This window comes from Planktothrix prolifica NIVA-CYA 540 (assembly GCF_963864145.1).
GTDB lineage: Bacteria > Cyanobacteriota > Cyanobacteriia > Cyanobacteriales > Microcoleaceae > Planktothrix > Planktothrix agardhii.
The window spans coordinates 1,382,847-1,767,253 of sequence record NZ_CAWLTW010000001.1 but is presented as its reverse complement, the minus strand read 5'-3'; the positions used below and the strand labels follow the sequence as shown (position 1 = coordinate 1,767,253).

The following is a 384,407-nucleotide window of genomic DNA, read 5'->3' as shown; positions in this document are numbered from 1 at the left end:
ACACGGGGGGCTAGGGGGGGAGGGAATAGGGAAAAAAAGACTTTAGCAGTCTTTTTCCTAACTGTTAGGGGCAACTGGTATAAAAATAGGGCTATATTTCTGTTCCCAGAAATAGCCCTATTTTTATTTAAACTGATTTAATTTTTAGGATTTGAATTAAACAACTGACGCCATTTTGACTTCATTATTGGCTAACAGTTCTTGCAATTCATCAGCATCCACCGTTTCTTTATCAATTAAAACATTGGCTAATTGATTTAAAACATGGCGGTTTTCTACTAATACTTGTTTTGCCCGTTTATAGGCGGCATCCACCAATATACGGACTTCGGCATCAATAGTTGAGGCGGTTTCTTCGGAAAAATCCCGTTCCGACATAATATCCCGTCCCAGGAACACATTCCCCTGTTGACGACCTAAAGCCACCGGGCCAAGGCGATCGCTCATTCCATAACGAGTAATCATTTGACGGGCCACCCGAGTCACCTGTTGTAAGTCGTTAGACGCTCCGGTGGTAACTTCTTCTTCCCCAAAGATAATTTCTTCAGCTACCCGGCCACCCAAAGCCACGGCCATTTGATTTTCCAGATAGGAGCGGCTAAACAAACCGGAGTCCATACGTTCTTCACTGGGCATAAACCAGGTTAACCCCCCGGCCCGACCACGAGGAATAATACTAATTTTCTGTACGGGGTCATAGTCGGGCATTAAGGCCCCTACTAAGGCGTGTCCGGCTTCATGGTAAGCGACTAGGGTTTTGCGTTTTTCGCTCATGACCCGATCTTTCTTCTCGGGGCCAGCTAACACGCGGTCAATGGCATCATTGACTTCATCCATGGAAATTTCGGTCAAGTTGCGACGGGCGGCTAAAATAGCGGCTTCGTTTAACAGGTTGGATAAGTCCGCCCCGGTAAAGCCGGGGGTACGACGGGCAATTTTATCCAAGTCCACATCTTTAGCCAAGGTTTTGCCCCGGGCATGAACTCGCAGAATTTCTGCTCGGCCGTTATAGTCGGGACGGTCAACCACGACTTGACGGTCGAAGCGACCCGGACGCATTAAGGCGGAGTCGAGGACGTCGGGGCGGTTAGTCGCGGCAATAATAATAATTCCGTTATTGCCTTCAAACCCGTCCATTTCGGTTAATAATTGGTTCAGGGTTTGTTCCCGTTCATCATTTCCACCGCCTAAACCTGCACCCCGTTGACGTCCTACGGCGTCAATTTCATCAATAAATACGATACAGGGAGCATTGGTTTTCGCCTGTTCAAACAGGTCACGCACCCGGGACGCACCCACACCAACGAACATTTCTACAAATTCCGAACCGGAAATACTGAAGAAGGGAACTCCCGCTTCTCCGGCTACGGCTTTGGCTAACAGGGTTTTTCCGGTTCCTGGGGGGCCAACTAATAACACCCCTTTAGGAATTTTTGCACCCACGGCCGTAAACCGATCGGAATTTTTCAGGAAGTCCACGACTTCGCTAAGTTCGAGTTTAGCTTGTTCGATACCCGCCACATCTCCGAAGGTGACTTGGGTTTGGGGTTCCATCTGGACTCTAGCTTTGGACTTCCCAAAGTTCATCGCTTGGCTGCCCGGGCCATTCTGAGCGCGACGGAGTAAGAAAAATAGGCCAACTAATAGTAAAACCGGGAAAAACAGACTGCTCAGGGCTTTGAACCAGAAGCTTTCATCGTTTTGGGGTAAAACTGAAATATCAACGTTATTTTCGGTCAGGATATCGATCAGGGCCGGATCGTTGGGAAGGTTAACAATAACTTTATTCCCATCCTGGGCCGTGACTAAGGCTCTGGAGCGATCAGAACTCAGGCTGACCCGTTCAACTTTATTACTCTTGACTTCTTGAATAAAGGTACTATACTTCCAGCTTTCCCGGGTTTGGGGCTGTTTATCAAAAAAGGCAGTTGCTAATGCTAAGACTACAATGGCAAGCAGGGCGTATAACCCCGCATTTCTCCAGCGTTTATTCACCGAGGTCTATCCTCCTACTGTTGCGGCGAGTCTACAGGACTCATTGTTATGGTATTGTTACTAATCTTAACGTATTTTTCATCAACGGTACATCGGGTCTTGTTTCGTGATCTAAATTGGTTAAGGACAAAGCTAATGATCGCCCCGGCACTCGCACGCAGTAATATAGTAAAAGATTTTTCCCTCAGTTCAGTTTAAGGTCAAACCATAGTGCAAGTTGAAAGTCAATCAAAAGTTACCCAAAATTCCCTTTGTAAAATTTGTAGTTCCCTATCTCCCTATTTTGCTCAAGCTACAATTTTAAATCGCCATACTGTTGATTATTTTAAATGTTCGGTTTGTGGGTTTGTGCAAACTGAAAAACCCTATTGGTTAGATCAAGCTTATGCTGATCCAATTGCTATGAGTGACGTGGGATTAGTGGCACGGAATTTTAAATTTTCTCAAATCACTCAAGAGTTAATTATATCATGTTTTAATTCCAAAGGCAAGTTTTTAGATTATGGATGTGGTTATGGTTTATTTGTGCGGTTGATGCGAGATTTTGGGTTTGATTTTTATGGATATGATCAATATTGTCAAAATATATTTTATCAGGGATTTGAAGGAAATCAACAAGAAAACTATGATTTAGTTACGGCTTTTGAGGTGTTTGAACACTTTGTTGATCCCCTTGAGGAAATTGAAAAATTATTAAAGTTTTCCCAAAATTTATTATTCAGTACCCAACTGCTTCCGGCGGATCATCCTAAACCTGATCAATGGTGGTATTATGCTCTCCATGAAGGTCAACATATTTCTATTTATACCTATCAATCTTTGGTAAAAATTGCTGAGAAATTTAAGTTAAACTTATATTCTGATGGGAGTAGTTTACATCTATTAACCGCCACAAAAATATCAGGATCATCTTGGAAAAAAGCTGTGTCTATAGAATCTAGTTCTAATTCTCTCCCTTCCTTAATTGAACAGGATTTTTTAAAAGCCGTAGCCACTCGAAAACAGATTAATTCTGGTAAAAATTCCAGTAAAATTATTATTGATGGTGTATTTTTCCAGATTCGTAATACCGGAATTGCTAGGGTTTGGAAATCCTTACTAGAAGTATGGTCTACAAAAGATTTTGCTCAACAAATTATTGTTTTAGACCGGGAAGGGACTACGCCTAAAATTCCTGGGATTAAATATTATCAAATTCCTGAATATAATTATGATAAAGTTGAGGAAGATCGGCAGTTATTACAAAATATCTGTGATCAAGAAAATGCCGATCTGTTTATTTCTACCTATTATACAACTCCCCTAACAACACCTTCGGTTTTTATGGGATATGACATGATTCCAGAACAATTAGGACTGGATTTAACTACTCCTATGTGGCGAGAAAAACATCATGGAATTAAACACGCATCCGCCTATATTACGATTTCTGCAAATACGGCTCAGGATTTAGTTCGGTTTTTTCCTGATATTAAACCCGATAAAATTACTGTCGCCCATTGTGGTGTTCCTGCTGTATTTTCACCCGCAACAGGAGAAGAAATTAAACAGTTTGAAGTCAAATATAGCATCAATAAACCCTATTTTATTTTAGTCGGTCAACGTTTGGGTGCGGGAGGATATAAAAACACTTTATTATTCTTTAAAGCGTTAGCTCAACTGAAAAATAACCGAGATTTTGAAATTGTTTGTGTCGGAGGAGAACCAACTTTAGAAGCAGAATTTTATCCCTATATTCAACAGTTTAAAATTAACTTATTGCAACTGAGTGATCAAGAATTAAAATCGGCTTATTCCGGCGCAACGGCATTAGTTTATCCCTCTAAATATGAAGGGTTTGGAATGCCAATTATAGAGGCGATGGCTTGCGGTTGTCCGGTAATTACCTGTCGAAAAGGTTCAATTCCAGAAATTGCTAAAACAGCGGCTTATTATGTTAATGAAGATCAGGTTTTAGAAATGCTACAAGCATTAGAACAAATTCAAAAACCCGAAACTCGTCAGCCTTTAATTATAGCAGGTTTACAGCAATCTTCTCAATATTCCTGGTCGAAAATGGCGGAAATTATCCAAAATACCTTAATCAAAACTATGCAAAACTTAAAATCAGAAAAAAAACAGCTTAATTTTCAAGATTTTACCTATTCCAAACGGAGTCATTTTAATCAATTTCAACGGTTTAAAGCCTATAGCAATATTAATCCCGATGCTTGTGATCTAAAAATTTATCAAGATTTATTAGTCTATAACTTTATTACCCAGAATTTACCCAAAGGTTCAAAATTATTAGAAATTGGTGGGGGAAATTCCAGAGTATTAGAAGCATTAAAACAAGATTATGAATGTTGGAATTTAGACAAATTTGAAGGAGTAGGAAATGGCCCAAATCAAATTACAAATTATGCCAACTCCCGTATTATTTTAGATTATATTGGTAACTTTAACGCTGAACTTCCTAATCAATATTTTGATTGTGTTTTTAGTATTTCTACCCTAGAACATATTTCTGAAAATCAAACAACTTTTGATCAAATTACCCAAGATATTGATCGAATTTTAAAACTCGATGGTTTTTCCTTACATTGTTTTGATGTGGTGGTTAAACCCAAAGAAGTTTGGACAAATCAATTTTTACCCTATTTATTTAAGACCCAAAAAACCTTAAATTCCATGATTGATTTTGATCAAATTAAACTTGATCCTGATTTATATGGAATGTCAGAAACAGCTTATCGCCAATTTTGGCAACCCACTACAAAAACATCCTATCAAGAATTTGGTCAACCGATTTCCTATAATATTCTTTGGCAAAAATCAGCAATAAATGTCATATCTGTATCTCCTGAAATTTTAGTTTCTTCATCTTTACCTAAAATTTCTATTGTTACCCCTTCTTTAAATCAAGGTGAATTTTTAGAGGAGTGTATTGATTCGATTTTGAGTCAAAATTATCCTAACTTAGAATACATAATTATGGATGGGGGAAGTACGGATAATTCAGTAGAAATTATTAAAAAATATCAGAAATATTTAACCCATTGGCAAAGTCAAGCGGATGGCGGTCATTATGTGGCGGTGAATGCAGGATTTGAAAAAACAACGGGTGAAATTATGGGGTGGTTAAATTCTGATGACAAATATCATCCCGATGCTTTTTATAAACTGGCGGCAACATTTGGGCACAATAAACAGGTGGAATGGGTGATGGGAATTCCCACGGAATGGGATAGAAATGGCAAACATATTCATAGTCAAATGCAGACGCCTTTATGGTCAAGAAAAATGCTTTTAGATAAACAATGGGTGGAACAATATCAACAATTACAACATACCTGGATTCAACAAGAAAGTACATTTTGGACGCGATCGCTCTGGGAAAAAGCTGGATCAAAATTACAAACAAATCTCAATTTAGCGGGAGATTTTGAACTGTGGTTACGCTTTTCTCGTTATGCTCCTTTGTATTTATTGAGAAGTTTAATTGGCGGATTTCGTACTTATGATACTCAACGTTCTAAAATTTATCGAGAGCAATATTATCAAGAAGTGAAGCAAATTGTTCAAGATGAAATACAATTAATTCAGCAAGGGAAATATACTTCAGAACAGCTATCTCCTCCTGTAATTGTGTTGAAAGATCATCAAGTTTTAGCCTTAAAACAACAGTCATTAACTCAGCCTCAAATCAAAGTTTCTGCGATTGTTTCTACCTATAATTCCGCATCAATGATGTCGGGAAGGTTGGAAAATTTAGTTAATCAAACTTTATTTAAACAAGGAAAATTAGAGATTATTGTTGTCGATTCCGGTTCCCAGGAAAATGAACAAGATACTATTTTAGAGTTTAAAAAGCAATATCCTGACTCGATTATTTATATTAAAACTGAGGAAAGGGAAACGATTTATCAAGCGTGGAATAGGGGAATTGCGATCGCGCGGGGTGAATATATCACCAATCAAAATACCGATGATCGTCTCAAATTAAACACTTTAGAAAGGTTATCTAACTATTTAGATCAACATTCAGAAGTCATATTAGTACACGCAGATCAGCAAGCGGTATCACCCGGAGAAAGTGTTAATTTAGAACAGTTAAATGGCAAACCGCACTGGAAATGGTCGGAATTTTCCCGTTTAAAATTATTATTTTCAGCCCAAATTGGTTCTCAACCGATGTGGCGAAAATCTCTACATAATAATTATGGATTATTTGATCAAACCTTAAAAGTTCGAGGGGATCAAGACTTTTATATTAGAATTGCTAATGCGGGCGAATTTAATTTTATTCCTGAAATCTTAGGGACTTTGAATTTATCAGAAAATTCCTTAAGTCATCAACAAGATTTAAGTCGTGAAGAAGAAATATTAATCTTTAAAAGATATACCTCCTCACGGGAAAAATTAGCTCAATTTTTGAATCATGCTCAAATTCAACTAACTGATCAAAACTATCAAATTTTAGTTAATAATTTATCCTGTGATTTAGCAAATCAAGTTTTATCACAGTTTCATCTACCGTTTTATATCAAATTAATCACGGAATTATTAAACTCTGTAGTTGAATTAGGAAGCTATCAACAAACAGTACAAACTAATTTATTAAGAATTTGGAACCGATTTGCTGACCCCGCCACCCGATTTCAATTTATGAAAACATTATCACCAGAAATCATAGAAACTTGTGATGAGCAAATTCAAATTAAAGGGGAGGGAATGGAAAAAATTGATCCTGCTCAAATGTATATTAATTTATCTAAACTTAGTCAAGTTAATGCACCTCGAATTGCTTCGGTTTTTTCCGCTCAACCTCGACCCTTTTGGTCAGTAATTATTCCCAGTTATAATGGCGAAAAATATATCGAACAGGTGTTAAATAGTGTTCTGAATCAAGCACCGAGTTCTGACGAAATGGAGATTATTGTTGTTGATGATTGTTCAACTAATCTAAAATTTGAAGCTCTAGTTAAAACCTTCGGTAAAAATCGAGTTCAATTCTATCAACAACCGCAGAATTTAGGGTTAATTCCTAACTGGAATGATTGTATTAAACGGGCGACGGGACAATGGATTCATCTTCTACATCAGGATGATTTAGTCCTACCTGGATTTTATCATCAGATGCGACAATTATTAGAAAAAGAACCCACCGCCGGGGCTGGATTTTGTCGCCATTATTATATTGATGAACAGGGAAAACAACGCTCACTTTCTGCTTTAGAACAGGAAACAAATGGGATTATTTCTAACTGGTTAGAACGCATTGCTGTGATGCAGCGTATTCAATTTGCTGCTATGGTGGTTAAACGCAGTGTTTATGAAACATTAGGAGGATTTTCTGAAAATGCAGGTTCCGCCGCCGATTGGGAAATGTGGAAACGAATTTCTACCTATTATCCTGTTGCTTATGAACCCCAACCTTTAGCCTGTTATCGTTTACATTCAACTTCAGAAAGTTCTCGGTTAATTTCAATGGGAGCCAATATTTCTGATACTTTAAAATCCATTGAACTCTCTCAATCCTATTTACCCGAAAATCAAGCGGTTATTTTATCAAATAAAGCCAGAGAACATTATGGTTTGTATGCTATTAATACCGCTCAACAACTGTTAACTCAGGGCGATGCTAAGGCGGTGATTGCTCAAATTCAAGAAGCATTAAAATGTAGTCAATCTGATACAATTAAACAGGCAATTATTGGGTTATTTAGTCCTCAACAACAACCCAAAGCTCAAATTAAAACTTTAACTCCGGCTCAAATTTTAGCGGAAGTTTCCCGTTTAACCGAAGAATATAAAACCACCAATAACCCAGATTTTATCCTAAATTCCCTGCGTCAAATTCGGCAAATTGTGGCTCAATATTGGTTAGGTTTAGAATCAGAGAATTTAGAAAAAACCTATGGAGGAGAAATTGGTCAAGCCCATAAAATTCTACTCAATAGCGGCATAAAAAATGAAGCCTTAACACCCCCAGAAAAAGCTCAAGTTCAAGATTGGTATGCTTATCTAAAACAGGGACTCAATCAACCGAAAAGCATACAATATTTATTGGCAATTATCTTGTATAGCTATCCCTACCAGTTATCCCCTAATTGGTATATTCAAGCCCCTATTCCTAAATGGTTTTTACCCGACTATTTCGAGTTTATGTTAGCAGTCCCTCAGTTTTTCCAAGAATTAGGAGAAGCTGAACTATATTATCGTTATTTGGAAAATTGGATTACCTATATTCATGAGCGGTTTACCAGTCATCCTGAGTTTTCAATTTGGCAAGAATTAGCCTGGAAATTCACCCAAATAGCTAACTTTATTCCTTTATATTTTAATACAGCTAATCTCAAAAATATTTATATTAAACGGGCGGAAATTATGGAATTTGCCCTAACTCATTTAGGTTATTCTTTAGATTATCAATTTCCCCAACGTCCAAATCGTCAGAAAATCCGCTTAGGAATTCTCAGTAACCATTTTCTACCCCAAACCGAAACTTACTCAACTTTACCTGTTTTTGAGTATTTAGATTCAACTCAATTTGAGGTGATTTTATATACTCTACAATCGAATAATCATCCCCTAGAAAAGTATTGCCAAAGTCGAGCAGAACGCTTTGTAAAACTGCCTAAAAACATCTCAGAACAGGTGCAATTAATCCGTAATGATGATTTAGATATTTTGTTAATTGGAACCAATGTAACGGCCGTTAATCACGGGATAACGCTCTTAGGATTACATCGGTTAGCCCGGATTCAAATCACATCAACATCATCCTGTGTAACTACAGGAATGCGGAATATGGATTACTATATTTCAGGAACTTTAACAGAAATAAAACAGAATCCCCAAGCCCAATATCGGGAAAAATTAATTCTTTTAGAAGGGACGGCGCACTGTTTTAGTTATTATGCAACTCCCCCGGAACCACCGCAAGTTACTCCAACTCGTTCTGGTTTAGGAATTTCTGAACAGGCGGTTGTTTTTATCTCCGGTGCTAATTTCTATAAAATTATTCCTGAACTTCGAGAAACTTGGGCTAAACTATTAGCAAAAGTTCCTAATTCGGTGTTGGTTTTATATCCATTTAACCCCAATTGGGCATCTCAATATAGAGCGCTTCCCTGGATTAATAAGTTTAAAGAAGTTTTAACTAAATATGGTGTTGATCCGAGTCGTTTAATTATGATTAAACCCCAAGGGAGTCGCAGCGATATTAAAGAATATCTGAAGTTAGCGGATATTTATTTAGACTCCTATCCTTTTTCTGGGGTAAATTCTTTAGTTGATCCCTTAGAAGTGGGTTTAGTTCCTGTTGTCCGAGATGGGGATATTATTCCTAATTTTTCCCCGACAACATCCCAAGCGGGAGAGGTTTTTGTCGTCCGAGATATTGGTTCATTCCGTTCATTAATGGCGGCTTCTTTGTTGCGATCGCTCTCTATTAATGATTTAATTGCCAATGGTGAAGAATCCTATATTAATCTAGCCACAACCCTTGCTAATAATCCTCAACTTCGACAACAAAAGCGCCAAGAAATTCAACAAAAAATGCAGCAGAATCCTGAATTTTTGGATAGTCGAACCTACTCAAATAAAATGGGTATAATTTTCCAACAGTTATTCCAAACTTGGCAACAAAACCAACCCAACTCGCCATCTATTCAACTCAATAGTCGAGAAGCAATCCAACAGTATTTATCGGATTTGGTGACTCATATCAATCATTATGAATTAGAACCCAATAATCAAGTAATTATTAATCAGTTACGTTCTATTCGGAAAATAATGGTGGAACATTGGTTAAAAATTCTACCCGAACAGTTAGAAAGAATGTATACAACAGATTTAGGAAAAGGATATCAAATTCTCTTAAATCGAGGGATTCAACGGGAACTATTAACCGTAGAAGAAGAACAATTTGTTAACCAAATTACTCAACAGGCGATTGGACTTAAACAGTCTGATTCTTTAAATCATTTAATGGTATTAATGTTATATTATCCCCATGGAAAAATGGTAGTTGCTAATGCAAAAACTCGTTTACCTGAATGGTTATTAAAAGAATATCAACGGGTATTTGAAAATCCGTTAGTTGTGGAAAAAGTACAGCCTTTAATTGTTACAAAAAATCTACCGTTAACCAATGCAGAATTATTCAAAAATCGGTTAGTTGGATGTGTTAATTTATATAAAATTGATCCGGCTAATGCTGCTATTGTTGAGGATTTACGTCAAATTCGCCGACAATTTGCTGATTTTTGGTTGGGTTTGGAAACCATACAATTAGAATCTGTTTATCAAAGTTCAGTGGGTCAAGTCTATCGAACCCTATTATATAGTGGGTTTTCTCAAGAAAATTTAACATCTACAGAACAGCAATTCATTAAAACCTTAGCCTCTCAAATGAATCAAGGATTAAATGAAATAGACACCATTAAACCTCTATTGGCGGTGTTATTATATTGTCGCCCTGAACAATTACAAATTCAGGATCTTTCTCGTTTACCGCAATGGTTTCGTTCAGATTATGAACAGTTAACCCATCAATAAACCAATAATGTTGTTACGCCGTTGTTGCACCGTTGTTGCACCGTTGTTGCGCTTCAGCGCATTTCTTCTAAAAATGGTCATAATGTTGTTGCACCGTTGTTGCGCTTCAGCGCATTTCTTATAAAACCTGAAGCATCAACAACAATTTTTCTATAAATGCGAATAATTATGAACACCTACTTAAACAGACCCCGTTTTTAGGCTTTAGCCTGATAAGAGGTGCGCTGAAGCGCAACAACGGCTACTTAAACAGACCCCGTTTTTAGGCTTTAGCCTGATAAGAGGTGCGCTGAAGCGCAACAACGGCGCAACAACGGCGCAACAACGGCGCAACAACGGCGCAACAACGGTGGCTACATTTTTATCTGATATCGTAACCAAATAAATTTGGGTCTACTTCGGTTAAATTCAGATCATTTAATCCATATTCTGCCCAACGTTTTGTCACCATTTCGGCTGTATCAATATCTGACTCTAAAGGTTCTCCCCATTCGTGATTGGTTTCAGGAGGTATTTTTGTAGTTGCATCTATCCCCATTCTTCCCCCTAATCCGATTTTTTGACTAGCAAAATCTAAGGTATCAAAAGGCGTATCTGGAAGAATAAAAACATCCCTGGAAGGGTCAACTTTTGAACTAATTGCCCATACCACTTGTCGCGGATCTCTAATATTAATACTCTTATCCACAACTATTACAAATTTGGTATAAGTAAACTGAGGTAAGGCACTCCAAAACGCTAAAGCTGCCCGCCTTGCTTGACCCGGATAAGCCTTATCAATGGAGATAATAGCGGCTTTATAACTCAGGGCTTCCATGGGTAGGAAAAAGTCTACAATTTCCGATACTTGCTGTCTTAAAATCGGGGTATAAATCCGGTTTAAAGCGATCGCCATCATCGCTTCTTCTTTAGGAGGACGACCGCTAAAAGTCGTTAAATAAATCGGATCTTGACGATGGGTAATACAGTTAAATCTAACTAGAGGAGAATCTTCCACACCCCCATAATATCCCATGTGATCACCAAAAGGCCCATCGGGTAATATTTCTCCGGGGGTAATGGTTCCTTCTAATACAAATTCCGAGTCCGCAGGTACTTCTAAATCCACCGTTTTACACTTGGCTAATTGTACGCCAGAACCCCCATATAATCCCGCAAATAACCATTCCGATAAATCAACAGGAATCGGAGTCGCCGCCGCCATAATAATTAAGGGATCTACTCCTAAAGCGATCGCAATTTCTAATTTTTTTCCCTTCTCCGCAGACTTGCGTAAATGTCTAGCACCGCCTCTTACTGATAACCAATGCACGGTCATAGTATTTTTAGATTGCAATTGTAACCGATAAACTCCGACATTTGGGGTTCCAGTTTCACAATCTTTAGTAATTACTAATCCCAAAGTAATAATTTTCCCCGCATCTTTAGGATAGGGACGAATCATCGGAATTTGGTTTAAATCAACATCATCTCCTTCAATGATAATCTGTTGACAAGGAGGGAAAAAGTTACGCCCAGGTTTAGCTTTAACTACATCAAATAAAACCTTACCAAAATCAATCGCTTGGGATATTTTTTTCGGGGGTTTAGGTTGTTGTAACATTCCTAATTTTTTCCCCAATTCCTCTAACTCTTGGGGTTTTTCCATGTTCATTGACCAACAGACCCGTTGTTCTGTCCCCAATAAATTCACAGCCACCGGATATGGTGAACCTTTGACATTTTCAAACAATAATCCAGGGCCACCTGCTTGCAACATTCGGTTAGAAATTTCGGCAATTTCTAAGTCAGGATCAACTAAAGTTTTAATCCTTCTTAATTGTCCTCGTTCTTCTAACAGTTTTAAAAAGCCCCTTAAATCTCTCGCCATTGTGTTTAAGAATTTTTACGTCTATTTTTATATTATGACAGTTTTTAACAATTAAAGTGAATTTTTAAAAAATAAAATTCCAGAGATTATTAATCATGTTCCTGATATCGGAGAAGATTTAGAAACAACCGATACAAACGCTCAGATTCAAAAAGCAATTATTTCTGTAGACCAAGAAAATCCCAAAAAACAGCATTTTTATTCCCCTGCTATTTTTGATTTTTTCAATGGGAATACACCGCCTCGCTATGTAATAATTGTCACGGAACCGGAATTGGAAATCGACGAAACACCGGAATGGCAAGTTATTTCGGTGATGTTACTGTCTGTAAAAACTGACTATCTTAGTTCAACTAATCTCTTAATTCCAACAACAATTTCCGGTTTAGAACAGGATGTAATTGCGGAAACTTGCAATGTAATTCCGATGCTAACTTGTAATTTATTAAAACCTGTAGGAAAACGATTATCTCGGAAAATATATGACCTTTTGTTAGATGTGGGAGACTTTGAACAAGGATTTATTGAAAAATCTTCTAGTTTAGAAGAAATTTTGGCTTTGGGTTTGAACAAAGGAACTATAAATAACCCCGAATTTCATCAACAGGAATTAGCCTGGAAAACTATATTAGAAGTTCCGGTGGCTGCTTATCATCTCTATGTAAAAGCGGTATTAAACTTAGATGAAACCTTATTATTAGAACAACTCAAGGCAAAAGTAACAACACAATCTATACCCTTAAATCAATGGTTTGAGGGAATTTTTCAGACAGGATGGCAAACTTTTGAGGAGGTTTTTGGAATATTTTCTGCAACTCCCGCGTTAGAAGGATGGAGAGGTAAATCAAACCCTGATTTCCCAGGAGGTGAAGCAGAAATAACCCAGATTGAAACCTTAGTTGAACAAATCCAAATCACCGAAGATGATGACATTCTTTGGAATGCTGTAGCAACTTTGCGACAGTTACAACCGCACCATTCTGCTTTAGGTGTGAGAAAAGTTAAGTCGATTAATATTCAGGAAACAACCTTAGTTTTAACCATAAACTTGATTTCCAGAGTTAAGGAAGAAGTGCGAATTTTATTAGAAGTTTATTCCACAGATAATTCGCCTCTCCCTAAAGATTTAAAAGTGATAATTTTAAATGATAAAAAAGATATTGTATTGGAGGATACCGCAGAGAATCAAATTGTATCAATTGCGTTACAAGGCTTGGTCTGAATTTAAAGGAAGCAAACTTAATGAATGCTAACCTAGAATATGCTAATTTAAGAGGATCTGATGATTTAATCTTCCGTGAAGGAGTTGATTGGCGGGCGTTTATTTATTCCTTTAAAAAAGTTCAAGTTGAGAACTCTGAAACCGAATTAACTATCCAAAGAATTAAAAATAAAGGCGATGGCGTGTTTATTGTGCGGGTGCAGGTTCCCCCGGAAGCTGATAAAACCAAAATTCATCAAAACTTTACTCAAACCTATCAGGAAACCTTACAAACCTTGGAAACGGAATATTAAGAGCGGAATCTGTTAATTTAAACCTACCCAGAACGCGAGTTAGAATTTTAGCGATTTTAGGAAATAATCAAGATATTAATGTTCAGAAAGATCGAGCTATTTTACAACAGATTATCGGTGCGGATGTGACAGTTTTAGATCAACCCCAACGTTTAGACGTTGATGTTCACCTCCGGGATGAAATTGGCTGGGATATTCTGTTTTTTGCCGGACATAGTTTAACCGAGGAAGAATCAGGGATTATTCATATTAATCCGACGGATTATTTAACTATTTCTGATTTAAAATATTCTCTCCGATTTGCTGTTGATCGAGGGCTGAAATTAGCCATTTTTAACTCCTGTGATGGGTTGGGGTTAGCGCGGGATTTAGCGGATTTACAAATTCCTCAAATTATTGTGATGCGAGAACCCGTCCCTGATACTATTGCTACGGAATTTTTAAAGTATTTTCTCCTAGCATTTTCTAAGGGAAAAACTTTATATACAGCCGTGCGCGAAGCTAGAGAAAAACTCCACGCTAAAGAAGATCAATATCCCTGTGCCAGTTGGCTGCCAATTATTTTCCAAAATCCCTCAGAAATGCCTTTAATTTGGGATGATTTGCGGGGTTTATCTTCAACAATAACTGATGGTAAAACCAGTTTAGAAGATTTAGCAAAATTACGAGAAATATTTGAACAAAATCTTGATTTATCTCCTTTAGAACAGGCGAATATTTTAGAGCAATTGCAAGCGTTAGTTCAAATTGTGCCAATGCCTCCCTCGGAGCTTAAACAACGTTTAGGAAGTCAAGCTTTAATGGTGATTAACGGGACAATTTCTGATTTACCAGCTACTTCTATCTTAAAACATGAGGGTCAAAAAAACCCCCCAACCCCCCTTAAAAAAGGGGGGCTTTGATGAAGAAAGTGCGATCGCGTCCTTTTAACAGGGTAATTATTTTTTATTTGGGGTGAATTGTAAGTTTATTGATCCAGAGGCTTTAATATAAGTCTAAAGTGATTTTTAGTCGATTATGTCTCGTTCTAAAGCTTTACAATATTACGTTTTTAGTCGTTTACTGTTAGCCCCCTTAATGTTGTGGACAATTACCACCGTGGTTTTTTTGCTGTTACGCGCCACGCCGGGTGATCCGGTGGATGCGATTCTTGGCCCCAGGGCGCCAGAAGCCGCAAAGGAGGCTTTGCGATCGCAATTGGGGTTAAAAGGTTCCATATTGCAACAATATTTTGAGTATATGGGAAAACTCCTACATCTGGATTTAGGCACATCCCTCACCAGTCGCGGGGAAACGGTTTGGCAAATTATTCAAAATCACTTTCCCGCAACGGTTGAACTGGCTTTATTTAGCATGATGGTGGCTTTGGCGGTGGGAATTACCGTTGGGGCCGTAGCCGCGTCCCATCCTGATACGGTTTGGGATACGGGAGGGCGTTTATTTGGAATCATTACCTATGCGGTTCCTCCCTTCTGGGCCGGGATGCTGTTTCAGTTAATATTTGCGGTGCAGTTGGGTTGGTTTCCCCTGGGAACACGATTTCCGGTGACAATTCCTACTCCTGAAGGTTGGAGTGGTTTGTATACCTTGGATAGTTTATTTACGGGAAACTTAATGCAGTTGGGAGTCGCACTTTATTACCTCTGTTTACCTTCTTTAACTTTAGGTTTATTGTTAAGTGGTATTTTTGAACGCATTGTGCGGGTTAACCTCAAACAAACTTTAAAAGCCGATTATGTAGAAGCGGCTAGGGCCAGAGGAATTCCCGAATTAAGAATTGTTTTAGCCCATGCTTTAAAAAATGCCATGATTCCAGTAATTACGGTTTTAGGTTTAACTTTTGCAGCGTTATTAGGGGGGGCAATTTTAACGGAAGTTACCTTTTCTTGGCCGGGATTAGCTAATCGTTTATATGAAGCCATTAGTTTCCGAGATTATCCAACGGTGCAGGGAATTGTTGTCTTTTTCGCGGCTATTGTTGTTGCTGCTAGTATTCTAATTGATGTTCTGAATGCCTGTATTGATCCGAGAATTAGATATTAGGAAAGTTGGGGTAATGACGGAATAGAATTTTGATTTAATTCGATGGTATCTAGGGGCAATTGCAACTGGAATCCATCGACTTTTTCAATTCGATTTCTCGCAATTTCACAGTATTCTGGACTAATATCAATTCCGATAAAATTTCTCCCCATTTGTTGAGCAACTTTGCAAGTTGTCCCACTTCCACACATCGGGTCAAGAATCAAATCCCCAGCATTTGACCAAGAATAAATATGATCCCTCGCTAATTCACAGGGAAAGGGTGCAGGGTGATTTTTAGCTTCTTGATCTTCGAGATTTTTTCCCACTACATATTCCCAAATATTCCCTTTAATTTTTTGATTCTTTACAGGTTTTGCCATTTTTGAACGTTTTTGATCATCCTTTGAATAATTTTTATAGGTTGTGCCATTTAGTTCTAATCCGGCGTGTAAACAGTCTACCATTAGGGCGTTATGGGTAGCAACTTGACCTTTACTGAAAACAAACATATATTCAAATTCATTACTATATCTGCGTCGATAAATTTGTGGAATAGGATTTCTTTTTCTAAAGATCATGGTATCATGAAGATTAAAACCAATTTCTTTAAAAAATATCGCCTGTTTAAAGCTGGTTCCAGTTTCACTTCCCTCAATAGTGGCGTCAGCAACCACCCAAACCATAACCCCCCCTGGTTTAATCACACGGTATAATTCTCTAGCAATATCTTCAAAGGGAAATACAAAACCCTTATATTTTCTGAGGTTATCATAAGGAGGAGAAGTTAACACCATATCAATACAGTCATTCTCGAAGTTTTTCATCACTTCGATACAATCTCCTTGGACTATTTTATTAATAAATTCAGTAATAGTCATTGAGCTTAAATTTTTGATCATTATCCTAATATAACCCAAACCGTATGGGCGAGTTTAAGACCATCTTTATTAATTAGCATAAATCTTGATCAACCCGTCCCTTGTTAAGACAGAAATGCTATTCCAAAATTTACCCTAACAACGCACAGGTTTGATAAAATTGGGGATGAGCGATCGCGATAATGATCATGATGGAAAGTCAACCTAGGGAAATTCAACGTTATGTTACACCAGAAGGTAAAGTTCCGTTTGCAGAATGGTTAGACTCCCTGCGGGATCGAAAAGCTAGATTGAAAATTCAAACTAAGTTAAGGCGAATTCATTTAGGAAATTGGGGAGATTATCGTTCATTAGGTGAGGGCGTTTATGAATTTAAAATCAATTATGGCCCTGGTTATCGGATCTATTTTGGACAGGTTGGGTTAACCCTAATACTCCTTTTATGTGGTGGAGATAAAAGCACTCAACAACAAGATATTGAAAAAGCCAAAGAATACTGGAGAAACTACCATGCAAGACGTTAAAACTCCCATTAGTGATAGCTGGAAAGATGCTTTTATAGAATCTCTCAAAGATCCTCAAGAAGCAGCAGTTTATTTAGAAGTTGTTTTAGAAGAAGAAAATCCTGAACCAAAACTACTACTCGCCACAATTGAAGATATCATGAGAGCTTTTTCTAGTCAGCATCTTTTATCCGAAGAACTGATTAAAAAGCAAGAAAAAATTTATGACTGCTTAACAGTAAGCGGTTGTACAGAAATTTATACTTTTGTTGAATTACTTAATATTTTAGGGTTTAAAATCTCAATTCAGGTGAAAGAACCAGAAATAGAAGGATATAAAGAATAACTTATATTGAAAAAGTCCCAGTCTGGGCGGGTTTAGAAACATCAATTGTGAGTTATAAAGCTCTGGGTGAACCCGCCCCTAAAACTCATTTTATATTAATCCTAATTTTTTTAAAGCTAGGGTCGCGGCTTGCTTTTCTGCATCTCTTTTCTTTGTAGCTTTTCCTTGAGCATAAACCTTACCCTTGACTTTAACTGCTACAGTAAAGACTTTATTATGATCATCTCCAGATTCTTGAATCACAATATATTCAGGATTTTGTTGATGATTAGTTATCGCCCAATGTTGAAAAGTATTTTTAGCATCACTCAATACCTGAGAACAGTTAGGCTCTATTTTTATGGTTTCTAATTGTTCTAACATCGGTTTTAACCATTCCCAAACCGCATCAATACCAGAATCTTTATAATAAGCTCCAATGACCGCTTCCAAGGTATTACTTAATAAAGTTGGATTTGTCCGACCTCCGGTTAATTCTTCTCCCTTCCCTAATTTTATCCATTTTCCTAAATTAAAATCCTGAGCTAATATTGCTAACGCTTCATTACTGACAATTTTTTCTCGTTTCTGGGTCAATTGTCCTTCCTGTTCACCAAAATATTTTTCATAAACATAATCTCCCGCTAAAAATTGTAACACAGAATCCCCTAAAAATTCCAGTTGTTCGTTATCTCCTTGTGTTTTATTTGGATTTTCAAACATATAACTGCGATGGGTTAATGCTCGTAACAATAATCTCGAATCTTGAAACGGAATGATATCTAAAAGTTCTTTTAATTGCTCTCTAATTTGCTCATCTGCTTGAGACATTTGAGCTTGAGAAAAATTAGATTGCTTTTGAAAAACTCGTTGTAAAACAATTTGTTTATGATCATAAACGACCTTTTCCTGTTCAGCACCAATTTTTACAAGTAACCGATGAATACTATCTAAATCTCGAAAAGCGTCTTCTGCTAAAAAGCGATTATTGTGCGCCCATTTGTTTCGGACTTCAATCAGTTCGCTAACTAAACCTCTTTCGGAAGATAAGTATTTTTTAAAAACCTGATCAAATTGTTTATTGATGATAGTTAATAATACATGAACGTCTTGAAAAATTTCTTCATCGCTCCGATTAAAATTCTTATTTTTTAATAAGTATTGTTTAGCATTATCAAACCATTTATCTTTGTAAACTCCCCTCATTTTTTCCTCGACATAAGGAGATAATGCTTGACTTAATAATGTCAAAGATTGACCTATTCTATCATGGTTGCTGAGTTGCATCTTAAGTTCATCCTTTTACTAAAATAGCTCAAAACAAAAAGCCACACCTATTAGTATTGGAAAAAATCTTCATACCATAGGGTGAGTAACTTAGACCTTAACTACAACTCGACAATATTCGATTTCTGAAAAACTGATATTTTTTTGCTATCCCAAAATTTCATACAATGGGGGATGAGCGATCGCTATAACAATCGAATACTGGAGAAACTACTAGGGTTTAATTAGCTATTCAGGTTTAAATCATCCTAAACCAGTTAAATAGGAGAAGTTAAGTCAATTCATAAAAATTTTTTGAATTCGTTGTGCTTCTCTTAATCCTGATAAATAGGCTCCATGAACGGTTGCTGGGTATTGACGAGAGGTGGCTTCTCCAGCGAAAAATAGCATATTATTAACTGGAGAGGCTAAACTATCTCGTTCTTTTGCCGTTGTTCCCGGTGGAATATAGGAATAGGAACCCAATGTATAGGGGTCAGAACTCCAACGAGTGACTAATATTTCTTGGGGGTTGGGAATAGAATTGCCATACATTTCTCGCAAAACTGCCATGATTTTATCGGTTAATTGTTGTTGAGTCATGGTTTCTAAACTGCTGGCAAAACTCCCTCCGGTTAAAGCCATTAACATCGGAGATGAGTTATAATAATTAAAATTCAGAAATACTGTAAAGTTGGGGCTACTTTTAGGTAAATATCCTAGAAATTCATAACTTTTTTCCCAAAAAACTTTAGGGAATTTTACTACAACTTTATTTAAAACTCCCATGTTTAATTTCTGAATTGCCGTTTTTTTGTCCTGGGGTAATTCTGGGATAAAGTTAACTTTATTGGCTTTTAATACGCCTAATGGTACGGTGATTAATACCGCACTTCCTGAAAAATCACCTTGAGGAGTTTTTACGGTAACTTGTTGATTATTATATTGAATTTCAGTAACGGGATGTTGAAGTTTAATCTCTAGTCCTTGGGCTAAGTTTTGAATAATTTGCTCATAACCATTAGGAAAAAGATAATCCTCTCCGTCAAAAGCTTCATCTTCATCCAATTCCCAAATTGAAAGTTTTTCTAAGTCTGCTCCTGTCTCAATTAAAATTTCTGAAGTTAATAACCAATTGACTAATTTAGCTTGACGAGGTGATAAGTTATCGGGTTTAAAAAAGCGGTTAACAGCTTGATAAACTGAGACATCTTGTTCTTGATTTTCACTCCAAGATTTAGCCTGTGCTATAATTTTTTCATATAGGGATTCAGCTTTTTCCAATTCAGAATCTTGAATTTTATTTTGATTATTCGTATATAAATCTACATGATAATAATTGGTTTGTTTAATAGCAATATTAAAGTCATGGGCTAGTTTTCCAATCGGATTATTTTGAATTCCATGAATCCATGACGCGCCTAAATCGACGGGAAAACCTAATGTTTTATCTGTATAAATTCTACCCCCAATGCGATCGCGAGCTTCTAAAATAGTAACTTGAAATCCTTGAGATTTTAAGGTCTTCGCCGCTGCAATTCCCGCAATTCCCGCACCAATAATAATAATATTTTCTGAAATAGCCTGAGAATTATTTTGACAACTTGACCAAAGGGGAAAAGAAGCCGCAACTAAAGCACTCAATTGTATGAAATTGCGACGAGATTTGTTGAAATTCGGTAAAGACTGCATAAATTCTAACCTAATTATATTCCGTTGTTGCGCTTTAGCGCATCCCCATAGGAATTGGCACCAAAGTGCAACAACGAAGTTTATGGGTTTTATTGATATTAACGAGCGCCAAAAGCCCGAGATCCCTTATATCCTGAAACCTCTGATAACTTTTCTAAACTCTGAATTCCTGTATACATTTTACCCTTAATTTCCCAGGTGGGATAACCTTCAATATTCTTGGCTTTACACAAATCAAGTTGAGGATTTTTACCTTCTTTGTCACACTCAATATAAGGCATTTTATCTACTGCTTGTTGACCAAATAATTGCTTTTGATCATGACAGTGACCACACCAAAAAGCCCCATACATTTTTGCCCCAGACTGGGTTAAATATTCAGCCAGTTCAATATTCGCCGGGTCGGATATTGTGGTAATGTTAAACTGACTTTCTTCAGCGCGAGGGCTATTAATTGGAGCATATACCGCTAAGGTTCCAATTAATGTGATCATTGCTACTACTACCGCAATAAAAAATAGTTTACCTCGATCTTCCCAATCTTTACCTAATAAAGCTAAAACGAATAAACTGATAGAACAAATGGCAGAAGCAGTACAATAAATACACAAGGCTTTAATGACAAATGCCATTATATACATCAGATAAAAGCTGAAAATCATCATGGCAGATGCTTGAGCAAACATCAATATCCATGTCCAATCTTCTGTTTTTGTTCTTAAACTTTTTTGGGTTTCAGGATTAATTAACCAAGGAGAAACTGCCATCCCAGCCATAATAATATAAGCCACTAATCCAAACAAAGGTAGGGGTAAACCAAAAACAATGGCATAGGGACTTTCCAGAACTTGATCACAACCTGTTGTCGGACAAGCCGCACTTCCTCCTGTCAGTTTAACAAAGGTTAAATAGGCGGCAATTACTGCACCAAAAGCAGCTACACTAGCAATGATAAATCTCGACTTTTGATGAATCCAAGGAGTTGAACGTCGGCGAATCATAGCAATATTTTTGTAGGTTATACTGGAAAAAATTTTATATCCTTTTAGGGATTTTAAACCATGAGAATTTTGTTGGTGGAAAATGAACCAGATTTAGGGGAAGCCATTAAACGAATATTAACCCAAAAAGCCTATATTGTAGATTGGGTTCAGGATGGTATAGAAGCTTGGGATTATTTGGAAAATCAATGGACACAGTACACTTTGGTTATTTTTGATTGGTTATTACCAGGCTTATCGAGAATTGAACTCTGCCAAAAGCTACGACACCAAGGCAGTTTGATTCCTATTCTAATTTTAACAGCAAAAGATACCGAAGCCGATAAAATTATGGGGTTAGATGCTGGAGTGGATGATTAAATAGGTTGTAATATTTTATCGTAGGGGTTTGATCTCCAAACCCAGGCGCAAAGAGGGTTTAGAGACAAAACCCCCTACAGATTTTTATCACAAATCATTTAGGATTGCTATACAATTTTTCTGCCCTATTCTCAAGGTAAAAGAACAAACTAATCTATTCTTAATTTAATGAAGATTTGCTATTTTTTATAAAGTTTTATCAACTTAACTAGACTCTCCACTTGCAGGATACTTTATCATATATCTATCAGCAAAACTGGTTAATTCACCAGGAGGACTGAACCATGAAGATTAATTTATCTAAAACTCTAGTTACAGGCGCTGTAATTGCTACAGGGATTGCTTTTATTTCCCTGAATTATTCCCCGCCTTTATTTGCACAGTCTAACTCAAACTCTCCACAACTTACTCCTAAAATGTTGCATGATAGCCTTCAACGAATGAGGAGGGAGCAGAGCATTAATCAGATATGGCAAAATTATCGTATGATGCGTCAAGATTTGGAGATAAATGCTCTGTTAAGACAAAGACAATATTCTGGATTGATATATGATCCGAGTCGCGTAAAAACCTTTCAAGGAACAGTAACAGAAATACAACCCGGAAATCAAGAAAATCCAACATCTCAAGATGTTCATTTATTGATGAAAACGAATAAAGAAACCCTAGAAGTTCATGTTGCACCCCTATGGTATTTAGAGGAACACGACTTTCAAATTCAACTTAATGACAGCTTAGAAGTGACGGGAATGCGAGTCAAAAGGAGACGACAATCCATTTTAATTGTTGGAGAGATTAAAAAAGGAAATCAAACCTTGCAATTACGCGATGAAGATGGTTATCCTCGATGGACAAGATTGTTACAACAAACCCCTGTTAATTAATCGTTAATAGGTTAATATTAAGTAAATCCGGTTTTCTTGATTTTGTCTCCCAAGGATAGCCGGGTTTTATTTGCGGTTATCCTAAAAAACGATTAAACTATAAATTAATCATCAACACTATTGAAGGATATTGAAACCATGCAAATTCCATTAACGAAGCACTTAACAGAGTTTATTCATGATAAAGTTAATAGCGGTCGCTATGCTTCTGTGAGTGATGTCATTGGGGAAGCGTTAATGTTATTAGATCAACGCGATCGCATTCGAGAAGCCGAGTTAGCCGAATTAAAAGCTAAAATTCAAGAGGGAATTGCAGCTTCAGAACGAGGTGAGGTATTTGATGGGGAAGAAGTTTTTGCTGAATTAGAAGCCGATTTGCAACGGATGGAAGCTGAACTTCAAGCAGAGGAAGTAATGTCATGAGCCGATATTTAATTACACTTCCAGCCAAGCAAGACTTAAGAGAAATCAATAACTACCTCACCCGTTTTAGTCCCGTAGCAGTTAGACAAATTAATGACAAAATCAAACAACAATTTAAACGTTTAGCGGATTTTCCTAACATGGGGCAAAGTTGCCATCAACTATCTGAAGGTCTGCGACGATTTCCTATTGAAGACTATTTAATATTTTATCGCCCGATTTCAAATGGTGTAGAAATTGTTCGGGTGGTCAGTGGTTATCGCAATATAGAAGCTGTTTTTTCCGATCAAGAATCATCTGAATAAGAATAACTAAATCAACAACTATAACATTAATTAATATGGCTAAGATGATATTATTTTCCCCTCCAAAGATATTAAGTATATTATGCTTCTTGATCCTCTCCCCCACTCCCACGATCGCCCAAGAACAACAACCCCAACCTCCAGACCTCAACCCGACGTTAAAAATCGGTGTGGTACAACACTTTGGGGATAAACCCAGCGATCAATTGATTCTCAAAGCCCAACCGGGAGATTACTTAACCCTGCAATTTCAGACGCCCCAAGGGAACAAACAACTCCAGACTGAGAGTGTGCTCCTGAAAATGGGATTTGAACCCCTCCCGGAACCGGAAGTCGAAGAAAGAGTGGTTTTAAGTACCCACCGCAGCTATGAAAATGCTGAAGAAGACGCTCAAAAATGGCGATCGCTCGGTTTAGAAGTGGAACTGGCCCAACCCGATCGCTGGCAAGTTTGGGCCAAACGCAGCGTTTACAATACCCCCCTATTGCGGCGGTGGTTAATTGATAGTTTACAGGCCCAAGGCCATAAACTGCCGCGCCTGGAAACCCAAGTTCTCACCCAAAAACGTACCCCCTATTGGACGGCGGCCGGATATCGCTACAACCGCAATGAATTGAAGATCACGGCCTCCGAGAATGTGATTCAAGTTAGTCAAAAACCCAATGATCCCGAACCTTTGGTTTATGGGGGAAGTTTGCGACTGCAACCCGATGCCTACGGGACTTATACCCTCGTTAATAATGTGCCATTAGAGACCTATTTGCGGGGCGTCGTGCCACATGAAATTGGTGCTTGGCCCCCGGCAGCCTCCATCGAAGCCCAGGCGGTTCTAGCGCGAACCTACGCCTTGCGAAACCTGCAACGGTTTGAAGCGGACAATTATCATCTTTGTGCTAATACTGACTGTCAAGTTTATCGAGGACTAACGGAAGTTTATTCGACTACAGATCAAGCTATTGAGGTGACTAAAGGTTTAGCTTTAACCCATAATAATAACTTGACGGAGGCGGTGTATTTTTCCAGCAGTGGGGGAGTCACGGCAAATTATAATGATATTTGGAATGGAGAACCCCGGCCCTATTTACAAGGAGTAATTGACGCTCCGAATAAAATTTGGGATTTATCTCAACAAAATTTAGCTTCTGAACCTAATTTTAGAAAGTTTATCAATCTGAAAACCGGATTTAATGAAACCGGAGAACTTGATTTTCGTTGGCGAGGAGAAGCTACCTTAGAAGCGATTGCAGAACAATTGCGATCCTACTTAAATCGGCGCAATTTGCCTCAAGCTAATTTTAAGAAAGTTCAAAAGGTTGAGATTGTAAAGAGATCGCCAACTGGCCGAGTATTGAAAATGATAGTAACGACAGATCAAGGGATGTTAGAAATTGCTAAAGATGAAATTCAAAGTGCATTTTTACCCCCGATTAGCACTTTATTTTATATTGATCCCGTTTACAATCCCAATAAAACCCTTAAAGGTTATGTTTTTGTTGGAGGTGGTTTCGGACATGGAGTAGGAATGAGTCAGACAGGATCTTATCATCTGGCTAAATTGGGATGGTCAAGCGAACAAATTTTAAACTTTTACTTCCCAGGAACCCAACTCCAACCTTTAAATCCATCAATGCTGTCTGGGAATTAAGTAGTTACACAAAATAAATTACCTAGTTGAGAGAGGGAACACCGGAACAGCCCCCCCAAACCCCCCGTGCACGGGGGGCTTGGGGGGGAGGGAACAGGGTGGAGGATGTGTAATTAATTTTGTTTAGGTACTTAACAAAAATTCAGAGTTCAACATTGGGAGATAGGGTTGAACTTTGAATTTTTGATATCATTTCTTGATGAAGCTATTCAACAGTCAACCATTCGGAAAAGTGCTGGCTAAATTGAGGCAAAGATAATAAATGAATAGCTGAAGATTCCGAAGCTAAATCCCGTTCTTTTTGAAGATTATAACCCCAATTTGCTAAGAATAATTGCACCTTGTTTAAATCCAGTTGTTGTTGCACCGATAATAACGTTTGTAAGCGATCTTCAATAAACCAAATATTCGGAGTCGGTTTAATACTTGCTAATAATTCCCGTAAAATTTCATATTTAGGGCGTTTATAGCCTTTGCCAAAAAGTTGATTCTCTGGAATAGTAACTCCTTGTTCTTGGAGGAGCGATCGCACAAATCTTTCCTCTTTCGTGGTAATAATATAAACAGGAAAACCATCTTCAATTAAAGGTTTAATTCGTTCAATCACACCTGGATAAAACCGATGTAATCCCAACCACCCAGATAAATCCGTATCAATCCATTCATCCCGAACCCTATCCAAATGGGGGCCAATTATTTCCGCCTGTAATTGTTCTTCCGTTACGATATTGTGAGCAATTCCCGACCAATTGTGTAAAATTTCACTTTCAGAAATTCCCAAAACCAAAGCCCGAATTAAAACAGGCATTTCCCAACCAATTTCAATCACCGGGCGAGTTCGATAAAATAAAGGAGCCAATGCTTCCGGCGAAACGCTGGTCGGAACCGACCAAAGTTGACAATAGGTTCGCCATGCGGTTTGAAAATATTCCAGAAGTCCGTCACAAAGAACCCCATCAAAATCTAGCGCCAGTAAAGTTGGTTTATCGTTTATCATAAAACTTTAATTTGAAATTGACAATTTAGGAATTAACTCAACCTAATATTAAATTAACACCGTTTTTTGCCTCTAAAATTTGTAATTGAGGGTCTACTATGGTACAAGCCTTACAACTCCAAACTGAATTTCTGGCTAACCCTCAAACCCCATCCCATGAGCTTAATGCCGACTTAATTAGGGTAGCTAAACAGATATATCATGCCTATGTAGAAGTCCACGCCCAACGAATGCGGCGGCCGTTGGGAGTTGCCATCAATCCTAGCAATTATCGTAGTTGCCTATTATTTTCCGGTCAACCGATTTTGCTCCCTGGGGAATATTTTATCCCTTTTGAACAGATTGAAGCCGATTTGTTTTAACAGCCCAAGTCAGAAATCGAGATCAAGCATGAATATTATACTGAGTTTACCTGCCTGTTTAATTGTGTTTGCCCTGGGAGCATCAATAGGCAGTTTTCTCAACGTCGTGATTTATCGAATTCCGGCGGGTTTATCCATACTACACCCCCCCTCTCGCTGTCCCCACTGTTTAACCCAGTTGAGTCCCTCAGAAAATATTCCCGTCTTTGGTTGGCTGTGGCTACAGGGACGTTGTAAACATTGCCATGCACCAATTTCCAGCCGCTATCCCATCGTAGAAACGACTACAGGACTATTATTTTTAGTCATATTTTTCAGCTTTCCCACCCTCCCCCAGATATTAGGTTATTGGGTATTATTCAGTTGGTTAATTGCCCTATCCCTAATTGACTTAGATACCTATACCCTCCCCAATGTTCTCACCCAGTCGGGGTTAGTCTTGGGTTTAGGATTTCAACTCAGCCAGTCCCCATCCCCCAGTTACGGGTTAATGATGGGGATAATTGGGGCGGTGCTGGGATTATGGTTATTTGACATCATATCCTTTGTGGGAACTCTGGTCATGGGACAAACGGCCATGGGAGCCGGAGATAGTAAACTCGCGGCGATGATGGGGGCTTGGCTAGGGTGGAAATATTTACTCGTAGGCGGATTTATAGCTTGCTTATTCGGGGCTGTGGTGGGAGGAGGAGCGATCGCAATCGGTTTAATCAGTCGCCGTCAACCCATCCCCTTCGGCCCCTTTCTAGCCCTGGGTGCAGCTATTACTGCCCTCTGGGGGCATCAAATCCTCTCCACCTATCTAGGCTTATTTTTTCCCCTTGTCAATTGAAATACCATGTCTTGGATTACCGGAAATTTTGGGTTTAAAGCCCCGTCGTTCCACGACGGCTTTTTATTCTAACTTGATGTATGATAAAACAAGCTGTAATCAACAAAAGTATGAAAGCCAGGTATCGCTATAGATGCTATCCAACACCTTCCCAAAAATTGGCATTAGCCAAATTATTTGGTTGTGTGCGGGTAGTATGGAACGATGCACTGGCTTTTTGTATTTCCGAGTACAAAGGAGGTAAAAAGAAGCCCAAAAATGCTGAACTTCAGAAACAATTCATCACCCAAGCTAAAAAGCTAGAAGAAAGAGAATGGTTGTCAGAAGTTTCAGTAATTCCCTTGCAACAATCCTTAAACAACCTAGAACAAGCCTATCAAAATTTCTTTAATTCCTGTAAAGGAACTAGGAAAGGTCAACGGGTTAAACCTCCAAAATTCAAGAAACGAAAATCACAACAGTCTGCTAGATTTACAAAAACCGGATTTTCCTTCAAAGGAGAGAAAGTTTATCTCGCTAAAATAGGTAAGATTGATGTAATTTGGTCAAGACAACTACCCTCTGAACCCAGTTCTGTCACGATTGTCAAAGACAGTGCTGACCGATACTTCCTGAGTTTTGTAGTAGAAATTCAATCCGAAATCTTGCCACAATCTGAAAACTCAGTTGGCATTGATTTGGGAATAACAACCTTTGCCACATTAAGTAATGGGCAAAAAATAAAAGCTCCTAAGCCGATAAAACAGCGAATTAAGGAGCTTCGTAAATTTTCTAAATCGAGATGTTTTTGATTTGTTGAAATAGATGGAATCCCCGTCCGTTTACGGCGGGGCGGATGTCAACATTCATACAACGGCTCTGCGATGGGAGGCCGAATTTATGCAGCAAGTCTTAGAAGCCCAGGATATTCCCACCCGGGTAATTGACTTAGGAGTCAGTTCTTCCCTGGGGATGGGCAGTCCGGTAGGGCTACAAGTCCCCTTAGCTCATCGCTGGGAGGCGTTGCTCCTATTAAGCCCCATTGATGAAGAATTAGAATCTGTAGATTAAACGTTAAGACTTGCTATATATCGTTCTATTATGGTGTAGATTTTGAATTTAACTAATGGGGCTAACGGGAATCCCCCAATTTCCCAAGGCCTCACAGTCTTAAAATTAGAAATAGCAAAAGTCAAAACAATTTTTAATGTCTCTATTTGATTGGTTCGCAAATCGGCGTAAATTATTACCCAACACTCCCGAACCGCAGGAACGAGAAATTGCTGATGGGCTATGGGTTAAGTGCGAAAAGTGCAATGCTTTAACTTATGCCAAAGACCTACAAGCCAATAATAAGGTTTGTTTGGAATGCGGTCATCATTTCATGGTCAATAGCGACGAGCGAATTGGGCAATTGATTGATCCTAATACCTGGATGGCTTTAGATGCCGAAATGTATGCGGTTGATCCCCTGAAATTTCGCGATCGCAAATCCTATAGTGATCGACTCCGAGAAACCCGGGAAAAAACCGGATTATCCGATGCGGTACAAACCGGAATCGGCTTACTCGAAGGTGAACCCGTGGCCCTAGGAGTCATGGACTTCCGGTTTATGGGCGGTAGCATGGGTTCAGTGGTCGGGGAAAAACTCACCCGCCTGATTGAACATGGCACTAATGAAGGCTATCCCGTGGTGATTATTTGTGCCTCTGGAGGCGCGAGGATGCAGGAGGGAATGTTAAGTCTGATGCAGATGGCGAAAATCTCCGCCGCCTTGCATCGCCACCGCAAATCCCGACTGCTGTATATTCCCGTCCTCACCCATCCCACCACCGGAGGGGTGACGGCCAGTTTTGCCATGTTAGGGGATATGATTTTAGCCGAGCCAAAAGCGACTATTGGTTTTGCTGGAAGACGGGTAATTGAACAAACCCTGAGAGAGAAGTTACCCGATGATTTCCAAACCTCAGAATACCTATTGAATTATGGGTTTGTGGATGCCATTGTTCCCCGTACCCAACTCAAAAAAACCCTAGCCCAATTGATTCGCCTCCATCGTCTTCCCCAAACCTCCGGGCCCTTATCCCATACTGCTGAAGTTATCCCCCTAACTTCGGGTGATACACCCATAGATTTATCTCAGGGTGTCTCAGCGTCTAAGTCAGTCTAGCGGGAACTGTTGATCGATGTTTAGTGGCGATCGCGATCAAATTGTTGGTTTTCACAAAATACCAAAGGTTCCTATAATTTTTGATCAAGACCTATTGTTTAAACAGACTTATGGGTTTTGCCGACCTGTCCATCACAGAAATAGCAGAGGACTACAATCTCCCCGTTGAGACTGTACTCCAACTGTGTGACCAATTGGGAATTGCCTATCAACATTCTCAAACCCGTTTAGCCCTGGAGGATGCTAAGGCTTTGATGTCTAAAATTACAGCCCAACGTCAGTCCCCAGAGTCCCAATAGTTCAATCCACCTTAACCCTCTGTGAAATTATATTTCGCAGAGGGTTAAGGTGGTAAATAACAATAGACGATTGACAAATGCCGATCAGCTAATCACCGGGATCGGGGACATTCAATAACCTGAACCCAAACTTAACTAACTTCTGCTCGCGGATCAAGCCAAGACTGGATTTAGCTTTTAATCACTAACTTAGTCATAAGGAGAACCATGCTAAAAAGATACTTTTGGCTGGCAATAGCCACTGTATTTTTCACCTTTCAACTGTTTGTCACTAATGCCAATGCATTAGACCTGACCAAAGAACTTCGGACTTTACCCCTAAATGACCAGGGCCAAACCGTTGTTCTGAGTGAAAAAGAACTGAAAAAGGGCAAAAAATTATTTAATAAGGCTTGCGCCTCCTGTCACGCTTTAGGGATGACCAAAACCAACCCTGATATTAACCTCAGTCCTCCAACCTTGGCAGGAGCATCCCCCTCCCGCGATAATATTGTCGCCCTGATCGACTTTATCAAAAATCCCACAACCTATGATGGGTTAGAAGAAATTTCCGAAACCCACCCCAGCACCAAGAGTTCAGATATTTTCGTCGCCATGCGAAATCTGACGGAAGATGATTTATATAATCTGGCTGGATATCTATTATTAGAACCCAAAGTTCGTCCTGAACAATGGGGTGGTGGTAAATACCTGCGCTAACATCAGTTAACAATTGACAATTTTAGACTTTAGGTTTTGAGTTGGGGATGATTTTAATGTTTTAGCTATTTCTACTAAAGGTGGGGAAACTCAAACAAAATTATCTTTAATTTAACTTACACCGCCGGGAAGTCCCCCGCTCTACCTGTACCCAGGTGAGCGGTGGGGTGAAAGGCGGGTCAACGTAGGTACGGAGTTGACCCCATCTTTTTTATTATGTAGTAAGATATTCAGACTAGGAGGTGCAAATCGAGTGCTACACAAAGCTGTACAAGTCCGTCTGTATCCAACTACATTGCAAGAAGCACATCTCGCCCAATTACCTATTACCTATTACCTATTACCTATTACCTATTACCTATTACCTATTACCTATTACCTATTACCTATTACCTATTCCCTACTATATAAAACATTTGGGTAGTCTCTTGTTAGTTTGATTACCAACAATAAACCACCCAAAATTAATTATTAATTCAAGAATTAAAGTGACTGGACTTTAATTATTTTTTCAGAACAATTTCACCGGTCATACCCGCGCCACGGTGAGGTTCACAATAGTAGGAATAAACACCAGCAGGCATATCGTCGGTGAAGGCAACTTCAAAGGACTCACCCAGTTTTTGAAGTAATGCTTTATGGGAAAGTTTCACCGCCACAGCCGCATCAGGAGATTTGGACTTATCAAAAACTGCATTATGGGGAGGGAGTTTGTTATTTACAAATTTAACAACATCACCCGGTTTGACTTCTACTTTACTCGGATCAAATTTTAACATCCCCGAATCAGCACCCATTTTAACAGTAAAGGTTTCTGCGGAGGCTTGACCCACACCAAAAACAAAGGTGCTAATCATTAAAAAGGCCACAGACAAAACTAGGGCGACCCGCTTGGACACTGAAACCATCTGATTCATAACTTGCCTCTAAAAAATGTGATCTTCTAAGCGTTGAAAAACATCCTACCATAAACTATGACAACCTGTCGTATTAAAAAACAGCCCTGGCAATCGGGCAAAAAATCTGTCACCAAAAAACGAGCGAGAAGCCCCTGGCTTTAGACATGGGGAGGAAAGTGGCTGCGGTTTCAACCGCCTTCAATATTTCCTGATCTAACTGATTGAAAAGTTGAGTTAGAGTTAGAATAGATCGTAAGTAAAACAACCATCTGCGTGTTGAAACACTCTAGTATCGGAGAAATCCCGGCACAGTGAGCCACCACACTCCTTGAGGAGTAGTAAGCCTGTATAACTGACAAGTAATGGCAGAGTGTGAAGCGTACCTATCTGGCGTTGTGATGGTCTATGAAAACAAACACAATTTAAAAGTAAGCGCAATTGCAATATCTTTTATAAGGGTAGTTGTTTTGAGCGTGTAGAGGTGATTTGATAGCGCCTTTGAGAGTTTTCGGATTCATTCAAGAATCCCCGTGGCTTCAGCCCTGGGGAGTATCAAAATCGTTAACAATTACTGTTATCGTCCAGGGCCCAAATCTTAAGCATGGCAAAAAAGCAAAAATTCCCCTATCTTTTAGGTTCTAAATGGACATCTCATCAAAAAACCTGGGGCTGGAGGCATTTCCAAGTCGCAAACCGCAAAAATCAAGGCAAATGGGTATTTGCTGAAATGGTGGCATCCTGTGACCCCCAGGTGAGATTTTGGTTAAATGCCCAACAACTTCAAGACCGGGCTTTATGGCAACCCGGATGGCAGTCTACCCAGGAATTAGAAGACCTTGAATCACTTTAAATCTACAAATTCCCCCCAACTTCAGGCGACCCTTGAGCTTGTGCAACAAGCCACTCAAAACCTGCAAAACCTATTACAAAACCCGGTTTCTCAAGACCATCACCGTGAGGTTATCAACGAGATTGAAACTCAATTAAATCAGGCTTTAATCACCTTAAAAACAACGATTAATCCGCCAAATTTGGATCATATTCCTCTCGATATTTTAAAACAAATAGAAACCTTAGAAATTTCCTTAGAAAGTATTGATATTCAGAGGGCTTTATCTAACCATCATTTGAGTCAAATTATCGGGATTATTACCGAAATCAATAATAAGTCTGAACAAATTAGAAACAGAAAAGACTATTTTTTAGCCCGTCTTCCCCAAATTCCGGTGGAGAAACTAGGCCCTAGGGTTCCTATTGTGACGGCGGCGGATTTTTTACCGGATTATGAGCCATTATCCCCAGAGCAACGAGAAGAATTAAAGGTCAAATACAATATTAACAAATTAATTCAAAAACGCCAACAATCTCGTTCTTCTTTATTTGAAAGAATTAAACAAGCTGAAAAAATGATTATGCCTCAAGTACAACCTTTAGACAATAATCAAGATTTGGAAGATGATTTGCCTTTTTGAAAATTCAGGTTATAATAGAGTTATATCCTTATTTATAAAAAAGTTAAAATGTCTAAATCCGAAGCTAAAAATCTCTCCAATTCCGAGCCATCTCCTAAGTCTGGAGAGGGTTTAGAAATTGTTAGTATTGGTGTCGATGAACAGCAAGCAAAAACTTCTAATTCAGAAGGTTTATCCCAAGATAAACTCAATCAAGTTGCCCAAAATATTAATGCCAATTTAGAAAATAATCAAGATCCAAATTGGCAAGTAGAAAATAGTTGGGATGAAACGAGAATCCAGGTTAATTTAGATTAGAAAAACTGGTAAATTTAACTCAAATTCAAAATTTCAAAATCCGATTGTCCGTAGGTCATATTCCGGTCAATAGCTGAAAGAATCTTATGATTAGCTACCTCTGAACATAAACAATCACAGAGCAATTGAGCCACATCAGCCCGATGAATTGTTCCCGCTACCCGATAATTTTCTGTTAATACGCCGTTTCCGGTGGCGGGTTCAGATTTCAGTCCCCCCGGACGAATAATCGTGTAATTCAGTCCACTATTAATTAAATGCTGTTCTGCTTTTTCCTTTTCTACCAAAACCGATTTTAAGGTTTCAAACGCTTGGGGAGGTAAAGCCACCACACTTTTGCCACTCCCAATCGAAGATACCAGAATAAACTTCCCGACGCCCGCTTTCACCGCCGCGTCAATTAAATGTTGATTCCCTAAATAGTCCGCCCGCTCTCCATCCTTGGGTAAACCGCCAATGGTACTAATCACCGCCGAAATTGTTTCTGGGCCTAATATCGCCTGTTCAACGGCGGTTATATCCAAGGCATTCCCCATCACCACCCGCACCCCCAAGGCTTCTAATTCGGGGCGAGTATCCGGTGTTCTTAATAGGGCTTTGACGTTTATCTGTTGGTTGCGGAGGGATTTGACCACTTCTCGTCCCACACCGCGACTTGCACCCGCAACAAAAATATAAGATTCTGTGTTCATTAATGTTAAGGTTTCAATAATTACTACTTTCTATGTATTACTGTACTAGATGCTTGTGTGAATCGAAAACTTTGTTGACACTCTCACCGTTTAACACTGGTGAATTTTAAATATCCCCTTTTATAATTAACCTTTCTAAAATTAAGTCCCTATTAACAGTCCTAGCCGTGTCCTTAGAAAAATTATTCCAAATTAGCACCTCGGCGCCGCCGCCAATTCATTGCACCAACCCCGCCTGTCCCCAACCGCGTAACTCCTTGGGACATCAAATTTGTCAGACTTGCCAAACTCCCCTAACCTATAGATATTTATGGGCTACTGGTTCAGGGGCGGGACAAATTCAACCCTGTCAGTTAGTGGGAAATCGCTATTATGTCACCTTCCCCCAAGTTTGGTTAGATACTAAACCCGGTGCCCCACCGATTTTGCCCGATATTCTCTCCGAGTCGATATTATCCTATTTATATCTTTCCCCCCATCATTTGCATATTCCTGGGGTGTTTGGGGTCTATCCATTGGGTATTTCTCCAGAAGCGACGGAAACCCTACTATTGGATAATATTCCCGTCGATAGTCGGGGTCAACTATTCCCGACCTTGGTGGAAGTCTGGCCGAAAACCTCCGCCGTGCGTCAGGTCTATTGGTTATGGCAAATACTACAACTGTGGACACCTTTAACCGAACAGGGAGCGGCCTATAGTTTATTTGTCAAGGAGAACCTGCGGGTAGACGGTTGGCGGGTGCGGTTGCGAGAACTGCATCAGGGCGCATTACAACCTACCCAACGAGATTTAGCCGAATCTTGGGTTGCTTTAATAGAAACAGCCCATCCGACTATACAGTATCGTTTACAGACCATTCATCAATTGATGCGTCGTCAGGAGGACTGCTTAAAAGAGGTGGCGAGTCAACTGAATCAATTATTAATGGAACAGGCGGCCCAACTCCCCTTACATTTAGCGGTAACGGGACTAACGGATGTGGGGGTCAGACGTTCGGAGAACGAGGATAGTTATTATCCGGGTCTGCACGATGTCCGAAATTTTCATCTTTATCCAAATGATAAATTAATTCCCCATTTAAGTATTGTTTGTGATGGGGTGGGGGGTCATGATGGCGGTGAGGTGGCGAGTCAATTGGCGGTACAGTCTTTAAAGCCTTTGATTTATAGTTTTATGGCGGAAATTTCCCAGCAGGAGGAGTTAGCCCCACCGGAATTAATTATGGAACAACTGCAAGAAATTACCCGAGTTGTTAATAATGTTATTGCTGCCCAAAATAATGAACAAGGGCGAGAATTTAGACAACGGATGGGAACAACTTTAGTCATGGCTTTACAGTTACCTCAAAAGGTAAAAACCCCCGAAGGTATTGAGTTAACCAATTGCCATGAATTATATTTGGTGAATGTGGGGGATAGTCGCGCCTATTGGATTACTCAAAATTCCTGCCAACAATTAACCGTCGATGATGATGTGGCAAATCGGGAGGTTTGTCATGGTCGGAGTTTATATTGGGATGCTGTTCAAAGGTCGGGTTCGGGAGCTTTAACCCAAGCATTAGGAACCCGGGAAGCGGAATTTTTACGGCCAACGGTACAGCGATTTATTATTGAGGAAGATGGATTATTATTATTATGTTCCGACGGATTAAGTGATAATCAACGGGTGGAACAATGTTGGCAAAATTTTTCGGCTTCGGTGTTAAATGGAGAACAATCTTTAGAGTCGGCGGTGCAGGGATGGATTGACATTGCTAATGATAAGAATGGTCATGATAATATCTCGGTTGTGATGATTTATTGTGGGGTATCTCCGCAAAAATTAGTATTAGTAGAAACTACACCTCTAGCCACAAAAACTGAATCTTTGGAGTCTGAACCAACGGCAGCATCTAAGGTTTTATTATATGATGAATCGATTCCTGAGCAAGAGGTTCAGCCCCCCTCTAAGTCAATGTCTAAGTGGAAAGAGGTATTTTTTATTTTGAGTTTATTTGCGATATTTATTGCTGGGGGTTTTGCAATATGGTGGCAAGTTCGTCAAACTCAAATCAAATCTATTCCTTCGGGTCAACCAACTCAGACGCGCTGATAGGGTTCAATTTCCGATAACCTATAGCTGTTTAAAATAGAAGGGGAAATTTTGGGTATAAACAGTTTATCTATTAGGGATTGAAATACCCTATAATCCTCATAGGGGATTGAAACGGTAAATTCTGATCTTGAGTTAGCAGTTTTTAAGTGATAGAGTAAAATTTGTAATTGCTTTTCTGAATGTATGAAAAAAGTTTTCTCATTACTTCTATCAAGTTGTCTAATTTCCTCTGTTATCGGGGGTTCCCTTTGTTTAGCTCAAAATAGCCGAATAAAAGATGGGATACCGTCTAACAATGATGGCTTTATCACACTAAACCTGCAAAGGGTAACTATCAAAAAAGGACAGACTCAGGAATTGTCGGGACATCAAAGCAGTAACTCGATTCAACCCGTCTTTATTCACTTAAATGAAGGAGATACTGTTTCCCTCACTCCTGTTTTCATTCAAGTTCCAGTCCGAGGCGTGAATGATCCTATTGTTTATTTCACGTTGCGAGATGATCAAAGTAGAGTAGTAAAAAACATTTTTGGCTATTTGGGGACAACTTCATTGAATTATTCTGCCTCTAAAACAGGAAACTACATTCTTGAGATGGCATCCCCCTCAGAATTTAAGTATCTGTATAGAGTTGAGATCAATTAAGTGCAATCGCACCCCCCACGTCACAATACCTTATAATCCCTATCAGGGATTGAAACCAATTAGGGTTAGGGGCAGCGGGGTAACGGGTCAACCGGAAATATTTAGACTTATCCTTGAGGTAGCACGGTATGTATCACGGAGCGATTAAACGAGCTTTAATTTTGGGATTGTCGCTGCTTTTGGGTTGCAGTACGGCTCCGGTGACGATAAAAGGAAATATTACCAATGATAACGATTTAATCCCTTCTATAGACTGGGAAACAAGGGACTTCCTAAAAGTTTGGTTTTGTCCCAAAAAAGTTGATTTAGCTAAACGATCTGATTCTAAATACACATGGATTGCCCTCAGTAAGTCAGAGGAAATTGCTGATAAAGAATGCTTAAAAGCTGTAACAGTTAAAAATTCAAGTTACACGCTAGAAAATATTCCACCAGGACGCTATACTGTTAATGGGATTATTTATGTAAGAAATTATTTTACATGGGGACTAGATAGCTATTGGTGGATGTTTGACGTTCGGGTTTCCAAAGATCAACAAATAGACCTGTCTGTTGAAAAGGCTTTTTTAATTGAACAATTTAAACAATATTAGAGGATTAATAAAATGACTGTGATTGGATCTGTTGAATTTGAAGCCTCGTTAAGTCTTAAAAAGTTTAGTTGAAATACCTTATAATCCCTATCAGGGATTGAAACGTTTCCAGGTTTAGGAAACAGCCAGAAGTATTACCCCTGTTCCGGTGTTCCCTTCTTAAGCAATATTCGGCGGAATTTTACGGGATTTTGACTGACGCCGTTGTTGATAGTCCTGTAAATAAACCTGAATTAACTCTTGGATTTCACTGCGTTTAATTTCCGTAGCGGACTGAAAATTATTCGGCGTTTCAAAAAAGCATAAACTATCCGGCATTTCTAAAACAACCATTTGAAATAAAATATGAGTCACGGGTAAAGGAATCGCCAAAACCTGAGAATCTGCATCAGGATTAGTATAACTTAAAGCATCTTCTACGGTAGAAAAAGCATAAATTACTCTCTTTTTTATCTGCGGTTGATCTACATTGATAAACGGTTGAATCACCCAACTTTGGTCTAAAGTTTGCAAAATATAATATTCGGGATGTTCTAATTGTTCTGCTAATAATTTTAAGGCCGGAGCGATCGCTTCCACAATTTGAGGAGTTGTTCCATCTTGAGGCGCATGATCAATTAAAGATTGAATTTGTAGGTCTAAATTCATAGGATTAAAAAAAATAAGTATCAAAAATACTAACAGACTGTTAACTGCTGACTGCTGACTGTTAACTGCTGACTGTTAACTGCTGACTGTTAACTGATGACTGATGACTGATGACTGATTCAAACGATCCGGAAATCCAAGCCAATTCACAGAATCACTGTGTTAGGGTCATTGTAGTAATTAGACATCATGGGGGAAATCTGCTGGGGCGAAACAATTTTCCAAAAGCTATTGAGAGAACTGAGTCTATCCACCCGTGCATCTGAACAAAATTGTCGGGATGTAGCCGAACGAATTAACGAAGAAGCCGCCCGCATTTGTACAGAAAGCAAACGGATTCAAGATTCCGGGGACGTAGAAACCTGGGCCATGACACTAGCACAACATCGTTTACAGCAATGTACTCAATATTATCAGCTAGGGTCAAAACAAGGGTCTTTAGAATTACATAGTACCTTGAGCGCGATTGTATATCGATATATTACTCCTCCTCAAGTCCAATCCAGTTATCAAGCTCGATTGGAATTAATCAGGGATTTTTTACAAGCCTTTTATTTAGAAACCCTCAATGCCTTTCGCAAAGAAGCAAAGTTAGCGGCAACTTACCGTCCTCGAACCTTGTTAGAACTAGCGGAATATATGGCATTTACGGAACGCTACGGTAAACGGCGAATTCCTTTAGCCCGAGGTCGGAGTCAACAATTGATTATTTTAAGAGCGCAAACCTTCTCTCAACAACAGCCTAAAGAAAGTTTTGTCGATTTAGAATTAGCCGCCCAGGGCGGAGGGAGTGAATCAGATACTAACAATCATGATTCCTTCCTCGGACAAGTTCGGGCTGCTATGGTCATCGAGTCCAACGAATCAGAGTCCGACTCTTTGCGTCAAACCGTCGTAGAGGAACTAATTGCTTATTTAGAAGAAAACAAACAACCCGATTGTGCCGACTATTTTGCCTTGCGGTTACAGGATTTACCGACCCGTGAAATAGAGGAAATTCTCGGATTAACACCTCGTCAGCGTGATTATTTGCAGCAACGATTTAAGTACCATCTACTGCGATTTGCTTTAGGACACCGTTGGGAATTAGTTCACCAATGGTTAGAAGCAGATTTAGAACGGGATTTAGGGTTATTACCCCATCAATGGCAAGAATTCCTAAATCAAATCGGGGCGAATGAACAGCGTTTATTAAGTTTAAAACAGGAGGGATTATCCGAGGTAGAAATTGCTAAGGTTTTAAATTGTAAAACCACTCAAATTCAAAAACGTTGGTTTAAGTTGTTAGAATTGGCTTGGGAAATCAGGAATCATTCGGTATCCGGAGCAGGGGCATCTAGTGATGAATAACGAAACAAACCAAGACGAGCAAGCGTTTGAACGCCGATTCTTTGACGGGTTGTTACAAAAAGACTTGTATGGGCGGGATACTCCCGTCCCTACCTCTGATTCGGCTGAGGAGGAATTAAACCCCCATACACAGCTTGATCAGAGTTCTGAGGTGGAAAACCTAGAGTGGGATGAATTAGATCCCCTCGATTTTGAGGAGCAGCTTTTCCGCCCGGAAAGTCAATATTCAGCTATAGGAGAGATAGAAATTGTGAAAAACCGATTTGAGACCGTTTTAAGAGAAAAACTTAAAGCCAGAATTGAGATGAACCCACCCCTGTTTCCGTGGGAACCGATCGGCACTGACTTGCTGAATGAGTATCCTGACGTATTTAGAGAAGAACAGGTTCCCGCTACTCATTTATGGATGGCTCATCGACAACAATTGAGATGGTCGATGCCCCTACCCGATCAGGTTTTTGCTCAGTTATTGGCTCCATTGTTTACTCTACTACAATCTGGCCTACGAGAAGGAGCAAAATTAGTTCAGGCGGTGGAAACTTTATTTCCCAACGAGTCCCAACCCTTGAATGAATTAGCAGGTTTAGTGATTCGAGGTTCTTTACGGGGATCTTTAGATTTAAGGGAGTCCCAACCCTGTTATGAAACAGCGACTCCTGAACAACAAATGGTGTTATTATTATTAGCTGCTCAAGAACTTCTGAATACTTTAACCCTCAATTGTCGTTTGAATCAATCGACGGTTCATCAGGAATGGTTAACAACTTTAGGGCTATTTACCGTTGATGTTGACTATGTTGAAACTGAGTCTGGTACAAGTTTGAAAATCCGGGGTGAATTTCCCGATGGCGGACGCTTACAACTATTAGGAAATGACAGATCAGTAACCGCAAAACGCAATTCCCCCGGATGTTTAACCCTGGAATTGACTAACCCTGAACCGAACCAGATTTATCGACTTCATGTTTTATTAGATAGTGAGGAGCAAAATCCCCTCTGTTTTGCAATCATAGGGAATAGGGAATAGGGAATAGGGAATTACGAATTACGAATTACGAATTACGAATGGGGAACAACAACAACAGATTGAAGTTTAGGTCAGATTAAGTTAGAGTAGGGTGGAGCATTTAACCCCCCTAATCTTCAAATCGAAACGATGACAAATTCAATCCCTTTGATTAGTCAATTATGGCGACGGATTGAAGCCATACCAAAGCCAATTCCTGAAGATTCCCTTTGGCTGCGGATATTGGTGCAGTTATTAGTGATTGCCGGGATTATTGCCACGGACGTCGCTATTGAAGAACCCCTGAATTTATGGGCTATTCCGGTCAGCATTGTCGGAGCAACCTGGAGTTGGTTTCGTCGTTACCATCGCAATGTGCCTGTTAAATTTTGTATTGCTATTGGGATGTTAGTTGCCCTGGCTGTATTTTTTGGCCGACTGTTTGGGGAAACGAATGATACGCGGTTAGCCTTAGCGAGATTATTAATAGAATTACAGGTTTTACACAGTTTTGATTTACCCCGGCGTAAGGATTTAGGCTATTCGATGGTGATTGGATTAATTTTAATGGGAGTAGCGGGAACTCTCAGTCAAACCTTGGCTTTTGGGCCTGTGGTGTTAGTATTTTTGGCTTTAGCTTTACCAACATTAATTTTAGATTATCGCTCTCGTTTAGGGCTGGGGGAGATTCAATTTAACTCTAAAAAAACACCCCAGCAACCCGGAAGTGGAATAAATTTTAAGTCTTTAGGAATTATTTTTTTAGTAGTTGTTGCTTTGGGATTAACTATTTTTACTGTTCTTCCTCGGTTTCCTAGCTATCAGTTAAGAACTTTTCCGGTCAGTTCTCCAATTGATATGCCCCCCGGACAATTTAATGGACAACGAATTTTAAATCCGGGTTATGTGTCTTCGGGAAATAATAATAATAATAATTCGGGTGCAGGTGGCACCGGATTAAATCAGGAAACGGGGGCAGGAACTCTTAATGATACCTTCTATTATGGATTCAATACCAAAATTAATCAGAATTTACGCGGCAATTTAAAGCCCCAAGAAGTATTAAGGGTGCGATCGCAAGCCAGGGGATTTTGGCGGGTTGTAGCTTTTGATCGTTATACTGGAGAGGGATGGGAAATTTCTCGAAATAATAGAGCAATGACTTTAAGACGTCCCCGTTGGTCATATCAATTCAATCTATTTCCGCCAATCACTAATGCAAAAACTCAAGAAGTGATTCAAAGTTATACCGTACTTCAACAACTTCCTAGTTTAATTCCGGCGATGAATAAACCGAAGGAACTATATTTCCCGACGGAGGAAATTGCGATTGATCCCGATGGCAATTTGCGATCGCCTTTAGAATTACGAGAGGGCATGACCTATACAGTGGTTTCTCAAGTTCCCCTGCGCGACCGGGTACAATTACAAGCCGCTTCTAAAAACTATCCTCCAAATATCAAAAAATACTATTTACAAGTTCCCGATCAAATTAAAGAGCAAGTCAGGAAAAAGACGGAAGAAATTCTAGCCAGTGTGCATCAAGTCGCCCAAAACAAAAAACCCTTAGATTCCAATTATGAAAAAGCCTTATATTTAGCCCAGTATCTCAAACAAAACCCTAATTATAAATTACAAGCAGAACCGCCGTTTTTAAGAAAAAATGAAGATCTAGTAGAAGCGTTTCTTTTTGGTTATCAAGATAGTCCCCCCGGAGAAAAAATTACCGGAGGCTACCCCGATCATTTTTCCACGGTTTTAACCATGATGTTACGTTCAATTGGGATTCCGGCGCGTCTGGTGGCGGGGTTTAACCCAGGAGAATTTAATCCGTTTACGGGATTATATGTGGTTAAAAATACCGATGCTTTTGCGATGACGGAGGTATATTTTCCCGAATATGGTTGGTTTGGTTTTAACCCTATTCCTGGGATGGATTTAATTCCGCCTTCGGTGGAAGAAGATCAAACCTTTAGTGCCTTAAAAGCCTTTTGGAATTGGGTGGCGGGTTGGTTACCTTCTCCCGTGGCGAATGGATTACAAGCGATTTTAGGCCGTTTAATTTTAGGAATATTCCAAGTAATTAGCTGGTTTTTTAATCTGTTTACTCAAGGATGGTTGGGGATTTTTAGCGGCTTAATCGTCACAACAATTATGGCATTTTTCGGCTGGTTAAGTTGGGATATTTGGCGAGGTTGGCGCTATCGTCGCTGGTTAGCTAAATTACCCCCAGAAGAAAGTCTCTATCAACAACTTTTGCAGGTTTTAGCTAGTAAAGGATATCCCAAATCTCCCACCCAAACCCCTTTAGAATATGCCTCTTGGTTAGATCAATATCATTCAATTTCAGAATTTGAAGTGATTGATGAAATCTCTCAAGCCTATGTGGGTTGGCGCTATGGCGGAAAGTCGGTTAACCTCAAACAAATGCGACAATTATTAATTAACTTAAAATCATCCCATTGGAAACGCTTGAAACAGCGAAAATAGATTTAATACACAAAAATGTTTTTTTGTCAAGCTCGACTCTGAGGTTCTCAACCTAGCCCCGAAAAGATTTGTACAATAGATCGGAAACTAACCAGAGTTGTAACATTAGGATTACACGAAGGATTAAGGTTTTTAATCCTTATTTTTTGAATAAGCCAAACTTCCCCAGACTGTTTTTTTTGTATTATAGCACCAAACCCCGTAATTTCGTCAATAGTTGCGAATAGAATTCAATAACCTCTTGACAAAATTAGCCAAAAAAAATGATTTAATTTTAAAATTCAAAACTATAACCAGTTAAGGATAACTTAAACTTATGCCTAGCTATTTTGTAGAGATGGACTGCTGAATTTTAATTTTCACCTCCGCAACTGTTAACAAATTTTAAGAAAATTTACATAAAATCGGAAAAGGTTGACAACAGCATAAACTTAACTGTGATTTGAAATGACTTCCAAATCTGGGGTTTTTGGCTAGGGGAGCAGCCAGTTTTTCCATTGAACTATGGGACTCCAGTAGAAGTTCGTAAGATGGTAAAATACAGTCTGCTACTAAGCCTGAAAATATCAAATTCTTGTAAATGCTGTTTATGTCAGTTGGGAGAAAAGCGTTGATGAAACGATTAAGTCGCCTGTTGGCTTTGTTAGTTTTGATAGTCGGTTGCTTCGCATGGACTGGAGATCAAAATGTTTTAGCTGCAAACGTCAATGTGATGCAGTATGGGATTGTTGCTCCGCTCTTAGCAACGGAAGCCCCTCGGAAAAATCGGGTTGACGAGAAAATGGCCACCGTTCGCAATAAATTGGACTTAAATAATAGCGATCTGCGAGATTTTCGTCAATATAAAGGAATGTTTCCGAAATTAGGGTCAGTGATCATTAAGAGTGCTCCCTATAATTCCGTCGAAGATGTATTAAAAATTTCTGGTTTGACAGAAAAACAAAAAGAAATTCTGCAAAAGAATTTAGATAACTTTACCGTAACGCCTCCAGAATCTGTATTTATTGAAGGCGACCAACGGTTAAATGTTGGGGCTTACGACTAGGCCATTTGGTGAAATTCATTGTAGAGACGTGCCAAGTGCGAAACGATGCCGTTAGGCGATTGGCTCGTCCCTACCTCATGAATGAATTTAGGGGCTTGCATCCTTTGATTCTTAGGTCAGAATGTTAGGATTATGCTAACAGACCTAAAAAGTCAACATAATCCTTAAAGTTAGTTTAATATGTCGAAATCCGTCTGGACTTGAAACGAATCCTTCATTCTGGCACTGACCCATGACCTCCATTGATCTTTCCCTCCCGTCTGAGTTTCCCTTAACCTTTGATGTATTGGTGGTGGGAACCGGGGCAGCCGGATTATATACCGCCCTTTGTTTACCCAAACATTTGAGCATCGGCTTAGTCAGTAAGGATGTTTTACCCCTATCAGCTAGTGATTGGGCCCAAGGAGGTATTGCAGCAGCGATTTCAACCGATGACTCTCCCAGTCTGCATTTAGAAGATACCTTAAAAGCTGGGGCGGGTTTATGTGAACGGTCGGCGGTGGAGTTTCTGGTTAATCACGCCCCCGAATGTATTCACCGTTTAGTCGAATTAGGAGTAGCTTTTGACCGGAATCAAAGCCAGTTAGCTTTGACCTTAGAAGCCGCCCACTCCCGTCACCGCGTCCTACACGCCGCCGATACAACCGGACGTGCAGTGATCACAACCTTAACAGAACGAGTTTTAGAAAGACCGAATATTAAAATTATTTCCCCCGCCTTTGCCTTGGATTTATGGATGGATGCTTCGGGTCAACGGTGTCAGGGGGTGAGCTTAATTCATGATAGTCGGATTTATTGGGTGAAGGCCAAGGCGGTTGTCTTGGCAACGGGGGGAGGAGGTCAAGTCTTTGCTCATACCACTAACCCCGCCGTTAGTACGGGTGATGGGGTGGCAATGGCTTGGAGAGCGGGAGCATTACTCCGAGATTTAGAGTTTTTCCAATTTCACCCCACGGCCCTAACCCAACCCGGGGCTCCTCGATTTTTAATTAGTGAGGCGGTACGGGGGGAAGGAGCCCACCTGATTGATTCCCAGGGTCACAGATTTGTATTTGATTATGACGAGCGGGGAGAATTAGCCCCCAGAGATATTGTGAGTCGGGCAATTTTTAGCCATTTACAAAAATTACGGCAAATCCCAGGAGCCAATAGTGAACGGGTTTGGTTAGATTTACGGTCAATTCCAACTGAGAAAATCCAGCATCGGTTTCCGAATATTATTCAGGTCTGTCAACAATGGGGGGTTGATATTCTCCATGAACCCATTCCCGTCACCCCCGCCGCCCATTATTGGATGGGGGGTATTGTTACCAATACCCAAAGTCAAACCTCTATCCCTGGACTTTATGCCGTAGGTGAAACTGCGAGTACGGGAGTTCACGGGGCGAACCGTTTAGCGAGTAATTCTTTGCTAGAATGTTTAGTATTCGGTGCTCAAATGGCATTAATTGAAAATCTTAATTTTGCTGAAACTGAATCGGGCCTAGGGGGGTCTGTTCCCGTATCCCAGAGGGTGTCACCAGCCTCCCATTGGGAAGAACAATATGCTACGATTAAAACAATTAGATCTAATTTGCCCGATGTTCTCTGGCGTAGTGCCGGGATCTGTCGCCAGTCCGATCATTTGCAGGAGGGATTAATCCAGGTGAAAGCATGGTCTGAAGAATTTTTAGCCTTACCCATCAGCCAATTTTTATCGACTCTACATCCAAATTCTTTGGCTGAACTGGAAACACAAGAAATCGCCCACAGCGACCTAAAACAGTGGGGGGAAACCCATAACTTACTGAGTATTGGGGAGTTGATTTTGAAGAGTGCAGCGTTCCGTCTCGAAAGTCGTGGAGGTCATTATCGGCAGGAATACCCGCAATCATACCCAAGCTGGAAAGTACATACCTTAATTCAAGCAAACCAAATCTGGAAATCTTCGCCTGTCTTAGATTAGGTTCGAGAACCTGAACCGTCTCCTGCTGGGGGTTTTCCCGTATCGGGAGGAACATATTCACAGATTAACTGCGACGAGGTGTCCAGATGTTTATACAACTGAGCAAAATTGACCTGGGTAGCTGCCTCTAACTTTACCCATAAGCTGAAAACTAGAGCAACACTTAGGGGCAAACAGCTTGCCCATGCGATTGTTTTTTGTAATGTCAAGCTAGAAACCATAATCGTTTTACCCCCTAATTAAACATCATATTCTTCAACCAGGGCAGCCAACGATAAGAAAACTGCCTTTGTAGTTCAAGTATATCAATTATATTCCGTAATTACACTGAGTTCTCAGGAAAAATTCTTGACAATTTCCCCGATTCTCCCGACGGCTTGCAGTCTATGAGTAATAATTGTTATGTTTTCTAAATTCACTGAATGATCAAACTCAGCCATTAACCAACTTTCTTTCTCGTTCTTGATTGATTTTAGTCGCTGTTTTTTTGTTGTTCATGTATTTTAATGTTGGGGAACATAGTTTAATACTAAAACCTCATTAATTTTACCTCGTTTAAGAGCATTAGAATTAATACTGCGGGTTGCAGAAACAGTTTCTATTGTATATTTATGATCTTTATACAAATCTAAAATAAAATCTGTTGCTGAATTACTTAACATCACATTACATTCTTTTTCTGTTAATTCATCAACCACTTTTTTTAAACGTTTTTGTTCATTTTGATTAAACCTATTAATATCATATCCGGTGAAAGAAGCGGTATTAGAAACAGGATCATAAGGAGGATCAAAATAGATAAAATCGCCTTTGTTTGCCTCTTTGACAGCTTCGGCAAAATCAATATTTAAAAAAGTTATTATATTTTGATTAAAATAATTATTAACTCCCCTTAACACCGCCTCGTCTAATATATTGGGATTTTTATAACGACCAAAAGGAACATTAAAATATCCTTTAGAATTAACTCTAAATAATCCATTATAACAAGTTTTGTTTAAATAAATAATTCGAGCCGCTTTTTCAATAGGAGATAATTTATTATAGCTGTTTAAACGATCCATTTCTCGCAGATTATCATAATATTCTTTTGAATTTCTGGCTTTGTGAACTTTTAAAACCTCAATGAGTTCTTCAACATTATCTTTAATCACTCGATAACAATTAATTAATTCCCTGTTACTATCATTAACAATTGCTTGTTTCGGCTGTAACTCAAATAAGAGTGCTCCTCCCCCCAAAAATGGTTCAAAATATGTAGTTTTACCGATATTTTTAGGAAGATATTTGAGAATTTCAGGTAATAATTGCCGTTTCCCTCCTGCCCATTTTAAAAATGGTTTAACCAGAGGATTTTTTTTTGCATTCACAGGTCAGTAATTCCTCAAAATTTTATTAACATATTTCATTTTAACTTGAATTGAAATTTTAGTCAATATTTTGATTTAAAATAAAAATATTGATGTATTCTATAAAATAGATAGGGTAATTAAAGTCTATAGTTTAGAAGCCAATCAAAGAACATTCATAATTATTTTAGAGGATTTTGGGGCATCCTCCTTAACTCAATTTATAGGGAATTTAGGTTATATCTTCCCAGTTTACTATTGGTTTATAAACGAATAATTCCTTGATCAAATACTTGATCATTCGTATCAATTGCCTGAATTATCATCCGATCTGCATAAACCTCAATCGCAGTAAATCCAAGGGTTGAGGCGGCTTTTGCTGTCCACTCCGAACTTCCTACAGGACGTATATTCGCCCCTCCATTACCATTAACTAAATAAGTTATACCATGAATAGGTTGGGTACGTTCATAATTATGTTCATGACCATTCATATAGAGTTGAACCCCATATTTTTTAAATAAAGGAGTTAAGCGATTAATCAATATTTTGTTCACACCATATAACCCAGAAGAATACATGGGAAAATGACTATAAACAATTTTCCAAGGAGTTTTACTCCGTTGAAGTTGGTCTTCTAACCAAGGTATTTGTTTGTCCCAATCGGCATTATCATTCGCATCTAAAACAAAAAATTGTACAGGATCATATTTGAATGTATAGTAACGACCCTGCATATTAAATAAAGGATAAGTCACTTGTCGATTACCATTTTCTGTTCTGATATCATGGTTTCCTAAACAGGCATAAAATTTAACGCTTTGTTCTAGTAAAGATTGATAGGGTTTTTCAAATACATCCTTGATTTTTTCAATTTCACCATTAGTATAAATATTATCTCCGAGTAAAGTAACTACTTTAAAAGGATGATTTTGATGATAGCGAACCATAGCATTTGCGACTTCATATTGTCCTGTTTCTCCCGTTCCTACATCTCCAATAGTGACAAAACGAAATAGGGGTTTATCTTCAGGTATAGATGCGATTTCGTAGTCGTCGCCTTTCGGCATTGCACCGTTTTCCTGGGAAATTTGTTGTTTAGGAATCTCAGGAAGGCTCAGGATTTTTCGAGTAGCTCCTAATCCGATAAAACCAGCAGTACTCAAGCTCGCTAACAATAGAAATTGACGTCTTTTTAGGGACATAGTTAAGAGTGAATTAACGCATTATAGACATACTTCTTAGTATAGAGCAATCCGCTTTAATAAAATAGGATTGACTAATTCTGGGGCTTCATCTTGGGGACAATGACCGACTCCTTCTAATCTAATAAACTGTTTAACCGTTGAATATTGTTTGAATTGTTCAGCAATTTCTATCGGTTCCCAAGGATCATCGGTTCCCCATAATATTATGGCTGGACAAGGTAATCTTGGCAATAAATCCTCCGGTAATGGCCCTTGGGAATAGCGCGTAAATGCGGCAAAAACCTCAACTGCTCCTTGATCTTGGGCAGGTTTTAATAACATTTCTACCAATTCATCTGTAACAGCTTCATCCCGTTTGTAGGCTTGTAATAATACTTTTCTAACGGTTTTAGGAGTTGCCAAAAGGTTAAAAAATAATTGATTAAACCAGGAATATTTTAATAACTCTTGAACAAAACTAGAGCCATAATTTCGATACCAAGGAAGTTCGGATCTTTTGCGATCGTGTAATAATCTTAAAGAACAGTTTAATAACGCAACTTCTTGAACAATATCAGGATTATCAATAGCCGCCTGCATTACTGCAATACAACCAATGGAATTTCCCACTAAAAAAACTTTATCCTGAACAATTTCTCGACAAAAATCAGCAATTTGTTCTCCCCAAGTTTCAAAAGTATAACCCATTTCTGGACTCGGTTTCGGTTTCGCTGATCCCCCAAACCCAATTAAATCTATAGCAAAGACTCGACAATGTTTTGCCAATTCGGGAATATTTTTTCGCCAATGACCCCAAGACGCCCCAAACCCATGAATTAAAACCACCGCCGGGCCATTATCACCCTCTCGGACATAACAAATCGGGTATCCTTTCCAAATCCAAGTTTGCGGTACAGATGAAGTAGTTAACATGGGTAATGGGTAATGGGTAATGGGTAATAGGGATTTATTTTTTAACTGTTATAATTATAGCAATAAATCATTCTATCTTTTGACAAAAATGTTTCCTCTTGTGTCAAAATTAAGAGGTGTTAATTTCCGAATTAAAATGACTGCTACTATAGACTTTCTGGGTTCTGAAATTGTCCCGGAATATGAAACCGCTAAAGTTGTGATTTTACCGATTCCCTATGAAGCCACAACTAGCTATAGAAAAGGGTGCGAGAACGGCCCCGATGCTTTACTGGAGGCTTCCCATCAGTTAGAATGTTATGATGAAGAACTAGACCGAGAAATCTGTTTTGATGCGGGGATTTTTACCCATGCTCCGATTGCAGATACTCGCCATGGAAAGACAGTTTCAGACGCAGAAATGTTGCGGGTGACTCAAGAAACCCTCCAGTCTTTAATTGAACAGAAAAAATTTGTGATTTCCATTGGTGGAGAACACAGTATTACCGAAGGAGTGGTACAGGGATATCGTCAAGTATATCAAGAATCCTTTACCGTGGTTCAAATTGATGCCCATGGGGATTTAAGACATGAATATCAGGATACAATTCATAGTCATGCCTGTGTGATGCGTCGAATTGTGAATATGGGATTACCGACAGTTCAAGTGGGAATTAGAGCCATTTGTCAAGAGGAAGCTGATTTAATTAAAGAGAAAAATTTAACGGTTTTTCGGGCTAGAGAAATGGCTTTTAATCTGGATTGGATTGAACAAGCGATCGCCAGTATTCCCACAGAAAAAGTCTTTTTAACCATTGATGTTGATGGCATTGATCCGAGTTTAATTCCTGGGGTGGGAACTCCCGAACCGGGGGGATTAAATTGGTATTCTACCCTAAGCTTTTTACGCCGTTTATTTCAATCTAAAGATGTAATTGGGTGTGATGTCATGGAATTAGCTCCCGTGGTTGGTTCAGTGGTTTCTGAATTTACCGTTGCTAAATTAACCTATAAATTAATTGGCTATCAAACTGTAGCAAAGAAATGGATTAAGGATTAAAAATTAGGGATCAACTGTTGAGGGTTGAGGGGAGCCGCATCGGGTGAACTTCAGCCCCAAACCTCGCTTTTTTTCCTTCCCCTAACCGATGGAAACCGTCGATGAATCAAAAAGATAGTCGGTTTCCACCAAATCCCAAGCTTTACCATCTAATGCCATTTGTTCAATTAAACTGGCTAGACGCAAGGCTTTTAAGGCTTGTTCTCCACCCACAGAGGGTTGATTTCCACCCCGAACACAACTGACAAAATGTTCCAATTCAGCGTGTAGGGGTTCAATATTACTGGTATGAACTTTTTGAATTAACCCATCTTGACGATAGAGAACTTGACCATAATCCGTAACATAATTAGCCGTGGTTTGCCGATGAATTAAAATTTCATTATTGAGAAAATCGGCTTCGGTTAAAGAATTTTTGCAATGGGCAACAATAGAACGCAATTTGCGATGGGTGACTTTACTGCTAATTAAATTTGCGATCACGCCATTAGCAAAACCGAGGGTAGCGGTCACATAATCTAAATAGCCAGAGTCGGAAGCTCGGCTACCACTGGCGGTTAATTTAACAACAGGAGCCGCCACTAGATCTAACATTAAATCAATATCATGAATCATTAAATCCAAGACCACCGAAACATCATTGGCTCGGTTAGAATAGGGACTCATGCGACGGGCTTCTAATGCTAAAACTTCCTCCGTTTTTAAAACTTTACTAAATTCTTGAAAAGCGGGATTAAACCGTTCAATATGACCGACTTGTAAAATTCGCTGATAATCTGCGGCGGCGTTGACTAACAATTCTGCCTCACCAATACTCGCAGCAATAGGTTTTTCAATTAATACATGAACCCCGGCTTGTAAACAGGCCATCCCCACAGGATAGTGTAACCGAGTTGGAACTGCGATACAGACAGCATCTACTAGGGGCAAAAGGTCTCGATAATCTTCAAAAAACCTGACTCGATACTTACTCGCCGTATCAATTCCCCGTTCAACACTGAGATCGGAAACTCCCACGAGTTCCACGTCCTTGAGCATACTCAAAACCCGGGTATGATGCTGCCCCATATTACCCACACCGATCACACCAACTTGAATCGGGTCAAGGTAATTCCTTCCAGCCATAGCATTTGAATATCCAAGGGACATCCTATTTTGCACTCCTCTACTCTCCTCCACCACGGAAATTCAGCCCATTGGCTGTCCATCAGTAGTGTAAATCCATCCAGATACTATCACAGCCTTGGATTTTGTAAAGAAATTTTAATTAGAGGTTGGCAGTTGGGTTTTAGCCAGGAAGGACACACTCCCTGTGACTCCAACAAAGCCCCGTTTTCGGTATTTTTGATTAATAGGTAATGGGTAATGGGCAATAGGTAATGGGTAATAGGTAATAGCAAGAGTTTACCTCCCTCTGTTCCCTCTGTTCCCTCTGTTCCCTCTGTTCCCTCTGTTCCCCCTTTTCCCCCTTTTCCCCCTGCTCCCAATATTGTCTTTACTTATTGTTACAAAAAGATATTTTTCTCAAAATGGCATTTACTAAAGATCCCATTTATTTTATAATTGGTTTAGCTTTAATCCAAAATTAATACCTAACCCGTCCTTAATTGAGTCAAAGGTTAGGGAAATTTCAGCGATGAAATTAATAACAAGGTTAAGTGTAAATCATGAATTCACCCTGTAAAAAAACTAGGTATTCATCATGACAGTTAGCTCATCTACACCCAAAAGGGGGAGTACCCGAAAGCGAACCGGTGGAACAGCAAACTCAAATCAAGATAATAAAACTGAAGCTGATCAGATTAAAGTAGATCTTGTTGAAAACAAACCAACTACAGATATGAACCAAGAAACGAAATTAGATATTGTGGACAAACCTGCAAAAAAAGGCTCTGAAGCCAATACTGCATCCACCCAAATTCAAGTCGGTGCGATGACGACATTTATGAATCGCCCAATTGAACATAGCCATCTTGAAATTTCAGGAATGCTATCACCAAGACGTCCTATTTTTAAAGCGAATAGTGCTAGTAATGTAGCCTTTATTCATTTAGAAGATACGGTGGGAGCCTTAGCTAATCGCCCCATTGAAGTCAGTCATTTACAAATTACCTCAATGATCATGAACCGTCCCATTGCCAGCAATGATATTGATGATCCCATGACTTTGATGGGATTTTTGGATTAAACTTCCAATTGAATCATTTTTCATAAAAATCGGGTTTCTGAACCAAGGCTTATGTTTTAATTCATGAGTTAAATAGCGGAAATCCGATTTATTTTGTTTTTGTGTTCCCAACCCTAATTTTTATTTTACCGTAAAATGTTTGATTCCTTAAATGACCCTTCTGTGATTTTAACTTTGGCAATTCTTCATGGTGTTATCGGTACGATCGCAGCTTTTGTGGCTCGAGAAAAAGGACGCAGTTATCCCCGATGGTTAATCATTGGATTAATAGGCGGAACCCCAGCTTTAATTGTAGCATTATTATTAAAACCTAATCCTAATAATTCTTGATGGGATAATTGAATTAAGGACAGACAAAATGGATTATCAGACTTTATTTAATACAATTGAAAACTTGGTTTTGCAACATTCTCCCAGTGGGGTAGAATCGGAAATAAATCAATGGTTGTTAGAACGATTTTCTCAACTTGGGGTAGAGGTTTGGCGAGATCAGGCGGATAATATTATTGCCAAAATTCCTGGTAAAACTTCAGAAAGAGCTATCGCCATTACCGCCCATAAAGATGAAATTGGCATGATCGTCAAAACCATTGAAGAAAAGGGACGGGTTTCGGTTAGAAAATTAGGCGGATCATTTCCTTGGGTTTATGGGGAAGGAGTGGTTGATTTATTAGGAGATCATCAAACTCTTAGCGGTATTTTGAGCTTTGGTTCTCGTCATATTTCCCATGAATCTCCTCAAAAAGTTTACCAGGAAGAAAAAGCCTTGAAATGGGAAGATACTTGGATTGAAACCAAATGCACAACGGAAGAATTAGCAACCGCAGGAATTCGCCCAGGAACCAGGGTAGTTGTAGGAAAACATCGAAAAAAACCCATCCGAATTAAAGATTATATTGCTAGTTATACCCTCGATAATAAAGCGTCTCTGGCGATTTTATTAGCCTTAGCAGAAACCGTCAAACACCCGCCCATTGATATATATTTAGTGGCTTCGGCAAAGGAAGAAGTGGGAGCAATTGGGGCCCTATATTTTACCCAAAGACAAACCTTAGAGGCGTTAATTGCCTTGGAAATTTGCCCCCTCGCCCCGGAATATCCGATTGCAGGGGATGAAAAACCGGTGTTGTTGTCCCAGGATAGCTATGGTGTTTACGATGAGGGTTTAAACAGCCAATTACGACAGGCGGCGACCACCGCCGGAGTCCCGTTACAATTGACAATTCTTAGTGGCTTTGGAAGTGACGCTTCTATTGCCATGAAATTTGGCCATGTTGCCCGGGCGGCTTGCTTGGGTTTCCCGACTCAGAACACCCATGGCTATGAACTGGCCCATTTGGGAGCGATCGCTAATTGTATTAAAGTTCTACAAGCCTTCTGTGAAAAGGATTTCAGCCAAATTTAAAAAAGATCAAACGAATTTTGCTCAAAGGGTTGACACCGATAAAAATATAGGCTACATTAATAAAGGTGAAAGGCGAGTGACCAAAACTCAACCGAGAAAAAGTTAACCGCAAAACACCCTAAGCCCCCATCGTCTAGAGGCCTAGGACACCTCCCTTTCACGGAGGCGACAGGGATTCGAATTCCCTTGGGGGTACTAAATATAAAATAGAGCTTGGGATTATTTATTAGTCTCAGGTTTTATTTTTTGGCTTTGATTAAATAATCGATCAAACAATAGATCTGGCGACTGCTGTAACATTATTTCCCTGGGAAAAAGCGATCGCAGCCTCTTTTAAACGGGTCAAAGGAATCAAAATCCAACGAGAAGTTATTAAACCCACTAAAGTTGCGATCAGGAGAGCGACAATACTGAGTAAAATTGATAAATAAGTAACGAAATCACCTATGAAACTTACCGATTCTAGTCGTTTTCAATTCACAGAAGACTTAAATATTTGTCGCATTTTAAACGGAATGTGGCAAGTCTCTGGTGCCCATGGTCGGATTAATCCCACCGTTGCGCTCGAAAGTATGTTTAAATACCTAGACGCAGGATATACCACTTGGGATCTAGCTGATCATTATGGCCCGGCGGAGGATTTTATTGGGGAATTTAGGCGACAATTAATTTCCACCCGTGGACAGGAGGCTTTATCTCAGGTACAAGCCTTTACCAAATGGGTTCCCCGTCCGGGTAAAATGACAAAAGCCCTGGTGGAAAAAAATATTGATATTTCTCGCCAACGCATGGGAGTTGATTGTCTCGATTTACTACAATTTCATTGGTGGGATTATCGAGATCAAAGTTATTTAGATGCTTTAAATTATCTGGCGCAACTACAAACCGAAGGTAAAATCAAACATTTAGCATTAACCAATTTTGATACTCAACACTTAAAAATTATTGTTGAAAATGGGATTAAAATTGTATCCAATCAAGTGCAGTTTTCTTTAGTTGATCGCCGTCCTTTAGCTCAAATGACCGAATTTTGTCAAGGTCATAATATTAAGTTACTTCCCTATGGTGTTCTTTGTGGTGGTTTTTTATCGGAAAAATATCTGGGAAAACCTGAACCAAATGGCTTTAATTTAGAAACCGTTAGCTTGAAAAAATATAAAAATATGATCAATGCTTGGGGAGGATGGAATTTATTTCAAACTCTCTTAAAAACTTTAAATGCGATCGCCCAAAAACATCAAGTAACAATTCCTAATATTGCAGTTCGTTATATCCTAGAACAACCCACCGTTGCTGGAGCCATGGTGGGGACAAGATTAGGGCTTTCCGACCATATCAAAGATAATGCTAAAGTCTTTGAATTTAGTCTCGACTCCGAAGATTATCAAAATATTAATTCCGTTCTTTTTCAATCCCAAGATCTGATGGAAATAATTGGTGATTGCGGTGACGAATATAGATAAATCCCTTGATATTTTCCCCCACTAATCCCCCCCCTACGCCCCATAAAAAAGGGGGGATAGGATTAAAATTTAACGATTTTTTAACTCCTTAACCGCATTAACTAAGCGTTTAATATAAGGTTTAATTAGGGTTTGCTGTTCCGTTTGTAAGACATTAACCTGTTCAGAAAGCTGATCGATTTGTATTTGCATGGTTGCTGAATCCGTAATTGACTGATTTACAAATGCTTCTAAAGTTGCGTTTAAAGATTCTTGATCGTTTTTTTCAAAATTAAGTCCTGATGTCTCCATTGATGTTTTCAATTCATCAATTGTTTCTTGGATTAACTGAAAGCGGACATTCATAACTTCCCAATCATCTTGTCGCAGGGCATTTTTTTCTAACCCTTGAGTCACCCGTTGTAACTCCGTCAGGACATCCGTAATTGGATCAAGTTCGTTCGACTCCGAGGGTAGCAGTTGAATTTGTTGATGGAGCAATTCTACCACTGTCCTAACATCCGTAATCGCCGCATCCAGATCTTGACGCATATCCTGTTCAAACCGTTGGCGATTTACCACATTTAAAATTAAGGCCAAAGTTAGGGGAGTCCCAGCAAATATAATCGGCTGATACCATGCAGCAACGAGTGTTCCCACTGCTGTCCCCGCAATAGAAACATACTCGGCTAACTTCCACCCATCGACAGGATGGGGCGACGGTTTTAATAATTCTTCTTCACTATTCTGCATGGTCGTGGCTGACTTACTACAATCTTAGAGTTATGCTAACTCAAATTCCACAATAATCCTTAAACTGGTGCAAAAATTCTGACCGAAACCTTAATATGGAGCTTGGCTTAATAAAACTTTAGTATCCAATTTTCAGAAATCGACACCAATACCTTTAAAATCAGGGAGAAAGCATTTTTTGGATCAATGACTACTCCAACCGAAATTCCTTCCCTTAATAGTTTGGACTATATTCCCTATCTGGATGAAAATGGCAAAATTCCCGAATCAATCCAAGGGAAAATCGGAGTTTATGCTATTTTTAATTCAGATAAAAATTTAAAATATGTAGGCTATTCTAGGGATATATATTTAAGTTTAAAACAACATTTTATTCGTCAAAATCAAGGCTGTTATTGGTTGAAGTTACAAACTATTGATCGGCCGAGTCGCACTATTTTAGAAGGGATTAAACAGGCTTGGATTGATGAAAATGGTTCAATTCCTCCCGGTAATGGGGAAGATGAATCTATCTGGAATGATCCGATTCAAGTTAAACCTTTCATGACTCCAGAAGAACAAGATCAGTATCAAAAAACCGATGAAATCGGTCAAGAAAAACTGTTAAAACAAATCGCCCGTCGTGTAGAAGAACAAATTTTTGCCGAACTAAAAGCCCGAGGATTACAAGAGGAAATTCGCTTTAATCCCAAATTAAAAACCAGTGGATTATTAGATTTAAAATAATTAATTTATCGGTTGTAGGGATGGGTTCTTTTAGATCTTTGTTTATTATCTAAATCTCGATGAACCCGCCAGTACCAGTCATCAGTTATCAGTTAAAGAGTTTACAGATCAAACTTATATTTTTCCCATTACCTATCACGAATTTAAGCAGATTACGCAGATTAACACAGATTAAAATCCGTGAAATCCTCTTAAATCCGTGATCCCCATTACCTATCACGATAAGGAACATGAATACATCCTAAATGAAAGGGTAAACAAAACTGGGATTCTAAATGTCCGAAGGAAAAATAGTGATTTAATCCCCATCCTAATATTAAACCCAGGGTAGATAATATAGATAAAATAATAAAAGAGTGCCAATCTTTAAAACGGGCAGTTTGTAACTCTAACCGAGCTAAAGCTGTCGCTGAAACCATTAATAAAATATTAATAGAAACCTTAATCCAGGTCAGCATAAATACACCCAGAATAGAGATAAACACAATCATTAAAAATGTGCCTAAATCCGTTCTGATTTTCTTTAAAACAAACGAATTTAATTTATTCAATGGCAGGGTAAAGAATAAATCAATTGACCAAATTAACATTAAAAATAGACCAGAAACTAAAGAATACCAACTCGACTCAAATAAAAACCAACCAAAATGTAGACAAGTTACGAAAAGTAATCCAAAGGAAAACCAAGTAATAATTGTAATTTGTTGTTGTGATTTCATTGAAAGATTAGGATAAAAAATAAATTTTTAGATGAGATTTCCCTTCAAAGATTAGTAGAAATTGCCTGAAGGGGACAGGCTGGAATACATTGTTCACAAACAATACACCGTGAGCGAGTAAACGTCAAATAAAAGGTTTCTGGATTCAGGGTCAAGGCATCCGTCGGACAAACTCCAGTACAGAGTCCACAATCCACACAACTTTGCTCATCAATGATAATCTCCCGTCCGACTAAAGAAACTCCAATATTTTGAGTTTGCATCCACTCAATAGCCGCCTCTAGTTCATCAATATCTCCTGATAATTCTACTACTAATTTTCCGACTTGATTCGGAGCAACTTGAGCACGAATAATATTAGCAGCTACATTAAAATCCTTAGCCAATCTATAGGTAATCGGTATTTGAATAGAACGTTTGGGAAACGTCAAAGTCACTCGTTTTTTCATGTGATTAATCCTAAATTATTTTTGTCCCAGAGTCCATTTCAGAATGGGTTAGTATCGCACCACAGACTTTTATTCCTTTTATATTTCATTGACATTTCTATTTTACAACAATTTTCACAAGAACGTTAATCAATTTGGTTCAAAATCTTGTTAAACTAAAATAATCAATAATAATTATCATCTTTGACAATATCAACATGAACGAAAACCCATTACATTCAACCCCCTCAACCGAACCTTCTGATTTAGCCAAACGGATCAGAAACTTTTTAATTATTATCGCAGCTATGATTCTGAGTCTCTCGGTTTTCTTAGCAATTCGTAGCGAAGCCACTTCCACCTCCCTCCCTCAACTCGTGGAAGAATCAATTCCCCTGGATATTGCCTTGAATAATGGTAAACCAACCTTAATGGAATTTTATGCAAATTGGTGTACCAGTTGTCAAACCATGGCCCCAGAATTAAGCGAAATTAAACATAAATATTCGGAAAAACTCAATTTTGTGATGTTGAATGTCGATAATAGTAAATGGTTGCCAGAACTGCTAAAATATAGAGTTGATGGCATTCCTCATTTCGTTTATTTGAATCAAAAAGCCGAAACAATTGCCCAAACCATTGGCGAAATTCCTCGCCCGATTTTAGAAGCCAATTTAGAGTCTTTAATCGCAGAAAATCCCCTTCCCTATACCCAAGCCATCGGTCAAGTTTCGGCTTTTAATTCTCCCTTAAATATTGATCAATCTAGCAGTAGTGATCCTCGTTCCCATGGTGCTCAAGTTCAATAATTTATTTTCGATAAAAATTTGGAGTAGAGAGACGCGCCCTGGCACGTCTCTACGGATACCTTATTATTTCCGTAAATCGGTTAAAGTAGATTGTAGAGGGAATCTAAGTTAAAACTTCAAACTCAATTCTTCCTATATTCCTATGGCGAAAGAACTGGCAATTGAAACCCGTGGACTGACAAAAAGATTTGAGCGCCATCTGGCGGTTAATGATTTAGATTTACAAATTCCCATGGGAGAAGTCTATGGATTAATTGGGCCCAATGGAGCCGGAAAAACTACATTATTGCGGATGTTAGCAACCATAGAAGAACCCACAAAAGGGGAAATTTATATTAATGGAGAATTCGTATCACAGGATCATACCAATCCTAAAATCAAACAACGTTTAGGATATTTACCCGATGATTTTCCCCTTTATGATGATTTAACCGTTTGGGATTATTTAGATTACTTTGCTCGGTTATATTATCTGCGGGAACCTCGACGGAATCAACGAATTTATGAAGTCTTGGAAATTGTGCAGTTAACCCAAAAACGCAATCGTTTAATTTCCACCCTTTCCAGGGGAATGAAACAACGATTGAGTTTAGGACGCACCATTATTCATGAACCTTTATTACTCTTTCTTGATGAACCAGTATCTGGTTTAGATCCGATTGCCAGAATGCAGTTTCGAGAAATTATTAAAAGTTTACATGAAGCGGGAATGACGATTGTAATTTCTTCCCATGTATTAAGTGACTTGGAGGATTTTTGTAGCTATATTGGGATTATGGAATTGGGCTATTTAGTCGAAAGTTCATCAATACAGGACTTGTATAAACGTTTGAGTGTGCAGCATCTTTTGATTTCGACTTTGGGTAAAATGGAGATACTGATTGGGGAATTAAAACATCATCCTGGGGTAGAAAGTTGGGAAATTTTACACGGAAAACAACAGGTAAAAGTTCAATTTTCAGGAACAGAAAAAGATGCAGCAATATTATTGCGATCGCTAATTTCTGCCGAAGTTCCCTTAAGTGAATTTAATCGAGTTCAAGAAAATTTAGAATCTATTTTCTTAAAACTCGGACACAAACAAGCCTCTTAAAAACCATAAACAGTTCAATTTTATATAGGAATAAAGAGTTATGAGCCGTCTGTCTTTACCTCAATTTAAAGAGTGGAATCCCCAACTGGTTCGAGAATTTAAAGGTCGGTTTCAAGTTCGCAATATTCTGATAGCAATTGGAATTTCTATTCTTAGCCAAGTGATTCTATTTTTTAGCACCTTTGATAAATTTCCTGGGATGGAAAAGATCACTATTTCTAGCGGATACTGCACTTCTAAAAACCAATTGTATTATAAATATGAGCAACAATATTGGAAGATTCAAGATCAACTTAATGACTTTTATTTTACAGGAGACCGTTCTGTTTTAGAACAACAACTGAAAACCCTTGAAAAACTCAAAAATTCCTATTGTCCCCAAGATTTAATTGATTTTAATCGTTGGTTTACGGACTACTGGGCGAATATTTTTATTTGGATCAGTGTTTTAGCGGTTTTCAGCTTAATTGTTGTGGGAACCTATATGCTCATTAATGATTTAGCCACCGAAGAACGACGAGGAACCCTGAATTTTATTCGATTAAGTCCTCAATCGGCTCAGAGTATTTTAATCGGTAAATTATTAGGTGTACCGATTTTATTATATCTGGGAGTTTTCCTCACAATTCCCTTGCATTTATGGGCGGGAATTTCTGCTCATATTTCCCTCCTAGAAATTTTTAGTTTCTATGGTTTAACCCTAGCCAGTTGTGCCTTTTTTTATAGTTTTGCTTTGTTAATTGGAGTAACAACTAGCACCTGGTTACATGGGTTACAATCTTGGCTGGGTAGTGGAATCACTTTAATTTTTCTATTAACAGCTAATAGTAAACCTATTACCTCCGATGGTTACGATTGGCTGAATATATTCTCTCCCACCTGTCTACTTCGCTATTTAATTGACCAAACCGGAGATCATTACTTAAATTATCCCTTCAATCATGCCAATATTAGTCAATTACAATGGTTTGGATTAAATGTGGGAACCAATGGAGTTTCCCTCTTAGCATTAGCCTTACTTAATTATGGGTTTTTAACCTATTGGATTTGGCAAGCCTTAAAACGGAACTATCACCATCCCAATCTTCCCAGTTTAAGTAAAAAACAGAGTTACTTATTAACTCTAAATTTTACTCTCATGAGTTTAGGGTTTATCCTGTCTAAATTTGAAACAAACAATAGTTATTATGTGGGTATTTTCATTGGTAATATTTTCTTGATTTTGGGTTTAATATCAGCCCTATCTCCTCAACGACAAACCCTACAGGATTGGGTGCGATATCGACGGGAACGGAAAAAACATTGGTGGATGGATTTAGGAAAGGATTTAATTTGGGGTGAAAAAAGTCCTGCAACCGTGGCAATTTTGATTAATCTTTTGATTGCTTCTACAATTTGGATAATTACAATTTTCCTCGTAGCTAAACCCACGGAAAAAGGCGAAATGTTGTTAGCCATCGCCTTACATTGTAGTTTCATGCTGTTATGTGCCAGTATCGCTCAATTAATGGCAATGATGAAAACCCCGAAACGAACTTTATGGGCAACAAGTAGCGTATTAGGGGTGCTGATTGTCCCCCTATTATTTATTTTTGTGATGTTTTCCTACAAATCTGAATATTATTCGCCCTTTGTCTGGTCTGTTTTCTCATTTTTCTCGATTTCTTCAGTCCCGTTATCCTCAATTCTCATCAGCTTTGTCGGTCAAGGATTAATGATTATCCTGTGCAATTTGCAACTGACTCGATTGTTGAAAAAAGCTGGAGAATCAGAACTGAAAGCTCTAGTCAGGAATGAAAAAGGAATAACTTGATGAATATTGGATATAATCCCCACCTTCCCCGAATCTGTAATACGCCGTTGATTATCTTTTGTTGCGGTGTCGCCCGTCGGCCTTTTGCCCGTTGCCTTTTGCCCGTTGCCTTTTCCGGTGTTCCCTGAATTTTGGATAAAACTCAAATAGGATTGCCATATATTATAATTAATGCTTGTAGGGATGATCCCCTTCTGGTAAAATTAGAAACAAAAGTTAGTATTAAATACTTAGCTTGCCTAAGTGCCAGGCCTTTTGTCAGTTGGGAGTCCGTTCACTACGACAAAGTTGAGGTTTACTCCATCTTCGGATCAGGTGAAGACTCAACGGTGCTGGCATTGGTCAAGGTTTTAATGCTTTAAATTCAATGATCTTAAGTTGTCAACAGTTTCTTTTAGGGTAGAGGAAGATGGGAAATAAGCCGGATCGCGTGGTTTTAATTGGTGTTGCTGGAGATTCTGGGTGCGGAAAATCAACATTTTTACGTCGGATAACAGACATCTTTGGAAAAGATTTTGTGACGGTTATCTGTTTAGATGATTACCATTGTTTAGATCGTAAGCAACGCAAAGAAACTGGAATTACTGCTCTTGATCCTAGAGCTAATAATTTCGATTTAATGTATCAGCAAGTTAACGCTCTTAAAAACGGTATATCCATTGATAAACCCATTTATAATCATGAAACTGGCGAGTTAGATCCCCCCGAACGAATCGAGCCCAATCATATTATTGTGATTGAAGGATTGCACCCGTTATATGACGAAAGAGTGCGATCGCTGCTTGATTTTAGTGTTTATCTGGATATCAGCGACGAAGTTAAAATTTCGTGGAAAATTCAGCGCGATATGGCGGAACGGGGACATCGTTATGAAGATGTTTTGGCGGCAATTAATGCTCGTCGTCCTGATTTTGAAGCCTATATTGATCCCCAAAAGCAATATGCGGATGTGGTGGTTCAAATTCTACCCACTAACTTGATTGCTGAAGACAAGGAACACAAAGTTCTGCGGGTGCGTTTGGTACAGAAAGAAGGTGTGGAAGGACTCGAACCCTCCTACTTATTTGATCAAGGATCAACGATTTACTGGATACCTTGCGGACGTAAACTCACCTGTTCCTATCCGGGTCTAAAAATGTATTACGGCCCCGATAATTACTACGGAAATGAAGTGTCTATCCTCGAAGTTGATGGTCAATTCGATAACCTCGATGAAATGATCTACGTCGAAGGACACTTAAGCAACCTGTCTACGAAATATTATGGAGAGATGACCCACCTCCTCCGCGAACGCCAAGAGTATCCCGGTTCCAATAATGGTAGCGGATTATTCCAGGTGTTAGTTGGTCTGAAAATGCGGGCGACCTACGAGCGCTTAGTTGGTGCTAACGAAAAAGTTGCCGCTGCGGTCTAATTTTTAGCGGTTAGCTGTTCAATTAAACTCAGGTAACGCGGGATCGGCGAATCTCGCGTTATTTTTTATGTTTTTGCCCGTTGTTGCGCTTAAGCGCACCTCATGAATAAATTATATATAGGGGTAATTCATGAATTATCCCTACATATAACTGCTATACATTTAAACATTAGAGCGGTTTAAAAAATGTAAATCTAAAACTTTTTTAACGGAATTACTTAAGGTTTGAATTTGATTTTCTTCCAAGTTTTGAGCCGCATTGAGTTCAGGTTCAGATCCCATTTCTGTCAATTTAGAATTAATTTGAGGGTTGACATCACAAAACTCAATAATAGCTTCCGATATAGATTCAATTCGATCAGAATTCGATTCTGTCTCTGAGTTATCCAAAACCGCTTCTAATCGGGTTAAATCATTTAAAACTTCCGCCGAAAATAGTTCGGGTTTTTGGGTGACAATTTCAGAAAAAAAGGTAATCATCTGTTGAGATTTCATAGCAATCATTATCCTGACTAAGATTGACAAAGATATTTTAATCCTAGAGTATCAAAAATTGCTCAAAAATGCCAATCATAAATTCCTCCGTTAGTCAAACCCGATCAGATTCAGACTTTCTTCCCCTAGCAAGATTGCCTATTTGCCATTTCTGGATTATGGAGCGTTTGCATAGGAAGCGATCGCTGCTATTTCTTTCTAACAACAAATACAACAACCTAGTTTTTGTAATAGGATAGCTTGTATTGACTGACTAATAAAGATTCTAGGGATTGACATCTCGGAGAGTGACAGAAGAGGGCTAATTGTTAATTCTGTTTTAAATTTCCACAATGTTGTTTTAAACAGGTTTCCAACAATTTAGCATCAAAAATAATCGGCAAAAAGTGAATGCTTTTAACTTCCCTAAAATAGAATAAAATTGGTACAGGAGTCCAGAAAATTTCCCAGTTTATCCAGTCTTGGTAAGGAAATCGACGCAGCAGTTTACCTGACCGATAAACGTCTAAATCCGTGGGGGTAAATTGTAGACGAATGAGGGCGGTTTGCACTAACAAAAATAGGGCAAAAATAGCGACTCCTAAACTCACCCATCTTTGAATTAAAAATAGGGGAAAAGCACTAATGAGCAGCACTATCGGAATTATATAATTCGGAGGTAACTCAACGATATTAGAAGTTTGGGTTGTGGGTGTTGTGGTCATTTGTTATTTTTGAGTCAAAAGCAGTTCAATCAATTTTACCAAAATTATCATCATTTTTATGGATAGTGCGGTTATTATCAGGAAAATATCCTAAAAATTTATCAACCCTTGACCGAGCTTCCCATCCCTTGAAACATAATCCAAGATAGGAAGAAATCAATGATAAAAATAGATAATAGGGCGGTGACAACAGCTGTTGTCGTGGACTGACCCACACCTTTTGCTCCTCCGGTGGTAGTTAATCCCCAACTGGTTCCAATAATGGCAATGGTCGCCCCAAAAACTAAGCCTTTAACTAACCCACTACAAACATCCCAAACTTGTAGAAAATTCCGTACTGAATCTAAAAAGACCGTTGAAGAAATATTGTACATAGTAGTAGAAATTAATAGACCCCCAGCTAATCCCGTAACTAAACAAATTACGGTTAAAATTGGTAACATCGAACAACAAGCAATTACCCTGGGAATTACTAAATAATCCACCGGGTCAGTTTTTAACATATAAAGAGCATCAATTTGTTCCGTGACCCGCATCGTGCCAATTTCCGCCGCAAAAGCCGAACAGACTCGCCCAGCGACAATTACGGCTGTTAATACCGGACTAAGTTCCCTGGCCAGGGACAGGGCCAGAACTCCCCCGACAATATTCACCGCACCCAAAGCGACAAATTCCCGTGCTACTTGAATTGTGAACACCATCCCCACAAAACTAGCCGTGAGCAGAGCAATCATCAAGGATTCCGGGCCAACTATGACCATTTGTTCCAAAGTGTTACGACGGTGAATTTTTCCCTGGAGTAAATGCACCACCACCTGACCCGCCAATAATAGGGCGGCCATAAATCGCTGTAGCCAAAGTCCAAAGCTGGAACGAGTTTTAGAATTGCTCAAGGGAATAACAACTGTATAAAGTTCAACCGATAACTAGAAATATACAAATCTTCAACAAGATTTATGAAGCCTAAATCTTAATTTTTTTTACTTTATATTTAAGATTTCTCACAGATTCGATTAAAACGAGCGATCGCTCCTATCTTAGAAGTTGATAGGCTAGATTTTCCATGATCTCCAATCTAACTGAAGTCAACGGCACTCGCAAACAAGCTGAAGATAGCTGATCTCCTTTGGACAAATTTATGAGCATTTTGCCCCATTTCCTTCGTTCTTTGTTACTAGCAATTACCTTTAGTTTCATCGCCCCGCTCTTATTGATTGCCGTGGGATTAATCACTTTTGTCCTGATGAGTCACCTCCCTATTATACAAAATTTAGGGACGTTAGGCTGTCACCAAATGCTCAAATTTCTTGCCACCTTTGGCGATGGACATCCCTTGCAAGGTTGTTTGGTTATTGCTCTAACCTTTAGTTTAGTGGGCGGGTTATTTGATACCTATGCTTGCTGTCAAAACCTCCGTAGCAATTAAAATTTACAATTATTAATATTTGATTATAAAACTAGGCTGGAAAGATTAATATACGGATTCAATTCGTATATTAATAATAGTTGATAAATAAATATATATCTCAATAATTTATTGAAGAAATGATTAAGAAAAGAACAATCCCATTTTGAGAAAGTTATACTTGTTAAGTATATATACTCAAGAGTAATATAAACAGGTTCATCTGCTTGGAAAGACTCCTAGGAAGTCATATTTTTACCCAACCCTTTCACAAAATAACTTAGAACTGTAAAAAGGAGCATAATTGTATGTCAACGGTTCAAGATTTAACCATTATTTCTCCTTGGAAAGCCGAACTCGTTAAAGATATTTTTCCCGGACAGTCTGACCTTTCCGCAGATCAGTTGACAAATTTTAACAATACCCTCTATTTCCAAGCTGATCAAACTGGATCTTGTTATTATTCCTATTCAGCCAAGGAACAGTTGTGGAAAAGTGATGGCACAGAAGCAGATACTAATTTAGTTAAAGATCAAGGTTTATCCTCTCACGGTTCTTCAGCCTTGAAAGTAGATAACAACACCCTATATTTTCAAGTCATCAATCTAGATCCTAGCACAATGACCTCAAGCTTGCAGTTGTGGAAAACTGATGGCACAGATACAGGAGTTCAGTTAGTTAAAGACTTGGGAAGTTACTGGAATATCAGGAATTTTACTCCCATTGAGAACAGCCTTTATTTTACTACAGTAGGCTCCTCCTATGATGAGAATCAGTTATGGAAAACAGATGGTACAGAAGCGGGAACAACCTTAGTTAAAGATTTCGGCCATACTATATCTAATTTCAGAGAAATTAACAACGTTTTGTATTTAGATGTTAATAACGACAAGAACGTTTTGCATATAGATCTTGCTACCATTAACCTTCCCTCTGCGTTTCAGTTGTGGAAAACCGATGGTACAGAAGCAGGAATAACCTTGGTTAAAGACTTTGGTGATTCAATATTTTGTGATACTTCTGAAAATAACACAGCCATTATCAATAATACCTTATACTTTGAAGTGAATAGTCAATATTCGCCAGAGGTTCCCGTAAATTATCAACTCTGGCAAAGTGATGGAACTAATACGGGAACAACTGTCGTTAAAGATTTTGGCAACATCAGAGATATTAATAAATTTTGGGGAGAAGTCAACAATACTTTTTACTTTTCAGTATCCGTCTCCCCCTCAGAAAATAACAATAAAACAACCTATGAATTATGGAAAAGTGATGGCACAAATGCCGGAACAACCTTAGTTCAAGACTTAGGAAATTATTCTCCAGATTACTTAACAACAGTCAACAATACCTTGTATTTTTTTCGGAATGATTATGACTCTCTTACCAAGATATCCAACAATCAGTTATGGAAAATAGATGGAAATAATGGCAATATTAGTTTAATCAAAGATGTGGGAGATTTATCAATTGAGGACTGGGAAACTATTGACAATAACTTGTATTTTCAAATATCAAAATACGACGATAATACCAAGATATCAACGGCTCAGTTGTGGAAAACTGATGGTACAGAAATCGGGACAACATTAGTCAAAGATTTTCCTAATACCAGTTTCCCTATTAACAACGAAAAATTACAATCCATCAATAACATCCTTTATTTTCAATTAACTGATCCAACTTATGGTAAAGAATTGTGGATGAGTAATGGTACAGAAACAGGTACAATGATGGTAGCAGATATTAACCCAGGAAAAGGAAGTTCTAATCCTTCCATTCCCGTTGATGTGAATAATACACTTTATTTACTCGCTGATGATGGCATACATGGCAATGAATTATGGAAATTAACCCCGACCCAATTAGGAAGTGATGTTAGGAGTTTAGCTATGAGTAATCTCAAGTTAATGTCTGAAGTAATCAGCACTTATCAATTGCCAAATTTTTCTAATTCTAGCAATGGTTTCTAATTTTGTTCAAAATTCGTTTACCATTTTTAGAGGAACTCTTTTTTAATTAGGTTAAATTCTCTCCATGGCTGATATTGTTGATATTGCTGTAAGTGCGGGTTCATTTACAACCCTGGTAGCCGCTGTTCAAGCCGCAGGTTTAGTGGAAGCATTAAAAAGTCCTGGCCCTTTTACTGTGTTTGCACCCAATGACGAAGCGTTTGCAAAACTTCCCCCTGGAACAGTACAAACCTTAGTTCAAAATCCACCGCAGTTAGCTAGAATTCTAAAATTTCATGTCGTTTCGGGTAAACTAACGAAAGCCGATTTAGAAAAATTAGGTTCTGTTACTTCTTTGGAAGGTTCACCAATTCCTATTAACTGTTCCGATGGTTTTGAAGTCAAAAATGCCACGGTACTTGCACCAGATATTGAAGCGGATAACGGCATTATTCATGTCATTGATACCGTGATTTTAATGGGTTAATTATTGGGAAAAATAACCCGTAGGGGCGAGGTCTCCTCGCCCAAAACATGGGTATTAAATTAATCAAAAAATCTCTATCAAGATTACTAAATGCTTTATTTGGCAATGCTGTGGTTCCAATTTGTATTCAATGGATTTGTCAGAGAATCGGTAAAAAAAATATAACAATTCTCCCTCATAAATATCAACAATTAACTTTATTTAATTATTCTTAGTGTCTTAGTGCCTTTGTGGTTTATTCAAAAATTCCCCCTAAATCATTATAAACCGAGGGTGTAGAAAATTTAATCGGATAAACATTAAAGAACTAATCCTACACCCCACACCCAACTTAACGATAATCAGAGCATTGAATATCTCTTAATCGTGCTTCAGGACGTTTAAAACGATCTAATTGAGATTCAAAAAATTGACGATTTGCGATCAAATGTTTAGGATTTTGATCATCTAAAGGATACAGTAAAGCCGTGCGTAACGCTTGAATTACCGCAGACGTGACACAATACATTGACCGTTGGAAACTATTCGCCAACTGAATCAACATATCATCCTCTCCTCGACAATGTTTTTGGTAATATTCGACTAAATAATTAGGCAAGAAATGTAACATATCTTGCATTAATAATGTGGGAGGAATTCCGGCTGTCCCAACGGGAAAAATATCAGCATAAAGAATCCCATAATGGAAATCATTTTGATCATCAGGAACTTGCTGGGCTTGAGCATTATAGGATTTAGTTCCTCGGAAGGGAGACGTCCGATAAAACACGGCTTCAACGTAGGGTAATGCCGCCTCATATAACCACATAAACCCCTTAGATTTGGGGATAATTTCATAGCATTTCCCATCAATATAAACATGATGATAAATCGGTCGTCCTGCAATAGCAAAAATCCCATTAACAAGAAAATTCATCGCTTCAGGAACACTGGTAATTTTGCCTTCATCATAGAGATCACTCATTTCAAAAAACACAGGCGCCATCACTTCCCAGAATAGTCCTAAATTACTATAATAGGACATCATTTTGACCTGTTCTAAGAATAAATCAGGGAATAGTTTATATAATCCCATCATCATCGGATTTTTCTTAAAATAGGCTTTAATAGCTTTATCTGCGTTAGTTTTATATTCATCGGTATCTAAATATGGATCAAATTGTCCTCCCATATCTCGATGCCAAAACATTGCTTGCATACAAGCTTCTGCAAATTCCATATTCACTCGATCATGCCATAAATGATGCAATAGTTTTGGCATTTTTACAGTTTCACCCTTTTCTATAAAAGCTAATAATTCCGGGTGTGCTGTTGCTTCTCCTCGCCAAACTCTTAAATCAGCATCATCGCCAGCATAATGATTATGCAAATCTAAATATTCTTGAGGAATGAAGTATTTTAAAAATGGTAAAGGATTTAAAAAAACTTGTTCTGCAATATAAAGTAAATCCCGCCAATAGAAATCCATTGGTACTGCATAGGCTTTATAAATCCCGATAATTTGCATTAAGTTTTCTGGGGTATCGGGTAACATTGCTCCCCCGGCTTCTAAGCGGTGAATAATCTGGGAAAATTCATGGGTTGAGGGAGGTAATTTTGTTTGAGATAAAGTTGCTGTTGTCATGATTTTTTTTGGTTTTAATTGTTGTTAAAAATTGGGATAGGGCGGGTTTAGTTGGGTTGATAGTGGGTTCAGAAAGATTGATTTTAACTTGATTTTAACCCGCCTCTACGGGTTTATTATTTAATAGCGACTTGGGTAGGAACCGATTGATTTAAGGCAATAACCATGGCTTGGGCGGTGGGTTCCATCCATCGAAATAACCAAGTAGGTTGTATCCCCAGAATGAAAATAAATGCGGCTAAAATTAATGCGGGAGCTTGTTCTGAGAAGGTAACTTTGGGATAATAAGCTAATTTATTATCCAGTTTACCAAAACAAGTTCGGTTGAGGAGAATCACGAAATAAACAGCCGTTAAACCGGAGGCAATAATACACAATAAACTGTGAACTGGGAAGACGGAAAATGTGCCTTGGAAGACGGGAAACTCGGCGACAAATCCCACTAAACCGGGGATACCAGCACTCGCCATTCCTGCCATAATTAATAAAGCACTGGTTAAGGGTAAACCGCGAACCGGGTTCATTAAACCATTCAGAATATTTAAGTCCCTGGTTCCGACTTTTTCTTCTACAATTCCGACTAATTGAAATAGAATAGCCAAGATTAAACCGTGGGCTACCATTTGAGCAATTGCCCCAATTAAACTTAATTCATTCGCAGCCGCAGCCGCCACTAAAATATAACCTACATGACCAATCGAACTATAGGCTACCATGCGTTTAATATCCTGTTGAGCAATAGCGGTTAAAGCTCCATATAACACACTAATTACCCCAATTGTTGCCAGGGTAGGGCTAACAATATGCCAAGCTTCAGGAAACAGTTGTAAACCAAAACGAATTAAACCATAGGCTCCTAATTTTGCTAAAATTCCGCCCAATAAAATTGTCACGGGGGGAGAAGATTCGACATAGGCATCGGGTAACCAAGTATGCAGGGGAACTAGGGGAATTTTGATCCCAAATCCTAATAGTAAAACCGTGAGTAAAATTAACTGAGTCGTTAATTCAAAGTTCTGAGTTTGAATGGCAGAATAATCAAAACTTCCGGCATCACTTAACCACGCCATACCTAAAAATCCGGCTAGAATTAGAATCCCAGAAAGGGCGGTATAAATCAGAAATTTCATCCCTGCATAGGCACGTTTTTCACCACCCCAGATGCTAATTAAAAGATAAATGGGGATTAATTCTAATTCATAGAATAAAACAAACAGGAGTAAGTTTTGAGATAAAAAGGCTCCAGCAATTGCCGCATTCACTAATAAAATCATGGAGTAATAGAGGCGAGGACGCTCCAAATTTTTGTGACTACTGGCAATGACAATAAAGGTTAAAACCCCGCTTAAACCGATTAAGGGAAAGGATAAACCATCTATTCCTAAACTATAGGATAGTCCTAATTGGGGAATCCAAGCTAAATATTCTTGCAATTGGAAATTAGGATTGGTTAAATCAAAATCAAAGCTGAGTTTTATTGTCCAAATTAAAATCACACCTGTGATTGCTAAAGCAATGGAACGAACTTGAGAAGCCGACAATTGTTTAGGTAAGAGTCCAATTAATAGAACTGCCAAAACTGGAATAATAATTAAAGCACTCAACATAGGTTTATGGTTTTAATATCAGGGGTAATCTCAGCGATATTCAAGTTAACCAAAAATTTAGTTTCCAAACTTTATTAATCATAACTTACCAGGCTTTGAAACAGGTAACATTCTAATATTTAAAGTTTGGATAATGGCAATAGAAATTATTTATTACACTCTCAGTAATTTTTTGGATAAAATTTCTATTTCCACACAAATTTTAGGCAATTATCTTGACTTCTCCGGTCTCTAATTTATAAAAACCGCCGACGACATTTAATTTTTCATCGGCAATTAATTTAGCAATAACCGGAGAAGATTTTAACCGTTTTATTTCCAGTTTCACATTAGCAATAACCGCTTCATCCCAAGTTGGGTCGCCTTTAATTGCCGGTTTAATTGCATCAATGATACTACCAATTTTACCAGGTACAGCATTTCCTTCCAGGGTGGCTTTAACCGCTCCACATTTTTGATGCCCCAGAATTATGATAGTTTTAATTCCTAATTCTAAAGCTCCAAATTCCAGACTACCCATTTCTTCGGTGGTAACCACATTCCCCGCATTACGAACCACAAAAATATCGCCCAAACCTTGATCAAAAATAATTTCTGGTGCTACTCTGGAATCAGCACACCCCAAAATAGCTGCAAAAGGTTTTTGACCTTCGGCAACTTCTTTGATGCGTTCTCGATGTTGGTTAGGATGTTTCTGTTTATGTTCCATAAACCGTTTGTTTCCTAAGATTAATCTTTCCAAAGCTACTTCACTGGTTATTTCTTTGGGTTCACAACTAGAAGTTTCTCCGAGAGTTTTCTTTTTTTCTTGGTCTAAAAATTTCGTTGTTATTCCCGCCGTGAACAAGGCCGTTCCCGCAATGCAAACACCATATTGTAATAAATGTCTGCGGGTATAATTGGGTGTATTGTAATCTTGGTTCATGTTGTTTTACCTGGTTAATGCTATGGAGTTAAAACTATCTCAAGCAAGTTTATCCCAGATTCATGGCAAAATGAGCCTGATTATAAACTTGCTGAAGGTAGCTTTAAGCCACAACTTTTATCATTCCGGTTTCTAAGTTATAGTAGCCTCCTGCTATTTTTAATTTCCCGTCTTTAATTAATTGAGAAATAACTGGAGAAGCCTGTAAACTACTAATTCCTAATTTGACATTAGCAATAGTCGATTCTTCTAAAGTTTGATTAGGCTTGATCGCCGGTTTAATTGCATCTAAAATACTGGCAATTTGACCGGGAACTGCATTGCCAGCAATAGTGGCTTTGACCGCCCCGCAACTTTGATGCCCAATCACCATAAGGACTTTTGCCCCTAACACTAATGTTCCAAATTCAAGACTACCAATTTCTTCTGGAGTAGCAATATTTCCGGCATTTCTAACTACGAATAAATCTCCAAAACCTCGGTCAAAAATAATTTCCGCAGGCACACGGGAATCTGCACAACTGAGAATAGCTGCAAAGGGGGCTTGTCCTTTGGCAACTTCTTGAACTCTGGTCATAGTTTGATTAGGACTTTTTCGTTTATTTTCGATAAACCGTTGGTTTCCTTCTAACAGTTGTTTTAAGGCTTCTTCGGGGGTAATATTGTTCTGGGCAACGGCGGGTTGAGATTTGAACAAACTTACTTTTGTTCCTAGCCCGGCAGTTAAAGCCGCAGTTCCCGCTACTCCTGCACCAAATTTTAATAAATTCCGACGGGAGATGGTTAAGTTTTGTTGAGTTTTGTCCATGACTTTTTCACCTTGAGTTGATAGATAATTAATCCTTTGGATGGATTATAGACGAAAATTGGGAAATCTTTTAAAACAAATTCAGCGTAAAAAATCCTAAAAGTAAAGTCACTCCCAAGATAATTGTCAAAGCATAAAACTGGGTTTGGCCAGAAACGTTGTATTTTAAACTTTGTCCACTAAAAACCGTTGCTATTCCGACTAGGTTGACAAATCCGTCAACAATATAGCGGTCAATCCAATACATTGTATTAGAGATTAATCCAACTACAAAAATAATCGTGACTCGATACAGTTTTGCGGTGTAAAAATCATAAGCAAAGAAGTCTTGTACTGCTTGAGATGGCAGTTTAACAGGTTTTTGCCAATTACTATTCCAATAAATCATAGCACCGAGTCCCCATCCTAAAACCGTCGAGGTAATTAATAAACCTGCAACCGTTAGATTAATATTTTCTCCTTGGGGTAATAAATTCCATTGTTTTAATAACAAGGGAATATGCAGACAAAATCCCGCTAAAATTGTCATAGGTAATACCATCGCCCATAAACCTTCAGGGGAACGAGTGGTCATTTGTTTGGGTTTTCCGCTAAAAATCAACCCAAATTCACGAGTTAAACTAAAGACAGTTAAACCATTTACTAAAAATAGGCAAAGTGCAATAGCTGGTTGAGTGTTCCAGAGGGTTTCTGCTAACTCTAATATTGTCCAAAAACCGCCAAAGGGAGGAACAGCAACTAAGGCGATAATTCCGACTAAAAAACACAATCCCGATATCGGACGCCGTGACCATAAACCGCCATATTGGGTTAAATCTTGGGTGACATTATTACTAATAATTCCCCCTGTAGTCATAACTAATAATGCCATCGGCAAAGTATAGGTGAATAATAGAGAAAGAGCCACTTGAGTTTGCCCGGTTCCAACGGCAATAAATGTGATGCCCATATAGGCACTAACGGAATAGGAAAGGGCGCGTTTAATATCAATTTGAGCAATAGCAATACAACTGGCTCCCACTGATGTTGCTAACCCAATAAATACCATAGTTGACATTACTAAAGGAGACAAGGCTAAAACTGGCTGCATTTTGACTAACACCCAAGCTCCAGAGGCAACGACAACAGAATTGCGTAAAATTGTACTGGGAAGGGGGCCTTCCATCGCTTCATCTAACCATAAATGTAAGGGAAATTGGGCGCATTTTCCTAGTGGCCCCGCCAGTAATGCTAACCCTAATAGAGTGGCAACTTTGGGGTCAAGTTGGGCTGTTTGTGACCATTGGGCTAACTCCGTAAAATTCCAAGTTCCGGCGAGAGGAAATAGGGCGACCACTCCCATTAATAGGAATAAGTCTCCGACCCGTTTGGTTAAAAAGGCATCTCTAGCCCCGGTGACAACCAAGGGTTGGTTAAACCATAATCCTACCAATAAATAAGTTCCTAATGTGAGGATTTCCAGAATAATGTAACTGTAGAACAGGGAATTACACAGGACTAACCCACATAACCCGGCTTCAAATAGGGCTAATAAGGAATAAAAACGTGCCCAACCCCAATCCATCTCCATGTAACCGACGGCGTAAATTTTGGCTAGGAGATTTAACCCAGTAATTACTAAGGTGGCTGCAACAGTGATAACAGAGATTTCTAGGGGAATATCAAGGTTGAGATTAACGATACTAAACCAAGGAATGATTAACTGTTGAGGAGGTTGACCCCAAATTTCTGTTAGGGCAAATAACCCATGCAAAAAGGCGAATAAGGTGGTAATTATATTGACATATCCGGCTGGACGGGGGCCAGTGCGTCGAATAATGGAGGGAAACCAGAGGGTAGATAACAAAGCTCCGATTAATGGGTAGCAGGGTATCCACCATAAGGTTTTTAGGAAAAAATCAGCCATTGGTGTGACCTATTGATCAGTTTGCAGAAAGATGAAAATGGAGAATCACCTAGGGGCAAAATCTTACCCCAAGAGCTTTGTAGCTTTCTGAAGTCCCATTGACTTAGGAAAGTTACATAGACTTTTGACTGTTGAATATAAACATACCATAGATATTAGTATATGAATAGATCGAAAAGCATATCAATATAACAGATATATTTAATAAATATCATAGGTTTTGCTTATATCTAAGCCGATCCTCCCCCTTTTCTTTAACACTTGACACTTTCTTACTAAAAATGCTATTTTGGAATGTGATTTAGTAATTTCGGGAGGGATTATGGCAGTCACTAACTCCATTGATATCTCAACCCTCTATGCTCGCCTCCATCAGATGGGATTGAGCAAAAATTTTGTGCGCGAGAATGGGCTTCCTGAATGGTGGACGGAAGAATGTGAAACCCTTCCCGATGCAACCCTTACAGCGGCTGCCTATATCTCCCGGCGCTTCAATCTCGAATTTCAGTCATTAATTACCCCTGAATCTCAGCCAACTTTTCAACAATCCACCAAAACCTGTTACAAAAAAGTTGATCATCCTGTTGTACCAGAAATCAGTATTGCCAGTCATTTAGGGCGACGAGTTGCGGAACTTGTTGTTAAAACATATACAAAAGAGTATCAACCTATTGCCGGGATAACGGCTTATCAGATTAGGGAAGAAATTATCAACCTAGGAAAAGTTGTTAATCTCGAAAGCTTATTAAATTTCTGTGGTAAATATGGTATGCCCGTTTTTCACTTTGCTAGGTTTCCCAAAACCGTTAAAAAGTTTTCTGGTATGGTGACAGATTGCATCTCTAAACCTGTCGTGGTGATTAGTTTGCAAGATTTGTCTCCTAGTCGTCTTGCCTTCATTTTAGCCCATGAATTGGGTCATATTGCCCTCAATCACCTAGAAGCAGGAGAAACCATCAACGATGAGGAAATCAAGCTTGATGATGTGCAAAACGATAACGAATGTGCAGCCAATGAATTTGCGATTGAATTGTTACTTGGAAAATCTGACCAAGTATATTATTTCCCTCAATATATGAAAGCTGAAAGCCTTGCTTTAAGTGCTTGTGAAAAAGCCAAGCGTGATCATAACGATCCCGGGGCGATCGCCTGGAATTACGGCTGGTATAAAAAGAGTCACTTTGGGGTGGCAAGAAAAGCAGTTAATCTAATTGAAAAGAATGAAAACGCCCCTGAAATAATCAATCAGCAATTGAGTCAATTGTTAGACTGGGATTGTTTAAGTGAAGACAATCAAGAATATTTAGCTCTAGCACTTAAACTAGATCGGGATCAAGTAGGAGGGTAGACCTGTTTGTTAGTTTGTTTTTTAGATAACGACATCATCCTAAAACTAGCAGCATACGACCTGTTTGCAGAAGTGATCGCTGCTTTGGATTTGACCTGGCAGGACTTGCGGGTTTTGAATACGGCTATCTACAGTATGCAAGCAAAAAATAAGGCTAAATACTATTCCCCAGAAGGTATACAGAGGGCAATCTCTATTGTCGAGAAATGCCAAACTGTGCAAACCCAACCAACGGATGAATTTCAATTGCTGCTGAGGATTGACGAAATAGATGAAGGCGAAGCATCACTCATCGCCGCCACAGCAACCGAGTCGGCTTTTTGGTTAATGACTGGTGATAAGCGTTGCTTAAAAGCATTAGCAAGTGATCAGAGTATTGCATCAATTCATCAACGCCTAGTAGGTCGTACTATCTGTCTTGAACAAATTTTGCTGAAGCTAATCTCAATTAATGGAATTGATTGGGTTCGACACAGGGTCTCAGTTGCCCCAGACTGTGACAAAGCAATTAGAAATTCCTTTGGATTGTCAACTCCTGCGGATGAAACCAGCGTCAAAGAAGCGTTAAATAGCTACATTAAGCATTTGGAAAAGCAATCACAAGGGTTATTAGCAAATCTAACCTAGGAGGCTATTCCTCTCGTTTATTCTTGGCTCTATAACGGCGAATAGCAGCGTTCATTAAGTTAATTTGCTCTGCATGAAATGAGGGAGGCATTAAATTATGAATGGTATGATCCAATCCATCGTGCATAACGTCTGTGGGCAATGTGGAATGATCCAGTCCAAGTGTATGTCCGATTTCATGGGCAATAGTATTGGCAATTAAGTTAGACAAGTGATTAACACTAAGGTTGGCATCGTAAGAAGCATAAAATACTTGGTCAATACGAATAATTGCACGGTCTGTAACCATTCCTGACAGAAAACTAGCCACTCCTAGATAGTTAACAGGTTGGTTGTCAGCAAATATATAGACGTGAGTAAAATCTTCTCCCCACTCTTTAGGGTCGGGGATATCTGAAGTCAAAAATACGTTGACACTTCTCAAAGCACCATAGAGTTTTGAAAAGGCATCTATAAAAAGAGTAGTGATCCCATCCCTATTTTCCGGTGCGACATCCATTCCCGACACATCTATCCAAATGCAACGACGAAACTCGTGATCTGGGTTTGTGAGAGTTCGCCCGCAAGAAGGGCAAAACTCCCACTGAGGCTGAATCCGAGATCGACACCCTGGACATCGGGGTTTAGATGGCCTAGTCAGGTCAATACGCTGGGAAAGGGGAAGTTTAAGCTGGCGATTGTGTTTGGTTAGATCCAGGCGATCATACAGAGACATTTACTTAGAATGGGGATTTTTTATGATCATAAATTTTTTTGAGCTAATTTCAGCTAATGTCCTTGCCGAAAAATATAGGATATTTCGCTGCATCAACATCCGTCAGAGAGACGGATGCTGATTAGATTAACATTCAGTTGATTTTCTTTTGGCACTCAGCGAATAGTTAGCCATAGGATTTAACAATTTCCACTAAACCGTTCACACTAACACCGTTGCCAATTGCAGCCAATTTCCAATCATCGTTGTGCTTGTATAATTCAGCCATGAGCATTCCGGTCATACCTTTGTACTCAGATCCCGATAGGTTATACCGAGCCAGTTCTTGATTGTTGGACATATTAACTAAGCGCACAAAGGCATTTTTTACCTGTCCGAAATCTTGTTTGCGAGCTATACAATCGTAGATATTAACCGTGAAAATCAGTTTTGTAATCTGTGATGGTATTAGAGATAAATCCACAATGATTTGTTCATCATCTCCCTCTCCTGCACCCGTGAGATTATCGCCTAGATGGGTAATTGCTCCTGAACGGTGGTTGAGATTGCCAAAGTAAACGACATTAGCTATATCATTGACTTTGCCATCAGCATCTAAACAGATTATGGAGGCATCGAGATCGTAGTCTGGGCTATTGGTGAAAGCACCAAATAAACCACCACCCGTTTTTTTGACCACATCCCAGCCTAGTCCGCAAATCAGTTTTTTGAGTCCTGGTGCTTCTTTAGAAAGCGAGATCCGTTGCCCTTTTTGTAAATTAATTCCCATTGGTTTTGCCTTTTAGCTATAGCGATCAAGTAATGTTTGTAAACCGCCTTGATAACCTGCTCCCACTGCATTCAGACGCCACTCTCCGTCTTTACGGTAGAGTTCAGCCATAATTAACGCAGTCTCAATTGAATAGTCTTCAACCAGGTCATAACGGACAACTTCTTGTTTTGTCTCGGCATTTACGATCCGCACAAAAGCATTTTGCACTTGTCCAAAGTTCTGATGCCGTTGTTGTGCTTCGTGGATCGTCACAGTCACAATAATTTTTTGGATGTCAGCAGGGATTTTTTTGAGGTTGATTTTGATAACTTCATCATCACCTTCACCCACACCCGTAAGGTTATCTCCGGTATGCTGAACCGATTGATCAGGGTCGGGACTGGTGAGATTGTTGTAAAAAATAAAGTGATTATCTGAAATCAGTTTTTCATTGGCACCCAGCAAAAACAAGGATGAGTCTAGGTCAAAGTCGGAACCTGTGTCTGTAACTTTAACGTCCCATCCTAGTCCTACGAATACCTCGGATAATCCCGGTGCGATCTTGTCGAGAGATACGCGCTGCCCTTTGGTAAGTGAAACTCCCATGATTCAGTTTTCCTCTGTATTAGATTAGTTATAAATAAGACTATATACGGAATTATAGATGCCCTAGGCTGTATAAGTCAAGATCGTTTAAAATACAAAAAACTCAGCGCCTGATGGGACTCTTACAGAGTAATTATAAAAGTAAAAATCTTTTGATAGTAGTAGTTAGAGGTGCTATAGTCTGCAAAAAAATACCACTGTGGATCAATAAGATTTAATTTTTCAGGATTTGGATAAATTCTTTTAATATTTGTTCATAGCGATCGCCCGCAACTTCACTAACATCATTATGATCAGCCCCTTCTACCCAAAAGGACAATTTAGGAGTATTTACGGCGGCAAATAATCGTTGTCCATGACTAAAAGGAATCACTTGATCAACTGTTCCATGAATCACTAAAACCGGAGCTTTAATCAAAGGAATTTTGCTGAGATTGGGAAACTTATCAAAAGGATATAAAGGCAAGTCTATTTTCACCCGAAAGGTGCTAACAAATGCACTCTCAAGAACCAAACCCGCCACAGGTTTACGAGATGCCAAATCAACCGATGGCCCCCCACCGACTGAACGACCATAAACAATAATCTGATTCGGAGGAATTTTTAACTGTTGTGTGAGATAATTATAAGCAGTATCAATGGCTTGATAAGTACCTAGTTCTGATGGTTCTCCTTGACTCATGCCATAACCGGGATAATCATAGGAAAAAACCGCAAATCCCATCTGACGAAGTAATTCTAATACAACGCGAATATCTCCTAAATCTTCCGCATTGCCATGACTATAAAGAATAGTATATTTAGCTTTAGGATTTGGTAAATATAAGGCTGTGATATTTACACCCGGCTCTGTTTTCAGGGTTAGGAATTCTGGAGTCAGTTGATAGCTAGAAGGTTGAGGGATAAAAATTAAGCGTTCTGAATAGAAATATGCCCAAACCCCAACAGCTACATACAAAATTATCAGAAAACGGATCATGCGTTTTAGGGAAAAGTCACCAATAATAAAGCGTTTGATCAAAGTCTGGCGGTTGATCATGTTATTTACAAGGTAAAGCTGTTTTTATTCTAATTTTGTAGTTTAATAGATTTGGTGAACAATTAATAGAGTTAACAAATTGTAAGGAATCACTATGGCAGACTATCCTGATGATCTCAGATATACAAATGAGCATGAATATGTCAGAATGGAGGGCAACATTGCCACCATTGGTATTACTAGCTTTGCTGTACATGAACTAGGAGATATCGTTTTTGTAGAACTACCGAAGCAGGATACTTGGTTTGAGAAAGGGGCAGAGTATGGAACGCTTGAATCTGTGAAAGCCGTTGCAGAATTCTATGCACCGATCAGTGGGAAAGTGATTGAATGCAATACTACCGTTGAAGATTCCCCTGAAATTATATGTGATGATCCCTATGGAGAAGGATGGTTAATCAAAGTTCAAGTTGATAATCTGAGTGATTTAGATGATATCTTATCCGCAGAACAATATCAAGCCTTAGTTGAAGGCGTTGAATAGAGGGTTTTGGGTTTTAGGTATGTTCAAAATCTTGATTACAAAAGATCTATGACCGATTCATCTATTTCAGTTCCAGAAAACATTACCTTTGAGCAAGGTATAGAAATTACCCAACTGTTGTTAAATAAACTAGAAGAAAACTCGTTATCGGAGGCTGAAATTGAAAAAGTGATCACGGAGTTAGTCAAAACTCAGAATGGAGCTAGGGGATTTTTTGTAACCTACTTAACCGATGCTCGTTCTTGTTTTGATCAGCCCATTGTTTCTCTGATTCAAGCCTTAGAAACTTCGCCGGAAATTGTGTCAGACTTACTGGTTAAAAATGTGGCGATGTCTGCAACAATGGTTATCTATCATCATCGACATAATAACCTAGAAATGCAGGAAAGTTCACAACGGGTTGTTCAACGTTCTTCTAATTTAATTCAACAGTTGAATTTTTCCCTTTTGCGATCGCGGCTTCAACAACTATTCAACAGTGTTCAAACCGGAGCAGGAAGCTATCAAGATTTCCTAGAACGTTGGAAATATGATTCAGAACAACTGGCGGCTATAGTCAAGATTTTAGAACGCTTATTATAGTCATTCTAAATCCAAAAACAAGGAATAGTAATTAAACTCTACCTCTCCTTACTTTCGGAGAGGGGAGAATAATTTTTCATTCAATTAAAGTTACCAAAAATCATCTTATGAATTCTCATCCCTCCCTCAAAACCCTCGGCTGTTTAGGAGATGTTACCCTAGAAGCGGATCAAGTCCGTTTAAAAGGATGGGTAACTTCAATTCAAGGTGAACCCATAGAAGGGTTTAAACTAATTATTGGGGGTCAAGAAATCACCCAATTCAAAATCGAAAAAAACCTGCCTAGTCCCGATGTTTATAAACTATTTCCTACCTTACCTAACGCCAACCAAGCTCGATTTTTAATTTATATTCCCATAGAAGTGATTGCACCGAATCAATTTAATACTTTAGTACAATTAATTCCTTTATTCAAGGGAGAGGAAGGAGAAATTTTATTCAATTTATTAGAATCTAGTCTTCCGGTTCCCGATAAAGAAGATCGGGTAGGAGTGGGAGGAAGTTTTAAATTTGTCGCCTGTGATTTTCTGGGTCATTTTGTGAATAAAGCCCAATTAAAACCCCACGAATCTATTTTAGATGCCGGATGTGGCGTGGGTCGCATGGCCTATTCCCTCGCCTATTATTTAGACGATACCGCCCGTTACGAAGGGTTTGATATTGTTGAAAAATGGATTAACTGGAATCAATCTGTTATTCATGAACATCGACCTAATTTTAACTTTCAATGGGCGAATATTTATAATAAACGCTATAATACAGAAGGAACAATTCAGGTAGAAAATTATGATTTTCCCTATTCCGATGAACAATTTGATTTTGTTTTCTTAACTTCCGTATTTACCCATTTATATGCCAATGCGGTTCAAAATTATCTCAAAGAAGTTTATCGAGTTCTCAAACCAGGAGGACGGTGTTTATGTACATTCTTTTTGTTAAATGAAGAATCAGAAGCTCTAATTAAAGCCGGAAAAAGTTCTCAAAATTTAATCCATGAATTTGAAGACTCATTTTTCTCAAATTTAGAAATTCCCGAAAGTGATATGGGTCATCGAGAAGTATCAGTAACACAGTGGATTGAAGCATTAGGTTTTACAGTTTCCGCAAAATATTATGGGTTATGGTGCGGACGAACTCCCGCCACTAACTACCAGGATATATTAATCTTAAAAAAACCGTAGTAAGCCCTTCAGGGCTTTCTTTATTAATTAATTAATCATCCCAATCCTTCCCATAATCCTTAACCGGATATTGCACCCAAGCATCGCGTAACCATTCACGACCATAATGTTCAATATACCAATGAACACTACTTTATTCTGGAAATTTATCAACATAAACCAACAAATGATAATGATTAGGAAGAATAATCCAAGCCCGGATATCAAAACCCGCATTAATAAATTGTTCAAAAATCAAATTTAATAATTCTTGACGACGATGGGGCGTTGAAATATAGGGTTGATGTTCATAACAAGCAACGGTTAATAAATAAAAAGCTTCAATCTGAATAGGATGGGGAGGTGAGTGAGGCGGAAATCCTTTAGCTAACCGTTGTTTAACCAGTTCTTTGCGTTGCTCAGGTGTAAGTTTACGATATTCATACATCATAAAAGTAGTAAGCCCTTCAGGGCTTTCTCCTATATTTATAAGTTTGAGAAGATTAAGCCCTAAAGGGCTTACTACTATTATTTTAACACCTGACATCATAAAAGTAGTAAGCCCTAAAGGGCTTTCTCTTATATTTTTAGGTTTAAGGGGATTAAGCCCTTCAGGGCTTACTACTATTATTTTAACACCTGACATCATAAAAGTAGTAAGCCCTAAAGGGCTTTCTCTTATATTTTTAGGTTTGAGGGGATTAAGCCCTGAAGGGCTTACTACAGGTGGAGAGGCGAGAAAAGATTAAGGATAAATTTTCGTTTGGGGCTGCATTCCCTACACCATAACAGGCTCGTTTTCGCCAACAAATAATAGGTAAATGTCCTAGCGGTGCATTTAGGGTAAAATTTAGTTCTTCATAATAAAGCCAACTTTCTCCCCGACGCCAACTAACTTGATCACAAAATTTTGGATAATCTCCTTCTAAATCATAGAAAATTTGCCATTGACTTGTTAAACTAAATAATCCCTGACTATAATATTCCCATAGCCAGTTAATGGTGTTTAAATCCGTACAGGGAAACTGTTCAATATCTTCTGGTCTTAACCATTTTTCGGCTTCTCTTTCGACAATATATAAAATCAATTCCCAGGTATATTCATCGGCGGTTTTCCAATCTCCATTGGCTAATAATTCGCTGAGTGAACTGTAGTCTATGCTAACTTCTGATTGGGGAAAATCTGGATAAGATGGCGAATTTATATTGACTAATAATTCAGGATTAATGGTTTCTAAATAATGTAATATCTCTGTCAACAAATTTTCTATTTTTTGTCTTTCTAAGGTAGATTGTTGTAGTTGATTTTCCAAGGAGTCTAACCGAGGTAAAAGGTCGGCAACGGTCAATCTTTTTTTTGATTTAGAAATAGTTTTATGTTTAGAAATATCGACGGTTTGGAGACGTTTCCAAGTTTGTTTTGCCCAGTCTAAAGATTTTTGATCCTGTTTTAAATTTTCTGGTATAGATAGATGGATTTGTAAATCCCATCCACAGACTACACAGGTTTCTGGAATCGGTTTTTGATAGTCAAAGTCACAGACTGGGCATTGAAAGCGCATGGAAAATAGAGATTAGGGGGTTTGTCGTATGTTAACATTACCTCACCCACCAAACTTTATCCACTGGTTTCCTGTCTTTTCCTAACAATATTGTATGATTTGAATATCGGGTTTATCTTCAGGGAGTCTGGAGGTAAGCCAGGAGAAAGAAATAATCAGTCATATCTCTTTTATAGAGATCAGTTATCCAATCCCATTTTTAAACAATTTTTCAAAGGTAATCAATAGTGAATTTTACCTATTTATTGAGGGAGAATAAGTGATGAGTGAGTCCGAATCAACTAATATCTTAATTGTTGATAACCATTCAATTGACCTACAAATTGTCCGAAATTTATTTGATCAAAAACAGGTTAATTTATTGTGGATAAATTCAGATGAAGTTGCTGTTTTTATGGAAAAATCCTCCCTAGTTGATTTGATTTTCATTGCGGTTTCCATGCTGGGTGAGAATGAATTTATGTTGTGTCAACAATTGCAGAGTTCAGGTCTAAATATTCCGATTATTTTAATTACGACCGAAAAACAAGCTACCATCAAGACTTGGTTGAGTTTGGGGGTTATGGATTATTTGTTTACTTGTTTAGATACAGAGGAGTTTTTACTGAAATTAAACAACTATTGGAAGTTAGCTGAATATCGGAAAGAAGTTCGGCAAAATTTGAATCAATTAAAACAAGAATTAAAAACAGAGAGACGGGAAAATTTACAACTTAAAAATATCAATTATCAATTAGAAATAAAGGTTGAATCCAATCAAAAAGAATTACAAAAATCTATTACAGAATCAGAAAATAATAAAATTGCTTTAGAACAGTGTTTCAATAAAATTAAGATTATTCAAACTCAATTAGTCAATAACGAAAAAATGTCAATTCTCGGACAAATGTTAGCTGGAATTGCCCATGAAATTAATAATCCGGTTAATTTTATTTATGGAAATCTAGCTTATGTTCAAGAATACACTGATAATCTTTTAAAGATTTTTGAACTCTATCAACAGTATTATTCTAATCCCCATCCGGTGATTCAACAGGAGGTAGAAGCGGTAGAATTAGACTTTATTTTAGAAGATTTGCCGAAGATGTTAGAATCAATGCAGGTGGGTGCAGAAAGGATTCGAGAAATTGTGCTAAGTTTACGCAATTTTACCCGTCAGGATGGTTCTCAAATGAAAGCAATTAATCTTCATGAAGGAATTGATGGCACCTTAATGATTTTACAAAATCGGTTAAAACGAAAACAGGATCATCCGGCAATTCATGTAATCAAAGAATATAGTTCCTCTTTACCTTTAGTTGAATGTTACGGGGGAGAAATTAATCAAGTTTTTATGAATATTTTAGCCAATGCTATTGATGCAATTGAAGAAAATAATCAACAAAAAAATATTGAACAATTGCAGGTTAATCCTGGTCAGATTTTGATTAAAACTGATATTATTAATGATCATAATGTTACAATTAAAATTAGTGATAATGCCGGGGGAATGACTGAGGAAATTTTAGCCCATCTATTTGAACCATTTTTTACTACAAAGCCTGTAGGTAAGGGTACAGGGATTGGTTTATCTATCAGTAAAAATATTGTGGTTGAAAAACATCAAGGTAGTTTACAATGTATTTCTACCCCAGGGAAAGGAACAGAATTTATGATTGAAATTCCCATTACTCAGGAAATGCCGACCCAAAAACAGGGGTATAAAAAACAAGTTTCTATTTTAAATCAGGGAAATTAATTAATCATCTATTTTGCATCGACTGTAGTTTTTAAACCTTCATTACATTCAAGGAATTAGACATGAAAGTTTTAACTTCTGACTATAGCAATCCTAAATCAGTTGTAATATTTCCATCTATCTCGACCCTCCCAACCCTCCCCTTAGTAATGGGAGGGCTAGGGTGGGGTTCTATATTCTGATCGCAAATCATTTAAGATTGCTATATTTACTTGAAAACCACAAATCTCTTTTAAAAATAACATTGATTTTGTTGGCATTTCCTCTGATTAATAGTTGGAATATATCAAAAGCGATCGCTCAAATCATACCCGATCAAACCCTGCTTCAAAATACTATTATTACCCCCAATGGTAGTATAATTAAAATCGAAGGCGGAACCCAAAATGGGATTAACTTATTCCATAGTTTTAAAGACTTTTCAGTTCCCGAAGGTGTGGCAGCCTTTTTCAATAACTCCGTGGATATTAAAAATATTATTAGTCGGGTTACTGGCAATAATATATCTAACCTCCAAGGTTTAATTCAAGCCAATGGCACGGCTAATTTATTCTTAATTAATCCCAATGGAATATTATTTAGCCCTAACGCGCAACTCAATATTCGAGGGTCTTTTACCGCTAGTACCGCTAACAGTATTATTTTTAATCATGGTGGTGAATTTAGTGCAACTAATCCCCAAGCACCGCCCCTATTAACCGTTAACGTTCCCATCGGGTTACAACTGGGAAATCAACCGGGTGCTATTACAAATCAATCCCAGGGTTTAGGCATAGGAGTTGATGGCAAAAGTGCAATAACAGGATTACAAGTACAACCCGGTCAAAATATTAGTTTAATCGGGGGAGATGTGATTTTAAATCAAGGTTATCTGACCGCTTTTAATGGTAGAATTGAATTAGCAGCCCTAAAAAATGGTACTTGGTCTTTACAACCCCAGCCAGAACAATTCAATACTCCTAACATTCAATTCGGCTCGATTCAATTATTACGTCAAAGTCAAATTGATACCAGTGGAGCCGGAGGGGGATTAATTACCATCCAAGGAGGAACGGTTTCCCTAACCGATAGCTCTCGGATTCTTGCTAATACCTTAGATGCACTCAATGGGGCTGGTATTCAAATTCAAGCCGAACAATTTCAATTAGATAATCGTGCCTTTATCTCCTCCTCAACCATTGGCACAGGAAACGCCGGAGATATTAATATTAAGGCGAACAATTCAATTGATTTATTTGGAACTGAGCCCCTATCCTTCATCGAACAATTATTATCAGAAACCTTTAGTCCCACTAATCTTTATGATGGTATTTTTAGCGTCAGTGCGGGTCAAGGAGCATCGGGAAACGTCACCCTAGAAACCCCCCAAATCCAGATTCTGAATGGGGCGACTATTTTAACCCCCACCGTGGGCAGTGGGTCAGGGGGAAATATTACCCTATTAGCCTCGAAATCCGTTGATATTAATAATGGTTCCCTGGTGGTCACCGGAACCATTAGTACCGGAAACGCCGGAGATATCAATATTTTTACCCCCCAATTGCGCGTCCTCCAAGATGGCTATATCATCACCAGTCCCGGGCGTTCCGGGGAAGGCCAAGGGGGAAATATTACGGTGAATGCCGATACCGTAGAACTGCGGGGGGTAAAATCGGGCGTCGCTTCGCCGGGGGGATTATTTACCGCCACCCTGGGAACTGGAGGCGCGGGGGATATCACGATTAACAGCCGGGAACTGACCGTGGCAGAAGGGGCGCAGGTATCTGCTTCGGCTGCGGGGGCTGGAAAAGGGGGCAATTTAACCGTGAATGCGGAATCGGTGCAACTGCGGGGAGTATCGGAGGATGGGCGGTTTTTGAGTGGGTTACTCACCTCATCTTCCCTGTTGACCGTTCAGGGAGAAAAAGGTACTGCACCCGCCGGGGATTTAACTGTAAATACTCAACGGTTGGTGGTGCAGGGGGGAGCCCAAATTTCGGCGGCCACCGGAGGGGAAGGGGCGGCCGGAAATTTAACCTTAAATGCCTCGGAATCCATTGATGTTGTGGGGTTTGCCACCAATATTGATAAATCCGTAGAATCCGTTTCCTTTGGAACCATTGGCGATGGTATTGTTCCCAGTTCCATTGAGTCAAATACCAGTGGGGCGGGTAGTGCGGGGGATTTGCGGATTAATACTGGACGGTTAACGGTGCGAAATGGGGCAGAAATTGGGGTGCGGGGAACCAATGAAGGTGCCGCGGGTAACTTGGAAATCCAGGCAGATAGGGTTTTATTAGATAATGAAGGAACTATTAGTGCGGCCACCGTCGCCGGAACCGGGGGAAATATTCGGTTACAGGCGCGAAGGGTGGAACTGCGACGGGATAGCCAAATTACCACCAATGCCAGCAACGCCGATGGGGGAAATATTACCCTGGGAACCTCTAATTTAGTGGCTTTGGAAAATAGTGATATTACCGCTAATGCTCAAGCCGGGAAGGGAGGACAGGTGATTATTAATGCTCAAGGGGTGTTTGGAACCCAGTTTCGGGAATTTCAGACTCTCCAAAGTGATATTACCGCTACCAGTGAGTTAGGGGCCGCATTCAGTGGGGCGGTGGAAATTAGTAGTCCAGAAGTTGACCCCAGTGCCGGGTTAGTCGAGTTACCGAGTAATTTAGTTGACCCCACCACCTTAATTGCGACTCGATGTTCGGGAAATCAACAAAATCAATTTGTGATTACTGGACGGGGGGGTTTACCCGCGAGTCCCAATGATGCTTTGAGTTCTGAACCGACGGTGATTAATTGGATTAATCTGGTTGAACCCACGACAGCATCCCTCGTAACCCCAAAATCCCCTGTGGAGACGCGCCATGGCACGTCTCTACGGCGAAACATTCAGGAGGCCCAAGGATGGATAGTTCGGGCTGATGGGGTAATCGAATTAGTGACTAATCCTCCTCATGGTAAGCCACAACCTGCGGGTGTGTTACCTCCTCAATGTTAGGGTAATGGTGGTTTATTTTTTAATTAATTAATAAATTAATAGTTAACCATAACGGTCAATCTTAAATAGAAATAGGGTTGCCCCTGCAATTAATAATACAGGCATTAGCCAATCCCCCCAACGGACATAAAGGGTTTGGGTCTGATCACGATAGATTGTATCAGCATAGAGTTGATATATATTCTGATTTGAAATCCACTGAGTCCTCCCATGGGGGTCAATAAAGCCCGAATATCCTGTATTTGTAGCCCGTATTGTCCAACGATGATTTTCAATGGCTCGCATCACATCTAAGGCATGATGTTGAGCTAAAATTGTATAGGAATAGTAAGCATCATTAGAAGCCGTAATCAGAAATTCTCCCCCCTGGGCGGTTTGGCGTCTGAAATGTTCTGCAAAGGCTGAATCATAACAAATTCCCACCGTAGCTTGACCGAAAGCAGTCTGGAATTGTTGATTGGGTTTACCATGAATTAATGTGGCTTCTAAGGGCGATAATCTGCTAATAAATTTGCCTAGAATTTCACTAAAGGGGATAAATTCTCCTAAAGGAACTAAATTAGCTTTATCATATTGACCGATAATATTTCCTTCCCCATCCATGGAAAATAAACTATTAGTATATCCATTTTCTTTCAAGGCAAAACTTCCCACAATAGCCGGAACTTTTTGCTTTAAAACCGCTTGATAAAAAGAACTATTTTGTCTCTGATTCGAGTCAGTCCAGAAAAAAGGTAGGGCCGTTTCTGGAGTCACTACAAAATCTACTCCTTGATTAGCTAAAGTAATATATCCGGTTGTATAGCCATTTAGGGCTTGTAAAAATCCTGAATAATTTAATTTAACTTCATTGGCAATATTTCCTTGAATAATTCCCACTTTTAACGCCTGGTCTGGATTTTTTTGTAAAGGAATGCTATATAAAATCAATCCCAATCCATGGGCAAAAATCAAAAATAATACCGCTAAAATTAATAATAAATAGGAGTTTTGATCTTGAGTCTGAGAATAACTTTGATCTCGATTTAAGATTAATCCTTCTGCAATTAACCCATTTACAATTAATAAAGTGGCGGTAATAGTTGTCGGGCCAGAAATTTGACCTAAGTGTAAAATAATCAGATTTCCAAAACTTTGGGTGTAGGACAAAGAAGACCACCATAAAGCAGTCGAACTCCATAAAAATTCTAACCCACACCATAAAACTGTGGCAATTAAAACTCGGCTTAATCCTAGGTAAATTTTAGAGAATCTTTGAGCCAATTGAGCCGATAAAATTACAAATAATCCCGTCCAAATTATTACTAAAGCAGTCCCCCAAAGGGTGAGAAAACTCCAACAAAATATAGTAATCGCTAAACTCGCTAACCAGGGAACTCCTAACCAAGTCATCGGATGAATTCCCGTAATCCAAAATAAGGCGGTTCCGTAATAGCCGATTCCCCAAACTAAAGCTAATATTAAAGTAATTTTAAATCTCGCAAAACTTCCCCCACTTAACAAGGGGGGGTTAGGGGGGTAAAATTCGATAAAACATTAACCCATAAAGGAACTAAGGCCACCCAAGCTAATCCCCAAAGTCCCCAAGGTTCGGCAGCTACCCCCATTAAAACCCCTGCTATTGCTGTTAATAATAAAGGCTGAATTAGTTCTCGTTTGTTCATAAATAATGACAAAATTCGGGATTAATTTAAACTATAGATATCTTTAGCTTGACCGAAAGCAAACTTGAGAGAAAGGCGAATAGTTTTATTAGAAAAGGTAGCAAAACTAATTAAAGCAATTAAAGCTAAACCCGCATCTAAAGCAAACATAACTGAATAACCCAACTGTTCGGCAAAGATGCCAAAAATAGGGCCAGCCAGGGCAATTCCCAGATCAAATCCAGTTAAACATAAGGAGAAAAATTGACCCCGTTGTTCAGGTAAACATCGATCAGTAATTAAAGTAATCATCATCGGAATTACAACTCCTGCCCCCATCCCTTCAAGTAATGCAGCCAATAAAATAATATTACTGTGCATAGTTTGAGATAGGAGTAACATCGCTAAAAAATAACAAATTAATCCCCCAGTAATAAACAAACCTCGACCATAACGGTCAGAAGCTCGACCCGTAGGAATACGGACTAAAAAACTAGCGATCGCGGCGGTACTATAAAATAATCCGGCATTAAAATTTAACCCCGATTCTTTCACCGCCAAAGGTAAAAATGTGACTAATGTTCCAAAAATTAAACCCACCATTAATAGCACAAATGCTGGAATTCGTAGGGGGGGACTCCATAAGGTTTTGAAAAACCATAACCCCTTTTCTAAGAGAGAAGTGGAATCGGCTTTTGTTGTCGGTTTATGATGTTGAGGTTCCCAAACTTGGCAAATTCCTAAAAATGCTAAAAACGCAAATCCGCTACTAAATAAAAAGATCGGGTCATAACCCACCATCGCTTGCATCGACCCCCCCACCGCCGGGCCAATTGCCATCCCAATCGGAGCCACTAAACTCATATATCCAATCACTTCTCCCCGACGTTCAACGGGTGCTATATCGGCAACTAAGGCACTGTAACCGATGGTAAATGCCGCCACACTGATCCCATGAAAGGCTCGTAAACTCAGCAGTGATGGAATCGACTCAGCAAACAGATATCCCAAAGGAGCCATCGTCCCCACTAAGGTTCCGATTAATAAGACTAATTTGCGACTTTTGCGATCAGCTAGGGGGCCAAACCACAATCGAGATGGTAATAAACCCAAGGCAAAAGCCCCCATTACCCAGCCAATTTGTTGTGTAGTTCCGCCAAGAGATTCAATATATAATGGTAGGGTTGGTAATAGTGTGGTGATACTTGTCCAGAAACATAAACCGGCAATAAATAAAGCCAGCAAACTGCGTTGACATTTGGGTTCAAAGCTGCGAAAAGCGTTCAAAATACCTATTCCTTAATATTAATATTAACAATTTGTTGATTAAACCAGAGAGCCGCTAAACCATTATCCAATTCAGTTAATTGTTCTAAAGTTTGCTCCAAAAGAATAAAATGTAAAAAATTCAGAAATGAGATCAAGATAACGGGAGAAATAAGAAAAACATTGCTATTAATTATAGCACATTATTTTCAATTTTAGAGAAATCCTAAAAAATAATAAATCTTATCTTTTAAAATCCGTTCATTCTACCTCAAGATTTCACTTAATCATCTTTCTTAGTGTCTTTGTGCCTTTGTGGTTTATTCAAAATCCAAAAATCAATATTTTCAGTTTATGTGATAATATAGAATTAAAATAAAAACCCTATTTCTATGCCTCAATATTTCGGACAGTTACACGCCCTAGAACCAAATTGGTCAAAAATTGAAGCGGTGCAAAGTGTAGAAATAGGCGATCGCTATTTTCTCTTTAACTGCGGAAATGTCTATGTTAAAATTAGTATATTAGCCAATAATTTAATTAGAATTCGTTATTCCCCTTCTGGTAATTTTCTTCCCCGTCGATCTTGGGCGATTAATTTAGATGATAGTGCATGGCAACCCACTCCTTTTCAAACTCACCAAACCGAACAAACCACAGAAATTATTACCGAAAAAATTAGAATATCCGTTCAACATTATCCTTGCCGAATTGAATGTTATGATCTGCAAAATCAACCCTTTGCCACCGATACAGAATTAGGGTTTAGATGGCAACAAGGGTTAACAGTAGTTGAGAAAAAAATTGAACCGGAAGAACATTTTTATGGCTTTGGAGAACGTACCGGGTTTTTAGATAAAACGGGAGAAATAAAAACTAATTGGACAGTTGATTCTTTAGATTATGATGCCTTAACCGATGCCATGTATCAAGCCATTCCTGTATTTATGGCTTTACGGCCGGAATTAAGTTATGGCATTTTTTTAAATAGTACCCATTGGAGTCGCTTCGATATTGGGGTGAAAAAACCAGGGATTTTGCAGATGGAAACCCAAGCCCCAGAATTAGATTATTATATTATTTATGGCCCCAAACCGGAACAAATTCTTAATACTTATACCCAACTAACCGGACGGATGCCCTTACCTCCCCGTTGGGCTTTAGGTTATCATCAATGTCGTTGGAGTTATGAGTCAGAAACCGTTGTTAAAGAACTAACAAAACAATTTAGAACCCGCAAACTTCCCTGTGATGTGATTCATTTAGATATTGATTATATGCAGGGATATCGAGTATTTACCTGGAGTGAAAAACGGTTTCCAAATCCAGAGAATTTGATTCAATATTTATCTAAAAATGGCTTTAAAACCGTGACCATTATTGACCCAGGAGTTAAACATGAACCCGAAGCAAATTATACTATTTTTGATCAAGGATTAAAACAGAATTATTTTATTAGAAAACCCAACGGAGAACTATTTCATGGTTATGTTTGGCCAGATAAAGCTGTTTTTCCCGATTTTTTAAATCCCCAAGTCCAAAAATGGTGGGGAGAATGCCATCAAACCTTAACAAATATTGGTATTGCGGGCATTTGGAATGATATGAATGAACCCGCCTTAGATGACCGTCCTTTTGGAGATAAGGGGACTAAAATTACCTTTCCTTTAGAGAGTTTACAGGGCCCAACAGAAGAAAAAACAACCCACGCCGAAGCTCATAATTTATATGGCTTAATGATGGCAAAATCTAGCGCCCAAGGGCTGTTAAAATTGCGACCAAAACAGCGATCTTTTGTCTTAACTCGGTCAGGTTATGCGGGTATTCAACGCTGGTCATCGGTGTGGATGGGGGATAACCATTCGATTTGGGAACATTTAGAAATGTCTCTCCCAATGTTATGTAATATGGGGTTATCGGGGGTAGCATTTGTCGGTTCTGATATTGGGGGTTTTGCGGGCAATGCTACACCGGAATTATTTGCCCGTTGGATGCAATTGGGAATATTATATCCGTTGATGCGAGGTCATTCCGCTTTATCGACTTCCCAACATGAACCATGGGTATTTGGAGAACGAGTTGAACGCATTTGTCGAGAATATTTAGAATTACGCTATCGTCTTTTACCCTATCTTTATAGCTTATTTTGGGAAGCGACACAAACAGGAAACCCAATTCTTCGTCCCCTATTTTATCACTATCCTAATGATACCAAAACCTATACTTTATCCGATCAAGTTTTATTGGGTTCTGCGATTTTAGCCGCCCCAATTTATCGTCCAGGGATAGAATGTCGGGCGGTGTATTTACCCGCCGGAATTTGGTATGATTGGTGGACAGAAAAACCCTATTCTGGATCACAATATATTTTAGCAGATGCTCCTTTAGAACGGATGCCTTTGTATGTGAAAGCGGGTTCTATTATTCCTTTACAACCGGTGATGCAATATGTGGATGAAAAACCGATTGATTGTTTGACTTTTAAGGTTTTTCCTGGGACTGGAGAGGGAATTTTATATGAAGATGATGGTAGTTCTTTTGAGTATATTCAGGGAATTTATTCAACAACAAAATATCAAGTTTATCAAGAAAATCAAGAATTAATTATTGAAATTGAACCCCGTCAAGGACAATGGACTCCTCCTAACCGGGAGATAATTATTGATGTGGTGGGAGTGGGAGAACAGCGTTTTCAAGATGATGGTCAGGGGAAATATTCAGGTTTAGTTTTATTAAGGATCAGAATCCTTAGCGTTAATAACTATATTTCATAAGTACCTAAACAAAATTAATTACACATCCTCTACCCTGTTCCCTCCCCCCCTAGCCCCCCGTGCACGGGGGGTTTGGGGGGGCTGTTCCCTCTCTCAACTAGGTAATTTATTTTGTGCAACTACTTATGAGAGCATCAATCTAAACTAATTTGAGAACCCCAAATGTTTTGTGGAAGGAAAGATCGATCTTGAGAAATAGAAGCAACGGGTTCTGTTAGGGTAAAACTACCAGATTCAATCCATTTTTTTAACTCTTGTGCAACTTCACGAGAACGGGAAATACTGGCTAGGGGGGCGGTTTTGATGGTTTTGCCTTCTATAGAAATTTTACCTTTTTTTAGTTGACCATAATTTACTAAACCAAAGGTAGGACGGACTCGCCGAGGAATTGCAAAATCAATTACAGGCGCCACAATATCTTGATCGGAAACGGCACAACGAGCAATTACATCTTGATTCAAAACTGGTAATGGAATTCCTACTCCTAACATTAATGAGGGGCCGTAATTTTTGAAATAACAACCCCGTACCCAATAGGGACTCATTTGTTTCGCATCTCCAATTAATGCTAAGGTCGCTGCCGGGCCGATGGGAGTACGATTTTCTAACCGTTTTTGCAGGGGAAAATGTTGGGTTCCTTCCCAAGTAATATAGCCAATTCCTCCTCCGATAAAAATTTTAGTCCCAATGCCAATCAGTTGTAAATCAGGATCATTTAGCAAAGGGTTTAAGGCGCCAGGATTAGAATAAACTGCATTGCCTAAATAGGGTTGTAGGGGGCCAAGATAAGTATATAGAGGGTGCTCGCCTCCATTTACCCCAACAATAAAATTTTGATAGAGATTGCGAGGATTAAATAAATAAAATTGGTTAATCGTATCTCGGGTGATGGTGGTTTCAAAGGAGTTCCGAGGATAACAGTCAGAAACCACGCCGGAGGCTTTCAGATGAATCGGTTTTCCGGCAATTAAATCTTCAATAACGTGACCTCCACCGCGTTCTCGGGTTTCGTCCGCGTCTTCGATCATTTGTGCCGCACCCAAATATAAATCTACCGCCCCAAAGCCACTATAGGCCAGAACCCCATCTAACCAACAGGTTCTAATATTAATCGGGGGATCGGTATGACCTAAGTTAATCACAGCACCCGAACCTTCCATCGGTTCAAAAGTTCCGGTCGTAATCACATCCACCTGTTCAGCAATTTGGGCGATATTGTCTGGGGTAACTCGGGCTTTGAGTTCTTCTACTGTCCAAACAACGGCACGATTTTGAATGATTTTATCATTAATTTCAGAAATAGTTTTCATTTTAAATCTTTGGGATAAGACCAATTAACCAGGATAAATTTAGCCCCAAATTAACCAGATCTAAAACTCCTACAGCACTTTAGATCGCAATAAGGCAATCGGTAATGAAATCATTTTACGAACTTTAGGAACATAAGCCCGTTTACTAAATACATCATAGTGATTGCGTTCAATCGCATCTAAAATTTGTCGATATAAAATTAACGCCGTCCAAACAGGCCCGCGAATATCCTGATTTAAAACACTAATTCCTCTTTCCGCTTCAACATAGAATTTCCGCGCCCTCTGAATTTCAAAGCGCATTAATCCTCGCCAACGCTCATCCACAATCCCCTTGAATAAATCCGCTTCTGTATAGTTAAATAAAGCTAAATCATCTAAGGGTAAATAAATTCGGCCCCGTCGCGCATCTTCCCCCACATCCCGCAGAATATTGGTGAGTTGATTGGCAATTCCTAAAGCGATCGCCTCTTGATCAGGAATTATAATTTCTGGGTTAGGATTCCAAGGGGTAACAATAGGAGGTTCTATACCCATCACCGCCGTTGACATTAACCCCACCGTCCCCGCCACCCGATAACAATAGAGTTCTAACTCCTGAAACGTCTGATAGCGGTTGCGGTATAAATCCATCCGTTGACCCGCAATCATATCTTTAAAGGGTTGAATATCCAACGGGAAACGATGGAGGGTATCCACCAAAGCCACATCTACATCATCCCTCGGATGTCCGGCAAACAATGCTTCTAGGTGTTCTTCCCAACGATCTAAGGTTTCCTCCGTCGTCGTCGCTGCCATTGGCCCATCGACTAACTCATCAGTTCGACGACACCAAACATAGATAGCCCAAATAGCTCGACGCTTGGCCGATGGCATCAATTGAGTCCCTAAATAAAACGTTTTGGCATACTCCGCAGTAACCTGACGGCAGAGTTCATAGGAGTCTTCCAAAGATGCCAGAGTTCTCATGCACGGAGTTTTAGAAAGTTGTAGCATTCGTTATTCTGCTGACCGACAGTGGATAAGCTAGGAAGGGATAGAAGTTGGGGAAGCAACATTAATATCGGGAGTCGCTAAAGCCGGAAAACGATTAGAAGTGAGATCTTCTTGAATCGCCTGTGCAGTTAGCTTACCAGAAAGCACAGCCCCTTCCATACTGGCGAGATAACGCTGCATCGTGTAATCTCCACTCAGATAGAAATTAGGGATCGGCGTTCTTTGGGAGGGACGATGGGCCTGCCTTCCCGGGGTTGCTTTATAAACCGAACGGGGGGTTTTCACGACGTGGGATTTTAGCAATTTGGCTTTGTGGGGAATTTCCTCGGGAAAGAGTGTTTCCAACTCTGCCATCGTCGCTGCCACGATTTCCTGATCCGATTTACTAATCCAATCCTTTGCCGGAGCCAATACCAATTCCAACATAGAACGGTCAGGATGGGAATACTCTTTACAGGTATTACTCATATCCGCATAGACGCTGAGTAGGGGAGAACGGGAAAACAGCAAATGGTCAACATTTGTTAACTTACGATCGAACCACAAATGCACGTTAATTACTGGAACCCCTTCTAAGCCCTCTAGCTGTTTGAAATAGTCCATTTGTTGCCAAGGTTGGGGTAACATCACCTTCAGGGGGTCAACGGGCATGGCGCAAACGTAGAGATCGGCCGTTAAAACTTCGTCGGCGGTATCATCTAACCCGCGAATTAAGAATCCGGTGACGCTTCCATCTGGGTTGAGTAAGAATTCTTTAATTGGAGCATTCAAACGCACTTCCCCCCCCCGTTCGGTGATGTAATCTACCATAGGTTGACACAAACGTTCCGTGGGAGAACCATCTAAAAATGCCATTTTAGAGCCGTTCTTTTCTTGAAGAAAACGGTTTAGGGCAGTTAAAATTACCGTTGAGGAGATTTCATCGGGGTTGATAAAATTTAAGGCTTTAGACATAGCAATAAACACTTCTTTCTCAACCCTGGGCGGAACATTCTGGAGTTTCAGCCATTCGGAGAAAGAATATTTATCCATTTCTTCGACATATTTCTGGCCCTGGAGGATGGCGGGAATTAATCCTAAACCAAACCGGATTTTTTCCGGCCAGGTCAACATATCATTATTACGGAGAATAGCAACCATCCCGTTAATCGGGGCGGGGAGATCGGGAAAATCAAACCGCGAATAGGTTCCAGGTTTCTCCGGTTGGTTGAAGATCATGGAATGTTCTTTCCATTGCAGCCGATCTTCGATGTCCAATTCTTTGAATAACTGCAACACATTCGGATAAGCCCCGAAGAAAATATGTAATCCGGTTTCGTACCAGTCGCCGTCTTCATCTTTCCAGGCTGCGACTTTTCCACCTAAAACGTCCCGTCGTTCTAAGACGATAGGAGTGTGACCAAGATCGGTGAGATACTTGGCACAAGCCAGTCCCGCTAAACCTGCTCCAGCGATCGCAACTCGCATCAATAACCCTTGGTAAATGTTTTCTTAATGTTTTTTCTGATTATACGTTACATCTTGTTACATTCAAACCAAACCAGATCAAAAATTCTGCGAGGAGGTCTGGGAGGAAGGTGTCAGTAACGATAGGGGGACGGTAAGATTAATGTTGATGATGTTTGACAAAATTAGAAAAATTTTGGTCTTCTGTGAGTTTAGTCGGATTTCCAAGGATTAATAATTGTCAGACCACAGCCTTCAAAATCAGAAACATTTCGAGTCGCAAGAGTCGCTTGGTGAGTATAACAAATGCTGGCTATTTGAGCATCAGCTTGGGAGATGGGTTTACCCATTCGTCTTCTTTCGGTGGCAATTCTAGCAAAAGCAATTGCTGCTGTTTCATCAAACGCTAAAATCCGCCCGGCAAAGTCTTCAGCAAACATCAATTCAGCCGATTTACTAAGTTCTGTTTGGCGTTTTCCAGAGGGTAACAAAGCAATCCCATAAAGAATCTCAGCTTGAGTAATGGTTGTGGTAAAAAGATTGGTTATGGGTTGTGCTGCGACCCATTGACGAACCACTAACGAGCCTTGGGAGTGCATCACTTCGGACACTACATTCGTATCAAGGACGATCATATAAATCTTCAAAGTTAGGAGGTTCGCGTAAGGGTTCCCTCGTAATCGTTGGAAGTTCAAAATCGCCAAAATGGGCAAATCGTCGTTCAATTGCTAAGACAAGATTTAAGGGTTCGAGACGGTTTTCTGTCAAGACAGCACGGAGAATTTCTTTAGCTTCTTCTTCGAGGGAACGACCATAATATTCGGCTCGCTTTTGCAGGCGATTTTTTAGGTCATCATCAACGTTTTGAATTGTGATATTTGTCATAGTTAATTTAATTATCAAAACTATATTAATTATAACTTAATGATTGCTGATTAGTCAAGGTTTTGGTGGGCAAAGCCTGCCCTACAATATTAACTTTGGTTGATTTCAGAGATTGGTAATAACAATGTTTGCTCAATCTCATCACGCACTTTGGGCGATACTTTACAACCGCTATTGAGGCAATCTATCAGCAACTCATTAGCATCAGAATACGTTTCAAGCAATTTATTCTGTTCCTCGTTAAACTGCCAGTCATAACCAATATTACGATACTTAATCATCAAACTTCTGTATTTTTCTGTCCAATCTTGACTATTTTGTTTTATCCATTGAGAAAATAGGTGATCATCATTATAATCAGGAATTTCCTGTTCAAGTTTTTGTAATGATTTCCATAGGTTAAAATCAAACCCGCACTCAGGGACAACAAAATCAGGATCGATACCGTTGTTAATGGCATGAGCGAGAGTAGCAGACAAACAAAAATCGAGTGTTAAATCAATAGGAATGAGATCAAAGTCTTCGTGGAAGAATCTAAAATTAGAATCCAATTTAAAGGCAAGTTCTACATAGCATTCGAGATCAGGTGAAGATATGGAGGCAGGAGCTAACGGCAGAGCGAAGTAAAATGCTCGAACTGCGGTTCTTTTCCAAGGAACTTGAACTGAACACGATTTTCGATTGACCCAATACAAAAACTGCTGTAACTTTTCATCAGTTGCTAAAAGCCCATCAATGTGTCGCTTTATTAAAAATAATAGAAAGTCGGTACTTGGTAACATCTCAACAACTAATAACAATACTTCTCTCCAGCGTTTATCAGTAATTTTACCACTGAGAATTTGCCAATCCTCCTGATCTGGTGAATATGAATTACAATTGATTACAATTTTTAGTGCTGTGAAATATTCCTGAAATGTTAAGTGAGAAAAAGAATAAATTTTTTGCGCCCGCTCCACCAATAACCCATGCTGCGCTTCAATTGATTTCAATACCGCCTCACTATCCAGTTGTAAAGCTTCTGGGTCATTTTGAGCATCAGGTAAATTATGAATGTAATCAGAAATATACTGCTCTAATTCTTTTTGTTTAAAGAAATAATCTCCCCGCTCAAATGTTGTTAAAGCAAGTTGACTTAGTAAATCTTTTTTTCGCTGCAATGATAGATTCTTATAAACCTGATCTCGTTCTATGTTTCGTGTTTCATCCCATTTTTTTAGTAAAATATCAATTCCTTCCTCATAAAGTTCTGAACGATTAGCTGGAAATTTTAATGAGTCTTCAAATACTAAACAGAGTAACGTTAAAAGCAGTGGATTAGTTGCTAATTCTCGAATTCGACTATTTTGTTCAAGCTGTTCAATAAATTGTTCTGCTATAGCTGATTCTTCACTGTTAAACCATTTACCAACAAAAGTGTTAATCTGTTTTTTATCAAAATCTGCAACTTCAACTTCTGTAAATTTCTCAAAATTATAGGTTTTGGCTGCAATTCTACAAGATATTACAAATTTATTTTTGTGAAACTTATCAGATAAATTACAAACTTGTTTGATTATACGATTGTTATCCTCAACTTTCACTTCATCCAAACCATCCAGTAAAATCAACAATTTACCATACTTTAATAGAATATCTATCTGTTTACCAGAAACATCATAATCATCTAGGATGTGAGTTATGTATTCAAGTAAACTTGGTTTTTCTTCAATTTCTGCAAATTGCTTGAGTGTAATAAAAATTGGTACAAGTTCAGCTTTTAAATTCGCTTTATTACACTGGAAAGCTAAATGTTTTAAAAACGTAGTTTTTCCTGCTCCTGGATTACCTAATACCATCAATTTTAAGTATTTCTTAACCGCTTCTATTCCTGGTATTCGTTTATCAGTTTTTTTGCTAAGTCCAAAACGATCAAAATTTTCAGGATCAAAGTATTGCAATAGTTCATCAATTTCATATTGTTGATGACTGGGAATTTTTTCCAGAACATTAACGTTAGTGTAAAGGTCACTGACATCAATGGGTTGTGACATCGTAAGCACTCGCATTGTACCACATTGATCTTGAATGCTCTCATAGCACTTCTGGCGGACTTCTTGCACTAAATTATTTAGATCATCTTCTGACAGATTAGAGGTTTGAGAGTCAGGAGCGTTAAATTTTTGATACTCAGTAGTTAGAAAATTGAGCAAGCGACCATATTTACCTGGGCCTTTACCATTTATACTAAACTTTTTGTAAACATGACTCATTCGAGTGCGAAGTGCTGTGTCAGAAATATGAAGTTCTGTTGCTATCTCTAACGCGGTCTTGTTACTGTTAAACCGGATTATAAAAGCATCTTTTTGCTCTGGTGAAAGGTCATACTTACGAGCCATTTCAATTAAAAACTCACGAGGTAGCGACATTAACCAATTTCTCCATAACTTGAAAGCGAATCCAGTCTCTCTAATCTAGCCTAAAACTATAGTTAAGACTACTCTAATATTACTGATTCGGGAATAAGAATAATATTAAAGAGCAGCCTAAAATTGAAGATTGTAGATAAGTCAGCCTAAGTCAGTCTAAGTCAGCGTCAACTTGAGAGTTATCTCCAAAAGAAAATTGCGACATTGAATTTAGCAATTTTTTGGAGATGCTTTTTATGAAATCAACTTATATCAATGGACAGTTTCGCTACCAAGACGAAAAAGGAATCCGGCTACCATCCGTTACCACCATACTGAAGGCTACACAACCTATTGAGTCTGTTGGTGCTCTCTCTAATTGGCGCAATAAGGTAGGAAATACAGAAGCAAATCGTATGGCTTCAATTGGTCGTCGCCGAGGAAAATTATTGCATCAGTGGGTTAAGGACTATTTGCAAGGGTTATCTCCTGTTGCTGATAGCCTAATTGAACCCTATTGTTATAGCGTTCAATCCATTTTAGAGAAACTCAGCGATGTACAGTTAATTGAGACAGTTGTGCCAAATTATGTGGAAGGATACACTGGGAAAGTTTATTTAGTTGCTCGTTATCAAGGTGTTCCATGTATTATTGAGTTGACAACGGCTGAACAACCTAAACAGAAAATAAGTAAACTTTACGATAAGCCGTTACAACTTGTAGCTTATGGGGGTGCAATTAATCGCTATTACAGAGATAGTTTGTTTGGTGCTAAAATTTCTAACGGTTTGATTGTTGTTGCGCTTCGGGATCAAGATGCAGAAGAATTTATGATAGAACGGGAACAATTGATCGTTTATTGGCAAGAATGGTTGAAACGGCTGGAAAGATATACCGAAAAAGCAGCTTGCTAAATGTAGCTTTTGGTTTGGCTTTTGGAGGTTTGTTTTTAAATAAATAATCAGGACTTTTTAGGGCGATTGCTATTATCAAAAGTAGGCGATCGCCTACTTTTGATACGCTATATATAGCGTGCTTGCGTAAGTCCTGTTAGAATAAAAGATGCTCATAAACAGAATAAAAATTTATATGACTTCACGATTTCCTCAAATTTAGCAATTAGCATCGGAACGAGTTGGTCTGTTTTTTAGGAAAAAATGGGGTTATGGTTTCACCAGTTGATCTCAATACTGTGACGGGCTTATCTGAACAAGATGCGATCGCGCGGCTCAAAGAGGAAGGCTACAATGAACTTCCCTCGGCGGGAGCTCGTAATCTGTTCTCGATCGCTTGGGAAATTATCCAAGATCCGATCTTCCTATTGCTAGTCGGTGGTGGAGTTATTTATTGGGTTTTAGGTGATCTACAAGAAGCTCTGATTTTATTAGGTTTTGTCTTTTTTATCACCGGAATTAGTCTCTACCAAGAAGGCAAAACCGAACACGCCTTAGAAGCCTTACGGGATCTTTCCAGTCCTCGCGCCTTGGTAATTCGAGATGGGGAGCGAAAACGGATTGCTGGGCGAGAAGTGGTTCGGGGAGATACTTTAGTCTTAGCAGAAGGCGATCGCGTACCTGCGGATGCGATTGTGCTTTCTTGCTCAAACCTCTCCACCGATGAGTCGTTATTAACCGGGGAATCCCTACCTGTGCGTAAAGTTGCCGCTGTGGGTAACGTGGAAATGGCGCGTCCGGGGGGAGATGAGTTGCCCTTTGTATATTCTGGCACATTGGTAGTTCAGGGACAGGGAATTATTCAAGTCCAAGCCATCGGCGCTCAAACCGAGATGGGTAAGATTGGCAAGGCTTTACAAACAGTCAAGCCAGAAGCCACACCTTTGCAACGGGAGATGAATCAGTTAGTCAGCCGTTTGTTTGGTATCGCTTTATTCCTGTGTGTGGTGATTGTAGTAATTTATGGACTGACGCGAGGAGATTGGCTGAAAGGATTTCTGGCAGGAATTACCTTAGCCATGGCAATTTTGCCCAATGAATTTCCCGTGGTTGTCACTATCTTTTTAGCATTAGGAGCTTGGAGAATTTCTCAAAATCATGTCTTAGCTCGTCGCACTTCTGCTGTGGAAACCTTGGGTTCCGCAACGGTTTTATGTGTGGATAAAACTGGGACGCTGACTCAGAATATTATGGCTGTACAACAACTATTTCCCTATAACCAAGAAGAAAATCCTCAGCCCTATAATTTAGAATTAGATTCAAAAAAACCGCTTCCAGAATCGGTACATGAATTAGTAGAATTTTCTATTTTAGCCAGTCAAAGAGATCCCTTTGATCCGATGGAAAAAGCCTTTAAACAATTGGGCGAGCGCTCCCTCGCAGATACCGAACATTTACATAACGATTGGAAACTGTTGCGAGAATATCCCCTCTCACCGGATTTATTAGCAATGTCTCAGGTTTGGGAATCAGCAGATAGTAAACAATATGAAATTGCTGCTAAAGGAGCACCGGAAGCGATCGCCGATCTCTGTCATTTTACCCCCGAACAACAGCAAATTCTAGCCACACAAATTACTAAAATGGCAGAGCAAGGATTGCGGGTATTAGGTGTTGCTAAAGCATCTTTACTTGATGCACCACCACCATTTTTACCTCCTCATCCTTCGCTCAGTCCTGATAATTTACCCGATAAACAACATGATTTTCCTTTTCAATTTCTAGGATTAGTGGGACTTTCCGACCCAGTGCGTCCAACCGTGGCGGCGGCGATTCAAGAATGTTATACCGCCGGGATTCGAGTCGTGATGATTACCGGAGATTATCCGGCCACGGCTCAAACTATTGCCCGTCAAATTGGATTAATGCAAATGGGGGCGATTGTGACTGGGGCGGAATTAGATGGGATGAATGACGCTGAACTTCAGGAGCGGATTCAAAGTACAAATATCTTTGCTAGGGCAATTCCTGAACAAAAATTACGGATAGTTAATGCTTTAAAATCCAAAGGGGAAGTCGTTGCTATGACCGGGGATGGTGTCAATGATGCCCCGGCTTTAAAATCAGCCCAAATCGGGATTGCGATGGGTGAAAGAGGCACAGATGTTGCTAGGGAATCGGCGGCGTTAGTGTTATTAGATGATGATTTTTCTTCAATTGTGCAAGCGGTTAAACTGGGGCGGCGAATTTTTGATAATCTTCGCAAAGCCATGGCTTATCTTTTAGCAATTCATATTCCGATTGCTGGGATGTCTTTAATTCCAGTATTGTTTAAGTTGCCATTAGTATTACTTCCGGTTCACGTGGCATTTTTGCATTTAATTATTGATCCAGCTTGTTCAATTGTGTTAGAAGCTGAACCCGCAGAAACAACGGTAATGAAGCGTCCTCCCCGCAATTCTAAAGATCCTTTATTTGGTAGGAAAACTGTGGGTTTGGCGATGTTACAGGGAGGGGCAATTTTAACGATTGTTCTCGTAATTTTTGTAATTTCGCTATATCGCGGACAAGGGGAACTTGATGCCCGGGCGTTAACATTTACGGCATTAATTTTAGCAAATTTAGGACTAATTTTGAGTACAAGTTCTTCCCTACCCCTAAGTTTAAAAATACTTAAATCTCCCAATGCTGCCCTTTGGTGGGTTATGGGTGGAGGAATATTTTTTCTGGCGATGGTGCTTTATGTTCCCTTCTTGCGTCAATTGTTTAGCTTCTCTTTTCTGCATCCAATTGATATTGCTATTTGTCTACTTGGTGGCGGGATTAGTTTAGTTTGGTTTGAACAGTTAAAGTTAATCAATCAACCCCAGGGAGTTATTAAATCTAAACCAGGAAAACCTGTCTAAGAAAATCTATGCTGTTCAAAAACTTGGGAGCATACCGATTTTGCAAATATATCCTACAAAGTTGGGATGCTCCCAAAAACTTCCTCTATTTTGTAAAAAAGCCAGTTAGGATAGAGAAATAACATGGGCACTCCCAAAGAGTCCCTCAAAATTACCTTTGAGGACAACTTTTTGCCCTTTCTAAAAGGTTATGTAGCTAACAATGTGCTGTAGTGAAAGATGCCAGTTTCATGGTTATGTCAAACTTATAGAAACACCAAACAAGAGAGAAATTTAATGAAAAATAAGTTATTTGATAAAGTTTTTCGGGATAGCGAAGGTAAAATTATTCTCGCTCAGATGCCAAATCCACCACTTATTGTCTGGATTGTAGCTAGTTTATTAAAGATAGTTTTTACAACAGGTAAAATTAATCTAGGACTAGACATAATAGCTTTTGGCTCCTTGTTTACTTGGGCTTGGGAAGAATTATTTCAAGGCGTTAATTACTTTCGTAGAATATTAGGTTTTCTGGTGCTTGTTGGTCTGATTGCATCAAAACTTCAATAAGTAGGTAAGCATCAATGTGCCAAAAGCCTTAAAATTAGGAGCTTTAGAACCAATATTTGGGCAGGTTTTCAACGCTGTTCCCTGTCCTATGGACTGGGTAATAATTGCCAAACCTTCAAGGTATCGTCAAAACTCCCACTCACTAAAGTATGATTTCGAGGATTAAAAGCCACATTTACCCAAGCTCGATGTCCTTTAAAGGTTCCAACCAATCCGCCATTATCTACTTGCCAGAGTTTCACTGTCCCGGCAAAATCCCCACTGGCGAGGGTTTGACCATCGGGACTAAAGGCAACGGACTGCACCTTATCCCCATGACCCAGAAGAATTTGCGCCGGAGTATTACTAAAATATTGAGATTCTAACTCGTTTAAATCCCATAATTTAATCGAATGATCCCAACTGCCCGTGGCTAAACTCTGACCATCGGGACTAATGGCTACCGACCAAATCGCCTCGGAATGGGCCTTAAATGTCCGCAATAACTGTCCCGTGTGCCAGTTCCAAATATCCACAATCCCGTTACTTCCGCCACTGACCAGGGTTTGATTATCGGGACTGAAAGCCAGGGATTGTACCTCTGTCCCATACCCTGGTAACGTTTTTACGGTTTTTCCGGTGGATATATCCCATAGCCGAATCGTTTGGTCACGACCCACACTCGCCACCTGCTTTCCATCGGGACTTATGGCAACGGCATAAACCCATCCTTGATGACCGTAGAGCATTTTTTTCTGACGCCCACTCCACAAATCCCAAACTAAAATCGTTTTATCACCGCTTCCACTCACTAAAGTCCGACCATCGCCACTGATAGCCAAGGTTCCTACGGGTTGAGAATGTCCCAATAGGGTATTAATTAATCCCCCGGTTTCCGCATCAATAATCTGAATTGACCCATCGGTATTCCCATACACTACAAATTGACCATCGGGACTGACGGCCACCGACCACACTGGGCCAATATTCTGTACTAACGTCCGCATCGCCGGGGGTGATTGGGGAATAATTGGGGTAAAAGTCTCCGGGGGGGGAACCGAAATATCGGGAATCTGATAAATGGGTTCTATTTCTATGGGTTCAGAGTTTGGTTGGGGAACTCGTGAATTCAGGAATAGGGACAACATCGCCAAAGTTGCACCCCCCAAAGCGGTTAATATCCATGGATGTTGACGAATTTGGGGGAGTTTGACCAGAATCGGCCCGGATTTTAAGTCTTGGATGACCTCGACCGCCGAAGCATAGCGTTGAGTGGGGTCACGTTCAATTAGTCGATTCAGAATTCGGGTTAGGCGGTGACTAATGGGGGTTTTTAGATAATCCTTCCAGACCCAAGAATTTGTTTTAATATTCCATAAATCAAAGGGGCTGATTTGAGTTAGCAGATGCAAACAAGTCACCCCTAAACTATAGAGATCATTTTTAGGACTAATTTCTCCTTGTAGTTGTTCGGGGGAAACATATTCGGCTGAACCTTGCAGGGGATTTACTCCAGCAAAATCAACTAAAACCAGTTGTTTTTTAGTCGGGGAATTCGGATTTAAAATTGGACGACGAATAATATTTTCCGGTTTAATATCCCCATGGACTCTATTTTTATTATGAATTAATTCCAGAACTGGAAGAATTGCATTCAATAAATCCCAAATTTGCAGTTCTGAAAAAACGCCCTCCTGTTCGAGTTCTTCGGCTAAATTGCGTCCGGGGATATAATCTTGTACGAGATAACTATAGCTGTGGTCTTCAAAGCAGGCTAATAATTCAGGAAGGGCCGGATGCTGACTAATCTGGTCTAGGGTTTGGGTATACAGACGAAACTCGACACTCGCCTGGGGGATAGATAGGGGAGCATCCAGACATTGTTTAATCACACAGCGCGGTTGAGTCGGTTTGTCCTCATCAATGGCTAAAAAGGTTCGGTGACAATGACTTTGACCCAAAACTCGCATCACACGATAGCGGTTTTTGAGGCGCAGTTCCGACCCACAACCCTGACAGGTAATGGCGTGGGTCGGGTTCTGGGGGTTCTGACATTGGGGGTTGATGCAGTAACTCATAACCAGAATTTGTTAATATATTCTTCTATAATAAGTCTTTCTCAAACTTTAGGTTAATTCAGGGATCGCGATCGCCTATTATCTTACCCATTACCTATCACGGATTGAAGCAGATTACGCAGATTAACACAGATTAAATCCGTGAAATCCGTGAAATCCTCTTAAATCCGTGATCGCCATTACCCATTATTCTCCCCTATTATTTAACATGACCTTAATTCGTATTGTTCCCTCCTGGGAAATTTCTGAAAATCAAATAACACCCGAGTCTGTTTTTATGAATCGTCGTCGGTTTATGAAAAACTTAATTGGGGCAGGATTAACGGCATCGGTGCTATCATTAACTGGATGTAAGTCTACCTCAAAAACCGAAAACCTAGGCAATAATTTAGTCCAAGAGATTTCTGATTTTAGCAAAAATCCTAATTTTGTTAAGGTCAATCGTCCCATTACAGCAGAAGATTTAGCAACAAAACATAATAATTTTTATGAGTATGGCGGAACTAAGTCTATTTGGCAAGCCGCCCAAGCCTTACCGTTAGAAGATTGGAAAGTTGAGGTTTCAGGATTAGTTAAAAATCCGACAACATATACTTTAGATGATCTTCAAAAAAAATTCCCCCTAGAAGAACGAATTTATCGGTTTCGTTGTGTTGAAGCCTGGGCGATGGTTGTGCCTTGGTTGGGGTTTCCAATGCGGGCATTAATGGCGGCGGTTGAACCTAATTCCGAGGCTAAATTTGTCCGGTTTACCTCTTTTTATGATCCTAAAATTACCACTGGGCCAGGATTTTGGGCTAATGGTTATCCTTGGCCTTATACAGAGGGATTACGGATTGAGGAAATGGCAAATGATTTAGCCTTTTTTGCCGTAGGAATGTATGGGAAAACTCTCCCTAAACAAAATGGCGCTCCTTTACGGATGGTGCTCCCTTGGAAATATGGATTTAAGGGGGCAAAATCCATTGTTAAAATTGAATTTTTAAATCAACAACCCGCAACTTTTTGGAATACTTTAGGCCCGGATGAATATGGTTTCGAGGCGAATGTTAATCCAAATAAACCCCATCCCCGTTGGTCACAAGCTACGGAAAGAATTGTTAGCAGTAAGCCTAGTTTTTCTTGGGAAAAACAGCCAACTTTACCCTATAATGGTTATGGTGAATATGTTGCTAGTCTTTATTCTTAATAAGTAGTTAACCAAAGTTAATTACATAACTAGCAAGTAATTATTTATACTAAAAAAACACTCTAAATCTCAAAAATCCGTGATATTATTGAAAGAAATGAATCTCGAAATGTTAAAACTTTTAAACAGAATTTAAGTTGCTCAAGCCAATTTCCTCAAGTCAGAAAGCGGTTAATTAATCCTTAACTATGGCATAGGAAAATCTTTTCAAATTGGCGATGTGTTATCTACCCTCGTAGGCGATCGCGAAACTATGATATGATGCACTCGCTTTGTTGATTCTGTCCATAAAAGACAGATCACCATGTTTAGTGATGGTGTTAGGATTCAAGCCTCGGATTGTCCGGCAATGACCGACGACATCTTAGAATCCCTTTTTGGTGTGGCTGTGGGAGTGTCAAACCTTGACCCAAATTCAATTGTTAATTAAGGTTTTTAGCGTGTCACGAATGGGAAAAACTCTATTTTTGCGTTGGTTAATGCCCGGTTTAGTCAGCTTTTTTATCCTGACCTCTCCCGCCAAAGCAGCCAGTCTGCAATCTTGGCAATTTGAAAGCTCTCAAAACCGCCTCAGCTTTACAACCGATGGGGGGGTACAACCCAAAGCTCAACTGCTCTCCAACCCCACACGATTAGTCATTGATTTGCCTGGAACCAGTTTAGGGGGTGTCAACCGTCAACAATTAATTGGGGGAGCCATTCGGGAAATTCGAGTGGGTCAAGTCGATAACCAAACTACTCGAATTGTGGTGGAATTGGTTGATGGTTATACTCTCGATCCTCAAGGAGTCCAATTTCGGGGGATTTCCCCGACTCAATGGACGGTACAACTACCCTCGCCTCAAGCTGTCGGCACACCTGCTTCCGCTCCCGTAGCAGCAGCAACCCGTCCTTCCCTACCTTTACCTCAAACCCCGCCCGTCAGACCCGTCGCTCCAGCACCTGCTCGTTTACCGGCTCCACTACCTCAACAGACCGTTAATCGTTCTATTTCCCAGCAGCCTCAAACCACCTTAGCTCAAGTTGAGGTGCGGGATAACGGGATTGTGCTGCATACTACGGGCAAAATGGCTGATATTGAATTTAAACAAAGTCAAGATCGAAGTTGGATGACTTTGGATATTCTAGGTGCCACCTTAGCAGCCCGTTCAAACGGAACTGGAAAACAGGTCAACCGAGATGGAGTGACGGTTTCTCAAGTCACCCAACTCTCAAATAACCCCCCAGTCGTTCGGGTCACCATGAGCACCCCAAAACGGAGTCAAAATTGGCAAGCTCGGTCATCGGCTGGAGGGGTAGCGGTTTGGCCCCAGGGAAGCACTCCCCCCGCCGTCCAATTGTCCGGGGGCTTTGCAAAAATTCGTTCCGTTGAAATTCGTAACCAACAACTTCTCATTCAATCCGATCAGCCCCTGAACTATAGTAGTGGTTGGGATAATGAAACTCAGTCCTATAGTATTACGTTTTTCTCCGCAGCCTTGGCTGAAGGTGTTGCCTTACCCCAAAGACAGGTCGGAAGTCCGATTATTTGGACAAGGGTACGTCAGGAAGATCCCCAAACCTTTACCCTGTTAATCAAACCAGCAACTCGAATTGAAGTGGGACAAATTAGCCAAGGGAGTCCTCAACAGTTGGCTTTAGCTTTTGTGGGGGAAGGGCTAGGGGTGAGGGCGGGTAACCCTGTTGCTACGGTTCCGGCTCCCACACCTCGACCCTTTCCTCCAAGAACGAATACCAATCCAGCACCCTTTCCGCCTCGTTCTAATCCTCCTCAAACCAATAGAAATCCCTTTCCTTTTCCCCCTACTCAGGTTAACCCCCCCTCTAATAATCCGATTCCAAATGGTCGGGCGGTGGTCATTATTGATCCTGGACATGGGGGCAGTGATGCCGGGGCTGTGGGTGTGGGAGGACTGCGAGAAAAAGATGTGGTATTCTCAATTTCTCAACAGGTGGCGCAGATTTTGCAGCAAAATGGAGTACAGGCGGTGATGACTCGTTTGGATGATCGCACCGTTGAGTTAGAACCCCGGGTGGATATGGCTAATCGCATAAATGCGACCTTATTTGTCAGTATTCACGCCAATGCAGCTACGAATGCGGCGGCTAGTGGGATTGAAACCTATTACTACAGCAGTGGTGCCCGTCTGGCTCAATATGTTCAAAACAGTATAATGGCAAGTTTTTCACAACTGCCGAATCGGGGTATTAAGACCGCTCGTTTTTATGTGCTGCGAAATAGCTCAATGCCTTCGATATTAGTGGAAACGGGATTTGTGACTAATAATTATGATTCCTATATGTTGGGTGATCCGGCCCAACGCAGTCGCATGGCCCAAGCGATCGCCCAGGGGGTTCTTCAATATTTAAGGGATAATCGATATTAAATTAAAAGGTTGAAGGTTGACTGTTAATAGTGAACCTTCAACTTTTCAAAGATTAACTTCTCATTTCAATGCTTCTGCACCACCAACTACTTCCAAAAGTTCTTGGGTAATGGAAGCCTGACGAGCTTTGTTGTAGGATAAGGTCAAAGATTTAATTAAATCTCCAGCATTTTCACTCGCATTACTCATCGCAGTCATCCGGGCGGCTAACTCACTGGCGATGGATTCTTGCCAAGCGCGTAACAATTGGTTGGTTAAAAATAAAGGCAATAACGCATCCAAAATTTGGGCGGGATCTTGTTCAAAAATCATATCTCTTGGTAAATCCGTGAGAGTGTTTTTGACTTTCTCCCGTGTGACCTCAAATTGACCATTTTTAGTCGTTAAACGGAAAATCTCATCATCTTGAGGTTCCAACCCTTGAGTATCAAGGGGTAACAGGGTTTGAATTACCGGACGAGAAGCAATTAACGAAACAAATTTCGTATAAATTAACTCAATCCGATCCAATTCACCTGATAAAAATAAATCCAGAAGATTGTCCGCAGAATCCCGTACTTTATCTAAGGCTGGATTTTTTTCGGGATTTTCTACCGTAGCGCGAATAGGAGTATCCCGTCTTTGGAAATATTGAATTGCTTTGCGTCCTACTAATAAATAGGTGCATTCAATACCTTCGGCTTCTAACTCTTTAGCGCGAGTTTCAGCCCTTTTAATCACACTGCTATTATAAGTACCGCACAGGCCACGATTACCAGCAATTACCAGTAATCCTACCTTTTTAACTTCCCTTTGTTTGAGCAGAGGTAAATCTGCTTCTTCAAATTTTAAACGGGATTGTAAACCATAAAGAATTCCGGCTAATCGATCAGCAAAGGGGCGGGATGCCAAGACTTGTTCCTGGGCACGACGCACTTTGGCTGAAGCAACTAGACGCATCGCTTCTGTGATTTTTTTGGTATTTTTAACCGAATCAATGCGATCGCGGATCGCTTTTAAATTTGACATAGTTTTGTCTATAGCAGGGAACAGGGAACGGGGAACAGGTTTCACCAGTCAAGGTTGGCTGCATCAGTCTTTGTCAAACACTTTTCTGGCGACTGCTCTATCACCCAACAGTTAAAGAGTCAACAGTGAACAGTATTTTAACTTTTCACTGATCACCCTTAACTCTTTCACTGATAAATGATATCTACTAGCTGATTAAGCAGAGACTAAAAAGGTTTGTTTGAACTCATTGATTCCTTCTTTCAGCAGACCTTCAGCTTCGTCATCAAGGACTTTTTTGCCTTGAACGATTTCGACATATTTGGGTTTGCTATTTTTCAGATATTCCCGCAGTCCAATGGCAAAGGCAACGATTTTTTCAACAGGAACCTCATCGAGATAACCGTTAATTCCAGCGTAAATTACCGCCACCTGTTCAAATAATTGCAGGGGAGAATTTTGGGACTGTTTTAACAATTCTTGTAGACGTTTGCCCCGTTCCAATTGGTTACGGGTGGCTTGGTCTAAATCGGAGGCAAACTGGGAGAAGGCTGCTAACTCAGCATATTGAGCTAACTCCAACTTCACTTTCCCGGCCACTTTCTTCATGGCTTTGGTTTGAGCCGCCGAACCCACCCGGGATACGGAAATCCCGGCGTTCACCGCCGGACGTAAACCGGAGTTAAATAAGTCGGAGGAGAGGAATATCTGACCGTCGGTAATCGAAATCACGTTAGTCGGAATGTAAGCCGAAACGTCACCCGCTTGGGTTTCGATGATCGGTAATGCCGTCATACTGCCACTGCCGAGTTCGTCGTTCAGTTTCGCAGCCCGCTCTAATAAACGAGAATGGAGATAGAACACATCCCCAGGATAGGCTTCCCGTCCGGGAGGACGACGGAGTAACAGGGACATTTGACGGTAGGCTTGGGCCTGTTTAGATAAGTCATCATAGATGACCAGGGTGTGTTTGCCCTTGTACATGAAATACTCGGCGATGGTTGCCCCAGTATAGGGAGCCAGGTATTGCAGGGTAGCGGATTCACTAGCACTGGCGGCCACAACGACGGTATAGGCCATCGCGCCTTTTTCTTCCAGGGTTGCCACCACCTGAGACACCGTAGAGGCTTTCTGACCAATAGCAACATAGACGCAGATCACGTCTTCGCCCTGTTGGTTAATGATGGTGTCAATGGCGATGGAGGTTTTTCCGGTTTGACGGTCACCAATAATTAATTCCCGTTGACCCCGACCGATGGGGATCATGGAGTCAATGGCGGTGATCCCGGTTTGCATGGGTTCGCACACGGAACGACGCTCGATAATCCCAGGGGCTGGGGATTCTAATAAGCGAGTTTCAGTGGTTTTGGGATCGCCTTTACCATCAATTGGACGGGCTAAGGCATCAACAACTCGGCCTAACATGGCGTCCCCAACGGGGATTTGAGCAATTCTTCCGGTGGCGGTGACGGCGGAACCCTCTTGGATCTCCCGACCTTCACCCATTAATACTGCACCGACGTTATCTTCTTCTAGGTTGAGAGCAATACCAATAGTACCGTCGGCAAATTCTAACAGTTCCCCAGACATGGCTTTATCTAAGCCATAAATCCGGGCGATACCGTCACCGACTTGCAGAACAGTCCCGACGTTGGTTTCTTTAACGTCTTGGTCGTACTGTTCAATTTGCTGCTGAATAATGCTACTAATTTCGTCAGGTCTGATCGCTACCATTGTTCTTGTCAGTAGTTAAAGGTTATAAGTTAAAAAAAGATCCCCGACATGATCATGACGGGTCACAACAATTATTGGGATAATTTCATCCCAATACGGCGTAGTTGTCCGCGCAAACTGGCATCTACTACGCGAGATCCAACTTTAATAATCACACCGCCCAACAGATCCGGATCGACTGTGGTGGCAATTTCCACTTGTCGAGCATTGGTCATAGCCTTGACTTTCTCTGAAAGAGTAGTCAATTGTGCCTCTGTTAACGGATAAACGGAAGTGATTTCTGCCAAAACCGTTTGATTCAGTTTCCGCAGTAACACTAAATACTGTTTAGCAATTTCCTCTAGGAATAAAATCCGTCCTCGATCCACTAACAGCATCAAGAAATTCCGCAATGCGGGATTAACTTCATCAGCCGTGATCCTTTGCAGAATGGCTTTTTTATCCTGGGGTTTCACCACAGGACTTCCTAAAAAGGTTTTTAATTCTGCGGAATTGTCTAGTAATTCTAGTAATGAGCGAATGTCATTACCGAATTCCTCGGTTAAATTTCTTGATTGAGCCACGGACATTAACGCCGAGGCGTAAGGCTCAATAATTTGTCCGGCGATCGCACTCATATTCAACCTCCGAGCAGAGCTAGACTCTGATCAATTAAGCGTTCCTGAACATTGTCATTCAGATGCTGTTTGAGTTGAGATTCTGCCAGTTCAATGGCTTGAGTAGCTATCTGAGAACGCAGTTGAGAGATCACCTGTTCCCGATCTGAATCTAACTCTTGGCTGGCGGTTGCCTTCATCCGGGCCACATCTTCGGCAGCTTTGGCTAGAATTGAATCTCTAACCGTTTTTGCCCGTTCTTCGGCTTCGGCTAAAATCCGTTGCGCGTCGGTTTGGGCTGCGGTTAATTTCTGTTGTTGTTCTGCCAGAGATGCTTCGGCTTGTTGTTGACGCTGTTCAGCTTCTTTAATGGCTTCTTCAATGGTAGAGCGTCTTTCATTTAGGATTTTTCCTAAAAAGCCGCGCCCAAAGTAAACCAGCACAACAATCAGAATGCCTAGGTTAATTAGGTTGGTCTCAAGAATATTGGTATTAATACCAATCCCACGGGAGCCAGCTTCTGTGGCTAGTAATAAAACAGTCTCCATGATGTTCTTCTCATAAATGCAAGGCTTAAGTTTTAACCTCCGATGTCGGGTGTTAGAATCTAGCCTAGGCTGTCTTCAAATGGGAATTTTCTCGTAATTTAACAAGCTGATCACAAGTTTGTTTTCAGCTTTAGCGCAGCCAAGATTATCTAACTAACTCAGCCCCTAATAATTTTTCTAAAATTTGGCGACTGAGAGGTTCAACTTGTTGTTCTAAAGCTTGCAGGGCTTGTTGTTTTTCCTGCTCAATTTCTTGAGCCGCTATTTCTCTCAATTTTTGCGCTTCTTGTAAGGCTTCACCAACTTTTCCAGAGGCAATTTTTTGAGCTTCTGCTTGAGCTTTTACAATGATCGCTTGAGCTTTTTTACGAGTTTCTGCTAACTCTAATTCATACTGATGGGCTAATTTTTCAGCTTTAGCCAGACGTTCTTTGGCGTTGACTTCGTTCTCGCGGATATAATCCGCCCGTTCATCAATCGCCTTTCCTAATGGTTTATAAAAAACCTGGTTCAAAATCACTGCCAGAACTAAGAACTGTACCGCCATTAAAGGCAGGGTTGCATCCAGATCAAAAAGTCCTCCTTCTTTGGCAGCTTCTTCAACCGCAAATAGAATTGTCCCGTGCATTATTGTCCCTTGAATAGTTTCATCAAGATGGATTTTAGACTTAGATTTTAGATGATCTGAAACCTAAAACCTAAAATCCATGTTTTGGATTACTGTTTAGGCGAAGGGGTTGGCAAACAGTAATACCAGAGAAACCACTAAACCATAAATGGTCAGTGCTTCCATGAAGGCTAAACTTAACAGTAAAGTCCCACGAATTTTACCTTCTGCTTCGGGTTGACGAGCAATCCCTTCCACTGCTTGACCAGCAGCAATACCTTGACCAATTCCAGGGCCAATCGCGCCTAAACCAATAGCTAAAGCAGCAGCAACAACGGAAGCAGCAGCAATTAGTGGATTCATGATAATTTTCTTCCTTCTAAATACAAAAGAGTTAACAAACAATCAGTTAGACAAAGTGAAATCAATCCCGATCAGCATTGATAAAATTAGGAGGTTTGAAGAAAATATTTTTCTTCTTTGTCCCGTTACAAATGCCAAATTCGTTAGATGGATTGGGGTTCCCAAAACTTTATTTTACCAATAAAGGGGATTAAGTTTAACCCAACAACACATTTTAGAAAAATCAATCCCTAAAAAAAGAAATTTTAAAGTCTTTGTTTCTTTTCCTAGTCGTGATGTTCTCCGCCATGTCCTTCTAGGGCTTCACCAATATAGTTCGCCGCCAGTGTCGCAAAAATTAGGGCTTGAATGGCACTTAGGAATAAACCCAAAACCATTAGAGGCAGAGGAATAAACAGGGGTACCAGGAATACCAACACGGCGACCACCAGTTCATCCGCCAAAATGTTACCAAACAAACGGAAACTCAGGGAGAGGGGTTTGGTAAAATCTTCAATCACCCGAAATATAGCGAGAAACGCCATCGGTTGGGCGTAATCAGCAAAATAACCCACTAGGCCTTTTTTTCTGATTCCGGCGTAGAAATACGCTAAAGAAGTTAACAGTGCTAATGCCACTGTAGTATTGATATCGCTGGTGGGGGCTGCTAATTCACCTGAAGGCAGTTCGATCACCTTCCAAGGAATTAAAGCACCTGACCAGTTAGAGGCAAAGATGAATAAGAACAGTGTTCCAATGAAGGGAACCCAAGAACGATATTCTTTTTCCCCGATTTGATCTTTAGCTAGGTTGCGAATGAATTCTAGGACGTACTCCATAAAATTCTGCATCCCACTGGGAATTCGCTGCACGTTACTGCTGGCCAACACTGAGACGGTAATCAGCAAACCGATTACAAACCACGAAGTCAGAAAAATCTGACCATGCAGTTTTACACCGCCGACTTCCCAATAAAGGTGCTGGCCAACTTCTAAACTAGCGAGAGGGAGAGGATTGAAGGTGTTTAAGACAGTCAGCATTTCCATGTCCGTAGGCTTCCTCTACAGATTGAGGACTGGAGGATTCCGCGTTACTTATTTAGGCTTGGGGGTGAACACTGTGATTAGCACATACAACATGAGAGCTACTTTGTAGGTAAGAAATCCTAAAAAAATCGGTAGAATCTTTAGCTGATGTAATTGAGTGGCTACAATGATTACACCCGCGAGGATCAAGATCCGATTTTGGCTTAGTTTTTTCTTGCCCCTACCTAGTTTTTCTACATCTTTGCCGAGCATTCGCAAGTAGATTATGCCGACAGCCGCCCCAACTAAATAGTTTAGGGCGACATCCAGAGGATAGAAACAGCAAACTGCAACAAAAATTACCCCCGTAGCTGTGATCGTCATCAATAACAACTGGCGTTGCAATTGATCATACTCCAGCATAGAAGTGTCGGGTTCTACAGCAAGTTTAGACCCTGATTCTAGTGTTTCCTCTGCGTTTGTCATAGCTACTTGGACAGGTTCACCAATTTTTAGTTCAGCCACAACTCATTGATCGGAAATCCGAAAGCAACAGTTATAACTTTCTCTAAGTTCACGCACACAGCGTATAGCACGCTCTGCAAGCCAAAATGAATCATATCATGTTCTGTTCCCAGAACTTAAAACAAAATTAATGATCGCTGTTGACTAAATTGTAGTAAGCCCTTCAGGGCTTTCTTAACCATCAACCAACAACTCGCCTAATTTTCCAATGCAGCTTGAATATTCTGTTTAAGTGTGGTAATGACATCCTCAATGGCAATTTCCTGGGCATTGTGGGTGGCCCTTTCTACCAGTTCCACTTTACCCGATTTAATCGAACGTCCAGTTACAATCCGATAGGGAATCCCAATTAGATCGGCGTCTTTGAATTTTACCCCGGCTCGTTCATTCCGATCATCGAGGAGGGTTTCAATTCCGGCTTGGTTTAATTCCGTATAGAGTTTTTCGGCAATTTCCACCTGTTGAGCGTCGGTAATATTAGGAATGGCAATAATCACTTGATAGGGTGCGATCGCCACTGGCCAAATTATCCCATCTTTATCATAGGATTGTTCGACGGCCGATTGCGCTAACCGAGATACTCCCACCCCATAACATCCCATGACTAAGGGTAATTCTTCCCCGTCTTCATTGGTAAAAGTTGCTCCCATCGCCTGAGAATATTTAATCCCTAGTTGGAAAATATGACCGACTTCAATACCTCTCGCACTGTGTAAAATTTGGTTAGGATCATGAATAGCGCGATCGCCTTTTTGGGCTTTTCTAATATCTACAATACGTTTAGGTAAAGTAAATTCTTTGCCCCAATTTGCTCCTACAACGTGATATCCTGATTCATCCGCCCCGGTGACAAAATTCTTTAATTCCGATGCTGTTTGATCTACTATTCGTACAAATTTGCCATCATGGATACCCCCCTTATCCCAGGGGTTGCTAATATAATAATCGGGCAAACCTGGGGAAATATAGCCTAAAGGTAAAGGTTTTGTTGCCCATTTTTCTTGAGCTTCTTGATCAGGAACAATTAAAGATAATATCGTTTTTGCGCTAAATTCAGGGGCTAATTTTGTTAATTCATTTTGTAATTTAACTTCATTAACCTCCTGATCTCCCCGAATACTAATTAAAACTAAAACTTTTGTATCATTATCATAAACTACTTGATACAGAACATTTTTAACAATTTGTGTCGGAGAACAGTTCAGCAAATTTGCTAAGGTTTCAATGGTAGTAGTATTAGGAGTTTCTAACTTTTTATATTCTGAAAAAGCAGAAGATTCAGCATCAACGGGAAGGGATACGGCTTTTTCTGTATTAGCTGCATATTTGCCATCTTCAGTATAGAGAACTTCATCTTCTCCCGCTTCTGCTAATACCATAAATTCTTGCGAACCACTTCCCCCAATAGCTCCAGAATCAGCTTCTACCGCTCGATATTGTAACCCACAACGGGTTAACATATTACGATAGGCTTGATCCATATCTCGATAGGTTTTCTTCAAACTTTCTTCATCGCTATGGAAAGAATAACCATCTTTCATAATAAATTCCCGACCCCGCATTAACCCAAACCGAGGCCGAATTTCATCTCTAAATTTAGTTTGAATTTGATATAAATGAATCGGTAATTGTTGATGGGAACGGATCATATCTTTAGCAATAGTTGTAATTACCTCCTCATGGGTTGGCCCTAATGCTAATTCCCGCTTCCGACGGTCAGTTAGGGAAAACATAATTCCCTCCGCTTTGGTATAGGTATCCCAGCGCCCCGACTCGCGCCAAAGTTCGGCGGGTTGGACTTGGGGAAGTAGACATTCTTGGGCTCCGGTGGCGTTCATTTCTTCTCGGACAATTTGAGATACTTTTTGCAAAACTCGCCACATCAGGGGAAGATAGGCGTAAATTCCACTTCCAATACGGCGAATATATCCCGCCCGGACTAATAGTTTATGACTGGGAATTTCCGCTTCTTTGGGATCTTCGCGTAGGGTGACAAATAGCATTTTAGAGAGTCGCATTGTTATGTTTCCTAAAATTAAAGACTAATTTATTATTATCGCAGAATAGGGTTAAATTAGTATAATCTAATTTAAGGAACCACAAAGGCACTAAGACACTAAGAAATTAGAATGATCATTGCTGTGCTTAAAAACCTAGAAAACTAATTAATCCATCTTTGTTTTCTATACCTTATGGATTTTATTATTCTTTAATTCCTCCTAATTAATTTTAGGTGGAAATACTTTAGATAAATCTAAGGTTAAATCAGGAAAATAAGGTAAGTTTACAGACTGATTAGGTAAATAAATAAGTTTACTAAGATAACCAAAATCCCCTTGTGATTTTTGATAGGGTTCGCTATAACATTCTAAACAAAAATCAACTAAATTAAATATCCAATAATCGGTAATATTATTCTCGGCATAAACCGATAATTTTGTAGTCTGATCATAGTCTAAAGATGAATCAGAAATTTCAATCAAGAGTACAATATCTTCTGTATGGGGATGACTGCTCAAATAGTCATCTTCTTTATTTTTAAGAATTACAACATCTGGTTCAGGTTCACTATAGTTAGATAGAATAATCGGATCTTGACCCTGTAAAGTTGCACCATGACCAATTATGTTAGCTAATTCTCTAGCTAACCGTCTGTTGACAGTTGCGTGAAGCATTCCTTTTGCTGCCATTTCAATCATTTCTCCGCGAATGAGTTCAACTCTATCATCTTCTTGGAAAAAGCCTAATTCAGTTAGGCGGTGATAGTCTTCGATGGTAAATTTTTTAACGGTTGCGATCGCCATAATTTTAAGATTAATAATTTCTGGGTTTAATCTGATTATTTTCTGTTATTCCTAATTAATTTATTGTGAACGGAAATACTTTAGATAAATCTAAGGTTAAATCAGGAAAACACGCTAAGATGATAGACTCGTTAGGCAAATAAATCAATTTACTGCGATAACCAAACTCTCCTTGTAAGTTTTGATAGGGTTGACGATAATATTCTAAACAAAAATCGACTAAATTAAAAATCCAATAATCGGTAATATTATTCTCAGCATAAACCGATAATTTTGTAGTTTGATCATAGTCTAAAGATGAATCAGAAATTTCAATTAAGAGTAAAATATCTTCTGTATGGGGATGACCGTTTAAATAGTCATCTTCCCGATTTTTAACAATGACTCGATCGGGTTCCGGTTCACTATAGGATGATAAAATAATAGGTTGTTGTCCTCTTAAGGTTGCCCGGTCTCCAATGAGTTTGTATAGTTCTCGTTCTAAGCGAGTTTCACAAACAGAGTGGGAAGTTCCTTTTGCTGCCATTTCAATGATTTCTCCGCGAATGAGTTCAATTTTATCCTCTTTTTTGAAAAAGCCTAATTCAGTTAGGTGATGATAGTCTTCAATGGTAAATTTTTTAACAGTTGCGATCACCATAATTTTAAATATTAATCAGGATGATTAATTATAATTCAAGTTAAAAATTTATGCAATTGTTTGTTGAGTGGGCTATGCCCACCCAAAGTTTACCAAATAAAGGGAATTAAGCGAGTTGAGTTATTCTGATATTCTTGATAATTGGGATATTTTTCTGACATGGTTTTTTCTTTAGCAAAAATTCGCTGTAAATAAAGAATCAGAATAAACCCAGGAACAATATATGCCCAAGGAGAACCTGCTACAATTGCAAAACTTAGATAGCGTAGTAAATCCCCAAAATAGTTGATATTTCGAGAAAATCGCCAAATATTATCTTTAACTAACCCCTCACCATATTGTTTTGCTGTTAATTTCTGCACATCCGCCGCCGCATTAATTAAACTGCCAAAATAAAATAGAGGAATTGCAATAGCAACGGTAATAAAAGAAATGGGAATGGGATTGATAAAAGCTAAATATCCGGGTAAAGTGTATAAACATCCAACAATAATTACAGCTAATATCAATCCTACTACTCCTGTAGATTCAGTAAAAATTGCTTTTGATCGTTGAGGATAAAACCATTGTTCAATTAACCACCACAAACAATAACTAATGTGAAAACAGAGATAAATCACCTGTCGCCAGTCCTGAATTCCTAAGACTAAAGCAAAACCAATTAGTAGAATAATTGTTGTTGCTTTAGCAACATTAATGGCGGTTAATTGAGTCATTTCAAACGGAGAATTGGTTGTATTTTCCATATTTTTTGATAAGTACCTGAACAAAATTAATTACACATCCTCTACCCTGTTCTCTCCCCCCCTAGCCCCCCGTGCACGGGGGGTTTGGGGGGGCTGTTCCCTCTCTCAACTAGGTAATTTATTTTGTGCAACTACTTAGTAGATCTAAGGATAAATTAAAATACTTCTGTCCCTTCAAACTGTTTAATATTTTGCAGTTTGGCGGACTCTCCACAGGTGCGAGGAGTCGGTAACATTTTACCAGGGTTGGCTAAACCTTTGGGGTTAAAAACTGTTCTCACCCATTCCATGGTTTCTAAATCAACTTCGTTGAACATTTGGGGCATATAACACTTTTTATCCGCACCAATACCATGTTCACCGGATAAACTTCCCCCCACTTCAACACATATTTTAAGAATTTCTCCACCAATTTCTTCAACGGTTTCTAATGCACCTGGAACGGAATTATCATATAAAATTAAAGGATGTAAATTGCCATCCCCGGCATGAAAGACATTAGCAATACGATATCCGTATTTTTCTCCCAGTGCTTCAATTTCTTTTAAAACATAAGCCATTTTTGTCCGAGGAATTACGCCATCTTGAACATAATAATCAGGACTGACATGACCTGCTGCGGCGAAAGCTGCTTTCCGTCCTTTCCAAATTTTTAACCGATCTTCTGCATTACTAGCAGTGGTAATATTTCTCGCCCCATTGTTTCTACAAATTTCACTAACTCGTTGTTTATTAGTATCGACTTCCACCTGTAAACCATCTAATTCAACTAATAGAATTGCCCCGGCATCCCGTGGATATAAACCAATTTTCACCACGTCTTCAACGGCATTAATACTGAGGTTATCCATAATTTCCATGCCCCCAGGAATAATCCCCGAACTAATAATATCAGAAACCGCAGATCCAGCCGATTCTAAATTGGTAAAATCTGCTAATAAGACACAAATTGATTCTGGTGTTTTTAAAATTCTTAATGTAACTTCAGTAGCAATGCCTAACGTCCCTTCTGAACCGACAAATAACCCGGTTAAATCATATCCCGGCATTTCGGGAATATCGCCACCAATATCAACAATATCACCATCGGGAGTGACGATTTTTAGCCCTAGAATATGGTTAGTTGTCACCCCATATTTTAAACAATGAACTCCGCCAGAATTTTCGGCAACATTGCCACCAATAGAACAAATAATTTGACTAGAAGGGTCAGGAGCATAATAAAAACCTGCCCCACTAACTGCTTGTGTTACCCAATTATTAATTACTCCTGGTTGCACTACAACGCGCTGATTTTCTAGGTCAATATTTAGGATTTTTCGCATTAAAGCGGTGACAATTAAAACACAATCTTCTACGGGTAAAGCGCCACCAGAAAGTCCTGTTCCCGCTCCTCGCGCGACCCAAGGAATAGAATTGCGATCGCAAATTTTAACTACTTCTGCGACTTCTTCTGTGGTTTTTGGTAACACAACTAATGCGGGGCGTTGACGATAACTGGTCAGTCCATCACATTCATAAACCAGTAATTCTTCTCGACGTTGAATCACGCCTTTTTTCCCAACTATAGCCTCAAATTGTGGAATTAAGGGTTGCCAATTTCGGGTTACTTTTGATTGTTCAGCCAGCATAGGAATAAACATCAGGAGGATTAGGGATGGTTTATATTATATCGTTTTTCAGGAATATTTTTATCATTTATTTTAAGCATTCATTTTAATTGGTTATAAATTTTTTGCCAGTATGGAAGACAAAAATAGTTTTTATATAGAATAACTAAATCAAGGATATAATAGAGCTATAGGATTTTTATTCAAACTGTAATTCCTAAAATAAGAGTGCATATTAAAGAGTGTATACTAGAAAAAAGCGATTATGGAGCCGTTTTGAATGTCAACCCTGGTAGAAAGAATCACAATCAATCCTAGGCAATGTGGTGGTCGTCCCTGTATTCGAGGGATGAGAATTCGGGTATCCGATGTGTTAGACTTGTTTGCGGCTGGACTAACTGCTGAAGATATATTAGAAGAAATGCCTGATCTCGAAGCAGATGATTTGAAAGCATCTCTTTTGTATGCCTCCCGCAAACTAACAACACAAGCTAACACTTCATGGCAGCAAAAACTTTGAATTGGATTTAATGGAAAAAACAAAATGAATGAACAATTACTACTCAATAAATGGCAAAAATTAAAATTAGAAGATCAAGAAAGAGTTTTAGCTTTTATAGATGCTATTGACCCAGAAAAGCCAGAAGAAAAATTATCTGAAACTACTGAATCTCTTTACAAACCCCAGACACAATTAGGTAAAAATCTTTGGGAAATCAGACAAAAAATAATTAAAGATCCCAATACTAAATTATTAGATTTGGATGATATCGAAGCTGAGTTAGATGAAATTAGAAGTAAAAATAAATGACAATTATTCTAACTTATTTGGATTCGGGAGTTTTAATTGCTGCGGCTAGGGGGACTGATATAGTATCCTTAAAAGCTAACTCAATTTTAGATAGTAAACAGCGACAATTTTGTTCTAGCTATTTTGTCAGATTAGAAATTTTAACAAAAGCTAAATATCATAAACAGCAAGACGAAGTTAATTTCTATGAAACTTTTTTTGCTGGTTGTGCTATTTGGGCTAATGATTTAGATACCATTGTCAATTTAGCAGAAGAATTAGCCGCAAAATATGGATTAAATGCTTTAGATGCTTTACAGGTTGCGGCTGCTATTTCAGTAAATGCTGATGAATTTATTACTACAGAAAAGACAACTAAACCATTACATCGAGTAACAGAAATAAAAGTTATTTTTTTTGCTAGTTAAACTTAAGCCAAAATTCAATTAAAGCATAATATTTATTTGTAAATAATGCTTGTAACATCCTCTTCTTTGATTTGAATAGTCTTACAAGAATCAGGCAAATTTTCAAAGCTGTCTAGTATTTCTTTTAACCTCTTATTGGGTTTTTCATCTTCATATTTTTTTATAAGTTCAGCACAAGGAGAAATATAATAATATTTATCAGTTTGGGCTATTAAGAAAACAGAATTTAATTTTTTTAATTTTAATTGGTCGCTATCTTTAAGCAGCTCAATTTGTTTCAGATACTCTTTAAAATTAGTATTTCCATTTTGAGATAAAATTAATTCTACAATTGTTGGATTTCCACCTCCTAAATTAGCTGGAATTACAGGATAAATATTATAAGAGTATTCTTTAATATTAAATAGAGTTAATATTGTGATTGTTGTAATTAACCAGTATCTCGCTTGTACAAATAAAATAGTTTTTGAATCAGTATTAACTTTCTTTGAAATTAAAAAATATAATGAAGCTCCTATAATCAACAATGGTAAATACCAGCCTAGAAAAAAATGTGTTAATGAAAAATAATAATCATCGATGTAGGTTTTGAGTGTGAATTTACTGTATCCATTAAATAATAAATTTAATAAATAATCCGGCGTTATATAAATTCTTTTGATGTAACTTGTTGTTAATGATAAATATAAAAATACATGAGTTATTAAGATACTTGTTATTATTTGGATGATAAATAGCATTGATTTGGGGAATCCAATCATTTTTTTATTGAGTATAACCGGTTTGTTCAATAAAATAATTGGTTTTTCTCGAAATTGAATAATTATTATGTTAACTTTGTCTTTAAATTCAATAATCATTTTGTTAAATAGAATAATTATTTCTATTAACGATAATGAGCCAAAAAACAATGTGGCTATTATAAATATATGTTTAGGAATTGTTATACTATCAAGTAAAGCAATTATTATACAAACAAATAAAATCAAAGAAGATATTAAAAAAGAAGGAGATTGAGTTATTTTTTCATTCTGTTTTTCTTCTTCGATCTCATTGATTGTTTGGATAATAAAAGGTAGCCAAACTATAGCTACATTAATGATAAAAAATAACCCTACACTAATATATTTAGTTTGTAGTAAAGTTATTTCAGTTATGCCATAATTCAATAAATGGCTACGAGTAATAATGAAACCAAAAAAGTAAAGTATTCCAGAAACTTTAAGTATTTCACTAAAAAAATTATTGCCCGACAAAAAAACTGTTAATTTATGAAAAAAGCTGGAAGATTGCCCTTCATTATTCATAGCTTAACTCCGTCGTGATGAATATTAATATAATAAACCCCCTCCCCAATTTGGGAAGGGGGTTGAGGGGTTAACTCTTAGAATTGACCACCCTAAATAGCAACCGCCATGCTCGCATCCGACGCTTCAGGACTATCTTTTTCCGAAGGAGGAACAACCTGCCAAAATTTAGGTAAATACTCCGACCAGTTCGCCAGAATAGTTTTAGCCTTCTCGCTGACCGTGTGTTCAGCGTGTTGTGTGATTAACTCTTTTAACTGCTGTTCCCCAGCAGGTGTAGATACCCGTTGAATTTTAACAATTTCCGGGTTAATCATTTCAGGAAACTCCCCATCTTCATCGAGGAAATACCCCAAACCTCCGGTCTGTCCGGCGCCCACATTCCGCCCCACCTTACCGAGAACTACAACCACCCCACCCGTCATATATTCACAACAGTGGTCGCCAGCACCCTCAATAACGGCTTTACCCAAGGAATTCCGCACCGCGAACCGTTCTCCGGCTTTTCCGTAGGCGTATAACGTTCCTCCGGTCGCCCCATATAAACAGGTATTCCCGATAATCACATTCTCCGAGGGGTCGTAGGTAACAGCCGCCGGGGGTTTAATAATAATCTCTCCCCCGTGCATCCCCTTCCCGACATAATCATTCGCTTCCCCCGTCAGAGTTAACTTAATTCCGGGGAGGTTAAAAGCGCCAAAACTCTGACCCGCCGCCCCGGTAAAATTCAGGTTAATTTGGCCAGCAAAGCCACTATTTCCATATAGAGAGGCGATTTTCCCAGCAATGCGCGTCCCCACCGTCCGGTCGGTATTAACTATCCGCAGGGTTTTCGTTACCGTCCCCTGGTTTTGAATAGCGGTGGCAATTTCCGCATCTTCTAATAAGACATCATCCAACACCGGGCCGTTACTATGGATGGGTTCATGGTTTAACCAGTTGCGATCGCTTGTTACAGGCGCTTGGGTAAAGACCTCTAAATTCAAGTGTTGGGTCTTAGCAACATTCACCCCATTCCGACGTTTTAACAGGTCAGACCGTCCAATTAAATCCACTAATTTCCGATATCCCAACCGGGCTAGAATATGGCGGACTTCTTCGGCGACGAAATAGAAGAAATTGACCACATGACCCGGAGTTCCAGGGAAACGTTGTCGCAAACGTTCTTGTTGAGATGTCACCCCCACGGGACAGTTATTAGTATGGCAAATCCGGGCCATAATACAGCCTTCTGCAATCATAGCAATGGTTCCGAAGCCGAATTCCTCAGCCCCCATTAATGCCCCCATCACCACATCCCAGCCACTTTTGAAACCACCATCTACCCGCAACCGCACCCGGTCGCGGAGTTTATTACCCATCAACACCCGATGGACTTCCGTTAACCCCAATTCCCAAGGACTTCCGGCGTGTTTAATTGAAGTTAGGGGAGAGGCGCCCGTCCCACCGTCATGGCCAGAAATTTGGATATAATCGGCGTTAGCTTTAGCAACTCCGGCGGCAATAGTTCCAATTCCGACTTCTGCAACTAATTTGACCGAAACCGTCGCTTTCGGGTTAATTTGGTGCAGGTCAAAGATTAATTGGGCTAGGTCTTCAATGGAATAAATATCATGGTGAGGAGGAGGGGAAATTAAGGTGACGCCGGGTTTCGACCGTCGCAACATAGCAATATATTCGCTAACTTTCTTCCCAGGAAGTTGTCCCCCTTCCCCTGGTTTAGCCCCTTGAGCCACTTTAATTTCAATGGACTTGGCGTTCATCAGGTATTCGGGCGTGACTCCAAACCTTCCCGACGCCACCTGTTTAATTGCTGAACTGGCGCTATCTCCGTTTTGGAGTCCTTTTAAATGGGGACGTCCGGCCGAAATCCCATTTTCATCGACATCGTTAAAAATCTTGTAGCGGGCGGGATCTTCCCCACCTTCCCCGGAGTTGGATTTTCCGCCCAAACGGTTCATGGCGATCGCCAATACTTCATGGGCTTCGGGAGATAGGGCCCCCAGGGACATCCCCCCGGTACAGAAGCGTTTGACAATTTCTTCAACTGTTTCTACTTCTTCTAAGGGGATAGAATTGCGATCGCTATTAAAGTCCAACAAATCCCGCAAGGCCGTGGCTGGGCGGTTTTCCACAAATTGACGATACAGTTCGTACAAATCAAACCGTTGTTCTGCCTGTTGTTGTGCTTGTTGTTGTGCTTTAGCACCATCTACCCGTTGTTGTGCTTGTTGTTGTGCTTTAGCACCATCTACCCGTTGTTGTGCTTTAGCACCATCTGGAGACGCGCCGTGGCTCGTCTCTACAAGGGGGCCAGAACGCACCGCCTGATGTAGCAATTTTGTCATTTCGGGGTTATTTAAGTGATATTCTCCCCGCTTCATGGCATTGACAAACCCGAAGTTTTCTAACTTTTTCGCCTCTAGGGGAAACGCCTTAGCATGGAATTGATAAACCTCCTGGCTTAACTCAGAAATGCTTAAACCCCCAACGCGAGACACCGTACCCCGGAAACCCATTTCCAGTAAATCTTCCCCAATCCCAATAGCTTCAAAGATTTGCGCCCCACGATAGGAAGATAACAGAGAAATTCCCATCTTCGATAAAATCTTGAGTAACCCATCTTCGACGGCTTGGCGATAGTTTTTCTGGGCATCTTCCATGGTCATCGGGAGAACTTTGCCCTTCGACAGATTGTTCTGAATTAGGGGACTAGACCACCAATGACGCACGGTTTCTAAGGCCATATAGGGACAAATTGCCGAAGCCCCGTAACCGACTAAACAGGCAAAATGATGGGTACTCCAAGATTGGGCCGTTTCCACCACCAGGGAGGCTTGTAACCGTTTGCCGATTTTAATTAAATAATGGTGAACTGCTCCCACAGCTAACAAGGGCGGAATATAGGTCTGTTCGGCCGTTAATCCGCGATCGGACAGAATAATAATTTCTTTGCCCTGATCCACCGCTTCGGCGGCTTTTTCACAGAGCCGGGTCAGGGCGATCGTCGCACCATTCGGCCCTCCTTCCAAACCATAGAGGGTAGAAAGGGTGATCCCCGGAAAATCCGACTGACGTAAGGCTTCTAACTCCGCCTCATTCAGCAGGGGTGAGTTAATTTTATACAGTCGGGCGTCTTCGGGTTTCAGGTCTAACAAATTCCCCCGTTTCCCTAACTGCATGGAGAGGGACATGACAATCCGTTCTCGCAACGGATCAATCGGTGGGTTTGTTACCTGAGCAAACCGTTGTTTAAAGTAGTTATATAACAACTGAGGTTTATCCGAAAGCACCGCTAGGGGCGTATCATCCCCCATACAAAACGTCGCTTCCTTGGCCGTACTCGCCATATCGGAAATTTGGATATCCACATCCTCCGCCCCATAGCCAAAGGCGGTTTGCTGTTGGAGGAGGGTATCCGGTGCTAATTGTTTTTCACCAATAAAAGCCTGGGGTTCCGCCTCCTGGCGATATTGTTCTAACCAGGAGCGATAGGGGTGTTCATGGGCGACCCGTTGTTTGATCTGCCAATTTTTCAGAACTTCATGGGTACTCAAATCCACCGCAATCATTTGTCCTGGCCCTAAACGGCCTTTTTCCTGAATTTGGTCTTCGGGAATATCCACCACCCCGGCTTCGGAGGAAACCATGATCACGCCATCTTTGGTGATACAGTAGCGGGCGGGACGCAGGCCATTACGATCCAAACAGGCCCCAATTTGTTTACCATCACTGAAGACCAATAAAGCTGGGCCGTCCCAAGGTTCTTGGATACCGCTATAATATTCGTAAAAATCCGTAATTTCGGGTAAATCTTTCAGGTTAGGCTGGTTTTGATAGGCTTCGGGAACCATAATCATCAGCGCTTCTAAGGGACAGCGCCCAGTTCTCACCAGCAACTCCAGGGAATTATCTAAATTAGCCGAGTCGCTATTAGTCGCATCCACAAAGGGAATTAGGGTTTTTAAGCGATCGCCCCAAACCGGATGGGCTAACACATTTTCCCGCGCCCGCATCCAGTTAATATTCCCCAACAGCGTATTAATTTCCCCATTATGTCCCAATAGTCGCATCGGTTGAGCCAGGGGCCAGCGCGGCATGGTATTGGTACTGAAGCGTCGATGGTAAACTGCGAAATTGCTCTTATAGTCGGGGTTAACTAAATCTAAATAAAATTCTCCCAGGATCGCTGATCGCACCATGCCTTTATAAACAATAGTACGGCAGGAGAAGGAACAAATATAAATATCCTCACCCCAGACTAACCCATCTTGTTTCAAGGCTACCCCGGAAGATCGACGGGCTAAAAACAGTTGTCGGTCAAGATCATCCCCGGTATTTCCCTTAGCCGAATAAACCATAACTTGTTCGATGCGGGGTTGATTTTCCCGCGCCTGTACTCCCAGGACTTCCGGTTTAACCGGGACTTCTCGCCAACCGATAATAACTAATTCTTCTTGTTTGAGGTCAGTTTCAATAATTTCGCGGGCTTTAATCGCTAAATCAGCATCTTGGGGTAAAAATACCATCCCCACCCCAAATTTAAACTCTGGCTCTTGCAGAATATCAATATTTCGTTCAGCAAACCAAGGGGCTAATAATTCCCAAGGAATAGCGGTCATGATCCCCGCCCCATCCCCGGAGTCTTGGTCAGCGCTACAGCCGCCCCGATGTTCTAAACAGGTTAAAGCAGGTAAGGCTTTTTGAATAATAGAATGATTAGCACCCCCGGACGGGTTGGCGATAAATCCCACCCCGCAAGCGTCTCTTTCTTCCACTAACCAAGGTTGACCGGGGTAGGGATAGCCCATATTTCCTGCTATGCAATCTTGTTGATGGTTTTGTTCCGGGTTGTGATTAACTCTAGTGTTATCCATATCTTGATTATATTGAGTGAGGATGCTTGAAGCGATTGAATTTTAACCAAAATTGACATCGGGTTCAAAAACCCTAGTCTGACTAGCATACACCTAATTGGGTCAGGGTAGGGGTGAAAATTCAAGATCTGTTGACATATCAGATTGTTTAGGATAGATGGTTGGTTAGTAACCGTCATCAATATGGACTAATTATTAGGATGGTAATATGCCAAATTTTAATTTAATTCACCAACCGAAAAAGATTATTTTATTGTTAAGTATTTTGGGGTTAAGTGTTTTGCCCATTTCTACCCTCGCCGAATCTCAAACAAATCCAAGCAAAAAACAAGGAAGCCAAATTGAAATTAATGGTAATTTAATTAATCTTCCTTGGCAAATTGATCAATCTAATCGTAACTCAAAAATTGCTGTTAAAATTAGTGATATCGGATTAATGCAGAATCTGGGTATTAATCTCCTTGATACCAATAATAGTTCCCAACAGCCGATTCAATGGTTTTCTTCTCAATCGAATTTATCGGCGGAATATATTAATCCCTATCGCTATTTGGATTTATCAAATTTTGCTGAATCTTCCCAATGGCAAATCAAACCGGAAGGAAGCAAATTAAAAATTACTATTCCTCCTTCTACTATTCAATCTTTGCGGATTGAACCTTTATCTGTAGCCAGTAATTTACCTCAAAGCAATTCTACCTTTTCACCTCAAAAAATTATTATTGAACTCGATAAACCGACAATTTGGCAACAACCTAACCCAGAAATCAAAAAGCGATCGCCTTCTACTCCCTCCCAACCTTCTCCCCCCCTAACGGATGATCCAACTACCCGAAATCAGACAAATTCCCCTCAACCTGTTACTCCGATTTTACAAGATTGGAATTTAATTTTAGAAGCTAATATTACCCCTAAACTTTTATCCGATAGTCCAGAATTTTTTAAGTCTAGTATTCTGAGCAAAAGCCCAAATTTAATTCCACCAAATCCTAATTATACTAATCTACAATTACAATCTCAAAATAATCAAACTCAGGTTAAATTTAGTCTTCCTCCCGGTTGGCGTCCGGTGGTTACTAGCTTAAACTCTCCCTATCGTTTAATAATTGAGATTAAACCAGATTTTCTCACCCCCAAAAATATTTTATGGAAACCCGGAATTAGATGGAGACAGGACTATATTGAAATTCCTAAAACTGAAGTATCTTTAGGATCTTTACTCAATCAAATTTTAAAACCATCTCAACCCTCGGTTGATCAATTTCCGGTATATTGGTTAGAAATCAATATCAATCAACCCGAAATCAACCTAACTCCAATTTTAAGTAATCCTGATGCTCGTCAAGGTACGTCAGCTTTATTAGATATAGCAAAGCAAGCACAAGTTCCCATAGCCATTAATGGCGGTTTTTTTAATCGCAATAATCAGCTACCATTAGGAGCAATTCGCTTAAATAATAATTGGTTATCGAGTCCAATTTTAAATCGAGGAGTCATTGCTTGGGAAAAGGGTAAACCTATTATAATGAATCGTTTAATCTTAAAAGAAACCTTAACTACAGCGTCGGGTCAAACTTTCCCTCTACAATATCTTAATAGTGCTTATGTTGAAGCCGGAATTTCTCGTTATAATTCCGATTGGGGAAAATCCTATAGCCCGATTAACCAGCAAGAAAATATTATTGTAGTTGAAAATAACCAAATTATCCGTTATATTGAACCGAATAAACCAGAATCATCTGTTATTAATATTCCAACTCAGGGTTATTTATTAGTTGTTCGAGGTAATTCCGAATTATTAAAATTATTACCCGTTGGAACTCGTTTACAATTAAACAGCCAAACCGAACCCACTGAATATCAAAATTATCCTAATATTTTAGGGGCCGGGCCCTTATTAATTCAAAATCGTCAAATTGTTTTAGATGCCGCCAAAGAAAGATTTAATCCCGCCTTTCAACAACAAAAAGCCATTCGGAGTGCGATCGCTATTACTAATAATAATACCTTAATGTTGGTCGCCGTTCATAACCGCCCCAATGGTTCCGGGCCCAGTCTAGCAGAACTCGCCCAAATATTGCAAAAATTAGGAGCCGTAACCGCCCTGAATTTAGACGGAGGAAGTTCCACCAGTCTCTATCTCGGAGGATATTATTTAGACCGTCCTTTATCCACCGCAGCACCCGTTCATAATGGTCTAGGAATTGCGATCACAGATCATTAGGGTTAAAGCAGATTATGATAGATCATAGCAAGCCAGGTGTATTTACTAAGGTAGTTGTGGGGAGTATTCTGGAGAACGCACAAGAGCCATCCAAGGGCTTTTGAATACCACCCCAGGTTTTAATATCAATTGAACTTAGGTAAAATCTTTGATAAGGAAATAGGATTATGGTAGCAGTCAAGGAAAGTGTGGCAAATTCTAAAGCTTCCACCGAGAATATCCCCAGTATCGGTAATACTCCCACGGAATTGAGACCTTGGGGTTCATTTACAACCTTGGAAGAAGGGCCAGGATATAAAATTAAACGGATTGAAGTCAAACCCGGTCATCGGTTGAGTTTACAGATGCACCACCATCGGAGTGAACACTGGATTGTGGTAGCCGGAACCGCTAAAGTAGTTTGTGGAGACAGTGAAGAAGTTTTATTCTCTAACCAGTCCACCTATGTTCCTCAATGTACTTCCCACCGTTTGGAAAATCCCGGTGTGATTCCTCTGATTTTAATTGAAGTCCAGAACGGGGAATATTTGGGAGAGGATGATATTATCCGATTCCAAGATGACTATGCTCGTACCCCGGCATAAAGCGCACCAAAAACTCATATTTCCGGTAATCTAAAAATAGATTAACGTTTCTGTGAGTAGGTGTTTCATGATTTCTCTGAGTCCAGCAGCTACCCGTGAGGTGCTCCGCCTCCAGTCCAAGCAAAATAATCCTCATCTATCCTTTCGTCTTGGGGTACAAAAGGGCGGCTGTTGCGACTGGTCTTATACCATGGGATTTGATGAAACCCAGCAGTCGAGCGATATAGTTTATCAGTCTGATCAGATTAAAATTGTAGTTGAGCCAGAAAATTTAAAGTACCTAGAAAACTTAACGATTGACTATTCTGAAGACTTAATGGGAGGTGGGTTTCGCTTCCAAAACCCCAACACCACCCAAAGCTGTAGCTGCGGTCATTCCTTTGTCGCAAAATCTCAATAACATATTCAATTACCCAAAACCCATTACCCATTACCTATTTGCAAAAAGTGTTGATCTAGGTTATTATGATCTTTTGGGTGTCAACATCTGACCATACTTTTGAAAGAAAGTCCCGTCCCCAGGTAGGGGAGGGATATTTCAGTGGAGATACCTCAAAACTTCAAATTGCCGAATTATTTCAGTATGTCGTAACTCATGCCCACTATCCAGCAACTAATTCGTTCTGCACGGGAACAGACTCAGAAGAAAACAAAATCGCCCGCCCTAAAGAGTTGCCCTCAACGGCGGGGAGTCTGCACAAGGGTTTATACAACCACCCCCAAAAAACCTAATTCCGCGCTGCGTAAGGTGGCAAGGGTGCGGCTAACCTCTGGCTATGAAGTGACAGCATATATTCCGGGTATTGGTCACAACTTGCAAGAACACTCCGTAGTAATGATTCGAGGCGGTCGGGTGAAAGATTTGCCTGGAGTTCGATATCACATTATTCGCGGAACATTAGATACGGCGGGAGTCAAAGATCGTCGTCAAGGACGCTCGAAGTATGGCGCCAAGCGTCCTAAGTAGGAGCTTTGAGTCAGGGCTAAGTTAAAAGTTGTGGCGGTGTTGTTGGAGCAAGACTAACAACATTAAGCCTTTGGTGACTTGTCCCCATCGCTGAAAATCTTAAATTATCTATTGTGTTAAGGAAGATACAATATGTCTCGTCGCAGAGTTGTTCAGAAGCGTCCGATCCCAGTTGATCCGGTCTATAACAGTCGCTTAATTAGCATGATGGTACGTCGCATCATGAAACATGGAAAGAAATCTATCGCCTACCGGATCATTTATCAGGCGCTCAAAACCATCGAAGAAAGAACGGGTTCAGAGCCTCTTGAGGTATTTGAAAAAGCCATTCGGAATGCGACTCCCCTGGTGGAAGTCAAAGCCCGGCGGGTGGGTGGTGCAACCTATCAGGTTCCCATGGAAGTTCGCTCAGAAAGAGGAACAGCTTTAGCCCTCCGTTGGTTAATTCAATATGCTAGAGCCAGAACCGGACGTTCTATGTCCGTGCGGTTGGCAAATGAACTGATGGATGCCGCTAACGAAACTGGAAGTGCAGTTCGTAAACGGGAAGAAACTCACCGGATGGCAGAAGCAAATAAAGCCTTTGCCCATTATCGGTACTAAAAAAATGGATAGCAGTGATATCCGTAAACGTATAAAATCTTAATAAAGGTTTAAAAAAGGAGGTAGCTGTGGCACGTACCGTCCCGCTTGAGAGAGTAAGGAACATTGGTATTGCAGCCCATATTGACGCGGGCAAAACAACCACAACGGAGCGGATTCTATTCTACTCCGGCATGGTTCATAAAATGGGCGAAGTCCATGAAGGAACAGCAGTAACCGACTGGATGGCTCAAGAGCGGGAGCGTGGAATTACCATCACGGCTGCCGCTATTACCACCAGTTGGAAAGATCATAAGATCAATATCATTGATACTCCGGGTCACGTTGACTTCACCATTGAAGTCGAACGTTCGATGCGGGTGTTAGATGGTGTAATTGCTGTTTTTTGTTCAGTCGGTGGTGTACAACCCCAGTCTGAAACTGTTTGGAGACAAGCAGAACGTTATAAAGTTCCTCGGATCGTCTTTGTGAACAAGATGGATCGCACGGGTGCGAACTTTTTCAAAGTTTATGAGCAAATCCGCGATCGCTTAAGGGCGAATGCCGTTCCGATCCAGATCCCGATTGGTAGTGAAAACGACTTCCAGGGATTAGTGGATTTGGTAGAGATGAAAGCTTATCTCTACAACGACGACGATAAAGGAACGGATTTTGAGGTCACTGATCAAATTCCCGAAGCGGTGAAAAAGATAGCCGAGGAATATCGGGTGAAATTGGTGGAGTCGGTTTCTGAAACCGATGATCGCCTGATGGAGAAGTACCTAGAAGGTGAAGAACCGACGAATGAAGAAATTCGGACTCAGTTACGCAAAGGGACAATTGCCGGGAAGATTGTTCCTCTGCTGTGTGGTTCTGCTTTCAAAAATAAAGGGGTACAACAACTGTTAGATGCAGTGGTTGACTATCTCCCGGCTCCATCGGAAGTTCCTCCGATCCAAGGCACTTTATCAAATGGTGACGTTGACGTCCGTTATGCCAATGACGAAGCACCTTTATCGGCCTTAGCGTTCAAGATCATGGCCGATCCTTACGGACGCTTGACCTTCGTTCGAGTCTATTCCGGTGTTCTACAAAAGGGCAGTTATGTCCTGAACTCCAGCAAGGATAAAAAAGAACGAATTTCTCGCTTGATTGTTCTCAAAGCTGATGATCGGATCGAAGTCGATGAACTGCGGGCTGGAGACTTAGGGGCAGCCTTGGGTTTGAAAGATACCCTCACCGGTGATACCCTCTGTGATGACACGAAACCGATTATTTTGGAATCTCTGTTCATCCCCGAACCTGTGATTTCCGTGGCAGTGGAACCAAAAACCAAACAGGATATGGAAAAACTCTCCAAAGCTCTCCAATCTTTGTCAGAGGAAGATCCTACCTTCCGGGTTTCTGTGGATTCCGAGACCAACCAAACCGTAATTGCGGGGATGGGCGAACTGCACTTAGAAATTCTGGTTGACCGGATGTTACGCGAGTTCAAAGTGGAAGCGAATGTGGGTGCGCCCCAGGTTGCTTATCGGGAAACCATCCGTAAACCTGTGAATCGAGTCGAAGGCAAATTCATCCGCCAAAGTGGTGGTAAAGGTCAATACGGTCACGTTGTGATTAATCTCGAACCCGGTGAACCCGGTAGCGGGTTTGAATTTGTTTCCAAAATCGTTGGTGGAACTGTACCTAAAGAGTACATCAACCCGGCGGAACAAGGGATGAAGGAAGCCTGCGAAACAGGTGTGGTGGCAGGTTATCCTCTGATTGATGTGAAAGCGACTCTGGTGGATGGTTCTTACCACGATGTAGACTCCTCAGAAATGGCATTCAAGATCGCTGGCTCCATGGCACTCAAAGAAGCGGTGAGTAAAGCCTCACCCGTGCTGTTAGAGCCGATGATGAAAGTTGAGGTAGAAGTCCCAGAAGACTTTATTGGTAACGTCATTGGGGATTTGAACTCTCGCCGGGGCCAAATCGAGGGTCAAGGAACAGAACAGGGTATTGCCAAAGTGACCGCTAAGGTTCCCTTAGCTCAGATGTTTGGTTATGCCACGGATATCCGTTCCAAAACCCAAGGTCGGGGGATTTTCACCATGGAGTTTAGCCATTATGAGGAAGTTCCTCGTAGCGTGGCTGAAGTCATTGTTGCCAAAAATAAAGGCAACTAAATTGGCAGTCGGGTTGGGGTTGACAGTTACGGGTTAATCGCCCATAACCAATACCTAACCCGGTGCTGACCATTATTTTTCTTGAAAACTTTCAATTCTTAACTGAAAATGGCACGCGCAAAATTTGAACGGAACAAACCCCACGTTAATATCGGTACCATCGGTCACGTTGACCACGGTAAAACCACTTTAACGGCTGCAATTACCATGACTTTAGCTGCTCTGGGTCAAGCCACAGCTAAAAAATATGATCAAATTGATGCCGCACCCGAAGAAAAAGCCCGGGGGATTACGATCAATACAGCCCACGTTGAATACGAAACCAAAACCCGTCACTATGCTCACGTTGACTGTCCTGGTCACGCTGACTATGTGAAAAACATGATCACCGGCGCTGCCCAGATGGACGGTGCGATTTTAGTGGTATCGGCGGCTGATGGCCCCATGCCCCAAACCCGTGAACATATCCTGTTAGCCAAACAGGTCGGGGTTCCCAATATCGTTGTCTTCATGAATAAAGAAGACATGGTGGATGATGCTGAACTGTTGGAATTGGTGGAACTGGAAATCCGGGAACTGTTAACCTCCTACGGTTTCGCCGGTGATGATATCCCCATTGTTGCTGGCTCGGCTAAAGAAGCTTTAGATTTCATGGTGGCTAACCCCAAAGCCGTCGTAGGCGACAATAAATGGGTAGATAAAATTTACAAGCTGATGGAAGAAGTGGATGCCTATATCCCCACTCCTGAGCGTGATATTGATAAGCCTTTCTTGATGGCTGTTGAAGATGTCTTCTCCATTACTGGAAGGGGTACGGTGGCAACGGGTCGGATTGAACGGGGTAAAGTCAAAGTTGGCGATAACGTTGAACTGGTGGGAATTAGAGCGACTCGTGCTACCACCGTCACGGGTATAGAAATGTTTAAAAAGAGTCTGGAAGAAGGGATGGCCGGAGATAACGCTGGTCTTCTCTTACGCGGTATCCAGAAAGCTGATATTGAACGGGGTATGGTGATTGCTAAACCGAGTTCGATTACCCCTCATACCATATTTGAATCTGAAGTCTATATTTTGAAGGACACAGAAGGTGGACGTAAAACTCCTTTTTTCGAGGGTTATCGTCCTCAGTTCTATGTCCGGACAACCGATGTTACTGGAACCATTAAAGCCTTTACCTCCGATGAAGGTGACGCAGTTGAAATGGTCATGCCTGGTGACCGGATTAAAATGACGGTGGAACTGATCAACGCTATCGCTATTGAACAAGGGATGCGCTTTGCTATCCGTGAAGGTGGCCGTACCGTTGGTGCTGGTGTTGTCTCCAAAATTCTGAAGTAAGCTGCTTTGTGAATTAAAACTGCAAAGTTGATGGTAAGGTTGCAGAAAAGTGGAAGGGTTTGATCCGGTTTCTGCACCTTATACCTGTCAATATTAAGTGACTGATCAAGCCGATAATCCTGAACCTAGAAAACTGAACACCCCATGGCAACTATTCAACAACAAAAAATTCGGATTCGTCTCAAAGCCTTTGATCGTCGTTTACTCGATACCTCTTGCGAGAAGATTGTAGATACGGCGAATCGGACTAGCGCCACTGCGGTTGGGCCGATTCCTTTACCCACAAAACGCCGGATTTACTGCTTATTGCGTTCCCCCCACGTTGATAAAGATTCCCGGGAACACTTCGAGACTCGTACCCATCGTCGCATTATTGATATTTATCAGCCTTCTTCTAAAACCATTGATGCTTTGATGAAATTGGATTTACCCGCCGGGGTAGATATTGAAGTGAAACTTTAATTTTTTGCTTCGACTATTCCCAACCTACTCAACCTGACCTTTTAATATGGGTTCTGAGTAGGTTTTTTGATATTCAGAAATTGACCCAATATCTGCTACGTTGTTAATAGCTCTTACTTAACGGACAATGGCGTCATTTTCCTCAACTGCTGTTCGAGAACTTCCTCTGTTTCCGCTACCGGAAGTGGTTTTATTTCCGGGTAGACCCCTACCCCTGCATATTTTTGAATTTCGTTATCGGATTATGATCAATACCATCCTAAATGCGGATCGCCGGTTTGGGGTATTAATGTTTGATCCGAATCAAGGTCAAGTTGCTGCCGTGGGTTGCTGTGCGGAAATTGTCCAACATCAACGTTTACCGGATGATCGGATCAAAATGCTGACTTTGGGACAGCAACGATTTCGGGTATTAGAAGCGGTTCGAGAAAAGCCGTATTTGGTGGGTTTAGTGGAATGGATCGAAGACAAACCCCCCCAACAGGATTTAAGACCCCTAGCAACTGAAGTAGAAGGTTTGTTGCGCGATGTAGTTCGTCTATCAGGAAAGTTGATGGAACAAAATATTGAACTTCCTGATGATATTCCCAGTTTACCAACGGAACTTTCCTACTGGGTGGCTAGTAATCTCTATGGAGTCGCAACCGAACAACAAACGCTGTTAGAAATGCAAAGTACCGTCGCTCGTTTAGAACGGGAAGTGGAGATTTTAACTTCAACCCGCAGCCATTTAGCTGCCCGTACAGCTTTAAAAGATGCTTTAGAGTGAACTACCCACACTGACATCGAAAAATTGGGTCTAAAACCCCTAACTTCTTGATCAAGAACCCTTTGATATGGAGTTGATTACTACTCAATACCCACCAAAAAGCCTGGTAATTTCACCAAAAAACGAGCGGAAGCCCCTAGCTTTAGCTATGGGGAGGTAAGCGGTGGTGGCTTTAGCCACCGTCAAGATTAAATTCTCTAATAAGTCTTTTGAGTGCAGCAGACATACTGCACCCCCACAAACTAGCAATCTTGGTTAACTTTTCAGACTCTAGCTCATCTAGGTACGCGGGGACAGGATGTTTTTTTGTTGCCATGACGTTACACACAAAGTATTGATACTATGTTATTCTAGTGTCAGGAGGTAACAAAATGTTTGGATGTCAGCAAAATCTCATTAGTCCCGACACAGAACTCAAAGCAATCCTAGAGTTTTTGTGCGCAGAGTCTTCAAAATTAACTAATTGTGGGATCTATTATTCTCGTCAAATATATTTCAAAGAGGGGAGAATACCCAATAGGGCAGAATTGCATAAAGTGTTAGGGACAGAAAATCAGAACCTACACTACCAAGCTTTCTATTCAGATACCGCACAACAAATTCTAACTAGCGTGTCCGAATCCTTTAAATCCTATATCGGTTTACTAAAAGGAGTCGCAAAGGGTACTGTAACCCAAAAACCTAGACTACCTGGCTACAGAAAAGGAGGACTATCTTTGGTGACTTTTACGGGTCGCTCTGTCAAACTTAAAGACAATCAACTAAGATTCCCTTTGGGTGGCAAAGTAAAAGCATGGTTTGGGATAGATTCTTTTTACTTGCCAATGCCCTCGAATTTAGATTTTAAGGACATTCGAGAATATCGAATCTTGCCTAGAAACGGATGCTTTTATTTAGAGCTTGTCTATAAGTCTCAAAATATCCAATCTAATGTCAATCCATTAAATGCTTTGATGATAGATCATGGCATGGATAATTGGTTAACCTGCGTTTCTAATGTGAGGACAAGCTTTATCGTTGATGGAAGACACTTAAAATCTATCAATCAATGGTATAACAAGCAAGTTGCATTATTAACAAAGGATACGCCCAACGGTTATTGGACTAAAAGGCTTCAGTCTCTAACAGAGAATCGTAATCGCACAATGCGAGACGCTATAAATAAAGCCGCCAGAAAAGTAATCAATCATTGCCTTGACAACCAAATTGGGACTATCGTATTTGGGTGGAACAAGGGCATGAAGGATGGCGCAAATATGGGAGCTAAAACCAATCAAAAGTTTGTTCAGATCCCAACCTCAAGGTTAAAGGATAGAATTGCTCAACTGTGTGAACAGCATGGAATTAGATTCGTCGAAACCGAAGAATCTTATACCTCCAAGGCAAGTTTTTTAGACTTGGATCTACTACCTAAATTCGGCGAAAAACCTGAAGGGTGGCAACCAAGTGGAAAACGAGTCAAGAGAGGTTTATATCGAACTGCTGATAATTGGTTGATCAACGCAGATTGCAATGGTGCGGCCAATATTGGGCGAAAAGTAGCGACAATACTAGGACTTGATCTTAGTGGAGTCAGTAGAGGGGAATTGACAGCCCCTTTGAGAGTCCCTTTGTGGGCTTAGTCAAGAATCCCCCGCATTTATGCGTGGGGAGTGTCAAACAACCAGGCTTTAGAAATTTTTAATCATAAATTCTTCTAGGGCTAAGGTTAACCCAAATGGGTTCCACCGTCGCCTAGCTGAATATCAGTATGTGATCAAGGAATAATTTAGACCCGGCGCATTTCAGCTTCCAGAACCTGAATCAAATTCTCATCTCCATTAGCTCTAGCAACTTCTAAGCGATGTTCCAATCTTTTTTGGATATTAGCCCGATGGACGTCAGAGAGTTTAATGGAGTTTCTGCGTAGATTTGTGTTTAACATGGACTTTTTTAGATAATCTTTTGTGCTTACTCCTCTATTATATAGCCCCTTTTGTTAAAATTGGATGACATAGGTGAAAAATCTTAAAATTTTGTAACGTAAGCTACAGCTTTATTTAAAAAACCTGTATCGAGTATTTATACTTATGGAGATTTGAGCGGTTTATGGGAATGATGTCACCCTCCTGCGGGTTGATTTATTTTAAGATCGCACCCTCAATCCTCAATATTCCTTGGATTTCATTAGCCGTTGCTGGTGCTAGTAACACACCATTGCGATAATGTCCAGTAGCCAATAGAATATTCTTAAACCCTGGTAAATTGCCAATCACCGGGGCTGGAATCCCGTCAGGACGGGGACGTAACCCCGACCATTGCTTAATAATAGTTGCATTTTCCAAAGCCGGACAAATAGCGATCGCACCTTTTAACACTAAATTCAATAGTTCAGAATTAGCTAAAATTTCATCCCCGTGTTCAGGAAATTCCACCGTTGCCCCAATCCAATATTCTGCATTTCCTAACGGTACAATATGAATATCATTACCCGTAATTACAGGTTCAAATCCCAAATTCCCCAAGGTTTCCAGACAACGAACTTGCAACGCCTGTCCTAAAACTGGACGAATATGAATCAATTTTTCCCGATTATTTTCTTTAGCAATATCAGAAATTAACGGCGTTGTCCCTAAACCCGCAGACACCACAACCCAATCACTATCTAACTCTCCTGTACTGGTTTTCAAGAATTGACAAACCTGCTGATTATTTGCCGTTTTTACTATTTCCAAAGATTCTACTTTAACACCGAATTGAAAAGTTACCCCCCGACTTTTAGCCGCCTCGACTAAGGCTAAAGTTAAGGCCGTTGGATCAACTTGTCGATCCTGGGGAGAATAGACCGCACCCAAAACTTTTCCATGATCAATCTGAGGATATTTAACCTTAACTTGATCTTGATCTAACCATTGCAATTCTAACCCTTGACTTTGGCGTAAATTAATTAAATTTTTCCATTTTTCCAATTCATCTTCCCCATAAGATAATAATACAATACCTTGCCGATTAAAAGGAATAATCTTACCCGTAATTGCTTCTAATTCGGGAATTAAACTTTCATAACGCTGCATACTAAACTCTCGCAGTCGCCACGCCCGTCCCTTGGTTTTCTGACTAATAATTCCCATCAAAACCCCCAATGCTGAACCAGTTGAGCCTTGAGCCGGAGGATTTTGATCAATAACAGTAATTTTTAAATCAGGATTTTGGGAGAGTTCATAGGCAATGGTTGCCCCGACCACACCACAACCAATAATAACAATAGAATTCATAAAAAATCTTAAAAAACGTTGTTGGGCTAAAGCCCCTCTTACCCGTTGTTGGGCTTTAGCCCCTCTTACCCGTTGTTGGGCTTTAGCCCTGAGAAATAAAAGAGCGCGCTAAAGCGCAACAACGGCGCAACAACGGCGCAACAAAATATTGAGTTTAATTAAGCGTTAGGAACTAAACTCAAGAATGAATCTAAATCTTTCAGCGCTTCTTGATATCCTGACGCCGCTTGAATTGGATCACGAGCTTCTGCGGCTTTGGAAACCGTAACTAAATGTTCAAACACTTCTCTCGACAATTTAGTCGCTTTCGGTTGAACATCGGGCAACAAATTTTTAGTAATATAATTCATTTCTTGCAACAATGATCCCAATGGCCCATGCACAAAGGCATCCACTTGTACCCAATTCCGAGCACTAATATACCGAGGAAGTTCGGTGGTAAAGCGATCGCGCAGAGCCACAATATCAGTGTTATGTTTTTGGATTTGTTGAATTTGAATTTCCGTGTAGGTGGTGGGAATTGCCGCTTTTGGAGAACTGCAACCGACCACAAAAGTTGTCACCAGGGCTAAGACACAGGCCAAAATTGAACGATAAACTTTCATATCCTAACTGTTTGAATTTTACTAAAAAAACCACATTCCCCAATCTACTCCGATCAGGGATTCTAATATTGTTGCAGATTTGGGGACATTTGGCTAACTTCTGGCTTTGAAGTCCTTAAATTTTGTCTGAAATTCATACATTAACCGATTGACATTATTGGTTTCATTAGGAACAATATCATATTCCCATTTTCGTTTGCGACTCGCCAGGAGTTTTGCTACTGAATTAGAAGAACTATTAGAGACAAAATAACAATCCCCAGATACTCTTAATTCCGAAGAAAAGGCAATAAAAGCCTGAGCTAATTCTAAGGGCAATTCCGAGGCATAATGGTGACAGTCTATGGCGATAAAAATTCGAGATGCCCGAGGTTCTCTTTTATTCGTCCGACAACTATCGGCTTCCATTTTATACAGAACACAAACATCACAATCATATAATACTCTTAAACGACCATGAATTTTAACTCCCAAATGAATTTCTAAAGGGGGTTTTTGTTCAAATTCAATCACAGCATGGGTATAGGGTTGGGTCAGATCATAAATTTGTCCTGCCCGTCTACGAAACACTAAGGTTTCTGGATTTCGTTTCAAAACATCTTTATAATAAACGAAGGCTCCTTCATTACGAGCGGCTTTGATAATAATATTAAAAATGTAGAATTTAAACCAATCCTCAATATCTCTGGCGGTTTCTAGATCGGGATTTAAACTCTGTTTTAACTGTTGATTGATATTATCTAATAAAGCGGTATTAATCGACATTGGTTCCGATCTCCTGACGTAATTGTTCTAGCAATTTTTTTAATTCTTGGCGGTGTTGTTGGCGGCTATTAACAGATTCAATACTATATTTAAACATTGTACCTTTTCTATCCACGGAGGAGGTAAATCTCAATTCCGGTTTTAAATCACTATTCTGGGTTTCATGGCGGAAAATATCCAGAATTTCTGTTTCGATTTCTCCGGTATTAATTACCGATTTCTCAATGGCATTAATTAAAAGTAAAAGTTGTTCTTGGGGGCTATAATAATTTAACTTTAAATTGGGAGATTTCCGTCCTGATACCAGTTCTTCGGTGGTTTTTCCCGCACTAATAACGTCGGCAACTTGTTCCGTTACCCACCCCAATTTTATAGAGTTTAGCATCTCTACAAGTGCCTGATAAATGGCTAAACAATCTTCTTGAGTCATAATGGTTTCTAATGAGTTTCGACACTGTGCGATCGCTCACCTGCTTCTATTCTAACAATTTTTTGTAAAAATGACTTAAAAATCAACTTTTTTTGTGAAAAACCAAAAACCCTTAATTATAGGAAGGTGTAGCGGTTTAAACTGTTAAGCTGCATATTGCCATCGGGGATACTGGCACAACAAGGGATTGATTATCGCAATTCTCAGACTGATTAGGACAAAGACTAATCCAGCTAACCGCTTACGTTGAAACCTTTTCCCTCTGTTACCTGTTCCCCCCTCTGCTAAAATCGAGCTTCCACCGGGGCTTGAGTTTTGAGGAATTCCGTATTGACTCCCGACTCCCGCACCAAGACAATTTTGCCCGTCCGAGCAATTTCCCGAATCCCAAACCGACTTAAAACCTGGACAATAGCCACCATTTTTCCGGGGTCGCCAACCACTTCAATAGTTAGGGCGTCATCTCCAATATCCACAACCCGCGCCCGAAAAATTTGCGCTAACTCAATAATCTCAGAACGAGTCGCACTGCTATTGTAATTAACCTTTAATAGCATCAATTCCCTTTCCACACAGGGAACTCCGGTAATATCCTGCACTTTCAGAACATTGATCAGTTTGTAGAGTTGTTTGGTCAACTGTTCAATAATATGGTCATCCCCAGGAACCACCATTGTAATTCGAGAAATCCCCGATTGTTCCGCCGGGCCGACGGCCAAACTCTCAATATTGAAACCCCGACGAGCAAATAAACCCGCAATGCGCGTCAGGACTCCGGCTTCATCTTGAACTAAAACAGATAGGGTGTGTTTCATGCTGCCTACAAATTAATCTGGGACTACGCTCCCGACTTAAAATTAACTATATTAATCATCAATTGTACACCGAATCCAGATCACGGATTTAATAGGATTACGCAGATTAACACAGATTAAAATCCGTGAAATCCGTGAAATCCTCTTAAATCCGTGATCCATTTCAAGATTAAACTCTCTGATTTGGGCGTAAGACGCTACACTGTACAGTCAGGAAATGCTTAAGAGAATTGACAGTCATGCCTGTTTCTAACCTATCCCAGTCTTTTGCTCGATCTAGTTCTGACTCCGATCAGGAATTTGATGTGATTGTCATTGGTTCTGGTATTGGGGGACTGGTGACGGCGACCCAATTGGCGGCCAAGGGTGCAAAAGTTCTTGTCCTAGAAAGCTATATTATCCCGGGCGGCAGTTCTGGATATTTTGAACGGGACGGATACAGATTTGATGTCGGTGCATCCATGATTTTTGGATTTGGGGACAAAGGAACCACCAACCTCCTAACCCGCGCCCTGGAAGCTGTGGACGTCACCCTAGAAACCATTCCCGATCCGGTTCAAATTCATTATCACCTACCCAATGATCTCAAATTACGGGTACATCGAGATTATGAGAAGTTTTTGCAAGAACTAATTACTCGCTTCCCCCAGGAAGAAAAAGGAATTCGTAAATTTTATGATCAATGCTGGAAGGTCTTTAACTGTCTGAACTCCATGGAGTTGCTATCTTTGGAAGAACCTCGTTATTTAATGCGGGTATTTTTCCAAGAACCGAGATCATGTTTAGGATTAGTTAAGTATTTACCCCAAAATGTCGGAGATATTGCCAAACGTTATATTAATGATCCTGAACTTTTAAAGTTTATTGATATTGAATGTTACTGCTGGTCAGTGGTTCCGGCTGATTTAACCCCGATGATTAATGCTGGAATGGTATTTTCCGATCGCCATTATGGAGGAATTAATTATCCCAAAGGAGGCGTCGGTCAAATTGCGATCAAATTAGTCGAAGGATTAGAAAAATTTGGTGGACAAATTCAATATAAAGCTAGAGTCAAACAAATTATATTGGAAAACGGAATAGCCGTTGGAGTAGAACTAATTGATGGTAAAGTTTATCGAGGCAAAAGAATAGTTTCTAATGCCACCCGTTGGGATACCTTTGGCAAATTAATTCCCTCCGACTCTATTCCAAAGGCTGAAAAAAAATGGCGAGAACGCTATCAAAAATCCCCTAGTTTCTTGAGTCTACATTTAGGAGTAGAAGCCTCAGTCTTACCTCCAGAAACCGATTGTCACCATATTATTGTCGAAAATTGGGATAAAATGGAGGAACCCGAAGGCACAATTTTTGTGTCCATTCCGACTTTATTAGATCCAAGTTTAGCCCCGGAAGGCTATCATATTGTTCATGCTTTTACCCCTAGTTGGATCGATGATTGGCAAAAATTACCCGAGTTTGAATATGAAGCCAAAAAAGAACAAGCTGCGGGCAGAATTATTGACCGTTTAGAAATACTTTTCCCCGGGTTAGATGCCGGGTTAGATTATATGGAAGTGGGAACAGCGCGATCACATCGTCGCTTTTTAAACCGACAGGATGGAACCTACGGCCCCATTCCCGCCTATAAATTAAAAGGACTTCTGGGAATGCCCTTTAACCGCACATCTATCCGAGGGTTATATTGTGTCGGTGATAGCACTTTCCCCGGCCAAGGATTAAATGCTGTTGCCTTCTCCGGCTTCGCCTGCGCCCATCGGGTAGCCGTTGATTTGGGACTTTAATCAGTCATCAGTGTAGAGACGTGACCGGGCGCAGCCATGCCGAAGGCTATTGGTGCGTCTCTGATAATTAAGCTGTTAATTGCAGTATTTTATCGGGTTGTATTTTTCTGTTCAATTACTTTTTCTGTTTTTTCGGGATTCTGTTTTTTCTTTAAATCAGCCCCCGCCGTGATTTTACCTTTAATGCTCTTAGGCGTTGATCATGGAGGGAAGAAGAAATTTTCTCCCCTCTTTTTAAACTAATTTTGCCGTTGATACCTTTAGGCGTTGATCACTCACAAAAACGATAATTCGCCGATCACATCCAAACGCTTAAAATCACTCAGGGCTAGGAATTTTTCCGAGAGGGTTTCCGCAATGGTCGGTGTAATCCAACCCATTTGTTTCAATAGATGAATCGCCGTGGCATATTTAGCCCGGGTTGACCCATCCATGACTTTAATTGCTAATCCCAAACCTTCCCCAATGCGTCCCACACATTGCACTCCTTCCGCCCCGGACTTGCTGACCAGTTCTCCTTCGGTTAAACGCATTAATTCCGTATCAAAATGTCCCTCTCCGGCTACCATTTCGGGATGATGGGTCATGGCCCGGACAATCCGTTCCCGGTCTAGGTTATCCCCGGAAGCTAATTGAGCATAGAGTATCCCCATTTGACCCAATTCCAAATAATAGGTCGGCGCTCCGCAGTCATCCCTGGCGCTGAGGAACTCATCGGGAGGTAGTCCTAATAATTCTCCGACTTTACCAATAATCAATTGTTGTAGAGGATGTTTCCGTTGTAAATAGCTTTCTAATGGCCAATGACATTGTTGACAAACCGCTAACATTCCGGCGTGTTTTCCCGAACAGCCATGTTGTAGGGGGCTATTTTTCCCGGCTGGAATCGGACACTGGAGTTGGACGGGTTCAACATCGGCCCGCCAGAGAATATTAAAAGCCTGTCGAGCCTGTTCGACGGTTCCTTGATGGGAACTACAAATAATCGCTAAATCAATATCGGTTAAATCATATCGTTCCATTGTGCCTGTAGTGGTCACGGCTAAGGCTTGAAAGGGTTTTAAGGCTGAACGGATAAAGGTGGCGGTGTCGGAGTTTCCGGCAACGGATAACACCCGTCCTCGGTGATCACAGACCGTCGCTTGCACCCGATGGGTAGACTCAACCAGTCCTTCCCGCAGGAGTCTAACTTCCAGTTCTTTAGCTTGTGTTCGTTTTCCCCGTGTCATATTTTAAAATTTAGAGTTTATCAAGAGAATCGGTGAATATTTACAACAAGACCCAGATTAATCCTCCTCCAAGCAACAATCCGGCTATTCCATAATAGGTTTGTCGTAATCGAGTTAGAATCGGTTGCACTTGATGGGAGAGAATTAACCGATCTTGGACTAAAAATTCCGGGGTTTTCAGCCAAGTCTGGCCATCATACCATCCTGATTCTTCGTAGAAAATCCTAGGATTGAGCAGACGGGATCTAATATAGTACCAGCCTAAAGATAACCGAATCACGACTAAGGTTAAAATAAAAGTTGCTCCAGAAGCAGCACCAAGAATCAACTGCCCCGGATATTTGCTCGGTGTAAAACTAGCCGCGGCGACGGGACAAAAAATAATCCAGCTAATCAACCACACCCAGAATAATTTTCTCAAATATTGGGGCCAGTTGAGTGTGACCCAACTAAAAAACCAAGATTCTTTGAGTTCTTGATATTCATTAACAGGACGTTGTTCCGGGGGAACCGGACAGATGGATACCGAAACATCTCTCATATTAAGAAATCTGGGATTTTTTAAGATATTGCTTTTAATTTTATGGCAGTTAGGACTTGACATTCCCCCGATGGCAAATATTTAGACAATATTGTCCCAGGTGATCAAGAATATTGTACAGGTTTGGTTAAAATATGATCGACACATCCTGGGTTTGTAGATTAGTCTAGTATCAATAGATAGATTTTTGTAATTGGGAAAAAATTCATGCGCTATCGAGTTCGTGCTATTACTCTCGCCGGTTTGGTTTTTGTATTCGCGCTATGGGTGACACCAGCAAGAACCCAAGAAAATGCAGCAGAAGAAGTACAAGCAGAGCAAGTTCAACCTGCTGCTGTTAGTGCCGATCCCAAATTGGCAATTACGACTCAAGATCCTACAATTCCTGTGGACGAACTGGAATTATTAGTTAGACCATTAAGTTTAGAAGAATTGCAAAATGAATCAGCAGCTTGGCTGATCTTGCTAAAAGATAAAGTTCAAAAAATCAGTAATGCGGAAATAGCTATTAAACGGCAAAATCAAAGCATCAACAAACAACAAGAAGCATCTGATTCCCTAAACAAGTCACAGGAAGCCCTGAAAGCAGCAGAAGAACAACTCAAGACGGCAACTCCTGGTTCTCCAGAATATCAAGAAGCTACAAAAAAAGTAGAAGAAGCCAAAGAAAACCTGAAAAAAGGACAGGAATCTATTAATGAGGCTCAAGAAGCTAAAAAGGACGTTCAACCAGATTTCTCTCAAACAACTGAGAGAACAAATAGAAGGGGTTCAAACCCCTGATCCTAATAAACAATCTTCCCAAGAGTTGAATAAAGCTGCAATTGCTTTAGATAACACCAAAATAGAAGGTGATGGGAGTACCAAAATAGCTGGGCCAGTTGATACTATTGACAATAATGAAAGTCTTAAAACCAAGGGAGAAAAACTAGAAAAAGCCGCAGATCAATTAGATAAAAATGCTGATGCAGAAGCGAAATTAAAGAATCAACTCGTAGCTAACGTTACAGAACTGCAATCAGAGCGAACCGCCATAGTTGACAGATTCAAAGTTGTGCTTGCAGAATTAGAACGCAAAGGAGGAGATCCTAAACCTTATCTAAAATATATTGATGCCATCAGCGTAGTTTCAGTTGACTTGAAAGACAGCGAGGGTGTGGGCGTTCGCTTGATGAGTTGGGTGAAATCAGGAGAAGGTGGCCTGCGCTGGGCAACCAACATCGGTAAATTCGTAGGTATTGTGATTGCCTCTACCATTGTTTCTCAGATTCTCGGAATTATCTTAAATCTCTCTTTAAAACGGATTGGGGGTGCATCTGAGCTATTGCGTCATTTTACCGTCATGGTCGTCAAACGTGGTGGTATCGTTGTCGGTGTAATGTTAGCCCTGACCGCACTAGAAGTCAGCCTGGGCCCAATTCTAGCCCTGCTTGGGGGTGCAAGTTTCATCTTGGCTTTTGCCCTACAAAGCAATTTGGGTAACTTTGCCAGTGGTTTGATGATTATGTTTAACAAACCCTTTGATATTGGTGATGAAGTCAAACTTGGTGGTATTTGGGGTTATGTTGATTCTATCTCTTTAGCCAGCACTAAAATTAAAGGTTTCGGAGGTCAGATGTATGTTATTCCCAATAATACTGTTTGGGGTGGGATGATAGAAAATCTGACTGATGGGGAAATCCGTAAAGTAGCGGTTTGGTTGCGAATTGGCTTTAAAGAAGACTTAGCAAGTGTGCAAAAATTATTGGTGGAAATTATTCAATCACACCCGAAAATTCTTCAAGATCCCAAACCAGGCAAATTTCTCTGGTCAGTTGAAGATTACTATTTCTCTATAGGTGTAAGTGGTTGGACTAAAACAGAAGATTTTTGGGGAGTTCATGAAGAAGTAATTCAGATGATTCAGGAACGTTTTAAACAAGAAAATATCCAGATGTCAGCAGTTCCTGAACGCAACCTGAATTTCGGACAAACAATGATTGAAATGCCTAAGTCTGTTGTGAAAATGCCGACAGCATCTCTCCCTGAATAAATGCCTGTAGACAATATTAAAGATGGGCTTCGATAGAACAGGGTAGTTCACTCCCATTCATTTGGTACAGGACTTACGCATATAACGGTGTGACAAGGCTTTGAAATTGCTTCACGACCCTTCGCAATCACACAATTACGTTATCTGTGCGTAAGTCCTTTAATTTTTGCAAGTCCCGATCAACCTATTCTCAATAAAATCAAGGGAAAATGCCACAATAGAAAAAGTTAAGTTTTGAAAACACAAAATATGACCACGGCAACCGAACTTCCACCTTTAATTCCCCGGGAACTACTGTTTGGCAACCCCGAACGCACTAGCCCCCGTCTTTCCCCCGATGGTAAATACCTGGCCTATATTGCCCCCGATGAAAAGAATATTTTACAGGTTTGGTTAAAAACCGTTGGACAGGAGGAAACCCGAGCTTTAACCCGTGATCCAAAACGAGGTATTCGATTATTTTTCTGGACTTATGACCCCGATCAACTGATTTATGTTCAAGACTCCGATGGCGATGAAAACTGGCATTTATATTTAGTAAATGTCCAAACCCAGGTTGTTCGAGACTTAACTCCGTTTCAAGGAGTTAACTCCAACGTCGTTAATTTAGACCACAAATTCCCTGATCAAATTTTAGTCGGAATGAACCTGAGAGATCCGCAGGTTTTTGACGTTTATCAGGTGAATTTAAAAAACGGAGCCGTTGATTTCCATACGGAAAATCCGGGTAATATTGTTAGTTGGACGGCCGATGCTGAGTTTAATATCCGGGCGGCAAGTTCTAGCACCGATGATGGTGGGTTTGATTTATTATATCGAGAAACTCCCGAACATCCTTGGGAAACCCTCCGTCATTGGGGGCCCGATGAAGAAGGAGGGGCGGCTTTCTTTTCCAATGATGGCAAAATTTTATATATGGTGGGGAACCATGATGCTAATGCTGAAAGATTAATTGCATTGGATTTATCCACCCGTCAAGAAACAGTAATTGCCGAAGATCCTGAATATGATATTGGCGGATTATTAGCCCATCCTACCACCCGAAATATTGAGGCGGTTTCTTTTTATAAAGATAAGGAAGAATGGCAAATTATTGACCCGATTATTGCCGAAGATATCGAGGCAATTAAACAAATTCGTCCGGGGGAATTTGGGATTAGTCGAACATTATCCGATGAAAAATGGTTAATTAGTTTTGTCACCGATGACGGCCCGGTGTATTTTTACGTTTACGATCGCCCCACCAAAACCCATAGCTTTTTATTCAGTAATAAACCCAAATTAGAAGGCTTATCTTTAGCCTCTATGGAACCAATTTCTTACACCGCAATTGATGGGTTAACCATTCATGGTTATTTAACCAAACCCGTTGGGGTTGAGCTTCCCGCCCCGACGGTGCTATTGGTTCACGGTGGCCCCTGGGCGCGAGATACCTGGGGTTATGACTCCCAAGCCCAATGGTTAGCTAACCGGGGTTACGCGGTCTTACAGGTGAATTTCCGGGGATCAACGGGCTATGGCAAAGCCTTTCTAAATGCCGCCAACCGAGAATGGGCGGGAAAAATGCACCAGGACTTAATTGATGGTGTGAATTGGTTAGTTGAAAATGGCATTTCCCAACCGGATAAAATTGCAATTATGGGCGGGTCTTATGGGGGTTATGCGACCTTGGTTGGCTTAACATTTACTCCCGAAGTTTTTGCCTGTGGTGTGGATATTGTCGGGCCGAGTAATATTATTACTTTGATGCAAAGTATTCCGCCCTATTGGGAACCCATTCGCAAGAATTTCTATCATCGGGTGGGGAATTTAGACACGGAACCGGAATTTTTAAAACAGCGATCGCCTTTATTTTTTGTTGACCGGATTGAGAAACCTTTATTGATTGGTCAAGGAGCCAATGATCCCAGGGTTAAACAAGCGGAAAGTGAACAGATTTTTGAGGCGATGAAACAAGCTGATAAACCTGTAGAATATGTGTTATATACCGATGAAGGACATGGTTTTGCCCGTCCCGAAAATCGCTTACATTTCTATGCAGTCGCCGAAGAATTTCTGGCTAAATATTTAGGCGGACGCTTTGAACCGGTGGGAGAAATGACTGGACATTCTGGTGTGATTAAATCCTGAAATTAACCCAGGGCTGTAGAGACGTTGTATACAACGTCTCTACAGGTATTGATGATTTGATTAACCCGTTAATTACCCCAAACTTTACTGTTTATGTTCCAATATATTCTCGGTATTTTATTTCCCATTATCATTGGATTTACACTAAATTCTTCGGTGAAAGTGGTTAGTACCAGTGACCAAGCTATTGTTGAAAGATTAGGTAAATATAGACGGACTCTAAAACCAGGACTGCAATTTATTATTCCTGTGGCGGAGAAAATTGTTTATTATGATACCAACCGTGAACGTTTATTAGATATTGACCCTCAAGAAGTGATTACAAAAGATCAAATCACCCTCAGAATTAATGCGGCGGTTTTTTGGAAAATTGAAGATTTACAAAATTTTTATTATAACGTTGAAACCGATAAAACCAAAGAAGCGATTTCTAATTTAGTTTTAACCACACTTAGGGCAGAAATCGGGTTAACGAATCTGGAAGAATTATTAGCTAAAATTAAAGACATTAACAGAAGATTATTATATGCCTTAGCAGAAGGAACAAAGACCTGGGGAATTACTATAATTCGGGTTGATATTCAAAATATTACTCCTCCTAAATCTATCCAAGAGTCAATGGAACGCAAACGGGTTGCTGAAAGTCAAAAACAGGCAGAAATTTTAGAAGCTCAAGGACAAGCTCAATCGATTCGAGTGTTAGCAGATACTTTAGGATTAAAAACCAATAGTCAAGAATTTTTAAAATTTTTAATTACAAAACAATATGTTGAAGCTAACCAACAGTTAAGTCAAAGTGCTAATTCAAAAATTATCTTTATGAACCCTAGTCAATTAACAGAATCCATTACTAATCTAATGGAAACCAATACGGAAAATTTGAACAATCCAATTATTTTACCCAATTTAGAAGAAGTAACTAAAATTCAACCTAATCCTAATATTCAAAAAACCTAGACTATGCCTTTATAGCAGGGAACACCGGAACAGCCCCCCAAACCCCCCGTGCACGGGGGGCTGGGGGGAAAACACTTTACCGTCTGGGTTCCAATATCCGTCTGGTGTCTTAACTGCCTTGGTGGTTGCTTTATCTCCAAACTACTCAAACTCGAATTTTCTCTCATTTTATTGATTTTTCTAAACTTGGTTTTTCATTCTACCCTATTTAGGGCTTGCTGAATAAGGAATGGAAAAGGAAAAGAATGATTAATTAATTTTGCTTTTCCCTGATCGGGTTGATGGATATAATTAATTAAGGGATATTTTACTTTAAGTTGCGATCGCATTTCACCCGTAAAACTATCATCAATTACGATAATTTCAAAGTCGGTAAAAGTTTGTTGGTAAACACTATCAATGGCCTAACTCCGTAGAGACGAGCCACGGCGCGTCTCCTCCTCCGCAGAGGTCATAGAAATAATCACACTAACTTTAGGGGTATGGTTAGGAGACAGAGGAGTTAAGTAGACCGTTGCATCCGCACTATTTCCCGCCAAATGACCCTGGAGGAAGGTTTGATTTTGTTGTGCTTCTATTCCTTGAAAGGCTTCTAAACGCCGTCCTGATAGATGGTTATAATCGTGATTTTGATGAATAGCGGTAATTAATTGACTTCCATTAATCACCGGAATATTGTTAGATTTAACGAGGGTTGGATATTGGGAGAAATTGATAAAGGGGTCGCTATCATAATATATCCTCACTAATCTTCAATGGTTTCTGTTAGAACTTGGCTTCGACATCTTATGAGAGTTTTAGATATAATACATAATATAGCCATCCTAAATCAGTTGTAATATTTCCATCTATATTTACCCCTCCCAACCCTCCCCTTAGTAAGGGGAGGGCTAGGGTGAGGTTATATATTTCTATCACAAATCATTTAAGATTGCTATAGTAAAATTTTTTAGGGTTAAAGTTAACTATTAATACCATGAATTCTAAAATAGTTTCACAATACGAACAAGATTTTTACGGCTGGACACAGTGGCAAGTACAGGTAATAGCCAACAGACAAGTATCAGAATTAGATTGGCAAAACTTACAGGAGGAGGTACAAGCCTTGGGAAGACAGGAATACCGAGAATTAGTCAGTCGTATTACTGTCTTGTTAGGGCATCTCCTCAAGTGGCAATATCAACCAGAAAACCGTTCTCGCAGTTGGTTTCTGACCATCAGAGAACAGCGCCGTGCCATTAGTCGCCATTTTTATCGTAATCCTAGCTTAAAGTCTCGCATAATTGACGCTTTGGAAGATGGCTTTGAAGCAGGAGTTGATTTGGCACTACGAGAAACAAACTTGCCATTAAGAACTTTTCCCGAAAAATGTCCATACAATTTTGAGGAAGCGATCGCAGATGGTTTTATCTGCGATACTAGCCAAGATTGGGAATATTGAACACCGAGAGTGCCTTGAGAATTAAGTTTCACGTCAGGAATATAGCCTAAACCAAACTCTTTGGCGGTTGCTGACAATATATCCTCCCTAATCTTCCATAGTTTCCGCTAGAACTTTTGCTAATAATTTAACTATTGCTGCATTATCGGATTTTGATTTTTTACTAACGGTGATTTCCGGTTGATATTGAACTTGAGTTAATTGAGTTTTCGCTTGTTCTAGTTCGGTTTTTAGTTTGGTGATTTCCTCTTTTTGTTGATGAAACTGGGAAACATATTGTTCTAACTCGACCTGCACTTCATCCAGTTGAAATTGAGTTAATTCTAATTCTTCTCGAACTTCATGCAGTTCTGAACGAGATTGGTCAAATTCTTTCTGGGTTTGTTTAATGTTGATTTGAGATTGTTCTAATTCCGTTTGAGATTGTTCTAATATAGTTTGAGATTGTTTGAGTTCGGTTTGAAGTTGTTGATTTTGGTTTTGAGTTTGTTCTAATTCCGTTTGGGTTTGTTTAAGGTTGGTTTGAGATTGTTCTAATTCCGTTTGAGATTGTTCTAATTCCGTTTGAGATTGTTCTAATATAGTTTGAGATTGTTTGAGTTCGGTTTGAAGTTGTTGATTTTGGTTTTGAGTTTGTTCTAATTCCGTTTGGGTTTGTTTAAGGTTGGTTTGAGATTGTTCTAATTCTGACAATATTTGATCTCGTTGAGATTCTAACTCAACTAAATTTTCTGCATTTGCGTGCAGTTGAACTTGAGATTGTTCTAATTGAGTTTGGGTTTGTTGGAGTTGGGTTTCTAATTGTGACCGTTGGGTTTGAGATTGTTCTAATTCCTGTAATATTTGATCCCGTTGAGATTCTAACTTAACTAAAATTTCTGTACCTTCGTCCTGTTGAACTTGAGATTGTTCCAATATTAACAAAACCTCTTGGTATTGGGACTGTAAAATTTCTAACTCCTGTTTGGTTTCTTGAAGTTGCTTGGCAATTGAAGATAGGGGTTTAACCGGATGAATTCCGTCCTCAGTCCTAACAGTTTGACGCACATAAAATGCTTCTCCCCAAGCGGGATGGTAAGGAGTATCCTCGGCAACAATATCAAATTGATAGTCGGAGAGAAACTGATTAACTTCTTCCGCTAATGCACCGCCTTCAAATAGTTCTTGATAATGAACATTGGTGTAAATAGCATCTAAGGTATTTAGAAGTTGGTTAGCACCTTCCAAGGCCAAAAGTTCAGCACCTTGGATATCGAGAATCAGAATATTAAAATCACTAGGAGAGAGGTTCAGTTCTTCCAGGAGAGTATCCAGGGTGCGCGAGGAAAGGGTGAGTTGTTGAATTTCTTTAATATTGGGGTAAATTTCACTGTACTGTTTCCAGGGCAAAATAGAACTGCTAGACTCAAGGGAAGTTAGGTGCAGGGTAACGGTGTCGTTATGGTTGGCAATAGCAGCTTGAACCACCTGGATATTGGGACTATCGGCAAAATTCTCTTGCAGTCGTTCAACGGCGCCTTGGTTGGCATCAATGACTAGGATTTTAACGGTATTGGGGAGGTTGAGACGTTTGAGGGTTTTGCCATCGTAAGCACCAATCAAGATAATGCCGCGTGGGGTGATGTTGTGGTGTTGGCAGAGGTCGGGAAAGTTGAGTTTCATGGAGAGGGTTGCTTGAGGTCTAATGATTTGAGTTTCCATTGTATCAGGTAGTAGAATTGAATTAACGGAAACCATTAATAACTGATCCTATCCTTATTTATAATGCCCATTGCTAGGAGTACCAATATGTTTACAGAAGAAAAAGTGACTACTAATGTTGAAGATAAAGATATTCAATTAATGAATTTAGAGGAGTTTTTTGAATGGTATCCTGATGGTCATGGTCGCTTTGAATTACATAATGGAGTTATTGTTAAAATGCAACCGACAGGAACTCATGAACAAGTAGCGGGCTTTTTAGCTTTGGAACTGGGTGTGGAAATTAAACGTTTAAATTTGCCATTTTTTATCCCCAGACAAGGGCTTATTAAAGCAATAGACTCTGATAAATCAGCTTATATTCCTGATGTGATGGTATTAGATTTTAATGCTATTATGAATGAATCTATGTGGAAAAAGCGATCGACGATTACTCAAGGAACAAGCATTAAATTAGCGATAGAAGTCGTGAGTACCAATTGGCAAGATGATTATTTAATGAAACTAGGAGAATATGAAAAATTAGGTATAGGTGAGTATTGGATTGTTGATTATTTGGGTTTAGGAGGTCGGCGCTATATTGGTGATCCCAAACAACCGACTATTTCGGTTTGTAATTTAGTGGAAGGAGAATATATGGTAAATTTATTTAGGGGTAAAGATATAGTGCGATCGCTTACTTTCCCAGAACTTAATTTAACGACCGAACAGATATTTCAAATCGGGCAATAAACCCCTATTATAATCTATAATTAAGTAACAAAAACTTTAATCTCAATGATTTTCATTGTCTAACCTTAGTAAAAATTGATGAATGTCAGTCTCAAGATTTTCTTTTAATTTTAATGCTTTATCCAAATTGATTTTAAGTTGTTCATACTCAATAGTTGCACCATAAGGATGACGAAAAAAGTGACGGAAGCCTCGCAAATTATTCAAAATAGCATGGGTATTATAAGATAAAAATGCCGGACGGATATCAGGAATTTCCATGGTCATTCTCTGGAGTAATAAACTATGCCATTGGCTAGAGTTACTAATATTATTTTCAAAGCAACTAGCCACTATTTTCAGTAAGTCCTCAGTGGCACAGTATAGGTTTTGACATCCACCCCGCAGTAAAACGGGCGGGGATTCCCAAACCTCACGATTTAGGTTTCTGCTTCATAGCACCCGCCTTTACAGATTGACTCTGTTCAGGTCTTACAGTCGCTCCACAGACTGACACTGCGAGTCCCGCAGCCAAAATATTTTTACTCGCGTTGAGATCTCGGTCATGGACTACCTCACACTTAGGGCATTTCCATTCACGAATATTTAGTGGCAATTTATCCATTGTGTGACCACAGTTCCCGCAGCGTTTAGAACTAGGGAACCATTGGTCAATCTTAACTAGATTACGCCCATACCAAAGACACTTGTAATCTAATTGCCGAATCAACTCACTCCATCCGCTATCAGAAATAGCCAGTGCGAGCTTGTGGTTTTTGATCATATTCTTAACTGCTAACGACTCAACGGCAATCGTTTGATTTTCGCGTACCAAGTTAGTCGTCAGCTTATGCAAGAAATCTTTACGGGAATCTGCAATTTTAAGGTGAACTTTTGCTACCTTAATCCTCGCTTTTTCCCTATTCTTGGAACCTTTTTGTTTACGAGAAAGATTCTTTTGCGCCCGTTTCAATCTTTTGTAATGCTTCTTAAATTGTTTGGGGTTAGACACTTTTTCACCGTTGCTGGTAGCAATCAGGCTTGTAATACCCAAGTCAATCCCAATCGCATTATCATTAACAGGCAATGGCTTAATTGTTGGATCATCGAAACGAATGGAAATATGCCAACGTCCCGACGGGTGCATCTTAACGGTTACAGAGGACGGCTCACATCCTTTTGGAATCTGCCTAGACCATCGAATATCTAAAGGCTCAACACTTTTCGCCAGGTAGATTTTTCCATCTTTAAACTTAAATGCCGACTTTGTAAATTCAGCACTACCACCATTCCTTTTTTTCTTGAAGTTGGGATATTTTGCCCTTCCTGCAAAGAAATTAGCAAATGCCGATTGAAGATGTCTCAACCCTTGTTGTATTGGTACACAGCTAACTTGATTAAGAAAATCCAAGTCTTCTTGTTTTTTCCATTTGGTCAGCATAGAGGATGTTTGGTTATATCCAATTTTTTCTTGTCTTTCGTACCATCCTTGAGTTCTCTCATGGAGAGCCTTGTTGTAAACCAACCTTACACAACCCAAAGTGCGTCGCAATAGCGACTCTTGCTCTGGACTTGGGTAAAATCGGTAACTAAAGGCTTTTTCCATACCTCACATTATAGTATATCTTTTTGTGAATGTGTTAAATTAAAAATATCAAAGCCGTCGTAGAACGACGGGGTTTCTACCCAATTTTTCGATGAATTTGATAGGCAATACTTTCTAAGATTACGTCATCATCTACTGCCAACTTCGCAACCCTATCTAGTAGTTTTTGATGAATTCTTTGTATATCATTCATCTGACCCTCTAAGTCAACTTTTAAAAGGATGAGTTTATTGCTGTCCATGGAATACCTGTTTGTCTAATCCGATCGCCAAAGTGACATTTGTAAAGTTCAATTACATCCACATCACGCCCCATAGTCTCAGAAATAAAGCCAATTACAGCAAAAAAATCATCGGGATTAATTTGCTCAACAGCGATATCAATATCAGAGTTTTGATGAAATCTTTGGGGTTGTGTTAGCGAGCCAAAAATATAGGCTGTTTGAATACCATACTGCAATCCATGTTCATCTAGCCATTCCACAACTTTTTGCAACAATTTTTGACGTTCTCTCTCATTTTGTTCATAGCGATCGCGAATAATTTGATCTAACTTAGACGTCTCAAAGGGAGTAGTTAATTTCATACTTGATGTCCTTCGGGAAAAAAATCCTCATCTACCAACTCTTCCCAAGTATAAGGGCAACCTTGAGGAAAAACCTTCTCGTCCAGAAAAGTCTCTTTACTCGCTCCTTTGCGTCCATACTTATACCCCTTACTAACGGCTTCTTGGATTCGAGTTTGCAAGCCAGGATTATCCTCAAGGATACGTTCTATTTGAATTCTTTGCTTGTCAATAGAATGTCGCCAACTTGGGGAGCGACGTTCTTTCTGATATTGCCATTTCAACAAATGCAAGGTTAGCTGTTCAATTGCAGATACAAACGCTCGATATTCACTGCGTCCCAAGTCTTCAATCTCCTCAATAATATTGCTCCAATCCACTTGATCAAATTTTTTTTCCCGCAGTAATTGAGCCTGTTGACAAGACCAAGTATAAAAATCATTCTCGTAAAGATTATGTTGAATCATATTTTCTGTTTTGCTGATAGGCTAATCTCATTGCTTGAATAGGGATTTCAACCATCTCTATCTTAATCCAAAGATTTAAACAAAGGCGGTTGAAACCGCATCTACACAAACAAAACCCGCCGACACGGGTTGAAGATTTCACCGGTCGGATTTTTCTTTTCATCCCCAAATACCATCTTTGTCCGCGAAGGCGGACATCGTTTGTGTAGCCGCGATTTCAATCGCCTTTTAATTACCCGGCTTTATTCCTTTCTACCACTTTTCAACGAAAAGTGCACTAGGGGAAGTTGTGATCGCCTTGAGGCAATTTCTCGTCCGTCTTGATAACACTCTTCAAGAATTTCCTTAAATCAAATCTGGATCAATCCCTAGCTCACGCAACTTAGCCGCCAACTTAGCCGCCCTTTGTTCAGCTTGATGTTGAGCCTGTTCAGCCTGATGTTGGGCTTGTTCAGCTTGATGCTTGGCTTGTTCCATCTCTCTTGGGCTAAGTAATTTAGCTCCTGACTTGGGTGCATAAAAACGCATCTCACCATTTGTCTCTAACCATAGCTCTAAGCCCAGTGTTTCAGAATAAACTGAGAGGTGATCGCCATGAATTTGCTCTGAAATTGGTAAATAATTGCCTTCAATCAAACGAAATCCTTGCAAAGATGGCTTCAAATAGTCAGCAGTCGGATCATATTGAAAATATTCTTGCACTCCCAAATAAGCATATAAACCTCTTTTCGTACCACGATCTTCACTCTTCGTACTTTTTGAAGTAATTTCCAGCACAAAGTCAGGGATTTTGCCCTGTTCCTCCCATGTCTTATAGGAAGGTCGCTTTTTTTTCTCAACGCCAAACACCACAAACACATCGGGAGCTACGACTGCTTTGGGGTTGCCCTGTTCGTAATAGATAAATAAATTTCCAGAAACATAAACATTAGCATTTTCTTGAAAATAACTGTCTAAGGCTTCGACACCATAAATCAAGTAATCTCTAGTTGCATCACTCTCAGCCATTGGCAAGCCATCACTATCAGGATAAGTAACATCAAAAAGTGAATATCTGAGGGAAGTTGTCATCATTGAGACCTCATAAAACCCGATCTTAAGACTAGGGTAACATATTCACCATTTCACCAGACAAGCTTTAAACAAAGGCGGTTGAAACCGCATCTACAGAAACAAAACCCGCCGACGCGGGTTGAAGATTTCACCGGTCGGATTTTTCTTTTCATCCCCAAATACCATCTTTGTCCTGATGGTGCGCGGATATCGTTTTTTTGTTCTATCCATTCCCCTAATCGCTAATTTCCACAATCGCTTCTCCAGCTTCTAGCATTGGTAATGCTTCGGCAAAAGTATTGCTCAAAATCAGTCGCAGGTTTCGGTTAGTAACATTCCCACAAGTCAACCAGAGAATTTGAGGTGGAGTTCCTAAACGAGTAACTAACTCCACAAAATCGCTGTCTTTACTAACAATAACCGTCCCTGGGTTCCTGGCAGCATTGAAAATCTCTATATCTTCAGCATCTCGTAACCCCAAATCTCTAATAGCCGTAGCATTAACATTAAAAGTTTCGACCAACCAATTAGCTAAACTTGGAGGAAGTTGGGCATCAATCCAAAAATTCATACTGTTAATTTAGGAATATTAGTTCGTCGGGCAGCAAACAACAAACAAGCTTGAATATCCTCCGCCTCCAAGTCGGGGAAATCTTCTAAAATTTCCCCACTACTAACATTTTCTGCCAGCATCTCTAAAATATCAGAAACGCGAATTCGCATCCCTCGAATGCAAGGTCTCCCTCCACATTGCCTGGGGTTATAAGTAATTCGATTAAGCAAGCTTTTTGCAGTCATTTTAGTTACATTTATTGCCACAATCAAACAATTTTAACAACCATTATCCTAGCTTTTCCACATCAACCCATCTCCCCTGTGTAGCCGCGATTTTAATCGCCTTTTAATTACCCGGCTTTATTCCTTTCTACCACCAGGGATTAGGCCTTGTTGAAAACATCCCAATCAATCCCCAATTGTCGTAGTGCAGACCGTAGTGTTCCTACTTTGAGGTCACGACTTCCCCAATCGGTGTAGCACCGAAGATTGCTGTGTATTTGGATTAAACCATTTTCGGTGAGAGCCACCCGCGCGTCGAGGCAATTCTTGACAATTCAAGGCTTTGAGTTTTCGAGCCACTTCGCGATACTTCATGGACTGACCACCAGAGTTTCTAGCCACAGGGAATGGTTAGCATCAGCAACGCAGAGATTTAGCGGTAAAGCTCGTCCTAAATCTTCATAAATCTCAACCACAGCAGCTAGAGCATCCTGAACATTGGCCAGAGCTTCCTCAACGGTGTCACCCTCGGTCAGAAGTTCTGGCAATAATGGGGATGTCACCGTAAATCCCCCTTCAGGTTGTGGTGAGAGCAGCAATGGAATCTTATAAAGCATTTTCTGTAGATTCTCCTCTATAGACTTCACGATCGCATCCTCTAAACGCCCCAACTGTTCTCAAGTCTCCCCATTTAACAGCCGAACAAATCTTTCAAATCGGGAAATAAACCCCTATTATAATCTATAATTAAGTAATAAAATGACATCATTATTAAATTGGAGAGTGTAAATCCTATGAGTGCAGGGAATTTGATCAAAAAAGCTAATCAACTTAAGCGAGAAGGTAAGTTAGACGAGGCGATCACACTTTATCATCAAGCGATCGAGATCAACCCCCATTTTGCTTGGACTTATTATGACTTAGGAGATGCTTTGGTTAAAAAGGGAAATTTAGATGAGGCTATTGCTTGTTATTCCCAGGGTTTGAAAGTTAATCCCAATTCGGCTTGGTTATTTTATGCTTTGGGAGATGCTTTAGCCCAACAGGGAGATTTAGAAACTGCTGTTGAATATTTACAAAAAGCTATTGAGATTCAACCGGAAATTAGGGGGAATATAAAACTGCTAGGCTTGTATGAGAATGTTTGTAAAAGATTGAATAAATCGAGCAAAGTTGAGGATGATTCACAAGTTTTAAGACCAGCTAAAAAAATAATTAGAAGCCCAGTATTGCCAAAGGATACCCTGCCTGATGATCATGGACAATATGTACTTCATAAGTATCTAAATGAAGAAGGACATTTTGATTATGATCGCTATGCCCGAGTTCAAGAAGCTGGGAATGAGCGCAAATTAGATCAGGTATGGGTAAAAAAAGAAAATACGGAGTTTCTTCAACATCAGAATTAGATCCTTTTGGGGCAGAGGCTAGTGTGATGCCTATGCTTGTGAATCTGTGGGGACAGGGAAAATATGCTGTCAGTGATGTATTAAACTCTCCTCTTGACGATGGATTAAAAACCGTATTTTTTGTAATAAAAAAAATTAGGGCTACCTAAAATTTTTCTTTCTAACTAAAAAAACATAGACAAGGGATAATCAAGACATGAGTGCAGGTCAGTTGCTTAAGCAGGCGAATCAGTTGAAGCGGGTAGGGAAGTTAGATAAGGCTATAACGCTTTATCATCAGGTAATCACCATTAACCCCCATTTTTCTTGGGCTTACAATAACTTGGGCGATACTTTGGTTAAAAAGGGGGATTTAGATGGGGCTATTGATTGTTATTCCCAGGGTTTGAAAGTTAATCCCAATTCGGCTTGGTTATTTTATAGTTTAGGGGAGGCTTTAGCCCAACAGGGAGATTTAGAAGCATCTGTTGAGTATTTACAAAAAGCTATTGAGATTAAACCGGAGTGCAATAAATTACAGAATAGATTGAGTGAAGTATTCACTCAAAAAGAGAGGTTGTTTGGCAACAAATATCTAAGTCTGATCAATGATCAATACACTGTTAAGGATAGGGGCAGAAATGGCCAAACTCCCAAACAAGACCGAGGTTTATTTATCGATTGTGGCGGATATGATGGATGTTCTGCTATCAAATTTTTAATGATTCATTCAAACTATGATTGCGTCACCTTTGAACCCAACCCTGATTTATGGGATTATTATAAAGATATTCCAACAAAGTTAATTAAAAACGCAGTCTTTACATTGGAATAAAGTTAATATCCCTAAAGAAAGACATGATCGATTAATCAACCAACTTCAAGAATTTATTGAAATCGAAGATTGGGATGGTCAGGATATGAGTATTCATGGTAAACCCGTTGGTTATAAAAGGATCAGAGATAATATATTAACATCAATGAAGGTGAAAATGAAAAACAGAATGACAGGTGATCGAGTAGCAACCAAACGAACTTCTCGCATTGATAGTCTACACCGATCACATTCTGTTGTTGAACACTCCTAAGCCGATCTATATGACTATAGGTTTTTCAAAACGAAAACAGGTTGTTGAAATTTACCTAAATCCTGATCGTTAATCAAAGAATCGGAAAATCCGAAACTGTTCAGCAATTCCCAACCTTCAAACATCATAGGTAAACGGATTTTCCCATAAATTCTATGAGCATTCCAAACTAGGCAATCTTTACCAATTGGAACAGAAAAGAAAAACAGACCATCTTTTTTAATTAATGTTTTTGACAGTTTCATCGCTTCCAAGTCACCATTAGGATTGATTGGATCTCCATAACGTCCTAAACCGTCATGTTCAAAAGATGAGATGGAAATGCCAATGTCTGCTTGAATATTCCGACCTATATAATCCTCATATGAAAAAACTTGTACTTGAGGATGTTCAGACATAGGCAGATTATAATCAATAACATAAACTTGGGATGCACCTTTCCAAAGAGATATGGCATCACAATTAATGCCCACCAACCCAAAAATAAGAACGGTTTTATTAAAAATGCTATATTTATCTAAAGCATTTAATAAGCAATCTAAAGTCTCGCCGTAATATTGAAAGGAAGACTTTGATAATTGCTCAAATGCTTGATTATAAGCTTGCATACTCAGATAGATAGGAGATGAACAAGTATTATTATAATAAGCATTAATCACAGGAATTTTATTACCAATAGTAAAATCAGCAACTAATTCTTCAGGAATTTTCTTAGGTGGTAAAGTCGTGGGTAAGTAAGATTGACGATAAAAGTTTGCTGATAGAGTAGCTTGATCGTCATTAGATATTACATCTAAACTATCTATACAAGGAATCCCATAAATTTCTACTTCATCTAAGTGGAAATATTGATTTTCTCGCAGTTGTAAACGCACAAAACGCGCTGTTTTTTCCTGGAAATTTACTGTAAGTGGTTTTCCATCAGTACCACCAAAGATGTTGTTTTTATCGTTTGAGTAACATAATTCCCAATTGAGTGCATCCTGAGATAATAAAATATTGAGAGTTGAAGCGCGTTCTTTAGAACTATCCAGACGATTATAAATTTTAATCTCCAATATTTGAGCAGTTTTCTCCAGATCAATTTGCCACCAAGGTTGATTTTCTTGACAAGTATGAAAACCAAATCTCCCAGTTTTTTTGCCATTACAAGCTCCATGAGGATCATAATCATATATTTCAGGAGCTAAAGCAGAACTCTGTGCAGTTGGTTTATTTAATGCTAAATTTCTACTCTGTAACTTTCGAGGCTCATTGAGATGGAAGGGAGTCAAAACAATTTCCGGTTTACTTTTGACATTTGGATAATCTAAAGCGGAGGGAATACTTGCATGACTGGGATAAAAGGAAGCTCGATCATTTCGTAGGAAAGTAAATTCAATTAGTTTAGGTAATGGAATTCCAGCAACCAAGGCAATACCACAGCAATTATTGGGATGAATATGCACAACCGTATGATGGGTTGTTAGTAAGTTAATGACTCGATTAACCTTCTGAAAAACTGACATATTTTCCAAACCATCAAACCCATGAAGCTCACAGGCGATGATCCGAAAACGCTTTAACAAATCGGGCGATACATCAAATAAAGCATCCCACTCGGCATTTTCAACATCAAATTTTAAGAATAGATCGCCATCTTCTAAGTGGTTAGTCTCTATCATTTTAGGTAGTGTGATAAAGCCATTGCCATCCTGCGTACCCCAACCTAATTTATTAAAGACAAAATTCTCGTGAATAACCGGAGGTGCTTCAATAGTGTGGTCATATTGAAAAACCTTAACCCCCATTTTTGCCCACTCTAAATCAAAACTAACTTCTCCGCCTATCCCAATCGAAATAATCCCTTTAATATCTGTCAAATCATCGGGAATGACATAACCACCATCACCCTTGCTTCCCAGACGAACCTTACCCAGTTCCGTATCATACATCCCTAATTTCTTTAACATACTCATAATTAAATTCTGTTTAGCATGAAAAGAAGGAGGGACATTATGGTGAAGATAAAAATTGATTGCTAGGGCATTTTCATCGTGATTAGATTTCAACTGAGAACTATCAAGTTTAACCGGGATACCGTAGATTTCGACTTCATCTAAATGTAGGGTATCAATCTCTCGTAATTGCAGTCGCACAAACCGTGTGACTTTCTGCTGTAAATCTACCGTGAGGGGGTTACCATCACTGCCACCAAACAGATTTTCTGGATCATTTGAGTAACATAATTCCCAATTAAGTGCATCCTGAGACACTAAAATATTTAACGCAGAAGCTCTTTCTTTAAAGTCAATACGATTATAAATTTTAATCTGAGAAAGCTGATAGGTTCCCTGCAAGTCAATTTGCCACCAAGGCTGATTTTCTTCAAACGTATGAAAACCAAATTTTCCTTTTTTCTCGCCATTACAGGCACCATGAGGATCATAACCATATCTTTCCGGCTGATAAATAGAACTTTGAGCCGTGGGCTTATTTAAGGCTAAGTTGACATGAAGGAGGTTAAGAGTGTTGCTGTCCATGTTTATTTGTTTAGATGTAATTTGATAATTGATCTGCGAATCGAAATCTAACGCATTTGCTGGATACTCAAGCATCAGTTTTCGCTGTGATTCCGTGTTTTGCCAGTTGCTGCTTAAGATTTCAGATTTATAAACACCCTGTTTATCAATGACTCTTATGCAGGAAACATTGGGGTTCTCCAATGAAAAGACACCAAAGACCCCCTCAAAATAATACACTGTTTCTAAATTTTTTGAAATTGTTGCAATGGCAGGGGAAAAACTCCCTCGACTAACTACTAAAATTCTTGCTTTGAGCAAATACTCTATATCTGATCTCAAATCACCACTAATTTCCTGCACGATCGAGCATCTGTGTTGGCAAAAATCAATTAAGGGTTGAATGATCGGATTAGATTTGTCTTCAAAAACTAAAGTGATTGAATGCCAGCTTTGAAGCTCTACTATCTTTTTATAGAAGGAAAGCGGTGGTTGTCCATAATTTGAATGGGGATTTTTAAAAATATCACCAGAGCGTATATGGATTACCAGATCTTGCTCACCTAATCGTTCAGAATGTTTTAGATTAAACGCCTCGATTAAATCTATCATGTTCAAATAACCGTTAGGCTTACTGAGTTTTTTTGGAGAGAGCGGAGCCAAAGTTTGGTAATCAAAAAACATCCCTTCTAATACTATTTTCTCTGATGAAAAATTTGGTTTATTGAAATTTATTATCTTTATTCCTGACTTTGTATTTGTTTCCCCACTTTTAATATACCAAAAATTGGGCAAATAGATTTTATATACTCCTATTTCTTTAGCAATTTGAATAGATTTCGACCTCATCCAGATGAAGATACTCAATATCTCGTAATTGTAATCGCAAAAACCGTGCGACTTTATATGGCACATCTACAATCAAGGGTTTTCCATCAATCCCACCAAATAGATTTTCTGGATCATTTGAGTAATATAATTCCCAGTTGAGTGCATCCTGAGATAGTAAGATATCCAGCGTCGAGGCGCGTTTTTCAACGTCAATCCGATTATAAATTTTAATCTGAGTAAGCTGATAGGTTGCTTGTAAGTCAATTTGCCACCAGGGTTGATGTTCTTGATAAGTATGAAAACCAAATCTCCCAGTTTTTTTGCCGTTACAAGCTCCATGAGGGTCATAACCATAGACTTCCGGCTGGTAAACAGAACTTTGAGCCGTGGGTTTGTTTAAGGCTAAGTTGACATCAAGATGGGGGTGAAGACTGATGTTATTCATACTCTTTTTTTGTGTCAGTTAACATTTGTAATCGGTTGTGTCAGTAAACATTCAATATTGTTTTGACAAGCTCATATAATAGCTAGAAAGTTCCTGATCTTGAACATACTTACTAATAAATATATAAACCAAACTTTTCCTTTCATTTGTCATTTCATTATTATTATTATCAAGATATGCCATTAATTCATCTGCCATATTTTCCCAATCTATATTTTCCCAATCCGTGAGAGGTTTGGCTCGATAAGTATTGCCAACAAACTCTGCACAAGTTGAAAAAGTGCTACTAAAGGATGTCAATATCTTAGCAGCATCAGACATAATAATTAAGTCATAAGCAGCGGATTGAGTTTCACTAAGAGACTGGGTAAACTCAGCTGTTATATAACAATTTATCTGATGATTATTTTGCTTGATTTGATCAACAAGGATTTGAGTTGAGTCTTCACATTCCGAGCAAACAACAACATCTTTGAATCCTGAGTCCAATACAAACTTAACGGCTGTTTTAATCGGTAAAAATCGTCCAAATATAGTTGGAATATCTCGATTCAGAGTTTGAATATTATCATATAAAAGCCTCTGGATAATATCTCCTCTACGGATATGAACAACAAGATAAGACCTAGAATTGACTTGATTTTTGAATTTTTGAATTTGATCAATGATTTGGTGATGCCAGTTGATTTTTTTCCAGTAATCCTTAACCTTTAAAGATACTTCTTTGAGTGTATTGTCATATGGAACGACTGCCCAAGGATCATCCCAAATTAGAAATTTATACCGGAAAATATTTTCAGTTTGCTTTTTGTTTAAAATCAAAAAGCATCCACTTTTCTTAAAATCTTTGTTGACGCTGCTCAATAATTGTGTATGTAGCATAGAAAAATCTTCTTCCTTGATCCAAGGAACATCAATATCTTTGAATATTTTTCCTCCCTCAAAAATCTCTGATAGGCTATTAGTATTAAGGATATTTGAAGAGTAATATCTGCTGACTATGCGCGGCCAAGATACATACAAATTACAACCTAAGTATTCACAGGTATATCTGGCTGATAAAATAGACATTAATCTTCCACCTAGTCCATCAACCCTTCGTGCAATAATTCCTTGAATAATAGAAATATCCCCTGGTAAGTTGTCTTGACCATAAAAGTTTGCAGATAGAGTAGCTTCATCTTGATTAGATTTTGATTCAAAGCTATCAGGTTTGACAGGAAAGCCATAGATTTCGACCTCATCCAAATTAAGATACTCAATACCTCGTAATTGTAACTGAACAAAGCGTGCGACTTTATATGGCATATCGACAATCAGGGGTTTCCCATCAATCCCACCAAATAGATTTTCTGGATCATTTGAGTATAATAATTCCCAATTGAGTGCATCCTGAGATAATAAAATATTTAACGCCGAAGCCCGTTTTTCAAAACCAATTCGATTATAAATTTTAATCTTAGCAAGCTGATAATTTGCTTGCAAGTCAATCTGCCACCAGGGTTGATTTTCTTGACAAGTATGAAAACCAAACTTCCCGGTTTTCTTGCCATTACAAGCTCCATGAGGATCATAACCATAGACTTCAGGCTGATAAACAGAACTTTGGGCTGTGGCTTTATTTAAGGCTAAGTTGACATCAGGATTTGGATTAAGATTGATACTATTGTTACTTGTTAGTCTGGTTTCAATAGCAATGGCTAAACTGGATTGAAGTTGCAGTGAGTGAGGATTGATTTCAATAGCTTTTTTGTAGTTAGCGATCGCCAATTCTTGATCACCTTTTTTAAGCAACGCTATTCCCAATTTATAGTAAAACCAGCTACAATTTGAATTGAGTTTGATCGCTTTGCGATAAGAAATAATTGCATCTTCCAAATGCCCCAACTGTTCTAATGCCTCGGCCAATTTGTAGTGAGACCAATGGAAGTTGGGATAATTAGTGATCGCACTCTTGTAGGCAGCAACAGCCTCCTCTAGCTTGCCACTCCGCAGTAGTTGATTACCCCGAATTAAATCGCTCACAGTTGTATTAACTCCAGAAATAATAGTAGAAAGTTAAAAGTCAAAGCTTCGTCATATTGCTGTATTTTCTATTGTTCCACTTTATGAAGTGTCTTATAGAAAAAAACATTTTCTCTGGAAGTCCCAAACTCATCGTCTATTAGCTTGGGATATAAATTCTTCTGCCACATTAAAAAACAGAGACTAAGTTGATCACGGTGAGAATACATTTCTATATGTCGCCACCATTCTTCCATAAAATCCGTAATACAATTGTCAGAGTGCTGACGCCAAATGAACGAACCTTCGCACAAACCCGTATTATTAGGAATTCCGGCACTGACATAAGCTTTTATTTGGTCAATAATGGGTTGAGGTTTAGCTTTACGCCATCCCAAAATTGCACAACCTTCTTTAAGTAAATCTGTACGCAGAGGATGTCTCCACATTGTAAACTTTCCAGAATCAAGAAGCATTAATATCAACTGCTCGATGTTACCCGTAAAAACAGTATTAGCATCTACAAACAATGAATAACTGTATTCTTTTAAATACTTGTGAGGAAGAATCTTGTACTCCTTGGCTGAAAGGTTATCAGAAGTAGAGTTGGCTGGGCAGATAATTTGCTTCCATCTCGAATCTACATCCAATCGTTGTTGATCCGTAAATGCGATTAGATCAATCCCGGTAGGAATATCAGTTTGAACTAAGGGAAGATCATCATAATTGCCAAACAAACTGGTATATATACATATTTTATTATGATCTAGGTTCAATTCTCCTATTATATCCTTGTTGCAAAAGCTAGTTTTATTATTGTATATTTTAAGAGGATCATACTCCATATCATATTGAAGCAAACGATGAGACTTAATCGAAATTAAAAAATTAGGATTAGCACTCGACTGATGATAAATTGTCCAATATCTAACAGCTAAATCCCATTCATGATTTAAGGTATAGCAGATAGCAAGAATCTCTACGATATCTGGTGTAAGAGGAGCTTGAGAAATTATATTTTCCGCAGTAGCCATAGCACCGATAAAATCTTCATGTTCTGTTTGCAATTTTAAAATATCTCTCGCTGCAATTATTTCAGGGATATAATGCTCGATCAAATGTAAAATTGATACAGTAGAACTATCAACGAGAGCGTTACCAGGAATTGTATTACACTTTTTCTGCTGTGTAATTACTTCAATATTTCCTATAGCTGTTAATATTTGACGAAAATCTGTATTTTCTTCTATTGCATCAAAAAATTTACTAGAAGTTAAGTGATTGGGAAGAAACTTCGAGATTAGTTCTGTGCACATTAATTTTGTAAAGATCGTCGGGCGTTCTATCCTACCCCGCGATATGTAATGATATGCTGATGGAATACCTGATCTAAAAACATCTTCTCTAACAATTTTATACAATGATGATGAGAAGTTATTTTCAAAACGCCATGCTTCACTAAAATGATCACTAAAGAATAAATAATGTGCGTTTAAGTTCAGGCTCAATTCTTTTCTTAAAAGTAAGGCTTGGGAATACTTAAGAAAATCAACTATCTGTGAATAATCTAATTTGAGAGCATTTGATAACTCAAGCCATCTATAAGAAGCATCATTGCTTCCTAATTGAAAAAACTTCTCGTAGCTTTCAGAAGCATACTCCCTCTCAGAAAATACTGTATATATATTTTTCTGACTGAATTCTCTAGGATTTATAATGCCAATATCGTGAGCCTGAGATTTGACGAGAATAGGAAAAAATCTTTCTAATGTGTGTGCATAGGAACCATCATTATAAGTGCTTTGTCTAATATTTTCAAGATTTAGAAGATGATTTATTTTAGAATATTGCAGTGATAGCTTTTTTAGCAAATATCCTCTAATTCCAAACATAGTTCCCGCAAAAAATATTACACTTTTACCTGGATGATAACATCCGGTAATATCTTTCAGTTGTTCAATCTTATCTCGGTTTCTATACATTAACTTATCAATATGTCTAGCAAATGCCAAAGGCCCCCAGAGTCCGATCGTATTCTGGGAAGTAATGCTCAAACCGATTGCTGATAGAGCATCATCAGTGAGAAGGCTATCAAGATATATCTGCATCATATCTATAGATTTCTGGTTGAAATTATTCTTTGTGTGTATTTTAATTACCAGATCGTATGTCCAGAGTTTATGTTTGTTGACAGCAAATAAGAATGGCAGCACATCCATTCCTAGATTTCTAGTTCTTTCAATTACCCTATAGTGTACGCTTTGGTAATCGCTAGATTTTAGTTTATGGGGAGTTGTTATGTAAAGGTCTATAGGTGTGCTTAATTTGTTCAGATAGGTTGCAATATTATTATGAAAAACTTCTGGATAAAAAACGTGAACTACAATTGCTATTTTCATGGATTTTGTGTCTTACAAATATATATTTTTTGAATAAAGCTTTCAATTACAAAGTTTTGAATAGAAAGTCTGTAAAATCTTTTTGTGTTTTATTTATCAATATAGAATCAAAGATCAGATGGTGTTCAAAAGCCCAGCGTTCCCAATTTTTGTCTTTTATACGTTTAGCAATTTCTTCCAGTCGTACAATTCTATCATACGCAGTTTTTAATATGACGGTTTTCATGCTGTTATAGTCTCCAGTATTATAACCAATATGGGGAAATGAAGGAATAACTCCTATAGGAGGCGCAATTGATAACTTTCCACAGGATAAAGCCTCCATAAATGGCACTGGCCCGCCTTCAAGACGGCTAGGCACTAACAAATAATCGATCAAAGAATAGAAAAGTTCATGAGAGTTTACCTGTAATGTTTTAACTCCCCAACAATCATCAATCGATACCAACTCAACAACATTGCTAATATCTGGATCAAGACTCAATCTTTTGACCAAATCTTCTCCTTTTCTACCATCATTGTAAATTCTCCCAACGATCCCAATAACGATTTTCGGTTTGAATTCTTTTGCTGCACCAATCTCAACTACCGATATTTTTTCATCTGGAATCCCTACTGCTAAAAGTTCTCTTCTAGTCGATTGAGATATGGCAATGCAGTGATCAACTTTCTGCGCCACTTTATAAAACAATGCTTCTGCATTTGTTCCTGAAACAAAGTGAGTAAAGTTAGCAACTGCATATCTACCTTTTACCTGTTCTTCATTATACCTTGCGTAATGAATAAAATAAATAATATCAGGTGATTGATAAGTTTCATTAATCTTGACATCATAGTTTAATAAATTCTGCTTGATCTCTTCAGCCATTCTGTAAAAAATCCAGCCTTTTTCTTCAGTTTCAATGGAAATAGATGGTTTTTTCCTCCGATGTTTGGCAACATGGCTCCTGATTTTAGTAAGATCGATTTCTGGTGTCCCTTGCCTGCCCAACTTTCCTCTTGTGTATCCCTCTTTGTGTTCAGCAATAACATCATTAGGAATTATAACACTCAAGCCTGTGCGGAAATTCACATCAATGGAAAAACAAATATCTTCTCCACACTCCTGAAAAGATTCAATCATTTTGATGCTATTAAAAATTTCCTTTTTAACAAAGAATAAGGCACCAGTACAAGCCTCAACAACTCTTGGAGCATTCATACAAACTGACTCATGAAGGTTAAGACCTTTATCGATGTGGAATGGTGTCATATCTGGCTTAAAACTAATGCCACAGTGTTGTATTTTTCCATTAGGGAACAGTAGTATACTTCCGACTATCCCCACGTTGAAATAATCAAGCCATTTTAGACCATTGGATAAAGTCTCAGGTCTGAGTTTTACGTCATCATTAATGATACATAAATGATCACCAGACGCTTTGCTTGCTAAAATATTGATGTTAGAAGCAAAGTGGTAAGAGCTTCTATCAACAATATTGAATTGAACACCGCTAGGAACAAATATATCTTTTTCTTCAAATTTGCTGCCATTCCATGAACAAAGAACTTCAAATTCTCCAATATCAAGTTCGATGCTTCTTGCTATTGAATTCAATAGTTTACTGACATTATCAGCAGACCTAGAGACCGTTAAAATTGACAAAAAAAGAGGTCTCTGACTATCTTGATTTTCTTGATCAACTTGACCTGTAAACTCAAAGGATGAGACATCTTTGTCTAAGTCTAAGATATTCCTTTTTATACCTTCGCTATCTTCAGCAAAACTAGCTAACTTTGGCTCAATCTTCGCTGCTTTTTCCCTGGCTTGTTGAGCTTCATCAACCCGCCCTACCTGTTGCAAAACTTGACTCAAACCCAAAAGAGACCAAGCCGCCTCTGGCTTTAACTCCAATGCCTGTCCATAAGCTTCAACTGATTCTTCCCAATGTCCCAATTTTTCCAGGGCTTCCCCTAAATTATGGTAACCCAAATAAAAATCAGGGTTATTACTGATTGCACGCCGATAAGCAACTACCGCTGCTTCTAAATTTCCTTCTCTCAATAGTTGGTTGGCTTGCTGAAAGGCTGTCACCGTCATGGATTCTTCGCTCTCAAAAAATAAGTGTTGCTGGTCTGGGATTTAGTCAATGTGAAACATCCTATCACAATTTCAACATTGAAACCGACAGGCGCAATTGTTAGGAGGACGATTAACCTGCTCAAAAGTTCCCCCTAATTATATGCTAATCTTAGTTTATCATCTTCAAGTATTCAATTTTTTCTGGATATTATTCAAGGGAGAACATTAATAATGGAACCAGAATATGCCACAACTAATGATTGGTATAAAGCCAATCGTCCCCAATTAAAAATATATCGGGGCCAATGGATCGCTTATACGAATCAAGGAGTGATTAGTCATGATCGAGATTTCAGAAAAATGATGGATGCTATCCCCCCGGATACTCCTAAATTGAGTTATACAATTGAGCGGATATATGAAAGTGAATTTATTGAACCCGTTAAGTTTTATCCCGTGAGAATGCGATCGCTAAAAGCTCACGATTGGCAACCCAAATATGAATTGATTTTAAAATTTCAAAACGAAGAAAAGGTCAAAATTCTAGTGGACTCTGGGGCTGATTTTAGCTTAATTACTAGACAGCTTGGTGAGCGATTAGGCTACACTAAAGGAGAGGGAGAAAACCTGGTTAGTGGTGAAGGAATTGGTGGTAGTATTGAATATCTATTAAGACAGGTGGAAATAGAGATAGAAGGTCATCGTTTTACCGCTCCTGTGGCGTGGATACAAAGCGATTTTTGTGAAGAAGTTTTGTTAGGACGAGAGGTGGTGTTTGATTTGTTTGATATAGAATTTAAGCAAGCTGATGAAACGATCGTTTTTAAATGGCGTGGCGGTCAAGCATAAGCAGTTAATAATAAAAATTGAGTTGACACTCCCCACGCATAAATGCGGGGGATTCTTGACTAAGCCCACAAAGGGACTCTCAAAGGGGCTGTCAATTCCCCTCTACTGACTCCACTAAGATCAAGTCCTAGTATTGTCGCTACTTTTCGCCCAATATTGGCCGCACCATTGCAATCTGCGTTGATCAACCAATTATCAGCAGTTCGATATAAACCTCTCTTGACTCGTTTTCCACTTGGTTGCCACCCTTCAGGTTTTTCGCCGAATTTAGGTAGTAGATCCAAGTCTAAAAAACTTGCCTTGGAGGTATAAGATTCTTCGGTTTCGACGAATCTAATTCCATGCTGTTCACACAGTTGAGCGATTCTATCCTTTAACCTTGAGGTTGGGATTTGAACAAACTTTTGATTGGTTTTAGCTCCCATATTTGCGCCATCCTTCATGCCCTTGTTCCACCCAAATACGATAGTCCCAATTTGGTTGTCAAGGCAATGATTGATTACTTTTCTGGCGGCTTTATTTATAGCGTCTCGCATTGTGCGATTACGATTCTCTGTTAGAGACTGAAGCCTTTTAGTCCAATAACCGTTGGGCGTATCCTTTGTCAATAATGCAACTTGCTTGTTATACCATTGATTAATAGATTTTAAGTGTCTTCCATCAACGATAAAGCTTGTCCTCACATTAGAAACGCAGGTTAACCAATTATCCATGCCATGATCTATCATCAAAGCATTTAATGGATTGACATTAGATTGGATATTTTGAGACTTATAGACAAGCTCTAAATAAAAGCATCCGTTTCTAGGCAAGATTCGATATTCTCGAATGTCCTTAAAATCTAAATTCGAGGGCATTGGCAAGTAAAAAGAATCTATCCCAAACCATGCTTTTACTTTGCCACCCAAAGGGAATCTTAGTTGATTGTCTTTAAGTTTGACAGAGCGACCCGTAAAAGTCACCAAAGATAGTCCTCCTTTTCTGTAGCCAGGTAGTCTAGGTTTTTGGGTTACAGTACCCTTTGCGACTCCTTTTAGTAAACCGATATAGGATTTAAAGGATTCGGACACGCTAGTTAGAATTTGTTGTGCGGTATCTGAATAGAAAGCTTGGTAGTGTAGGTTCTGATTTTCTGTCCCTAACACTTTATGCAATTCTGCCCTATTGGGTATTCTCCCCTCTTTGAAATATATTTGACGAGAATAATAGATCCCACAATTAGTTAATTTTGAAGACTCTCCGCACAAAAACTCTAGGATTGCCTTGAGTTTTGTGTCGGGACTAATGAGATTTTGCTGACATCCAAACATTTTGTTACCTCCTGACACTAAAGTAACATAGTATTAATACTTTGTGCATAATGTCATGGCAACAAAAAAACATCCTGTCCCCGCGTACCTAGATGAGCTAGAGTCTGAAAAGTTAACCAAGATTGCTAGTTTGTGGGGGTGCAGTATGTCTGCTGCACTCAAAAGACTTATTAGAGAATTTAATCTTGACGGTGGCTAAAGCCACCACCGCTTACCTCCCCATAGCTAAAGCTAGGGGCTTCCGCTCGTTTTTTGGTGAACACCCCACTACGGGTTTATTTTTGGTCGGGTAGTGCTAAACAATCTGTTGTTCCCCAACACACATAAACAGGGGTATTGCTATCCGGTAAACTTTCCCCAGTTTTGGGTTGACGAACCATCACATTTTCCCCAGATAATAATTTCACCACATATTGAATATGGGTTCCCAAATACATTGTATTTAATAAACGGCCTTCAAAACAGTTCACAGAACCACTAACAGGATAAAAACTCAAGATCACCTTCTCTGGACGCACACTCACCACCGCCGATGCACCGTTTCTTAAATCCTGTTGGGGGAGTTGAATACCCGGAATTTCAATCTGTTGAATTTCAATACTCAATCCCGTTTCCGTAACAATAAATAAACGGCTGGCATCGACACTTTCAACCGTCCCCCGAAATAGGTTTGTATCCCCAATAAAATCGGCGACAAAAGGAGTTTGAGGATATTCATAAATCTCGTTAGGACTGCCAATTTGTTCAATTCTGCCATCGTGCATAACTGCAATTCGGTCAGACAGACTCATGGCTTCCTCTTGGTCGTGGGTGACCATAATAAAAGTTAAACCCAAATTGCGATGGAGATTGGTAAGTTCCACCTGCATTTGTTTCCGCAGTTTTAAATCCAAAGCCCCTAAAGGTTCATCCAATAATAATACGGCTGGACGATTAACTAAAGCCCTAGCTAAAGCAACCCGTTGCTGTTGACCCCCGGACAGTTGAGAGGGATAACGATTCGCAAAGGATTCCATTTTGACCAAAGCTAACGCTTCCCGAACTTTTTCCTCAACTTCCGGCTTGATGAGACGTTTTAGCCGGAGTCCAAAGGCGATATTTTCCCAAACCGTCAAATGGTTAAACAGGGCATAACTCTGAAATACCGTATTTACTGGACGCAGATAGGCGGGAGTTTGGGTAACGGACTGACCTCGAATTAAGACTTCTCCGGCCGAAGGCATTTCAAACCCAGCTATCAGTCGCAGTGTTGTTGTTTTACCGCAACCTGATGGCCCCAAAATACTAAAAAATTCCCCTCGACGAATATCGAGATCCACGCCACGAACGGCCGTTTCCCCATTAAAAACCTTGAACACTTTACGAAGTTCAACATCAAACTTCGCTGGTGCCCCAATAGCACCTTGATTCTGCGTAGCCGCTTGCAGCATAGTGTTACGTTTGGAGATTTACCCTGATTACAGCTTATCCGATCAACAGTCTTACTGACAAGATGATAGCCTAGGGAAGTCCAGATTGCACTTTGGAGCATGAGACCGATTCCGGTGTAAAATATCGAGCGCGAAAGCGCAGCAATTAAAGGGCTAACTTGGTATGAGGAGTTAAACGAATGAATTGGCAAAAAGATCCCCTGTCCGTCCTGCAAGATACGAGTCGAACGTTTTATATACCCATTAGTCGTTTACCTCCTTTACTCCAAGAAGCAGTGGCATCTGCGTATTTGTGTATGCGGGCGATTGATGAAGTTGAAGATCATCCCGGTTTGGATAATGCCACAAAAGCCCGATTGCTGCATAGGATGAGCCAAAATTTTCAAGCGGCGGTGTGTCGAGAAACCATTGCTGATGATTGGTTTGCGGAATTTTCCGATATTGAAACCTTGGAAGAAGTCACCCTACGGGTGGGAGAATGGGCCAAATTAGCCCCGGAACGGATTGGCCCTCGGATTTGGGATGCCACGGCGGCGATGGCTGACCGGATGGCATTTTGGGCCGAACGGAATTGGCGGATTGAAACCGAAGCGGAGTTAGATCAATATACCTTTGGAGTGGCGGGTGCTGTGGGGCTGTTGTTATCGGATTTGTGGGCTTGGTATGATGGTACACAAACGCACCGAGTTTACGCCATTGGCTTTGGTCGAGGGTTACAGGCGGTGAATATTCTGCGGAATTACCGGGATGATGGCAGTCGAGGGGTAGATTTTTTTCCCGAAGGTTGGACATCGGAACAAATGCACAGCTATGCAAAACGGAATTTAGCCTTAGCAGATGCCTACACGGGGGCCTTACCCTCTGGCCCAGCCTTGGATTTTTGCCGAATTCCTCTAGCTTTGGCCCATGCCACTTTAAATGTATTAGCAGACGGTCAGGACAAACTAACTCGCAGTGCCGTTGTGGAGTTGATTGAACAGGTTTGTGGTGGTAAATAATAGGAGTTTGTTGTTGCGCGTTGTTGCGCTTCAGCGCTAAGAGTTGTTGCGCTTTAGCGCTAAAAGTTGTTGCGCTTCAGCGCTAAGAGTAAGGGCTAAAGCCCAACAACGAACGAACTTTTTTATGATAATAGGAAAAAATGGCTGAATTTTTGGGAATTGGGGGGACAATTGTGGCGATCGCCACGGCTATTGTACCGCAACAGGGAAGTGTGGGAATTGTTCGGATGTCGGGGAGTGAAGCTCAATCTATTGCCCAACAGTTGTTTTATCCTCCCGGGCGACAAACTTGGGAAAGTCACCGCATTTTATATGGGTATATTCGCCATCCCCAAACCCAAAAAACCATTGATGAAGCGTTGCTATTATTAATGTTATCTCCCCGTTCCTATACCCGGGAAGATGTGGTAGAATTTCACTGTCATGGGGGGATAATTGCGGTTCAACAGGTGCTGCAATTGTGTATAGAATTAGGGGCAAGATTAGCACAACCGGGAGAATTTACCCTGCGAGCTTTTTTAAATGGCAGATTAGATTTAACTCAAGCCGAAAGTGTAGCGGAATTAGTCGGATCTCAATCAATTGCGGCGGCACAAACGGCTTTAGCAGGATTACAAGGAAAGTTAGCTAATCCGATTCGAGAATTACGGGCAACCTGTTTAGATATTTTAGCTGAAATTGAAGCCAGGGTAGATTTTGAGGAAGATTTACCCCCCTTAAACGAGTCAGAAATTATTGCCCAAATTCATCAAGTTTTAGAACAATTATCTCAATTTTTAGCAACTGCTGACACCGGAGAACTATTAAGAACCGGGTTAAAAGTAGCCATTGTGGGTCGTCCGAATGTGGGAAAATCGAGTTTATTAAATGCTTGGAGTCGGAGCGATCGCGCCATTGTTACGGACTTACCAGGAACCACGCGGGATGTGGTAGAATCGCAATTAGTTGTCGGAGGAATCCCGATTCAAGTATTAGATACGGCGGGAATTCGTCACTCGGAAGATCAGGTGGAAAAAATTGGAATTGAGCGATCGCATCAAGCTGCCCAATCTGCCGATTTAGTGTTATTTACCTTAGATGCTGTTGTGGGTTTAACTGAAGCAGATTTAGAGATTTATCAACAGGTAAAACATCGTCATTTTATTGTTATCATTAATAAAATAGATCGGGTTAAGTCAGAGCAATTAGAGGAGTTAAAACAAACCATAATTCACACTTTAACGATAGAAAATATTCAGATAGTTTCTATGTCAGCAGGGTTAAATCAAGGGATTCCAGATTTAGAAATAGCCATATTAAATTCAGTTTACGGCGAAAATATTCAAGCTGCTAATTTAGAATTTGCGATTAACCAACGTCAAGCCGCCGCCTTAACCCGTGCTAAAATTTGTTTAGAAGAAGTGGAAACAACCATTAATGATCAACTTCCCTTTGATTTCTGGACAATTGATCTCCGAGGTGCGATTCATGCGTTAGGAGAAGTCACGGGAGAGGAAGTCACAGAATCGGTTTTAGATCGAATTTTTAGTCGTTTTTGTATTGGTAAATAGTATTAATTCAATTTAATAGCAGTGCCAGCGTCCTCGCTGGCTAGAATAATAATAATTAGAATAATAACTAGAATAATAATAATTAGAATAATAACTAGAATAATAACTAGAATAATAACTAGAATAATAACTAGAATAATAACTAGAATAATAACTAGAATAATAATTAGAATAATAACTAGAATAATAATTAGAATAATAACTAGAATAATAATTAGAATAATAACTAGAATAATAAACAGAATAATAAACAGAATAATAATTAGAATAATAAACAGAATAATAATTAGAATAATAAACAGAATAATAATTAGAATAATAAACAGAATAATAATTAGAATAATAAACAGAATAATAAACAGAATAATAATTAGAATAATAAACAGAATAATAACTAGAATAATAAACAGAATAATAACTAGAATAATAAACAGAATAATAACTAGAATAATAACTAGAATAATAAACAGAATAATAACTAGAATAATAACTAGCGAGTGAGGACACTCGCACTGCTTAAGGAATAAAACGATAGAGAAGTGCTATGGCAGATATCTACCCTTGGATGTGTAAGTTTTTACACTTTAGACTGTGGAGTTGAAGCATTCAACCCATAATGTTTTTCTTCAAAATCTTCAATTAATTTAACTAAAAGTTCTAGCAATATCTCCTGTTCAGGAGTTAGACTAGGACAAGCTAAGAGTGCTTCCACAATAGCTAAAAATTGTTCATTTTCTGCTTCTGTATTAATCAAATTAGGTAGCATTTTATTAATTATTGAATTATGTTATTGAACAATGCTTTTAAAAACCTTTGACCGGACTGTTCTAAATCATCTTCTAAAGAAAAGGTGAGACTCTGTAAACGGATTGAACTATTAGGAAATAGACCATTTAGAGGTTGATTTAAAGGTTTTGGATAAACTAAAATAGCATTTTGGCTATTTTTCAAAGTAGCATAGGCGATCGCTTGATAAATGTCTTGATTTGACGGTTTGGAATCAGGAATTTTATATTTAGTATCGAGAATAAAGATAACTTTCTTTGTATTTTTATCATAAATTACTAGATCAATCCTAAATTCTAAAACTTTATCGAGATCAAAATTTTCTTGAGCTTTAATTTCAAAATTAGCGGGAAGATGGGATTTTAACCAAGCATAAACAAATTTTTCATAGAGTATATCAGTTCTAACTAAAAAAGGAAACATTTGATAATTTCCGACTTGATGCGCTACCCCACAATAATCTAAGAAAAATCGACATAAACTGTGTAAAGTCTGATAATCTTGATTCAATCTATTATAGGATCGATTAATACAATCATCCCCCTTAAAAGGTCGTTGAGTCGCTAGACCTTGTAAGGTATGATACGCTTTTCTAACGGTTGTTGATAGCTGTTCTGAACATAACCCACTGCGACCAATAATATATAATGTCCATAACAAGATTTGATTATCTTCAATATCAGCCGTATACTGATTATATTCGCAATTGAGTTTAACTGTCCCAGGATGTTTAAACTGATATTTAAAATCAACCTTTCCCCGAACATAAGGCAAAAGTTCAGTATTTTTAACATAAGTTCGATAAAATCCTTTGCGACTTTGAGCTAATATTTTTTGTGTTAAAATATTAGCTAATCTATTATAAAATTCTGGGATAGTTTCACAATGAACAGATCCGTCTAGCAGTTGAAAACTTTTGAGATCATAAGTATATTCCAACATCCTAAATAAATTAGCAATGGGAACTTTAGGTTTTAGGAAAATCTGAATATCAGGGGTTAACGGAATGAAACCCACATAACTTTTAGCGGTGAGTTTATATTGTTTCTGGGTTTTTGGGGATGGATATTCAATCTCAATATATTTAGAATCTTTAGAATATTTATGATAAATGAGATCTGCGATCGCTTCCTCTAATTCCTCTGGTTTAAAGAATTTATCTTGATATTCTATCAGTTCAATTATTTTCATCAGCATTTAAACCCAGTTTAAGTTTAACCTTATCCCATCGAAATTGTTCTATTTTATCCAGTGAATTATAAAAATATTCTTCTAAATATGGTTCGATTTCCATTTCCCAAATATCTTGAAGATTATCCTTAATATTGGTTATCATAAAGAAGGATATCCCGATTTCATAATTGGGATCATCAATCATTTTGTTAATATCTTGAAGGACTTGAATTAATTGATCTATCGAAAAGTTGATTTCATCTTCTTGATGATAACGTTTTAAAATATTATAATTTGGAGCAATTTTAATAAAAGCAAAACGACGACGCAAAGCATGATCAACTAACGCAATAGAACGATCTGCGGTGTTCATGGTTCCAATAATTCTAACATTTTCAGGAATCTTAAAGGGTTCATGACTACCCGCTAAATTAATTTCTTGATCTCGATATTCTAATAAATACATTAATTCCCCAAACACATTCGATAAATTTGCTCGATTAATTTCATCAATAATCAAAACACAAATATCATCATAAGATTCGGCTTTTTTACAAAATTCCAAAAACCGACCAGGGACGAGATCATAAGTTAATTGTCCGTTTTCAGTCCGAGGGCGTATTCCTTGAATAAAGTCTTCATAACTATAGGAAGGATGAAATTGAATTATTTCTGAAAAACCATCTCTACCTCTAGTGAAATGTTCAGCTAATTGTTTAGCAATAAAGGTTTTTCCGGTTCCCGGTGGCCCTTGTAAAATAATTTGTCCTTTGCGGTTAATATTGTTTATCCATCTGAGAAGTTCAGTTTCATTAATTCCTGTTTCTTTAGAAAATTCGCGTAACCCATATCTAATCAATAAGTCAGATTTAATCAAGTTATGGTGATTTCTAAATTTTTCTTCAATTAAATTAATAATTGTATTGGTTGAGTAATTTATTAAATCATTTTTGCTAATAACTATTTCATGATAAGATAAGGAAAATAAAGATTCTAAATCAACACAATTCCCTAACTCCCATGAAGTTTCGCTTTTAATTAAGTTATTGAAAAGTAAATCTCTCTGCTTATTTTTGTCAACACCAAAAGATAAAGAATTTTGATTAATCTTGATATATAAAATATTATCAACCCCCAATGCTTGCTTTAATTCTGCTTGATACCATTTTGGCTGTGTATAATGGGAAGTTATTATTGGAAGTTTATTAAAAACAGCACAACACAGTTGATTAAAAGGTTGTTCAATAAATTCCTCTATTTTCTCATTATTATTTTGAGTAAAACTAAGGAATGATGACAGACCTTGATTGTACTTCATAGATAACTTCTCTATAATTTCAAAAGTTTGACTAGAAAATAAATACTTAGGAAGTACGGAATCATAACTGGATGCGTTGAAATTTTTAGATTGCATATTTTTTTGATCTCCTATAAAACAATTTTTATCATTATATTCTAATAAGTCAATAATTTGCCCATCAAAATAGTAAGCCAATTTTCTAGCCACTAACAATGACTCATCAATTTCTACTTCCTCCCAATTATCTAAAAGTTGTTTTATTTTTATTTCTTGTTGATCAAATTCTGTATTTTCTCTTTCAAAATAATCAAATTCATTTTCCAAAAAACTATGATCAATTTCTATTTTTAGTGTTTCTTTAATTGATTTATCTAAAAGATATTTTCCTCCAAAGACTAATTCTAAACATTCAGATATTTTTTTGTTTTGTAAAATAATTAAATCAACAATATGATTATTAATTATATCTAATAATTGATTGTCTTCGTATTTTTTTTCTGGGTCTATTTTATTTATTCCCAATTTAAAATCAATTAATTTTACTAGAGAAGAAATCTCTATATCCAATTCTTGTAGTAATAGACCTATATATACTTCTTTAAATATGTATAAATCAACATTAAAATCAAAATCATAAATCTTTTTAAAATACAAAAATACAAAAATAACTAAATCTATTTTAATTTCATAATAATCTATAGAGTTATAAAATCTTGATTGAACCAGTTTAGTCCAATTTGTTTTAAGCCAGTCTAATATCCTAAATTCAAAATAACTCGTTTCATATTCTATATCTACTATATTCGATACATAGTTTCTGGGGGTTCTAAACAAGTCCAGATCGAATTTAAAATAAATATAATCAAATGAAATATCTTCATACCAGGCATAATACCATTCATAGAATTTATCATAAATATGTTCATATATTTTTGGAATTTTTTGCAATCCAAATTCAATAATTGATTCTTTGCCTAAATTATCAATTTCCATTTTTAGTAAGTTTGTAACTTTTAGGATGGGTGAGTCAATAAAATTAGCGACTAGGTTCAAATCTTCATGTTCTCACCCACCCTACAATATTTTAATATTTTTTCACAAAAATTAACTTTGAAATTGCAATAACAACCAAGCGCTAACTTTCCCATGATTGGTTTGACGACTGCGACGAAACGCTTCCTCTAATATCCCCATTTCTAACCCAGGTAAAACTTGAGATTCTTTAATTCTATAACTACCTTGATTTTTAACCTCAAATGCAATTATTTTAACCGCTTGAACATCAATAATCCAATATTCTTGTACCCCTAAAGATTCATAAAGTAACCGTTTTTCTCCTTTATCATCTGCTAAAGAAGAATAGGCAACTTCTATGACTAAATCAGGCGCGGGAAACTGATCTAAATCAATAATTGTGGTTTCCCAAGGAATGATTTCTGCATTCACTCCAATATAAAAAGAAGCATCGGGTTGGGCTTCGTCAAAACCTCTTTTCCGGTAGGTGCAGTTATCATGGCCATCTAAATCAATGCCCCGCAGACTGGCAAATAAACCAATGGCCAAAGAAATAATAAAGTGATCACGAGAATGGGGATTTCCTAGGGGTGACATTTCTAACCTCATGCGTCCATTAAAATAGTAACCTCTGGCGTTAGAATAGATGGGATCATCCAATGCGGTCAGGTATTCATCCCAGGTTGCTGTTACCCAGGTATCGGTCGGGAGTAGGGTTTGAACAGGACTCATAACGGTATCATTGATGAGCGATCGCTTTTATATTAACAAATTCAAATATAACTTACCAATGGCTGTCAAATAATTTTTTTCACCCCGGCTCAGGGAGTTTATAATAATAAAATGTTACTCGATTTTAATTTAATTAGATGGTATTATACAATAAATATCAATAACAAAAAGCCCAAGGATAACCGAGGGGCTTTCAACCCATTTTTTTTGTGAACTAGGAGGATTATTATTTATGGAACAGACTCAGGAAATCTTAAAACAACAACTCAGTGCCCTGTCCCAACGCTATCCCGATTTAGGCAACCGTCTGGCCGAAACTGCACAAAAACTGAAAACCGCAGGAACTCCGGCGACAAAAACCTTAGTTGATGAACTGATAGCCTACTCTCAAGACTTTAGCAATATTCAAAAAACACTACTGGGCCAAGGACAGCCAACGGCCAGCCAAGCCACTTCTGTACAACAGTTAGAGAATTTATTGCCAAATCTAAAACCTGCTCCAACCCATCAAAAGACGCACCAACAGGCCTTACAAATTTTAGAGCGAGTCCTGTCCCTAACTCACAACGAACAAAAAGATTTTCCCCCGTTACAAACGGCTCAAAATCAGGCGCGGGAATTGCAAACCGCAATTTCTCAACAAACTAACCAACTGCATTCCGGGGCGGAAGCCTTAGCAACCGGAAATCATCCCTTGGTGGCCTTAGTTAATTTAGTCGAAAAACAAGACAGTTTAGACGATAATCAATGGGCGATTTTAGAAGAACAAATTACTAGCGCCTTTGGTAAATCTTTGGGTGTGGCAATTTCTAGGGTAAAAATTAATTTTACCGTTAAAACCACTGTTGTTTCTGCTGTTACTGCTCCGAAACCTGCAATTCCTGATATTGTAATTTTGGATGAACCTCAAGGATCTCGAGGCCCGGAATTAATTATTGTTCCCAGTATTGATGTTACGAAATTACCGCCAACAATTGATGGTAAAAATATCTTTTTTGGCAATGCTCCCCTAGTAGGTAAAACTCAAGAAAAAGCGACTCTTTCTAATATTAACTTAAAGATTTTAGTCCATTTACAGGGATTAGGCGATCGCACTTTTGCCGCCAGGGAATACGCCGGAACTCGGGGACAGGGACGGCGTTTAGAAGCCTTTCAAATTAATATTGATCCAGCTATTGCGGGTTTAAGTTTGCGCTATATGGCTCATATTGCAGCCATTGGTGACACACCCCTAACTCCCGAAGGTGAACTGGTGGGAGAGCGGGGCAAAAACCGACAAATCGAAGGATTAGCCATTGAATTGATCGGCCCTCAAGCCCCTAACTACAAGGTTTTCTATACCGCCCATATCCAAAATAAAGGAGATGTTCCCGTCTGCACTAACGGCGAATACTGCGGCACTAAAGGTCAAGGATTAAGGATTGAAGGGATGAAAATTTGGATTGAAGCTAAATAGAAGGCAATAAATGGGCAATAGGGAAATGCTATGAGTCATCACATCCTTAATTATCAGATTTCACCTATTGCCTATTGCCTATTCCCCATTGCCTATTTACGTTTTTTCCGATTTTTCTTGCGAGATTCCTGCGCCTGTTTTCGTTTTGCTTTTGTTTTCTGATCGAGCTTACCAAGATTATAATTAGAAGTCGAACTTTCTTCTGAGATATCTATTCGGCTAGGGAAACTTCTGAAATAGCTATTTTCAGATTCTGGACGAACTTCATCTTTTGATTTCAAACCTAATTCCACTTGTGCATCCCACCAATCTCCTATGATAAAGGGTTCGACCCGATCAGTTGCAAAGGCTCGCTCAATCACCCTTGCAGATTCTACTGCTTTTAAACCTACTAAACCCCCGACTAATATTCCATTAAAATCTCGGTCTTGTTCGGTAAACTTACTTAACTGTTTCGTCAGAATAGCAACACATTGATCACGGAAATCTGGATGAAAATTACCTATTTTTTCCAAGGCATCAATAGCGATCGCACGAGAGTAGATTTCTGCATCAGAGTCACCTAAATGGGCTATAAGAAAGGGAATTGCGGCGGGCCCAATTAAGCTATAAACCTGTGGCAGTTCAGACATAACCCAATCATCATCAAGATGGAAAATTGGATTTAACCCTTCAATCGCCGCTTCTGCTTTTAGTTGTGCCAGTGTTCGCCAAGCATGAACAGGAGCCCAGATGTCTAAACGGTCTGTTTCTTCCCCAATATCGAAAAAAGTTTTATCCGTTGCCATTCGGATCAATTCACTAATATGTTCTTCCCCAAAACCCAGTTCTTCGACATAGTTAGGCCACTCATCCGAATTCATTTTATTACAGTCGCCATAGCTTAATAACTGACTGACTGGATGTTTATAGGATTCAACACTCATGATAATAAAAGTTCAAAAGTTGATATAGCCATCCTACTCAATAGGTTGCAATCTAGGATAGGATGCAGACGTAATAGGTAATGGGTAATAGGGATCACGGATTTAAGAGGATTTCACGGATTTCACGGATTTTAATTTGTGTAATCCGCTTAAATCTTTGATAGGTAATGGGTAATAAAAAGAGTTTACCTCCCCTGCTACCCCTGAAGTGCCACAACTAACACTAATAAAAAGGCTTCTGTCCATTCAACAACAGCCCCATAGGTATCTCCAGTGTGTCCTCCCAAACGGGCGTTAAACCAAGCCCCAATTAAAATCGCGATCGCACTTCCCCCTAAAGCCAGACCCACAGCCACTAACCAACGTTGGGGATGGAGAATCATTAATATCCCACTTAAACCCATCAGCATCAGCACACCGGGAATTAAATCCCAGGAAGAATAGGGGGTATCTTTATGAAAAGCCCCTTTTCCCGTAGCTTTCAAATAGGGATAACGGGCGATCGCCACCAACTGTCCCCACCGTCCCCAACCTGCTACGGCCATTAAAATCAATCCTCGGTCGGCTGTCATATCCCTTAAAGCCGCGACTTTCAACAAAACGATCGCGATCGCGGCCATCACCCCAAAGGCTCCTGTAACGCTATCCGCCATCACTTCCAGGCGTCGATTTGGGTCAGCCACAGCCAAACCATCGGCCGCATCCATCGCTCCATCTAAATGCAATCCTCCAGTAATTCCAATTCCGGTCACAATCACCAATACCGAGCGCGTCAAAACCGGACACCCTAAAAGAGATAGTCCCCCATCCATCAATCCTAAAATACCCCCAATCAATATCCCAATCACCGGAGCAAAACGAGCGATACCGCGAAACTCCAAAGTCCAAGAGAGGGGAATGGGAAAACAGGTATAAAAAGCGATCGCTGCTGCTAATGCAGCCCCCTGGCGCTGGAAAAATTTGGAGAGCGATCGAAAGTAATCCTCTGACATGGTAAAAAATTAAATTTGCATAGATGTATGAATATTTTCTAGGGTATGCCAGAATTGAAATAGGAACTCAGGTTTTGTCTGAAAGTCAAAACACTTCAATCGGAGTTTACCAACTCCAGGGTTGTTAAATCGCAGTTCCAAAAACAAATCCATCCTTTTTGATTGCTTCCGATCATCAAAGATTAGAGAAGGAATAGAGGAACAAAAGATTTAAGGTTTCCTAATTGTAAGGTGTATGGTAGTTAGCTACCTGTACAGCCAGATACCTTTATTCGTAATTCCTCAAAACCTAGGGATGGAAAAACTTCACAACTACAAATTTCATTTAACAGAATCATTGCCATTCTGTAATTCACAGATTACATCTGAGGCTTTTGTTCCATGAGTTATGATCAACTAGACTACAGGGTGTCTGCTCCTTGCATTATTGATACGGGGATCATTGTTAACAAGCGGGATATGCAAAAACTGCTTGTTGATTTGGGTCGTGTCCGTTATATTAGTATTCAAGACGGACAAATATGCAGCGAAGCAGAAGGATACATCCTAGAAGTTTTTGCTAATCCGCAACAGGCGACTTTAGTTGCCAATCATTCTTTGTATTTGAATGTTTATAGTTTCGATTACTTAGAACTCAAGCAATCTTCTGAGCAAGAAACTTATTTTGATCTAGTTCAAGAAGGGGGGAGATTATTACGATTAATTCCCTTAACAAATCCCTTACAAGAACAATTTAATCGTAATTTTAATACAGCGGCTCTTGATGCAGTTATGGATCAAGTTTTGTCATCAAATTGGGAGAATCCCCTGGATGATGAAGACTGCCCATTCTAAGTAATTAAGCCGTTTTCTATTGTTTTATGTCACATCCTTTTTCCTTTGAAATTCAGGCGTGCTGTAGTCAAACTAAAGCCCGTGTTGGCTTATTTCATACTCCCCATGGTTGGGTAGAAACCCCTCGATTTATGCCCGTGGGAACCCTCGCCAATGTCAAAACCCTGACTCCAGCACACCTCAAGGATGCGGGCGCCCAGATGGTTTTATCTAATACCTATCACCTACATTTACAACCCGGAGAAAAGATTGTCGCCGGGGCGGGGGGACTGCATCGGTTTATGGGCTGGGATGGCCCAATGCTGACGGACTCCGGGGGATTTCAAGTATTTAGTTTAAGTAAAATCAACACCATTACCGAAGAAGGTGTTACCTTTCGTTCCCCCCATGATGGACGACTGATTAACTTTACCCCAGAACTTTCGATCCAAATTCAAAACGAATTAGGGGCGGATGTGATTATGGCCTTTGATGAATGTCCTCCCTATCCAGCGACGCGGGAGGCGGTTGTCAAGGCCACCGAACGGACAAAACGCTGGTTAGAACGGTGTATTAAGGCCCATAAACGGCCTGACCAAGCCCTATTTGGAATTGTTCAGGGGGGCGTTCATGCGGACTTACGACAACAGGCGGCGCGAGATTTAGTGGAATTTGATCTCCCCGGATACGCCATTGGTGGGGTGAGTGTGGGGGAACCTTCGGCTTTAATTGAAAAGATTGTTCAGGTGACAACCCCAATTTTACCGTTTAATAAACCCCGTTATTTAATGGGAATCGGAACCTATCGAGAAATGGCCCAAGCGATCGCCGCCGGGATTGATTTATTTGATTGTGTAATTCCGACCCGTTTAGGCCGTCATGGGGCGGCGTTAGTTCAAGGAGAACGATGGAATTTAAAAAATGCTCAATTTAGGGAGGATTTTCGGCCATTAGATGCCACTTGTCCCTGTTATACCTGTCAAAATTTTAGTCGAGCTTATCTGAGTCATTTGGTACGAGCTAAGGAAGTTTTGAGTTATACCCTAATTGCCATTCATAATGTTACCGAATTAATTCGTTTTACCCAAAAAATTCGAGAGTCGATTTTAAATCATCGGTTTGCGGAGGAGTTTCAATTTTGGTTAACTTCAACCGATGCTGAAGCCACCTTAGAGGACGACGAAATCGACAAACGTTCCGATCATTAACCTCCCTCGTAGTAAGCCCTTTAGGGCTTCTTCATTGATTTTTGACATTTTTAGTATCTTAACAAAAGTAAAGTTCAATTTAACCACAAAGACACAAAGACACAAAGTTTAACCCCCCTGTTTTTTCTCTAATTCTTCGATTCTGATTTTGGTTTCCTGGGCTGCTTTTTGATTTCCAGTTTTTTCCAGAATAGCTAAGGCTTCTTTCCAGGTTTGTAGGGCTTGGGAATATTCTCCTTGAGCATAATAAAGGGTTGCTAAATTATTTAAAGCGGTGGTTAAATTAGTTTGATCATTGGCTAATTTTGCCAGTTCAATTGCTTTTTGATAGGAGCTTAAAGCCTGATCTGGTTGTTTTAATTTTTCCTGAATTTCTCCGATTAAATTATGAATTTTTGCCGCCCCAGTATTATCTGCAATTCGAGTCATGAATTCTGAGGCTTGTTTTAAATAAACTAAAGCCTGGGTATCATCCCCTAATTGACGATATAATAACGCCATATTACCTAATAGTCGCCCGACTCCGGCTTGGTCGCCAATTTGACGCCGCAGGGCTAGGGCCTGTTGATAAATTTCTAAGGCTTTTTGGGTATCTCCTTGAACTAAATATAACGCCCCTAGATTATTTAAAGTGCGACTTAGATCCCGTTTATTCCCCACTTCTTCCCGAACTTTTCGGGCGTCTTGATAGAATTTTAAGGCTTGATCATATTGTTTTAAACTGCTATAATCAGAGGCTAAATTATGTAAGGCTTCGGCAATATTGGGTCGATCATTAATAGACTGAGCAATTTGTAAAGCTTCTTGATGGAGTTTCAAGGCTTCTGAGATTTTGTTTTGATTGCGATAGGAAAATCCGATTAAATTTAAACTCCGACTGATTCCTATTTGATACTCTGGCTTTTTATTTTCTGCTTGTTGATTTAATTGTCGATAGGAGGTGAGAGCTTGTTGTAGGACTTTTAACGCTTCTGTATCGTTGCCTAAATTGCTATAAACTTCTCCAATATAAGTGAGGGTTTCGGCAATTTCTTCGGGTTTCCCTTGTTTTTGTTGTTGTTCCAAAACCGTTTTAAATGTAGCTAAGGCTTCGGGAAATAACCCTTGACGAAATTGTTCAATTCCGCTTTTAAATAAAGCATTAAGATCGGTTTTTTCTGGAGTTTGAGCTAGAACTATTGTTGATTGTCCCCCGATAAAATTGCACGGGGGGGTATGGAGTAACAACCAACTGATTCCTACGCCGAGGGAAATTGGCAAAACTCCCGCACTAACCGTTAGAATACCTAGGGGTTTTAATAAAAATAACCGGTTTTGAAAAAATAGCGAATTATTCATCGAAAAACTGGGTTTGAAACCCCGTCCCTTCGACTGGCTCACGGCTCAGGACAGGCCTTTAGCGAAGCGAAGGACGGCTTTACACAATCTTCTAAGTAACAATCAACCCGTTAGAACGACGAATTAACTGTACTTTACTATAAGTAATCTGTCCTAACCGTTTCCAATTAGCATCGCTGACAGATACCTGTCTTTCGGTATCACCACTGACGTAGCCAACACCCTTGGGAGATTTAACCAAATCACCCTTGCGAAATCCATGACGAGTGGTAGAACCCCCATACTTACGACGCATTCCACCTTTTGCTGGGAGCATTAAGTGAAGTTGGCGACGAGAAAAAGGCGGTCTGCGAATCACTCGGAATTGAGCAGTTGTGATCACAACATTACCAAACCAATTAGCACCATCAGTTTTTGCCGTGTGATATTGGCGATACTCAACAAAAGCTGTTGCTGCAATCGCTACACCATCAACCGCATGAGTGTTGAATTCAGCCTTAGATTTGTCTGTTTTGTTCTTGGTTAGCCCCAAGTATTTACGAGTTACCGATGTTCGATAGCCTTCAATTTTAACAACTGGCGCAAACTTTTCCAGTTGGTTACACATCCATTTTTGCCCAACCATAACAGGTGAAAAACCTTTGCCAGATTTAGCTTGTTTACGTCCACTGGTTAAGTCAATATCAGCTTTTACATACTCGTATCTGATTTCTGCAACTGGGTAGATTTTGAATAATTCAGAAACTATTCTCAATTCCAATTGGCGATTAGCACGAATTGATGGAGCCAGTTTACCTTGGCGACGATTACTAAAACGTTTTTGGCGATGGTTGCGTTTTGAAAACTCAACCTTCCGGTTAATTCTTCTTCCTCTACGACCTCGACGCATTAATCGTCTTGTATCCATGCGCTCACGGACTGTCTGAAACGGTAAAATTAGATGAGCCGTATATAGTGTGAACTTAGCTGATTGAACACCAATCCCAGAGAATTTCTTGCCAGGGTCAATCCCAATCACAAGATTTTGGGTTGTGTATCCACTCGGCTCAACCGTTAATTGGAGATAAAATTGCCCACAATCTGACCAGCGTTTAACTGCTTTTGCCGACTCAATCCACTTCCTCGCTCTTGCTGGTGTGGTTGGCATCAACGGCTTGTTGTTTTGATCAACTACTGGGATTCGCATTTTGGTATAACCCATAAATGTTTAAGTCTCTTTGCTCAACTCAATTAAGATGTCTTGGCTTTACCCAACACCTGAACCAATCAGGTTTAGATTTTGTCCGAACTAGAGAAGTATTTGGAAGTCTGTACCAAATTGAGTCTCAATCAGCTATTCACTTCTTGCGTTGCCTAAATTGGTTTAAGCAATCCCCGCACTTTTAGGGCGGGGTTAGTGAAGGCAAGATTTAAGAATAAACACCGGAGTTGATCCGAAAAATAGGGGAATGGGGAAACACAAAGAATTGATATTCGGTGATTTCTCCTATCCCACCCGCGATTAAGTTCACCTCTATATTAATATTGATCAAAATGCTCCTAAATTTAACTGTTGATACTATTCTTAACCGTGCTGTAGCAGGTGATGATTTATCCCCAGAGGATGGGGTGATTTTGCTCGAACAAACTGATCCGGTGATTCGGGAGAATATTCGGCTGGTGAGTGATACCTTGCGATCGCAACAAGCCGGGGAGACGGTGACTTATATTATTAATCGCAATATCAATTTTACGAATATTTGTGAACAGCATTGCAGTTTTTGTGCTTTTCGTCGAGATGCGGGGGAGGAAGGAGCTTTTTGGTTAGACATTCAGCAAATTTTGGAAAAAACAGCCGATGCAGTTACCAGGGGGGCGACGGAAATTTGTATGCAGGGGGGGTTAAACCTAGAAGCGAAAATTAAAGGGAAATCCTTACCCTATTATCTAAATTTAGTCCAAGCTATTAAGACTAAATTCCCTCACCTGCATTTTCATGGCTTTTCACCTCAAGAAGTCCAATTTATCGCCAGAGAAGATGATCTTAGTTATGCGGATGTGATTATGGCTTTAAAAGATGGGGGAGTGGGTTCGATGCCGGGAACTGCTGCGGAAATTTTAGCAGATTCAGTCCGAAATATTATTTGTCCTGAAAAAATTAATACCGCCACTTGGTTAGAAATTGTTGAAACAGCCCATAGTTTGGGGGTTCCGACCACGAGTACGATGTTATCGGGTCATATTGAAACACCCCAACAGCAAATGCACCATTTACAGCAGTTGCGATCGCTACAACAAAAAGCCCAGAATTATCCCGCCCGAATTACGGAATTTATTGTCTTACCGTTTGTGGGAGAAATGGCTCCAGCCCCCTTGCGGCGACGGGTAGGACGGGATCAACCGATTTTATCCGACACCCTGTTATTAACGGCCGTGGCTCGAATTTTTCTGGGAAATTGGATTTCTAACCACCAACCCAGTTGGGTGAAATTAGGGTTAGAAGGGGCTACAGAAGCCCTGCGATGGGGTTGTAATGATATCGGTGGCACTTTAATGGAGGAACACATTACTACCATGGCGGGTGCTAAAGGTGGCACTTGTATGGAACCCGAAACCTTGAAAAATGCGATCGCCTCCCTGGGACGTCCTCATCAACAACGGGATACGCTGTATAATTACGAATTACGAATCGGTAATCGGTAATCGGTAATGGGGATTAACACAAATTAAAATCCGTGAAATCCGTGAAATCCTCTTAAATCCGTGATCGGTAATGGGGATTACGCAGATTAACACAAATTAAAATCCGTGAAATCCGTGAAATCCTCTTAAATCCGTGATTGACTCGCCGGGATGAAGATTAAATCATCTTGACGAGTCGAAAGGACAAAACAGAAACTTTGATTTTCAGGCGACAGAACTATCATTTAATTCTTCAGTTAATTCTTCAGTTGAACCATCATTTAATTCTTCGGTTAAGTAATCCAAGACCGTATCTAAGGTTTGTTGTTTTACCCAACCTTTCATCACCGCAACTTCTCCAAATCGCAGATTCAATTGACCTTGTTCTTCTAGGATTGAGTCTATTTGAGCTTCATCTAACAATTTAGCTTTATAGAGATAGTAACCTAAAGGATGTCTATGTTTAGAAAGTCCTAATTCGGGTAAGAAGTCGGCAAAAAAATCGACAGTTTCCTGTTCCAACCATCCTAACTCTACGACGAAAGCACCAAAACGTTTTTCCGGTTGTTTCTTTTGCAATTCTAACACCTTATTTACTTGTTCAGCAGATAATAAACCTGCTCTACTGAGCAATTGTCCCAAGCGGGGAGATTCCCAATTCACAAATTCTTGTCGGCTGGAAAACGGCGGGGTATAAAGTTTTAACTTTTGTAATAGCAGTAACCAGAAAAAAGGAAAATCCTCAACTAGATACCGCTTCCACATCCGTCCGGGTTCTGAAAATAGGCGGTATAACCATTCGATTCCCAGATCGCTCATCCATTGGGGAGAGCGTTTTTTTTCTCCCGCTTCAAAGTCAATTGTTGCACCAATGGCTAGGAAAACTTTGACATTTTTGAGTTGATTTCGGTATTTAGCAATCCATTTTTCTTGTTTGGGTGCGCCGACACCAATGGCTAATACCGTAGCTCCAGACTCGTTAATTCGAGTAACAATCCGTTGGCATTCTACCTCATCTTTCTCAAACCCAAAGGAAGGAGAATAGGACTCGATAATCATTTCTCTACCTACTTTGGCATTAATTTTTTCCTGAGCGCGTTTAGCGACTCCCTCGGCTGCTCCCATCAAAAAGATGGTCATTTTTTCATTATCTTTGTAATAATCGTAGAACGCTGGAAATAAATCTGATCCTGAAATCTTTTATTTGATGGGTTGACCTAAAAATTTAGACGCATAAATCAGGATTTTACTATCACAAACCCGGTAGGTTGAACCCTTATAGATCTCATAAAATTCCGGATCTTTTTGCAACTTCATCAAGTGATCAACATTAGGAGTAACAACAGTACCACCTTCGGAACCAAGTCTTTCCAGAAGCTCAATGATGGTGATGTTATGAATGCGTACATTGAGGATGTTAATTTCTTCGTCCATAGGGTTTGGCCCTCCTATCCTAAAAAATACTGGGATTAGCTCAATTTAGCAATAGCTTAGTTAGAGTTATACCATAATACTCGACTTGGCTATTGGCTACAATTTGATGGTGCAATGATTGAGTTGTTAACTAATCTTTGTTTTAGATGTTCTTGATTTTGCCACCCGTTTCTGTGATTTAGAGACTTAGCTCTATCTGTTACTAACATATTAGTGTAGCTGATCGATCAATGAGGAGCTACGACTTTGTAGTTATATTAAGTAGAGGAAAGCTATTCTGAATAAAACTATTCTACAACAAAATCCGGCATTTTAGCTGACTTTTTTGTAAAACTCAATGGGAATTTCTGTAAAGACTGGGTAAAGAGCCACTCCGGTTGAAAATTTTGTTATAGAATCACATCTTATTGGTCTATTTGTCTTAAAATTGCTGGGTGTATTCTGGCTCCTGGTAACAATTATCTGTACAATAATGAAGCCAGTTACGGTTTCAAATTCAGAGGTGGACAATGATTGATGAAGGCGTTGTTAAATATTCCTGTGAATGGGTTTTGGGGGAAAGAGTTGCTCCTGAATCGATCAAATCTTTAATCCAATGGCGAAATCACATTCATAAATTAGGATTAATTGGAGTTTATGACAATGGTATTGGATTTGGAAATATCAGTATCCGTATTCCTCATACTTTACAATTTATTATTTCTGGGAGTCAAACCGGACATTTAGCTCAATTAGAACCGGAACATTATACCGTTGTGACGGATTTTGACATTCAACACAATCATCTCACCTGTTACGGGCCAATTCAAGCCTCCTCTGAATCCCTAACCCATGCTGCAATTTATAGTTATCAACCCGATATTAATGCCATTATTCATGTTCATCACCCCCAACTTTGGCACGATCTATTATATCAAGTTCCGACTACCCGGAAACAAGTTCAATATGGAACCCCAGAAATGGCAAAGGAAATGTTTAGATTGTTTGATCAAGAAAATTTAAGTCAGCAAAAAATATTAGTGATGGCTGGACATGAAGATGGATTTTTAACCTTTGGAAAAGATTTGGATGAAGCAGGAGAAATATTATTGAACTATAGCAATCCTATTTGAGTTGTATCCAAAATTTAAGATTAAGAAGGAATAGGGATAGGGATAGGGATAGGGATATGGATAACAATATCAAGCCTGATTTAACGACATAGAATGGGATAATGAAGACACAACATATTGATTACGTCCTTGAGCTTTGGCTTGATATAGTCCTTGATCTGCGATCTCGATCAATTGTTTAGAATTCATCTTTTTCGAGGGAATAACCATGCCAATTCCTAAGCTACAAGTCATATAATAACCCACCGATGAACCTGAGTGAATAATTTTTAATTTTTTAATCTGGGTTTGAATATTTTGGGCGATTAAAATAGCTTCATCTATCCCGGTTTTAGGTAGAATAATGGCAAATTCTTCTCCCCCATATCGGGCGACGAGATCCGTAGAATATCTCATGGCTTTAGAAATAGCCTGGGCTACCTCTCGCAAAGCCTGATCCCCGGCTAAATGTCCATAGGTATCATTATAGGGTTTAAAGAAATCTAAATCGCAGAGAATCACTGATAAGGGGGCTTGTTCTTGAGATAATTGATCCCATTGACTTTGTAAATATTCATCAAAATAACGACGGTTAGCAATTCCGGTTAAACTATCAGAAGTTGCCAAATATTTTAATTCATGATTAACAATTTGTAACTGATGATAAAGTTCTGATTGTTGAATAGCGATCGCCAATTGTGCGGCTAAAGAGACCAATAATTCCTGTTCCCAAACCTGCCATTTTCTAGGACTAGAACATTGATGAGCGACTAGCAACCCCCACATTTTCTGTCCATGCCAAATTGGAGTGAGTAAATAAGCTCGAATTTGAAGTTTAATCAATAGTTCTTGATGACAATTACTTAAATTACCCGTGTCAATATCAGCAACGGATTTAACTTGATCGGTTTTTTCCAGACTCAAAGTTTCCTTGATGCAACAATCTTTATAGCGATTACCTAATATAGAGAAACAGCCATTAGCAAGGGATTCTGTTAATACTTCTCCTTCTTTATCGTTATCAAAACGGAAAATAATCACCCGTTCATTTTGTAGAGCCTGACGAACTTCCGTAACGGTGGTGTTGATAATTTGACTTAATTCTAGGGATTCGTGTATGCGTTGGGTGAGTCGGGTATTCAGTTGTTCCCGTTCCGCTTGCTGTTTTAGTTGTTGTTCAATTTCTAAGCGATCGCTAATATCCCGCGCTAAAGTATGAATTAATTGTTGTCCCCCAACTTGAATTAATCCCAGACGCACTTCCACCGGAAAAGTGGTTTGATCTTGGCGACGGTAAATTCGTTGTAGGGTGATGGGTTGACCCTGGACTAAACTTTGAAAAAATACTAGCGGAAGCGGATCAACTTCTATCTGTTCAAGGGATAAACTTAAAAGTTCTTTTCTGGTATAGCCCAAACTCTGACAAGCAAATTCATTCACATCCAAAATCCGGCCATTAAAATCATGCAACAGAAATCCATCCGCCGCCTGTTCCACTAAGGCTCGAAAACGAGTTTCACTTTGCATCAGGGCGATTTCCGTTTGCTGTAACCGTTGGGACGCTAGACGTAAATCCAACTGTTCGATCACCAATTCCCCTAGAGATTGCAGGGTTTGCACTTCTAATTCACTTAATTCATGGGGTTGATGATCCATCACACAAAGGGTTCCTAAGCGTTGTCCATCGGACGTACACAAAGGAGCCGCCGCATAAAACCGCAGACCAAATTCTCCCGCGACTAAGGGATGATCACACCATTGGGGATCGATTAGGGTGTCATTGATGCAGTAAACGCCCTGATTGTACATGGCAAAACCGCAGAAACTGCCTTCTCGATCAACTTCAGGACAATTAAGTCCCAGGCGGGATTTAAACCAAATTCGATCCTGCTCAACTAAACTGACCAAGGAAATCGGAACCCCTAGCAACCGAGACGCTAAAAGCGTAATTCGGTCAAATGCAGCTTCAGAAGCCGTATCTAGGATGTTGTAATGATAAAGTGCTTCTAATCGTTGATTTTCCTCAACACTCGGAGATAGAGACATACCTTGAGGTTACCTAGAATAACTACCGATTATATCTGGTTTGGATTAGCACAGAGGTTGATGGTGAATTGGGATGCAATTGATACAATTGGCTTGAGAGGCTAAGAATCTAGGAACTTGATTGGGATTCGATTCTAAAAATATCTATAACACATTTTTGGGGCTGAATTTTTGTAAGATATGATACTGTAGAAAAGCATCAAATTCAGAAGTAGGTTCCCGCTCGCATTGTAACACTCTCTATAGAGGGTTGGGGGTTAATTCTGCGGTCTAGGTCAGAAAGCCAGGAATTAATAAAATAAATTCAACCATTAAATTGGTGTTGCTAAACTCTCAAACTAACTTCACAGTAAATATTATAAATCTTCCTCTTAGTCTATGAAGCTAAAAATTCTGCCGTTCAGGAAAAAACATATTATTTTTTGGGTTTCTGGTGTTTTCTATAGTCTTCTATTTTTACTTTATTTTTTAGTTATTAATTATCGACATTATTATGTTTCAGTCTGTCCAATGAATCGGCCGTGGGAAGTTAATTTCTTACTTCAGGAGTGTCAACATAAATATGATAACGTTATTATTTTAAACATAGAAGTTCTATTATACCCGCTTGGCTCTCTAGGATATTGCCTTCTATTTATTTGGTCATTAATTCGAGGATTTCTAAGGTTCAAACAGGATAACATAAAATCTTTCCTACCCTTTTTAATCCAAATAATTATGGGTTCATTTATTTATTCATTAATAGTGGGACATTACATTACTTTGGTAATTGAATGAGTCTTAATGCTTGATTTTTTCCTCTTAGATTGATCACTGATGAAGCGTCATTTTCTAACTTTAATCGGACTGGTTTTAACAACATTTTTTATAGTTTTAATCAGTCAAATCCTAACTATTGCCACCGATGATAAAATTCCATTTCAACCCCACCCTTTACCAGAAAGTTTAGAACATTGGCAAGATCCAAACAATCAAGGCGATTATTTTGATAAAATTGAAGCTCCTAATTTTGGTCATTTAGTTTTTTCAAACTTTCCGATCAAAGTTTATATTGAAAATCCCGTTTCCGATCAAAACTGGAAAGAAAGTATTTCATCGGCTATTTTTAAATGGCATAATTATCTACCCTTCAATCTAGTTGAAGAACCTGAAAATGCTGATATTGAAATTATTAGAAAAAATCCTCCCCTAGACCCCCAGAAAAAACGCGCTAGTTCCGCAGAAACCCGTTATCAAGTTTCGGTTAAATATACCCCCCAAGGGTTTCCCTATTTATCCCACCGCTTTACAATTTGGTTAAGTCCCACCCAAACCGGAAAATATATTCAAGCCGCCGTCCTTCATGAATTTGGTCATGCTTTAGGAATTTGGGGTCATAGTCCTGAACTCACAGACGTCATGTATTTTTCCCAAGTTCGAGAACCCCCGCCTATTTCTGCTAGAGATATTAATACTTTAAAACGGATTTATCAGCAACCGACTCGTTTAGGATGGCCTGTATTGTAGTAGGTAATGGGTAGTAGGTAATAGGTTTTGGGTTTTGGGAGGGAAAATACTTTAATGTAGGGTTTGCTGGATCAGTCTTGATCAAACACTTCCACTATAGCCCAAAAATCCAGTCCCAACGATTAAGGTCTGGTACAGAATGACCAGACCTTAATTATTATAAAACAAACTAAGTTGACTCAAGCAAATTTCAGATAAGTTAACGAAAAAAGCAAAACACTAAACTAAGGTGGACAACAGATTGCAACTTTTCCAATCAGAAGTATTGCACTAGGAAAGTCGATACAGACCTTTGTTCCGATATTGACCCCAAAGCCAACTAAATCCTTATCGTTTTGAAGCTCCAGGCGAGTCCTTGACCCTCTACAATATCAACAGTTTGGTAGTTCACAGTGCCACTGACGGTGTTGCAAGGGGATTAAAGCAGAACGGACACGAGCATTTAATCCGGTGGGGTTGTTATCAACAGTTGCGTTTTGTTGAGCGGTGTCCTATAACTATTAAGTTAGCATGACTTTTGCGATCGCCTACCCCAAATTTACGAAAATTTACACAGTTTAATATTTTGCAATAATTAATAAGAGCAATTTCAATTAGTATAAATAAAGTTTTAATCAATCACTTTTAACCATCCGTTGTTTAAACGATTAATAATTTCACTGATTTGTTTACATTCGCGTAACCCTAAAACTTGGTCAGAAAAAACTAAAGCCATTAACCCGTTTTGGTCGGCGCGGGTAATTTTACCTGTAGCGTAAATTTTGCTGACGATATGCTGAATATCAATAGATGTTCCCGATAATACCTTGTTCATGCTTTCACCCGGTCAGGTCAATTTGTAATCTATACAGACCTATTGACTCAGAATCAGGATAAATTAGAAAATAGGTTCAAAATCAGATCGATTAAGCACTACAATATCAACATTATATAGCAACCGCCAAGGCAGTTAAGACACCAGACGGATCTTGGAACCCAGACGGTAAAGTGTTTTCCCCCGGTGTTCTCTCCCCCCCAAACCCCCCGTGCACGGGGGGCTAGGGGGGCTGTTCCCTGCTATACTTAAATCAATTGTAGTAGAAATTAATGATTAGAAATGTAAGTTGCTAATCCTCTGAATTTAAGCCCTAAAATAATATCATTCCATTCGGAACCTAAATAGTTTCCAGTCATAGTAATAGCATTAACAAAGTAGAATCCATCTAAATCCGTTGCTTGTTCTGCCCAATTATTAATATCAAACGAGTCAGTTTTATTAAATTCTGGTACAGTTTTATTATTATTTTCATCGGGTAATACATAGAGATTGTCTCCGTATTTCTCCACAATTGTTACCCCTTTAACTTTACGAATCTTCATCGGGGAAATTGTTTTTGATGGGTTGTATCCTTGAATGATTTTCATGTCAACCTTTCCTTATGGGTAATGATTACATTGAATTGTTGGGTGCGAGTCGGATTAGAATGATGTTGATATTGCTACTATCTCTGGTGAAGTCGGTTCTGATAGGGAAGATTGTTCCAGTTCTTGGCGCGTCCCCAAAATCTTTGCTCCCCATACACAAAAGACGAAATCCATTATGTAACGGATGTGACAGTTGAGCAAGTGGTTTTGCCATTGTCGTTACTTTTTGTAAAATTTCCGGTTTTTGATTATTCTTTCTTGAATAAAAAAACCCCTCTCTGGGACTGAGAAGGGAATAGGGAATAGGGAATAGGGATTTTAACGGACTGCTACGGCGGTTTCTTCTAATATAATTTCGCAGGTATCACCGTTATATCCTCGTTTGGGTTGAACAAAAACTTGATCACCCGCTTGTAGTTCCAGTTTGTTCAACTGTTCTTTGCTTAAATGGGCAACAATTTCACGCCCATCGGCTAGGGTTAAATCCACTTGAATATCCCAGCCTAAATGAGTCACCCGTTTCACGTCTGCAACAGCACTAAGTTGTTGATAATTACTGGTATGTAATTCCAGATCATGGGGACGAACAAAAATATTAGTAGCAGTAGAATCTAAATCAAAATCTTGAAATAGTGTTGTATGACGGGGTAACAGATTCACGCTACCGATAAACTGCATAACAAAGGGGGTCGCCGGGTGATCATAAATTTCTGAGGGGGTTCCCACCTGTTCAATTTTGCCCTGATTCATCACCACAATTTCATCCGCGACAGCCATGGCTTCTTCTTGATCATGGGTGACAAATACACTGGTAACGTGAACTTCATCGTGTAGTTGACGTAACCAACTGCGTAATTCTAAGCGAACTTTGGCATCTAAGGCCCCAAAGGGTTCATCGAGTAATAAAACCTGGGGTTGCACGGCTAAAGCTCGGGCTAAAGCCACCCGTTGACGTTGACCGCCAGAAAGTTGGGAGGGATAACGATTTCCTAATCCGGTTAACTGAATTAAGTCTAATAATTCTTCGACTCTAGCTTTAATTTTTTGCTGAGGATGTTTGCGAATTTCTAAACCAAAGGCGATATTTTGACGGACGGTAAGATGTTTAAACAGGGCATAATGTTGGAAGACAAATCCAATATTACGCTTTCTGACATCTAAATAAGTGGTATCTTGACCGTTGATAATAATTTGTCCACTGGTAGGGGGTTCTAATCCAGCTATTGCTCTTAATAAAGTAGACTTTCCTGAACCGGAAGGCCCTAATAAAGCGACTAAAGTTCCATCTTTAATTTCCAAGTTAATCTGATCTAAGGCTTGAAAATTACCGAATACTTGAGAAACGTTGTTAATGATAATACCCATAGTACCTCTAAGAATTACGAATTACGAATTGAGGAATGATTAAAACAATTACGAATTACGAATTGAGGAATAATTAAAACAATTCGTGATCTCTAATTGGTAATTAATTAATTTATCCGTGACTGGTTTTTCTTTCTAATATCTCCTTGAGAACTAAAGTTACTAAAGCCAGTAAAGCTAAAATTGTGGCGGCACCAAAAGCGGCTTCGGTTTGATAATTTTTGTAGGCTTGTTCTACAAAGGTTGGTAAGGTTAAAGTTCGACCTGCAATTAATCCAGAAACAACCGCCACCGCTCCAAATTCACCCATTGCTCTAGCATTAGTTAATAGAACACCATATAGCAAACCCCATTTAATATTAGGGAGCACCACACGCCAGAAAATTTGGAAATCCTGAGCGCCTAAAGTGCGGGCGGCTTCTTCCTGTTCTGAACCTAATTCTTCTAAAACTGGAATTACTTCCCTAGCTACAAAAGGTAAAGAAACAAATAGTGTTGCTAGTACCATTCCTGGGAGAGAAAATAACACTTTAATATCCAGGTTTTCTAATGCTGGCCCAAACCAACCATTACGACCATATAACAGCACAATCATTAACCCAGCTACCACAGGAGAAACAGCAAAAGGTAGGTCGATAATACTAATTAATAAGGTACGACCTCTAAATTGATTTCTAGCAATTACCCAAGCGGCGCAGAGTCCAAAAACCGTATTAATCGGAACGACAATTAAAGCAATAATTAAGGTCAGTTGCATGGCTTTTTGAAAGTCGCTGCTATTAATAGCAATCACAAACTCTTGGGTTCCTTTATGAAAGGCTTCATAAAAAACTGCTATTGCTGGAATAAATAAAACCAGAGCCAGATAGAGTAAAGCAATGCCAATCAGCAGCCATTTAACCCAAGGGAATGACTGAGATTGAGCGGGATTTGTTGGGGAAGATGCCATAAAAGGTAAACAATTAACTGGTTAAAAATCTTAACTTTTCAGAGAATAACGGCGGCCCCACTGTTGCAGCGCATTGATTAATACTAATAAGAACAATGAGATAATTAAGAGGACTGTACCCACGACCGTCGCACCTACATAGTCATATTGTTCTAAGCGCTGAAACACTAAAATCGGGGCAATTAAATCTTTAAAGGGAATACTAGAAGAAATAATTACCACCGAACCATATTCTCCGACAGCACGGGAAAAACCCAGGGCAATTCCGGTTAAAATTGGTGGCATTAAGGGGGGCAGTAAAACCCTGATAAAAGTTTGGAATTGAGATGCACCTAATGACCAAGCTGCTTCCTCCGTTTCCCGTTCCATTTCTTGCATAACTGGTTGTAAAGTTCTTACCACAAAAGGTAGAGAAATAAACAACATAGCAACAAAAACCCCTAAACGGGTGAAGGCTATTTTAATTCCAAAAGGGGCAAAAAATTGTCCAATCCAACCTTTATCACTATAAACCGTTGCTAAGACTAAACCAGCAACAGAAGTGGGTAAGGCAAAGGGTAAATCAACGGCGGCATCAATTAATTTTTTCCCAGGAAAGCTATAACGAACTAACACCCAAGCGATTAAAGTTCCCATGATTCCATTAATTGCCCCGGCAGCTAAACCAGTTACAAAAGTAACGTTATAAGCGCTCATGGCAACGGGACTAAAGGCAATTTTCCAAAATTCCTGGGGGGATATGGTTAAGGATTTTGTAATTAATGCTGCAAAGGGCAGAATTAACATAAAAATCAGATAGGAAAAGGTAAAAACCCAGGGGAAAGAAAGCCTCCCCCAAAGTTCTTTTAATGGGTTATTAGAAGCTGGTTTCTGGGTTTTAAACTGGTCTACAGAAGTCACCATTAATGTTTAATACTCTACGGGGAATAGGAATTGAATTGATTGTTTACCAACCATCTACTTCTGATTGGGAATCCCGCCAAATTTCAACATCCAAATCGGAAAGATAAATCAGGGCGCTATCAATTTGTTGGGGAGTTCCTTTCAGGAGTAAATCAAACCAACCATCTTCCCGGGCATTCTGACCTAAAATTGCTCCGATAATGTTAACTTGTAAACCATAATCGGAAGCTAGGCGAGAAATCACGGGTTCTTGGTGGTATTCCTTGGGAATTCTGACTCTAATTCGAGAATCAGATTGATACTTTTCTCTGGCATTTAATCCAGATAAATCTGTATTTTCTTGATCAATATTTGGAGAATTCAAAGACATTTTAATCTCCTCAAATAAATGACTAGAATTTTGGGGACTGAATCAATCTCTATTTAGATTGGGCAATTTGGGCTTGGATTTGATCAAAAATTGCTCCATCAGCAAAAAATTGAGTATCTACCTCTTTCCATCCACCTAAATCCTTAATAGTGAACAGTTTTTCAACTTTAGGAAATTGGCTGGCAAATTCGGCTTCAACCGTGGGTTCAACGGGTCGGAATCCGACTTTGGCAAACTCTTTTTGAGCTTCCGGTGTAAACAAGAACTTGGTAAAAGCTTCTGCTACTTGACGGGTTCCATGTTTGTCTACATTTTTATCAACAACGGCAACCGGGTTATCAATGGAAATGTTATAATCCGTGGGCACAATATAGGGTTGTTTATCTCCTTTTTGAGCCGCTAAAATCACCTCGTTTTCATAATTAATTAAGACATTGCCTTGACCCTGTTTATAGAAAACATCACTGGCTTCCCTGGCATCTTTTGGTAGCACCGGAACTCGACGAAAGACACTTTCTACAAAGGTTTGAGCTTCTTCCGTGGTGCCTCCGGCTTGGGTGACGGAACCCCACAAGGCCAGGACGTTCCACTTCGCTCCGCCAGAGGTTTTGGGGTTAGCTGTAATCACCTGAACATCATCACGGGTCAAATCAGACCATCCCTTAACGTTGGTATTGGCATCTCTGAATACCAAAGCCGCGACGGATTTATGGACAATTGACTCATTGGGAAGTTCCTGTTCCCAACCCGGTTGGATGAGTCCAGCTTTTTCTATTTTTGCGGTATCTCCGGCTAAGGCCAAAGCCACCACATCGGCATTGAGTCCATCAATAACCGCACGGGTTTGGGAGCCTGAGCCACCATAACTTTGTTCAAACTCTACAGTTTGCCCGGTTTGGGCTTTCCACTGTTCCACGAACTTAGGAATAATGTTTTCATAAGCCGTTTTAGTGACTGCGTAGGATACGAGGGTCAGTTTAATCGGTTTATCCGTTTGGGCGGCTTGGGGTGCAGGAGTATTCGTGGTGGTAGGAGATGGATTGTTGGCGGTGTTGTTGGGTGAGGAGCAAGCTGCCACCATGCAGTTGAGTGCAAGTCCAGTCAGGACATAACCAATAGACTTAGCAGAGAAACGTTTTGGGGGTAACGGTGAACTGATTCGCATTATCACACTCCTGAAATCCATCTGGAATTTATTTACACAGTCTTTTGTTTTTGACTGCCTTTGGATTCTATACTAAGTTAGTTTGAATTTCAATACATCTGCATTACAAAATTAAAAACTTAAATTTATCAATCAATGCTTTTACCATGTCAAAATACATATAGGCTGACCCAGTTATGTAGTCAGAGGCAGTCCAATCCAGTTATCCTCCCCTGGTGTTCAGCCCCGCAATGCGGTTCTAGGAACTGCACTCCCAGCATCGCTACCCTAGGCCAGCTATAAACTATAAATTTGGTGGAGTCCCAATAGGGAAGTAAAATATGGCAGCACAAGCACCTTCATCACCTGAAGCCGAGTTAGCAAAACTTTTGATTCAGACTAACTATCTTTTCCGAGACTTAGAGATTAACTGGCTGGCTCAGTATCTTTCTCCAGACCTGACTATAGAAAAACTGTATTCTAATCGTCCTGTCTATACAGCCTTTCGTCCCAATATCTTTTTAGATGTTCTCTATATTATTCTCAGTGGCGGGCCAATTATTACTCGGAGTACACCCCTAGACCGAATTATTGCCATCAGTTATCCGGGGGGATGTTTTGGGATGAGAAATCTTCCCTTTGGTTTTGGCCAGATGAGTCGGGCGTTTCCCAGTTTAGTCGAAGCCTACAAAACCACCGATATAATTAAACTGCCCCTAGATACCCTGAAAGAAATTTATCAGGATAGTCCAGTGGTGCGGGAACGCTATGATAAATTCTTTGAACTGCGGGAAAAATTTCAGTATCATCTACTTAATTGCAGTTCCTATCCTCCTCAAGCCGTGGCTGCACTATTCAGGGCATTGGTCTATCAAGAACGCAGTCTAGGAAATCAACCCCAGTCCGACGGAGTTTATACCTTCGATTTGCCTATTGATGTGATCGCTCGTTCCTGTCAGTTAAACCACCGCACCGTTGAACAGGTTCTCAAAGGAATGCAGAAAGTCAAATTAATTGAAGCCGCGAAATCCAGTGATTCCTCGGAAGATACGATTCGAGTTATTGACCCCGAAGGATTAAAAGAAACCTATAGTGCCACCCGGGATAAGGTTTCCTGGTGGCCGTTGAAGTAGGTAAGGATTAGGGGAGAGAAATAATTAACTCCTGATTCTTGGGTTTTGAGTTGTGAGTCCTAATTGTGCAATGGGCTTGAATAGCGCTGCACCCAGGAGTCCGAGGGCAACACTAAAGGCAAGAATCACACCGACTGGAAGTTGCACAGATTCTAAAAATAGGAACCTCAGAGAAATCGGTGTAGCGTTTTGGACTGCAAGAATGGCAATCGTACTAATCCAGAAAGCTAGGATAAAACTGGTGACAATGGCAGGGGCATTAGGCATAAATAATAACAATCTATCTTAGGAAAGAACTTATTTTCAATCATAATCAATCATAATCAATAATTAGAGTTGAACATTAACATCATTAGAGTGGGTTGTATCTTGGAAATCCCGACGTCCGCCGCCTCTGTCTGGTTCGTAGGGGCCATTGAGTCCTGTACGGGCGGAAAGTAATTGTGAGGTGCTCAGAACATCTGATAATTTATTAGAAGCAGAACTAGCTGCTAAAGCGTTAGCAGTAAGACCAACGGATAAACAAACTGATAAAACTAAAGATGTATAGGTTTGCATAATAAAGTGTCCCTTTAAGTCTGTCCACTTCCTTATACAAACCGTTAATATTTAGATCAGGATAACTGTTAAAAGTTTTTGTTAAATCCGGCTATAACCCCTCTAAAATTAACCAGTTACCGGAAAAGTTTAAACGCCCGAAAACTTTTAGGGAGGAAGGAGTGGGAATATTTTGTAATTGTTCGTTGATTTCTGGGTATAGGGTGACTAATTTCCAGGTTTGACCTGTAAACTGTCCTTGAGTTAGGGTAAAACGATAGTCTTGGTGACTCTGACGCTGGAAAATACCCTCGAAGGCGTGACTATTTTTAGCAGGATAACGAGGGTTTGAGGATGCCGGACAATTACCATCAATGGGATATAATTCGGGATGCTCTAAATAATAATATTGCCAGTGCAACCAATCGGGATGATCGGGTGGTAAATTAAATAAAGGAATTACTGCTTGGGGGGCAATTATATCAGTTAATAGGGCATTTTGTAAGGTTCTCACTGATAATTCTTGGGGTTGTATTCCCTGTTCAATACATAAAGCTGCGGCCATTCCTGCGGCTTGTCCAATCCCTAAAACCACAGGTTGTAAACGGGTCGCACCGTTAGCAATATGGGAAACGGAAATATTTTTTTCACAGACTAATAAATTATCAAAGTTAATAGGAATTAATGACCGATAGGGAATAGTAAAAGGGGTTCCTGTCCACCGTCCACCCCAACGTAAACTTTTAGGTTGTAGGGTTAATTGAAATTGGGTATAATGATGATCATTAGCGTAATTTCCGATCGCGATCGCTTCACATTCTCCGGCTTCATTTAAAGGTAAGAGAGCAGTATAACCATTTTCAATCGGTAAAATATCTTGTTCTATAATTGTTTTTAATCCTTCAATTCGGCGACTTTCTCGATAGTAAGGATGGAGAGCAAAAGCCGATAAAATATCAGGATTAATATTAAAATTAGGTCGATTTTCTATAGGAAAAGTTCCCGTTGCTAATCCATATCTGCGTCCTAATTTTATTTGAATAAATCGGGCAAAACTCAGACTATGGTAAAAACTTTCTTGCCAGAATTGCAAACGCTCAGAGTTTGAACCGATTAACCTATCTAAATTTTGATCATAATCATTGCCCTGTATCGGCCAGTTAATCATAAACTTATTGTCGGGTAATCTACCATAATTTAGGAATGATTCTATATCATAATTTTGCCAAGCATTAGTAAATAATTCCGGGGTATCAATGGGTGGGATATCAATTTCTGGTGCTATGTTACCTTCTCCAAAATCCTGCATGATAAAAACCCAGGTTGGAGCTTGAACCCCCCCAAACCCCCCGTGCACGCAGGGCTTAGTTGGGGTAGTTTTCATTAATGTTGATAGCTCAATTGGGGCGCTGGGTTCTTGCCATTGGTCTTTGGGTTCCCATCCCCAACGATAGGGAATTTCTGCGAGTTCTAAAAGGTCGCCTAATTCCGTCCCATCTAATATAATTTTAGCATGAATAGTACAGGAATTAAATCTAACCTCTGTAATTTTATTCCCTTGTTTAATAACTTCTAAAGGTTCTTGTTCAGGTATCCATAATAAATTAGGTTCTGCTTTAACCCAATCGGCAAAAATATTAGCTCCTATTTGGGGATGATAGGTAAAGAAACTCACCCAAGCATTATCTAAACCTTGGGGTTGACGGTGGTTTAATTCGCGTAAAAATGCCCCCCAAATTCCAGTTTGAAATGCTGCTAATTCATTACCATCTGGTGCAACAACGCCCGCAGAAGTTAACATTCCTCCTAACATCGGCCATTGACTAACTAAAATTGTTTTTGCCCCCCGACGGGCGGCTTGCAATGCGGCGGCTGTCCCTCCAGTTCCGCCTCCAACAACTAAAACATCCGCTTGTAAGTGATTCATCAGCTATTTGTTAACAAAAAAAACAATCCAAAAATTATCGACTAAAATAGAACCCAGTATTGACACTCCCACGGGTGAACCGCGTGGGATTCTCCTGTCTAGCCCCGATTGCTCGGTATTCATGGAGTTGCCCCCTACTGTTTCCAGAATTGCTTCACAGCAATATTAGAGGAGAGTACGAGACTCTGAGGAATGCCAAGTACCTCGTCCCAATTGACGGCACACGACTATTACAGTCTTTGGCTCTGCCAAGATTTTTCGGAGCTTTCTGTAGTCAATAGGGATAATCACAGTGGTTGCCTTTTTCTCGCCATTGACAACTTGTTTTTAAGGAGGTCAGAACATCTGACCAGATAAGCGAGGAACATCCTTGCTATACTCTGATAATAGAGTCTTAAATAGAGTATGTCAAGGGAAAAGAAAATTCAGTTTAATGTTAACGAGAAAGAATATGAACGTCTCAAAAGTCATGCTGAATCAGAAGGATTATCAATGGCTGAAGTTCTTAGGGATTACATTAAAACCCTCACACCCCCTAAAGGGGGTCGCACTACATCCCACGACTGAAGTGCGTGGGCTTTGTGCGAGGTTGTTGTAAGCCCTTCAGGGCTTAATCCGCTAAAAGTAATTACCGACGGCATCTATCTAACTTATGTTTTTTGCATAATCCTTGGGAAGAAGCCCTAAAGGGCTTACTACTTTGGGAAGAAGCCCTGAAGGGCTTACTACTTTTATTTTATTGGGATATAATGGTAAAGATTCTATCTTCAAAATCTAAAATAACTGCTAATTTCTTGGGTTTATGGGGGGTTTGGCTTCCGGTTGCTGTCATTTTGGGACATATTCCCATCGCCCAAGCCCAAGGGCCAGTTCCTCAACCGATGGCTAATCTTCCTCCAAGTGATACGGGTTATACCCTTGGCCCTGGAGATTTGCTGCAACTCGATATTTTTAATGTTCCTGAATATAGTGGTAATAATGGTCATCATCAAGTCTCGATTGATGGTTCTGTGAATTTGCCTTTAATTGGTAATATTTCAGTTCAAGGAATGACGGTAGACCAAGTAACGGCAATAATTCAACAGCGCTATGGAGAATATTTACAACGGCCGATTTTAGCTCTTAAATTAATCGCCGCCCGTCCTCTACAAGTGGCGGTGACGGGAGAAGTTCAACGTCCGGGGTCTTATATTGTCTCTCCGTCCGCAGCTACGACCCCGAATAACCCTATGATGGGAACCCCAGAAGTATCGGGTACAGGGGGACGTTTACCCACAATTACAAGGGTATTACAAATGGCTGGAGGAATTACCCCTAGCGCGGATATGCGACAGGTAAAAATTCGGCGCTCAAGTGGAACTGGGGGGGAAAAAATTATCAATTTGGATTTGTGGGAACTCCTACAAACGGGAGATTTACGTCAGGATATTACCCTGCGGGACGGGGATACGATTTATATTCCCACCAATACCGAACATAATGCGGCGGAATCTTCCCAATTAATTACGGCTAATTTTGCTAGTAATAATAATCAACCCATAAATGTTGCTGTGGTTGGTGCGGTAAATCGCCCCGGAACCCATACCCTAACCTTAGAAACGGTTCCCAGAATTCCCTCTGAACCCGGTCAACCCTCTGAAGGTTCAGTGGCGACGACTGGGGGACTGTTTACGGTGACGAAAGCACTGAAAATGGCGGGGGGAATTACTCCGGGCGCGGATATCCGTAATATTCAGGTACGACGTCTGACCCGCACTGGAACCGAACAAAAGATTACTGTAGATTTATGGAAACTGTTACAAGAAGGAGATTTGAGCCAAGATGCGATGTTACAACAGGGCGATACGATTGTAGTTCCAACGGCGACAACGGCCGAAAGTCAACAAAATGCTGAGGTATTGGCTGCTTCTTTTTCTCCCGATACCCTGAAAATTAGTCTGGTGGGTGAGGTGGTATCCCCAGGGGCGAAAAGTCTCCCTCCCAATACTGCTTTGAATCAAGCTTTGGTGGAAGCGGGGGGATTTAATGAATCCCGGGCGAATAAAAAACAAGTGGAATTAATTCGTATTCATCCGAATGGAACGGTTTCTCGGCGCCAGATTTCGATTAATCTATCGGCGGAAGTGAATGAGGAAACTAACCCAACCCTGAGAAATAATGATGTTATTGTCGTTGGTCGTTCTGGGGGTGCGGCTTTCCGAGAGGGTTTAGGAACTGTGTTAAATTCGTTAAGTCCGATTAACAACTTTTTAGGGCTTTTTCGATTTGTGAATATTTTAAACTAAAAAAAACTATGAAAAATAAAAAATTATCTCAACTCTCTATTGCTAAAAATACTAGGAAACGCTTACATCCATCGGGAGAAATTTTATATTATGATGCTGATTTATACCCTGGATATGATGAAGAAAAATCTAATTTTTTTCAGGTTTTATGGAAACGAGCGATTGCTGTTTTAGGGGTGACAACGGCCGTTACTGCTGGAGTTTATCTGTGGACAATTAATCTAACCCCGGAATATAAAGGGTCATTTCAAATTTTAGTTGAAACTAATCCCCAAACTTCCCCCCCCCAACCCTCCGAAAACGAGGGGAGCTTAGACTCGAATTCAGAAAAAAATTCAGACCTCGATTATTATTCCCAACTGGAAATTTTACAAAGTCCCAAATTAATGTCGGGAATTCTCAAAGGGATTCAAACCCGCTATCCTGAAGTTACTTATGATTCTCTATTTAATCAAAAAACTGGACAAACATTTTGGGGAAATGATAACCTGGCGATTAAACCCTTAAAACAAACCCGAATTTTTGAAGTCAGTTATCAAGATTCCGAACCTCAAAAAGTCCAATTTGTTTTAGAAAAAATAGCTGAAGGTTACTTGAGATATAGTCATCCTAAAGATGTAAAAGATCAACAAAAAGAACAGCAATTAAAATTAATTCAGGCGCAAATCGACACCTTAGAGAAAAAACTACCACCGATTAAACAAGAATTTCAGAAACTCCAACAACAATATAATTTTATTGACCCGAAACTACAAACTGAATATTTATTCAAACAAAAGATTGAATTACAAGCTCAAAAATTAGAAGCTCAATCCCAACTTGTTCAACAAGAATCTCAATATCAATATTTACAAAAACAATTGGGATTAAAACCAGAACAAGCGTTACTTGCATCCGCCTTAACTCAATCTCCCCAATATCAAGGGTTACTTCAAGAGTTATTAAAATTAGAAACACAAATAGCGATTGAATCCGCCCGTTTTAAAGGAACAGCACCGCAAATTCAAGCTCTATTGGATCAGCGATCGCAAATACTTCCCTTATTAGAAAAAGAAGCTAAAAATGTATTAGGCTCAAATACCAATCAAGTCGATCCTAATATTATTCGGTTTCAAGATTCGATCCGCATGGGACTAATTCAGCAGTTAATTTTGGCGGCGAATAATATTGAAATGCTGAAGGTGAGAAATCAAGTTTTAGAAAAAGCCACTCAACAATTCAACCAATATTCCCAAGTATTTCCAGGGGTTTTGGGTCGATATAATGATTTACAACAACAGTTAAAAAATACTACAAATCAATTAACAGAACTGAATAATAAATCTCAAGAAATGCAACTCCAAGTTGTTCCTAAAGTCAAGTCGGAACCTTGGGAATTAATTGCCCCTCCTCGGATTCCCAGTAATATAAATGGAGAATTAATTACGGTTTCTCCTAATGTTCTTTTAAATCTAGCTCTAGGGGGATTAGCTGGGTTATTTTTAGGGGTAATTACGGCTCAAATCCTAGAACGATTTAACAATGTTTATCGTACAACCCACGAAGTTACCGATAGGATTTCCTTACCATTATTAGGGGTAATTCCAGCTAGTAATGAAGCCTTAATCCTTCCTGGTTCAGTTGCACCAATTATTGATATTTCTGATCTCACCTACCCCGCTTGTAGTCCATTCCAAGAGGCATTCCGAGCTTTAAATACTAATTTACGTCTCTTAAACCCTGAAGGTTCTGTACGGTCTTGTGTGATTACTTCCGCCACTCCCGCCGATGGAAAATCAACCATTGCTATGAATTTAGCCCAGGGAGCCGCCGCCATGGGTCAACGGGTTTTATTAGTCGATGCTGACCTGCGTTGTCCTCGGATTCATACCCTATTAGAAATCACAAATCAGTTGGGATTAACTAATATTTTAACTCAAAAATTAGATTTTAAAACCGTGATTAAACAGGTCAATTCGGAGGCGAATTTATCAGTGTTAACCGCCGGACAATTCTATCCCGACCCGACTCGGTTATTATCCTCAAAACCGATGCAGGAATTAATGAAACAATTGCAGGAATCCTACGATTTAATTATCTACGATACCGCCCCAATTTTAGGGTTAGCCGATGCCAATTTATTAGCCCCTCATACCGATGGGTTAATGATGGTTGTAGGTTTAGGAAAAACCGACCGAGAAGCCTTTAGTTTAGCCTTGAGAGAAATTAACACCGCCGGGGTTCCCGTATTAGGAATGGTTGCTAACGGGGATAAACAGGAAACCCATTATTATCGGGATTATTAAAAAAGTTGTTGAATTCGGGTTGATTTATTTGAGTGAAATATTGCATGAAATTCGGCTGGTTTGGACTATTTAGTTTATTGGTAGTGGGGGGATTAGCAGGACGGGGGAAAAAGTCCGATGCCATCTTATAATAATTTTTGAGCAAAAGCGATCGCTTCTTCAATCGTTGTGACTTTCCCTTCAATTTGTCCTAACTGAATTTCTAATAAAAGTTCTCCAATTTTAGGACTCGGACGGAGGTTTAATGCCTCCATTAATTCATTCCCAGTTAATAATAATTGCGGATGGGCGACGGGATCATCAGAATTGAGATAACGATTAATTAAAGGGGAAAGACTATCTAAGGAAAATCCAGCCGCCATCGCACTAACAATTAAAGCCGGAAATAATATTCCTAACCCTTGGAATAGAAAATATTGTTCTCTTAAAGATAATGCTCCGGTTTTCAAAAGATTGATTTGCGATTGACCCTTGAGAATTGCTAAAACACTTTTTAATTCTATTTTACTAAACTTCAACTTTAATAATTCCGCTTCAGCTAGAGTTGTATTTTGATTGCATAAACAACTTAATTTTGCTATTCCCAAAAGCGATATTTTTAAAGTTTCCCGTAATCCTTGGGATAATTCCTGGGAGAATTGGGGATAAATTTTTCCTAATTTTTTCGCCGATAAATCCATCTGTAATAATTGCTGAAACTGTTGATTAGCACTCTTAAACCAAGGAGAAATTAAGCCCACTTCCCAAGATTGTTGTATTATATTCGTGGCGTTAGGAGTATTTAATAAATAGACTAATTCCGTGCGAATACGTTCAACTGCAACTTGACTTAACAACGGGGCAAATAATTTAATTGCAGCCTTTGTTTCAGCCTCAATTTCAAATCCTAATTGAGCCGCTTGACGATATCCCCTTAATAATCGTAACGGATCATCCTGTAAATTTTCAGGAGAAATCATTTTAATTAAACGCCGTTGTAAATCTTCTTGACCGTTGTTAGGATCAATAAAGGTTTTTGTAAAGGGATCAAAAGCGATCGCATTTACAGTAAAATCCCGGCGACGTAAATCCTGTTCTAAACTATTGCCTTCAGCTTGAGCAAAGTCAACTGTTATGTTTTTAAAGACAACCCGGGCAATTTGCCGTTCCGCATCCAATAACACAAAACCAGCGCCATAATATTTAGCAAGGGTTCGTGCTGTTTGAACCGCATCTTGTAACAGGACAAAATCCAAATCCAAATCCGTCACGGTGCGACCCACTAACCCATCCCGCACAGCACCCCCGACTAAATAAGCGGGTTGGGGTAACTGACTCAGTTCAAACGGCCAACGGGCGGGAGAGAAGACATCAGGTAAAGCTTTAGACATAGCAATAAAAATCAACGTTCATAATCCAGCCAGTTTCAGGCTACCTAAGTTAAATTAACATCAAAGGGATGGGCAATTGTTTCCGCCCTGGACAAATACAGAGGAGAAAATTATGTGTATTTGTGTGAATTGTTATTATGTTGATGACTGTACCACCTACCACGCAGTAGAAATCCAGCATCAAGAACGTCATTTGACTGAAAATCCCACCTTTGAACCGACCGAACCCACCATTAACGTCAATATTCGTACCCCTAATAACCAAGATATTGAAATAGAATGGGATGTAGTCGGATGTCTGAGTTTTACAGCAGAAAACGGTAAATGGGCGAAATTAAGACCAGGGGAATTAATTCCGACTTAATCAGTCATCAGTTGTAGGGGCGGGTTCATCAAGATGCGCGGTAATTAACAAAGATCTAAAAGAACCCGCCCGTACCAATTAAGAGTTAACAGTTAACAGTTAATAGCTTTAATCGCGGTATTAATAATGAGTTATTGTTTTAATCCCAATTGTTCTAATCCACAGAATTCTGATGATGGCAAGTTTTGTCAGAATTGTGGATCTAAATTGTTACTTAATTCTGTGTCTGATCAAGGTGAATCGGTTATTTATCGAGGGATAAAATTAATTGGACAGGGGGGATTTGGTCGGACATTTTTAGCGGTTGATCAGAGTCAAACCGGAACCTTCGATTGTGTAATTAAGCAATTTTTCCCCCAAAGTAGAAATACGGAAAAATCTACAGAACTATTTCAACAGGAAGCCGAACGATTACAAACCTTGGGACAGCATCCCCAAATTCCCCAGGGTTTAGGTTATTTTCAACAAGAAGGCTATCAATATTTAGTTCAAGAGTTTATAGAAGGTAAAAATTTAGCTCAGGAGTTGCAAGAAAAAGGAGCCTTTGATCAAGAAAAAATTATGATTATTTTAAAGAATTTATTGCCCGTTTTACAGTTTATTCAAGAGCATAAAGTTATTCATAGAGATATTAAACCTGAAAATATTATTCGTCGATTTAATATTAAAAAAACTACTGGAAATCTAGTTTTAGTCGATTTTGGGGCAGCTAAATTAGTCACAGGGGGAATGTTGCCAAAAACTGGAACTGTAATTGGTAGTGCGGCCTATACCGCCCCCGAACAATTAATGGGAAAAGCGGTTTTTGCCAGTGATTTATATAGTTTAGGAGTGACTTGTATTCATTTACTGACAGATGTTCCGCCCTTTGATTTGTTTGATAGTGCGGAAGGAAATTGGGTTTGGCGAGATTATTTGAAAACTCCGGTTAGTGATCAATTAGGACAGATTTTAGATAAAATGTTGCACGGTGCAACCCGTCACCGTTACCATTCGGCGGCAGCAATATTACAACAAATTAATCCCAAACCAGATTATGTGCAGCCGATGCCCGGATTAACAATTAATCCTGAAATTGGGTTTAAACCTTTATTAGAACAGCCGGAATTAATTAACCCTTCTCCTGCGATTCCTGTTGATAAAACCCCTGAAATAGCCGAAATTCCTTCAGCAAAATTTATTGATAAAATCACTCAAATTCAAGAGGCAATTAAAAAGCGTTTAGAACCCGATGGAATTGTTCAAGTACAGGTGAATAAAACCCAGATTAATCAGTTAACAATTGTTTTAAATAGAGATCAATATAAAGAGATTAATTATCAAAAATTAGTCCCTATTATTGGTTATGAATTGACTAATTTTCAACTAAATAATATTGAGAAAGTTAAACTTTTGGGACGAGTCAATAATCGTGGTATTCCTGAATGGGAATTTTGGTTAAAAGTAGACAAAAAAACTAAGTTTCAGAATAAAGTTATTAGATTTAAAAATAATATTGCACTGTTTAAATATAAATTATCCCAACTCAAATCTCCCTTATTTTGGATTGACCAAATTCAAAGGCGAGAATTTTGGATGGATACCTTAATGATGGCAATGATTGTTTTTATTTTTACCGATAAAATTATTATCTTAAAACCTATCATTTCGTTATTAATTGCGGCAGGATTTTGGGGGGTTAAATATCAGGTTAATCGTACCCATCCCCTGAATCTCAATCAACTATTTATTACGATCACTACTTTGTTTTTGGTATTTGGCTGGTTAGACTTAAGAATTTGGGTGCACGGATCTTTTGGTATAATCTTAGCGGGCTTATTTATGTCCATGCCTATTTTCTTTTCCCGTCATTCCTCTTAACCTAAGTTTAAACAACGTGCCATCTATTTCCGCCCAAACCTGTTACGGTTTAGCCATCCATACCAGTAGTCCTGATTTGGGATTAGCCATCAGTAATTTTCAGGACGTTAAACGCTGTCAATCCTGGGCGTTAGGACGGGATTTATCTACCCAACTACACCAGTATTTGTTAGAGTTTATTCAGCCTCAAACTTGGTTAGATTTGGGATGGATTGCGGTGGCTAAAGGGCCAGGAAGTTTTACCGGAACTCGGATTGGGGTAGTTACGGCCCGCACCTTAGCCCAACAGTTGAATATTCCTATTTTTGCGATTTCTAGTTTAGCAGCGATCGCTCAAAAAGAACAGCTTAACTTGATACAAAATCAAGATAAACATTCAGTCATTGCCTTAGAAATGCGGGCGCAAAGAGGTCAACTTTTTGTAGCAATTTATGGTAAAAATAGAGCAACCGATTTTGGTTTAGTTCCCCTATTAACCGATCAGGTTATGTCCCCTAAACAGTGGGAACAAACCTTAGCCTCTTATGACAATTCCTATCATCGGGTGCAGATAGAATCAGGGTTAGGAGAAACTGCAATCCAATTACTAGAATTAGGGTATTTAGATTGGAAATCAGGAAAACAACCCCATTGGTCAGAAGCTCTACCCTATTACGGACAACATCCCGTAGACCTCTAAAAAAAATTCTGGAAAAATGTCATGTTGAGCATAATTGATTCCTCTGAGTATTTGACTGATTTATTCCGTAACTTAGCCATAAACAATCTCCTAATTCAAGCTCCATCTGCTCCAGAAGTGACAACCCAAATCAATATATTACAGGCATTTTTCTTGGGATTAATTCAAGGATTAACGGAATTTTTACCGATTAGCAGTACCGCCCATTTAAAAGTAATTCCCGTGATCTTAGGTTGGGGAGATCCGGGTATTGAATTTACGGCGATTATTCAGTTAGGCAGTATTGCGGCGGTGGTTTGGTTTTTTTGGCAAGATTTAACTCAAGTTGTTACAGGCTCATGGCGAGCAATTCAAAAAAAAGATTATGATTCCGTAGACTTTCGTTTAGCTTTGGGCATTGGTTTGGGTACAATTCCAATTGTGTTTTTTGGACTTTTAATTAAAATCTTTATTCCCGATTATGATAACTCTCCCCTGCGGAGTATGGAAGTGATTGCGATCGCTTCTATTGTGATGGCATTTTTATTAGGATTAGCGGAAAAAATAGGAACCAGAAAACGCGATTTTGAACATCTAACACCGCGAGATGGAATATTAATGGGATTAGCGCAAACCTTAGCTTTAATTCCAGGGGTATCTCGTTCTGGTTCTACCATTACCGCCGGATTATTCCTAGGTTTGGAACGGGCAACCGCCGCCCGATTTTCCTTTTTATTAGGAATTCCAGCCATTACCTTAGCGGGAATTGTGGAATTAAAATCGGTGTTTGTTGATGGTATTGGAAATATAGAAATCTTGCCTCTGTTGGTGGGTTTAATTTCCGCCACGATTTTTTCCTATCTATCAATTGCTTGGTTAATTCGATATTTACAAAGCAAAAGCACCTGGATTTTTGTTTGGTATCGTCTCGCCTTTGGAGTTGCTATTCTAACGGCGGTATTAGGAGGTGCATTAAAAAATATTTAGAATCACAATTCCGTAGAGACGTGCCACGGCGCGTCTTTCTGTTCGTAATTCGTAATTCGTAATTCGTAATTCGTAATTCGTAATTCGTAATTCGTAATTCCCTATGATTAATCCCGCTAAAATTACAACAGTATTACCCGATTCCATCGCCGCAGAAATTGGCTTTGAAGCCGGAGATGCAATTATTTCTATCAACGGACAACAACCCCGTGATTTAATTGATTATCAATTTTTGTGTGCCGATGAATTTTTAGAATTAGAAGTATTAGATACCCAAGGAAAAACCCATAAAATCGAAATAGAAAAAGACTATGATCAGAATTTAGGATTAGAATTTCAATCCGCTTTATTTGATAGATTAATTCAATGTAATAATCGTTGTCCCTTTTGTTTTATCGATCAACAACCCCCAGGAAAACGGGAAACCCTCTATCTCAAAGATGACGATTATCGCCTAAGTTTTCTTTATGGTTCCTATTTAACCTTAACTAATTTATCGCCAAAAGAATGGGATAGAATTGCTCAAATGCGCCTTTCTCCCCTGTACGTTTCCGTTCATGCCACCGAACCAGAGATCAGAATTAAGTTATTAAAAAATAACCGGGCAGGACAGATTTTAGATCAACTCAAATGGTTTAAAAAAAATCGCTTACAAATTCATGCTCAAGTCGTCGTTTGCCCCGGAATTAATGATGGAAAACACCTCGAAAAAACGATTTTAGATTTAGCCCAATTTCATCGCGGAAGAATCCCCACCGTTGCCTCCGTTGCCGTGGTTCCGGTGGGGTTAACTCGCTTTCGTCCAAATCAAGATGAATTAATTCCCGTCACCCCCCAAAAAGCCCAAGAAATTATTACCCAAGTTCAGAATTTACAACAAAAATTTCAACAAGAATTAGGGTCAACCTGTGTTTGGATTGCCGATGAACTCTTTTTAATTGCCGGGGCAGAATTACCCCCCGAATCCCATTATCAAGATTATCCTCAAATTGGTAATGGTGTGGGTTCGATTCGCAAATTTATCAAAGAATTTGAACAAACGGTAAAAGACTATCCAATTCAATCTTGTTCTACCCCCCGTCAATTTACTTGGGTGGTGGGAAATGCGGTGGAAAAAGCCTTTCAACCTCTGGTAAAATCCTTAAATGAAATTTCAGGACTAACGGTAAATTTAGTTGCCTTAGCTAGTCAATATTGGGGTCAAGAAATCACCGTAACTGGTCTATTAACCGGACAGGATTTACGACAAAAATTAACCGGAAAAATATTAGGAGATGGAATTTTATTACCCTCAGTGATGCTCAAACAGGGAGAAGCCATATTTCTCGATGATATGACCGTGGCAGAACTCGCTGAACAACTGCAAATTCCCATTTTTCCCGTCAGTAATGTTCAGGAATTGCTCTCAACGGCTATGGGGGATTAACCGATAGAAACGAAAATTAATCCGTTTGACCCTAGACCATTTTAAACAAAAAGAATTGGGTTGAAATTTTCTTCTTGTCTCCTGGTATTGCTAAACTGGGAGAAATCAATATTTTAATCGCGGAGGATTCTATTTGTGAACTGGCGAGTTCGAGCAATTCGTGGCGCAACGACGGTTTCAGAAAATTCAGTTACCGCCATTCGAGAAGCGGTCATAGAATTATTAGACGAATTGGAAACCCGCAACCAACTTGATCCTAATGAAATTATTAGTATGACGTTTTCTGTTACTAAAGATTTAGATGTAATTTTTCCCGCCGCCATTGCCAGGGAACGTCCTCTTTGGCACAATGTTCCTTTATTAGATGTTCAACAAATGCACGTCGCAGGCAGTTTAGAAAAATGTATTCGCTTCTTAGTTCATGTTAACTTATCCAGCGATAAAACCCAAGTTTATCACCCCTATTTAAGAGGTGCAGAAAACCTCCGTCCCGACTGGAATTTAAGCCCAATTCATTCTTCTTAAATAGGCCATAGGGAATAGGCAATGGGAAATGGTAAAGTGTTTTATCCCTTATTTTCTATTCCCTATCCCTTCTTAAAGCTAATATTAATAGCATGACAATGATACTAGGAAAAGAATCATCAATTTATTCTTTTTCAGTAGCTAAGGTAACTGGATCGGATTTGCGATCGCGCCACCAAGCTAACAGTGTACTAGCAATAAAAATACTAGAATAAGCCCCAGCAATAAATCCCACTAATAAGGCTAAAGCAAAATATTTCAGGGTATCACCACCAAACAAGAAAATACAAGTTAAGGGCAATAGAGTGGTTAAAGTGGTATTAATAGACCGGGTTAAAGTTTGGTCTACGGCATCATCCACCACTTGATTAATATGCAGATCAGGATTTCGGGCAATCACTTCCCGAACCCGGTCATAAATCACCACCGTATCGTTAACAGAAAATCCCACAATTGTCAAGAGAGAAACCAGAAATAAGCTATCAACTTCTACCCCTAAAACTAAGCCTAAAATTGAAAAAATTCCCACGGTAATCAGAACATCATGGAATAAAGCAACAAAGGCAAAAAAGGCATAATCAAACTTAAACCGAAAGGTTAAATAAACCGTAATTCCGGCAAAAGATAGTAATAAAGCCGTTAATCCCGAGATAAAAATTTGACGACCTACCGTGGGGCCAACGGTATCAATTTGAATTCCTTTCGGGTCAAAGGCTCCGATTTTTTGACTTAAAGCCGATTGTAAATTTGTTCTTTCTTCAACATTTAAAGTTTTCGTGCGAATTGAAACAATTTGTTTATCTTTTTTACCCGAATCTTTATCTAACAGTTGAATCGAACTATTTGCTAAACCTTGACTTGCTAAAACTTCCCGAACTTGAGCAATATCAATCGGGCCGTCACAATTATTTGGAACCGAACAATCTAGTTCTAATTGTAGACGAGTTCCACCCACAAAATCCAAAGCCGGACGTAACGGAGCGCCAATATCTGGCCGACTCCAAGAAATCCCCATGGCGATAATTCCCGCTAGAATAATCGCACTGGAAATCGCCCACCATAAGTTGCGTTGTTTAATAACACTAAAAGCCATAAATCAGTTATCAGTTATCAGTTATCAGTTTAAGAGTAATCAGTAATCAGTTGTAGGGGCGAGGTTTTCTCGCCCGTCAGAGTAATCTAATAACTGATTACTGATAAATTCTTTTTCAAATTTGGACAAAACAATTCGGGTTTTCTTAACTCTGGGAAATCAATAGCTATAAATAGGAAACTACGACTACAAGTAATAGCAGTAAACATACTCACCACCACCCCTAATCCCAAGGTTAAAGCAAAACCTTTGACTAACCCGGTTCCGAACCAAAACAGGGCAACACAAGCAATAACTGTTGTCACGTTACCATCTAAAATACTACCAAATGCCCGATAAAAACCCGATTCCACAGAACGATATAAGGTTTTTCCCGCCCTCAATTCCTCACGGGTGCGTTCAAAAATCAGAACATTAGCATCCACCGCCATCCCAATACTTAGAATAAATCCCGCAATTCCTGGTAAGGTCAAAGTTACACCCAATAAATTAAATAGGGCTAAACTTAATAAGGCGTAAATAATTAAAGAAAAATCCGCAATTAATCCGGGTAAGCGATAATAAACAATCATGAAAATCAGGACTAGAATTAAACCCGTCACCCCAGCATAAATACTGCGTTGAATACTATCCCGTCCCAGGGTAGCCCCAACCGTGCGGTTTTCCACAATTTCCACCGGAACAGGTAAAGCTCCCCCGCGCAATTGTACAGCCAAAGAATTAGCTTCTTCGGCGCTAAATTTGCCCGTAATTACTGCCCGACCCCCGACAATTCCCGTATCGGCAAAATCCACCGGAACCGATGGAGAACTTAATAAACTATTATCCAGAAAAATCCCAATAGTTCGACCCGTTCCCGCTAAATTTTTAGTCAGTTCAGCGAACTTTTCTCCCCCTTCAGAACTAAAAACTAAACCAATATTCCAGTTCCCTCCTCCTTGTACGGGTTCAGGATAGGCGTCTTTTAAATCTTGACCCCTCAAAAGAGGACTATTATAGAGTTGAGAAATCGCATCATTACTCTTATTTAAAGATTCTATAGCAGCGGCTAAATCTTTAGAATTTCCCTGTTTTTTAGCAGCTTCAATTTGTTGTTTAATTCCCTGTTGGACTTGAAATTCCACAGCTAACTGTTGTTCAGTTCCCGATTTTTGTTCCCGGAAATCTAACTGTGCGGTTCCCCCTAAAACCCTTTCTGCTTCTTGGGGGTCATTCACCCCGGGTAACTGTACTACAATCTGATCCTGTCCCACCGTTTGTACCAAAGCTTCCGATACCCCCAGTTCATTCACTCGATTATCAATCACACTTTGAACCGAGGTCAGAACCCGTTCATCAATTACAGGAACCGCTTCCGAAGGTTTCAATTGAATAGTAAGCTGGGAACCTCCCCGTAAATCTAAACCCAATCGAAAGGGAACATTAGTTAACACAATAATAGACGCAATAAGCATCACCAAAATCAGAATTAAAGCAGAACGTTGTTTTCGCATTTTTATTAATAATAAATAATCAGTAGAGACGTGCCATGGCAAGTCTCTACCAGTTATCTTACAATGATTACTGATAACTGATCACTGATTTAACTCCCTCAACAATTTGTTCCGGTTGCACAATAGTCAGTCGTTCTAAAGCACCGTTATAAGGTGTAGGAATATCTTGAGACGCCAATCTTAATACAGGTGCATCCAATTCATCAAATAGACGATCATTAATTGAAGCCGTAATTTCCGCCCCCAGTCCCCCGGTTTTCATACATTCTTCCACGATAACTACCCGATGGGTTTTGCGAATAGATTCCCCAATCGTGTCAAAATCGAGAGGTTTAAGAGAAATTAAATCAATTACTTCTGGATCATAACCCTGTTTGACCAAAGCCGGAACCGCTTGCATGACATGATGGCGCATCCGAGAATAGGTCAGAATTGTTACATCTTTCCCTCGTCTGACTATTTCCGCCTTATCAATGGGGACAATATATTCCTCGTCGGGGATTTCTTCCTTGAGGTTGTATAACAGAACGTGCTCAAAAAATAGCACCGGGTTATCATCTCTAATCGCGGCTTTCATTAATCCCTTAGCATTATAGGGAGTCGAACAGGCGACCATTTTTAAACCAGGAACAGACTGGAAATAGGATTCTAAGCGTTGGGAGTGTTCCGCCCCCAGTTGACGGCCCACACCTCCAGGGCCACGAATCACCAGAGGCATTTTAAAATTTCCCCCGGAAGTATAGCGCAGCATTCCGCCGTTGTTAGCAATTTGGTTAAAGGCGAGTAACAAAAATCCCATGTTCATGCCTTCAATAATCGGTCGTAACCCTGTCATTGCAGCACCAACAGCCATTCCTGTAAAACTATTTTCGGCAATCGGAGTATCTAAAACCCGCAAATCCCCGTATTTTTCATAAAGATCCTTAGTAACTTTATAGGAACCGCCATATTGACCCACATCTTCCCCCAACACGAACACTCTGGGGTCACGAGCCATTTCTTCATCGGTTGCTTGTTTCAGGGCGTTAAAAAGTAGGGTTGGTGCCATTGCAATTGTTGATAAGCGAGCGTGGATCACAGCTAATCTTACCAAAAGACAGCGGCTTTAATCCGTCCTTTTAAATGATTTAGCAATTTTAGAAAGATCTGCCGAAATTCATGCTAATTTGAGATTAAGAGGTTTACCCATTCAAACTTAAAATATTTTAATTGCTGCTACTGCTATGGTTAAAGGTTTAACTGTGGTTCCTAATGATAGTGATTTAGCCAGAGTTAAAGGTTTAAATTTAGAGAATTGGGTAGAATTATAAAATTTATACTTGATGAACTATTTAACACCAAAACAAAAACAAGACTTGGCAGAAATAGCTAATAATCATCCTAATTTACAATGTGTTCAATGTGCTTTAGCTATCAAAAAGTATCTACAATTAGCAGAAATTAAAGGTAAACTGATTAAAATTAATGCACAAGCAGATTTAGATTATCGTAACTGTTTTCTTTATGATGATAGTATTGGCGGTGATGCTATTTCTGAAACTGGATACCATGAAGGTGTTATAATTATCATAGATGGAGTTGAAATTGTTTTTGATAATCACCATCCTCAAGGAATACCTAAAATAGAATGGTTGGCTAATTTTCAATTTTTTGGTAAAATTCACTTAGGACAAGAGTTAATCATCACTGAAGAAGATTTTTAGTAAAAACAAGGAATAAATTTATGCTAGATTTAACTACAACTAACGGTAATAAAAATACTCAAGAATATCTCTATGATTTATTAGCAAGAATTAAACAACGTCCGGGAATGTATTTAGGAAAAGTGTCTCTAACCCGTTTAAAAATGCTATTAATGGGTTACAGTATGTCAAGAGGTGAATTAGGATTACAATTAACACAACAAGAAAAACAATTTGCTCAATTTCAGCAATGGATACAAACGAAATATCAAATTAATTTGTCTCAAGGTTGGGAAACAATTATTTTATCTCAAGTAGAGGATGAAAAATTAGCTTTTGATTTATTTTTTGAGTTATTTGAACAATTTAATCTTGAGTTTTTTCCCTTAGATAAGACTGCTGTAAGTGTAGGGAAATAATAATATTTTTTAATATAATAACTGTATGGTGAACAATTAGCGTTTTTTAAATGTAGGTAAATAATAATAAAGCGATCGCACCTCAACCTCCCATCCCCAAAAAGCGATCGCATCCTGGTTTATAAAAACTATCCTTCATATTTTTGTTTTTGTCTTTCTTCCTCTTCTTCAGGATTATTTAGAAAATCAATCAGTTCTTCAAGAACTATTAAATTCATTTCGTGTTCATTTGTGTAACGATTATACATGATATGTGTTACACCATGATAAGGTCGAGGATGAATATTATCCTGATCTAAACACGAAATAATATAATAATTGTTTTTCCAGTTTTTTCCTGTTTCCCATACTACTAGCATATCAATATCATTAGAATTTTTTTCTCCATGTTTGAAGTCTTCAATTAATCCATCAATTGAAAATTTATATTCTAAAACTTTTGGTGAATTAGAGCAAAAAGGAAACCCGAACTTTTCATACTTATTTATAATTTCTTCCTCAAAAAGCCCAAGTGGATTCTTTTCTTTATTATATATATGTGTGTGTGAAGGCTCTATTTTGTATTGAAATAAACAATCATAGGTGAAAATTTGATCAGTTGACATAATCTCAATTCCGCAAATTACTTTTGCTCCAAGTAACTGATTAAACAAAGCGACTACTTCTTGTTCTCTTGCTGGTTTACATATAATCGGAATATTATAGATTGATAAATTTAGAGGGTTTTTCTCTGCATATTTTTTATATTGATCCTTCCATCTATCAACTGATTCTGGGTTTTGCCGATAGTCTTTTCGTCCAGTAGGTCTTTTTAAAAAATGGCGGTATTTAGAATAATAAATAACAAGTATTTTAGCGATTTCTTGAGCAAAATTTTCTAAATCTGGAGAAAATGATTTACGACCTATATCAACTTCACAATTATAAAAATGAATTACAATATATGTCATGTCGGCATTCACAGATTTGAAATCTATAGGACGTATTTCTCCTTGCGGCATATTATCGGCTGCTAGTTGAATGCCACTTTTAAAAATTTTTGCTGTACTTCTTATGTTTAAACCATTATTTAATTGCTCCCAAAAAGTTTCAGAATAAGAATAGCAACAGTAAATGTAAGGTTCATATTTCTTACAAATATCTAACAATGATTTTTTTAATTCATCATCTTTTAAGTATGTTAAGTCTGAATTTTCGATTAGTTGTATTAATGTCTTATAGTTATGAAAATCATAAATTATATCTAAATCTTTTAATTTACTAGGATAAAGCTTTAAATCTTTGACATCTTTATCTTTTTTATACAAATTATCTTTTTTCTCTTTTATGTCATGAAATCGAGCATTTTTTATTATAAGAGGTAACTGATGAATCCATAAATATTCGATCCCCTGTTGTTGATAAATATTATTTTCTCCATTTTTATCAATTACTTCAATACATACTTTGATATTGTCTTGTTTTTTAATAGAACCTAATCCAGTTTTTATACTTAAAATATGTAGCCAAGTTTTGGCATCTTTTACTTGTAGCCAACTTAAATCACGGGGAAAAGTTTCTTGATCACACTGAATACAAAGAGAAAATCCTTTATCAATGTTGTTAAAATTTGTATCTTTAGGCTGATCGTTATCACTACTCATCTTAGGAAATTGATCTAGGTTGGAATCATCAACCCATTTTTTTGCCTTTTCCATTTTAGCAATTATTTTAAAATCAGGAGTTTTACTACATATTTGAACATAATTAAAACTATAGGCTAAATATGTTGCACCTACTCCTTTATGACCTCTATATCCTTTATCTTTTAAAGTTACATTGGGTTGTAGAAAAATTTCAAAGTTTTTTTCATCTAATCCCGTTCCATTATCAGTTACCATTAAACAATTATTTTTTAAATCAATTGTTACCCAAATTGAAGGTTTATACTCTCCATCCTCTAATTTAATTCTTGCGTCAATAGAATCTAGTGCATTTTGAATAGCTTCACAAAAAGGATCATACCAACCATTATAAGAAGTTAAAAGATTATGTATTAATTTTTTGACTGCTATGGAGTTTAAACTAGAGTCATTATTTTCCAGAGGGTTAAAGGGGAGAAGTTGTGACATAAATACAATACCTTAACATTTAAACAACGGTTAAAATTCAACTTTGATCTGTTAATAGTTTGGAAACTCAAAGTTAGTCATTTAATATCAACCCTACCATTATACTATACTAAAGCCTCTTCAAGTTTAGGTATTTTCTCCACAGTGATGACCCACGCGAAACCCTCAAAACCTCTCTAAGCGACAGCAAACTCTGTAAATTTACGAGTTTCAGGATCATGAAAAGCTAAAACAATATCCTCTTTAGGTACACCCTCGGTTAATAACTCGTTAGCAATACCTTCCTCTGTCCAATCTTCCTCAATATAAATTTTATCATTTTTAATGCGAATATGAACATGAGTATTATTAATTCTTTTTTGATTAACCCAATCTACAGACATCCATAAATAATGATCATGAGTTTCATCAAAAACTAAACAAGTTTCATATTTTTTCTTAGATGAACGATTAGCAAGATAATCATGTTCTGTTAATATCTTTTTAATAGTTTGACGATAATTAGTTAATTTATCCATTGTACTATTTCCTCCTTATCCGTATTAATAACAAGTAAAGCAACTTGATTTAATTTTACCACAGCTTTAATTGATTTTCTTTGAAAAAAAGTGTCATAAATTTCATCTTTAATCGCTAAGTAAATTTCTTGGTATTCATCTTGAGCCAATTGAATTAAATCACGATACAGTATATATTGTCCTAAAGCTAATTCAAAATCTTTCATTAATGAAGAACTAATAAAACTTTTAATCTCAATAATAATTTTACGTTGTTTTTGTTCTTCTGAAATGACCTTTTCTACTGCTAAATCAGGATAAAGTTCAACATCCTCATATTCCAGAGGATAGGGATCGGCTGTGATTGTCCAACCATCCTTAATTAGAGCGTTTTTAACTGCTTCATGGTAAATATCTTTTGCTGGCATTGTCCTCCTTTGTCACTAATTCTACCATTATAAACAAAAACTATTAAACCACAGCAAACTCTGTAAATTTACGACTTTCAGGATCATGAAATGCTAACACAATATCCTCTTTTGGTACACCTTCGGTTAATAACTCATTAGCAATACCTTCCTCTGTCCAATCTTCCTCAATATAAATTTTATCATTTTTAATGCGAATATGAACCTGAATATTTCTGATTTTTTTCTTGCCTTCCCAACCCATAAACAGCCAAAAATATTGATCATGTATTTCATCAAAAACCAGACAACTCTCTTGATCTAAATTAGCTGAACCTGAAACCCATTTGTGATATTCTGTTAATACCTTTTTAATAGAATTACGGTATTTTTCTAATTGAGCCATTGTAAAATCTCCTCCTTGTAATTTTTTAATTGAGTAGGTGAGCCATAAAGATCCCCCCAATAATAATACTAACCAAAAATACCTCATAATAAGCGATCGCACCACCAACTCCCCTTAAAACAACCATCACACCTCAATTTCCCTCTAACGTTCCTATTGAGTGGCAGAAAATAACTTTCGCTTTCAACCAAAATATCACAACCCTGTCTGCTCCAATGACTTGTTATAGGTTTGTTCTAACATTTTTTGGGTAATTTGTTGTTCTCCATGATAGTGTAAGCGTCGATTCAAACAGCCAATGGTTTTGACATAGGAAGACATGGTATTAATATCATGGGTAATCATTAAAATTGTCATATATTCATTTAATTTTAACAATAACTCATAGATATTCGCGCACATTTTGGGGTCAACACTAGCCGTAGGTTCATCTAAGAGTAAAATTTGGGGTTCACTGGCTAAAGCTCTAGCAATAAAAACCCGTTGTCTTTGTCCCCCTGAAAGTTCGCCAATGGCGCGATTTTTTAATTCTAACATTTCGACTTTTTCTAAAGATTGAATCACAATTTCTTCATCTTTTTTTGTATAGGGTTGAAATAAATGACGATTTCCTAACCGTCCCATTCTTACCACTTCATCTACCCGGACGGGAAAATTGCGATCAAATTCTAAAATTTGAGGGACATAACCCAAATAACGCCGTCCTTTAGTCACAGAATTACCCATAATTTTTACATCTCCTTTTAAGGGTTTTAGCAGTCCTAAAAGCACTTTAATTAATGTGGTTTTTCCTCCCCCATTAGGGCCAATTAATCCGATAAAATCTAATTCATTAACCGTTAAATTAATATCTTCTAAAATAGGTTCATGGGAATCATAACCCGCCCAGACTTCTTTTAAGCGGATGACTTCATTTTTTGGATAATTTTTTGGAGATAATTCTTGAGGATTTTTCACGGATGTAAATGTAAAATTAGGAAGTAAAATCATAGTAAAAAATCAAATTATTTTATGGTTTTAAAGTTTGTGATAACAGTTCAGAAACTTGAAGTAAATTATCAGACCAATTTTCATCTAAATCACTAACAAAAATAACTTTTCCCCCGATTTCTTTAGCTATGGTTTCCGCAGAACTGGGATTAAATTCTGGTTGAGCAAAAATTACCTTAATATTCTCTTGTTTAGCTTCAGAAATTAACTTAGCTAACTCGGCTGCACTAGGTTCCTGTCCCCCGACTTCAATTGATTCCTGTTCTAAGTTATAATCCTTGGCAAAATAGCCCCAAGCGGGATGAAAAACGATAAATTTACGGTTTTTGAGCGGGGTTAATTTCTGACTAATTTGTTGATCCAGTTGGTCAAGTTCTGTGATAAAATTATTTAGGTTGGCTTGATATTCAGCTTGGCGTTTTGGGTCAATTTTGACTAAGCCATCATAAATATTTTGAGCTTGAATTTTAACTAATTTAGGAGATAACCAAATATGAGGGTCTAAAGTTTCTTCTGAGGGATAATTTTCTGCTCCTTCGTGGTGATGTTCTACCATTGGAATTCTCTCAATCCCTTGAGTTGAATCTATAATTAACATTTTTTGATTAGCAGCTTTAATTCTATCTATCCAAGCTGTTTCAAAAGCAATCCCCGTGGTAATATAAGCTTTAGCATCATTCAAAGATTGTAACTGTTGAGGTTTGGGTTCATAATTATGTAAATCAACACCAGGAGGAATCATAACATTCACTTTAACATTCTTGCCCCCAATTTTTTCCACAAAATATTTCTGGGGCATAATACTAACCGTAATATCAACAGCATTATTAACAGTTTCATTTACTATTTGTTTGGCTTCAGAAGAATTATTTTCAACTGAATTTTTTGGTGTGGAAATGGTGTTACAACCACTAATTATACTCATAACCCATAACAGCATTACTATTCGGGCTTCAACCGACAATCTCATCTTGATGTCCTCAATGTAGTTTTGCACCTCATTGGCCCAACACAGTCCCAGCATAGGGATCTTGAGGGCTTAACTATAATGATAATCGTTTTCAAAACTTTTGACTAGGAGGGTAGATTTTAGTGGCGGTGTCTTTTCCAAAATCGATCAGGTTAAGAGATATAGCAGGGAACACCTCTGATCCAAAATCTACAGTACAAAATTCTTAGTCGCGGTTTATGCTAAACAAAGTATTTTGTATTTTCTGATGATGACTCAACATTCTAATTCTCTAATTTCTGTGCGGGCATTTTTGCAGCACTATTCTGAAATGATGGCGGCGATAGTTTGTGCTGTTTTAGTATTTATAGGTTGGGTGTGCTTACAAATAGGTTGGCTAGGGTTAGCATTTTTAGCCCTACCGATTGCTTATGTTATCGGGGGTTATGGCATTGCTAAAGATGGGTTAACGACGCTTGTAGACGACAAACAATTTGATGTTGATTTATTAATGATTGTAGCAGCATTGGGGACTGCGACTTTAGGAATTTGGAAGCAAAATTATTTTTTAATCATAGATGGTGGAATCCTAATTTTAATTTTTGCTTTGAGTAGTGCTTTAGAAAGTATAGCGATGGAACAGACAGAAAGCAATATCACAAATTTAATGCAGTTAACCTCGGATACAGCTTGGGTAATTACCGATCAACAGGAGCAACAAATCCCAATTAATCAATTAAAAATTGGGGATATTATTTTAGTCAAGCCTGGGGAAATAATTCCGACGGATGGGGTGATTATCTCTGGAAATAGTTCCATTAATCAAGCTGCAATTACGGGAGAATCAATTTCGGTCGATAAAACCATTGGTGATCAAGTATTTGCCGGAACATTAAACGAAAATGGGGTACTACAATTAAAGGTTCATCAATCTCCTGAAAGTAGTTTAATTCATCGGGTGATTCAGTTAGTTAAACAAGCTAAAACCGAGGCATCTCCCTCTCAACAATTTATGGAAAAATTTGAACGTAATTATACTAAATTTATTATTGTAACAGGTATAGGATTAGCCATTTTACCGCCCGTATTCCTGGGTTGGAATTGGGAAACAGCCATTTATCGGGCTTTAGTTTTTTTGGTGGTTGCCTCTCCCTCTGCTTTATTAGCATCAATTATGCCTACCTTATTATCAGGAATAGCAAATGGGGCAAGATATGGAATCCTATTTAAAAATGGGGCGCAATTAGAAAAAATTGGCCGAATTAATGCGATCGCATTTGATAAAACTGGAACCTTAACCACGGGAAAATTAAATATTGTTGATATCATTCCGGTGGCGGGTATATTAGATACAGAATTATTAGGAGTTGCCCTAGCGGTAGAGTCACTTTCTGAACATCCTATCGGACAGGCAATTTCTCAATTTGCCCTGGAAAAAAATATTCCCAGAATTGCCGCAGTTAATGTCGCCACTCAAATCGGGGAAGGGATTATTGGAGAAGTGAATCATAACCAGATTTTTGTAGGGAAACTAGAGTGGATTCATCAACATAATATTTATGTTAGTCCTGAATTGGTAGAAATTAGTGACCATTTAGAAACCGATGGTAAAACCGTGGTTTGGGTGACACAAAATCATCAAACATTAGGATTAATTGCTGTAACAGATACGGTGCGTTTAGAAGCAAAAACCTTAATTAAAAATCTGAAAAAATTTGGCATTGAACAAGTGGTAATGTTAACAGGAGATCATCAAAGAACAGCCGATAGTGTGGCAAAACAGTTAAATATTGATCTGGTTTATGCTAATTTATTACCGGAAGATAAATTAACCATTATTCGACAATTGAAAAATCGGTATCAAGGGGTAGCAATGGTGGGAGATGGGATTAATGATGCTCCAGCTTTAGGATTAGCTGATGTGGGAATAGCCATGGGTGGGGCGGGAAATGATGTAGCCTTAGAAACCGCAGATGTTGTGTTAATGACCGAGCAATTAGGAAAAATATTCAAAGCGATTAAATTAGGTCATCGGGCTAATCGAGTTATCAAACAAAATATTGCTTTTTCCCTTTCGTTTATGGTATTATTATTAATATCTAATTTTTTCGGTTTGATTAATATGCCCACGGCGATAATCGGACATGAAGGATCAATGTTATTAGTAACATTAAGTGGTTTACGGTTATTAAAAAGTTAGAGAAACCAACAGAAACCTGTTTTCTTGAAGAAATTCGGTTTCTGTTAGGGATTTTGTAGATTAACAATTTGTTGGGAAAACCAGAAGGCGGCGTTAAAATTATTGGTTTTTTCTAATTGCTCTAAGGTTAATTCTAATAAAGCGATCGGCAATCCATTTAAAGCAATAGAAGTGTTAACTTCCTGATATTTGCCATTCTCTTGTAAACGAAAGGCGATCGCTCGTTTTCCTCTAATATCAATTACCCAATATTCGGGAACTCCTAAGCCAGCATAGAGTTGTTTTTTCTCATCTAAATCTATCGCTAAAGTGGTATCGGAAATTTCTCCAACTAAATCAGGAACTCGCCATTGTTCTAAATTAATTCTGCGGGGTTCTCCTTCTTGCCATTTGGGGGAATTTTCACCAATATATAATACTTTATCGGGTGCGGCTGCCCGTTGGTTGGGTTTTTCGATCACACATCCACTAAAAGAGTTTGCTAATATCCCAGGTTCACGAGAAAACCAAATATATAATAAAAAACTCAACAAATCGTTCACATTAGAGTGATTAATTCCTTCGTTACCCATATCAATCCACAAATATCCTTGATTAAAACTAACATTAAAGTCTTCTAAATTGGGATTATTAACATAAGCTAAATAATCCTCCCAAGTAGCAGGTTGACCTTGGGTTTTTTGAGGAGATTCAGGAATAGAAACTAAAGTTGTCATGGTTTCATCTTTTTGTTAGGGATTTTGTAGATTAACAATTTGTTGGGAAAACCAGAAAGCGGCGTTAAAATTATTGGTTTTTTCTAATTGTTCTAAGGTTAATTCTAATAAAGCGATCGGCAATCCATTTAAAGCAATAGAAGTATTGATTTCTTGATACTTTCCATTCTCTTGTAAACGAAAGGCGATCGCCCGTTTTCCTCTAATATCAATTACCCAATATTCGGGAACTCCTAAGCCAGCATAAAGTTGTTTTTTCTCATCTAAATCAATTGCTAAAGTTGTATCGGAAATTTCTCCAACTAAATCAGGAACTCGCCATTGTTCTAAATTAATTCTGCGCGGTTCTCCTTCTTGCCATTTAGGGGAATTTTCACCAATATATAATACTTTATCGGGTGCGGCTGCCCGTTGGTTGGGTTTTTCAATCACACATCCTCCTAAAAGATCAACTAACAGATCGGGTTGACGGGCAAACCAAAACCCAAAAATCAAAGTTAATAATTCATTAAATCGAGCGTGATTGATTCCTTCGTTACCCATATCAATCCACAAATAGCCTTGATTAAAACTAATATTATATTTTTCTAAATTGGGATTATTAACATAAGCTAAATAATCCTCCCAAGTAGCAGATTGACCTTGGTTTTTTTGAGCAGATTCAGGAATAGAAACTAGAGTTGTCATGGTTTCATCCTAACTAAAAAAAAGTATATATAGCAACCGCCAAGGCAGTTAGGACACCAGACGGATCTTAGAACCCAGACGGTGAAGTATTTTCCCCCCTGTTTTCTCCCGCCCTAGCCCCCCGTGCACGGGGGTTTGGGGGGCTGTTCCCTGTTCCCTGCTATACCATTTTAACATAGAATTAAAGATGGTGCTTGACACTCCCACGGGTGAACCGCGTGGGATTCTCCTGTCTAGCCCCGATTGCTCGGTATTCATGGAGTTGCCCCCTACTGTTTCCAGAATTGCTTCACAGCAATATTAGAGGAGAGTACGAGACTCTGAGGAATGCCAAGTACCTCGTCCCAATTGACGGCTACGACTATTACAGTCTTTGGCTCTGCCAAGATTTTTCGGAGCTTTCTGTAGTCAATAGGGATAATCACAGTGGTTGCCTTTTTCTCGCCATTGACAACTTGTTTTTAAGCGAGGAACATCCTTGCTATACTCTGATAATAGAGTCTTAAATAGAGTATGTCAAGGGAAAAGAAAATTCAGTTTAATGTTAACGAGAAAGAATATGAACGTCTCAAAAGTCATGCTGAATCAGAAGGATTATCAATGGCTGAAGTTCTTAGGGATTACATTAAAACCCTCACACCCCCTAAAGGGGGTCGCACTACATCCCACGACTGAAGTGCGTGGGCTTTGTGCGAGGTTGTTGTAAGCCCAGCACACGCACCCTACGAATTAGAACTGTAGTTCTTGTAATAACCAAAATCCGGCAAAAGATTCAGAATTGGGGTCAGATTGAACAGCTAAAAAATGTACATTTTTGGCTTTTTCTTTGGTGAGTTCAAAATTTTGGGCTTCTGTTTGGGTTTTACTATCGGGTAAATTAGCTAAAATCCAACTTTCATTTTCCCCAGTTTCTAATAATAAATTAGGACGGGAATCTTTATTTAATCGTAAATAAGCTAACTCTAATCCCGACATCCAAGCCGCTAAAGGAGTAGCCCGGGAGGAGTAAATAATTAACCCAGGAATTGGGGTTTCTGGTGTTAACCCAACCATCGGTAATCCGAAGGCTTCACCAAAGCTAATATCCCATTCTGATAGGTCGGAAAAGGCACTGGCTTCTAAAGTTACAAAAGCCCATTTATCCCCCTGCAAAGCATCAGGAAGGGGCTGGGGTTGAGACTCCATAAATTGAACCGAAGGATTAGCCCCCGCTTGATAATTTTCCAAGGTGGGATAATAGGTTTCTATGCGTTGGTTTAACCATTGATAAAGGGCATAGGTACGACGGCTTGCAGAAGCAGGAATCGCTAATTCTTTACAGGATTTAGAAATCATATTTGCCATCGGACGGCGGAAAAAGCGAATCCTAGAGGGGGGCGTGGGGGCAGTGGCGATCGCATTTTCAATCGCCTGTTTTAACCAAATAGAGTTAACTTCGTTACTAGGGCAAAATTGGGTGTAGCGAAACATCGTCTCGGTGCTATCTTCAATATTGAGCGGGGTTTCACAGATTAAGACTTCCCAAACTTTTTTCCCTTCTTCGTCCCGCAGGGGGCGGCTATAAAAATCGAGTTCCCAAATAGTTGATTTCATCAATGACTGGATTCTGTTGATAATTAACGTCTAAAAATAAATCCTACCAGCAATTAGGGTTAAGCTGCACCTAATGATTGATTTTTCAGGGATCAACTCACTTATTCTATCTTTAAATTAAACGGTAAACGGGTATAAATTCCTTTCGGATCATTCATTTCTTTAATCATCAATAATTCCTCTTGAAGTCTGATAAATTCACGGGTGAGGGGATCAACGGGAGTCGGTATTTTTGTGAGGTTATCTCCGGCTAAATTCTCTAAAATTCGTTCTTCTAATGTCCGAGGTTTAGCAGGTTCTTTGAGTGTCCAATCCTCTCCCAAATTCGCTTTTTTTGCCGCCGCCGCGATCGCCGCATCTAAACCGCCAATTTCATCAACTAACCCTAACTGTTTAGCCTGTGCGCCCGACCAAACTCGCCCTTGAGCAATTTCTTGAACTTGATTTTTAGATAACTTACGATGGGTGGCTACGTTAGAAATAAAGCGATCATAAATTAAGTTAACCACCTTTTGTAACCGAGCTAATTCTTCGGGACTTTTCGGCCGACTATTGGTTTGAATATCTGCAAACTTACTGGTTTTGACAATATCCCAGGTAATCCCATTTTTACTGGCAATATCTTGAATATTAAACAGTAATCCAAACACCCCAATTGATCCGGTCACGGTATTAGCTTGGGCAAAAATTTGATCCGCACCCATAGCAATCCAATATCCCCCGGAAGCGGCAAAATTTCCCATGGAAACTATCACAGGTTTTTGTTTTCTGATCAGATCTACTTCCCGCCCAATCACTTCTGAAGCTGTGGCACTGCCCCCAGGACTATTAACCCGTAAAACCACCGCTTTTACCTTTTCATCTAAGCGTAATTTTCTTAATTCTTTAGCTAACCGATCACTTCCAATTTGGCTAGAAGTTCCGCTACCATCAACAATTTCACCTTCGGCATAGACAATTGCAATCTTATTTTTACTATTCTGATTACCATTATTAATATCAGCAACTTCAGGAATTTTGGAATAGGAATTGATACTAATTTGCCGAAATTGTTGACTTTTATCCTGGGATTCCCCGGTCATTTTTTTAAAGTCTGCAATCACTTCATCACTATAGGCAACTTGATCAACTAATTTTCCTTTTAAAGCCGTATCTGCTAATAAAATACCTTCAGTATTAGAAAATGCCTGTAACTGTTGGGGTGTGACTTTGCGACTGGGTGCAATGGTTCTTAACCATTCTCCCCATAAATCTCCTAATAGTTTTTGAGTTTGTTCTCGATTTTCTGGACTTAATTTTTTCAGTAAAAATGGTTCAACGGCTGCCTTATATTTTCCCACCCGAATCACCTGCACCCCAATACCATATTTTTCTAATGCTCCGGTTAAAAACATGACTTGAGAACTTAACCCTTTGATGTCTAAAGAACCCAAGGGATTAATCACAACTTGATTAGCAACGGAAGCTAAATAATATTCTGGTACTGTCCAATCAATATCATAAGCAATAATTGTTTTTCCGCTTTTTTTAAACCGTTCTAGGGCTTGACGAATTTCTTTTAAATTAGCTAATCCTGTAGAAATGGGAGTATTAGTTCCTTGCAAATAAAGGGCGACAATTTTGTCATCTTTACTGGCTTGATCAATTGTTTGAACTAAGGTTCTTAACTGAATTGAAGTTGGACTATCTTCTGATAAAAGTTCCTGTAAGGCTTCAGAAGTTGAGGGATTAGGCCCAGTATCACTTACACTTAATGCTAAATCAAAAACTAATACTGATTTATCCTTAACTAATGGCCCCGACTCTTGACTTGCCATCAGAATTACTAGGAAAATTAATCCTCCAATTCCTAGGGTGGTAGTTAAAACCAGTCCAATTAAGTTTCCTAATAAACTGGCAAATGTAAATTTGAGAAAATCTTTCATATTATTATTAATAAATGGGATAATCTAACTTAATCCGGCGCGGGGTTTAGGGTTTTGGTTTCAATACTCCTGATGTTTGTAAATGATTTAGGGTACGGTTATTTGTACAAAATAGCACGGTGATCAATTCTGCTTTTAAAATCTCTACTAAATTATAGACTGCTGCTTCCGATTCGGCTGCGGCTTGCAAAAATGGCCAGGCAAACCCGGCTAAATTGGCACCGAGGGCGATCGCTTTGGCCGCATCTAAACCACTGCGTAACCCCCCCGAAGCAATTAAGGGAATATCGGGAGACACTTCTCGAATACTGGTGATACAATCAGCCGTGGGTATGCCCCAATTGGCAAAGGTTTCCCCTAGACGACGCTGTAGGGGGTCTTGGGCGCGTTCTCCTTCGATTTTAGCCCAGGAGGTTCCCCCCGCGCCTGCCACGTCAATAGCGGCCACTCCTACCTCAATTAATCGTTTCGCCATGACTGCATCAATCCCATTTCCGACTTCTTTGGCAATCACTGGAACCGGAAGTTGGGTACATAATTGTTCTATTTTATGGAATAATCCTTTAAAATTAGTATCCCCTTCGGTTTGAATACATTCTTGTAAAGGATTCAGGTGTAAAATTAAGGCATCGGCTTCTAATAAATCAATGGTTTTTAAACATTGTTCTAAACCATATTTATAGTTTAATTGAACGGCTCCTAAATTGGCAAAAAGTAAAATATTAGGGGCGAGCGATCGCACGGCAAAGGTATCAGCCACATCGGGATTTTCCACCGCAACCCGTTGGGAACCGACTCCCATGGCAATCTGATAATGTTCAGCCACAGCCGCTAACCGACAATTAATTAATTTTGCTTGTTCTGTGCCTCCAGTCATGGAGGAAATTAATAGGGGTGCTCCTAATATTTTACCTAAAAATGATGTGGTGATATCAATTTCACTGCGGTTTAAATCGGGTAAACAACAATGGGTAAAGTCATAACGTTCTAACCCCGTTGTTGTTTGTCGAAACTGCACATCTTCTTCTAAACAAATTCTTAGATGATCAGCTTTGCGGTTTTCAATTTGATTGGGAAATACCATATTAGTTATAGCGCTAGGGAACACCGGAACAGTTAACTAATAACTGATACAGACGCGCCATGGCACGTCTCTACACTGATGACTGATGACTGAATTAGGATCGTCGAATATTAAAACAACACCAATCTTGACGACGCCAGAGGGTAGCAACAACCCAACCCTGTTGTTCTAAAGTATCTGCAATTGGTTTAGCTTGATCCATTAAAATCCCGCTTAAAATCGCCCAAGTATTTTTCTTGGATATGGCATTAAATTGAGGAATTAAATCAATAATTACTTCTGCTAAAATATTACAAACAATTCCATCTACAGGTTGCTCTACTGCTTGAATTACCTGCTCAATACTGCCATCTTGAATATTAATTCTTTCCGGTGAAATTTGATTTAATTCACAATTTTCGTAAGTTGAACGAGTTGCTAACGGATCATTATCCACCGCATAAACCTTAGAAGCTCCTAATAAAATTGCCCCAATTGATAAAATACCAGAACCGCAACCAATATCTGCAATTACCCCATGGGTGTTTTCTCCACCTAAGCGCATTTCCAAAGATTCTAAACACAGTTGAGTTGTGGCGTGGGTTCCGGTTCCAAAAGCAACCCCTGGATCTAAACGTAATAGAATACGATCGGGATTTTCAGGTAATGCTAACCAAGCCGGATAAACTAAAAAGCGATCGCCAATTGGTGTCGGTTCCCAATATTGTTTCCAACTACTTGACCAGTCCTGTTCATCAATCAAATCCCAAGTCACCGCCGGAATTGGCATTTCTAAACACAAAGCATCTTGACGTAACAATAAAGCCAGGGCTGCTAAATCTAGTAAATGGGCTTTTTCTTCGGGTAAATAAGCTGATAACAAGCAGGAATTATTTTTAATTTGACTCGCGGTTCCCCGACAACCAAACGCTTCCATGCGCCAAAAGACCGCATCTTCTAGCATCGGATCACACAATACTTTAATTTCCCACCAGCTATTAGCCATAATCAGTCATCAGTTATCAGTTATCAGTTATCAGTCATCAGTTAACTGGTACAGACGCGCCATGGCACGTCTCTACACTGATAACTGATAACTGATTAAAGCGTTACAGTATAGGCATCGCGGATGCCAGACACTTTGATAATTTCTGCAAGAATACCTTCAGGTAAAGGATCATCAAGACTTAAAACCATGACAGCCTCACCCCGAACAATTTTGCGTCCGACTTGCATACTGGCAATATTGACATTAAATCTGCCCAAAAGCGAGCCAATGTTACCAATAATTCCCGGTACATCCCGGTGGAGAGTAAACAACATATAGCGGGTGGGAGGAACATTAATCGGAAAATCGTCCACACTGGTGATCCGAATTTCGTGATCCCCTAATAACGCCCCGGTCACAGAATGAGTGCCTAAACTGCCCTTAGCTTCTAAATGTAGTGATCCGGTGTAGTCCGTCACCGAAGCATCACGGGTTTCAATTACTCTGATCCCCCGTTCCTTGGCTTCAATACCTGCGTTAACATAGTTCACCCGCTCGCGTAGTGCTTGGGACAGTAACCCCTTCAGAGAAGCCACAACCACTGCTTGGCTACTGGTTCCGGCTAGTTCCCCTTGCAAACGCACATCCAGGAAGTCCACCCGTCCTCCGGCTAACTGACCGACCAAATTACCCAGAGTTTCTGCCAGTTGCAGATAGGGTTTGAGTTTTTCCAAGACATCGGGATATAACCCGGGAATATTCACCGCAGAACGGGCTGGCAGGCCCAGCAACACATCCCGAATTTGTTCAGCGACATCGATCGCCACATTGACTTGAGCTTCTTCTGTAGAGGCTCCCAGGTGAGGAGTGAGAACAATTTTAGACCCCAATTCCCGCAGGGAAGAATCGGCTTCTAGGGGTTCATTTTCAAATACATCTAAGGCAGCCCCGGCAATTTGGCCAGTTCGCAGGGCATCGGCTAAGGCTGTTTCATCAATCACACCGCCCCTAGCACAGTTAATTAGGCGGGCGGTGGGCTTCATCTTAGCGAAGACTTCCGCATTAAACAGATGATAAGTTTCTTTGGTTTTGGGGATATGCAGCGTAATATAATCGGACTCCTGAATCAACAGATCCAAGTCCACTAACCGACAACCAATTTGATCCGCTCGTTCTTGGGATATAAAAGGATCATAGGCCAAAAGTTTCATCCCCATTGCTTTCGCCACCGCCGCAACATGGGAACCAATTTTACCCAAACCCACAATACCCAGGGTTTTCTTATAAACTTCTACACCAACGAAGCTTTTGCGATCCCACTGTCCAGTTTTCACCGATTGGTTAGCATCGGGGACGTAGCGAGACATGGACAGCATCATCGTCAGGGCGTGTTCGGCGGCGGCAATGGTGTTCCCTTGTGGAGAATTAACCACAACAATCCCTTTACGGGTAGCGGCGGGAATATCCACATTATCCACACCGACACCCGCCCGACCAATAATTTTTAAGTTATTGGCAGCTTCAATAATTTCTTGGGTTACACGAGTTCCAGACCGGATCATCAAAGCATCATACTCTGGAATAATCCGTACCAGTTCTTCTGGGGGTAAACCTATTTTGACATCCACCTGAGCCACTTGAGACAGGATGTCTATACCAACTTGATCAATAGAATCGGATACGAGAACCTTAGACATGATTTAGGAAGATGGGTTGCAATTTTTCTGAAAACGAAACATCACCCCCCGACAAAATCAGCTAGGGGGAAGTTCAGGAGAGTCTTGATTAGATTAGTTATTCTCCCTCCCAAATTAACGGTCTGTATTAATACCGCAGTAGGTTATTTTAACTCTTAATGGGTATATGCACTGCGAATTATTGGAAAAAATTTAACTTTGCGGGGACGGAGGCGAAAAGATGGGCACCGGAGAAGTGTAGACTAACAATAGATTGATTGCCTATTCCCAACGATAATTGTCAGCACCCCGCACTAAAGTGACAGGGCTTCATGCCTCTAACTTTAGTTAGTTGACCAGCCTAAGTCTTAACTGACTCCGTTATTGGTAAGCGTTAAAGTTCTTACCTACAGATGCGTAGCTAGTTTGTAGCTCTAAAACTCGAAAGTTAAACAGTTTTACGAGGGGTAAGGCAGTGCTTTTGAGATAGTACCGACCGATAACATTGGCGAAGCTAACATTACCTGAGAAATCAGTGTGGTAGAAATACCGAAAAACCGGGAATCGGCAAATACAACAATTTTTGTCGATTCCCAATCTAGTATTCACGAAGAATAAATTCTCCTGAGTCGTTTTTCTTCCGCGCTCTTAAGAGACGCGGTTTCCAAACTTCCCATTTTTTTATTATGAACTATCTGGTCACTGTCCTAGCCGATCGCTTTCACGCCGAAACAGCCTATGTTGAATTAGAAAAAGAAGGTGTGCCCACCAGTCAAATCAGTATTCTAGGAAAAGGTTATAAAACCGCCGATGAATTTGGCTTAATTGACCCGAATGAAAGCGCCATTAAACAAGTGAAATTAATGGCAACTTGGTTAATTCCCTTTGGATTTGTTTCAGGTTTTGGCTTTAGTTTAATTACGGGATTAGATACCTTTGCCTGGGCGGGAGTTCTGGGAAATCATTTAATCGGTGCGGTTCTGGGTGGAATTTCCGGGGGGTTAGGGAGTATATTAGCCGGGGGTGGCGTCGGATTAATTGTTGGTGGCGGCGATGCTTTACCCTACCGTAACCGCCTGAATGCTGGGAAATATTTAGTCGTGGTCACGGGTTCGGAAACCTTAATGCGGAAAGCTAATCGGATTTTAAGAGACTTAGAACCGGAAAATATTCAGGGTTATACCGTTGGTGAAAATGAATAATTAAAATAGAATGTTATCATAATTTTAGCATAAATTTTCATCTTCCTTAACCTAAAATCCCTTAATGTTACCAAGAGAAGAACTCCTAAAAGGTATCGAAAATCGAGATACTATAGCACGGGTTATAGATCTGGCAGAACAAGCCCTGAAAACCTGGGAAATTACCCTAACAGATTTCCTTTCTCCCCCTGAATTAGCTGAATCTGAAAAGGTCTTTAGCCGCTTAACAGAAGTACAAATGATCCCATGGGGAGGCTATCCCCAAGCGGAACGCCAACGGTTAGGAATTGCCCGATCTGAACTTCCTCTTGATACTTCTCAAGTCAGCGTTATTGTTTTAGAAATTTCGGGTAATTTTCTCTTTGATCCCGCTACCCATCGAGACTTTTTAGGGTCGATGTTAGGGACGGGAATTGTCAGAGATAAAACCGGGGATATTATTGTTTTAGGAGAGCGTGGAGCCCAAACCATTGTCACCCTAGAATTGGCGGATTTCCTAGAGTTAAATCTGACTCAAGTTCGATCTGTTCCGGTGAAAACACGACGGATTGATCCGGGGGAATTAAAAGTTAGAGAACCCAAAAAGAAAGAGTTAACAACTGTAGAGGCTTCCATGCGGTTAGATGCGATCGCATCTGCTGGATTTGGAATGTCTCGTAGTAAGATGGTGAGTTTAATTGATGGGGGAGATGTGCGGGTTAATTGGAAGGAAGTTACCCAAGCTAGTTATCAATTAAAATCCGGGGATTTAATTGCCATTCGGGGAAAAGGACGTTTAGAAGTTAAAGATATGGCTATTACTAAAAAACAAAGATATAGAGTTGAATTAACTCGCTATCAATAATCAGTTTGTACTGAATAATTTAAGGAGAATATTAGTAATGGTAAGACTCTATAATCAATCTTTTGAAATTTTAAAAACCGAGTTAAAAAAATGCGCTGAAAAAGATTTAGTTGGGGAAGTTGGAGAAAAAATTGTTCTTAAACGCTTAGAAAAAATGCGATCGCAATCGGGAGAATCTCTAACTTTAGATGAATTAAAAAACTTAGTTTCCGATCAGTTTTATGAGTTTGATGAAGTAGTTTTACAGAAAGCTGCAAAAGCAAATCATCCACCCGGAATTGGGCAAAAGCTGGCTTTAGGTACAGCTATTTTAGGGGGATTTGTGGGACTTGTGGCTCTAGCTAATTTACCCTATCCCATGATTCGGTTTCCTGTTTCAAAAACCGTCCCTATTTTATTAATTCCCAGTTATATTAGTATGGATTATAACTATCGACAAGCCGTGTCTTTAGTAGAACAATCCGATCAATTAATTAATCAAGCTACGGCAATTACTGATATTGAATTAGGAGTTGAAAAAGTTGGAAAAGCTCAACAGCATCTGGATAAACTCCCAGTTTGGTTTTTAGGTTATTATCCTCAAGCCTACTGTTCATTTACGGGTTGTGTTTGGCGATTTACCTTCGATGAATATGAAGGTGCTAGAAAGAATATTGGCCGGATGGAATCTAAAATTTTTCAAGAACAAAATGCTTATCAAGAATATACAAAAGCCGAACAATTAATTAAGGAATCTCAAAACAATTTCTCTAAAACTCCTCCGGGCAATGAACAACAACAGATGATTAACCTTTGGCAAAAAGCGATTGATCAATTAGATAAAATTTCCTCCGAAACCTTAGCCGGAAAATTAGCTGAAAAACAGTTAGAAACCGCTAAACGAGATTTTCAACAACAACTAGGATTTGTTGCGGGAACCCTGAAAGGAAATACCTTAATTGATGCCGGGATGCAGTTTGGAATTCAAGCTGCAAAAGCCGCTAAAAATCCCCCTCACACCGCCAAACAATGGGAACAAGTAATCAAATTATGGCAAGAAGCAATTCGTCGCTTAGAACAAGTTCCAACGGATAATCCTAGTTATTTGGATGCTCAGAAAAAATTAGCTGAATATCAATCAAATTTAGGAGTTTCCGAAAGTCGGTTAGAAGCGGAAAAAGACGCGGTAGAATCACTTAAACAGGCAAAAGCCGAGATTGCTCAATGGCAAACCTCAGCCCGTTCTAAAGAGCCTAATATTGGTTCCTTAATTGGTCAATTAACCGATATTATTAGTATATTAGAACAGGTTCCCGCAGGGACAACAGTTAGCGCAGAAGCCCAAAAATTATTAGGATCAGCACGACATACTCGTGATAAATTATATATGAACTAACTTGATATTTTGAAACCATTCCGTCCTTAAAACTGATTAATTCTATATAATTATGACTCAAACACCAGAAGATTTTTCCCCATTTATTTCCTCAACACCCGATCCATCAGTAGATACGGCTAAATTAATACAATTATTACGGCGGAAAGAAAGAAATTGGGTGGAATGGGGCGACGCCTGTGCTCAATTACAAAAATCTGGTTATAACCCCCAACAAATTTTTGAAGAAACGGGTTTTGAACCCATTCAACAAAATCAAATCATTGTAGCAGGACAAGTCTTTACTTCCTTAGTAAAAGGCAATTTATCCGAGGAAATTCGATCCCGTTTTCAACAACGGGGAAGCGATATTTTATATGAATTTCGTATCCTAAATCAAGCAGAAAGGGTGATGGCGACGGAGTTTTCCGATCAGCGCAAATTAGATGCCGATGAAGCTAGAGAATTAGCCAAAGCCATCAAAGAATTCTCTCGGTTTTCGGTTCTCCCCCCGGGTTTTGCCCATCATCCTGGGGACGCTTTAGCCTATCAAGCCTGGAAAGCTGCCCGACAACAACATGATTTACAACAGCGATCGCGTTTAATTGCTAAAGGATTAAAATATGCTCACTCCCAAACCGCACGAGAAACCATAGAACAACTATTAACAGATTTTTCGATTACCGCCAAAAAATCAGCGCCTCGTTTACCAATGTATCGTTTAGAAACGGAAGAAGATCTACCCCGTTTAATTCCAGTCGTGGGGAAATTTCCCTTAACTCCATCGGATTTTAAAGCCGTTCCTTTGATTGAAGAATTAGGAGCATTTTCCATTGTTAAATCATCGGGAAATGCAGCTTGGGTAGCGGTTCCTGGCTGGCAAGTGGTCAGAAAGTCAGAAGATCCAATTGCTGTTTTAGGAAATAGCGCTAATTTACCGAATCCCTTACCCGGTAAATCAGAACCCGTTTTAATCCTGATTGATCGCGCTCAACGGGAATGGGATATTGATTCTTATTTCTTAGTTGAAAAATCTGAAAATTTAGAACTGCAATGGTTCGATGAAACTCCCGATATTCATTTACTAGGAAAATTAATTTTAATTATGCGTCCTAAAAAGGTATTAGATGAGGATCAAATTCATGATGTTTGGCAAATTGATGAATAGAAAAAAGAGAGGGAACACCGGAACAGCCCCCCCAAACCCCCCGTGCACGGGGGGCTAGGGGGGGAGGGAACAGGGTAGGGGATGTGTAATTAATTTTGTTTAGGTACTTAATAACTTTTACCCATTACCCATTACCCATTACCCATTACCCATTACCTATCTTATTCTATTATGACGATACCAACGATAACCATAAATTCCCCCTCCAATGATTAATAAATAGGGACTAAAAGCCAATAACCATAAAATCAATCCTACTAATAGCCAGGTAAATTCACCCATGGTATGAGTTGCTTTTCCCCAAGTTTCTTGGACTCTTAAACCCAGATTTTCTTGAGCAGGAGACACAGAAACCGACGATTCAATTGTTAAATCAATAGTAGAATAAGCGACTTGATTTTGTAAATTTCTTAACTGAGCATCAATCCGTTCAATGGATTCTCGAATTGTACTTAATTCATTTGCTGCTTTCAAAACATCCCCAACTGAACCCGAACGCTCCATAATTTTTAACACCATTTCTTCCGATTTCCGTAAATTTCGCAGTCGCGCCTGGACATCGACTAATTGATCCGAAACATCCTCCGCCGTAATCATTTGATTTTCTACTGTTCCCAACTTTGCTAACGCATTTAAGGTGGTTTCTAAGTGCTGTTGGGGAACTCTGAATTGGATATAAGCCGTTTGACGCTGACTATTATCAGGGGATTTTTGAGCCTCAAATTTTAAAATATCCCCTTGCTGTTTTTTAATAATTTCTGTAATAGATTCTGTAGTTTGATGAATTGATTGTACTATTAATGTTAATTGAGCGCGTTTAATCAGTTGGGATTGTTTTTTGGGTTCCGTGGTCGTTGGTGGCGGTGCAGAATTAGCCATTTCCAGACTATCTGCTGTGGCTAAAGGTGCGCTGGCGGGAGACATCTGTTTAGCTTTATTCGCCTGAGCGCAACTCGATAAAGCTAAAATTGATACCATTAACCATAAAAAAAATCTGGGTTTTAATCCAGTCTGAGAGCGAATTTGATCATAATTCATAGTGTTATATTCCTATTATCGTTCATTATCCACTTAATATTGAGCCTAGCATGACAGACGATCTTGATCTCGATTCAGTTTCCTCCGTTAATCCTATCCTAACTTCGGAAACAGTCTTTTCTGATCTGACAATAAATCCATTAGAAAATATTGATCAAATTCGTGCATTCCGAGAGCAGAAAATTAAAGAAATTTACCAAAGTTTACGTCCGGGTCAACAACAAATGGCTGATTGGAATGGGGGGCCCCTAGCCATTTCTGCGGTTCCAGGGGCGGGAAAATCAACAGGAATGGCCTTTGCTGCGGCATTGGCGAGCGCCCGCCATCAACTCCATTCCCAGCATCAATTAGTGATTGTCACCTTCACCCGTTCCGCCGCCGCTAATATTCGTGCAAAAGTGAGTCAAGAACTCAAAGAAATGCGATTACCTTTGGGGGGATTTTTTGTTTATACATTGCATGGTTTAGCCTTAAATATTGCCTTAAAAAATCCCGAATTATCAGGATTAAATTTAGAGAATTTTACCTTGATTTTACCCACTCCTAGTAATCGAATTACCCGCAGTTGTGTAGAACAATGGATTGTGGCAAATCCTCGCCATTATCAACGATTAATTGAGGGAGTTAAATTTGATGGGGAAGAAACAGAAAGATTAAGACGTCAATCGGTTTTAAGAACAGAAGTTTTACCGAACTTAGCTTGGAAAGTGATTCAAGAAGCTAAAAGTTCAGGACTACAACCGCAGGATTTAACCAATATTTCGGAACAAATTCCTGATGATTATGAAACCTTAGAAATAGCCGCCGGATTATATGAAAATTATCAAAATATATTGCGATCACTGAATTTAATTGACTATGATGAGATGATTTTAGCCGCATTGCGAGTTTTAGACAATCCAACGGTTCGTCAAGTTTGGCAAAATCAAGTATTTGCTGTTTTTGAAGATGAAGCTCAAGATTCCACTCCCCTACAAAGTAAACTCTTGAGAATTTTAGCCAGTTCTTCTAAGTCAATTACTGATGATTTAGATACTTTAAATTTAGTTAGAGTCGGCGATCCAAATCAAGCGATTAACTCCACATTTACTACGGCTGATCCTATTTATTTTCGTCGTTTTTGTAATGATTGTGAACAGTTAAAACGATTAGCTACCATGGATCAAGCCGGACGCAGTAGTTGTATTATTATTGACGCAGCTAACTATATGTTATCCTGGGTTAATCGTTCAAAATTAGCTGGGAATGAACAACCTTTTCGAGAGCAAATGATTAAATTAGTGGGATTTAGTGACCATCAATCTAATGCTAATCCCCCGGCTTATGGTCGAGGTTTAGAACTCTGGGAAATGGCGGACATTTATCAGACCGTTGAGTTAATTGTCCAAAAAATTGTGAAAATATTTGAAGATGATCCTCATGGAAAATTTGCGATTTTACTAAGAGAAAATAAACAGGGAGAATTTATTTCTAATGTTTTTAATCATCCCCAATTATATAATATTAAAATTCCCGAAGATTTTAAAAGCAAAATTCGGGTTTATGATGCCTCTCAGCAGGCTAGAAATTCTCAAATTCCAGCAGAAATTTTATCTTTATTTCAATTTTTGGATCGTCCCCATTCACCAGATTATTTAAAATTAGCATTAAAAGTATTAGGCGATCGCAATTTAATTCCGAATTTAGATTATAATAAAATTGCAATTCATCCCGAAGAATTTTTGTATCCCGGCCCCCTTGACCCCCCACAATCGGAAGAAATTCGCCAATGTCGTTATTTTTGTTGTCAATTATTGCAAGCGCGTTTAGAACTTCCTCCCTATCAATTAATCTCCTTTTTAGCCCTATCATTGCAATATGAAAAAACGGAGTTAGCCACGGCGGATAAATTATCAGAACGCATCGGTCAAAAAACCTTTGGTAACCATTCCATGGGAACAATTTTAGATGTTTTAAATGATATTGTCAGTTCAGAAAAGTTTGAACCCGTGGATATTGATGAGGAAGCAACCTCTAAAGATAGTCCCTATACCCGGGAAGGTCAATTAACATTAATTACCATGCACAAAGCCAAAGGATTAGATTGGGATTATGTGTTTATTCCCTTCTTACAAGAGTCTACAATTCCGGGGAGTTTAAGAGTTTTACCCCAAGCCAAATTTCTAGGAGAATTTACCCTTTCGGAAGTCGCCCGCGCCCAAATTCGAGCCGCTGCTCACGGAGAAGAATTAATTCCTGATATCGCCACTGCTTGGGAGCAAGCTAAGGATTTAAAAACCGCAGAAGAATACCGATTACTCTATGTCGCTATGACCAGAGCTAAACGTTTTTTATGGATGTCTGTGTCTCGTTTTTCTCCCTACAGTTGGCATAAACCTGAAAATCAGCAAGAACAAAAAGCCTGTCCGGTTTTTATTGCGTTAAAACAACAATTTCCTCAACATTTTTTCGAGAAATTTTAGTTGTTGGGCTTTAGCCCTCTATATTGTTGGGCTTTAGCCCAACAACTAATTTTTTTATGACATTAATATCTCTAATTTAGGTTGAATTTCAGCATCAAATCCAGCGTTTTTTAAGGAATCAATTGTTGCTTCGGCGTTCTGTATCCAGAAATCACGACCTAAACAAATCCCTTTATTACTAGGTTTAAATTCTCCTTTAACCGTAGCAACAATTGGAATATTAGCCTGTTGTTGATTACCCGAAGATTGTTCTTTTAGTAGTGCATGAAGTTTTTGGAGTCGGGATAAATCATAAATTTCCTCAAGTTTTAGGTGTAAAAGTACCATTGAATTTGATTCCTCTATTTCCAAATCTTCCAATAAAAGATCAGGAATTTTATCAATCTGAGGGAGAGTATCCGCCGATTGTAAATCATCAATAACAAGCTGAATTTTATCTTCCTTTTTTTCAATTTTACCCGTAATTAAAACTATATCATTTTCATTTGGAAAATCCTTAATTTTTTGATGGGTTGTTGGGAAAATAATCGCTTCCATTTGTCCGGTTAAATCTTCGATTTGTAAAAACGCCATCCGATCACCTTTTTTGGTGGTATGTAGTTTAATAGCAGTGATTACAACAACTACTTTAACCTTAGATTTTTTATCAGTTGATTCTGCTAAAGTCACTCTTTCATCTACAGAAATCGATCTTAAGATGGATTGTAAAGGATGTTCAGAAACATAAAATCCTAATAATTCTTTTTCAAATTGAAGTTTTTCCTGAACTTTGAAATCCTCAAGTTTTGCGGGTTTTGGTGCATCTTCATGGGTATCTTTTGTATTAGTTCCACCCCCTAAAATATCGAATATACTTTGTTGACCCACGGCTCGATCTTTGGCTTTACTTTGCGCCCAAGAAATTAATTTATCTAAATGATCAATAGCTTGGCGACGGTTGGGGTTAAGTTTATCTAAGGCTCCACATTTAATTAATGCTTCTAAGGCGCGACTATTCACCATTTGTAAATTAATGCGATCGCATAAATCAGGAAAACTCTTAAATTCTCCCCCTTCTTGACGAATTTCTAATAAATGTTCGATCGCACCTTCCCCGACATTTTTAATCGCAGAAAGTCCGAAAATAATACTCTTATCCGAGGGGGTAAAATCCATCCCCGAAAGGTTTATATCGGGCGGAATCACCTTAATTCCCAGGGACTTTTGACAAGATTCAATATATTTTTGAATTTTATCCGTATCTCCACTATTAGCACTTAATAAAGCCGCCATATATTCAACGGGATAATTAGCTTTTAAATAAGCAGTTTCATAGGTAACATAAGCATAGGCCATGGAATGGGATTTATTAAAGCAATTAGAAGCCACTAAACCGTTGTTGAGAAGAAAGTTATGATCTTCTTGTACGCCAATATCATAAACGGGTTGAGTTCCTAAAGATTTTCGACTAATAATTTTAACCATTTTTATAACTCCCTAAAATTTGCTCAATTTTTAACTTCTTATGTTGCAATCCTAAATTTGGATATTGATCAATTAAATTATATAGCAATCCTATTTGAGTTGTAAGTAGTTACACAAAATAAATTACCTAGTTGACGGAACAGCCCCCCCAAACCCCCCGTGCACGGGGGGCTAGGGGGGGAGGGAACAGGGTGGAGGATGTGTAATTAATTTTGTTTAGGTACTTATCTAAAATTTAGACTTAAAAGGGAACACCGGATAATGACCTCTTGCAAAAAAAATCTATGCTATAATAACAAATTTTCACTTTCAGACTAAGAGTGTCAACTCATAATTATAAATGGCCGACAACAAATTACAACGAAGACCATAACGGCGACGACGATTTCGATAACGACTCGATAAGATCCTGAAAATTTTGAGGCTCCGATTAACGTGTTCAATCACAATTCGTTGATGAGCCAAAGCTTGATTATAGTCTTTTTCTAAGACCGAAAGATTGCCATTTTTGGGTTTCTTTTTGGGTACATAGCTATTCAAGTGATAATCCTTAATCCCTTGATAGCCACTATCTTGTAAACTATCAGTTTGGGGGTGAAAATGAATTTTGCTTTTTTTGAATAAGCTAAAATCGTGGCAATGTCCTTCTCCAAAATCTGTACAAATAATCTGTTTAGTTTCTTGATTAATTACTAACTGAATTTTGAGTGTGTGATGTTTTTTCTTTCCTGAGTAATATTTTTTCTGTTTTTTTTTCGGTCTTTCAATAGCCGTTTCTGTGACATCCATCACTACGATTTCGGGGTAGCCAGAATCTTGAATTAATGCTTTTTTTCCCGGAATACGAAACTTTTCTGTTTTGATTAAAGTTGATTCAATATTAGCAACAATTCGGCAAATAGTTGATTCTGATACTCCCCAATTTGTCCCAATATGAAAATATGTTCTGTATTCTCGCCAATACTCCAAGGCTACTAAAACTTGCTCTTGGAGAGTCAGGTGGGTGTGACGTCCTCTCCTATCTTTAGGATGTTCTAACCTGAACTGCTCTATGGCATTAACCATTTCTTGAAAGGTTTGAATCTTGACACCAAATCTCCGTTTAAATTCATGAGGTTTCAAATTTAGATAAAATTGAGTGTTCATCGCAGAGTTATTGTCTAAATTCACTTTCAATTTTTACCATTTTATGGAGTTTTTAGCAAAAATTTGTGAAGAATGGTTAGTCTCTAGGATTTTATGAAATTGAGCAAAACTTACCATAATACCATAAAATTATTTTGCAAGAGTTCTTAATACTTCTATAGTAGGGGTAATTCATGAATTACCCCTACATACCCCACCACGGTTCCGGTGTTCCCTGCTATATCTGTCAATTCACAGCCAGTTGTGAAACTGGTCTAGGGATAATATGAACAACTCTGGGTAAAACTTGCTGTGATCAATGGAAATAAAATAGGGTTGTAATGCTGATTACATAAGATTTTCAGGGTGATGCACAAGGGCCGAATGTAGAGGATAAACCCACCGCATCTAATTAGTTACATCAGAGAGTGGAACATTGATGTCACTACTCCAAAGGGGCTGCTTCTACTATTCAAAGTGTAGAGAGTTGAATCACCGAAACAACAAACCGCCTTTAACTCTCGCCTTCTGTACACAGTGCTTTACCCAAGGAAACCCATCATGTTTGCACAAGATATTTCGATTCAAGATTCTGAAGTTACTCTTAATTCTCTTAATTCTATTGATCCCCAAGCCTTAGCTCAACTCTTATTACAAGAATTGCAAACAGCCGTCAAAACCCTCCCCGCCAGTGGTCGGACAGTGACGCTACGGATGGCCCTAGAAGTAGAACGCATTTGTGAAAAAAGCAACCGGATTCAAACCTCTGGCGATGTGGAAACCTGGCAGTTAAGTTTGGCCCGTCATCGCTTACAAAAGTGCTTAGAATATTACAAACTTGGCTCTCGTCAAGGTAGGGTAGAACTCCACTCCCACTTAGCCGCGATGGTCTACCGTCACGTTGCTTCCTTTGAGTCTCAGTTGAGTTTCCAAGCTCGTTACAACTTAATTGAAGACTTTTTACAAGGATTTTATGTTGAGTCTCTGCGGGCCTTTCGTCGGGAACACAGCCTGGAAGCTAACTATACTCCCCATACCCGGTTAGAATTAGCGGAATATATGGCCTTTACCGAACAGTATGCTAAACGTCAGATTGGTTTACCCGGTCGTAACCGTCAACGGTTAATTGTCTTACGCGCCCAAGGGTTTGCTAAAGGTCAACCCCCTGAAACCTCTATGGATATTGAATTAGCCGTTGAAGGTGGCAAAACCGAAGAAGCTGAAGCTCAAAGTCGGACATCCGCGATGCAGCAAATTCGGGAAAAAATGGTATCTGAAACCGTTGACCCCGCAGAAAGTGTTTTACGAGATCGGGTGATTAATGAACTAATTCAATATTTAGAATCCCAAGGACAAACCGATTGTGTTAAATATTTAAAGCTGAAAATGCAAGATCTCCAAGCCTGCGATATTGATAAAGCCCTGGGGTTAACCACCCGGGAACGGGACTATCTGCAACAACGGTTTAAATACCACGTCGAAAAATTTGCCCGGTCTAACAACTGGAAACTCGTCCATGAATGGTTAGGGGCTGATATTAACCAAAAATTGGGGATGAATAGCGAACAATGGCAAGCTTTCCAAGCCCAATTATCCGTCGATCAGCAACAGTTATTACAACTCAAAGACCAAGAAGAAAGCGATAAAGCGATCGCCTCTATCCTCAAATGCACCCCCAAACAAGTCCAAAAACGTTGGGCTAAAATCCTCGACCTGGCTTTCAACTACCGTAACAACGAGGCCTCAGCCCAAATTTCCCCCGACAAAATGTAATATATTGTGAGTTAAGGGTATTCACAAGAGAGAAATTTTTGAATAATAATTTATTACATTTTATCGTGCGGAATATGGGTTTTATATATCTGAATCTCCAAACAATAAGGGCGAGTTTTCCTCTCCCGAACAGAGAGACTTTCTCGCCCCCATCTTTATGTAGTTTCGCACAGTCCAATCGTTTATTCTTCGTCGCCTGCTTCTGCGTCGTCAGTGGGATAGTAAAATCCTGTTGAACGACCTGTGAGAACTGACTTACCGAGGGATAAAGCTTTTTCAGCTTTTAGTCTTGCTTTCCGTTTCCAAGTCGCCTTCCGCATATCGCGTCTCGACCTGGACATTTTCTTCTTGGGTACAGCCATGAGCCTAGATTAATGAAGATTTTGCACAAACTATTATAGTACCCTATTTGTACCCTTTGCTAAATATTTTTTTCCCGAAAGTTGAGAAAGGGGACTAGAGAGTTATAATAACGGGGGTGTGGTCGCTGGGTTGTTCCCAGGTTCTAGGAGTTTTATCAATGATAGAACTACTGGCGACTTCGTACAGGGGTAAGGTCAAATAATGGGTATCAATGCGCCATCCAGTATTCCGTCGGAAGGAGCCTTGGCGATAGTCCCACCAACTAAAATGTCCCCCTTCAGTGGTGAACTTGCGAAAGGCGTCTTTAAAGCCTAATTCTAATATTGATTCTAAGGCTTGACGTTCAGCATCACTCGCCATAATATGATTTTCTCGACCTTTGGGATTATGAATATCAATATCTTCTAAAGCAATATTAAAGTCACCGCAAATACAAATCTTTTCAGTTTGAGTGAATAGCAGTTTTAAATAGTCTTTGAGATGGTTTAACCAGTTTAATTTATAGTGATATTTGTCACTATCAATACTGGAACCATTGGGAACGTATAAATTAACTATAGCAACTCCATCAATAATTCCGGTTAAAACTCGTTTTTGTTCATCAAATGTTTGAGAGGGTTCTGTATTTAAAATATCAGAGAATCCAAAATGAACCGCTTCTAAGGGAGTTTTACTAAAAATTGCCACCCCATTATAGGATTTTTGACCATAAATATAAAGATTATAACCCAATTCTTCAAAACCAGAACGAGGAAAATCTTTATCAATTACTTTAGTTTCTTGTAAACATAGAATATCAATTTCATTGGTTTGTAACCATTGCCATACCTGATCTTTTCTAGTTCTAATTGAATTAACATTCCAAGTTGCAATTTTCATTCTAAACTCCTAATTAAATTTGTTGTTATATAATATTATTTCTTAGTTGTTTCAAAATTCTTAGTACATCATAAAGCTCATTCTGTAAAGGTAAATGGGAAAAAATACGAGAAATATCATATTGGGGTGTCCCTTGACAATTTAGCTTAATAAAAAAGAACTCTCCCCCATTAGTTACCATACCAAATACAGGTTTTTTAACATCATAATTAGCCATCATATAAGCTAAAGTTTGAGGAATTGCCATATCGAGATTAATTTCAGTTCCCTTAGATTCTAATACCACTATCCAAAATTCTCTTGATACCACTAAAAAATCAATTCTTCCTCGCAAAATTTCCTCTGATACTTCATTCGTAGCTACCGATGTATTAACTTCAACAGCAACTTCTCCTTGCATCTGAAATGGAGGATCATAAAAACCAGCTAATTCCAGCAATGGCGATAAAACTACGAGATTAACTAACCCTTCAGCTAGATGTCTATTGGCTCGATGATAGCGATATCGGGCTTTAATTCTATCTAATACTGCTTTCTCAGAGTCAGTTAAATTAATTGAATCTTCCGTCCATTCTAGGAAAAAATTAACATCCGCAGTACGAACTAAATTAAATTGCTTTTCTGCTTCGCTAATGGTAGTAATTCTTTTAGTAATGGCTGTTGGAGACATCTTAATCACTAGAAAAATAAAATTACAAATGACAAACTAAACAGGGTAATTCATAATCTTCTTGAGACAAAATTGCTTCTAATGCTTCATCCAAAGTACGATTAGGGCTGCATTAGTTACATTATACCACAATAGATTTATAAAAATAGCTTTGCACATATCTTGGTGAAGCATCGCACAAAGCTATTTTTATCGTCTTTGAGTTAGAAATGATAGTGCTGAAGCACAACAACTATTGGGTGCTGAAGCACAACAACTATTGGGTGCTGAAGCACAACAACGGTAAAACAACTGGGGTTAGATAGGACAACATAAACCGCCCGCCCGTTGACTAAAGAGAGCATTTTCTCGATAGTCTACGGGACAATCAATCACAACTGGAACATCTTGATTTAGGGCTTCTTTGAGAATCGGAATTAAATCGGTTGTGGCTTCCACCCGATATCCTTTTAACCCCATACTTTCGGCAAATTTAACAAAATCAGGATTGCCAAATTTAATAAACGAAGATGACCCAAATTGGTCGTTTTGTTTCCATTCAATTAATCCATAACCGCCATCATTAAAGATTAAGGTAACAAAGGGAGTTCCTACCCGTAAAGCGGTTTCAAGTTCCTGATTATTCATCATAAATCCGCCATCTCCTGTGACCGCCACCACCTTCCGATTAGGATAAACTAATTTAGCGGCAACTGCACCCGGAATCGCAATTCCCATGGCTGCAAATCCATTAGAAATTAAACAGGTATTTGGCGTTTCACAATGATAATGTCTCGCCATCCACATTTTATGAGCGCCAACATCTGAAATCACAATATCTTCTGGGCCCATAACTTGACGCAAATCATAAATAATTTTTTGCGGTTTAATCGGGAAAGCATCGTCCTTGGCATAAAATTCGTAATTATTACGAATATCTGTTTTTAATTTTAAAGCATAGGGTTCGGGTTTTCCGGTACGGTCTGAACGTCTTAAAATCTCTTGGAGAGAGTCAGAAATATCCCCAATAATTTCAGCAATCGGAATATAACTGCTATCGACTTCGGCGGAAGCTTCACCAATATGAACAATCGGAATTTTGCCTTGGGGATTCCATTTTTTCGGGGAATATTCAATTAAATCATAGCCAATGGCGATGATTAAATCCGCCTTATCAAAACCACAACTGATATAATCCCGCAGTTGTAATCCGGTTGTCCATAACGCCAAAGGATGGGTATAAGGAATCATTCCTTTGCCCATAAACGTATTTACAACAGGGATATTCAGTTGGGTAGCAAATTCTGTTAAAGCGGCACTGGCATTCCCCCGAATTGCTCCATTTCCTACTAATATTAAGGGATTATTGGCTTTAGAAATTGCGATCGCTGCTTCATTCATACTTTGATAAGCAGAATAAACTTTTTCTCGCTTGTCTTGTTTGAGAGGATAGCCTTCGACCTCCATACTAGCAATATTTTCGGGGAGATCAATATGCACTGCCCCAGGTTTTTCAGATTGAGCTATTTTAAACGCTTTTCTGACAATTTCTGGCGTAATACTAGGGCGAACAATTTGGGCATTCCATTTAGTAACTGGGGCAAACATTGCCACTAAATCCAAATATTGATGGGATTCAATGTGCATTCGATCAGTTCCCACTTGACCTGTAATTGCAACTAACGGTGCTCCATCTAAATTCGCATCAGCAACCCCGGTCATTAAATTCGTTGCTCCAGGGCCTAATGTTGATAAACAAACTCCCGCCCTTCCGGTTAAGCGACCATAAACATCGGCCATAAATGCAGCCCCTTGTTCATGACGAGTTGTAATAAATTTGATCGAGGAGGTTTTTAAGCATTCGAGGATTTGCATATTTTCTTCACCTGGAACACCAAAAATATACTCGACTCCTTCATTTTCCAAACATTTAACTAACAGTTGTGCTGTGTTCATAATTTTTAATAAGAATGGTTTTTTTTACCCTATTTAATCCAAACGGTTTTAATATTCACAAATTCGTGAATCCCTTGGCTACTCAATTCCCGTCCGTAACCGGAACGTTTGATCCCTCCAAAGGGTAAGCGAGGATCGGATTTAACTAAACCGTTAATAAAGACAGCACCCGCTTCTAATTCTCGAATTAAACGCTCTTGTTCGGCTTGATTTGTTGTCCACCCACTGGAACCCAAACCAAAGATGGTACTATTAGCAAGGGTAATGGCTTCATCTAAAGAATTAACCCGGAAGATTAACGCCACCGGCCCAAAGAATTCTTCACTGTAAGCAGGGGTTCCTTCAGGAATTTGAGTCAAAATTGTTGGCGGATAAAAATTACCCGGTTGTTCCAAAAGTTGACCTCCGGTTAATACTTTGGCTCCAGCTTCAACACAGATTTGAACTTGTTGGTGTAATTCCGTTAAAATATCGGGGGTTGCTAAGGGCCCCACTTCGGTATCGGGTAACATTGGATCACCGATTTTTAAAGCCGCAAATTTTTCCGCCATACGACTTTCAAATTCATCGGCAATACTAGATATCAAAATAAACCGTTTTGCTGCAATACAGGACTGTCCATTATTTAACATTCGTGCTGTAACGGCGGCTTCTACTGCTGCATTTATATCCGCCGTTTCTAACACAATAAACGGATCACTTCCACCTAATTCTAGGACGGTTTTTTTAATATTTTGACCAGCTAAAGAGGCTAAACTAGCGCCTGCGGGTTCACTTCCGGTTAAAGTTCCAGCTTTAACCCGATCATCGGTAATAATTTGAGCGACTTTATTAGAACCTACTAATAAAGTTTGAAACACCCCTTCAGGAAATCCAGCTTTTTGAAAAATTTCCCCAATGGCTAAGGCGCATTGAGGTACGTTGGAAGCGTGTTTGAGTAAACCAACATTTCCGGCCATTAATGCGGGTGCAGCAAAGCGGAAGACTTGCCAGAAGGGAAAATTCCAAGGCATGACCGCTAAAATTGCCCCCAGAGGTTCGTAAGCAATAAAGCTATTACTGGCGTCGCTTTCTGCGGGAACATCGGCAAGAAATTGAGCCGCATTTTCCGCATAAAAGCGACAAACGGAGGCACTTTTTTTGACTTCTGCGATCGCTGAGGTAATGGGTTTTCCCATTTCCAATGTCATGATTTTGGCGTAGGTTTCGGCATTTTCTTCTAATAGATTAGCCGCGTTTTGCATCCATTGTGAACGAGTATCAAAGGAGACTCGCCGATAGTCTCGAAAGGCCCGATCTGCGAGTGCTAAAGCGTTCTCAATTTCGGCATCGGTCAAAGCGGTAAAGGTTTTCACCGTTTCCCCAGTGGCCGGGTTAATTGTAGCAATGCCCATAATTGATTTTTTAGTTTTAAGTTAAAATTAAGGATTTACTTTTTTATCGTAACGCTTAAAAACTCTCTATTCTCACTGAAGGGATCACTGATTGATTACTTGATACAAATCTGTACAATAGTACAACTAAATTTAAAATACTTAACAAAGGGAATAAAAAGTTAATAGAGAAAATAAAAATGGACATAAAATAATCAAGCAAACCGTCTAACCCATCATTAATCCTCAACAAAAAAATATATGAAGCATTTTCGCCTATCATCCCCGCTTGCCCGATTTTTCCCAATCTTGACCTGGTTACCCAATTATCAACGGGATTGGTTACGGGCGGATCTGATTGCTGGGTTAACGGTTTGGGCGGTCATGATCCCACAAGCAATGGCCTATGCCGGGATTGCCGGAGTATCCCCTTTAATCGGGCTTTACACCGTACCCTTTCCTCTATTCTTGTACGCATTCTTGGGAACTTCTCGGTTAATGGTTGTAGGGCCAGACTCAGCGACAGCTTTAATTTCTGGTGTGACGGTATCGGCTTTAGCTGCGTCGGGCTCTCAAGATTATTTGGTGTTGACTTCGGCGATGGCTGTCATAGTGGGCTTCTGTTTTCTGCTCTTTGGCAGTTTAAAAATGGGCTGGGTCGCAGACTTTATCCCAACACCTGTAATGAAGGCATTTGTCCAAGGCTTAGTTTGGGTAACTATTGTGGGGCAAATTCCTAAACTTCTCGGTCTGCACCCGATCTCAGGCGGTTTTTTACAAAAGTTAATTCAGATTCTGGAACAATTACCCGACCTTCATCCCCTAACTGCGTTGATCGGTGTCTTGAGTTTGGTGCTGCTCTTTGTTCTCAAAACCTTTGTCCCCCAAATTCCCTCGGCTTTAACAACGGTTATCCTTTCCAGCCTGGGAGTGACAATCTTCCATTTAGGGGAAAAGGGTTTGGATCTGATTGGTGCAGTTGAGACAGGTCTTCCCCATTTCACCCTGCCTTTAGTTTCCCTAACTCAACTGAACGCGCTACTGCCGGGTGCTTTAGCGATCGTTCTTTTGGGCTATGCCGAATCCCTCGGTGCAGCTAAGACCGCAGCAGAAAAAACGGGCGAAGAAATTGATCCCAATCAGGAATTAATCAGTCTAGGGCCAGCTAATATCGCGGCGGGGCTGAGTTCTGGCTTTCTAGTGGTGGGCAGCCTCTCGAAAACTTCTGTTGCTGTTAGGGCGGGGGGAAAAACTCAGTTATCCTCTTTGGTGCTTGGGGTTTTGGTGTTATTAACCCTGTTATTTTTGTTGCCTTTGTTTCAAAATCTCTCCGATGCTACTCTAGCTGCAATTGTGATTGAGGCGATGCTCGGTCTGGTGAATTTAAGCTACTTTAAACAGTTAAGTTACATTAATAAAAACGAATTTGCGATCGCTCTATTGGCTTTTACTGGAGTCTTAGTCTTCGGGGTACTGCAAGGTATTAGTTTAGGGGTGATTACATCAATTGTTTTTCTGATCTATCGGGCCAGCCATCCCCACACCGACGTTTTAGGCTGTATCCCCCAAACGGAGATGTATCGGGATATTAACCTTCACCCCGAAGCGATTACAACTCCTGGGTTATTAATTTTCCGCTTTAGTAACAACCTAATTTTTGCGAACAGTAGCTATTTTCGCACGGAACTTAAGAAGAAGATTCGGGAAGCTTCGACACCCACTCAAATGGTGCTGATCGATGCGGAAACCATTAATTTAATTGATAGCACGGCCTTGGAAATGTTGCATAAATTACGTCTGGAACTCATGAAGAATAATATTGTTTTAGCTTGGGCGAGGTTGCGTGATCCCCTGTATCAGAGGATGTATCGGGCGGGATTAACGAAGGAAATCGGTGAACACAATTTTTATGAACGGATTACTGATGGTGTGTCGGAATTTATGCGCCCATCTTCATAAGAAAAGGATGGGAGTATGGAAACTCAGTTTTCTTAATCCAGAAAGATTGCCCACAATTTTCTTCGGTTTACCAGTTACAGAAGATGGATAGGTTGTCCCCCCTGTTTTAAAGATTCACTCAACCCGCACAAAATATTAACTAATTCTGCACCCACCCAACCGGATGAAATTGGGGAAGGTTGATGATTTTGAATAGAATTCAGAAAATGATCACAAACTTGAGCTAGGGGTTCTCTGGGTTCAATCTCAATCACTTCTCGATTGATTCCGGCGGCTTTCCAACTGTTATCAATAACATCAAAATAACCCTGTTGAATTATCAGAGGAGATTCCGATTGTAGTTCATCAAAAATTAAAGTTCCCTGACTTCCAACCACGGCTAAACGTCGTTGTTTGTCTGGGTTTAACCAACACAAATGTAGAAAGGCTTCAAACCCACTGGGATAGGTTAAATTAGCAATCACTAAATCCGATAATCCCGATGCAGGCTGTAACCAAACCGTTCCCGTTGCTTTCACTTGAATCGGTTTTTCCCCTAACCAACTATTAAGAATCACAATATCATGAATCGCTAAATCCCATAACGCATCCACATCTTGTCGCACTGGTTCTAAATGGGTTCGGGTGGCGTAACCATATCTTAATTCCCCTAATTTCCCCGATTCAATTACGGTTTTCCCCCGTTCTACCGCCGGATGAAATAAATAAGTATGATCAACAAAAAGTTGTAGCTGTTTTTGTTGCGCGAGTTCGCATAATTCTAATGATTCAGTCACACTCAGGGTTAAGGGTTTTTCGGTAAAAACATGATAACCCTGTTTTAAGGCGGCAGAAATTAAAGCAAAATGTGTAGCCGCAGGAGTGGCGATCACAACTGCATCTATATTAGGTAAATTCCAAATGGTTGAACCATCGGTCGTTAAAATAATATCATCGGGAAGTTGAAACCGTTCTTTTGCTGTTTGTAAACGATCGGGATTAGGATCGGCGATCGCCACAACTTTAGAATTAGGGTGTTGATCGAAATTACGAATTAAATGAACTCCCCAACGACCCGCACCAAAAATAGCAATATTAATCATAAGAAATTAAAAGATGGGCAATAGGGAATAGGGAATGGGCAATAGGGAATAGTAATTTATTTTTTGATTTTGATCATAGGAGCAATAATCATTTAATCCCGGCAGTTTTTTGAGTTTCTACCACAGAAAGAAAAGCCACTTCCGCCGCCGCCTGTTCCGCCGCTTTAATTGAACGTCCGGTTCCCTCCCCCAGTTGACGACCTTGTAACCAAACCACCGCTGTAAAACGCCCCTCATCGTTATGAATTTGGCGATTTTGCTGGACTTTATATTCAGGTAAAACTTTATAATGGCTTTGTGTCCATTCCTGTAGAGCCGCCTTATAATTATTTCGGGCTGGATCACGAATAATTTTGGCAGCGCGATCGCAAAAATGGGAATCTAACCAGGGACGAATTAAGGTTAAATTTTGACTACTCAGATATAAACTGGCCAAGACCGCTTCAAAACAGTCCGCCAGACGGGATTCTTCCCCCGCTTTGTCCCGGATCGCGCTCCCGGCTGCGAGTAAAAATGTACCAAATCCATACTGATCAGCAATTTCAGCCAAAGTGCGATCGCTCACTAAAATCGAACGAATCGCGGCAAATTCTCCCACCGGACAGTCAGGATAAACTTCGTAGAGTAACTCAGATGCTGCTAATCTCACCACGGAATCCCCGACAAACTCTAATTGTTCATAATTAGCCTCGGCTGAGAGTGTCGGGTGAGTTAAGGCTAAATCTAACAAATCCCATCGAATCTGGACATGATCCGAGAGTCCCAAACGTTGAATCAGCTTTTGTAACTGGCGTTTTCGATTTGGATAGCCAATAGTCATAGATTTTGGGTCAATAGAAAATGGGACTCACTGTAGGGGCATCAAATCAAGGGGAGTTCAGAGTCAGACATAAGCCGGGTTCTGTTATCGGTGGCTAAAATTAGCACACCAACGGCGATTATCTATCTGGGATGTCTGTTACCAAACACCTCTAGCGGTACCACTATTCACGGAACGGGAAAAAGACCAACCCTAGTTCCTCCGACCTTGCTCCCAACCGGGGTTTACCGAGCCAACGCCTCACGACGTTGCTGGTGCGCTCTTACCGCACCTTTGCACCCTTACCCGAAGGCGGTATTTTTCTGTGGCACTATCCTCACGATCGCTCGCACTGGGCGTTACCCAGCAAGTTTGGTCTTTCGGGAGCCCGGACTTTCCTCAGACTCTATCGAGTCCGTAATCACCTACGCTCACTATGAACCCCCCTCTCCCATACTACTGCAAAATCAGTGATCAGTTATCAGTCATCAGTTATCAGTGTCAAGACGTGCGTGCCGTAGGCTATTGGCGCGTCTCTACTCAGTTGGGAGGCAATCTAAAGTTATAATTAATTAATTAGTAAAGTCCTGATTTTATTTATTTCACTGATGACTGATAACTGTTTACTGATAACTGATTATTGTGAGTATTTTAAGAATTAATAAATTGAGTAATAAATGGCTTGATCTATCGGAGATTTCTGCCGTAATTATCGCCACAATTCTTGTGTTATCTATACTCTTGGGAATTTATTATTTAGGTTGGTTACAACCCTTAGAATTAGTCGCTTATGATCAAATGGTCAGATTACGTCCGGCTTTAGCCGCTGATCCTCGATTAGTAGTAATCGGAATTACCGAAGAAGATATTCAAAAACTTGAGCGTTGGCCCCTGTCCGATGAAGTGATTGCACGATTATTAGAAAGACTATCCAAATATCAACCTAAAGTCATTGGTTTAGATATTTATCGTGACATTAGATATGAACCAGGATATGATAAATTTCAGAAACAACTTCAAATTTCCGATAATGTGATTGTGATTAGTAATTTAGGATATAGTGAAATTAAAAGAATCCCGGCACCGCCTAATATTTCTGATGAACGAGTCGGTTTTAATGATTTATTGCTTGACCCCGATAATGTTGTTCGTCGAAATTTGATGTTTGCTAGTACCCCAGATGGGACTTTTTATTCATTCTCTTTAAGAATGGCATTACATTATTTATTTAATCAAGGAATTACACCAAATAATAGTGAGATAGATCCTAATTTTATTACCTGGGGAAAGGCTGAATTTGTGCCGTTATCTCGAGATTCTGGTGGTTATCAAACCATTGATGATCGAGGTTATCAAATTTTATTAAATTATCGCGCCCCCAATAATATTGCCAGGATGATTAGTTTAACACAATTCTTAGATCAAACCATTCCCGAAAGTTGGATTAAAGATAAAATTGTTTTAATTGGTACATTAGCTCCTAGTGGCAAAGATGTATTTCTAACTCCCTATAGTCCGGCCGAAAAAAATGCCTTTAAAATGCCAGGAGTTTTAGTTCATGCCCAAATGGTGAGTCAAATTTTAGATGCGGTTTTAGGTCAGCGCGATTTATTTATTTTTTGGGAACAATGGGGAGAATTTTTATGGATTTGTAGTTGGGGTTTAATCGGAGCAACCTTAGCTTGGTCAAGTCGAAATCCTTTAATTATTACCCTAGGAAATCCATTTTTAGTTGGTGTTTTATTTGGATTAAGCTTTTTCCTATTTTTACATAACCGTTGGGTTCCCACCACAACTCCTGGTTTAGCCCTTCTATTTGCCAGTGGCACTGTGACAGGTTATCGTGCCTTTCAAGCCCAACGTCAGCAACAAATTGTGATGCGATTATTAGGACAAAATACCTCACCGGAAATTGCCAATGCTTTATGGAATAGTCGCGATCGTTTATTAGAAGATGGAAAGTTACCCGGTCAAAAATTAATTGCTACTATTCTATTTAGTGATATTAGAAATTTTAGTACCGTTTCTGAAGAAATGCCTCCAGAAATCTTGATGGAATGGTTAAATGAATATTTATCTGTTTTAACCCAATGTGTTCAAACCCATCATGGTATTATTAATAAGTTTACTGGGGACGGAATTATGGCAGCTTTTGGAGTACCTCTAGCTCGTAAAACCCAAGAATCCATTGCTAGAGATGCTTATAATGCCGTCGCCTGTGCTTTAGCCATTGAAGACCATTTAAAACGGTTAAATCAAGATTGGAAAAACCGCAACTTTCCTGAAATTGCCATGCGAGTTGGCATTTTTACAGGCCCGATTGTCGCCGGAAGTTTGGGGGGAAAAGAACGGTTAGAATATGGGTTATTAGGAGATAGTGTTAATATTGCTTCTCGTTTAGAAAGCTGCGAAAAAGATCGACAATCGGGCATTTGTCGAATTTTAATTGCTGCTCAAACTTTAGAATATATTGCGGATAGTTTTGAGGTGGAATCTTGGGGACTAATTCCACTAAAAGGAAAACATCAAATGGTTGACATTTATCTAGTTATTGGCTGGAAAAAATAGCAAATCTAAATTAATTTATATAAATAAAAAATCAGAGGATAAAAAAATGATCGAACAGGAAAAATTAACCCCCCAATTAACTGCCGATGGCTCCTTTACCTTTTTTTCCTCGGAATTTGGAGAATTATTTCATAGTCATTTTGGCGCAAAACAGGAAGCAGAATGCAAGTTTGTAGAACCCTTACAGTTAAGAAAAAAAGCCGCAACATCTTCCCTATATTTACTTGATATTTGTTATGGTTTAGGTTATAATACAGCAGCAGCATTAACCGCAATTTGGGAAGTCAATCCTAACTGTAAAATTGAATGGATTGGCTTAGAATTTGATCAACGGATTCCCCAATCAGCCTTAGAATATAATTTACTCAATGCCTATCCTAATTACATTCAAGATATATTAAAAGAAATTGCCCAAAATCAGCATCTAAAAACAGAATTATTTAACGCTAATTTAATAATTGGCGATGCTAGAAATACTATTTCAACCGTTTACAATTCCGGGTTTAAAGCCGATGCAATTTTCCTTGACCCCTTTTCTCCCGCCCATTGTCCCCAACTGTGGACAGTAGAATTTTTAACCATAGTCGCCCAATGTCTCAAACCCCAGGGACATTTGGCCACTTATTCCTGTTCGGCGACGGCTAGAAGTGCCTTAATCCAAGCGGGACTACAGATTGGTTCCACCCCTCCGGTGGGGCGACGCACACCCGGGACAATGGCCAGTTTCGACCCTAGGGATTTACCCCCCCTGTCTCCCAAAGAACTAGAACACCTCAAAACGCGCGCCGCCGTCCCCTATCGAGATCCCAGTTTATCCGATATTGCAGAAGTGATTATCCTGCGACGTCAAGCTGAACAAGACACCTGTACCCTGGAACCCACCTCCCATTGGAAGAAACGATGGCGCATTGATACTCCCCAGGGCTGAAGCCACGGGGATTCTTGAATGAATCCGAAAACTCTCAAAGGCGCTATCAAATCACCTCTACACGCTCAAAACAACTACCCTTATAAAAGATATTGCAATTGCGCTTACTTTTAAATTGTGTTTGTTTTCATAGACCATCACAACGCCAGATAGGTACGCTTCACACTCTGCCATTACTTGTCAGTTATACAGGCTTACTACTCCTCAAGGAGTGTGGTGGCTCACTGTGCCGGGATTTCTCCGATACTAGAGTGTTTCAACACGCAGATGGTTGTTTTACTTACGATCTATTCTAACTCAACTTTTCAATCAGTTAGATCAGGAAATATTGAAGGCGGTTGAAACCGCAGCCACTTTCCTCCCCATGTCTAAAGCCAGGGGCTTCTCGCTCGTTTTTTGGTGAAAAGATACTTGAGGATGCGATGATTGTGTCTGTTACTTACAATTGACACCCAAACAGTAAATGGTAGCGGTAGCAATTTTAGCGGCGGGACGCGGAACTCGCATGAAATCTGATCTTCCCAAGGTTCTGCATCAGTTGGGAGGACGCACTTTAGTTCAACGGGTTTTAGAGAGTTGTGTCCAGTTGCAACCCTCCCGTAGATTAATAATTGTAGGCTATGGGGCCGATTTAGTTCGTGATAGTCTGCAAAAAACGGATACGCAACCTGGTTTAGAATTTGTTGAACAAACCGAACAATTAGGGACAGGTCATGCAATTCAACAATTACTGCCCTATTTAAAAGACTTTACCGAAGATTTACTGGTTTTAAATGGGGATGTTCCCTTATTACGTCCTGACACTTTAGAACAGTTAATTAAAATCCACAAAGAAAATGGAAACGGGGCGACATTATTAGCTGCCCATTTTCCTAATCCTACCGGATATGGTCGGGTATTTTGTGATAGTCAAAATTTAGTTAATCAAATTGTTGAAGAACGGGATTGTACCGATGCTCAACGGCAAAATCATCGGATTAATGCCGGGGTTTATTGTTTTAATTGGCCGCAGTTAGCCAAAATTTTACCCGACCTGAAAGCCGATAATGATCAACAGGAATATTATCTCACCGATACGGTGCATCATTTAGATAAAGTGATGGCGGTGGATGTCGCAGATTATCGAGAAATTTTAGGGGTTAATAGTCGCAAACATCTGGCTAATTCCTATAGGGTTTTGCAAGATTGGGTGAAAACCGATTGGATGGCGGCGGGGGTAACAATTATTGACCCCGATAGTGTCACCATTGATGATACGGTCAAGTTAGAAACCGATGTGATTATTGAACCCCAAACTCACCTACGGGGAAACACAATTATTCAAACTGGAAGTCGAATTGGCCCAGGAAGTTTAATTGAAAATAGTCAGATTGGAAAAAATGTTACGGTGCAGTTTTCCGTCGTTTCTGATAGTGTTGTTGCTGATAGAACCCGCATTGGCCCCTATGCCCATTTAAGAGGTCATGCAAAAGTTGGTGAACAATGTCGGGTTGGGAATTTTGTAGAATTAAAAAATACCGAAGTAGGAAATCGGACTAATATTTCCCATTTATCTTATATAGGAGATGCCACATTAGGAGATAAGGTTAATATTGGGGCGGGAACAATTACCGCTAATTATGATGGGGTGAAAAAGCATCGAACAACAATCGGAGACCGGACAAAAACCGGAGCAAATAGTGTTTTAGTTGCCCCTCTAACCTTGGGAAATGATGTTACTGTGGCAGCAGGTTCTACTATTACGGATGATATCCCTGATGATAGTTTAGCCATTGCCCGGGAACGTCAAATAATTAAACCCGGTTGGCGCTTAGAATCACCGGAATAATATTAATTGAATTAGGGAGGAGAAATTACCAAAGAATAGGATAGCATTAGATATCCTATTCTTTGTTCCCTCCCCCCCCAAACCCCCCGTGCACGAGGGGTTTGAGAGCGCCTATTCCCTGTTCCCTGCTTTAATATGACTAAAACTTCTTCTCCCTCTGTGATGATTTCTTCCCCTAATTTGATACAACAAAATTTTCCAGGGTTATACTCTTTTTGGAAATTTTCCCGTCCCCATACCATTATTGGCACAACTTTAAGTGTGTTGGGGATGTATTTAATTGCTATTAGTGAGTTTAGACAATTTCCTGGTTTTAATTTCAGTTTACTAGCTTTATTTTGGAGTTGGTTAGCTTGTATTTTTGGTAATATTTATATTGTTGGATTAAATCAACTTGAAGATATTGAAATTGATCAGATTAATAAACCCAATTTACCCTTAGCATCGGGGGAATATTCCAAGTTTCAAGCTCAAATGATTGTCGGAATAACCGGAATTTTAGCTTTAACTATTGCAGCGTTTCAAGGCTATTATTTATTGGGAATGGTGACAATTAGTTTGCTATTGGGGACAGCTTACTCCTTACCTCCAATTCGTTTAAAACGGTTTCCATTTTGGGCGGCATTTTGTATTTTTACCGTTAGAGGAATTATCGTTAATTTAGGGTTATATTTACACCTGAGTTGGATTTTATCAGCAAAATCAATATCATCAATTCCGATAATTCCCCCTTCAGTTTGGGCGTTAACCTTATTTGTTTTAGTATTTACCGTTGCGATCGCAATTTTCAAAGATATTCCTGATTTAGAAGGCGATCGCCAATTCCAGATTAACACATTAACCATAAAATTAGGAACAGTAACAGTATTTAATTTATCTCTATGGATAATCACTGTTTGTTATTTAGGAATGATTCTAGGGAGTTTTCTATTACAATCTTCCTTAAATCCCATATTTTTAGGATTAAGTCATTTAGTCTTATTAATAGTATTATGGTGGCGCAGTCAAACAATTGATTTAAGCGATAAACAATCAATTAGCCAATTTTATCAATTTATTTGGAAACTGTTTTTCCTAGAATATTTAATCTTTCCCCTTTCGGTGCTTATTAACTTAACCCAACCCTAGCAATCCCAAATAGGTTGTAGTATTTTAATATTGATATAAAACAACCAGAAGTATTGATCCAATTCATAATTCGTAATTCCCCGTTCCCTATTCCTGCCCCTCGTGCACGGGGGGTTTGGGGGGGCTATTATAACCCTAAAGTTTGCACACAATTCAAATAGGATTGCTATACTTATATAGACTTATAAAAATTTAAAAGCCCCATTAATCATGACAGCAAACGATCCAATTCAACGCCAAATTCTCCCAATTCCTGACCGACCTCAGATCGGGACAACCACTTACGACGCCAAAGATCCAGACACCAAGTATCCCCCGATTCGAGATCTGCGTCCCCCGGCAGGTGCGCCCAATGTCCTGATTGTTCTGCTCGATGATGTGGGTTTTGGTGCGTCCAGTGCCTTTGGTGGCCCCTGCAACACCCCAAACTTCGAGAAATTAGCATCCCAGGGACTAAAATACACCCGCTTTCACACCACCGCCCTTTGCGCCCCCACCCGACAAGCATTACTCACCGGACGGAATCATCATTCCGTGGGCATGGGCAATATCACTGAAACCGCCACGGCTGCCCCCGGCTATAGCTCCGTGCGCCCAAATACCAAAGCCCCCCTAGCAGAAACACTCAAGTTGAATGGCTACTCGACGGCCTATTTGGGCAAGTGCCACGAAGTTCCGGTCTGGCAAACCTCCCCGATGGGGCCCTTCGACGCTTGGCCCACAGGCGGTGGCGGGTTTGAGTATTTCTACGGCTTTATTGGTGGGGAAAATAATCAGTGGGAGCCAGCCCTGTATGAAGGGACAATTCCCATTGAGCCACCCAAGACCCCCGAAGAAGGCTACCACCTGACGGAAGACCTAGGGGATAAAGCCATCTCCTGGGTTAGCCAACAGAAAGCCCTGATGCCCGATAAGCCCTTCTTCATGTACTTTGCCCCCGGTGCCACCCATGCCCCCCATCACGTTCCCAAGGAATGGATCGAGAAGTACAAAGGCAAGTTTGCCCACGGCTGGGATCAGCAACGAGAAATTACCTTTGCCCAACAGAAGCAACTAGGGGTGATTTCCCCCAATGCGGAGCTAACAGCCCGTCATGCAGAAATTCCCGCATGGGATGAGATGAGCCCCGAACTTCAGACCGTGTTGCAACGGCAAATGGAGGTTTATGCAGCGTTTCTGGAACACACTGACCACCAAGTTGGGAGGCTGATCGAGACTCTGGAGGAGTTAGAAATCCTCGATGATACCCTCGTCTATGTGATTATTGGCGATAACGGTGCTTCCGCCGAAGGCACAATTCATGGCGCCTTCAACGAAATGGCGAACTTCAACGGTCTAGCTGGCCTGGAGACACCGGAATTCCTGTTGTCTAAGCTGGACGAATTTGGTTCTCCTGAGTCCTATAACCACTATGCGGTGGCTTGGGCTTGGGCGATGGATGCCCCCTATCAATGGACGAAACAGGTGGCATCCCACTGGGGCGGTACTCGCAACGGCACAATTGTCCGCTATCCCAAGACCATCGAGGAAAAAGGCGGTATCCGCAACCAGTTCACCCATGTCATTGATCTGGCTCCGACGATTTTGGAGATGGTAGGCATTCCTGAACCAACCATCGTCAACGGGGTGCTGCAAAGTCCCTACGAAGGGACAAGCATGGTGTATAGCTTCAATGATGCCCAAGCTCCAGAACGTCATGATGTGCAGTATTTTGAGATGTTTGGCAACCGGGGTATCTACTACAAAGGTTGGAGTGCTGTCACCAAGCACCGCACCCCCTGGGTGATGACTGGTCAAAAGATGTTGCCCTTTGATGATGATATTTGGGAACTTTACGACGGTAGCAAAGACTGGACACAGGCCCATGACCTCTCCAAAGAGATGCCAGAGAAATTGCACGAATTACAACGTCAATTTCTGATTGAGGCGGTTAAATATAATGTTCTGCCATTGGATGATCGCCAAATGGAACGGGTTGATCCTGAAATGGCGGGCCGGCCGACTTTGATTAAGGGGAACTCGCAGTTGTTCTTTACAGGTATGGGACGACTTTCGGAAAACAGCGTTGTCAATATCAAGAACAAATCCTTCTCCGTGACATCCCAACTAGAAATTCCCCCGGAGGGAGCAGAAGGTGTGATTATTGCCCAAGGCGGTCGGTTCGGGGGTTGGAGCGTCTATGCCCATGAAGGGAAAGCCAAGTTTGTCTATAATGTCCTGGGTATCGATAGTTATGTTACCGAAGCCGAACAGCCGATCTCAACAGGGAAACATCAAGTGCGCATGGAGTTTGCCTACGATGGTGGCGGTTTGGGTAAGGGAGGTAACGTTACACTCTACTACGACGGCCAGCAAGTGGGCGCGGGTCGTGTGGAACAGACCCAAGCATTCATCTTTTCAGCAGACGAGACGACTGATGTGGGCTACGAGTCCGGTACACCCGTAACTCCCGACTACAATCTCAAAAGTAGTCGCTTCAACGGAAAAATTACTTGGGTACAAATCGACGTCGGTACGGATAACCACGACCATTTTATTAAACCCGAAGATCGTTTGAAGATCATGATGGCGCGACAATAGGTTAAATAGCGATCGCCTATCATTACCCTTGTGTAATGATGGGCGGATCATCCTCTTAGTGTCTTAGTGTCTTTGTGGTTTAATAATTTGGCGCGGGCGTTGCTACCAGAAGTTAGTAATATTATATCCTAATTCTTGGATCATTTTTCTTAATAAAGGTAGACTTAATCCAATCACATTGGTATGGCATCCTTCTAATTTTTCAATAAATAAACCGCCCTTGCCTTCAATCGCAAAACATCCAGCGCAATTTAAAGGTTCTCCGGTATCAACATAATCCTTAATTTCACTATCGGAAATATTAGCAAAATAGACATTAGTGGTTTGAGAATAGACTAATATTTGATCAGTAGAAACATTAATTAAAGCATGACCCGTATACAGTTGTCCCACTTGACCCCGCATGGTTTGCCAACGGGCGATCGCTTCCTCAATATTAGCAGGTTTGCCATAAATTTCTCCCCCAACAGCCAAAACCGAATCACACCCCAAAACCAATAGAATTTCCCCCTCATTTTTAGGTTGATTCATTAATCTTTGGGTGATAACTTCTGCTTTACATTGGGCAAGTTTTTGGACTAATTCTACAGGGTTAGAATCTGCGATTTGGGATTCATCAAAATCACTTTTGAGAATAATCGGCTGAATCCCAATGGTTTCTAATAACCGTTTACGCGCCGGGGAAGCAGAAGCTAAAATAAATGTGATTCGATTGGGCTGATTCATGAAACTCAATTAATAAACTTTAAAAGATTGCACCACTTGTTTTAAAAGTTGTTGAGTTTTTTCCCAACGTTTTTCAGTAGTGGAAACATTTAATGTAAATAGGTTTCCACGACTAATAGTAACACTAGCAAAGTCATGCCGTTTTTGTTCATTCGGAAGTTGTACCGCGTATTCTAACCAATAATAAAGATTTGATCCTTTTTCAAAGGATTCTGCATTAATTAGTTCTGCGGTACGTCCTGAACCTTCTGGGGCGATCGCTTTTTTACTCAATGTATATCCTACCTCAGTGGGAGTGCCAATTTCTGCGAGGGTTTGATTCGGATTAGAAACCGGATTGATTACCACACTAACATTTTCACCTTGTTCAATCATATCGTGTAGTACCGTATCGGGGCCGTTAGCAACACTCACCTGTGTCCATCCGTTAGGATAGATAAATTCATAGCCATCTCCGGTATCCACAAAACTATTTAATCCCGCGCCAACGGATATACAACCTGTTAAGCTCAGGCTAAAACAGACTAAAGCTATTGCTAAAATTCGTTTGAACATTTGATCTTTTTCCTCATAAAATCGTGAATGAGTGCATTTTGTTGTGATCAGGGTGATCCCAATTTTCCTATTTTCTCATTATTCGGGCTTTTGGTTTCAATTTTTATTAATTTGGAGTTAGAATTATCGGATAATTTATGATTAATTATGGGTTTATAGATCAAGAATTAATAAGCCCTGAAGGGCTTACTACTTTTGGTAGTTTATCTCAAATTTTTGTCAGGTTTTATGGCACAATTGATAGAGCATTGGAGACGCTCAGGTAATTTTTTATGACTAAGTTTGTTTTTATCACGGGTGGGGTAGTATCGAGTATTGGTAAAGGAATTGTTGCCGCTAGTTTAGGACGTCTGCTCAAGTCGCGGAACTATTCCGTATCCATTCTTAAACTCGATCCCTATATTAATGTTGACCCTGGAACCATGAGTCCATTTCAACATGGGGAGGTCTTTGTGACCGAAGATGGGGCGGAGACGGATTTGGACTTGGGACATTATGAGCGCTTCACCGATACCTCCATGTCCCGTCTTAATAGTGTCACGGCCGGGGCTATTTATCAAGCGGTGATTAATAAAGAACGTCGGGGAGACTATCAAGGAGGTACGGTTCAAGTCATTCCTCATATTACTAATGAATGCAAAGAACGGATTCATCGAGTGGCAAAAAACACGAATCCTGATGTGGTAATTACGGAAGTTGGGGGAACCGTTGGTGATATTGAATCCCTACCTTTTTTAGAAGCAATTCGTCAATTTAGGAAGGATGTGGGTCGGAAAAATGTTATTTATCTGCACGTTACTTTAATTCCTTGGATTGGTGTGGCGGGGGAAATGAAAACTAAACCGACCCAACATTCGGTTAAAGAATTACGATCAATTGGGATTCAACCGGATATTTTAGTCTGTCGTTGCGAGCGCCAAATTCCCCTCGGAATTAAAGAAAAAATTGCTGGTTTTTGTGATGTAGAAGCTGATTGTGTTATTACTTCCCCCGATGCAGATAGTATTTATGAAGTTCCCTTACTTTTAGAGAAAGAAGGACTTGCCGAACAGAGTTTAAAACTGTTACAATTAGAACAGCGACAACCGAATTTAACCGCATGGCAAACTTTAGTTGATCGGCTTTATCATCGGGATATAAATACAAAATGTCCTCTCCCCCATCCTCAAATCAAAATTGCGATTGTGGGTAAATATATCCAGTTAAGCGATGCCTATTTATCGGTGGTAGAATCCCTGCGTCATGCAGCTATTCAGGAGGGAGTAGAATTACATTTAGAGTGGATTAATTCCGAAGATATTGAGGGGAATAATCCCGAAAATTATCTCAAAAATGTGCAAGGAATTGTCGTTCCTGGCGGGTTTGGACAGCGAGGAACCGATGGTAAAATCATGGCGATTGAATATGCCAGAGAACATAAAATACCCTTCCTGGGGTTATGTTTAGGAATGCAATGTTCTGTGATTGAATGGGCGCGTCATATTGCCAAACTAGAGCGGGCGCATAGTGCTGAATTTGATCCCCAAACCCCTAATCCTGTAATTCATTTATTACCAGAACAACAGGATGTAGTAGACTTGGGAGGAACCATGCGTTTAGGATTATATCCCTGCCGCTTACAACCGGATACTTTAGCGTTTAAACTGTATCAACAGGAAGTTATTTATGAACGCCATCGTCATCGTTATGAATTCAATAATGCCTACCGAACACTATTCTTAGAATCTGGATATCTGATTAGTGGAACTTCTCCCGATGGCCGTTTAGTAGAAATTATTGAATTATCCAACCATCCCTTTTTCGTGGCTACCCAATTTCACCCCGAATTTCAATCCCGGCCAAATAGTCCTCACCCGCTATTTCAAGGATTTGTGGCCGCAGCCACCCATTTATTAGAACCTCAGCCCAGCTTAAAGGACAGCACCCTACCCATGGACAATTAGACCTGACCGGGTTGCATTCTAATTCCCTGTTTAATTCTTCGGCTGAATTATCCTAAAATTGTTAACTTAGTCAGAAAGAAAGAGCAGGGGCATCAATTTCTAATTTCAGGGGTAAATTAACAGTAGTTAAAAAGCTAACAATTTCTAACAATTACCTACTTATGCTTGCAGCCAAAGTCAGATTTTCTGTAACAATGTCGGGCTGGTGTAAAATATAATTGCTACTAGGATTCAAGACTCAATTGAAGGTCAACAAGCAACAACGTCTACTACTGGCGCAACACGCAGGAGTAGCCAGACACGCTTGGAATCAAGGTTTAGGATTATGTGAACAGGTTCTCATACATAATAAACTTAATCCTGATGACAAAATCAAATTTCCCACAGCCATAGACTTACATAAATGGTTAGTAGCAGCAGTTAAATCTATCCATCCTTGGTATTATGATGTATCTAAATGCGCTCCTCAGTACGCATTAAGATATTTGTCAGATGCCTTTCAATCTTTTTTCAAAAAAGTTAAAGGATTTCCCAACTTCAAGAAAAAAGGTAGACATGATTCTTTTACATTAGATGGTGCAGTTCATATTGACCATAGAAAAGTAAAAGTTCCGATAATTGGATGGATAAAGACCTATGAACTTTTACCGTTTGGATATAAACCCAAATCAGTCACAATCAGTAAACAAGCTGACAAGTGGTTTATTTCTTGGAAAATAGAAGTAGAAACCAGTCAAACCCCTAAAAAACAAGAGTTTGTCGGAGTTGACTTAGGAATAAATCATTTAGCCACATTATCAACAATAGAAGTATTTGATGGAGCAAAAAGTTATAAAAAGTATGAACACAAGTTAGCAAGAATGCAATACTTGAATCGGCACAAACAAGTCGGTTCAAATAATTCCAGAAAAGCCCAAATAAAAATAGCGAGACTACACCAAAAAATAGCCAACATTAGGAAAGATACATTACATAAAATCACCACTTATATCAGCAAAAACCACGCAGTTATAGGGATAGAAGATTTGAATGTATCAGGAATGTTAGCTAATGGTAAGTTGTCTAAAGCTATAGCTGACATGGGCTTTTATGAGTTCCGTCGGCAGTTAGAATATAAAACTCAACTATATGGTAGTAAGTTAGTGATTGTGGATAGATTTTATCCCAGTAGTAAAACTTGCTCTAGTTGTGGTGAGAAAAAATTATCTCTGTCACTGTCTCAAAGAGTGTTCCAGTGTAATAACTGCGGTTTTGAGTGTGATAGAGATTTGAATGCTGCTATTAATTTAAAACAAGAAGCGGCTAGATTAGTCGTGTTAGCCTGTGGACTGGATAGTGCCGACACTTCCAGGTGGAAACAGGAAGAAAAAGCGGACAATAGTTAGCATTTGTTAGCTTTTTTGGATCGGAAAGATTTTGATCCTATCTGATCAATCATTATTCTATAATGATACAGAATGGGTAAGCGATCATTGTCCTCTGGTCTGTTGATCCGATTTACAAGTGAGTTGAGTCCCGGGAAGGATTCACAGGTCTGAGGAGGTTTTGTGGCGTACTGGATCAAAATGAATTATGAGCGAGAAACCTATCTCGTTGATCTCGATAGTGTAAGTGCGTTTGCGTCTGGATTTAACAAACGGATTGCGTTTTGGTTGCCAGCTAATGGCAAACAAATGATTATTAACCATCAAATTAATCCCAAAACCTATGAGGATATTTTGGGGTATATTCAAAGAATTACAACCCATTGCCCAACGAACTATTGGGTTAAAATTATTTATGATCGTCATGAATATATTATTGACTTGAATCGTCTTAATACCTTTGTAATTGATGCCAGCCAACGGATTACATTTTGGCTTCCCGATGGTAAAGAACCCGTTATTATTAACCCTCAAACCAATGCTGAAGCCTATTCTAAAATTTTAGATTTTATTCATAACAAAACCGGACATTCTTTGCTATAAATAATTACGAATTACGAATTACGAATTACGAATGGGTAATAGAAGGAGTTTAAATTCCTTGTCTCCCCTCAACCCCTTTGTCGCCAAAGTTTAATTGTTCCATCCGTACTTCCACTGACAATTAAATCTTCAGAAGGACTATAAGCCACCGTCCCAATCCCACCTGTATGACCAGTGAGGGTCTGAATCGGGTCTGATTGGTTTCCGACCTGTAAATTTGGGCTAATTTGCCATAGCTTTAAGGTTTGATCTTGACTAGCACTGACTAAAATTTTACCGTTTGGGGAAAAAACCAGGGATTCCGCAGTACCCGTATGACCAAGGAAAGTTACTAACTCCTGGCCAATTTCCAGCCACCAGAGTTTAATGGTTTTGTCCTCACTCCCCGTAGCCAAAGTTAAACCATCGGGACTAAAAGCCACCGACCAAACGGGGAAGGAATGACCGACTAAAAGAGCATCGGAATGTCGGTGATCTAAACTCCATAATCCTACTGTGCCATCTCCACTCCCACTAGCCAAAGTCAAACCATCGGGACTGAAAGCTAATGACCAAATCGGAAAGAAATGGGCTTTTAAAGGGGGGAGGGGTTGATTAGAGGTTAAATCCCAAAACCCAATCATACCATCAAAACTTCCCGCAGCTAGAAGTTGACCATTAGGACTAAAGGCTAAGGAACAAATCGGAACCGATAATCCTAAGTCCAATACTTGATTTTGACGGGTAATTACATTCCAAAGATGAACATTTTTGTCAGATTCAATCGCTAGTATGGGAGAATTTGGACTGAATGTTAACCCATAACCCTGATATTCTCGCTCTAAATTATCAGCTAGAATGATAGGCTGGCAGGGGGTTTTTAAGTTATAGAGTTGTAAAGTGGTATCATCACTACGACTGGCAAGAATTTGGCCATCATAACTAATCGCCACCACTCGGACTGCATCGGAATGGATAGGAAGGGTATTGTAACATTCCCAATTTGAAAGTTGAGGCTGTAGCATATTGAAGGAGTTAATCTCTTGAAACTAGCAGACTGGATCGGGTTTCTTTGTTTAATTATTGCTTTAATTATTCTATGGCAGTTTAGGCAGATCTTACTGCTGGTCTTTACCTCGGTTGTTTTCTCAATTGCAATTAATAGTTTAGTCCGTCGGATACAACGGCTTGGACTCAAGCGAGGGTGGGCTGTTCTGTTGTCACTGACTTTAATTACGATCATGGGTGCGGTGTTGATTAGTGTAGTCTTACCTCCGTTTTGGGGGCAATTTCAAGAACTAATTAAATTGGTTCCCGTCGGATACGATAAATTTCTGATTTGGCTGAACAATCTGATTAAAAATCCTCCAATTTGGCTTCCGAATCTGAATATTGAACTGCCGAATGTTACTCAAATAGCGCAACAAGTTGGGCCCCTAGCTCAAAAACTATTAGGAAATTTCTTTGCGTTCTTTTCTAACTCGATTGGCAATTTTTTACAGTTTGTGTTGGTATTAATATTTACCTTAATGTTATTAGCAGATCCTTTGTCCTATCGTCAAGGATTTGTGCGTCTATTTCCCTCATTTTATCGCAATCGGACAGATTATATTCTATCTCAATGTGAAATAGTCCTGTTGCAATGGATGGGGGGTATTGTGATTACTTCCACCTTTGTTGCAGTTTTGAGTGGTATCGGTCTATTAATTTTGGGGGTTCCCTTTGTTTTTGCCCACGCCCTATTAGCGGGAATCTTTAACTTTGTTCCTAATATTGGGCCAACAGCCAGCGTAGTTTTTCCCGTTGCGGTTGCCCTATTAGATACACCCTGGAAAGCCTTGGCAGTGATTATCTTATACGTTATTATTCAAAACTTAGAAAGCTATTGGTTTAGTCCCCTAGTCATGCAAAAACAGGTCGATCTGTTACCCGCGATCACCTTAATAGCCCAAATCTTTTTTGCCACCTTTTTCGGCGTGTTAGGCTTAGTTTTAGCTTTACCCTTAACCGTAGTTAGTAAAATTTGGATTCAAGAACTTTTACTCAATGATTTATTAGATCAATGGAAATTAGGTGATTAGAGGAGGTCAACTCTTACCTATTCCCTATTCCCTATTCCCTATTCCCTATTCCCTGTTCCCTGTTCCCTGTTCCCTGTTCCCTCTTTTTAAATTACCCAAGGAAAAAAATGGTTGACCCCTATCTAAACTATGACTCAAATTCTCCTAATATTCATGAAATTGCCCAAGATTTTCGTCGTTTGGGTTATCTGGGGTTTTGGGTACAATCTATCTTAGCAATCATTCCCATATTGCTTTTAATTTTTGTGCTATTTTTGAGACCGGCTTCTCCTTCTAATTCGCAAAATTCGGCCTTGGTTATAGTTTTAGGATATGGCTGTTTATTTGCTTTAATTTTTACAATTTATTGGTGTTTCCGATACACTCAAATTGGCGGTAAATTAGAAGACCCGAATGAACGCCCCCCGAAAGCAGAAGTAGTTCATGCCCTATGGATTGGAATTGTGATTAATCTTATCGGTATGATCTGTGTAATTTTAGTAGGTTTCTTAATTGTGGGAACCTTATTGTATCGGATGCTAACCTTACCCCCAGGAGGGTCTAAAATTCTGACTCCAACTCCGGGGACAACGGTTTTGAATCCGGGTTCTATTGTCACTCCGTTCAATCTAATTGCAATTCAGGCTATGCTAAGTGCCATGGCTGCGGAGGTAATCGGAATTATCGTGAGTTTGTGGTTATTAACTCGCGTCGGTTCCCATCAGTCTAATTCCTAATACATACTCTGCATTTATAAACCGATTGCACCTTGTTTTTAAGCAATATAATGGAGTATAATTTATGTCACAATCCCTTATTTCTGCGATTATTTGTACTCACAATCGAGAACAATATTTGGGTTTAGCGATTGATAGTTTACTGCAACAAGATTTTAGTGATTTTGAAATTATTGTTGTTGATAATGCTTCAACGGATAGAACTCGTCAAGTAGTTGAAAGCCGTCTTCCGAATCCTAAACTGCGATATATCTATGAACCAGTTACGGGGTTATCCGTTGCTCGTAATACAGGGGCAAAAAACTCCCAAAGCCCCATTATTGCCTATTTAGATGATGATGCTATTGCTACACCTCAATGGTTAAGAGTGTTATATTCGGCTTATGAAAATCACCCGAAACTGGCGATCGCTGGGGGGAAAGTCACATTGATTTGGCCAGAGAAAATCATTCCCCCACCTTGGTTGTCTGATAATTTAGCCGGAAATTTGGGTGAATACAATTTGGGAGACCAGTGGGTTGAAATTAAAAATCCTGGTTTGACACCCAGAGGGTTAAATTATTCCATCCGTCGCAGTTTCTTAGAGAAAATTGGCGGTTTTGATGTCAATTTGGGTCGGGTGGGAAAACGGTTATTATCTAACGAAGAATTACAGATGACTGAACTCGCCCTCCAACAAGGTTGGCAAGTCGCTTATGTTCCTGAAGCGTTAGTTGCCCATCATGTTGCACCGGAACGGGTCAACAGAGCTTGGTTTATGGAGCGGGGATGGTGGCAAGGCATTAGCGAATGTTATCGGGAACAGTTAGCTGGGCGGGATGGAATGGTACAACTCGGACGAGGTGGGGAACGCATTATCCGAGGGTTATACAAAACCCTTAAATATTTTGATAATCCTGCCTTACGATTTGATAATTTCGTGTATGCTTATGGTCAAATCGGCTATTTGGGTGCTGCAATTTCTGGTTTAGTTCATTCTGAATCTAAACGAGAGAATTCTCAAAAATAAATCGCAATCGTGGTCAATCATTTTATCTATTGTTAAGTTTAATTATGAATTCTAATCCCTCCAAACTTCCGGTTTCTGTATTGATTCCTGCTAGAAATGAACAGTCTAATTTACCTGCCTGTTTAGCTAGTGTAGCCCGGGCTGATGAGATTTTTGTTGTTGATTCCCAAAGTAGCGATCGCAGTGTAGAAATCGCCGAAGATTATGGGGCTAAGGTGGTTCAATTTTATTTTAAAGGAGGATGGCCAAAAAAGAAAAATTGGTCATTAGAAACCTTACCCTTTAGAAATGAATGGGTATTAATTGTAGATTGTGATGAACGAATTACTCCTGAGTCTTGGGATGAAATTGCTGAAGTAATTAACAACCCAGAATATACAGGATATTATATTAATCGTCGGGTCTTCTTTTTAGGAACTTGGGTGCGTCATGGGGGCAAATATCCCGACTGGAATTTACGTTTATTTAAGCATAAATTAGGCCGTTATGAAAACTTAAATACGGAAGATGTTCCCAATACTGGGGATAATGAAGTTCATGAGCACGTTGTCATGTCTTCCGGTCAAGTGGGATATCTGAAAAATGATATGCTCCATGAAGATTTTCGAGATTTATTCCACTGGATTGAACGCCATAATCGTTATTCTAATTGGGAAGCTCGGGTTTATTATAATACTTTGATGGGGACAGATGACAGCAAAACTATTGGTGCTGATCTATTTGGGGATTCGGTTCAACGCAAACGATTCTTAAAGAAAATTTGGGTGAGATTACCCTTTAAACCCCTATTAAGGTTTATTATATTTTATATCATCCGCTTGGGATTCTTAGATGGCAAAGCCGGATATATTTATGGCCGTCTTTTAAGTCAATATGAATATCAAATCGGGGTAAAATTATTTGAATTGCGTACATTTGGCGGCCAATTAAATGTCACCCCAAAACCTGATAAACCCCCCATTCTCAATTGATTTATGTTGCAAGAAGAAACAACTTTTGTGGATTTACGCCAATATGATCAATCTAATTTTGATCGGGGAAAACCGGGTTGGTTTGTGTTGTTATGGTGGTTAGTACAAGCGATCGCATTTCCCCTCACCTTACATCCTTTTAATGGAATTCGCTGTCAAATCCTACGATTATTTGGCGCTAAAGTTGGTCAGGGGGTGATAGTCCGTCCCACAGCCCGATTTACCTATCCTTGGAAAGTCACCGTCGGGAATTATAGTTGGATTGGGGATGATGTGGTGTTTTATAGCTTAGATGAAATTACCGTAGGGGAACATTGCGTTATTTCCCAAAAAAGCTATTTATGCACCGGAGGTCATGATATTAAAGATCCTAAGTTTGAATTAAAAACAGCCCCCATTGATATTGAAAATGGGGTTTGGGTAGGTATGGATTGTTTTGTTGGGCCAGGGGTTAAAATCGGGTCAAATTCAGTGATTGGAGCGCGTAGTAGTGTATTTAAAACTATGCCCTCCGACCAAGTTTGTATCGGTTCTCCCTGTCGTCCCTGTTATCCCAGACCGATGCACTAATTTAAGGGAATAGGTAATAGGGAATAGGTAATAGGGAATAGGGAATAGGGAATAGGGAATAGGGAATTAAGAGGTCTGTTTTTCTCCTAGTTTTAGTTTTAATCCCGTTTAATTTCTGAATGTCTTTCTAAGGCAAATTGGATTAATTGATGCACCAATTCAGGGAAAGAAACCCCCGTTGCAGCCCACAGTTGAGGATACATACTCGTAGCCGTAAAACCAGGGAGAGTATTAATTTCATTAATTAAAATTTCTCCAGTTTTTTCCACATAGAAAAAGTCAACCCGTCCTAACCCGGCTGCATCGACGGCTAAAAATGCTTCAACAGCCATTTCTTTAATTTTATTAGCAATTTCATCGCTAATTTTTGCTGGGATAAATAGATCGGCTTTGCCTTCGGTATATTTGGTTTCATAATCGTAGAAATCACTATTAAAGGTAATTTCTCCAACTACAGAAGCCTTGGGTCTATCTGTTCCTAATACGGCACATTCTACTTCCCTAGCAATGACTCCCGCTTCTACAATAATCCGTCGATCATAACTGGCTGCGTTATCTAAAGCAGTTTCTAATTCTTGACGATTTCTGACTTTAGAAATGCCAACGGATGAACCTAAATTAGCAGGTTTCACAAAACAGGGATAACCTAATTCCGCTTCTAATTCATCACATAATTTAGGGAAAATACAGGGGTTTGAATAAATTTGCGATCGCATCACCATTTTATATTTAACTTGAGGTAAACCCGCTTGAGCAAATGCCATTTTCATCGCAATTTTATCCATCCCAATCGCCGAACCCAATACCCCAGAACCCACAAAGGGAACCTGGATTAAAGTTAATAACCCTTGAATTGTTCCATCCTCTCCATTGGGGCCGTGTAAAATCGGAAACCAAAGGTCAATTTCTGATAAATTAATATCTTGAGGAATGCGATCGCGACGTTGAGCTTCATCGGTAATTAATAGAGGTTTTCCTGACTCTAAAACCTGTTGAGCAATATCGCTATCTTTCCAAACCCCATTTTTTTGAATATATACGGGTATCAGTTCGTATCGAGTTGTATTTTCACCAGTTGTTAAGGCTTTTGCGATCGCTCTAGCAGAACTAATCGAAACTTCATGTTCACCAGAACACCCACCAAATAATAATCCCACCCGTAATTTAGCCATAGCCATCGGAATCAGTGATCAGTAAACAGTTATCAGTTATCAGTTTAAGAGTTAATAGTTGATTTATTAACCCATTATCGATCACGGATTCAATAGAATTACGCAAATTAACACAGATTAAAATCCGTGAAATCCGTGAAATCCTCTTAAATCCGTGATCCCTATTCCCTATTTCTAATTTTTTGAATTTTCGGTAATTTCAAACCCTGGACAGTACCTTGAGGCTTTATCAAGGGTAAAAACTCCTCTACTTTTTCAGATCCAGCTATTTGTAATGCTTTTAAAAGTTGGCTTGTTTCATCCATCAACTGTTCTACATCAATCCCACTATAATCAGGATAATAATAGTCTAGCTTTGCCAATCCTTCCCCCATCAAAATAACAGCTCCTTTCCAATTTTTTTGGCTTAAATGATACAACCCGACAGCGATTTGTAAAACTCCTTGATAGAATTTTTTCTCCGGTTGTGGTGCTTCCATCCACAAAGCCTCTAAAGTGTCGTGACAAGCATAGAATTGTTGTTGATTAAATTCTTCAACTCCTTGCCAAAACGCCTTGGGAATTTCCTCTTGCATGGATTTAAACTCCTAACCTAAAACTAGATATGAGTCAGAATTTACTAACTCTATCCCCCCTAAAATCAAAGACCTAACACCAAAACCAGATAAAATTATTACAAGGTGGAGCGAACTTTTTCAATTTCTTCTAGGGAAATTTCTTGTTGATCTCCAGCAAAATCATTATCAGAGGTTAGGAATAACATACAATGACATTCCTTGCGTTCTCGCATGGGAACACATGGACAATTCCAGAAAGTATTTTTGGCCTCAGCTTCTTTGTCTTCGTAATGACGACAGGGACAAAGAGGCGCTCCTAACTCGTCTTTATGTTTCGCTAAACCTTCAATTACCACAGCAGTTACCGAAGGATCGGCGCAGAAGTAAGTTCCCGTGCGTATGGCATACTGTTCGGAGAACTGCTTCATCGCCATTAAGCTCTTTTGAGTGGATAATTTATCGTTAGTTTCTGGGGTCATGGATCGGCGTGTAATTTGTATAACAATACTATTTTAATTGTACCGCAAGGGGTGTCAATTTGGAAAATAACAGGATACAGGATCAATGAAATTACAGAAAAAAAAATTAATTCATCCTGATTAATAGACTAAAAATTTGATTTTCTCAAGGAAGATTGCAGTTGAGATTTTAGAGGTTGATCGGGAATAATTTCTAATCCCAAATTAGCTAACTTTTGGCCGGGGTTATCGTTTTTTTTCTGAGGCAATGGGGCAGAAGAATTTGGCCAAAGCAACCAACGACTTGCCCTGGGCAATTTTTCTAAAGATTCGGGATTTTGAGTTAACCAAATTATCGGCAAGTTAGGGAAATTTTCTATAACTCTATCTTCCCCATACTGAACATCTGCTAAGGTATACAGAACCACTCGATTACCAGAAACCAGTCCAGTTTTTGCCGTCCATAACTGCACATTTAATTGACTGTGAGACGCATAAAAATATAAAGAAGCGGCGGCAATTACAGCTTGTTCAAAATCATCGGGTTGCCAGAAAAAACTACTATCTAAACCAATAATAACTTCTTGACCGCCATTAGAAGTTTCCAATTCCCTGACCCGTAATTCTCCATAACGCGCACTAGAACGCCAATGAATTAAACGGGTAGCATCACCATAACGATAGGGTCTTAAGGTGCGGGTAATGCCTTCGGTTGCCATTTGAAATTGACGATTTTCATAGACATTCGGGTTATAATCCTGTCCCATTTCATCAATTATAGGACAGGTGGTTAAGGGCAAAACTAACGGATAAACAATTGCCGTTGCTGGGGCTTCTCGTTCCCGACTACACCAGAATAATCCTAGGGGTGTGGCGGTTCTTAATTGCACTCCCAGCCAATGATAAATTCCGCGTTTCTGGGTGGGAATATAAGTTACATAAGGACGAGATTCATGGGGAGGTAAATGTTCAATAACTGTGGTAGATTTTCCTAAATTGGGGGGTAATAAATCCTGAACTTGAATCAGCGTTCTCGCTTGATGGCTAGAATTTTCAATCGTTAATTCCAGGGTTAAATCATCTCCCACACTCACGGGGTGAATGGTTTCTCGTTTAATGTTTAGGGCTGATAGGGAACGTTGGGGTAAAATTGCGGCGATCGCTAATAAAGCAAAACTAATTCCACTAATCACATATAACCATCCCGCCATGGTATTAGTAGCGGAGCCAAAGAAAAATATAGATAATCCGATCAGTAATCCACCACTATAATCAGGAGTTACCGCATGAGATTCTAACCAACGTTGTAATTTAAACCGATTTTTTTTCATGATCAAAAGTAATTGAGGACAAAGGAGATTAGGGTTGGGTTACAAAATTTTTACAAAGCCGACAGGGGAGATATATATTCTTTATAATTTAATTAATGCCAAACTGTGTTGAAGTCAGCCAAATAACCATGACCCATTCCGCTTCCCCCAAGCCCGCCCCCAAAATGCCTCCACCTCCTAGTGCATTGGAGCCTTCATCCGTGGCTATCAATCCAGCATCTTCGATCAAAATGATGGTTAAAGATGCTTATAGCAAAAAAGCCTCAGATATTCATATTCGGGTCGGACATACCCCTCGATTTAGGATTCAGGGTCAAATGACCAGAGCCAAGGATCAGCCTAAAATCACTCCTGAACTATTTGAACATTATTTGGATGAGGTTCTGACTCCCCATCAACGCCAACAGTTTGCGGACACAAAGGAACTAGACACAGCCGTATTTTATCCGGGGTTGGTGCGCTGTCGGGTGAATTGTTTTGATTCCCTGACCGGAGGCGCGATGGTTTTACGTTTAATTCATCTGCAAATTCCCTCTATTGATGAATTAGGATTACCTCAAGTTCTGAAAAATATTATTGCTTCTCCCCAGGGTTTAATCTTAATTACAGGGCCAACGGGTTCAGGGAAATCTTCGACCCTAGCGGCGATGATTCGTCACTTGAATGAAACAGCTAAAAAACATATTGTCACCATTGAAGACCCGATTGAATTTGTTCATCCCTCGAAGATGTGTTTAATTAGTCAACGGGAAGTCGGGTTACATACCTTAGAATTTAATAACGCATTACGCGCAGTTTTGAGGGAAGATCCCGACGTGATTTTAATTGGGGAAATGCGCGATCGCACCACTGTTAATACCGCTTTACAAGCCTCTCAAACGGGTCACTTAGTTTTAGGAACTCTCCATACCCGCAACGCTTTAAATGCGGTTAATCGTCTGTTAAACCTGTTTAATGTAGACGAACAGCCGGCGGTACGGATTCAGATTTGTGATTCCTTAGTGGCGGTGATTGCTCAATTATTAGTTCCCACCGTGGATAATAAACGGACGGCGGTTCACGATGTTTTAGTTAATACCCCAGCCATGCGAGATTATCTGCTCAAAGGCGATGAGGAAAGCGCCCTACAGTTAATGGAATCCGATACCTATGAAGGAATGCAACTGATTAACCAAGCCCTATTTGAACAGGTAATTGCTGCCCGAGTCACCATGGAAGAAGCCGAAAAAACCTCTCCCGACGCCACGGACTTAGACCGTCGCTTCCGTATTGCTGGGATCGACGCTGGGGGTATCACCCGCCAGTTCAAAGCAGGTAAATCCCCCTTTAGTTAGAATCCTCAAATCTGAGTGTCAAATTTTCACTAATTTCGATGTTCAGTTTCTTTTTTAATTGCTTCTAGGGTTTGTTTTAAGCTATTTTCATAGATACTATAAAATAAAGATAGACTCGGAGTGGAACCCGGGTCAACCTTAACTTGATGCTCAATTAAAATTTGTTGAGCCGAAATCGGTTGAATTTTCCAACTTCCTTGTAATGCCTTTAAGTCCCCATCAACCAGCTTAAAATCAATTTCTTTGGGATAGGTTTCCGTACTAGCGATCCGAACTCTAGTTTGTTGTTTAAAAATAAGGGCTTGAACTTGATAAATTTGTTCAAATATTTTCTGATTTCCTTGAGTTTTTAAGACTTTACTGCTGATAACATTCGGCAAAAATTGATAAAAATTGTTATAATCTGTTAAGACTTTCCAAGTTTTATCCGCAGAACTATTAACAACAATTTTAGCGATATATTGACCATCTTTCCCCGTTACCGTTGCTGCTTGAGGTTGACTAGCTATTAAGGTAGGATTAACCATTTCACCAATAGCTAGAGGGCTATTAATCAAGGTTAAACCTAAACCTAAGACAGAAACGAATGTTGTCAAAACTGGATTAGATTTATGGGGATTAGAATTAAGAGGCATTAGTATTTTAAATTAGTTATTGAGGAGAGACGCAAAATTTCACGTTTCCACAGGTTATGTTTATTATAGCAGAAAAACATCAATAAAACCATTATCTTTAAAATAGAATTTATATTCTACTATAATATCCCTGGAGGGAATGGAGTTGTGTTTCCTTGACAAACCCAAGCCGCCCAAAAATAGGGATGAGCTAAGGGTTGAAAATTAGGAGAATTTTTAATATTATCTAATGTTAATGATCTGAGTTCAACTAATTCTGCTAGGATTTCTTCACCGATGGAAAATTCTTGTAATTCTTCAATTTTAATAGAACGAATATACTCTTGAGCCTTAATTAAAGCATCATACCGACCATAACCGGATTTTAATAAATCCAAGAATTTATCCATTAATAAAATACTGGCTTTGGTCGGAACAGACCATAAACTCATCACTAATGTTTTGCAACCGGAGACGGCAAATGCTCGACGTAATCCTAATACTCCCTCTCCAATTTTAACATCTCCTAACCCACTTTCACAAGCAATTAATATTGTTAATTCATTAGCCCATAAATCTAATACGGCGACATCTTGGGCGAATAAAAATCCCTTTCCTGCTTCGGGGGGTAAATCTCCTCCTAATTTCCAAGTATTAGCACCTGCTAAGGCTAACCCTGAACGCATGAGAGAGTTATCAATAGTAGGAGTAGAAAAGCGATCGCTACCCCCCTAACCCCCCCTTGGTAATGGCAGGGCTGTTTCAAAGTCGGGTGGAAAAGAGTAAAGAAAGAGCGATCGCTACCTGATAAAATCAAGAGCGACCGCTAGTTTTTTACAAAAATAAAGATGCTAACAACTCTAATAGAAAAACTGAAAAAAGTCAAGGATTACCGGAAAGCCCAAGGAATAAGGCATCCGATTTGGGTAGTATTATTAATAGTCATTTTGGGGCTAATGTCGAGAAATTTAGGGTACAGAGAAATCGAAAATTTTGCTAAAATCAATCAAAAAGAACTCAGTCAAGTTTTAAAAATTCAGCTAGAAAAACCGCCATCATACTCAACAATAAGAAGAGTAATAGAAGGAGTAGATTGGTCAAATTTAATCGAGATATTTAATGAGATGTGTATTAAACCTGAAAAAGTTGGAGAACAAAAAAGTTTCGGTTTATCAAGTGAATAGCAACTTTCACAAAGGCTGGAAACATCTGAAAATTGTGATTCAGATAGAAAGAAGTGGCAACAGAGGGAAAAAACCCTACAAAGAAAAAGTATATTATATCAGTAGTGCAGTCAACGAGGCGAAAACCTTAGCTCAAATTATTAAAGGACATTGGGGGATTGAGAATCAATGCCATTGGGTAAAAGATGTAATTTTTCAAGAAGATAAAAGCCGAATCCGTAACTTTCAAGCGGCTACCAACTTCTCAACTCTAAAAACTCTGGTGATCAATCTTTTCAGAAGTTGGGGTTTTGTATCAATAACAGAAGGACAACGGTGGTTAACTGATCACTGGCACAAAATTTTTATTATCTCGGAACTGTTTCCCCTGAAATCCTCAAGATAATCGAGTAAATCAGCGGCAAAAATCCAAATAAAATAGATATAAATCCTCTATGGTAAAGATATAGAGAAGTTTTTTTTGCTTAAAAATCAGAAAGATGATACCTTGAGCAATATTCCTGATAATTCAGTTAGAATTACTCGGTTTTTTCGCCGAATGAGGCAAAAATTGGGGAGTTAAATTGAGTCCCCAATTTTGGAAAATGAAACAGCCCTGCCCCCCCCCTAGCCCCCCGTGCACAGGGAACGCCGGATCTGGGATAATACTTCTGGCTGTTTGATGTCAGTATTAAAATGTTACAACCTATTTAGGATTGCTATATAATAGTAGCCAAAAGGATAAAACCATGACAGTGAGCAGAATTATTCAACTTTTGAGAACGGGTAAACTTAACGAAACCGTAACGGTTCAGGGTTGGGTCAGAACCAAACGGGAATTGAAAGAATTTACCTTTGTAGAAATCAATGATGGTTCAGCTTTGGCTAATTTGCAAGTAGTATTAAATCCCGATTTAGCCGATTATGGGAATATTTTAAAACAACTAAATACAGGTGCATCGGTAGAAATTTCCGGGGTATTAGTCGAATCTCCCGCTAAGGGACAACGGATAGAATTAAAAGCATCTCAAGTTACGGTTTATGGGGAAGCAGACGCTGAAACATATCCTTTACAAAAAAAACGTCATTCCTTTGAATTTCTCCGCGAAATAGGGCATTTACGCGCCCGGACTAATACCTTGGGGGCAGTTTTTCGAGTTAGAAATGCCTGTGCTTCGGCGGTGCATCAATTCTTTCAAGAACGGGGTTTTTTATGGGTTCATACTCCGATTATTACTGCTAGTGATTGTGAAGGAGCGGGGGAAATGTTTAGTGTAACTAATTTTAAATTAAAGGATATTCCCCTAACAGAATCTCAACAGGTTGATTACGATCAAGACTTCTTTGGAAAACCAGCTTATTTAACCGTAAGTGGGCAATTAGAAGCAGAAATTATGGCGATGGCGTTTGGGAATGTTTATACTTTTGGGCCGACATTTCGGGCAGAAAATTCTAATACTTCTCGCCATTTAGCGGAATTTTGGATGATTGAACCAGAAATGGCTTTTTGTGATTTAGAAGGAGATATGGATTTAGCCGAAGATTTCTTAAAATATATCTTTAAATCGGTATTAGAAACCTGTCCTGAAGACATGGAATTTTTTAATGAAAGGATTGATAAATCGGTATTAGAAACGGCTCATAATATTATTAATAATGAGTTTGGAAGGATTACTTATACTGAAGCGATCGCAATTTTAGAAAAAGCGGATAAACAGTTTGAATATCCCGTTAGTTGGGGTTTAGATTTACAATCGGAGCATGAACGTTATTTAGCTGAAGAATACTTTAAAAAACCGACAATGGTTACGGACTATCCTAAAGAAATTAAAGCCTTTTATATGCGCTTAAATGAGGATGGAAAAACCGTTAGGGCGATGGATGTTTTAGCTCCGAAAATTGGGGAAATTGTCGGAGGTTCCCAACGGGAAGAACGGTTAGAAATGTTAGAAAATCGGATGAAAACATTAGGAATAAATCCAGAGGAATTATGGTGGTATTTGGAATTACGAAAATATGGAACCGTCCCCCACGCCGGATTTGGATTAGGATTTGATCGGGTGGTACAATTTATGACGGGGATGGGGAATATTCGGGATGTAATTCCTTTCCCCAGAGCCCCACAAACCATTGAGTTTTAAAGAGTTAATGGTTGACGGTTGACTGTTAATAGTCAACTGTCTATGGAAGGAAGCCCTAAAGGGCTTACTACGTTATTTCCCGGTTAACTTCTTCAAACGTTCTGCTTCAAAGGGCGCACCTTTTAACATCCGATTCCAATATAACCAAGGTAAAACATAAAGCTTGGCTAACCACATAATATACCGTTCTTCGGTAGGATCAAAAGGAAAACTAGAGTCGGGTTTATTCTCATAAGTAAACTCCGCCATAATCGTTTTTCCGTAACCCGTAATTAACGGACAACAGGTATAACCATCATAACTTCCCGTTAGTTTTTGAGCATAAATTAACCCATAAAGATTTTCCACTAAAGCAGGCGCTTGTTTCCGAATAGCCGCCGCCGTTTTAGAAATAGGTAAAGAAGACGCATCTCCTAATGCAAACACATTCGGATAAACATTATGTTGTAACGTATTTTTATTCACATCCACCCATCCTCCCGGTTGTACTGCTAAGGGACTATTCTTAATAAAATCAGGGGAACTCATGGGCGGCGTGACATGAATAAAATCATACTTAATACTGACTTCCTCCACACCGTTATCCGTTGTCACCGTAAAAATGGCTTCCTTAGTTTCTGGTTGAATTGCTTTGAGATTATGTTTATAATTTACCTCAATATTTCGACGTGCTACCACTTTTTCCAAAGCTTCACAATAGCCCGGAACTGGGAACATTTTAGCCACCGCCGTACAATACATCACCCGACTTTTTTCCCGCACCCCATTATTGCGGAAAGTATCATCGGCTAAATACATAATTTTTTGGGGCGCTCCTCCACATTTAATTGGTGTAGATGGAAACGTAAAAATTGCCGTTCCCCCTTTAAAATTCTTCAACAATTCCCAAGTATAGGGGGCATATTCTAGGGAATAATTACTGGTGACTCCATTCTTGCCAATCGCATCTTTTAATCCTTCAACTAAATGCCAATCAATTTGAATCCCCGGACAAACTACTAAGTATTGATAATTAATTCGTTGACCATCTTTTGTAATCACTAAATTATTTTCAGGTTCAAATTTATCCGCATAAGCTTTAATCCACTTGACACCCGCCGGAATACAGTCTTTTTCATCCTTAATTGTATCTTCAATATTATAGGCTCCCCCACCCACCAACGTCCAAGCGGGTTGATAGTAATGTTTATCCGAGGGTTCAATAATGGCAATATCAAGGCTGGAATTTTTCCGCATTAGTTGGGCGGCGACGGTAATTCCTCCGGCTCCTCCCCCAACAATGACAATTTGATGGCGGGTTATCGGAGTTGTTAGATCGGAATTTGAAGGTTGCGAGGTTGTACTAGACATAATAGTTTGTGACTTCTGGACTGATCTGCTTATTGAGTTTATCGGAGAAATGAGCTAAATATCCAATCTATTAACAACTTTTAAGATTTCGGTTTCAGAAGCCCTGCACAGAATAAATTTATAGGGAATTTAATTAAAAATTAATCATTGATTATTAAAAGAAAAACACATAATTATTTAATATAATTATTGCTAAAATAAATGAAGATTTAAAAAACAAAAATATATTTATTAATTTTTGCCAAGATTAATAAATATTTTTATCCATATTCATGATTAAATGATAGAATGGGGTTGGTTAATACAAGTTCATCTGCTTTTAATAAAGCTATCTCATCAATTCTAATCGAGGCTAACTTCCTAGAAAAATTGTAATATATCGATTTTATTATCAATAAAATTATAGGATTAGTATGGATTTAGTTTTGGTTTTAATGTGAATTTAACCGATATAATTTAACTCAAAAAATATAAAAATAGTTAATTGCCTTTGATTTGAAGTTAAAGTTCTGCCCCATCATCTTTAAATTTAGCTGTTATAGCAACCGCCAAGGCAGTTAGGACATTAGGACAGAAACGGATCTTAGAACCCAGACGGTGAAGTATTTTCCCCCGGTGTTCCCTCCCCCCAAGCCCCCCGTGCCCTCAGGGCTGTTTCAAAGTCGGGTGGAAAAGAGTAAAGAAAGAGCGATCGCTACCTGATAAAATCAAGAGCGACCGCTAGTTTTTTACAAAAATAAAGATGCTAACAACTCTAATAGAAAAACTGAAAAAAGTCAAGGATTACCGGAAAGCCCAAGGAATAAGGCATCCGATTTGGGTAGTATTATTAATAGTCATTTTGGGGCTAATGTCGAGAAATTTAGGGTACAGAGAAATCGAAAATTTTGCTAAAATCAATCAAAAAGAACTCAGTCAAGTTTTAAAAATTCAGCTAGAAAAACCGCCATCATACTCAACAATAAGAAGAGTAATAGAAGGAGTAGATTGGTCAAATTTAATCGAGATATTTAATGAGATGTGTATTAAACCTGAAAAAGTTGGAGAACAAAAAAGTTTCGGTTTATCAAGTGAATAGCAACTTTCACAAAGGCTGGAAACATCTGAAAATTGTGATTCAGATAGAAAGAAGTGGCAACAGAGGGAAAAAACCCTACAAAGAAAAAGTATATTATATCAGTAGTGCAGTCAACGAGGCGAAAACCTTAGCTCAAATTATTAAAGGACATTGGGGGATTGAGAATCAATGCCATTGGGTAAAAGATGTAATTTTTCAAGAAGATAAAAGCCGAATCCGTAACTTTCAAGCGGCTACCAACTTCTCAACTCTAAAAACTCTGGTGATCAATCTTTTCAGAAGTTGGGGTTTTGTATCAATAACAGAAGGACAACGGTGGTTAACTGATCACTGGCACAAAATTTTTATTATCTCGGAACTGTTTCCCCTGAAATCCTCAAGATAATCGAGTAAATCAGCGGCAAAAATCCAAATAAAATAGATATAAATCCTCTATGGTAAAGATATAGAGAAGTTTTTTTTGCTTAAAAATCAGAAAGATGATACCTTGAGCAATATTCCTGATAATTCAGTTAGAATTACTCGGTTTTTTCGCCGAATGAGGCAAAAATTGGGGAGTTAAATTGAGTCCCCAATTTTGGAAAATGAAACAGCCCTGCCTTGGTAATGGGGGGAACTAGAATTTGCTATTAGCTGTGTAGAAGTAGAATAAGTAGAATTAGAAATCAAAGAACCTCCGATCCCCTCCCTTGATAATGGGGGGCTAGGGGGGGTCAACTTCAGGGTTTGATCAACCATGATCTGAACAATAGGAATCAAATTCTGTAACCAAGTGGCTTTATTTGTCTCTCCTTGTTTATTCACACTATCAATAACCGTTTCTAAGCAATTAATCAAGGTTTGATTTAACAAATTAGGGTGATTTTGTAAAATTTCCTGTTCCTCTCCCTGGGGACACTGTAACAGCGATTGAATTAAGTTAAAATAGGGATTATCCCCTGAGTTAAAATAACCGTGAGTAGCAATTAACAAAATATTAGGACAATTCACCCGACCGAACAAAGGTTCTAAAGCTTGTTGTTGCAAATAGGGTTTAACGCCTAATTTTTCCGCTATAGTTTCCGCTAATATTCCCGTTTCTGGAAGCGGATCAAAATATTCCCCACCCCAGCGTTTAATCACATCATTCGTAGTAAGCCCTTCAGGGCTTTCATCCCCATTCGTAGTAAGCCCTTCAGGGCTATTCTGAGGGCTGAAGCCCTCACTACGGGATAAGTTGAAGTCAGGATCAGCCATAATAAAAGGAGGAGATGCAGGGCGTTCTGTTTCAATAGTTCCCCGGAGAATATCTCGCCCCGTACTCAAATAACTAATTTGATAATGATCAATTAATAGCCGCCCCTCCTCTGGTAAAATCCCAAAGGGAACGAGACATAATTCATAATCTGGGGCAATAATTAAATGGGAATATTCGGCTAAATTTACCTGTTCTAAAATAGGATTATAAATCGCTTCTCGCAATTTTATCCCCGCTTCCAGATAAGATTTATGTTGAGGAGGTTTTGCTTTTGGGCGTAGTCCTAAATCTTTTAATCTCAGTTCAGATATCGTTTCTCGAAATACCTTAATTAACCGTTCAATGGGTTCCGCATCTCCTAATAAAATCATCTGCACCGCATCGGGTTGTTGAGCGGGTAAAACAAACGCTAAATATTGGGCAGGTTGCCATTGATCCGTTTTAAAATCATAGACATCAAACCGCACAAACTCCACTAATGCAGAACCTTCGGGTAATGCCAACGCCACCGCCCGTCTGTCGGTTTCTTGGTCTTGGAGTTGAATTTCTGGCACTTGGGAAGCGAGTTGTTTTTCGATTTGTTCACATTCCTGTTGTAATTCTGTGACTGATTTTTGATGTTCACGGCGGCGGAGGAGATACTGTTCTTGGGGTTCTTGGGGTTGGATGAAAGGCGGATCAAACATCAGATGGGTTAACTGTTCTCGCAAGGATCGTAACCGTTGAAATTCCGGTTGCAGGTGGGAATAGCGTTCACTATAAATGGCAAAATTAAACGCAGCTAAGGCAGTGGCGGTGATACATTTACGTTGAAGAACAACATCTAAGGCGATTTTTGCTGCTTCGGGAGAGTCGGAAAAATAAGTTAAAATTAGAGAAAGAAAGTGATCAAACCGATATCTAATATTGTCGATATAGGTGAGGCGATCGCGTTCTGAACTATAAGCAAAATTGGCACGCAAAAGCCGATCATCCATTGCGATCGCTTGCTGCATTAATTTTAAAGATTCTGATGGTAAATTCCTCGCAGCTAATAACAAGGCTAAATTATTAAGAACTCTGATGACATCAGGATGATCCTCATCAGAAAACAGCCTTTGAAACATCTCCTTAGCTTCTTGATACAATTCTTGTGCTTTTTTAAACAAGCCTTGTGTATAGTAGAAAAAAGCTAAATTATTCAAGCTTGCTGCCACATCAGGATGATCATCAAGAAACAGCCGTCTTCTCATAGCTAATCCTTGTTCATAGTACAACTTAGCTTCATCCATTTTTCCTTGCATTTCGTACAGTGCAGCTAAGTTATTAAGACTATCTGCTATATCAGCATGATCACCTTCAAACAATTCTTGTCTCATTCTTAAAGCTTCTTGATATAAATCTTCTGCTTTGTCGATAAACTGTTCTTTTGTATAGTAAAGAGTCGCTAAATTGTTAAGACTACGGGCTACATCAGGATGATTACCAGGAAACAGTCGTTGCCTCATTTCTAAGGATTCTTTATACGGAGATTCTGCTTCGATCAATTTACCCTGTGAGTGGAGAAGACCAGCCAGATTATCCAGACTTGTAGCAACATGGACGTGATCATCTGGAAATATACGTCTAATTATGTTTAATGATCTTTGATAAAAATACTCTGCTTGACTTAATTGTCCTTGTTGATGATAAAGAAAAGCTAAATTATTGAAAGCAGCTGCGATATTAGGATGATCGCCATCATATAGTAATTGAGCAAACTCTAATGCTTGTTGAGCAATAGGTATAGCCTCACTAAATTTGCCCTGATTAGAAAGTTCAATAGCTTTATTGTTGGCTTGATGATAACAATAAGTTTTGAACAGATTTAAATATTTATTTAAAACAATTATTAAATAAGCAAAAGTTTCCATATTTTTTTATTATTTAAACTAAGTATTTTTATGATCTTATTATTGTACAATGTCCCACTTGGATTATAGTTTTGATTAGGATGTGTGCGATGCAGCTTACACACCCTACGCTTTGGGATAGGTTGAGCGTTCGCAATTTTTAAAATTTAAGAATTGCGAACAATGGGTAAAATTTTAACTCTTGATCGAGATGTTTCTAGGGTAATTAAAGCACCTGTTTCTAATTGTTCCTGAAATTGAAATAAGGTATTAATCATCAATTTTCCAATAGCATCAGGTAACAAATCCTGAGTCCGAACTTGGACAACACTAGGGGATTGTGTTTGAGTCGCTGCTAATATTGCGCCGAAGTCTAAATCATTCGTAAATATAATGTAATTGTTATCAACAGCCCAAGCCATAATTACACGGTCAGTTGCACGGGGATCTCCGACAGTTGACCAATGAACTGAATCAATCCCTGCATCTGTAAATGTTTGCACCCATTCCGGCGACAAATTCATATCAATTAAAATTTTCATACAGAAGTTAGATGGACTTCAATCTCCTCAACTCGCCATGCAGCATAAGCTAACGCTTCATAAATATCTGCTAATTCTAAATAAGGATAAGCTTTCAAAATATCTTCTGGCGTGCGTCCTGAAGCCATCAACCCGACAATGGTTCCAACGGTTACTCGTAAACCTCGAATACAAGGTTTTCCGCCCATGACTTCAGGATTAATCGTAATTCTTGTTAACGGTTTCATTGTTATTTCCTGTTAATCGTTATTATTGTACCCATTTTAAAGGGTACGGTGGGAGATCAAACAGTCTTTAGAACATCAACAACTTGATATTCTGTATAAAATACCTGGAAGTCTGAACGTTCCTCTATATAGGTTAACAATTCATAGAGATGTTGATAATCCAGTTCTAATGCTTCCTGTTGACTTTTTGCCAACCAATTTAAGGACGGTTGATCAGGAGTAATAACCGCTAAAATTTGTTCTTGTCCCTCCTCGGTTGCTGTAAATACAGGATAAGGAGAAGGGGGATATTGAGGTAAGGTTGTTTCTCCCGCTTTAGTCTGAAATTCTGGGGCATATTCTGAGGGACAGATGCAAAACATTCCCCCAGAAGGTTCCCGTTCTAATAATATCAAATGTCCGGGTTGATCTAAATTAACTTTAAACAAAATATCGCTATCCTTGGGAACCTTATTCAGATAAGGGTTAGGGGTTTTATGTCGCATTCCCAAATGTCCCACATTTCCCGCTAAAACCGCCCCTATTTTATTTTTAGCGGTTGTTTTTGTTTTCAGTTCATCCCAAAGGGTTTGTTTCAACCATTGGAGATAAACTTTTCCTCGTAACCAAGATTTAGCACTTAGAGATTTATCTGTACTTTTAAAAACACAGCCTTGTTCTGTCATCTTCTTGAAGATATAGTTTCTGAGATTGTCTCTTAAAACGTGTTGATGATTTTTAGGCTTAGATTTAGTATTTTTTAAATTGTCTTCTAAAACATCAGCTAGAGCATCACGTGTTAAATCATCATTGCTACTGCGAAACCGTTCAACGAATACTAATTTACATCTATCCTTGAAACCCCATTGATCAGCGATCGCATTTAGGAACATCTCCTCGTTATCGTTATAGTCCTTAGAAATCATATTAAACCTGCCTTATTGGGTTAATCACTATCATCAGTATAAAAGCAATTTCATGATCTGCCTAGAGGGTTTCTACTTTGTTCTACCCAGTTCTACTCAGTTCTACAAAACTCTAATTCTTTCTATTTTTTGCGATTTACAACCTCAGATTTAAAGATTAATTTAAAGAGGTAATCAATAAATAGAGGCTAAGGCAATGCAACCAAGATTTAAGTATTATAGCTGGGTCACTCGTTTAGCTGAAATCCTAGTGGATGACAAACAGTGCCATTATGCACAAGCGTTAATGACTCAGTATCAAGTTGAGAAAAAACCGAGTAATTATGATTCCTCAGAACATGATCAAATGGTTATCGAAAGAGCAAGACAATTACAAGCAGAAGGTTATAAAGTGTATGTTGAGGAGGAAAATTCATTCAAATATCATGGAAAATACTTTCCGATTTGTGTCGGAGGTAGACCGGATCTTCGACCCATGAAAGGTAATCAATTGATTGTAGAAGATTGTAAATCAGGTAGACGCAAACATTCTCACAAGATGCAAGTATTACTCTATATGTTTCTCCTTCCCTTTGCACCAGAAACTAAAGCTCTCTATCAAGGTAAAATTCCGCATGGACGAATTATTTATCAAGATGGAATTGTCGAAATATTTCCAGAAGAAGTTAACGCAGAATTTCAACAAAAGTTACGAAACGTGATTGCAACGCTATGTAATTCAACATTACCTCAAGCAACACCGAATAAATGGGAATGTCGTTATTGTCCAATTCCTCATTCTCACTGTCCTGCTCATTATGCAGGTGAAATTGCATAATCATTATAAGTTAAAATTGCCGCGTAGGATGAAAAACACCCATCCTACGCCATAGGATCAGGTCTAAGAATGCGGTGCATATCTAAACTGGGGGGTTTAACAATAGTTTGGGTTAACATATCGTGAATTTGTCCGCGATGATGGGTTTGATGGTTGAAAAAGTGCATGATTAATATATCAATTGGATCATCATGAATATTTCCAGCACTATTACGATAACGAATAGTTTGATCAAATCGAGTTTGGTCAAATTGTTGAAAAAAATCTTCAATTTTAGCATCTTCAATTTGACGATTTTCCCATAATTTATTAAAGTCTTCATAGAGAATTGTATCTAACCCGGTTGATGTAATTTCACCGCCGGAAAATCGAGCCATCCATAAGCGATCGCCCACCATAATATGATTTAATGTGTTATGAATACTCTTAAAAAAAGCTGGTCTAGTTTGTTTCCGTTCCGCGTCGGTTAATTCTGCACAGGCTGAATATATTCGTTGATTTGCTAAGATATTATAACGAGCTAAAAGTTGAAAATGGGCAATTAAAGGATGAGTCATAGGATTGAGTATTTTTTAATTAAACAGAGTCAAAAATATTTTATATGGCAGTGATCTTGATCACATTTATTGCACCATAAAATCACAAATAAACTCTACCTAAATCACAAATCTTACTCTTAGGAATCACAAGTAAAGCTGATGTAAAATCACGTCCATTATATAAAAAATCTGTAAAGATTAAACTATTGGGTTAAGATAAATATTTATGGTTCCTAAAGTTCAACTCTTACAATCTGCCCTGGGTGATTTATTCGCTCAAGTGAACGCCACAGGTCATTTAACCCTTGCGGATCGTTATGGACTGATGGCAGCGATTTTAGATGAATCTCTCTCAGAAGAAGAAAGACGCTGTGTAGATCGATTACTCAGAGGAGTCTCTCGCGGAAAAATTAAAATTGTGGATGAATTCTCTAATTTACGATAATTAACATTTTCCTTTTTGTCCATCGGGCATAATTGCCCCACAGAAATTAGTTCCTTGTAATTTAGCATTATTCAGGTTAGCATTTAATAAATTAGCATTATTAAATTGAGCATCTTCTAAAAATGCTTGATAAAGATCAGACCAAGACAGGTCAGCATCCTCTAAATTAGCCTTTATTAAAGTGGTGCTATGGAGTTTTGTATCGCGTAAATCTGCCCCTGATAAATCCGCTTCGATTAAATTAGCTGAACTTAAATCAGCACCTTTTAAATTAGCTCCTCTCAGGTTGGCTTTTTGCAAATTTGCTCCTAATAAATCCGCCCCTTCTAACTTTGCATCTGCCAAATTAGCCTGACTCAAATCACATTGTTGACATTGATTGGTACTGATTAATCTTTCTACATCCCTTTGGCGTTCTGCTAAAACCGGAAATCCCACCCCTAAACTAATTAAACCCGTAACAATTATTAATCGCAATTGGGCTTTTCTCCCAGAAGTATTAGTATCGTTTTTTAGCCCTTGAAATAATCGGAAATTGATAATTCTCATAACTTTTTAGGAAAACCAATTAACAAAAGTACCATTATTTGCTATTATAAGATATTGTTCTGTCATTTCTAAAGCTATGTCTGCGCCCGTTAGCGCCCCTGTGATTACCTCCTTTCCATTAACCGCAGTGATTGGACAAGGTGCCATTAAGCTGGCTCTCTTACTTGCGGCGGTTGACCCTGGTTTGGGTGGTGTTGTGATTGCCGGAAGACGGGGAACGGCTAAATCCGTTATGGCGAGGGCATTACACGCTTTATTGCCTCCGATAGAAATTGTTAAAGGATCAATTGCTAACGCCGAACCCTTTGATCAGACTCAACCTACGGAAATTGTCCCCACAGCCTTTGTGCAAATTCCGTTAGGGATCACCGAAGATAGATTAGTGGGTTCGGTGGATTTAGAACAGTCCGTTAAACAGGGACAAACCGTATTTCAACCCGGACTTTTAGCTACAGCGAACCGAGGGGTTTTATATGTGGATGAAATTAATTTGTTAGATGATAATATTGCTAATTTATTATTAACAGTTCTAACCGAAGGCCGGAATTTAATTGAACGGGAAGGGATTAGTTTTGAACATCCCTGTAAACCTTTATTTATCGCTACATTTAACCCGGAAGAAGGTTCTTTAAGAGATCATTTATTAGATAGAATTGCGATCGCCCTATCCGCCGATGGGGTTCTGAGTTTAGATGAACGGGTGCAAGCGGTAGATCAAGTGATGGATTATGCGAAATCACCCCAGGATTTCTTAACTCAATATAACCAAGAATTAGATGATCTAAAAACCCAGATTATTTTAGCCCGGGAATGGTTAAAAGATGTGGTAATTACCCCGGAACAAATCTTATATTTAGTTCAAGAAGCTCTGCGGGGCGGTGTCATGGGTCATCGGGCGGAATTATTTGCAGTGCGAGTGGCTAAAGCCTCCGCCGCCTTGGAAGGACGCACTACCGTCAACGCCGATGATTTACGTCGGGCGGTGGAATTAGTTATTGTTCCCCGGGCCAAAATTATGCCACCTCCCGAAGAACAACAGCAACAGCAACCGCCTCCACCCCCACCGCCTCAAGATCAGTCCCCTGAAGATCAGGAGGAGGAAGAAGACGAGGACGAGGACGACGAGGAAGACCAGCCCGAAGAAGAAGAAGCCACTATCCCCGAAGAATTTATTTTTGACCCGGAAGGCGTGCTCCTGGATGATAGCGTCTTGTATTTTACCCAAATGGCGAACCGTCAAGGGAAATCTGGCAGCCGCAGCGTGATTTTTTCCGATGACAGGGGGCGGTACATTAAGCCCGTTTTACCCAAGGGGAAAGTCCAAAGAATTGCCGTTGATGCCACGTTACGCGCAGCCGCACCCTATCAACAGGCCCGACGTCTACGGGAACCGGGGCGGAAAGTGATTGTGGAACAGGGGGATATTCGCGCCAAACGGTTGGCCCGCAAGTCCGGGGCGTTAGTAGTATTTGTAGTAGATGCGTCGGGTTCAATGGCCCTAAACCGGATGCAGTCGGCTAAGGGGGCTGTGTTACAACTGTTGACGGAAGCCTACCAAAGCCGGGATCAGGTGTCGTTAATTCCCTTCCGAGGGGAACAGGCGGAGGTGTTGTTACCGCCCACTCGTTCGATTGCTGCGGCTCGAAAACGGCTGGAACGCTTACCCTGTGGGGGTGGGTCGCCCTTAGCCCATGGGTTAACGCAGGCGGTGAGAGTCGGGGTGAATGCTAAACAGTCGGGGGATATTGGTCAGGTGGTGATTGTGGCCATTACCGACGGACGGGGGAATATTTCTTTATCTCGGTCTTTGGGAGAGCCCCAAATTGAAGGAGAGAAGCCGGATATTAAGAAAGAAATATTAGAAATTGCTGCAAAAATTCGTGGGTTAAAGATGCAATTGTTAGTGATTGATACCGAAAGTAAATTCATTTCTACGGGGTTCGCGAAGGAGTTAGCAAAAACGGCGGGGGGGAAATATTATCATTTACCAAAAGCAACGGATCAAGCGATCGCGGCGATGACCCAAAATGCTTTAAGAGATGCGATCGGTTCTTGATAGTATTGCTGGTTCCCCGTGTCTCGCGGGTAATGCTTTTTTGAGGCTCTGCCTCTAGTAATATTAGTGGCGCTGGCACAATATCAACCTTTCTAGGTAGAACCTAGAAATCAGAGTACGTCTATTAGTCATTGACAAAATATGCTAAATCTGGCATAATGATTAAAATGCCAGCAAGTGCAATTTGTTCTCTCAAAACGCTACTAAAGTCGTTGGGAAGAGGGGCAAGGTTAAAACCTTATAAAAAAAATTGATATATGAAACATCACCAATTTAGTCAAAATGACCCAACCATCAACAAAACCTGTTCAATGGCTCGGCAGTTCTCAAGATGATCTCAGAGAATTCCCAGAAGAAGTTAGGGATGTTATAGGCTATGCACTATATCTAGCTCAGATGGGAAGTAAGCACGAATCTGCTAAACCGCTTAAAGGATTTGGGAGTGCGGGAGTTCTGGAAATCATTGATGATTATGATGGAAATACTTATCGCGCTGTCTATACAGTCAAATTTTCAGATATTATCTATGTATTACACGTCTTCCAAAAGAAGTCAAAGAAAGGAATTTCTACTCCTCAACAGGATATGCAACTGATTCAAAAAAGATTAAAACGAGCAGAGGAGGATTATAAATTAAGAAGAAATCAGTTGTAATATAGCGGTTCTTCTAGTGGTGAGGTACGCTGAATTCCTTGATGATTAGGCTTTTTAACTTCAAGATGTACATCACCCGACAGGGAACCGCTATAATCTAAAATGAAAAGGGATGATTCGATTAGAAAAAAATTACTTTACAATATTTATTGTAAGCCAAACTTAAACAAATTAAACCAGGAAAACATCATGAATAAAAATACTAATTACCAATTAAATGTTTGTCATTTATTTACAAATTTGGATTTTGAAAACTCAGATAAAATTTTTTCGATAGCCCAACAGGTAAGCCAGATTATTAAAATTATTAGTCAACGGCAATTTAACTCAGTTAAAATGGCAACAGTGTTAGATATTAACCACCATTATACAAAGTATTGGATGAGTAGGATGGGCTATGCCCATGTCACTGCAATAAAAAGGAAAAGCCATGAATAACGATATCAAAATTCAAGCTAGTAGTGGTAATATTTTTCAAGACCTCGGTTTTCCTAACGCCGATGAAATGCTAATGAAAGCTGAACTGGTGCGCCAGATTAGTGAAATTATTGATCAACGGGAATTAACCCAGGTTGAAGCTGCTAAACTGTTAGGAATTGATCAGCCAAAAGTATCAGCATTAATCAGAGGAAAACTATCAGGTTTTTCGATAGAAAGGTTATTACGATTTTTGAATCTGTTAGGATGTGATATTGAAATTGTAGTCAAGAAAAAACAAAAATTACCGAACCAAACAGGGATAAATGTTGTTAGCATCTAAAATAATGTAAAATTTGATTATTTTGATAATCCCCAAATTGAGGGAAAACTTTATTTATATAGTGAAAGAAATCCCTGTGAGAGTTGCCAGGGCGTGATTACACAGTTTAAACAAAAGTTTCCCAATCTTGAAATCACCTTGTTTTGGGATTTTCCTTATCCACCCTGATCTTAACAGGAGAAATCATTTATGACAGGATTAGTTTCTGTTTATCCAGAATTTAAACTGAGTTATTCTGCACAAATTCCCGAACAATTGCGTGATTTAATTTATAGTGTTTGGCAATATCGCTATCAAGAACTGTATGAAGATCCTGCTAATTCACCTATTTCTCTTGAGCAAAGTTGTGAAAATATTCTTGATCATTTGATCAGTTATAATTCTAATTCATCCTATCTATATTTGATGTGGATGGGTTTAATTTTAGGATCATCGGTGCAACCGACTCTAACAGCTTATTTGCCAAATGATCCTAGATCTGAACTAATTTTAAATTTAGCTTTATCTCATTTTATAAGAACAAAAAATCAAATTAAATATTATAAAAATTTTAATTTCAAAGAAAACATTGAATTTTACCCCAATATTAATCAATTTCATAAACAGCTATTTTCTCAACTATCAGAAGGAACACAAGCACTGGATGAAGCGTTAGATGTATTTCAAAATTTGCTAAAATTAATTGATCCTTATCAAGCAAAAACAGCTATTTTAGAAATATTAGACGATTGTTTGGAAGGCTATGCAATTTTTCCGGGTTCACAACACAGACGAGATTTATTTAACTGGTGGCTTTTAGATGTAGTTCCGGCGATATGGTGTTTTAAATGTCCTAAAAAAATCTACACAATTAAGGGATTAAAACGGTTTAGCTCGGAGCAATTTTTTGAAATCTAATTATTAGCATCTCAAATAAACAAACACGAACCGCATTTAATCGAGGCGGTTTAGTCAGTTATAAAAAAGCAAAAATTATCGAGTTAAACAGGGATTAATATTGTTAGCCTCTAAAATAATCTAAAAATCTTGACTTCAATATTTTGATTCTGTCTCGTAACAGTTATAATCATTGGTTGAACATGAATAACCCAGATTCAGAATTTTTCATCAATTGTACCTATGTCCAGAACCATTATATTGCGCCTTCGCCACTTCCATCAACTGATCTTAGCATTGGCAATTGCTCTATTGGTAATCAGCTTGAATGCGAGTATCCCCCCAACCCTAGCAGAACAGCCATTACCCAGTGATATTAACCCGGTAACTTCCGTGATTCGGGTGGGAAATATGATTTCTGAACCCGTACATATTGATGGAGAGGAACTGTTTCGAGTTGCATCCAATATTCTCCTTGACACTGATAAAAAAGATAACAATATTTCCATTAAACAACGAGCAAAATTAATTGAAAATGAGTTAGATGCAATTTTAGATAATCAACTGTATGGGGGATTATTTGCTAAAGGTTTTGAACCCAATACATTGACCCTAACGGTAAAAAAAGAAAAAGAAAATATCGTCATTTTTGCGTCCGATCAGGATGAACTTCGAGAACGAGCAATTATGACCGTTACGCCTATTGATGCGGAATTCAATGGTTATTCCCCTGATATCTGGGCTAAAAAATTAACTATTCTGATCAAGAAAGCTTTAATGAAAGGCTATGAACAACGCCAACCTGCCTATTTATATCAAGGGAGTTTATGGGTATTGGGTATAATTTTAGTCTCCAGTATATTGAGTTTTGGAGTTCATATACTTCAAAAACGGTTATATCAACAAAAACTGATTCTCATTCAGCAAAAACCGGAATTTAATATAGCAGAAAATAGCCACAATAGTGACCCTAATGATCTCAATAATCAGGCGCAAATTCATGAAGCTACTGAACAACAGCAACGTTGGGATAAAAAACTCAGTAACAATCAATATCGACGTCTTGTTTTAAAACTGGTTCAACTTTTAATTTGGGTGTGGGTTCTCTGGAAAATTACCAAATTTTTTCCTCAGACTCGATTCTTATCTGTTTGGTTGAGTCACGATCCATTTGTTCTATTAATCATTTTCCTGTTTGTGCTGTTGGCAATTCGCATCAGTACCTTAGCAATTGACGCTTTCTTACAATCGCTTCAAGATCACTATAACCTTAACCAAATTGCTCTTAATCGACAAGAATTACGCTTTGTAACTTATGGTATTGTTTTAAAAGGAGTTAGCAAAGTTATCTGGATTATTCTAGGTTTGATTGTCGCTTTAGATAGTCTAGAAATTCCTGTTGCGCCAGTTGTAGCGGGTGTTGGGATTATTGGTATAGCTCTCTCCTTTGGTTCTCAAAATTTGATTCGAGATGTCTTGAATGGAATTTTTATTCTGTTAGAAGATCACTATTCTGTAGGAGATTATATTGCGGTTGGTGATACATCAGGCTATGTAGAATATATGAACTTACGCATTACTCAAGTTCGAGGAAAAGAAGGACGGTTAACAACACTTACAAATGGGAGTATTAATATTGTTCATAATCAAACGAAAGAATGGGCAAGAATTGATTTTAAAACAACTATTACTTATGATTCAAATATTGATTTGGCATTGGATGTGATGCAAAAAGTAATTGAGGAAATGTTCCAGGAAACCGACTGGAAAAAGTCGATTTTAACCCCCGTTATGTCCAGTGGTGTTAGTGATATTCTCGATACGGGAGTTGAATTAGAAATCCGAATTAAAACCAGTCCTGGTACACAGTGGAAAATCGCTCGCGAATATCGTCGCCGATTAAAACTTGCTTTTGATCAACAAGAAATTAAATTTGGTAGATTTGAACAAACTGTATTTCTCCCGGAAGTTTCTCAATTGCTGAGTCGGCAAATTATTAATCAGTAAACTCAGAATATTTCTTAGTAAAATTGAGTTTAAACACTGTTATTGCTAGAAAATAGAAGTCGTAAAGTTCTCTCTATATCAATCTAACTGATGACTGATAAATAAGGTGTAGTTTTTAACAGCTTTGGGTTCGGAGGGAACACCTTTTTTGATTAAAATTACTCCATCTCTAAAATCAATAATCCCGTATTCTTTATTAGAGGTTAATTGTTCAATCCGTTGAGTGATTTCTTTTAAGGCATCGCGATCGCCTGAAAATGCAATACCATATTTTTTTAATTGCCATAAATCCGCTAGAATATAGTCAACAGAAATTACCTCTCCCGCATCATTTCTTAACTGATATAATGGAAACCTTAATATTTCTCGGCGACTGGATAAATGCGGTACAATATAAGTCGTGGTGGCAACACTGGCATCGGCAGGAATTGCATCTATTAACGGTCTAAATTGGGCAACGTGCGACCATTGAGTGGTGACGGGAATATAAACCCAAGGATCAACCGAATCAGGAATAATAAAATAAAGGCTACGATGGGGATTGGATGTGAAACTAAAGAATAATGATAACCCAATACAAAATAACCAAAATCGACGGAATTTAACCGAGGGTAAAGCCACCTTTGCTCCCGAAATTTCTCCTGATTCGGGGTTTAATTGCAGGTCAGACTGTTCTTGTAACTGTTTTTGACGATTTGACCACCATAAAATTGTGCCATAAAACAACCCTGGAACCACCGTTAAGGCATAACGAATTGTAATTGATAAAACCGATTCTCCCTTCGCCATAAATAGTTTTAATAAAGGAAAACCCGCTATCATCCAAGACGCTGGAGCGATCGCTGGAATAAAAGCCAAGGGCAACCATTGGCCTAATAAATATTTTAATGTTCCCCCAAAAGGAGTAAAAATTTCCATAATTAATCTGCCGGGATTACTAATAATTCCCCAAATAATTTCTAAGGTTGAGGCTTTATCTCCATCGGCATATTGACCAAACCTTTCCATCATAAACCGTTCGGAAATATCAGCCGAAAATAAGGGCATAATCAAATTAGTTAGGGCTAAAATATAACCAAAACTAAGAATACAAACCATCACACCTTGAATTGGATGACGTTTACTCAAAATTAGGTAAACCCCAACCCCAAATAAAATAACCCCCGAATCCTCCCGCACCATTAAAATTAAAACCGCACAGATCCAAAATAGCCACCACCAGCGTTTTTCCATCGCTAGTAGCGCAGTAAACATAAATAATGGAATTTGACAGATATCATGGAAATTGCTTAAAGTGGGGCCAATAACCGCATTAGCCGCATAAAAACTGACACTGATTAAAGCGGCTAAGGGGGGTTCCAAATGCTGACGAGCTAGGAGATAAAGCACCAGTCCCGCGAGGGTAATTAATGTTACCTGTAATACCGAGAGGGTAACGGGGGAAGGAAACAGGGCGTAAAGAGGTAACCAAAGTAATAAGGCCGGGGTGAAATGCTGTCCTAAACGGTGGTAACTAACGCTGGGAAACTCCCCCTGATGGACAACATTGGTGGATAGGGCGGAAGACAGGGAACTTTGAAATAACCGCCCGTGTGCGCCATTCCAAAACACTTGATTAAAAATGCCCTGGTCATAGGAGGCATAAAAACTAAAGTAACGGTGTAGAGTTAGGCTTAAACAAATGATCAAAAATGCGATCGCAACTCCTACGACCAATCTCAACGACGAATTTTTTTGCCAGTTTTGCCCGCTTAGGAACATTTGGGATCTACCTAAATTTTTTCAACAGCTATCACCCCATACACTCAACAGAGGTGAGGGAGGCCAAATCATAATCACGCAATAGTCTACCATTCTCTCTCGGCTTTCCAGTTTCCCTGATTCAAAAAAATCAAATCTAAAGAAGATGTTAAATTAAACTATAAATAAATGCAGTTGCCCATGTACTATCCTTCTTCCTTCAGAGACAGTGAAAATAGTTTACCGCACCTGCTCAAAACCCATGAAATGCAGGCATTTCCCGAAAAACAGTCCCCGTCCCCAGAAGTCCCCTTGCAACTTCTTTTATTTGTTGATCAGCGTCCTAGCTCCCAAGAGCGGATTCGGCGAATTCGTGATTTCCTAGAGGAGTTAAAGACTCAGAATGAATTTGAACTTCAGATTATTGATGTCGGTGAACAGCCCTATTTGGCTGAACATTTTAAGCTGATGGCCACACCCACCCTAATCAAAATCCACCCCGAACCTCGACAGGTTCTCGCCGGAAGTGATTTAGTGGCTCAACTGGAACACTGGTGGCCCCGTTGGAAACAAACGACGGAGTTATTGGAGTTAAATGAACAAAATTCAGGTGCCCCCGCTACTCATGCAGCTAATTCGGTGGCCCATGTTGCTGAATTAATTCAACTCAGTGATCAGATATTTCACCTCCAACAAGAAAAGGAACTTTTACAACAACAATTACAGTTTAAAGATCGAATTATAGAAATTTTAGCCCATGATTTGCGGAGTCCTTTAACAGCGACTTCCCTAGCCATGGAAACGTTATCTTCAGATCAAATTACTCCCGCTTTGAAAGTGCGTTTGATTCAACAAGCTCGCGCTCAAATTCATATTATTGATCGGATGATTACGGATATTTTAGAAACATCAAATAGTCCTAATATTCGTTTACAAATTCAACCAAATCAGTTAGAATTAACGGTATTTCTACATCAAATTTTAGCGCAGTTAGACTCACAATTTCAGTCTAAATCGTTGAATCTGAAAACAGATATTCCCCATGATACCCCTTGGGTTTATGCCGATCCAGAACGGATTAGGCAAGTGATTGTTAATTTATTAGATAATGCAATTAAATATACTCCCCGAGGTGGAACCCTAGAAGTGATTGTGTTACACCGCACCAGTCAAAAAGTACAGGTGAGTATTGCCGATAGTGGGCCAGGAATTCCCCAAGAAAACCGCGATCGCATTTTTCAAGAAGGTTTTCGCCTCGCCCGGGATCAAGCTCAAGATGGTTATGGTATTGGTTTATCGTTGTGTAAAAAAATTATTGTCGCCCACTACGGAAATATCTGGGTCGATTCTAATTCAACCCGAGGCAGTTGTTTTCACTTTACCTTACCGGTTTATAATTAGATATCTCCAAAGCGGTATTGCTCTATTTTTTCATTTTTAACTTTCGGATTGAGAGATAGCCAGTAATTTCTCCCAATTTACCCCCATTATTACCTTTCTTATTGTTGAATAAGGTGGCATTTTAGCTGGAGCAATATTGAAAGTTTTATTCAAACTTTGATGGTTAGTCTTTACAAAATATCCGATTTCTCGATATCCTTGATATCAAGATATTTGCGCTAGTATCACTACGAATAATACCCACCATATCGGATATATTTCCCCTTGAGATTTTTGGAAATCCTTGACTTTTTTCAGATATTATATTAGACTGTTCATCATTGTTTTTTTATGAAAGAATGCGCTCGCCCCCGATTTTATCATCAAGCGGTCGCTCTTTCTTTACTATTTCACTCCCGATTTTGAAACAGCCCTGGAGGTTAGGGGGGTGGGGTTATGAAATCAACATAATTGTTAGTAGTTTAGGAAGAATTATGGAAACATTAAAAGGACGGGATTTTTTAAGTTTGGCGGATGTGAGTATTGATGAACTCTATTTCTTATTAGATTTGGCGACAAAATTAAAATCAGGAATGGTCAAATTGCGTCGCAATAAAGTATTAGGATTAATATTTTCTAAAGCTTCAACCCGAACTCGGGTTAGTTTTACCGTTGCCATGTATCAATTGGGGGGTCAAGTGATTGATTTAAACCCGAATGTTACCCAAGTAAGTCGCGGAGAACCATTAATAGATACGGCTAGGGTATTAGATCGATATTTGGATATTACCGCAATTCGTACTTTTGAACAAAAGGATTTAGAAACCTTTGCTAATTATGCGGAAATTCCAGTAATTAATGCTTTAACAGATCGAGAACATCCCTGTCAAGTTTTAGCGGATTTAATGACAGTTCAAGAATGTTTTGGAACCTTAGAAGGTTTAACTTTAAGTTATTTTGGCGATGGGGCTAATAATATGGCTCATTCCTTATTATTAGGCTGTGCCATGGTGGGAATGAACGTTAGAATTGCTACCCCGGCTAACTATTTACCCGATGCAGATATTGTTGAACAAGCCAAAGATATTGCTAAGGGAAAAACCGAGGTAATTGTTACCGAAGATCCTATTAAAGCGGCAAAAGATGCAAATGTTGTTTATACAGATGTTTGGGCAAGTATGGGACAGGAAGAAGAAGCCAGAGCTAGAATTCCTCTGTTTCAACCCTATCAAGTTAATAGTAAATTAATCGAAAAAACCGCCGATAATTCAATTGTTTTGCATTGTTTACCCGCCCACCGAGATGAGGAAATTACCGATGAAGTCATCGAGGGATCTCGTTCAAAAGTTTGGGATGAAGCGGAAAACAGAATGCACGTTCAAAAAGCATTATTAGCCGTATTATTAGGAGATGATTAACCTTTAAATTCTGAAAAAATAAGCGATCGCATTTTCTTAAAGCCCTCCTTATCAAAGGGTTTGGAGGGATCTCCACTTATATTACCCAAAGAAGATCCCCCCTAGCCCCATTAAAAAAGGGGGACAAGATGTTAGTAGGAATTATAAGTTAAGTTGAGGGGGGAATAAGATGTTGATGGTAATTTGTGTTAAAGAGAGCGATCGCTTACCTGTTTCTTAATCCTTAATTGCCTGCCTTAATCTCACCAAACGCCTTTGTCTACTATCATTTTCCAACTGCATCGTAATGTCTTCTAATTCCAGGGTCGCTGCTTCCATTGCTAAACGACTGCGGCGCAAATTAGCCAATAATCTCTTGGCTGTTTCAGGGTCAGGAATACGCGGTTGGCTATTCATGGCAAATTCCACTCCGTTTTCACTTCTTGAATACTCCGTTCCATTGCCGGAATTTCCATCTGGATGCGTTCAATACATTGGTTTACTAAGTTTAGCATATCAGCCGAAATCGTGGGTTGAGACTCAGCTATGCGTAACTGAAAATTAGACAACCGAGAAAACCAAGGTGCAGCACGTTCAGCCACACTTTTCAATTCATCCAGAAATGGCATCGTATCACTCGTTTCTCCAAACAATTCAAACAGAGTCAATTCTCCTACTGTTGCTGCATCAATAATCTCTAGTAACTGGCGTTTTAAATTCCAGATAATTTCCGCAAGTTCGTTCGGAAATTTTGCCATATTTACACATTCCTCATAACTCCTTAATTATTGTAAGTCTAATTGTAACTTACTGATTGTTTTATTTACCGTTGAGAAAAGTAAATATGTATTTCTTTTTCTCAAATCAGAGCGATCATACTCCACTCTTATCCCCCCCATTTTTAATGGGGTTTGGGGGGATCTCCACTTAGATTATCCGAAGAAGATCCCCCCTAGCCTCCCTTAAAAATGGGGGACAAGATGTTAGTAGGAATTATAAGTTAAGTTGAGGAGGGATAAGATGTTGATGGTAATTTGTGTTAAAGAGAGCGATCGCTTTTTGGGGATAGGAATGGCGATCACAATTAGGGGTAATTATTAGGATTTTCAACTCTCAAACCTTGCCTAGCTGCTGCTGCATTCAACTCGTTATCAGCAGATACGAAGCTGATGTAGCTCGAAAATTTCCAGCACTTCAAGCTGATTAAAGATTTGTTTGAGAATTACCTCTGACATAGTTATTTTGCTTTCTGCTAAGGCTTCTCTATCTATTATATCAATGTTTCCGTGCCATAGCTCGGCAGCGGAGGGCGATCGCTTTTTGGGAATAGGAGAGGCGATCGCATTTTCTTAAAGCCCCCCTTCTCAATGGGGATTTGGGGGGATCAACCCCTAGCCCCCCTTTCGGTGAGCATTTTTGTTCACTCTTTACCCATGATGCGGACAAAAGGACTTGAACCTTCACATCTTTACGATACTAGAACCTAAATCTAGCGCGTCTACCAATTCCGCCATGTCCGCGTTTATTGTTCAACTTTTTATCGTAGCACAGATCCGCAGAATTGAACACTAATAATTTGATTTCATCCGATCAGCTACTGCTTCAATAGCTTGCAGAAGTTGGGTATTATTCCAACCCAGCGCCAGATCAGCAGCGATCGCAGCCCCTCCAGCCCCCACCCCTTCCTTAACATAACCCTGTTCATAGGCCCGCAGTTGCGGATAAACCGAGGTAGAAAAATTAAGTTGCGTGGCTAATAGGGGGACATTTCCCACCATTTCCGCTAAACCAACCGTGTCCCCCGTGGGATCTTCAGCCACCCAACGGGTCGTTCCCACCACCACCCCATCAGCACGCCAAGGAATATGATATTGAGTCGCGATCGCTTCTACCAAACCATAAACCGCTAACATCTGAGTTCCACCCGCTAACAGCACCCCGACGCTACGACTAGCCGCCAAAGTCATCCCCGCCACCACAATTTGCATCGGATCACCCACCGCAGCCACCAACTCGAACGGATCAATCCCGATTCCCGATAACGGCCAAAACCCGGCTTGCTGTAATCCCGTGGTGGCGATCGCTAATTTTTGGCCATGATTACACCGGGGATGACTACTATTCACCTTATCTATGGCAGAAATTCCCAAACCCAGCAACACCGCTAAGGCCGTAGTCGTTCCCCCCACCACGCATTCCGATAAAATTAGATAACTATTTTGGGCATCCTTGGCCATCCGTTCACCCCAGATTAACCCCTGCTCAAACAGATGCTTGACAGTCCCTAAAGTCATGGCCGCACCGGATGTTATACATCGGGCTGCACCCCCCCCCAAATCAATCGTAGGAACCGAAGGAGCAACGGATAATCCGGCATTAAACAGATATAAAGGACATTTTAAGGATTCCACCACAGCCCGGGAAATTAACACCGGAGAAGCCCCCGCATCCAGTGGCGGTAAGGGATACTGGGGAAGGGGTTGGGGCCCATTATGAAGAAACTCAGCATCCGCAACGGCCGTATATTGTCGGGAGTCGCTGGTAGCTCCAGCGGCGGAAATCCCTGGAATTAAGGCCGTTGCTGTAAATCCCAACACACAAGCAAACACAGGTTTAGTCCCGTGATAGCGATGTAACCACCGATTCCCCTCAGCAAACTGGGTATAAACCTTAACAGCCATTTAACCTTCGTAATCTAATAAAACTTGTACCCATTTGGGCGGGCGAGGAATGGGACTATTGAGACGATCTAATAATAATAAAGAGACTAGATGAACCACAAATAAATAGACAATACTATTAATTAAAATCATCAGAACAGCAAGCACCTGCACAAAAACTAAACTGGGTTGAGCCAAAATCCCCAACTTAATAAAAATCCAGTCCGCCACCGCAGTCATTTGGATCGTGGCGTAGGCCCACAAATTCCGCCCTAGCAGGATGGAAAGTAACCAATATTTAAAGAAAAAACCAATAGCAACAATCAAAGAACCCGTCCCAATGGACATCCACCAAGGAGATTTGCGTTTCCACATTCCCCCTAAAACTACTCCTAACCAACCATAAGGAATTAAAAACACAATACTGCGAGTTGGCCCCATTAACACCGATAACAATAAAAATGAAGCTACCGCCCCCATAACCGCAGCCCGTTTTCCCCATCGTAAATATAATAAAGCCATCGGTAAGGCGAAAAACAGCCGCAGCACCGGCCCCATGGGAAAATAATAATTAACAAACCATATCAAACTTCCGGCACTGGCTAAAAAAGCCGTTTCTACTAGAATCAGGGAGTTTCGATGGGCATGGGATAGTTTCGCCAGATGACCCGAAGCTTCAGAACGGGGGATATCTGCATTAACAGATACCCATTCCTGAGTTTCAGATTCACAGGGGTTAACAGAGGAACTTGATGGAGAAGAATCACTCATTTAATAGGGAATGGGCAATGGGCAATAGGCAATAGTGCCATTCAGACTAATATCCGTTCTAGGGCATGGACATCGGGAATACTCAAAATATCCCGTTCCCGATGAATTAATCCTTTTTTCTCTAACTTACTCAGAACCCGAGTTACGGTTTCCCGAGCCAGACCACTCAAACCACTTAACTCCCGATGGGGAAGATTAGGAATTTGTGTTCCGCCTTGATCTGAAGTTGTACCTTGGCCCTCTGCCAGAAATAGGAGAATATCGGCAACCCGGGATGTACTATCAGATTCGCGCAATCTCAGACGTCGATTCACCTGGCGTAAACGCCGTCCCATCAATTGAGCTAGTCGCATTCCCGCCTTGGGTTCGGTGGTAATCAACTCCACAAAATCCTGAGCAGGCATATTCCCAATTAAGGTTGGCGCTAATGTAATAACATCGGTGGAGCGGGGGACTTCATCGAGTGCTGCCATTTCTCCAAATAGTTCACCCTTACCCAAAATATTCAGCGTTACTTCTTTACCATCCAAATTATAGGTACGAATTTTAACCCAACCGTCCAGAATAAAATAAACGGAACTTCCCCAGTCATTTTCTAATAAAATCACTTGGTTGGCTGGATGGTTTCGACCCACAATATGAGAGGTTGCTTTATCCGCCGCATCCGGTGGCAAGCCTTGAAAGAAAGGCGTTGAGCAGATCATCTTGTGAATATCAGAGTGATTGTCACGGGAGAAATACCGATCTTCCATGAGGCTGTGATAAAATTATGAGTTAGTAATTACTAGGCAATTTCATATTTTAGAGCTATCAGGACATAAAAAAGTTAAAATGGTTTAGTTTCTAACCCTATTGCCTTCGGTGGGTGATTAGCCAATAAATTCAAAGTCAGCCGTTTGAGTCCTTCGTGCCAAGCCTAACATATTATGTAGATCACAACTGCTTTAATCAAGGGAATCCTTGAGATTAAGCAATTATAGAGTGCCATTAACATAACGATTATTGAGGGGGTTCAGCCTTGAATGTTCAGAAAGGTCAGATTCAAGCACTCATCACCGAAATTGACGAGGTTCTTAGTCAGCCCAGCTTACGTTTGCCCTGGGTCGTTTTTGGCGAAACTGTCACACGCTCCCGTCAAGTCCTAGAGCGTGTCCGTAGGTATTTGGTCTTTCTTCAGGAACATACAGACGAGCAGGCTCTCGGTGTTACCTTGGAAGCCCATCAACCTTCTATATCCCCCGGAACGCGCGAACCTCTGTGGCAGGCAATCCGACGGGAAATGATTTATTTGCGGAGTAATTTGACTCAACCCCTTCAGGATGAGATCGATCGTTTGCGTACCGAACAACGCAATTTAATTCAAGAAATTCAACAATTAGAAGCCCGAAAAGCCCAAGCTATAGGACAAGTCCCTCCTCAACCCTATCAACAACAACTCAGTCGTGAATTTTTGCAAGAGTTCATGACCAGATTACAAGACAGTCTGATTCATAATGTGACCCAAACCCTGAACCATATTGAAACCCGATTTTTAGATTCGGTATTATTAACTGAATCCAACTCGCTGCCCGCCCTGGTTTCTGAAGCTGTGGACAGACCCCAAACAGCCCTCGACCCCCTGACTCCAGCCCAACGCCTGGAACAGATGCGACAGTTACAAGCGCAATCTGATCATTTACTGATGACCCTCGATTCCAGTCTGAGTGTGATTTTTGAGGCCTTGCAACGAAACCTCCAAACCTATTCTGATTCCCTTTCCCAAAGCTTAGAAAGGATGCACAGTCTGGGTAAACAGGGGGAGGTCATGTTTACCACCTTAGTCAACCAATTAGCCCAGCAGGTCGGTCAAGAAACGTCTTCCTATTTACAATCTTCATTACAATTAACTCAATCGGAAACCGCCTCGAACACGGATAATTTACCTTCTCCTGAGTCTGTGGTTTCTCCTCCCCAGGATTTTTCCTCCGCTTTTGAGGGACTCTTTCCCTATGCGGGGGCAGAAGTTCCTAGACAATCGACTCCTTCTGTTACTTCTAATGATGAGGATAACGAAGAACAGCTAAAAATTACCGATGAAGATGAATTCGAGGTTGCGTTTGAGACCATTGAGGAATTACCTACTCCCCCTATCGAGGATGGGTTAGATAGAACGCCAGAAAGCTCTCTTTCCCTCGATTGGGATGAGTCGATTGTAGAACAGTCTACCCCTGATGCTGATTCGGAATTAGAAAGTTTGTTTAATCTGGCGACGGAGCCAGAATCCTCGGCTGTGACTGCGGCGCCTCAAACACAAAATACTGATTTATTTGAGGATGATTTTGATGTCATTCAGGTACTAGATGAAGATGATGTTTCTGAAGAGATAGAAACTTTATTACTAGATGAGGAAACCGATATTCCAAGTCCTTCAACGGTCGAGAATGAATCAGAAATCCATTTAGACACCGAAGATTTATTTGGGGATGGGTCAACACCGAAAATCACAGCCATAGAATCGGAAAATATTGACACCGAATCCTTCGAGGAAACGGCTGATTTCTTGAGCTTAAATAGTTTAGATATATTCAGTCAACCGGATCAAAATGTTCCGATAGAATCTGATTTATCCTTAACCGCAGATGCTATCGATCCTGTATTCTTAGAGTCTGAGAACTTATTTACACCAGGATCTGAAGCAGAATTGGTGTCCCCTATAACCGATGAAATTGTGGATTCGTCTTTTACTTCTGCACCGAATCCCTTTGAGGAAACCTTAGCAGATTTAAGTGATGTTTTTGAGGAACTCACCTTTGAGGAGGTTTCCCCCCCAAATTCTGATGTGATCTCGGCAAGAACCCAACAAGAACTCACCGGAATTACGAGTCCGATGGCATCTCCCTCTCCTATGGAAAGCCCAACAGTTAGTTGGGAGAAAGATGCTTATGTTCAAGCGTCCCCGAATGAAAATTTACTTCCCCTAAATTTGGAGGACGATAGTGAACAAGTCGATTCTCGTTTATTAATTGATCGCAATACTTTGGAACATTTAGAGGCAGATCTATTTAATTTAGAACAACCTGAAACCATTCCAATCTCCAAGAAAAATCCCGTAAAATCAACTTATTCCCAGCCTCAAGTTTCTACCCAAAAATCATCAGCAAAAACGAATTCAAAAGTATCTCAACCTGAAGAACTAATTACTTTTGAAGATTTATTTAGAGATATTGGGATGGAACCTCGTTCGGATCAATCAGTTCCCTCTGTTTCCCTTGAATCCTTAAATAAACCAGCATCAGAAAAGCAAAATATTGCATCAACTCAAGGATTATCAGATTTAACTTTAGATGATGTTTTCAACAGTTTGAACTTGGCGGAGGAAAAAAACTTAAATTGGGACACCGAACAGGAGGAAGATTCTCTCAGTCTTGAAGCCTTGAGTCAGGAGTTTTTTAAAAACTGATAACTGATAACTGATAACTGATAACTGATTATGACTCAATGGTATTTAGGAATTGACTTAGGAACAACGGGAATATCCGCCGCCTTATTGCAGAGCGAAACCCAAAAAGTTTATCCTATTTATTGGCAAGCGGAACAGACAGAACTCTCTGGAATCGAGGATCTTCCCTTTACCTTTCGGCTAACGGCATCAATTTACTATTTAGATCCACAGGAAAAAACCACTCAAGGCCTAATACAACGGTTTAAATCCTTATTAAACCTGGGAATTCCTTATCATTCAGTTAATTCTCCTGAATTAGCAGGGCTTCCCATGATTCATTGGTCAGAACAACAGTCCCTGCCCTTGGGGGGATTTCGAGAGGCCTGGACAGCTTTATTATCTACCTTACATCCCCATCGAATGTTGTCTGGTCGCAGAATTTCCCCATCAAAGCAGCCTAATCGGGAAACTCCCCCAATCATGGCTTTACCTAATGTCTATACTGTGGGTGCTGTGGGACTCGATACGATCGAATTTCAGCAAGCATTAAATTGTTTAGATGGGGTGGTTTTAGGCTGTTCCACGGCTTCTACAGAAGCCTATCGTTTTAATCTTAGGGAAGCTGTATTAGCAGCAGGAATCATTAAACGTCCTGAACAAATTTTTATTATTGAGGATGCGATCGCAACTTTATTATATCAATTCCATCTCCATCCCCCCGATCCCGATAGCACAATTTTAATTATTAATATTGGTGCGACAACAACTGAAATAGCCCTAGCTAAACTTCCCCAGGATTTAACCGAGTTTAAAGCTTCCCAAGTTGTTTGTCATCATTTAGCCTATGCTGGAGATGCCTTAAATCAGGATATTATTACTCAACTTTTGATTCAGCCAGAGGGTTCACCCTTCCCCATATTTAATATTCCAGATGTGGAATTTCCTGAACCTGGACATCCTGATTTAGCCAAACGTTATCGTTTACAACAAATTTTACAGAGTGATTCTACGGGATTAAAGTTATTAGAAATTGCAGAAACTTTAAAATTTGAACTACAACAAAGCGATGTCCTTACCGACGCGAAGCACCGCTATACCCTAACATTAAATAATTATTCTTGGGAAGTTTCCCAACGAGATTTAGAACAAAAGATTTTTATTCCCTTTATTCAACAGTTAAATCGAGAACTAAACCATCTTTTCAGTGAGCAGGGGATTTCTCCAATTAGAATTAGTCAAGCCATTTGCACAGGGGGAAATGGAACCTGGCCAACTTTTAGCCGTTGGTTACGCCAAAAATTACCAAATGCTTTGATTACCCAAGATAGTCCCCATGATCAAAATCATCGAGACAACAATTATTCCCATTGTAGTCGCTTGGCTTGGGGTTTAGCCGTATTACCCCTTTATTTTCAAGTCTTGGATATGTCTCGACATCAATACAGTGATTATTTTCTTTTAGCGGAACTATTGCGAGTGTTCAAAGAACAACCTTTATCTTTATCAGAAGTACATCAACTCTTAGAAAATCGCGGGGTCAATACCCGTTCTGTTTCAGATAGAATTATAGCAATTTTAAAGGGAAAATTACCTTCTGGTTTAATTCCCTCACCTTCTGATGCGATTTGGTTCACTTTAGAATCTCAAAAAAATCCTGATTATCAAGGTTTACTCGAAGGCGCATTATTTTATCAAGATGTCGATAATAATTATTTTATAAGTTTAGACCGCGCCGACCTGACCAGAAAATATTTAGCACAATTAAGTCTACATTCCCTACAAAATTGGGAAGAACCATTAATCAGTTATCAGTCATAAGTGAAAAATATAAAATCTTGATTTTGCGGGTTAAAAAGTACCGAGGGGGATTGACAAAACCCGCGGCTGATGCGACAATATTGTAAGGGCGAGTGTGGGCATACTCTTGACTATTTAGTCAACATTGGAAATATCGGCAAAACTTCTTTGTGTCTTTGTGGTTAAATTAGTCTTGACCCCAGCAAAGATCCCAGATAACTGATTTATGAACTTACCGAATTGGATTACGATTTCCCGTTTGTTCGGAGTTCCATTTATACTTTATTATTTATATGATCCAACTGTTACTAATCGTTGGATTTGTTTAGGAATTTTTTTAATAGTAGCCAGCACCGATTGGTTAGATGGATATTTAGCTAGAAAACTCAATCAAGTTACAGATTTAGGAAAATTTCTTGATCCCTTAGTCGATAAATTATTAGTTTTCGCGCCCTTACTTGCCTTAATTGAGTTAGGACAAATTCCCGCTTGGGGAGTATTCTTAATCCTAGCACGGGAACTAACCATTGCCGGATGGAGAGTCAATCAAACTCAAATTTCTGGAGCCAATATTTGGGGTAAACTAAAAACAGTTAGTCAAATTTTAGCGATCGCATTTTTAATAGCACCTTTACCTGAACCTTGGCAAACTACCAGCTTAATCCTATTCTGGATTGCAGTAGGATTAACCCTAATTTCAGGTTTAATTTATCTAATTCCTCAACCTTCCGTAAAATCAAGTCTTGAAAATATCAAAACCTAAAACAACCAAAATCTCAATCTTCCCCATCACCTATCACGGATTTCAGAGGATTACGCAGATTAACACAGATTAAAATCCGTGAAATCCGTGAAATCCTCTTAAATCCGTGATCCCTATTCCCCAATAAATATGGGGCGACAAAAGCCACCCCATATCATATCAAACTAGGAATTAGTAGTCGAAATCGCCGCCCATACCAGCGCCAGCACCTGCCGCAGCACCATCTTTAGGTTCAGGTTTGTCAGCAACAATACACTCAGTTGTTAACACCATTCCAGCAATAGAAGCCGCGTTTTGCAGAGCAGAACGGGTAACTTTGGCAGGGTCAACAATACCCGCTTCAAACATATCCACAAATTCGTTAGAAGCAGCGTTGTAACCAACATTAAAGTCTTTTTCTTTGACTCGTTCGGCCACCACAGCACCGTTAACGCCTGCGTTTTCAGCAATTCGTTTCAGAGGCGCAGCCAAAGCACGGGAAACAATTAAGGCCCCTGTTAAGGCTTCGTGGGTTAGGTTAGCATTAGCCCATTCTTCCAGTTGAGGAGCTAAGTGAGCTAAAGTTGTACCGCCACCAGGAACGATACCTTCTTCAACGGCCGCTTTCGTGGCGTTGATGGCATCTTCCAGACGCAGCTTGCGATCTTTCATTTCGGTTTCGGTAGCCGCACCAACTTTGATCACAGCCACGCCACCAGCTAATTTAGCCAAGCGTTCTTGGAGTTTTTCACGGTCGTAGGAAGATTCGGTTTCTTCCATTTGACGGCGAATTTGCTCACAACGAGTTTTAACGGGGGCTTCATTGCCTTCAGCAACGATGGTGGTGTTATCTTTGGTCAGAGTGATCCGACGGGCTTTACCCAGCATATCCAGCTTGGTGTTTTCCAGTTTCAGACCAGCATCTTCGGTGATCAGTTGGCCACCTGTTAACACGGCGATATCTTCTAACATCGCTTTCCGGCGATCGCCAAAACCAGGCGCTTTCACCGCAGCCACATTCAGCACACCGCGCAGACGGTTAACCACCAGGGTTGCTAAGGCTTCTTTTTCAATATCTTCAGCGATAATCACCAAAGGACGGCCAGAACGGGCAACTTGCTCCAGAACAGGCACTAAGTCCTGAACTAAGGTGATTTTTTTATCGGTAATTAACAGATAGGGTTCTTCCAGAACTGCTTCCATCCGTTCGGTATCGGTGGCGAAGTAGGGGGAAATATAGCCTTTATCAAAGCGCATCCCTTCGGTAATTTCTAATTCGGTGGTCATGGATTTTCCTTCTTCCAAGGAAATCACGCCTTCTTTACCGACTTTATCCATCGCCGAAGCAATCATTTTACCGACTTCTTCGTCGTTTCCGGCAGAGATAGAACCGACCTGAGCGATCGCTTTGGAATCTTCCACTTGGCGAGCGTGTTCGGCGATTTTTTCTACTAAAAAGATAGTCGCTTTATCAATACCGCGTTTGAGTTCAATGGGGTTAGCACCCGCAGCAACGTTCCGCAGACCTTCTTTGACCATGGCGTGGGCTAGAACCGTTGCAGTGGTGGTTCCGTCGCCAGCAGCATCGTTGGTTTTGGAAGCGGCTTGACGAATCAAGGCAACTCCAGTATTTTCGATGTTATCTTCTAGTTCAATTTCTTTAGCAATGGTGACGCCATCATTCACAATTTGGGGCGCACCGAATTTTTTTTCTAATACGACGTTGCGACCTTTGGGGCCAAGGGTAACGGCAACGGCTTCCGCCAGGATATCCATACCACGCTCTAGGGCGCGACGAGCATTTTCGTTGTAAATAATACGTTTAGCCATGTTTTGTCTTCAGGTTTTAGGTTGATAATTAGAAATGAATTTCTCAAGGAGGGGGTTTTAACCGGCTAGATCAGATAACAAATTTGTGGTTTACGATCTAAGGTTAAAAACGCCGATTAGTTGACAATCGCTAAGATGTCTTTTTCTGCTAACAGAACATATTCTTCGGTACCAAGTTTGATGTCAGTGCCAGCGTATTTGGAGTAGAGAACTTTGTCACCGATGCTGACTTCTAATTCAGAGCGGGAACCATCTTCATTACGTTTGCCAGGGCCAACGGCCACCACTTCGCCGACTTGGGGTTTTTCTTTGGCGTTATCAGGCAGAAAAATTCCACCTGCTGTTTTTTCTTCGGACGCACTTACTTTAACGAAAACGCGCTCACCGAGGGGTTTAACGGTTGATACGCTTAGAGATACAGCAGCCATTTATTAGCCTCCACTTTATGTAAATATTCGGTGATCAGAGTTTTATGATTTCCTTTGAGGAATTCAAATTAGCACTCTCGACTCCTGAGTGCTAATTTACCGAAAAAAGCCTCCCCATTGCAACAGTCTAATTTGTACGGGTTCCCGAACAAGGGGGCGGGGGGAGTAGGGGAGTAGGGGGAGTCAACAACAGTTGGCTGAACTGTTTGGCGTTGATATTAGCTTGATAGTTAAGAGGAATTTTATTCTCGGATAACAGTCATTAATGTAGAGACGTGCAACGGCGCGTCTCTAATACTGATCTTTCCTGATGCAGTCCAACCTTGCTCAATCCCCTCATCAACATATCAACAGCTAACACCTGTACGCTTCAAAAACTGTTATGATATGGATTCCTGTTTTATTTCTATCGGCTAAAGGTCAAAGTCAGGATTTAGTTTCTAACCAACTGGATAAATCACCTACACTAGAAAAGTCGAAAATATCTTCAGCCAAAGCCGATAACTGCTCTGATGATAGCTGTGATAAACTATCTTCTATCTCTTGATTTAGTTCACCTAATTGCCGTTTTAATTGGCGTTTAATCAGATTTATTTTACCCCTTTGTTCACCAATTTGTTCACCAATTTCAATACCTTCAGCCCGTCCTTGAGTCAACCCTTGAGTCAACCCTTGAGTCAACCCTTCAGCCTTACCCAACTCAATAGCACCTATTCTTTCCCGTTCAAACTGTTCCCGCTTCTCCAAATCATCTACTTCCTCTAAACTTAAGTTTACCCGATCAGCGATCGCAAAAGCCTTCTCAATTTCCGGTACAATTAACATAGATTCTGGCACTACTTCTAAATCCGGTGCTTTGCGTAAAAAATAAAGCCATTTATCCGTAATAGTTGTTAATTCTTCCAGAGTTTTATTAAATTTGGGTAACTCCACAAATACTAATTTTAACGGACTATGTTGATAATTTACTTGTAACTCATCTTCCTTGAGCGTAAATTGTGAAATGACTTTATTGTGTTCATTAAACATGATAAAATCCGTCACAGCTACACCAATTGCTGCTCTTAATTCTGGATAAACTTCCCTTAATTTTAGTTGATTAACATACATTTTTGCCGTATTATAAAGAATCCTTTTGCCAAAAGCTGGTACATTAAACGCCTGCATTTCAATTAACACATTTTCGCCGTTATTCAGTTGAGCCTTAACATCAAAATAAGTAGTTTTTAAACCAGAAATTCTCCCTGGTGCGTAGGGATCAATAATTTCTAAAGAAGTGATAAAAGTCTCACCTTGATAGACAATAGCATTCAGAAAACTAATTAAAATATCTTGACTTTGATCCGAACCAAAGATTTTTTTAAAGGCGTAGTCTGTTTTGGGATTAATGAATTTCATAGTGTTAGTGGAAAATAATATAGGTAGGGACTTAGGTAATACCTCAGTCATGTTCAACTAGGGCAATTAGTTTCTAGCCAACTGGATAAATCACCTACACTAGAAAAGTCAAAAATAGCCTCAGCCAAAGCTGATAATTGCTCTGAAGTTAGTTGTGATAAACTATCTTCTATTGATTGATTTAGTTCACCTAATTGCCGTTGTAATAGGCGTTTAATCAGATTTATTTTACCCCTTTGCTCACCAATTTGTTCACCCCTTTGTTCACCTCTTTGTTCACCAATTTGTTCACCAATTTGTATCCCTTCAGCCAACCCTTGAGCTTTACCAAACTCAATAGCACCTATTCTTTCCCGTTCAAACTGTTCCCGCTTCTCCAAATCATCTACTTCCTCTAAACTTAAGTTTACCCGATCAGCGATCGCAAAAGCCTTCTCAATTTCCGGTACAATTAACATAGATTCTGGCACTACTTCTAAATCCGGTGCTTTGCGTAAAAAATAAAGCCATTTATCCGTAATAGTTGTTAATTCTTCCAGAGTTTTATTAAATTTGGGTAACTCCACAAATACTAATTTTAACGGACTATGTTGATAATTCAGTAATAACTCATCTTCCTTGAGCGTAAATTGTGAAATTACTTTATTATGTTCATTAAACATAATAAAATCCGTCACCGCCACACCAATTGCTGCTCTTAATTCTGGATAAACTTCCCCTAATTTCAGTTGATTAACATACATTTTTGCTGTGTTATAAAGAATCCTCTTGCCAAAAGCTGGTACATTAAATGCCTGCATTTCAATTAACACATTTTCGCCGTTATTCAGTTGAGCTTTAACATCAAAATAAGTGGTTTTTAAACCAGAAATTCTCCCCGGTGCGTAGGGATCGATAATTTCTAAAGCAGTGATAAAAGTCTCACCTTGATAGACAATTGCATTCAGGAAACTAATTAAAATATCTTGACTTTGATCGGAGCCAAAGATTTTTTTAAAGGCGTAGTCTGTTTTGGGGTTAATAAATTTCATAATATCACGGGAGAATAATATATTACAAATCAACGCAGATGGTTATTTATATTGACTTTTTTTGACTATAACACAAACACATAAAATCAATAATATCATAAACCCCCCCTCGCGCCCTGTTAAATCGTGGCGACTTTTTTATGATTCCTTTAAAATAACCCAGAGAAATATAAAGATTTATAAATGAGTATGCTGAATCACTGAAAATCGAAAATAACTTTGTTAGGCTAGTGAAGTAAAGACTATTGGCTGTCATCTGTCGAGAGGTATAAATATCACCTCCTAAATTAAGTCAGGCGACGGACTCAACAAAAAACCATTTCAGCAGGAGCAGAAACCAATGGGAACTCTACCTCAACTTAACCACACCTCCGAAAAAAATTTTTTGAATTGGGATTTTTGCTAAAGCAAAAATCCCAATTCAATAGTCATCCTTGACCCCACAGTACCCGATAGTCACCACATAGCCCAAGGCATCAAACCCGGCACGCAAACCTATATCCTCGAAAGCCAGCCTAATGCCATAGAGCAAATCACCACAATCCTAGCTCAACATACAGGCATCGAAGCCTTACACATCATCTCCCACGGTAGCCCCGGCCATCTTTACTTAGGGACAACAGAACTAAATAGCAGCAACATAGAAAACTACACCCAACAGTTGCAACAATGGCGAAACGCCTTCACACCTCATGCCAGCATCATCTTATATGGATGTAACGTAGCCGCCGGGGACTCCGGTAGCCAATTCCTGACTCAACTTTACCAACTCACAGGGGCAAACATCGCGGCGAACCCCCACCCCACAGGGAATGCGAAAAAAGGCGGCACCTGGGACATCCTCCAACTCATCCCCCCATCCCCCCAAAGGCCTAAACTTGCCCTCACAGAAACCAGCCTCAAAACCTACATCGGTGTACTAGACTTCGCCCCCAAAGTTGACTTCACAACTGGCACTAGCCCCAAATCCGTCAGCATCGGCGACTTAAACGGCGACGGCAAACCCGACTTAGCTGTGGGGAACGTGGGCAAGACCGTCCTCATCTTCCTCAACACCACCGCCACCGGAGCCACCACCCCCACCTTCGCCCCCAAAGTTGAGTTCACCACTGACTATAACCCCATCTCCGTCAGCATCGGCGACTTCAACGGCGACGGCAAACCTGACTTAGCAACGGTGAACTCCAGCAGCGCCCGCCAGACCGTCTCCATCCTGCTCAACACCACAGCCACCAACCCCACCGCCTCCATCCTGCTCAACACCGGAGCCACCACCCCACCTTCGCCCCCAAAGTTGACTTCACCACTTCTAGTAGCTCCCAATCCGTCAGCATCGGCGACTTCAACGGCGACGGCAAACCTGACTTAGCAGTGACGAACGTGGGCAACGACGCCGCCTCCATCCTGCTCAACACCACAGCCACCGGAGCCACCACCCCAACCTTCGCCCGCAAAGTTGAATTCAGAACTGGCTCTGACCCCCAATCCGTCAGCATCGGTGACATCAACGGCGACGGCTTACCCGACTTAGCTGTGGCGAACTCCTTCAGCGACACCGTCTCCATCCTGCTCAACACCACCGCCACGGTTACTCCTACACCGGAACCAACGGTTACTCCTACACCGGAACCAACGGTTACTCCTACACCGGAACCAACGGTTACTCCTACACCGGAACCAACGGTTACTCCTACACCGGAACCAACGGTTACTCCTACACCGGAACCAACGGTTACTCCCACACCGGAACCAACGGTTACTCCCACACCTCAACCAACGGTTACTCCCACACCGGAACCAACAGTCACTCCCACACCGGAACCAACGGTTACTCCCACACCGGAACCAACGGTTACTCCCACACCGGAACCAACACCAACTCCTACACCGGAACCAACATTAGCTCCCACACCGGAACCAACTGCCGTATTTGATCCCTCGAATTTTATTGTCGGGCTAACGTTAAACACAACCGAACCCAGTGGAACAGCCGAACAGGGGACAGGTGATAATGATCAAATATTCGGCACAGATGAGGATAACTCGATTAACTCAGGTGCTGGAAATGATCAGGTGTACGGGTATAAAGGCAATGATTACCTCGATCTCGGTAGCGGAGATGACATCGGTTATGGAGGTAAAGAAGATGATTATATCATAGGTGGTGAGGGAGATGATCTGATTTTTGGGAGTGAAGGCAAAGATGTCCTAATCGGAGATGACGGTGATGACATCCTGTTTGGCGGTAAAAACAATGACTTTTTACAAGGAGGCAACGGTGACGACCTGCTGTTTGGCGGTCAAAACGATGACTCCATCCAAGGCGGTGACGGTAAGGACATCCTATTCGGAGATATTGGAAGCGACGTCTTAGAAGGCAATGGAGGTGATGACCTGCTCTTGGGTGGAGGAGACCAAGACACTATGTCTGGTGGTGCAGATAATGACACCCTCTACGGCGGTCAAGGGAATGACCTTGTAGTTGGAAATGATGGCGATGATATCCTATTCGGAGATTTAGGGGATGATACCCTCGATGGCGGAGAAGGCAACGATATCTTAACCGGAGGTCAGGGTAATGACTGGTTAGTTGGAGCCGGGGGCGATGACACCCTAACTGGTGGTGCGGGTAATGACCGCTTCTATCTAGCCAATAGTTTTGGAAATAACCTAATTACCGACTTTACGAACGGAGAGGATATTATCGCTTTAACCGGAGGTTTAACTTTTGAACAGTTACAAATTACCTCTTTTAACGGCTCCACCCTAATTAAAATAGCCAGTAGTCAACAACAGTTGGCTGAACTGTTTGGAGTCGATAGTAGCTTGATAGGTAAGAGTAATTTTGTTCTCGGATAACAGTCATTATTGTAGAGACGTGCCACGGCGCGTCTCTAATACTGATCATTTTTTACCCGGGTGTGGGTTTACTACTTCATGCTTTAATTATAGAAATAACCCAATCAAATGTTTTTAGGACTTGTTGTAATACGGTTTTATCTTCTAAGTTGGATAACTGTAATGTTGGCTCTCTATATTCCGTAGGTTCTAAAGGGAGAGATAAACCGATCGCACTCAATTTATTTCTGAGTTCTAACCATTTTTCCTGTCGATCAAAAGGTGGTTGAGAACCATATTTATTAGAAGAAATTTCTAAACGTCCAGAAATATCAACGGTAAATAACTTTAACTGTTTTCGACCTTTTTCTTTTTGGTTTAATAAAGCTGTAAATCCACCATAAACATCTCCCATCCCCCATTGTATAATAACTTCCGGTTCCTGAAGTTTTGCCCAATTATGAATTTCCTGGGCTATTTGTGTTTCATCCTCTCCCCGACGTAGGTGGAGTTCTTCAAAAAACGAAACCTCATCCCAGCGACGACGTTCTCCCGTGGCGCTGGATTTCTTTTGTTGGGCTTCGGCGGTTTGACCAATTAATCGAGGAACAAGGGTTTTTAAACCATCTTGACTGACATATTGTTTAATTTCTAAAGCCAAAACCTCGACTAAATCCGTTTGTTTATTCAGAAATTCAACTACCCTTCTTAATGGACTGGTAATTTCATCCGCCACAAAGACTAAACGCAGTTTTCCTGCTTGCAGATTGGTTTTAACTTTTTGCCAAAATCCATCTTCATTTAGATCTGAACCTAGAAAATCTTCAAACACTTGTTCAGGATCTCGACCTTGATCTCGACAGTTAGCTTCAAATTGAGAAATGATAGATTCTATCGGCCAATATAATCCTAAATTTGCCGCATTATCTAACATTTGACCAATCATTTTTTGTCGAGTTTCCACATTGCGACTGCGTTTAACTGTCACCAGCGTAGGAATAGAATCTTGATCCAGAAATAAATGATCCATTGACCAACGACTCCCATTATCTTCCTCAGCCGGAAGGGTTACGTCCCGGGAGATTAATAACCATCGTCGTAAAGATTTACCATGGCGCGTCTGTAACCGATCAATTTCATCCCCCGCTAAAAGATTGGGATAGGTTTCTAATAATTCCTGTATTTGATCTTCAGAATCGTAGGGCTGTTCCATCATTTCAACGAGCCGATCATCATCCTGAATCAGATAAATCCCTCCGCCCATATTATTTACCTTTTTAACTCTTAAATTAGGTGATTTCTCTTAATAATTTCCGGTAAATACCCGTTGTGCTGGCCCGGTCATATACAAATGTTGATCTTGATTTGACCATTCAATCTCAAGACAACCTCCGGGTAATTCCACTGTAACAACAAAATCGCAATTTCCTGTTAAAATTCCGGCAACCACAGAAGCACAAGCCCCGGTTCCACAGGCGAGAGTTGCTCCAGCCCCCCGTTCCCATACCCGCATTTTAAGATAATTGCGGTTAATCACTTGAATAAATTCCGTATTGGTGCGTTCAGGGAAAACGGTATGATGCTCAAATAAAGGGCCGATTTCTGCGAGTTTAATTTCCTCAACATCCTCCACAAAGGTAATACAATGGGGGTTTCCCATACTCACACAGGTAACATTCCAAGAATGTCCAGCTACTAACAAGAGAACATCGACTACTTTCTCATCGGCGGCGGCAAGAGTGGTAGGAATTTCCTGGGCTAAAAGTCGCGGAAGTCCCATATCCACTTTAACTTGGCCATTGGCTTGTAATACCGGGGTAATCACACCCGCTAGGGTATGGATTTTGTAGCTTACGGGGAAGGTGCTCGGATCGCGGTTTTCCAGTTCAGCGATAAATTTAGCTAAACAGCGAATTCCGTTTCCACACATCTGAGGTTCCGAACCATCGGAGTTGAAAATTCGCATGGTATAGTCAGTGTTGGAGGTTCCACCGAGGGCGAATATCACGCCATCAGCACCAATACCAAAATTGCGATCGCACATTTCTATGGCTTTTTCTGGGGTGATTAGGGGTTCCGACTGATGACGATTATCAATCAGGATGAAATCATTCCCTAAACCGTGATATTTCGTAAATGTAATGGTCATGAATTCCTCCACTTTTATCGTTAGTGTGATTTAGGCGTTTGGGCGAAAGTGAATCAAAAAGTTCAAAATCCCTTACACCTTATATATTATTGTTTTAATGTTGATAAAAACAACTACTTATGTCTGAATTTAATACCGATTTACCCAGTATTCGCAAAGTTCAAGGGTATACCAAGGATAAAAACTCAGTAGAAATTAAACTGCTAACGAATGATCTTCTTCTGGGAACGATTATCTGGCAAGATCCCAACTGTATTTGTTTACAAGACCCAAACAACCTACAAATCTTGATTTGGCGACATTCGATTGCTTTTATTCGTCCGAAATAATAGAAGTTTACCCCGCTCTTTATAGGGAATTGGGTCGATGCTTTAAATAAAGACCGATCTTTATAAAGTTTCTGTAAAACTTTCAGAATTTTTGATAAACAGGGGTGACAAACCAATAAAGTTTGTTATTGTAGTTATTAACAGCTTGTATGTAATCACTCTGGTTGCTGAGATGTCCCACTCTAAGGAGACAAGCAGGGAAACAGAGCTACGAGTTCAGGGTCAAAGTAACCAGTAGGATATTCACACACAGGAGTCCCCATGAAAAATACATTTTTTACAACCTTAATCTCAACCCTAGCTTTAACCGGTATTTGCGCGACCTCAGCCCAAGCGTTTACCTTCAAAACCAACTACACCACATCAGATACAAGTGAGTGGAAAAGCGACATCTCTTTGAGTTCGGTTGAAATTGGCAGTAAGACCTACAGCAATTTCTCCCTGGTCAAAGATGTTAATATCATCCAAAACGATCTCTGGACAGGTGATAATACAGGCGCAGCCAGTAGCGACAGAGGGGATAATGCTTCTGGAGTTCAGGTAGAAAATCCAACGGGAAGTAATTTAGCAGCCTCTCTAGGAAATTTAAACCTCAGCAATATTATTGATACCGAAGACCGTGGTAAATTTACCCTAGACTTGTTCTTTGGTAAACCTGTTGATAATTTCCTGTTCTTTGAACGGGGCAAAAACAGTAAACTCCAAGTTCAAGCTTTGAATAAAAAAGGTGAATTGACTGGAAACTCAATTCTACTAGATTCATCAAAATGGCAGAACGCGGGTTATAGACTTGATACCAAAGAAATCAGTGGTGCTCAAACAGTAGGGTCTTTAGGAGTCAGTTTGTTTGATTTAGGACTGACCGATGCCAAATCTTTTGGTGGTCTACGGTTAATCAGCAAATCTAATTATGTGGGCCCTGATTTTAAAGTGGTGGGTCTAAATAAGGCTGTTCCTGAACCTGCGACTGTTTTAGGATTAGGTTTAGTCGGTGCTGCTTTAGCAATGTCTCGTCGCAAAAAAGCTCAATAAAGCATATCTGTTGAAGAAACCAACATTAGACATCTTTAAATTGACCACCGCCCCAGGACACAAGACAACAGTTTTATTGGAATTTCATCAACTCTTTACATAAAAGCTAATCTTTGTAAAAGTTCTGTAAAACTTCTGGAAATTTGGATAAACAGGGGTGACGTATCCTGCCCATATTGTTATTGTGTTATCGACAACCTGTATGTAATAACTCTGGTTGCTAAAATGTCCCGTTTTAAGGAGACACTCAGAAAAACAGAGTTACGAGTTCAGGGTCACAGTAGCCAGCAGCATATTCACACAAAGGATTCCAAATGAAAACTACACTCCTCACAACCTTAATCTCAACCCTAGCTTTAACCGGGATTTGCGCGACCTCGGCCCAAGCGTTTACCTTCAAAACCAACTACACCACAACAGATAAAAGTCAGTGGAAAAGCGACATATCTTTGAGTTCGGTTGAAATTGGTAGTAAGACCTACAGCAATTTCTCCCTGGTCAAAGATGTTAATATTATCCAAAACGATCTCTGGACAGGCGATAATACAGGCGCAGCCAGTAGTGATAGAGGGGATAATGCTTCGGGAGTTCAGGTAGAAAATCCGACGGGAAGTAATTTAGCAGCCTCTCTAGGAAATTTAAATCTCAGCAATATTATTGATACCGAAGACGGTGGCAAATTTACCCTAGACTTGTTCTTTGGTAAACCTGTTGATAATTTCCTGTTCTTTGAACGGGGCAAAAACAGTAAACTCCAAGTTCAAGCTTTGAATAAAAAAGGTGAATTGACTGGAAACTCAATTCTACTAGATTCATCGGGATGGAAGGACGCGGGTTATAGACTTGATACCACAGAAATCGGTAGTGCTCAAACAGTAGGGTCTTTAGGAGTCAGTTTGTTAGATTTAGGACTGACCGATTCCAAGTCTTTTGGTGGTCTACGGTTAATCAGCGAATCTAATTATGTGGGCCCTGATTTTAAAGTGGTGGGTCTAAATAAGGCTGTTCCTGAACCTGCGACTGTTTTAGGATTAGGTTTAGTCGGTGCTGCTTTAGCAATGTCTCGTCGCAAAAAAGCTCAATAAAGCATATCTGTTGAATTAGTTAATATTAGATATCCCTGAATTAACCGCCGCCCCATGAAGTGAAAAAATGATGGGGTGGCAATTTGATTTTATAGGGATATCAGGGAACACCGGAACAAGATTCTTCTAAGTAGATATAGCAGACTAATCCATCAAGGTAATATTAGACAACTGACCACAACGACAAATCGGACAAGCATAGGTTTCTTTTGAGATGATTAACAGCTTAATCATATTCAAAGTTTTTCAATTTAGGAATCCCGAACCAAAAATCCGTGGGAATTAGGGTTTTCAGGGTGGGATCGTGACCGCCGACTTGATGGGTGCGGAGAATCCAGAGATAGGCGCCTAATTGTAGGAAAATCATGGCAATTTTATCATTAATTAATCGCGGTAATAATGAGCGCCAACTAGAGCCTAATTGAGATAAGGTTTTTAAGGGAGTTTCTTCAGTAAAACGCCCTAAAGTTGGAGAACCATATCGCCAATCTTTTCGGGCTTTCCCTCCAGCAGTTAAAATACTTTCTAAACTTGCTACTAAGGTGGCTAATTGAAGAAATCTTTCGGTTTGTTCGTGGTGGGGATTTTCCCGCAACCATTTCATTAATAAAGGATTGAGTTCAAACTGAGCTAACATCCGTCTGAGGGATAAATATAAGGCTTGACTGGAATCTTGAGAACAGGAATTAATTGCACTCACAAAGGTAGTTCCAGTTCCATCTCCCACACGATATCGAGCCGTCATAATATCCAGTTCATTAATAACAATATCCAAGGGAGAAAACTTGAACCCATCAAAATCATAATCTTGGGTGAGGGGATCAAATTTAATTAGAATATCGGTGAAGGGACGAGATCCTAACCAACCAAATTGACGATCGCCACTATACCTTGTCCAGTCTAAACTTCCTGAGATGATTCCATCACAATTATGGGTATAAATTTGGCGATATGCGATGTTAAATCGCAATTCTTGGGTAAGGCGATCGCGCACGACTGTAGCGATTCCATAGGCAAAATGTCCGAAATAAATCCCAAAGGGAGTATTATCTCCATTCGGCCCGCCAATGCCGCCATAAACGTGCATTAATAAGGCTCTATCTCCTTCTTTCCAGATGGATTCCGGCACAATATTGTTAGTAGAATGATCCTGATTTGGATTGAGGAAAATTGTCTTAACTTGTCCTTGGGGAGTGACTTGATTTTTCCAGTATTCCCAGTTAATATAATCTAGGGTTTTTTGTTGTCCTGAAATCACCAAATCAGGAGTTAAAGAAAATAATTGATAGGGTGCGATCGCCTGTACTACAAACTGACCATCAATATTTTTTTGTCCGAATATATACCACCCAGAAGCATTAACCGGAGATTGTTCTAAATCCTGATTTATTGAAGATAAAGCCCCATCCCGGTTAGCAATCACAGAGGGCAAATAGACCCTTTCTTCGGGGCCGTTAAATTGTTGAGAGGCGGGAGAATAATGACGTACCAAAAAGAAGTCATTGCCTAAATTTTCAATAAACCGAACCAGCGCATAAAATCGGCCAGTAATTTCAATTGGATCATTTTGAATATAAAGACTTGGACGTTCTAAACCCGTATCTTTCAAGACCACAGGATCTTTTAACACCACAATCACATCATCCTGGGGTCTAGCTCCAGCCATGGATTCTAAGGGATCAACTTTTGACCAACTATTGATTCTTTCTGGGTGAATATTGCCTTGGGATTGACTAACTTTTACCTGATCAATAAAGTTAACATCTTGGGTGACTAATTTAACTCTTTCCTTGACAGAAGAAACCTGTAAATCCCATCTTAAATTAACAATTTGTCCGACTCGATGCTGATGGGATGAATCAGCATGATAAATCTCAAATAATACGCCCTGCACCTGTTCCCGCTCTGATAATTTAGGTAAAATTAATCGACCTATCCAATTGCCTACGGGTTGATATAACTCTGGATTAAGAGTTTGTTTAACTGGATAATATGCAACTTGATTAAATGGGGCTTTTTTGTAGAGTTCATAGTTACTAGATTTTTTGAAAATATTAGGATCTAGGCCAGTAATTTCCCAATTTTCTAATAAAATTCCAGTCACAACATCAACGGTTTGTTGCAGGTAGGTTTTGCCATTTGGTAGTTGATGATCTCCCATCGGGCCACCCATCATATTATGTCCCACTGGCCCCAAAGAGATAAAACTAATTTTGCCCCGCCGTTTCGCAAAATTCCAGTTTGATAACAGAGAAAACGGCCAGCGTCCAGGGAAAATAATCGCCCCCACTTTTTCAACGCTATCCTTATCCCCAACTAGATGATAGAGATGTTCCGTTACCATTGTCCCCGTATTTCCACTGATCACACCAGCAATAGAAATTACTGTGATCGGGGCTTTAATGGTACGTTTGAGAAAGGTTACAGCCCCCATGGACATTTGACCACCACCACTGTAGCCCACCAATGTCACCGGAATTTCACTACCGACGGGATAACCATAGCTAAGTAAACTATTATACAAGACTTGTGCCAGACCTTGATTTTGAATCGGGCCGTAACGCGGATCGGCTGAAACTGCTACGGAGACGACATTTCTGGCATTAATGATAAAACCAATTGGGTTAGAAGGATTTTGAACCACCATGGAGTCAATCATCCGCCACAAAAAGGATAATAACCGATTTTCAGTTAAGGGTTTATTAGTAACAGAATAGGGCATAATCCCTTTAACAATCGCTACATTATCGGGAGTGGCAATGGCAAGGGCATCTAAAAAACGTTCAACTTCTGGTAAATATTGATAGGAGCCTTGATTGATCCCATCTAAATACATAACATAGTGATTTACTGGAGTATCAATATTGTGATTTTTGACTAATGTTCCGGTATTTTCTAAGGGTTTAACTCCATACCATCCTGCCCACCAAGTTAAGGATTCTAAGGGTGTTAGGACAATAGAAATTAACAAGGCAATTAAACTAAAATTAACTAATTTCAAGCCCAATCTAAAGCTATGATTGAGTAGACTAAAACCTATGGTTAAGGGGTTATTAGAATTAGGATATAAAATAAAAACTAATAATAAACCTAATAATGCTAGGGCGACAAATTTAACAGTAGAGGAAGTTTTTTGTTTAGGAATATCTTCTTGTTGTTCGGCTTCTAACCAGATTTCCTTGCCAACGGTCAGAATTTGAGGCTCATTCCCGTCATACATGACCATTTCTTCTAGTTTTTTCGGGTCAGTAATTAATGAAGTTCCCGCCACCGAATTAGATAACCAACGACTAAAGGCTAAAATCGGACGACCAATAGTTCGTTGTACAATTTGGAGGACGACCCAGCCAATTAAAGTACAAATAAAGACAGACCAATCTTCAAATCCGGCAACGCTTTCTAATCCTACAAATTGAGCGAGTAAACTCCAAATTGAAAGTAATACCCCTATCGCAATTCCCATATAGGGTAAGGCGATTAAAAACCCCAACATTTGGGGGGCATAACTGAGTCCTAATGTTTTAAAAATCAGATTAAAACTGAGAGAAACATCAAAAAATAAGTTACTTGCAATCCAAATACTTCCCGCCCACAATCCATAACTTAAAGCAAAAACAATCGCAGAAATTCCTAAGCTGAGAAAAAAACGAATCGGTGTAACTTTATTAGCAAATAAAACAATACATTGTCCAATGGCTTGTGATAAACCAGCGATCAGAACAATAATTAATGCTACGGTGAGGCCATCGGGTAAGGTATTGATTTGATCAAAAACCTCTGGGTTGAGGGCAAATGCCCCTGAAACCAGATGCCAGAATTGGTTAAATGCGGTTTCCATAAAACAAAAATTTACAAAGATGCAATTAATGGTTTTTAAGTGGTTTCAAGTGTAACCTGAACGACTCTAAAAAGCAATATTTAGTCTGGATTATGGTTAAATCAATTTATCTTTCAACCGTTAAATAAATTTTAATCCTTTACTTACTGTGATGTAGTCTAACAATTAAATAACTGATTGATAGGGCTAAAATCGCAATAGCCAGTCCAATCAAATCTTGACCTCCTTTTTTATCGAGATCAAAAATAATGATTTTTCGTCCTACCGCAATTAAAGAGGTAACAATCACTAACTCAACTTGGATAACGTGCTTTTTCAAGTAGGATGAAATATTCTCTAAAATCTCTAAGGCAATCAAAACATTTAAGAATAATCCGAAAATTTCAAACAAAGAATCTTTAAATATTAGGGAAGAATCTGTTAATAATTTTTGGGCTAAATATACAATTAGTTGACCACAGCAAACTATGATAATGATTACCATAGCAATTGATAAGGTTTTAGCGATCGCCACTTGAATTTCTTCTAATATTATTAAGAAATTTTCGTCGCTAAACCAATGGGTGAGGGATTCAAAAAAAGTTCTTTTGCGTGACATAGTGACCCGTGAATTGGAGTTAAACAAACTAATATCAATATATAATTTATAGTCAGTTAATGCAAGACTATTCTTTAAAATCAATCTAACTATTCCCTAAATCCAGTTTCAAAGGTTTCTGGGCAGAATTTAACAATCATATCTATGTAGTTGATTTCTGACATACCTAAAAATAGAATGGTTAGATAAAAGGATATTGTAGAATGTCTTAAAATGCAAGAATCAGCGTATACTAATTATCTAGGTTAATTTACATCCCATTAATTAAATGCCGAGTTTAACTGAAATCCATAGTTTAGGATTCCAAATCCCATTAGTTGCCGGGTGGTTAGGTTTAATTTTAGTAGTAGCAGAAGGACTGAATCGAGTTTTTTCTGTTAATGCGGAAGTTTCGCGTAAAATTGTTCATATTGGCACGGGAAATGTGATTCTATTTGCCTGGTGGCTAAATATTCCGACGTGGGTAGGAATTGCAGCGAGTGTAATTTCAGGAATTATTGCCCTGATTTCCTATCAAACACCGATTCTTCCTAGTATTAATAGTGTAGGACGTAAAAGTTTAGGGACGTTTTTTTATGCGATTAGTATTGGGGTTTTAATCGGTTGGTTTTGGACAATTCAACAACCTCAATATGCGGCTTTAGGTATTTTAATTATGGCTTGGGGGGATGGTTTAGCGGCGGTGATTGGTCAACGATGGGGTCAACATAAATATCAAGTTTTTGGTAATCGTAAAAGCTGGGAAGGTTCGTTAACAATGCTGTTTGTTAGCTTTGTTGTTTCCGGTATTATTCTATTAGCAACTCAAGGAAATAATCAAATTGCTTGGAGTATTGCAATCGCTGTAGCAATTACAGCTACTGGATTAGAAACTTTTTCAAAGTATGGAATTGATAATCTAACTGTTCCTTTAGGGAGTGCGTCACTAGCTTTTTTTCTAAATCAAATTCTTTAGGGAACAGGCTGCGTCGTTATATAATTTAACCACAAAGATAAAAAGAAGTTGTAAACAAGCTGCTATATGTTCAATATTTTATTGCCTAATTGACAATAAATCCCCCATAAAAGTTATGGGGGATTTAAGTAGATTTTGAAACACATAATAATATTTGAATACAATTATTTCTAGTGTTTCCAACGAGGATCTTTGTTAGGATTACCTTCAAATGGTTGTGTACCTACCGATGGGTAAACATCATCGCTAACAATAAACATCCGCCCAGCGGCTTCAGTTAAATAGGTCATCATTTCTTTAAGAGAACGTAAAATATTCATAATTCCTAACCTCAACTCTACTATTCAGGCTTTTATACTAATCATTCTATCGGAAAAAATTAGAAAGTGTGCAGATCTGCAACATTTATTTGCAATTTTGTATTTACTGAAGTTATACAATCTGTTAAAATTGTCAGAAATACTTAATTTACCTGGTTCGGGGTTTGGTCTTCTTGCCCAACCCCTACAAACCCGATTAAGGTTTAAGACTGCAATCCTTTTAAGACCTTATCGGTAAAAGCATTAATTGATTTACCCACGTTTTTTTTCAATTTCCAGGCTTTAAAAGCTGCTTCATAATCCTCTCCTTCTAGTTGATAGGTTTTCCAAGCTCTGAGGGTTAAAAACAATCCCCAAGTTAAAAAGACAAAGGCTGCAAATCCGATTCCATGCCAAATTACTAGGTTAATTAAAATCAAGAAAGAGTTAACAATCCCAAATTGAATTAGATTTTGTTTCAGTCGATTTTGGCGATAAGCGTTAAAAACTAACTTTTCATCGGCTTCTTGTTTTTGTAAATTCCATTGCTGTTCAGCAAGTTCTAAATCCCGGGGAGAAATTCCTAAATCTTTGGCAATGTCTAACAAATCTTGACGAGTCATTTCCTCGTTATCTTGTTTACGACAAATCGCAATATGGAGAATTTCTTGTATATCTTCCTGTAGATAGGTCGGGGTAATTTGAGTGTCTGAGTTGGTCATAGATTTTTCTGATCAAGCTAAAATACGAATAGGACGAGGTTTACAGGTAATCTGCAACCCTAATAATATGAAATCTTAATCTAGCCTAACCTATCCTATCAGGGTATAGGGCGAGTTCTAGGGGCGAGATTTAAGATAAAGTTAAAAAAAGTCGGTCATCAATAACGTTACCCGGAGAATCGTTCATGAATCTGGTTGTACTCCAGAATGGATTAGATAATATTTCTTTTGCCATTTTGTTTATCACCCTACTGTTGTATTGGGTGGGGGCGGCGTTTCCTAATATTCCCTATTTGTCGGTGTTGGGTACTGCGTCCATGGCGATCGCTAATCTCTCCATTGTCGCATTATTAGGGGCAAGATGGATTGAAGCGGGTTACTTCCCGATTAGTAATCTCTATGAATCCCTGTTTTTCCTCACTTGGGGTTTGACGACCATTCATCTGATTGCTGAAGAAATGAGTCGCAGTCGCTTAGTCGGGGTGGTCACCTCTCCGGTAGCGATGGGAATTGCGGCGTTTGCCACCCTGAAGTTACCGCCACAAATGCGGGTCGCTGAACCCCTTGTCCCGGCGTTGAAGTCGAATTGGTTAATGATGCACGTCAGCGTCATGATGTTGAGTTATGCAACGTTAATGGTGGGATCTCTATTAGCGATCGCCTTTTTAATTCTGACTAGGGGAAAGGAAATCGAGTTAAGTGGGAGTTCTTTAGGAACTAGGATTTCTCGAAATCATCATAAACCTGTTAGCAATATCATCAATTACGCTCCAGAAATCCTGGCGGAGTCCCACCCCAAAGGGTTAACGACCAATGGTAACGGCACAACGGCTGTGTTAGAGTTCGTCAAAACCGACAACCCAGAATCAGTTACCCGGCTTTCCCCACAGCGATTAACCTTAGTGGAAACTATTGACAATATCAGTTATCGGATTATTGGATTAGGATTTCCGCTTTTAACCATTGGGATTATTTCCGGGGGGGTCTGGGCGAATGAGGCTTGGGGTTCCTATTGGAGTTGGGACCCGAAAGAAACTTGGGCCTTAATTACTTGGTTAGTGTTTGCGGCCTATTTACACGCCAGAATTACTCGCGGTTGGCAAGGTCGAAAACCTGCTATTTTAGCTGCTACGGGGTTTGTGGTGGTCTGGGTATGCTATTTAGGAGTTAATCTATTAGGAAAAGGTTTACATTCCTACGGTTGGTTTTTCTAAATTAGTTAATCCTTAGTACAAAATACAATTTTCAGGACATAAACATGAGCGATTTTACCTCTATTCTCGGTGATGATGATGTGATTAATACCAGTGAAAGTGCATTGATGTTTCAATGTACTTTTAAGGCTAGTGAATTTCTGTCAATTATGGAATCCAAGTTAGAGGAAGAAAATTTATTTAAGGAAGGAATTGAGTGTCAAATCTTGCGTCCGGGCCAATCTTGGAAAACCGGAAAATTTCGGATTTGTTTAGAATTTTGTTCCGATGAACCTGAAGTTGAAGCTGAAGCCAAAGGAGGTGTCCCAACTTCTGAATATGCTCCTCCTACGGTTCCCTCTGAATCGAATACTGACCTACCACCTTTTGTTAACCAACCAACTAAAAGTGTCGGAATGTGGAGTTAGTTATTAGTTGAAAATTTAACAAATTTTATTAATGTTCAAAGTTCAAGAGATTTAATTTTGAATTTTGAACATTTTTTTGTAGTAGTAAGCCCTTCAGGGCTTATTAGAGGCGTGAACGCCTCACTACAAAATATGTTAATCAAGATAGCACAATCCTTTGTAATCAATACCTGCTATTTTATTATTGGTTTGGAGGATTTTAACGATTGTTGGCTCCAATTTGAATTAAATTATTTTCTTTATAATTTATTTTTGACTCAATTAACTTCATATCTTCTTCGCCTTGTTCTGGATTCAATAAGGAAGGATCATGATAAGAGTCTTCTTCTGGAACATAAGAATCAGGTAAATTTTCAGGGAGTATCCAAAAAGTATTTTTAACTTCTAAATCATTATCAATATCAATCGCATAATGAAAAGCATCAACAGGATTTAAAATTAAATCTCTTAGAGAAACTTTACCGAGTAGATAGTCCTGCAAAGAATTTTTAGTTACTCGGAAAACTAGCCATCTATTATCAACTGAATTAACATCAGACCAACAATAAAGATAGCTTTCTCCAGATTCATTTTCCAATAACGATACTAATGGCCCATCAAAATAAATTAGATCAGCCACATATTGAAGATTAAGGGGAAATTTATTTAAAGGACAACCATTTAAAGTATTCATCAGCTTAATTTATTTCTAATTGATTAATAATTTTAAATTTCTGTGATAAGTCTGTATGTTGATATTCATGAAGACTAAAATGTCCTTTTTGATCTACTGATGAAGCTATACCATCAGTCTTGTCAATACTTCCTTTTGCCAAGTGGGTTCCTAAGATTTGACTGATATTTGGTCGGTTTTTTATTAGTTGGTTATAGCGTTGTTCTGCATGGTTTCGAGTATCAAATAATGACAGAGCATAACCTTGACAACATTGTTGAGGTGTATTAAATTTTCGGTGAGGTTTTATGATCAGAACAGGTAAAAAACTATTTTTTGACTGTTCATGATTTTCCTCAAATATAAACCGATAAGCTGTCATTTCTATGTGTTGATAATCTGAAGGTGGACAATTAGAAAGTTCATTAATATATTCTTGATACTTAAACGTCAATCATTAACCTCCTAATTTAGTTGATCATAACATTCAGTCTATCATAACACTTTACAAAACACAAGGTTTACTGTAGAGAACTTAACCTCTCTACAGTAAACATGATCCTAAATTAACCAGGATTACGCCATAAGACTTTGGGCATAATTTGGCTATTATCAACCCGATTCTTATACTTAATGGCAAAATTCAACAAAGAATCTAACAGAGAATCAGATAGAAAATGGGGCTGTAATCCTAAATCCAATAGATTAGTATTCTTAGCGTTGAAATAATGTTCTTCTAGTTCAACACGAGGATTAGGAATATTTTCGATTTCCACATCTAACCCTAAAGCAATTCCCGCTTGTTTCACCATCATTGCTAAGTCACCAACACTATGCAATTCGGTAAACTGATTAAACACCCTGAATTGTCCAGAATCCGCCGGATTTTCTAATGCTAATTCGATACATCGTACCGTATCCCGAATATCTAAAAAGGCTCTAGTTTGTCCGCCTTTTCCATATACGGTTAACGGATGACCAATGGCGGCTTGAATACAGAAACGGTTTAACGCCGTTCCAAACACGCCATCATAGTCGAGACGATTAATTAATAACTCATCCATCCCGGTTTCTTCTGTTAACACCCCATAAACCACACCTTGGTTTAAATCCGTCGCCCGCAGACCCCAAATTTTACAAGCAAAATGGATATTATGGCTGTCATGAACTTTGGATAAATGATAGAAACTACCCGGTTGTTTGGGATAGGGTAAAGTATCCTTCCGACCGTTATGTTCGATGGTAATATAACCTTCCTCAATATCAATATTGGGGGTTCCATATTCTCCCATCGTTCCTAACTTCACCAAATGACAATTAGGAAAATGTTCCTGCATGGCATACAATAAATTTAGGTTGCCAATCACGTTGTTAGCTTGGGTCAGGACAGCGTGCTCTCGATCAATCATTGAGAAGGGTGCAGAACGCTGTTCTCCGAAGTGAATAATCGCTTCCGGTTGAAATTTTAGCAAACTTTTGATCAGGAAATCGTAGTTGTTAATATCCCCAATAAATAGGTCAATGGATTTTCCCGTTAAATCTTTCCAACACTGAATTCGTTGCTGAATTGGAGCAATCGGAGTTAGTGTATCAATACACAGTTGTTGATCCCAATAACGTCGAACTAAACTATCCAGAATACCGACTTCATAGCCACGGTTGGATAAATACAATGCTGTCGCCCAACCGCAGTAGCCATCACCACCAATAACCAGGACTTTCATAAATACACTTTTTGAATCTTGATGTGCCAATACTCGGTAAATTTATCAGGAAAGGGGATCAAATTTTTACCTCCTCAGCAAAACTTGTCCAGCGCACGAATTGAAATGGCCCAGCTAAGGCGCCCCAAAGTTGTTCATCGGTTTCGGGGTCGCGTCCTCGGTCGTGACTAATAAAGTGGTGTTCATCAATTTCAAATTCACTCGCTAAATAGGTGACGTTTCCTTTGCGTTCCACCATACATCCTTTCCCTGGTTCCACTTCCCCTTTAAAACTATGTCCTGTCCAATGGGTAATAAAAGAACATTTTTCCATTTTTTTTAATCGTTCTTTTGTTAACCCTTGAAGTCTTTCCGGTTCCCGGGATGCACCATGAAATTCGGCTTCATTTTCAATCACATAATTCTCAATTTCAATGTGATTTTCCACCGCTACTAATTTTAATACCCGCACTCGATAGGGTTGTTTTAAGTTAATATCATAAGCCTGTTCTAAATACAAGCTCACCCCATCTAATAATTCCGTTGGTAGGGGACGCATACACACCCGAATATGGGCAAAAAACGGTGGGTTTTCAAAGGCTTGGGCTTGGTTACTGAAGTCCGCCGCCATTAATTGTGCTAATTTGATAGTATCGGTGGAATGACTCATGACTTTTATCAAAGTTGATCAACTTCGTTTTTTAGGATACAACGTAATCAGGAATTAAGAGAAAAAATTTCTAATCTCTGATGTTATCTGATCTCAAACTGAATAATAGAAACTCAGTTCCATCATTTTGATGATTTAAAATTACTAGACTTTGACTTCCATCGGGTAAACGAGATCCTAGGGTCATTCCGGTTAAATTGGGAACAGTTATTCCTAGGTCTTGTAAATCTAATAATAGTTTTTTTCGCACGGGTTGGATTTTGCTTAAGTCTCCTTTTAAACTCGCAATACGGGAGGTATCCGTTGCATCTCCGGTGAATAATTGATAAATTTTTCCACTGTCTCCCGATTGTTCTAAACTCAGAAAAATTCCGCTTTGACCTGCTACAATATTAACTAACTTTTGAGAGGTTTTATCCAAAAGATATAGGGTTTCTGAAACTAAAAAAGAGGCTCGATCTGCAATTACATAATGTAATAATCTTAATTTAGTTTCATCCTCTGGATCTCGATCTTGAATTAATGGTTTTTCGGTGACAGTAAATAACCGAAAGGGATCTCGACCATCGGGACTAAAGCCATCGGGAGAAATAGTTAAGGCTTTAAAGCCGAATTGGGGTTCTATTCCTCGAATTTGGTCAGAGTCTTTGAATTGGGGAAGATAAAAGGAGGAAAGAGGAACTGTATTTTTCAGTTGTCCGGTTGTTAAATCATATTCAGCAATAGACGGAGGAAGCTCGGATTTTTCTAAAGTTTTTGTGGAAATAAAAACGGAATTTCGAGGAGAAAAGGCAATACTATCTGGATAAAGTTGGCTGTCCGATAGGGGTTGATTTTGTTGATTTTTGAGAATAGTTGAATTTTCTAGGCTGATATCTTGTAAATTCATCGACCCGGAAGGGTTTAAATCGAATTTGATAGTCTGGATTTTTGCGGAAGCATCGGTTAACCCATAGAACCTAATTCCTTCATCCGTTGGGTTTCCATACCCGGGTATTTTGTAAGTTAGGGATGAAAAAGTACCGCCGGGTTGATCATTAAATAGAATGAATTTTGAGAGTTCATACTTCTCTAAAAAGTTTAGAGATAAATCAACAAAAAATCGAGATTCCGCCGATACTTGGGGAACGGAACAAGCTGTTAAAAAGACAAAGCTACAGCCTAAAACCATCAGACTTTTAACCCATTTTTTCCAAACTTTCACCTTTCTCTCCTCCCTAACGCTCCGATTCTGATTATCCCATATTATTGCTTTTTCGGTCAATTCGGCCCAGCAAAACTGATTTGATGGTTTGCAAAATAGGAAAAATAGTTATACAATAAATAGATTATATTTTAAATATTAGGGCTATAATTTTATGATTAATCTAAAGAATCGCAGTATTCAAAGACTAAACTTTATTTTAATCCCGGTTTTTATTCTATTATCAGGTGGGGTTAATCTGGAAGTTGCGATCGCTCAAAAACAAAAACAACCCGAACCCGAAAAACCCCTACTCGATGATTTTTCTCCCAATCCATTATTTACCAAAGAACCCGATCCTTTACTCCCTTCCCCTCCCCCCGATGGTCAAGTATTAGGTCAAAGTCAACAGCAAATATTAGAACCTGAATTAATTAAACTAAATGCGGAAGCTACAGCATTATTAGCTGCTGGAAATATTCCAGGTGCGTTTGAATTATGGAATCGAGAGTTAAGAATTAGGCGTTATTTTGGATTATCTCAAGAAATTGCAGCTTTAAATCGAGTCGGGTTAATTGCTTGGAATAATAGCCAACGACTATATATAAAGTTTATCACAGAACGTCTGGATCAAATTGTACAAAAAATTAATACGGAAAAGATTAATGATCTTAAATTATGGGAATCATTGGGATTAGCATTTAAGAATATTAGGGCAAAAAATTCGGCTTTAAGCCTATATCAACAATTATTAGAAACGGCAAATAAAAGTCAAGATAGTTTAGCAGAAGAACAATATTTTAATGAAATTGCTCAAATTTATATGATGTGGTTAGACTATCCCAACGCCGCAGAAACTTATGAGAAACTATTGGAATTACAACAGGAAATCCGCGCCATCAAAGGGGATATTCTACCGCCTCAACCCCAACCCGCTACCCCCGAAAATCCCAACCCGACACCCCCGGCGAGTGAAGTGCGATCGCTACAACAATTAAGCTTTATTTATGAACAAATAGGAGAATATTTAAAGGCTATTTCTGTTAAAGAAAGATTAGCTGGATATTATGCAAGTCAGCAAAATTTATTACCAATTCCAGAAATTAAATTAGGTATTGGTGGGAATTATGAAAAATTAGAACAATTTGAACAAGCGGGAGCAACCTATCAAGAAGCCTACAGTATTGCTACCTCTATTCAACAGTTTGATAACGCCAGTGAAGCATTAGGAAGACTGGGTAAACTCTATCGATCTCAAAATCAAATTAAAACGGCTTTAGATATTTATCAAGCCCAAGTTTTAGTCAATCAACAGACTAATAATTATTATGGGATGATGAATGCTTATGATCAAATAGGAGATATTTATTTATCACAAAAAGCCTATCAATCTGCGATCGCAGCCTTCCAACAAGGATTAGGATTAGCACAACAGTTAAAATATCGAGAGGATTATTTTGTTAAAAAAATTGATCTTGCTAATCGTCAAATGAATCGCTAAATTTTAATAGTATGGACAATTCATGAATTACCCATACCACTAACTATTTAGGATTGCTATATTGCGATCGCTATCTTTACAAATCCCCTGATTTTCTGTTCCCTATTACCTATTGCAGATTCCCCTATCCTATAATTAAATCAATCTAGCTCAGGGGTGAGAACGTGGGAATTCTCGATTTACTTAGTCAACGCAATCTCCGTGTGTTAACAGCCTTTGGGGCGATGCTGGTTGGGGGTGTTGCTTGTCCCCTGATTCCTGGTTTACAAGGAATTGGCCTACTGCAATGCGTTAGTACCATTGGTACAGGACTTGCTGGGAACATATTTGCAAGTGATCTTGGGGCCATTGCTGACAGTCTGGGACAAGAGGATATTCTTTCTAACCATGATCTTACTAAAGCGGTCGGATTAGCGGTTGGGTTATTATTAAAATCCATCGCTACCTCAGAACAATATCGCAGTTTCGAGAAACCTTTAAAAAAATTGGCGAAAGCCACGCCGAAAAAGTGGCTCAAATTGGCAGAAGCCAACCGCAACGGCGAAATTAATCTTATTGATCCGATTCAAGAGGAAGAATTAGTTAACCTCTTTTCTCAAACCCATACAGACTTTTTTAACCAACAACCCTTAACTCCCGCAGCCTGGGAAAGTCTATTAAAAGATTGGTTATGCCCTGAAGTCGGGATCACCTTACCACCGGTCGTAATCACCGGAGTTGCCCAAATCTTAGCCGAGAAATTCCCGAAAGCCCTACGGGAAGTCTTAAAACGGGATGCTGAACAGGGGGGGAAAGCCTTTGGGGGGTTAATGTTATCCCTGTTGGGGCAAATTTTAGCCACCTTGCGAGATCAGCCCCAACAGACGGCTAATTTAGAACCGATTCAAGCAGGTTTAACGGAGATTGAAAAGTTACAGAACGATCATACAGAACAGTTTAAAAAGTTAGGAACTGAGATGGAATCGGGGTTTGATGCCGTCTTACAACAGTTGGGAATAACTCAGGCACAAATTCAAGAATTGCGGGGTTGGTTATCAGAGGAATTACAAACTTTACAAGAAACGATCACTGCCGGATTCGAGCAAGTTGGTGAACAGAATCAACAGTTAAAACAAACCGTAGAACAGGGTTTTGAGACGATTATCGGCTTTTTTGAGCGAGACCAATCGAAAATTCAACCCATTTGCTTTAGTCTAAATATCATACCCCCGGAGGTGGGCGATTGGCAAGGGCGAAAACGAGATTTAGCGATTGTTAACGGTTGGTTAGACGATGAAAATAATAAACTAGGTGTGATTGTGGCGATCGCAGGGATGGGAAAATCAACCCTGGTGGCAAAAGTCTTTGAGGACAGAACGGATTTTGTTGATAAATTGTGGATAGATTTAAGCCAACGTCCCCTTTTCTCCCTTGTCGCCCAGGGCATTTTAACCCATTTTGGAAAACTGTATCCAGACCAGTTAAAAGAAATTGAAGAAACTCGTTTAACCGAGGTTTTAATCTACTATCTGCAACAGCAACGGTTTTTACTGGTATTAGATAATCTGGAATCGGTGCTCCAAGATGAAGGCTATCAGAATTTCTTGCAACACTGGCTGGGGAAATGTCATCAGACGGAAATTCTGGTGACGACCCAAGTTGTGCCGAATTTAGTCCAGAATAAACCCACAGAATTAGCCCTAGAGGGACTTTCAGCAACCGAAGGAAGACAATTACTTCAAAATTTAAAGATTGGAGGGACAGAGGCGGAATTAGAGGCTTTTATAGTTAAGGTGAATGGCCATCCTCTGACCTTGCGACTGGTGGCGGGGTTACTGAATCGGGAAATCGGCGAGGGGGCGACTATTGGGGATTTAGCCGGGTTAGGAATAGCCGATGTCGGCGAGTTGATGCGGCGGTTACAGGGATTCCACCGTCAGGTGGAGGTGCAGTTGGTGGCGGTGTTGGATGCCAGTTTTAACTATTTATCGGAGAAGTTACAACGGGTGTTGTTGTCCTTGGTGGTGTTGCGTCGGGGGTTTGATGCAGTGACGGCGATGGCTATTTCAGGGGAAACATTGACGGATAAGGAATTGCGGGAGTTAGGGAAACGGGGATTTTTGGCGTCGGAAACCAGGGGAATTTATAAGTTTCTGCCCTTGATTTTGGAGTATCTCAAGTATCGGGTGGGGGATTTAACGGGAGCGCATCAGAAGGCGATTGAATTTTATCAAAGTCGGTTTAAATCCCGTGACCAGTGGCAGACGGTAGAGGATGTGTGGGAATATTTAGAGGTGTTTTATCATTTGTGTGAGTTGGGGGAATATGAAACGGCGTTTGATGTGATTCAGGATGAGAGTTATAGCGATAATTGTGTTGCTAAATTTCTCGAATTACGTGGTAATAACCAACTCCGTACTGAACTCTATCAGGAATTAGTCGAACATCTTACCGATAAGCAAGACTGGCGATATACGGCCTCTTTAACTTCGTTAGGCGATGCTTACGATTTGCTAGGACGCTACCAAGAAGCTATATCCTATCACCAGCAATCTCTGGAAATTGACCGAGAGATTGGGAATAGATGGGGGGTATCTTATTCTTTAAACGGTTTAGGCAATGTTTACAATTCCCTAGGACGCTACCAAGAAGCTATATCCTATTACGAGCAATCTCTGGAAATTCGACGAGAGATTGGGAATAGATGGGGGGAAGCTAATTCTTTAAACGGTTTAGGCAATATTTACAATTCCCTAGTACGCTACCAAGAAGCTATATCCTATTACGAGCAATCTCTGGAAATTCGACGAGAGATTGGGAATAGATGGGGGGAAGCTAATTCTTTAAATGGTTTAGGCAATGTTTACAATTCCCTAGTACGCTACCAAGAAGCTATATCCTATTACGAGCAATCTCTGGAAATTCGACGAGAGATTGGGAATAGACGGGGGGTAGCTGATTCTTTAAATGGTTTAGGAGAAGTCTATGATGCTTTAGAAAACTATCAACAAGCTCTTTCTTTGTATCAAGAGGCTTTGACTATTGCAACAGAAATCAAAAGTCCTCAATACCAAGCCGAAATCTGGTTTAACTTTGGTAAAACCCTAACTAAACTTAACCGCATTCCCGACGCTATGGGTGCGTACCGTAATGCTCGCCAATTCTATCAACAAATGCAACTCGATCACAAAATCCAAGAATGCGATCGCGCCCTTGAGCAACTCGAAACCCCACCTATTCCGCCATCCCCGACCCGGTGGCAAAAAATTCGTCGCTGGTTTAGTCAAATCAAGCAATTTTTCCGCCAGTTATTCTCCTAGTTTTAACCCCCCTAACCCCCCTTATTAATGGGGGAACAAGATTCAAAGTCCCCCTTTTTAAGGGGGATTTAGGGGGATCTAATCTTGAAGGTAATCAGAGATTTTTGGCGGTCGTTACCCAATTTAAAACTAAGATCATGAAACAAGAACTTATTCAAGAACTCGAAACTACACCCGACTTTGTAATTGAGGAAGTTTATCACTTCTTGATTTTCCTGAAAACCAGAGTCAAAACCAGAAACACAACGGATTTAACCTTACCCAAACTTGACAATTCTATCCTAAATATGATCGATGAAATTATATCAGAAGTCCCTCCCGAAGAATGGGAAAAACTCCCTAAAGATTTTGCCGAAAATATTGATTATTATTTGTATGGTGCTCCCAATAGAATGATTAAACAACAACAATGAAACAACAATATCCTCTATTTTCCCAAGTCGCCCTAACTGAAGATTTACCCGAATATCAACTCAAACGAGGGGATGTTGCCACTATTGTTGAGTATTATCCAATGGATAATCAAGAAGATGGGTATAGTTTAGAAGGGTTTGATGTCCCGCATATTACCATTGAAGTTGCCGCCTCACAAATTATTCCAGTTAGTCAGTATTCTAGGGAAGAAGCGATTTTAGACAAGTTACGTCAGCTATCCCAAACCAGACAGCGACAACTTGAAGAATACCTTAAATTTTTGTTACATAAAGAAAAAAATGAACCCCAAAATCCAACAGATTATACAAAAACTCAAAACCGAATTTGAGTAACTCTATCAAAATGGTATTTGTGGAATGTAGTTGCGCTTAAGCGCAAAAATAAGGGCTAAAGCCCAACTACTAACTGATCACCGGAATTGCTATACTGTTGGGTGCTGGGGTGCATTAGGTAAGCGATTGATGGGAAGTTTGACAAATTTTCGGCTACTAGCCATTTGCTTATTTCGCAAATCATCAAATATAGCCTTGAGGTCATAGTTAAATGATTTTGCGTACTCCTCTCTATAATTATGAATTTCTTCTAAAATTGGATCTTTATACATTGTTATTCTCCCAGAGGATCAAGGTTAAGAAATTCGTAAGGGGTACAGATAAATGGTAGGGTATATCCTAGATTACGGCTAATTTCAGATAACTTTCTTTGGATCTGAGAATTTGCCATGTGCTTGCAGTTCCATGTTAACAGATAATTCAACCCGTAAACCGTAGCTAGGGCAATATGCAGAGCATCATTAGAGGCTTTTTCGGGTAGGTTACTCTGCTGTAGAAATTCCTGTGCGAGATCTGTGGCTTCTTCTGTAAACTCCAGAAATGTCAAAGATTGTAGTAGGGTCAAGCGTTGAGTTGCGATGATTGAGTCTCCTCTTTGGGCTTCATCTTCAACCAGTTCTGAAGTATAAAGTACCAGTGAGTTACAATACTCGTCCCACCAGTCTTGAGTAATCTTCATATTGGCTGCCACAATTAAATTATCTGTGGGGCGGGCAGTCAGGTAGCCAATAATACTGGTCTCAATGTAAACAGTTTGAATCATTCTCAAAGATTGTGGATAATTAAGTTCATCATGCCACACAAAATAGATGTGTCAAGCGTCATAACGATCAAAACACCTAAGATAATAAACCTAGAAAGGAAAATAAAATGGACTCACCGACTCAACGAAACATGGTCATAACTTACACTAAAGTTAATCAAAAACAACAAAAAAACGACTTCACCTATTGGCAAAAACAACCCTATTTAGAACGCCTTGCAGCCCTAGAACAAATTCGTCAAGACTATCATCAATGGAAATATCATGCTGAACCCAGATTTCAAAGAATTTATAGAATTATTAAACAACAATAGCGACAACTTGAAGAATACCTTGAATTTCTATTACATAAAGAAAAATAGGATTTATTAGAACCAGCCTCTACGGTCTATAAATTGACAGTAATAGGGGTCGGATCACCCCTATATATTAACAATCAAAACCTAAGTTAAGGCGAAGACAGAGACTTTTCCGGCGATGCGCTGGGCGATCGCAATTAATTCTAAAGCCGCGGCGGAATTAGGATCAGAAATGACAATGGGAACCCCCGTGTCTCCCCCTTCTCCGACGGGTATTTCCAAAGGAATAGACCCCAGTAAAGGAACACCTAACTCCTGGGCGGTTTTTGCCCCTCCCCCGGAACCAAAGATATCGTATTTTTTCTCCGGGGCATCGGGAGGAATAAAATAACTCATATTTTCCACAATTCCCAACACCGCAACCCCCAACTGTTGGAACATTTTTAACCCCTTACGGGAGTCTAGCAGGGACACTAACTGAGGTGTTGTCACAATTACGACCCCGGACATAGGAACAGCTTGGGCGAGGGTTAATTGGGCATCTCCGGTTCCTGGGGGCATATCCACGAGTAGATAGTCTAATTCACCCCAATTGACCTGATAGAGAAATTGACGAATAATCCCATTTAACATCGGGCCACGCCAAATTACAGGCTGATCTTTATCGATTAAAAATGCCATAGAAACCAACTTCACCCCATGATTAAAAGCCGGTTCTAGGAATTCTCCCTGGGGACTTTGCTGCACCATAACCTGAGCATCGGCTAACCCTAACATGGTCGGATCATTAGGGCCATAAATATCCGCATCAATCAACCCGACTTTAGCACCCATTTGGGCTAAGGCAACGGCCACATTTACCGCAACGGTACTTTTTCCTACGCCCCCCTTACCACTAGAAATAGCCAGAATATTTTTAACACCGACAATGCCTTGACGGTCGGGTAAAGCCTTTTGTTGAGGGGTTTCAGCCGTAACATCAATAACAACACTTTCCACCCCTGGAAGTTGTTTAACCGCTTTCTGACAATCTTCGACGATAAATTCCCGCAGGGGACAGGCGGGGGTAGTGAGGACTAGGGTAAAACTAACCTCCCCTCCTTGGATTTGAATGTTACGAATCATGTTTAACTCCACCAAACTCTTTTGGAGTTCGGGGTCTTGTACAGGTCGTAATACCTCTAATACGTTATTGAGATCAAGCATATTGGATCAAAGTGTTCTCAGTTTGAGGGATGGACAAAGGGCTATTTTAGGAGAAACAGACTCTATTCCCCCTCTTAATTATTAAAGGATTGGGTCATGCAAAGGGTGTTAGTATTTTGATCATCAGTCTTAAACAGACTTAAACCCACTTAAAATTCAAGTAAAAAAGGTTTACGGTATCCAGGTTTGACTGTAGAAATTCCCGTTAGCCACTTGACTCAAGGGACACAATGCAGACATGATCATAACGCTTGGTAAGATTGCAACCCATTGTTTGCGATCGCGAAAAAGGTTAAAAAAATTATGACAGCTTCTCAGGTATCGGAAACTACTACGCCCCACTTGATCCCTGCGACTGACTCTCAAACCCGTGTCAGTCAGTTTATGAAACAACTCCAGGATGAAATTTGTCAGGGCTTAGAACAGCTTGATGGCCTTGGCAAATTTAGAGAAGACGCTTGGGAGCGTCCCGAAGGCGGTGGAGGTCGATCTCGTGTCATGCAAGAAGGCGATGTCTTTGAACAAGGCGGGGTGAACTTCTCGGAGGTTTGGGGCCAACAGTTGCCTCCTTCGATTCTGGCCCAACGCCCAGAAGCCGCCGGATCTGGATTTTATGCCACGGGAACTTCCATGGTATTGCATCCTCGCAATCCCTATATTCCCACGATACATCTCAATTATCGCTATTTTGAAGCCGGGCCGGTCTGGTGGTTTGGCGGAGGTATTGATTTAACCCCCTATTATCCCTTTGCCGAAGATGCTCACTATTTCCATCAAACTTTAAAAGAAACTTGCGATCGCCACGATCCACAGTATTATTCTGTATTTAAGCCCTGGTGCGATGAATATTTCTATTTGAAACATCGCCAAGAAACCCGGGGGGTAGGCGGTATCTTTTTTGACTATCAAGATGGACAAAGCCAACTCTATAAAGGCCCTGATCCGAAAGGAGCAGCCGCCCTGTATAGTGATAAAGTGGGAATTCCTGATCCGAAAGATTGGGACTCTTTGTTCAGTTTTGCAAAAGACTGTGGAGGGGCTTTTCTTCCCGCTTATTGCCCGATTGTAGAACGCAGACGTTCTCATGACTATGGAGATCGAGAACGGCAGTTCCAATTATATCGGCGGGGTCGATATGTGGAATTCAACTTGGTTTATGATCGCGGAACGATTTTTGGCTTACAAACCAATGGTCGCACTGAGTCAATTCTCATGTCTTTACCGCCTCTGGTAAGATGGGAATATGGCTATGAACCAAAACCAGGGACTCCAGAAGCAGAACTGTATGATACTTTCTTGAAGCCTCAAGATTGGGTGAACACAGACTGCTCCAAATTCACAGGTCTAAGTTAAACTACAGATCAGATAAGCAACCAAAGCAATATCAAAAATTCCGAGGGGACGGTCAGTGATTCATATCGATCAAAAAGAACATACGACCCAGGATGGCACAAAGGTCATTGTCTTGGCACCAACAGGACGCCTAGACATCACAACAGCTTGGCAATTCCGCCTCAAGTTGCAGGAATGTATATCTAAATTGAGTCGCCATGTCGTGGTAAATCTAGGTCAAGTGAACTTTATTGATAGTTCAGGTCTGACTTCACTGGTTGCTGGAATGCGAGATGCTGACAAAGTGAAGGGAAGTTTCCGAATTTGTAATGTTCATCCCGAAGCCAAGTTGGTATTTGAGGTGACCATGATGGATTCTGTATTTGAGATTTTTGAGACAGAAGATGAAGCTCTTGATGGTGGAGTAAGGGCCAGTTGAAGTTAAAATATCCTGGTTTTCTCACTCCAAAGGTCGCCATTAGGCCGTAGGGACGTGCTTAGGTGCGTCTCTACCCGCGGCTGACCAATGGGTTTTGGAGTTTAAGTTGGATTTGAAGGCAACATTGCCACAAAACAACAGCGTTTTTGAAAATAACCGAATCTAATTCCCGACTTCGACTAATCAGCAGGAGTGGAGGGTAAATTAACAGTAGTTAAAAAGCTAACAATTCCTAACAATTACCTACTTATGCTTGCAGCCAAAGTCAGATTTTCTGTAACAATGTCGGGCTGGTGTAAAATCTAATCATGCTACTAGGATTCAAGACTCAATTGAAGGTCAACAAGCAACAACGTCTACTACTGGCGCAACACGCAGGAGTAGCCAGACACGCTTGGAATCAAGGTTTAGGATTATGTGAACAGGTTCTCATACATAATAAACTTAATCCTGATGACAAAATCAAATTTCCCACAGCCATAGACTTACATAAATGGTTAGTAGCAGCAGTTAAATCTATCCATCCTTGGTATTATGATGTATCTAAATGCGCTCCTCAGTACGCATTAAGATATTTGTCAGATGCCTTTCAATCTTTTTTCAAAAAAGTTAAAGGATTTCCCAACTTCAAGAAAAAAGGTAGACATGATTCTTTTACATTAGATGGTGCAGTTCATATTGACCATAGAAAAGTAAAAGTTCCGATAATTGGATGGATAAAGACCTATGAACTTTTACCGTTTGGATATAAACCCAAATCAGTCACAATCAGTAAACAAGCTGACAAGTGGTTTATTTCTTGGAAAATAGAAGTAGAAACCAGTCAAACCCCTAAAAAACAAGAGTTTGTCGGAGTTGACTTAGGAATAAATCATTTAGCCACATTATCAACAATAGAAGTATTTGATGGAGCAAAAAGTTATAAAAAGTATGAACACAAGTTAGCAAGAATGCAATACTTGAATCGGCACAAACAAGTCGGTTCAAATAATTCCAGAAAAGCCCAAATAAAAATAGCGAGACTACACCAAAAAATAGCCAACATTAGGAAAGATACATTACATAAAATCACCACTTATATCAGCAAAAACCACGCAGTTATAGGGATAGAAGATTTGAATGTATCAGGAATGTTAGCTAATGGTAAGTTGTCTAAAGCTATAGCTGACATGGGCTTTTATGAGTTCCGTCGGCAGTTAGAATATAAAACTCAACTATATGGTAGTAAGTTAGTGATTGTGGATAGATTTTATCCCAGTAGTAAAACTTGCTCTAGTTGTGGTGAGAAAAAATTATCTCTGTCACTGTCTCAAAGAGTGTTCCAGTGTAATAACTGCGGTTTTGAGTGTGATAGAGATTTGAATGCTGCTATTAATTTAAAACAAGAAGCGGCTAGATTAGTCGTGTTAGCCTGTGGACTGGATAGTGCCGACACTTCCAGGTGGAAACAGGAAGAAAAAGCGGACAATAGTTAGCATTTGTTAGCTTTTTTGGATCGGAAAGCGTTAAAATCCGACCGCCAAAAATTAGAATAATATTCAGTCCCTTTTAAGATTGGCTTGTGAACAACATCCGCACGGTTTCAGATACAAAGCGCACTTTTTACAGTCTACATACTCGCCCTATCAACTCGATCTATCGTCGTGTGGTTGAGGAGTTGATGGTGGAAATGCACTTGCTCTCGGTCAATGTTGATTTTAGCTATGACCCCATTTATGCCCTGGGTGTTGTAACGGCTTTTGATCGCTTCATGCAGGGGTATGATCCCTTATCTGATCAAGAATCGATTTATCATGCTCTGATCAAAGCTGAACAAGATGACCCCCAACGGTATCGGGGTGATGCTGAACGCTTACAGGCATTGGCCCAAAATCTATCAATTAAAGACTTAATTGCCAGTTTAAAATCTCCTAATGATGGGGGGTCAGATCAGGAGTTACAAGGGCATTTTCAACGGATTATCAGTAATTCCAAGTTCAAATACAGTCGTTTATTTGCCATTGGTTTATTTACCATTTTAGAACAGGCTGATCCCAAAAGCATTCAGGACAAGGCGACCAGGGAAGAAATCTTAGGTCAACTGGCCGAAGTCCTAAACTTACCCCAAGACAAACTGCTCAAGGATTTAGATCTCTATCGCAGCAATCTGGAAAAACTCGCCCAAGCTCGGATCATGATGGAAGAAATGACCCAAGCCGAACGCAAGAAACGGGAGAATCGTGCCAATCAAGCCGTCGGGACTTCCCAACAAGATACCTGATATCTTCCAGATTTTACAGCCCTTACAGCAAGATATAGCAACCGCCAAGGCAGTTAGGACACCAGACGGATCTTGGAACCCAGACGGTGAAGTATTTTCCCCCGGTGTTCCCTTCCCCCCTAGCCCTGCGTGCACGGGGGGTTTGGGGGGCTGTTCCGGTGTTCCCTGCTATATAGACTGAATTGCGCTGAGATTTATAGCCTCTGTGAATGGGGTAAAAATAGGACTCCCCTGCTCTGTACCCAGAAGGTAAGCGGGGGAGTCTTAATCTACGGCTTTAATTGCTGGTGCGTTCGTAGTTTTGGGCATAGGTTTGTAACAAGGCACTCACTTGGGTTAATACCGTGTCGCCACCAGCCTTACCGAAAACGGTTTGATTTTGGGCAACCCGGTTGAGGTTCCGTTCAATCGCCGCTTTAATTTGGCCAGAAATCAGGACTTGCAGTTCTTCTTTTGCCCTTGAACGTTGGAATTGCGCCCCTTCTTCGGTAGTCGCATAAAGGGGAGGAAGACGGTTTAAGGCATAGGCAGCAATATCTCCGACATCTAGGGTTTGATCACTGTTTTCTTCGATTTCTGCCACCTTAGCGATCGCTTCGCTGAGGACTAATTCCTCCATGACATTAATAAATTGCTTGCGGGGTAAAACAACGACTTCACCCGTTAACAAAGCACCCATCAACCGATCCAAAGCCATATATTCTTCAATGGACAGTTCTGAAGCGGTGTTACAAATTCGTCCAACCTCTGCCTCCATCGAGGGGGTCAGATACCCGTCTCCTAACGCTTGCTCAACAATTTTTTCAATACTCATAATGCTGTTGCACTTCGCATCATTGTTTTTTTAACTGCTATGCGCCTCAATATTCCCTAAAAAAAGCTTTTTGGTATCTTCACTACTGGAATTTACCGCATAAATAGGGAAAACGAGAGTCTCCTAAATTTTAAAATACTTAGGGAATTAGCCTAAACCAAGCCAGAATCAGTTTACAGTTTTTGACACACCCCCTAAGAATACCATACTTACGAGTAGCTATTTCTCTGTAAATTTAGGGGAATTGATCGTCTTAATCAATGGCTGCATAGCGCCAGGGAACCGGATCAACTGCTTGGCCCTGGACATAGAGACCCCAATGCAGGTGCGGCCCAGTTGATGCTCCCGTTGCCCCCACCGCCCCAATCACTTGACCCGGTTGGACAAAATCCCCTTCCTTAACATCAATCCGGCTCAGGTGCATGAAAATACTCGCCACCCCCTGACCATGATCCAAACCAATAACATTGCCATGAATTTCAAATCCCTCAGATTCTCGTCCCACTAAGGCCACTCGTCCGGCTGCTGGAGCCACCACCGCCGATCCCGTTTCCCCACCATAATCTACGCCGCGATGGTAATAGTCTTTGGCAAACTCGCCATTGTAGTAGCGACGCACGCCATAAATTGTAGTAATTTCTCCGGCATTGGGACGTAAAAATGGGCCTTTCCAGTATTTTTCGGGAGTCACCAAGGCCTTAAACGCATCCACCCGATCAAATTCCTTATCCGTGCCGTTGAGTTCTTCTTTATCGGGAGGTAGCCAAATGGACTGGGTAGGAAAGGAGCGATCGCGCAACTGTACCGTTAAGTTTTGTAGCTGTGTCCCATCATTAATTTGTAAGGGTTTAGCCCCTGGCTGATCCAAAGGTGTCGTCGGTAATAAAGCCCGCACACGGTTTGGCCCAATGGCAAACATCGGGTAGGTTTTGCCCTGCCAAGTTACCTTCGGCGTCGCGGAAGTTGGGGACTCCAAGACCACAGACAAGGTATTCCCCAACTCCGGGGAGGTAGGATTTACCCGTACCTGGGCAGCCATTCCTGGCGCGGCAAGAACCACCCCAACAGTGATCAGGGCTAAAACCAAGGATTTTATCCACTCAGGGACTCTTATTCTCATCTTGATCTCTCTAAGGTTGACTGGTGATTAATCTTAAAATACCGCAGGAAAATCTTGGAACTTACGCCAGAATCTCTATAATTTTATTATCCTGAGAATTAGTAACAGTCTGTTACATTAAATAGTTTAGTTTAAAATCAACCGATGCCCGAAGACTTTCGTTTAATTGTAGATTTAGTTCTTGTCCTTGCCGCTGCAACTATTGGGGGACTTTTAGCCTCTTTACTGCGACAACCTGCGATTTTAGGATATTTGATTGGGGGGATCATTGTTGGCCCCGGTGGATTAGGAGTGATTAAAGAGTTAATTCAAGTTGAAACCCTAGCCCAATTTGGAGTGGCGTTTCTGCTATTTGCTTTAGGGGTAGAATTTTCTTTTGCTGAGTTAAAAAAAGTCCAAGGGATTAGTTTAGGAGGAGGGGGGTTACAAATTGTCTTTACGGTATTAATTACTGCCCTAACTATGGGGATTTTAGGTTGGGATACTTCTCCAATTCAAGGCATATTTTTAGGAGCGATTTTATCCCTATCTTCAACGGCTGTTGTCCTGAAATGTTTGATGGAACGCAATGAAATGGCGAGTCCTCAAGGACAGATCATGTTAGGAATTTTAGTCGTACAGGATTTAGCCTTGGGCTTAATGTTGGCGGTATTACCTGCTTTAAATCAACCTGAAGGCGGGGTGATTTTTGAAGCGGTAGGGCGATCGCTTTTATTAATTGGATTATTCGCTTTAGGGGCCGTAGTTGCGGGAATTTGGGTGATTCCTAAACTATTACAATTCTTAGCAAAAACCGAAAGTAAAGAACTATTTTTATTAGGAGTTGTTGCTCTATGTTTAGGAATTGCGCTGTTAACTGAACATTTAGGTTTTTCAATTGAAATGGGGGCTTTTGTAGCTGGGTTAATGATTTCTGAAGTGGAATATGCCGATCAAACCTTAACCTATGTTGAACCGATCAGGGATATTTTTGCTGCTTTATTTTTTGTGGCGGTAGGGATGTTAATTGATCCGATCTTTCTCTGGGAACATTTAGAACTAATTATTGGTTTAATGTTACTAATTGTCGCCGGAAAAACCTTAATTATTATTCCGATTGTAAAATTATTTGGCTATTCCTGGCGAACTTCAATTATCACCGGATTAGGATTAGCTCAAATTGGAGAATTTTCTTTTGTTTTAGCCAGTGCTGGACAAGGATTAGGGTTAGTTTCTCGACGGGTTTATTTATTAATTGTGGGGACAACGGCTTTAACCTTAATAATTACCCCTTTTATTTTGCAATTTGCCCCAAAATTATTAGATTGGATTGAGGAAAAATGGGATTTATCTAACCTTTTAGAAAATAGTCAAAAAATTACTAATATTGCCGAAGATTTACCGCAACAAAACCATATTATTGTCTGTGGATATGGTCGGGTTGGTCGTAATTTAGTTCGACTTTTACAAAGTCATAATTATGCGGTTATTGTCATAGATCAATCGGAAAAAACTGTACAGGAATTAAGAAATAATCAGATTCCTTATTTATATGGAAATGCAGCTAGTTTGCACGTTTTAGAAGCCGCTGGGGTGGATCGGGCGGCATCCATGGCGATCGCCCTTCCTGACCCCATGAGTACCCGATTATGCTTAAAAAGATCATTGGAATTTTCGCCTAATTTAGATGTAATTGTAATCGCAGATCGGGATAAGGATATTGAGTTACTATATCAATTAGGGGCGAAAGAAGTAGTACAACCCGAATTTGAAGCCAGCTTAGAATTATCAAATCATGTCTTAACAAAAATGGGGTTAGGAGGGGATAAAATTCAACAGGAAATGCAGAAAATTCGTCAAAGTCAGTATTCGGATTTTCGTCCAAAACAATCGGCTCAAGAAGTAGCGCGAGATTTACAGCAAGCTACCCAAGAAATGAATAGTAAATGGTATGCTTTACCTACTAATTCTCCTTTGATGGGAATGACTTTGGAAGAAAGCAATATCCGTCCGATGACGGGAATTAGTATCATGGCTATTCGACGCTTTACGGGAGAAGAAATTGATTATCCCGATGGTCAAGTTCGTTTGGAAAAAGATGATAAGTTATTGGTGGTGGGGGAAGCCGCCGCTTTAGAAACTTTGGATCAATTGGCGAAAGGGGAAGTCACAATTCCGGCGGAAAGTATTTCTTGTCAATGGTTAAATATTCCAGAAAATAGTCAGGTGATCGGTAAATCTTTATCTAAATTAGATTTAGCAAATCGGTTTGGGGTACAAGTTCAAGCCCTACGTCGGGAGGATAAATTTTATCGCTGGCCGAATCGAAGTTTGGATTTAGAAGCGGGCGATCGCCTATTATTATGTGGGAGTTTTCATGATTTAAACCAAGCCCGGAGAGAAATGATTCCAATTAATATTCCGTCCTTAAAAATTTTAAAGGAAATTGAGATAGTTGAAGGTTGATCGGCGGGTATTTTAAGATATTGAAAGGGGTGTAGGGGAGAAGATCTCATACACCCTAAACTTAAAATAATTGTCCCCCTCGAAAACGCCAGTAAGGAAATAAAATTCTCATCACACTTTGGGAAGTAATAAAAATAGCAATCCACACACAACTATAGTGGTAAATAAATATTCCTAAATTAAATTCTGATGCAGAAAGACCGGGTAAACTAATTGTTTTGATCAGAGTTACTAGAAATAAGGCTTCCCAAATTCCTGCTAATAGTTGAAAAGCACCTGGCCAATCTCGATCCCAGCGAAATTGTTGGATTTTGATATAGAGAATGTCCCAAAAAAAGCCAAAACAGGTAATATATCCTAAAACCCAAAAGTAAATTGATCGGGGTTGATCACCAATTTTTAGCCCCAAAAAGGCTAAGGTTACTAAAACACCAATGGTTGCAAATAAGAATAGACGAGTTTGCCAGCGTCCGATTAATGTTGGAGTCATGGGAGTAACAATTAAAAATTTTAGAGAATATTATTGTTAATTTTTATTAAAAATCCTGATCCGATATGGTTCTAATCAACTATAATAACATATTAGAATATTGATAGTATTGCACCCGGATTCAGCGCCCACTAGGATGGGCGTTTTTTTATTTTCAAATATATTGTAAGAGTGAAATCTATCATAATTGAGTTTTTAATTGTCAATTATCCTAATACTATTCGGTGAAATAACTATGTTAACTCGGTCGCCAATTTTAAATTGTTGTAACTGATCTTGATGCCAATTTTGTAGGCGAATAATCATTATAATTTTATCAGTTAAACGCACTCCATAACGGGTATCTGTTCCCAGATAAACAGATTCTTCTATTGTTCCTTCCCAGGTTTGTACATTTTGATAATTTCCTAAATTTTCATGGGTCTTAGGATAGATAGTTACTTTCTCAGGACGAATGACTAAATTAATTATTTGTCCTAGTATAATCGGTTGAGATACTGTCAAATGAATCGGGATTTGTTCATCAATTAAAGCAGTAATTTGTTGTGCTTTGGTTTCGGTTACTTTTGCCGTGAAAAAGTTAGTTTCTCCAATAAAATCAGCAACGAATTTAGTCTGAGGATATTCATAAATTTCCATCGGGTTTCCTACTTGTAATAATTCTCCATGATTCATAATTCCAATTCGATCAGATAGGGTTAGAGCTTCTTCTTGATCATGAGTAACGTAAACAAAAGTAATCCCTAATAGTTGCTGCATTTTTTTGAGTTCTAACTGCATTTCTTTTCGCAATTTTAAATCTAAAGCCCCCAAAGGTTCGTCAAATAATAACACTTTGGGTTGTTTAACTAATGCTCTAGCTAAAGCGACCCGTTGTTGTTGTCCGCCGGATAGTTGACGGGGATAACGAGTTTGAAAATCGGTTAATTTAACTAAGGATAATGCTTCTAAAACTCTACTTTTAATTTGGGGACGAGGCAAATTTTCCATTTCTAGTCCAAAGGCAACATTTTCGGCAATGGTTAAATGGGGAAATAAGGCATAATTTTGAAAGACGGTATTAACTGGACGATGAAAGGGAGGACTATTTTTCATCGCTTGTTGATGAATTAAAATTTCCCCTGAAGTGGGATATTCAAATCCAGCAATCATTCTTAATGTTGTGGTTTTTCCACAACCAGATGGCCCTAATAAGGAGAAAAATTCTCCGGTTTTGATTTGCAAATTAAGTTGATTAACAGCTAAGAAATCCTTGCTATTTAATCCCTTAAATAATTTAGAAACGTTCAATAATTCAACAGCAGCATTCATGTTACCCATTACCCATTACCTATTACCCATTCCCCACGCCCGCTTTAACTTCCGTCCAAGCTTGATCATATAATTGGGTGGCTTCTCCTACATCTTGGAGATATTGGAGCTTTTCAAAAATTTCTGGGGGGGGATAAATCCCAGGATTTTTTAAGTTTTCAGCGTCAATTAATTTTTGATCAATAGCAACTTTATTGGGGGAAGCATAATCAATGAAATTAGAGATTTTAGCACTATTTTCTGGTTCCAAAATAAAGTTAATAAAGGTTTCAGCGAGTTTTTTATTGGGTGCGCCTTTGGGAATAACCATATTATCCATCCCAATAATACTTCCCTCTTTGGGAATAACATATCGCAAATCGGGATTTTCTTTCATAACTTGAAAAATATCGCCACTATATTCCATGGTTAAATTAACTTCTCCTTGATTTAATAATTGTTGACCTGTATCGGGGGCAAAAGCGGCAATATTATCTTTATTTTTAATTAGGAAATCTTGGGCTTTTTTGATTTCTTCGGGGTTTTTTGTATTGGGACTATATCCCAAATATATTAAAACTGCTCCCATCGTATGGCGCATATCATCTAATAAAGCAACTTTACCTTTATATTTGGGATCAATTAAGGCTGACCAACTGTTAATTTCTTCTCCGGTTTTTTTAAGATTATAGCCAATTCCTAACGTGATCCATTGATAGGGAATACTGTATTTATTTCCGGGGTCATAGGGAGGATTTAAAAATTTAGGTTCAATGTTTTTAATATTAGCAATATTAGCCGAATCTAATTCTTCTAACATTTGCTCTTTTACCATAATTTTAACCATATAGTCAGGGGGAAATGCCACATCATAACCGGGGTTTCCGGCTTTTAATTTAGCATAAAGACTTTCGGCACTATCATAAGTATCATAATTAACTTTAACTTGATATTTTTGTTCAAAGGCTTTAATAACTTCTGGGTCAATATAGGTTGACCAGTTATAAATATTGAGAACATTTGCTGTAGGGGCATTTGGGGGTGTGCTGGACTGATTAGCTGTGCAGCCAAAGGGTAAAAATACACCCAAACAAAATAGCAGAATTAAGGTTAAAATTCGTTTCATGTTCTATAAATTAATATCAACGTTTAGGGTGAGTTATGGATTGATTTATTTTAAACTTAATCGGTATAAATACAAGCAGTGCAAGTATCCTCCCTTACTATTTTACCTTAACTCTATCTTGTAATTTCAAAGATGATATTACCAAAAAAAGAGAAGCTAGTAACATTAAAGTTGAAATCGCATTAATAACTGGACTGACGGATAATTTAATCATTCCATATACAAATAAAGGTAAGGTAGTTGCACCTACTCCAGTTGTAAAAAAGGTGACAACAAAATCATCCAAGGAGATTGTAAAAGCTAATAATGCACCACTTAAAATAGCGGGGAAAATTAAGGGAAAGGTAATTCGCCAAAAGGTTTTCCATTCATTAGCTCCTAAATCTAATGCTGCTTCTTCTAAAGCTGGATCTAAGTCAGATAAACGCGCCCTAACCGTAATAGTAATGAAGGCAATACTAAAGGTGGCATGACTAATAATTACCGATGGTAAGCCTAAAGTCAAGTGAATTCCGGTAAGATTTTCTAGGATTCTAAAAACTAAGGTAAAAAAGACTAATAGGGAAACACCTAATGTAATTTCAGGAATAATAATAGGTAATAATAATAATGCTTCTAATAATTTAGATCCTGGAAACCGAAACCGCTCTAAAGCTAAGGCTACCATTGTTCCTAAAATCGAGGCTATTAAGGTGGAAGCGATCGCAATAATTAAGCTATTTTGCAAGGAATCCCAGAGACTTTGGGTAGAAATATCGGCGGTACTTTCTGTTAAGCCACTGAATAACTTTTGATACCATTTTAACGTAAATCCTGTCCAATTTGAATTAAATCGAGAGTCATTAAAGGAATAAATGATTAAAATTAAAATCGGTAAATAAAGAAACGAAAAAACTAGGGTAGCCTGTATTTTTAATCCGGTTTCCCCCCAAGTATGAATAAAATTATCTAGGGTTTTAATATTCATAGTTTTAAGATAAATTATCCGTATTAGAATTTCTAAAATAAATCATAACAGGAATTAATACTAATACCATTAATCCCATTGATAAAGCCGAACCAAATGGCCAATCTCGGGCTTGTAAAAATTGATTTTGAATTAAATTTCCAACCATAACTGTTTTTGCGCCTCCTAGAATATCCGGGGTAATAAATGCACCTAAAGCCGGGATAAAAACCAGAATAGATCCGGCAATAATTCCGGGTAAAGTTAGGGGTAAAATAATTCTAAAAAACGTTCTAATCTGGTTTGCACCTAAATCTTGAGCCGCTTCAACTAAAGAAAAGTTTAATCGTTCAATGGTAGCATATAATGGTAGAATCATAAAGGGTAAATAACCATAAATTAAACCGACAATAACAGCAAAAGGTGTAAAGAGTAAATTCAGAGGTTCTTGAATTAAATTTAAACTTTGTAACATGGTATTAATCATTCCTTCAGAACGAAGAATAATCATCCACGCATAGGTTCTAACTAGAAAGTTTGTCCAGAAAGGAATAATTACTAAAAATAATAACAGGTTTCGCCAACGGGTCGAAGATGTGGCAATAAAAAAGGCTAAGGGATAACCAATAATTAAACAAATTAAGGTGGTTAAGGAGGCAAGTCCTAGCGATCGCCAAAAAATATTTAGGTATAAATCATTAGCTAATCGTTGATAATTTTTTAAGGTAAATTCCCAGGTAACTCCCCCATAGGTTCCTCGTTCTAAAAAACTATAAACTAAGACAATAATCAGAGGAATAATAAAGAAAATTAGTAACCAAATTGTAGCAGGAAGTAATAGGATTAATAGATTTCTGGTTTTTCTAGTTTCTAGGGTAGAATGGGACTGTTTTTTGAGTAAAAAATCCATAAATTAAAATCAATAATATTGAATTAAATCGGTTATAACCTCAACAAATGACGAATAAAGGTTCAAGAGTTGATTTTAGCTCCAAGATCAGCTATGATGCAACCGGAAAACACTATCCAGCTAAAATTTGCTGTGAGTTGCCGTGCAAACGCTTCAAATACCCGAATCTGGTCATCCACTGGTCAAATCCCTATTTCATCATAAAGACCAGGAATTGTTAACTCTGTTTCAGAATTATCCTGATCAGGGGAAATACTTTGTTGCTATTTTCTGCCGTTACGGTTTAATTGTCTATACTTTAATTCGTCATTCAGTGCGATCGCCTGTACAAGCGGATTATTTATTCTCTCAAACCTGGCGACATATTTTTTATGAAATGCGTCCATTAAATTTAAGAGAACAAGACAGCACAGAGGGGGGAAATACCCTACAAAATTGGTTAATTAATGTTACCGCAGTTTGTATTAATCAAGGGGAGTTACCTCCTGTGGAATCTATCCAATATTCTTTATCAGCAGCGCCTCCTCCTCTGTGGTGTTATGTCGGATTAGTGTTAGATAGAATGGAACCTTTATTAAGGTTAATTCTGGTAATGGCACAAACCTTTCATTGGAGTGAAACTCGAATTTCTGCTTATTTACAAGCTGAAGGTGAGTTGGTTTCTCCGAATGAAGTCAAAGAACTCTTAAAAGGAGGCTATCGCACCTTAGATGAAAGTTTACCTGCTGATATTCGGGAAATTTATTTCAATGAAAATAGCCCAATTTTTACCCCAGATCCCGATGTCAATCAACAGATTTTAAAGTCTTAAATTTAGAGGTGCGGTAGCCGAATCTAAATTAATTTAAAAATACCGATCCTGCTTCTGTAATATTCATGGATCTTGTATCAAGACTAAAATTGTTTGTGACTTCAAATTGCACTTCTAAAACTCCAGGAGAAGTTTGCTTAGGTATGACTAATAAAGAACCTCCATCCTGGCGTTGATAGGTAAGTGTAATTGGGGGTGAACCTTGGACTTGAATTGTGGCATTTTTGGCTAATAATTCTTGACGAGTTCCTCCAATTAGTTGATATTGAATGGGTGTATTACTGTTATTAATTAACTTAATAGTGACTATTCCATTTACAGCACCAACTCTCGCACTGGGTAAGGGAAATCTAGGGGGAAGATCATCTTTTTCTGAATTAGAGTTAGAATTGGGTTGGGTAGTTGCAGGGGCGGCTTGGGGTCGTGTGGGTTTCCCAGGAGGAGGGCCACCTGCTAAGGCGATCGCCGATAGACTTGTAAACACTTCACCAATAGCAAGTATTAAGACGATCAAACGGGATACAGTTGCTTTCATGATTCGTTGTCCTTTAATCTTTACAAAATTTATGATCAGTTGATGTGAACCAGTTTAAGCTAAATTATCAATTTAAGGATAGAATATTGATAATTGTTCTATAATCAATGTATCATCCTGATCCAATTTGCCCAAATAGGTAACAGGTTAAAACACAATATTGTGATCATTTTCCCTATGCAATTGCTCAAAAAATTTCCGATTTTTACTTTAGCATTGAGTGTTTTTATTATCTCGGTTTTGACACTTACACAACCGATATTCGCCTCTCGCCAGACTCATAGGTTAATTGCTCAATCCATGCCCATTATTCCCGCTAAAATTGTATTTCTAACCCCTCAAATTCCTTCTCAAACCATCATTAAACCATCTTTGAGTCTCAATCAAATCTCTCCTACCTTAGCCTCAAACTGGACAACTGATCATAGCAACAGCCCAATTAGAGGATGTAATTGTCCTCAGTGTCAGTTAACGGTTTAATTTGACTAAACTGTATTACTTCTGGTGTTAACTGAAATTAAAAACAACATCAGAAGTTTTCCAATGGGTAGCACTATAATAATTTAGATGCTTAACAACTTAACAGTTTTCAACTATAACCCTAAAGAGTTTTCTAATTGCTCTAAAATAATATCGGTTACAACTTTAATTCGATAACGACAGGCCATGGTTTCACTACAGGCGAAAGTTCCATTTTCCCAATATTTATTACTTCCCGCACCGCCCCCACAAACTCCAAAATATTCACAGGTTTCACTACATAATTTAATTCCTTCCTGCATATCTGCATAAATTTTCTGGAATTTTTCTGTATCACAAACTGATTCAAAACTATCTTTTAATACATTTCCTAAAATAAAATTGCCATAAGGTTCAATATTCACCGATAATAATTCGGGGTCAAAGGTAGAAAAATTCCCTTGATAATCAATATTAATTAAAACAAAAGGGTTATTCATATCCGTTTGGGTCAAACGGGTATTAGAATAAATTAAACCACAAATAGCTTCAAATTCTCTAAGGTTAAATTCTCCCTGGACTTCTGAGGTTAATTCCCAAAAACGCTGCATAAACGCACGATATTTTTCCGGTGTGCCAATTTCTTCTAAGGTAGATGATTGATTCACACCTTCAATTTCTTCTAAATTAAATCCCACATCATAAATTCCATTTTCCCTGAAAAAATTAAAGATTTCATCGGCATAATTAAGCGAATCTTGAGTAATAACAGAAATCACATAAAAAGGAATATCGTTTTTTTGTAAGAAAGAAATTCCTCGCATAGTTTGGGCGTGACTTCCTGTTCCCTTACGGGTTTGGCGATGGGCGTCATGGATAAATTCCGGCCCATCTAAACTCACCCCGACACAAATATTATGTTCTTGAATAAAATCACACCATTTTTGATTAATATATGTGCCATTTGTTTGAACTGAATGCCAAATTTTTGCTTGTTTTTGATTATATTTTTGATCGGCTTCTTGAATTAGTTGAAATGCCGATTCATAAAAAGAAATCGGAACCGCCAAAGGCTCTCCAGCGTGCCAACAAACGGTAAATTCATCACCGAGAAACGGAGAGGTGAAGATATTTTTAAAGATAGGTTCTATTAAATCTAAGGATAGGGTATTTTTCAAGTCTCGGTTAGGTAAATAACAATAATCACAATTGAGATTACAAAAAGATGTGCCTTGAATTACGACTAAATTAATCGGGCCAAATTTGCTAAGATCAATCTTTTTAGGATTTAATAAAGTTGGATTTGTCATTGATTTTAATAGATTTTAATAGATTTAAAAGGGTTAAAAAAAATCAGCGCTGCCTGAAATCGCAACGCCTTTTTTAAAACAGGATAACATCTAAATAGAACTAACGGGAATTAATAAAGCGACCCCCATCACCCCAACCATTGCGCCAGTTATTCCCATTGCGCCAACTACCCCCATTTCCCCAGGAGCCGCCACCTCCGCGATTAATCCAGCCTCCCCGTCCTCCACCATTTCCCCAGGCTCCCCTGGCGATTTGTTCTCCGGGTTGTAGTGCTTCCGGTTTTTCTTGCAATTGGTTTTCTCGCTGTTTTAAAGTCTCTGTGATTCTTGACAAACGGGACTCAATAGTTGTAGATTCAGGGGTTTTAACTGTAGCATTAGCCGCCGGAATATTTAAGGCACTTAGAGCCAAGAAAAAGCCAACTAATCCTATTTTTGTGCTAATTTCCAAAATGGTTACTCCTTTTATTAATAAATTTCATGGCACTATAGCATAAATTTTGATATCAATTGATTTAAAAAGGATAAAAAATTTACCGTTGGTCACGATCGCAACACCTTTTTCAAGATCAGGATAACATCTAAACGGAACTAACGGGAATTGATAAAACGGCCCCCATCGGCCCAACCATTGCGCCAATTTCCACCACCCCCGCCTCCACGATTGACGAACCCACCACTACCATTCCCCCAGGCTCCGGCAATTTGTTCTCCCGGTTTTGGGACTTCCGGTTTTTCTTGTAATTGGTTTTCTCGCTGTTTTAAAGTCTCTGTAATTCTGGATAAACGGGAGTCAATAGTTATAGAGACTGGGGTTTTAACTATAGCATTCGCCGTAGGAATATTTAAGGCGCCAAGAGCCAAGAAAAAGCCCACTAATCCAGTTTTTGCACTAATTTTCAAAATAGTTAATCCTTTTATTGATAATTTTTCTGGCACTATAACATAAATTTTGATATAATTGGGTGGGTTTTCTGAAGAAAACTTGATTAAAGTTGTGTGAGGAAAAAAATGATTTTATCTAAAAAAATTGCGATCGCTGCTTTGGGTGCTGTTTTTTCCCTAAGTCTATCGAGTGCTGCATTTGCAGAAACAGTAATGGAAAAAGTAGCCCGAACTGGGGTATTAACCGCCGGAGTTCAGACGGATTTTATTCCCCTTTCCTATGTCAATGATCAGGATGAATTAGTTGGTTATTCCATTGATATTCTGAATCAAATTAAAGCCCAACTTGCCAAGGATTTAGGACGGGAAATTACTTTAGAACTGGTTCCGATTACCATCGGTGATCGGATTCCCAAGGTATTATCGCGGGATGTTGATATTGTCTGTGAGGATGTAACTTTTACTTGGAATCGCGATCGCTATGTCGATTTTTCCGTAAGTTATGGGGTTACAGGAACTCGTTTATTAGTTAAAAAAGGAAGTAATTTAGGCACACCAGAATCCTTAGTAAATCGGCAAATTGGTGTATTAGAAAATGGCAGCAGTGAATCAACTATACAAGTCGTACAACCCCAAGCCAAAATAGTCAAATTTAAGACTATTGGCGAGGGAATTGCCGCTTTAGAACAGGGTAAAATTGATGCTTTTGGTTCCGATGGGGTTTTGCTAGAAGGAGCTCGACAAACCCTCCCTAACCGTGATGCTTTAGAAGTAGTTCCTAATCTTCCCTATGCCCGGGAAGGAATTGCTTGTATTGTCCCTGAAAATAATTCTGCTTTTTTAGATCGGGTAAATTTTGCGATCGTAAAATTGATGCAAGGTTATGTCATGGGAGATAAAGAATCAGTGGCTATTGTCGATCAATGGTTTGGAAAAGATGGTGTGATCACAATAGATAATGATTTAATCAAAAATTACTTTCAAGGTGTGATTAACTCCAGGGAACAAATCAAACTTAACTAAGTAGGTGATTATAACTGTTCGTTGTTGCGCTTTAGCGCTCTCTAGTTAGGGGCTTTGCAGCAACAACAAACTTTTTTATCTGTTCAAATAATTATAAACATCTACTTACAACTAATAAAAATCATGAATGAAATTTTACTCTATAATCCCCATGCTGGAGATATCTTAGAACATGAATTTTTAGAAGAATTAGGAATTAATCAAAACACTTTGGCATCGGCAATTGATGTTGATTCTAATAAAATTCATGCTATTATTAAGGGAGAATGTCCAGTGACGGCTGAGATAGATTTATGCTTATGTCGTTATTTTGGACTTTCAGAAGGATATTTTTTAAGATTACAAAATACCTATGAAATTATGGAAGCTAAACGAAAATTAGGAGAAAAATTAAATCAGATTAACCCTTATTCCTATAGCCAGTAAATTCTTGATTGTATTATAAAAAGGGGGTTATGGGGTATCTATCGGGTAACAAATAGCGGTATTATAGAAGTTGTAACCACTGAATTATGAGTTGATCAGAATATGACTGAACCCAAAAGCGAAAAGTTGACTCGGGCTTTAAATCAATTAATTGAGGAACATGGGATTAAAAATCTTGTCCATTCTTTAGCCAATCATTGTTTCAAAGAAGCAGAATTTTTGCGGCAAGATCGCAGTACAGATTTAGCTGAAAACTGGCAAGATATTGCTGAGAAACTGCAAAAAGTTATGGAAAATCAAGAATCCTGATAGTTATTTAGTAATCTTAAAATAGGTTGTAATATCTTCTTGTAAGGTTTTGGAGTTCCAACCCTATTCGTGCTTTGGGTTTAGTCTCCAAACCCTACAGTTTTTTCAGTTAATTAAACCTAGATAGTACAATCTTTTCTCCCTATTCCCTATTCCCTATTCCCTTAATAATATGACCAGTTCACAACCGTTGTTTTCAGATATTAGCCAACATTGGGCGCGTCCGTTTATTCAACGTTTGCAAGCTCAAGGTTTAATTAGTGGATTTAAAGATAACACATTTCGCCCTAATCAAAATCTAACCCGTGGGGAATTTGCTACTATTTTAAAAGTGGCATTTCCCACTTCTATTAAACGTGAATATATTCCATTTAAGGATGTACCCAAGGAGTTTTGGGCGGCGGAAGCAATTAAAATTGCCTATCAATCTGGCTTTATTTCGGGGTTTCCTGATGGACAGTTTCTTCCTCAAAGTCCGGTGACTCGCTTACAGGTTTTATTGGCTTTAGTTTCGGGTTTGAATTTACCTCAAGGAGAGAGTTTAAACTTAAAAAATATTTATGAAGATGGGGATACCATTCCTAGCTATGGGACTCAGGCCATGATTACAGCCACTCGTTGTGAATTGGTAGTTAATTACCCCTATCCCCAACTTTTTAATCCTAATTCTAATGCAACTCGGGGAGAAGTGGTTAGTATTATCTATCAGGCTTTAGTGTTACTAAAAAAAGTTAATCCAATTATTTGTCCCTATATTATATCCTTAGCTCACCCCGGAATTATTAAAACAGGAACCCATCTTTCTGTTAATGGGAGAAAATGGAAATTACCCTGGAGTCAATGGAATTCAGGAATTGCTACAAATACCGGAATTAGTGATAAAGGAATTATCCAAGTTTTAGGAATTAATCCCTTAAATACAACGGAATTTAGTCTTCAACCCTTGAATTGGTTTGCTTTGCATTCAACTCCGGGGACTTTTTTTGATGCCGAATATCGTTATCTAAAAATTGATCAATTAGCAGAATTATCAGCCTGGGATTTGGAAATTCAAGAAAATACCCTTAATATTATTTCTAAACTAGGTACTATTCAAGCCATAAATTTTGAAGAACGTGCTAATATTTCTCAAATGACAATAACATTAAATCAACCGACTCCCTGGGAAATCTATCAACAAAATACGCAATGGGAAGTTGTTGTAGATGGAATTACAAATCCGACAATTGCTAAACCCTTTCAAGACCCGACTCAACCCACACCCACTTCTGGAACTTCCGAACAGCAAAATGAAGGAGAAACCGGAGTAATAACTCAAAAACCCTCTCGCCCTTTGGTAAAAATTACGAATAATCAAACTATAATTCAAGGAACTTTACCCGATGGTTATGGGGTAAAAGTTTGTACCTTGAATAATCCGAATCGGATTTTAATTGAGTTACGCCAGGATGCCTTAATAGAAAGGGATATTACCTGGGCAAAAGGGTTACGTTGGCGACAACAATATATAACTTTAAATAATAGCCGTTTTCCCGTAGTTTGGTTAATTGTAAATTCGGATTTTGGCTTGACTTTACGACCAATTTGGGCAAGTCAAACGGGAATGAAAGGCATTGACAGTTTAGCCAAAACCGTTGATAATAGTCAATGTATAGGGGCAATTAATGCCGGATATTTTAACCGGAATAATCTTTTCCCTTTAGGAGCAATTCGGCGGGAAAACAAATGGTTTTCGGGGCCAATTTTAAACCGAGGAGCGATCGCTTGGAATGACTCGGGACAGGTAAAATTTGCCCGTTTAACTTTAAAAGAAACCTTAATTCCATCATCGGGACAGACCTTAGACTGTGAATTACTCAATACCGGATATGTGAAGGCTGGAATAGCTCGTTATACTCCTGAATGGGGCGAAAATTATACCCCCTTAACCGCCAATGAAATTGTAATTGTGGTAGAAAATAATATTGTTAAACAACAACTAGAACAAACAAATACGACCGCCGCTATTCCTATTCCTAAAAACGGTTATTTATTAACCTTGCGTTCATTTCGTAGTGCTTTAAATTCGTTTTCTGTGGGTACATCTATTCAAATTCAATCCCAAACTACCCCCTTGGATTTTAATTCCTTTCCCCATATTTTAGGCGGCGGGCCATTATTATTACAAAATGGGCAAGTGGTGGTAGATGCGATCGCCGAAGGGTTTAGTCCCGCCTTTGCAGATCAGTCTGCCATTCGCAGTAGTGTCGGGATCACCGCCAAGGGAGAATGGTTGATTGCCACCGCCCATAACCGCGTCGGAGGGGTGGGGGCCAAATTAACCGAAATGGCACTCTTAATGCAGCAATTAGGAGCCACAGATGCGTTAAATTTAGACGGGGGAAGTTCGACCAATTTAGTTTTAGGAGGTCAACTTTTAAACCGTATCCCCGATACCGCCGCCCCAGTTCACAATGGTTTGGGGGTATTTCGGCGCTAAAAAACCCCAAGTTAGAGATATATGTTAAGCTGTAGCACTAATATAGATTGTTAGCTAAATTCTTAATTGCGGACTCCTGCCATGATCACTCCCAGTGAGTTGAATTACTATTATAAAGTGTTAGATCTGAAGCCTGGAGCCTCCTTAGAATTGGTGGATCAGGCCTATAAAGACTTAGCATTTATTTGGCATCCCGATCGCATTCCTGAAGAAAATCAACGATTAAAAAAAATCGCTGAGGAAAAACTCAAGGAAATTAATCAAGCCAGGGAAAAATTGCGTTCGTTATTGCGTAAATCAAGTCCAAATTCAACTCAACATTCCTCAACTGTTTCGCGTTCAGAATCCCATTCCAGAGCATCCTCAAATAGTACAGGAAATTCCTATACCTATCAAAACCCCTATTCTAATTATCAATCCTCTACCTATCAAAGCCGGGTAAAAACCTCTGAAAATAATAATTTTCAACGCCCCCCAGCCAGTAAACCTCCGGTTACGCCCCCACCGCCAACTCCCCCCGCACCAACGCCTCCCCCCACTAGACCGACGGAATTAAGTGGATTAAGTTTTAAAGGTGCGGATTTAAAAGAAAGGGATTTTTCCAGTCGCAATTTAAGCGGTGCGGACTTAACTGAAGCCGATTTAAGTGATGGGTTTCTGCATAAAGTTAACTTAAGTGCCGCCTGTTTATATAAGGCGAATTTATTTAGGGCGAATTTTTTACAAGCTAATTTAACCTATGCTAATTTACAGGAAGCTAATTTAATTGGGGCTGATTTAAGTGGCGCTGATTTAAGATGTGCAGATTTAACCGGGGCTAAGGTAGGAATTGGGGATAAAATTATGGTAAAATTAACCGGAGCTAAATTAGCCGGGGCTATTTTACCCGATGGTAGTGTTCATATTTGATTTAGATCTACCTAAATAAATAAAAGGATTTTATCAATAGTAAGGGTCATTTTTTCAACTTTTAACCTAAATAGGCTTGTCTAACTCGTTCATCTATTAATAAATCAGAGGCTTTACCAGTGAGGGTTAAATATCCAGCTTCTAAAACATAACCTCGATTTGCAATTTCTAAAGCTAAATGGGCATTTTGTTCCACTAATAAAATTGTAACACCGGATTGATTTAATTGACGAATTACCGAGAAGATTTCTCTAACAATTTGAGGAGCTAAACCTAAACTGGGTTCGTCTAATAATAATAGCTTAGGACGACTCATCACCGCCCGGGCGATCGCTAACATTTGCTGTTCTCCACCGCTTAGAGTTCCTGCTAATTGATGTTTTCGTTCTGCTAACCGAGGAAAAATCATAAATTGTTTTTCAATATCGGCTTTAATTCCTAAGCGATCGCTACGAGTATAAGCCCCTAATTCTAAATTGGTTAATATGGTTTGTTGAGATAGTATTCTCCGACCTTCTGGACTTTGGGCTATTCCCATTTTAACAACTTGATCGGGACGTAAATCGGTGATATCTTTTCCTTGATAAAGGATTTTTCCTTGGCGGGGATTAATTAATCGAGAAATGGTTTTTAAGGTGGTACTTTTCCCTGCTCCATTCGCTCCAATTAGGGTGACAATTTCCCCTTGATTAATAATAATATTAATCTCTTTTAATGCTTGAATTGCACCATAATTAACCGATAGACTAACTAATTCTAACATAACTTATTCATCTCCTAAATAGGCTTCAATTACCGCCGGATTATTTCTCACCATTTCCGGTTCTCCTAAAGCAATTAATTTTCCAAAGTCTAATACCGCAATGCGATCGCATAACCCCATCACTAAGGGTACATGATGTTCAATTAAAATTACTGTTAATTGAAATTGTTCTCGAATTTTTCTAATTAAATCACTGAGTTCTTTTTTCTCACTGGGGTTCATACCCGCCGCAGGTTCATCTAATAATAACAATTTCGGTTCTAAGGCTAAAGCCCGAGCAATTTCTAAGCGTCTTTGGTCGCCATAAGCAAAATTACGAGCTTTTTGTTCAGCCCTTTCTGCTAATCCAAAAATTGCTAATAATTCCCTAGCTTTTTGATAGTTTTCCTGTTCGATTTTTACCGCTTTTGGTAAACCTAAAACCCCTGAAATTAGATTAGCTTGATTATGGATATGACGAGCAATAACAACGTTTTCTAAAGCCGATAAATTGCCAAATAACCTAAGATTTTGGAAGGTTCTGGCTATGCCATTTTCAGCAATTTGATAGGGTTTTAATTGAGTAATAGAATTATTTTGATAAATCAATGATCCTTGAGAGGGAGGAATTAACCCGGTAATTAAATTAAATAACGTAGTTTTTCCCGCCCCATTAGGGCCAATTAAACCAAATATTTCTTGATCTTGAACCGCAAACGAAACCTGATCAACTGCTAATAATCCCCCAAAATATCGGGTTAAACCTTGGACTTCTAAAAGGGGTTTTAAGGTTGATAAACTCATTTTTTAACCCTTATGATTGTTTTTTTAATAGTCCCCGCCAGGGATTTTTTCGGGTAATTTTGTTTAATAATTCGGGAGTAATTAAACCTTGAGGATAAAAAATTGACCCCAAAACCAGTAACACCCCAAAAATAATTAAACGTCCTTCCCGTAAGAATTGGGCTAACCATAAAGGTAAACCACTAATTTCTCCCATTCCCCGTAAAACTTCCGGTAAAGCGGTGAGAATAATTCCCCCTAAGACGGGGCCCCAAAAGGTTCTTGACCCGCCAATTAAAACAAAAGCTAAATAAATAATACTACTATCAAAGGTGCCTTGACGAGCATTCCAAGTATTGAGAAAATGGGCACTAATAGTTCCCACTAATCCTGCTAAAATTGCCCCCAAGGTAAAGGATAACACTTTATAATGGGTAGGATTAACCCCCATAGAATCGGCGGCTAATTCATCTTCTCGAATTGCACTAAAAGCGCGTCCGGCTTTAATTTTTTCTAAGCGATATAAGAATATCATACTCAGAATTAATAGGGGAATTGCCACCCATAAATATTCTAGGGGAGTTGCAAAGGGTTGGGGAATCCCAAAGATACCAACTGCACCTCCAGTTATCTCTAGATTTAAGGCTAAAACCCGTAAAATTTCGACTAAAGCAATAGTTGAAATGGCTAGATAAATTCCTCGTAATCTCAATACTGGAATGCCTAATCCTATGGCTAAAATAGCAGAAATTATGGCAGTGATCAATAGTTCTAAAAACAAAAAAGGTAAGGGAAAAATAGTCCCTTTAAATTTAAAAACCTGGGTAGATAAAATCGCCGCAATATAACCCCCTAACGCATAAAATCCAGGGGTTGCTAAGGAGAGTTGACCCGCCATTAAGGGTAAATAAACGGATAACCCTAAAATCGCTCCAAATAACATAGAAACGATTAAAAACCCGTAGGTGTTCAAAAAATTAATCATGGAATGAATTATACCTTTTGAATGCGTTTACGTCCTAATAATCCCTGGGGTCGAATTAATAGCATTATTAATAGAATAGCAAAGGAAATCGCTTCTCGATAACCAGAAAAATCCGGCGGGACAAAAGCCTCTGCTAACCCTAATAATAACCCCCCAATTACCGCTCCAGGAATACTTCCTAACCCCCCTAAAACGATTACTCCTAACCCCTTTAAACCGAAAGCAATACCAAAATAAGGCCCCGCAATACTCACACTAGATCCTACCAAAGTTCCGGCGAGTCCCGCTAAAAATCCACTGACAAAAAACGTTAATATAATAAACTGTTCCGGGTTAATTCCTAATAAACTGGCGGTAATTTCATCCTCAGCCACCGCTTGTAAGGCTTTACCAATCTTTGTTCTATTGACTAAATAGGTTAATAAAGCCACGATGACCATACAAACCGTAAAAATAATCACCTGAACGCTTCTAATCATAATCGGTTTTGTGGCTGTACCGAAATTAATTGCTGCGGGAATATTGCCATAAATATTATCAGGAAATGTGTAAATTTCTGCCCCGACTAAATATTGAATTGTATTCACAATCACCACCGCAGCCCCCAAACTGGAAACCAAGGTTAATAGGGAATCAGCCCCTCTAACTCTCAAGGGTCTAAAGGCTAATCTTTCCAAGATAATTGAGGCTAACCCAGCTAAAATACTCCCTAGAATTAAGGCGATAAAAAACGGGAATTGAAAGGGTAACTTACCATTGGCTAATAATCCATTAAACCCAAAAACGCCCCCGGATAAGATATAGGTAAAATAAGCTCCCAAGGTAAAAATAGCACCATGAGCAAAATTAATCACCCCTAAAATTGAAAAAACTAGAGTGTAACCCAAGGCAAAAATAGCATAAACACTCCCAATTGATAAACCATTTAAAAATGATTGTAGGAAAAAATTAAAATCCATCTATATAGGGAATTACGAATTACGAATTACGAAAACCAGATAATACTTTTTAGAACCGTTCTCCTAAACCGAAGTGAATCCGACCATCTCCATTATTATTAATCCCATAATCAATCCGTACTGGCCCTAGGGGAGTTTGTAGGCGCACACCAACCCCATAACCGAAACCACTTCCGGGTTTATCCCGCACACCCCCAGGAGAGCCAGGAACTGTCCCCTGGGAACCTAAGTCCGTTGCCGCGTCCACAAAGAGCGCTCCGCCAAGAAACTTGGAAAACAGAGGAAAACGATACTCAATGGAGGCTTGGATAAAACTTCGGGTAGAAGCGATCGCCCCTTCTTCCCAACCCCGTACTGAAGTCGTCCCACCCAAGGGAAAGGCTTCATAGGGGGGTAAGTTCCCAATTACCGTACCTCCTTGGAAGTTAAAAGCAAAGGATTGATCGCCTTCGGGAATCAAACCGGATAGGAATTTCACCGGAACATAAAAAGTATATGCAGCCCGCAAACGGTTCATTAAAATACTTCCCGAACCTACCGGGATAGATTGTTCCGAACCAAAACGCACTAAATAACCGGAGGTGGGTTGTTGCTTATTGTTGCGGCGATCTCGAAGAAATCCAAACTGAACGGTGAATAAATCGTCTTTTCCACTCCCGCTATAACTGAGTTGATTCCCAAATTCATCGGTACGGTTAATGTTCCCATCGGAGTCCGTGATTTCCACCCGTTGATATTGGAATCCGACGGAAGCGACCCAATTGGGATCAGAAAAAACATTATCCGCATACGGACGGGTAAAACTAATACCTCCTCCAGTCCTCACTACCCGGGGGCGATCGCCATTGGCTAAGTAAACCTCTTTTGGCCCATTTTCAAAGACCACGGAAATTGTCCGACGTCTAAAAGCATTCACACTATAAGAGGTGCGATAGGGATCACCCGCAATCCAAGGATCGGTAAAGTTTAAATCCATTTGAAATACCCGATTTCCCGCCTCTAATTCCGCCCCTAAGCGTTGGTTATTTCCCCCTAAGTTAACTTCTTGATAACTCAATGTTCCAAATAATCCGGCGGCGGAACTTACACCTCCCCCAAATGCGAGTGATCCGGTGGTTTTTTCGATCACATTCACAACAACTACCGCCTCCCGGGGATTATCTTTTCCGGGTTCTAATTCTAAGCGGACATCTTCAAAAATTCCCAAACCAAATACCCGAGCTAAATCCTGTTGTGCGGTTTTTTGGTTAAATACGTCCCCGGGTTTTAATTGAATTTCCCTGGTGATAATAAAGTCTCTGGTTCTTCCCGAAATTGGTTTTCCTTCTTCATCGGTTGCTTCTCCATCGCTATTCAGGAAACGCACCCCAATATTTTCAATCACCCCTTCTGCAACTTCTAGGTTAACAACACCTTCTTTTGTAACTTCAGGAGCGGCGACAACCTGCGCTAAAACATAGCCATTATCCTGATACCATTGATTGACTTTTTTAATTCCTGCTTCTATTTGATTCAAGTTGATGGTTTTATTCAATTGCTCGCCGAAACTTTCGTTAATAATTTCTTGGGGTAAAACCGTATTCCCTTGAATTACAACTTCTTTGAAGATGGGGTTTTCTTCGACTTCAAAAGTAACCCGTACTCCTAAAGGTGTATCTTCTGGAACAGCTTTGACATTTCGGAATAAACCTGTAGCGAAAATTGCATTAATATCTCTTTGTAATTGAGTTCGGGTTGTTGTTCGTCCGGGTTGGGTGGAAATAACGCTATATACTTTTTCAATTAATCCTTGGTCTTGGGTTCCTGTTACCGTAATTTCTCCGACTAATACTTCGGTTTCAGAGGGTGCGGGTGTGCTAGGAAGGGGGATAGTAGCAGGAGTTTCAGGTTGTATTGGAACTTCAGAATTAGGGGGTAAAGTTTCGGGTGTTGCTTGAGCAATAGTTAATGGAATTATGGGAGAAAATTGCGATATTTTTTCTAAATTTTTATTTAAACTCGGTTGAAATAAATCAGATTCGGGTAAGTTGGAATTAAGGGCGATCGCTGATTCTGTTGCGACAGGAAAGCTAAAATTACCGACTTTTTCAGTTTCAGCTTTATTCAGGATAATTCCTAAATTCGAGAAATTATTAATTTCTGCAATTGCAATTTTTTCGGGAATTGAAGTTGGGAATTGGGCTATTTTTCGGAATCTTTATGTAAACTCGGTTGAAATAAATCAGATTCAGGTAAGTTAGAATTGAGGATGATCGCATCTTCTGTTAATACTGGAAAGCTAAAATTACCGACTTTTT

The 384,407-nt window shown here is 39.5% G+C and carries 350 protein-coding genes, 2 tRNA genes, 1 other RNA gene and 6 pseudogenes; 168 read left to right on the top strand and 191 right to left on the bottom strand.

The window, feature by feature from the left end; translation table 11 throughout:
- Positions 1-156 precede the first annotated feature (156 nt).
- A complete protein-coding gene (gene ftsH3, locus AC559H_RS08135) occupies positions 157-1,995 on the bottom strand; it encodes an ATP-dependent zinc metalloprotease FtsH3 (protein ID WP_026794256.1) in 1,839 nt (612 codons plus the stop codon).
- Positions 1,996-2,205: 210 nt separating this feature from the next.
- Between ftsH3 and AC559H_RS08130 the strand changes: the two genes are divergently transcribed.
- Positions 2,206-10,539: a glycosyltransferase gene (locus tag AC559H_RS08130; RefSeq protein ID WP_051319481.1), complete on the top strand. Its 8,334-nt coding sequence runs from the start codon at positions 2,206-2,208 to the stop codon at positions 10,537-10,539.
- 361 nt (positions 10,540-10,900) lie between these two features.
- On the opposite strand, the gene AC559H_RS08125 is transcribed toward AC559H_RS08130, so the two are convergent.
- Positions 10,901-12,409 (bottom strand): UbiD family decarboxylase, encoded by a 1,509-nt coding sequence (locus AC559H_RS08125; RefSeq protein ID WP_026794255.1) that lies wholly within the window; start codon positions 12,407-12,409, stop codon positions 10,901-10,903.
- A 274-nt stretch (positions 12,410-12,683) separates the two neighbouring features.
- Here AC559H_RS08125 and AC559H_RS08120 point away from each other — a divergent pair, with 274 nt between their 5' ends.
- From AC559H_RS08120 to AC559H_RS08105, 4 genes are all read left to right on the top strand, one after another.
- The gene (locus AC559H_RS08120) at positions 12,684-13,631 is read left to right on the top strand and encodes a DUF1822 family protein (protein WP_148292148.1); all 948 of its coding nucleotides are present in this window, start codon (positions 12,684-12,686) and stop codon (positions 13,629-13,631) included.
- 20 nt (positions 13,632-13,651) lie between these two features.
- On the top strand, positions 13,652-13,924 hold the full coding sequence (locus tag AC559H_RS08115) for a hypothetical protein (protein WP_026794254.1): 273 nt from the start codon (positions 13,652-13,654) through the stop codon (positions 13,922-13,924).
- Positions 13,918-14,826, top strand: coding sequence for a CHAT domain-containing protein (locus AC559H_RS08110; protein WP_081696191.1), 909 nt, complete (start codon positions 13,918-13,920; stop codon positions 14,824-14,826). Before AC559H_RS08115 ends, AC559H_RS08110 begins: the two co-directional genes overlap by 7 nt.
- 115 nt (positions 14,827-14,941) lie before the next feature.
- Entirely contained in the window at positions 14,942-15,967 is a 1,026-nt protein-coding gene (locus tag AC559H_RS08105; RefSeq protein WP_026794252.1) for an ABC transporter permease, read from the top strand.
- Here the strand turns inward: AC559H_RS08105 and AC559H_RS08100 are convergent.
- Positions 15,964-16,827: a DNA-methyltransferase gene (locus AC559H_RS08100; protein ID WP_051319479.1), complete on the bottom strand. Its 864-nt coding sequence runs from the start codon at positions 16,825-16,827 to the stop codon at positions 15,964-15,966. The two genes, AC559H_RS08105 and AC559H_RS08100, sit on opposite strands and share 4 nt — an antisense overlap.
- A 191-nt stretch (positions 16,828-17,018) precedes the next feature.
- On the opposite strand from AC559H_RS08100, the gene AC559H_RS08095 reads away from it, so the two are divergent.
- A complete protein-coding gene (locus AC559H_RS08095) occupies positions 17,019-17,351 on the top strand; it encodes a type II toxin-antitoxin system RelE/ParE family toxin (protein ID WP_026794251.1) in 333 nt (110 codons plus the stop codon).
- Positions 17,338-17,676, top strand: a complete 339-nt coding sequence (locus AC559H_RS08090; RefSeq protein WP_026794250.1) for a helix-turn-helix domain-containing transcriptional regulator — start codon at positions 17,338-17,340, stop codon at positions 17,674-17,676. The genes AC559H_RS08095 and AC559H_RS08090 overlap by 14 nt, the downstream gene beginning before the upstream one ends.
- A 90-nt stretch (positions 17,677-17,766) precedes the next feature.
- Here AC559H_RS08090 and rnc (AC559H_RS08085) read toward each other — a convergent pair whose 3' ends face one another.
- The 3 genes from rnc (AC559H_RS08085) to AC559H_RS08075 form a co-directional block, all read right to left on the bottom strand.
- Positions 17,767-18,942, bottom strand: a complete 1,176-nt coding sequence (gene rnc / locus AC559H_RS08085) for a ribonuclease III (RefSeq protein ID WP_026794249.1) — start codon at positions 18,940-18,942, stop codon at positions 17,767-17,769.
- A 276-nt stretch (positions 18,943-19,218) separates the two neighbouring features.
- A complete protein-coding gene (locus AC559H_RS08080) occupies positions 19,219-20,613 on the bottom strand; it encodes an FAD-dependent oxidoreductase (protein ID WP_026794248.1) in 1,395 nt (464 codons plus the stop codon).
- A gap of 98 nt (positions 20,614-20,711) precedes the next feature.
- A complete protein-coding gene (locus tag AC559H_RS08075) occupies positions 20,712-21,614 on the bottom strand; it encodes a vitamin K epoxide reductase family protein (RefSeq protein ID WP_026794247.1) in 903 nt (300 codons plus the stop codon).
- A 60-nt stretch (positions 21,615-21,674) separates the two neighbouring features.
- Here AC559H_RS08075 and AC559H_RS08070 point away from each other — a divergent pair.
- The 5 genes and pseudogenes from AC559H_RS08070 to AC559H_RS08050 all read left to right on the top strand — a co-directional run.
- Positions 21,675-21,971, top strand: a pseudogene (locus AC559H_RS08070) (response regulator); the annotation flags it as partial.
- A 287-nt stretch (positions 21,972-22,258) separates the two neighbouring features.
- Positions 22,259-22,858: a MamS/MamX family magnetosome protein gene (locus AC559H_RS08065; RefSeq protein ID WP_051319478.1), complete on the top strand. Its 600-nt coding sequence runs from the start codon at positions 22,259-22,261 to the stop codon at positions 22,856-22,858.
- A 138-nt stretch (positions 22,859-22,996) separates the two neighbouring features.
- The gene (locus tag AC559H_RS08060; RefSeq protein WP_026794246.1) at positions 22,997-23,281 is read left to right on the top strand and encodes a type II toxin-antitoxin system ParD family antitoxin; all 285 of its coding nucleotides are present in this window, start codon (positions 22,997-22,999) and stop codon (positions 23,279-23,281) included.
- Complete coding sequence (locus AC559H_RS08055) at positions 23,278-23,586, top strand: type II toxin-antitoxin system RelE/ParE family toxin (protein WP_026794245.1); 309 nt, start codon at positions 23,278-23,280, stop codon at positions 23,584-23,586. The genes AC559H_RS08060 and AC559H_RS08055 overlap by 4 nt, the downstream gene beginning before the upstream one ends.
- A 35-nt stretch (positions 23,587-23,621) precedes the next feature.
- The gene (locus AC559H_RS08050; protein ID WP_081694759.1) at positions 23,622-25,232 is read left to right on the top strand and encodes a SpoIID/LytB domain-containing protein; all 1,611 of its coding nucleotides are present in this window, start codon (positions 23,622-23,624) and stop codon (positions 25,230-25,232) included.
- A gap of 205 nt (positions 25,233-25,437) precedes the next feature.
- Here the strand turns inward: AC559H_RS08050 and AC559H_RS08045 are convergent, their stop codons facing one another.
- The gene (locus AC559H_RS08045) at positions 25,438-26,229 is read right to left on the bottom strand and encodes an HAD family hydrolase (RefSeq protein WP_026794243.1); all 792 of its coding nucleotides are present in this window, start codon (positions 26,227-26,229) and stop codon (positions 25,438-25,440) included.
- Between the two features lie 98 nt (positions 26,230-26,327).
- Between AC559H_RS08045 and AC559H_RS08040 the strand changes: the two genes are divergently transcribed.
- The 8 genes from AC559H_RS08040 (at position 26,328) to AC559H_RS08005 (ending at position 30,994) form a co-directional block, all read left to right on the top strand.
- On the top strand, positions 26,328-26,591 hold the full coding sequence (locus AC559H_RS08040; RefSeq protein ID WP_026786339.1) for a hypothetical protein: 264 nt from the start codon (positions 26,328-26,330) through the stop codon (positions 26,589-26,591).
- 28 nt (positions 26,592-26,619) lie between these two features.
- Positions 26,620-27,423, top strand: a complete 804-nt coding sequence (locus tag AC559H_RS08035) for a prepilin peptidase (RefSeq protein ID WP_026786340.1) — start codon at positions 26,620-26,622, stop codon at positions 27,421-27,423.
- A gap of 80 nt (positions 27,424-27,503) precedes the next feature.
- Entirely contained in the window at positions 27,504-28,214 is a 711-nt protein-coding gene (locus AC559H_RS08030) for an RNA-guided endonuclease InsQ/TnpB family protein (protein WP_051319477.1), read from the top strand.
- Positions 28,215-28,227: 13 nt separating this feature from the next.
- Positions 28,228-28,473, top strand: coding sequence for a hypothetical protein (locus AC559H_RS08025; RefSeq protein WP_036831334.1), 246 nt, complete (start codon positions 28,228-28,230; stop codon positions 28,471-28,473).
- Between the two features lie 136 nt (positions 28,474-28,609).
- On the top strand, positions 28,610-29,572 hold the full coding sequence (accD, locus tag AC559H_RS08020; RefSeq protein WP_026786342.1) for an acetyl-CoA carboxylase, carboxyltransferase subunit beta: 963 nt from the start codon (positions 28,610-28,612) through the stop codon (positions 29,570-29,572).
- 110 nt (positions 29,573-29,682) lie between these two features.
- Positions 29,683-29,871, top strand: coding sequence for a hypothetical protein (locus AC559H_RS08015; RefSeq protein ID WP_026786343.1), 189 nt, complete (start codon positions 29,683-29,685; stop codon positions 29,869-29,871).
- Between the two features lie 207 nt (positions 29,872-30,078).
- A complete protein-coding gene (psbV, locus tag AC559H_RS08010) occupies positions 30,079-30,570 on the top strand; it encodes a photosystem II cytochrome c-550 (RefSeq protein WP_026786344.1) in 492 nt (163 codons plus the stop codon).
- A 253-nt stretch (positions 30,571-30,823) separates the two neighbouring features.
- Positions 30,824-30,994 (top strand): helix-turn-helix domain-containing protein, encoded by a 171-nt coding sequence (locus AC559H_RS08005; protein ID WP_158442069.1) that lies wholly within the window; start codon positions 30,824-30,826, stop codon positions 30,992-30,994.
- Between the two features lie 79 nt (positions 30,995-31,073).
- Here the strand turns inward: AC559H_RS08005 and petE are convergent, their stop codons facing one another.
- Entirely contained in the window at positions 31,074-31,487 is a 414-nt protein-coding gene (petE, locus tag AC559H_RS08000; protein ID WP_026794242.1) for a plastocyanin, read from the bottom strand.
- Positions 31,488-32,070: 583 nt separating this feature from the next.
- Here petE and AC559H_RS07995 point away from each other — a divergent pair.
- From AC559H_RS07995 to AC559H_RS07985, 3 genes are read left to right on the top strand one after another with little or no spacing between them, the layout of a single operon-like run.
- Entirely contained in the window at positions 32,071-32,319 is a 249-nt protein-coding gene (locus AC559H_RS07995) for a TIGR02450 family Trp-rich protein (protein ID WP_026786346.1), read from the top strand.
- On the top strand, positions 32,306-32,941 hold the full coding sequence (locus tag AC559H_RS07990) for a hypothetical protein (RefSeq protein WP_051319476.1): 636 nt from the start codon (positions 32,306-32,308) through the stop codon (positions 32,939-32,941). The genes AC559H_RS07995 and AC559H_RS07990 overlap by 14 nt, the downstream gene beginning before the upstream one ends.
- A 48-nt stretch (positions 32,942-32,989) precedes the next feature.
- Complete coding sequence (locus tag AC559H_RS07985) at positions 32,990-33,238, top strand: hypothetical protein (protein WP_026794241.1); 249 nt, start codon at positions 32,990-32,992, stop codon at positions 33,236-33,238.
- Positions 33,239-33,252: 14 nt separating this feature from the next.
- On the opposite strand, the gene AC559H_RS07980 is transcribed toward AC559H_RS07985, so the two are convergent.
- Positions 33,253-33,930: an SDR family oxidoreductase gene (locus AC559H_RS07980; RefSeq protein ID WP_026794240.1), complete on the bottom strand. Its 678-nt coding sequence runs from the start codon at positions 33,928-33,930 to the stop codon at positions 33,253-33,255.
- 167 nt (positions 33,931-34,097) lie between these two features.
- Between AC559H_RS07980 and AC559H_RS07975 the strand changes: the two genes are divergently transcribed.
- The 3 genes from AC559H_RS07975 to AC559H_RS07965 all read left to right on the top strand — a co-directional run bounded on the left by AC559H_RS07975 (position 34,098) and on the right by AC559H_RS07965 (position 37,264).
- Complete coding sequence (locus AC559H_RS07975) at positions 34,098-36,023, top strand: PP2C family protein-serine/threonine phosphatase (RefSeq protein ID WP_026794239.1); 1,926 nt, start codon at positions 34,098-34,100, stop codon at positions 36,021-36,023.
- A 186-nt stretch (positions 36,024-36,209) separates the two neighbouring features.
- Positions 36,210-36,671: a hypothetical protein gene (locus tag AC559H_RS07970; protein ID WP_026786349.1), complete on the top strand. Its 462-nt coding sequence runs from the start codon at positions 36,210-36,212 to the stop codon at positions 36,669-36,671.
- Positions 36,672-36,799: 128 nt separating this feature from the next.
- Positions 36,800-37,264: a hypothetical protein gene (locus AC559H_RS07965; RefSeq protein ID WP_026786350.1), complete on the top strand. Its 465-nt coding sequence runs from the start codon at positions 36,800-36,802 to the stop codon at positions 37,262-37,264.
- A gap of 159 nt (positions 37,265-37,423) precedes the next feature.
- Here AC559H_RS07965 and AC559H_RS07960 read toward each other — a convergent pair whose 3' ends face one another.
- The gene (locus AC559H_RS07960) at positions 37,424-37,912 is read right to left on the bottom strand and encodes a hypothetical protein (protein ID WP_026786351.1); all 489 of its coding nucleotides are present in this window, start codon (positions 37,910-37,912) and stop codon (positions 37,424-37,426) included.
- A 189-nt stretch (positions 37,913-38,101) separates the two neighbouring features.
- On the opposite strand from AC559H_RS07960, the gene hetZ reads away from it, so the two are divergent.
- The 5 genes from hetZ to nadB all read left to right on the top strand — a co-directional run bounded on the left by hetZ (position 38,102) and on the right by nadB (position 45,748).
- Complete coding sequence (gene hetZ, locus AC559H_RS07955) at positions 38,102-39,262, top strand: heterocyst differentiation protein HetZ (protein WP_026794238.1); 1,161 nt, start codon at positions 38,102-38,104, stop codon at positions 39,260-39,262.
- Complete coding sequence (locus AC559H_RS07950; protein ID WP_026794237.1) at positions 39,255-40,289, top strand: hypothetical protein; 1,035 nt, start codon at positions 39,255-39,257, stop codon at positions 40,287-40,289. The genes hetZ and AC559H_RS07950 overlap by 8 nt, the downstream gene beginning before the upstream one ends.
- 129 nt (positions 40,290-40,418) lie before the next feature.
- The gene (locus AC559H_RS07945) at positions 40,419-42,758 is read left to right on the top strand and encodes a transglutaminase TgpA family protein (RefSeq protein ID WP_026794236.1); all 2,340 of its coding nucleotides are present in this window, start codon (positions 40,419-40,421) and stop codon (positions 42,756-42,758) included.
- Positions 42,759-43,347: 589 nt separating this feature from the next.
- A complete protein-coding gene (psbU, locus tag AC559H_RS07940; protein WP_373282717.1) occupies positions 43,348-43,803 on the top strand; it encodes a photosystem II complex extrinsic protein PsbU in 456 nt (151 codons plus the stop codon).
- A 232-nt stretch (positions 43,804-44,035) separates the two neighbouring features.
- The gene (gene nadB / locus AC559H_RS07935) at positions 44,036-45,748 is read left to right on the top strand and encodes an L-aspartate oxidase (protein ID WP_026794235.1); all 1,713 of its coding nucleotides are present in this window, start codon (positions 44,036-44,038) and stop codon (positions 45,746-45,748) included.
- Here nadB and AC559H_RS07930 read toward each other — a convergent pair.
- The 4 genes from AC559H_RS07930 to AC559H_RS07915 all read right to left on the bottom strand — a co-directional run bounded on the left by AC559H_RS07930 (position 45,745) and on the right by AC559H_RS07915 (position 49,217).
- Positions 45,745-45,969: a hypothetical protein gene (locus AC559H_RS07930; RefSeq protein ID WP_026794234.1), complete on the bottom strand. Its 225-nt coding sequence runs from the start codon at positions 45,967-45,969 to the stop codon at positions 45,745-45,747. The genes nadB and AC559H_RS07930 overlap by 4 nt on opposite strands.
- A 282-nt stretch (positions 45,970-46,251) precedes the next feature.
- Positions 46,252-47,118, bottom strand: coding sequence for a DNA adenine methylase (locus tag AC559H_RS07925; protein ID WP_026794233.1), 867 nt, complete (start codon positions 47,116-47,118; stop codon positions 46,252-46,254).
- Between the two features lie 242 nt (positions 47,119-47,360).
- Positions 47,361-48,302, bottom strand: a complete 942-nt coding sequence (locus AC559H_RS07920; RefSeq protein ID WP_026794232.1) for a metallophosphoesterase family protein — start codon at positions 48,300-48,302, stop codon at positions 47,361-47,363.
- A gap of 36 nt (positions 48,303-48,338) precedes the next feature.
- Positions 48,339-49,217, bottom strand: a complete 879-nt coding sequence (locus AC559H_RS07915) for an alpha/beta fold hydrolase (RefSeq protein ID WP_026794231.1) — start codon at positions 49,215-49,217, stop codon at positions 48,339-48,341.
- Positions 49,218-49,353: 136 nt separating this feature from the next.
- On the opposite strand from AC559H_RS07915, the gene speB reads away from it, so the two are divergent.
- On the top strand, positions 49,354-50,256 hold the full coding sequence (gene speB / locus AC559H_RS07910) for an agmatinase (RefSeq protein ID WP_036831325.1): 903 nt from the start codon (positions 49,354-49,356) through the stop codon (positions 50,254-50,256).
- Between the two features lie 81 nt (positions 50,257-50,337).
- Here speB and AC559H_RS07905 read toward each other — a convergent pair whose 3' ends face one another.
- Positions 50,338-51,405: a Gfo/Idh/MocA family protein gene (locus AC559H_RS07905; RefSeq protein WP_026794229.1), complete on the bottom strand. Its 1,068-nt coding sequence runs from the start codon at positions 51,403-51,405 to the stop codon at positions 50,338-50,340.
- A gap of 553 nt (positions 51,406-51,958) precedes the next feature.
- Here AC559H_RS07905 and AC559H_RS07900 point away from each other — a divergent pair.
- The 5 genes from AC559H_RS07900 to AC559H_RS07880 all read left to right on the top strand — a co-directional run bounded on the left by AC559H_RS07900 (position 51,959) and on the right by AC559H_RS07880 (position 55,312).
- Positions 51,959-52,444, top strand: coding sequence for a hypothetical protein (locus tag AC559H_RS07900; protein WP_026786364.1), 486 nt, complete (start codon positions 51,959-51,961; stop codon positions 52,442-52,444).
- Between the two features lie 135 nt (positions 52,445-52,579).
- Entirely contained in the window at positions 52,580-52,774 is a 195-nt protein-coding gene (locus tag AC559H_RS07895; RefSeq protein WP_026794227.1) for a hypothetical protein, read from the top strand.
- Between the two features lie 28 nt (positions 52,775-52,802).
- On the top strand, positions 52,803-53,849 hold the full coding sequence (locus tag AC559H_RS07890) for a M42 family metallopeptidase (RefSeq protein ID WP_036831322.1): 1,047 nt from the start codon (positions 52,803-52,805) through the stop codon (positions 53,847-53,849).
- Between the two features lie 122 nt (positions 53,850-53,971).
- Positions 53,972-54,044: transfer RNA gene (locus AC559H_RS07885), tRNA-Glu, on the top strand.
- Positions 54,045-54,295: 251 nt separating this feature from the next.
- On the top strand, positions 54,296-55,312 hold the full coding sequence (locus AC559H_RS07880; RefSeq protein WP_026798477.1) for an aldo/keto reductase: 1,017 nt from the start codon (positions 54,296-54,298) through the stop codon (positions 55,310-55,312).
- A gap of 69 nt (positions 55,313-55,381) precedes the next feature.
- Here the strand turns inward: AC559H_RS07880 and AC559H_RS07875 are convergent, their stop codons facing one another.
- Positions 55,382-56,044, bottom strand: a complete 663-nt coding sequence (locus AC559H_RS07875) for a hypothetical protein (protein ID WP_026786368.1) — start codon at positions 56,042-56,044, stop codon at positions 55,382-55,384.
- A 186-nt stretch (positions 56,045-56,230) separates the two neighbouring features.
- On the opposite strand from AC559H_RS07875, the gene AC559H_RS07870 reads away from it, so the two are divergent.
- Positions 56,231-56,770, top strand: a complete 540-nt coding sequence (locus AC559H_RS07870) for a GIY-YIG nuclease family protein (protein WP_026786369.1) — start codon at positions 56,231-56,233, stop codon at positions 56,768-56,770.
- Between the two features lie 209 nt (positions 56,771-56,979).
- Here AC559H_RS07870 and AC559H_RS07865 read toward each other — a convergent pair whose 3' ends face one another.
- Complete coding sequence (locus AC559H_RS07865) at positions 56,980-57,489, bottom strand: hypothetical protein (protein WP_051319475.1); 510 nt, start codon at positions 57,487-57,489, stop codon at positions 56,980-56,982.
- Between the two features lie 44 nt (positions 57,490-57,533).
- A complete protein-coding gene (locus AC559H_RS07860) occupies positions 57,534-57,938 on the bottom strand; it encodes an NIL domain-containing protein (RefSeq protein WP_026786370.1) in 405 nt (134 codons plus the stop codon).
- Between the two features lie 197 nt (positions 57,939-58,135).
- Between AC559H_RS07860 and AC559H_RS07855 the strand changes: the two genes are divergently transcribed.
- The 4 genes from AC559H_RS07855 to AC559H_RS07840 all read left to right on the top strand — a co-directional run bounded on the left by AC559H_RS07855 (position 58,136) and on the right by AC559H_RS07840 (position 63,046).
- Positions 58,136-58,726, top strand: coding sequence for a thioredoxin family protein (locus AC559H_RS07855; protein WP_026797932.1), 591 nt, complete (start codon positions 58,136-58,138; stop codon positions 58,724-58,726).
- A 142-nt stretch (positions 58,727-58,868) separates the two neighbouring features.
- Entirely contained in the window at positions 58,869-59,819 is a 951-nt protein-coding gene (locus AC559H_RS07850) for an ABC transporter ATP-binding protein (protein ID WP_026794225.1), read from the top strand.
- A gap of 40 nt (positions 59,820-59,859) precedes the next feature.
- A complete protein-coding gene (locus tag AC559H_RS07845) occupies positions 59,860-61,632 on the top strand; it encodes an ABC transporter permease (protein WP_026786373.1) in 1,773 nt (590 codons plus the stop codon).
- 409 nt (positions 61,633-62,041) lie between these two features.
- Positions 62,042-63,046, top strand: coding sequence for a phosphoribulokinase (locus AC559H_RS07840; protein WP_026794224.1), 1,005 nt, complete (start codon positions 62,042-62,044; stop codon positions 63,044-63,046).
- Between the two features lie 162 nt (positions 63,047-63,208).
- On the opposite strand, the gene AC559H_RS07835 is transcribed toward AC559H_RS07840, so the two are convergent.
- The 3 genes from AC559H_RS07835 to AC559H_RS07825 form a co-directional block, all read right to left on the bottom strand.
- Positions 63,209-63,550, bottom strand: a complete 342-nt coding sequence (locus AC559H_RS07835) for a hypothetical protein (RefSeq protein ID WP_026794223.1) — start codon at positions 63,548-63,550, stop codon at positions 63,209-63,211.
- Between the two features lie 299 nt (positions 63,551-63,849).
- Complete coding sequence (locus tag AC559H_RS07830) at positions 63,850-64,245, bottom strand: DUF3119 family protein (RefSeq protein WP_026786379.1); 396 nt, start codon at positions 64,243-64,245, stop codon at positions 63,850-63,852.
- Between the two features lie 101 nt (positions 64,246-64,346).
- Positions 64,347-65,138 carry an MlaE family lipid ABC transporter permease subunit gene (locus tag AC559H_RS07825; RefSeq protein ID WP_026794222.1) on the bottom strand — a complete coding sequence of 264 codons (792 nt, stop codon included), beginning with the start codon at positions 65,136-65,138 and terminating at the stop codon, positions 64,347-64,349.
- A 245-nt stretch (positions 65,139-65,383) separates the two neighbouring features.
- Here AC559H_RS07825 and AC559H_RS07820 point away from each other — a divergent pair, with 245 nt between their 5' ends.
- The 3 genes from AC559H_RS07820 (at position 65,384) to AC559H_RS07810 (ending at position 68,092) form a co-directional block, all read left to right on the top strand.
- Positions 65,384-65,671: a hypothetical protein gene (locus AC559H_RS07820; protein WP_026794221.1), complete on the top strand. Its 288-nt coding sequence runs from the start codon at positions 65,384-65,386 to the stop codon at positions 65,669-65,671.
- A gap of 287 nt (positions 65,672-65,958) precedes the next feature.
- The gene (locus AC559H_RS07815) at positions 65,959-67,626 is read left to right on the top strand and encodes an ELWxxDGT repeat protein (protein ID WP_026794220.1); all 1,668 of its coding nucleotides are present in this window, start codon (positions 65,959-65,961) and stop codon (positions 67,624-67,626) included.
- 64 nt (positions 67,627-67,690) lie between these two features.
- On the top strand, positions 67,691-68,092 hold the full coding sequence (locus tag AC559H_RS07810; RefSeq protein WP_026794219.1) for a fasciclin domain-containing protein: 402 nt from the start codon (positions 67,691-67,693) through the stop codon (positions 68,090-68,092).
- 331 nt (positions 68,093-68,423) lie between these two features.
- Here AC559H_RS07810 and AC559H_RS07805 read toward each other — a convergent pair whose 3' ends face one another.
- The 5 genes from AC559H_RS07805 to AC559H_RS07785 form a co-directional block, all read right to left on the bottom strand.
- Positions 68,424-69,716 carry a CO2 hydration protein gene (locus AC559H_RS07805; protein ID WP_026794218.1) on the bottom strand — a complete coding sequence of 431 codons (1,293 nt, stop codon included), beginning with the start codon at positions 69,714-69,716 and terminating at the stop codon, positions 68,424-68,426.
- 116 nt (positions 69,717-69,832) lie between these two features.
- Entirely contained in the window at positions 69,833-71,323 is a 1,491-nt protein-coding gene (locus AC559H_RS07800; protein ID WP_026794217.1) for an NADH-quinone oxidoreductase subunit M, read from the bottom strand.
- Between the two features lie 202 nt (positions 71,324-71,525).
- Positions 71,526-72,248, bottom strand: a complete 723-nt coding sequence (locus AC559H_RS07795; RefSeq protein ID WP_026794216.1) for a carbonic anhydrase — start codon at positions 72,246-72,248, stop codon at positions 71,526-71,528.
- A 103-nt stretch (positions 72,249-72,351) separates the two neighbouring features.
- Positions 72,352-73,056 carry a carbonic anhydrase gene (locus AC559H_RS07790; RefSeq protein WP_026794215.1) on the bottom strand — a complete coding sequence of 235 codons (705 nt, stop codon included), beginning with the start codon at positions 73,054-73,056 and terminating at the stop codon, positions 72,352-72,354.
- A 70-nt stretch (positions 73,057-73,126) separates the two neighbouring features.
- Entirely contained in the window at positions 73,127-74,962 is a 1,836-nt protein-coding gene (locus AC559H_RS07785) for an NAD(P)H-quinone oxidoreductase subunit F (RefSeq protein ID WP_026794214.1), read from the bottom strand.
- Between the two features lie 322 nt (positions 74,963-75,284).
- Here AC559H_RS07785 and AC559H_RS07780 point away from each other — a divergent pair, with 322 nt between their 5' ends.
- Positions 75,285-76,310 (top strand): ImmA/IrrE family metallo-endopeptidase, encoded by a 1,026-nt coding sequence (locus AC559H_RS07780; protein WP_026794213.1) that lies wholly within the window; start codon positions 75,285-75,287, stop codon positions 76,308-76,310.
- 6 nt (positions 76,311-76,316) lie between these two features.
- On the top strand, positions 76,317-76,937 hold the full coding sequence (locus AC559H_RS07775; RefSeq protein ID WP_026794212.1) for a hypothetical protein: 621 nt from the start codon (positions 76,317-76,319) through the stop codon (positions 76,935-76,937).
- A 4-nt stretch (positions 76,938-76,941) separates the two neighbouring features.
- On the opposite strand, the gene AC559H_RS07770 is transcribed toward AC559H_RS07775, so the two are convergent.
- From AC559H_RS07770 to AC559H_RS07755, 4 genes are all read right to left on the bottom strand, one after another.
- Positions 76,942-77,436 (bottom strand): matrixin family metalloprotease, encoded by a 495-nt coding sequence (locus tag AC559H_RS07770; protein WP_202806287.1) that lies wholly within the window; start codon positions 77,434-77,436, stop codon positions 76,942-76,944.
- A gap of 382 nt (positions 77,437-77,818) precedes the next feature.
- Entirely contained in the window at positions 77,819-78,421 is a 603-nt protein-coding gene (locus AC559H_RS07765; RefSeq protein WP_026786392.1) for a TerD family protein, read from the bottom strand.
- 12 nt (positions 78,422-78,433) lie between these two features.
- Positions 78,434-79,009, bottom strand: a complete 576-nt coding sequence (locus AC559H_RS07760; protein ID WP_026786393.1) for a TerD family protein — start codon at positions 79,007-79,009, stop codon at positions 78,434-78,436.
- A 214-nt stretch (positions 79,010-79,223) separates the two neighbouring features.
- Positions 79,224-80,048, bottom strand: coding sequence for an alpha/beta hydrolase (locus AC559H_RS07755; RefSeq protein ID WP_036831320.1), 825 nt, complete (start codon positions 80,046-80,048; stop codon positions 79,224-79,226).
- A gap of 94 nt (positions 80,049-80,142) precedes the next feature.
- Between AC559H_RS07755 and gcvH the strand changes: the two genes are divergently transcribed.
- From gcvH to AC559H_RS07740, 3 genes are all read left to right on the top strand, one after another.
- Positions 80,143-80,532 carry a glycine cleavage system protein GcvH gene (gene gcvH / locus AC559H_RS07750; RefSeq protein WP_026794209.1) on the top strand — a complete coding sequence of 130 codons (390 nt, stop codon included), beginning with the start codon at positions 80,143-80,145 and terminating at the stop codon, positions 80,530-80,532.
- A gap of 48 nt (positions 80,533-80,580) precedes the next feature.
- A complete protein-coding gene (locus AC559H_RS07745; RefSeq protein WP_026794208.1) occupies positions 80,581-81,114 on the top strand; it encodes a sll1618 family protein in 534 nt (177 codons plus the stop codon).
- Positions 81,115-81,221: 107 nt separating this feature from the next.
- Entirely contained in the window at positions 81,222-82,295 is a 1,074-nt protein-coding gene (locus tag AC559H_RS07740) for a class I SAM-dependent methyltransferase (protein WP_026786397.1), read from the top strand.
- Between the two features lie 133 nt (positions 82,296-82,428).
- Here AC559H_RS07740 and AC559H_RS07735 read toward each other — a convergent pair whose 3' ends face one another.
- On the bottom strand, positions 82,429-82,923 hold the full coding sequence (locus AC559H_RS07735; protein WP_237745543.1) for a hypothetical protein: 495 nt from the start codon (positions 82,921-82,923) through the stop codon (positions 82,429-82,431).
- A 52-nt stretch (positions 82,924-82,975) separates the two neighbouring features.
- On the bottom strand, positions 82,976-83,836 hold the full coding sequence (locus AC559H_RS07730; protein ID WP_026794207.1) for a GUN4 domain-containing protein: 861 nt from the start codon (positions 83,834-83,836) through the stop codon (positions 82,976-82,978).
- Positions 83,837-84,098: 262 nt separating this feature from the next.
- Here AC559H_RS07730 and AC559H_RS07725 point away from each other — a divergent pair, with 262 nt between their 5' ends.
- On the top strand, positions 84,099-85,574 hold the full coding sequence (locus tag AC559H_RS07725) for an ATP-binding protein (RefSeq protein WP_051319473.1): 1,476 nt from the start codon (positions 84,099-84,101) through the stop codon (positions 85,572-85,574).
- A gap of 250 nt (positions 85,575-85,824) precedes the next feature.
- Positions 85,825-88,566: a two-partner secretion domain-containing protein gene (locus AC559H_RS07720; RefSeq protein ID WP_158442068.1), complete on the top strand. Its 2,742-nt coding sequence runs from the start codon at positions 85,825-85,827 to the stop codon at positions 88,564-88,566.
- Positions 88,567-88,608: 42 nt separating this feature from the next.
- On the opposite strand, the gene lnt is transcribed toward AC559H_RS07720, so the two are convergent.
- From lnt to AC559H_RS07705, 3 genes are read right to left on the bottom strand one after another with little or no spacing between them, the layout of a single operon-like run.
- Positions 88,609-90,069, bottom strand: coding sequence for an apolipoprotein N-acyltransferase (gene lnt / locus AC559H_RS07715; RefSeq protein ID WP_237746354.1), 1,461 nt, complete (start codon positions 90,067-90,069; stop codon positions 88,609-88,611).
- Positions 90,063-90,230 carry a hypothetical protein gene (locus AC559H_RS07710; RefSeq protein ID WP_237746353.1) on the bottom strand — a complete coding sequence of 56 codons (168 nt, stop codon included), beginning with the start codon at positions 90,228-90,230 and terminating at the stop codon, positions 90,063-90,065. Before AC559H_RS07710 ends, lnt begins: the two co-directional genes overlap by 7 nt.
- 21 nt (positions 90,231-90,251) lie before the next feature.
- On the bottom strand, positions 90,252-91,496 hold the full coding sequence (locus tag AC559H_RS07705; protein WP_026794205.1) for an MFS transporter: 1,245 nt from the start codon (positions 91,494-91,496) through the stop codon (positions 90,252-90,254).
- A 371-nt stretch (positions 91,497-91,867) separates the two neighbouring features.
- Between AC559H_RS07705 and AC559H_RS07700 the strand changes: the two genes are divergently transcribed.
- Positions 91,868-94,249, top strand: a complete 2,382-nt coding sequence (locus AC559H_RS07700) for a glycoside hydrolase family 31 protein (RefSeq protein WP_051319471.1) — start codon at positions 91,868-91,870, stop codon at positions 94,247-94,249.
- Between the two features lie 134 nt (positions 94,250-94,383).
- Here the strand turns inward: AC559H_RS07700 and AC559H_RS07695 are convergent, their stop codons facing one another.
- From AC559H_RS07695 to AC559H_RS07670, 6 genes are all read right to left on the bottom strand, one after another.
- Positions 94,384-95,559: a homocysteine biosynthesis protein gene (locus AC559H_RS07695; RefSeq protein WP_026786403.1), complete on the bottom strand. Its 1,176-nt coding sequence runs from the start codon at positions 95,557-95,559 to the stop codon at positions 94,384-94,386.
- Positions 95,560-95,628: 69 nt separating this feature from the next.
- Positions 95,629-96,555: a 15-cis-phytoene synthase CrtB gene (crtB, locus tag AC559H_RS07690; protein ID WP_026786404.1), complete on the bottom strand. Its 927-nt coding sequence runs from the start codon at positions 96,553-96,555 to the stop codon at positions 95,629-95,631.
- A 30-nt stretch (positions 96,556-96,585) separates the two neighbouring features.
- Positions 96,586-98,022, bottom strand: a complete 1,437-nt coding sequence (gene pds, locus AC559H_RS07685; protein ID WP_043936972.1) for a 15-cis-phytoene desaturase — start codon at positions 98,020-98,022, stop codon at positions 96,586-96,588.
- A gap of 191 nt (positions 98,023-98,213) precedes the next feature.
- A complete protein-coding gene (locus AC559H_RS07680; protein WP_026786405.1) occupies positions 98,214-98,636 on the bottom strand; it encodes a type II toxin-antitoxin system VapC family toxin in 423 nt (140 codons plus the stop codon).
- Complete coding sequence (locus AC559H_RS07675) at positions 98,623-98,886, bottom strand: FitA-like ribbon-helix-helix domain-containing protein (protein WP_026786406.1); 264 nt, start codon at positions 98,884-98,886, stop codon at positions 98,623-98,625. Before AC559H_RS07675 ends, AC559H_RS07680 begins: the two co-directional genes overlap by 14 nt.
- Positions 98,887-98,975: 89 nt before the next feature.
- Entirely contained in the window at positions 98,976-101,294 is a 2,319-nt protein-coding gene (locus AC559H_RS07670; protein ID WP_051319470.1) for an NACHT C-terminal helical domain 2-containing protein, read from the bottom strand.
- A gap of 236 nt (positions 101,295-101,530) precedes the next feature.
- Between AC559H_RS07670 and AC559H_RS07665 the strand changes: the two genes are divergently transcribed.
- The 3 genes from AC559H_RS07665 (at position 101,531) to AC559H_RS07655 (ending at position 105,621) form a co-directional block, all read left to right on the top strand.
- Positions 101,531-102,187: a hypothetical protein gene (locus AC559H_RS07665; protein WP_051319469.1), complete on the top strand. Its 657-nt coding sequence runs from the start codon at positions 101,531-101,533 to the stop codon at positions 102,185-102,187.
- A gap of 251 nt (positions 102,188-102,438) precedes the next feature.
- Positions 102,439-105,072 (top strand): cation-translocating P-type ATPase, encoded by a 2,634-nt coding sequence (locus AC559H_RS07660; protein WP_026794201.1) that lies wholly within the window; start codon positions 102,439-102,441, stop codon positions 105,070-105,072.
- A 276-nt stretch (positions 105,073-105,348) separates the two neighbouring features.
- Positions 105,349-105,621, top strand: coding sequence for a hypothetical protein (locus tag AC559H_RS07655; RefSeq protein ID WP_026794200.1), 273 nt, complete (start codon positions 105,349-105,351; stop codon positions 105,619-105,621).
- A gap of 86 nt (positions 105,622-105,707) precedes the next feature.
- On the opposite strand, the gene AC559H_RS07650 is transcribed toward AC559H_RS07655, so the two are convergent.
- Positions 105,708-107,678, bottom strand: a complete 1,971-nt coding sequence (locus AC559H_RS07650) for a serine/threonine-protein kinase (RefSeq protein WP_026794199.1) — start codon at positions 107,676-107,678, stop codon at positions 105,708-105,710.
- A gap of 208 nt (positions 107,679-107,886) precedes the next feature.
- Here AC559H_RS07650 and msrP point away from each other — a divergent pair, with 208 nt between their 5' ends.
- Both msrP and AC559H_RS07640 read left to right on the top strand, forming a co-directional pair.
- A complete protein-coding gene (gene msrP, locus AC559H_RS07645; protein ID WP_026794198.1) occupies positions 107,887-108,867 on the top strand; it encodes a protein-methionine-sulfoxide reductase catalytic subunit MsrP in 981 nt (326 codons plus the stop codon).
- A gap of 404 nt (positions 108,868-109,271) precedes the next feature.
- Positions 109,272-111,254: an N-acetylmuramoyl-L-alanine amidase gene (locus tag AC559H_RS07640; RefSeq protein ID WP_237745542.1), complete on the top strand. Its 1,983-nt coding sequence runs from the start codon at positions 109,272-109,274 to the stop codon at positions 111,252-111,254.
- A gap of 60 nt (positions 111,255-111,314) precedes the next feature.
- Here the strand turns inward: AC559H_RS07640 and AC559H_RS07635 are convergent, their stop codons facing one another.
- From AC559H_RS07635 to glcD, 13 genes are all read right to left on the bottom strand, one after another.
- On the bottom strand, positions 111,315-112,262 hold the full coding sequence (locus AC559H_RS07635) for a F0F1 ATP synthase subunit gamma (protein ID WP_026786414.1): 948 nt from the start codon (positions 112,260-112,262) through the stop codon (positions 111,315-111,317).
- A gap of 195 nt (positions 112,263-112,457) precedes the next feature.
- Complete coding sequence (gene atpA / locus AC559H_RS07630) at positions 112,458-113,975, bottom strand: F0F1 ATP synthase subunit alpha (protein ID WP_026786415.1); 1,518 nt, start codon at positions 113,973-113,975, stop codon at positions 112,458-112,460.
- A gap of 71 nt (positions 113,976-114,046) precedes the next feature.
- Positions 114,047-114,592, bottom strand: a complete 546-nt coding sequence (gene atpH / locus AC559H_RS07625; RefSeq protein ID WP_026794196.1) for an ATP synthase F1 subunit delta — start codon at positions 114,590-114,592, stop codon at positions 114,047-114,049.
- 2 nt (positions 114,593-114,594) lie between these two features.
- Complete coding sequence (locus tag AC559H_RS07620) at positions 114,595-115,119, bottom strand: F0F1 ATP synthase subunit B (protein WP_026794195.1); 525 nt, start codon at positions 115,117-115,119, stop codon at positions 114,595-114,597.
- A gap of 145 nt (positions 115,120-115,264) precedes the next feature.
- On the bottom strand, positions 115,265-115,750 hold the full coding sequence (locus tag AC559H_RS07615; RefSeq protein ID WP_026786418.1) for a F0F1 ATP synthase subunit B': 486 nt from the start codon (positions 115,748-115,750) through the stop codon (positions 115,265-115,267).
- Positions 115,751-115,843: 93 nt separating this feature from the next.
- Positions 115,844-116,089, bottom strand: a complete 246-nt coding sequence (gene atpE, locus AC559H_RS07610) for an ATP synthase F0 subunit C (protein WP_026786419.1) — start codon at positions 116,087-116,089, stop codon at positions 115,844-115,846.
- A gap of 266 nt (positions 116,090-116,355) precedes the next feature.
- Positions 116,356-117,114, bottom strand: a complete 759-nt coding sequence (atpB, locus tag AC559H_RS07605; RefSeq protein WP_026786421.1) for a F0F1 ATP synthase subunit A — start codon at positions 117,112-117,114, stop codon at positions 116,356-116,358.
- Positions 117,115-117,162: 48 nt separating this feature from the next.
- Positions 117,163-117,618 carry an ATP synthase subunit I gene (locus tag AC559H_RS07600; protein WP_227350224.1) on the bottom strand — a complete coding sequence of 152 codons (456 nt, stop codon included), beginning with the start codon at positions 117,616-117,618 and terminating at the stop codon, positions 117,163-117,165.
- 197 nt (positions 117,619-117,815) lie between these two features.
- The gene (proS, locus tag AC559H_RS07595) at positions 117,816-119,636 is read right to left on the bottom strand and encodes a proline--tRNA ligase (protein ID WP_026794194.1); all 1,821 of its coding nucleotides are present in this window, start codon (positions 119,634-119,636) and stop codon (positions 117,816-117,818) included.
- A 201-nt stretch (positions 119,637-119,837) separates the two neighbouring features.
- Complete coding sequence (locus tag AC559H_RS07590; protein ID WP_026794193.1) at positions 119,838-120,422, bottom strand: Uma2 family endonuclease; 585 nt, start codon at positions 120,420-120,422, stop codon at positions 119,838-119,840.
- A gap of 55 nt (positions 120,423-120,477) precedes the next feature.
- Positions 120,478-121,062, bottom strand: a complete 585-nt coding sequence (locus AC559H_RS07585) for a Uma2 family endonuclease (protein ID WP_026794192.1) — start codon at positions 121,060-121,062, stop codon at positions 120,478-120,480.
- Between the two features lie 89 nt (positions 121,063-121,151).
- Complete coding sequence (locus tag AC559H_RS07580) at positions 121,152-121,808, bottom strand: methyltransferase family protein (RefSeq protein ID WP_026794191.1); 657 nt, start codon at positions 121,806-121,808, stop codon at positions 121,152-121,154.
- A 155-nt stretch (positions 121,809-121,963) separates the two neighbouring features.
- A complete protein-coding gene (gene glcD / locus AC559H_RS07575; RefSeq protein WP_026794190.1) occupies positions 121,964-123,439 on the bottom strand; it encodes a glycolate oxidase subunit GlcD in 1,476 nt (491 codons plus the stop codon).
- A 259-nt stretch (positions 123,440-123,698) separates the two neighbouring features.
- On the opposite strand from glcD, the gene AC559H_RS07570 reads away from it, so the two are divergent.
- From AC559H_RS07570 to AC559H_RS07560, 3 genes are read left to right on the top strand one after another with little or no spacing between them, the layout of a single operon-like run.
- Positions 123,699-123,938, top strand: a complete 240-nt coding sequence (locus AC559H_RS07570) for a DUF433 domain-containing protein (protein ID WP_042152468.1) — start codon at positions 123,699-123,701, stop codon at positions 123,936-123,938.
- A gap of 24 nt (positions 123,939-123,962) precedes the next feature.
- Positions 123,963-124,229: a hypothetical protein gene (locus tag AC559H_RS07565; protein ID WP_026794189.1), complete on the top strand. Its 267-nt coding sequence runs from the start codon at positions 123,963-123,965 to the stop codon at positions 124,227-124,229.
- Complete coding sequence (locus AC559H_RS07560; protein WP_026794188.1) at positions 124,226-124,636, top strand: type II toxin-antitoxin system VapC family toxin; 411 nt, start codon at positions 124,226-124,228, stop codon at positions 124,634-124,636. The genes AC559H_RS07565 and AC559H_RS07560 overlap by 4 nt, the downstream gene beginning before the upstream one ends.
- 32 nt (positions 124,637-124,668) lie before the next feature.
- On the opposite strand, the gene AC559H_RS07555 is transcribed toward AC559H_RS07560, so the two are convergent.
- Together AC559H_RS07555 and AC559H_RS07550 are read right to left on the bottom strand one after the other, a co-directional pair.
- Positions 124,669-125,943: a hypothetical protein gene (locus tag AC559H_RS07555; RefSeq protein WP_026794187.1), complete on the bottom strand. Its 1,275-nt coding sequence runs from the start codon at positions 125,941-125,943 to the stop codon at positions 124,669-124,671.
- A gap of 92 nt (positions 125,944-126,035) precedes the next feature.
- On the bottom strand, positions 126,036-130,820 hold the full coding sequence (locus AC559H_RS07550) for a glutamate synthase-related protein (RefSeq protein WP_026794186.1): 4,785 nt from the start codon (positions 130,818-130,820) through the stop codon (positions 126,036-126,038).
- Between the two features lie 208 nt (positions 130,821-131,028).
- On the opposite strand from AC559H_RS07550, the gene AC559H_RS07545 reads away from it, so the two are divergent.
- The 11 genes from AC559H_RS07545 to AC559H_RS07495 all read left to right on the top strand — a co-directional run bounded on the left by AC559H_RS07545 (position 131,029) and on the right by AC559H_RS07495 (position 141,539).
- Positions 131,029-133,044: a phosphodiester glycosidase family protein gene (locus AC559H_RS07545; RefSeq protein ID WP_051319468.1), complete on the top strand. Its 2,016-nt coding sequence runs from the start codon at positions 131,029-131,031 to the stop codon at positions 133,042-133,044.
- Between the two features lie 167 nt (positions 133,045-133,211).
- Positions 133,212-133,628, top strand: a complete 417-nt coding sequence (locus tag AC559H_RS07540; protein WP_026786429.1) for a cupin domain-containing protein — start codon at positions 133,212-133,214, stop codon at positions 133,626-133,628.
- A 67-nt stretch (positions 133,629-133,695) separates the two neighbouring features.
- Entirely contained in the window at positions 133,696-134,028 is a 333-nt protein-coding gene (locus AC559H_RS07535; protein ID WP_026794185.1) for a HesB/IscA family protein, read from the top strand.
- Between the two features lie 77 nt (positions 134,029-134,105).
- A complete protein-coding gene (locus tag AC559H_RS07530; RefSeq protein ID WP_227351544.1) occupies positions 134,106-134,360 on the top strand; it encodes a hypothetical protein in 255 nt (84 codons plus the stop codon).
- Entirely contained in the window at positions 134,245-134,595 is a 351-nt protein-coding gene (gene rpsL, locus AC559H_RS07525; protein WP_227351462.1) for a 30S ribosomal protein S12, read from the top strand. Before AC559H_RS07530 ends, rpsL begins: the two co-directional genes overlap by 116 nt.
- 132 nt (positions 134,596-134,727) lie before the next feature.
- Complete coding sequence (gene rpsG / locus AC559H_RS07520; protein WP_026786432.1) at positions 134,728-135,198, top strand: 30S ribosomal protein S7; 471 nt, start codon at positions 134,728-134,730, stop codon at positions 135,196-135,198.
- A 68-nt stretch (positions 135,199-135,266) separates the two neighbouring features.
- A complete protein-coding gene (gene fusA, locus AC559H_RS07515) occupies positions 135,267-137,348 on the top strand; it encodes an elongation factor G (protein ID WP_026786433.1) in 2,082 nt (693 codons plus the stop codon).
- A 108-nt stretch (positions 137,349-137,456) separates the two neighbouring features.
- Positions 137,457-138,686, top strand: coding sequence for an elongation factor Tu (gene tuf, locus AC559H_RS07510; RefSeq protein WP_026794184.1), 1,230 nt, complete (start codon positions 137,457-137,459; stop codon positions 138,684-138,686).
- A gap of 144 nt (positions 138,687-138,830) precedes the next feature.
- Complete coding sequence (rpsJ, locus tag AC559H_RS07505) at positions 138,831-139,148, top strand: 30S ribosomal protein S10 (protein WP_026786435.1); 318 nt, start codon at positions 138,831-138,833, stop codon at positions 139,146-139,148.
- Between the two features lie 127 nt (positions 139,149-139,275).
- On the top strand, positions 139,276-139,917 hold the full coding sequence (locus tag AC559H_RS07500) for an LON peptidase substrate-binding domain-containing protein (RefSeq protein ID WP_026786436.1): 642 nt from the start codon (positions 139,276-139,278) through the stop codon (positions 139,915-139,917).
- 371 nt (positions 139,918-140,288) lie between these two features.
- Entirely contained in the window at positions 140,289-141,539 is a 1,251-nt protein-coding gene (locus AC559H_RS07495; protein WP_026798476.1) for an RNA-guided endonuclease InsQ/TnpB family protein, read from the top strand.
- Positions 141,540-141,685: 146 nt separating this feature from the next.
- On the opposite strand, the gene pirA is transcribed toward AC559H_RS07495, so the two are convergent.
- The 6 genes from pirA to ilvN form a co-directional block, all read right to left on the bottom strand.
- Positions 141,686-141,841, bottom strand: coding sequence for an arginine synthesis PII-interacting regulator PirA (gene pirA, locus AC559H_RS07490; RefSeq protein ID WP_162832329.1), 156 nt, complete (start codon positions 141,839-141,841; stop codon positions 141,686-141,688).
- 196 nt (positions 141,842-142,037) lie between these two features.
- Positions 142,038-143,171, bottom strand: a complete 1,134-nt coding sequence (locus tag AC559H_RS07485; RefSeq protein WP_026794183.1) for an NAD(P)/FAD-dependent oxidoreductase — start codon at positions 143,169-143,171, stop codon at positions 142,038-142,040.
- Between the two features lie 158 nt (positions 143,172-143,329).
- On the bottom strand, positions 143,330-143,776 hold the full coding sequence (gene psbQ, locus AC559H_RS07480) for a photosystem II protein PsbQ (protein WP_026786439.1): 447 nt from the start codon (positions 143,774-143,776) through the stop codon (positions 143,330-143,332).
- A gap of 93 nt (positions 143,777-143,869) precedes the next feature.
- Positions 143,870-144,541: a hypothetical protein gene (locus AC559H_RS07475; RefSeq protein ID WP_233422967.1), complete on the bottom strand. Its 672-nt coding sequence runs from the start codon at positions 144,539-144,541 to the stop codon at positions 143,870-143,872.
- Positions 144,531-144,971: a hypothetical protein gene (locus AC559H_RS07470; protein WP_237745624.1), complete on the bottom strand. Its 441-nt coding sequence runs from the start codon at positions 144,969-144,971 to the stop codon at positions 144,531-144,533. The genes AC559H_RS07475 and AC559H_RS07470 overlap by 11 nt, the downstream gene beginning before the upstream one ends.
- Positions 144,972-145,255: 284 nt before the next feature.
- Complete coding sequence (gene ilvN / locus AC559H_RS07465) at positions 145,256-145,786, bottom strand: acetolactate synthase small subunit (protein ID WP_026786440.1); 531 nt, start codon at positions 145,784-145,786, stop codon at positions 145,256-145,258.
- Between the two features lie 239 nt (positions 145,787-146,025).
- Here ilvN and crtH point away from each other — a divergent pair, with 239 nt between their 5' ends.
- Entirely contained in the window at positions 146,026-147,570 is a 1,545-nt protein-coding gene (gene crtH / locus AC559H_RS07460; RefSeq protein ID WP_026794182.1) for a carotenoid isomerase, read from the top strand.
- Between the two features lie 275 nt (positions 147,571-147,845).
- On the opposite strand, the gene AC559H_RS07455 is transcribed toward crtH, so the two are convergent.
- Together AC559H_RS07455 and AC559H_RS07450 are read right to left on the bottom strand one after the other, a co-directional pair.
- Positions 147,846-148,799, bottom strand: coding sequence for an asparaginase (locus AC559H_RS07455; protein WP_026786442.1), 954 nt, complete (start codon positions 148,797-148,799; stop codon positions 147,846-147,848).
- A gap of 40 nt (positions 148,800-148,839) precedes the next feature.
- Positions 148,840-149,340, bottom strand: a complete 501-nt coding sequence (locus AC559H_RS07450) for a CGLD27 family protein (protein WP_026794181.1) — start codon at positions 149,338-149,340, stop codon at positions 148,840-148,842.
- Positions 149,341-149,547: 207 nt separating this feature from the next.
- On the opposite strand from AC559H_RS07450, the gene AC559H_RS07445 reads away from it, so the two are divergent.
- The 4 genes from AC559H_RS07445 (at position 149,548) to AC559H_RS07430 (ending at position 154,459) form a co-directional block, all read left to right on the top strand.
- Entirely contained in the window at positions 149,548-150,123 is a 576-nt protein-coding gene (locus AC559H_RS07445) for a hypothetical protein (RefSeq protein WP_051319833.1), read from the top strand.
- Complete coding sequence (locus tag AC559H_RS07440) at positions 150,038-151,372, top strand: mechanosensitive ion channel family protein (RefSeq protein WP_233422969.1); 1,335 nt, start codon at positions 150,038-150,040, stop codon at positions 151,370-151,372. The genes AC559H_RS07445 and AC559H_RS07440 overlap by 86 nt, the downstream gene beginning before the upstream one ends.
- 249 nt (positions 151,373-151,621) lie before the next feature.
- Positions 151,622-153,502, top strand: coding sequence for a S9 family peptidase (locus tag AC559H_RS07435; protein WP_026794180.1), 1,881 nt, complete (start codon positions 151,622-151,624; stop codon positions 153,500-153,502).
- A 93-nt stretch (positions 153,503-153,595) separates the two neighbouring features.
- On the top strand, positions 153,596-154,459 hold the full coding sequence (locus AC559H_RS07430) for an SPFH domain-containing protein (protein WP_071782628.1): 864 nt from the start codon (positions 153,596-153,598) through the stop codon (positions 154,457-154,459).
- A gap of 194 nt (positions 154,460-154,653) precedes the next feature.
- Here the strand turns inward: AC559H_RS07430 and AC559H_RS07425 are convergent, their stop codons facing one another.
- Entirely contained in the window at positions 154,654-154,860 is a 207-nt protein-coding gene (locus AC559H_RS07425; RefSeq protein WP_148292156.1) for a glycosyltransferase, read from the bottom strand.
- Positions 154,861-154,863: 3 nt separating this feature from the next.
- A complete protein-coding gene (locus AC559H_RS07420; RefSeq protein ID WP_026794179.1) occupies positions 154,864-155,205 on the bottom strand; it encodes a hypothetical protein in 342 nt (113 codons plus the stop codon).
- Between the two features lie 230 nt (positions 155,206-155,435).
- On the opposite strand from AC559H_RS07420, the gene AC559H_RS07415 reads away from it, so the two are divergent.
- The gene (locus tag AC559H_RS07415; RefSeq protein ID WP_026794178.1) at positions 155,436-155,900 is read left to right on the top strand and encodes a DUF29 domain-containing protein; all 465 of its coding nucleotides are present in this window, start codon (positions 155,436-155,438) and stop codon (positions 155,898-155,900) included.
- 87 nt (positions 155,901-155,987) lie between these two features.
- Here AC559H_RS07415 and AC559H_RS07410 read toward each other — a convergent pair whose 3' ends face one another.
- On the bottom strand, positions 155,988-157,601 hold the full coding sequence (locus AC559H_RS07410) for an FkbM family methyltransferase (RefSeq protein WP_158442067.1): 1,614 nt from the start codon (positions 157,599-157,601) through the stop codon (positions 155,988-155,990).
- A gap of 87 nt (positions 157,602-157,688) precedes the next feature.
- On the opposite strand from AC559H_RS07410, the gene AC559H_RS07405 reads away from it, so the two are divergent.
- The gene (locus tag AC559H_RS07405) at positions 157,689-158,333 is read left to right on the top strand and encodes a Uma2 family endonuclease (protein ID WP_026794177.1); all 645 of its coding nucleotides are present in this window, start codon (positions 157,689-157,691) and stop codon (positions 158,331-158,333) included.
- Positions 158,334-158,375: 42 nt separating this feature from the next.
- Here AC559H_RS07405 and AC559H_RS07400 read toward each other — a convergent pair whose 3' ends face one another.
- From AC559H_RS07400 to AC559H_RS07360, 9 genes are all read right to left on the bottom strand, one after another.
- Positions 158,376-158,720 (bottom strand): ribonuclease toxin HepT-like protein, encoded by a 345-nt coding sequence (locus AC559H_RS07400; RefSeq protein ID WP_330943386.1) that lies wholly within the window; start codon positions 158,718-158,720, stop codon positions 158,376-158,378.
- A gap of 25 nt (positions 158,721-158,745) precedes the next feature.
- Positions 158,746-159,918 (bottom strand): RNA-guided endonuclease InsQ/TnpB family protein, encoded by a 1,173-nt coding sequence (locus tag AC559H_RS07395; RefSeq protein ID WP_026798474.1) that lies wholly within the window; start codon positions 159,916-159,918, stop codon positions 158,746-158,748.
- A 213-nt stretch (positions 159,919-160,131) separates the two neighbouring features.
- Positions 160,132-160,503 carry a nucleotidyltransferase family protein gene (locus AC559H_RS07390; protein WP_026794176.1) on the bottom strand — a complete coding sequence of 124 codons (372 nt, stop codon included), beginning with the start codon at positions 160,501-160,503 and terminating at the stop codon, positions 160,132-160,134.
- Complete coding sequence (locus AC559H_RS07385) at positions 160,500-160,949, bottom strand: DUF29 domain-containing protein (protein WP_036833930.1); 450 nt, start codon at positions 160,947-160,949, stop codon at positions 160,500-160,502. The genes AC559H_RS07390 and AC559H_RS07385 overlap by 4 nt, the downstream gene beginning before the upstream one ends.
- Before the next feature lie 345 nt (positions 160,950-161,294).
- Complete coding sequence (locus AC559H_RS07380; protein WP_026794175.1) at positions 161,295-162,020, bottom strand: Uma2 family endonuclease; 726 nt, start codon at positions 162,018-162,020, stop codon at positions 161,295-161,297.
- 217 nt (positions 162,021-162,237) lie between these two features.
- The gene (locus tag AC559H_RS07375) at positions 162,238-162,573 is read right to left on the bottom strand and encodes a DUF5615 family PIN-like protein (RefSeq protein ID WP_026786450.1); all 336 of its coding nucleotides are present in this window, start codon (positions 162,571-162,573) and stop codon (positions 162,238-162,240) included.
- The gene (locus AC559H_RS07370) at positions 162,570-162,800 is read right to left on the bottom strand and encodes a DUF433 domain-containing protein (protein ID WP_026786451.1); all 231 of its coding nucleotides are present in this window, start codon (positions 162,798-162,800) and stop codon (positions 162,570-162,572) included. The genes AC559H_RS07375 and AC559H_RS07370 overlap by 4 nt, the downstream gene beginning before the upstream one ends.
- 213 nt (positions 162,801-163,013) lie before the next feature.
- On the bottom strand, positions 163,014-163,154 hold the full coding sequence (locus AC559H_RS07365; RefSeq protein WP_237745626.1) for a type II toxin-antitoxin system HicA family toxin: 141 nt from the start codon (positions 163,152-163,154) through the stop codon (positions 163,014-163,016).
- A complete protein-coding gene (locus tag AC559H_RS07360; protein ID WP_026794174.1) occupies positions 163,151-163,396 on the bottom strand; it encodes a type II toxin-antitoxin system HicB family antitoxin in 246 nt (81 codons plus the stop codon). The genes AC559H_RS07365 and AC559H_RS07360 overlap by 4 nt, the downstream gene beginning before the upstream one ends.
- A gap of 177 nt (positions 163,397-163,573) precedes the next feature.
- Here AC559H_RS07360 and AC559H_RS07355 point away from each other — a divergent pair, with 177 nt between their 5' ends.
- Together AC559H_RS07355 and AC559H_RS07350 are read left to right on the top strand one after the other, a co-directional pair.
- Positions 163,574-164,188 carry a tetratricopeptide repeat protein gene (locus tag AC559H_RS07355; RefSeq protein ID WP_026798473.1) on the top strand — a complete coding sequence of 205 codons (615 nt, stop codon included), beginning with the start codon at positions 163,574-163,576 and terminating at the stop codon, positions 164,186-164,188.
- Positions 164,189-164,384: 196 nt separating this feature from the next.
- The gene (locus AC559H_RS07350; RefSeq protein ID WP_026798472.1) at positions 164,385-165,002 is read left to right on the top strand and encodes a tetratricopeptide repeat protein; all 618 of its coding nucleotides are present in this window, start codon (positions 164,385-164,387) and stop codon (positions 165,000-165,002) included.
- A gap of 267 nt (positions 165,003-165,269) precedes the next feature.
- Here AC559H_RS07350 and AC559H_RS07345 read toward each other — a convergent pair whose 3' ends face one another.
- From AC559H_RS07345 to AC559H_RS07325, 5 genes are all read right to left on the bottom strand, one after another.
- Positions 165,270-168,605, bottom strand: a complete 3,336-nt coding sequence (locus AC559H_RS07345) for a discoidin domain-containing protein (protein WP_237746352.1) — start codon at positions 168,603-168,605, stop codon at positions 165,270-165,272.
- The gene (locus AC559H_RS07340; protein ID WP_026794172.1) at positions 168,577-169,032 is read right to left on the bottom strand and encodes a discoidin domain-containing protein; all 456 of its coding nucleotides are present in this window, start codon (positions 169,030-169,032) and stop codon (positions 168,577-168,579) included. The genes AC559H_RS07345 and AC559H_RS07340 overlap by 29 nt, the downstream gene beginning before the upstream one ends.
- Positions 169,033-169,083: 51 nt before the next feature.
- Positions 169,084-171,057, bottom strand: a complete 1,974-nt coding sequence (locus tag AC559H_RS07335; protein ID WP_026794171.1) for a tetratricopeptide repeat protein — start codon at positions 171,055-171,057, stop codon at positions 169,084-169,086.
- 68 nt (positions 171,058-171,125) lie between these two features.
- A complete protein-coding gene (locus AC559H_RS07330; protein ID WP_026794170.1) occupies positions 171,126-173,435 on the bottom strand; it encodes a glycosyltransferase domain-containing protein in 2,310 nt (769 codons plus the stop codon).
- Between the two features lie 46 nt (positions 173,436-173,481).
- Positions 173,482-175,515: a tetratricopeptide repeat protein gene (locus AC559H_RS07325; protein ID WP_026794169.1), complete on the bottom strand. Its 2,034-nt coding sequence runs from the start codon at positions 175,513-175,515 to the stop codon at positions 173,482-173,484.
- Positions 175,516-175,728: 213 nt separating this feature from the next.
- Here AC559H_RS07325 and AC559H_RS07320 point away from each other — a divergent pair, with 213 nt between their 5' ends.
- Positions 175,729-176,346 (top strand): aspartyl protease family protein, encoded by a 618-nt coding sequence (locus AC559H_RS07320; RefSeq protein WP_026794168.1) that lies wholly within the window; start codon positions 175,729-175,731, stop codon positions 176,344-176,346.
- Between the two features lie 59 nt (positions 176,347-176,405).
- On the opposite strand, the gene AC559H_RS07315 is transcribed toward AC559H_RS07320, so the two are convergent.
- Both AC559H_RS07315 and AC559H_RS07310 read right to left on the bottom strand, forming a co-directional pair.
- A complete protein-coding gene (locus tag AC559H_RS07315; protein ID WP_026794167.1) occupies positions 176,406-177,656 on the bottom strand; it encodes an RNA-guided endonuclease InsQ/TnpB family protein in 1,251 nt (416 codons plus the stop codon).
- 275 nt (positions 177,657-177,931) lie between these two features.
- Positions 177,932-179,086, bottom strand: coding sequence for an ABC transporter ATP-binding protein (locus AC559H_RS07310; RefSeq protein WP_026794166.1), 1,155 nt, complete (start codon positions 179,084-179,086; stop codon positions 177,932-177,934).
- A 179-nt stretch (positions 179,087-179,265) separates the two neighbouring features.
- On the opposite strand from AC559H_RS07310, the gene AC559H_RS07305 reads away from it, so the two are divergent.
- Both AC559H_RS07305 and mnmE read left to right on the top strand, forming a co-directional pair.
- Positions 179,266-180,084 (top strand): squalene/phytoene synthase family protein, encoded by an 819-nt coding sequence (locus tag AC559H_RS07305; protein WP_026786474.1) that lies wholly within the window; start codon positions 179,266-179,268, stop codon positions 180,082-180,084.
- Between the two features lie 140 nt (positions 180,085-180,224).
- Positions 180,225-181,634: a tRNA uridine-5-carboxymethylaminomethyl(34) synthesis GTPase MnmE gene (gene mnmE / locus AC559H_RS07300; protein WP_026794165.1), complete on the top strand. Its 1,410-nt coding sequence runs from the start codon at positions 180,225-180,227 to the stop codon at positions 181,632-181,634.
- A gap of 12 nt (positions 181,635-181,646) precedes the next feature.
- Here mnmE and AC559H_RS07295 read toward each other — a convergent pair whose 3' ends face one another.
- The 5 genes from AC559H_RS07295 to AC559H_RS07275 form a co-directional block, all read right to left on the bottom strand.
- A complete protein-coding gene (locus AC559H_RS07295; RefSeq protein WP_051319748.1) occupies positions 181,647-182,141 on the bottom strand; it encodes a hypothetical protein in 495 nt (164 codons plus the stop codon).
- Positions 182,142-182,211: 70 nt separating this feature from the next.
- The gene (locus AC559H_RS07290) at positions 182,212-182,400 is read right to left on the bottom strand and encodes a zinc-binding metallopeptidase family protein (RefSeq protein WP_043936989.1); all 189 of its coding nucleotides are present in this window, start codon (positions 182,398-182,400) and stop codon (positions 182,212-182,214) included.
- Between the two features lie 8 nt (positions 182,401-182,408).
- The gene (locus AC559H_RS07285; protein ID WP_051319747.1) at positions 182,409-183,611 is read right to left on the bottom strand and encodes an McrC family protein; all 1,203 of its coding nucleotides are present in this window, start codon (positions 183,609-183,611) and stop codon (positions 182,409-182,411) included.
- Complete coding sequence (locus tag AC559H_RS07280) at positions 183,598-185,886, bottom strand: McrB family protein (RefSeq protein ID WP_237745605.1); 2,289 nt, start codon at positions 185,884-185,886, stop codon at positions 183,598-183,600. The genes AC559H_RS07285 and AC559H_RS07280 overlap by 14 nt, the downstream gene beginning before the upstream one ends.
- 111 nt (positions 185,887-185,997) lie before the next feature.
- A complete protein-coding gene (locus AC559H_RS07275; RefSeq protein WP_026794163.1) occupies positions 185,998-186,639 on the bottom strand; it encodes a Uma2 family endonuclease in 642 nt (213 codons plus the stop codon).
- A gap of 232 nt (positions 186,640-186,871) precedes the next feature.
- On the opposite strand from AC559H_RS07275, the gene AC559H_RS07270 reads away from it, so the two are divergent.
- Positions 186,872-188,095 carry a hypothetical protein gene (locus AC559H_RS07270; RefSeq protein WP_026794162.1) on the top strand — a complete coding sequence of 408 codons (1,224 nt, stop codon included), beginning with the start codon at positions 186,872-186,874 and terminating at the stop codon, positions 188,093-188,095.
- Between the two features lie 92 nt (positions 188,096-188,187).
- Here the strand turns inward: AC559H_RS07270 and AC559H_RS07265 are convergent, their stop codons facing one another.
- Complete coding sequence (locus tag AC559H_RS07265) at positions 188,188-189,021, bottom strand: HEAT repeat domain-containing protein (protein WP_051319745.1); 834 nt, start codon at positions 189,019-189,021, stop codon at positions 188,188-188,190.
- Between the two features lie 197 nt (positions 189,022-189,218).
- Entirely contained in the window at positions 189,219-190,013 is a 795-nt protein-coding gene (gene cobS / locus AC559H_RS07260; RefSeq protein WP_026794161.1) for an adenosylcobinamide-GDP ribazoletransferase, read from the bottom strand.
- A 381-nt stretch (positions 190,014-190,394) separates the two neighbouring features.
- Here cobS and AC559H_RS07255 point away from each other — a divergent pair, with 381 nt between their 5' ends.
- A complete protein-coding gene (locus tag AC559H_RS07255) occupies positions 190,395-190,847 on the top strand; it encodes a hypothetical protein (protein ID WP_026786482.1) in 453 nt (150 codons plus the stop codon).
- Between the two features lie 26 nt (positions 190,848-190,873).
- Positions 190,874-192,034: a tRNA guanosine(34) transglycosylase Tgt gene (tgt, locus tag AC559H_RS07250; RefSeq protein WP_026794160.1), complete on the top strand. Its 1,161-nt coding sequence runs from the start codon at positions 190,874-190,876 to the stop codon at positions 192,032-192,034.
- A gap of 108 nt (positions 192,035-192,142) precedes the next feature.
- Here tgt and AC559H_RS07245 read toward each other — a convergent pair whose 3' ends face one another.
- Together AC559H_RS07245 and AC559H_RS07240 are read right to left on the bottom strand one after the other, a co-directional pair.
- On the bottom strand, positions 192,143-193,372 hold the full coding sequence (locus tag AC559H_RS07245) for a tetratricopeptide repeat protein (RefSeq protein ID WP_051319744.1): 1,230 nt from the start codon (positions 193,370-193,372) through the stop codon (positions 192,143-192,145).
- A 91-nt stretch (positions 193,373-193,463) separates the two neighbouring features.
- A complete protein-coding gene (locus AC559H_RS07240; protein ID WP_026794159.1) occupies positions 193,464-194,573 on the bottom strand; it encodes an RRXRR domain-containing protein in 1,110 nt (369 codons plus the stop codon).
- A 332-nt stretch (positions 194,574-194,905) separates the two neighbouring features.
- Here AC559H_RS07240 and cofH point away from each other — a divergent pair, with 332 nt between their 5' ends.
- Positions 194,906-196,054 carry a 7,8-didemethyl-8-hydroxy-5-deazariboflavin synthase subunit CofH gene (gene cofH / locus AC559H_RS07235; RefSeq protein WP_026794158.1) on the top strand — a complete coding sequence of 383 codons (1,149 nt, stop codon included), beginning with the start codon at positions 194,906-194,908 and terminating at the stop codon, positions 196,052-196,054.
- 204 nt (positions 196,055-196,258) lie between these two features.
- On the opposite strand, the gene AC559H_RS07230 is transcribed toward cofH, so the two are convergent.
- Together AC559H_RS07230 and AC559H_RS07225 are read right to left on the bottom strand one after the other, a co-directional pair.
- Entirely contained in the window at positions 196,259-196,696 is a 438-nt protein-coding gene (locus AC559H_RS07230) for a cyclic di-GMP-binding domain-containing protein, MshE-related (RefSeq protein ID WP_489640536.1), read from the bottom strand.
- A 45-nt stretch (positions 196,697-196,741) separates the two neighbouring features.
- Positions 196,742-197,467 (bottom strand): annotated as a pseudogene (locus AC559H_RS07225) (WecB/TagA/CpsF family glycosyltransferase); the annotation flags it as partial.
- Between the two features lie 509 nt (positions 197,468-197,976).
- Here AC559H_RS07225 and AC559H_RS07220 point away from each other — a divergent pair.
- Positions 197,977-198,579: a class II aldolase/adducin family protein gene (locus AC559H_RS07220; protein WP_026794157.1), complete on the top strand. Its 603-nt coding sequence runs from the start codon at positions 197,977-197,979 to the stop codon at positions 198,577-198,579.
- A gap of 69 nt (positions 198,580-198,648) precedes the next feature.
- Here the strand turns inward: AC559H_RS07220 and AC559H_RS07215 are convergent, their stop codons facing one another.
- Entirely contained in the window at positions 198,649-200,604 is a 1,956-nt protein-coding gene (locus AC559H_RS07215; protein ID WP_051319743.1) for a diguanylate cyclase domain-containing protein, read from the bottom strand.
- Between the two features lie 816 nt (positions 200,605-201,420).
- Between AC559H_RS07215 and AC559H_RS07210 the strand changes: the two genes are divergently transcribed.
- Positions 201,421-202,110 (top strand): matrixin family metalloprotease, encoded by a 690-nt coding sequence (locus AC559H_RS07210; RefSeq protein ID WP_026794156.1) that lies wholly within the window; start codon positions 201,421-201,423, stop codon positions 202,108-202,110.
- A 610-nt stretch (positions 202,111-202,720) separates the two neighbouring features.
- Here AC559H_RS07210 and AC559H_RS07205 read toward each other — a convergent pair.
- The 7 genes from AC559H_RS07205 to AC559H_RS07175 form a co-directional block, all read right to left on the bottom strand.
- Entirely contained in the window at positions 202,721-202,924 is a 204-nt protein-coding gene (locus AC559H_RS07205) for a hypothetical protein (protein WP_026786487.1), read from the bottom strand.
- Between the two features lie 269 nt (positions 202,925-203,193).
- On the bottom strand, positions 203,194-203,514 hold the full coding sequence (locus AC559H_RS07200) for a hypothetical protein (protein WP_026794155.1): 321 nt from the start codon (positions 203,512-203,514) through the stop codon (positions 203,194-203,196).
- A gap of 318 nt (positions 203,515-203,832) precedes the next feature.
- Entirely contained in the window at positions 203,833-204,879 is a 1,047-nt protein-coding gene (locus AC559H_RS07195; protein WP_026794154.1) for a sulfate/molybdate ABC transporter ATP-binding protein, read from the bottom strand.
- Between the two features lie 112 nt (positions 204,880-204,991).
- Positions 204,992-205,828 (bottom strand): sulfate ABC transporter permease subunit CysW, encoded by an 837-nt coding sequence (cysW, locus tag AC559H_RS07190; protein WP_026794153.1) that lies wholly within the window; start codon positions 205,826-205,828, stop codon positions 204,992-204,994.
- 30 nt (positions 205,829-205,858) lie between these two features.
- The gene (cysT, locus tag AC559H_RS07185) at positions 205,859-206,731 is read right to left on the bottom strand and encodes a sulfate ABC transporter permease subunit CysT (RefSeq protein WP_051319742.1); all 873 of its coding nucleotides are present in this window, start codon (positions 206,729-206,731) and stop codon (positions 205,859-205,861) included.
- Positions 206,732-206,774: 43 nt separating this feature from the next.
- Positions 206,775-207,101 carry an NIL domain-containing protein gene (locus AC559H_RS07180; RefSeq protein WP_079679702.1) on the bottom strand — a complete coding sequence of 109 codons (327 nt, stop codon included), beginning with the start codon at positions 207,099-207,101 and terminating at the stop codon, positions 206,775-206,777.
- A 49-nt stretch (positions 207,102-207,150) separates the two neighbouring features.
- On the bottom strand, positions 207,151-208,266 hold the full coding sequence (locus AC559H_RS07175; RefSeq protein WP_051319741.1) for a sulfate ABC transporter substrate-binding protein: 1,116 nt from the start codon (positions 208,264-208,266) through the stop codon (positions 207,151-207,153).
- A 320-nt stretch (positions 208,267-208,586) separates the two neighbouring features.
- Between AC559H_RS07175 and AC559H_RS07170 the strand changes: the two genes are divergently transcribed.
- Complete coding sequence (locus AC559H_RS07170) at positions 208,587-209,378, top strand: Crp/Fnr family transcriptional regulator (RefSeq protein WP_026794149.1); 792 nt, start codon at positions 208,587-208,589, stop codon at positions 209,376-209,378.
- 24 nt (positions 209,379-209,402) lie between these two features.
- Here the strand turns inward: AC559H_RS07170 and AC559H_RS07165 are convergent, their stop codons facing one another.
- The 3 genes from AC559H_RS07165 to AC559H_RS07155 all read right to left on the bottom strand — a co-directional run bounded on the left by AC559H_RS07165 (position 209,403) and on the right by AC559H_RS07155 (position 211,842).
- Entirely contained in the window at positions 209,403-209,645 is a 243-nt protein-coding gene (locus AC559H_RS07165; protein ID WP_026794148.1) for a lipopolysaccharide assembly protein LapA domain-containing protein, read from the bottom strand.
- 63 nt (positions 209,646-209,708) lie between these two features.
- A complete protein-coding gene (gene patX / locus AC559H_RS07160; RefSeq protein WP_026794147.1) occupies positions 209,709-209,936 on the bottom strand; it encodes a heterocyst-inhibiting protein PatX in 228 nt (75 codons plus the stop codon).
- 91 nt (positions 209,937-210,027) lie between these two features.
- Complete coding sequence (locus AC559H_RS07155; RefSeq protein WP_026798471.1) at positions 210,028-211,842, bottom strand: FAD-dependent oxidoreductase; 1,815 nt, start codon at positions 211,840-211,842, stop codon at positions 210,028-210,030.
- A gap of 405 nt (positions 211,843-212,247) precedes the next feature.
- On the opposite strand from AC559H_RS07155, the gene AC559H_RS07150 reads away from it, so the two are divergent.
- The 3 genes from AC559H_RS07150 (at position 212,248) to AC559H_RS07140 (ending at position 216,412) form a co-directional block, all read left to right on the top strand.
- Complete coding sequence (locus tag AC559H_RS07150) at positions 212,248-212,409, top strand: ribbon-helix-helix protein, CopG family (RefSeq protein WP_141292963.1); 162 nt, start codon at positions 212,248-212,250, stop codon at positions 212,407-212,409.
- 182 nt (positions 212,410-212,591) lie between these two features.
- A complete protein-coding gene (locus AC559H_RS07145; RefSeq protein WP_051319784.1) occupies positions 212,592-214,127 on the top strand; it encodes an SLBB domain-containing protein in 1,536 nt (511 codons plus the stop codon).
- 8 nt (positions 214,128-214,135) lie between these two features.
- Positions 214,136-216,412, top strand: a complete 2,277-nt coding sequence (locus tag AC559H_RS07140; protein ID WP_026794146.1) for a GumC family protein — start codon at positions 214,136-214,138, stop codon at positions 216,410-216,412.
- Between the two features lie 125 nt (positions 216,413-216,537).
- Here AC559H_RS07140 and AC559H_RS07135 read toward each other — a convergent pair whose 3' ends face one another.
- Complete coding sequence (locus AC559H_RS07135) at positions 216,538-217,782, bottom strand: tRNA nucleotidyltransferase/poly(A) polymerase-related protein (protein ID WP_026794145.1); 1,245 nt, start codon at positions 217,780-217,782, stop codon at positions 216,538-216,540.
- Positions 217,783-217,894: 112 nt separating this feature from the next.
- Here AC559H_RS07135 and AC559H_RS07130 point away from each other — a divergent pair, with 112 nt between their 5' ends.
- From AC559H_RS07130 to aroH, 6 genes are all read left to right on the top strand, one after another.
- Positions 217,895-218,146 carry a Ycf34 family protein gene (locus AC559H_RS07130; protein WP_026786500.1) on the top strand — a complete coding sequence of 84 codons (252 nt, stop codon included), beginning with the start codon at positions 217,895-217,897 and terminating at the stop codon, positions 218,144-218,146.
- Positions 218,147-218,272: 126 nt separating this feature from the next.
- Positions 218,273-220,006 carry a serine/threonine-protein kinase gene (locus AC559H_RS07125; protein WP_026794144.1) on the top strand — a complete coding sequence of 578 codons (1,734 nt, stop codon included), beginning with the start codon at positions 218,273-218,275 and terminating at the stop codon, positions 220,004-220,006.
- Between the two features lie 16 nt (positions 220,007-220,022).
- Positions 220,023-220,685 carry a tRNA (adenosine(37)-N6)-threonylcarbamoyltransferase complex dimerization subunit type 1 TsaB gene (tsaB, locus tag AC559H_RS07120; protein WP_026786502.1) on the top strand — a complete coding sequence of 221 codons (663 nt, stop codon included), beginning with the start codon at positions 220,023-220,025 and terminating at the stop codon, positions 220,683-220,685.
- 21 nt (positions 220,686-220,706) lie between these two features.
- A complete protein-coding gene (locus AC559H_RS07115; protein ID WP_051319782.1) occupies positions 220,707-221,651 on the top strand; it encodes an undecaprenyl-diphosphate phosphatase in 945 nt (314 codons plus the stop codon).
- A gap of 103 nt (positions 221,652-221,754) precedes the next feature.
- Positions 221,755-223,077, top strand: coding sequence for a TIGR03279 family radical SAM protein (locus AC559H_RS07110; RefSeq protein WP_026794142.1), 1,323 nt, complete (start codon positions 221,755-221,757; stop codon positions 223,075-223,077).
- A gap of 135 nt (positions 223,078-223,212) precedes the next feature.
- Complete coding sequence (gene aroH, locus AC559H_RS07105) at positions 223,213-223,602, top strand: chorismate mutase (RefSeq protein WP_026786505.1); 390 nt, start codon at positions 223,213-223,215, stop codon at positions 223,600-223,602.
- 124 nt (positions 223,603-223,726) lie between these two features.
- Here aroH and secF read toward each other — a convergent pair whose 3' ends face one another.
- From secF to AC559H_RS07090, 3 genes are all read right to left on the bottom strand, one after another.
- Positions 223,727-224,695: a protein translocase subunit SecF gene (gene secF, locus AC559H_RS07100; RefSeq protein ID WP_026786506.1), complete on the bottom strand. Its 969-nt coding sequence runs from the start codon at positions 224,693-224,695 to the stop codon at positions 223,727-223,729.
- 86 nt (positions 224,696-224,781) lie between these two features.
- Positions 224,782-226,188: a protein translocase subunit SecD gene (secD, locus tag AC559H_RS07095; protein WP_026786507.1), complete on the bottom strand. Its 1,407-nt coding sequence runs from the start codon at positions 226,186-226,188 to the stop codon at positions 224,782-224,784.
- Positions 226,189-226,255: 67 nt separating this feature from the next.
- Positions 226,256-227,236 (bottom strand): alpha-ketoacid dehydrogenase subunit beta, encoded by a 981-nt coding sequence (locus AC559H_RS07090; RefSeq protein WP_026786508.1) that lies wholly within the window; start codon positions 227,234-227,236, stop codon positions 226,256-226,258.
- A gap of 274 nt (positions 227,237-227,510) precedes the next feature.
- Between AC559H_RS07090 and AC559H_RS07085 the strand changes: the two genes are divergently transcribed.
- Positions 227,511-227,891 carry a papain fold toxin domain-containing protein gene (locus tag AC559H_RS07085; RefSeq protein ID WP_026794139.1) on the top strand — a complete coding sequence of 127 codons (381 nt, stop codon included), beginning with the start codon at positions 227,511-227,513 and terminating at the stop codon, positions 227,889-227,891.
- 20 nt (positions 227,892-227,911) lie between these two features.
- Positions 227,912-228,289 carry a hypothetical protein gene (locus tag AC559H_RS07080; protein WP_051319783.1) on the top strand — a complete coding sequence of 126 codons (378 nt, stop codon included), beginning with the start codon at positions 227,912-227,914 and terminating at the stop codon, positions 228,287-228,289.
- Between the two features lie 128 nt (positions 228,290-228,417).
- On the opposite strand, the gene AC559H_RS07075 is transcribed toward AC559H_RS07080, so the two are convergent.
- The 6 genes from AC559H_RS07075 to AC559H_RS07050 all read right to left on the bottom strand — a co-directional run bounded on the left by AC559H_RS07075 (position 228,418) and on the right by AC559H_RS07050 (position 233,670).
- Complete coding sequence (locus AC559H_RS07075; RefSeq protein ID WP_026794138.1) at positions 228,418-230,400, bottom strand: ATP-binding protein; 1,983 nt, start codon at positions 230,398-230,400, stop codon at positions 228,418-228,420.
- 176 nt (positions 230,401-230,576) lie between these two features.
- A complete protein-coding gene (locus AC559H_RS07070) occupies positions 230,577-230,918 on the bottom strand; it encodes a XisI protein (RefSeq protein WP_026794137.1) in 342 nt (113 codons plus the stop codon).
- On the bottom strand, positions 230,906-231,325 hold the full coding sequence (locus tag AC559H_RS07065; RefSeq protein ID WP_026787231.1) for a XisH family protein: 420 nt from the start codon (positions 231,323-231,325) through the stop codon (positions 230,906-230,908). Before AC559H_RS07065 ends, AC559H_RS07070 begins: the two co-directional genes overlap by 13 nt.
- 43 nt (positions 231,326-231,368) lie before the next feature.
- A complete protein-coding gene (locus AC559H_RS07060; RefSeq protein WP_026794136.1) occupies positions 231,369-231,710 on the bottom strand; it encodes a XisI protein in 342 nt (113 codons plus the stop codon).
- Positions 231,711-231,905: 195 nt separating this feature from the next.
- On the bottom strand, positions 231,906-232,700 hold the full coding sequence (locus tag AC559H_RS07055) for a metal ABC transporter ATP-binding protein (protein WP_081694825.1): 795 nt from the start codon (positions 232,698-232,700) through the stop codon (positions 231,906-231,908).
- Positions 232,701-232,719: 19 nt separating this feature from the next.
- Entirely contained in the window at positions 232,720-233,670 is a 951-nt protein-coding gene (locus tag AC559H_RS07050; RefSeq protein ID WP_026786514.1) for a metal ABC transporter solute-binding protein, Zn/Mn family, read from the bottom strand.
- Positions 233,671-233,917: 247 nt separating this feature from the next.
- Between AC559H_RS07050 and AC559H_RS07045 the strand changes: the two genes are divergently transcribed.
- Positions 233,918-235,849: a heavy metal translocating P-type ATPase gene (locus AC559H_RS07045; RefSeq protein ID WP_306439102.1), complete on the top strand. Its 1,932-nt coding sequence runs from the start codon at positions 233,918-233,920 to the stop codon at positions 235,847-235,849.
- Positions 235,850-235,893: 44 nt separating this feature from the next.
- On the opposite strand, the gene AC559H_RS07040 is transcribed toward AC559H_RS07045, so the two are convergent.
- Together AC559H_RS07040 and AC559H_RS07035 are read right to left on the bottom strand one after the other, a co-directional pair.
- Positions 235,894-236,565 (bottom strand): Uma2 family endonuclease, encoded by a 672-nt coding sequence (locus AC559H_RS07040; protein WP_026794134.1) that lies wholly within the window; start codon positions 236,563-236,565, stop codon positions 235,894-235,896.
- A 15-nt stretch (positions 236,566-236,580) separates the two neighbouring features.
- A complete protein-coding gene (locus AC559H_RS07035) occupies positions 236,581-237,252 on the bottom strand; it encodes a Uma2 family endonuclease (protein WP_026794133.1) in 672 nt (223 codons plus the stop codon).
- A gap of 513 nt (positions 237,253-237,765) precedes the next feature.
- Here AC559H_RS07035 and AC559H_RS07030 point away from each other — a divergent pair.
- Positions 237,766-237,927: a ribbon-helix-helix protein, CopG family gene (locus AC559H_RS07030; protein WP_141292963.1), complete on the top strand. Its 162-nt coding sequence runs from the start codon at positions 237,766-237,768 to the stop codon at positions 237,925-237,927.
- A 54-nt stretch (positions 237,928-237,981) separates the two neighbouring features.
- Here the strand turns inward: AC559H_RS07030 and AC559H_RS07025 are convergent, their stop codons facing one another.
- From AC559H_RS07025 to serA, 5 genes are all read right to left on the bottom strand, one after another.
- Positions 237,982-238,845, bottom strand: a complete 864-nt coding sequence (locus AC559H_RS07025) for a Tab2/Atab2 family RNA-binding protein (RefSeq protein WP_026786518.1) — start codon at positions 238,843-238,845, stop codon at positions 237,982-237,984.
- Between the two features lie 101 nt (positions 238,846-238,946).
- Positions 238,947-240,770: a signal peptide peptidase SppA gene (gene sppA, locus AC559H_RS07020; RefSeq protein WP_026794132.1), complete on the bottom strand. Its 1,824-nt coding sequence runs from the start codon at positions 240,768-240,770 to the stop codon at positions 238,947-238,949.
- A 46-nt stretch (positions 240,771-240,816) separates the two neighbouring features.
- The gene (gene fni, locus AC559H_RS07015) at positions 240,817-241,854 is read right to left on the bottom strand and encodes a type 2 isopentenyl-diphosphate Delta-isomerase (RefSeq protein WP_026794131.1); all 1,038 of its coding nucleotides are present in this window, start codon (positions 241,852-241,854) and stop codon (positions 240,817-240,819) included.
- Positions 241,855-241,948: 94 nt separating this feature from the next.
- Complete coding sequence (prmA, locus tag AC559H_RS07010; RefSeq protein WP_026794130.1) at positions 241,949-242,839, bottom strand: 50S ribosomal protein L11 methyltransferase; 891 nt, start codon at positions 242,837-242,839, stop codon at positions 241,949-241,951.
- Between the two features lie 95 nt (positions 242,840-242,934).
- On the bottom strand, positions 242,935-244,518 hold the full coding sequence (gene serA / locus AC559H_RS07005) for a phosphoglycerate dehydrogenase (protein WP_026794129.1): 1,584 nt from the start codon (positions 244,516-244,518) through the stop codon (positions 242,935-242,937).
- A 665-nt stretch (positions 244,519-245,183) separates the two neighbouring features.
- Between serA and AC559H_RS07000 the strand changes: the two genes are divergently transcribed.
- From AC559H_RS07000 to AC559H_RS06985, 4 genes are all read left to right on the top strand, one after another.
- On the top strand, positions 245,184-245,699 hold the full coding sequence (locus AC559H_RS07000; RefSeq protein ID WP_026794128.1) for a hypothetical protein: 516 nt from the start codon (positions 245,184-245,186) through the stop codon (positions 245,697-245,699).
- Positions 245,700-245,763: 64 nt separating this feature from the next.
- Complete coding sequence (locus AC559H_RS06995; protein WP_026794127.1) at positions 245,764-246,543, top strand: photosystem II electron transport protein, Sll1252 family; 780 nt, start codon at positions 245,764-245,766, stop codon at positions 246,541-246,543.
- A 37-nt stretch (positions 246,544-246,580) separates the two neighbouring features.
- Entirely contained in the window at positions 246,581-247,918 is a 1,338-nt protein-coding gene (locus AC559H_RS06990; protein ID WP_026794126.1) for a hypothetical protein, read from the top strand.
- Positions 247,919-247,970: 52 nt separating this feature from the next.
- Positions 247,971-249,065, top strand: a complete 1,095-nt coding sequence (locus AC559H_RS06985; RefSeq protein WP_026794125.1) for a RuBisCO accumulation factor 1 — start codon at positions 247,971-247,973, stop codon at positions 249,063-249,065.
- A 156-nt stretch (positions 249,066-249,221) separates the two neighbouring features.
- Here AC559H_RS06985 and AC559H_RS06980 read toward each other — a convergent pair whose 3' ends face one another.
- Positions 249,222-250,103: a DUF4349 domain-containing protein gene (locus AC559H_RS06980; RefSeq protein WP_043937001.1), complete on the bottom strand. Its 882-nt coding sequence runs from the start codon at positions 250,101-250,103 to the stop codon at positions 249,222-249,224.
- Positions 250,104-250,153: 50 nt separating this feature from the next.
- On the opposite strand from AC559H_RS06980, the gene AC559H_RS06975 reads away from it, so the two are divergent.
- Complete coding sequence (locus AC559H_RS06975; protein ID WP_026794123.1) at positions 250,154-252,565, top strand: ATP-dependent helicase; 2,412 nt, start codon at positions 250,154-250,156, stop codon at positions 252,563-252,565.
- A 54-nt stretch (positions 252,566-252,619) separates the two neighbouring features.
- Here the strand turns inward: AC559H_RS06975 and AC559H_RS06970 are convergent, their stop codons facing one another.
- Together AC559H_RS06970 and AC559H_RS06965 are read right to left on the bottom strand one after the other, a co-directional pair.
- Entirely contained in the window at positions 252,620-254,029 is a 1,410-nt protein-coding gene (locus tag AC559H_RS06970; RefSeq protein ID WP_026794122.1) for a helix-hairpin-helix domain-containing protein, read from the bottom strand.
- 309 nt (positions 254,030-254,338) lie between these two features.
- Positions 254,339-255,175 carry an IS5 family transposase gene (locus AC559H_RS06965; protein WP_036834550.1) on the bottom strand — a complete coding sequence of 279 codons (837 nt, stop codon included), beginning with the start codon at positions 255,173-255,175 and terminating at the stop codon, positions 254,339-254,341.
- 540 nt (positions 255,176-255,715) lie between these two features.
- Between AC559H_RS06965 and AC559H_RS06960 the strand changes: the two genes are divergently transcribed.
- The gene (locus AC559H_RS06960) at positions 255,716-256,927 is read left to right on the top strand and encodes a HetZ-related protein (RefSeq protein WP_026794120.1); all 1,212 of its coding nucleotides are present in this window, start codon (positions 255,716-255,718) and stop codon (positions 256,925-256,927) included.
- 182 nt (positions 256,928-257,109) lie between these two features.
- Here the strand turns inward: AC559H_RS06960 and rpmF are convergent, their stop codons facing one another.
- From rpmF to AC559H_RS06935, 5 genes are all read right to left on the bottom strand, one after another.
- The gene (gene rpmF, locus AC559H_RS06955; RefSeq protein WP_026794119.1) at positions 257,110-257,289 is read right to left on the bottom strand and encodes a 50S ribosomal protein L32; all 180 of its coding nucleotides are present in this window, start codon (positions 257,287-257,289) and stop codon (positions 257,110-257,112) included.
- A gap of 94 nt (positions 257,290-257,383) precedes the next feature.
- Positions 257,384-258,169: an exodeoxyribonuclease III gene (gene xth / locus AC559H_RS06950; protein WP_026786531.1), complete on the bottom strand. Its 786-nt coding sequence runs from the start codon at positions 258,167-258,169 to the stop codon at positions 257,384-257,386.
- Between the two features lie 25 nt (positions 258,170-258,194).
- On the bottom strand, positions 258,195-258,839 hold the full coding sequence (locus AC559H_RS06945; RefSeq protein WP_026794118.1) for a hypothetical protein: 645 nt from the start codon (positions 258,837-258,839) through the stop codon (positions 258,195-258,197).
- 297 nt (positions 258,840-259,136) lie between these two features.
- On the bottom strand, positions 259,137-260,774 hold the full coding sequence (locus AC559H_RS06940) for an acetolactate synthase large subunit (protein ID WP_026786533.1): 1,638 nt from the start codon (positions 260,772-260,774) through the stop codon (positions 259,137-259,139).
- Positions 260,775-260,803: 29 nt separating this feature from the next.
- Positions 260,804-262,168 carry an NAD-dependent succinate-semialdehyde dehydrogenase gene (locus AC559H_RS06935; protein WP_026794117.1) on the bottom strand — a complete coding sequence of 455 codons (1,365 nt, stop codon included), beginning with the start codon at positions 262,166-262,168 and terminating at the stop codon, positions 260,804-260,806.
- 240 nt (positions 262,169-262,408) lie between these two features.
- Between AC559H_RS06935 and AC559H_RS06930 the strand changes: the two genes are divergently transcribed.
- Complete coding sequence (locus AC559H_RS06930; RefSeq protein ID WP_026794116.1) at positions 262,409-264,106, top strand: SulP family inorganic anion transporter; 1,698 nt, start codon at positions 262,409-262,411, stop codon at positions 264,104-264,106.
- Between the two features lie 74 nt (positions 264,107-264,180).
- Here AC559H_RS06930 and AC559H_RS06925 read toward each other — a convergent pair whose 3' ends face one another.
- From AC559H_RS06925 to rnpB, 3 genes are all read right to left on the bottom strand, one after another.
- Entirely contained in the window at positions 264,181-265,188 is a 1,008-nt protein-coding gene (locus AC559H_RS06925) for a Gfo/Idh/MocA family protein (protein ID WP_026794115.1), read from the bottom strand.
- 88 nt (positions 265,189-265,276) lie between these two features.
- On the bottom strand, positions 265,277-266,008 hold the full coding sequence (gene rnc, locus AC559H_RS06920) for a ribonuclease III (protein WP_026786536.1): 732 nt from the start codon (positions 266,006-266,008) through the stop codon (positions 265,277-265,279).
- 54 nt (positions 266,009-266,062) lie between these two features.
- Positions 266,063-266,426: RNase P RNA component class A (gene rnpB / locus AC559H_RS06915), an RNA gene on the bottom strand.
- A gap of 227 nt (positions 266,427-266,653) precedes the next feature.
- Here rnpB and AC559H_RS06910 point away from each other — a divergent pair.
- From AC559H_RS06910 to AC559H_RS06890, 5 genes are all read left to right on the top strand, one after another.
- A complete protein-coding gene (locus tag AC559H_RS06910; protein WP_237746351.1) occupies positions 266,654-268,555 on the top strand; it encodes a CHASE2 domain-containing protein in 1,902 nt (633 codons plus the stop codon).
- A 46-nt stretch (positions 268,556-268,601) separates the two neighbouring features.
- Positions 268,602-269,483, top strand: a complete 882-nt coding sequence (locus tag AC559H_RS06905) for a tRNA (5-methylaminomethyl-2-thiouridine)(34)-methyltransferase MnmD (protein ID WP_026798470.1) — start codon at positions 268,602-268,604, stop codon at positions 269,481-269,483.
- A gap of 463 nt (positions 269,484-269,946) precedes the next feature.
- The gene (gene glmU, locus AC559H_RS06900) at positions 269,947-271,311 is read left to right on the top strand and encodes a bifunctional UDP-N-acetylglucosamine diphosphorylase/glucosamine-1-phosphate N-acetyltransferase GlmU (protein ID WP_026794113.1); all 1,365 of its coding nucleotides are present in this window, start codon (positions 269,947-269,949) and stop codon (positions 271,309-271,311) included.
- Between the two features lie 135 nt (positions 271,312-271,446).
- Entirely contained in the window at positions 271,447-272,439 is a 993-nt protein-coding gene (locus AC559H_RS06895; RefSeq protein ID WP_026794112.1) for a homogentisate phytyltransferase, read from the top strand.
- Positions 272,440-272,649: 210 nt separating this feature from the next.
- Positions 272,650-275,019 (top strand): arylsulfatase, encoded by a 2,370-nt coding sequence (locus tag AC559H_RS06890; protein WP_026794111.1) that lies wholly within the window; start codon positions 272,650-272,652, stop codon positions 275,017-275,019.
- A gap of 102 nt (positions 275,020-275,121) precedes the next feature.
- On the opposite strand, the gene AC559H_RS06885 is transcribed toward AC559H_RS06890, so the two are convergent.
- Together AC559H_RS06885 and psbP are read right to left on the bottom strand one after the other, a co-directional pair.
- The gene (locus AC559H_RS06885; RefSeq protein ID WP_026794110.1) at positions 275,122-275,745 is read right to left on the bottom strand and encodes a Maf family protein; all 624 of its coding nucleotides are present in this window, start codon (positions 275,743-275,745) and stop codon (positions 275,122-275,124) included.
- 9 nt (positions 275,746-275,754) lie between these two features.
- Positions 275,755-276,300 (bottom strand): photosystem II reaction center PsbP, encoded by a 546-nt coding sequence (gene psbP, locus AC559H_RS06880; protein WP_026786540.1) that lies wholly within the window; start codon positions 276,298-276,300, stop codon positions 275,755-275,757.
- A 272-nt stretch (positions 276,301-276,572) separates the two neighbouring features.
- Here psbP and pyrG point away from each other — a divergent pair, with 272 nt between their 5' ends.
- The 3 genes from pyrG (at position 276,573) to AC559H_RS06865 (ending at position 280,210) form a co-directional block, all read left to right on the top strand.
- Positions 276,573-278,243 (top strand): CTP synthase, encoded by a 1,671-nt coding sequence (gene pyrG, locus AC559H_RS06875; protein WP_036834143.1) that lies wholly within the window; start codon positions 276,573-276,575, stop codon positions 278,241-278,243.
- A gap of 218 nt (positions 278,244-278,461) precedes the next feature.
- The gene (locus tag AC559H_RS06870) at positions 278,462-279,628 is read left to right on the top strand and encodes an RNA-guided endonuclease InsQ/TnpB family protein (protein ID WP_026786591.1); all 1,167 of its coding nucleotides are present in this window, start codon (positions 278,462-278,464) and stop codon (positions 279,626-279,628) included.
- Between the two features lie 162 nt (positions 279,629-279,790).
- A complete protein-coding gene (locus tag AC559H_RS06865; protein WP_026794108.1) occupies positions 279,791-280,210 on the top strand; it encodes a hypothetical protein in 420 nt (139 codons plus the stop codon).
- A 68-nt stretch (positions 280,211-280,278) separates the two neighbouring features.
- Here AC559H_RS06865 and AC559H_RS06860 read toward each other — a convergent pair whose 3' ends face one another.
- Complete coding sequence (locus AC559H_RS06860) at positions 280,279-281,214, bottom strand: WD40 repeat domain-containing protein (RefSeq protein ID WP_026786542.1); 936 nt, start codon at positions 281,212-281,214, stop codon at positions 280,279-280,281.
- 18 nt (positions 281,215-281,232) lie between these two features.
- Between AC559H_RS06860 and AC559H_RS06855 the strand changes: the two genes are divergently transcribed.
- The 5 genes from AC559H_RS06855 (at position 281,233) to hpsU (ending at position 285,536) form a co-directional block, all read left to right on the top strand.
- Complete coding sequence (locus AC559H_RS06855) at positions 281,233-282,270, top strand: AI-2E family transporter (RefSeq protein WP_036834075.1); 1,038 nt, start codon at positions 281,233-281,235, stop codon at positions 282,268-282,270.
- A 107-nt stretch (positions 282,271-282,377) separates the two neighbouring features.
- Positions 282,378-282,986, top strand: a complete 609-nt coding sequence (locus tag AC559H_RS06850) for a DUF3611 family protein (protein WP_026786543.1) — start codon at positions 282,378-282,380, stop codon at positions 282,984-282,986.
- A 64-nt stretch (positions 282,987-283,050) separates the two neighbouring features.
- The gene (locus AC559H_RS06845) at positions 283,051-283,995 is read left to right on the top strand and encodes a glycosyltransferase family 2 protein (RefSeq protein ID WP_026794107.1); all 945 of its coding nucleotides are present in this window, start codon (positions 283,051-283,053) and stop codon (positions 283,993-283,995) included.
- Positions 283,996-284,039: 44 nt separating this feature from the next.
- Positions 284,040-284,966 carry a glycosyltransferase family 2 protein gene (locus AC559H_RS06840; protein ID WP_026794106.1) on the top strand — a complete coding sequence of 309 codons (927 nt, stop codon included), beginning with the start codon at positions 284,040-284,042 and terminating at the stop codon, positions 284,964-284,966.
- A gap of 3 nt (positions 284,967-284,969) precedes the next feature.
- Positions 284,970-285,536, top strand: coding sequence for a hormogonium polysaccharide biosynthesis acetyltransferase HpsU (gene hpsU / locus AC559H_RS06835; RefSeq protein WP_026794105.1), 567 nt, complete (start codon positions 284,970-284,972; stop codon positions 285,534-285,536).
- Positions 285,537-285,634: 98 nt separating this feature from the next.
- Here hpsU and AC559H_RS06830 read toward each other — a convergent pair whose 3' ends face one another.
- From AC559H_RS06830 to AC559H_RS06815, 4 genes are all read right to left on the bottom strand, one after another.
- Positions 285,635-286,708, bottom strand: coding sequence for a D-alanine--D-alanine ligase family protein (locus AC559H_RS06830; protein ID WP_026794104.1), 1,074 nt, complete (start codon positions 286,706-286,708; stop codon positions 285,635-285,637).
- 161 nt (positions 286,709-286,869) lie between these two features.
- Positions 286,870-287,283 (bottom strand): DUF309 domain-containing protein, encoded by a 414-nt coding sequence (locus tag AC559H_RS06825; RefSeq protein ID WP_026794103.1) that lies wholly within the window; start codon positions 287,281-287,283, stop codon positions 286,870-286,872.
- Between the two features lie 98 nt (positions 287,284-287,381).
- Complete coding sequence (locus AC559H_RS06820) at positions 287,382-287,744, bottom strand: ferredoxin-thioredoxin reductase catalytic domain-containing protein (RefSeq protein WP_026794102.1); 363 nt, start codon at positions 287,742-287,744, stop codon at positions 287,382-287,384.
- Positions 287,745-287,872: 128 nt separating this feature from the next.
- Positions 287,873-289,054, bottom strand: coding sequence for a DUF58 domain-containing protein (locus AC559H_RS06815; protein ID WP_026786550.1), 1,182 nt, complete (start codon positions 289,052-289,054; stop codon positions 287,873-287,875).
- Between the two features lie 164 nt (positions 289,055-289,218).
- Here AC559H_RS06815 and AC559H_RS06810 point away from each other — a divergent pair, with 164 nt between their 5' ends.
- Entirely contained in the window at positions 289,219-290,388 is a 1,170-nt protein-coding gene (locus AC559H_RS06810; protein ID WP_233423025.1) for a type IV pilus twitching motility protein PilT, read from the top strand.
- A gap of 29 nt (positions 290,389-290,417) precedes the next feature.
- On the opposite strand, the gene AC559H_RS06805 is transcribed toward AC559H_RS06810, so the two are convergent.
- Positions 290,418-291,023: an SRPBCC family protein gene (locus AC559H_RS06805; RefSeq protein ID WP_036834079.1), complete on the bottom strand. Its 606-nt coding sequence runs from the start codon at positions 291,021-291,023 to the stop codon at positions 290,418-290,420.
- A 119-nt stretch (positions 291,024-291,142) separates the two neighbouring features.
- On the bottom strand, positions 291,143-291,688 hold the full coding sequence (locus AC559H_RS06800; protein WP_026794101.1) for a CHAT domain-containing protein: 546 nt from the start codon (positions 291,686-291,688) through the stop codon (positions 291,143-291,145).
- A 162-nt stretch (positions 291,689-291,850) separates the two neighbouring features.
- On the opposite strand from AC559H_RS06800, the pseudogene AC559H_RS06795 reads away from it, so the two are divergent.
- Positions 291,851-292,571: pseudogene (locus tag AC559H_RS06795) on the top strand (ISAs1 family transposase).
- A 343-nt stretch (positions 292,572-292,914) separates the two neighbouring features.
- Positions 292,915-294,306, top strand: a complete 1,392-nt coding sequence (gene asnS, locus AC559H_RS06790) for an asparagine--tRNA ligase (RefSeq protein ID WP_026794100.1) — start codon at positions 292,915-292,917, stop codon at positions 294,304-294,306.
- A gap of 72 nt (positions 294,307-294,378) precedes the next feature.
- Here the strand turns inward: asnS and AC559H_RS06785 are convergent, their stop codons facing one another.
- Positions 294,379-295,656 carry an NAD(P)/FAD-dependent oxidoreductase gene (locus AC559H_RS06785; RefSeq protein WP_026788668.1) on the bottom strand — a complete coding sequence of 426 codons (1,278 nt, stop codon included), beginning with the start codon at positions 295,654-295,656 and terminating at the stop codon, positions 294,379-294,381.
- 742 nt (positions 295,657-296,398) lie between these two features.
- Here AC559H_RS06785 and AC559H_RS06780 point away from each other — a divergent pair.
- Positions 296,399-297,119: pseudogene (locus AC559H_RS06780) on the top strand (ISAs1 family transposase).
- Positions 297,120-297,292: 173 nt separating this feature from the next.
- Here the strand turns inward: AC559H_RS06780 and AC559H_RS06775 are convergent.
- The 4 genes from AC559H_RS06775 to AC559H_RS06760 all read right to left on the bottom strand — a co-directional run bounded on the left by AC559H_RS06775 (position 297,293) and on the right by AC559H_RS06760 (position 301,516).
- Positions 297,293-299,863 (bottom strand): CHAT domain-containing protein, encoded by a 2,571-nt coding sequence (locus AC559H_RS06775; protein WP_052349579.1) that lies wholly within the window; start codon positions 299,861-299,863, stop codon positions 297,293-297,295.
- A gap of 146 nt (positions 299,864-300,009) precedes the next feature.
- On the bottom strand, positions 300,010-300,384 hold the full coding sequence (locus tag AC559H_RS06770; protein WP_026786554.1) for a DUF5615 family PIN-like protein: 375 nt from the start codon (positions 300,382-300,384) through the stop codon (positions 300,010-300,012).
- Positions 300,381-300,611: a DUF433 domain-containing protein gene (locus AC559H_RS06765; RefSeq protein ID WP_026786555.1), complete on the bottom strand. Its 231-nt coding sequence runs from the start codon at positions 300,609-300,611 to the stop codon at positions 300,381-300,383. Before AC559H_RS06765 ends, AC559H_RS06770 begins: the two co-directional genes overlap by 4 nt.
- A gap of 56 nt (positions 300,612-300,667) precedes the next feature.
- The gene (locus AC559H_RS06760) at positions 300,668-301,516 is read right to left on the bottom strand and encodes a DUF4384 domain-containing protein (protein ID WP_051319757.1); all 849 of its coding nucleotides are present in this window, start codon (positions 301,514-301,516) and stop codon (positions 300,668-300,670) included.
- Between the two features lie 196 nt (positions 301,517-301,712).
- On the opposite strand from AC559H_RS06760, the gene AC559H_RS06755 reads away from it, so the two are divergent.
- A complete protein-coding gene (locus tag AC559H_RS06755; RefSeq protein ID WP_051319758.1) occupies positions 301,713-302,333 on the top strand; it encodes a PD-(D/E)XK nuclease family protein in 621 nt (206 codons plus the stop codon).
- 44 nt (positions 302,334-302,377) lie between these two features.
- On the opposite strand, the gene AC559H_RS06750 is transcribed toward AC559H_RS06755, so the two are convergent.
- Positions 302,378-302,890, bottom strand: a complete 513-nt coding sequence (locus AC559H_RS06750; RefSeq protein WP_036833425.1) for a DinB family protein — start codon at positions 302,888-302,890, stop codon at positions 302,378-302,380.
- A 208-nt stretch (positions 302,891-303,098) separates the two neighbouring features.
- Between AC559H_RS06750 and AC559H_RS06745 the strand changes: the two genes are divergently transcribed.
- Positions 303,099-303,317, top strand: coding sequence for a hypothetical protein (locus AC559H_RS06745; protein WP_026786557.1), 219 nt, complete (start codon positions 303,099-303,101; stop codon positions 303,315-303,317).
- Here the strand turns inward: AC559H_RS06745 and AC559H_RS06740 are convergent, their stop codons facing one another.
- Positions 303,318-303,866 (bottom strand): pentapeptide repeat-containing protein, encoded by a 549-nt coding sequence (locus AC559H_RS06740; RefSeq protein ID WP_233422972.1) that lies wholly within the window; start codon positions 303,864-303,866, stop codon positions 303,318-303,320.
- Positions 303,867-303,942: 76 nt separating this feature from the next.
- Here AC559H_RS06740 and bchD point away from each other — a divergent pair, with 76 nt between their 5' ends.
- The 7 genes and pseudogenes from bchD to AC559H_RS06705 all read left to right on the top strand — a co-directional run bounded on the left by bchD (position 303,943) and on the right by AC559H_RS06705 (position 310,219).
- Entirely contained in the window at positions 303,943-305,922 is a 1,980-nt protein-coding gene (gene bchD / locus AC559H_RS06735) for a magnesium chelatase ATPase subunit D (protein WP_026794098.1), read from the top strand.
- A 282-nt stretch (positions 305,923-306,204) separates the two neighbouring features.
- Positions 306,205-306,576: a type II toxin-antitoxin system RelE/ParE family toxin gene (locus AC559H_RS06730; protein ID WP_026794097.1), complete on the top strand. Its 372-nt coding sequence runs from the start codon at positions 306,205-306,207 to the stop codon at positions 306,574-306,576.
- A gap of 189 nt (positions 306,577-306,765) precedes the next feature.
- The gene (locus AC559H_RS06725; RefSeq protein WP_026794096.1) at positions 306,766-307,014 is read left to right on the top strand and encodes a hypothetical protein; all 249 of its coding nucleotides are present in this window, start codon (positions 306,766-306,768) and stop codon (positions 307,012-307,014) included.
- A complete protein-coding gene (locus AC559H_RS06720) occupies positions 307,007-307,336 on the top strand; it encodes a helix-turn-helix domain-containing protein (RefSeq protein ID WP_026794095.1) in 330 nt (109 codons plus the stop codon). Before AC559H_RS06725 ends, AC559H_RS06720 begins: the two co-directional genes overlap by 8 nt.
- A 15-nt stretch (positions 307,337-307,351) precedes the next feature.
- Positions 307,352-307,504 (top strand): annotated as a pseudogene (locus tag AC559H_RS06715) (deaminase domain-containing protein); the annotation flags it as partial.
- Between the two features lie 21 nt (positions 307,505-307,525).
- A complete protein-coding gene (locus AC559H_RS06710) occupies positions 307,526-308,233 on the top strand; it encodes a hypothetical protein (RefSeq protein ID WP_036833428.1) in 708 nt (235 codons plus the stop codon).
- A gap of 222 nt (positions 308,234-308,455) precedes the next feature.
- A complete protein-coding gene (locus AC559H_RS06705; RefSeq protein WP_026794094.1) occupies positions 308,456-310,219 on the top strand; it encodes a mechanosensitive ion channel family protein in 1,764 nt (587 codons plus the stop codon).
- 78 nt (positions 310,220-310,297) lie between these two features.
- On the opposite strand, the gene AC559H_RS06700 is transcribed toward AC559H_RS06705, so the two are convergent.
- Positions 310,298-311,980 (bottom strand): DUF2079 domain-containing protein, encoded by a 1,683-nt coding sequence (locus AC559H_RS06700; protein WP_026794093.1) that lies wholly within the window; start codon positions 311,978-311,980, stop codon positions 310,298-310,300.
- Between the two features lie 246 nt (positions 311,981-312,226).
- On the opposite strand from AC559H_RS06700, the gene AC559H_RS06695 reads away from it, so the two are divergent.
- A complete protein-coding gene (locus AC559H_RS06695; protein ID WP_026794092.1) occupies positions 312,227-313,360 on the top strand; it encodes a histidine kinase in 1,134 nt (377 codons plus the stop codon).
- A 473-nt stretch (positions 313,361-313,833) separates the two neighbouring features.
- Positions 313,834-314,757 (top strand): ornithine carbamoyltransferase, encoded by a 924-nt coding sequence (gene argF / locus AC559H_RS06690; protein WP_026786565.1) that lies wholly within the window; start codon positions 313,834-313,836, stop codon positions 314,755-314,757.
- Between the two features lie 216 nt (positions 314,758-314,973).
- On the opposite strand, the gene AC559H_RS06685 is transcribed toward argF, so the two are convergent.
- From AC559H_RS06685 to AC559H_RS06660, 6 genes are all read right to left on the bottom strand, one after another.
- Positions 314,974-315,153 carry a hypothetical protein gene (locus AC559H_RS06685; protein ID WP_026786566.1) on the bottom strand — a complete coding sequence of 60 codons (180 nt, stop codon included), beginning with the start codon at positions 315,151-315,153 and terminating at the stop codon, positions 314,974-314,976.
- Positions 315,150-315,494 carry a hypothetical protein gene (locus tag AC559H_RS06680; protein WP_026794091.1) on the bottom strand — a complete coding sequence of 115 codons (345 nt, stop codon included), beginning with the start codon at positions 315,492-315,494 and terminating at the stop codon, positions 315,150-315,152. Before AC559H_RS06680 ends, AC559H_RS06685 begins: the two co-directional genes overlap by 4 nt.
- 679 nt (positions 315,495-316,173) lie before the next feature.
- Positions 316,174-316,256, bottom strand: a tRNA-Leu gene (locus AC559H_RS06675).
- Between the two features lie 48 nt (positions 316,257-316,304).
- A complete protein-coding gene (gene cobT / locus AC559H_RS06670; protein WP_026794090.1) occupies positions 316,305-317,417 on the bottom strand; it encodes a nicotinate mononucleotide-dependent phosphoribosyltransferase CobT in 1,113 nt (370 codons plus the stop codon).
- On the bottom strand, positions 317,418-318,167 hold the full coding sequence (locus AC559H_RS06665) for a DUF2232 domain-containing protein (RefSeq protein WP_071782632.1): 750 nt from the start codon (positions 318,165-318,167) through the stop codon (positions 317,418-317,420).
- A gap of 41 nt (positions 318,168-318,208) precedes the next feature.
- Complete coding sequence (locus tag AC559H_RS06660) at positions 318,209-318,919, bottom strand: Crp/Fnr family transcriptional regulator (RefSeq protein WP_026786569.1); 711 nt, start codon at positions 318,917-318,919, stop codon at positions 318,209-318,211.
- Between the two features lie 266 nt (positions 318,920-319,185).
- Here AC559H_RS06660 and AC559H_RS06655 point away from each other — a divergent pair, with 266 nt between their 5' ends.
- The 3 genes from AC559H_RS06655 to pgsA all read left to right on the top strand — a co-directional run bounded on the left by AC559H_RS06655 (position 319,186) and on the right by pgsA (position 324,148).
- Positions 319,186-321,606, top strand: coding sequence for a hypothetical protein (locus AC559H_RS06655; protein ID WP_026794089.1), 2,421 nt, complete (start codon positions 319,186-319,188; stop codon positions 321,604-321,606).
- Between the two features lie 30 nt (positions 321,607-321,636).
- Positions 321,637-323,406, top strand: coding sequence for an acetate and sugar kinases/Hsc70/actin family protein (locus tag AC559H_RS06650; protein WP_051319759.1), 1,770 nt, complete (start codon positions 321,637-321,639; stop codon positions 323,404-323,406).
- A gap of 205 nt (positions 323,407-323,611) precedes the next feature.
- Positions 323,612-324,148 carry a CDP-diacylglycerol--glycerol-3-phosphate 3-phosphatidyltransferase gene (gene pgsA, locus AC559H_RS06645; RefSeq protein ID WP_026794088.1) on the top strand — a complete coding sequence of 179 codons (537 nt, stop codon included), beginning with the start codon at positions 323,612-323,614 and terminating at the stop codon, positions 324,146-324,148.
- 171 nt (positions 324,149-324,319) lie between these two features.
- On the opposite strand, the gene groL is transcribed toward pgsA, so the two are convergent.
- The 4 genes from groL to AC559H_RS06625 form a co-directional block, all read right to left on the bottom strand.
- A complete protein-coding gene (gene groL, locus AC559H_RS06640; RefSeq protein ID WP_026786572.1) occupies positions 324,320-325,957 on the bottom strand; it encodes a chaperonin GroEL in 1,638 nt (545 codons plus the stop codon).
- A gap of 116 nt (positions 325,958-326,073) precedes the next feature.
- The gene (groES, locus tag AC559H_RS06635; RefSeq protein WP_026794087.1) at positions 326,074-326,385 is read right to left on the bottom strand and encodes a co-chaperone GroES; all 312 of its coding nucleotides are present in this window, start codon (positions 326,383-326,385) and stop codon (positions 326,074-326,076) included.
- Between the two features lie 426 nt (positions 326,386-326,811).
- Positions 326,812-327,783, bottom strand: coding sequence for an Rpn family recombination-promoting nuclease/putative transposase (locus AC559H_RS06630; protein WP_026794086.1), 972 nt, complete (start codon positions 327,781-327,783; stop codon positions 326,812-326,814).
- Positions 327,784-327,836: 53 nt separating this feature from the next.
- On the bottom strand, positions 327,837-328,814 hold the full coding sequence (locus tag AC559H_RS06625; protein WP_026794085.1) for an Rpn family recombination-promoting nuclease/putative transposase: 978 nt from the start codon (positions 328,812-328,814) through the stop codon (positions 327,837-327,839).
- Between the two features lie 424 nt (positions 328,815-329,238).
- On the opposite strand from AC559H_RS06625, the pseudogene AC559H_RS06620 reads away from it, so the two are divergent.
- Both AC559H_RS06620 and AC559H_RS06615 read left to right on the top strand, forming a co-directional pair.
- Positions 329,239-329,973 (top strand): annotated as a pseudogene (locus AC559H_RS06620) (DUF4347 domain-containing protein); the annotation flags it as partial.
- Between the two features lie 221 nt (positions 329,974-330,194).
- Complete coding sequence (locus AC559H_RS06615) at positions 330,195-331,673, top strand: calcium-binding protein (RefSeq protein WP_026798468.1); 1,479 nt, start codon at positions 330,195-330,197, stop codon at positions 331,671-331,673.
- A gap of 76 nt (positions 331,674-331,749) precedes the next feature.
- On the opposite strand, the gene AC559H_RS06610 is transcribed toward AC559H_RS06615, so the two are convergent.
- Both AC559H_RS06610 and dapF read right to left on the bottom strand, forming a co-directional pair.
- Positions 331,750-332,916 (bottom strand): hypothetical protein, encoded by a 1,167-nt coding sequence (locus tag AC559H_RS06610; RefSeq protein WP_026794082.1) that lies wholly within the window; start codon positions 332,914-332,916, stop codon positions 331,750-331,752.
- A 39-nt stretch (positions 332,917-332,955) separates the two neighbouring features.
- Positions 332,956-333,801, bottom strand: coding sequence for a diaminopimelate epimerase (gene dapF, locus AC559H_RS06605; protein ID WP_026794081.1), 846 nt, complete (start codon positions 333,799-333,801; stop codon positions 332,956-332,958).
- Between the two features lie 119 nt (positions 333,802-333,920).
- On the opposite strand from dapF, the gene AC559H_RS06600 reads away from it, so the two are divergent.
- The 3 genes from AC559H_RS06600 (at position 333,921) to AC559H_RS06590 (ending at position 336,247) form a co-directional block, all read left to right on the top strand.
- Positions 333,921-334,130 (top strand): Hfq-related RNA-binding protein, encoded by a 210-nt coding sequence (locus AC559H_RS06600; protein ID WP_026794080.1) that lies wholly within the window; start codon positions 333,921-333,923, stop codon positions 334,128-334,130.
- A gap of 261 nt (positions 334,131-334,391) precedes the next feature.
- A complete protein-coding gene (locus tag AC559H_RS06595) occupies positions 334,392-335,162 on the top strand; it encodes an exosortase-dependent surface protein XDP2 (protein ID WP_026794079.1) in 771 nt (256 codons plus the stop codon).
- Positions 335,163-335,476: 314 nt separating this feature from the next.
- Positions 335,477-336,247 (top strand): exosortase-dependent surface protein XDP2, encoded by a 771-nt coding sequence (locus tag AC559H_RS06590; RefSeq protein WP_026794078.1) that lies wholly within the window; start codon positions 335,477-335,479, stop codon positions 336,245-336,247.
- Between the two features lie 226 nt (positions 336,248-336,473).
- Here the strand turns inward: AC559H_RS06590 and AC559H_RS06585 are convergent, their stop codons facing one another.
- Together AC559H_RS06585 and AC559H_RS06580 are read right to left on the bottom strand one after the other, a co-directional pair.
- Positions 336,474-340,085 (bottom strand): Yip1 family protein, encoded by a 3,612-nt coding sequence (locus AC559H_RS06585; protein WP_026794077.1) that lies wholly within the window; start codon positions 340,083-340,085, stop codon positions 336,474-336,476.
- Between the two features lie 139 nt (positions 340,086-340,224).
- Positions 340,225-340,683 (bottom strand): phosphate-starvation-inducible PsiE family protein, encoded by a 459-nt coding sequence (locus tag AC559H_RS06580; protein WP_026786576.1) that lies wholly within the window; start codon positions 340,681-340,683, stop codon positions 340,225-340,227.
- 268 nt (positions 340,684-340,951) lie between these two features.
- On the opposite strand from AC559H_RS06580, the gene AC559H_RS06575 reads away from it, so the two are divergent.
- Positions 340,952-341,638 (top strand): diacylglycerol/polyprenol kinase family protein, encoded by a 687-nt coding sequence (locus AC559H_RS06575; protein ID WP_026794076.1) that lies wholly within the window; start codon positions 340,952-340,954, stop codon positions 341,636-341,638.
- A gap of 170 nt (positions 341,639-341,808) precedes the next feature.
- Here AC559H_RS06575 and AC559H_RS06570 read toward each other — a convergent pair whose 3' ends face one another.
- On the bottom strand, positions 341,809-341,958 hold the full coding sequence (locus AC559H_RS06570) for a hypothetical protein (protein WP_162832328.1): 150 nt from the start codon (positions 341,956-341,958) through the stop codon (positions 341,809-341,811).
- 203 nt (positions 341,959-342,161) lie between these two features.
- A complete protein-coding gene (locus AC559H_RS06565) occupies positions 342,162-342,659 on the bottom strand; it encodes a 2TM domain-containing protein (protein WP_026786578.1) in 498 nt (165 codons plus the stop codon).
- A gap of 185 nt (positions 342,660-342,844) precedes the next feature.
- Between AC559H_RS06565 and ccsB the strand changes: the two genes are divergently transcribed.
- Together ccsB and AC559H_RS06555 are read left to right on the top strand one after the other, a co-directional pair.
- On the top strand, positions 342,845-343,873 hold the full coding sequence (gene ccsB / locus AC559H_RS06560) for a c-type cytochrome biogenesis protein CcsB (RefSeq protein ID WP_026794075.1): 1,029 nt from the start codon (positions 342,845-342,847) through the stop codon (positions 343,871-343,873).
- 44 nt (positions 343,874-343,917) lie between these two features.
- Entirely contained in the window at positions 343,918-344,280 is a 363-nt protein-coding gene (locus AC559H_RS06555) for a KGK domain-containing protein (RefSeq protein WP_051319797.1), read from the top strand.
- A 199-nt stretch (positions 344,281-344,479) separates the two neighbouring features.
- Here AC559H_RS06555 and AC559H_RS06550 read toward each other — a convergent pair whose 3' ends face one another.
- The 5 genes from AC559H_RS06550 to AC559H_RS06530 all read right to left on the bottom strand — a co-directional run bounded on the left by AC559H_RS06550 (position 344,480) and on the right by AC559H_RS06530 (position 348,509).
- Entirely contained in the window at positions 344,480-344,953 is a 474-nt protein-coding gene (locus AC559H_RS06550; protein ID WP_026786580.1) for a DUF6575 domain-containing protein, read from the bottom strand.
- A 4-nt stretch (positions 344,954-344,957) separates the two neighbouring features.
- Complete coding sequence (locus AC559H_RS06545) at positions 344,958-345,386, bottom strand: hypothetical protein (protein WP_026786581.1); 429 nt, start codon at positions 345,384-345,386, stop codon at positions 344,958-344,960.
- Positions 345,387-345,498: 112 nt separating this feature from the next.
- Entirely contained in the window at positions 345,499-346,656 is a 1,158-nt protein-coding gene (locus tag AC559H_RS06540; protein WP_026794074.1) for an NAD-dependent epimerase/dehydratase family protein, read from the bottom strand.
- 58 nt (positions 346,657-346,714) lie between these two features.
- Complete coding sequence (locus AC559H_RS06535; protein ID WP_026794073.1) at positions 346,715-347,305, bottom strand: chromophore lyase CpcT/CpeT; 591 nt, start codon at positions 347,303-347,305, stop codon at positions 346,715-346,717.
- A gap of 70 nt (positions 347,306-347,375) precedes the next feature.
- Positions 347,376-348,509: an esterase-like activity of phytase family protein gene (locus AC559H_RS06530; RefSeq protein WP_051319798.1), complete on the bottom strand. Its 1,134-nt coding sequence runs from the start codon at positions 348,507-348,509 to the stop codon at positions 347,376-347,378.
- Between the two features lie 154 nt (positions 348,510-348,663).
- On the opposite strand from AC559H_RS06530, the gene AC559H_RS06525 reads away from it, so the two are divergent.
- The 4 genes from AC559H_RS06525 to AC559H_RS06510 all read left to right on the top strand — a co-directional run bounded on the left by AC559H_RS06525 (position 348,664) and on the right by AC559H_RS06510 (position 354,051).
- Positions 348,664-349,989 carry a tetratricopeptide repeat protein gene (locus AC559H_RS06525; protein WP_036833685.1) on the top strand — a complete coding sequence of 442 codons (1,326 nt, stop codon included), beginning with the start codon at positions 348,664-348,666 and terminating at the stop codon, positions 349,987-349,989.
- A gap of 164 nt (positions 349,990-350,153) precedes the next feature.
- Positions 350,154-353,288 carry a tetratricopeptide repeat protein gene (locus tag AC559H_RS06520; protein ID WP_051340040.1) on the top strand — a complete coding sequence of 1,045 codons (3,135 nt, stop codon included), beginning with the start codon at positions 350,154-350,156 and terminating at the stop codon, positions 353,286-353,288.
- Between the two features lie 137 nt (positions 353,289-353,425).
- On the top strand, positions 353,426-353,701 hold the full coding sequence (locus AC559H_RS06515) for a hypothetical protein (protein WP_036834265.1): 276 nt from the start codon (positions 353,426-353,428) through the stop codon (positions 353,699-353,701).
- A complete protein-coding gene (locus AC559H_RS06510) occupies positions 353,698-354,051 on the top strand; it encodes a DUF4926 domain-containing protein (protein ID WP_051319880.1) in 354 nt (117 codons plus the stop codon). Before AC559H_RS06515 ends, AC559H_RS06510 begins: the two co-directional genes overlap by 4 nt.
- A 93-nt stretch (positions 354,052-354,144) precedes the next feature.
- On the opposite strand, the gene AC559H_RS06505 is transcribed toward AC559H_RS06510, so the two are convergent.
- The gene (locus AC559H_RS06505) at positions 354,145-354,327 is read right to left on the bottom strand and encodes a hypothetical protein (protein WP_026794069.1); all 183 of its coding nucleotides are present in this window, start codon (positions 354,325-354,327) and stop codon (positions 354,145-354,147) included.
- A gap of 2 nt (positions 354,328-354,329) precedes the next feature.
- On the bottom strand, positions 354,330-354,818 hold the full coding sequence (locus AC559H_RS06500; protein ID WP_026794068.1) for a type II toxin-antitoxin system VapC family toxin: 489 nt from the start codon (positions 354,816-354,818) through the stop codon (positions 354,330-354,332).
- Between the two features lie 107 nt (positions 354,819-354,925).
- Here AC559H_RS06500 and AC559H_RS06495 point away from each other — a divergent pair, with 107 nt between their 5' ends.
- Positions 354,926-355,132 (top strand): hypothetical protein, encoded by a 207-nt coding sequence (locus AC559H_RS06495; protein ID WP_233422974.1) that lies wholly within the window; start codon positions 354,926-354,928, stop codon positions 355,130-355,132.
- Positions 355,133-355,261: 129 nt separating this feature from the next.
- Here the strand turns inward: AC559H_RS06495 and AC559H_RS06490 are convergent, their stop codons facing one another.
- Entirely contained in the window at positions 355,262-356,323 is a 1,062-nt protein-coding gene (locus AC559H_RS06490) for an Mrp/NBP35 family ATP-binding protein (protein WP_026794066.1), read from the bottom strand.
- A gap of 384 nt (positions 356,324-356,707) precedes the next feature.
- Between AC559H_RS06490 and hemF the strand changes: the two genes are divergently transcribed.
- The 4 genes from hemF (at position 356,708) to psb29 (ending at position 360,354) form a co-directional block, all read left to right on the top strand.
- Positions 356,708-357,676, top strand: a complete 969-nt coding sequence (gene hemF / locus AC559H_RS06485) for an oxygen-dependent coproporphyrinogen oxidase (protein ID WP_425311504.1) — start codon at positions 356,708-356,710, stop codon at positions 357,674-357,676.
- A 55-nt stretch (positions 357,677-357,731) separates the two neighbouring features.
- Positions 357,732-358,094 (top strand): STAS domain-containing protein, encoded by a 363-nt coding sequence (locus AC559H_RS06480; protein WP_026786590.1) that lies wholly within the window; start codon positions 357,732-357,734, stop codon positions 358,092-358,094.
- Positions 358,095-358,402: 308 nt separating this feature from the next.
- Positions 358,403-359,569, top strand: a complete 1,167-nt coding sequence (locus AC559H_RS06475; protein ID WP_026786591.1) for an RNA-guided endonuclease InsQ/TnpB family protein — start codon at positions 358,403-358,405, stop codon at positions 359,567-359,569.
- 86 nt (positions 359,570-359,655) lie between these two features.
- Positions 359,656-360,354 (top strand): photosystem II biogenesis protein Psp29, encoded by a 699-nt coding sequence (gene psb29, locus AC559H_RS06470; RefSeq protein ID WP_026794064.1) that lies wholly within the window; start codon positions 359,656-359,658, stop codon positions 360,352-360,354.
- Positions 360,355-360,631: 277 nt separating this feature from the next.
- Here the strand turns inward: psb29 and AC559H_RS06465 are convergent, their stop codons facing one another.
- Positions 360,632-361,168 (bottom strand): late competence development ComFB family protein, encoded by a 537-nt coding sequence (locus AC559H_RS06465; protein WP_026786593.1) that lies wholly within the window; start codon positions 361,166-361,168, stop codon positions 360,632-360,634.
- 253 nt (positions 361,169-361,421) lie between these two features.
- A complete protein-coding gene (locus AC559H_RS06460) occupies positions 361,422-362,288 on the bottom strand; it encodes a M23 family metallopeptidase (RefSeq protein WP_036833618.1) in 867 nt (288 codons plus the stop codon).
- A gap of 144 nt (positions 362,289-362,432) precedes the next feature.
- Here AC559H_RS06460 and AC559H_RS06455 point away from each other — a divergent pair, with 144 nt between their 5' ends.
- The gene (locus AC559H_RS06455; protein WP_026794062.1) at positions 362,433-364,733 is read left to right on the top strand and encodes a cation:proton antiporter domain-containing protein; all 2,301 of its coding nucleotides are present in this window, start codon (positions 362,433-362,435) and stop codon (positions 364,731-364,733) included.
- A 61-nt stretch (positions 364,734-364,794) separates the two neighbouring features.
- Here the strand turns inward: AC559H_RS06455 and AC559H_RS06450 are convergent, their stop codons facing one another.
- From AC559H_RS06450 to AC559H_RS06430, 5 genes are all read right to left on the bottom strand, one after another.
- Positions 364,795-365,223 carry a hypothetical protein gene (locus AC559H_RS06450; protein WP_026794061.1) on the bottom strand — a complete coding sequence of 143 codons (429 nt, stop codon included), beginning with the start codon at positions 365,221-365,223 and terminating at the stop codon, positions 364,795-364,797.
- A 195-nt stretch (positions 365,224-365,418) separates the two neighbouring features.
- Entirely contained in the window at positions 365,419-366,534 is a 1,116-nt protein-coding gene (locus tag AC559H_RS06445; RefSeq protein WP_026794060.1) for an ABC transporter ATP-binding protein, read from the bottom strand.
- Between the two features lie 22 nt (positions 366,535-366,556).
- Complete coding sequence (locus AC559H_RS06440; protein ID WP_026786598.1) at positions 366,557-367,639, bottom strand: polyamine ABC transporter substrate-binding protein; 1,083 nt, start codon at positions 367,637-367,639, stop codon at positions 366,557-366,559.
- A gap of 97 nt (positions 367,640-367,736) precedes the next feature.
- The gene (locus AC559H_RS06435; RefSeq protein WP_036833622.1) at positions 367,737-368,606 is read right to left on the bottom strand and encodes an ABC transporter permease; all 870 of its coding nucleotides are present in this window, start codon (positions 368,604-368,606) and stop codon (positions 367,737-367,739) included.
- Positions 368,607-368,610: 4 nt separating this feature from the next.
- Positions 368,611-369,495, bottom strand: a complete 885-nt coding sequence (locus AC559H_RS06430; RefSeq protein ID WP_026794059.1) for an ABC transporter permease — start codon at positions 369,493-369,495, stop codon at positions 368,611-368,613.
- 142 nt (positions 369,496-369,637) lie between these two features.
- Here AC559H_RS06430 and AC559H_RS06425 point away from each other — a divergent pair, with 142 nt between their 5' ends.
- The gene (locus AC559H_RS06425; RefSeq protein WP_026794058.1) at positions 369,638-370,306 is read left to right on the top strand and encodes a hypothetical protein; all 669 of its coding nucleotides are present in this window, start codon (positions 369,638-369,640) and stop codon (positions 370,304-370,306) included.
- A gap of 28 nt (positions 370,307-370,334) precedes the next feature.
- Here the strand turns inward: AC559H_RS06425 and AC559H_RS06420 are convergent, their stop codons facing one another.
- The gene (locus tag AC559H_RS06420; protein WP_036833625.1) at positions 370,335-370,841 is read right to left on the bottom strand and encodes a hypothetical protein; all 507 of its coding nucleotides are present in this window, start codon (positions 370,839-370,841) and stop codon (positions 370,335-370,337) included.
- Between the two features lie 177 nt (positions 370,842-371,018).
- Between AC559H_RS06420 and AC559H_RS06415 the strand changes: the two genes are divergently transcribed.
- Positions 371,019-371,321, top strand: a complete 303-nt coding sequence (locus AC559H_RS06415) for a hypothetical protein (protein ID WP_026786602.1) — start codon at positions 371,019-371,021, stop codon at positions 371,319-371,321.
- A gap of 113 nt (positions 371,322-371,434) precedes the next feature.
- On the opposite strand, the gene grrM is transcribed toward AC559H_RS06415, so the two are convergent.
- The 3 genes from grrM to grrA (AC559H_RS06400) all read right to left on the bottom strand — a co-directional run bounded on the left by grrM (position 371,435) and on the right by grrA (AC559H_RS06400) (position 373,513).
- The gene (gene grrM, locus AC559H_RS06410) at positions 371,435-372,610 is read right to left on the bottom strand and encodes a cyclophane-forming radical SAM/SPASM peptide maturase GrrM/OscB (RefSeq protein WP_026794056.1); all 1,176 of its coding nucleotides are present in this window, start codon (positions 372,608-372,610) and stop codon (positions 371,435-371,437) included.
- A 100-nt stretch (positions 372,611-372,710) separates the two neighbouring features.
- Complete coding sequence (gene grrA / locus AC559H_RS06405) at positions 372,711-373,061, bottom strand: GrrA/OscA1 family cyclophane-containing rSAM-modified RiPP (RefSeq protein WP_026786604.1); 351 nt, start codon at positions 373,059-373,061, stop codon at positions 372,711-372,713.
- A 140-nt stretch (positions 373,062-373,201) separates the two neighbouring features.
- A complete protein-coding gene (gene grrA, locus AC559H_RS06400; protein WP_026794055.1) occupies positions 373,202-373,513 on the bottom strand; it encodes a GrrA/OscA1 family cyclophane-containing rSAM-modified RiPP in 312 nt (103 codons plus the stop codon).
- A gap of 108 nt (positions 373,514-373,621) precedes the next feature.
- Here grrA (AC559H_RS06400) and grrP point away from each other — a divergent pair, with 108 nt between their 5' ends.
- From grrP to AC559H_RS06375, 5 genes are all read left to right on the top strand, one after another.
- Positions 373,622-374,518 carry an extracellular substrate binding-like orphan protein GrrP gene (gene grrP, locus AC559H_RS06395; protein WP_036833627.1) on the top strand — a complete coding sequence of 299 codons (897 nt, stop codon included), beginning with the start codon at positions 373,622-373,624 and terminating at the stop codon, positions 374,516-374,518.
- 123 nt (positions 374,519-374,641) lie between these two features.
- Entirely contained in the window at positions 374,642-374,944 is a 303-nt protein-coding gene (locus AC559H_RS06390) for a HigA family addiction module antitoxin (protein ID WP_026786606.1), read from the top strand.
- Positions 374,945-375,046: 102 nt separating this feature from the next.
- Positions 375,047-375,253: a hypothetical protein gene (locus AC559H_RS06385; RefSeq protein ID WP_026786607.1), complete on the top strand. Its 207-nt coding sequence runs from the start codon at positions 375,047-375,049 to the stop codon at positions 375,251-375,253.
- A gap of 172 nt (positions 375,254-375,425) precedes the next feature.
- Positions 375,426-377,732: a phosphodiester glycosidase family protein gene (locus AC559H_RS06380; protein ID WP_026794054.1), complete on the top strand. Its 2,307-nt coding sequence runs from the start codon at positions 375,426-375,428 to the stop codon at positions 377,730-377,732.
- A gap of 81 nt (positions 377,733-377,813) precedes the next feature.
- Positions 377,814-378,641: a pentapeptide repeat-containing protein gene (locus AC559H_RS06375; RefSeq protein ID WP_071782542.1), complete on the top strand. Its 828-nt coding sequence runs from the start codon at positions 377,814-377,816 to the stop codon at positions 378,639-378,641.
- 61 nt (positions 378,642-378,702) lie between these two features.
- Here AC559H_RS06375 and AC559H_RS06370 read toward each other — a convergent pair whose 3' ends face one another.
- From AC559H_RS06370 to AC559H_RS06350, 5 genes are read right to left on the bottom strand one after another with little or no spacing between them, the layout of a single operon-like run.
- The gene (locus AC559H_RS06370; RefSeq protein ID WP_026786611.1) at positions 378,703-379,404 is read right to left on the bottom strand and encodes an ABC transporter ATP-binding protein; all 702 of its coding nucleotides are present in this window, start codon (positions 379,402-379,404) and stop codon (positions 378,703-378,705) included.
- 3 nt (positions 379,405-379,407) lie between these two features.
- A complete protein-coding gene (locus tag AC559H_RS06365; RefSeq protein WP_026794052.1) occupies positions 379,408-380,187 on the bottom strand; it encodes an ABC transporter ATP-binding protein in 780 nt (259 codons plus the stop codon).
- A 10-nt stretch (positions 380,188-380,197) separates the two neighbouring features.
- Complete coding sequence (locus AC559H_RS06360) at positions 380,198-381,151, bottom strand: branched-chain amino acid ABC transporter permease (protein WP_026794051.1); 954 nt, start codon at positions 381,149-381,151, stop codon at positions 380,198-380,200.
- 8 nt (positions 381,152-381,159) lie between these two features.
- Positions 381,160-382,110 (bottom strand): branched-chain amino acid ABC transporter permease, encoded by a 951-nt coding sequence (locus AC559H_RS06355; RefSeq protein WP_026794050.1) that lies wholly within the window; start codon positions 382,108-382,110, stop codon positions 381,160-381,162.
- 49 nt (positions 382,111-382,159) lie between these two features.
- On the bottom strand, positions 382,160-383,893 hold the full coding sequence (locus AC559H_RS06350) for a BamA/TamA family outer membrane protein (protein WP_347375204.1): 1,734 nt from the start codon (positions 383,891-383,893) through the stop codon (positions 382,160-382,162).
- On the opposite strand from AC559H_RS06350, the gene AC559H_RS06345 reads away from it, so the two are divergent.
- Positions 383,865-384,047: a hypothetical protein gene (locus AC559H_RS06345; protein ID WP_052349575.1), complete on the top strand. Its 183-nt coding sequence runs from the start codon at positions 383,865-383,867 to the stop codon at positions 384,045-384,047. The genes AC559H_RS06350 and AC559H_RS06345 overlap by 29 nt on opposite strands.
- Positions 384,048-384,407 lie beyond the last annotated feature (360 nt).

Excerpts from the sequence above, each read along its gene's own strand:
- AC559H_RS07570 (WP_042152468.1), top strand. The coding sequence starts at position 123,699 with ATGTCAACCCTGGTAGAAAGAATCACAATCAATCCTAGGCAATGTGGT.
- AC559H_RS06935 (WP_026794117.1), bottom strand. The coding sequence starts at position 262,168 with ATGGGCATTGCTACAATTAACCCGGCCACTGGGGAAACGGTGAAAACC.
- AC559H_RS06720 (WP_026794095.1), top strand. The coding sequence starts at position 307,007 with ATGAATAACGATATCAAAATTCAAGCTAGTAGTGGTAATATTTTTCAA.
- AC559H_RS06500 (WP_026794068.1), bottom strand. The coding sequence starts at position 354,818 with ATGATTCAAACTGTTTACATTGAGACCAGTATTATTGGCTACCTGACT.
- rnc (WP_026794249.1), bottom strand. The coding sequence starts at position 18,942 with ATGCAACTCAGCAACCATGATAGAATAGGTCAATCTTTGACATTATTA.
- AC559H_RS07315 (WP_026794167.1), bottom strand. The coding sequence starts at position 177,656 with ATGTTTGGATGTCAGCAAAATCTCATTAGTCCCGACACAAAACTCAAG.
- AC559H_RS07945 (WP_026794236.1), top strand. The coding sequence starts at position 40,419 with ATGACAAATTCAATCCCTTTGATTAGTCAATTATGGCGACGGATTGAA.
- AC559H_RS07590 (WP_026794193.1), bottom strand. The coding sequence starts at position 120,422 with ATGGCGATCGCAACCGTTAAAAAATTTACCATCGAAGACTATCACCGC.
- AC559H_RS06525 (WP_036833685.1), top strand. The coding sequence starts at position 348,664 with ATGATTAATCTAAAGAATCGCAGTATTCAAAGACTAAACTTTATTTTA.
- AC559H_RS07075 (WP_026794138.1), bottom strand. The coding sequence starts at position 230,400 with ATGTCACAACTTCTCCCCTTTAACCCTCTGGAAAATAATGACTCTAGT.
- AC559H_RS08105 (WP_026794252.1), top strand. The coding sequence starts at position 14,942 with ATGTCTCGTTCTAAAGCTTTACAATATTACGTTTTTAGTCGTTTACTG.
- AC559H_RS07440 (WP_233422969.1), top strand. The coding sequence starts at position 150,038 with ATGAGGCTCAAGAAGCTAAAAAGGACGTTCAACCAGATTTCTCTCAAA.
- AC559H_RS07180 (WP_079679702.1), bottom strand. The coding sequence starts at position 207,101 with ATGTCTTTGAATTCTCCAAATATTGATCAAGAAAATACAGATTTATCT.
- AC559H_RS07090 (WP_026786508.1), bottom strand. The coding sequence starts at position 227,236 with ATGGCACCAACCCTACTTTTTAACGCCCTGAAACAAGCAACCGATGAA.
- AC559H_RS07025 (WP_026786518.1), bottom strand. The coding sequence starts at position 238,845 with ATGAAATCAACTATTTGGGAACTCGATTTTTATAGCCGCCCCCTGCGG.
- AC559H_RS07320 (WP_026794168.1), top strand. The coding sequence starts at position 175,729 with ATGGAACCAGAATATGCCACAACTAATGATTGGTATAAAGCCAATCGT.
- AC559H_RS07060 (WP_026794136.1), bottom strand. The coding sequence starts at position 231,710 with ATGGCTCAATTAGAAAAATACCGTAATTCTATTAAAAAGGTATTAACA.
- AC559H_RS06905 (WP_026798470.1), top strand. The coding sequence starts at position 268,602 with ATGATCGAACAGGAAAAATTAACCCCCCAATTAACTGCCGATGGCTCC.
- AC559H_RS07755 (WP_036831320.1), bottom strand. The coding sequence starts at position 80,048 with ATGATCAACCGCCAGACTTTGATCAAACGCTTTATTATTGGTGACTTT.
- AC559H_RS06695 (WP_026794092.1), top strand. The coding sequence starts at position 312,227 with ATGCAGGCATTTCCCGAAAAACAGTCCCCGTCCCCAGAAGTCCCCTTG.
- AC559H_RS06860 (WP_026786542.1), bottom strand. The coding sequence starts at position 281,214 with ATGCTACAGCCTCAACTTTCAAATTGGGAATGTTACAATACCCTTCCT.
- AC559H_RS08050 (WP_081694759.1), top strand. The coding sequence starts at position 23,622 with ATGGCTAAGATGATATTATTTTCCCCTCCAAAGATATTAAGTATATTA.
- AC559H_RS06455 (WP_026794062.1), top strand. The coding sequence starts at position 362,433 with ATGCCCGAAGACTTTCGTTTAATTGTAGATTTAGTTCTTGTCCTTGCC.
- AC559H_RS08115 (WP_026794254.1), top strand. The coding sequence starts at position 13,652 with ATGAATGCTAACCTAGAATATGCTAATTTAAGAGGATCTGATGATTTA.
- AC559H_RS06840 (WP_026794106.1), top strand. The coding sequence starts at position 284,040 with ATGAATTCTAATCCCTCCAAACTTCCGGTTTCTGTATTGATTCCTGCT.
- AC559H_RS06970 (WP_026794122.1), bottom strand. The coding sequence starts at position 254,029 with ATGGTTAAAATTATTAGTCGAAAATCTTTAGGAACTCAACCCGTTTAT.
- AC559H_RS08080 (WP_026794248.1), bottom strand. The coding sequence starts at position 20,613 with ATGCAGTCTTTACCGAATTTCAACAAATCTCGTCGCAATTTCATACAA.
- patX (WP_026794147.1), bottom strand. The coding sequence starts at position 209,936 with ATGCAAACCTATACATCTTTAGTTTTATCAGTTTGTTTATCCGTTGGT.
- AC559H_RS06890 (WP_026794111.1), top strand. The coding sequence starts at position 272,650 with ATGACAGCAAACGATCCAATTCAACGCCAAATTCTCCCAATTCCTGAC.
- AC559H_RS07800 (WP_026794217.1), bottom strand. The coding sequence starts at position 71,323 with ATGTTGAGTGCTTTAATTATTATTCCAGTTTTGGCAGTTCTATTAATT.
- petE (WP_026794242.1), bottom strand. The coding sequence starts at position 31,487 with ATGAATCAGATGGTTTCAGTGTCCAAGCGGGTCGCCCTAGTTTTGTCT.
- secF (WP_026786506.1), bottom strand. The coding sequence starts at position 224,695 with ATGGCTTTTAGTGTTATTAAACAACGCAACTTATGGTGGGCGATTTCC.
- AC559H_RS06975 (WP_026794123.1), top strand. The coding sequence starts at position 250,154 with ATGACAGACGATCTTGATCTCGATTCAGTTTCCTCCGTTAATCCTATC.
- AC559H_RS07555 (WP_026794187.1), bottom strand. The coding sequence starts at position 125,943 with ATGAATAATGAAGGGCAATCTTCCAGCTTTTTTCATAAATTAACAGTT.
- AC559H_RS07665 (WP_051319469.1), top strand. The coding sequence starts at position 101,531 with ATGAAATCAACTTATATCAATGGACAGTTTCGCTACCAAGACGAAAAA.
- AC559H_RS08025 (WP_036831334.1), top strand. The coding sequence starts at position 28,228 with ATGGAATCCCCGTCCGTTTACGGCGGGGCGGATGTCAACATTCATACA.
- AC559H_RS07175 (WP_051319741.1), bottom strand. The coding sequence starts at position 208,266 with ATGCGAATCAGTTCACCGTTACCCCCAAAACGTTTCTCTGCTAAGTCT.
- AC559H_RS07680 (WP_026786405.1), bottom strand. The coding sequence starts at position 98,636 with ATGATCGTCCTTGATACGAATGTAGTGTCCGAAGTGATGCACTCCCAA.
- AC559H_RS07725 (WP_051319473.1), top strand. The coding sequence starts at position 84,099 with ATGAGTGAGTCCGAATCAACTAATATCTTAATTGTTGATAACCATTCA.
- AC559H_RS06505 (WP_026794069.1), bottom strand. The coding sequence starts at position 354,327 with ATGTATAAAGATCCAATTTTAGAAGAAATTCATAATTATAGAGAGGAG.
- AC559H_RS06585 (WP_026794077.1), bottom strand. The coding sequence starts at position 340,085 with ATGGAAACCGCATTTAACCAATTCTGGCATCTGGTTTCAGGGGCATTT.
- atpB (WP_026786421.1), bottom strand. The coding sequence starts at position 117,114 with ATGGAAATGCTGACTGTCTTAAACACCTTCAATCCTCTCCCTCTCGCT.
- hetZ (WP_026794238.1), top strand. The coding sequence starts at position 38,102 with ATGGGGGAAATCTGCTGGGGCGAAACAATTTTCCAAAAGCTATTGAGA.
- AC559H_RS07350 (WP_026798472.1), top strand. The coding sequence starts at position 164,385 with ATGAGTGCAGGTCAGTTGCTTAAGCAGGCGAATCAGTTGAAGCGGGTA.
- AC559H_RS07415 (WP_026794178.1), top strand. The coding sequence starts at position 155,436 with ATGAATTCTAAAATAGTTTCACAATACGAACAAGATTTTTACGGCTGG.
- cofH (WP_026794158.1), top strand. The coding sequence starts at position 194,906 with ATGCTCCTAAATTTAACTGTTGATACTATTCTTAACCGTGCTGTAGCA.
- AC559H_RS07535 (WP_026794185.1), top strand. The coding sequence starts at position 133,696 with ATGATTTCTCTGAGTCCAGCAGCTACCCGTGAGGTGCTCCGCCTCCAG.
- AC559H_RS07210 (WP_026794156.1), top strand. The coding sequence starts at position 201,421 with ATGAAGCGTCATTTTCTAACTTTAATCGGACTGGTTTTAACAACATTT.
- groL (WP_026786572.1), bottom strand. The coding sequence starts at position 325,957 with ATGGCTAAACGTATTATTTACAACGAAAATGCTCGTCGCGCCCTAGAG.
- AC559H_RS06360 (WP_026794051.1), bottom strand. The coding sequence starts at position 381,151 with ATGATTAATTTTTTGAACACCTACGGGTTTTTAATCGTTTCTATGTTA.
- AC559H_RS06980 (WP_043937001.1), bottom strand. The coding sequence starts at position 250,103 with ATGAATTATGATCAAATTCGCTCTCAGACTGGATTAAAACCCAGATTT.
- AC559H_RS06650 (WP_051319759.1), top strand. The coding sequence starts at position 321,637 with ATGACTCAATGGTATTTAGGAATTGACTTAGGAACAACGGGAATATCC.
- argF (WP_026786565.1), top strand. The coding sequence starts at position 313,834 with ATGGAAACATTAAAAGGACGGGATTTTTTAAGTTTGGCGGATGTGAGT.
- AC559H_RS07030 (WP_141292963.1), top strand. The coding sequence starts at position 237,766 with ATGTCAAGGGAAAAGAAAATTCAGTTTAATGTTAACGAGAAAGAATAT.
- AC559H_RS06450 (WP_026794061.1), bottom strand. The coding sequence starts at position 365,223 with ATGACTCCAACATTAATCGGACGCTGGCAAACTCGTCTATTCTTATTT.
- AC559H_RS07845 (WP_026786373.1), top strand. The coding sequence starts at position 59,860 with ATGAGCCGTCTGTCTTTACCTCAATTTAAAGAGTGGAATCCCCAACTG.
- AC559H_RS07380 (WP_026794175.1), bottom strand. The coding sequence starts at position 162,020 with ATGACAACTTCCCTCAGATATTCACTTTTTGATGTTACTTATCCTGAT.
- AC559H_RS07310 (WP_026794166.1), bottom strand. The coding sequence starts at position 179,086 with ATGCTGCAAGCGGCTACGCAGAATCAAGGTGCTATTGGGGCACCAGCG.
- AC559H_RS06550 (WP_026786580.1), bottom strand. The coding sequence starts at position 344,953 with ATGAATACTTTAAATGGTTGTCCTTTAAATAAATTTCCCCTTAATCTT.
- AC559H_RS07385 (WP_036833930.1), bottom strand. The coding sequence starts at position 160,949 with ATGATTCAACATAATCTTTACGAGAATGATTTTTATACTTGGTCTTGT.
- AC559H_RS07355 (WP_026798473.1), top strand. The coding sequence starts at position 163,574 with ATGAGTGCAGGGAATTTGATCAAAAAAGCTAATCAACTTAAGCGAGAA.
- AC559H_RS08030 (WP_051319477.1), top strand. The coding sequence starts at position 27,504 with ATGATAAAACAAGCTGTAATCAACAAAAGTATGAAAGCCAGGTATCGC.
- AC559H_RS06755 (WP_051319758.1), top strand. The coding sequence starts at position 301,713 with ATGCAACCAAGATTTAAGTATTATAGCTGGGTCACTCGTTTAGCTGAA.
- AC559H_RS07580 (WP_026794191.1), bottom strand. The coding sequence starts at position 121,808 with ATGGAAAATACAACCAATTCTCCGTTTGAAATGACTCAATTAACCGCC.
- AC559H_RS07220 (WP_026794157.1), top strand. The coding sequence starts at position 197,977 with ATGATTGATGAAGGCGTTGTTAAATATTCCTGTGAATGGGTTTTGGGG.
- AC559H_RS07965 (WP_026786350.1), top strand. The coding sequence starts at position 36,800 with ATGTATCACGGAGCGATTAAACGAGCTTTAATTTTGGGATTGTCGCTG.
- AC559H_RS06700 (WP_026794093.1), bottom strand. The coding sequence starts at position 311,980 with ATGTTCCTAAGCGGGCAAAACTGGCAAAAAAATTCGTCGTTGAGATTG.
- AC559H_RS07130 (WP_026786500.1), top strand. The coding sequence starts at position 217,895 with ATGTGTATTTGTGTGAATTGTTATTATGTTGATGACTGTACCACCTAC.
- AC559H_RS07395 (WP_026798474.1), bottom strand. The coding sequence starts at position 159,918 with ATGGAAAAAGCCTTTAGTTACCGATTTTACCCAAGTCCAGAGCAAGAG.
- AC559H_RS06850 (WP_026786543.1), top strand. The coding sequence starts at position 282,378 with ATGGTTGACCCCTATCTAAACTATGACTCAAATTCTCCTAATATTCAT.
- AC559H_RS07430 (WP_071782628.1), top strand. The coding sequence starts at position 153,596 with ATGTTCCAATATATTCTCGGTATTTTATTTCCCATTATCATTGGATTT.
- AC559H_RS07390 (WP_026794176.1), bottom strand. The coding sequence starts at position 160,503 with ATGAAATTAACTACTCCCTTTGAGACGTCTAAGTTAGATCAAATTATT.
- AC559H_RS06430 (WP_026794059.1), bottom strand. The coding sequence starts at position 369,495 with ATGGATTTTTTACTCAAAAAACAGTCCCATTCTACCCTAGAAACTAGA.
- AC559H_RS07285 (WP_051319747.1), bottom strand. The coding sequence starts at position 183,611 with ATGAAAATAATTGAACTGATAGAATATCAAGATAAATTCTTTAAACCA.
- AC559H_RS07840 (WP_026794224.1), top strand. The coding sequence starts at position 62,042 with ATGGGAAATAAGCCGGATCGCGTGGTTTTAATTGGTGTTGCTGGAGAT.
- AC559H_RS07805 (WP_026794218.1), bottom strand. The coding sequence starts at position 69,716 with ATGACAACAGCAACTTTATCTCAAACAAAATTACCTCCCTCAACCCAT.
- AC559H_RS07995 (WP_026786346.1), top strand. The coding sequence starts at position 32,071 with ATGGCAAAAAAGCAAAAATTCCCCTATCTTTTAGGTTCTAAATGGACA.
- AC559H_RS06785 (WP_026788668.1), bottom strand. The coding sequence starts at position 295,656 with ATGTCTAGTACAACCTCGCAACCTTCAAATTCCGATCTAACAACTCCG.
- accD (WP_026786342.1), top strand. The coding sequence starts at position 28,610 with ATGTCTCTATTTGATTGGTTCGCAAATCGGCGTAAATTATTACCCAAC.
- fni (WP_026794131.1), bottom strand. The coding sequence starts at position 241,854 with ATGGTATTTCCCAATCAAATTGAAAACCGCAAAGCTGATCATCTAAGA.
- AC559H_RS06710 (WP_036833428.1), top strand. The coding sequence starts at position 307,526 with ATGACAGGATTAGTTTCTGTTTATCCAGAATTTAAACTGAGTTATTCT.
- pds (WP_043936972.1), bottom strand. The coding sequence starts at position 98,022 with ATGCGAGTTGCGATCGCTGGAGCAGGTTTAGCGGGACTGGCTTGTGCC.
- pgsA (WP_026794088.1), top strand. The coding sequence starts at position 323,612 with ATGAACTTACCGAATTGGATTACGATTTCCCGTTTGTTCGGAGTTCCA.
- AC559H_RS06800 (WP_026794101.1), bottom strand. The coding sequence starts at position 291,688 with ATGCGTTCAGGGTTAGCCTTAGCAGGTGCTAATACTTGGAAATTAGGA.
- AC559H_RS07980 (WP_026794240.1), bottom strand. The coding sequence starts at position 33,930 with ATGAACACAGAATCTTATATTTTTGTTGCGGGTGCAAGTCGCGGTGTG.
- AC559H_RS07450 (WP_026794181.1), bottom strand. The coding sequence starts at position 149,340 with ATGAGAGATGTTTCGGTATCCATCTGTCCGGTTCCCCCGGAACAACGT.
- AC559H_RS06630 (WP_026794086.1), bottom strand. The coding sequence starts at position 327,783 with ATGAAATTCATTAATCCCAAAACAGACTACGCCTTTAAAAAAATCTTT.
- AC559H_RS07920 (WP_026794232.1), bottom strand. The coding sequence starts at position 48,302 with ATGTCCCTAAAAAGACGTCAATTTCTATTGTTAGCGAGCTTGAGTACT.
- AC559H_RS07040 (WP_026794134.1), bottom strand. The coding sequence starts at position 236,565 with ATGACAACTTTAGTTTCTATTCCTGAATCTCCTCAAAAAACCCAAGGT.
- AC559H_RS07815 (WP_026794220.1), top strand. The coding sequence starts at position 65,959 with ATGTCAACGGTTCAAGATTTAACCATTATTTCTCCTTGGAAAGCCGAA.
- AC559H_RS06540 (WP_026794074.1), bottom strand. The coding sequence starts at position 346,656 with ATGAAAGTCCTGGTTATTGGTGGTGATGGCTACTGCGGTTGGGCGACA.
- AC559H_RS07770 (WP_202806287.1), bottom strand. The coding sequence starts at position 77,436 with ATGGATGTCGCACCGGAAAATAGGGATGGGATCACTACTCTTTTTATA.
- AC559H_RS06995 (WP_026794127.1), top strand. The coding sequence starts at position 245,764 with ATGTTACCAAGAGAAGAACTCCTAAAAGGTATCGAAAATCGAGATACT.
- AC559H_RS07305 (WP_026786474.1), top strand. The coding sequence starts at position 179,266 with ATGAATTGGCAAAAAGATCCCCTGTCCGTCCTGCAAGATACGAGTCGA.
- AC559H_RS06765 (WP_026786555.1), bottom strand. The coding sequence starts at position 300,611 with ATGAAACCGTTAACAAGAATTACGATTAATCCTGAAGTCATGGGCGGA.
- AC559H_RS07790 (WP_026794215.1), bottom strand. The coding sequence starts at position 73,056 with ATGGACAAAACTCAACAAAACTTAACCATCTCCCGTCGGAATTTATTA.
- AC559H_RS07875 (WP_026786368.1), bottom strand. The coding sequence starts at position 56,044 with ATGCAGAATAGTGAAGAAGAATTATTAAAACCGTCGCCCCATCCTGTC.
- AC559H_RS08015 (WP_026786343.1), top strand. The coding sequence starts at position 29,683 with ATGGGTTTTGCCGACCTGTCCATCACAGAAATAGCAGAGGACTACAAT.
- ccsB (WP_026794075.1), top strand. The coding sequence starts at position 342,845 with ATGAATCTGGTTGTACTCCAGAATGGATTAGATAATATTTCTTTTGCC.
- AC559H_RS06510 (WP_051319880.1), top strand. The coding sequence starts at position 353,698 with ATGAAACAACAATATCCTCTATTTTCCCAAGTCGCCCTAACTGAAGAT.
- AC559H_RS06625 (WP_026794085.1), bottom strand. The coding sequence starts at position 328,814 with ATGAAATTTATTAACCCCAAAACAGACTACGCCTTTAAAAAAATCTTT.
- AC559H_RS07860 (WP_026786370.1), bottom strand. The coding sequence starts at position 57,938 with ATGAAAAAACGAGTGACTTTGACGTTTCCCAAACGTTCTATTCAAATA.
- AC559H_RS07125 (WP_026794144.1), top strand. The coding sequence starts at position 218,273 with ATGAGTTATTGTTTTAATCCCAATTGTTCTAATCCACAGAATTCTGAT.
- AC559H_RS06465 (WP_026786593.1), bottom strand. The coding sequence starts at position 361,168 with ATGAGTATTGAAAAAATTGTTGAGCAAGCGTTAGGAGACGGGTATCTG.
- AC559H_RS07890 (WP_036831322.1), top strand. The coding sequence starts at position 52,803 with ATGGATTATCAGACTTTATTTAATACAATTGAAAACTTGGTTTTGCAA.
- xth (WP_026786531.1), bottom strand. The coding sequence starts at position 258,169 with ATGAAAATTGCAACTTGGAATGTTAATTCAATTAGAACTAGAAAAGAT.
- AC559H_RS07560 (WP_026794188.1), top strand. The coding sequence starts at position 124,226 with ATGACAATTATTCTAACTTATTTGGATTCGGGAGTTTTAATTGCTGCG.
- pyrG (WP_036834143.1), top strand. The coding sequence starts at position 276,573 with ATGACTAAGTTTGTTTTTATCACGGGTGGGGTAGTATCGAGTATTGGT.
- AC559H_RS06385 (WP_026786607.1), top strand. The coding sequence starts at position 375,047 with ATGACTGAACCCAAAAGCGAAAAGTTGACTCGGGCTTTAAATCAATTA.
- sppA (WP_026794132.1), bottom strand. The coding sequence starts at position 240,770 with ATGAAAGATTTTCTCAAATTTACATTTGCCAGTTTATTAGGAAACTTA.
- AC559H_RS07470 (WP_237745624.1), bottom strand. The coding sequence starts at position 144,971 with ATGACTCAAGAAGATTGTTTAGCCATTTATCAGGCACTTGTAGAGATG.
- AC559H_RS07960 (WP_026786351.1), bottom strand. The coding sequence starts at position 37,912 with ATGAATTTAGACCTACAAATTCAATCTTTAATTGATCATGCGCCTCAA.
- AC559H_RS08060 (WP_026794246.1), top strand. The coding sequence starts at position 22,997 with ATGCAAATTCCATTAACGAAGCACTTAACAGAGTTTATTCATGATAAA.
- AC559H_RS07215 (WP_051319743.1), bottom strand. The coding sequence starts at position 200,604 with ATGTCTCTATCTCCGAGTGTTGAGGAAAATCAACGATTAGAAGCACTT.
- AC559H_RS07245 (WP_051319744.1), bottom strand. The coding sequence starts at position 193,372 with ATGAATAATTCGCTATTTTTTCAAAACCGGTTATTTTTATTAAAACCC.
- rnc (WP_026786536.1), bottom strand. The coding sequence starts at position 266,008 with ATGACTATTGGCTATCCAAATCGAAAACGCCAGTTACAAAAGCTGATT.
- AC559H_RS07880 (WP_026798477.1), top strand. The coding sequence starts at position 54,296 with ATGAAACTTACCGATTCTAGTCGTTTTCAATTCACAGAAGACTTAAAT.
- AC559H_RS08100 (WP_051319479.1), bottom strand. The coding sequence starts at position 16,827 with ATGACTATTACTGAATTTATTAATAAAATAGTCCAAGGAGATTGTATC.
- AC559H_RS07765 (WP_026786392.1), bottom strand. The coding sequence starts at position 78,421 with ATGGGAATTAATTTACAAAAAGGGCAACGGATCTCGCTTTCTAAAGAA.
- AC559H_RS06375 (WP_071782542.1), top strand. The coding sequence starts at position 377,814 with ATGATCACTCCCAGTGAGTTGAATTACTATTATAAAGTGTTAGATCTG.
- AC559H_RS07785 (WP_026794214.1), bottom strand. The coding sequence starts at position 74,962 with ATGGCTGATTTTTTCCTAAAAACCTTATGGTGGATACCCTGCTACCCA.
- AC559H_RS06415 (WP_026786602.1), top strand. The coding sequence starts at position 371,019 with ATGCAATTGCTCAAAAAATTTCCGATTTTTACTTTAGCATTGAGTGTT.
- AC559H_RS07035 (WP_026794133.1), bottom strand. The coding sequence starts at position 237,252 with ATGACAACTCTAGTTTCTATTCCTGAATCTGCTCAAAAAAACCAAGGT.
- atpE (WP_026786419.1), bottom strand. The coding sequence starts at position 116,089 with ATGAATCCACTAATTGCTGCTGCTTCCGTTGTTGCTGCTGCTTTAGCT.
- AC559H_RS07930 (WP_026794234.1), bottom strand. The coding sequence starts at position 45,969 with ATGGTTTCTAGCTTGACATTACAAAAAACAATCGCATGGGCAAGCTGT.
- AC559H_RS06680 (WP_026794091.1), bottom strand. The coding sequence starts at position 315,494 with ATGGCAAAATTTCCGAACGAACTTGCGGAAATTATCTGGAATTTAAAA.
- psbQ (WP_026786439.1), bottom strand. The coding sequence starts at position 143,776 with ATGAAAGTTTATCGTTCAATTTTGGCCTGTGTCTTAGCCCTGGTGACA.
- AC559H_RS07895 (WP_026794227.1), top strand. The coding sequence starts at position 52,580 with ATGTTTGATTCCTTAAATGACCCTTCTGTGATTTTAACTTTGGCAATT.
- AC559H_RS06365 (WP_026794052.1), bottom strand. The coding sequence starts at position 380,187 with ATGAGTTTATCAACCTTAAAACCCCTTTTAGAAGTCCAAGGTTTAACC.
- AC559H_RS06740 (WP_233422972.1), bottom strand. The coding sequence starts at position 303,866 with ATGAGAATTATCAATTTCCGATTATTTCAAGGGCTAAAAAACGATACT.
- AC559H_RS07495 (WP_026798476.1), top strand. The coding sequence starts at position 140,289 with ATGTTTGGATGTCAGCAAAATCTCATTAGTCCCGACACAGAACTCAAA.
- AC559H_RS06535 (WP_026794073.1), bottom strand. The coding sequence starts at position 347,305 with ATGAGTCATTCCACCGATACTATCAAATTAGCACAATTAATGGCGGCG.
- AC559H_RS07145 (WP_051319784.1), top strand. The coding sequence starts at position 212,592 with ATGGTAAAGATTCTATCTTCAAAATCTAAAATAACTGCTAATTTCTTG.
- rpsG (WP_026786432.1), top strand. The coding sequence starts at position 134,728 with ATGTCTCGTCGCAGAGTTGTTCAGAAGCGTCCGATCCCAGTTGATCCG.
- AC559H_RS06380 (WP_026794054.1), top strand. The coding sequence starts at position 375,426 with ATGACCAGTTCACAACCGTTGTTTTCAGATATTAGCCAACATTGGGCG.
- AC559H_RS07055 (WP_081694825.1), bottom strand. The coding sequence starts at position 232,700 with ATGATTTTACTTCCTAATTTTACATTTACATCCGTGAAAAATCCTCAA.
- pirA (WP_162832329.1), bottom strand. The coding sequence starts at position 141,841 with ATGTTAAACACAAATCTACGCAGAAACTCCATTAAACTCTCTGACGTC.
- AC559H_RS06390 (WP_026786606.1), top strand. The coding sequence starts at position 374,642 with ATGAATGAAATTTTACTCTATAATCCCCATGCTGGAGATATCTTAGAA.
- tuf (WP_026794184.1), top strand. The coding sequence starts at position 137,457 with ATGGCACGCGCAAAATTTGAACGGAACAAACCCCACGTTAATATCGGT.
- AC559H_RS07585 (WP_026794192.1), bottom strand. The coding sequence starts at position 121,062 with ATGGTGATCGCAACTGTTAAAAAATTTACCATTGAAGACTATCATCAC.
- AC559H_RS06885 (WP_026794110.1), bottom strand. The coding sequence starts at position 275,745 with ATGAATCAGCCCAATCGAATCACATTTATTTTAGCTTCTGCTTCCCCG.
- AC559H_RS07365 (WP_237745626.1), bottom strand. The coding sequence starts at position 163,154 with ATGAAGTATCGCGAAGTGGCTCGAAAACTCAAAGCCTTGAATTGTCAA.
- cobS (WP_026794161.1), bottom strand. The coding sequence starts at position 190,013 with ATGTCAGAGGATTACTTTCGATCGCTCTCCAAATTTTTCCAGCGCCAG.
- AC559H_RS07330 (WP_026794170.1), bottom strand. The coding sequence starts at position 173,435 with ATGAAAATAGCAATTGTAGTTCACGTTTTTTATCCAGAAGTTTTTCAT.
- gcvH (WP_026794209.1), top strand. The coding sequence starts at position 80,143 with ATGGCAGACTATCCTGATGATCTCAGATATACAAATGAGCATGAATAT.
- glmU (WP_026794113.1), top strand. The coding sequence starts at position 269,947 with ATGGTAGCGGTAGCAATTTTAGCGGCGGGACGCGGAACTCGCATGAAA.
- AC559H_RS08035 (WP_026786340.1), top strand. The coding sequence starts at position 26,620 with ATGAATATTATACTGAGTTTACCTGCCTGTTTAATTGTGTTTGCCCTG.
- AC559H_RS07835 (WP_026794223.1), bottom strand. The coding sequence starts at position 63,550 with ATGATTGCTATGAAATCTCAACAGATGATTACCTTTTTTTCTGAAATT.
- AC559H_RS06810 (WP_233423025.1), top strand. The coding sequence starts at position 289,219 with ATGCCTCCACCTCCTAGTGCATTGGAGCCTTCATCCGTGGCTATCAAT.
- AC559H_RS06565 (WP_026786578.1), bottom strand. The coding sequence starts at position 342,659 with ATGACCAACTCAGACACTCAAATTACCCCGACCTATCTACAGGAAGAT.
- AC559H_RS06725 (WP_026794096.1), top strand. The coding sequence starts at position 306,766 with ATGAATAAAAATACTAATTACCAATTAAATGTTTGTCATTTATTTACA.
- AC559H_RS06600 (WP_026794080.1), top strand. The coding sequence starts at position 333,921 with ATGTCTGAATTTAATACCGATTTACCCAGTATTCGCAAAGTTCAAGGG.
- AC559H_RS06930 (WP_026794116.1), top strand. The coding sequence starts at position 262,409 with ATGAAGCATTTTCGCCTATCATCCCCGCTTGCCCGATTTTTCCCAATC.
- AC559H_RS07275 (WP_026794163.1), bottom strand. The coding sequence starts at position 186,639 with ATGAGTCCTGTTCAAACCCTACTCCCGACCGATACCTGGGTAACAGCA.
- atpH (WP_026794196.1), bottom strand. The coding sequence starts at position 114,592 with ATGAGTGCGATCGCCGGACAAATTATTGAGCCTTACGCCTCGGCGTTA.
- AC559H_RS07970 (WP_026786349.1), top strand. The coding sequence starts at position 36,210 with ATGAAAAAAGTTTTCTCATTACTTCTATCAAGTTGTCTAATTTCCTCT.
- AC559H_RS07405 (WP_026794177.1), top strand. The coding sequence starts at position 157,689 with ATGTTTACAGAAGAAAAAGTGACTACTAATGTTGAAGATAAAGATATT.
- AC559H_RS07375 (WP_026786450.1), bottom strand. The coding sequence starts at position 162,573 with ATGAATTTTTGGATTGATGCCCAACTTCCTCCAAGTTTAGCTAATTGG.
- AC559H_RS06770 (WP_026786554.1), bottom strand. The coding sequence starts at position 300,384 with ATGAAAATTTTAATTGATATGAATTTGTCGCCGGAATGGGTGCAAACA.
- AC559H_RS07475 (WP_233422967.1), bottom strand. The coding sequence starts at position 144,541 with ATGTCGATTAATACCGCTTTATTAGATAATATCAATCAACAGTTAAAA.
- AC559H_RS07985 (WP_026794241.1), top strand. The coding sequence starts at position 32,990 with ATGTCTAAATCCGAAGCTAAAAATCTCTCCAATTCCGAGCCATCTCCT.
- AC559H_RS07240 (WP_026794159.1), bottom strand. The coding sequence starts at position 194,573 with ATGGGTTATACCAAAATGCGAATCCCAGTAGTTGATCAAAACAACAAG.
- groES (WP_026794087.1), bottom strand. The coding sequence starts at position 326,385 with ATGGCTGCTGTATCTCTAAGCGTATCAACCGTTAAACCCCTCGGTGAG.
- AC559H_RS06925 (WP_026794115.1), bottom strand. The coding sequence starts at position 265,188 with ATGATTAATATTGCTATTTTTGGTGCGGGTCGTTGGGGAGTTCATTTA.
- rpsJ (WP_026786435.1), top strand. The coding sequence starts at position 138,831 with ATGGCAACTATTCAACAACAAAAAATTCGGATTCGTCTCAAAGCCTTT.
- AC559H_RS07195 (WP_026794154.1), bottom strand. The coding sequence starts at position 204,879 with ATGGGTATTATCATTAACAACGTTTCTCAAGTATTCGGTAATTTTCAA.
- AC559H_RS07695 (WP_026786403.1), bottom strand. The coding sequence starts at position 95,559 with ATGAAAACTATTTCTGAAATTAATGATAAAATCATTCAAAATCGTGCC.
- AC559H_RS07730 (WP_026794207.1), bottom strand. The coding sequence starts at position 83,836 with ATGCGCTTTCAATGCCCAGTCTGTGACTTTGACTATCAAAAACCGATT.
- AC559H_RS06570 (WP_162832328.1), bottom strand. The coding sequence starts at position 341,958 with ATGAATATTTTACGTTCTCTTAAAGAAATGATGACCTATTTAACTGAA.
- AC559H_RS07820 (WP_026794221.1), top strand. The coding sequence starts at position 65,384 with ATGAGCATTTTGCCCCATTTCCTTCGTTCTTTGTTACTAGCAATTACC.
- AC559H_RS08055 (WP_026794245.1), top strand. The coding sequence starts at position 23,278 with ATGAGCCGATATTTAATTACACTTCCAGCCAAGCAAGACTTAAGAGAA.
- AC559H_RS07340 (WP_026794172.1), bottom strand. The coding sequence starts at position 169,032 with ATGAATAACATCAGTCTTCACCCCCATCTTGATGTCAACTTAGCCTTA.
- serA (WP_026794129.1), bottom strand. The coding sequence starts at position 244,518 with ATGTCTAAGGTTCTCGTATCCGATTCTATTGATCAAGTTGGTATAGAC.
- cobT (WP_026794090.1), bottom strand. The coding sequence starts at position 317,417 with ATGGCTGTTAAGGTTTATACCCAGTTTGCTGAGGGGAATCGGTGGTTA.
- AC559H_RS06590 (WP_026794078.1), top strand. The coding sequence starts at position 335,477 with ATGAAAACTACACTCCTCACAACCTTAATCTCAACCCTAGCTTTAACC.
- AC559H_RS07700 (WP_051319471.1), top strand. The coding sequence starts at position 91,868 with ATGCCTCAATATTTCGGACAGTTACACGCCCTAGAACCAAATTGGTCA.
- AC559H_RS07265 (WP_051319745.1), bottom strand. The coding sequence starts at position 189,021 with ATGAGTGTTGAATCCTATAAACATCCAGTCAGTCAGTTATTAAGCTAT.
- bchD (WP_026794098.1), top strand. The coding sequence starts at position 303,943 with ATGTCTGCGCCCGTTAGCGCCCCTGTGATTACCTCCTTTCCATTAACC.
- AC559H_RS07675 (WP_026786406.1), bottom strand. The coding sequence starts at position 98,886 with ATGACAAATATCACAATTCAAAACGTTGATGATGACCTAAAAAATCGC.
- AC559H_RS07205 (WP_026786487.1), bottom strand. The coding sequence starts at position 202,924 with ATGAACAAGGTATTATCGGGAACATCTATTGATATTCAGCATATCGTC.
- ilvN (WP_026786440.1), bottom strand. The coding sequence starts at position 145,786 with ATGAAACACACCCTATCTGTTTTAGTTCAAGATGAAGCCGGAGTCCTG.
- AC559H_RS06595 (WP_026794079.1), top strand. The coding sequence starts at position 334,392 with ATGAAAAATACATTTTTTACAACCTTAATCTCAACCCTAGCTTTAACC.
- psbV (WP_026786344.1), top strand. The coding sequence starts at position 30,079 with ATGCTAAAAAGATACTTTTGGCTGGCAATAGCCACTGTATTTTTCACC.
- mnmE (WP_026794165.1), top strand. The coding sequence starts at position 180,225 with ATGGCTGAATTTTTGGGAATTGGGGGGACAATTGTGGCGATCGCCACG.
- AC559H_RS07550 (WP_026794186.1), bottom strand. The coding sequence starts at position 130,820 with ATGGATAACACTAGAGTTAATCACAACCCGGAACAAAACCATCAACAA.
- grrM (WP_026794056.1), bottom strand. The coding sequence starts at position 372,610 with ATGACAAATCCAACTTTATTAAATCCTAAAAAGATTGATCTTAGCAAA.
- AC559H_RS06990 (WP_026794126.1), top strand. The coding sequence starts at position 246,581 with ATGGTAAGACTCTATAATCAATCTTTTGAAATTTTAAAAACCGAGTTA.
- AC559H_RS06435 (WP_036833622.1), bottom strand. The coding sequence starts at position 368,606 with ATGAATATTAAAACCCTAGATAATTTTATTCATACTTGGGGGGAAACC.
- secD (WP_026786507.1), bottom strand. The coding sequence starts at position 226,188 with ATGCGAAAACAACGTTCTGCTTTAATTCTGATTTTGGTGATGCTTATT.
- AC559H_RS06575 (WP_026794076.1), top strand. The coding sequence starts at position 340,952 with ATGCCGAGTTTAACTGAAATCCATAGTTTAGGATTCCAAATCCCATTA.
- glcD (WP_026794190.1), bottom strand. The coding sequence starts at position 123,439 with ATGCTGGCTGAACAATCAAAAGTAACCCGAAATTGGCAACCCTTAATT.
- AC559H_RS07165 (WP_026794148.1), bottom strand. The coding sequence starts at position 209,645 with ATGCCTAATGCCCCTGCCATTGTCACCAGTTTTATCCTAGCTTTCTGG.
- AC559H_RS07735 (WP_237745543.1), bottom strand. The coding sequence starts at position 82,923 with ATGATGTCAGGTGTTAAAATAATAGTAGTAAGCCCTGAAGGGCTTAAT.
- AC559H_RS06440 (WP_026786598.1), bottom strand. The coding sequence starts at position 367,639 with ATGAAACGAATTTTAACCTTAATTCTGCTATTTTGTTTGGGTGTATTT.
- AC559H_RS06965 (WP_036834550.1), bottom strand. The coding sequence starts at position 255,175 with ATGAACACTCAATTTTATCTAAATTTGAAACCTCATGAATTTAAACGG.
- AC559H_RS08090 (WP_026794250.1), top strand. The coding sequence starts at position 17,338 with ATGCAAGACGTTAAAACTCCCATTAGTGATAGCTGGAAAGATGCTTTT.
- AC559H_RS07445 (WP_051319833.1), top strand. The coding sequence starts at position 149,548 with ATGCGCTATCGAGTTCGTGCTATTACTCTCGCCGGTTTGGTTTTTGTA.
- cysT (WP_051319742.1), bottom strand. The coding sequence starts at position 206,731 with ATGGTGACTTCTGTAGACCAGTTTAAAACCCAGAAACCAGCTTCTAAT.
- AC559H_RS07760 (WP_026786393.1), bottom strand. The coding sequence starts at position 79,009 with ATGGGAGTTTCACTTACCAAAGGGCAGCGCGTATCTCTCGACAAGATC.
- AC559H_RS06985 (WP_026794125.1), top strand. The coding sequence starts at position 247,971 with ATGACTCAAACACCAGAAGATTTTTCCCCATTTATTTCCTCAACACCC.
- dapF (WP_026794081.1), bottom strand. The coding sequence starts at position 333,801 with ATGACCATTACATTTACGAAATATCACGGTTTAGGGAATGATTTCATC.
- AC559H_RS07170 (WP_026794149.1), top strand. The coding sequence starts at position 208,587 with ATGGCAGCACAAGCACCTTCATCACCTGAAGCCGAGTTAGCAAAACTT.
- AC559H_RS07085 (WP_026794139.1), top strand. The coding sequence starts at position 227,511 with ATGAACTATTTAACACCAAAACAAAAACAAGACTTGGCAGAAATAGCT.
- AC559H_RS07915 (WP_026794231.1), bottom strand. The coding sequence starts at position 49,217 with ATGTTAACTACTTCATCTGTACCGCAAACTTGGATTTGGAAAGGATAC.
- nadB (WP_026794235.1), top strand. The coding sequence starts at position 44,036 with ATGACCTCCATTGATCTTTCCCTCCCGTCTGAGTTTCCCTTAACCTTT.
- grrP (WP_036833627.1), top strand. The coding sequence starts at position 373,622 with ATGATTTTATCTAAAAAAATTGCGATCGCTGCTTTGGGTGCTGTTTTT.
- AC559H_RS08075 (WP_026794247.1), bottom strand. The coding sequence starts at position 21,614 with ATGATTCGCCGACGTTCAACTCCTTGGATTCATCAAAAGTCGAGATTT.
- AC559H_RS07360 (WP_026794174.1), bottom strand. The coding sequence starts at position 163,396 with ATGCTTTATAAGATTCCATTGCTGCTCTCACCACAACCTGAAGGGGGA.
- AC559H_RS07280 (WP_237745605.1), bottom strand. The coding sequence starts at position 185,886 with ATGGAAATTGATAATTTAGGCAAAGAATCAATTATTGAATTTGGATTG.
- AC559H_RS07795 (WP_026794216.1), bottom strand. The coding sequence starts at position 72,248 with ATGAACCAAGATTACAATACACCCAATTATACCCGCAGACATTTATTA.
- AC559H_RS06580 (WP_026786576.1), bottom strand. The coding sequence starts at position 340,683 with ATGTCACGCAAAAGAACTTTTTTTGAATCCCTCACCCATTGGTTTAGC.
- AC559H_RS07540 (WP_026786429.1), top strand. The coding sequence starts at position 133,212 with ATGGTAGCAGTCAAGGAAAGTGTGGCAAATTCTAAAGCTTCCACCGAG.
- AC559H_RS06665 (WP_071782632.1), bottom strand. The coding sequence starts at position 318,167 with ATGAGTGATTCTTCTCCATCAAGTTCCTCTGTTAACCCCTGTGAATCT.
- AC559H_RS07345 (WP_237746352.1), bottom strand. The coding sequence starts at position 168,605 with ATGAGGTCGAAATCTATTCAAATTGCTAAAGAAATAGGAGTATATAAA.
- AC559H_RS06610 (WP_026794082.1), bottom strand. The coding sequence starts at position 332,916 with ATGGGCGGAGGGATTTATCTGATTCAGGATGATGATCGGCTCGTTGAA.
- AC559H_RS07485 (WP_026794183.1), bottom strand. The coding sequence starts at position 143,171 with ATGAATTCTATTGTTATTATTGGTTGTGGTGTGGTCGGGGCAACCATT.
- AC559H_RS06730 (WP_026794097.1), top strand. The coding sequence starts at position 306,205 with ATGACCCAACCATCAACAAAACCTGTTCAATGGCTCGGCAGTTCTCAA.
- AC559H_RS06515 (WP_036834265.1), top strand. The coding sequence starts at position 353,426 with ATGAAACAAGAACTTATTCAAGAACTCGAAACTACACCCGACTTTGTA.
- AC559H_RS07070 (WP_026794137.1), bottom strand. The coding sequence starts at position 230,918 with ATGGATAAATTAACTAATTATCGTCAAACTATTAAAAAGATATTAACA.
- AC559H_RS07900 (WP_026786364.1), top strand. The coding sequence starts at position 51,959 with ATGACAGTTAGCTCATCTACACCCAAAAGGGGGAGTACCCGAAAGCGA.
- AC559H_RS06555 (WP_051319797.1), top strand. The coding sequence starts at position 343,918 with ATGAGCGATTTTACCTCTATTCTCGGTGATGATGATGTGATTAATACC.
- AC559H_RS06830 (WP_026794104.1), bottom strand. The coding sequence starts at position 286,708 with ATGGCTAAATTACGGGTGGGATTATTATTTGGTGGGTGTTCTGGTGAA.
- AC559H_RS07810 (WP_026794219.1), top strand. The coding sequence starts at position 67,691 with ATGGCTGATATTGTTGATATTGCTGTAAGTGCGGGTTCATTTACAACC.
- AC559H_RS06775 (WP_052349579.1), bottom strand. The coding sequence starts at position 299,863 with ATGGAAACTTTTGCTTATTTAATAATTGTTTTAAATAAATATTTAAAT.
- AC559H_RS07780 (WP_026794213.1), top strand. The coding sequence starts at position 75,285 with ATGGCAGTCACTAACTCCATTGATATCTCAACCCTCTATGCTCGCCTC.
- AC559H_RS08065 (WP_051319478.1), top strand. The coding sequence starts at position 22,259 with ATGAAGATTAATTTATCTAAAACTCTAGTTACAGGCGCTGTAATTGCT.
- AC559H_RS07545 (WP_051319468.1), top strand. The coding sequence starts at position 131,029 with ATGCCAAATTTTAATTTAATTCACCAACCGAAAAAGATTATTTTATTG.
- AC559H_RS07740 (WP_026786397.1), top strand. The coding sequence starts at position 81,222 with ATGAATTCTCATCCCTCCCTCAAAACCCTCGGCTGTTTAGGAGATGTT.
- AC559H_RS06945 (WP_026794118.1), bottom strand. The coding sequence starts at position 258,839 with ATGTCTCCAACAGCCATTACTAAAAGAATTACTACCATTAGCGAAGCA.
- AC559H_RS07155 (WP_026798471.1), bottom strand. The coding sequence starts at position 211,842 with ATGAATCACTTACAAGCGGATGTTTTAGTTGTTGGAGGCGGAACTGGA.
- atpA (WP_026786415.1), bottom strand. The coding sequence starts at position 113,975 with ATGGTAGCGATCAGACCTGACGAAATTAGTAGCATTATTCAGCAGCAA.
- AC559H_RS07870 (WP_026786369.1), top strand. The coding sequence starts at position 56,231 with ATGACTACTCCAACCGAAATTCCTTCCCTTAATAGTTTGGACTATATT.
- AC559H_RS07855 (WP_026797932.1), top strand. The coding sequence starts at position 58,136 with ATGAACGAAAACCCATTACATTCAACCCCCTCAACCGAACCTTCTGAT.
- AC559H_RS07050 (WP_026786514.1), bottom strand. The coding sequence starts at position 233,670 with ATGAGATTGTCGGTTGAAGCCCGAATAGTAATGCTGTTATGGGTTATG.
- speB (WP_036831325.1), top strand. The coding sequence starts at position 49,354 with ATGACTGCTACTATAGACTTTCTGGGTTCTGAAATTGTCCCGGAATAT.
- AC559H_RS07290 (WP_043936989.1), bottom strand. The coding sequence starts at position 182,400 with ATGCTACCTAATTTGATTAATACAGAAGCAGAAAATGAACAATTTTTA.
- AC559H_RS07065 (WP_026787231.1), bottom strand. The coding sequence starts at position 231,325 with ATGCCAGCAAAAGATATTTACCATGAAGCAGTTAAAAACGCTCTAATT.
- tgt (WP_026794160.1), top strand. The coding sequence starts at position 190,874 with ATGTCACATCCTTTTTCCTTTGAAATTCAGGCGTGCTGTAGTCAAACT.
- AC559H_RS07850 (WP_026794225.1), top strand. The coding sequence starts at position 58,869 with ATGGCGAAAGAACTGGCAATTGAAACCCGTGGACTGACAAAAAGATTT.
- AC559H_RS07150 (WP_141292963.1), top strand. The coding sequence starts at position 212,248 with ATGTCAAGGGAAAAGAAAATTCAGTTTAATGTTAACGAGAAAGAATAT.
- rpmF (WP_026794119.1), bottom strand. The coding sequence starts at position 257,289 with ATGGCTGTACCCAAGAAGAAAATGTCCAGGTCGAGACGCGATATGCGG.
- AC559H_RS07115 (WP_051319782.1), top strand. The coding sequence starts at position 220,707 with ATGTTGAGCATAATTGATTCCTCTGAGTATTTGACTGATTTATTCCGT.
- hemF (WP_425311504.1), top strand. The coding sequence starts at position 356,708 with ATGAAACAACTCCAGGATGAAATTTGTCAGGGCTTAGAACAGCTTGAT.
- AC559H_RS07140 (WP_026794146.1), top strand. The coding sequence starts at position 214,136 with ATGAAAAATAAAAAATTATCTCAACTCTCTATTGCTAAAAATACTAGG.
- AC559H_RS07000 (WP_026794128.1), top strand. The coding sequence starts at position 245,184 with ATGAACTATCTGGTCACTGTCCTAGCCGATCGCTTTCACGCCGAAACA.
- AC559H_RS07410 (WP_158442067.1), bottom strand. The coding sequence starts at position 157,601 with ATGGAAACTCAAATCATTAGACCTCAAGCAACCCTCTCCATGAAACTC.
- AC559H_RS06760 (WP_051319757.1), bottom strand. The coding sequence starts at position 301,516 with ATGATTTCTAAGGACTATAACGATAACGAGGAGATGTTCCTAAATGCG.
- AC559H_RS07080 (WP_051319783.1), top strand. The coding sequence starts at position 227,912 with ATGCTAGATTTAACTACAACTAACGGTAATAAAAATACTCAAGAATAT.
- crtB (WP_026786404.1), bottom strand. The coding sequence starts at position 96,555 with ATGCTACAACTTTCTAAAACTCCGTGCATGAGAACTCTGGCATCTTTG.
- AC559H_RS06660 (WP_026786569.1), bottom strand. The coding sequence starts at position 318,919 with ATGGAAGATCGGTATTTCTCCCGTGACAATCACTCTGATATTCACAAG.
- AC559H_RS06825 (WP_026794103.1), bottom strand. The coding sequence starts at position 287,283 with ATGCAAGAGGAAATTCCCAAGGCGTTTTGGCAAGGAGTTGAAGAATTT.
- AC559H_RS06805 (WP_036834079.1), bottom strand. The coding sequence starts at position 291,023 with ATGCCTCTTAATTCTAATCCCCATAAATCTAATCCAGTTTTGACAACA.
- AC559H_RS07455 (WP_026786442.1), bottom strand. The coding sequence starts at position 148,799 with ATGACACGGGGAAAACGAACACAAGCTAAAGAACTGGAAGTTAGACTC.
- AC559H_RS06445 (WP_026794060.1), bottom strand. The coding sequence starts at position 366,534 with ATGAATGCTGCTGTTGAATTATTGAACGTTTCTAAATTATTTAAGGGA.
- psbP (WP_026786540.1), bottom strand. The coding sequence starts at position 276,300 with ATGTTCAAACGAATTTTAGCAATAGCTTTAGTCTGTTTTAGCCTGAGC.
- AC559H_RS08040 (WP_026786339.1), top strand. The coding sequence starts at position 26,328 with ATGGTACAAGCCTTACAACTCCAAACTGAATTTCTGGCTAACCCTCAA.
- cysW (WP_026794153.1), bottom strand. The coding sequence starts at position 205,828 with ATGGCATCTTCCCCAACAAATCCCGCTCAATCTCAGTCATTCCCTTGG.
- AC559H_RS08045 (WP_026794243.1), bottom strand. The coding sequence starts at position 26,229 with ATGATAAACGATAAACCAACTTTACTGGCGCTAGATTTTGATGGGGTT.
- AC559H_RS07650 (WP_026794199.1), bottom strand. The coding sequence starts at position 107,678 with ATGAGTTACTGCATCAACCCCCAATGTCAGAACCCCCAGAACCCGACC.
- AC559H_RS06960 (WP_026794120.1), top strand. The coding sequence starts at position 255,716 with ATGTTTGCACAAGATATTTCGATTCAAGATTCTGAAGTTACTCTTAAT.
- AC559H_RS07110 (WP_026794142.1), top strand. The coding sequence starts at position 221,755 with ATGATTAATCCCGCTAAAATTACAACAGTATTACCCGATTCCATCGCC.
- AC559H_RS07325 (WP_026794169.1), bottom strand. The coding sequence starts at position 175,515 with ATGACGGTGACAGCCTTTCAGCAAGCCAACCAACTATTGAGAGAAGGA.
- AC559H_RS07950 (WP_026794237.1), top strand. The coding sequence starts at position 39,255 with ATGAATAACGAAACAAACCAAGACGAGCAAGCGTTTGAACGCCGATTC.
- AC559H_RS07370 (WP_026786451.1), bottom strand. The coding sequence starts at position 162,800 with ATGACTGCAAAAAGCTTGCTTAATCGAATTACTTATAACCCCAGGCAA.
- AC559H_RS07710 (WP_237746353.1), bottom strand. The coding sequence starts at position 90,230 with ATGAACAAACGAGAACTAATTCAGCCTTTATTATTAACAGCAATAGCA.
- AC559H_RS07135 (WP_026794145.1), bottom strand. The coding sequence starts at position 217,782 with ATGTCTAAAGCTTTACCTGATGTCTTCTCTCCCGCCCGTTGGCCGTTT.
- AC559H_RS07745 (WP_026794208.1), top strand. The coding sequence starts at position 80,581 with ATGACCGATTCATCTATTTCAGTTCCAGAAAACATTACCTTTGAGCAA.
- AC559H_RS06745 (WP_026786557.1), top strand. The coding sequence starts at position 303,099 with ATGGTTCCTAAAGTTCAACTCTTACAATCTGCCCTGGGTGATTTATTC.
- proS (WP_026794194.1), bottom strand. The coding sequence starts at position 119,636 with ATGCGACTCTCTAAAATGCTATTTGTCACCCTACGCGAAGATCCCAAA.
- AC559H_RS06845 (WP_026794107.1), top strand. The coding sequence starts at position 283,051 with ATGTCACAATCCCTTATTTCTGCGATTATTTGTACTCACAATCGAGAA.
- AC559H_RS07670 (WP_051319470.1), bottom strand. The coding sequence starts at position 101,294 with ATGTCGCTACCTCGTGAGTTTTTAATTGAAATGGCTCGTAAGTATGAC.
- msrP (WP_026794198.1), top strand. The coding sequence starts at position 107,887 with ATGACCTTAATTCGTATTGTTCCCTCCTGGGAAATTTCTGAAAATCAA.
- AC559H_RS07045 (WP_306439102.1), top strand. The coding sequence starts at position 233,918 with ATGATGACTCAACATTCTAATTCTCTAATTTCTGTGCGGGCATTTTTG.
- prmA (WP_026794130.1), bottom strand. The coding sequence starts at position 242,839 with ATGGCTAATAGCTGGTGGGAAATTAAAGTATTGTGTGATCCGATGCTA.
- AC559H_RS07200 (WP_026794155.1), bottom strand. The coding sequence starts at position 203,514 with ATGAAAATCATTCAAGGATACAACCCATCAAAAACAATTTCCCCGATG.
- AC559H_RS06685 (WP_026786566.1), bottom strand. The coding sequence starts at position 315,153 with ATGAATAGCCAACCGCGTATTCCTGACCCTGAAACAGCCAAGAGATTA.
- AC559H_RS08095 (WP_026794251.1), top strand. The coding sequence starts at position 17,019 with ATGGAAAGTCAACCTAGGGAAATTCAACGTTATGTTACACCAGAAGGT.
- AC559H_RS06820 (WP_026794102.1), bottom strand. The coding sequence starts at position 287,744 with ATGACCCCAGAAACTAACGATAAATTATCCACTCAAAAGAGCTTAATG.
- AC559H_RS07660 (WP_026794201.1), top strand. The coding sequence starts at position 102,439 with ATGGTTTCACCAGTTGATCTCAATACTGTGACGGGCTTATCTGAACAA.
- crtH (WP_026794182.1), top strand. The coding sequence starts at position 146,026 with ATGCCTGTTTCTAACCTATCCCAGTCTTTTGCTCGATCTAGTTCTGAC.
- AC559H_RS06895 (WP_026794112.1), top strand. The coding sequence starts at position 271,447 with ATGACTAAAACTTCTTCTCCCTCTGTGATGATTTCTTCCCCTAATTTG.
- AC559H_RS06460 (WP_036833618.1), bottom strand. The coding sequence starts at position 362,288 with ATGAGAATAAGAGTCCCTGAGTGGATAAAATCCTTGGTTTTAGCCCTG.
- AC559H_RS06495 (WP_233422974.1), top strand. The coding sequence starts at position 354,926 with ATGGACTCACCGACTCAACGAAACATGGTCATAACTTACACTAAAGTT.
- AC559H_RS07270 (WP_026794162.1), top strand. The coding sequence starts at position 186,872 with ATGGAACAGACTCAGGAAATCTTAAAACAACAACTCAGTGCCCTGTCC.
- AC559H_RS07865 (WP_051319475.1), bottom strand. The coding sequence starts at position 57,489 with ATGAAATCACAACAACAAATTACAATTATTACTTGGTTTTCCTTTGGA.
- AC559H_RS08125 (WP_026794255.1), bottom strand. The coding sequence starts at position 12,409 with ATGGCGAGAGATTTAAGGGGCTTTTTAAAACTGTTAGAAGAACGAGGA.
- AC559H_RS07830 (WP_026786379.1), bottom strand. The coding sequence starts at position 64,245 with ATGACCACAACACCCACAACCCAAACTTCTAATATCGTTGAGTTACCT.
- asnS (WP_026794100.1), top strand. The coding sequence starts at position 292,915 with ATGACAGTGAGCAGAATTATTCAACTTTTGAGAACGGGTAAACTTAAC.
- AC559H_RS07500 (WP_026786436.1), top strand. The coding sequence starts at position 139,276 with ATGGCGTCATTTTCCTCAACTGCTGTTCGAGAACTTCCTCTGTTTCCG.
- AC559H_RS06940 (WP_026786533.1), bottom strand. The coding sequence starts at position 260,774 with ATGAACACAGCACAACTGTTAGTTAAATGTTTGGAAAATGAAGGAGTC.
- AC559H_RS07655 (WP_026794200.1), top strand. The coding sequence starts at position 105,349 with ATGAAAAATAAGTTATTTGATAAAGTTTTTCGGGATAGCGAAGGTAAA.
- AC559H_RS06370 (WP_026786611.1), bottom strand. The coding sequence starts at position 379,404 with ATGTTAGAATTAGTTAGTCTATCGGTTAATTATGGTGCAATTCAAGCA.
- AC559H_RS06815 (WP_026786550.1), bottom strand. The coding sequence starts at position 289,054 with ATGAAAAAAAATCGGTTTAAATTACAACGTTGGTTAGAATCTCATGCG.
- AC559H_RS07620 (WP_026794195.1), bottom strand. The coding sequence starts at position 115,119 with ATGGAGACTGTTTTATTACTAGCCACAGAAGCTGGCTCCCGTGGGATT.
- AC559H_RS06705 (WP_026794094.1), top strand. The coding sequence starts at position 308,456 with ATGTCCAGAACCATTATATTGCGCCTTCGCCACTTCCATCAACTGATC.
- AC559H_RS06490 (WP_026794066.1), bottom strand. The coding sequence starts at position 356,323 with ATGCTTGATCTCAATAACGTATTAGAGGTATTACGACCTGTACAAGAC.
- AC559H_RS06750 (WP_036833425.1), bottom strand. The coding sequence starts at position 302,890 with ATGACTCATCCTTTAATTGCCCATTTTCAACTTTTAGCTCGTTATAAT.
- AC559H_RS07635 (WP_026786414.1), bottom strand. The coding sequence starts at position 112,262 with ATGTCAAATTTAAAAGCGATCCGCGATCGCATTGATTCGGTTAAAAAT.
- AC559H_RS07905 (WP_026794229.1), bottom strand. The coding sequence starts at position 51,405 with ATGTCCCTTGGATATTCAAATGCTATGGCTGGAAGGAATTACCTTGAC.
- AC559H_RS06475 (WP_026786591.1), top strand. The coding sequence starts at position 358,403 with ATGCTACTAGGATTCAAGACTCAATTGAAGGTCAACAAGCAACAACGT.
- psbU (WP_373282717.1), top strand. The coding sequence starts at position 43,348 with ATGTCAGTTGGGAGAAAAGCGTTGATGAAACGATTAAGTCGCCTGTTG.
- AC559H_RS07435 (WP_026794180.1), top strand. The coding sequence starts at position 151,622 with ATGACCACGGCAACCGAACTTCCACCTTTAATTCCCCGGGAACTACTG.
- AC559H_RS07255 (WP_026786482.1), top strand. The coding sequence starts at position 190,395 with ATGAGTTATGATCAACTAGACTACAGGGTGTCTGCTCCTTGCATTATT.
- AC559H_RS06355 (WP_026794050.1), bottom strand. The coding sequence starts at position 382,110 with ATGGATTTTAATTTTTTCCTACAATCATTTTTAAATGGTTTATCAATT.
- AC559H_RS07565 (WP_026794189.1), top strand. The coding sequence starts at position 123,963 with ATGAATGAACAATTACTACTCAATAAATGGCAAAAATTAAAATTAGAA.
- hpsU (WP_026794105.1), top strand. The coding sequence starts at position 284,970 with ATGTTGCAAGAAGAAACAACTTTTGTGGATTTACGCCAATATGATCAA.
- AC559H_RS06420 (WP_036833625.1), bottom strand. The coding sequence starts at position 370,841 with ATGAAAGCAACTGTATCCCGTTTGATCGTCTTAATACTTGCTATTGGT.